This is a genomic window from Glutamicibacter protophormiae, from assembly GCF_016894325.1.
Lineage (GTDB): Bacteria > Actinomycetota > Actinomycetes > Actinomycetales > Micrococcaceae > Glutamicibacter > Glutamicibacter protophormiae.
Genome location: NZ_CP069806.1, coordinates 2,795,641 through 3,250,074 on the forward strand (window position 1 = coordinate 2,795,641; position 454,434 = coordinate 3,250,074).

The 454,434-nt window shown below is 65.1% G+C and carries 426 protein-coding genes, 2 tRNA genes, 2 pseudogenes and 4 riboswitches (2 of these 434 cut by a window edge); of the genes and pseudogenes, 190 read left to right on the forward strand and 240 right to left on the reverse strand.

Annotation, left to right across the window (positions count from 1 at the left end):
* Positions 1–823 carry the 3' portion of an MFS transporter gene (locus JQN66_RS13090; RefSeq protein WP_204675445.1) on the forward strand. The gene continues 515 nt to the left of window position 1, outside the view, so 823 of the gene's 1,338 nt are visible here — the last part of the coding sequence; its start codon lies beyond the left edge, outside the window; it ends in the stop codon at positions 821–823.
* Positions 824–883: 60 nt separating this feature from the next.
* Here the strand turns inward: JQN66_RS13090 and dcd are convergent, their stop codons facing one another.
* Positions 884–1,465, reverse strand: a complete 582-nt coding sequence (gene dcd, locus JQN66_RS13095; RefSeq protein ID WP_188948698.1) for a dCTP deaminase — start codon at positions 1,463–1,465, stop codon at positions 884–886.
* A gap of 178 nt (positions 1,466–1,643) precedes the next feature.
* Here dcd and JQN66_RS13100 point away from each other — a divergent pair, with 178 nt between their 5' ends.
* A complete protein-coding gene (locus JQN66_RS13100) occupies positions 1,644–2,525 on the forward strand; it encodes a M15 family metallopeptidase (RefSeq protein ID WP_204675446.1) in 882 nt (293 codons plus the stop codon).
* A gap of 3 nt (positions 2,526–2,528) precedes the next feature.
* Here the strand turns inward: JQN66_RS13100 and JQN66_RS13105 are convergent, their stop codons facing one another.
* A complete protein-coding gene (locus tag JQN66_RS13105; RefSeq protein ID WP_204675447.1) occupies positions 2,529–2,867 on the reverse strand; it encodes a hypothetical protein in 339 nt (112 codons plus the stop codon).
* Positions 2,868–3,104: 237 nt separating this feature from the next.
* Positions 3,105–4,811, reverse strand: coding sequence for a fumarate hydratase (locus JQN66_RS13110; RefSeq protein WP_204675448.1), 1,707 nt, complete (start codon positions 4,809–4,811; stop codon positions 3,105–3,107).
* Between the two features lie 110 nt (positions 4,812–4,921).
* On the opposite strand from JQN66_RS13110, the gene JQN66_RS13115 reads away from it, so the two are divergent.
* The 8 genes from JQN66_RS13115 (at position 4,922) to JQN66_RS13150 (ending at position 11,849) form a co-directional block, all read left to right on the forward strand.
* Positions 4,922–5,413, forward strand: a complete 492-nt coding sequence (locus JQN66_RS13115; protein WP_188948694.1) for an SseB family protein — start codon at positions 4,922–4,924, stop codon at positions 5,411–5,413.
* A 91-nt stretch (positions 5,414–5,504) separates the two neighbouring features.
* A tRNA-Gly gene (locus JQN66_RS13120) sits at positions 5,505–5,575 on the forward strand.
* A 66-nt stretch (positions 5,576–5,641) separates the two neighbouring features.
* Positions 5,642–6,571, forward strand: coding sequence for an AEC family transporter (locus JQN66_RS13125; RefSeq protein ID WP_204675449.1), 930 nt, complete (start codon positions 5,642–5,644; stop codon positions 6,569–6,571).
* 130 nt (positions 6,572–6,701) lie between these two features.
* Positions 6,702–7,502 (forward strand): amino acid ABC transporter substrate-binding protein, encoded by an 801-nt coding sequence (locus tag JQN66_RS13130; protein WP_188948692.1) that lies wholly within the window; start codon positions 6,702–6,704, stop codon positions 7,500–7,502.
* A 75-nt stretch (positions 7,503–7,577) separates the two neighbouring features.
* A complete protein-coding gene (locus JQN66_RS13135) occupies positions 7,578–8,243 on the forward strand; it encodes an amino acid ABC transporter permease (RefSeq protein WP_204675450.1) in 666 nt (221 codons plus the stop codon).
* Positions 8,230–9,003, forward strand: coding sequence for an amino acid ABC transporter ATP-binding protein (locus tag JQN66_RS13140; protein ID WP_275439034.1), 774 nt, complete (start codon positions 8,230–8,232; stop codon positions 9,001–9,003). The genes JQN66_RS13135 and JQN66_RS13140 overlap by 14 nt, the downstream gene beginning before the upstream one ends.
* A 46-nt stretch (positions 9,004–9,049) precedes the next feature.
* Entirely contained in the window at positions 9,050–10,765 is a 1,716-nt protein-coding gene (locus JQN66_RS13145) for a helicase HerA-like domain-containing protein (protein ID WP_204675451.1), read from the forward strand.
* A gap of 61 nt (positions 10,766–10,826) precedes the next feature.
* Positions 10,827–11,849 (forward strand): zinc ribbon domain-containing protein, encoded by a 1,023-nt coding sequence (locus JQN66_RS13150; RefSeq protein WP_188948689.1) that lies wholly within the window; start codon positions 10,827–10,829, stop codon positions 11,847–11,849.
* Between the two features lie 3 nt (positions 11,850–11,852).
* Here JQN66_RS13150 and JQN66_RS13155 read toward each other — a convergent pair whose 3' ends face one another.
* From JQN66_RS13155 to JQN66_RS13205, 11 genes are all read right to left on the reverse strand, one after another.
* On the reverse strand, positions 11,853–13,106 hold the full coding sequence (locus JQN66_RS13155; RefSeq protein WP_239464010.1) for an MFS transporter: 1,254 nt from the start codon (positions 13,104–13,106) through the stop codon (positions 11,853–11,855).
* Between the two features lie 218 nt (positions 13,107–13,324).
* Positions 13,325–15,232: an NHL domain-containing thioredoxin family protein gene (locus tag JQN66_RS13160; protein ID WP_204675452.1), complete on the reverse strand. Its 1,908-nt coding sequence runs from the start codon at positions 15,230–15,232 to the stop codon at positions 13,325–13,327.
* 181 nt (positions 15,233–15,413) lie between these two features.
* Positions 15,414–16,154, reverse strand: coding sequence for a hypothetical protein (locus JQN66_RS13165; RefSeq protein WP_204675453.1), 741 nt, complete (start codon positions 16,152–16,154; stop codon positions 15,414–15,416).
* Complete coding sequence (locus JQN66_RS13170) at positions 16,147–18,231, reverse strand: bifunctional copper resistance protein CopD/cytochrome c oxidase assembly protein (protein ID WP_229777366.1); 2,085 nt, start codon at positions 18,229–18,231, stop codon at positions 16,147–16,149. The genes JQN66_RS13165 and JQN66_RS13170 overlap by 8 nt, the downstream gene beginning before the upstream one ends.
* Before the next feature lie 98 nt (positions 18,232–18,329).
* Positions 18,330–19,496, reverse strand: a complete 1,167-nt coding sequence (locus tag JQN66_RS13175; protein ID WP_204675454.1) for a Dyp-type peroxidase — start codon at positions 19,494–19,496, stop codon at positions 18,330–18,332.
* Entirely contained in the window at positions 19,489–20,058 is a 570-nt protein-coding gene (locus JQN66_RS13180) for a copper chaperone PCu(A)C (RefSeq protein ID WP_204675455.1), read from the reverse strand. Before JQN66_RS13180 ends, JQN66_RS13175 begins: the two co-directional genes overlap by 8 nt.
* Before the next feature lie 94 nt (positions 20,059–20,152).
* Positions 20,153–20,737, reverse strand: a complete 585-nt coding sequence (locus JQN66_RS13185) for a copper resistance CopC family protein (RefSeq protein ID WP_204675456.1) — start codon at positions 20,735–20,737, stop codon at positions 20,153–20,155.
* Positions 20,738–20,786: 49 nt separating this feature from the next.
* Positions 20,787–21,395, reverse strand: coding sequence for a hypothetical protein (locus JQN66_RS13190; protein ID WP_204675457.1), 609 nt, complete (start codon positions 21,393–21,395; stop codon positions 20,787–20,789).
* Between the two features lie 140 nt (positions 21,396–21,535).
* On the reverse strand, positions 21,536–21,820 hold the full coding sequence (locus tag JQN66_RS13195) for an HU family DNA-binding protein (protein WP_047119907.1): 285 nt from the start codon (positions 21,818–21,820) through the stop codon (positions 21,536–21,538).
* Between the two features lie 272 nt (positions 21,821–22,092).
* Positions 22,093–22,377 carry an HU family DNA-binding protein gene (locus tag JQN66_RS13200; RefSeq protein ID WP_047119907.1) on the reverse strand — a complete coding sequence of 95 codons (285 nt, stop codon included), beginning with the start codon at positions 22,375–22,377 and terminating at the stop codon, positions 22,093–22,095.
* Between the two features lie 169 nt (positions 22,378–22,546).
* The gene (locus JQN66_RS13205; protein ID WP_204675458.1) at positions 22,547–23,539 is read right to left on the reverse strand and encodes an SDR family NAD(P)-dependent oxidoreductase; all 993 of its coding nucleotides are present in this window, start codon (positions 23,537–23,539) and stop codon (positions 22,547–22,549) included.
* A 132-nt stretch (positions 23,540–23,671) separates the two neighbouring features.
* Here JQN66_RS13205 and JQN66_RS13210 point away from each other — a divergent pair, with 132 nt between their 5' ends.
* Positions 23,672–24,283, forward strand: coding sequence for a DnaJ family domain-containing protein (locus JQN66_RS13210; protein ID WP_204675459.1), 612 nt, complete (start codon positions 23,672–23,674; stop codon positions 24,281–24,283).
* Between the two features lie 60 nt (positions 24,284–24,343).
* On the opposite strand, the gene rpsN is transcribed toward JQN66_RS13210, so the two are convergent.
* The 9 genes from rpsN to JQN66_RS13255 all read right to left on the reverse strand — a co-directional run bounded on the left by rpsN (position 24,344) and on the right by JQN66_RS13255 (position 31,499).
* Positions 24,344–24,649: a 30S ribosomal protein S14 gene (gene rpsN, locus JQN66_RS13215; protein WP_047119909.1), complete on the reverse strand. Its 306-nt coding sequence runs from the start codon at positions 24,647–24,649 to the stop codon at positions 24,344–24,346.
* Between the two features lie 3 nt (positions 24,650–24,652).
* Positions 24,653–24,823, reverse strand: coding sequence for a 50S ribosomal protein L33 (gene rpmG, locus JQN66_RS13220; protein ID WP_022874359.1), 171 nt, complete (start codon positions 24,821–24,823; stop codon positions 24,653–24,655).
* A gap of 2 nt (positions 24,824–24,825) precedes the next feature.
* The gene (gene rpmB, locus JQN66_RS13225; protein ID WP_047119910.1) at positions 24,826–25,062 is read right to left on the reverse strand and encodes a 50S ribosomal protein L28; all 237 of its coding nucleotides are present in this window, start codon (positions 25,060–25,062) and stop codon (positions 24,826–24,828) included.
* 330 nt (positions 25,063–25,392) lie between these two features.
* Positions 25,393–25,893, reverse strand: a complete 501-nt coding sequence (locus JQN66_RS13230; protein WP_188949467.1) for a MarR family winged helix-turn-helix transcriptional regulator — start codon at positions 25,891–25,893, stop codon at positions 25,393–25,395.
* A gap of 288 nt (positions 25,894–26,181) precedes the next feature.
* Positions 26,182–26,973, reverse strand: a complete 792-nt coding sequence (locus JQN66_RS13235) for an ABC transporter permease (RefSeq protein WP_188949449.1) — start codon at positions 26,971–26,973, stop codon at positions 26,182–26,184.
* The gene (locus JQN66_RS13240; RefSeq protein ID WP_204675460.1) at positions 26,974–27,900 is read right to left on the reverse strand and encodes an ABC transporter permease; all 927 of its coding nucleotides are present in this window, start codon (positions 27,898–27,900) and stop codon (positions 26,974–26,976) included.
* Complete coding sequence (locus tag JQN66_RS13245) at positions 27,897–29,036, reverse strand: ABC transporter ATP-binding protein (protein ID WP_204675461.1); 1,140 nt, start codon at positions 29,034–29,036, stop codon at positions 27,897–27,899. Before JQN66_RS13245 ends, JQN66_RS13240 begins: the two co-directional genes overlap by 4 nt.
* On the reverse strand, positions 29,033–30,256 hold the full coding sequence (locus JQN66_RS13250; RefSeq protein ID WP_204675462.1) for an ABC transporter substrate-binding protein: 1,224 nt from the start codon (positions 30,254–30,256) through the stop codon (positions 29,033–29,035). Before JQN66_RS13250 ends, JQN66_RS13245 begins: the two co-directional genes overlap by 4 nt.
* A gap of 16 nt (positions 30,257–30,272) precedes the next feature.
* Positions 30,273–31,499, reverse strand: a complete 1,227-nt coding sequence (locus JQN66_RS13255) for an ABC transporter substrate-binding protein (protein ID WP_204675463.1) — start codon at positions 31,497–31,499, stop codon at positions 30,273–30,275.
* A 216-nt stretch (positions 31,500–31,715) separates the two neighbouring features.
* Between JQN66_RS13255 and JQN66_RS13260 the strand changes: the two genes are divergently transcribed.
* The 4 genes from JQN66_RS13260 to JQN66_RS13275 all read left to right on the forward strand — a co-directional run bounded on the left by JQN66_RS13260 (position 31,716) and on the right by JQN66_RS13275 (position 36,743).
* The gene (locus JQN66_RS13260) at positions 31,716–32,183 is read left to right on the forward strand and encodes an Lrp/AsnC family transcriptional regulator (protein WP_188949439.1); all 468 of its coding nucleotides are present in this window, start codon (positions 31,716–31,718) and stop codon (positions 32,181–32,183) included.
* Entirely contained in the window at positions 32,180–33,559 is a 1,380-nt protein-coding gene (locus tag JQN66_RS13265) for an aspartate aminotransferase family protein (protein ID WP_188949437.1), read from the forward strand. The genes JQN66_RS13260 and JQN66_RS13265 overlap by 4 nt, the downstream gene beginning before the upstream one ends.
* A 103-nt stretch (positions 33,560–33,662) precedes the next feature.
* The gene (locus JQN66_RS13270; RefSeq protein ID WP_204675464.1) at positions 33,663–34,715 is read left to right on the forward strand and encodes an ImmA/IrrE family metallo-endopeptidase; all 1,053 of its coding nucleotides are present in this window, start codon (positions 33,663–33,665) and stop codon (positions 34,713–34,715) included.
* Between the two features lie 99 nt (positions 34,716–34,814).
* Entirely contained in the window at positions 34,815–36,743 is a 1,929-nt protein-coding gene (locus tag JQN66_RS13275) for an acyl-CoA dehydrogenase family protein (protein WP_204675465.1), read from the forward strand.
* 4 nt (positions 36,744–36,747) lie between these two features.
* On the opposite strand, the gene JQN66_RS13280 is transcribed toward JQN66_RS13275, so the two are convergent.
* Positions 36,748–37,488: a glucose 1-dehydrogenase gene (locus JQN66_RS13280; protein WP_204675466.1), complete on the reverse strand. Its 741-nt coding sequence runs from the start codon at positions 37,486–37,488 to the stop codon at positions 36,748–36,750.
* 152 nt (positions 37,489–37,640) lie between these two features.
* On the opposite strand from JQN66_RS13280, the gene JQN66_RS13285 reads away from it, so the two are divergent.
* A complete protein-coding gene (locus JQN66_RS13285; protein ID WP_204675467.1) occupies positions 37,641–38,303 on the forward strand; it encodes a TetR/AcrR family transcriptional regulator in 663 nt (220 codons plus the stop codon).
* Positions 38,304–38,610: 307 nt separating this feature from the next.
* On the opposite strand, the gene JQN66_RS13290 is transcribed toward JQN66_RS13285, so the two are convergent.
* Positions 38,611–40,368, reverse strand: coding sequence for an HNH endonuclease signature motif containing protein (locus tag JQN66_RS13290; protein ID WP_204675468.1), 1,758 nt, complete (start codon positions 40,366–40,368; stop codon positions 38,611–38,613).
* A gap of 114 nt (positions 40,369–40,482) precedes the next feature.
* Positions 40,483–42,024: a PucR family transcriptional regulator gene (locus tag JQN66_RS13295; protein WP_204675469.1), complete on the reverse strand. Its 1,542-nt coding sequence runs from the start codon at positions 42,022–42,024 to the stop codon at positions 40,483–40,485.
* 123 nt (positions 42,025–42,147) lie between these two features.
* Between JQN66_RS13295 and JQN66_RS13300 the strand changes: the two genes are divergently transcribed.
* The 3 genes from JQN66_RS13300 to JQN66_RS13310 all read left to right on the forward strand — a co-directional run bounded on the left by JQN66_RS13300 (position 42,148) and on the right by JQN66_RS13310 (position 45,627).
* The gene (locus JQN66_RS13300; RefSeq protein WP_188949423.1) at positions 42,148–43,650 is read left to right on the forward strand and encodes a CoA-acylating methylmalonate-semialdehyde dehydrogenase; all 1,503 of its coding nucleotides are present in this window, start codon (positions 42,148–42,150) and stop codon (positions 43,648–43,650) included.
* A gap of 5 nt (positions 43,651–43,655) precedes the next feature.
* A complete protein-coding gene (locus JQN66_RS13305; RefSeq protein WP_204675470.1) occupies positions 43,656–45,020 on the forward strand; it encodes an aspartate aminotransferase family protein in 1,365 nt (454 codons plus the stop codon).
* A gap of 148 nt (positions 45,021–45,168) precedes the next feature.
* Positions 45,169–45,627 carry an HtaA domain-containing protein gene (locus JQN66_RS13310; RefSeq protein WP_204675471.1) on the forward strand — a complete coding sequence of 153 codons (459 nt, stop codon included), beginning with the start codon at positions 45,169–45,171 and terminating at the stop codon, positions 45,625–45,627.
* Positions 45,628–45,702: 75 nt separating this feature from the next.
* Here JQN66_RS13310 and JQN66_RS13315 read toward each other — a convergent pair whose 3' ends face one another.
* Positions 45,703–46,599, reverse strand: a complete 897-nt coding sequence (locus JQN66_RS13315; RefSeq protein ID WP_204675472.1) for a hypothetical protein — start codon at positions 46,597–46,599, stop codon at positions 45,703–45,705.
* Between the two features lie 127 nt (positions 46,600–46,726).
* Entirely contained in the window at positions 46,727–47,539 is an 813-nt protein-coding gene (locus JQN66_RS13320) for a shikimate 5-dehydrogenase (protein ID WP_204675473.1), read from the reverse strand.
* A gap of 169 nt (positions 47,540–47,708) precedes the next feature.
* On the opposite strand from JQN66_RS13320, the pseudogene arr reads away from it, so the two are divergent.
* Together arr and JQN66_RS13330 are read left to right on the forward strand one after the other, a co-directional pair.
* Positions 47,709–48,117 (forward strand): annotated as a pseudogene (gene arr, locus JQN66_RS13325) (NAD(+)--rifampin ADP-ribosyltransferase).
* Between the two features lie 71 nt (positions 48,118–48,188).
* Entirely contained in the window at positions 48,189–48,647 is a 459-nt protein-coding gene (locus JQN66_RS13330) for a hypothetical protein (RefSeq protein ID WP_204675474.1), read from the forward strand.
* A gap of 56 nt (positions 48,648–48,703) precedes the next feature.
* Here the strand turns inward: JQN66_RS13330 and JQN66_RS13335 are convergent, their stop codons facing one another.
* The 4 genes from JQN66_RS13335 to JQN66_RS13350 all read right to left on the reverse strand — a co-directional run bounded on the left by JQN66_RS13335 (position 48,704) and on the right by JQN66_RS13350 (position 53,326).
* Entirely contained in the window at positions 48,704–50,116 is a 1,413-nt protein-coding gene (locus JQN66_RS13335; RefSeq protein ID WP_204675475.1) for an aldehyde dehydrogenase family protein, read from the reverse strand.
* Between the two features lie 38 nt (positions 50,117–50,154).
* Positions 50,155–51,588, reverse strand: a complete 1,434-nt coding sequence (locus JQN66_RS13340) for an APC family permease (protein WP_204675476.1) — start codon at positions 51,586–51,588, stop codon at positions 50,155–50,157.
* Between the two features lie 106 nt (positions 51,589–51,694).
* Positions 51,695–52,627 carry an AraC-like ligand-binding domain-containing protein gene (locus JQN66_RS13345; protein WP_204675477.1) on the reverse strand — a complete coding sequence of 311 codons (933 nt, stop codon included), beginning with the start codon at positions 52,625–52,627 and terminating at the stop codon, positions 51,695–51,697.
* 105 nt (positions 52,628–52,732) lie between these two features.
* On the reverse strand, positions 52,733–53,326 hold the full coding sequence (locus tag JQN66_RS13350) for a TetR/AcrR family transcriptional regulator (RefSeq protein ID WP_204675478.1): 594 nt from the start codon (positions 53,324–53,326) through the stop codon (positions 52,733–52,735).
* Between the two features lie 129 nt (positions 53,327–53,455).
* Between JQN66_RS13350 and JQN66_RS13355 the strand changes: the two genes are divergently transcribed.
* From JQN66_RS13355 to JQN66_RS13370, 4 genes are all read left to right on the forward strand, one after another.
* The gene (locus tag JQN66_RS13355; RefSeq protein WP_204675479.1) at positions 53,456–55,381 is read left to right on the forward strand and encodes a primary-amine oxidase; all 1,926 of its coding nucleotides are present in this window, start codon (positions 53,456–53,458) and stop codon (positions 55,379–55,381) included.
* On the forward strand, positions 55,356–55,790 hold the full coding sequence (locus JQN66_RS13360) for a hypothetical protein (protein WP_204675480.1): 435 nt from the start codon (positions 55,356–55,358) through the stop codon (positions 55,788–55,790). Before JQN66_RS13355 ends, JQN66_RS13360 begins: the two co-directional genes overlap by 26 nt.
* 365 nt (positions 55,791–56,155) lie before the next feature.
* On the forward strand, positions 56,156–57,601 hold the full coding sequence (locus JQN66_RS13365; RefSeq protein ID WP_204675481.1) for an NAD(P)/FAD-dependent oxidoreductase: 1,446 nt from the start codon (positions 56,156–56,158) through the stop codon (positions 57,599–57,601).
* A 36-nt stretch (positions 57,602–57,637) separates the two neighbouring features.
* Positions 57,638–59,128: an aminobutyraldehyde dehydrogenase gene (locus JQN66_RS13370; protein WP_188949397.1), complete on the forward strand. Its 1,491-nt coding sequence runs from the start codon at positions 57,638–57,640 to the stop codon at positions 59,126–59,128.
* A 24-nt stretch (positions 59,129–59,152) separates the two neighbouring features.
* Here the strand turns inward: JQN66_RS13370 and JQN66_RS13375 are convergent, their stop codons facing one another.
* From JQN66_RS13375 to JQN66_RS13385, 3 genes are read right to left on the reverse strand one after another with little or no spacing between them, the layout of a single operon-like run.
* Positions 59,153–60,271 (reverse strand): CDP-glycerol glycerophosphotransferase family protein, encoded by a 1,119-nt coding sequence (locus JQN66_RS13375; protein ID WP_204675482.1) that lies wholly within the window; start codon positions 60,269–60,271, stop codon positions 59,153–59,155.
* A 20-nt stretch (positions 60,272–60,291) separates the two neighbouring features.
* Positions 60,292–61,284, reverse strand: coding sequence for a metal ABC transporter solute-binding protein, Zn/Mn family (locus JQN66_RS13380; RefSeq protein WP_204675483.1), 993 nt, complete (start codon positions 61,282–61,284; stop codon positions 60,292–60,294).
* Between the two features lie 45 nt (positions 61,285–61,329).
* A complete protein-coding gene (locus JQN66_RS13385) occupies positions 61,330–62,607 on the reverse strand; it encodes a YibE/F family protein (RefSeq protein WP_204675484.1) in 1,278 nt (425 codons plus the stop codon).
* A gap of 151 nt (positions 62,608–62,758) precedes the next feature.
* Here JQN66_RS13385 and JQN66_RS13390 point away from each other — a divergent pair, with 151 nt between their 5' ends.
* Positions 62,759–63,946, forward strand: a complete 1,188-nt coding sequence (locus JQN66_RS13390) for a CPBP family intramembrane glutamic endopeptidase (RefSeq protein WP_204675485.1) — start codon at positions 62,759–62,761, stop codon at positions 63,944–63,946.
* An 86-nt stretch (positions 63,947–64,032) separates the two neighbouring features.
* Here JQN66_RS13390 and JQN66_RS13395 read toward each other — a convergent pair whose 3' ends face one another.
* From JQN66_RS13395 to JQN66_RS13440, 10 genes are all read right to left on the reverse strand, one after another.
* On the reverse strand, positions 64,033–65,019 hold the full coding sequence (locus JQN66_RS13395) for a baeRF2 domain-containing protein (protein ID WP_239464011.1): 987 nt from the start codon (positions 65,017–65,019) through the stop codon (positions 64,033–64,035).
* Positions 65,020–65,302: 283 nt separating this feature from the next.
* The gene (locus JQN66_RS13400) at positions 65,303–66,412 is read right to left on the reverse strand and encodes an NADH:flavin oxidoreductase/NADH oxidase (RefSeq protein ID WP_204675487.1); all 1,110 of its coding nucleotides are present in this window, start codon (positions 66,410–66,412) and stop codon (positions 65,303–65,305) included.
* Between the two features lie 83 nt (positions 66,413–66,495).
* Positions 66,496–67,851, reverse strand: a complete 1,356-nt coding sequence (gene mgtE / locus JQN66_RS13405; RefSeq protein ID WP_204675488.1) for a magnesium transporter — start codon at positions 67,849–67,851, stop codon at positions 66,496–66,498.
* 418 nt (positions 67,852–68,269) lie between these two features.
* Entirely contained in the window at positions 68,270–69,679 is a 1,410-nt protein-coding gene (locus tag JQN66_RS13410; protein ID WP_188949390.1) for an L-serine ammonia-lyase, read from the reverse strand.
* A gap of 177 nt (positions 69,680–69,856) precedes the next feature.
* Entirely contained in the window at positions 69,857–71,179 is a 1,323-nt protein-coding gene (gene glyA / locus JQN66_RS13415; protein ID WP_204675489.1) for a serine hydroxymethyltransferase, read from the reverse strand.
* On the reverse strand, positions 71,179–71,559 hold the full coding sequence (gene gcvH / locus JQN66_RS13420) for a glycine cleavage system protein GcvH (protein WP_188949389.1): 381 nt from the start codon (positions 71,557–71,559) through the stop codon (positions 71,179–71,181). Before gcvH ends, glyA begins: the two co-directional genes overlap by 1 nt.
* A gap of 60 nt (positions 71,560–71,619) precedes the next feature.
* Entirely contained in the window at positions 71,620–72,741 is a 1,122-nt protein-coding gene (gene gcvT, locus JQN66_RS13425; RefSeq protein WP_204675490.1) for a glycine cleavage system aminomethyltransferase GcvT, read from the reverse strand.
* A 10-nt stretch (positions 72,742–72,751) separates the two neighbouring features.
* A complete protein-coding gene (gene gcvP, locus JQN66_RS13430; protein WP_204675491.1) occupies positions 72,752–75,598 on the reverse strand; it encodes an aminomethyl-transferring glycine dehydrogenase in 2,847 nt (948 codons plus the stop codon).
* Between the two features lie 165 nt (positions 75,599–75,763).
* Positions 75,764–75,861: riboswitch (glycine riboswitch) on the reverse strand.
* A gap of 106 nt (positions 75,862–75,967) precedes the next feature.
* On the reverse strand, positions 75,968–76,738 hold the full coding sequence (locus JQN66_RS13435) for an SGNH/GDSL hydrolase family protein (protein WP_204677600.1): 771 nt from the start codon (positions 76,736–76,738) through the stop codon (positions 75,968–75,970).
* 28 nt (positions 76,739–76,766) lie between these two features.
* Complete coding sequence (locus JQN66_RS13440) at positions 76,767–77,924, reverse strand: serine hydrolase domain-containing protein (protein WP_204675492.1); 1,158 nt, start codon at positions 77,922–77,924, stop codon at positions 76,767–76,769.
* Between the two features lie 263 nt (positions 77,925–78,187).
* Between JQN66_RS13440 and JQN66_RS13445 the strand changes: the two genes are divergently transcribed.
* The gene (locus JQN66_RS13445; RefSeq protein WP_204675493.1) at positions 78,188–79,630 is read left to right on the forward strand and encodes an APC family permease; all 1,443 of its coding nucleotides are present in this window, start codon (positions 78,188–78,190) and stop codon (positions 79,628–79,630) included.
* A 93-nt stretch (positions 79,631–79,723) separates the two neighbouring features.
* On the opposite strand, the gene JQN66_RS13450 is transcribed toward JQN66_RS13445, so the two are convergent.
* Complete coding sequence (locus tag JQN66_RS13450; protein ID WP_204675494.1) at positions 79,724–80,614, reverse strand: RNase H family protein; 891 nt, start codon at positions 80,612–80,614, stop codon at positions 79,724–79,726.
* A gap of 144 nt (positions 80,615–80,758) precedes the next feature.
* Between JQN66_RS13450 and JQN66_RS13455 the strand changes: the two genes are divergently transcribed.
* On the forward strand, positions 80,759–81,070 hold the full coding sequence (locus JQN66_RS13455; RefSeq protein WP_204675495.1) for a putative periplasmic lipoprotein: 312 nt from the start codon (positions 80,759–80,761) through the stop codon (positions 81,068–81,070).
* Positions 81,071–81,085: 15 nt separating this feature from the next.
* On the opposite strand, the gene JQN66_RS13460 is transcribed toward JQN66_RS13455, so the two are convergent.
* Entirely contained in the window at positions 81,086–82,204 is a 1,119-nt protein-coding gene (locus JQN66_RS13460) for a glutathione S-transferase family protein (RefSeq protein WP_204675496.1), read from the reverse strand.
* A gap of 136 nt (positions 82,205–82,340) precedes the next feature.
* The gene (locus tag JQN66_RS13465) at positions 82,341–82,916 is read right to left on the reverse strand and encodes an NADPH-dependent FMN reductase (RefSeq protein ID WP_204675497.1); all 576 of its coding nucleotides are present in this window, start codon (positions 82,914–82,916) and stop codon (positions 82,341–82,343) included.
* Positions 82,917–83,076: 160 nt separating this feature from the next.
* Here JQN66_RS13465 and JQN66_RS13470 point away from each other — a divergent pair, with 160 nt between their 5' ends.
* Complete coding sequence (locus JQN66_RS13470; RefSeq protein WP_188949379.1) at positions 83,077–83,601, forward strand: MarR family winged helix-turn-helix transcriptional regulator; 525 nt, start codon at positions 83,077–83,079, stop codon at positions 83,599–83,601.
* Here JQN66_RS13470 and JQN66_RS13475 read toward each other — a convergent pair.
* Positions 83,598–85,433, reverse strand: a complete 1,836-nt coding sequence (locus JQN66_RS13475) for an ABC transporter ATP-binding protein (protein ID WP_204675498.1) — start codon at positions 85,431–85,433, stop codon at positions 83,598–83,600. The two genes, JQN66_RS13470 and JQN66_RS13475, sit on opposite strands and share 4 nt — an antisense overlap.
* 110 nt (positions 85,434–85,543) lie before the next feature.
* Between JQN66_RS13475 and JQN66_RS13480 the strand changes: the two genes are divergently transcribed.
* Complete coding sequence (locus JQN66_RS13480; RefSeq protein WP_204675499.1) at positions 85,544–86,032, forward strand: MarR family winged helix-turn-helix transcriptional regulator; 489 nt, start codon at positions 85,544–85,546, stop codon at positions 86,030–86,032.
* A gap of 86 nt (positions 86,033–86,118) precedes the next feature.
* Here JQN66_RS13480 and JQN66_RS13485 read toward each other — a convergent pair whose 3' ends face one another.
* From JQN66_RS13485 to JQN66_RS13495, 3 genes are read right to left on the reverse strand one after another with little or no spacing between them, the layout of a single operon-like run.
* The gene (locus JQN66_RS13485; RefSeq protein WP_204675500.1) at positions 86,119–88,056 is read right to left on the reverse strand and encodes an SIP domain-containing protein; all 1,938 of its coding nucleotides are present in this window, start codon (positions 88,054–88,056) and stop codon (positions 86,119–86,121) included.
* Positions 88,057–88,059: 3 nt separating this feature from the next.
* Complete coding sequence (locus JQN66_RS13490; RefSeq protein ID WP_204675501.1) at positions 88,060–89,115, reverse strand: FecCD family ABC transporter permease; 1,056 nt, start codon at positions 89,113–89,115, stop codon at positions 88,060–88,062.
* Positions 89,112–90,161, reverse strand: coding sequence for a FecCD family ABC transporter permease (locus JQN66_RS13495; protein ID WP_204675502.1), 1,050 nt, complete (start codon positions 90,159–90,161; stop codon positions 89,112–89,114). Before JQN66_RS13495 ends, JQN66_RS13490 begins: the two co-directional genes overlap by 4 nt.
* A gap of 20 nt (positions 90,162–90,181) precedes the next feature.
* Here JQN66_RS13495 and JQN66_RS13500 point away from each other — a divergent pair, with 20 nt between their 5' ends.
* On the forward strand, positions 90,182–90,979 hold the full coding sequence (locus tag JQN66_RS13500) for an MBL fold metallo-hydrolase (RefSeq protein ID WP_204675503.1): 798 nt from the start codon (positions 90,182–90,184) through the stop codon (positions 90,977–90,979).
* 3 nt (positions 90,980–90,982) lie between these two features.
* Here the strand turns inward: JQN66_RS13500 and JQN66_RS13505 are convergent, their stop codons facing one another.
* The 3 genes from JQN66_RS13505 to JQN66_RS13515 all read right to left on the reverse strand — a co-directional run bounded on the left by JQN66_RS13505 (position 90,983) and on the right by JQN66_RS13515 (position 94,276).
* Positions 90,983–92,038 (reverse strand): ABC transporter substrate-binding protein, encoded by a 1,056-nt coding sequence (locus JQN66_RS13505; RefSeq protein ID WP_188949372.1) that lies wholly within the window; start codon positions 92,036–92,038, stop codon positions 90,983–90,985.
* A gap of 151 nt (positions 92,039–92,189) precedes the next feature.
* The gene (locus JQN66_RS13510) at positions 92,190–93,551 is read right to left on the reverse strand and encodes an FtsX-like permease family protein (RefSeq protein ID WP_204675504.1); all 1,362 of its coding nucleotides are present in this window, start codon (positions 93,549–93,551) and stop codon (positions 92,190–92,192) included.
* On the reverse strand, positions 93,548–94,276 hold the full coding sequence (locus tag JQN66_RS13515) for an ABC transporter ATP-binding protein (RefSeq protein ID WP_204675505.1): 729 nt from the start codon (positions 94,274–94,276) through the stop codon (positions 93,548–93,550). The genes JQN66_RS13510 and JQN66_RS13515 overlap by 4 nt, the downstream gene beginning before the upstream one ends.
* A gap of 130 nt (positions 94,277–94,406) precedes the next feature.
* Between JQN66_RS13515 and JQN66_RS13520 the strand changes: the two genes are divergently transcribed.
* Positions 94,407–94,667, forward strand: coding sequence for a thioredoxin family protein (locus JQN66_RS13520; RefSeq protein ID WP_204675506.1), 261 nt, complete (start codon positions 94,407–94,409; stop codon positions 94,665–94,667).
* A 55-nt stretch (positions 94,668–94,722) separates the two neighbouring features.
* Positions 94,723–95,376, forward strand: coding sequence for a YqaJ viral recombinase family protein (locus JQN66_RS13525; RefSeq protein ID WP_407717426.1), 654 nt, complete (start codon positions 94,723–94,725; stop codon positions 95,374–95,376).
* A 96-nt stretch (positions 95,377–95,472) separates the two neighbouring features.
* Here JQN66_RS13525 and JQN66_RS13530 read toward each other — a convergent pair whose 3' ends face one another.
* Positions 95,473–96,480, reverse strand: coding sequence for a mechanosensitive ion channel family protein (locus tag JQN66_RS13530; protein ID WP_239464013.1), 1,008 nt, complete (start codon positions 96,478–96,480; stop codon positions 95,473–95,475).
* Between the two features lie 293 nt (positions 96,481–96,773).
* Here JQN66_RS13530 and JQN66_RS13535 point away from each other — a divergent pair, with 293 nt between their 5' ends.
* From JQN66_RS13535 to JQN66_RS13545, 3 genes are all read left to right on the forward strand, one after another.
* Complete coding sequence (locus JQN66_RS13535; RefSeq protein WP_229777435.1) at positions 96,774–97,313, forward strand: AMIN-like domain-containing (lipo)protein; 540 nt, start codon at positions 96,774–96,776, stop codon at positions 97,311–97,313.
* Positions 97,314–97,398: 85 nt separating this feature from the next.
* Positions 97,399–98,406, forward strand: coding sequence for a PhzF family phenazine biosynthesis protein (locus JQN66_RS13540; protein ID WP_204675508.1), 1,008 nt, complete (start codon positions 97,399–97,401; stop codon positions 98,404–98,406).
* Positions 98,407–98,467: 61 nt separating this feature from the next.
* Positions 98,468–99,934 carry an MFS transporter gene (locus JQN66_RS13545; protein ID WP_204675509.1) on the forward strand — a complete coding sequence of 489 codons (1,467 nt, stop codon included), beginning with the start codon at positions 98,468–98,470 and terminating at the stop codon, positions 99,932–99,934.
* A gap of 130 nt (positions 99,935–100,064) precedes the next feature.
* Here JQN66_RS13545 and JQN66_RS13550 read toward each other — a convergent pair whose 3' ends face one another.
* Together JQN66_RS13550 and JQN66_RS13555 are read right to left on the reverse strand one after the other, a co-directional pair.
* Positions 100,065–100,304: a YtxH domain-containing protein gene (locus JQN66_RS13550; protein ID WP_188949365.1), complete on the reverse strand. Its 240-nt coding sequence runs from the start codon at positions 100,302–100,304 to the stop codon at positions 100,065–100,067.
* Positions 100,305–100,405: 101 nt separating this feature from the next.
* Positions 100,406–100,840 carry a hypothetical protein gene (locus JQN66_RS13555; protein ID WP_204675510.1) on the reverse strand — a complete coding sequence of 145 codons (435 nt, stop codon included), beginning with the start codon at positions 100,838–100,840 and terminating at the stop codon, positions 100,406–100,408.
* A gap of 152 nt (positions 100,841–100,992) precedes the next feature.
* Between JQN66_RS13555 and JQN66_RS13560 the strand changes: the two genes are divergently transcribed.
* Entirely contained in the window at positions 100,993–101,682 is a 690-nt protein-coding gene (locus JQN66_RS13560; protein WP_204675511.1) for a TetR family transcriptional regulator, read from the forward strand.
* Positions 101,683–101,795: 113 nt separating this feature from the next.
* The gene (locus JQN66_RS13565; RefSeq protein WP_204675512.1) at positions 101,796–103,028 is read left to right on the forward strand and encodes an acyl-CoA dehydrogenase family protein; all 1,233 of its coding nucleotides are present in this window, start codon (positions 101,796–101,798) and stop codon (positions 103,026–103,028) included.
* 63 nt (positions 103,029–103,091) lie between these two features.
* Here the strand turns inward: JQN66_RS13565 and hrpB are convergent, their stop codons facing one another.
* Positions 103,092–105,665, reverse strand: a complete 2,574-nt coding sequence (gene hrpB / locus JQN66_RS13570) for an ATP-dependent helicase HrpB (protein WP_204675513.1) — start codon at positions 105,663–105,665, stop codon at positions 103,092–103,094.
* A complete protein-coding gene (locus JQN66_RS13575) occupies positions 105,662–106,447 on the reverse strand; it encodes an alpha/beta fold hydrolase (RefSeq protein WP_204675514.1) in 786 nt (261 codons plus the stop codon). The genes hrpB and JQN66_RS13575 overlap by 4 nt, the downstream gene beginning before the upstream one ends.
* A gap of 153 nt (positions 106,448–106,600) precedes the next feature.
* Here JQN66_RS13575 and JQN66_RS18615 point away from each other — a divergent pair, with 153 nt between their 5' ends.
* The 3 genes from JQN66_RS18615 (at position 106,601) to JQN66_RS13585 (ending at position 109,954) form a co-directional block, all read left to right on the forward strand.
* The gene (locus JQN66_RS18615; protein WP_268240081.1) at positions 106,601–106,723 is read left to right on the forward strand and encodes a hypothetical protein; all 123 of its coding nucleotides are present in this window, start codon (positions 106,601–106,603) and stop codon (positions 106,721–106,723) included.
* A gap of 515 nt (positions 106,724–107,238) precedes the next feature.
* Positions 107,239–108,300: an L-glyceraldehyde 3-phosphate reductase gene (gene mgrA, locus JQN66_RS13580; RefSeq protein ID WP_239464015.1), complete on the forward strand. Its 1,062-nt coding sequence runs from the start codon at positions 107,239–107,241 to the stop codon at positions 108,298–108,300.
* A 271-nt stretch (positions 108,301–108,571) separates the two neighbouring features.
* Positions 108,572–109,954 (forward strand): NAD-dependent succinate-semialdehyde dehydrogenase, encoded by a 1,383-nt coding sequence (locus tag JQN66_RS13585; protein WP_204675516.1) that lies wholly within the window; start codon positions 108,572–108,574, stop codon positions 109,952–109,954.
* A 67-nt stretch (positions 109,955–110,021) separates the two neighbouring features.
* On the opposite strand, the gene JQN66_RS13590 is transcribed toward JQN66_RS13585, so the two are convergent.
* From JQN66_RS13590 to JQN66_RS13615, 6 genes are all read right to left on the reverse strand, one after another.
* Positions 110,022–111,170 carry an HTTM domain-containing protein gene (locus JQN66_RS13590; protein WP_239464016.1) on the reverse strand — a complete coding sequence of 383 codons (1,149 nt, stop codon included), beginning with the start codon at positions 111,168–111,170 and terminating at the stop codon, positions 110,022–110,024.
* A 2-nt stretch (positions 111,171–111,172) separates the two neighbouring features.
* Positions 111,173–111,961, reverse strand: coding sequence for a DUF5819 family protein (locus JQN66_RS13595; RefSeq protein WP_204675517.1), 789 nt, complete (start codon positions 111,959–111,961; stop codon positions 111,173–111,175).
* A gap of 186 nt (positions 111,962–112,147) precedes the next feature.
* Entirely contained in the window at positions 112,148–112,723 is a 576-nt protein-coding gene (locus JQN66_RS13600; protein WP_204675518.1) for an LPXTG cell wall anchor domain-containing protein, read from the reverse strand.
* Positions 112,720–114,558 carry a hypothetical protein gene (locus JQN66_RS13605; RefSeq protein ID WP_204675519.1) on the reverse strand — a complete coding sequence of 613 codons (1,839 nt, stop codon included), beginning with the start codon at positions 114,556–114,558 and terminating at the stop codon, positions 112,720–112,722. The genes JQN66_RS13600 and JQN66_RS13605 overlap by 4 nt, the downstream gene beginning before the upstream one ends.
* Before the next feature lie 257 nt (positions 114,559–114,815).
* A complete protein-coding gene (locus JQN66_RS13610; protein ID WP_204675520.1) occupies positions 114,816–115,145 on the reverse strand; it encodes a hypothetical protein in 330 nt (109 codons plus the stop codon).
* Positions 115,099–116,742 (reverse strand): choice-of-anchor G family protein, encoded by a 1,644-nt coding sequence (locus JQN66_RS13615; RefSeq protein WP_204675521.1) that lies wholly within the window; start codon positions 116,740–116,742, stop codon positions 115,099–115,101. The genes JQN66_RS13610 and JQN66_RS13615 overlap by 47 nt, the downstream gene beginning before the upstream one ends.
* Positions 116,743–117,328: 586 nt before the next feature.
* Between JQN66_RS13615 and JQN66_RS13620 the strand changes: the two genes are divergently transcribed.
* Positions 117,329–117,994, forward strand: a complete 666-nt coding sequence (locus JQN66_RS13620; protein WP_204675522.1) for a response regulator transcription factor — start codon at positions 117,329–117,331, stop codon at positions 117,992–117,994.
* A 3-nt stretch (positions 117,995–117,997) separates the two neighbouring features.
* Here the strand turns inward: JQN66_RS13620 and JQN66_RS13625 are convergent, their stop codons facing one another.
* The 3 genes from JQN66_RS13625 to JQN66_RS13635 all read right to left on the reverse strand — a co-directional run bounded on the left by JQN66_RS13625 (position 117,998) and on the right by JQN66_RS13635 (position 121,883).
* Positions 117,998–118,756 (reverse strand): SH3 domain-containing protein, encoded by a 759-nt coding sequence (locus JQN66_RS13625; protein ID WP_204675523.1) that lies wholly within the window; start codon positions 118,754–118,756, stop codon positions 117,998–118,000.
* A 58-nt stretch (positions 118,757–118,814) separates the two neighbouring features.
* On the reverse strand, positions 118,815–119,306 hold the full coding sequence (locus tag JQN66_RS13630; protein ID WP_204675524.1) for a ferritin: 492 nt from the start codon (positions 119,304–119,306) through the stop codon (positions 118,815–118,817).
* 144 nt (positions 119,307–119,450) lie between these two features.
* Entirely contained in the window at positions 119,451–121,883 is a 2,433-nt protein-coding gene (locus JQN66_RS13635; protein ID WP_204675525.1) for a Tex family protein, read from the reverse strand.
* Positions 121,884–121,958: 75 nt separating this feature from the next.
* Between JQN66_RS13635 and JQN66_RS13640 the strand changes: the two genes are divergently transcribed.
* The 4 genes and pseudogenes from JQN66_RS13640 to JQN66_RS13655 all read left to right on the forward strand — a co-directional run bounded on the left by JQN66_RS13640 (position 121,959) and on the right by JQN66_RS13655 (position 124,421).
* Positions 121,959–122,315, forward strand: a complete 357-nt coding sequence (locus JQN66_RS13640; protein ID WP_204675526.1) for a hypothetical protein — start codon at positions 121,959–121,961, stop codon at positions 122,313–122,315.
* Positions 122,316–122,354: 39 nt separating this feature from the next.
* A complete protein-coding gene (locus JQN66_RS13645) occupies positions 122,355–122,750 on the forward strand; it encodes an RNA-binding S4 domain-containing protein (protein WP_204675527.1) in 396 nt (131 codons plus the stop codon).
* Between the two features lie 362 nt (positions 122,751–123,112).
* Positions 123,113–123,286: pseudogene (locus JQN66_RS18740) on the forward strand (transposase domain-containing protein); the annotation flags it as partial.
* An 85-nt stretch (positions 123,287–123,371) separates the two neighbouring features.
* Positions 123,372–124,421, forward strand: a complete 1,050-nt coding sequence (locus tag JQN66_RS13655; protein WP_204675528.1) for an IS4 family transposase — start codon at positions 123,372–123,374, stop codon at positions 124,419–124,421.
* A gap of 16 nt (positions 124,422–124,437) precedes the next feature.
* Here JQN66_RS13655 and JQN66_RS13660 read toward each other — a convergent pair whose 3' ends face one another.
* A complete protein-coding gene (locus JQN66_RS13660; protein WP_204675529.1) occupies positions 124,438–126,393 on the reverse strand; it encodes a S9 family peptidase in 1,956 nt (651 codons plus the stop codon).
* A gap of 74 nt (positions 126,394–126,467) precedes the next feature.
* On the opposite strand from JQN66_RS13660, the gene JQN66_RS13665 reads away from it, so the two are divergent.
* Together JQN66_RS13665 and JQN66_RS13670 are read left to right on the forward strand one after the other, a co-directional pair.
* Entirely contained in the window at positions 126,468–127,007 is a 540-nt protein-coding gene (locus JQN66_RS13665) for a DUF1697 domain-containing protein (protein WP_204675530.1), read from the forward strand.
* Positions 127,008–127,073: 66 nt separating this feature from the next.
* Entirely contained in the window at positions 127,074–127,730 is a 657-nt protein-coding gene (locus JQN66_RS13670; protein WP_188950248.1) for a trimeric intracellular cation channel family protein, read from the forward strand.
* A gap of 18 nt (positions 127,731–127,748) precedes the next feature.
* Here JQN66_RS13670 and JQN66_RS13675 read toward each other — a convergent pair whose 3' ends face one another.
* Together JQN66_RS13675 and JQN66_RS13680 are read right to left on the reverse strand one after the other, a co-directional pair.
* Positions 127,749–129,005 carry an MFS transporter gene (locus JQN66_RS13675; protein ID WP_204675531.1) on the reverse strand — a complete coding sequence of 419 codons (1,257 nt, stop codon included), beginning with the start codon at positions 129,003–129,005 and terminating at the stop codon, positions 127,749–127,751.
* Positions 129,006–129,023: 18 nt separating this feature from the next.
* The gene (locus JQN66_RS13680) at positions 129,024–129,578 is read right to left on the reverse strand and encodes a TetR/AcrR family transcriptional regulator (RefSeq protein ID WP_188950244.1); all 555 of its coding nucleotides are present in this window, start codon (positions 129,576–129,578) and stop codon (positions 129,024–129,026) included.
* Positions 129,579–129,709: 131 nt separating this feature from the next.
* Between JQN66_RS13680 and JQN66_RS13685 the strand changes: the two genes are divergently transcribed.
* From JQN66_RS13685 to JQN66_RS13695, 3 genes are all read left to right on the forward strand, one after another.
* Positions 129,710–131,227, forward strand: coding sequence for an MFS transporter (locus JQN66_RS13685; RefSeq protein WP_188950242.1), 1,518 nt, complete (start codon positions 129,710–129,712; stop codon positions 131,225–131,227).
* Positions 131,228–131,520: 293 nt separating this feature from the next.
* The gene (locus JQN66_RS13690) at positions 131,521–131,724 is read left to right on the forward strand and encodes a cold-shock protein (RefSeq protein ID WP_028268826.1); all 204 of its coding nucleotides are present in this window, start codon (positions 131,521–131,523) and stop codon (positions 131,722–131,724) included.
* A 115-nt stretch (positions 131,725–131,839) separates the two neighbouring features.
* The gene (locus tag JQN66_RS13695) at positions 131,840–132,841 is read left to right on the forward strand and encodes an LLM class flavin-dependent oxidoreductase (RefSeq protein WP_188950240.1); all 1,002 of its coding nucleotides are present in this window, start codon (positions 131,840–131,842) and stop codon (positions 132,839–132,841) included.
* Here the strand turns inward: JQN66_RS13695 and JQN66_RS13700 are convergent.
* Both JQN66_RS13700 and JQN66_RS13705 read right to left on the reverse strand, forming a co-directional pair.
* Positions 132,828–133,310, reverse strand: coding sequence for a hypothetical protein (locus JQN66_RS13700; RefSeq protein ID WP_188950238.1), 483 nt, complete (start codon positions 133,308–133,310; stop codon positions 132,828–132,830). The genes JQN66_RS13695 and JQN66_RS13700 overlap by 14 nt on opposite strands.
* Before the next feature lie 5 nt (positions 133,311–133,315).
* On the reverse strand, positions 133,316–134,572 hold the full coding sequence (locus JQN66_RS13705; RefSeq protein WP_204675532.1) for an MFS transporter: 1,257 nt from the start codon (positions 134,570–134,572) through the stop codon (positions 133,316–133,318).
* Between the two features lie 221 nt (positions 134,573–134,793).
* Between JQN66_RS13705 and JQN66_RS13710 the strand changes: the two genes are divergently transcribed.
* From JQN66_RS13710 to JQN66_RS13725, 4 genes are all read left to right on the forward strand, one after another.
* Positions 134,794–135,270, forward strand: coding sequence for an Lrp/AsnC family transcriptional regulator (locus JQN66_RS13710; RefSeq protein ID WP_204675533.1), 477 nt, complete (start codon positions 134,794–134,796; stop codon positions 135,268–135,270).
* Between the two features lie 131 nt (positions 135,271–135,401).
* Positions 135,402–135,668 (forward strand): hypothetical protein, encoded by a 267-nt coding sequence (locus JQN66_RS13715; RefSeq protein ID WP_204675534.1) that lies wholly within the window; start codon positions 135,402–135,404, stop codon positions 135,666–135,668.
* A gap of 46 nt (positions 135,669–135,714) precedes the next feature.
* Complete coding sequence (locus JQN66_RS13720) at positions 135,715–136,620, forward strand: LysR family transcriptional regulator (protein ID WP_204675535.1); 906 nt, start codon at positions 135,715–135,717, stop codon at positions 136,618–136,620.
* A gap of 48 nt (positions 136,621–136,668) precedes the next feature.
* The gene (locus tag JQN66_RS13725) at positions 136,669–137,730 is read left to right on the forward strand and encodes an enoyl-CoA hydratase/isomerase family protein (RefSeq protein WP_204675536.1); all 1,062 of its coding nucleotides are present in this window, start codon (positions 136,669–136,671) and stop codon (positions 137,728–137,730) included.
* 35 nt (positions 137,731–137,765) lie between these two features.
* Here JQN66_RS13725 and JQN66_RS13730 read toward each other — a convergent pair whose 3' ends face one another.
* From JQN66_RS13730 to JQN66_RS13740, 3 genes are all read right to left on the reverse strand, one after another.
* Positions 137,766–139,565 carry an FMN-binding glutamate synthase family protein gene (locus JQN66_RS13730; protein WP_204675537.1) on the reverse strand — a complete coding sequence of 600 codons (1,800 nt, stop codon included), beginning with the start codon at positions 139,563–139,565 and terminating at the stop codon, positions 137,766–137,768.
* 68 nt (positions 139,566–139,633) lie between these two features.
* A complete protein-coding gene (locus JQN66_RS13735; RefSeq protein ID WP_204675538.1) occupies positions 139,634–141,412 on the reverse strand; it encodes an amino acid ABC transporter ATP-binding/permease protein in 1,779 nt (592 codons plus the stop codon).
* Complete coding sequence (locus JQN66_RS13740) at positions 141,413–143,146, reverse strand: ABC transporter ATP-binding protein/permease (RefSeq protein ID WP_188950222.1); 1,734 nt, start codon at positions 143,144–143,146, stop codon at positions 141,413–141,415.
* Between the two features lie 85 nt (positions 143,147–143,231).
* On the opposite strand from JQN66_RS13740, the gene JQN66_RS13745 reads away from it, so the two are divergent.
* Both JQN66_RS13745 and JQN66_RS13750 read left to right on the forward strand, forming a co-directional pair.
* Positions 143,232–144,245, forward strand: a complete 1,014-nt coding sequence (locus tag JQN66_RS13745; RefSeq protein ID WP_420870932.1) for an acyl-CoA thioesterase — start codon at positions 143,232–143,234, stop codon at positions 144,243–144,245.
* Positions 144,242–144,853 carry a phosphoribosylanthranilate isomerase gene (locus JQN66_RS13750; RefSeq protein WP_204675539.1) on the forward strand — a complete coding sequence of 204 codons (612 nt, stop codon included), beginning with the start codon at positions 144,242–144,244 and terminating at the stop codon, positions 144,851–144,853. The genes JQN66_RS13745 and JQN66_RS13750 overlap by 4 nt, the downstream gene beginning before the upstream one ends.
* Here the strand turns inward: JQN66_RS13750 and JQN66_RS13755 are convergent.
* Complete coding sequence (locus JQN66_RS13755; protein WP_204675540.1) at positions 144,850–145,401, reverse strand: acyl-CoA thioesterase; 552 nt, start codon at positions 145,399–145,401, stop codon at positions 144,850–144,852. The two genes, JQN66_RS13750 and JQN66_RS13755, sit on opposite strands and share 4 nt — an antisense overlap.
* Before the next feature lie 151 nt (positions 145,402–145,552).
* Here JQN66_RS13755 and JQN66_RS13760 point away from each other — a divergent pair, with 151 nt between their 5' ends.
* The 6 genes from JQN66_RS13760 to JQN66_RS13785 all read left to right on the forward strand — a co-directional run bounded on the left by JQN66_RS13760 (position 145,553) and on the right by JQN66_RS13785 (position 152,040).
* Positions 145,553–146,923, forward strand: a complete 1,371-nt coding sequence (locus tag JQN66_RS13760) for a sensor histidine kinase (protein ID WP_204675541.1) — start codon at positions 145,553–145,555, stop codon at positions 146,921–146,923.
* On the forward strand, positions 146,920–147,576 hold the full coding sequence (locus JQN66_RS13765; protein ID WP_204675542.1) for a response regulator: 657 nt from the start codon (positions 146,920–146,922) through the stop codon (positions 147,574–147,576). Before JQN66_RS13760 ends, JQN66_RS13765 begins: the two co-directional genes overlap by 4 nt.
* A gap of 84 nt (positions 147,577–147,660) precedes the next feature.
* Entirely contained in the window at positions 147,661–148,542 is an 882-nt protein-coding gene (locus JQN66_RS13770) for an ABC transporter ATP-binding protein (RefSeq protein ID WP_204675543.1), read from the forward strand.
* A complete protein-coding gene (locus JQN66_RS13775) occupies positions 148,539–149,711 on the forward strand; it encodes an ABC transporter permease (protein ID WP_204675544.1) in 1,173 nt (390 codons plus the stop codon). The genes JQN66_RS13770 and JQN66_RS13775 overlap by 4 nt, the downstream gene beginning before the upstream one ends.
* Positions 149,712–149,801: 90 nt before the next feature.
* Positions 149,802–150,389, forward strand: a complete 588-nt coding sequence (locus tag JQN66_RS13780) for a hypothetical protein (protein ID WP_204675545.1) — start codon at positions 149,802–149,804, stop codon at positions 150,387–150,389.
* Positions 150,390–150,588: 199 nt separating this feature from the next.
* Positions 150,589–152,040 (forward strand): HNH endonuclease, encoded by a 1,452-nt coding sequence (locus JQN66_RS13785; RefSeq protein ID WP_204675546.1) that lies wholly within the window; start codon positions 150,589–150,591, stop codon positions 152,038–152,040.
* A 275-nt stretch (positions 152,041–152,315) separates the two neighbouring features.
* On the opposite strand, the gene JQN66_RS13790 is transcribed toward JQN66_RS13785, so the two are convergent.
* Entirely contained in the window at positions 152,316–155,807 is a 3,492-nt protein-coding gene (locus tag JQN66_RS13790; RefSeq protein ID WP_239464216.1) for a proline dehydrogenase family protein, read from the reverse strand.
* 264 nt (positions 155,808–156,071) lie between these two features.
* Here JQN66_RS13790 and JQN66_RS13795 point away from each other — a divergent pair, with 264 nt between their 5' ends.
* From JQN66_RS13795 to JQN66_RS13815, 5 genes are all read left to right on the forward strand, one after another.
* Positions 156,072–157,028: a LysR family transcriptional regulator gene (locus JQN66_RS13795; RefSeq protein ID WP_204675548.1), complete on the forward strand. Its 957-nt coding sequence runs from the start codon at positions 156,072–156,074 to the stop codon at positions 157,026–157,028.
* Between the two features lie 141 nt (positions 157,029–157,169).
* Positions 157,170–158,675, forward strand: a complete 1,506-nt coding sequence (gene putP / locus JQN66_RS13800; RefSeq protein WP_204675549.1) for a sodium/proline symporter PutP — start codon at positions 157,170–157,172, stop codon at positions 158,673–158,675.
* A 195-nt stretch (positions 158,676–158,870) separates the two neighbouring features.
* Positions 158,871–160,271, forward strand: a complete 1,401-nt coding sequence (locus JQN66_RS13805; RefSeq protein WP_204675550.1) for an NAD-dependent epimerase/dehydratase family protein — start codon at positions 158,871–158,873, stop codon at positions 160,269–160,271.
* Between the two features lie 262 nt (positions 160,272–160,533).
* The gene (locus JQN66_RS13810; protein ID WP_204675551.1) at positions 160,534–162,156 is read left to right on the forward strand and encodes a biotin carboxylase; all 1,623 of its coding nucleotides are present in this window, start codon (positions 160,534–160,536) and stop codon (positions 162,154–162,156) included.
* Entirely contained in the window at positions 162,146–163,408 is a 1,263-nt protein-coding gene (locus JQN66_RS13815; protein WP_204675552.1) for a serine hydrolase domain-containing protein, read from the forward strand. The genes JQN66_RS13810 and JQN66_RS13815 overlap by 11 nt, the downstream gene beginning before the upstream one ends.
* 70 nt (positions 163,409–163,478) lie before the next feature.
* Here the strand turns inward: JQN66_RS13815 and JQN66_RS13820 are convergent, their stop codons facing one another.
* Both JQN66_RS13820 and JQN66_RS13825 read right to left on the reverse strand, forming a co-directional pair.
* Complete coding sequence (locus tag JQN66_RS13820) at positions 163,479–166,220, reverse strand: aminotransferase class I/II-fold pyridoxal phosphate-dependent enzyme (protein ID WP_239464018.1); 2,742 nt, start codon at positions 166,218–166,220, stop codon at positions 163,479–163,481.
* Between the two features lie 301 nt (positions 166,221–166,521).
* Positions 166,522–167,487 carry an Lrp/AsnC family transcriptional regulator gene (locus tag JQN66_RS13825; protein WP_188949872.1) on the reverse strand — a complete coding sequence of 322 codons (966 nt, stop codon included), beginning with the start codon at positions 167,485–167,487 and terminating at the stop codon, positions 166,522–166,524.
* A 239-nt stretch (positions 167,488–167,726) separates the two neighbouring features.
* Here JQN66_RS13825 and JQN66_RS13830 point away from each other — a divergent pair, with 239 nt between their 5' ends.
* From JQN66_RS13830 to JQN66_RS13840, 3 genes are read left to right on the forward strand one after another with little or no spacing between them, the layout of a single operon-like run.
* Complete coding sequence (locus JQN66_RS13830) at positions 167,727–168,473, forward strand: DUF5058 family protein (RefSeq protein WP_188949874.1); 747 nt, start codon at positions 167,727–167,729, stop codon at positions 168,471–168,473.
* A 9-nt stretch (positions 168,474–168,482) separates the two neighbouring features.
* On the forward strand, positions 168,483–169,202 hold the full coding sequence (locus JQN66_RS13835) for a hypothetical protein (protein ID WP_204675554.1): 720 nt from the start codon (positions 168,483–168,485) through the stop codon (positions 169,200–169,202).
* Positions 169,203–169,212: 10 nt separating this feature from the next.
* Positions 169,213–170,421 carry an amidohydrolase gene (locus tag JQN66_RS13840; RefSeq protein ID WP_204675555.1) on the forward strand — a complete coding sequence of 403 codons (1,209 nt, stop codon included), beginning with the start codon at positions 169,213–169,215 and terminating at the stop codon, positions 170,419–170,421.
* On the opposite strand, the gene JQN66_RS13845 is transcribed toward JQN66_RS13840, so the two are convergent.
* The 4 genes from JQN66_RS13845 to JQN66_RS13860 are packed head-to-tail and all read right to left on the reverse strand — an operon-like array spanning position 170,422 to position 173,910.
* A complete protein-coding gene (locus JQN66_RS13845; RefSeq protein ID WP_204675556.1) occupies positions 170,422–171,237 on the reverse strand; it encodes a Cof-type HAD-IIB family hydrolase in 816 nt (271 codons plus the stop codon). It abuts the gene before it with no gap.
* 43 nt (positions 171,238–171,280) lie between these two features.
* Positions 171,281–172,075, reverse strand: coding sequence for a polyphosphate--glucose phosphotransferase (gene ppgK, locus JQN66_RS13850; RefSeq protein WP_204675557.1), 795 nt, complete (start codon positions 172,073–172,075; stop codon positions 171,281–171,283).
* 57 nt (positions 172,076–172,132) lie between these two features.
* Positions 172,133–173,224, reverse strand: a complete 1,092-nt coding sequence (locus tag JQN66_RS13855) for an ROK family transcriptional regulator (protein WP_188949884.1) — start codon at positions 173,222–173,224, stop codon at positions 172,133–172,135.
* A complete protein-coding gene (locus JQN66_RS13860; protein ID WP_204675558.1) occupies positions 173,221–173,910 on the reverse strand; it encodes a tyrosine-protein phosphatase in 690 nt (229 codons plus the stop codon). Before JQN66_RS13860 ends, JQN66_RS13855 begins: the two co-directional genes overlap by 4 nt.
* A 50-nt stretch (positions 173,911–173,960) precedes the next feature.
* Here JQN66_RS13860 and JQN66_RS13865 point away from each other — a divergent pair, with 50 nt between their 5' ends.
* Both JQN66_RS13865 and JQN66_RS13870 read left to right on the forward strand, forming a co-directional pair.
* Positions 173,961–174,992 carry an alcohol dehydrogenase catalytic domain-containing protein gene (locus JQN66_RS13865; RefSeq protein ID WP_204675559.1) on the forward strand — a complete coding sequence of 344 codons (1,032 nt, stop codon included), beginning with the start codon at positions 173,961–173,963 and terminating at the stop codon, positions 174,990–174,992.
* The gene (locus tag JQN66_RS13870) at positions 174,985–175,323 is read left to right on the forward strand and encodes a CHY zinc finger protein (protein WP_308425071.1); all 339 of its coding nucleotides are present in this window, start codon (positions 174,985–174,987) and stop codon (positions 175,321–175,323) included. The genes JQN66_RS13865 and JQN66_RS13870 overlap by 8 nt, the downstream gene beginning before the upstream one ends.
* Here JQN66_RS13870 and JQN66_RS13875 read toward each other — a convergent pair.
* The 4 genes from JQN66_RS13875 to JQN66_RS13890 are packed head-to-tail and all read right to left on the reverse strand — an operon-like array spanning position 175,320 to position 179,294.
* Positions 175,320–176,684: a mycothione reductase gene (locus JQN66_RS13875; RefSeq protein ID WP_204675560.1), complete on the reverse strand. Its 1,365-nt coding sequence runs from the start codon at positions 176,682–176,684 to the stop codon at positions 175,320–175,322. The two genes, JQN66_RS13870 and JQN66_RS13875, sit on opposite strands and share 4 nt — an antisense overlap.
* 4 nt (positions 176,685–176,688) lie before the next feature.
* A complete protein-coding gene (locus JQN66_RS13880) occupies positions 176,689–177,132 on the reverse strand; it encodes a universal stress protein (RefSeq protein ID WP_204675561.1) in 444 nt (147 codons plus the stop codon).
* A 45-nt stretch (positions 177,133–177,177) separates the two neighbouring features.
* Positions 177,178–178,083 (reverse strand): P1 family peptidase, encoded by a 906-nt coding sequence (locus JQN66_RS13885; RefSeq protein ID WP_204675562.1) that lies wholly within the window; start codon positions 178,081–178,083, stop codon positions 177,178–177,180.
* Between the two features lie 2 nt (positions 178,084–178,085).
* Complete coding sequence (locus JQN66_RS13890) at positions 178,086–179,294, reverse strand: NAD(P)/FAD-dependent oxidoreductase (protein WP_204675563.1); 1,209 nt, start codon at positions 179,292–179,294, stop codon at positions 178,086–178,088.
* A gap of 221 nt (positions 179,295–179,515) precedes the next feature.
* Here JQN66_RS13890 and JQN66_RS13895 point away from each other — a divergent pair, with 221 nt between their 5' ends.
* Complete coding sequence (locus JQN66_RS13895; protein WP_204675564.1) at positions 179,516–180,700, forward strand: S8 family serine peptidase; 1,185 nt, start codon at positions 179,516–179,518, stop codon at positions 180,698–180,700.
* A 4-nt stretch (positions 180,701–180,704) separates the two neighbouring features.
* Positions 180,705–180,926, forward strand: coding sequence for a hypothetical protein (locus JQN66_RS13900; protein WP_188949898.1), 222 nt, complete (start codon positions 180,705–180,707; stop codon positions 180,924–180,926).
* 79 nt (positions 180,927–181,005) lie between these two features.
* Here the strand turns inward: JQN66_RS13900 and JQN66_RS13905 are convergent, their stop codons facing one another.
* On the reverse strand, positions 181,006–181,689 hold the full coding sequence (locus JQN66_RS13905; protein WP_204675565.1) for a Crp/Fnr family transcriptional regulator: 684 nt from the start codon (positions 181,687–181,689) through the stop codon (positions 181,006–181,008).
* Positions 181,690–181,811: 122 nt separating this feature from the next.
* Between JQN66_RS13905 and JQN66_RS13910 the strand changes: the two genes are divergently transcribed.
* Both JQN66_RS13910 and JQN66_RS13915 read left to right on the forward strand, forming a co-directional pair.
* Complete coding sequence (locus JQN66_RS13910) at positions 181,812–182,042, forward strand: heavy-metal-associated domain-containing protein (protein WP_204675566.1); 231 nt, start codon at positions 181,812–181,814, stop codon at positions 182,040–182,042.
* 38 nt (positions 182,043–182,080) lie between these two features.
* Entirely contained in the window at positions 182,081–183,997 is a 1,917-nt protein-coding gene (locus JQN66_RS13915) for a heavy metal translocating P-type ATPase (protein WP_239464019.1), read from the forward strand.
* A 57-nt stretch (positions 183,998–184,054) separates the two neighbouring features.
* Here the strand turns inward: JQN66_RS13915 and JQN66_RS13920 are convergent, their stop codons facing one another.
* Both JQN66_RS13920 and JQN66_RS13925 read right to left on the reverse strand, forming a co-directional pair.
* The gene (locus JQN66_RS13920; protein WP_188949977.1) at positions 184,055–185,074 is read right to left on the reverse strand and encodes an L-idonate 5-dehydrogenase; all 1,020 of its coding nucleotides are present in this window, start codon (positions 185,072–185,074) and stop codon (positions 184,055–184,057) included.
* A 16-nt stretch (positions 185,075–185,090) separates the two neighbouring features.
* Positions 185,091–185,861 (reverse strand): SDR family oxidoreductase, encoded by a 771-nt coding sequence (locus tag JQN66_RS13925; RefSeq protein WP_204675567.1) that lies wholly within the window; start codon positions 185,859–185,861, stop codon positions 185,091–185,093.
* Between the two features lie 857 nt (positions 185,862–186,718).
* Here JQN66_RS13925 and JQN66_RS13930 point away from each other — a divergent pair.
* A complete protein-coding gene (locus tag JQN66_RS13930) occupies positions 186,719–188,083 on the forward strand; it encodes an NAD(P)-binding domain-containing protein (protein ID WP_239464020.1) in 1,365 nt (454 codons plus the stop codon).
* Positions 188,084–188,229: 146 nt separating this feature from the next.
* Here JQN66_RS13930 and JQN66_RS13935 read toward each other — a convergent pair.
* Positions 188,230–188,305 (reverse strand) — tRNA-Ala (locus JQN66_RS13935).
* A gap of 192 nt (positions 188,306–188,497) precedes the next feature.
* Here JQN66_RS13935 and JQN66_RS13940 point away from each other — a divergent pair.
* Entirely contained in the window at positions 188,498–188,923 is a 426-nt protein-coding gene (locus JQN66_RS13940) for a VOC family protein (protein ID WP_188949908.1), read from the forward strand.
* On the opposite strand, the gene JQN66_RS13945 is transcribed toward JQN66_RS13940, so the two are convergent.
* Complete coding sequence (locus tag JQN66_RS13945) at positions 188,924–190,204, reverse strand: MFS transporter (protein ID WP_188949910.1); 1,281 nt, start codon at positions 190,202–190,204, stop codon at positions 188,924–188,926. It abuts the gene before it with no gap.
* A gap of 174 nt (positions 190,205–190,378) precedes the next feature.
* On the opposite strand from JQN66_RS13945, the gene JQN66_RS13950 reads away from it, so the two are divergent.
* Positions 190,379–191,230, forward strand: a complete 852-nt coding sequence (locus JQN66_RS13950; protein WP_204675569.1) for an endonuclease/exonuclease/phosphatase family protein — start codon at positions 190,379–190,381, stop codon at positions 191,228–191,230.
* On the opposite strand, the gene JQN66_RS13955 is transcribed toward JQN66_RS13950, so the two are convergent.
* Positions 191,227–191,895 (reverse strand): alpha-ketoglutarate-dependent dioxygenase AlkB family protein, encoded by a 669-nt coding sequence (locus JQN66_RS13955; protein ID WP_239464021.1) that lies wholly within the window; start codon positions 191,893–191,895, stop codon positions 191,227–191,229. The genes JQN66_RS13950 and JQN66_RS13955 overlap by 4 nt on opposite strands.
* Positions 191,896–192,077: 182 nt before the next feature.
* On the opposite strand from JQN66_RS13955, the gene JQN66_RS13960 reads away from it, so the two are divergent.
* Entirely contained in the window at positions 192,078–192,986 is a 909-nt protein-coding gene (locus tag JQN66_RS13960) for a carbohydrate kinase family protein (RefSeq protein WP_204675571.1), read from the forward strand.
* A gap of 85 nt (positions 192,987–193,071) precedes the next feature.
* Positions 193,072–193,857, forward strand: a complete 786-nt coding sequence (locus JQN66_RS13965; RefSeq protein ID WP_188949918.1) for an IclR family transcriptional regulator — start codon at positions 193,072–193,074, stop codon at positions 193,855–193,857.
* Positions 193,858–193,966: 109 nt separating this feature from the next.
* Here JQN66_RS13965 and JQN66_RS13970 read toward each other — a convergent pair whose 3' ends face one another.
* Both JQN66_RS13970 and JQN66_RS13975 read right to left on the reverse strand, forming a co-directional pair.
* On the reverse strand, positions 193,967–194,476 hold the full coding sequence (locus JQN66_RS13970) for a Dps family protein (RefSeq protein WP_188949920.1): 510 nt from the start codon (positions 194,474–194,476) through the stop codon (positions 193,967–193,969).
* Between the two features lie 217 nt (positions 194,477–194,693).
* The gene (locus JQN66_RS13975) at positions 194,694–194,924 is read right to left on the reverse strand and encodes a hypothetical protein (RefSeq protein ID WP_188949922.1); all 231 of its coding nucleotides are present in this window, start codon (positions 194,922–194,924) and stop codon (positions 194,694–194,696) included.
* Positions 194,925–195,341: 417 nt separating this feature from the next.
* Between JQN66_RS13975 and JQN66_RS13980 the strand changes: the two genes are divergently transcribed.
* The 3 genes from JQN66_RS13980 to panD all read left to right on the forward strand — a co-directional run bounded on the left by JQN66_RS13980 (position 195,342) and on the right by panD (position 198,021).
* Positions 195,342–195,839, forward strand: a complete 498-nt coding sequence (locus tag JQN66_RS13980) for a DUF3060 domain-containing protein (RefSeq protein WP_204675572.1) — start codon at positions 195,342–195,344, stop codon at positions 195,837–195,839.
* A 108-nt stretch (positions 195,840–195,947) separates the two neighbouring features.
* Entirely contained in the window at positions 195,948–197,498 is a 1,551-nt protein-coding gene (gene hutH / locus JQN66_RS13985; RefSeq protein WP_204675573.1) for a histidine ammonia-lyase, read from the forward strand.
* A 100-nt stretch (positions 197,499–197,598) separates the two neighbouring features.
* On the forward strand, positions 197,599–198,021 hold the full coding sequence (gene panD, locus JQN66_RS13990) for an aspartate 1-decarboxylase (RefSeq protein ID WP_188949928.1): 423 nt from the start codon (positions 197,599–197,601) through the stop codon (positions 198,019–198,021).
* 71 nt (positions 198,022–198,092) lie between these two features.
* Here panD and JQN66_RS13995 read toward each other — a convergent pair whose 3' ends face one another.
* Positions 198,093–198,488, reverse strand: coding sequence for a hypothetical protein (locus JQN66_RS13995; protein ID WP_204675574.1), 396 nt, complete (start codon positions 198,486–198,488; stop codon positions 198,093–198,095).
* A 309-nt stretch (positions 198,489–198,797) separates the two neighbouring features.
* Between JQN66_RS13995 and JQN66_RS14000 the strand changes: the two genes are divergently transcribed.
* Entirely contained in the window at positions 198,798–199,289 is a 492-nt protein-coding gene (locus JQN66_RS14000) for a DUF6328 family protein (RefSeq protein WP_204675575.1), read from the forward strand.
* Here JQN66_RS14000 and JQN66_RS14005 read toward each other — a convergent pair.
* The 7 genes from JQN66_RS14005 to JQN66_RS14035 form a co-directional block, all read right to left on the reverse strand.
* Positions 199,274–200,119 carry an oxygenase MpaB family protein gene (locus JQN66_RS14005; RefSeq protein WP_204675576.1) on the reverse strand — a complete coding sequence of 282 codons (846 nt, stop codon included), beginning with the start codon at positions 200,117–200,119 and terminating at the stop codon, positions 199,274–199,276. The genes JQN66_RS14000 and JQN66_RS14005 overlap by 16 nt on opposite strands.
* 36 nt (positions 200,120–200,155) lie before the next feature.
* The gene (gene rbsD / locus JQN66_RS14010) at positions 200,156–200,539 is read right to left on the reverse strand and encodes a D-ribose pyranase (RefSeq protein ID WP_204675577.1); all 384 of its coding nucleotides are present in this window, start codon (positions 200,537–200,539) and stop codon (positions 200,156–200,158) included.
* Positions 200,540–200,555: 16 nt separating this feature from the next.
* The gene (locus JQN66_RS14015) at positions 200,556–201,458 is read right to left on the reverse strand and encodes a ribokinase (protein WP_204675578.1); all 903 of its coding nucleotides are present in this window, start codon (positions 201,456–201,458) and stop codon (positions 200,556–200,558) included.
* A gap of 62 nt (positions 201,459–201,520) precedes the next feature.
* Positions 201,521–202,459: a substrate-binding domain-containing protein gene (locus tag JQN66_RS14020; RefSeq protein WP_188949940.1), complete on the reverse strand. Its 939-nt coding sequence runs from the start codon at positions 202,457–202,459 to the stop codon at positions 201,521–201,523.
* 55 nt (positions 202,460–202,514) lie between these two features.
* Positions 202,515–203,483, reverse strand: a complete 969-nt coding sequence (locus JQN66_RS14025; protein WP_204675579.1) for an ABC transporter permease — start codon at positions 203,481–203,483, stop codon at positions 202,515–202,517.
* On the reverse strand, positions 203,483–204,997 hold the full coding sequence (locus JQN66_RS14030) for a sugar ABC transporter ATP-binding protein (RefSeq protein ID WP_204675580.1): 1,515 nt from the start codon (positions 204,995–204,997) through the stop codon (positions 203,483–203,485). The genes JQN66_RS14025 and JQN66_RS14030 overlap by 1 nt, the downstream gene beginning before the upstream one ends.
* Positions 204,990–206,051 carry a LacI family DNA-binding transcriptional regulator gene (locus JQN66_RS14035; RefSeq protein ID WP_204675581.1) on the reverse strand — a complete coding sequence of 354 codons (1,062 nt, stop codon included), beginning with the start codon at positions 206,049–206,051 and terminating at the stop codon, positions 204,990–204,992. Before JQN66_RS14035 ends, JQN66_RS14030 begins: the two co-directional genes overlap by 8 nt.
* A 290-nt stretch (positions 206,052–206,341) precedes the next feature.
* On the opposite strand from JQN66_RS14035, the gene JQN66_RS14040 reads away from it, so the two are divergent.
* Positions 206,342–207,019, forward strand: coding sequence for a metal-dependent transcriptional regulator (locus tag JQN66_RS14040; protein ID WP_275439037.1), 678 nt, complete (start codon positions 206,342–206,344; stop codon positions 207,017–207,019).
* A 68-nt stretch (positions 207,020–207,087) separates the two neighbouring features.
* On the opposite strand, the gene JQN66_RS14045 is transcribed toward JQN66_RS14040, so the two are convergent.
* Positions 207,088–207,777 carry a phosphonatase-like hydrolase gene (locus JQN66_RS14045; protein ID WP_204675583.1) on the reverse strand — a complete coding sequence of 230 codons (690 nt, stop codon included), beginning with the start codon at positions 207,775–207,777 and terminating at the stop codon, positions 207,088–207,090.
* Positions 207,778–207,798: 21 nt separating this feature from the next.
* A complete protein-coding gene (locus tag JQN66_RS14050) occupies positions 207,799–208,569 on the reverse strand; it encodes a GntR family transcriptional regulator (RefSeq protein ID WP_239464022.1) in 771 nt (256 codons plus the stop codon).
* A 168-nt stretch (positions 208,570–208,737) separates the two neighbouring features.
* Between JQN66_RS14050 and JQN66_RS14055 the strand changes: the two genes are divergently transcribed.
* The 4 genes from JQN66_RS14055 to phnE are packed head-to-tail and all read left to right on the forward strand — an operon-like array spanning position 208,738 to position 212,548.
* Positions 208,738–209,934: a TIGR03364 family FAD-dependent oxidoreductase gene (locus tag JQN66_RS14055; RefSeq protein ID WP_204675585.1), complete on the forward strand. Its 1,197-nt coding sequence runs from the start codon at positions 208,738–208,740 to the stop codon at positions 209,932–209,934.
* 49 nt (positions 209,935–209,983) lie between these two features.
* A complete protein-coding gene (locus JQN66_RS14060) occupies positions 209,984–210,913 on the forward strand; it encodes a phosphate/phosphite/phosphonate ABC transporter substrate-binding protein (protein WP_204675586.1) in 930 nt (309 codons plus the stop codon).
* A gap of 1 nt (position 210,914) precedes the next feature.
* A complete protein-coding gene (locus JQN66_RS14065) occupies positions 210,915–211,676 on the forward strand; it encodes a phosphonate ABC transporter ATP-binding protein (protein WP_204675587.1) in 762 nt (253 codons plus the stop codon).
* A complete protein-coding gene (gene phnE / locus JQN66_RS14070) occupies positions 211,673–212,548 on the forward strand; it encodes a phosphonate ABC transporter, permease protein PhnE (protein ID WP_239464023.1) in 876 nt (291 codons plus the stop codon). Before JQN66_RS14065 ends, phnE begins: the two co-directional genes overlap by 4 nt.
* Positions 212,549–212,652: 104 nt before the next feature.
* Here phnE and JQN66_RS14075 read toward each other — a convergent pair whose 3' ends face one another.
* The 7 genes from JQN66_RS14075 to JQN66_RS14105 all read right to left on the reverse strand — a co-directional run bounded on the left by JQN66_RS14075 (position 212,653) and on the right by JQN66_RS14105 (position 220,190).
* Positions 212,653–213,483, reverse strand: coding sequence for a metal ABC transporter permease (locus tag JQN66_RS14075; RefSeq protein WP_417372605.1), 831 nt, complete (start codon positions 213,481–213,483; stop codon positions 212,653–212,655).
* Positions 213,484–213,524: 41 nt separating this feature from the next.
* A complete protein-coding gene (locus tag JQN66_RS14080) occupies positions 213,525–214,280 on the reverse strand; it encodes a metal ABC transporter ATP-binding protein (protein WP_407717430.1) in 756 nt (251 codons plus the stop codon).
* Positions 214,277–215,230, reverse strand: a complete 954-nt coding sequence (locus JQN66_RS14085) for a metal ABC transporter substrate-binding protein (RefSeq protein ID WP_239464024.1) — start codon at positions 215,228–215,230, stop codon at positions 214,277–214,279. Before JQN66_RS14085 ends, JQN66_RS14080 begins: the two co-directional genes overlap by 4 nt.
* 256 nt (positions 215,231–215,486) lie before the next feature.
* A complete protein-coding gene (locus JQN66_RS14090) occupies positions 215,487–218,054 on the reverse strand; it encodes an SH3 domain-containing protein (protein ID WP_204675589.1) in 2,568 nt (855 codons plus the stop codon).
* A 144-nt stretch (positions 218,055–218,198) separates the two neighbouring features.
* On the reverse strand, positions 218,199–218,852 hold the full coding sequence (locus tag JQN66_RS14095; RefSeq protein ID WP_204675590.1) for an aminoacyl-tRNA hydrolase: 654 nt from the start codon (positions 218,850–218,852) through the stop codon (positions 218,199–218,201).
* A gap of 63 nt (positions 218,853–218,915) precedes the next feature.
* Entirely contained in the window at positions 218,916–219,266 is a 351-nt protein-coding gene (locus JQN66_RS14100; protein WP_204675591.1) for a cupin domain-containing protein, read from the reverse strand.
* Between the two features lie 57 nt (positions 219,267–219,323).
* Entirely contained in the window at positions 219,324–220,190 is an 867-nt protein-coding gene (locus tag JQN66_RS14105) for a hypothetical protein (protein ID WP_204675592.1), read from the reverse strand.
* 481 nt (positions 220,191–220,671) lie between these two features.
* Here JQN66_RS14105 and JQN66_RS14110 point away from each other — a divergent pair, with 481 nt between their 5' ends.
* Positions 220,672–221,406: a MerR family transcriptional regulator gene (locus JQN66_RS14110; protein WP_239464025.1), complete on the forward strand. Its 735-nt coding sequence runs from the start codon at positions 220,672–220,674 to the stop codon at positions 221,404–221,406.
* 48 nt (positions 221,407–221,454) lie between these two features.
* Here the strand turns inward: JQN66_RS14110 and JQN66_RS14115 are convergent, their stop codons facing one another.
* Complete coding sequence (locus JQN66_RS14115) at positions 221,455–221,655, reverse strand: helix-turn-helix domain-containing protein (RefSeq protein WP_053798763.1); 201 nt, start codon at positions 221,653–221,655, stop codon at positions 221,455–221,457.
* Positions 221,656–221,880: 225 nt separating this feature from the next.
* Here JQN66_RS14115 and JQN66_RS14120 point away from each other — a divergent pair, with 225 nt between their 5' ends.
* The gene (locus tag JQN66_RS14120; protein ID WP_047120065.1) at positions 221,881–222,369 is read left to right on the forward strand and encodes an Lrp/AsnC family transcriptional regulator; all 489 of its coding nucleotides are present in this window, start codon (positions 221,881–221,883) and stop codon (positions 222,367–222,369) included.
* A gap of 42 nt (positions 222,370–222,411) precedes the next feature.
* Here the strand turns inward: JQN66_RS14120 and JQN66_RS14125 are convergent, their stop codons facing one another.
* The 5 genes from JQN66_RS14125 to JQN66_RS14145 form a co-directional block, all read right to left on the reverse strand.
* Positions 222,412–223,632, reverse strand: a complete 1,221-nt coding sequence (locus JQN66_RS14125; RefSeq protein ID WP_204677615.1) for an MFS transporter — start codon at positions 223,630–223,632, stop codon at positions 222,412–222,414.
* A 2-nt stretch (positions 223,633–223,634) separates the two neighbouring features.
* Positions 223,635–224,042 (reverse strand): arsenate-mycothiol transferase ArsC, encoded by a 408-nt coding sequence (locus JQN66_RS14130; protein WP_204675594.1) that lies wholly within the window; start codon positions 224,040–224,042, stop codon positions 223,635–223,637.
* A gap of 74 nt (positions 224,043–224,116) precedes the next feature.
* Positions 224,117–225,643 (reverse strand): APC family permease, encoded by a 1,527-nt coding sequence (locus tag JQN66_RS14135; RefSeq protein ID WP_204675595.1) that lies wholly within the window; start codon positions 225,641–225,643, stop codon positions 224,117–224,119.
* 144 nt (positions 225,644–225,787) lie between these two features.
* Positions 225,788–226,660 (reverse strand): universal stress protein, encoded by an 873-nt coding sequence (locus JQN66_RS14140; protein WP_204675596.1) that lies wholly within the window; start codon positions 226,658–226,660, stop codon positions 225,788–225,790.
* 4 nt (positions 226,661–226,664) lie between these two features.
* Positions 226,665–228,098, reverse strand: coding sequence for a flavin monoamine oxidase family protein (locus JQN66_RS14145; RefSeq protein ID WP_204675597.1), 1,434 nt, complete (start codon positions 228,096–228,098; stop codon positions 226,665–226,667).
* Positions 228,099–228,206: 108 nt separating this feature from the next.
* Here JQN66_RS14145 and JQN66_RS14150 point away from each other — a divergent pair, with 108 nt between their 5' ends.
* Together JQN66_RS14150 and JQN66_RS14155 are read left to right on the forward strand one after the other, a co-directional pair.
* Complete coding sequence (locus tag JQN66_RS14150) at positions 228,207–228,857, forward strand: TetR/AcrR family transcriptional regulator (RefSeq protein WP_188947333.1); 651 nt, start codon at positions 228,207–228,209, stop codon at positions 228,855–228,857.
* Positions 228,857–229,096, forward strand: coding sequence for a LapA family protein (locus JQN66_RS14155; protein WP_204675598.1), 240 nt, complete (start codon positions 228,857–228,859; stop codon positions 229,094–229,096). Before JQN66_RS14150 ends, JQN66_RS14155 begins: the two co-directional genes overlap by 1 nt.
* Here the strand turns inward: JQN66_RS14155 and JQN66_RS14160 are convergent.
* The 11 genes from JQN66_RS14160 to JQN66_RS14210 all read right to left on the reverse strand — a co-directional run bounded on the left by JQN66_RS14160 (position 229,093) and on the right by JQN66_RS14210 (position 237,647).
* A complete protein-coding gene (locus tag JQN66_RS14160) occupies positions 229,093–229,281 on the reverse strand; it encodes a hypothetical protein (RefSeq protein ID WP_188947331.1) in 189 nt (62 codons plus the stop codon). The genes JQN66_RS14155 and JQN66_RS14160 overlap by 4 nt on opposite strands.
* A 169-nt stretch (positions 229,282–229,450) precedes the next feature.
* Positions 229,451–229,879, reverse strand: a complete 429-nt coding sequence (locus JQN66_RS14165; RefSeq protein ID WP_204675599.1) for a hypothetical protein — start codon at positions 229,877–229,879, stop codon at positions 229,451–229,453.
* Between the two features lie 202 nt (positions 229,880–230,081).
* A complete protein-coding gene (locus JQN66_RS14170; protein WP_239464026.1) occupies positions 230,082–230,780 on the reverse strand; it encodes a potassium channel family protein in 699 nt (232 codons plus the stop codon).
* The gene (locus JQN66_RS14175; protein ID WP_204675600.1) at positions 230,773–232,143 is read right to left on the reverse strand and encodes a TrkH family potassium uptake protein; all 1,371 of its coding nucleotides are present in this window, start codon (positions 232,141–232,143) and stop codon (positions 230,773–230,775) included. The genes JQN66_RS14170 and JQN66_RS14175 overlap by 8 nt, the downstream gene beginning before the upstream one ends.
* A gap of 282 nt (positions 232,144–232,425) precedes the next feature.
* A complete protein-coding gene (locus tag JQN66_RS14180) occupies positions 232,426–232,647 on the reverse strand; it encodes a hypothetical protein (protein ID WP_204675601.1) in 222 nt (73 codons plus the stop codon).
* A gap of 218 nt (positions 232,648–232,865) precedes the next feature.
* Complete coding sequence (locus tag JQN66_RS14185) at positions 232,866–233,354, reverse strand: Lrp/AsnC family transcriptional regulator (RefSeq protein WP_204675602.1); 489 nt, start codon at positions 233,352–233,354, stop codon at positions 232,866–232,868.
* 67 nt (positions 233,355–233,421) lie between these two features.
* On the reverse strand, positions 233,422–233,922 hold the full coding sequence (locus JQN66_RS14190; RefSeq protein ID WP_188947326.1) for a DedA family protein: 501 nt from the start codon (positions 233,920–233,922) through the stop codon (positions 233,422–233,424).
* Positions 233,923–233,924: 2 nt separating this feature from the next.
* On the reverse strand, positions 233,925–235,181 hold the full coding sequence (locus tag JQN66_RS14195; protein WP_204675603.1) for an MFS transporter: 1,257 nt from the start codon (positions 235,179–235,181) through the stop codon (positions 233,925–233,927).
* Positions 235,178–236,320 (reverse strand): NAD(P)/FAD-dependent oxidoreductase, encoded by a 1,143-nt coding sequence (locus JQN66_RS14200; RefSeq protein WP_204675604.1) that lies wholly within the window; start codon positions 236,318–236,320, stop codon positions 235,178–235,180. Before JQN66_RS14200 ends, JQN66_RS14195 begins: the two co-directional genes overlap by 4 nt.
* Positions 236,321–236,638, reverse strand: a complete 318-nt coding sequence (locus JQN66_RS14205) for a bifunctional 3-phenylpropionate/cinnamic acid dioxygenase ferredoxin subunit (protein WP_188947323.1) — start codon at positions 236,636–236,638, stop codon at positions 236,321–236,323. It abuts the gene before it with no gap.
* 97 nt (positions 236,639–236,735) lie between these two features.
* Positions 236,736–237,647, reverse strand: coding sequence for an N-acetylglucosamine kinase (locus JQN66_RS14210; RefSeq protein WP_204675605.1), 912 nt, complete (start codon positions 237,645–237,647; stop codon positions 236,736–236,738).
* A 258-nt stretch (positions 237,648–237,905) separates the two neighbouring features.
* On the opposite strand from JQN66_RS14210, the gene JQN66_RS14215 reads away from it, so the two are divergent.
* Positions 237,906–238,349 (forward strand): MarR family winged helix-turn-helix transcriptional regulator, encoded by a 444-nt coding sequence (locus tag JQN66_RS14215; protein WP_204675606.1) that lies wholly within the window; start codon positions 237,906–237,908, stop codon positions 238,347–238,349.
* 90 nt (positions 238,350–238,439) lie between these two features.
* Here JQN66_RS14215 and JQN66_RS14220 read toward each other — a convergent pair whose 3' ends face one another.
* A complete protein-coding gene (locus tag JQN66_RS14220) occupies positions 238,440–241,664 on the reverse strand; it encodes a DEAD/DEAH box helicase (RefSeq protein WP_204675607.1) in 3,225 nt (1,074 codons plus the stop codon).
* 149 nt (positions 241,665–241,813) lie between these two features.
* A riboswitch (SAM riboswitch) is annotated at positions 241,814–241,935 on the forward strand.
* A gap of 31 nt (positions 241,936–241,966) precedes the next feature.
* Here JQN66_RS14220 and JQN66_RS14225 point away from each other — a divergent pair.
* The 3 genes from JQN66_RS14225 (at position 241,967) to JQN66_RS14235 (ending at position 244,931) form a co-directional block, all read left to right on the forward strand.
* Complete coding sequence (locus tag JQN66_RS14225) at positions 241,967–242,518, forward strand: OsmC family protein (protein WP_204675608.1); 552 nt, start codon at positions 241,967–241,969, stop codon at positions 242,516–242,518.
* A gap of 117 nt (positions 242,519–242,635) precedes the next feature.
* Positions 242,636–243,790 (forward strand): cytochrome P450, encoded by a 1,155-nt coding sequence (locus JQN66_RS14230; protein WP_204675609.1) that lies wholly within the window; start codon positions 242,636–242,638, stop codon positions 243,788–243,790.
* A 76-nt stretch (positions 243,791–243,866) separates the two neighbouring features.
* A complete protein-coding gene (locus tag JQN66_RS14235; protein WP_204675610.1) occupies positions 243,867–244,931 on the forward strand; it encodes a hypothetical protein in 1,065 nt (354 codons plus the stop codon).
* A 274-nt stretch (positions 244,932–245,205) separates the two neighbouring features.
* Here JQN66_RS14235 and JQN66_RS14240 read toward each other — a convergent pair whose 3' ends face one another.
* Complete coding sequence (locus tag JQN66_RS14240) at positions 245,206–245,913, reverse strand: FadR/GntR family transcriptional regulator (RefSeq protein WP_204675611.1); 708 nt, start codon at positions 245,911–245,913, stop codon at positions 245,206–245,208.
* A 28-nt stretch (positions 245,914–245,941) separates the two neighbouring features.
* Positions 245,942–247,618, reverse strand: coding sequence for an L-lactate permease (locus JQN66_RS14245; RefSeq protein WP_204675612.1), 1,677 nt, complete (start codon positions 247,616–247,618; stop codon positions 245,942–245,944).
* A 146-nt stretch (positions 247,619–247,764) separates the two neighbouring features.
* Between JQN66_RS14245 and JQN66_RS14250 the strand changes: the two genes are divergently transcribed.
* From JQN66_RS14250 to JQN66_RS14260, 3 genes are read left to right on the forward strand one after another with little or no spacing between them, the layout of a single operon-like run.
* Complete coding sequence (locus JQN66_RS14250; RefSeq protein WP_204675613.1) at positions 247,765–248,529, forward strand: (Fe-S)-binding protein; 765 nt, start codon at positions 247,765–247,767, stop codon at positions 248,527–248,529.
* Positions 248,530–248,546: 17 nt separating this feature from the next.
* Positions 248,547–249,998 carry a LutB/LldF family L-lactate oxidation iron-sulfur protein gene (locus tag JQN66_RS14255; RefSeq protein ID WP_239464224.1) on the forward strand — a complete coding sequence of 484 codons (1,452 nt, stop codon included), beginning with the start codon at positions 248,547–248,549 and terminating at the stop codon, positions 249,996–249,998.
* Positions 249,995–250,627 carry a LutC/YkgG family protein gene (locus JQN66_RS14260; protein ID WP_204675615.1) on the forward strand — a complete coding sequence of 211 codons (633 nt, stop codon included), beginning with the start codon at positions 249,995–249,997 and terminating at the stop codon, positions 250,625–250,627. The genes JQN66_RS14255 and JQN66_RS14260 overlap by 4 nt, the downstream gene beginning before the upstream one ends.
* 132 nt (positions 250,628–250,759) lie before the next feature.
* Here JQN66_RS14260 and JQN66_RS14265 read toward each other — a convergent pair whose 3' ends face one another.
* From JQN66_RS14265 to JQN66_RS14290, 6 genes are all read right to left on the reverse strand, one after another.
* Positions 250,760–252,199 carry an aspartate ammonia-lyase gene (locus JQN66_RS14265; RefSeq protein ID WP_204675616.1) on the reverse strand — a complete coding sequence of 480 codons (1,440 nt, stop codon included), beginning with the start codon at positions 252,197–252,199 and terminating at the stop codon, positions 250,760–250,762.
* A 39-nt stretch (positions 252,200–252,238) separates the two neighbouring features.
* Positions 252,239–253,369: a M20 family metallopeptidase gene (locus JQN66_RS14270; protein WP_204677617.1), complete on the reverse strand. Its 1,131-nt coding sequence runs from the start codon at positions 253,367–253,369 to the stop codon at positions 252,239–252,241.
* 161 nt (positions 253,370–253,530) lie between these two features.
* Positions 253,531–254,208: a DUF1028 domain-containing protein gene (locus JQN66_RS14275; RefSeq protein ID WP_204675617.1), complete on the reverse strand. Its 678-nt coding sequence runs from the start codon at positions 254,206–254,208 to the stop codon at positions 253,531–253,533.
* Positions 254,205–255,713: a 4-hydroxyphenylacetate 3-hydroxylase family protein gene (locus JQN66_RS14280; RefSeq protein ID WP_204675618.1), complete on the reverse strand. Its 1,509-nt coding sequence runs from the start codon at positions 255,711–255,713 to the stop codon at positions 254,205–254,207. The genes JQN66_RS14275 and JQN66_RS14280 overlap by 4 nt, the downstream gene beginning before the upstream one ends.
* Before the next feature lie 35 nt (positions 255,714–255,748).
* Positions 255,749–256,351 (reverse strand): flavin reductase family protein, encoded by a 603-nt coding sequence (locus JQN66_RS14285; RefSeq protein ID WP_204675619.1) that lies wholly within the window; start codon positions 256,349–256,351, stop codon positions 255,749–255,751.
* Positions 256,352–256,477: 126 nt separating this feature from the next.
* Positions 256,478–257,416, reverse strand: coding sequence for a LysR family transcriptional regulator (locus JQN66_RS14290; RefSeq protein WP_204675620.1), 939 nt, complete (start codon positions 257,414–257,416; stop codon positions 256,478–256,480).
* Positions 257,417–257,536: 120 nt separating this feature from the next.
* Here JQN66_RS14290 and JQN66_RS14295 point away from each other — a divergent pair, with 120 nt between their 5' ends.
* The 3 genes from JQN66_RS14295 to JQN66_RS18620 are packed head-to-tail and all read left to right on the forward strand — an operon-like array spanning position 257,537 to position 261,182.
* Entirely contained in the window at positions 257,537–258,727 is a 1,191-nt protein-coding gene (locus JQN66_RS14295) for a M20 family metallopeptidase (protein ID WP_204675621.1), read from the forward strand.
* Between the two features lie 55 nt (positions 258,728–258,782).
* A complete protein-coding gene (locus JQN66_RS14300) occupies positions 258,783–259,649 on the forward strand; it encodes an ABC transporter substrate-binding protein (RefSeq protein WP_204675622.1) in 867 nt (288 codons plus the stop codon).
* 9 nt (positions 259,650–259,658) lie between these two features.
* Complete coding sequence (locus JQN66_RS18620; protein WP_204675623.1) at positions 259,659–261,182, forward strand: amino acid ABC transporter permease/ATP-binding protein; 1,524 nt, start codon at positions 259,659–259,661, stop codon at positions 261,180–261,182.
* A 268-nt stretch (positions 261,183–261,450) separates the two neighbouring features.
* On the opposite strand, the gene JQN66_RS14310 is transcribed toward JQN66_RS18620, so the two are convergent.
* A complete protein-coding gene (locus JQN66_RS14310) occupies positions 261,451–262,245 on the reverse strand; it encodes an IclR family transcriptional regulator (protein ID WP_204675624.1) in 795 nt (264 codons plus the stop codon).
* Between the two features lie 137 nt (positions 262,246–262,382).
* Here JQN66_RS14310 and JQN66_RS14315 point away from each other — a divergent pair, with 137 nt between their 5' ends.
* The 3 genes from JQN66_RS14315 (at position 262,383) to JQN66_RS14325 (ending at position 266,051) form a co-directional block, all read left to right on the forward strand.
* Entirely contained in the window at positions 262,383–264,284 is a 1,902-nt protein-coding gene (locus JQN66_RS14315; RefSeq protein WP_204675625.1) for an FAD-dependent monooxygenase, read from the forward strand.
* A 30-nt stretch (positions 264,285–264,314) separates the two neighbouring features.
* Positions 264,315–265,496 (forward strand): MFS transporter, encoded by a 1,182-nt coding sequence (locus JQN66_RS14320; protein ID WP_204675626.1) that lies wholly within the window; start codon positions 264,315–264,317, stop codon positions 265,494–265,496.
* A 117-nt stretch (positions 265,497–265,613) separates the two neighbouring features.
* The gene (locus JQN66_RS14325; protein ID WP_204675627.1) at positions 265,614–266,051 is read left to right on the forward strand and encodes a DUF4190 domain-containing protein; all 438 of its coding nucleotides are present in this window, start codon (positions 265,614–265,616) and stop codon (positions 266,049–266,051) included.
* 120 nt (positions 266,052–266,171) lie between these two features.
* Here the strand turns inward: JQN66_RS14325 and JQN66_RS14330 are convergent, their stop codons facing one another.
* The 6 genes from JQN66_RS14330 to JQN66_RS14355 all read right to left on the reverse strand — a co-directional run bounded on the left by JQN66_RS14330 (position 266,172) and on the right by JQN66_RS14355 (position 270,824).
* Complete coding sequence (locus tag JQN66_RS14330) at positions 266,172–266,729, reverse strand: YceI family protein (RefSeq protein WP_229777259.1); 558 nt, start codon at positions 266,727–266,729, stop codon at positions 266,172–266,174.
* A 42-nt stretch (positions 266,730–266,771) separates the two neighbouring features.
* The gene (locus JQN66_RS14335; RefSeq protein WP_204675628.1) at positions 266,772–267,143 is read right to left on the reverse strand and encodes a hypothetical protein; all 372 of its coding nucleotides are present in this window, start codon (positions 267,141–267,143) and stop codon (positions 266,772–266,774) included.
* A gap of 82 nt (positions 267,144–267,225) precedes the next feature.
* Positions 267,226–268,203 carry a glycine betaine ABC transporter substrate-binding protein gene (locus JQN66_RS14340; RefSeq protein ID WP_239464027.1) on the reverse strand — a complete coding sequence of 326 codons (978 nt, stop codon included), beginning with the start codon at positions 268,201–268,203 and terminating at the stop codon, positions 267,226–267,228.
* A complete protein-coding gene (locus JQN66_RS14345; protein ID WP_204675629.1) occupies positions 268,200–268,928 on the reverse strand; it encodes an ABC transporter permease in 729 nt (242 codons plus the stop codon). The genes JQN66_RS14340 and JQN66_RS14345 overlap by 4 nt, the downstream gene beginning before the upstream one ends.
* The gene (locus tag JQN66_RS14350) at positions 268,925–270,190 is read right to left on the reverse strand and encodes an ABC transporter ATP-binding protein (RefSeq protein ID WP_204675630.1); all 1,266 of its coding nucleotides are present in this window, start codon (positions 270,188–270,190) and stop codon (positions 268,925–268,927) included. The genes JQN66_RS14345 and JQN66_RS14350 overlap by 4 nt, the downstream gene beginning before the upstream one ends.
* Positions 270,183–270,824, reverse strand: a complete 642-nt coding sequence (locus JQN66_RS14355; protein WP_188947298.1) for an ABC transporter permease — start codon at positions 270,822–270,824, stop codon at positions 270,183–270,185. Before JQN66_RS14355 ends, JQN66_RS14350 begins: the two co-directional genes overlap by 8 nt.
* A gap of 214 nt (positions 270,825–271,038) precedes the next feature.
* On the opposite strand from JQN66_RS14355, the gene JQN66_RS14360 reads away from it, so the two are divergent.
* Together JQN66_RS14360 and JQN66_RS14365 are read left to right on the forward strand one after the other, a co-directional pair.
* Positions 271,039–271,899 carry a fumarylacetoacetate hydrolase family protein gene (locus JQN66_RS14360; RefSeq protein WP_204675631.1) on the forward strand — a complete coding sequence of 287 codons (861 nt, stop codon included), beginning with the start codon at positions 271,039–271,041 and terminating at the stop codon, positions 271,897–271,899.
* 423 nt (positions 271,900–272,322) lie between these two features.
* Entirely contained in the window at positions 272,323–273,831 is a 1,509-nt protein-coding gene (locus tag JQN66_RS14365; RefSeq protein ID WP_204675632.1) for an alanine/glycine:cation symporter family protein, read from the forward strand.
* Positions 273,832–273,997: 166 nt separating this feature from the next.
* Here the strand turns inward: JQN66_RS14365 and JQN66_RS14370 are convergent, their stop codons facing one another.
* A complete protein-coding gene (locus tag JQN66_RS14370) occupies positions 273,998–274,843 on the reverse strand; it encodes an HpcH/HpaI aldolase/citrate lyase family protein (RefSeq protein ID WP_204675633.1) in 846 nt (281 codons plus the stop codon).
* A 125-nt stretch (positions 274,844–274,968) separates the two neighbouring features.
* Between JQN66_RS14370 and JQN66_RS14375 the strand changes: the two genes are divergently transcribed.
* Positions 274,969–276,534, forward strand: coding sequence for an amino acid permease (locus JQN66_RS14375; RefSeq protein WP_204675634.1), 1,566 nt, complete (start codon positions 274,969–274,971; stop codon positions 276,532–276,534).
* A gap of 307 nt (positions 276,535–276,841) precedes the next feature.
* Positions 276,842–277,609, forward strand: coding sequence for a 2-keto-4-pentenoate hydratase (locus JQN66_RS14380; RefSeq protein ID WP_204675635.1), 768 nt, complete (start codon positions 276,842–276,844; stop codon positions 277,607–277,609).
* A 155-nt stretch (positions 277,610–277,764) separates the two neighbouring features.
* Here JQN66_RS14380 and JQN66_RS14385 read toward each other — a convergent pair whose 3' ends face one another.
* The 3 genes from JQN66_RS14385 to JQN66_RS14395 all read right to left on the reverse strand — a co-directional run bounded on the left by JQN66_RS14385 (position 277,765) and on the right by JQN66_RS14395 (position 280,067).
* Positions 277,765–278,193 (reverse strand): DUF4262 domain-containing protein, encoded by a 429-nt coding sequence (locus JQN66_RS14385; RefSeq protein WP_204675636.1) that lies wholly within the window; start codon positions 278,191–278,193, stop codon positions 277,765–277,767.
* The gene (locus JQN66_RS14390) at positions 278,169–278,654 is read right to left on the reverse strand and encodes a hypothetical protein (protein WP_204675637.1); all 486 of its coding nucleotides are present in this window, start codon (positions 278,652–278,654) and stop codon (positions 278,169–278,171) included. The genes JQN66_RS14385 and JQN66_RS14390 overlap by 25 nt, the downstream gene beginning before the upstream one ends.
* 231 nt (positions 278,655–278,885) lie before the next feature.
* Positions 278,886–280,067 carry an NAD(P)-dependent malic enzyme gene (locus tag JQN66_RS14395; protein ID WP_204675638.1) on the reverse strand — a complete coding sequence of 394 codons (1,182 nt, stop codon included), beginning with the start codon at positions 280,065–280,067 and terminating at the stop codon, positions 278,886–278,888.
* A gap of 381 nt (positions 280,068–280,448) precedes the next feature.
* On the opposite strand from JQN66_RS14395, the gene JQN66_RS14400 reads away from it, so the two are divergent.
* The 3 genes from JQN66_RS14400 (at position 280,449) to JQN66_RS14410 (ending at position 283,290) form a co-directional block, all read left to right on the forward strand.
* The gene (locus tag JQN66_RS14400; RefSeq protein WP_204675639.1) at positions 280,449–280,847 is read left to right on the forward strand and encodes a helix-turn-helix domain-containing protein; all 399 of its coding nucleotides are present in this window, start codon (positions 280,449–280,451) and stop codon (positions 280,845–280,847) included.
* A 155-nt stretch (positions 280,848–281,002) separates the two neighbouring features.
* Positions 281,003–282,244, forward strand: a complete 1,242-nt coding sequence (locus tag JQN66_RS14405) for an aminotransferase-like domain-containing protein (protein WP_204675640.1) — start codon at positions 281,003–281,005, stop codon at positions 282,242–282,244.
* A 113-nt stretch (positions 282,245–282,357) separates the two neighbouring features.
* On the forward strand, positions 282,358–283,290 hold the full coding sequence (locus JQN66_RS14410; RefSeq protein WP_204675641.1) for a dioxygenase family protein: 933 nt from the start codon (positions 282,358–282,360) through the stop codon (positions 283,288–283,290).
* Positions 283,291–283,422: 132 nt separating this feature from the next.
* Here JQN66_RS14410 and JQN66_RS14415 read toward each other — a convergent pair whose 3' ends face one another.
* The 4 genes from JQN66_RS14415 to JQN66_RS14430 are packed head-to-tail and all read right to left on the reverse strand — an operon-like array spanning position 283,423 to position 287,419.
* Positions 283,423–283,866, reverse strand: coding sequence for a hotdog fold thioesterase (locus JQN66_RS14415; RefSeq protein WP_229777257.1), 444 nt, complete (start codon positions 283,864–283,866; stop codon positions 283,423–283,425).
* Between the two features lie 41 nt (positions 283,867–283,907).
* Positions 283,908–284,678, reverse strand: coding sequence for an IclR family transcriptional regulator domain-containing protein (locus tag JQN66_RS14420; protein ID WP_204675642.1), 771 nt, complete (start codon positions 284,676–284,678; stop codon positions 283,908–283,910).
* An 18-nt stretch (positions 284,679–284,696) separates the two neighbouring features.
* Positions 284,697–286,547 carry a bifunctional sugar phosphate isomerase/epimerase/4-hydroxyphenylpyruvate dioxygenase family protein gene (locus JQN66_RS14425; protein ID WP_204675643.1) on the reverse strand — a complete coding sequence of 617 codons (1,851 nt, stop codon included), beginning with the start codon at positions 286,545–286,547 and terminating at the stop codon, positions 284,697–284,699.
* A complete protein-coding gene (locus JQN66_RS14430) occupies positions 286,547–287,419 on the reverse strand; it encodes a shikimate dehydrogenase (RefSeq protein WP_204675644.1) in 873 nt (290 codons plus the stop codon). Before JQN66_RS14430 ends, JQN66_RS14425 begins: the two co-directional genes overlap by 1 nt.
* A gap of 158 nt (positions 287,420–287,577) precedes the next feature.
* On the opposite strand from JQN66_RS14430, the gene JQN66_RS14435 reads away from it, so the two are divergent.
* Complete coding sequence (locus tag JQN66_RS14435; RefSeq protein WP_204675645.1) at positions 287,578–288,915, forward strand: MFS transporter; 1,338 nt, start codon at positions 287,578–287,580, stop codon at positions 288,913–288,915.
* A gap of 87 nt (positions 288,916–289,002) precedes the next feature.
* Here the strand turns inward: JQN66_RS14435 and JQN66_RS14440 are convergent, their stop codons facing one another.
* On the reverse strand, positions 289,003–289,905 hold the full coding sequence (locus JQN66_RS14440) for a LysR substrate-binding domain-containing protein (RefSeq protein ID WP_239464029.1): 903 nt from the start codon (positions 289,903–289,905) through the stop codon (positions 289,003–289,005).
* 92 nt (positions 289,906–289,997) lie between these two features.
* Between JQN66_RS14440 and JQN66_RS14445 the strand changes: the two genes are divergently transcribed.
* Complete coding sequence (locus JQN66_RS14445) at positions 289,998–291,029, forward strand: YeiH family protein (protein ID WP_204675647.1); 1,032 nt, start codon at positions 289,998–290,000, stop codon at positions 291,027–291,029.
* 8 nt (positions 291,030–291,037) lie between these two features.
* On the opposite strand, the gene JQN66_RS14450 is transcribed toward JQN66_RS14445, so the two are convergent.
* On the reverse strand, positions 291,038–291,442 hold the full coding sequence (locus JQN66_RS14450; RefSeq protein WP_204675648.1) for a VOC family protein: 405 nt from the start codon (positions 291,440–291,442) through the stop codon (positions 291,038–291,040).
* A 198-nt stretch (positions 291,443–291,640) separates the two neighbouring features.
* Between JQN66_RS14450 and JQN66_RS14455 the strand changes: the two genes are divergently transcribed.
* The gene (locus JQN66_RS14455; RefSeq protein WP_188947275.1) at positions 291,641–292,348 is read left to right on the forward strand and encodes an NUDIX hydrolase; all 708 of its coding nucleotides are present in this window, start codon (positions 291,641–291,643) and stop codon (positions 292,346–292,348) included.
* 18 nt (positions 292,349–292,366) lie between these two features.
* Here JQN66_RS14455 and JQN66_RS14460 read toward each other — a convergent pair whose 3' ends face one another.
* Complete coding sequence (locus JQN66_RS14460) at positions 292,367–293,503, reverse strand: acyl-CoA dehydrogenase family protein (RefSeq protein WP_188947274.1); 1,137 nt, start codon at positions 293,501–293,503, stop codon at positions 292,367–292,369.
* 316 nt (positions 293,504–293,819) lie between these two features.
* Between JQN66_RS14460 and JQN66_RS14465 the strand changes: the two genes are divergently transcribed.
* Positions 293,820–294,197 carry a YidH family protein gene (locus JQN66_RS14465; RefSeq protein ID WP_188947273.1) on the forward strand — a complete coding sequence of 126 codons (378 nt, stop codon included), beginning with the start codon at positions 293,820–293,822 and terminating at the stop codon, positions 294,195–294,197.
* A 4-nt stretch (positions 294,198–294,201) separates the two neighbouring features.
* The gene (locus JQN66_RS14470; protein ID WP_188947272.1) at positions 294,202–294,531 is read left to right on the forward strand and encodes a DUF202 domain-containing protein; all 330 of its coding nucleotides are present in this window, start codon (positions 294,202–294,204) and stop codon (positions 294,529–294,531) included.
* 150 nt (positions 294,532–294,681) lie between these two features.
* Here the strand turns inward: JQN66_RS14470 and JQN66_RS14475 are convergent, their stop codons facing one another.
* Positions 294,682–295,056, reverse strand: a complete 375-nt coding sequence (locus tag JQN66_RS14475; RefSeq protein WP_204675649.1) for a winged helix-turn-helix transcriptional regulator — start codon at positions 295,054–295,056, stop codon at positions 294,682–294,684.
* A gap of 85 nt (positions 295,057–295,141) precedes the next feature.
* Between JQN66_RS14475 and JQN66_RS14480 the strand changes: the two genes are divergently transcribed.
* From JQN66_RS14480 to JQN66_RS14510, 7 genes are all read left to right on the forward strand, one after another.
* Positions 295,142–295,750, forward strand: coding sequence for an NAD(P)-dependent oxidoreductase (locus tag JQN66_RS14480; RefSeq protein WP_204675650.1), 609 nt, complete (start codon positions 295,142–295,144; stop codon positions 295,748–295,750).
* 148 nt (positions 295,751–295,898) lie between these two features.
* Positions 295,899–297,560, forward strand: coding sequence for an ABC transporter substrate-binding protein (locus tag JQN66_RS14485; RefSeq protein WP_204675651.1), 1,662 nt, complete (start codon positions 295,899–295,901; stop codon positions 297,558–297,560).
* Between the two features lie 7 nt (positions 297,561–297,567).
* Positions 297,568–298,500: an ABC transporter permease gene (locus JQN66_RS14490; RefSeq protein ID WP_204675652.1), complete on the forward strand. Its 933-nt coding sequence runs from the start codon at positions 297,568–297,570 to the stop codon at positions 298,498–298,500.
* Positions 298,497–299,294, forward strand: coding sequence for an ABC transporter permease (locus JQN66_RS14495; RefSeq protein ID WP_204675653.1), 798 nt, complete (start codon positions 298,497–298,499; stop codon positions 299,292–299,294). The genes JQN66_RS14490 and JQN66_RS14495 overlap by 4 nt, the downstream gene beginning before the upstream one ends.
* A complete protein-coding gene (locus tag JQN66_RS14500) occupies positions 299,291–300,919 on the forward strand; it encodes a dipeptide ABC transporter ATP-binding protein (protein WP_204675654.1) in 1,629 nt (542 codons plus the stop codon). The genes JQN66_RS14495 and JQN66_RS14500 overlap by 4 nt, the downstream gene beginning before the upstream one ends.
* Positions 300,920–301,024: 105 nt before the next feature.
* Complete coding sequence (locus JQN66_RS14505; protein WP_204675655.1) at positions 301,025–301,387, forward strand: hypothetical protein; 363 nt, start codon at positions 301,025–301,027, stop codon at positions 301,385–301,387.
* Positions 301,365–301,754, forward strand: coding sequence for a hypothetical protein (locus tag JQN66_RS14510; protein WP_204675656.1), 390 nt, complete (start codon positions 301,365–301,367; stop codon positions 301,752–301,754). The genes JQN66_RS14505 and JQN66_RS14510 overlap by 23 nt, the downstream gene beginning before the upstream one ends.
* A gap of 88 nt (positions 301,755–301,842) precedes the next feature.
* Here the strand turns inward: JQN66_RS14510 and JQN66_RS14515 are convergent, their stop codons facing one another.
* On the reverse strand, positions 301,843–303,531 hold the full coding sequence (locus JQN66_RS14515; protein WP_204675657.1) for a long-chain-fatty-acid--CoA ligase: 1,689 nt from the start codon (positions 303,529–303,531) through the stop codon (positions 301,843–301,845).
* 154 nt (positions 303,532–303,685) lie between these two features.
* Here JQN66_RS14515 and JQN66_RS14520 point away from each other — a divergent pair, with 154 nt between their 5' ends.
* Positions 303,686–304,672: a DNA topoisomerase IB gene (locus JQN66_RS14520; RefSeq protein WP_204675658.1), complete on the forward strand. Its 987-nt coding sequence runs from the start codon at positions 303,686–303,688 to the stop codon at positions 304,670–304,672.
* 28 nt (positions 304,673–304,700) lie between these two features.
* Here the strand turns inward: JQN66_RS14520 and JQN66_RS14525 are convergent, their stop codons facing one another.
* Positions 304,701–305,693, reverse strand: coding sequence for an Lrp/AsnC family transcriptional regulator (locus JQN66_RS14525; RefSeq protein ID WP_204675659.1), 993 nt, complete (start codon positions 305,691–305,693; stop codon positions 304,701–304,703).
* A gap of 114 nt (positions 305,694–305,807) precedes the next feature.
* Between JQN66_RS14525 and JQN66_RS14530 the strand changes: the two genes are divergently transcribed.
* Together JQN66_RS14530 and JQN66_RS14535 are read left to right on the forward strand one after the other, a co-directional pair.
* Positions 305,808–307,277 carry an MFS transporter gene (locus JQN66_RS14530; RefSeq protein ID WP_204675660.1) on the forward strand — a complete coding sequence of 490 codons (1,470 nt, stop codon included), beginning with the start codon at positions 305,808–305,810 and terminating at the stop codon, positions 307,275–307,277.
* A 3-nt stretch (positions 307,278–307,280) separates the two neighbouring features.
* Positions 307,281–308,483, forward strand: coding sequence for an amidohydrolase (locus JQN66_RS14535; protein ID WP_204675661.1), 1,203 nt, complete (start codon positions 307,281–307,283; stop codon positions 308,481–308,483).
* A gap of 143 nt (positions 308,484–308,626) precedes the next feature.
* Here JQN66_RS14535 and JQN66_RS14540 read toward each other — a convergent pair whose 3' ends face one another.
* The 4 genes from JQN66_RS14540 to JQN66_RS14555 all read right to left on the reverse strand — a co-directional run bounded on the left by JQN66_RS14540 (position 308,627) and on the right by JQN66_RS14555 (position 310,254).
* Positions 308,627–308,839 (reverse strand): hypothetical protein, encoded by a 213-nt coding sequence (locus tag JQN66_RS14540; RefSeq protein ID WP_204675662.1) that lies wholly within the window; start codon positions 308,837–308,839, stop codon positions 308,627–308,629.
* A 153-nt stretch (positions 308,840–308,992) separates the two neighbouring features.
* Positions 308,993–309,463 carry a nuclear transport factor 2 family protein gene (locus tag JQN66_RS14545; RefSeq protein ID WP_204675663.1) on the reverse strand — a complete coding sequence of 157 codons (471 nt, stop codon included), beginning with the start codon at positions 309,461–309,463 and terminating at the stop codon, positions 308,993–308,995.
* 141 nt (positions 309,464–309,604) lie between these two features.
* Positions 309,605–309,985 carry a cupin domain-containing protein gene (locus JQN66_RS14550; protein ID WP_204675664.1) on the reverse strand — a complete coding sequence of 127 codons (381 nt, stop codon included), beginning with the start codon at positions 309,983–309,985 and terminating at the stop codon, positions 309,605–309,607.
* Positions 309,982–310,254 carry a hypothetical protein gene (locus JQN66_RS14555; protein ID WP_204675665.1) on the reverse strand — a complete coding sequence of 91 codons (273 nt, stop codon included), beginning with the start codon at positions 310,252–310,254 and terminating at the stop codon, positions 309,982–309,984. Before JQN66_RS14555 ends, JQN66_RS14550 begins: the two co-directional genes overlap by 4 nt.
* 73 nt (positions 310,255–310,327) lie before the next feature.
* On the opposite strand from JQN66_RS14555, the gene JQN66_RS14560 reads away from it, so the two are divergent.
* Positions 310,328–310,621 (forward strand): hypothetical protein, encoded by a 294-nt coding sequence (locus JQN66_RS14560; RefSeq protein ID WP_161447228.1) that lies wholly within the window; start codon positions 310,328–310,330, stop codon positions 310,619–310,621.
* Between the two features lie 153 nt (positions 310,622–310,774).
* Here JQN66_RS14560 and JQN66_RS14565 read toward each other — a convergent pair whose 3' ends face one another.
* Positions 310,775–311,299 carry a hypothetical protein gene (locus JQN66_RS14565; protein ID WP_204675666.1) on the reverse strand — a complete coding sequence of 175 codons (525 nt, stop codon included), beginning with the start codon at positions 311,297–311,299 and terminating at the stop codon, positions 310,775–310,777.
* On the opposite strand from JQN66_RS14565, the gene JQN66_RS14570 reads away from it, so the two are divergent.
* Together JQN66_RS14570 and JQN66_RS14575 are read left to right on the forward strand one after the other, a co-directional pair.
* Positions 311,299–311,607: a hypothetical protein gene (locus tag JQN66_RS14570; protein ID WP_204675667.1), complete on the forward strand. Its 309-nt coding sequence runs from the start codon at positions 311,299–311,301 to the stop codon at positions 311,605–311,607. The two genes, JQN66_RS14565 and JQN66_RS14570, sit on opposite strands and share 1 nt — an antisense overlap.
* A 76-nt stretch (positions 311,608–311,683) precedes the next feature.
* Entirely contained in the window at positions 311,684–313,408 is a 1,725-nt protein-coding gene (locus tag JQN66_RS14575; protein ID WP_204675668.1) for a nuclease-related domain-containing DEAD/DEAH box helicase, read from the forward strand.
* A 1-nt stretch (position 313,409) separates the two neighbouring features.
* Here the strand turns inward: JQN66_RS14575 and JQN66_RS14580 are convergent, their stop codons facing one another.
* A complete protein-coding gene (locus JQN66_RS14580; protein ID WP_204675669.1) occupies positions 313,410–314,510 on the reverse strand; it encodes an alanine racemase in 1,101 nt (366 codons plus the stop codon).
* A 363-nt stretch (positions 314,511–314,873) separates the two neighbouring features.
* On the opposite strand from JQN66_RS14580, the gene JQN66_RS14585 reads away from it, so the two are divergent.
* Positions 314,874–315,998, forward strand: coding sequence for a YkvI family membrane protein (locus tag JQN66_RS14585; protein ID WP_204675670.1), 1,125 nt, complete (start codon positions 314,874–314,876; stop codon positions 315,996–315,998).
* Positions 315,999–316,072: 74 nt separating this feature from the next.
* Here the strand turns inward: JQN66_RS14585 and JQN66_RS14590 are convergent, their stop codons facing one another.
* The gene (locus tag JQN66_RS14590; protein ID WP_204675671.1) at positions 316,073–316,861 is read right to left on the reverse strand and encodes an IclR family transcriptional regulator; all 789 of its coding nucleotides are present in this window, start codon (positions 316,859–316,861) and stop codon (positions 316,073–316,075) included.
* Between the two features lie 291 nt (positions 316,862–317,152).
* On the opposite strand from JQN66_RS14590, the gene JQN66_RS14595 reads away from it, so the two are divergent.
* The 5 genes from JQN66_RS14595 to JQN66_RS14615 all read left to right on the forward strand — a co-directional run bounded on the left by JQN66_RS14595 (position 317,153) and on the right by JQN66_RS14615 (position 322,178).
* Entirely contained in the window at positions 317,153–317,602 is a 450-nt protein-coding gene (locus JQN66_RS14595; protein WP_204675672.1) for a VOC family protein, read from the forward strand.
* A 166-nt stretch (positions 317,603–317,768) separates the two neighbouring features.
* Positions 317,769–318,473 carry a CoA transferase subunit A gene (locus tag JQN66_RS14600; protein WP_188947241.1) on the forward strand — a complete coding sequence of 235 codons (705 nt, stop codon included), beginning with the start codon at positions 317,769–317,771 and terminating at the stop codon, positions 318,471–318,473.
* A 2-nt stretch (positions 318,474–318,475) separates the two neighbouring features.
* On the forward strand, positions 318,476–319,120 hold the full coding sequence (locus JQN66_RS14605) for a CoA transferase subunit B (RefSeq protein WP_204675673.1): 645 nt from the start codon (positions 318,476–318,478) through the stop codon (positions 319,118–319,120).
* Positions 319,121–319,122: 2 nt separating this feature from the next.
* Positions 319,123–320,292 (forward strand): acetyl-CoA C-acyltransferase, encoded by a 1,170-nt coding sequence (locus JQN66_RS14610; protein ID WP_204675674.1) that lies wholly within the window; start codon positions 319,123–319,125, stop codon positions 320,290–320,292.
* Between the two features lie 164 nt (positions 320,293–320,456).
* Positions 320,457–322,178 carry an alpha/beta-hydrolase family protein gene (locus JQN66_RS14615; RefSeq protein ID WP_204675675.1) on the forward strand — a complete coding sequence of 574 codons (1,722 nt, stop codon included), beginning with the start codon at positions 320,457–320,459 and terminating at the stop codon, positions 322,176–322,178.
* Positions 322,179–322,260: 82 nt separating this feature from the next.
* Here JQN66_RS14615 and JQN66_RS14620 read toward each other — a convergent pair whose 3' ends face one another.
* Together JQN66_RS14620 and JQN66_RS14625 are read right to left on the reverse strand one after the other, a co-directional pair.
* Positions 322,261–322,821, reverse strand: a complete 561-nt coding sequence (locus tag JQN66_RS14620; protein ID WP_204675676.1) for a histidine phosphatase family protein — start codon at positions 322,819–322,821, stop codon at positions 322,261–322,263.
* A 48-nt stretch (positions 322,822–322,869) separates the two neighbouring features.
* The gene (locus JQN66_RS14625) at positions 322,870–323,688 is read right to left on the reverse strand and encodes a metallophosphoesterase family protein (RefSeq protein WP_204675677.1); all 819 of its coding nucleotides are present in this window, start codon (positions 323,686–323,688) and stop codon (positions 322,870–322,872) included.
* A 248-nt stretch (positions 323,689–323,936) separates the two neighbouring features.
* Between JQN66_RS14625 and JQN66_RS14630 the strand changes: the two genes are divergently transcribed.
* Positions 323,937–324,887, forward strand: coding sequence for a beta-ketoacyl-ACP synthase III (locus JQN66_RS14630; protein WP_047120146.1), 951 nt, complete (start codon positions 323,937–323,939; stop codon positions 324,885–324,887).
* Between the two features lie 269 nt (positions 324,888–325,156).
* Entirely contained in the window at positions 325,157–326,878 is a 1,722-nt protein-coding gene (locus JQN66_RS14635; RefSeq protein ID WP_204675678.1) for a thiamine pyrophosphate-dependent enzyme, read from the forward strand.
* 250 nt (positions 326,879–327,128) lie between these two features.
* Here the strand turns inward: JQN66_RS14635 and JQN66_RS14640 are convergent, their stop codons facing one another.
* Together JQN66_RS14640 and JQN66_RS14645 are read right to left on the reverse strand one after the other, a co-directional pair.
* Complete coding sequence (locus tag JQN66_RS14640) at positions 327,129–327,332, reverse strand: DUF6480 family protein (protein ID WP_047120148.1); 204 nt, start codon at positions 327,330–327,332, stop codon at positions 327,129–327,131.
* Between the two features lie 55 nt (positions 327,333–327,387).
* The gene (locus tag JQN66_RS14645; protein ID WP_204675679.1) at positions 327,388–327,942 is read right to left on the reverse strand and encodes a type 1 glutamine amidotransferase domain-containing protein; all 555 of its coding nucleotides are present in this window, start codon (positions 327,940–327,942) and stop codon (positions 327,388–327,390) included.
* Positions 327,943–328,469: 527 nt separating this feature from the next.
* On the opposite strand from JQN66_RS14645, the gene JQN66_RS14650 reads away from it, so the two are divergent.
* The 3 genes from JQN66_RS14650 to JQN66_RS14660 are packed head-to-tail and all read left to right on the forward strand — an operon-like array spanning position 328,470 to position 331,603.
* Positions 328,470–329,174, forward strand: coding sequence for a FadR/GntR family transcriptional regulator (locus JQN66_RS14650; protein WP_204675680.1), 705 nt, complete (start codon positions 328,470–328,472; stop codon positions 329,172–329,174).
* Positions 329,171–330,157, forward strand: a complete 987-nt coding sequence (locus JQN66_RS14655; RefSeq protein ID WP_239464030.1) for an asparaginase — start codon at positions 329,171–329,173, stop codon at positions 330,155–330,157. Before JQN66_RS14650 ends, JQN66_RS14655 begins: the two co-directional genes overlap by 4 nt.
* A 33-nt stretch (positions 330,158–330,190) precedes the next feature.
* On the forward strand, positions 330,191–331,603 hold the full coding sequence (locus tag JQN66_RS14660) for an aspartate ammonia-lyase (protein ID WP_204675681.1): 1,413 nt from the start codon (positions 330,191–330,193) through the stop codon (positions 331,601–331,603).
* Positions 331,604–331,649: 46 nt separating this feature from the next.
* On the opposite strand, the gene JQN66_RS14665 is transcribed toward JQN66_RS14660, so the two are convergent.
* Positions 331,650–331,979, reverse strand: coding sequence for a hypothetical protein (locus JQN66_RS14665; protein WP_204675682.1), 330 nt, complete (start codon positions 331,977–331,979; stop codon positions 331,650–331,652).
* A 34-nt stretch (positions 331,980–332,013) separates the two neighbouring features.
* Entirely contained in the window at positions 332,014–332,280 is a 267-nt protein-coding gene (locus JQN66_RS14670; protein ID WP_204675683.1) for a hypothetical protein, read from the reverse strand.
* Between the two features lie 215 nt (positions 332,281–332,495).
* Here JQN66_RS14670 and JQN66_RS14675 point away from each other — a divergent pair, with 215 nt between their 5' ends.
* On the forward strand, positions 332,496–334,553 hold the full coding sequence (locus tag JQN66_RS14675) for a S9 family peptidase (RefSeq protein WP_239464226.1): 2,058 nt from the start codon (positions 332,496–332,498) through the stop codon (positions 334,551–334,553).
* A 175-nt stretch (positions 334,554–334,728) separates the two neighbouring features.
* Here JQN66_RS14675 and JQN66_RS14680 read toward each other — a convergent pair whose 3' ends face one another.
* From JQN66_RS14680 to JQN66_RS14710, 7 genes are all read right to left on the reverse strand, one after another.
* On the reverse strand, positions 334,729–336,108 hold the full coding sequence (locus JQN66_RS14680; protein ID WP_204675685.1) for an FAD-binding oxidoreductase: 1,380 nt from the start codon (positions 336,106–336,108) through the stop codon (positions 334,729–334,731).
* 246 nt (positions 336,109–336,354) lie between these two features.
* Positions 336,355–338,889, reverse strand: a complete 2,535-nt coding sequence (locus JQN66_RS14685; protein WP_204675686.1) for a DUF5129 domain-containing protein — start codon at positions 338,887–338,889, stop codon at positions 336,355–336,357.
* Positions 338,886–340,433 carry a hypothetical protein gene (locus tag JQN66_RS14690; RefSeq protein ID WP_204675687.1) on the reverse strand — a complete coding sequence of 516 codons (1,548 nt, stop codon included), beginning with the start codon at positions 340,431–340,433 and terminating at the stop codon, positions 338,886–338,888. The genes JQN66_RS14685 and JQN66_RS14690 overlap by 4 nt, the downstream gene beginning before the upstream one ends.
* A gap of 93 nt (positions 340,434–340,526) precedes the next feature.
* On the reverse strand, positions 340,527–341,936 hold the full coding sequence (locus JQN66_RS14695; RefSeq protein ID WP_204675688.1) for a dihydrolipoamide acetyltransferase family protein: 1,410 nt from the start codon (positions 341,934–341,936) through the stop codon (positions 340,527–340,529).
* A 10-nt stretch (positions 341,937–341,946) separates the two neighbouring features.
* Positions 341,947–342,921, reverse strand: coding sequence for an alpha-ketoacid dehydrogenase subunit beta (locus tag JQN66_RS14700; RefSeq protein WP_204675689.1), 975 nt, complete (start codon positions 342,919–342,921; stop codon positions 341,947–341,949).
* A complete protein-coding gene (locus JQN66_RS14705) occupies positions 342,918–344,057 on the reverse strand; it encodes a thiamine pyrophosphate-dependent dehydrogenase E1 component subunit alpha (RefSeq protein ID WP_204675690.1) in 1,140 nt (379 codons plus the stop codon). Before JQN66_RS14705 ends, JQN66_RS14700 begins: the two co-directional genes overlap by 4 nt.
* Positions 344,058–344,179: 122 nt before the next feature.
* A complete protein-coding gene (locus JQN66_RS14710) occupies positions 344,180–345,295 on the reverse strand; it encodes a histidinol-phosphate transaminase (protein WP_204675691.1) in 1,116 nt (371 codons plus the stop codon).
* A gap of 82 nt (positions 345,296–345,377) precedes the next feature.
* On the opposite strand from JQN66_RS14710, the gene JQN66_RS14715 reads away from it, so the two are divergent.
* Positions 345,378–345,764 carry a phage holin family protein gene (locus tag JQN66_RS14715; RefSeq protein ID WP_188947221.1) on the forward strand — a complete coding sequence of 129 codons (387 nt, stop codon included), beginning with the start codon at positions 345,378–345,380 and terminating at the stop codon, positions 345,762–345,764.
* Between the two features lie 25 nt (positions 345,765–345,789).
* Here the strand turns inward: JQN66_RS14715 and JQN66_RS14720 are convergent, their stop codons facing one another.
* Together JQN66_RS14720 and JQN66_RS14725 are read right to left on the reverse strand one after the other, a co-directional pair.
* Entirely contained in the window at positions 345,790–347,067 is a 1,278-nt protein-coding gene (locus JQN66_RS14720; protein ID WP_204675692.1) for a hypothetical protein, read from the reverse strand.
* A 92-nt stretch (positions 347,068–347,159) separates the two neighbouring features.
* A complete protein-coding gene (locus JQN66_RS14725; RefSeq protein WP_188947219.1) occupies positions 347,160–347,432 on the reverse strand; it encodes a hypothetical protein in 273 nt (90 codons plus the stop codon).
* A gap of 159 nt (positions 347,433–347,591) precedes the next feature.
* On the opposite strand from JQN66_RS14725, the gene purB reads away from it, so the two are divergent.
* Complete coding sequence (purB, locus tag JQN66_RS14730) at positions 347,592–349,001, forward strand: adenylosuccinate lyase (protein WP_204675693.1); 1,410 nt, start codon at positions 347,592–347,594, stop codon at positions 348,999–349,001.
* Positions 349,002–349,087: 86 nt separating this feature from the next.
* Here the strand turns inward: purB and JQN66_RS14735 are convergent, their stop codons facing one another.
* The 4 genes from JQN66_RS14735 to JQN66_RS14750 all read right to left on the reverse strand — a co-directional run bounded on the left by JQN66_RS14735 (position 349,088) and on the right by JQN66_RS14750 (position 353,906).
* Entirely contained in the window at positions 349,088–349,675 is a 588-nt protein-coding gene (locus JQN66_RS14735; RefSeq protein WP_204675694.1) for a cysteine hydrolase family protein, read from the reverse strand.
* Positions 349,676–349,677: 2 nt separating this feature from the next.
* Positions 349,678–351,111 (reverse strand): purine-cytosine permease family protein, encoded by a 1,434-nt coding sequence (locus JQN66_RS14740; protein ID WP_204675695.1) that lies wholly within the window; start codon positions 351,109–351,111, stop codon positions 349,678–349,680.
* Positions 351,112–351,230: 119 nt separating this feature from the next.
* Positions 351,231–352,889, reverse strand: a complete 1,659-nt coding sequence (locus JQN66_RS14745) for a BCCT family transporter (protein ID WP_204675696.1) — start codon at positions 352,887–352,889, stop codon at positions 351,231–351,233.
* A gap of 42 nt (positions 352,890–352,931) precedes the next feature.
* Entirely contained in the window at positions 352,932–353,906 is a 975-nt protein-coding gene (locus tag JQN66_RS14750; protein ID WP_204675697.1) for a flavin reductase, read from the reverse strand.
* Positions 353,907–354,023: 117 nt separating this feature from the next.
* Here JQN66_RS14750 and JQN66_RS14755 point away from each other — a divergent pair, with 117 nt between their 5' ends.
* From JQN66_RS14755 to JQN66_RS14800, 10 genes are all read left to right on the forward strand, one after another.
* Positions 354,024–354,722, forward strand: a complete 699-nt coding sequence (locus JQN66_RS14755; RefSeq protein WP_204675698.1) for a GntR family transcriptional regulator — start codon at positions 354,024–354,026, stop codon at positions 354,720–354,722.
* A 41-nt stretch (positions 354,723–354,763) separates the two neighbouring features.
* Positions 354,764–355,432 (forward strand): amino acid synthesis family protein, encoded by a 669-nt coding sequence (locus JQN66_RS14760; RefSeq protein WP_204675699.1) that lies wholly within the window; start codon positions 354,764–354,766, stop codon positions 355,430–355,432.
* Positions 355,429–355,980 (forward strand): amino acid synthesis family protein, encoded by a 552-nt coding sequence (locus JQN66_RS14765; protein ID WP_204675700.1) that lies wholly within the window; start codon positions 355,429–355,431, stop codon positions 355,978–355,980. Before JQN66_RS14760 ends, JQN66_RS14765 begins: the two co-directional genes overlap by 4 nt.
* Positions 355,981–356,013: 33 nt before the next feature.
* Positions 356,014–356,766 (forward strand): alpha/beta fold hydrolase, encoded by a 753-nt coding sequence (locus JQN66_RS14770; RefSeq protein ID WP_204675701.1) that lies wholly within the window; start codon positions 356,014–356,016, stop codon positions 356,764–356,766.
* The gene (locus tag JQN66_RS14775; RefSeq protein WP_204675702.1) at positions 356,763–358,247 is read left to right on the forward strand and encodes an aldehyde dehydrogenase; all 1,485 of its coding nucleotides are present in this window, start codon (positions 356,763–356,765) and stop codon (positions 358,245–358,247) included. Before JQN66_RS14770 ends, JQN66_RS14775 begins: the two co-directional genes overlap by 4 nt.
* A gap of 12 nt (positions 358,248–358,259) precedes the next feature.
* Complete coding sequence (locus JQN66_RS14780) at positions 358,260–358,466, forward strand: tautomerase family protein (RefSeq protein WP_204675703.1); 207 nt, start codon at positions 358,260–358,262, stop codon at positions 358,464–358,466.
* 30 nt (positions 358,467–358,496) lie between these two features.
* On the forward strand, positions 358,497–359,567 hold the full coding sequence (locus JQN66_RS14785) for an LLM class flavin-dependent oxidoreductase (protein ID WP_204675704.1): 1,071 nt from the start codon (positions 358,497–358,499) through the stop codon (positions 359,565–359,567).
* A 343-nt stretch (positions 359,568–359,910) separates the two neighbouring features.
* A complete protein-coding gene (locus JQN66_RS14790) occupies positions 359,911–361,287 on the forward strand; it encodes an MFS transporter (RefSeq protein ID WP_204675705.1) in 1,377 nt (458 codons plus the stop codon).
* A 1-nt stretch (position 361,288) separates the two neighbouring features.
* On the forward strand, positions 361,289–363,412 hold the full coding sequence (locus JQN66_RS14795) for a molybdopterin oxidoreductase family protein (protein WP_204675706.1): 2,124 nt from the start codon (positions 361,289–361,291) through the stop codon (positions 363,410–363,412).
* Entirely contained in the window at positions 363,405–364,895 is a 1,491-nt protein-coding gene (locus tag JQN66_RS14800; protein WP_204675707.1) for an FAD-dependent oxidoreductase, read from the forward strand. Before JQN66_RS14795 ends, JQN66_RS14800 begins: the two co-directional genes overlap by 8 nt.
* 198 nt (positions 364,896–365,093) lie before the next feature.
* On the opposite strand, the gene nirD is transcribed toward JQN66_RS14800, so the two are convergent.
* Positions 365,094–365,459 carry a nitrite reductase small subunit NirD gene (nirD, locus tag JQN66_RS14805; protein ID WP_204675708.1) on the reverse strand — a complete coding sequence of 122 codons (366 nt, stop codon included), beginning with the start codon at positions 365,457–365,459 and terminating at the stop codon, positions 365,094–365,096.
* Positions 365,460–365,733: 274 nt separating this feature from the next.
* On the opposite strand from nirD, the gene nirB reads away from it, so the two are divergent.
* The 3 genes from nirB to JQN66_RS14820 all read left to right on the forward strand — a co-directional run bounded on the left by nirB (position 365,734) and on the right by JQN66_RS14820 (position 370,645).
* Positions 365,734–368,316 (forward strand): nitrite reductase large subunit NirB, encoded by a 2,583-nt coding sequence (gene nirB / locus JQN66_RS14810; RefSeq protein ID WP_204675709.1) that lies wholly within the window; start codon positions 365,734–365,736, stop codon positions 368,314–368,316.
* Between the two features lie 215 nt (positions 368,317–368,531).
* Entirely contained in the window at positions 368,532–369,548 is a 1,017-nt protein-coding gene (cobA, locus tag JQN66_RS14815; RefSeq protein ID WP_239464031.1) for a uroporphyrinogen-III C-methyltransferase, read from the forward strand.
* A complete protein-coding gene (locus tag JQN66_RS14820; RefSeq protein WP_204675710.1) occupies positions 369,545–370,645 on the forward strand; it encodes a uroporphyrinogen-III synthase in 1,101 nt (366 codons plus the stop codon). Before cobA ends, JQN66_RS14820 begins: the two co-directional genes overlap by 4 nt.
* A gap of 89 nt (positions 370,646–370,734) precedes the next feature.
* Here the strand turns inward: JQN66_RS14820 and JQN66_RS14825 are convergent, their stop codons facing one another.
* Together JQN66_RS14825 and JQN66_RS14830 are read right to left on the reverse strand one after the other, a co-directional pair.
* Positions 370,735–371,724 (reverse strand): aldo/keto reductase, encoded by a 990-nt coding sequence (locus tag JQN66_RS14825; protein WP_204675711.1) that lies wholly within the window; start codon positions 371,722–371,724, stop codon positions 370,735–370,737.
* A gap of 65 nt (positions 371,725–371,789) precedes the next feature.
* On the reverse strand, positions 371,790–372,464 hold the full coding sequence (locus tag JQN66_RS14830) for a GntR family transcriptional regulator (protein WP_204675712.1): 675 nt from the start codon (positions 372,462–372,464) through the stop codon (positions 371,790–371,792).
* Between the two features lie 173 nt (positions 372,465–372,637).
* On the opposite strand from JQN66_RS14830, the gene JQN66_RS14835 reads away from it, so the two are divergent.
* Positions 372,638–374,005: an FAD-binding oxidoreductase gene (locus tag JQN66_RS14835; protein ID WP_204675713.1), complete on the forward strand. Its 1,368-nt coding sequence runs from the start codon at positions 372,638–372,640 to the stop codon at positions 374,003–374,005.
* Here the strand turns inward: JQN66_RS14835 and xdhC are convergent.
* From xdhC to fdhD, 6 genes are all read right to left on the reverse strand, one after another.
* Positions 373,964–374,791 carry a xanthine dehydrogenase accessory protein XdhC gene (xdhC, locus tag JQN66_RS14840; protein WP_204675714.1) on the reverse strand — a complete coding sequence of 276 codons (828 nt, stop codon included), beginning with the start codon at positions 374,789–374,791 and terminating at the stop codon, positions 373,964–373,966. The genes JQN66_RS14835 and xdhC overlap by 42 nt on opposite strands.
* Positions 374,781–377,129, reverse strand: coding sequence for a xanthine dehydrogenase molybdopterin binding subunit (gene xdhB / locus JQN66_RS14845; RefSeq protein ID WP_204675715.1), 2,349 nt, complete (start codon positions 377,127–377,129; stop codon positions 374,781–374,783). The genes xdhC and xdhB overlap by 11 nt, the downstream gene beginning before the upstream one ends.
* Positions 377,126–378,601 carry a xanthine dehydrogenase small subunit gene (locus JQN66_RS14850; RefSeq protein WP_204675716.1) on the reverse strand — a complete coding sequence of 492 codons (1,476 nt, stop codon included), beginning with the start codon at positions 378,599–378,601 and terminating at the stop codon, positions 377,126–377,128. Before JQN66_RS14850 ends, xdhB begins: the two co-directional genes overlap by 4 nt.
* 437 nt (positions 378,602–379,038) lie before the next feature.
* Positions 379,039–380,517 carry a nucleobase:cation symporter-2 family protein gene (locus JQN66_RS14855; RefSeq protein WP_204675717.1) on the reverse strand — a complete coding sequence of 493 codons (1,479 nt, stop codon included), beginning with the start codon at positions 380,515–380,517 and terminating at the stop codon, positions 379,039–379,041.
* A gap of 222 nt (positions 380,518–380,739) precedes the next feature.
* Positions 380,740–383,061, reverse strand: coding sequence for an FdhF/YdeP family oxidoreductase (locus tag JQN66_RS14860; protein WP_204675718.1), 2,322 nt, complete (start codon positions 383,059–383,061; stop codon positions 380,740–380,742).
* A 60-nt stretch (positions 383,062–383,121) separates the two neighbouring features.
* Positions 383,122–383,952: a formate dehydrogenase accessory sulfurtransferase FdhD gene (gene fdhD / locus JQN66_RS14865; protein WP_204675719.1), complete on the reverse strand. Its 831-nt coding sequence runs from the start codon at positions 383,950–383,952 to the stop codon at positions 383,122–383,124.
* 105 nt (positions 383,953–384,057) lie between these two features.
* Between fdhD and JQN66_RS14870 the strand changes: the two genes are divergently transcribed.
* Positions 384,058–384,852 carry a GNAT family N-acetyltransferase gene (locus tag JQN66_RS14870; RefSeq protein WP_204675720.1) on the forward strand — a complete coding sequence of 265 codons (795 nt, stop codon included), beginning with the start codon at positions 384,058–384,060 and terminating at the stop codon, positions 384,850–384,852.
* Positions 384,853–384,855: 3 nt separating this feature from the next.
* On the opposite strand, the gene JQN66_RS14875 is transcribed toward JQN66_RS14870, so the two are convergent.
* On the reverse strand, positions 384,856–385,566 hold the full coding sequence (locus JQN66_RS14875; protein ID WP_204675721.1) for a VOC family protein: 711 nt from the start codon (positions 385,564–385,566) through the stop codon (positions 384,856–384,858).
* Positions 385,567–385,817: 251 nt separating this feature from the next.
* Here JQN66_RS14875 and JQN66_RS14880 point away from each other — a divergent pair, with 251 nt between their 5' ends.
* Complete coding sequence (locus JQN66_RS14880; RefSeq protein WP_204675722.1) at positions 385,818–387,386, forward strand: long-chain-fatty-acid--CoA ligase; 1,569 nt, start codon at positions 385,818–385,820, stop codon at positions 387,384–387,386.
* On the opposite strand, the gene JQN66_RS14885 is transcribed toward JQN66_RS14880, so the two are convergent.
* A complete protein-coding gene (locus JQN66_RS14885; protein WP_204675723.1) occupies positions 387,383–388,180 on the reverse strand; it encodes an enoyl-CoA hydratase/isomerase family protein in 798 nt (265 codons plus the stop codon). The two genes, JQN66_RS14880 and JQN66_RS14885, sit on opposite strands and share 4 nt — an antisense overlap.
* Positions 388,181–388,239: 59 nt before the next feature.
* On the opposite strand from JQN66_RS14885, the gene JQN66_RS14890 reads away from it, so the two are divergent.
* Complete coding sequence (locus tag JQN66_RS14890) at positions 388,240–388,740, forward strand: DUF456 domain-containing protein (protein ID WP_204675724.1); 501 nt, start codon at positions 388,240–388,242, stop codon at positions 388,738–388,740.
* Here JQN66_RS14890 and JQN66_RS14895 read toward each other — a convergent pair.
* Genes JQN66_RS14895 through JQN66_RS14910 form a run of 4 tightly spaced genes read right to left on the reverse strand, consistent with a single transcriptional unit; the run spans position 388,737 to position 392,159 of the window.
* On the reverse strand, positions 388,737–389,342 hold the full coding sequence (locus JQN66_RS14895; RefSeq protein WP_204675725.1) for a response regulator transcription factor: 606 nt from the start codon (positions 389,340–389,342) through the stop codon (positions 388,737–388,739). The two genes, JQN66_RS14890 and JQN66_RS14895, sit on opposite strands and share 4 nt — an antisense overlap.
* Positions 389,339–390,493, reverse strand: a complete 1,155-nt coding sequence (locus JQN66_RS14900; RefSeq protein WP_204675726.1) for a sensor histidine kinase — start codon at positions 390,491–390,493, stop codon at positions 389,339–389,341. Before JQN66_RS14900 ends, JQN66_RS14895 begins: the two co-directional genes overlap by 4 nt.
* On the reverse strand, positions 390,490–391,245 hold the full coding sequence (locus tag JQN66_RS14905; RefSeq protein WP_204675727.1) for an ABC transporter permease: 756 nt from the start codon (positions 391,243–391,245) through the stop codon (positions 390,490–390,492). The genes JQN66_RS14900 and JQN66_RS14905 overlap by 4 nt, the downstream gene beginning before the upstream one ends.
* Positions 391,242–392,159, reverse strand: a complete 918-nt coding sequence (locus JQN66_RS14910; protein ID WP_204675728.1) for an ABC transporter ATP-binding protein — start codon at positions 392,157–392,159, stop codon at positions 391,242–391,244. Before JQN66_RS14910 ends, JQN66_RS14905 begins: the two co-directional genes overlap by 4 nt.
* Before the next feature lie 343 nt (positions 392,160–392,502).
* Between JQN66_RS14910 and JQN66_RS14915 the strand changes: the two genes are divergently transcribed.
* Positions 392,503–393,198, forward strand: a complete 696-nt coding sequence (locus JQN66_RS14915) for a DedA family protein (RefSeq protein WP_239464032.1) — start codon at positions 392,503–392,505, stop codon at positions 393,196–393,198.
* A 5-nt stretch (positions 393,199–393,203) separates the two neighbouring features.
* Here JQN66_RS14915 and JQN66_RS14920 read toward each other — a convergent pair whose 3' ends face one another.
* On the reverse strand, positions 393,204–393,560 hold the full coding sequence (locus tag JQN66_RS14920) for a DUF2695 domain-containing protein (protein WP_204675730.1): 357 nt from the start codon (positions 393,558–393,560) through the stop codon (positions 393,204–393,206).
* A gap of 237 nt (positions 393,561–393,797) precedes the next feature.
* On the opposite strand from JQN66_RS14920, the gene JQN66_RS14925 reads away from it, so the two are divergent.
* From JQN66_RS14925 to JQN66_RS14940, 4 genes are all read left to right on the forward strand, one after another.
* Positions 393,798–394,565, forward strand: coding sequence for a helix-turn-helix transcriptional regulator (locus JQN66_RS14925; RefSeq protein WP_204675731.1), 768 nt, complete (start codon positions 393,798–393,800; stop codon positions 394,563–394,565).
* A 143-nt stretch (positions 394,566–394,708) separates the two neighbouring features.
* Positions 394,709–396,163, forward strand: a complete 1,455-nt coding sequence (locus JQN66_RS14930; protein WP_239464033.1) for an aminopeptidase P family protein — start codon at positions 394,709–394,711, stop codon at positions 396,161–396,163.
* Positions 396,160–397,377 (forward strand): metal-dependent hydrolase family protein, encoded by a 1,218-nt coding sequence (locus JQN66_RS14935; protein ID WP_204675732.1) that lies wholly within the window; start codon positions 396,160–396,162, stop codon positions 397,375–397,377. Before JQN66_RS14930 ends, JQN66_RS14935 begins: the two co-directional genes overlap by 4 nt.
* Complete coding sequence (locus JQN66_RS14940; RefSeq protein WP_204675733.1) at positions 397,374–398,708, forward strand: alpha/beta fold hydrolase; 1,335 nt, start codon at positions 397,374–397,376, stop codon at positions 398,706–398,708. The genes JQN66_RS14935 and JQN66_RS14940 overlap by 4 nt, the downstream gene beginning before the upstream one ends.
* A gap of 476 nt (positions 398,709–399,184) precedes the next feature.
* On the opposite strand, the gene JQN66_RS14945 is transcribed toward JQN66_RS14940, so the two are convergent.
* Together JQN66_RS14945 and JQN66_RS14950 are read right to left on the reverse strand one after the other, a co-directional pair.
* A complete protein-coding gene (locus JQN66_RS14945) occupies positions 399,185–400,381 on the reverse strand; it encodes a pyridoxal phosphate-dependent aminotransferase (RefSeq protein ID WP_239464034.1) in 1,197 nt (398 codons plus the stop codon).
* Positions 400,378–400,866, reverse strand: a complete 489-nt coding sequence (locus JQN66_RS14950) for a carboxymuconolactone decarboxylase family protein (RefSeq protein WP_188947183.1) — start codon at positions 400,864–400,866, stop codon at positions 400,378–400,380. Before JQN66_RS14950 ends, JQN66_RS14945 begins: the two co-directional genes overlap by 4 nt.
* A 164-nt stretch (positions 400,867–401,030) precedes the next feature.
* Here JQN66_RS14950 and JQN66_RS14955 point away from each other — a divergent pair, with 164 nt between their 5' ends.
* Together JQN66_RS14955 and JQN66_RS14960 are read left to right on the forward strand one after the other, a co-directional pair.
* Positions 401,031–401,345: an SdpI family protein gene (locus JQN66_RS14955; protein ID WP_204675735.1), complete on the forward strand. Its 315-nt coding sequence runs from the start codon at positions 401,031–401,033 to the stop codon at positions 401,343–401,345.
* A 101-nt stretch (positions 401,346–401,446) separates the two neighbouring features.
* Positions 401,447–401,965, forward strand: a complete 519-nt coding sequence (locus tag JQN66_RS14960; RefSeq protein ID WP_204675736.1) for a hypothetical protein — start codon at positions 401,447–401,449, stop codon at positions 401,963–401,965.
* On the opposite strand, the gene JQN66_RS14965 is transcribed toward JQN66_RS14960, so the two are convergent.
* The 5 genes from JQN66_RS14965 to JQN66_RS14985 all read right to left on the reverse strand — a co-directional run bounded on the left by JQN66_RS14965 (position 401,962) and on the right by JQN66_RS14985 (position 406,642).
* Positions 401,962–402,237, reverse strand: a complete 276-nt coding sequence (locus tag JQN66_RS14965) for a hypothetical protein (protein WP_204675737.1) — start codon at positions 402,235–402,237, stop codon at positions 401,962–401,964. The genes JQN66_RS14960 and JQN66_RS14965 overlap by 4 nt on opposite strands.
* A 64-nt stretch (positions 402,238–402,301) precedes the next feature.
* Complete coding sequence (rlmN, locus tag JQN66_RS14970; protein WP_239464035.1) at positions 402,302–403,600, reverse strand: dual-specificity RNA methyltransferase RlmN; 1,299 nt, start codon at positions 403,598–403,600, stop codon at positions 402,302–402,304.
* A 61-nt stretch (positions 403,601–403,661) separates the two neighbouring features.
* Complete coding sequence (locus JQN66_RS14975; RefSeq protein ID WP_204675738.1) at positions 403,662–404,786, reverse strand: FAD-dependent oxidoreductase; 1,125 nt, start codon at positions 404,784–404,786, stop codon at positions 403,662–403,664.
* A gap of 27 nt (positions 404,787–404,813) precedes the next feature.
* Positions 404,814–405,485, reverse strand: a complete 672-nt coding sequence (locus JQN66_RS14980; RefSeq protein ID WP_239464036.1) for a methyltransferase domain-containing protein — start codon at positions 405,483–405,485, stop codon at positions 404,814–404,816.
* Positions 405,486–405,514: 29 nt separating this feature from the next.
* Positions 405,515–406,642, reverse strand: coding sequence for a type III polyketide synthase (locus JQN66_RS14985; protein WP_204675740.1), 1,128 nt, complete (start codon positions 406,640–406,642; stop codon positions 405,515–405,517).
* Between the two features lie 252 nt (positions 406,643–406,894).
* On the opposite strand from JQN66_RS14985, the gene JQN66_RS14990 reads away from it, so the two are divergent.
* Positions 406,895–407,443 (forward strand): DUF3253 domain-containing protein, encoded by a 549-nt coding sequence (locus tag JQN66_RS14990; RefSeq protein WP_204675741.1) that lies wholly within the window; start codon positions 406,895–406,897, stop codon positions 407,441–407,443.
* Between the two features lie 61 nt (positions 407,444–407,504).
* Here the strand turns inward: JQN66_RS14990 and JQN66_RS14995 are convergent, their stop codons facing one another.
* The 3 genes from JQN66_RS14995 to JQN66_RS15005 all read right to left on the reverse strand — a co-directional run bounded on the left by JQN66_RS14995 (position 407,505) and on the right by JQN66_RS15005 (position 409,860).
* Positions 407,505–407,693 (reverse strand): CsbD family protein, encoded by a 189-nt coding sequence (locus tag JQN66_RS14995; protein ID WP_161448728.1) that lies wholly within the window; start codon positions 407,691–407,693, stop codon positions 407,505–407,507.
* Positions 407,694–407,885: 192 nt separating this feature from the next.
* Positions 407,886–409,031 (reverse strand): hypothetical protein, encoded by a 1,146-nt coding sequence (locus JQN66_RS15000; protein WP_204675742.1) that lies wholly within the window; start codon positions 409,029–409,031, stop codon positions 407,886–407,888.
* Positions 409,032–409,116: 85 nt separating this feature from the next.
* Complete coding sequence (locus JQN66_RS15005) at positions 409,117–409,860, reverse strand: sulfite exporter TauE/SafE family protein (RefSeq protein WP_204675743.1); 744 nt, start codon at positions 409,858–409,860, stop codon at positions 409,117–409,119.
* A 242-nt stretch (positions 409,861–410,102) separates the two neighbouring features.
* Here JQN66_RS15005 and JQN66_RS15010 point away from each other — a divergent pair, with 242 nt between their 5' ends.
* On the forward strand, positions 410,103–411,278 hold the full coding sequence (locus tag JQN66_RS15010; protein ID WP_204675744.1) for an FAD-dependent oxidoreductase: 1,176 nt from the start codon (positions 410,103–410,105) through the stop codon (positions 411,276–411,278).
* A 49-nt stretch (positions 411,279–411,327) separates the two neighbouring features.
* Here JQN66_RS15010 and JQN66_RS15015 read toward each other — a convergent pair whose 3' ends face one another.
* The 3 genes from JQN66_RS15015 to JQN66_RS15025 are packed head-to-tail and all read right to left on the reverse strand — an operon-like array spanning position 411,328 to position 414,871.
* Positions 411,328–412,848, reverse strand: coding sequence for an APC family permease (locus tag JQN66_RS15015; RefSeq protein WP_204675745.1), 1,521 nt, complete (start codon positions 412,846–412,848; stop codon positions 411,328–411,330).
* 30 nt (positions 412,849–412,878) lie between these two features.
* Positions 412,879–413,901 carry an agmatine deiminase family protein gene (locus JQN66_RS15020; protein ID WP_204675746.1) on the reverse strand — a complete coding sequence of 341 codons (1,023 nt, stop codon included), beginning with the start codon at positions 413,899–413,901 and terminating at the stop codon, positions 412,879–412,881.
* Positions 413,894–414,871: a nitrilase-related carbon-nitrogen hydrolase gene (locus JQN66_RS15025; RefSeq protein ID WP_204675747.1), complete on the reverse strand. Its 978-nt coding sequence runs from the start codon at positions 414,869–414,871 to the stop codon at positions 413,894–413,896. Before JQN66_RS15025 ends, JQN66_RS15020 begins: the two co-directional genes overlap by 8 nt.
* 143 nt (positions 414,872–415,014) lie before the next feature.
* On the opposite strand from JQN66_RS15025, the gene JQN66_RS15030 reads away from it, so the two are divergent.
* Positions 415,015–415,623 (forward strand): TetR/AcrR family transcriptional regulator C-terminal domain-containing protein, encoded by a 609-nt coding sequence (locus JQN66_RS15030; protein WP_204675748.1) that lies wholly within the window; start codon positions 415,015–415,017, stop codon positions 415,621–415,623.
* A 38-nt stretch (positions 415,624–415,661) separates the two neighbouring features.
* Here the strand turns inward: JQN66_RS15030 and JQN66_RS15035 are convergent, their stop codons facing one another.
* The 7 genes from JQN66_RS15035 to glsA all read right to left on the reverse strand — a co-directional run bounded on the left by JQN66_RS15035 (position 415,662) and on the right by glsA (position 421,108).
* Positions 415,662–416,789: a signal peptidase I gene (locus tag JQN66_RS15035; protein ID WP_204675749.1), complete on the reverse strand. Its 1,128-nt coding sequence runs from the start codon at positions 416,787–416,789 to the stop codon at positions 415,662–415,664.
* Between the two features lies 1 nt (position 416,790).
* Positions 416,791–417,366, reverse strand: a complete 576-nt coding sequence (locus tag JQN66_RS15040) for a SipW-dependent-type signal peptide-containing protein (RefSeq protein WP_204675750.1) — start codon at positions 417,364–417,366, stop codon at positions 416,791–416,793.
* Positions 417,363–418,028: a hypothetical protein gene (locus tag JQN66_RS15045; RefSeq protein ID WP_204675751.1), complete on the reverse strand. Its 666-nt coding sequence runs from the start codon at positions 418,026–418,028 to the stop codon at positions 417,363–417,365. Before JQN66_RS15045 ends, JQN66_RS15040 begins: the two co-directional genes overlap by 4 nt.
* The gene (locus tag JQN66_RS15050) at positions 418,025–418,594 is read right to left on the reverse strand and encodes a signal peptidase I (protein WP_204675752.1); all 570 of its coding nucleotides are present in this window, start codon (positions 418,592–418,594) and stop codon (positions 418,025–418,027) included. Before JQN66_RS15050 ends, JQN66_RS15045 begins: the two co-directional genes overlap by 4 nt.
* The gene (locus tag JQN66_RS15055) at positions 418,591–419,181 is read right to left on the reverse strand and encodes a hypothetical protein (RefSeq protein ID WP_204675753.1); all 591 of its coding nucleotides are present in this window, start codon (positions 419,179–419,181) and stop codon (positions 418,591–418,593) included. The genes JQN66_RS15050 and JQN66_RS15055 overlap by 4 nt, the downstream gene beginning before the upstream one ends.
* Positions 419,182–419,205: 24 nt before the next feature.
* Entirely contained in the window at positions 419,206–419,757 is a 552-nt protein-coding gene (locus JQN66_RS15060; RefSeq protein WP_204675754.1) for an alternate-type signal peptide domain-containing protein, read from the reverse strand.
* Positions 419,758–420,082: 325 nt separating this feature from the next.
* Positions 420,083–421,108, reverse strand: coding sequence for a glutaminase A (gene glsA / locus JQN66_RS15065; RefSeq protein ID WP_204675755.1), 1,026 nt, complete (start codon positions 421,106–421,108; stop codon positions 420,083–420,085).
* A 264-nt stretch (positions 421,109–421,372) separates the two neighbouring features.
* Between glsA and JQN66_RS15070 the strand changes: the two genes are divergently transcribed.
* Entirely contained in the window at positions 421,373–421,795 is a 423-nt protein-coding gene (locus JQN66_RS15070) for an acyl-CoA thioesterase (RefSeq protein WP_161448758.1), read from the forward strand.
* A 126-nt stretch (positions 421,796–421,921) separates the two neighbouring features.
* Here the strand turns inward: JQN66_RS15070 and JQN66_RS15075 are convergent, their stop codons facing one another.
* Positions 421,922–422,095, reverse strand: coding sequence for a hypothetical protein (locus JQN66_RS15075; protein WP_204675756.1), 174 nt, complete (start codon positions 422,093–422,095; stop codon positions 421,922–421,924).
* Between the two features lie 170 nt (positions 422,096–422,265).
* On the opposite strand from JQN66_RS15075, the gene JQN66_RS15080 reads away from it, so the two are divergent.
* Complete coding sequence (locus JQN66_RS15080; RefSeq protein ID WP_204675757.1) at positions 422,266–422,688, forward strand: VOC family protein; 423 nt, start codon at positions 422,266–422,268, stop codon at positions 422,686–422,688.
* Here JQN66_RS15080 and JQN66_RS15085 read toward each other — a convergent pair whose 3' ends face one another.
* Together JQN66_RS15085 and JQN66_RS15090 are read right to left on the reverse strand one after the other, a co-directional pair.
* Complete coding sequence (locus JQN66_RS15085) at positions 422,689–423,534, reverse strand: SGNH/GDSL hydrolase family protein (RefSeq protein ID WP_204675758.1); 846 nt, start codon at positions 423,532–423,534, stop codon at positions 422,689–422,691.
* Positions 423,535–423,761: 227 nt separating this feature from the next.
* Complete coding sequence (locus JQN66_RS15090; RefSeq protein ID WP_239464037.1) at positions 423,762–424,103, reverse strand: 2'-5' RNA ligase family protein; 342 nt, start codon at positions 424,101–424,103, stop codon at positions 423,762–423,764.
* 106 nt (positions 424,104–424,209) lie between these two features.
* On the opposite strand from JQN66_RS15090, the gene JQN66_RS15095 reads away from it, so the two are divergent.
* The 3 genes from JQN66_RS15095 to JQN66_RS15105 are packed head-to-tail and all read left to right on the forward strand — an operon-like array spanning position 424,210 to position 427,015.
* Entirely contained in the window at positions 424,210–425,487 is a 1,278-nt protein-coding gene (locus JQN66_RS15095; protein ID WP_204675759.1) for a sensor histidine kinase, read from the forward strand.
* Positions 425,475–426,164, forward strand: coding sequence for a response regulator transcription factor (locus JQN66_RS15100; RefSeq protein ID WP_204675760.1), 690 nt, complete (start codon positions 425,475–425,477; stop codon positions 426,162–426,164). Before JQN66_RS15095 ends, JQN66_RS15100 begins: the two co-directional genes overlap by 13 nt.
* Positions 426,161–427,015, forward strand: a complete 855-nt coding sequence (locus JQN66_RS15105; protein WP_204675761.1) for a DUF4097 family beta strand repeat-containing protein — start codon at positions 426,161–426,163, stop codon at positions 427,013–427,015. Before JQN66_RS15100 ends, JQN66_RS15105 begins: the two co-directional genes overlap by 4 nt.
* An 84-nt stretch (positions 427,016–427,099) precedes the next feature.
* On the opposite strand, the gene JQN66_RS15110 is transcribed toward JQN66_RS15105, so the two are convergent.
* The 4 genes from JQN66_RS15110 to JQN66_RS15125 all read right to left on the reverse strand — a co-directional run bounded on the left by JQN66_RS15110 (position 427,100) and on the right by JQN66_RS15125 (position 430,341).
* Positions 427,100–427,807 (reverse strand): alpha/beta fold hydrolase, encoded by a 708-nt coding sequence (locus JQN66_RS15110; RefSeq protein ID WP_239464038.1) that lies wholly within the window; start codon positions 427,805–427,807, stop codon positions 427,100–427,102.
* Positions 427,804–428,322, reverse strand: coding sequence for a maleylpyruvate isomerase family mycothiol-dependent enzyme (locus JQN66_RS15115; RefSeq protein ID WP_204675762.1), 519 nt, complete (start codon positions 428,320–428,322; stop codon positions 427,804–427,806). Before JQN66_RS15115 ends, JQN66_RS15110 begins: the two co-directional genes overlap by 4 nt.
* Positions 428,319–429,128: an ArsR/SmtB family transcription factor gene (locus JQN66_RS15120; protein ID WP_239464039.1), complete on the reverse strand. Its 810-nt coding sequence runs from the start codon at positions 429,126–429,128 to the stop codon at positions 428,319–428,321. The genes JQN66_RS15115 and JQN66_RS15120 overlap by 4 nt, the downstream gene beginning before the upstream one ends.
* Positions 429,129–429,489: 361 nt before the next feature.
* Positions 429,490–430,341: a PspA/IM30 family protein gene (locus JQN66_RS15125; RefSeq protein ID WP_204675763.1), complete on the reverse strand. Its 852-nt coding sequence runs from the start codon at positions 430,339–430,341 to the stop codon at positions 429,490–429,492.
* 197 nt (positions 430,342–430,538) lie between these two features.
* Between JQN66_RS15125 and JQN66_RS15130 the strand changes: the two genes are divergently transcribed.
* Positions 430,539–431,555, forward strand: a complete 1,017-nt coding sequence (locus JQN66_RS15130) for a proline racemase family protein (RefSeq protein ID WP_204675764.1) — start codon at positions 430,539–430,541, stop codon at positions 431,553–431,555.
* Positions 431,552–432,493: an ornithine cyclodeaminase family protein gene (locus JQN66_RS15135; RefSeq protein WP_204675765.1), complete on the forward strand. Its 942-nt coding sequence runs from the start codon at positions 431,552–431,554 to the stop codon at positions 432,491–432,493. Before JQN66_RS15130 ends, JQN66_RS15135 begins: the two co-directional genes overlap by 4 nt.
* Position 432,494: 1 nt before the next feature.
* Here JQN66_RS15135 and JQN66_RS15140 read toward each other — a convergent pair whose 3' ends face one another.
* Together JQN66_RS15140 and JQN66_RS15145 are read right to left on the reverse strand one after the other, a co-directional pair.
* Positions 432,495–433,214 (reverse strand): AAA family ATPase, encoded by a 720-nt coding sequence (locus JQN66_RS15140; RefSeq protein WP_204675766.1) that lies wholly within the window; start codon positions 433,212–433,214, stop codon positions 432,495–432,497.
* A gap of 118 nt (positions 433,215–433,332) precedes the next feature.
* Complete coding sequence (locus tag JQN66_RS15145) at positions 433,333–435,243, reverse strand: FAD-dependent monooxygenase (protein WP_204675767.1); 1,911 nt, start codon at positions 435,241–435,243, stop codon at positions 433,333–433,335.
* Between the two features lie 189 nt (positions 435,244–435,432).
* On the opposite strand from JQN66_RS15145, the gene JQN66_RS15150 reads away from it, so the two are divergent.
* A complete protein-coding gene (locus JQN66_RS15150; protein WP_188947125.1) occupies positions 435,433–436,110 on the forward strand; it encodes an IclR family transcriptional regulator in 678 nt (225 codons plus the stop codon).
* A gap of 492 nt (positions 436,111–436,602) precedes the next feature.
* Positions 436,603–437,373, forward strand: a complete 771-nt coding sequence (locus JQN66_RS15155) for a DUF2786 domain-containing protein (RefSeq protein ID WP_204675768.1) — start codon at positions 436,603–436,605, stop codon at positions 437,371–437,373.
* On the opposite strand, the gene JQN66_RS15160 is transcribed toward JQN66_RS15155, so the two are convergent.
* On the reverse strand, positions 437,374–438,621 hold the full coding sequence (locus tag JQN66_RS15160) for a CynX/NimT family MFS transporter (RefSeq protein ID WP_204675769.1): 1,248 nt from the start codon (positions 438,619–438,621) through the stop codon (positions 437,374–437,376).
* A gap of 86 nt (positions 438,622–438,707) precedes the next feature.
* Complete coding sequence (locus JQN66_RS15165; protein ID WP_188947118.1) at positions 438,708–439,166, reverse strand: GatB/YqeY domain-containing protein; 459 nt, start codon at positions 439,164–439,166, stop codon at positions 438,708–438,710.
* A gap of 101 nt (positions 439,167–439,267) precedes the next feature.
* Here JQN66_RS15165 and JQN66_RS15170 point away from each other — a divergent pair, with 101 nt between their 5' ends.
* A complete protein-coding gene (locus tag JQN66_RS15170) occupies positions 439,268–440,656 on the forward strand; it encodes a DUF4232 domain-containing protein (protein WP_204675770.1) in 1,389 nt (462 codons plus the stop codon).
* Here the strand turns inward: JQN66_RS15170 and JQN66_RS15175 are convergent.
* Entirely contained in the window at positions 440,653–441,927 is a 1,275-nt protein-coding gene (locus tag JQN66_RS15175; protein WP_204675771.1) for a carboxylate--amine ligase, read from the reverse strand. The two genes, JQN66_RS15170 and JQN66_RS15175, sit on opposite strands and share 4 nt — an antisense overlap.
* Positions 441,928–441,942: 15 nt before the next feature.
* Positions 441,943–443,085 (reverse strand): lipid II:glycine glycyltransferase FemX, encoded by a 1,143-nt coding sequence (locus tag JQN66_RS15180; protein ID WP_204675772.1) that lies wholly within the window; start codon positions 443,083–443,085, stop codon positions 441,943–441,945.
* 96 nt (positions 443,086–443,181) lie between these two features.
* Between JQN66_RS15180 and JQN66_RS15185 the strand changes: the two genes are divergently transcribed.
* The 3 genes from JQN66_RS15185 to JQN66_RS15195 are packed head-to-tail and all read left to right on the forward strand — an operon-like array spanning position 443,182 to position 446,210.
* Positions 443,182–443,511 carry a metal-sensitive transcriptional regulator gene (locus JQN66_RS15185; protein ID WP_188947106.1) on the forward strand — a complete coding sequence of 110 codons (330 nt, stop codon included), beginning with the start codon at positions 443,182–443,184 and terminating at the stop codon, positions 443,509–443,511.
* 60 nt (positions 443,512–443,571) lie between these two features.
* Positions 443,572–443,892, forward strand: a complete 321-nt coding sequence (locus tag JQN66_RS15190) for a heavy-metal-associated domain-containing protein (RefSeq protein WP_188947105.1) — start codon at positions 443,572–443,574, stop codon at positions 443,890–443,892.
* A 38-nt stretch (positions 443,893–443,930) separates the two neighbouring features.
* The gene (locus JQN66_RS15195) at positions 443,931–446,210 is read left to right on the forward strand and encodes a heavy metal translocating P-type ATPase (RefSeq protein ID WP_204675773.1); all 2,280 of its coding nucleotides are present in this window, start codon (positions 443,931–443,933) and stop codon (positions 446,208–446,210) included.
* 78 nt (positions 446,211–446,288) lie between these two features.
* Here JQN66_RS15195 and JQN66_RS15200 read toward each other — a convergent pair whose 3' ends face one another.
* Both JQN66_RS15200 and JQN66_RS15205 read right to left on the reverse strand, forming a co-directional pair.
* Positions 446,289–447,329, reverse strand: a complete 1,041-nt coding sequence (locus JQN66_RS15200) for an FUSC family protein (protein WP_204675774.1) — start codon at positions 447,327–447,329, stop codon at positions 446,289–446,291.
* Positions 447,326–447,778, reverse strand: coding sequence for a MarR family winged helix-turn-helix transcriptional regulator (locus JQN66_RS15205; protein ID WP_204675775.1), 453 nt, complete (start codon positions 447,776–447,778; stop codon positions 447,326–447,328). Before JQN66_RS15205 ends, JQN66_RS15200 begins: the two co-directional genes overlap by 4 nt.
* A gap of 265 nt (positions 447,779–448,043) precedes the next feature.
* A riboswitch (glycine riboswitch) is annotated at positions 448,044–448,142 on the forward strand.
* A riboswitch (glycine riboswitch) is annotated at positions 448,143–448,251 on the forward strand.
* Positions 448,252–448,464: 213 nt separating this feature from the next.
* On the opposite strand from JQN66_RS15205, the gene cycA reads away from it, so the two are divergent.
* Positions 448,465–449,958 carry a D-serine/D-alanine/glycine transporter gene (gene cycA, locus JQN66_RS15210; RefSeq protein WP_204675776.1) on the forward strand — a complete coding sequence of 498 codons (1,494 nt, stop codon included), beginning with the start codon at positions 448,465–448,467 and terminating at the stop codon, positions 449,956–449,958.
* Positions 449,959–450,050: 92 nt separating this feature from the next.
* Here cycA and JQN66_RS15215 read toward each other — a convergent pair whose 3' ends face one another.
* A complete protein-coding gene (locus JQN66_RS15215) occupies positions 450,051–451,580 on the reverse strand; it encodes a GMC family oxidoreductase (protein WP_204675777.1) in 1,530 nt (509 codons plus the stop codon).
* A 228-nt stretch (positions 451,581–451,808) separates the two neighbouring features.
* Between JQN66_RS15215 and JQN66_RS15220 the strand changes: the two genes are divergently transcribed.
* The gene (locus tag JQN66_RS15220; RefSeq protein WP_188947090.1) at positions 451,809–452,372 is read left to right on the forward strand and encodes a dihydrofolate reductase family protein; all 564 of its coding nucleotides are present in this window, start codon (positions 451,809–451,811) and stop codon (positions 452,370–452,372) included.
* 96 nt (positions 452,373–452,468) lie between these two features.
* Here JQN66_RS15220 and JQN66_RS15225 read toward each other — a convergent pair whose 3' ends face one another.
* Positions 452,469–453,917: an APC family permease gene (locus JQN66_RS15225; RefSeq protein WP_204675778.1), complete on the reverse strand. Its 1,449-nt coding sequence runs from the start codon at positions 453,915–453,917 to the stop codon at positions 452,469–452,471.
* A gap of 421 nt (positions 453,918–454,338) precedes the next feature.
* On the opposite strand from JQN66_RS15225, the gene JQN66_RS15230 reads away from it, so the two are divergent.
* Positions 454,339–454,434 carry the start of a 4a-hydroxytetrahydrobiopterin dehydratase gene (locus JQN66_RS15230; RefSeq protein ID WP_188947087.1) on the forward strand. It continues 231 nt past the right edge of the window, so 96 of the gene's 327 nt are visible here — the first part of the coding sequence; the start codon lies at positions 454,339–454,341; the stop codon falls past the right edge of the window.

Sequence of the window (454,434 nt, forward strand, 5' to 3'; positions counted from 1 at the left end):
ACTGGTGCTCTTCGGCTTCGTGGAACCGGTTTTCCCATGGCCCGGCGCCTCCACCGAGAACTCGCTGAACCTGAGGCTGGTCGCGGTGTTCTCCGCGCTCTGGTGCCTGGTGTTCGCGCTGCCGCTGTTCTTCGTCATCCCCGAATCCCCCGCCGCGTCGGGCACCAGGATCCCGCTGCGCAGCTCCTACGCGGTGCTGTTCCGGCATATCGCGAGCCTGTGGCGCGAGGACAAGAACCTGATTTTCTTCCTGCTCTCCTCGGCGGTGTTCCGCGACGGACTGGCGGCGATCTTCACCTTCGGCGGCGTGATCGCCGCCGGCACCTTCGGATTCGAGTTGAGCGAGGTCATCATCTTCGCCATCGTGGGCAACGTGGTGGCAGCGGTCGGCGCGATCATCGGCGGGCGCCTGGACGACGCCATCGGCCCCAAGGCAGTGATCACCGGATCCCTGGTGGGCCTGCTGCTGGCCGGGGCCGGGGTGTTCTTCTCCCCCGCCGCCGCCGGCTTCTGGATCTTCGGCCTGCTGCTGTGCCTGTTCGTCGGACCGGCCCAGGCCGCCGCCCGCTCCTACCTGGCCCGGTTGATCCCCGCCGGCCGCGAGGGCGAAATGTTCGGCCTGTACGCCACCACCGGCCGCGCGGTGTCCTTCCTGGCGCCGGCGCTGTTCGGCGCGGCCATCGCGATCGCCACGCCGCTGGTGGCCGCCGGTCAGGCCCAGCGCTACGGCATCCTTGGCATCTTGGTGGTCCTCGCGGCCGGGCTGGTCCTGCTGCTCCCGATCCGCGCGCCGAAGAAGACCGCCAGCGACGCCGCGGCTTAACCGCGTCGTCCCGGCGGCCGTTCGGGCTGCCGGGACGATGAGCAGTGCGCCGCGCCGGCGCTAGTTCTCGATGATGGTGCGGTGGAAGTTCAGGTGGCTGCGCGATGCGGTCGGGCCGCGCTGGCCCTGGTAGCGGTTGCCGTAGGGACCCGAACCGTAGGGGTTCTCGGTTTCGCTGGTCAGCTTGAAGAAGCACAGCTGGCCGATCTTAGAGCCGGGCCACAACTTGATCGGCAAGGTGGCCATGTTCGACAGCTCCAGGGTCACGTGGCCGGAGAAGCCCGGGTCGATGAAGCCTGCGGTCGAGTGGGTCAGCAGCCCCAGGCGTCCCAGCGAGCTCTTGCCCTCCAGGCGCGCGGCGATGGAGTTGCCGAGGGTGACCACTTCATAGGTGGAGCCGAGCACAAATTCCCCGGGGTGCAGGATGAAAGGCTCCTCGGGATCGACCTCGACCAGACGGGTCAGTTCGCTCTGGTCCTGGGCCGGGTCGATGTGCGCGTACTTGTGGTTGTCGAAGAGCCGGAAGAACCGGTCGATTCGAACGTCCACCGAGGCGGGCTGGATCATCTCGGCATTGAACGGCTCCAAGCCGATCTCTCCGGACTCAATTTCTCTGCGAATATCACCATCTGAATACAACACGCCTCTAAATTTATCGTGTCTGCGGCGCATCGGTGAATACCGCGCACCTATGTGTAGGCGCACTTCGCGCTTCCGGTGGGTTTGGAGTGGGCGGATTCCCATGTGCTGTCCAGAAAATCCGGCTATTCTTGGGAGCGGGACGCTGTGTCCCCACCGCACGACCGAGGGATTTTCATTCATGCGCTTGGCATCAGCCCTGACCAGCTCCTTCCTCGCCGGAATGCTCGTGCTCTCCGGAACGGCCGCCGTGGCCGCACCCGAGGACATTCCGGCCGTCGAGGCCGCGGAGCTGACATCTGCTTCGAGCCTGCTGGCGCTGATCAACCCGAGCACCAAGCTCTCCCCCGAGGACTACACCCCGAAGGACCTGGTCACCGTATCAGGCACCTCCTTCCAGCTGCGCAAGCAGGCCGCCGATGCGGTTCAGGACCTGGTCGCCGACGCCCGCGCCGCGGGCCACAGCATCAAGGTGCTCAGCGCCTTCCGCTCCTACCAGCGCCAGGCCACCTTGTTCAACCAGTACCAAGCGCAGTACGGCACCGACTACGCGGAGCGGATCTCGGCCCGCCCGGGGACCAGCGAGCACCAGCTGGGCCTGGCCGCCGATCTGGGCTATACCAACAGCCGCGCCGAGCTGAAGGAGGCCTTCGGACAGACGCCGGCCGGCCAATGGATCGCCGAGCACGCGGTCGACTACGGGCTGATCGTGCGCTACCCGGTGGGCAAGGAAGAAATCACCGGCTACAAGTACGAGCCGTGGCACGTACGCTACATCGGCAAGGAGCAGGCCAAGGCCATGCAGGACTCCGGCGCCGAGACCTATGAGGAATACTTCGGCATGCTGCAGGAGGCTTCGCGGGACGCCGAGGCAGCGCCGGCGGCCAAGCTGAGCGCCGAACCGAGCAGCGAGCCGAGTTCGGAGCCGTCCACGCCTGCCGAGCCAGCCGACGACAAGGACAACCAGAAGGTCGAAGGCTCCGGGGTGCTGCGCGAGGACGACCTGATGGTGCTGCGCTTCCTGCCGCCCTACCGGGACTGGAGCTTCGGCTTCACCAAGTAGCGGTTAGAAGATCGCGGCCGCCGCGAGCAGCAACGCCGGTGGAAGCATTGTCGCTCCGAAGGCGGCGACCCAGTGCGCGGTCTTCCCGGTGCCGTTCTGGCAGGCGCCGCTGCGCTGGCGCCGGTTGACCAGGTATACGTTGGCCAGGATCCACACAATCGCGCCGATGGCCAGCGGCGGGCCAAGCACCAGATTCGATGAGAAGAACCCCTCGACGTTGCGGGCGAAGGTCGATGCCCCAAATGAAATCATCGCCCCTTCGCTGATGTACATATACAGCAGCCAGAAATATATGACGCCGGGAATCCCCAGCAGGACATTGACGACAAAAAGTCGAGTCATGCGGTTGCCTCCAAGCGGTGCCCGGATGCGCGGTGCACCACGGGCGGCAGGCGATGCCTGCGTATCAGTTGCTCCGAGTCTACCCCTGCGCCCTGCGCATTCCGGGGCGATCTTCGCCGCCGGCCGGTGTGGATCTGCTGTGAAATGAGCGGTTAAACAGGCGGTCCGCCGACGCTCCCCCACGGGGAACGGCGGCGGACCGCAGGTGTCTGCACCGGTCAGCGGCGCAATCGGGGGCTACTTGGAGCGCACCGGGATGCCGGTGAAGGTCGGCTTCATGGTGGAGGCGAAGAAGTCGTTGCCCTTGTCGTCAACGACGATGAAGGCCGGGAAGTCCTCGACCTCGATCTTCCAGATGGCTTCCATGCCGAGCTCTTCGTACTCGATGACGTCGACCTTCTTGATGCAGTCCAGCGCCAGGCGGGCGGCCGGGCCGCCGATGGAGCCCAGGTAGAAGCCGCCGTGGGTGTCGCATGCGTCGGTGACCTGCTGCGAGCGGTTGCCCTTGGCCAGCATCACCATCGAGCCGCCGGCTGCCTGGAACTGGTCCACGTAGGAGTCCATGCGGCCTGCGGTGGTCGGACCGAAGGAGCCCGAAGCCATCCCCTCTGGGGTCTTGGCAGGGCCGGCATAGTAGACCGGGTGGTCCTTCAGGTACTGCGGCATTTCTTCGCCGGCGTCCAGGCGTTCCTTGATTTTGGCGTGCGCGATGTCGCGGGCCACGACCAGTGGGCCGGTCAGCGACAAACGGGTCTTGACCGGGAACTTGGTCAGCTCGGCCAGGATCTCGTCCATCGGCTTGTTCAGGTCGATCTTGACCACCGAAGAACCGCCGGTGCCGGAGACGCCCGAGGTCTCGTCGTCGTGGGCTGCGATGGCCGGGTGGGACTCGTCCGGCATGAAGCGTGCCGGATCGGTTTCCAGCTGCTCGACGAACAGGCCCTCTTCGGTGATCTTGGCCAGCATCTGGCGGTCGGCCGAGCAGGACACGGCGATGGCCACCGGCAGCGAGGCGCCGTGGCGCGGCAGGCGCACCACGCGCACGTCGTGGCAGAAGTACTTGCCGCCGAACTGCGCGCCGATGCCGAAGTGGCGGGTCAATTCAAGGACCTTCTCTTCCAGATCGGTGTCGCGGAAACCGCGGCCGGTCATGGCGCCCTCGGTCGGCAGGGAGTCGAGGTACTTGGCCGAACCGTACTTGGCGGTCTTCAACGCCATCTCGGCGCTGGTGCCGCCGATGACGATGGACAGGTGGTACGGAGGGCACGCGGCGGTGCCCAGCGAGCGCAGCTTCTCGTCCAGGAAGGTCAGCATGGCGTTCTCGTTGAGGATCGCCTTGGTCTCCTGGTACAGGAAGGACTTGTTGGCCGATCCGCCGCCCTTGGCCATGAACAGGAACTTGTAGCTGGTGTCCGCGCCCGGCTTGGTGTTGGCGTACAGGTCGATCTGGGCAGGCAGGTTGTTGCCCGTGGCCTTCTCTTCCCAGGTGGTGATCGGCGCCAGCTGCGAGTAGCGCAGGTTCAGGCGAGTGTAGGCGTCATAGATGCCGCGGGAGAGCGAGATTTCGTCCTGTTCCTCGGTGAGCACGCGCTGGCCGCGCTTGCCCATCACGATCGCGGTGCCGGTGTCCTGACACATCGGCAGGATGCCGCCGGCGGCGATGTTGGCGTTCTTCAGCAGGTCCAGCGCCACGAACTTGTCGTTCGGGCTGGCTTCCTCGTCGTCGAGGATGTTGCGCAGCTGCTGCAGGTGGGCCGGACGAAGATAGTGCGAAATGTCGTGCAGTGCGGTTTCCGCCAGAAGCTCCAGTGCTTCGGGTGCGACCTTCAAGAAGTTCTTGCCATCGGGACCGGCGACAACCTCGACGCCTTCGGTGGAAATCTTGCGATAAGGGGTGGTGTCTTCGCCGATGGGCAGAAGATCCTCATAACGAAATTCAGGCATGCTCAATCCTTGAATCTATGGTGGGTGCTCGCTATACAGTTTAGGCCTTGTCACCGGATTTGGCTTATTCGGCGTTTGCGCCACAGCGGTGATCGCGACATGCTTGGGGTATGAGCACCGAGAACACCTCCGCCCCGCTGGACGGACAAGATCCTAACGAGCGCCCGGATATGATCATCGAAACCCCGATGGACAAGGAACGAGCTCGGCCGAAAACCCACTTCGAAATGATGCTGCAGGCAGGGCTTAACAAACCGGAGCTTTCCGGTTCGGTGCTCGGCGCGTTCATGAGCGCGGAGGTCTTTTTCCTCTCCCGCGAAGAGGTCACCGGCGAGAACAAGAACGCCCAGCCGCTGCTGCTGACCAACCCGGCCGGCGCACCGATGGTCGCCGTATTCACCTCCATCGAGCGCATCCCCTCCAGCTACATCGACCAGGCCGGCTACGGCGTGAAGGTGCAGGGCGCGACGGTCGTCCGTGCGCTGCAGGGCACCGGCTTCGTGGTGAACCCCGGAGACGAGCTGAGCTTCGAGATTCCCGCCGAGGGAGTGGAGATCCTCAAGGAGCAGATGCTCAAGCAGGATCCCGACGCAGAAGCCTAAAACGCGCCGTATCGGGACCTTGATTTTTCCGGAGCCTGATCGTGCGATATGCTGTTTTTCGCCCGGGCCGTCATTAGGCCGCTCGGAGCATGCGGGCGTAGCTCAATGGTAGAGCGCTAGCTTCCCAAGCTCGATACGCGGGTTCGATTCCCGTCGCCCGCTCGCACGGATTGCCGGGGCACCCATGGGTGCCCCGGCAATTTTCTGTTCCACCGCGCGAGGAGTTTCATGACCGGGGTTCTTGAAGGCTTCTCCATCATCTGGGTGGTCATCGCCGTGGGCTACCTGGTGGGGCGCACCGGGGTGCTCGGCCCGCAGGCCCGCTACGTGCTCAACCGCGTGACCTTCTTCGTCGCCAGCCCCGCCCTGCTGTTCACGACCTTGGCCGAATCCGACCCCGTTGCCGTGCTCGGTCCGCTGCTGTGGGTGGCCGGGCTGTCCGCGGTGCTCACCGCGATCGCCTACCACCTGGCCACCACCCGCTGGCTGAAGCGCCCGGCCTCGGAGCGGATCGTCGCGGCGATGGCCGCCTCCACCGTGAACTCCGCCAATCTGGGGCTTCCCATCGCCCTGTACGTGCTCGGCGACATGTCCTATGCCGCGCCCATCATCCTGTTCCAGCTGGCTCTGTACCAGCCGGTCAACCTGGCGATGCTGGACGCCACAACCTCCAAGCACCGCACCACCTTGTTCGCCTTGGTCCTGGCCACCGCGAAGAACCCGATGATCATCGGCTCGCTGCTGGGCCTGGTGGTCGCGTTGACCGGGTTCGAGGTCCCGCAGATCGTGCTCGAGCCGGTCAACCTGATCGCCGGCGCCTCGATCCCGGCCATGCTGCTGGCCTTCGGCATCTCCCTGGTCGGTTCCAAGCCGCTGGAGAAGGCCTCCGGCCGCAGGGCCGACGTGCTCGTGGGGTCGGCGGCCAAGCTGGTGCTGCAGCCGCTGCTGGCCTGGGTGCTGGCATACTACCTGTTCGACCTTCGCGGCGAGCTGCTGGTCGCCTGCGTCATCATGGCAGGACTGCCCACCGCGCAGAACATCTTCGTCACCGCTTCGCGCTATGAACACGGGGTCGTGATCGCCAAGGACACCGTGCTGATGACCACCATCTGCGCCATTCCGCTGATGATGGTCCTCGCCCTGCTGCTGGGTATCTGATCGTTCGTATTTCCCCATATGACTCGGGCCCGGAAGCCCCACCGGCCGTAGGTCTATGATCAGGGAATACCCCGCGGCTCCCGGCCGTTGACCACGGGTATCCGTTCCCTAGCATCATTGTGAGGTCATCGTGAAACGCATCGCTCCCCTGCTGGCCACCGCCGCAGCCCTTGCCCTGTCCCTGAGCGCCTGCGGTTCTTCCGGCGACAACACGACGAGCACCGAGGGCAAGGACGCCCTCCAGCAGATCAAGGAATCCGGGGTGCTCACCGTGGGCACCGAAGGCACCTACCGCCCGTTCTCCTACAACGAGGGCTCGGAACTGACCGGCTACGACGTGGAGGTCATCAAGGCGGTTGGCGAGAAGATGGGTGTCGAGGTCAAGTTCCAGCAGACCCAGTGGGATGCGATCTTCGCCGGGCTGGATGCCGGACGCTTCGACGTGATCGCCAACCAGGTCGCCGTCAACCCCGAACGCGAAGCCAAGTACCTGTTCTCCGAGCCCTACACGGTGTCCACCGGCGTGATCGTCACCAAGAGCGATAACACGGACATCACTTCCTTCGAATCGCTCAAGGGCAAGAAGACCGCGCAGTCGCTGACCAGCAACTACTACGAAACCGCCAAGGCCGCCGGCGCCACCGTGGAACCGGTGGAGGGCTGGGCCCAGGCCGTCACCCTGCTCAAGCAGGGCCGGGTGGACGCCACCGTCAACGACAAGCTGACCTTCCTGGACGCCCAGAAGACCCACCCTGATGACAGCATCAAGATCGCCGCCGAAGCCACGGAGAAAACCGACTCGGCGGTCGCGATGCGCAAGGACGAGACAGCCCTGCAGGGCGCCATCAACGATGCGCTGGACCAGCTGCGCGCCGACGGCGAACTGGCGAAGATCTCCGAGAAGTACTTCGGCGAGGACGTCAGCAAGTAGCGATCGGCTTCCCAGTAGACTGGCTCCACACGTAGCACGCGTGGAGCCGGTTTCATTTTGCGCAAAAGGTGACCCATGGACTCGAATTGGCAGTTGTTCCTCGACTCGCTCTGGCCGCTGACCCAGGCCGCGATCACCGCCAGCATTCCGCTGGCCGTCATCAGCTTCGCGATCGGATTGGCAGTTGCGCTGCTCATGGCGCTGATGCGGATCAGCGGCAGCAGGGTGCTGTCCTCGATCGCCCGCGTCTACATCTCGATCATCCGCGGCACGCCCTTGCTGGTGCAGCTGTTCGTGATCTTCTACGGCATGCCCTCGCTCGGGCTGACCATCGACCCGTGGCCCAGCGCCATCATCGTGTTCAGCCTGAACACCGGCGGCTACTGCGCCGAGATCCTGCGGGCCGCGATCCTCTCGGTCCCCGCCGGGCAGTGGGAGGCCGGCTACACGGTCGGCATGTCGCGCACCCGCACGCTGTACCGCATCATCCTGCCGCAGGCCGCCCGCGTCGCGGTGCCGCCGCTGTCCAACTCGTTCATCTCCCTGGTGAAGGACACCTCGCTGGCCTCGATCATCCTGGTCGGCGAGATGTTCCGCAAGGCGCAGGAGATCACCGCGGTGACCTTCGAGTTCATGCTGCTGTACTGCACCGCGGCCGGCATCTACTGGGTCATCTGCCTGCTGCTCTCCGCCCTGCAGAATTCACTGGAAGGAAGGCTTGAAAAGTATGTCGCCAAGTAACCCGGCCGCCAGCCTGCTCGCCGTCACCGGCCTGCACAAGTCCTTCGGGGCGAACCAGGTGCTCAAGGGCATCGACTTCACGGTGCACGCCGGCGAGGTGGTGGCGTTGATCGGGCCTTCGGGTTCCGGCAAAACCACGGCGCTGCGCTGCCTGAACGGCCTGGAGATCCCGGACGCCGGCACCGTCGCCTTCGCCGGCGGGCCCGAGGTCTCCTTCAGCGCTGGTTTCAAGCCGAAGAAGGCGCAGATCCTGCGCCAGCGTTCCGCCATGGTCTTCCAGGGCCACCATCTCTTCCCGCACCTGAGCGTGCTGCAGAACGTGACCGTGGGACCGCTGGAGGTGCAGAAACGGCCGCGCGCCGAGGTCATGGAGCAGGCCACGGCCCTGCTGGCCCGCGTCGGGCTGGCGGACAAGGCCCAGGCCTACCCGAACTCGCTCTCCGGCGGGCAGCAGCAGCGCGTCGGCATCGTGCGCGCGCTGATGCTCAAGCCGGATTTGCTGCTCTTCGACGAGCCGACCAGCGCGCTGGACCCGGAGCTGGTCGGCGAGGTGCTGGTGGTGATCAAGGAGCTGGCCCAGGAGGGTTGGTCGATGGTGCTGGTGACCCATGAGCTGGCCTTCGCCCGGGACGTCGCGGACACCGTGGTGTTCATGGACGGCGGGGTGGTGGTGGAAACCGGGCCCGCCTCCCAGGTGCTCGCCGCGCCGCAGAACCCGCGCACCCAGGCCTTCGTCCAGCGCCTGCTGCACCCGTTCTAGGGCAGCGCCGGATCCCCTGCCGGTCGAGGAATTCCTGCACTAGGCTATGGCTATGGAATCCGCGCTGCTGACCGACCTGATCAACGGGTACGCCTTCACCACCGACTGCCTGGAACTGGGCGCCGCGATTGTCGACGGGGCCGTGCGCCCCGAAGCGCAGGTCCGCGTCCCGCTGTCGATGCTCAACCGCCATGGCCTGATCGCCGGCGCCACCGGCACCGGCAAGACGGTCACCCTGCAGGTGATGGCGGAGCAGCTGGCGGTTGCCGGGGTGCCGGTGTTCCTGGCCGACATCAAGGGCGACCTCAGCGGCCTGGCCCAGCCGGCCGAACCCAGCGCGAAGCTCGACGAGCGCCTGTCCGGCATCGGCCACGCCTTCACCGCCCGCTCCAACACCGTCGAATTCCTGGCCCTGGGACAGGGCAGCGACGGCATCCCGGTGCGCGCCACCGTGGACTGTTTCGGCCCCATCCTGCTGGCCCGCGTGCTGGAGCTGAACGAGACCCAGGAGCAGGTCCTGCAGCTGGTGTTCCACTATGCAAATACCCGCAAGCTGCCGCTGGACGACCTCAAGGACCTGAAGTCCGTGCTGGACCACCTGCTCAGCGCTGAGGGCAAGGAGGACCTGCGCACCCTGGGCGGGGTCTCCCCTGCCAGCGCCTCGGTGATCCTGCGCGGGCTGAGCATCCTGCAGGCGCAGGGCCTGGACCCGTTTTTCGGGCAGCCGGAATTCGACACCGCGGACCTGCTGCGCAGCGCGGGCACCGGCGTCATCAGCGTGCTGGAGCTGCCCGCGCTGAACCGCCAGCCGCTCTTGTTCTCCACCTTTCTCATGTGGCTGCTCGCGGACCTGTTCGACGAGCTGCCCGAAGCCGGGGACCTGGACAAACCCAAGCTGGTGTTCTTCCTGGACGAGGCGCACCTGCTGTTCAAGGGAGCATCCGCGGCGTTCACCGAGGCAATCATCTCCACCGTCCGCCTGATCCGTTCCAAGGGGGTGGGCCTGTTCTTCATCTCCCAGTCCCCCGCCGACCTGCCCGACGAGGTGCTGGCCCAGCTGGGCACCCGGGTGCAGCACGCGGTGCGCGTGTTCACCCCCAAGGACGCCGAGGCGCTCAAGAAGGTCATGGGCACGTTCCCGGCCGGCGCGCTGGATCTGAAGACCGCGCTCACCCAGGCCGGCGTGGGTGAAGCGGTCATCACGGTGCTGGGAGAGAAGGGCGTGCCGACTCCGGCCGCCTGGACCCGCCTGACCTCCCCGGGTTCGCGCATCGGACCGGCCGACGCACCGGTGGTGTCCGGCATCATCGCCGCCTCGTCCTTGGCGGCCAGGTACTCCACCGCGCTGGACCGCGATTCAGCCCATGAACTGCTCACCGGGCAACCTGCCGCAGGCCAACCCGTGGACGCGCCGCCTGCCGCCCCGCCCCGCACCCCGGAACCGGCGGCCCCCGGCTCTCCGGGCAGCGCGGAGATCGACGAGGAGGCCCGGCGCATCGCCGAATCCATCCTGGGCAAACCCACCACGGTGCCGGCCAGCGACTTCCCGATGCCGGACTACCGGCAGGCCCCGGAACCCGATCCGGCCCCGCGCGCCCGGCAGGGCAAGGAATCGAAGCCCCGGGGCGAGGCCTCCCCGCGGCGCCAGGCGGAGCGCGCGCAGACCGGCGAGCTGCTGGATTTCGCGCTGGATGCGGCGAACATGCTCGGGCGCGAGGTGCTGCGCGGAATGTTCGGCACCCGCAGGCGCAAACGGCGGTGAAACACCGCAATAAGTAGCCCGGTTTCAGGGTCGGCGGTGAAAACCGATAGCCTACTACGTGATGAACTCTCGTACCTCAGCGCCCGTCACCGCATCGCGCATCGCCGTGCGGTGGGCCATCGCCGCCGTTGTCGTCATCGCCCTGCTGGTCGGCGGTGCGCTGGCCGCCAACCGCCTGCTCTTCTCCCCGCAGCAGCAGGTCGCCTCGCTGCAGCAGTACCTGGCCGCGGGCGACGGCGCCCGCGCGCTGGGGCTCATGCAGGCCGCGGTGCCCAAGGGCGATGCGGTCGCCTTGGACGGCGAGGTGCTCAAGCGCACCCAGGACGGTATCACGGACTTCACCGTCGACGCCGCCGTGCCCAGCGACAAGGATCCGGACCTGCGCCTGGTGACCGCGCACTACAAGGCCGCGGGGGTGGACAAGGAATCCACCTACACGCTGCGCCACACCGGAAAGAACTGGTTGTTCTTCGACACCTGGGCCTTCGAGCCCTCCACGCTGCCGACGGTGAAGATCAAGGCGAACACCGTCAACGAGGTCAACGTCAACGAGCAGGCCATCCCGCTGAAGGCCGGAACCAGCACGCTGCCGGTGTTCTACCCGGCGGTGCTCGACGCCAGCTTCAGCACCAAGAACTTCCAGGCAGACACCCGCGGCGTGGTAGTCACCGGGGTCGGCAAGCAGCCGGTGCAGATCGCGCTGAAGACCCAGCCCACCAAGGAGTTCATCGCCTCCATCAGCACCAAGGTGAAGAAGTACCTCGATGGCTGCGCCACGCAGCAGGTGCTGATGCCCTCGGGCTGCCCGTTCGCCTACAACACCACCGCCCGGGTGGATTCCTCCTCGATCAAGTGGTCCATCGACAAGTACCCGACCATCGACGTCAGCTACTACAACGGCGCCTGGATCCTGGCCCCGCTGGAGGTCAAGGCCAGCGTGAACCTGGTGGAGCAGGATCTGCGCACCGGCGCCAAGGAAGCGAAGAAGGTCACCGAGAAGTTCTCCTTCACCGCCCACCTGACCACCAGCACCACCGAGGTGTCCGTGGTGCCCGTGGCCGGAGGCGAGCAGGCCGCCCGCTAGCGGCTAGCGCAGGTTCAGCATCTCGCGGATCTGCGCGCGCAGCGGCACCGCGTCGTGGCGGAATTTCTGCCAGGCGACCAGCGCCGCGATGCTCGCGGCCAGCGACAGCCCGGCGCCGATGGACACCGCCACCCGCACCCCCAGCTCCTCGGCCAGCCAGCCGATCAGCGGCGAGCCGATCGGCGTGCCGCCCATGACCACCATCAGGTACAGCGCCAGCACGCGCGCCCGGTACTGGGCCGGCACCGAGGTCTGCACCATGGTGTTGCAGCTGTTCAGGAAGGTCAGCGACGCCAGCCCCACCGGCACCAGCATGATGCCGAAGAGCACGTAGTTCGGCATCCACGCGCTGGCCAGCGCCGCGATGCCGAAGGCGATGCCGCCGCCGATCAGGTAGCGCCAGCGCGGGCTGGAGCGCCGCGCTGCCAGCAGCGCGCCGCCGAAGGTGCCCACCGCCATGATGCTGCCCAGGATGCCGAATTCGCCGGCGCCCACCCCGAAGGCCTCGGTGGCCATCATCGCGTTGGTCATCTGGAAGTTCAGCCCAAAGGTGCCGATCACGAAGGCGAGGCCGAAAATCAGCAGCAGGTCGCGCCGGCCCTTCACATAGCGGAAGCCCTCGCGCACCTGCCCGCGCTCGCGCTTGACCGGCTTGGCCGGGTGCAGCTGGTCCTTGCGCATGAACACCAGCGAGGAGATCACCGCCAGGAACGAAGCGCCGTTGACCAGGAAGGCCGGGCCGGTGCCGACGGCGGCGATCAGCGCGCCGGCCGCGCCGGGGCCGGCCAGCCGGGCCAGGTTGAAGTTCGCGCTGTTCAGCGCGACCGCGTTGGCCAGGTGGGTGCCGGGAACCACTTCGGAGACGAAGGCCTGGCGGGCCGGGGCGTCGAAGGCGGCGCCGATGCCCAGCAGCGTCGCCAGGATGTACACATGCCACAGCTGCGCGGTGCCGGTGACCACCAGCAGGCCCAGCACGATCGCGCAGACGCCCATGAACGCCTGCGTGGCAATCAGCAGCCGGCGCTTGTTGAAGCGGTCGGCCACCAGCCCCGCGTAGGGCCCCAGCAGCAGGATCGGCAGGAACTGCAGGCCGGTGGTGATGCCGGTGGCGGTGCCGTCGTTGTCGGTGAGGATGGTCAGCACCAGCCAGTCCTGCGCGACGCGCTGCATCCAGGTTCCGATGTTGGAAACCAGCGCGCCCACCACCCAGTTGCGGTAGTTGGGTATTTCCAGAGCCCGGAACATTTGCGATGCCATCAGTATCTGCCGGATCCCTCCGGCGCCTCCCGCATCCAGTCTAGCCATGCGCGCGCGGAATTTACTGAGGCTTCCTCAGATTTCCCCTGCGAGCGATCCGCCCGGGCCCGCGCGCCCGCGGGGAAACCGCCGGGACCGGTGGCGTCGCCTCGGGTGGCCGAGCCCACCGGCACGACGGCGGGTTAACGGCCGAGGCCGGTGCCATGCAGTGCGGCTGGTCAGTTCACGCCGCGCAGGTCCAGCAGCAGCGCGTTCTCGCCCTCGGCATCCAGCAGCACCGGGATGCCCCAGTCCTGCTGGTACAGGTGGCAGGCCGCGTGGTCGGGGATTTCCCCGCCGGGCTCGCCGTCGCAGGCGGCCGCGCGCGCGGTGATGTGCAGCACACCCTCGGCGATCTGGGGGTTCAGGCTCAGCGTGCGGGTCAGGCCGGTGGAGGTGCCCGCGCCGTGCAGGATCAGCTCCTCGGGGCTGGCGGAGATCTTCAGCTGGGTCGGATCCCCCCAGCGGTCATCGAGCTTCTGCCCCTTCGGCGCGGCGAAGCGCACCTGGATCTCGTGGTCCCCGGCCTGCACCCGCGTCTTGGGACGCTGGGTCTGGCTGGCCCCCTCGTCCACCACCAGCGCCTCGGCGGGGATCGGGATGCGCACCAGCTGGTGGGTGTTGGTCTCCACGACCAGCAGCACCGGATCCCCGTCCACGCCGGTGTCCACCAGCACGTCGGCCGGTTCCTTCAGGCCCTTGGCCAGGGTGGAGACGGTGTTGCTCGACGGGTCGAAGCGGCGCACCGCGCCGTTGTAGGAGTCGGCGATCGCGATCGAGTGATCCGGCAGCACCGCCACGCCCAGCGGGTGCTGCAGGCGCGCCTGCTCCGCCGCGCCGTCGCGGAAGCCGAAGTCGAACAGGCCCGCGCCGATCGCGGTGTGCACTGCCACGGCCTGCCCGTCGGCGATCTCGATGCGGCGCAGCGCGCTGGTCTCCGAGTCGGCCACCCACACGTCCTCGCCGGCCAGCGCCAGGCCCGAAGGCTGCGCGAACCAGGCCTCGGCCGGCGCGCCGTCGGCCAGCCCTTCCAGGCCGCTGCCGGCGAACACCGACACGGCACCGGTGCGCGGGTCGAAGGCGAAGATCTGGTGGGTGCCGGCCATCGCGATGATGATGCGCCCCGACGGGTGGTAGAGCACGTCCCACGGGGAGGACAGCGAAATGTTCAGCGCGTCGGTGCCCAGCTGCGTAGGCTGTTCGGCGCTGCGCGCGGTGTCCGCGTCCAGCAGCCGCTGCACGCCGTTGCCGGCCAGCGTGCCCACGGCGCCGGTGGCCAGGTTCACCGAGCGCAGGCGGTGGTTCACGGTGTCGGCGACGACCACGTCGTAGCCCACCTGCGCGGCCAGCTGCGCCGGCAGCACGGCAAGCCCCTGCAGCTCGTTGAACTGCGCGGTGTCCGCGCCGCCGTCCGCGTAGCCCTTCACCCCGGCGCCGATGGTGCGCACCAGCTGCAGGTCGGCGGAAAGCTCCACCAGGCGGTGGTGGCCGGAGTCGCCCACCAGGAAGTTGCCGTTCTCCAGCGCCACGGCCTTGCCGGGGAAGCGCAGGTCGCCTTCGCGGGCTTCCGGGGCCACGTAGGGGCCGTCGCCGCGGTGCAGGGTGCCCTTGGCCTCGTGCTCCTGGATCAATTCCTCGATCAGCGAGCCGAGCCCCTGGGCATGGCCCTCGCCTGACAGGTGCGCGACGATGTAGCCCTCGGGATCCAGCACCACCAGGGTCGGCCAGGCGCGCGCGCCGTAGGCCTGCCAGGTCACCAGCTCCGGGTCGTCCAGCACCGGGTGGTGGATCTCGTAGCGTTCGACGGCGGCGGCCAGCGCCTCGGGGTCGGCCTCGTGCTCGAACTTCGGGGAGTGCACGCCCACGGTGACCAGCACGTCGGAGTACTGCGCCTCCAGCGGGCGCAGCTCGTCGAGCACGTGCAGGCAGTTGATGCAGCAGAAGGTCCAGAAGTCCAGGATCACGATCTTGCCGCGCAGTGCTTCGAGATCCAGCTGCTTGCCGCCGGTATTCAGCCAGTTGCGGCCCAGCAGTTCGCTGGCGCGGACCTTGTAGTTGGCTCGGACCGAATCGGAAGTGGCGCTCATGGGCATCCTTTCGCAGTTGCCTGGGTGTGGCAGATTGTCTTCAATTATCCGCCACCCCGTGAAAAGGGACTAACGGTGTTAAGCAACGTTGAGTTCCGCCCCGGCAGGCGCCGGATTCGCCGCCTGTGCAGTGCAACCGGCCCGCGCCGCGCGGTATTCCCGCGCACCTGTTGCAGGGGCGCTACTGCACCTGGGTCATCGCGGTGTCCAGGATGCTGGTGGCCACCTGGTTGAAGGTCTTGTCGTCCAGCGGCTTGGAGGACACGAAGGAGACCATGCCGGCGTAGTCCCCGGCGGCGGTGATCAGCACCAGCGAGTCCTGCGGGTACTTGCCGTTGCGCGTGTAGTACAGCGCCGAATCCGCCGACTCCACCTTCGGGTCGGAGAACTTCAGGGTCTCGGAGTAGTCCAGCCCGTTGATCTTCACGCTCTGGCAGTCCGCCAGAATGGTCGATACGTTCGCGAAGTGCTCCTGCAGCGCCTGGCGGTCCTTATCGTTCTCCAGCTTGGCGACCTCGATGGAACCGGTGATGTTCTGCGACTCGTTGGTGAAGTCGGTGCGCGCGGCCTCGGTGCCCAGCTGCACCGGGGACCAGTTCAAATCGTCGACCGGGGCCGCGCAGTTCCCCGGCAGCACCACGATGTCCTTGAGCGTGTCGGTGGGCTTTTCGGCCAGTGCCGCCAGGTCCTCGCCCTGGATCTTCGCGGAGTTCGGGAAGCCCAGCTTGGCGGCGATCACCGCGCCGGCCGTTGCGGCGACCTCGGCGGTGCTCAGGTCCTGCACCTCCGGGGTCGGGGTGGGAGAGCCCTCGGAGGCGATCTTGTGCGTCTCGTCCTGCGGCATGTCGGCCGGTTCGGCAGCGCAGGCGCTGAGGGTGAGCAGCAGGCCCGCTGCCAGGACTGCGGTGAACTTCTTAGCCACGGGTATCCTTCTCGTCGATCTTCTTGTAGCGCTCGAACATCTGGTTGTACGCTTCCAGCTCGGCGTCGCCGTCGCGGTCGGCCTTGCGGTCGTAGCGCTTGGTGTCCTTGTTGTCCTGGCTCAGCCAGGAGACCGCCACCATGATGGCCAGCACCAGGGTCGGCACCTCGCCGATCGCCCACATGTAGCCGGCGCCCAGTTCCTGGTCGGCGATGGCGCTGCCGCCCCAGGTGCGGCCCATGTTGCCGAAGTAGTCCGGGGCCAGCAGCTGGGTGGTGCTCATCAGCGCGACGCCCACGAACGCGTGGAAGGCGACGGTGGCCAGCAGCGCCACCAGGCGGATCGGATACGGGTAGCGCTTCGGGACCGGGTCCGCGTCGATCAGCGACAGCGCGAACAGGTAGCCGGTGAGCAGGAAGTGCAGGTTCATCAACTCGTGGCCCGCGTGGTAGACCATGGCCGGTTCCAGCACCGGGGAGAAATAGAAGACCACGATCGACCCGGCGAAGTTCACCGCGGCGAAGATCGGGTGGGTGATCACCTTCGAGTAGCGCGAGTGGATGATGTAGTTGATCCATTCGCGCGGGCCGCGGGTGCCGTCGGTGCGCGGGGCAAGCGCCTGCAGCAGCAGCGTCACCGGCATGCCCAGCACCAGGAAGATCGGCACGATCATGGTCAGCGACATGTGGTCGATCATGTGGGTGGAGAACTGCACCTTGCCGTAGACCGCGACGGCGCCGCTGGTCACGTAGAACAGCGCGACCAGCCCGACGATCCAGCTGGCCAGGCGCAGGAAGCTCGGCTTGTCGCCGCGGCGGCGCAGCGTGATGAACGCCCACAGGTAGAACGCCAGGCCGAACAGGCACACGGCGACCCAGATCCAGTCCATGCGCCAGACGGTGAACCAGCTGGACATGCTCGGCGCCTCGGGCAGGTCGTACCCGGTCAGCGCGCGGGCCGGGGACATCACCGGGGGCGCTTCGTCGCTGGTCGGCGGCGCGGTGCGGCCCAGCACGGTGGCCAGGGACATGACCGCGGCCATGATGACGACCTCGCCGACCACCACGCTCCAGGCGGCTTTCAGGGTGCTGTAGTCGCCGGCCAGCAGCTTCGGAATCACCCGGCGGCGATGCATCAGGCCCAACGCGCCGAGCATCAGCGTCAGCAGCACCTTGCCCATCAGCAGGAAGCCGTAGGTGGAGAACAGCTGGCCGACCTCGGTCACGCGGATCACCGCGGAGGCCACCCCGGAGCCGATCATCAGGAAGACCGCGCCGGTGGCCACGGCGGAGAAGCGCTTGAGCACCACGCCGGCCAGCAGCTGGCCGCGCTGCCGGCCCGGGGCCTCGCCGCCCAGCGTCGGGGCGAGCAGGCCGAGCATCATGATGCCGCCGAACCACAGCACCACGGCCAGCAGGTGCAGGCCGATCGAATTGACGGCTGCGAAGTGGTCGTCGCCGCCGGCGGCATGGCCGATGAACGCCAGCGGGATGATGCCGAACATCGAGAAGGCCGCGCTGAGCCCCACCCCGGTCTTCGAGCGCACTGCCAGCGCCAGCGAGGTGGTGATCGCCGCAATCACGACCATCCACGCCCAGGCGCGGCCGGTGGTGATGCCCATGATGTAGTCCAGCATCGCCACGGAGTACTCCGGGCGCAGGTTGATCGGCGTGCCGGCCAGGTCCCAGAAGGTCAGCATCAGCACCCCGGCGGCGGCCAGCGTCCACACCACGCCGGCACCGGCGGCGATGTTCATGCTGCGGATGAATGCCGGGTGGTCGTGCGTCTGGTCCTCGGCTTCGCCGGCGCCCGCCCGTTTGGCCTTCCTGGCGCGCGGCACGATGGCCGCCGCGAAGATCAGCGCGGCCACGGCCAGCGCCATGGAGGTGTGGTGGATGGCCCGGGTTGCGGGCAGCGCCCAGCGCACGAACGGCCCGGGGTCTCCCAGCAGGCTCGGCACGGCGATACCGGCGAAAAGCACCGCCACCACGAAGGTGAGGGCCATCGCCAGGATCCCCGGCAGGATGAAGCGGGTGACTGGGGGCGCGCTCTCGCGCTGTGCAGTTTCTATGGCCATAACCTTTCAATCATCTCACTTGGCCGCGCCGGAGCAGAAGCGGCCAGGCGGTTTTCTGCCGGCCGGCGGTGCATCTCACACCGCCGGCCGGCAGCAACCTAGCCCAGCAGCTGCTGTCCCAGGTACATCCCCGGCTCGATCCCCGGCAGGATCGCATACAGCGCCGATCCGGTCGGGGTCAGCCAGGTGTTCAGCAGGTCGGCCTCCGCCAGCCGCTGCTGCAGCGGGATGAAGCTGGCGGCCGGATCGCGCTGGTAGCTGGCGAACAGCAGGCCGCTGACCTCGCCGTCGACGAAGTTGTAGCCCCGACGGTGGATCACCTCCTGCGCGCTGCGCGGCATCGCGAGCGCGACGTGGGAGTTCGCCCCGATCACCGGCAGCCCCACCTCGTTCACCGCGTCCAGGTCCACCGGGTCCGCAGGCCCGCTGCCGGTCAGCGGCGAGCCGTCCGACTGCCGCCGGCCGAGCGAGAAGTCCCGCCCCGCCGTCGCGACCTCGTCCCAGCCTTCCAGGTCCATCTCGAACCGGCGCAGCGCCAGGGTGGTGCCGTTGGCGATCCAGCTGGGCTCATCCGGGGTGCCGAACACTGCCAGCTCGCGGGCCTCCGCCTTGGGGTTGTTCACGCCGTCGAGCTGCCCGAACAGGTTGCGGAAGGTGCCCGAAGAACCGCGCTGGTGCATGAACCCGCGCTGGGTGAACAGCTTCTCCGCCAGCCCGCGCAAGTTCTTGGACACGGCGCGCACCGCGTGGGCCAGCACCGTGGGGTCCTGTCCGCAGAACTGGATCAGCAGATCGCTCTGCCCGTACCGCTGTTGCAGCTTGTCCCCCGCGAAGCCCGGCAGCGTGCCGACCTTTGCCCCGCCCATGACCTCCAGCAGGTTTTGGCCCACCCCGACGGTCACCGTCAGGTCGCTGGGGCCGGCGGCCATTTCGGCTTCCGTGTCCGCCAGCACCCCGCGTCCGGCGGTCAGCCGCTGCGCGTCGTCGGTGATCATTTTCAGCAGCGAGCGCAGCTGGTCCTTCTTGCCGCCCTCGCGCCAGTTGAGGTTCCAGCCGATGAAAACCGCGTGGGCCTGCGGCGCATCCAGGATTCCGGACTGGTACTTCCCGTGGAACGGGAGGTACTGCGGACCCTGCGGTGCCGGCGCCGCGGCCGGGGCCTGCCCGGCCACGGCCTGCGACGTGCCGAAGCCGGCGAGCACGCCGCCCAGCGCCGCGGCGGCCGAGGTTCCCAGCAGCATCCGGCGCGTTGGCGCATTAGCCATCGTGGTTCATCGATTCATGGTCCATGTCCTTGTGGTCCATGCCCTCGTGGTTTTCGTAGCTCTCCTTGGCCCCGGTGAAGTTGCGGACTTCGAACGGCACCTCGGTGCTCGACCCGTCGCTGAAGACCAGGGTCAGCTGGGCGGTTTCCGAGGCGACCAGCGGCGCCTTCAGATCCATGTACATCAGGTGGGTTCCGCCCGGTTCGAGGATCGCATCCTTGCCGGCTTCGATCTTCAGCCCGCCGTCCAGCTGCGACATCTTCGCGTCGGCGCCGGTTCCGGTGGTTTCGTGGATCTGGATGACGTTGCCGGCCTTGTCCTCGACCTTGGTCAGCTCCACGTCGGCGGTGCCGGAATTGTGCAGCACGCCGAAGGCGGCGGTCATCCCGTCCTGCGCAGCCTTGGCCCAGGTTTCGCTGGCCTGCAGCGCCGAGGCCTGGGTGGCGGGGCTTTCGGACGCGGCCGCGCCGTTGGCATTCGCGCCGTCCTGGGCGCAGCCAGTCAGCAGCAGTCCCAGTCCGAGCAGGGCGGCGGTGGTCTTCAGGGTGTTCTTGGTGTTCATGAGTTTCTCAAGCTTTCGGTGTGCAACCGGCGGCACGGTTTCTAGGCGTGCGCAATCACGGCACGTCGTACGCGCCGGTTAAGGATGGGGAAGATTATTTGGTGTTGCGCATGAACTTGACCAGCACGGCGATCACGCCGCCCAGGACCACGACGCCGGCGATGATCCAGACAACCGGATTCATCCCTGCGCCCAGGTCCTGCACCGGCTGGACCGGTTGCACCGTGGGCTCATCCGCGCTTGGCGAAGCGGCCGCGGTCTGCGAAACGGGTGCGCTTGCAGCCGCGGAGGCGGGGACCTCGACGGTGAAGCTGATGGAGTCCTCGACCGGGTGTCCATCGGAGGAGATCACCCGCACGGCCAGGGTGTACTCGCCGGAGGCAAGTTCGGCATCCGGCACAACGGTGACGGTGGTGCCCTTGGTGCTGGCGGTGGTCGGGATCTTCTTGCCAGCCTGGCTCAGGGCCGCAACCGTCGAGTCCGTGCCGGAGAGCTGCTGCAGTTCGGCGGAGAAGGTCATCGTGATGTCCTTCGGCGAGCTCTTCACGCTCGCACCGTTCTCCGGGCTGGAGCCGGTGAGGTAGTCGTGGGCGTTGGCCGCCCCGACGGTTCCAAAAGCCGCCAGCATCGCGACCGCCGCGCCGGCGATCATTCGGGAGAGGTTCTTGCGCAGTTTCACAGTAGTCCTTCCAGTTCCCCGGTGTCCGGGGAGTTCGTATTGATGGGGTTCACGCGCTCAATACGAAGGAAGGCGGTCCGCGCCGTTCGGGCAGTCTGCCAAGCTGCGCAAGCTTGAGTTGAAAACGCAGCGGGTAGTAGCCGGGAATCGGTCGCAGTTCCGGGACTGGAATGCGGATCAGGAACAGCAGCAGCCGGGCGGATCCCAAGGTGAGCACCCCGCGTAGCGGAACGAGCAGCCGCTCGGCGCCGTTCAGCACGAGGATGCTGGTTGCCGCCGCAAGGATGTGGGCGTAGAGCATCGATTCGCTCTGCACCTGGGCGTACTGCACGACAATTTGGCCCGAGAGGTCCACGGGGCCGTGGTGGGCCGCGTGCTCCATCGCGGTCAGGGGCCCTGTTTCGCCGTGGCTCATCACCGACAGCGACAAGTGGAACAGCCCCTGGCTGAGCACAACCACCAAGCTGGTGGCCCACAGCGAGAATTTGCGTCCCAGCATCGCCATGGCGACCACGGCCGAGACGCAGGTGATCAGCATCATGACCATCAGCGACATCTTGGTCGGTGACTGGTGCGCGTGTGCGGCGAAAGCGGTCCAGGTGCACACGGAAGCCGCGAGCCAACCGCGGACTACGCGGATCGCTGGGTTCTTGTGCACGTGGGTCTGCCGTTCGTCGATAATTAGGTGATCTCAGCTGATTCTACGCGAAGTAGAAGTATGCCTCAAAGTGCGTAACGGCAAAAGGCCCGGTTCCGCGATATTGCGCGGAACCGGGCCTTCAGACAAGCATGCGGTGCTTACTTCTTGGCGACAGCGGCCTTCAGCTTCGAACCAGCGGTCAGCTTCACCGAGTGGCCAGCAGGAATCTCGATGGCTTCGCCGGTCTGCGGGTTGCGGCCGGTGCGAGCGGCACGGTCGGTGCGCTCCACTGCCAGCCAACCTGGGATCGAAACCTTCTCGCCCTGCGAGATCTGCTCAACGAAAACGTCGAAAACAGCATCCAGAACACCGTTGACGGCAACCTGGGAGTTTTCGGTCTTCGCTGCAACAGCGGCAACAAGTTCGCTACGGTTCATAGCCAATGTATGTCCTCCTGGACTAGTGGTCCAAGGCCCGATTCAGACCTCGAACGCCGCGCGGTCGCACGGACTTATCAGTCAAGAACATACCAAACCTGAGGGAGAGAAACGCCCGAAAACAGCGTATTCTCCGGGAATTTTTCAGCTATTGCCCATTTTTTGGGTCCAACGGCGGCAATTCTTGACCCGATCGACGTTAAAACGTTTAACGAGGCCGCCCGCCGGATCGAAGCTAGGCGTCGATCCGGCGGGCGGCGTCGGGAAGGATCTGGGTCCTACTTCTTGGCGACAGCGGCCTTCAGCTTCGAACCAGCGGTCAGCTTCACCGAGTGGCCAGCAGGAATCTCGATGGCTTCGCCGGTCTGCGGGTTGCGGCCGGTGCGAGCGGCACGGTCGGTGCGCTCCACTGCCAGCCAACCTGGGATCGAAACCTTCTCGCCCTGCGAGATCTGCTCAACGAAAACGTCGAAAACAGCATCCAGAACACCGTTGACGGCAACCTGGGAGTTTTCGGTCTTCGCTGCAACAGCGGCAACAAGTTCGCTACGGTTCATAGCCAATGTATGTCCTCCTGGACTAGTGGTCCAAGGCCCGATTCAGACCTCGAACGCCGCGCGGTCGCACGGACTTATCAGAGATGAACTTACCAGCAACAACCGTCATTTCCTGCATCAATCCGCGGAATCCCCGGAGTTTCTCCCGCGATTCGAGGTGTGATACTTCACGTAATCAGCCGTGTGCGAACGGGTCGAATCCGTCGTTCGCCTCTTTGAACAGTTCCCAGGCACGCTGGTGCAGGTCCTTGCTCCGCGTGATTTTTGCCGGGCTGGCCAGTGCAATTGGGCCTTTCGAGACGTACTTCGGTCCCAGGTACACGCCGGTCGAGGCGGAGGCGAGGTGAGGGTTCAGCGCCGCTTCGACGATCGCGACGGCGCCCTGGTGTTTGCCCTGCGCGAAACCGGCCTGCAGCTGCCCCTGCAGTCGCTTGCCGAAGCCCGGCTCGTTGACGCCGGGGATCTGCGGGGTCAGCCCGGAGACCGAATAGCCCGGGTGCACGGTGATGGAGCGGCTCGGCCAGGACAGCTGTCGAAGGCGCCGGTCCAGGGCCAGCCCCATTCCCTGCAGCATCGCCTTGGACTGCGCATAGGCGCGGTAGGGGTGGTAGTCCCGTTCCAGCTTCAGGTTCTGCAAGTCCGCCTTGAGCATCAGGGTTGACATCGAACCCAACGCGATGAAGCGCAGGGGATGCGCCGCAAAAGTTGCAGCAAGCTCCCCCAGGAGCCGGGCGTGGCCGATCACGTTGGTCGTCATGACCTGCTCGTAGCCCAGCAGCCCGGGCTGGCGTGTGTGCGGGGTATGGATGATGCCCGCGTTGGCGACGAGCACGTCGATGCGGCGCCCGCGCAGCTCAGCGGCCAGGCCCACCGCGGAGGCCATGGAATCCGCGTCGAACTGCATGAACTCAAGTTGCGCCAACGGCACCCGCCGGCGGATCTGCGCAGCGGCGCGCTCGGCGCGCGACTGGTTCCTGCAGGCCATCAACACGGTGGCCCCGCTGTGGGCCAGGGCCAGCGCGCTGAAGAAGCCGAGCCCGGCGTTGGCCCCGGTCACCACGGCGGTCCTGCCCCGGCCCAGGCCGGCCCAGCGGGCGCGGTTTGCGTGGACGTCGCCCAGCGGCTGCACGTATCGGGGTGCTGAGTGTCTAGCTGTGGCTTGCTGCATGCATTCAACGCTACTATGCCTCCCGCGGCGGGCCCCGGAAGGCTCGATACGGTTCCGCTGTGAATACGCCGAGCCCGCCCGCACGCGGCCGGGATCCTTGATCGCCCGCTGGCACGGTGGGAAAATGGGGCCATGGGTGTCCCGAAGCCTGATGAAGACGCGGCCCTGAATGCCGCCCGCTACAAGATGAGCCAGTCGGCTGGCGAACCGCTGCCGGTTGATGAATACGCCGACGCCACCGGCATGGCGCCGGTGGACAAGGCTCCGCGCACTCCCCTGCAGTTCTACGCGCAGGACGAGGCCTGGGAGGTTGCGAACTCCGTGCTGGACGAGGCCTTCGCCCGCGGCGACTTCGACAACCTCGCCCTGGCCGGCAAGAACATCGACCATATCACCAGCACCACCGATCCGGATTGGTGGCTGAAGTCGATGATGCATCGCGAGAAGATCTCCGGCCTCGGCCCGCCCGCGCTGACCCTGCGCGTGGAGGATGAGCACATGGACCAGACGCTGGACCAGCTGCCCAGCGAGGCCGCGGTGCGCGAGCACATCGAAGACTTCAACCAGCGTGTCGTCGAGGCCCGGCGCCAGCTCCTTGGCGGGCCCCCGGTGATCACCGCTTTGCGCGACGCCACGGCCGAAGTCCTGGCCTGGCAGCAGCGCCGCCACCGCGCCACCCCGGCTCCCGAGAAAGACCCGGAGCAGGCCAAGCGCCGCTGGTGGCGGCGCAGGAAGCAGGGTTAAAGGCGAAAGCCGCCCTCCCGAAGGAGAGCGGCTTTCGCTAAGTCAGAAGACTTGCAGGTCTTACCAGGAAGACTTGGTGATGCCCGGAAGCTCACCACGGTGTGCCATGTCGCGGAAGCGAACACGGGAGATACCGAACTTCTGGAAGGTACCGCGCGGGCGGCCGTCAATGGCGTCGCGGTTGCGGACGCGCACTGGGGAAGCGTTGCGTGGCAGCTTCTGCAGGCCGACGCGGGCTGCTTCGCGAGCCTCGTCGGTGGCGTTTGGATCGATCAGGGTCTTCTTCAGTTCGAGACGCTTTTCAGCGTAGCGCTCGACGATGACCTTGCGCTGTTCGTTCTTTGCGATCTTGGACTTCTTGGCCATGTCTTAGCGCTCCTCTCGGAATTCTACGTGCTTGCGGACTACCGGGTCGTACTTCTTCAGAACCATGCGGTCTGGGTCGTTACGACGGTTCTTACGGGTGACGTAAGTGAAACCGGTGCCGGCGGTGGACTTCAGCTTGATGATCGGACGTACGTCCTTATCCTTCTTTGCCATTTTTAGAGCTTCACACCCTTCGCAATCAGGTCTGCAACAACAGCGTCGATACCACGGGCATCGATGACCTTGATGCCCTTGACCGACAGGGTCAGGGTCACCTTACGGCGCAGCGAAGGCACGTAGTAGGTCTTCTTCTGGATGTTCGGATCGAAACGACGCTTGTTGCGACGGTGCGAGTGGGAGATGCTATGTCCGAAGGCCGGAGTAGTACCGGTTACCTGGCAAACAGCTGCCATGATCACTCCTTAGTTAGTTAGTAGTAAAAATTCGGCGGTACTCGCGCGTGCTGCCCATAAGTGAATATCGGCACCACATCTGCGTTATGAGTCCCGCCAACCAGTGAAACACCGTTATTACTGCACACTAGGAAGAAACCAGGCTGGGTGAGAACCAACCGAAGAGCCTTAAAGTATGTAAGACGGTGAACTTCGCAGCCGATCGAGCATTTTCCCCGTACTCAGTGGGTTGCGACATTCGGTATTACGGGCTATTCGTGCATGCCAAGATCCCAAAAATTGGCATTACGGCATACGCGATTAACGCCAGATTAGCTTATCGAGAATTCCTCAGGGTTCCAAATCCGCGGAGGGGTCCTGCAGGATCCAATGATCCGGGTCCATCCCCGCAGTCAACTTGCGGGTAATTCGTCGAAGATCGTTAACGTCCTTGTCATCGAGCGATTCGAAGAGCAGTGAGCGAACTGTGGCCACATGGCGAGGGGCCATGCGCACCACGGCTTCCCACCCGGCGTCGGTTAATGAGGCGATTTTCACACGGGCATCTTCCGCGGACTGCTCGCGGGCCACCCAGCCGCGGACTTCCAGCTTCTTCACCACGTGCGACAGGCGCGAGAGCGAGGCACTGGTGTGCGAAGCCAGCTTGGTCATGGTCAGCTTGCGGTCTGCGGACTCTGAGAGCATCGCCAGCATGTGGTAGTCGAAAAGGGTGATACCTTCCAGCAGCTGCAGGTCCGAATCGAGGGCGGCGGGCAGCAGCGTCAGCACCGCATTCAGTCCCAGCCACGCTTCGCGCTCCTGCTCCGAAAGCCAAACTGGCGTCTTGCCCATGAAGTTGTCCCATCCTCGGTCGTGCATCACTCCCAGCATATAAGCGGAGCGGCGGTATTGCGCTGCAGGGCCGCAAACGCTCCCCCGCTGTTTCACCTGCCGGCCGGGGAATCGCCGCGCAGCGCGCCATGCGGGCAGCATTTTGCCACTCGCTTGGAAGGAAGCGGCGTGCGGGGTCCAGGGCAGGTGCTTTCCTCCCCGATCGGCAGCGCGAAGCCGCGGCACGGCGCCGCCGGGACGCGCAAGAGGGAACCTGGATGTTCCAGGTTCCCTCTGTAACAGGTGCGCTTAGATCTTTTCCAGCTGCTTCTTCTTGCGGTAGCTGATGATCTGGCCGATGATCACCACCAGCAGCGCGATGATGAACATCGCCGAGCCGATCACGTTGGCCTGCGCGGGGATGCCGCGGGTCGCCGAAACGTAGATGAACTTCGGGAAGGTCTGGAAGTTCCCGGAGTTGAAGTTCGTGATGATGAAGTCGTCGAAGCTCATCGCGAAGCTCAGCAGCGCGGCCGCGACGATGCCCGGCAGCAGCAGCGGGAAGGTCACCTTCCAGAATGCCAGCCGAGGGGAGGCGTAGAGGTCGGCGGCGGCTTCCTCCAGCCGCGGGTCCAGCGAGGAGACCCGGGCGCGGACCGTGACGATCACGAAGGACATGCAGAACACGGTATGCGCGATCACGATGGTCCAGTAGCCAAGCTCCCATCCCAGGTTCAGGAACTGCGCCAGCAGCGAGGCGCCGAGTACCACTTCCGGGGTGGCCAGCGGCAAGATGATCAGCACGTCGGTCAGCTTGCGGAAGCGGAACTTGTAGCGCACCAGGCCCAGCGCGATGCAGGTGCCCAGCGCGGTGGCGATCAGCGTGGCGACGATGCCGACCTGCAGCGAATTCGCCAGCGACTCGCACACCGCCGGAGCGCCGCAGGGATTCGCCCAGTTGTCCCAGGTGAAGCCCCGCCATTCAAGGTTGGTGCGGCCCGCATCGTTGAACGAGAACACGAAGATGTAGACGATCGGCACCAGCAGGTAGACGAAGGCCAAGCCGCCGACGACGGGAACAAACCAGCGTCCCAGTTTCATTTACATCAGCTCCTTGGTGCCGAAACGCCGAATATAGATCGTGACCAGGATCAGGATGGAGAGCATGAGGATGAAGCTCAACGCGGCCGCCCCCGGGTAGTCGATGACCTTGAAGAACCTGGAATCGATCACCTGGCCGATCATCGTGGTGTTGCGGTTGTTGCCCAGCAGCGCGGCGTTCACGTAGTCGCCGGCGGCGGGGATGAAGGTCAGCAGCGTGCCGGCGAAGATGCCCGGGGCGCTCATCGGCAGCGTGATCTTGGCAAAGGAGTTCACCGGGCTGGCATACAGGTCTCCGGCGGCCTCCAGCAGCCGGGTGTCCAGCCGACCCAGGTTGGCGTAGATCGGCAGCACCATGAAGGGCAGGAAGTTGTAGGTCAGGCCGGCGACGACGGCGAAGGGTGTCGCCGTCAGGTGGCCGTCGGCCGGCAAGATCGCCACGAACTTCAGCGTCTGGACGATGAAGCCCTCGTCGGCCAGGATCTGCTTCCAGGCCTGCGTACGCAGGATGAAGCTGGAGAAGAACGGCGCGATCAGCAGCACCAGCAGGATGCCCTGCAGCAGCGGCTTCTCGCGCAGCCGCACCGCCACCAGGTACGCCATCGGGAAGCCGATGAGCAGCGCCAGCACGGTGGCGACCAGCGCGAAGCCGAAGGAGCGCAGCAGCTCCGGCCAGTAGGCCGAGAGCACCGTGGCGTAGTTGCCGATCTCGAAGCCCGGCACGAATTCGCCGATCTCCGCACCCGGCGGCTTCACGTACAGGCTCATGGCCAGCAGCACCACCACTGGCAGCGCGAAGAACAGCGCCAGCACCAGCAGGCCCGGAGCCACCAGATACACACCCGTACGGCCCTTGCGGCGCTCTGCGCGGATCTCGTCCTTGCTGCGCAGGTCGCTCAGCCCGGACTTGGTTATGGTCTGCGTCATTGTTCCACCCCCGCATCCATGCGCTCGTCGCCGGCCAGGCCGAAGGAGTAGTCCGCCTCCCAGTAAAGGTAGACGGTGTCCCCCACGGCCGCCGGCTGCTGCCCGCGGTTTTGCGAGAAGGTGCCGATGCGCCCGATGCCCGGCACATCCACCAGGTATTCGGTGGTGGTGCCGGTGAAGGACACATCGATCACGGTGCCGGACAGCTCGTTGTGCGCGGCGCCGGAGGAGCTGCGGTCAATGGTGATCTTCTCCGGTCGCACTCCCACCACCACCTGGCCGCTGGTCTGCACCGCGCGGTCCTCGGGCAGCAGCACGCTGCGCCCGGCGACGTCGACCTCCAGCAGCCCGGCGCGCTTGCCGGTCACCTCGCCGCGCATCAGGTTGGACTTGCCAAGGAAGTTCGCGACGAAGGCGGTGCGCGGCAACTCGTAGAGCTCGCGCGGCGGGCCCATCTGCTCGATCTTCCCCTCGTTCATGACCGCGACGACGTCGGCCATGGTCATGGCCTCTTCCTGGTCGTGGGTCACGTGGATGAAGGTCAGGCCCACCTCGGTCTGGATGGTCTTCAGCTCCAGCTGCATCTGGCGGCGGAGCTTCATGTCCAGCGCGCCCAGCGGCTCGTCGAGCAGCAGCACCTGCGGGCGGTTGACCAGCGCGCGGGCCAGGGCCACGCGCTGCTGCTGGCCGCCGGAGAGCTGTGCCGGCTTGCGGTTGGCCAGGTGCGACAGCTCCACCATGTCCAGCCCGGCCTGGGCCTTGGCCATCGCCTCCGGATCCTTCTTGCGCTTGAGCCCGAAGGCGACGTTCTCCAGCACGCTCATGTGCGGGAACAGCGCGTAGGACTGGAACACCGTGTTCACCGGGCGCTTGTGGCTGGGCAGCGAGGTGACGTCCGTGCCGCCGATCGAGATGCTGCCCTCGCTGGGCGCCTCCAGGCCGGCGATCATGCGCAGCGTGGTTGACTTGCCGCAGCCCGAGGGGCCCAGCAGCGCGAAGAACGTGCCCGAGGGGACCAGCAGGTCCAGCTCCTTGACGGCGATGAACTCGGCAAAGCGCTTGGTGATGCCGCGCAGGTGCAGGTCCGCGCCCGAGGTGCGGGTGTCCGGCAGGGTGGGTGCAAGATTCGCGTTCATACCCCGATCACTTCCTGGAATTGGTTCTGGAAATCTGTTTCTTCCTCCACCGACAGCTCGCGCTCGGTGCTGGTGTTGGCGAGGAACTGTTCGGTAGGGAAGATCAACGGGTCTTCCACGAGCTCGGGGTCGAAGTTCTCCATCTCCTGCTGGGCTCCGAGCACCGGGCAGAGGTAGTTCACGTAGGCGGCGACCTCCGCGGCCACGTCGGGCTGATAGTAGAAGTCCATGAGCTTCTCCGCGTTCTTCTTGTGCGGCGAACCCAGGGGCACCTGGAAGTTGTCGCTCCACAGCAGCCCGCCGCGCTCGGGCAGCACGAACTCCCACTTGCCGCCCTCCTCGAAGTTCAGCTGCGTGATGTCCCCCGAGTAGCACAGGCCGGCGATCGCGTCCCCGCTGATCAGGTCCTGCTTGTAGGCGTTGCCCTTGACCTGGCGGATCTGGCCGTTGCGGATGTTGCGGTCCAGCACCTCCAGGCTCCGTCCGTACTCGTCCGGGCCCCAGGCCCCGGCGATGTCCACGCCGTCGTCGAGCATCAGCATCGGCATGGTGTCGCGCATTTCGTCGAGCACGAAGATGCGGCCCTTGAGCGCCGGATCCCACAGGTCCTCGACATTGCGCAGGCCCTTGGGGAACGCCTCCTTGTTCCAAACCAGGCCGGTGTAGCCGGACTGCCAGGTCAGCGACTTCTTGCGTCCCGGGTCGAAGCGCACGTCGCGCAGCGCAGGCAGCAGGTTCTTGATGTTCGGGATGTTGGCATGGTCCAGCTCCTGGGCGTAGCCCTGGCGGATGACGCGCTCGGCCATCCAGTCGCTGAAGACCATCAGGTCCTGGCCGATGTCCTGCCCGGCGGCCAGCTGGGCCTGCACCTTGCCGTAGTAGGAGTCGTTCGAGTCGATGTCCTCCACGTACTTGGCCTTCAGCCCGCTCTCCTGCATGAAGCGCTGCAGCGTCGGGTAGTGCTTGGCCTTGTCGTCGTAGTCAAGGTACAGGGTCCAGTTGGCCCAGTTCACCACGGCCTCGGATTCCGACAAATCGGTGGCCGGGTCTAGTGCGCCGGCTGGCCCGGCGCTGCTGCCCTTGGTTCCGCAGGCGGAGAGCAGCCCGGCCAGGGCCAGGCCCGCCGCCCCGGCCAGCACCGAGCGGCGTGAAGCCTGTGCCTGCTCGATGCCCTGCAACAGCCGTCGGCGCTGGGTGTTGATAGCGCGTTGGCGCGTCATGTCGTGCTCCTCGTGCTCAGGCGCCGATGGCGCTTTGGAAATCTGCGGCGAAACTCGATTCCTCGTCCGCGTCCAGCGACCGGAAGACGTGGGCCTTGGCCAGATCCTCCTCGGCCGGGAAGATCAGCGGATTCGCCATCAGCGACGGGTCGATCTTCTCCATCGCTTCCTTGGCGCCGGTCACCGGGCAGATGAAATTCACGTAGGCGGCGACCTGCGCCGCGACCTCCGGCTGGAAGTAGTAGTCCATCAGCTTCTCCGCATTGGCCTTGCGCGGGGAGCCGATCGGGACCATCAGGTTGTCGCTCCATAACGTGCCGCCGGCCTCGGGGATCACGAACTCCCACTGGTCGTCGTTCTCGAAGTTCATCTGCACCAGGTCCCCGGACCAGACGATGCCGGCGATCGCGTCGCCGGAGATGAAGTCTTCCTTGTAGGAGTTGCCCTTGACCTGCCGGATCTGGCCGCTGTCGATGTTCCCGCGCAGCACCTCCAGCGCCTTCTGGAATTCGTCCTGCCCCCACGTGCCGGAGATGTCCACGCCGTCCTGGAGCATCAGCAGACCCATGGTGTCGCGCATTTCGTCGAGCACCGTGATCCTGCCCTTCAGCGACGGGTCCCACAGATCCGCGACGCTCTTGAGCCCCTTGGGGTACTTCGCCTTGTTCCAGGCGATGCCGGCGTAGCCGGATTGCCAGGTCAGCGAGTGTTCGCGGCCCGGGTCGAAGTCCACGTTCTGCAGGCTCGGCAGCAGGTTCGAGCTGTTCGGGATGTTCACCGGATCCAGCGCCTGGGTGTAGTCCTGGCGGATCACGCGCCCGGCCATCCAGTCGGTCAGCGTGAAAATGTCCTGGCCGATGTCCTGCCCCGACTTCAGCTGGGCCTGCACCTTGCCGTAATAGGTGTCGTTGCCGTCGACGTCCTCCGAATAGTTCACCTTGATGCCGGTCTGCTTGGTGAATGCTTCGAGCGTCGGATAGGCCTTGGCAGCATCGTCGTAGTCCAGGTAGAGCGTCCAGTTGGCCCAGTTCAACGTCGGGTCCGAGGCAGAAATATCGGCCGCGGCAGGGCCTGCGGCGGCCCCGGTCTTGCTCCCCCCGGTGCCGCAGGCGGCGAGCAGTCCACCCAGCCCCAGGGCCCCGGCGGCGCCGAGTACCGAGCGGCGGCTGAGGCTGCGCTGGCTCATGGCGCTGACCAGCGCTCGAATGTTCGGATCCTGCGGCAGCTTTTGCGAGTGCGACATCGTCCATCCCCCATCTCTCATCGCAGATGTGCGATCGATCACACGGAACGTGTTGTGGAACATCCTGTCAGGTCGACGGGGCAGTGACAAGACCTCGACAAAAGATTCCATACGAAAATCCGCCCCATAGCGTCGAAAACTTTATCAATCAACCCCTTTCGCAACTGATTCAGTGGCTGTATGGTCGTGGCTAACGCTCTTGAGACGAGGATGACCATGACACTGCCGCCACCGGCGAGCGCCGGCATCGACGAGATTTCCAAGGAGATCATCGAGCAGCTGCAGGAAGACGGCCGACGCTCCTACGCCGCCATCGGCAAGGCCGTGGGCCTGAGCGAGGCGGCCGTCCGCCAGCGTGTGCAGAAGCTCGCCGACAGCCGGATCATGCAAATCGTGGCCGTCACCAACCCGCTGGAGCTGGGCTTCACCCGGCAGGCGATGATCAGCATCGTCGCCGCCTCGGACATCAGCGCCACCGCCGACAGGATCGCCGAGCTGCCCGAGGTCGACTACTGCGTGGTCACCGCCGGCAACGCGGACATCCTCGCCGAGGTGATCTGCTCCAGCGATGAGGACCTGCTGCGGGTCATCAGCACCATCCGCGGCATCGACGGCGTGCTCAGCACCAATACCTTCACCTACCTTTCACTCAAAAAACAGGAATACAACTGGGGAACACGATGAATACTCCACTTGGCACCGACCGCCAGCAAGCAGCCCGCGACCACCTCTGGATGCACATGGCCCGCCACTCCGGCCTGTACAACGGGGGCAAGGTGCCGATCATTTCGCGCGGCGAGGGGCACATGATCTACGACGACGCCGGCCGCGGCTACATCGACGGCCTGGCCGGGCTGTTCGTCGTCAACGCGGGCCACGGCCGCGCCGAGCTGGCCGAGGTCATGGCCAAGCAGGCCGAGAAACTGGCCTTCATGCCGTTGTGGTCCTACGCCCACGAACCGGCCATCGACCTGGCCGAGCGCCTGGCCGGCTACGCCCCCGGGGACCTGAACCGCGTCTTCTTCACCACCGGCGGCGGCGAGGCGGTGGAATCCGCGTTCAAGCTGGCCAAGCAGTACTTCAAGCTCAAGGGCAAGCCGGGCAAGACCAAGGTCATCTCCCGCGCGCTGGCCTACCACGGCACCCCCCAGGGTGCCCTGGCGATCACCTCGCTGCCGGGGATGAAGACGCCGTTCGAGCCGCTGGTGCCCGGCACCTTCCGGGTACCGAACACCAACTTCTACCGCGCCCCGGAGATGTTCTCCGAGAATGAGAAGGACTTCGGGCTGTGGGCCGCCGAGCGCATCCGCGAGGCCATCGAATTCGAGGGCGCCGACTCGGTGGCCGCGGTCTTCCTGGAGCCGGTGCAGAACTCCGGCGGCTGCTTCCCGCCTCCCCCGGGCTATTTCGACCGGGTGCGCGAGATCTGCGACGAATACGACGTGCTGCTGGTGTCCGATGAGACCATCTGCGCCTTCGGCCGCATCGGGGACATGTTCGCCTGCAACGACTTCGGCTACACCCCGGACATCATCACCTCCGCCAAGGCGCTGACCAGCGGCTATGTGCCGCTGGGCGTGATGATCGCCTCGGAGAAGCTGTTCGAGCCGTTCACCAAGGGGGATACCACCTTCTACCACGGCTATACCTTCGGCGGGCACCCGGTGGCCGCGGCGGTGGCGATGGCGAACCTGGACATCTTCGAGCGCGAGGATTTGAACGGCAATGTGCACCGCAACGCCGACGCCTTCAAGTCCACCCTCGAGAAGCTCAAGGACATCGACATCGTGGGCGATGTGCGCGGGGCCGGCTACTTCTACGGGATCGAGCTGGTGAAGGACAAGTCCACCAAGGAGACCTTCAACGACGAGGAGTCCGAGCGCCTGCTGCGCGAGTACCTCACCCCGGCGCTGTGGGAGGCCGGGCTGTACTGCCGCGCCGATGACCGCGGCGACCCCGTCATCCAGCTCGCGCCGCCGATCACCATCGGCCAGCCCGAGTTCGACCAGATCGAGTCGATCCTGCGCTCGGTGCTCTCGGAGGCATCCAGCAAGATCTAGCACGCCCCTCGGGCGCAGCCGTGTAACCTGGCTGCGCCCGATTGGTGCTTTGTGGCCTGTGACACTACTGTGTGGTTTAAGCAGTCATGGAAGCAGGAACGTCATGCTGGAACCGACCCGAATTACGCTGGCCCGCCACGCTGCGGGGTACAGCGCCATGGATCTCGCCCGACTGATCCAGGTCGCCGAATCCACCGTCCGCCGCTACGAAACCTGCGGCGCCCCCGAAGCCATGGCCGGCGAACTGGCCGGCGCGCTGGGCTGCGCCCCGGGCTACTTCCACCGCCCTCCGGCGGCAGGAATCGACGTCGAACGCATCTTCTTCCGCACCCCGCGGCGCATTTCCCGCGCGCGGAAAACCTCCTGCTCGGCCCTGGGCCGCACCGGGGTCGAACTCTACGACCTGATCACCGGCGACTACCTGCTGCCGGACACCGAAGTGCCCGACTACACCGGGCTCGACGCGGAGGCCGCCGCCGCGCAGCTGCGCCTGGACTGGAACCTGGGCTGCGGGCCGGTGCCCGACCTGCTCTACGTGCTCGAATCGCGCGGCGTGCGCGTGCTCAGCCTGGCTGACGGCCCCAGCTTCAGCTTCTGGGAAGACGGGCAGGCATTCATCTTCCTGGCCGCCGGGGACCGCACCGGCCAGCGCCACCAGCTGGCGCACGAACTGGGCCATCTGCTGCTGCACTCCGCGCTGGGCGCCGACGGGCACGCCGCCGCCGAAGCCGAGGCCGAGCAGTTCGCCTCGCGGCTGCTGCTGCCGGCGCTGTCGCTGCAGGCGCGCGTGGGCGACACCCTGCGGATGCCCCAGCTGCTGGATGCGCAGGAGCTGTTCGGCGTCCCGGCGCACATCATCCTGTCCCATGCCCGCGACTGCGGCATGCTCGGCGACTCCAGCTACAGCTGGCTGGTGCAGGAGCTGGCCCTTGAACCGGCGCCGCGCCGCGCACCGCTGGCCTCGCGGGTGTTCTCCCTGGTGTTCCCGTCGCTGCGCGGCGAGGACCGGATGGGCACCCTGCGGATCGCCGCCGCCCTGGGGGTGCCGGCCCGCACCCTGCACGACCTGACCTTCGGGCATGCCTTCATGGTGCTGCCCGGGCTGCAGGATGCAGCCCCGCTCGGGATGCCCGGGCACCTGCGTGCGCTGTCCTAACCCGGGCGCACCGGCTCCGCCCTAGCGCCGCACGCGCGGCCGGACTAGGCTGGGCATTCCAGGCGGTGGCCTGCCGCCCGGTCTCGAAAGGGTACTGCCATGGACATCAACGCCGCCAAGGCCCGTGCACTGGCCGAAGAATCCCGCGAACAGGGCTGGCAGCGGCCGAGCTTCGCCAAGGGCATCTACATGGGCGAGGTCGACTTCTCGCTGATCGAGCCGCTGCCCGCGCCGGATCCCCAGGCCGCGGCCCGCGGCGCGGCCTTCATCGCCGAACTGGAAACTGTGCTGGACGGATTCGACCCCGGGCGCATCGAGTCGGACTCCCGGGTGCCCGACGAGTACATCGCCGCGCTGCGCGAGGTGGGCGCGTTCGGCATGAAGATCCCGACCGACTACGGCGGGCGGGGGCTGAGCCTGCTGGACTACGGGCGCGCCCTGATGCGCGTGGGCTCGGTCAGCCCGGCGATCGGAGCCCTGCTTTCGGCCCACCAGTCCATCGGCGTGCCCGAGCCGGTCAAGTCCTTCGGCACCGAGGCGCAGAAGCGCGAGTACCTGCCGCGCTGCGCCGCCGGGGCTATCAGCGCCTTCCTGCTCACCGAGAACGACGTGGGATCGGACCCCGCGCGCCTGGGCACCCGCGCGACGCTGAGCGCGGACGGCGCCTATTACACGCTGGAGGGCGCCAAGCTGTGGACCACCAACGGGGTGGTCGCGGAGCTGCTGGTGGTCATGGCAGCCGTCGAACCCCACGAGGCCTGCGGCGAACAGCCGGCCGGCAAGGGCGGGATCACCGCGTTCATCGTGGAGGCCGACGCGCCGGGCATCACCGTGGAAAACCGCAACGCGTTCATGGGCCTGCGCGGGATCGAGAACGGCGTGACCCGCTTCTCCCAGGTGCGCGTGCCGGCCGCCAACCGGCTCTCGCGCGAGGGCTCGGGCCTGAAAATCGCGCTGAGCACGCTGAATACCGGGCGGCTGTCCATCCCGGCGATGTGCGCCGGGGCCGGCAAATGGGCGACGAAGATCGCCCGCGAATGGTCCGCCGCCCGCGTGCAGTGGGGCCGGCCGATCGGCGAGCATCAGGCCGTGTCCTCCAAGCTGGCCTACATCGCGGCCAGCACCTATGCACTGGAGGCGGTGTTCGAGGTCAGCGCGTTGCTGGCGGATGCCGGGATGAAGGACGTGCGCATCGAGGCCGCGCTGGCCAAGCTGTACTCCTCCGAGCTCTCCTGCCAGATCGCCGACGAGCTCGTGCAGATCCGCGGCGGGCGCGGCTACGAGACCGCCGCCTCCCAGGCGGGCCGCGGCGAGCGCGCGGTCCCGGTCGAGCAGCTGCTGCGCGACCTGCGCATCAACCGCATCTTCGAAGGATCCACCGAGATCATGCACCTGCTCATCGCCCGCGAGGCCGTCGACGCCCACCTGCAGGCCGCCGGGGCGCTGGCGGTGGCCGACTCCACGCTGGCCGAAAAGGCCGCCGCGGCGCGCGACGCCTCCGGGTTCTATGCGCGCTGGCTGCCCAAGCTCGTCGCCGGCGCGGGAAGCCTGCCCGGCACCTATTCGGAGCACGGCCCGCTGGCCAAGCACCTGCGCTACATCGAGCGCACCAGCCGCAAGCTGGCCCGCCAGACCTTCGCCGGGATGGCGCGCTGGCAGGCGGGGCTGGAGAAACAGCAGGTGTTCCTGGGGCACATCGTGGACATCGGCGCGGAGCTGTTCGCCATGGCCGCGGTGATCGCCAAGACCTCGGCGCTGCTGGATTCCACCGCCCCCGAGCGCTTCTCCGCCGAGACCCTGGCGCAGGCGTTCTGCGAGCAGGCGACCCGGCGCTGCGAGGACCACTTCGAGCACCTGTGGGACGCCACATCGCACGACGACAAGGTGGCCGCGGACCTGCTGGACGGGGCGTACCTGTGGCTCGAGGAGGGCGTGCGCGACGTGTCCGAGGGCACCGGCCCGTGGATCGCGCCATGGTCCGAGTCCGCCCGCGAGGACGTCCGCCGCCCCTACGGAACGGCGGACTGACCCGCTAGTATCTGGTGCCCGCGGAAATGCCGCCGTCCACCGCGTATTCGCCGCCGGTGCAGAAGCTCGATTCGTCGCTGGCCAGGAAGAGGATCAGGCCGCTGACCTCTTCCGGCCGGGCGAAGCGCTCCAGCGAGTTGCCGGCCAGATCCGCATCGGTCAGCGGCCGCAGCGCCTGGGTCAGTGCGGTGGCCACCGCGCCGGGGTGCACCGAGTTGACCCGGATGCCGAACTCCGCCAGCTCCAGCGCCGCGGACTTGGTCAACCCGCGCAACCCCCATTTCGAGGCGCAGTAGGCGTGCCGCTTCGGGTACCCTTCCAGCCCGGCGGTGGAGGACACATTCACGATCGAGGAGGCGCCTGACTTCTTCAGTTCGCGCACGGCCGCGCGCATGCCCAGGAAGGCTCCGGTCAGGTTAATGTCCATGACCCGGTTCCAGCTTTCCAAGGTCGTGTCTTCCAGCGGCGCATCGTCGTGGATCCCGGCGTTGTTCACCAGCACGTCCAGCCCGCCGAACTCCGCCACGGCCTTCCCCACCGCGGCGTCCCACTCCTCGGCATCCGCCACGTTCAGGTGCACATAGCTGGCGCGGTCGCCAAGCTCTTCAGCCAGCGCGCGGCCGGCTTCGTCATTGATGTCCGCGAGCAGCACGGTGGCCCCCTCCGCGATGAAGGCACGGGCGTGGGCGGCCCCCATCCCCATGGCGGCTCCGGTGATCAGTGCGCGTTTTCCTGCAAGTCTCATGCGTTGCTTCTTTCCGTATGCTGTCGCTTTCGCCGGCGCGGCTGGGCGGGCTGGTCGTGGGACCAGAAAACCATTGACCGGCTGGACGGTCAATCCACCTGCCCTGGTGTCGACTCAGTAGACGAAACCGAGATCTTGTCTAGCATGGGGTCATGCCACCGTATCGAAACGCCGTCGCGACGCCGTCCCTCAGAGCTCGCCAAAAGGCCGCCACCCGTGAGCTGATCGTCGACGCCGCAGTGCTCGTTTTCACCGATAGGGGATATGAGGACAGCCGGATCGACGAAATTGCGGCGCGGGCGGGAACCAGCCGCGCCACGTTCTACCTGCACTTCCGGCGCAAAAGCGATCTGCTCTTCGAACTGGCACGTCGCGCGGAACACTATTTCGAAAGTGACTACCGGGAACTAGCCGATCTACTGCGCGATCCCGAGGTCGAGGAAATCCGTTGTTGGATCGCTCGTGGATTTGGCTGCTGGGTTGCAGCCGCAGCGCTTATGCGACCGGTCTTCGAGGCCGCCGACAGAGACCGCCGCTTGGCCAATCAGTTGCTGCCCGATGTCCTGCCCGGAGCTCGCCCATTGGCCCGTGCTTTGGTGGATGCCGCAGTTTGCCCCGACGAGTCGACTTCCGAGGCCATAGCCATGGTCTTCATGGCGCCGTTGTTCGTCGCGTTCCGGCGTCGAGCGTTCGGCAGGCCGATCGACGAAGATCGGTTAGCGGTGCTTGTCGCGCAAAGCTGGAATGCACTTGCCGTCGAACATTTGAGAAAGCCGACACCGCTGGGCCCGGTCGAAGAGCCGCGAGGGCCGTGACTTCCAGCGATGGTCCGGAAAATCCCCTTGCCGACGAGTACGGATACCCAGTCGTCGGCAGGCGCGCAGCATGGACTTCTGCGCTGCTGGCCGCAAGCTGTCCCGCTCTAGGAGCGGACTTCGCCTGGCGAATGCCCTCGGCTCTGGGATCGGCCCGTACACACCAGCATGGCCGAAGCCGCCCGGAGGTTCTTGCAGTTCCGATTCGCGGAGTCCCGCTTGGCCCGTTGATCGATTAATGGCGCCGATTACGTCAGCAAAGTTCTGCTGTCGCGGCAGGAACCAGGCGAAGTCCGCCGTGAGAAACTCAGGGGTCGGCGATCGTGGCGTCCAGTTGGCCCGCCCGCCACAGCGCCGTGGCCCGCCGCGCCCACTCGGCCAGCCGCAGGGCCTCCGAGGGCGAGAAGAAGTAGGTGTTGAACTGCAGGCGCTGCTCGGGATCCAGTTCCCTGGGCAGCAGCACCATGGGGCGCGAGCCCTTGACCTTGACCGAATGGAACAGTCCGCAATGCCGGGCGATGTGGTGGATTTCGCAGAACAGGTCGCTGCTCTCGATGTCGGTGCGCCCGCCGCGCTCCCACTTGTCCAGGTGGTCCAGCTCGCAGCGGTGCGCCGGCATGCTGCACCCCGGATAGCCGCAGCCGCGGTAGGCGGCGCGGATCGCCCGGGCCTGGGGTTTGGAGAACAGCCGCTGCGTCCGGCCCAGGTCAAGGATGCGGCTTTTGCCGTTAAGCACCACCGGGTACAGCCCGGCATTGCACACCATGGCTCGCACCTGCCCCGCCGGGATCGGGATGCCCGAGGTGGTGACCGCGAAGTCCCGGCCGGATTCGAGCATCTTGTCGTAGTCCAGCAGCACGCCGATCTGCGGGGTGATCACCGCGTGGCCGTCGCTGGCCAGGGCGCCCGGCCCGTTGGCCTGCAGCACCGCCATCAGCCCCAGCAGGTGCCGCAGCTCCGGCCGCAGGTCCTCGAAGGGGCCGGGAAGTTCCGTTTTCCGCGCTTCAGCGGGCGGATTGTCCGGCGGGCCGGCCGCGCTGTCCGGCTCGCCGCCGGGCTCGGAGGCCTCGGGCGTTTCGTCTTCGGTGCCTTCGCCGACCCAGCCGGTGCCGTCGCCGGTGCCATCGCCGGTGCTGTTGCCATCGGCATCGTCCGCCGCCTTGGCCCAGTCCGGCATGGTGGACTCGTCGTCCCAGCCGGGGGCGGCGCCGTCGTCGACGAGCGCGGCGGCCTGCTCGGCGAGCGCGTCGCGGTTGCCGGCCATGGTTTTCGGGTTGTCGATGGCGCGGAAGATGGCGTGCATGGTTTCGCCCTGCGAGGGCAGGAGCTTGACCAGGAAGCGCTCGAGCCCGTTGCGGATGCCCAGCGGGTAGATGCCGATCTGGGAGAGCAGGGCCTCGGGCGGGCGTTGCTCCCCCACCGCCTGGGCGATCAGCGCCGAAATGTGCTTGCGTGCGGTGGCCGGCTGGCTGCGGATGAGTTCCAGCGCGAGCTCCTGGAGCTCGACCCGGGTCTGCTCCGCCTCGGGCCCGGTCCCCAGGTCTTTGTCCGCGGCCCTGAGCTTGCGCGCGGCGGAGATGACCAGTCGGGGGTCGGTCCCCGGATCGTCGAGGGCCGCGGCCAGCACCGGCAGCGCGGGAGCCGCCGGCTCGCCGGCATCGGTGACCTGGGCGATCAGGCAGTCCGCCGAGGAGAGCCGTTCACGGGCGGTGGAGACCGGGACGTTCAGCCAGCCGGCCAGCAGGTCCAGCGCCTTCTTGAAGTGCGTGCGCCCGCCGGTGGTGCGGCCGGCGGCGGCCTCGACCTGCTGGGGCGTGGGTTCCAGCCCGCCGTCGGCGATGGCCTGCAGGGAGTCGGCGTCGAGCTTGTGGGCGCCGGTGCGGCGCACTGCTTCGGCGGCGTGCAGCTGGGCTCGGCTCAGCTGCTGCGAGAGGTGCTCGATGAGCAGCGCCGCATAGGCGGCGTGCCCTGCGGGGACGTCGGGGTCGGACAGGGCGCTCACCGCCGATCCGAGCAGCCTGTCCGCGGCGGACAGGTCGAGAAGTGCTTCGCTGCTGGTGCTCATGGATCCAGCCTGCCCTTGCGGTGGCGGGTGCGGGGCTGATGCGCGGCAAGGTGGGGATAACCCAAGGTCCGCGCCGCCACGCAGCGTGCGCTCGGTCCTGTAACAGGTGCGCGCTCAGCCGTGCATCCGGTACCAGAGCAGCGCCACCTGCAAGCTGGCGCGGGATTCGGCCGAGTCCAGCGAGACCCCGAGCTTGTCCTCCAGCTTGGCCAGCCGGGCGTAGAGCGTGGGGCGGGAGTAGTAGCCGGCCTTGGCCAGGGCGGACTTGTTGCCGCCGTGGGCCAGGTAGAGCTCCAGCAGCTGCAGTCCGTCCGCATCGGGCGGGGAGAGCAGGCCGGCCAGTTCGGTGTGGGCGAAGGCGCGCAGCCGGGCATCGGCGCCCATGGCGGAGAGCACCCCGCGCAGGCGCAGGTCGGCGAAGCGGTAGTAGGGCCGGGCGCGCGTGGGCAGGTGCGGGACGATCTGCGCGACATGGGCGGCCTCGTCCAGCCGGGACAGGCAGGCGGCCAGCGGGCCCTCGGCGGCGACGCCGATCGCGGCCGGCCCTGCCAGCTGCTCGGCCAGCTGCTCGGCCAGCCGGCGGGTGAAGCCCTGCAACGCGGAGTCCACCAGCTCGCGGGCGCGCACCGGCAGGATGACCGCCAGGTAGCCCGGCTTCAGCGACCCGGCCAGCACCCCCAGGCGCAGGGTGTCGGCCAGCTGCTCGATGACCTCCAGCGCGGCGCGTTCGGCCAGCTGGGTTTCCGTGGGGGTGCGCTCGGCGGCGGCCAGCGACAGCACCAGCGGAACGTAGTAGGGCGCGGCGTCCAGGCCCAGTGACTGGGCGCGCACCGCGACCTCCTTGTCGCTGTAGCCGTGCGCGGCCTGCAGCTCGTGCAGCATCGAGGTGCGCGCCTGGTAGAGCAGTTCGCGCTGGTCGCGCCCGGAGAGCCGGGCGATGGTCAGCGCCTGGCCGGCGCGCTCGAGCACCAGGGCGGCGCCGGCGTCGTCATCCAGCACGGCCGGGACGATGAGCCGGCCCCAGCGGCCGCGGGCCGCGCCCACCGGGGTCTGCAGCCAGTTCTCGGCGCCCGCCGACCGCCCGGTGTGATCCAGGTAGCCGACGAACCGGGAGCGGGAGATCCAGTCGTCCAAATCCGCGTTCGCGTGGGCGAGGACCAGGTGGCGCACGTCTTCGAGCACCACGGGGGCGTGAAGCAGCTGCGCGGTGCGTTCCACGATGGCCTGCTCGTCGGCTTCGGAAAGCGAGAGCCCGGTGTAGATTTCGTGCACGCTGCGGGAGAACTGCAGGTCGGCCAGCTGCTGGGCGACCAGCTTCTGGTGGATGATTTCGGTGATGGCCACGAAGCGGACCTTGCGGCACAGCCGGATCACCGGGAAGCCGAGCCCGGCCACCGGCAGCTCGGCGGCGCCCGGGGCCTCGATGATCACGCCCGCGGCGCCGGCGTCGCGCAGCTGCTGGAGGAAACCGCGCACGTCGGACACGTTGCGCAGCGTGGTGAGCACCAGCTCGCGGCCGAAGAGCAGGTCCACGTTGGATTCGGACTCGGTCACGTGCACCCAGCGCAGCTCCGCGTCGAGCCCCTCGGCGCACAGCAGTTGCGGATCCGCCTCCTGCACCACCGGCAGGGCCAGCACGTCGTCGACCGTCAGCATCCTCGCACCTTTACACTTCGTCGCAGCTTCACGATAAATCATTACACACTGAGTGTGTTGCAGGCCATGTTCGTGCCCCATGATGAATGCAGGAAACCATACGAGGACATTCAAGGAGCAACAATGAGCACGACGCTGACGACCACCTTGCAGCACTGGATCAACAATGCCGCCTACAGCGGCGATGACCGCACCGGCAAGATCTACAACCCGGCCACCGGCGAGGTGACCCGCGAGGTCGCCCTGGCCTCCAAGGCCACCACCGAGGCCGCGATCGCCGCCGCGCACGCCGCCTTCCCGAAGTGGCGCGACACCTCGCTGGCCCGCCGCACCGCCATCATGTTCACCTTCCGCCAGCTGCTGGCCGAGCGCAAGGGCGAGCTGGCCGCGATCATCACCGAGGAGCACGGCAAGGTGCTGGATGACGCGCTGGGCGAGGTCGCCCGCGGCATGGAGGTCGTGGAGCTGGCCTGCAACGCGCCGTACCTGCTCAAGGGCGAGTACTCGGAGAACGCCTCCACCGGCGTAGACGTGCAGTCCATGCGTCAGCCGGTCGGCGTGTCCGCGATCATCTCCCCGTTCAACTTCCCGGCCATGGTGCCGCTGTGGTTCTTCCCGGTCGCCATCGCCTCGGGCAACACCGTGGTGCTCAAGCCCTCGGAGAAGGACCCGTCGGCCGCCAACTGGCTGGCCGAGCTGTTCGCGGAGGCAGGCCTGCCCGAGGGCGTGCTGAACGTGGTGCACGGCGACAAGGAGTCGGTGGACACCCTGCTGAACGACGAGCGCATCTCCACCGTGTCCTTCGTGGGCTCGACCCCGATCGCGCAGTACGTCTACTCCACCGGCACCGCCAACGGCAAGCGCGTGCAGGCCTTCGGCGGAGCGAAGAACCACATGCTGGTGCTGCCGGACGCCGATCTGGACCTGGCCGCGGACATGGCCGTGAACGCCGGCTTCGGCGCCGCGGGCGAGCGCTGCATGGCGATCTCCGTGGTCGTCGCGCTGGAGAACATCGCCGACGAGCTGGTCGGCAAGATCGCCGAACGCGCCAAGACCCTGCGCGTGGGCGACGGCACCCGCGGCTGCGACATGGGCCCGCTGATCACCGGAGAGCACCGCGACAAGGTCGCCGGCTACATCGACGCGGGCATCGCCGCCGGCGCCACCCTGGCCCTGGACGGCCGCACCGGCGCCATCGACGCGGACGGCGAAGGCTTCTTCCTGCACCCGACCATGTTCGACAACGTCACCACCGACATGAGCATCTACACCGATGAGATCTTCGGCCCGGTGCTTTCGGTGGTGCGCGTGAAGACCTTCAACGAGGGCATCGAGCTGATCAACTCCTCCAAGTACGGCAACGGCACCGCGGTGTTCACCAACGACGGCGGCGCGGCCCGCCGCTTCGAGAACGAGATCCAGGTGGGCATGGTCGGCGTGAACGTGCCGATCCCGGTGCCGGTGGGCTACCACTCCTTCGGCGGCTGGAAGGCCTCGCTGTTCGGCGACCAGCACGCCTACGGCCCGGAGGGCTTCAAGTTCTTCACCCGCAACAAGGTTGTCACCAAGCGCTGGCTGGACCCGAGCCACGGCGGCATCAACCTCGGCTTCCCACAGAACGACTAGGACCCATGACTACCGAAATCAGCGATATCACCAGCGACCAGATTGCGCAGGGCCGGCGCGCCCACGAGCTGGACCGCGAGCACGTGTTCCATTCCTGGCAGGCGCAGGGTCCGTTCAACCCGATGACGATCCTCAAGACCGAGGGCTCGTACGTGTGGGACGGCGAGGGCAACAAGCTCATCGACCTCTCCAGCCAGCTGGTCAACACCAACGTCGGCCACCAGCATCCGAAGGTCGTCGCGGCGATCCAGGAGCAGGCCGGCAAGATCGCCACGATCGCCCCGCAGCACGTGAACGACGCCCGCTCCGAAGCCGCGCGGCTGATCGCCTCGCACACCCCGGGCGACCTGGACAAGATCTTCTTCACCAACGGCGGCGCCGACGCGGTGGAGCACGCGGTGCGCATGGCGCGCCTGCACACCGGCAAGCACAAGGTGCTTTCCGCCTACCGCTCCTACCACGGCGGCACCCACCTGGCCGTGAACATCACCGGCGACCCGCGGCGCTTCGCCTCGGACGCCGGCGCTGACGGCATCGTGCACTTCTTCCCGGCCTACCCGTACCGCTCCTACTTCGGGGCCGCCACGGAGGCCGAGGAGACCGAGCGCGCGCTGAAGCACCTGGAGGACCTGATCATCCTGGAGGGCGCCGGCAACATCGCGGCGCTGATCCTGGAGTCCATCCCGGGCACCGCCGGCATCTACGTGCCGCCGGCGGGCTACATGGCCGGGGTGCGCGAGCTGACCCGCAAGTACGGCATCGTGTACATCGCCGACGAGGTCATGGCCGGCTTCGGCCGCTCGGGCGAATGGTTCGCGGTGAACCACTGGGACATCACCCCGGACCTGCTCACCTTCGCCAAGGGCGTGAACTCCGGCTACGTTCCGCTGGGCGGCGTGGCCATCTCGCAGGAGATCTTCGAGACCTTCCGCGAGCGCGTCTACCCGGGCGGCCTGACCTACTCGGGACACCCGCTGGCCTGCGCCGCGGCGGTGGCCACCATCAAGGCGATGGAGGACGAGGACCTGGTCGCCAACGCCAAGCGCCTGGGCGATGAGATCATCGGCCCGCGCCTGGCGCAGTTCAAGGCGGACCACCCCTCGGTGGGCGACGTGCGCGGAACCGGCGTGTTCTGGGCGATCGAGCTGGTCGTCAACCGCGAGACCCGCGAACCGCTGGCTGCCTACGGCGGCAGCTCGCCGGAGATGAACCAGGTCATCGCCGCCGCCCGCACGGCAGGCCTGCTGCCGTTCGCGAACTTCAACCGGCTGCACGTGGTTCCGGCCATGAACATCCCGGACGAGGTGCTGATCGAGGCGCTGGACAAGCTGGAGCAGGCGCTGGTCGTCGCCGACGGCTTCGTCAAGTAGCTGCACCCGCACAGCTGGCAGGATTCCCCTGCCAGCTGTGCTTTTTAACATTCGGCATTAACAATTCGCTGGCAGATGAATGGGCCGCCCGGCCCCTCGCCTGCTGTGAAATACTGGGGTCACCCGCACAATCTTTATGGAGGAACCCATGGCAGGCGACGCTTTCCAGCCGCATCTTCAGTGGGGCGTCAAGGCCTCGTTCGTTGGATACATTTCATCCCTGGCCGACGGCCGCATCGAAGCCTCGAACGGGGTGTGGCAGGTCGGCAACGCGCTGGCCTTCCCAGTGCACCCGGCCGTGGATGTTCCCGACAACGAAATCTGGTTCAACGGCCGGGTGTCCTTCTCCGGCCACGGCGGGATGATGAAGCTCGAGCTGAACGAACCGCACATCGAGAACCGGGGAGAGTCGATCTTCCTGACCATCGACACTCCCGAGGGCCGCACCGCCATCGCCGAACTGGCCGAAACCGGGGTCTCGCACGCCATGGGCATGACCCGGACCCGGTTCTCCGCCGTGGTTACCGAGGAGGGCTCGAAGATGTTCAACGGCCAGTACCCTGCCGGGCAGGCCATGGAAGAAGTCGAAGTCACCCTGCGCGGCTAGAAACACCTATTACAGGGCGGCCCGGCACCCTTGGCGGTGCCGGGCATTTCTCCATCGTTGTGCTTTGCCTAGTTGTTATGTGCTGAGCATACGCAGCAGCTGCAGACCGGGATAGCCGCGCAGCCCTTCGTAGCCATGCAACGCCCAGACAGCAACCACCGCTGCGAACAAGCCGCCCGGGCCACCCAGCATCAGCGGTTCGGCATCGGGAAAATGCAAAATCAAGGTACCCGTTCCTGCATCCGCGTCGATGTTCGTCACGCCGCTGAAGTAGAAACTCAGCCAAGCCCCATCCGCACGTTGGCAAAGAATCCTATGAGTCGTCACCAGTGTTTGGACGATCTGTTGCTCGCGCCATTGCGATTGGGCCATGGCTTCGGCCTGTCGCCGCCGGGTGGCATTGCCTATCGCAGTGGCTGCTAAGCCGACAGCAACGAAAGAGGGCCTTCCCATGAAGAATCCAGAACTTTGGCTATACGAAACGTTCATCCCGTAGAAGCGTGCATAATGTGCGACTCCTCGGGTGATTGCTTTTTCATCGGGCTGCAGAACAACATTCCAGTCCGGAGTCATTGGCCGCCAGGAATTTTCAAGCAGATGCCGCGCTAATTCCGCGGCCGCGAATTGGGTGTCCAGCAGATTCTGCCGTTCTTCGTTGATCTTCTTCTCCGAGCGCGTGAAATGTCCCCGAGATCGCCGGTATGCACGCCAAGCCAATCTCATCTTCCCGATGCTGGTGAGCAGGAAAAAGAGCGATACACCCAGCGCCAAGAAAGACATAGCTGCAAACAGGAGCAAGAGCCCTTGATGTTCAGGCTCATACGTGTACGAAGCGGAGATTCCAATGAGGATCACGGAGCCGACAACCAGTGCTAACCCAAGTGACAGCCTAAAGATCCACGGGGAATGCCTTTTCCACGCTGGATAGTTGTCGTACTCCATCTCCAATATGGTCGTATTTCGTGCTGGCATAGGCGCCAACTCCTATATCTCCGACAGCAGGTTCTTTCCCGTTCGAGCAAGTCTATGCAGTGGCTCCGCTCTGTGCGGGAAATATGACGCCAGGATCTGAAGGGGTGCCGTCTGGCGAAATTTCCCCCTACAGGCGAGAGAACTCCGAGGCCCGGGCTACCTGGTCCGCGCTGAGCGCATGGCCGGTATATTTCTCGAACTGCGCGGCGGCCTGCAATGCGATGACCTCGGCCCCGGTGATGACCTGCTTGCCCTGCTCCCGCGCCGCGATGGCCAGCGGGGTCTGGCTGGGGAAAGCGACCACGTCGAACACGGTCTGCGCGGCGGCGATGTGCGCGTCGCTGAATGACTGGACCTCGGCCTGCGCACCGTCCATGCCCAGCGGGGTGACGTTGACCAGGATCTGGTGCCCCGGTTCCGGATCCGCTGTAATGAAGCGGTAGCCGTACTTCTGTGCCAAAGACCCGCCGGTGGCCTCGTTGCGGGCCAGCACGGTCAGGTTCTCGAAGCCCGCAGCGCGGAATGCCGCGACCACTGCCTTGGCCATGCCCCCGGATCCGCGGACCAGCACGGTCGCGGCGGGATCCAGCTCGTGGTGCTGGATCAGCGTGGCGATCGCCTCGAAATCGGTGTTGGAGGCGCTGAGGTGGCCGTCGGTGTTCACGATGGTGTTCACCGAATCGATGGCCGCCGCCGATGGCTCGATGGTGTCCACCAATGCCATGACCTCCTCCTTGAAGGGCATGGAAACCGAGCAGCCGCGGATGCCCAGCGCACGGACGCCGGCGATCGCTCCGGCCAGGTCGTCGGTGGAGAAGGCCTTGTAGATGTAGTTCAGCCCCAGCTCCTCGTAGAGGTAGTTGTGGAAGCGGGTGCCGATGTTCGATGGCCGGCCTGACAGCGAGATGCACAGGGTCATGTCTTTATTAAGGATGGGCATGCAGGGATCTCTTCCTTCGTCGTCCAGGGGTTCTCTCCTCAATATACGGGCGAGCGAGGCTCACTCGGAAGATTAAAGATGATTTTTTCAGTCCCGGGTTGGGGGCATGTGTCCGCGGGCCGCCTGTTCCCAGCCGTTGGGCCCAACGGGGCAGGCGTAGTCTGGGCGCATGGATAACAAGCTTGATCCCGGGCCGTTCTTTCACGGAACCAAGGCGATGTTGCAGCCCGGAGAGCTGCTGACGGCGGGGCACCCCTCGAACTACCGCCCCGAGATCCTGATGAACCACATCTACTTCACCGCGTTGAAGGACGGGGCAGGGCTGGCGGCAGAGGTTGCAGCCCTGGACGGCACGCCGCACGTGTATCAGGTGGAACCAACCGGGGAATTCGAGAACGATCCGAATGTCACGGACAAGAAATTCCCCGGCACCGACACGCTCCTACCGAAGCGCCAAACCGCTGCGGGTGATCCGCGAGGTGGCCGACTGGAATCGGCTGACCCCGGAGGCGCTGGCCGGCTGGCGCGAGCGGCTCGCGCAGCTGCGCGATGATCCGCGCGCCGAAATCATCAACTAGCGCGAGTCGCCATAACGAAGATCATCCCAAATGCGGTCGAACTCGGAGCGCGCAAGCCATAGCTTGGTGGCATGGAGTCTCAATACCTGAACGTTGATTTCGGCACCCCGCTGATCGGCGTCGCCGTGGCCGGAGCATTGCTGATTGCCACGGTTCCCCTGCTGCTGCACGGATGGTACCGCCGGAAGAAGTTCGAGCAGCTGCCCGAGGGCTACCAAACCTACAAGCTGCGCTCCTCCATCCGCACCGAGGTGATCGCCGGCGGGCTGGGTGCGCTGCTGGTCGTGGTGCTGGGCATCGCCTCGGCGGCGGGGTTTGCGTCGTCGGCGCGAAATCTGGAGGCGAACATCGAGCGGCAGTACAATCCGGCGCAGCTGAGCCTCGGCACCTTCAACGGGTCATGGATGAGCGTGGGCATCACGCTGGATGACGGCACCAGGTTCAACGACGTGCCGGTGGAGATCCGCGACGGCAACGAGCCGTTCATCGAGGACGTCTGGTACCACTACCACCCCAAGCCTGCCGGATAACGCCGTCAAAGGCCTCGGGCGCCGGATCTTGCGATCCGGCGCCCGAGAACGGCAACCTAGCCCTTGATGACCTGCGGCTGGGCCAGGGACTTCAGGCCGTCTAGGCCGAACTCCAGGCCGTAGCCGGACTGCTTCGCGCCGCCGAACGGGATGCGCGGGTCGATGGTGCCGTGCGAGTTGATCCACACGGTGCCTGCCTGCAGCTGGGCGGCGACGTCCAGGGCCTTGGCGCGGTCCGTGCCCCAGACCGAGGCGCCCAGACCGACCTCCAGCGCGTTGGCGTGCTTGATCGCCTCGTCGCTGTCCTTCACCTTGATGATCGGCAGGGCCGGGCCGAACTGTTCCTCAGTGACCAGGCGGTTGGACGGGTCGATGTCGCTGATCAACGTGGTCGGGTAGAAGTAGCCGGCGGCCGACTCGTCCGGGTTGGCGCCGAGCAGGACGGTGGCGCCGGACGCGACGGCGTCGGAGACCAGGTCCGCGACGATGTCGTACTGCGCCTTGTTCTGCAGCGGGCCGAGCACATTGTTCTCGTCCAGGCCCACGCCCATCGGCATGGCCTTGGCGACCTCGGTCAGCTCGGTGCAGACCTCGTCGTAGATGGATTCCGGCACGTACAGGCGCTTGAGCGCGGCGCAGGTCTGGCCGGTGTTGATGAACGCGCCCCAGAACAGGTCCTGGGCGATGGCCTTCGGGTCGGCGTCTTCCATGACCACGCCGGCGTCGTTGCCGCCCAGTTCCAGGGTCAGCCGCTTCACGGTGTCGGCCGAGGAACGGATGATGGCCTTGCCGGTGCGGGTGGAGCCGGTGAACATGATCTTGTCGATGTCCGGGTGCGCGGAGAGCTTCTCGCCGACCTCGCGGCCGCCGGCCACCACATGCAGCACGTCGGCCGGCAGGACCTCGTTGAGGATGTGGCCCAGGGCGATGACCGACAGCGGGGTGTACTCGCTGGGCTTCATCACCACGGTGTTGCCCATGCGCAGCGACGGGGCCAGTTGCCAGATGGAGATCATCATCGGCCAGTTCCACGGGCCGATGGCGCCGACCACGCCCAGGGCTCGGTAGTGCTTGGCGGCGTAGGTTTCGCCGTCGTCCACCACGACCTCCGGGTCCACGTCGTAGGCGGTCGCGGCGCGCAGCCAGGCGGCGGCTCCCCCGACCTCGAAGCGGGCGTTCGGGCCGTTCAGCGGCTTGCCCTGCTCGCGGGAGAGCAGTTCGGCCAGGGCCTCGGCGTTCGCCTCGATGTTGTCCGCGGCGGCGTTCAGCAGGCGCTTGCGCTCCTCGTGTCCCAGGGCGTCCCAGGCCGGCTGGGCCGCGCGGGCCGCGGCGACCGCGGCGTCCAGGTCGGCGACGGACTTCTCCTCGACGCGGCCGACAATCTGGCCGGTGGCCGGATCGAGGACTTCGGTGCCTCCGGTTGCGGGCTGGATTGCCGCCAGCAGTTCCTGGGCATTTGCGTAGGCCATTGACTTGGCTCCTTATTGCGTGGGTGTTGCGGGTGTACTTAGTGGACGGAAAGGTGTTCGGGCTCGGCGTCGGTGTCGACGGTGCGGGTGCGGACCGCAGAGGTCACCAGGAATCCGATGATGCCCGGCACGATGACCACGGCCATCAAGATGTATCCCAGCATGCCCGGTTCCTCCATGCCGAGCAAGACGTCGAAGTTGACGATGATCTGGATGAAGATGAAGACCAGTGCCAGGCCGGACAGCAGCGGGGCGATGACCCGGGTGAGCAGCGAATCCTTGGTGCGGTGCTTGGCGAAGTAGCCCATGATCGCGAACGAGGTCAGCGCCATGAGCAGCACCAGGCCGAAGGCAGCGGAGTTGGTCAGCCAGGTGAACATGGTGAACACGATGAACATCGGGTCCTGCCCGGTGGAGATGACCGCGAAGACCGCGACCACGATGAGCGCCAGCAGCGACTGGGCCAGCGAGCCGGCGACCGGGGCCTGGGTGCGTCGGGAGGTTCCGGCCAGGATGGACGGCAGCGCGCCGCCACGTCCCATGGCGTAGAAGTAGCGGGCCACCACGTTGTGGAAGGCCAGCAGCGCGGCGAACAGGCTGGTGATGAACAGCAGGTTGGCCAGGTCGACGAACCAGGCCGGGGCGTGCGTGGCGAAGAAGACGAAGATCAGGTCGGGACCGAATTCTGCGGTGGCTCCCAGCACGTTGGAGGCGCCTTCGCCCACGGAGATCGCGAAGGCGGAGAAGGCGTAGAAGCAGGCGATCACGATCACGGCGATGATCGTGGCGACCCGGGCGGTGCGCTTGGGGTCCTTGACCTCTTCGTTGTAGATGGTGCCGGATTCGAAGCCCATGAAGGCAGCGATGGTGAAGGCCATGACCGCGCCCATGCCCGGGGCGATCGCATCGGAGATGTCGAAGGCGGCGCCCGGGGCGGGAGCCTCCGGGGAAACAACGAAGGCCATCACGTTGTAGATGATGACCACCAGGAATTCGGCGGCCACCACGATGCCCAGCACCTTGACGGAGAAGTCCACGCGGTTCACGCCCAGCAGCCCGACCAGGGCCCAGGCCACCAGCGCAGTGGCCCACCACGGGATCGCGGTGCCCATCATGGAATTGGCGAAGGACGAAGCGGCGAAACCGAACATGCCGTAGATGCCGATCTGCATCAGGTTGTAGCTGACCACCGCGATCATGGCCGAGCCGACGCCCCAGGCACGGCCCAGGCCCTGGGCGATGTAGGCGTAGAAGGCGCCGGCGTTGGGAATGTGGCGGCTCATGGCGGTGTAGCCGATGCTGAAGACCAGCAGGATGGCGCCGACCACCAGGAAGGACAGCGGCACGGACTGCATGCCGGTGACAGCGTAGTTGGTGGTGACGCCGCCGGCGACGGCGGTGAGCGGTGCGCTGGCCGCGATGATCATGACGACCAGGGCGGGGACGCCCAGTTTGCGTTGTTCAAGTCCCATTGGATCCCCCATTGCGAGTAAGTACCTCTAGGATCCCCCGGCGTGGCGTGGATCACCTTGGCATTGCGTGCAGGTGTCTTGCACTTGAGCGCAGGTTCCGGGCATCCTAGGCCGCGGCCTGCTGCTGGCGGTAGCGTCCCGGGGTGAGGGCGAATTCTCGGGAGAACATGCGGCTGAAGCCGGCCGCGTCCGGGATGCCCACACGGGCGCCGATCCGCTGCACCGAGATGTCACCCAGCAGCGGGTCGCGCAGCAGCGCGCTGGCCTGCTGCATGCGGCGGTGCCGGATCAGTGCCGCGACGGTGCGCGGCTCGTGCTCGAACAGGGCATGCAGCGAACGGACGGAGATGAAATGCGCGGCGGCGATGCGGGCCGGATCCAGTTCCGGCTCATCCAGGTGCGCGTCGATGTAGGCGGTGATGCGCTGGCGCTGCGCGGACTTCGAATCAGCCTGGTTCTCCCCGCCCAGTGCCCCGGCCAGCGCGGTGGCGATCAGGTCCACGGTGTTGCGGGCCAGCGAATAACCCCCGAATTGGTCCCAGGTGGAGAGGTTGTTGCCCAGATGGCGCAGCAGCGGCGTGACGGTCCCGGCCAGCGGGTGCTCGTCCTTGAGCGCCACCGCGGTGATCTGCGCGACCTGTTGCGGCGAGAGCCGGAACTGGTCGTGCGGCACCAGCGCCACGACCACGGAGGCGGGTTTCTCGAAGGCCAGGGTGTAGGGGCGCTGGGTATCGTAGATGGCCAGGTCGCCCGGGGAAAGCACGGTTTCTCGGCCGTCCTGGACAAGCAGTCCGTGCCCGTCGAGCTGGTAGGAAACCTTGTAGTAGTCCCCGTCGCCGCTGGTGCTCAGGTCTTCGGTGCGCAGCACGGCATGGGGCTTGGCGGTGATGCGCATCAGGCCGATGTCTCCGAGCATGTTGGCCCCGAGCGTGGCGGCGAAGTGGCCGCGGGAGACCTGCTCGCTGCGCAGCTGCACAAAGGCGTCGGAGATCAGCGCCGACCATGCGGAAAACGAGTCAACGTGCTGCACCTGATACATTTGCGCCCCCTGTGCTCTGCGCCCGCAACTGTGCCGGGCGACACGTTTGAGGGTAGCCCAGAAACGCCGAAAAGTCACGATTTTTCTGCAGGCGTAGACGAAAAATCAGCGGGGCTCGGCCAGCCGCTGCAACCCCGCCAGGTGGTGTTCCAGCTGCTCAAGCAGCGATTGCACGGTGTTGGCCCGCTCGTCGAGCACGCTGCCGGCCTGCGCGCCCATCAGGAAGTTGATCAGCGCATCGCGCGCCGCACCGGCCTCCGGATGCCCGGCGCCCAGCAGCTGTTCCAGCCAGCCGTCCAGCCCGTCGCGCCAGCCCTGCATGGTCTGCGCATTGGCCTCGGCGAGCGCCGGGTCCCCCAGTGCCAGATGCCAGTAGTGCACCGCGACCCGGGCCTCGTCCCGGCGCAGCTCATCCAGCGGCAGCACCTCGTGGGCGAAGGCCTCGACGGCGGCCAGGCCTTCGAGCTGGCCGGCGTTGCGCTCGATGCGCGCATTCGTGGCCTCGGCGACATAGGCGAAGGTGGCCGCGAGGATCGCGTCCTTGGTCGGGAAGTAGATCTTCAGCCCGCCGTTGGCGTAACCGGCCGCGGCGGCCAGATCGCGAAGATTGAGCTTCGCGATCCCCTCGCGCGCAATGAATCTCCACGTGACCTCCACGATCTCGCGGCGGCGCTGGTCATGGTCGACGATTTTCGGCATGGCTTAAGCCTAGGCGAAGAGACGTGCTTCACCGCGGCGCTTGCGTCCTGCGTCACAGAGCCGTATTCTCTACACCCAGAGAACAAAAAAGTTGTGGATCACATCCCGTCACCGAAGGGCTCCAGCATCATGACTGAAACCACCGCCGTCGATACCGACTTCACCCTGCTTTCCGAGCAGGAGATCGCCACCGCCAAGCAGCTGCTGGTGGAGAACCAGCTGTTCACCGGCAGCACCCGCATCGCCTACATGGGCCTCGAAGACCCGAGCGAGCAGAACGCCGACCGCCTGGTGCGCGTCATGCTCATGGACAAGGCGCGCAACGAGCCCAAGGACGTGGTGCTGGACCTGACCCGCGGCGAGGTCGCCTCGGTCATCGAGCTGGATCCGGCCGCCGTAGGCCAGCTTCCGGTGCTGGTCGAGGAATTCGAGATGGTTGAAGCCATCCTGGCCAAAGATGCCCAGTGGGCCGCCGCGCTGGAAAAGCGCGGCCTGGCAGTCGACCAGGTGCGCGTCGCTCCGCTGTCCGCCGGCGTGTTTGAATACCCGCAGGAGTCCGGCCGCCGCATCCTGCGCGGCCTGGCATTCCGCCAGGACTTCGCCGAGGACTCCGCCTGGGCCCACCCGATCGACGGCCTGGTGGTTTACATCGACACCATCGAGCAAAAGGTCGACCAGCTGCTGGACTTCGGCATCGTCGACGTGCCCGCTACCCACGGCAACTACACCGATCCGGAGCTGACCGGCCCGATCCGCACTACCCAGAAGCCGATCGAGATCACCCAGCCCGAGGGCGCCAGCTTCACCGTGACCGAGGGCAACCACGTCGAGTGGGAGAAGTGGTCGCTGGATATCGGCTTCGACATGCGCGAAGGCCTGGTGCTCTACAACATCGGCTTCGACGACAAGGGCGAGCGCCGCCGCATCCTGGACCGCGCCTCCATCGCGGAAATGGTGGTCCCCTACGGCGACCCCTCGCCGGTGCGCAGCTGGCAGAACTACTTCGACACCGGCGAGTACCTGGTCGGCCGCTTCGCCAACTCCCTGGAGCTGGGCTGCGACTGCCTGGGCGAGATCCACTACATCTCCCCGGTGATCACCGACGCGGACGGCAACGCGCAAACCATCACCAACGGCATCTGCATGCACGAGGAGGACTCCTCGATCCTGGCCAAGCACTCCGATGACTGGTCCGGCGTGAAGTACACCCGCCGCAACCGCCGCCTGGTGATCAGCTTCTTCACCACCGTGGGCAACTACGACTACGGCTTCTACTGGTACCTCTACCTGGACGGCACCATCGAGTTCGAGGCCAAGGCCACCGGCATCGTGTTCACCTCCGCGATGCGCGACGAGCGCTTCGCCTCCGAGATGGCTCCGGGCTTGGGCGCCCCATTCCACCAGCACCTGTTCGGCGCCCGCCTGGACTTCGCACTGGACGGCGGTCCGAGCCGGGTCATCGAGGAGGAAGCGGTGCGCCTGCCGATCAGCGAGGACAACCCGCGCGGCAACGCCTTCACCCGCAGCCACACCGTGCTGGCCACCGAAAAGCAGGCGGTGCGCGACGCGAACCAGGCCGCCGGGCGCACCTGGGTGGTCACCAACCCGGAGAAGAAGAACTACCTGGGCAAGCCGGTGGGCTTCAAGCTGCTGCCCCAGGGCCTGCCGACCCTGCTGGCCGCCGAAGGCTCCTCGGTGCACCGGCGCGCCGAGTTCGCCTCCAAGGCGCTGTGGGTCACCCAGCGCGACGCCGCCCACCGCTACCCGACCGGCGACTTCGTGAACCAGAACCCGGGCGTGGACGGCATCGGCTCCTGGATCGAGGACGACAAGAGCATCGACGGGGAGAAGATCAGCCTCTGGCACACCTTCGCGCTGACCCACTTCCCGCGCACCGAGGACTGGCCGATCATGCCGGTGGACACCGTGGGCTTCAAGATCCGCCCCGAGGGCTTCTTCGACCGCTCGCCGGTGCTGGACGTCCCGGAACCGGCCAAGCACGGCTGCTGCGCCACCACCACCGAAGCCGATGGCTGCTGCGGTTCTAACGGCTAGCGCGGCCGCGCCGGCGGCGCCCGCCAGGGTTCCGTCCGGGCACCGCGTGCTGGGCTGGGCGGTGCTCGGCTCGGCCGCGGTGCATCTGGCGGTGCTGGCGCTCATCCCGCACTCGGCACTCTGGACAGTTGTCCTGCTGGCCATGACCGCCTGGTGCCTGAAGTGCGCCTGGTGCGTACTGCGCGGCGGGAATGCGCTGGAGCTGCTGGGCATGTGCGCGGCCATGGGTGCGGCGCACATCGCCATGGTCGTCGGGATGCCCTGGTTCGCCGGCCATCACGGCGGGCACTCCGGGCACCCGAGCAGCCATGCGGTGCCGATGCTGCTGGTAGCGCTGATGGAGTTCGCGCTGATGTTCGCCTCGGCGCTGGTGGTCCGACGCCAGCACACGCAGCCCCGGCACGGCTGAGCCCCAAGCCCCCGCGGGTGTTCCAGTATTTCTGGATCATCGGCGGGGGCTTTTGCGCACCCGAAAACAATAAGCAGTAGATTTCCCTCAAAGTCTCAATAGTCACAAACCGACTAGTTGGTCGGATTTGGGTTGACACCGTCTCCGGAGAACGCTTGAATATGTAATGAATCACATTCTATTCGTGGTCTTGTCGCTGAGAAGAGGGATATTCTTGACTGCCCCATGGCAATCTCCCGAGATGACCCGCGCTCAATTCGATGCAAAACCCCATGGTCCCCTGGTCGTACCGCTGCCCCGCGCCACGCGCCGCACCTGAACCCGCGAACTTCACCGACCACCTACCTTCAGACCAAGGACCACCCATGGCTATCACCAACCCCATTTCCTTCGACCGCCACGAGGCCCAGGCCTCGCGAGCGCACATCGCCGCCTCGCTGGCCGGAGCCAAGCACACCAGCTATTGGCTGGATACCGACCGGCGGCCGGCGCCCAAGAGCGCCTTGCACGGCGGCATCGACACGGACCTGCTGGTGGTGGGCGGCGGCTACACCGGGCTGTGGACCGCACTGCAGGCCAAGGAACGCGACCCGCAGCGCGAGGTCGTGCTGCTCGAAGGCCAGCGCATCGGCTGGGCCGCCTCGGGACGCAACGGCGGCTTCTGCGAGGCCTCGCTGGTGCACGGCGAGACCAACGGAGAGAACCACCTGCCCAAGGAAAACGCGCTGCTGGCGCGGCTCGGCGCGCAGAACCTGGACGAGCTGCAGGAAACCGTTGAACGCTACAACATGGACGTGGATTTCACCCGCGACGGAGTACTGAACGTGGCCACCGAGGCCCACCAGATCGAATGGGTGCGCGGGGAAGCAGACGCCGAGGGCGTCGAGGTCCTGGATGCCGAGGGAACCCGCGCGGTCATCAACTCCCCCGGTTTCCTGGCCGGCGCCTGGGACAAGGAGAGCTCCGCGCTGGTCCATCCTGCCAAGCTCGCCTGGGAGCTGGCCCGCGTCTGCACCGAGCTGGGGGTGAAGATCTACGAGCACACCCAGGTCGCCGAGCTGGTGGAAGACGGCGCCACCATGCGCGCACTGACGGCTGACGGGCAGGTCACCGCCAAGCATGTCGCGCTGGCCACCAATGTCTTCCCCTCGCTGCTCAAGCGCCACCGGGCCCATGTCATCCCGGTGTACGACTACGCGCTGATGACGCAGCCGCTGACCGAGCAGCAGCGCGCGGCGATCGGCTGGGATCCGATGGTAGGCCTGGCGGACATGAACAACCGCTTCCACTACGCCCGGCCGACCATCGACGAACAGGGCGGCTTCCGGATCCTGTACGGCGGCTACGACGCGGTCTACCACTTCGGCGGCAAGGTGCGCTCCAGCTACGACACCAACCAGGAAACCTTCGACAAGCTCGCCGCGCACTTCTTCGGCAGCTTCCCGGAGTTGAGCGACGTGAAGTTCTCGCACGCCTGGGGCGGGGCGATCGACACCTGCTCGCGTTTCTTCTCCTTCTTCGACCTCACCCACGGCGGCAAGGTCGCCTACTGCGCAGGCTTCACCGGCCTGGGTGTGGGGGCCACCCGATTCGGCGGCAAGGTCATGCTGGATCTGCTCTCCGGTGCCACAACCCAGCTGACCGAGCTGGAACTGGTGCGCACCAAGCCGATCCCGTTCCCGCCGGAACCTGCAGCCTGGGTCGGCGTGAAGTTGATGACCAGCCACCTGGTGAAAGCCGACCGCAACGAAGGCAAGCGCTCCGCCTTCCTGAAACTCATGGACAAGATCGGCATGGGCTTCGACTCCTAGCCCGTCGCCAGCAACTACCACCAAGGAACTTCCCACATGCCTACCTTTGAATTCACCGACGGCCACCAGTTCATCAACGGCTCATTCGTGCGCGGCGAGGGGCCGGTGCTCACCCGCAGCAACCCCGCCACCGGGCAGAAGCTGATCGACGTGGACACCGCCACCGCCGACCAGGTCGACCAGGCCGTGCAGGCCGCCGCTGCCGCGTTCGCCACCTGGTCCAAGCTCACCCCCGGTGAGCGCTCCGACCACCTGCTGGCCCTGGCCCGCGAGCTGGAACGCAAGGCGCAGCTGCTGGCCGAGGTGGAAACCGCCCAGACCGGCAAGACCATCCGCATGTCCACCCAGTTCGACGTGCCCGGCTCGATCGACAATGTGAACTTCTTCGCCGGCGCCGCCCGCAATCTGCAGGGCCTGGCCGCCGGGGACTACGCCGGCAACACCACCTCGATGGTGCGCCGCGAGGCCATCGGCGTGATCGGCTCGATCAGCCCGTGGAACTACCCGCTGCAGATGGCCGCATGGAAGGTGCTGCCGGCGATCGCCGCGGGCAACACCATCGTGCTCAAGCCCAGCGAACTGACCCCGGGCACCACGCTGCTGTTCGCGCAGGCCGCCAAGGACGCCGGGCTGCCCGACGGCGTCATCAACGTCGTGGTCGGCGGGGGCCAGGAGGTCGGCGAGCCGCTGGTGCGCCATCGGCTGGTGAAGATGACGTCGTTCACCGGGTCCACCGCGGTGGGCCTGAAGATCATGGCCATGGCCGCCGAAAGCGGCAAGCGCGTGCACCTGGAACTGGGCGGCAAGGCCCCGTTCGTGGTCTTCGAGGACGCGGACATCGAAGCCGCGGCGCACGGAGCGGTGGCCGGCTCGACGATCAACGCCGGACAGGACTGCACCGCCGCCACCCGCGCCTACGTGCATTCCTCGGTATTCGAGAAGTTCACCACCCGCGTGGCGGAACTGATGAACGCCATGGTGGTCGGCGATCCGACCGACGAGGACACCGACATGGGCGCGCTGATCAGCGAGCAGCATGCCGACAAGGTCGCCGCCATGGTGCAGCGCGCGGTCGCCGCCGGGGCCACCGCCCTGGCCGGCGGTGTGCGCGTAGAGCGTCCGGGCAACTTCTACCGTCCGACCCTGCTGGTCGGCGCGGCCCAGGATTCCCAGATCGTGCAGGACGAAGTGTTCGGCCCGGTGCTGGTGGCGCTGCCGTTCGACACGGACGACCAGGCCATCGAGCTGGCCAACGACACCCCGTACGGTCTGGCCGCCAGCGCCTGGACCAAGGACGTGAACCGGGCCATGCGCGCCAGCGCCGAAATCCAGGCCGGCTGCGTGTGGATCAACGAGCACATCATCATCGTCTCGGACATGCCACATGGCGGCTACAAGGCCTCGGGCATGGGCAAGGACATGAGCCAGTACTCCTTCGACGAGTACACGAACGTCAAGCACGTGCTCATCGCCCATGACACCGCGGCCCACCGCGAATGGCAGGACACGGTGTTCAAGCAGCGCTAGGCTGCTGCCCGCGGCGCCGCGGTGTCAGACACTGCGCAACAGCTGGTCCAGTTTCTTTGTCGCGGCCCCCGGTTCGGTGGTCGCGAAGAAATACTGGGCCAGCTGTTTTTGCCGTCCGGAAACCCCGGAAGCGGCCAGCGCGGCGACGCGGTCGGCCAGCCCATTGGCGTGGCCGAGCAGTTGGTCCGCAGGCAAGCCCTGGCGCAACTTGCAGTCCCGCTCCCCCGCCAGCAGCAGCGGCACGTTCAGCGCCACCGCGTCATAGGACATGGCCGAGATGTCGCAGATCGCCACGTCGGCCCAGACCAGCGACTGGCCCGCGTCGGCGGTGGGGTCGATCAGTGCTGTGTAGTTCGACTTCAGCGCGGCAATGGATTTGCGGGCTTCGGCGGAGACGTCCCCGGTCTTGGGGTGCGGGCGGAAGCGGACTTCAAAGCGGTCGTCGGCCTGCAGCTGGGCGAGGATCCGCTCTCCCAGTGTGGCGATGGAGGAATAGGCCATGGCCTGGGAGTCGCCCTCCCAGGTCGGCGCGTAGAGCACCCGGATCTTGCTGCTCCGCTCGTTGGGCACCAGTGCATCGAGCTGCGGGCGGCCGATCTGCACCAGGTGGGCGAGGTCGAAGCGCGGGATGGCTTCCCGGATGCGCTCGACCGCGGCCGGGCCGGCCACGCAGGCGTAGTCGTAGGCCTTGAGCTGGTTGGAGACCATGGAGGCCTTTTCGCTCTCGCCGTGGTTCAGGTGGATGTGCGCGGGGCCGTTGAATCGCAGCATGGTGAAGTTGCGCTGCGAGTTGTTCACATAGCAGACCGCCTTGGTGCCCATGGCGGCCAGCTGCTTTTCGATCTGCTCCATGGAACGGCTGAACAGCAGCGGCAGGCTGGTCGATTCCAGCGCCTGCCGGGCGCTGAGCGCGTCCATCAGCACAACTCCGACGTCCAGCCCCTGGCCGGCCAACCGTTCGAAGGTCTCCAGCCAGGTGTCCAGCTGGTAGATCTGGCCCGGTCCTTCGGCGAAGAACAGGACCACCTCCGCCTTCTCCAGGCCACGGGAAGCGTCGGCAATCTGGGCCCGCACCGAGCGTTCGGCCAGAAGGGATTTTGCTTTGCCAGCGGCTTGGTTGAAGGGTGTTGGAATCAACGGCATGCATCAAGTCTACGTAAGCGCTAGCCCTTCAGCGCGGAGGCGAGGGAATTGATGTTCCCGCGCATCCATTCCAGGTAGCTCGAACCGTCGGTGATCGTCTCGGTCAGTTCCACCACGGGAACCCCGGCGTCCCGCGCATCCGAGGCCAGGGCCTTGGTCTCGGCGCCTTCGGTCTGCACGTTGTAGACCATCATGTCCACGCCCTTGCCGGACAGCAGGTCCTCGGCGCTCTTGAGGGTCAGCGGGGCGATCCCCTCGCCTTCCTCGATGGCTTCGCTCAGGCCGGCGGGGGTCTTGTTGACCATGCCGGCGTCCTCCAGGAGGTGGAAGGGCACCGGTTCGGTCATCAGGTAGCTCTTGCCTTCCAGCCCGGCGGCGGCCAGCTCGCCGCTCAACTGCTCGATGCCCGTGTCGAAGGCCCGGGCGTTCTCGGTATAGGCGGCGGCGTTGGCCGCGTCCTGCTTGCCCAGCTCGGCGGCCAGGGCATCGGCCAGCGCGCTCATCGATTCCAGGTCGTACCAGACATGCTCGTTGTACTCGGCGTGCTCGTGCCCATGGCCCTCCTCGCCGGCGTGGTCGTCGGCATGGTCGTGGCCCTCGGCTTCGCCCTCGTGGCCTGCGGCTTCCTCGGCTGCGACCGGGGAGGAATCGACCACGTGCATCAGCGAGACTTTCTCGCGCTGTTCCTGGGGCAGCGACTGGACCAGCGTGTCCATGAACGCGTCGTATCCCCCGCCATTGGCGAGTACGACGCTGGCTTGGGAGACGGCGAGCTTGTCGCGGGCCGTCGGCTCGTAGGAGTGCGGGTCCTGCGCCGTGGAGGTGATGATCTCGCTGACTTCTGCATGCTCGCCGGCTACCGCCTGGGCGATCTGGGCGTAGACATTCGTGGTGGCCACGATGCTCACACCCGAGTCTTCCGGCGTACCCTGCGCATCGGCAGAGCATCCGGAGAGCAGCAGGCCTGCGACGGGGACAAGGGCAAGTGAGGCGAGGATTGAGCGGTTTTTCACGAGGAAACTTTCTAGTTCAGGTGCGCTATTGAGAACTATTCTACATTACTCATGAGAATGATTCGCACTTAGCGCCGCTCGGCGGCCTCCTCCGCCCAGTGATTTTCCATGCGCGCCGCCGGTTCCGGTGGCCTTGACCACCAGCACCGCGATCCCGGTGGTCACCGGTATTGCCAGCACCAGCCCGATGGAACCGATCAGGATGCGGATGACTTCCTCGGCCATTTCCCCCGAACTGAGGGTGGTGCCGAAGCCCTGGTTGCTCAACGCCGCAATGGCCAGCACCGGCAGCGCAGCGCCGGCGTAGGCGAAGGCGATGGTGTAGACCGTGGAGGCGATGTGGTCGCGCCCGATGCGCATGCCGCGCAGGAAGAGCTCGGTGGCGGTGGCCTTCGGCGCGGACTCTGCCAGTTCCCAGACCGTGGCCGACTGGGTGATGGTCACGTCGTTGAGCACACCCATGCCGCCGATCAGCACGCCGCAGATCAGCAAGCCCGGCAGCGAGATCTGCGGAGCGACGGTGGACAGCGTCATGGCCGCCTCGTCGTGCGCACCGGTCAACGCCGCCGCATCGGTCAGCCACAGCGCGAGCCCCGCCGTCACGCCCAGGCCGAAGAGCGTGCCCAGCAGCGCGGTGGAGGTCTTGGCATTCAGCCCGTGCGCGAAATACAACGCGACGAACATGATCGCCGTGGCCCCGGTCAGGCCCACCAGGATCGGATTGCCGCCCTCCAGCAACGCAGGAATCATGAACACGATCATGAAGGCGATGCCTCCGATCAGCCCGATCATGGCCCGGGCCCCGCGCCAGCCGGCCACCAGCACAACGACCAGGCCGTAGGCGATGGCCAGCAGGGCCATCGGGAAGGTCCGCACGAAGTCCACGAACACGAAATCCGTTCCGGAATTCGACCCCACCTTGGACAGATCCAGGTAGCGCAGCGAATCCCCCGCCCTGGCCTCGCGCGACTGCAGGGTCTCCTGCGGGATTTCCAGCTGGATCTCGGCACCGCCGTCATCGGGCATCACGTAGGTGACGGTGCATTCAAGCACCTTGCCGCCGACGTCCTCCAGGCCCTGCGAGGACGGGCAGTCCTGGAACACCGAGCGGGTCACGGTGCCCGTGGCCATCACCGCTCCGCCGGTGGTGTCCGTGGAGCCCGAGAGCGCGAACTTGTCATAGTTCCCCTGCGGCCACAGCGCGATGACCATGACCAGCGCCAGGGCGCCGATCGGGGCGAGCAGCGCCCAGAGGATGATCGAGGCGCGGCGCCGCCGCTGCGGATCCTGCAAGATGGGTTCGTCGTGATGGTGGTGGCCCACGGGTGCGTTCTCCGCATCATTCGAGTCAAAGTTGTCGTCCCCAAGTCTAATCAGCTCGGGAAAACAGCAGGTGCCTGCCTCTCGGGGATGAGCGCAGAGATCCTCCGGAAGGCTCATGCTTTTCGGCGGGCTGCACCGGGAGAATGGATGCATGAGCATGACATCAAATGCGGGGCTCCCTGCCCCGGCCGAAGAAGTTGATGAACCACGCTACGAGTTCCACAGACTCCTGCGGCGCGAGGAAAATTACCGCTGGTGGCGCCCGCTGGCGCTGTTGGGCACGGCCGCCGGGTTCTTCGCGGTGCTGTCGATCGTCGTCGCCCTCATCTCCCTCGTGATGATGATGTTCAACCCAGTCTTCTGGAGCGATGACGCCGCGGCCTTGGAGCAGCTGACCGTCATGGACATGGCCGACCCGATGATGTTCTCCATCCTGATGGTCTCGCTGATCGTGATGATCCCCTCGGTGTGGTTCGCCTATCTCCTGCTCGGCGCCAAGCCGGTCTGCCTGCTGGTTTCGGTCGCCGGGAAGATCCGCTGGGGGTGGATGGGAACGGCCTTCGCCGTCAGCGGCATCGTCTATGCCGCCTACTTCGCGCTGACGTTCATCCTGGATGCCCTCGACGCGGGCGGGGGCGCGCAGGTGCCTGCCAGCAGCATCCCTGACAGCCCCCTGTTCTACGCCCTGCTGGTCATCCTGCTGACCCCGCTGCAGTGCGCGGCCGAGGAACTGGTCTTCCGCGGAGCGTTCATGCAGGTCATCGGCAGCTGGCTCAAGCACCCGCTCTTCGCGATCCTGCTGCCGGTGCCGCTGTTCACCGCTGGGCACCTGTACGACATCTACGGCCTGCTGGACGTAGCGATCTTCGCCATCGCCGCCGGCTACCTGACCTGGCGCACCGGCGGGCTGGAAGCCGCGATCGCCATCCACGTCGTGAACAACACTTCGCTGTTCCTGCTCGGCTCGGTCGGCCTGGTGGACCTGAACGCCGAGGGCTCGGACCCGGTTTCGCTGCTCATCTCCGGCGCGATGACCGCCATCCTGACGGTCCTGCTGGTCAAGGTCGCGCAGAAGAAGGACATTCAGCGCAGCATCGGGCCGGCACCGCGCCGCCGTACCGACCAGCACCTGCTGCAGCCATGGCCCATCGCCTACCCGGTGACCCCGCAGCATCAGGCCTACTGGGCGCCCGAGGCAGGCGGGAACTTCCCCGGCCAGCACCCTGCCTACCGGCCCGGGCCGGACGGGGTCCCGCAGCCGCCGCTGGAGCCCGGCCAGCCCGGAGCACCCGGGCCGGACGGACCCGGCGGGCAGGAGCGGCACGGGAACTCCCGATAATGCCGGTCCCGGCGGGGCTGCAGGCATAGGCAAGCGTGGGATCGCCGAGGCGTTCCCACGCTTGGTTGGTTAAGTGCGGCTGGTTCCTAGGACTTGGCCCATCGAAGCAGTGCTGCGATGCCTGCGCCGTCGGGCATGTCCATGTCCGGGACGTAGCGGATCGTTGCGTCGGTCAGGGCCGTGGCCCGCAGCAGGACCTCCGGTGCCGGCCATTCGCCGACCACCAGGTCTGCGTGATCATCTCCTTCTTGGTGTGCAACCCATGGTTCGGCGCTCAGCGCGCGCAGGGTGTGCTCGTCCTGGTACTGCCCGACCAGCACCACTTCGGCCTGGGCGGACTGCAGGGCGGTGACGACTTCGTCGAGCCCCACTGCCAGCAGGGATCGCCCGTTGCCGGCCTGCGCGGCGACCTGGGCCTCGAGGTCTGCGACGGCCGCTGCCTTCACCTCGTCCACGAGTTTCGTAATATGCTGCTGGACCTGCTTGGCATCCGCACCTCCGGTACGCGTATGCGCGTCGATGACCTCCACGTACTCCTGCAGGGTCACCGGCAGCGCACCGGCGACGGCCTCGCGGGCCTTGATATCCCCGGAGAGGACGATCAGCCGGATGTAGTTGTCGCGGCACATGTCATTAATAAGGTCGGCGACTTCCTCCGTGTTCCGCCGAATCATTTCATCCGCCGCGGCCTGGGCCTTGGGCTGGTCGTATTCGCCGGGCACCTTGCGTGCGTGGCGGATTTCTTCGGGTGCGCCGACGATGCCGCGGCTGGCAACGCGTTCGGGTGAAGTGGTGTTGTAGAGATGGACTTCGCCGCCGTCGCGTCCGACCTCTGCCACGAGGTAGGAGAACGAGCCGCCGCGGGATCGCGCCAGCGCGGTGAAGTTCGGGAACGGTCCGACATCGACCGACGGCGATTGAACCTTCAGCCCGGGAAGCAGCTCGTTCAGCAGGACTTCTCCGTCATGGACGGCGATGAAGCGGGCGACCGGTGCGCGCATGCCTTGCGCTGGTTCAAGTGCGCCAGTGACTGCGCCGATGTCTTCCGTGCTGGCCTGCTGGCTTTTGAGCAATTTCGCTACCTTGTCGGGAAGATTATCAGCTGCCTCTTGAGCGGATGTGTTCCCCAGCGAAGCATCGACCAGTACGGTGCTCCAAGGGCCGGTCTTTCGGTAGAGCGAAGCGTCGATTCCATTAGAATCCGCGCGTAGTGCCATGCTGACTCCCTTCCGCACGCGACTCCCGCCGCGATGCGACTTGATCCGTGGCACTAACCTAACATCACTATTCAGATGCAGGAAGAGGTAAGCGGAAAGTATGTCGAGGTTCTGCTGAAATCAGCATGGCACGCCGAATTTACCAGCGGCCCCGCCAGTACTGCGCCGGGGACGCCATGGCCGCTCCCAGCCGCTTGGCGGCCCGGTTCGGCCACTGCGGGTCGCCCAGCGCGGCGCGTCCCACGCTCACGCCGTCGGCCTGGCCGGTCACCAGGATCTGTTCGGCCTGCGCGGGGTCGGTGATCCCGCCGACGGCCGTGACGAATGCGTCCGCGGGCAGCGCCTGCTTGACCGCTTGGGCCAGCGGCACCTGGTATCCGGGGCCGCTGGGGCCGCGGAAGGGGCCGATCCCCGCGCTGGACAGGTCGAAGGCCCGCACGCCCTCGGCGTAGAGCTCCTTGGCCAGCCGAACCGTGTCAGCGATGCGCCAGCCGCCCTCGACCCAGTCGTCTCCGGAGAACCTGATGCCCAGGGCCTTCTCCTGCGGCCACACGGCCGCGACGGCCTGCACGATCTCACGCAGATAGCGGGTGCGGTTCTCCCAGCTTCCACCGTACTGGTCGGTGCGCTGGTTCGTCAGCGGGGAGAGGAACTGGTGGATCAGGTACCCGTGCGCGGCGTGGATCTGGATCACGTCGAATCCGGCCCGGTCGGCACGCTGCGCGGCCGCGGCCCAGTCCTGCACCGACTCCGCGATCTGCTCCGCGGTCATCTGGGCCGCCGGATCCAGTCCGTGCAGGTCGCTCGGGGTCGAGGTCAGGGTCTGCCAGCCGCCGTCTTCCGGGGCGAGGCTTCCGGTCTTGCCGGCGTCATCGTATTCCTTGAGCCAGCCGTAGGTCGAGGCCTTGGCCCCGGCATGGGCCAGCTGCACGCCCGCGGCGGCTCCCTGTGAATGGATGAACTCGGTGACCGGCTTCCAGGCGTCGGCCTGCCGCTCGTTCCACAGCCCGACGTCCAGGTCCGAGATCCGTCCTTCGGGTGCCACCGCGGTGGCCTCGGCGATGACCAGGCCGAAGCCGCCCTGGGCATGCGCACCCAGATGCACCAGCTGCCAGGTGGTCGGCACGCCGTCGCGCTGTTCGATGGAGTACTGGCACATCGGCGGCAGCACCGTGCGGTTGCGCAGCACCAAGCCCCGTCCGGCGCGGGTGGGAATGGTGACTGGAGCGAAGAGTTTACTTTGAGGCATGCTAAGTATGACGCTCGCGCCCGGACGCTTATTCCGCCCGCGGAACGCGGCGCAACTTTCCGCCCGGACGCGGGGCCGGCCTTTCAGCCCAGAATCAGCACAGCGATGCTCAGGTAGACGATCAACCCCGCGGCATCGACGAAGGTCGAGATGAACGGGTTGGAGAAGACCGCCGGGTCCGCCTTGATCGATTTGCCGATGATCGGCATGATGCCGCCGACCGACGCCGCCACGGTGCACAGCGCCATGAGCGTCAGGCCGATCACCCAGGCAACCGGCTCATCGAAGATCAGCAATGTCATCAGGAACCCGAGCACCCCGAGGCTGAGGCCCAGTACGAAACCCACCCGGACCTCGCGCAGCAGCACGCGGCCGATGTCGGAAATCCGCACCTCCCCCATGGCCAGCGCACGGGTGACCGTGGTCGCCGCCTGGTTCCCGGTGTTCCCGCCGATACCGACGATCAGCGGAATGAACAGGCTGAGCACCACCATGGATTCGAGGGTTTCCTCGAAGCTGGAGAGCACCTGGACGGTCAGGGTGGCGCCGACGGCCAGCACGAGCAGCCAGAGGATGCGCGAGCGCACCATCGAGCCGATCGGGGTGCTCAGGTACGGGCGGTTCAGCGGCTCGGACCCCGCGGTGCGGGCGGTCCGCGCCTCATCCGCGTCCTCCAGGATTTCCAGGGCCTGCGCCCAGTGCAGCACCCCGACCAGTTTTCCCTCCTGGTCCAGCACCGCACCGATTTCGCGCTGGCGGTTGACCAGTCGACGTGCGGTCTGCACCGCAGGATCCTCCACCGTCGCGCTGAACATCGGGCTGAGCAGGTCCCCGATCAGGGTCTGCGGATCAGCGGCAACCAGCTGGCTCAGCTCGACCCCGCCGAGCAGGCGGCGTTCGTGGTCCACGACAGGCACCAGATTCGCGGTGCTGCGCTCGGAGAGCCGCCGCCGGACCCGTTCAAGGGTCTGCTCCGCGGTCAGCTCGGGGTAGGTCTTGATGTAGTGCGTCGAGGCGAACCGGCCGGTGGAGGCCGCGGAGTAGCCCAGGAGCACACGGGTTTCTTCACGGGACGTCGAATCCAGTGCCTGCAGCAGGGTGGATGCCACGGTGGCCGGAAGCTCGTCGAGCAGCGCCGCCCGCTCCGTGGCCTCGATGCCGGCCAAGGTCTCCGCCACCGCGTCCTGTTGCAGCCCCTTGATGAGGTCCGCCTGCAGCGGGGCATCGAGCTTCTCGAAAACCCTCAACGCCCGCGGCTTGTCCAGCAGGCGGAAGGCGATGGCGGCTTCGGAAAGGGTGAGGGTGTCCAGGTACTCGATGATTGCCGCTGGTTCCAGCTGGCGCAGCTGCGCGGCCAATGCGCCGAGGTTCTCGTCCTTCAAGGCCGCGTGCAGGGCACGCAATGTAGTTGAGAAATCTACGTTCTGTGGGGTATGCATGATGAACCTTCCAAACGTGTCGTTTGGCGCGGAAACATAAGCATTCCGCCCACCAGCCGGGGAGCGGAAGCATCAGGAAAAGCGGAGATAAGTCTCCTGATTTAAGTCATGCTCTGCGCACATGAATGAGAGCCGGTCGCGAACTCGCAGACGTGCACGCAGGGAAGCCGAGAAAGGCTTGCCAGCTACGAATTGTCCCTGGGAGATCGCGTGGACATAGATCGGCTAGGCCCGTCGTCCATGTGATCACCTCCCTAGTGCAGGGTGGCGCGTGAAGCCACCCTCTGATTCAAGTTCTATCATCCATGCCCGTTGCTGTCTCGTTTTGGTGCCTGAGCTCATAGCGCCCGGACGCAGGAAGGGCGGGGCTCCAGTGGAGCTCCGCCCTTTCCGCGCCGCATGCAGGCCTATCGGCGTCTCAGCATTCCACGACGTTGACGGCCAGGCCGCCCATGGCGGTTTCCTTGTACTTGTCGCTCATGTCCTTGCCGGTTTCGCGCATGGTGATGATGACTTCGTCCAGGGTGACGTGGTGTTCGCCATCGCCCATCAGAGCCATCTTCGCGGCATTCACGGCCTTGGAAGCGGCGATCGCGTTGCGTTCGATGCATGGGATCTGCACCAGCCCGCCGATGGGGTCGCAGGTCAGCCCAAGGTTGTGTTCCATGGCGATCTCCGCCGCGTTCTCCACCTGCGCTGGTGTTCCGCCCAGGATTTCGGCCAGTCCGCCGGCGGCCATCGACGATGCCGAACCGACTTCGCCCTGGCAGCCGACTTCGGCGCCGGAGATGGAGGCCTGTTCCTTGTACAGCACACCGACCGCGCCGGCGGTGAGCAGGAAATTCACGACGGCGTCGTGCTTTTCTTCATCGTTCCAGTACTTGGCGCCCGGGGCATAGTGGGTTGCATAGAACAGCACGGCAGGGATGATGCCGGCGGCGCCGTTGGTCGGTGCGGTGACGACGCGGCCGCCCGAGGCATTCTCCTCGTTGACAGCCAAGGCGACGAGGTTGATCCATTCCTGCCAGAACACCGGGTCGCGGTCCTTGTCTTCCTTGCGCAGGCGCTTGTGCCATTCCGGGGCGCGGCGGCGGACCTTCAGTCCGCCGGGCAGCACGCCGGTGCGCTCGAGGGCGGAGTTCTTGCACTCCTCCATGACCTCGTAGATGTGGACCAGGCCGGAGCGGATTTCCTCGCGGGTGCGGTAGGTTTCCTCGTTGGCCATCATGATTTCGGCGATGGACTTGCCGCTCTCCCGGCAGTGCTCCAGCAGCTTGGCCGCGGTGGTAAACGGGTAGGGCTGTTGCTTGAGCTTCTTTTCCAGGCTCTTTTCGATGCGTTCCTCGGCGCCTTCGCGCACGATGAACCCGCCGCCGACGGAGAAGAAGGTCTCGTTGGACAGTTCGGCGCCCTGGGCGTCGAGGGCGATGAACTTCACGCCGTTGGTGTGGCGGGGCAGCACGGTCAGCGGGTGCTGGACCATGTCTTCGACCCGGTAGTCCAGGTCCTTGCGGTGTCCCAGCTGCTCGGCCAGGCGAAGCACTCCGGTGCCGTCCATGTCCGCCAGCCGGGAATCGACCTGGGCCGGCAGGATGCTTTCCGGCTCGAAGCCTTCCAGCCCGAGCATGATGGCGGTGAAGGTCCCGTGGCCGCGGCCGGTGGCGGCCAGCGAACCGTAGACGTCAATGCGGATGCTCTCCACTGCGGGGAGCTGTCCCTCGCGCACCAGGTGCGCAATGAAAGCGTGGGCCGCACGCATTGGTCCCACGGTGTGGCTGGACGAGGGTCCGATGCCTACCGAGAAGAGATCGAATACGCTTACCGCCATAGCGGATCACATCCTTAGATCTTGGGATCCGGGAGAAGCCCGGATCGGCTCGTCTGTCATGCAGGGTTCTTCCCCCTGCTGTCGTTCTACTGCCGCGTATTTTTGGCAGAAGAGAGACTGAGGGCCCGAAAAGCACCTTTTCGCCGCTTTCCGGGCCCTCATCTTCGGTTGAAGATGTTACTCGGAAACCTTGGCCAGCTCCGGGTACAGTGGGTGGGCTGCGGCCAGCTCCAGAACCCGGTCCTTCAGCTCCGGCAGTGCACCGGTATTGCCTTCGGCACCGGCAATCAAGGTCTGCGCGATAATCTCCGCGACCTCCGCAAACGCCGCCTCCGAGAAACCACGGGTCGCCAACGCCGGCGTACCGATCCGCAGACCGCTGGTAGTCATCGGCGGACGCGGGTCGAACGGCACCGCATTGCGGTTCACCGTGATCTCCACCTGCGCCAGCAGATCCTCGGCCTGCTGGCCATCCAGCTCGCTGTTGCGCAGGTCCACCAGCACCAGGTGCACATCGGTGCCACCGGTCAACACGCTGATCCCCTTGGCGGCCACGTCATCCTGGGTCAAACGCTCCGCCAGGATCCGCGAACCGGCCAGGGTGCGCTCCTGGCGCTCCTTGAACTCCGCGGTCGCGGCGATCTTGAACGCCACCGCCTTGCCCGCAATCACATGCTCCAACGGACCACCCTGCTGGCCAGGGAACACCGCCGAATTCAGCTTCTTCGCGATCTCCGCATCATTCGAGAGGATGATGCCGCCGCGCGGACCGGCCAGGGTCTTGTGCGTGGTCGAAGTGACCACATGCGCATGCGGCACCGGCGAAGGATGCAGCCCCGCAGCCACCAGGCCCGCGAAGTGCGCCATATCCACAAACAGGTACGCCCCGACCTTGTCCGCGATCTCGCGGAACCGGGCGAAGTCCAGCTGCCGCGGGTACGCCGACCAGCCGGCCACGATCATCTTCGGGGAGTGCTCGATCGCCAGGCGCTCCACCTCGTCCATGTCCACCAGGTTCGTCGCCTCGTCCACGCCGTACGGGACGATGTTGAACAACCGGCCGGAGAAGTTGATCTTCATGCCATGGGTCAGATGCCCGCCGTGGGCCAGGTTCAGGCCCAGCACGGTATCGCCCGGACGCACCAGCGCGTGGTACACCGACGCGTTGGCCTGCGCCCCGGAGTGCGGCTGGACGTTGGCGAACTTCGCGCCGAACAATTCCTTCACACGCTCGATGGCCAGGGTCTCGATGACGTCGACTTCTTCGCAGCCGCCGTAGTAGCGGCGGCCCGGGTAGCCCTCGGCGTACTTGTTGGTCAGCACCGAACCCTGCGCCTGCATCACGGCCTGCGCCGTGTGGTTCTCCGAGGCGATCATTTCCAGGCCGCGCTGCTGGCGGGCCAGCTCGGCGTCGATCCGCGCCGCGACCTCTGGATCCAGCTCAGCCAGGGACTGGGTCAGCGATGCCGGGGCCAGTGATTCATAAGTCTTGTTGCTCATTACTCGACGTTTCCACCATTCGCGCTTGCGTAGTCTGCTGCAGAAAGCAGCGGGCCTTCGGACTCTACCTCGACGGTGAACAGCCAGCCCGCGCCGTATGGGTCCTCGTTCAGGATTGCAGGGTTGTCCACTGCTTCCTGGTTGACCTCGACGATGGTGCCGGTGACCGGCGAGTACAGGTCGGAGACCGACTTGGTGGACTCGACTTCGCCGCAGGTCTCGCCGGCGGTGACGGTGTCGCCGACCTCTGGCAGGTCTACGTAGACAACGTCGCCCAGTGCGTCGGCAGCAATCTGGGTGATGCCGATCTTGGCTGGGGACGATGCGTCGATCCACTCGTGCTCGGCCGAGTAGCGCAACGTTGACAGAACTTTACTCACGATTTTTTCCTCTCCCAAAGGGAAATAGGGGGCGTTAGGCTATGCCCTCTTTGTTTAACGTTACTTGGCGCGGGTGTAGAACGGCAGTTCCACGACAACAAATGGCAAAGTCTTACCTCGCAGATCGACTTCCAGCTCGGTGCCAACCTCGCTGAAGGCCGCATCGACGTAGCCCAGTCCCACCGGGTAGCCCAGGGTTGGCGACGGCTGGCCGGAGGTGATCTCTCCGATGACGGCGCCGTCCTTCACGATGGCGTAGCCGCCGCGGCCTGCGCGCTTGCCCAGCCCCTTCAGGCCCACCAGCTTGCGGGCGGGCGTCTGCTCGCGCTGCGCCTCCAGTGCGGCGCGGCCGATGAAGTTCTCCTCCTTCTTGAAGGAGACCACCGGGCCGAGGCCCGCGTCGAACGGAGTGTGCTCCAGGGAGAGCTCGTTGCCGTACAGCGGCATTCCGGCTTCCAGGCGCAGCGAGTCGCGGGCGGCCAGGCCGCAGGGAACCAGTTCGTGGTCCTTGCCGATTTCCACGATGGTGTCCCACAGCGACGCGGCGTCGGCGTTCTTGATGATCAGCTCGAAGCCGTCCTCGCCGGTGTAGCCGGTGCGGGCCAGGATGGTGTCGATCCCGCCGAGCTTCACATAGGCGGCCGAGTAGTATTTCATCTCGGTGACGATTCCGGCGCTGGCCTCGTCGGCGGCGAGCTTGGCCACAATGGCTTCGGCGTTCGGGCCCTGCACGGCGATCAGCGATTCATCGCCGGAGGCGTCCTGCACCTGGGCGTCGAAGCCTTCGGCGCGCTGGGCCAGTTCGGCCGCGACTACCGGGGCGTTGCCTGCGTTCGGCACCACCAGGTACTTGGACTCTTCCATACGGTAGACGATCAGGTCGTCGATGATCTTGCCGTCTTCATTCAGGATCAGCGAGTACTTGGCCTTGCCGACCTTCATCAGGGCGAAGTTGCCGGCCAGCGCGGTGTTCAGCGCGGTGGCGGCCTGCGGGCCGGAGACCCAGACCTCGCCCATGTGGGACAGGTCGAACAGGCCTGCGGTGGAGCGCACGGCCTTGTGCTCCGCAAGCTCCGAACCGTACTTCAGCGGCATGTCCCAGCCGCCGAAGTCGGTGAAGTTCGCGCCGAGCGCTTCGTGCTTGTCGTGCAGCGCGGTGTGCTTGGTGATGGTTTCAGTCATTGCGATGTTCCTAGTCTTCGAAGGCTTCGGGAGCAGGGCAGGAGCAGATGAGGTTGCGGTCGCCGCCGGCGCCGTCGATGCGGCCCACGGCAGGGAAGTACTTGTCCACCTTGAGGCTGGCGACCGGGAAGGCCGCCTGCTCGACGGTGTACTTGCGGTCCCAGCCGCTGTTGACCACTGCAGCCACGGTGTGCGGGGCACGGCGCAGCGGGGATTCCTCCAGCTCGTAGACTCCGGCCAGCACTTCCTCCATTTCCTGGCGGATGGTGATCATGGCTTCGATGAAGCGCTCGATCTCTGCCAGGTCCTCGGATTCGGTCGGCTCCACCATCAGGGTGCCGGCCACCGGGAAGGCCAGGGTCGGTGCGTGGAAGCCGAAGTCGATCAGGCGCTTGGCCACGTCTTCGGCGGTGACGCCGGTCTTGGCGGTGACTTCGCGCAGATCCAGGATGCACTCGTGGGCAACCAGTTCCTTGTTTCCGGTGAACAGGATCGGGAAGTGCTCGTTCAGGCGCTTGGCGATGTAGTTCGCGTTCAGGATCGCGTGCTTGGTGGCGGAGGTCAGGCCTTCGCCGCCCATCATCGCGATGTAGGCCCAGGAGATCGGCAGCACGCCGGCCGAGCCGAAGGCGGTGGCGACCACAGGGACGCCGTCGCGCTCGGAGTAGGTGCCCGAGGCGTCGCCCGGCAGGAACGGCACCAGGTGCTCGCCCACGCCGATCGGGCCGACGCCCGGACCGCCGCCGCCGTGCGGGATGCAGAAGGTCTTGTGCAGGTTCAGGTGCGAGACGTCGCCGCCGAACTTGCCCGGCTGGGCGAGGCCCACCAGGGCGTTCATGTTCGCGCCGTCGATGTAGACCTGTCCCCCGGCGTCGTGGATCTTGCCGCAGACCTCGCGCACGTCGGCGTCGTACACGCCGTGGGTGGACGGGTAGGTGATCATGATCGCGGAGAGCACGTCCTTGTTCGCCTCGATCTTGGCGTCCAGGTCGCCCGCGTCGATGGTGCCGTCGGCTGCGGTCTTGACGACCACAACCTTCATGCCGGCCAGCACGGCCGAGGCGGCGTTGGTGCCGTGGGCGGAGGCAGGGATCAGGCAGACGTTGCGCTGCGACTGTCCGCGCGAGGCGTGGTAGTCGGAGATCGCCAGCAGGCCTGCGTATTCGCCTTGGGAGCCGGCATTCGGCTGGATGGAGACGCCGGCGTAGCCGGTGATCGCGGTGAGGCGGCCTTCCAGGTCGGTGATCAGCTCGCGCCAGCCCTCGGTCTGAGCGGCCGGGGCGTATGGGTGGATGGAAGCGAATTCAGGCCAGGTGATGGATTCCATCTCGGCGGCCGAGTTCAGCTTCATGGTGCACGAGCCCAGCGGGATCATGGTGCGGTCCAGGGCCAGGTCGCGGTCCGAGAGGCGGCGCAGGTAGCGCATCATCTGGGTCTCGGAGGAGATGGTGTTGAAGATCGGGTGGGTCAGGTAGGCGCTGGTGCGCTCCTGGCCCTCGGGGATCTCGAAGCCTTCCGGTGCGGACAGTTCCACGCCGAACACGCCGGCCAGGGCCTTGACGGTGGCCGAGGTGGTGGTCTCGTCGGTGGAGATGCCCACCTGGGTGTCGGAGACCTTGCGCAGGTTGATGCCGGCCTCGTTGGCCTTGGCGATGATGCCTTCGGCGTCCTGGACGGTGACGACCACGGTGTCGAAGAAGGCCTGCGAGGCCAGTTCGAAGCCGCCGGCCGCCAGCGAGCTGGCCAGCACTCGGGCGTGGTTGTGGGCGCGCGAGGCGATCTGCTTCAGGCCCGCCGGGCCGTGGTACACGGCGTACATCGAGGCGCAGATGGCCAGCAGCGCCTGGGCGGTGCAGATGTTGGAGGTGGCCTTCTCGCGGCGGATGTGCTGCTCGCGGGTCTGCAGGGCCAGACGGTAGGCGTTGGTGCCGGCGTCGTCGGTGGAGACGCCCACCAGGCGGCCCGGCATGGAGCGCTCAAGGCCCTTGCCCACGGCCATGTAGGCGGCGTGCGGGCCGCCGAAGAACAGCGGGACGCCGAAGCGCTGGGTGTTGCCCACGGCGATGTCTGCGCCCTGCTCGCCCGGGGCGGCGATCATGGTCAGCGACAGCAGGTCGGCGATCACGGTGACCATGGCGCCGGCGGCCTTGGCGGCGGCGATGATTTCGGCGTGGTCGGCGATCGAGCCGTCATTGCCCGGCTGCTGCAGCACGATGCCGGAGATCTCGCCCTCGGGCAGGCCTGCGGACAGGTCGACGACCTCGACCTCGAAGCCCAGCGCGTCGGCGCGGCCCTGCACGACCTTGATGGTCTGCGGGAAGATGTTGGAGTCCAGCACGGTCTTGCCGTTGGACTTCTTCTTGTTGGCGCGGCGCATCATCAGCACGGCTTCGGCGGCGGCGGAGGATTCGTCCAGCAGCGAGGCGTTGGCGATCGGCAGGCCGGTCAGGTCCATGACCATGGTCTGGAAGTTCAGCAGGGCTTCGAGGCGGCCCTGGGAGATCTCCGGCTGGTACGGGGTGTAGGCGGTGTACCAGGCCGGGTTCTCGACGATGTTGCGGCGGATGACCGCCGGGGTGATGGTGTCATAGAAACCCTGGCCGATCATCTGGGTCTTCATGACGTTCTTGGACGCCAGCTCACGCAGGTGGGCCAGTGCCTCGGTCTCGGTCAGGGCATCCGGGATGTCCAGTGCGGCATCCTGTCGGATGTCGGCGGGAACTGCCGTGTCGATCAGCTCGTCCAGGCTGTTGTAGCCCAGGGTCTGGAGCATGGTCTCGACGTCGGACTGACGCGGGCCGATGTGGCGGGACACGAATTCGCTGTTCGTGTTAGCAGAAGTCTGCGTGATGGTCATGGTGCAGGTGTCTCCATGGGGATCTGTCTTGGCGCATGCCAAAGGAAGGTCGCTGTCCCTCCCCATCCCTGTTGCACAACCTGAGAGTTTTACGCATCCGGCCTACCAAGCCGGTTGCTTGCACCTTCGGTGAACCGGAACGGGCCGGTTACTTTCCAGAGTTGCCTCTTGATGGCGGTACGGGTGCCTGAGAGTTTCCTGGGGAGGAATTGCTCCTACGGCGCCCGTCCATGGTGTGAACGGGTCTCTCCCGCCATCCTTCTATGGCGTCGGCTGCGGGCCAATGACCCACAACACATGTCCCATGGTACCTGCCCCGGGGCCAACTGCAAACAATCTTGCGGCCCCGGAGCCCCTGCATGAAGCGCCCTAGCCGTGTTCGGCGCCGAGCCGAATGTAGTCCGGGTACTTGGCGCTCAGGTTGTCTCCCGAGGAGGTCCCAGTCAGACGGCGTTTGACCCACGGACCCAGGTATTCCTTGGCCCACTCCAAGTCCTGCCGGAGCTTCTCGGCACGGGCGTTCACCGCGGCCGTCGGAAGCACCGGCAGCTCGATATCCGAGGACCAGTTGCCGTCCGTGACGCCATGGGCGCCCAGCACGTCCAGCACCTTGGCGGCCATGAGCGTGTGCCCCGCGGCGCCCATGTGCAGGCGGTCCACCGCCCAGTAGCGTACGTCCGAGAATTCGCGCCAGCGCCAATAGTCGGCGACCAGCGTGTTGTAGCGGTCGGCGATCTCGCGCACCTTTTCGTTGTAGATCGCGGTGCGCGGGCGGGTCTTGGAGAACAGCGGCGAGTCGACGGTGTCGAAGCCGGTGAACAGCAACACGGTGATGCCGGCATCGGCGAAGCGCTTGACCATGCTGTCGTAACCGCGCATCAGCGCCTCGAGGTCCGCCTTGGGGCGCAGGATGTCGTTGCCGCCGGCGTAGAGGGAGACGACGTCGGGCTTCATGGACAGCGCCTGGTCCATCTGCTGGTTGATCACCTGCCCGATCTTCTTGCCGCGGATCGCGAGGTTCGCGTATTCCCAGTCGCCGCGGGCGCACAGCACCTCGGCCACCCGGTCGGCCCAGCCGCGCACCTGGTTCGGGCGCAGCGGATCGTCGTCGCCGACTCCTTCGGTGAAGGAGTCTCCCATTGCCAAAAACTTTGCCACGTTCTTCCTCCTAGCCCTTGGCCTGCATCATCTTGCCGATAACCACCTGTCGCGCCAACTGGCTGAGCTGCACGCCCATGGAGGTGCTCTTCTCCCCCTCGTTGCGCGACGGGATGTAGGCGAAACCCAGCTGGTAGGCCGGATCGGCGAAGGCCAGCGAGGAGTTCGCCCCGTCATGCCCGTAGGCGAAGATCGAGCCGTAGTCGTTGCGGGCGGTGGCCTTCATGAATCCGAGGGCGAAGGCCTGGAGCAGCCCGCTGGTGCGGTCGTGTCCATAGACGAGTTCCGCGGACACCCGGGACCAGGTGTCCTCGGTCAGGAATCCCCGAGCGGCGCCGAGCGATGGCACCGGGCCGAAGGACGCGGCGTAGATGGCCGCCAGCGACTGGGCATCGGCCACGCCGCCCATGGAAGCAGGGCCGAGTCGGCGGACCTGCCGGGCATTGGCCAGCTCGTGCCAGTTGTAGACCGGGCCGCTGTCCAGCGCGAAGCCGGAGGCCGAGTTGACTGCCAACCCCGCCGGGGAGAAGGGGTCGAAGAACGCCTGCTCGGCGGAGGCACCGGGGAGCACGTCGCGGTAGCGCGGTTCCAGGGAGTCGTCCTGCCCGATGTACGCATCGACGCCCAGGGGCTTGCGGATGCGCTCTTCGAAGACGTCTTTCAACTCCTTGCCGGCGACGCGGCGGACCAGTTCCTCCATGAGCACACCCATGGTGATGGCGTGGTAGCCCACGGTGTTCTGGCCCAGCGGCCAGATGCTCGGCATGGTGGCGAGGATCTTGGCGTATTCGGAAGAGTTCATCAGCACCCGGCTGGGCACTCCGCCGGGGACTCCCAGGACGCCGGCCTGGTGGCTGAGCACTTCCCCAACGCTCAGCTTCCCCTTGCCGTGGGTGCCGAATTCCGGCCAGTAGTCGGTGATCGGGGCGGCCGGATCGATCAGCCCATCCTGGACCAGCAGCGCGATGACCAGTGCACTAAGCCCCTTGGTGCAGGAGAACACGCAGGTCAGCGCGTCTCCCGAGAGGTGCTCCCCCACGCTGTGGCTCAGCACCAGCGCGCCGCGGTGGTACACCGCCAGCTGGGCCGAATAGTCCTCCTCCGCCGCCGCGCGGTCCTGCATCGCCTGCGCGAGCGGAGCAAAGTCGTCAGTAATGACCGATTCCATCTAATTCCTTCGAAAGCATGTCTCTTTGCAACTAACACTAGTAGCCGCAGCGGAAATTCGTGTCTTCCGGCGAGATCACGCCCCACCTATAAGTTCCTCAAAGAGCCTTTCTCAATAAGTGGAGGAAACCCCTCCAAAAAAGGCCGGAACAGCAGGCATTTATTGCTGTTAGCATAGTGAACGATTTCGCCCATTGAATAGACGACAACAAAATATGTCGTATTCTTCCGCTCGAATCGAAGATTGGAAAGGCTCATCCGCCTATGACTGCAACCCGAGAAGACTCAACTCCGGGCGGGCAACCCGCCGAACTCAAGCGAGTCATCGGCCCCAAACTCCTGCTGTTCCTCATCATCGGCGACATCATCGGTGCAGGCATCTTCGCGATCACCGGCAAGGTCGCCGGACAGGTCGGCGGTGCCGCATGGCTGCCCTTTCTGCTGGCCTTCGCCATCGCGACGCTGACCGCCTTCAGCTACATGGAGCTGGTCACCAAATATCCGCATGCAGCCGGCGCCGCCCTGTATATCCACAAGGCCTTCGGCATCCATTTCGTCACTTTCCTGGTCGCCTTCACGGTGGCATGCTCCGGTATCACCAGTGCAGCGACCTCGGCCACCCTGGTCGGGCAGAACCTGCTGATCGGCTTCGGCCAATTCATCGAGGGCGTGCCGTCCACGCCGGAAGCCGGCATGTTCGCCGCCATCGCGATCATCATCATCCTGGCCCTGATCAATTTGCGCGGCGTCGGCGAAAGCGTCAAGTTCAACCTGGTGCTCACGGTGATCTCGCTGGGCATCATGGCCGTGATCATCTCCATCGGCATCGGCGCCATTGCCAGCGGCCATGGCGACATCAGCCGGCTGGTGGTCTTCGAGACCCCGGACGACCGCAGCCTGTTCGCCGCGGTCACCATGGGCACCGCGATCGCGTTCTTCGCCATGGTCGGCTTCGAGGATTCGGTGAATCTGGTCGAGGAAACCAAGAACCCGAACCGGACCTTCCCGCGCATCATGCTCATCGGCCTGGGCATCTGCGCGGTCATCTATATGCTGGTCGCGGTCACCATCATCATGGTGATCCCCACCGGCGACCTGCTGAACCCGAAGAATCCGGATGCCGGCATCCTGCTGGACGTCGTGCGCATCGGCGCCCCGGGCCTGCCGGTGGACGCGATTTTCCCGTTCCTGACAGTCTTCGCCGTGGTGAACACCGCCTTGATGAACATGCTGATGGCCAGCCGCCTGCTCTACGGCATGGCCCGCCAGGGTGTGCTGCCGCAGGTGCTGGGCAAGGTGAATTCCAAGCGCCGCACCCCGACGCTGTCCATCGTCTTCACCACGCTGCTGGCCATCGCCCTGGTGGTCTACGTGAACCTGGATACCGACAGCGGCATCGTCGGCTCGCTCGGCGGCACCACGGCCCTGTTGCTGCTGGTGGTCTTCACCATGGTGAACATCGCCCTGCTGGTGCTGCGCCGCGACAAGGCGCCAGAGGACTCCTTCCGCGCACCGACGATCATCCCGATTCTCGGCGCCGCGACCAGCGCCTTCCTGATCGGCCCGTGGGCCCGTTCGCGCGCGGACTGGGTGCAGTACGAGATCGCGGGGCTGCTGCTGGCACTGGGCATCGCGCTCTGGGCCGTCACCTGGCTGGCCAACCGCATCAACTACAAGAAGGGCAACATCTCTTCGGGGCACTTCTAGCACCCCGGCCCCGCCAACGGCAACGGCAAAGGCACGAACCCAGCCCGGGTTCGTGCCTTTGCCGTTGCGCGGAGCGCCAGTGGCCCACCGCGGCTACTGCTGGACGGTTTCCTGGCGGAAGCGCAGCTTCCAGCCGCCCTCGGTGCGCTGCCACCACGAGGAGACCACCAGGATCGGCGAGTCGTCGACCTTCATGCGGTAGGCCAGCAGGGCCAGGTCGCGGTCGACCTCGCGGGCGGTGAGTACCTGCACCTCGCCGGTGGCAGGCAACGGCGTCCCGGCTTCGAGCTGGGCGCGCACGGTGGCGACATCCAGCAGTCCCCCGGCGCGGGTGACTTCCTGGTATCCCGGATGCAGGAAATCGCTCAGCTCGGTGAAGCTGGTGCGGATCTGCGGATCGAGGAAGCCCAGTTCCAGCTCGTAGATCGTGGCCGCTGTATCCTGGCTGGCCGCGGAATCCGGGGCCTCGGCGACGGCGCCGGCCGGCTCAGGCTCGGATGCCGCGGCAGGGGTGGCCCCGGGTGTGTATCCGGGGCCCGGATCCGGTGCGGAGCCCTGCTGGTGCGCGGTGGCCGCGGCGCGGGCGCGGTCGTCGGCGGCTTCGTTCAGGTCATGCCCGGCGTGGCCCTTGACCCATTCGAAGGTGTACTTGCGGCCCTTGATCGCCGCATCCAGTTCCTTGAGGATCTCCTGGTTCAGCACCGGCTTGCCGTCGGCCTTTTTCCAGCCGCGCTTTTTCCATCCCGGCATCCACTTGCTGATGCAGTTGATGGCGTACTGGGAGTCGCACAGGATCTTCAGTTCCTGTTCCGGATTCTGCGCGGTGGCGCGGAAGAGTTCGAGGACCGCCTGCAGCTCGCCCATGTTGTTGGTCCCGTGGTCCCAACCGCCGGAGGCCCAGTTCTCCTCGTCGATGTACCAGGCCCAGCCTGCCGGGCCGGGGTTTCCTAGGGCTGATCCGTCTGCCGCTGCGGTGATCGTCATGGTTTTAATCCTGCCACCTGACCTCCCCCGCCGCCTAAAGAGACGTGCGTTGAGGCCGAAGTTCCTGCGGCGCCGCCGGCTGCGCTCCACGCCGGCGCCGCTTGCATGCCACTGCCCGCGCGAAGGTCCGTAGGATGGTGAACTGTGAAAAAGATTCTGCCGATGCTCGTCGTTGCGATTTTGGGCCTGGCCGGCTGTTCGGGCCCGTCGCCCGACGACCTGCGCCGGGCCGATCCCGAGGGCAGCACCGCGTGCATCCACTACGGGGGCAGCCTCACCGCCCCGGGCGATATCGGCCAGACGAATCGGCAAAAGGCCGCAGAGCATGGCTCGGCGGCCTCCACCGAGTCGATCCGCAACGCGGTGTCGACCGATGCAGCTGGCCAGCCTGTGATCACCGACGACCAGGCGTTCGCCGCGGCGTGCGAGCAGCAGGGCTTCGACTTCACGAAGTAGCCCGAAGGCTACCGGCTATTTCCCTTCCAGCGGGTACAGCGGGTTATGGCCTGCCGCGACGCGCTCCTCCGCGCGGACTTCGCCCGGAGCGGTGCCGTTCAGGAACGGGCCGCTGTCCGCCAATTCCTCGCGGTCATGGGCTTCGAGCCAGTTGGACAGGTCCGGGCCCTTCGGCACGATCCGGGTCGGATTGATGTCCTCGTGGACCTTGTAATAGTGGTCCTTGATCTGTTCGAAGTCCACGGTGTCTCCAAAGCCAGGGGTCTGGAACAGGTCGCGGGCGTAGCCCCAGAGGTTCGGCATGTCGATCAGCTTGTTGCGGTTGGCCTTGAAGTGGCCGTGGTAGACCGGGTCGAAGCGCACCAAGGTGGTGAACAGGCGGACGTCGGCCTCTGAAATATGGTCGCCCATGAGGAAGCGGCGGGTGGACAGGCGTTCCTCGAGGTAGTCGAGGGCGGTGAAGAGCCGGTCGTAGGCGTCTTCGTAGGCGGCCTGGGAGCCGGCGAAGCCCGCGCGGTAGACGCCGTTGTTGACCTCGGTAAAGATGCGCTTGATCAGCGGGAGCATCTCCTCGAGCCGGTCCTCCATGACCAGGTCAGGAGCCCCGGCGCGGTGGAATTGCTTCCACTGAGTGGAGAAGTCCCAGGTGATCTGCGGGTAGTCGTTGGTGACCACGGCGCCGCTGGGAATATCCACGATGGCAGGCACGGTGATGCCACGCGGGTAGCCGGCGAAGCGCTTGAAATAGTTTTCCTGCAGGCGTTCGGTGCCCAGCACCGGGTCCTTGCCGCCTTCGTCCAAATCGAACTGCCAGCTGCGCACGTCGTGGGTGGGGCCCGGCAGGCCGACGGAAATGGCGTCTTCCAGACCCAGCAGGCGGCGCACGATCAGGGTGCGGTTGGCCCAGGGGCAGGCACGGGCTGCCACCAGCCGGTAGCGCCCGGCTTCAACCTGCCAGAGCTGGGCGCCGTCGCCCAGGGCGGCGTTCGGGTGCCCGATCTTGCTTTCCGAGGTCCCGTCCGCGAAGGCCTCCGGCCGAGGATCGGCGACGATGCGGTCCTGGATGTAGTTGGTATCGCGCGTGAATTCACTGCCCGTGACATACGCGCCCTTGGTAGAAAAGTCCTGCGACATGCTCGATCCTCCACAATCTCTGGCTTGGCCGCCCGTGCTCGGGCCGGGTCTTGGGTGATGCGGCAAACGGCGGGAGGCCCGATACAAGCTTCCCGCCGTTTGCGCTGGAACGCTAGGGCGTCCAGCCAGCGTCCAATCAGGCGCTGACGGATGCTGCGGCGCGCACCGAATTCATGGCTTCGGTCCAGGCCAGCAGCTGCTCGAACATCGGCTGCACCGATGCGGAGCCCGGCTCGCTTGGCTTGAAATTGGAGAAGTTCTCGAAGTCGGTGAAGAGGGAGAACAAGCCGGTCTTCTGCACGTGGGCGACCTGCAGCTCGGAGAGGATGCCGCGCAGGTGCTCGATGGCGCGGGCGCCCAGTGCCGAGCCGTAGCCGACGATGCCGGCGGCCTTGTTGTTCAGCTCGACGTTGATGTAGCTCAGCGCGTTGGCCAGTGCCGGCGAAACCGAGTGGTTGTACTCCGGGGTGACGAAGATGTAGCCGTCGAACTCGTTCATCTTGGCGGCCCAGGCCTTGGCGTGCTCGCCCTGGTAGTTCTGGTAGGCGGCCGGGAAGGCTTCATCCAGCACCGGCAGGTTGAAGTCGGCGATGTCAACGAGCTCGAAGTCGGCGCCGCCGAAGGCCTGGGCCTGCTCGAGCACCCACTGGGCAACGCTGATGTTGTTGCGGCCTGGACGGGTGGATCCGGTGACGATGGCGATCTTCGACATAAGATTTTCTCCTTGGGAAGGTTCCTGCGCCGAACACTTTAGTTGATGCGTCAGCGACTCTTGCTAAATCCAACAATACCAGAGATAATTGATGCGTCAACAAATAATTGCATGATCCGCTGCACACCGGGTCTGCCACCTACAGAAGGAGCGCCTACGCATGGCTGCCGATGAGACCCGCTGGCTCGACGACAAGGAACAAGCCCTCTGGCGGACCATCCGCGAATTCCTGTGGCAGTTCCCCAGCGCGATGGACCGCCAGCTGAGTGTGGATTCGAGCATGCAGACCGGCGAGTATTCGGTACTGGCGGTGCTCTCCGAGGGGCCCGCCACCTCCCTGCGCCCGGCGGACATCGCCGACAACCTGCGCTGGGACCGTTCGCGCCTGTCCCACCTGCTGCGTCGCATGGAGGCCAAGGGCATGATCACCCGTTGCTCGGATGCCACCGACCGCCGCGGGCAGCAGATCGAACTGACCGAGGCCGGCTGGAAGACCATCCGCGAAGCCGCCCCGAGCCACGTCACCTTCATCCGCGAAAAGCTGTTCGATTCCCTGGACGAGCAGGAGCGCGCGGCGCTGGGGACAGCGCTGCCCAAGGTCCTCGATGCCCTGGAGGCCTGCGAGCCCGACCCGTCCTGCAAGGATTCCGCCCCCGGCGACGCGCAGCGCTGCGACGAGGACTAGCGAACCCTGTCGGCGAACTCGCTGTTCGCCACGAGCCGGGCGAAGCGCCCGTCCTGCTCCACCAGCTCGGCGAAGGTGCCGGACTCGACGATGCGCCCGCCGTCGAGCACCACGATGCGGTCGGCCCGCAGCACCGTGCTCAACCGGTGCGCGATCAGCAGCGTGGTGCGCCCGACCGCCAGCTCGTCCAGCGCCTGCTGCACCAGCGCCTCGGTCACGGTATCCAGCGCGCTGGTCGCCTCATCCAGCACCAGCACCTTCGGGCGGCGCAGCATGGTGCGGGCGATGGCCAGGCGCTGCTGCTCCCCGCCGGAGAAGCGGTGGCCGCGCTGGCCCACCGCGGTGTCCAGCCCGTCGGGCAGCGAGCGGATCAGGGCGGCGATCTGCGCCGCTTCCAGCGCCTGCCACAGCTCGGCCTCGCTGGCCCCGGGCGCGGCCCACAGCAGGTTCTCGCGCACCGAGGTGTGCAGCAGGTAGCTTTCCTGCGCCACCACCGACACCGCCCGGGCTACCTGCTCCGGGTCCAGCTCGCGCAGGTCCACCCCGTCGAACAGCACCCGCCCCGACGTCGGATCGAGCAGCCGCGGAAGCATCGAACCCAGGGTTGACTTGCCCGAGCCGGTCGCCCCGACCACCGCGGTCATGGTCCCCGGCTCCAGCACCAGGTCCAGCGCCTCCAGCGTCGGCGCGGCGGCCCCCGGGTAGCGGAAACCGACGTCCTGCAGAACCACGCGTCCGCGCATCGCCGCGGGATCCAGCCGGCGCGGATGCTCCGGCAGCGGCAGCGCCTGGTCGGTATCCAGGTACTCGAAGACCCGCCCGAACAGCGCCATCGCGGAGATCCACTGCACCGAAATCTGCATCAGCCCCATGACGGGCCGGAAGATGCCGGCCTGCAGGCCGGTGAAGGCCACCAGCGTGCCGATGCTCATGCCCCCGCCGGTGGCGGGCAGCCCCGCCACGAGATACAGCACCGCGGGAATCACCGCGAAGATGATGCTCATAGCCGCCATGCGCCAGCGGCCGGCCAGCGCGCTCTTCATTTCCAGGTCGATCAGCCGGTGGCTGGACTGCGCGAAGGCCGATGCGTCGGCGGCTCCGGTGCCCATGATCTTGGCCAGCCGCACCCCGGAAATACTCAGGCGCTCCTCGATCAGTGAGGTCAGGTTCGACATTTCGCGCTGGCGCCGGCCCGTGACGGCGCGGCGCAGCCGGGCGGTCTGCCGAGCCAGGATGATCGCCGGCGGCAGCACCACCAGGGAGATCAGGCTCAGTTTCCACGAGATCGCGACCATGGCGCAGGCCGTGGCGACCACCGTGGTGAGGTTGGAGGCGATGCTGGTCGCCGAGTTGGTGATCACCGACTGCATCTGCCCCACGTCGTTGATCAGCCGCGACTGCACGTCGCCGGACCTGGAGTTCGTGAAGAATCCCAGCGACTGCTTCTGCAGGTGGGTGAACAGCCCGGTGCGCAGCCCGTGCATGACCCGCTGCCCCATCAGGGTGGCCCGCCAGGTCTGGACCACTTCCAGCACCGAGGTGACCAGCGCGATCAGCACCAGCCCGCCGGCACCGAGCAGCAGCAGGTTGACATCGCGGTTCGGGATCGCGTCGTCGATCAATTCGCGGATGATGAAGGGCTGGGCCAGGCCGATGAGCGAGGAGGCCACGATCAGCAGCACCACCACGACGACCGTTCCCAGGTGCGGGCGGAAGAGCGCGGCGATGCGCTTGACGGAGACCGGATGCTCGGCCAGCCACTTCTTGTCGTCGGCGCTGCGCGACGCCGAAGCCGACGGCCGTCCACCGCCCATTGGTGCCATCGGATGCATGGGCGCCCCCTTTCATGATTGTCCCCACTGGGATTTCAGAATATCAGAGGTAACCTCACTATGTGGTTCCATCTTGAAACTGTTCGGGAAAACACACTATCCTTGACCCTATGCACACCGATGAGTCCAAGCCTGACTTGGCAGATCTGTTCCTCCAGGCATCCCGGACCATCCGCGGCCGCTGGCGCGAGAGCCTGAGCCCTGCGGGAGTCACCCCGCACCAGTCCCGGGTGCTGTCCATCCTGGGCCGCGCCGAGGAGCAGGGCCTGCGCAACTCCCAGCTGGCCGAGCGCCTGCACATCGCCGCGCGCTCGACCACCGAGGTGGTGGACCAGCTGGCGGCCAAGGAACTGGTCGTGCGCACCCCGGATCCGGGCGACCGCCGCGCCACGCTGATCGTGCTCAGCGACGCCGGCAGGGCGCTGCTCGACCAGCTCTCGGCCCTGCGCAAAACCAGCATGGACAGCTACTTCGACAAGCTCGGCGCGCAGGACCGCGAGGAGCTCGCCCGCCTGCTGGACATCCTGAACCGCGAGAACCCCCGCCCGCCGCGGGCCGGCACCTGCAGGCCCGGCGCCGCCGGCCATCCCGCCGGCTGACCCGATCCGCTGCGCGAAAAGCGGCAAGGCTCCCGGCCGCCGGAATGATTCCGGCGGTCGGGAGCCTTGCGCTGTGCGCCCGGAGCCTAGTTCTCCTGCTTGCCGCGGCGCCAGTAGCCCATGAAGGCCACCTGCTTGCGGTCGATGCCCGCGTCGCGCACCAGGTAGCGGCGCAGCTCCTTCACGGTGCCCGCCTCCCCGGCGATCCACGCGTAGAACGGGGCGGACTGGGCCTGACCGGTCTCCCAGAGGATGCTCTCATCCACGTCGATGTCTTCAGGATCCGCGTTGGTCTGCACCACGCCGGCGCCCGGGATCGCCACGACGCTGCGGACCGCGTCGCGCAGCAGGGAGCCGTGCTCGACGGATCCGCGGGTCAGCCACTGCACCGAGATGCCCGAACGGGTGGTGGTGCCCAGGATGTCGGTGGTTTCCGGCACCTCGATCAGCGCGTGCCCGGTGATATTCGCCGGCAGCGATTCAAGGATCGCGCAGATGGCCGGGGCGGCGGTCTCGTCGCCGGCCAACACGATGCGGGTCGCGGCGCCCGGACGGAATTCGATGCCGCCGTAGCTGTCGTCGGTCAGCGCCTTGTTCGGGCCCAGCAGCAGCAGCGGATCGCCGGGACGCGCGCGGTCGCCGAACTCGGTGGCCGGGCCGCCCTGCAGCTTCCCGTCCACCACCTTGCCGTGCAGCACGAAGTCGATATCCAGCTCCGGGGTGGCGCCCAGGTTGTCGCGGTGTCCGGCCTCGCGGAAGGCGCGCACGGTGTAGGTGCGCATGTAGCCGCGCTGCGCCGGGTCGATGGCCAGCCAGCGCTGGTACCAGCCCAGTTGCTCGGCGGGGCTGGTCAGCGCGTCGGGGCGCAGGCTGGCGATTTCACCGTTGGCTCCGAAACCGGCTTCCGGCGGCAGCAGCAGCTTGATGCGCATGTCCAGCGGGTGGCTGTTGGTGCCGAAGTCCTCCAGGTCGGCGCCGCCCACGGTGAGCCGGCGGAAGGACGGGGAGAGCTCCTGGCTGCGCAGCACCGTGGTCTGGAAGGCCAGGGTCTGCAGGTGCTCGCGGGCCGGGCGGGCCAGGTTCGGGTCCGCCTCGGCGACGGTCCGGGTGATGGCCTGCACCTCCTCCTCGATGACCGCGGAGTCCTGTTCCAGGCCCTCGGCCAGCGCCTGCGGCTCGTTGACCGGCGCGTCGCCGCGGAAAATGCCGTTGGCGGCGAGCACCGATTCGGTGCGCAGCACACGCTGGCGGCCGATGGGCAGCACCAGCGGGGTGCCGGCCACCGGGTCCGGGATGACGCGGCTCGGCATGCCGAACACCGCCTTGACGGTCTTCTCGGTGACGACCTCGGTGGGGTGGCCGGCGGCGTAGATCTTTCCGCCCTTCAGCGCCACCAGGTAGTCGGCGTAGCGGGCGGCCAGGTTCAAGTCGTGCAGCACGATGACCACGGTGATGCCGCGGGTGCGGTTCAGCTCGCTGACCACGTCCAGCACCTCCAGCTGGTGGGCCACGTCCAGGAAGGTGGTCGGCTCGTCGAGCAGCAGCAGGTCGGTTTCCTGGGCCAGGGCCATGGCGATCCATACGCGCTGGCGCTGGCCGCCGGAGAGCTCGTCCACCGGGCGGTCGGCCAGGTCGGTGGTGCCGGTCAGCTCCATGGCGCGGGCGACCGCGGCCTCGTCCTGCGCGGAGAAGCGCTTGAACAGGCCCTGGTGCGGGTAGCGCCCGCGGCTGATCAGCTCGCGGGAGGTGATCCCGTCCGGCGCGGTGGGCGACTGCGGCAGCAGCCCCAGGGTCTTGGCCACCTCCTTGGCCGGCTTGGAGTGGATGTCCGCCCCGTCCAGCAGCACCTGTCCGCCGGCTGGCTTCAGCAGCCGCGACAGGGCACGCAGCAGCGTGGACTTGCCGCAGCCGTTGGCCCCGACCACGATACTCACCTGCCCGGTGGGGATGTCCAGTGACAGTTCATCGACGATGGTGACCTTGTCGTAGGCCAAGGTCAGCCCGCTAGCCTGCAGTGTGGCCATGGGTTATCCCCCGTTTCCAGTAGAGTTGGCGCGCACCAGCACCCAGATCAGGAACGGTGCGCCGAATGCGCCGGTGATGACGCCCACCGGCAGGTTGATCTGCGCGAACAGGTTCGCGGCGAAGAAATTGGCGACTACTACCAGTGTCGCACCCGTCAGCCCGGCCAGCGGCACATGGATCGCTCCGCGGGACAGCGCCGCGGTGATCGGGCCGGCCAGGAACGCGACGAAGGCCAGCGGGCCGGTGACCGCGATGGGGATCGCCCCCAGGGCCACCGCGGCGAAGACCAGCAGCACCCGGGCCCGGCCCACGTGCAGGCCCAGCGCCGCCGCGGCGTCCTCGCCCAGCTCCAGCAGCTTCAGCTGCCTCAGCACCACCGGCAGCGCGAGGACCCCCACCGCGCCGAGGCCCACACCCAGCGCCGCGGCGCGTTCCCAGGTGCTGGCGGACAGCGAACCGGTCAGCCAGCGCATCGCGTCGCTGGCGGTGTTCACCTCGGCCTGGGTCAGCAGGAACTGGATCAGCGCCTGCAGCATGGCGCCGATCGCCAGGCCGGCCAGGATTAGCCGGGATCCGGTGCGCTGGCCGGAGGCCGAGAGCCAGTAGATCACCGCGGCCACGGCCAGGCCCCCGGCGAGCGCGAAGGCGTTCAGCTTCCAGTCGTTCACGCCGAAAACGATCATCGCGGCGATCGCCGCGGCCGAGGCGCCGAAGCCCACGCCGATCACGTCGGGGCTGGCCAGCGGGTTGCCCAGCCAGCGCTGGAACAGCGCGCCGGACAGGCCCAGCCCGGCCCCGGCCAGCGCCCCGACCACCAGGCGCGGCAGCCGGTCCTCCATGAGGATGAAGCCGGTGCCGGGCACGCTTTCCCCGCCCAGCACCTGCAGCACTTCAATGGCCGGCAGCCGGTCGCGGCCCCAGAAGATGTAGGCGGCGGCGGTGGCCAGCAGCACCAGGACCATCCACAGTGCCGCAGTGCGCACCCGCGAGGCGCGGCGGGCCGCGGCGCCCTTCCGCCGTATTGGTTCCTGCTGCGTGGACCGTTCGATGGCGCTCATAGCTTCACCGACTTCATGCCGCTGCGCATCATGATGATGAAGATCGGACCGCCGAGCATGGCGCACATGACACCCACCTGGATCTCGCTCGGCGGGAGGACCAGCCGTCCGGCGGTGTCCGCGAGCAGCAGCAGGACCGGCCCGGCGAGCAGGCTGGCGGGCATGATCCAGCGGTAGTCCCCGCCCACCAGCAGGCGGACCGCGTGCGGGATCATCAGGCCGACGAAGGCGATGGGCCCGGCCACGGCGGTGGCGGTGCCGGCCAGCAGCACCACGCCGATGGATCCGAGCAGGCGCGAACGGTTCAGGTTGAAGCCCAGGGCGAGCGCGGTGTCCTCGCCCATGGCCACGGCATTGCAGGCGCGGGCGGTGGACAGCACCAGCAGCGCCCCGGCGGCGATGACCGGCACGGCCAGCAGGTAGGTTTCCATGCTTCCGCCGGACAGCGAGCCGATCTGCCACCTGCGGAATTCATCGAAGGTGGACTTGGAGATCATCAAGATGGTGTTGGTGATCGAGCCGATGCCCACGGCCAAGGCCGCGCCGCCCAGGGCGAGCTTGATCGGGGTGGCGCCCTCGCGCCCCACGCTGGCCACCAGGTAGACCAGCGCCATGACCAGTGCCGCGCCAAGGAAGGCCGCCGCCATGAGCAAGGGCAGCGAGGCCGCGCCGAGGAGCGCGGCCACCACCACCACGGCCAGCGAGGATCCGGCGTTCAGCCCCAGGATCCCGGTGTCCGCCAGCGGGTTGCGGGTCAGCCCCTGCAAGCCGGCGCCTGCCAGCCCCAGGGCGGCGCCCACCACGACGGCTCCCGCGGTGCGAGCCAGCCGCGACTGCACCACCACTTGGCCACCGTCCATCGGGTCGAAGTCGGCCAGCGCCGCCAGCACGCTGTCCAGGCCGACGCTGCGGGCGCCGAGCAGCAGCGAGGCGAGGAGCGCAGCGGCCAGCAGCAGCACCAGCAGCGCGACGGCACCGAGTTTGCGCCGCAGTCCGAGGCCGGAACGTTCCGCCGCGGCGCGCAATGTACTTTCGGTTGCGGTCATTGCTTCCTACACTCGTTGTCATGGATCATGTTTCTGCGCCCACAGTTCTGGCGCCCGGCATTGCCGTGCTGCGAGCCGACAACCCCTCGGAGATGACACTCGACGGGACCAATACCTATCTGCTCTTCGCCCCGGAGGCGAGCCTGGCCCCCGGGACCCCGGTGATCGTGATCGACCCCGGCCCCGAGCTGGAGGAGCACCTGCGGGCGCTGGCCGTGTACGACGTGCAGCTGGTGCTGATCACGCACCGGCACCCGGACCACACCGGGGGAATCGACCGGCTGCGCGAGCTGACCGGTGCCCCGGTGCGCGCCGCCCTGGAACAGTTCTGCCGCGGGGCCCAGGTGTTCGCGGACCTGGAGGAGATCGAGGCGGCCGGCACCGGGGTGCGGGTCGAATTCACCCCCGGGCACACCTCGGACTCGGTCTGCTTCGTGCGCACCGGACGCGAAGAGCACCTGTTCACCGGGGATACCGTGCTGGGCCGGGGCACCACCATCCTGGAGCACCCCGACGGAACGCTGTTCGACTACCTGGCCTCGCTGGAGCGGCTGCTGGGCCTGCCGGACATGCCGCTGCACCCGGCGCACGGCGAGCAGCACCAGCGCTCGCACCCGCTGCTGGAAGGATATCTGGCGCACCGCGAAGACCGGCTGAACCAGGTGCGGGCCGCGCTGGAGAAGCTCGGCAAGGCCGGGGCGGACGCAAGGCCGGCAGAGCTGCTGGACCTGGTCTACCCCGACCTTGATTCGCGCCTGGCCGGCGCGGCGAGTCATTCCCTGGAAGCGCAATTGCACTATTTGTCGCGAACCGTCTAGGAGCTACCTGGCGGCCGCTGCGTTCTCTGCGGCCTTCACGATATTCGGCACCACGTTCTGAAGCGCCCACTCGATGGACAGCGGGGAGGCGGCGGAGATGGACAGCGTGGCCTGGTCGGTGCCCGGCAGGGCCACGGCGTCGTTCTTCACCGCGGGGATCTGGCCGTACAGCGGCTGGGCCTTGACGATGTCATCCACGGTGCTGCCGGCCGCGGCGGAGGCGAAGACGACGTCCGCGTCCCATTCATTGACCTTTTCCGGGGAGACGGTGAAGTAGAAGGCATCCTTGGCGGCGTTCGCATCCACGTACGGCGCCTGCTTCATGCCCAGCGCCGTCAGGAAGCGCGGGCGGGTGTCGCCGGTGGAGTACACATAGGAGGTTTCCGGCGAGGAGAGGTCCGCTGCGATGAAGGTCGAGTCCTTCAGCACCGGGTTCTGCTCGCCCACCGCCGCCATCTTGCCCTCGATGTCCGAGATCAACGCGCTGGCCTGCTCCTGCTTGCCCAGCATCTGGCCTGCCGCTTCGGTGGCGTCCTGCCAGCTGGTGGTGTAGTTGGCCTCGATCGGCCCGACAACCGGAGCGATCTTCTTCAGCTTGTCGTACTCTTCCTGGGTCATGCCCGAGTACGGGGCGAAGATGACGTCAGGCTTCAGCTCGGCGATGCCGGTGAAGTCGATGCCGTCGGCGATGTCGAACTGCTTCGGGGCCTTCTCGGAGCCGATGGACGCGCCCAGCTCGGCCAGCGCCGCGTCCTTCCAGTCCGTGGAATTGTTGGCGTTCTGCCCATAGGTGTCGGTGTCCATGCCTGCCGGCACGGTGTCCAGCGCCAGCAGGGTGTCGGCGTTGACCCAGGAGATGGTTGCGATGGTTTCCGGCACCTCGGTGATTTCCGTTGACCCGTAGATGTTCTTGATGGTTACCGGGCTGAAGCCTGCCGAAGCCGACGGCGTGGCCGAGGACTCGGCGCCGGATTCGGCGCTGGAACCGCAGGCCGTCAGGCTCAGGGCGAGGATGGCGGTGGAGGCGGCGAAGATGCCGGCGCGGCGCGAGATATTCATGGGCGGGGTTATCCAGACTGTGCGAGGTTCCGTGAACTGTGAATTCGGATAGGTAAGGCATGCCTACCCGAACCACAGGTCACATTACGCGTTTTCGCCAGCATTACGCAACACGGTTAATCCCTAATCGGAGAAAACTAGCGTTTTCCTGCTATCCCTCACCTATCTTGATGCCCCCGGAATGACCGGCTACGCGCTCGGCGAGCAGCCTGCGCGGGTTGGCCACGCTGATGGCCGCGCGGATCAGCACCAGGCCCAGCACCACGGCCAGGATGACCACCAGCACCGTCAGCGGCTTGAGCAGCACCGCAACTCCGGCCAGCGGCAGGACCAGCACTACCGAGGCGATGGCGAAGCCGATCGAAGCGGTCAGCGCGGGGATCATCAAGGACTTGGTCCGGGCCGCATTCATCACCTCGTAGCCCATGCCCAGTTTGTGCAGCCCGTCGTAGAGGTCCGCGCGGTCCAGGGTGCTGGCGCTTTGCGAAATCGAGGCCGACGCGGCCACGCAAACAAACGTAATAACCAGGGTCAGCAGCACGCCCGTGAGGATGTCCTGCGGCAGGTAGTCGAACCAGCTGCCGGTCGGCTCCTGGCCGTTGCCCATGCTCATCAGGGCCGCCCCGCTGCCGCCGACCACGGCGACGAAGGAGGCCATCGCGATGCCGGACACCTGGCGCCAGGATTCGGACGGGTTCTCCAGGATCATGCGGGCCGCCAGCAGCTGCTCCGGCTTGACGGCCTTCTTCAGCTTGCACCGTCCGACCACGGCCACCAGCCACGGCCCGGCCAGGTTCAGGATCAGCAGGCCGAATCCAAAGCCCAGGATGACCACCGCGATGATGGTGCCGATTTCCTGGCTGACCACGCCGATGTTGGTGAAGACGAAGAAGAACAGCGCCACCGAGCCCACCGTGACCAGTACGCGGATCCAGCTGGGCACCGGCACGCTTTGCCGGGTGGCGACGGCCAGCGGGGTGATGATGAGCTTGCGCAGCCCGGCCAGCGAGCTGATCACCGCCAGCAGCACGATGGCCGCCACCGCGGCGGCCACCGCCCACCAGGGCAGGTAGATGGCGTCGCCCAGCGGCGCCCCCTGGAAGCGGATCATCGCCACCAGCGGCGAGCAGGCCAGGTACAGCACCACTCCGGCAACGGCCCCGGCCAAGGCGGTGCCGGCAGCCTGCAGCAGCGAGACACCGCGGATCTGGCCGCCGGTCGTGCCCAGCAGGCGCAGCGAGGACAGCGCGCGGTCCTGGGTGCGCGCCGACAGCCGGGCGGCGGCCGAACCGAGCACCATCAGCGGCACGGCCAGCAGCACCACCGCGAAGCCCGCCAGCGGCAGGTAGGCGGCCTGCGCCTCGCGCTCGAAACTGGTGAACGAATAGGCGCCGCCCAGCACGACCAGCAGCATGGCGCCGACCATGGCGTAGGCGCTGACGGTCAGGATCTGCGAGGTGCCGCGCGTCGAGGAGGGACGGCCCAGCATCCAGGCCAGGTGCACGGTATTCACGACCAGACTCCCGCCTGGCGCTCCGTGCCCTCCAGCAACCGGCCGTCGCCCAGGTGCACGATCCGGTCGCACCGTTCGGCCACCGTGCGGTCGTGGGTGACCATGACCAGCGACTTGCCCACCCCAACGGTGCACGCCAGCAGGGTTTCCAGCACCTCGGCGCCGGTGGCCGAGTCCAGCGCGCCGGTCGGCTCGTCGGCGAAGACGACGCTGGCACCGGTCACCTGGGCGCGGGCAATTGCCACCCGCTGCTGCTGGCCGCCGGAGAGCTGCCCGATGCGGCGCTCCTCCATCCCTGCCAACCCCAGCTGTTGCAGCGCCAGGCCGGCGCGGTTCATGGCGTTGGGCCGAGGGACCGCGTTGATCATCAGGGCCATGGCCACGTTCTCGATGGCGGTCAATTCCGGGATCAGCAACCCGGATTGGAAAACGAAGCCGAAGGCCTCGCGGCGCAGCCTGGTGCGCGCCTTGTCCTTGAGCCTCTCGACCTGCACCGGGGCTTTCCCGGGCAGGGTCAGTGTGATCTGCCCGGAATCCGGCAGGTCGATGCCGGCCAGGGCGTGCAGCAGCGTGGACTTTCCGGAGCCCGACGGTCCCATGATGGCCAGTGACTGGCCCAGCTGGATATCGAGGTTCACGTTGTCCAATGCAGCGGTACTGCCGAAGTTGCGGTGCAGGCCGCGGGCCGAGATGGCGGCCGGGCGTGCCGGGGAATTTTCTACCATGCCTCCATGTTTTCAATCACGGCGGCCGGATGCATCGCCTCAGGGAGCGACACTGGCCGGCCTGGGCACCTACCCTGGTATGAGGCCCGCCCCGCCCAACGCATCCCTCGGCAGGAGAACCACCGGATTCATGAAGCTGGAACTGTACTCGCAGCCATTTTGCGCGCCCTGCGTCAGCACCAGGTCGCTGGTCCGCCGCGTCCAGCAGCTGCTGCCCGATCTGGAAGTCGAGGAAATCAACGAGGTCGAGCAGGTGCAGCGCGGCGAAGAGCTGGGCATCACCTCCACCCCGGTGATCCGGCTGCTGGTCGACGGGCAGGAGCGGTTCCGCGGCGAGCAGCCGCCCACCATGAACCAGCTGCTGGCCGCCATCGCCCGGGCCAGCGACTAGCCTCACGCAGGATTGGAGGCCCAGATGCACGATTGCGCCCCCTTTGTGGGGGACAATGGAGCACGTGATTACAGTGCCCGGTGTCAGCCATGAATGCTTCGAACGAGTTCTAGCCGATTCGTCAAACCGCATCGAATGGCTCCGGGCCCGCTCCCAGGGCATCACCGCCACCGATGTGGCCAAGCTTTCCACCGAGAAGTCGATCAAGAACGCCGCCTGGGACAAGCTCTACGGCAACGGCTTTTCCGGGAACCCCTACACCGACCACGGCCGCAAACGCGAGCCGGTGATCGCCGCCTGGGTCCAGGAGAACTTCAACATCTTCCCCTCCACCCAGCTGTTCCACTCCCAGCTGTCCAAGCTCCACCTGGCCACCCCCGACGGCCTCGGATTCGACGCCGCCGGCGTTCCGGTGCTGGCGGAAATCAAGACCACCAACAAGCCCTTCAAGAAGATCCCGAAAAACTACCTGCGCCAGGTGCTCTGGCAGCAGCACGTGATCGGAGCCGAACGCACCCTGTTCGTCTGGGAGGAGCACGAGAACTTCGTCCCGCTGCGCGATGTCCCGGAATACCTGTGGGTCGAACGCGACGACGACCTGATCCGGGACCTGATCGACAAAGCCGAGTCGCTGATCTCGGCCCTGCGCGACGCCACGGCCAGGCAGCAGCGCTACAACGACTACGGGCCTGCCGCGCTGCGCCTCTAGCCCGGCCGCCCCGGCCCCGCCGTCCGTGAAGCCAAAATGGTCCCGCGGAACGCACCGCTGTCGCGGCGTGTTCCACGGGACCATCGTCGATTTCCGCTAGGCGGTTGGGGCATTCGGCAGCGTCCGCGGGTCAGGCAGGCATTCGGGGTAGCTCTGCACCAGTTCACCCAGCAGCTTCTCGCGGATCATGTTGCGCAGCTCCCACAGGTCCGAGGGGTTGCGTGCGGATAAAAATATGGTCAACGTCTGCAGGCCGCCCTGGACGTCGGTCACGTTTAGGGCATTGGTGCGGCCGTCCCACCAGTCTGAAGATTCCAGCAGTTCGGTCGTGCGCTGGCGCAGGTACTCGATCGGGGCGTTCAGCTTCAGCTGCAGCACCACGTTGCCGGAGATCTCGCTGCTTCGGCGCGACCAGTTTTCGAACGGGGTGGTCGTGAAGTAGGTGGAAGGCAGGATCATGCGCCGCCCGTCCAGCAGCAGCACCACCACATAGGACAGGGTGATTTCCTCGACCGTTCCGCGCTCGGCTTCCACCACCACGGTGTCCTCCACGCGAATCGAGTCGGTGAACGCGATCTGGATGCCAGCGAAGACATTGGCCAACGTGGACTGCACGGCCAGGCCGACAACCACCGAAGCCAGACCGGCGGAGGCGATAATACCGGCGCCCAACGCCCTGACCTGCTCGATGGACAGGAGCACGGCGCCGATCGCCAGCACGCACAGCACCGCGGTCAGCACCCGGCGCAGCAGACCCACCTGGGTGCGGACCTTCGCCAGCTTGCGGCCCGGACCGAACCTGGCTTCCACCCTGGCCAGCACCGAGGTCTCGGTGACCTTGACGACGCTGATGATGAACCAGGTGAGGAAGAAGATCAGCACCGCGAGGATGACGAACTGCCACGCGTTGTACCAGGACTTGTCCCGGTAGAAGATCGAGAAAACCGATTTGACGACGATCGAGGTCACCGTGGCGAAGAACGGAACCCTGGTCGGCTTCACGGTGCCGGCGGGAACCCCCATGCGCCCCAGGATACGGCGTGAGACGCTGCTGAAGACGATCGTCAGGACCCCGGCAACAACTGCGCCAATAGCTATAACCACCCAGAACTGCAACGATTCGGGTAGGAAGCTTGAGGCCTGAATGACATCTTCAACAGTTTCATCGATAGGTGCGGTAGGTGTTGGAGTCATCCTTAAAGCATGTCATAGGGCTCTGGCCGAGGGCTGTGTAGCAGCTTGTGTCATTCCGAACTTTTCAACTTCCGTCACAGATCAATATCGGTATCGTTCCATTTTCTCCAAACTCTTGCCTTTCCCCCGCGGCGGCGCTTTAGTAGTGTGACCGGCCACGTGAATCGGCCGGCTGGCGCAACCACAGAAAGCCGGTGATCACCGTGCGCCGAACAAAATTCGGAATCGTCGCCGCCACGGCGACGGCAGCCATGCTGGCAATGACGCCCGCAGCAGTAGCAGTACCCACCTCCACCGCAGCCTCGACCTGCGCAACCGTTTACTGGGGTTCCTTGGCCAAGACCAAGACCTTGTCCACCACATCCGCACTGACCAATGTGCGCACCGGTCAGCACACCTGCTACGACCGGATGGTCATCGACCTGAAGTCGAAGCCTGCCGGCTACACCGTGAAGTACGTCGACAAATTCGTCGGCATCGCTTCCGGGATCGAAGTGAAGACCACCGGCGGAGCGAAGCTGCAGATCCAGCTTCATGCCCCGGCAAGCACCTCCTACAATCCAGGTGCCCAGGTCAAGACCCTGAACTACAAGACCTTCAAGCAGCAGGTCTGGCTGGGAAGCTTCGAAGGGGAAACCCTGCTCGGCGTCTCCACCCGGGCACGGCTGCCAATGCGCGCATTCCTGCTCAACGGCCCGGGGACTTCCTCCAGGCTCGTCATCGACGTCGCCCACCAGTGGTGACCGCAAAAAATATTCGGTGCGGTTCGGCACTTTTTGCGTGACGTACCGCGTAACACCCCGTCAACCTGCTGACGAATGTGCCACGATGCTATGTATGAGCAGCACATTTGCCTATCAGCAGGTTGACGTTTTTGCGGCTACCGAATTCAACGGCAACGGCCTGGCCGTGGTCTTCGACACCGGCCACCTCACCGACGACCAGATGCAGCGTTTCGCCAAGTGGATCAACATGGCAGAAACCGTGTACTTCGTCGAGCCGACCGAGGAGGAAGCGGACTACGCGATTCGCATTTTCACCCCGACCACGGAGCTGCCCTTCGCCGGCCACCCCACGCTCGGCGCCGCCCACGCCTGGCTTGAATCCGGCGGCGAACCCGGCCCCAGCGGCTATCTGGTCCAGGAATGCCGCAGCGGCCTGATCCGGCTGCGTGTCGAACGCGAAGGCACCGCCGAGCATTCCCAGCGGATCGCTTTCCTCGCTCCCCCGCTGACCCGTTCGGGTCCGCTGGAACCCGACGTCCTGCAGTGGGCGATTTCCGGTCTGGGTATCCAGCCCGAGGACGTCATCGACCATTCCTGGCTGGTCAACGGCCCCCAGCCGGCGGGTCTGGTGCTGCGCGATGCCGACGTGGTCCTGGCCATCGAACCGGATTTCGAGGCCTTGGAGGGCCTGGAAGTCGGAGTCATCGGCCCGTATACCGCATCCAGCGTCTCCAACGGCAGCTGGCAGCCGCGCGATTCCGTCCTGCCGCGGCTGGCGGGAACCCGAGAGGAACTGCTCCCGCTGGATTCCTCGGATCTGGAACGCTCCGAAGAACGCTTCGGCTCCGTGGTGATGCAGCCTCCGGCGGATTTCGAGGTCCGCAACTTCGTTCCCGGCGAGGCCGTCCCCGAGGACCCGGCCACCGGCAGCCTGAATGCCGCCTTCGGCGTCTGGCTGACCAAGTCCGGCTACGCGCCGCAACGCTACACGGTCCGCCAGGGCACCCGGGTGGGTCGCGACGCGATCCTGCACGTCGAGGCCGACGACCAGGGCGTCTGGGTCAGCGGCGATGTGGTGACCAGGGTCTGCGGAACTGTGAGCTTCGACTGATTCGCCATCAATAGTCTTCCTATTTATTTCGCATTCCCGCCGAACGCACTAGTCTTGACCAGTGCCACAAACAGCGAACACCCCCACAGAATTCGATAAGAAATCCGCATGGAACGCCCTCTGGGCGTTGGTCATCGGCTTCTTCATGATCCTTCTCGACACCACGATCGTCCATACGGCCATGCCGGCGATCATGGAAGACCTGGACGCCGACATCTCCGGCATCCTGTGGATCAACAGCGCCTACCTGCTCACCTTCGCAGTGCCGCTGCTGGTGACCGGGCGGCTGGGCGACCGCTTCGGCCCGCGCAACATCTATCTGGCAGGCATGGTCATCTTCACCATCGCCTCGCTGTGGAGCGGCCTGTCCACCTCGCTGGCCTCGCTGATCGTAGCCCGCGCCGTCCAGGGCCTTGGCGCCGCCTTGATTTCCCCGCAGTCCATGACCATGATCACCCGGCTGTTCCCCTATGCCCACCGCGGTGCGGCCATGGGCGTGTGGGGCGCGGTAGCGGGCATCGCCTCGCTGGTCGGCCCGATCGCCGGCGGCCTGCTGGTCGATTCGGCCGGCTGGGAATGGATCTTCTTCATCAACATCCCGATCGCCGTGGTCAGCATCGCCATGGTGTTCAAGTTCGTGCCCAAGCTCAAACCGCAGGCGCATTCCTTCGACTGGATTGGCGTGGCGCTGTCCGCCATCGGCATGTTCAGCCTCGTCTACGGCATCCAGGAAGGCGACGCGACCAACTGGGAACCGTTTATCGGACCAATCAGCGCCTGGCACCTGATCATCATCGGCGTCCTGATGATGGCGCTGTTCGTCTGGTGGCAGTCCAAGACCAAGGCCGAACCGCTGGTCCCGCTTCGACTGTTCACGGTGCGCAACTTCTCGCTGTCCAATATCGCCATCACCTTCATGGGCCTGGCGATCGCCACCATCAGCCTGCCCATGGTGTTCTTCCTGCAGGATGTCCGCGGTCTGACTCCGACCCAGTCCGCGCTGATGATCTCACCGATGGCCGTGGTCGGCATCATCATGGCGCCGATGATCGGCAAGCACATCAACAAGTTCAATCCGCGCACCTTCGCCCTGCCCGGGTTCTTCCTGATGGGCGGCGGCACCATCGCGTATGCGCTGATGATGCACGCCGATATTCCGCTGTGGCTGCTGCTGATCCCTTCCGCAGTGCAGGGTTTCGGCTCGGCCATGATCTGGCCATCGCTTTCGCTGGCCGCCACCCGCGACCTGACCGCTGCCGACGCGGGCGCCGGCTCCGGCATCTACAACACGACCCGGCAGATCGGTTCCGTGCTGGGCTCGGCGCTGATTGCGTTCATGATGGATTCGCGGATCACCGCGCAGATCAGCGAACTGCAGCAGCCAGCCGACCAGGCCGCGATCTTCGAGGCCACCTCGGTCGGGCTGGGCCAGGCGCTGATGCTCCCCGGGATCGTGGCGCTGGCCGCGATCCTCTCGGTGCTCTTCTTCAAGTCGCATCCGTCGGAGGCGAAGCTGCGCGGCAAGTAGCCGCCAGCCGGGCACATCAGCCCTCCACGCACACTGCCCTGGCCACGAGTTCGCGCTCGTGGCCAGGGGCAGTCTGCTCAGCTCGGTTCCTGATTAAAAAATTTGATCAGGAAAGCACCGATGCGCCGGCTCAGGCTTCGCCGTTCGGCTTGTTGCCGCCCTTGAACTCCTCGACCTTCTCACCGATCTTCTCCTGCGCGTCGGCAGCGAACTCCTTGACGTTTTCGGTAGCCTCGGCGGCGAACTCCTTGACGTTCTCCGTCGCGTCCTCGGCAAATTCCTTGACGTTCTCTGCCGCGTCCTCCGCGAAGTCCTTCACGTTCTCGACGGCCTCGCCCAGCTTTTTCTTCGCATCATCCAAGAAACTCATGTAACTCTCCTCATCGCTGAAACCGGTTTTGGCCACTGGAAACTAGTAGGTCCAGAATCAATTTATGCTGTCCCGCCGGGGCACTCAAGGCCTAGGTCGAATTACTTCTTCTTGGCCTTGGCCTTCTTGGCTGAACGGCGCCCGAAAATGAGCGCTACGGCCATGCCCGCAAGCCAGACGTCCTTCGCCAGGGCGATGCCGTCCTGGGTCGGGCGGATGCCATCGGATTCGGTGAGCCCCGGGGTACGCAGGTAGGAAGCCAGGATGACACCGGAGAAAGCGCCCAATCCCAGGCCGGCAAGCCGCGAGGGAATCAGCGGCAGCAGCAGCGCGCTGCCCAGCGAAATCTCCCCGATCGAAAGCATCTTGCCGAAGGCCGCCGGCTCCATTTCGCCCAGCTGCGGGATGCCGTTGGCCGCCATTTGCTGCAAGCCCGCGGCGCTGGCTTCGTCCAATCGCAGCTTGTTGATGCCGCTGTTGAGAATGAATGCGCCGCTGACCAAACGTAGCGCTGCGTTTGCAATCGAGATTCCCATGGGGCCTCATTCCTTAGATCGTCAGTGGCAACCCGACCGGGTTGCCTTGTTGATCAGCGTAGTCATCGACTTGGGTGTTCACAATCATTTGCGAGTCGCATTCAGCGAAGAGCAAGAAACCAGGTCCGTGAATCATGCTAGATTTTTGAATCATGATCCCCTCTTCCGCCGTGCCTTCCGCTGCCCTGAATTTGTTGATCTCCCAAGGCTTCGATGCCACGAGTGTCGACGAGCTGGCGACTGCGGCCGGAATCTCGCGTTCCACGTTCTTCCGCCGTTTCGGTTCCAAGGAGAACATGGTCTTCGCGGATCAGGAAATGATCATCACCCATGTCGAAACGACACTTGCCGCGTCCTCAGTGGATGCCACGCAGACGTTGATCGACGCCGCGCACGTGGTTTTCGACCAGTACACGGCCAACCCGGAAGCAGCCCAACTGCGCCACAAGCTGCTGTCGTCGGTGCCTTCGCTGCGCGAGCGCGAATTGGTGTCCACGCACCGCTACGAGCGGGCGTTCTACCAGTTCCTGGCCCGCCGCGATCTGGTCTCCACCCCGGGCGCCCATGCCCTGGGCCTAGGGATCAGCGCCGGATTGGTGGCGATCCACAACGACCACCTGCGCATGTGGCTGCGCGAGCCGCACAGCACCGATCGCACGAAGCTCGCCCACGACGTTTTGATCTTCCTCGAACGCTTCTCCGATGTACTCAACCCGAACGACGAATCACGGCAACCGGCCAGCGCCGCCCCGAGCGTGGTGGTCTCGGTGCTGCCGGCGGGAGCGGATGAGCAGTCCATCCTGGATGCGGTGGCCAAGGCGCTGCGCGAGCGCCAGCACTGACTGCTCAGCTCCCGCGGCACACGGCATTTGAAACCTAGTACCTTGACATGACACTGCGTTCCATTACGCTTGAGGTAGACCATTCTTCCCCAGGCACCCAAGGAGCGCCCCAAATGACCCAGCAGCAGACCGGTTACGCCTTCCCTTCCGGAGTCACCGAGCCGGAGTACGACCTATGGTCAGACCGGGTCGATATCGATCCCACCGGCGTGTTCTCCGAGCTGTCTGAGGCCGACGCGGCCTGGCGCGCCAAGGCCCGCAAGTTCGTGCTCAACGAGGTCAAGGACGACATCCACGAGTACTGGGACAAGGCTGACTACCCGCTGCACCTGGTCAAGAAGCTCGGCGACGCGGACCTGCTGCGTGACGGGCTGAAGATCGAGGGCCGCGAGGAGATGAGCCCGCTGGCCGCAGGCTTGATCAACATGGAAATGGCGCGCGGCGACGGCTCGGTGGCCACGATCATCGGCGTGCAGGGCGGCCTGGCCCTGCGCTCGGTCATCTACTGCGGCAGCCCCGAGCAGATCGCCAAGTACGGCATGCCGATGCTCGCCGGAGAGCTGCCCGGCGCCTTCGCGCTGACCGAGCCGACCCACGGTTCCGACTCGGTGTCGCTGGAGACCGTCGCCCGCAGGGTCGAGGGCGGCTATGCGATCAGCGGAGAGAAGAAGTGGATCGGCAACGGCTCCATCGGCGGAGTGAGCATCGTGTGGGCCCGCGACGAGGAAGGCAAAGTGCGCGGCTTCATCGTGCACCAGGAGGCCGAGGGCTACCGGGCGACCAACATCGAGAACAAGCTCTCGCTGCGCGCCATCTGGCAGGCGCACATCCGCATGGACGAGGTCTTCGTCCCGGACGAGGACGTGCTGCCCGAAGCCAACAGCTTCAAGGACACCTCGCGCGTGCTGTTCGCCACCCGCCTGGGCGTCGCCTGGGCCGCCGTCGGCCACGCCACCGCCTGCTACGAAAGCGCGGTGAACTATGCCAAGCAGCGCATCCAGTTCGGCCGCCCGCTGGCCGCCAGCCAGATCGTCCAGGAGCGCCTGGCGCGTATGCAGTCCGAGCTGGCCACCATCCAGCTGCTGGTCATGCAGGCCACCAAGCGCGATGCCTCCGGCCAGCTGACCGGCCCGCAGGCCTCCCTGGCCAAGTTCACCGCGACCCGCACCGCGCGCTCGGTCGCTTCCAACGCCCGCGACCTGCTGGGCGGCAACGGCATCCTGACCAGCAACCGCGTGGCGCGCCACTTCGCGGATGTCGAAGCCATCCACACCTATGAAGGCACCGAGACCGTCCAGGCCCTGATCATGGGCCGCAACATCACCGGCATCTCCGCTTTCGCCTAAAGCGCTGAAAGGCACTACCAAGGGTTTCCGGGCCCCGCGCACTGGCGCGGGGCCCGGCTCGCTTTAAGACCGGCCGCCGGACTCTCGCTTAAGCCGGTTCTTGGTCGACGCGGTCGCCACATGCTCCCAGGGATTCTCGGGCCACGGGTGGCGCGGATAGCGCCCGCGCATTTCGGAGCGGACCTGCGCGTAGGGGCCGTTGAAGAAGCTGACCAGGTCGTCGGTCACCGCCAGCGGCCGTCCCGCGGGCGAGAGCAGGTGGAATTGCACCGGCAGCTTATCGCGCACCAGCCTCGGCGAGTCCGCCAGCCCGAAGCATTCCTGCAGCTTCACCGAGACCACCGCCGGCCCGGCGTCGCCCACGGGAGGGTAGGCCACGGTGATCCGCGACCCGGAGGGCACCTGCAGGCGCTGCGGCACCAGCGCGTCGAAGTCGTGCGCGTGTTCCCAGGGCAGCAGCGTGCGCAGCGCGGAGTGCAGGTCGATCTTCGCCGCGCTCTTGCCGGCGGCCAGCTGGCGCAGGGCAGGGGTGAGCCAGTCGGCGGCGCGGCCGACCAGGGCGGCCTCGTCCATCGGCGAGAAGGGCTCGCCCAGCAGCCGGTGCGCCACGGCCATCCGCCGGCGCAGCGCTTCGAAGCCTTCCTGCGCCCCGAACAGGGCCAGCCCCTGCTCGGCCAGCGCGGCCTGCGCAGCCTGCAGCCCCAGCTGCTCGGTCGCCCTGATCGGCGTGGAGGCCAGTTCGATCTCGCCGAAGGATTCGACCCTGCGGGCGCTGATCTTCCCGTCCAGCAGCTGGGCGGTCTCGCGGATCCGGTGCATCTGCGGCAGCAGCTCGCAGGCCGTGTCGATGTCGATGCCCGCGGCTTTGCGGATCATTGCTCCCCCGCCGGTGCGGGAGACCTCGGCCACCGCGAGGTATTCGAAGTGGTCCAGGTGGCTGCCGCGCGGCAGCGAGGCCCTGGTGCCGGAGGCCAACAGGTATTCCGCCGGGCCCCTGCGGCGCGCGATCCACTGCGGGTAGGCCAGCGCGCAGATCCCCGCCACCGCATCGGCGGCGGCCTGCGCTCCGGCCGCGGCCGCGTCGCCGCCTGCCGGGGCGAGCGCCGCCAGCCGCTTGGCTTCCCGGGACCAGCTGCGGTGCCCCGGGTGGGAGCTGCGCCGCAGCGCCGCGAGCAGCTCGGAAACATCGGCGCTGCCCACCCGTTCGGATCCTGCAAGCATCGCGACGACCTCCGCGGCGGCCTTCCCGCCGAAGCGCCGGGTGCCTTCCAGCAGCGCCCTGGCGGTGCGGGGGTCGGTGGGAATCTTCGACATGCGTTCGCCCAGCGCGGTGATCCGGCCGGATTCGTCCACGGCGTCCAGCGCGTAGAGCACCTGTTCGTCGGCGCGCATGGCGGCGCCCGGCGGCCGCTCCCACATGGACAACCCTTCGCCGCGCGGCGCGCCCCAGGCGGCCAGGGCCAGCCCGGCGTCCACCAGGTCGGCGGTGCGAATCTGGGGAGTCGAATGCGCCGGGGCCGCGGCGAAGGACTTCGCATCCAAGGTGCGCACCACCGTGCCGGGCCCCAGGCGTCCGGCGCGGCCGGCCCGCTGGGTGGCGGCGGCGCGGCTGGCCACCACGGTGACCAGGCCGCTGAAGCCGCGCCCCGCGTCGCGCCTCGGTTCCCGGGCATACCCGGCATCGACCACCAGATGCACCCGGGGCACCGTCACCGAGGATTCAGCGATGGAGGTCGAGACGATGATGCGCGGCGGTTCCCCGGCGTCGGGAACGCCGAGGATCGAGTCCTGGTCGAGGGAGGAGACCTGCGAGTGCAGCGCGAAGCTGCGCGCGCCGGCGGCGTCGAGGTACGAGCAGACCCGTTGCACCTCCCCTGCTCCGGGGAGGAACACCAGGGTGTCCACCGGGTGCCCGGACTCGCGATTGGCCAGTGCGGAGTGCTTGAGCGCACTGTGGGCCACATGCCGCAGGTAGTCGTGGGACAGGCCCCGCTCGGTATTGCGCAGCCCGGAGAAGCTGTCGAATTGCTCCTGAACCGGAAACTGCGCGCTCCGGGCGCTGAGCACGGGGGCCGGAACGTCCCGGGCGAGCAGCTGCGAGAGTTCCTGCGCGTGCAGGGTGGCGCTCATGACCACCAGGCTCAGGTCCTCGCGCAGCTCGGACACCTGGTTGGCCATGGCCAGCAGCAGATCGGTGTCGATGGAGCGTTCGTGGACCTCATCGATGACCAGCGCGCTGACTCCGTCAAGGTCGGGATCGGCCAGCAGGCGGCGCAGCATCAGGCCGGCGGTGACGAACTCGACCTTGGTGCGGGCGCTGAGCATCCGCTCTCCCCGGACCGAGAAGCCCACGCGGTCCCCGAGCCTGGACCCGTCGAGCTGCGCCAGGCGCCGGGCCGCGGCACGGGCGGCCACGCGGCGCGGCTGGGTGACGATAACCCGTCCATCCAGCCCGCGTCCGGCCAGCGCGTTGGCCACAGCGGGCGGCACGATGGTCGTCTTGCCCGATCCCGGCGGCGCCTGGATCACCAGCGGCCGGGCGGGGTCGGCCTGGACGCTGGCGAACAGTTCGTGGCGGCTGGGGCCGAAGGCCAGGCCCCGGGAGACCGCATCGAGGTCGAACAACTCGGAGCTCATCGCCGGCGGCCCTTCCAGAAGGACTCGATGGCTTGGACCACCGGTTCGATGGGGAACAGCGTGTTGCCGTGGGTGCGCCCGGGCAGCGCGACCATGCGCGCGTTGGGCAGCGTGTGGGCCATGATCTTGTTCTGGTCGAAGCGCGGCTGGTCGCGGGTGCCGATCAGCAGCAGTGTCGGGACGCGGATCTGGGCCAGTTCGGCCAGTTCGACGTTTTGCACCGTTTCCGCGGCTTCGTAGTAGGCCGCCAAGGCCAGGGGGTCGTTGGACTTGAATGCCATCCGGGTGGCGGGATCCAGTCGTCCGCGGGTTTCCTGGCCGGTGACGAAGCCTTCGATGTCCCCGGCGCGCAGCGCCTGAAGGTAGCCGGGGAAAAAGAGCTTGCCGATTTCGCCCGGGGTGATCTCGAAGGTGCCGCCGAGCATGATCAGCGACAGCACCGATGCCGGCGACGTCATGGCCAGATGCAGCCCGGTGCGAGCGCCGAACGAGTAGCCGACCACGTGGACGGCTTCCAGGCCGAGGTGGTCCAGAAGCGCGTGGATGTCCCCCATGACCTTGTCCATGGTGTAATCGGCGACGTCGTGCGACTTGTACGAGCGGCCATGGCCGCGCAGGTCCATCCGGACGTTCCGGTACCCCGCGCCCAGCGTCTTGGTGTAGCCCAGCCCGCGCCAGATGGATCGCGAGAGGGCGGAACCGTGCAAATACAGGATCGGCTCGCCATCCGCCGAATCATCGTCGAAGAAGATTTCTGCACCGTCGGCGGGGTTCTTGATCATCGGCATACCTTTGATTAAATCGCTTCCATTCCCCCGATGGAAATCGACGGTGCGTCCCAGCCCTCGACAACCGGGGCAAGAAGGAGAACACTGAGGTTACAGCGGCTTGGCCATTCGCCGGCCGCGCGTTGAGGGCTATGAAAGGGGAAGGAAATGAGCGAGCAACCCAATGAAGAGGATCTCGAGAAGAAGCTGCACGACGAGCATGACGAGCAGCTGGTCGAGGAATGGGAAGACGAGTCATTCCCGGCCTCCGACCCACCCTCGAACTACTGAGCACCATGTCTTCAAGCTGTCGCACACTCGACTTTCAGGTAATTTCAAGGCATAGGTCCTACCGTTGTTAGTACCTTCTCAAGGTGCGAGTGATCTAGAAGAACCGATCTGCGCAGGCGTTACCTCCTTGGCCTGACAGATCGGTTCTTCCTTTAATCCGTGTGCCGTCCTCACGCCATAGCCAACTGGTCAGGACTATCTGCCCAACAGCCAACCTTAGTCGTAACAAGCCCTCCGCCAATACTCGCAAAGCTAGACTTGGAGAGCCGGCGAAGTCGGCCGTGGTTGCACGGTACCCCCATAAACTTTGCAGCCGCGGGATACGGAAGCACCCCCAAGCTCTCGTATCGAAGGACCCATCGCATGCCGAGCGCAAGTGGTGGGTCCGCCCCTTTTCCATGTTCCTTGCGCGCGAATCGGCTCCCGCCCAGAAATGTCTCAAAAATCTGACATATGGTGGAGCAGAGAGATTTCTCCCTCGCACTGATCGGCTTCTGCCGGCAGAAAGGTTTTTCGTGGAATACGAGATCGTCAATCCAGTCAACGACACCCATCGGCCCTACGTGGCCGCAGCGGACCGTTACGAGCATTTCGGATACCGCCGCGTCGGCGACTCGGGCCTCATGCTCCCGCCCCTTTCGCTGGGGTTGTGGTGGAACTTCGGCGACAACCGGACCTTCGATTCGCAGCGCGAAATCCTGCGGCACGCATTCGACCGCGGGATCACGCACTTTGACCTGGCCAACAACTACGGCCCTCCAGCCGGAGCGGCCGAGGAGAATTTCGGGCGCATGCTGCGCAACGACTTCAAGCCGTACCGCAACGAACTGGTCATTTCCTCCAAGGCAGGCTGGGACATGTGGGCCGGCCCCTTCGGAACCCTGGGATCGCGCAAGTACCTGATCGCCTCCTGCGATGCCTCGCTTCAGAAGCTGGGCCTGGACTACGTGGACATCTTCTATTCCCACCGCTTCGATCCGAAGACGCCGCTGGAGGAAACCATCGGCGCCCTGGACACGCTGGTCCGCTCCGGAAAGGCGCTGTACGTCGGCATTTCGTCCTACTCGGCCGAGCGCACCGCGCAGGCCAAGGCGATTGCGAAGGACCTGGGGACACCTTTGGTTATCCACCAGCCGTCCTACAACATCCTGAATCCATGGGTCGAGCATGGGTTGCTGCAGACGCTGGCCGCGGAGAACATGGGTGCCATCGCTTTCACCCCGCTGGCACAGGGACTACTGACCGACAAGTACCTGGCCACGACCGACGTCGAACGCCAGGGCGGCCGCCGGGCGCTGACGGAGCAGTTGACCGATGAGAACCTGGCGAAGATCCGCCGTCTGAACGAGGTGGCCCAGCGCCGCGGCCAGTCGCTAGCCCAGATGGCCATCGCCTGGCTGCTGCGCGACGGAGCCGCAACTTCGGTGCTGATCGGTGCTTCATCCACCGCACAGCTGGACGAGAACCTCGGCGCCTTGGAGAACATCGACTTCAGCCAGGCCGAACTGGACCAGATCGCGCAGATCGCGCAGGGCGATGCAGGCATCGACTGGTGGCGAAGCTCCGCCATTGGCTAAGCCGAGCTTGCTCGAACGCGCACCGTAGTCCGAAAATGCCGCACTGGCCTGGAGAATTTTCCAGGCAGTGCGGCATTTTCTGTTTCTCCAACACTCCCTAGTGAAAGTTCATTTAGCGCCGCGATTCCATGCTGGCAGATTCGGCAATGTATGGATAAGCTCAGAGTGGAAGCGATATGAAGTGAATTACATTCATTTATTGGTTATAGTTCAATAACAACCAGCGACGATCGCGTAGAACCGACCAACATGCACAAAGACAGGAGCATCGATGAGCGCCCCAACCTACAAGGTCTTGAACCCGGCGACCGGCGAGGTAGTCGAGGAATTCGACGTTGCCACCGATGAGCAGATCGAGCAGGCACTAGCCTCCGCACAGTCCGCATACGAGTCGTGGCAGGACGTTGACATCAACGAGCGCGCCAAGATCGTTTCCAAGGTCGGTGCGCTCTTTGCCGAGCGCGCGGAGGAACTGGGCAAGATCATGACCACCGAGATGGGCAAGCCGCTCTCCGAGGCCGTGGGTGAAGCCGAGTTCTGCCAGGAAATCTTCGAATACTTCGCATCAGAAGGCCCGACCCTCGCGGCCGACCAGGAAATCAACTCCTTCTCCGGTGGCAAGGCCATCGTCCAGAAGCGCCCTGTGGGCCCGCTGCTGGGCATCATGCCGTGGAACTTCCCGCTGTACCAGGTTGCACGCTTCGCGGCGCCGAACCTCATGCTGGGCAACACCATCCTGCTGAAGCATGCGGAGTCCTGCCCGCGCTCGGCTCTGGCCATCCAGGAAATCATGGATGAAGCCGGTGTTCCGACTGGCGTGTACAACAATGTATTCGCCACCCACGACCAGATCTCCACCATCATCGCCGACAGCCGCATCCAGGGTGTTTCCCTGACCGGTTCGGAGCGCGCAGGCGCCATCATCGGCGAGCAGGCCGGACGCAACCTGAAGAAGGCCGTTCTGGAGCTCGGCGGTTCTGATCCATTCGTGGTTCTGGATTCGGATGACGTGGCCGGCATTGCCGAAACAGCCTGGGGCTTCCGCATCGACAACACCGGTCAGGCCTGCAACTCGAACAAGCGCATGATCGTCATGGAAGACATCTACGACGAGTTCGTTTCCGAGCTGACCAAGCGCGCCGAGGGGCTGAAGGCCGGCGACCCGATGAAGGAAGAGGACGGATCGTTCGCACCGATGTCCTCGCGCAAGGCCGCCGAAGACCTGCACGCACAGGTACAGGACGCAGTCTCCAAGGGTGCAACCCTGCACGCCGGCGGCGTGCTGCACGATGGTCCGTCGGCGTACTACTCCCCTGCCGTACTCACCGGTGTCACCAAGGACATGCGAGCCTACTACGAGGAGCTGTTCGGCCCGGTTGCCGTGGTCTACAAGGTGACCAGCGACGAGGAAGCCGCAGAGTTGGCCAACGACACCATCTACGGCTTGGGCGGTTCGGTGCACTCCACCGACGAAGCTCGCGCCGCAAAGGTGGCCCAGAAGCTGCAGGTAGGCATGTCCAACGTCAATGCCGCCAGTGCAGAAGGCGCTGAAATGCCATTCGGCGGAGTCAAGCGCTCGGGCTTCGGCCGCGAGCTGGGCCCGCTGGGCATGGAAGAGTTCGTCAACAAGCGACTGTTCTATGTAGGCGAGTAACCGTCTAAGGAATAAAAGGGGACGCACCATCCGGTGCTTCCCCTTTTATTCTGCCAGCTTTGTATTCCTAGACGCCGACGCTGACCCGCTCGGTCTCCCGCTCCCCGGTATCGACCAGTTCATCAGGCACGGGCGCGGGCGCGGGAGGAGCCTCCTCATTGGCGCGCGCCGAACGCTTGAACCAGTTGGCCATGCGTTCCCAGATGATGTCGCGGATGAAGATCGCGTCTATACCGACCATGGCCAGCGAGAACCACGGCAGGCCCATCAGGAGTGCGATGCCTGCATGGAATGAGATCATCGCAAACAGGACCGGAATCCGGGTCCAACGGAACAGCAATGCACCGGGGAAACAGACTTGGAGCATCACTGAACCGATGCTTCCCAGCGCCACGACCCAGCCGAAAGTCGTAATCAGTTCGCTCAGCTCGGGCCATGGCCCGAATCGCATGGTGTGCAGGGGGCCATAAATGGCGGTTCCGTTCTGCCATGGTTCGCCACCGGCTTTGAACAAGGCACCGGAAACATAGATCATGAAGACTTGGCAGGCCAATGCCACCAGCGCCAGGTTGTGCCACAAGTTGGTCAGGCCAGCCGGCAGAATTCGCGTGCCCCGCCACAATTTGGCAGGAATCGTGCCAGTTGAGTTTGCGCTGCGTCCACGGCGGCGGGCATCGAATGACCATCGGGCCGAGTGGTCGGTAAACAGCATCAGGAATAAGGCGATGCGAAGTGCATTGTCTCCCTGGTCGCCGCCGAAGTACGGGGTCTCGATCAAGCCGATCCAGAGAACCAGGAATACCGGGAGAATGAGTCTGGCCCGATAACCTACGAGAAGGGCCGCAGCGAGCACAATCAGCAGCAGGAAGTAGACGGTAACTGCTGCGTCGTTGCGTGCAATACTGAAAAAGACTTCGAACAGCGGATTCCCGGCGAAACTACCGTTGGCTTCCTCCAGCTGCCCGCTCCAGGCGGCACCGCTGCCGTAGGTGTAGTGACGCGTGTTGAAGTTGGTCAGCAGGAGGCCAAGTGCAGCGGCCGCGAAGATCATCCGGGCAACGGCAATACCGTACATTGCGTGTTTGCTGTCCAAGAGCCAGCCGTCAATCGTGGCGACAACGCCCCGGCCGGCTTGCGCCAGATGAGCTGGCCCTTCCTTCCAGAATGCCGACCAGATCCGTGTCAAGGGAGCAACGAGGTTTGATTTTCCTGCCACGCTTATTTCACGCCTTCCAATGAGTTGAAGACTTCGGCAAAGTTCTCTTCGTTTTGGCCCTCAATAACTGTCAGTCCACGCCAGCCGGAATCAATAGTCACAGCATCAGGGCGCTGGGCCTCCGGGTCGTTGCGCCGCTCGAATGGGACAACTGCCTGCCGCCCGGCACGGAATTGCACTGAGCTGATGTCCTGCCCCCACAGGGCTTTGGCAACTTGCGTAGCATAGGCGCTGGCTGCACGTTCTGTTTCGATGAACGACTTGGTATTCTTTCGCGAGCTAGTGCTCTGAATCTCGCGTTCGTTCAAGTCATCATTGAGTCGGTTGGACCAGTCGTCACCCTTGAAATATCCAAGCGTGACAACGTTTTTCTGCTCGTCGTTGAGTTTCTGCCATTTGTTCCGGTAGTCGCTGGCAAGCTGGTTGCCAGCCAATGATGCCCGTGGCGGGAAGAGATTGTGATGGATCAAGTCCATTTCCAAATTGACTGCGTCTACCCATTGCGTAGCCTCGCGCCTTCCAGTGGTATATTCCAACGTGGCGCGGACTTCGAATGAATAGTCTCCGTCAATCGGTTTCGGAGCGAAAACGGACCAGCTCTGTCCGAACATTGGCTGCATGTAAGCCCGGAGCGCTTTGTCGGGCACAGCATCACGCAACTCGCTTGAAGGCGATACCCAAAGGAATGTCGCGAAAACATGCCATGCCGTCAGCCCAACGCAGGCAACCGCCACTAGGCGAAGCCATAAGGGTCGCTTTTTGATCTTGGGCGTGCTGTCAGTTTCGGTCATGTCCCAGTCCTGTCAGTTCGGGAATCCGGTTGAGTGGAAGCGAAAAGCTGCCGCAGCCAATCGGGGAAGTACAAAGTCGTGAAGCCGGACGCCAACAGTCTCTAGACTGCTGGCATCCGGCGGGTGAGAAGCCGGATTGACCAGAAGGGCAACCCGGCCTCTCATCAAGCTCGCGTCCTAGCGCGGCTATGATTTCTTGCGGCGTGCGAACAAGATGCCTGCACCGGCCAGGGCAAGCATGAGTGCAGCACTTGCTGCAAGCAGCACACCGTTGGCACCAGTGTCAGCCAGCTTGTCCTTCTTGCCGTCGGATTCAGGCTTGGACGCGGAGTCCTTGTCCTTTCCATCGGCGGACGCGTTGGCTTCGGTGGCCGATGAGTCGCTGGCACCTTCAGTAGCCGACGAATCACTGCCACCCTCAGTAGCCGACGAATCACTGCCACCCTCAGTAGCCGACGAATCACTGCCACCCTCAGTAGCCGACGAATCACTGCCACCCTCAGTAGCCGACGAATCACTGTCGCTTTCTGCAGACGGATCGTAGACAACGAAAGACGTTGTGTCTTCGGTACGTCCGTCAGCCGCGTGTGCCGTGTACTTACCAGCTTCGACACCAGCGACAGTCACGGACCAGTTCCCCTCGTCGTCCGCATCAATCTGCTGCTGCGGATCAGTCATTGCTGCTTTGGCTACCGCACCTTCAGATACACGGGCAACGGTCACGGTTACCTTGGCATTTGGATCCGACACTCCGGAAATCATGATGCTTGGGCCCTCAACTTCAGAGTTTTCCTTTGGCGAGGTGATGCCAACCGGCTCGTAATTGCCGTCAGTGTCGCCATCAGTTTCTGCATCTGTCTGGCTATCAGCGTTGGTATCAGCACCAGCGGTGTCCGCGCCAGCCTCAGCATCAGCGTTGGCGTCAGCGTTGGTATCAGCACCAGCGGTATCCGCGCCAGCCTCAGCATCAGCGTTGGCATCAGCACCAGCGGTATCCGCGCCAGCCTCAGCATCAGCGTTGGCGTCAGCGTTGGTATCAGCACCAGCGGTATCCGCGCCAGCCTCAGCATCAGTGTTGGCGTCAGCGTTGGCGTCAGCGTTGGCATCAGCACCAGCGGTATCCGCGCCAGCCTCAGCATCAGCGTTGGTGTCAGCGTTGGCATCAGCACCAGCCTCAGCATCAGTGTTGGCGTCAGCGTTGGCGTCAGCGTTGGCGTCAGCGTTGGCGTCAGCGTTGGCGTCAGCGTTGGCGTCAGCGTTGGCGTCAGCGTTGGCATCAGCACCAGCGGTATCCGCGCCAGCCTCAGCATCAGCGTTGGCGTCAGCGTTGGCATCAGCACCAGCGGTATCCGCGCCAGCCTCAGCATCAGCGTTGGCGTCAGCGTTGGCATCAGCACCAGCGGTATCCGCGCCAGCATCAGCATCAGTGTTGGCGTCAGCGTTGGTATCAGCACCAGCGGTATCCGCATCAGCGTTGGCATCAGCACCAGCCTCAGCATCAGCGTTGGCGTCAGCGTTGGCATCAGCACCAGCGGTGTCCGCGCCAGCGGTGTCCGCGCCAGCCTCAGCATCAGCGTTGGCGTCAGCGTTGGCGTCAGCGTTGGCATCAGCATCAGCGTTGGCGTCAGCATTGGTATCAGCACCAGCCGAAGCCGCATCAGCGTTGGCATCAGCATCAGCATCAGCCTCAGCATCAGTGTTGGCGTCAGCATTGGTATCAGCACCAGCCGAAGCCGCATCAGCGTTGGCGTCAGCGTTGGCATCAGCACCAGCGGTATCCGCGCCAGCCTCAGCATCAGCGTTGGCGTCAGCGTTGGTATCAGCACCAGCGGTATCCGCATCAGCGTTGGCATCAGCACCAGCCTCAGCATCAGCGTTGGCGTCAGCGTTGGCATCAGCACCAGCGGTGTCCGCGCCAGCGGTGTCCGCGCCAGCCTCAGCATCAGTGTTGGCGTCAGCATTGGTATCAGCACCAGCCGAAGCCGCATCAGCGTTGGCGTCAGCGTTGGCATCAGCACCAGCGGTATCCGCATCAGCGTTGGCATCAGCACCAGCCTCAGCATCAGCGTTGGCGTCAGCGTTGGCATCAGCACCAGCGGTGTCCGCGCCAGCGGTGTCCGCGCCAGCCTCAGCATCAGCGTTGGCGTCAGCGTTGGCGTCAGCACCAGCGGTGTCCGCGCCAGCCTCAGCATCAGCGTTGGCGTCAGCGTTGGCGTCAGCACCAGCGGTGTCCGCGCCAGCGGTGTCCGCGCCAGCCTCAGCATCAGTGTTGGCGTCAGCGTTGGCGTCAGCGTTGGCGTCAGCGTTGGCGTCAGCGTTGGCGTCAGCGTTGGCATCAGCGCCAGCCTCAGCATCAGCCTCAGCATCAGTGTTGGCGTCAGCATTGGTATCAGCACCAGCCGAAGCCGCATCAGCGTTGGCATCAGCGCCAGCCTCAGCATCAGCCTCAGCATCAGTGTTGGCGTCAGCATTGGTATCAGCACCAGCCGAAGCCGCATCAGCGTTGGCATCAGCGCCAGCCTCAGCATCAGCCTCAGCATCAGTGTTGGCGTCAGCATTGGTATCAGCACCAGCCGAAGCCGCATCAGCGTTGGCATCAACCTGGGCGTCAGCATTCGCGTCAGCGGTCGAACCAGCATCAGCCTGAGCGTCAGAGCTCGTGTCAGCGCCAGACGAGTCAGCCGTGCCGTCTACATTCGCCCCAGCAGCATCCTCAACGTCGAAGCTGACAGTCGCGGTGCTCTGCTCATCGTCATCGCCATCGGTAGCAACAACCGTGCGAGTCCCCGATGCGACCCCCTCGAAGGAGGTCGACCAGTTACCGTTCTCATCCACCACAACGCTCTTCGCGTTGTCAGCATCGCCATCCAGCGTCACGGTGATGGTCTTGCCAAGGCTCACCCTTACCGCTCACGGTAACAGGGTCCCCGCTGGTGAACTTCTGACCACCGGTCGGAGACGTAATCGTCACCGCCGCTTCAACAACAGCATCCTCAACGTCGAAGCTGACAGTCGCGGTGCTCTGCTCATCGTCATCGCCATCGGTAGCAACAACCGTGCGAGTCCCCGATGCGACCCCCTCGAAGGAGGTCGACCAGTTACCGTTCTCATCATCCACCACAACGCTCTTCGCGTTGTCAGCATCGCCATCCAGCGTCACGGTGATGGTCTTGCCAAGGCTCACCCTTACCGCTCACGGTAACAGGGTCCCCGCTGGTGAACTTCTGACCACCGGTCGGAGACGTAATCGTCACCGCCGCTTCAGAATCCGCAGCTTTTACCGAAGACGAGCCGAGATCGACTCCCACGTTCAGCGTATTCGGAAGCACATCAATAGCCAGGGCTCGGACAGTACTGCCGTCCGCACCCAGATCGCTTACTTGCGGCTGTTCATTAATTGTAATTTGAAGCAGGTTGGTCAAGACAGGATCCAGTGCTTCATCAAGTAGTCGTGCCACGATTGGAGAGAGTGCTGAAGTCAAGTTCGGCTGCAAATTGCCGATAACGCCCTCAACCACTGGTGTAAGAGTCTGCCCAATATTTGACACCAGTCCTGTGAGCAAAGTGGCAATCGGTTGGACTACTTCACCGAGCGGGATACCGGCAACTCGAATTCCACTCGTATCGACGACTGGCGCATCGTGTCCTTGCTGTCCGAGGAACCCACCTAGCGTGCCTCCAACTTTTAGTGGGGCATCTGCCAAGTCGATAACGGCCAGAACTTTAATACTCGCCGCAATCTCCACGTCGAGTTTTAAATCATAAATTCCATTAGTAACAATTTTGACGACCTTGGAAATCAAGGAATTGGGGCCATTGCCTGTCAGAGCATCGGTGACACCCGCCAAAATTCGATTCACAACAGCGCTCGAAAGCACCTTTGTATCTTTACCCAACTCGTTGAGGCTTTCGGCTTTTTCAACGTCGAGTACCAACTGAGCTAAGTCAACATCAATTGTTCCGGATTCCAAATCCAGCGAGACACTGCCATCCGTATTCGTCAGTGGTTCAGAAAGGAGCTGTGTGCGTACCGTTGTCAGTAGAGGCTCCGTGTCGAGAGACAACGAGGTCAGCTTCGCAGTCGTCTGTGCCAAGAGAGGGACATCGACGGCGTCGATTGCTTTTACGACTCCTGCAACAAGCTGCTCGACAGCTCCGCCAGAAGCGACCAGGCCTGATATTGGTTTGATCGCGGTCTCAAGAACACCGTTAACATCTGTGACCAGACCTCCAACTAAGGGACTGTCAATGTTCGCTTTTAGGTCAGCAACTGTGAATTCGGAAGTGACGGTGCCTTCCTTTTCTGTAATTGTTGATCCAAGAGCACCTGTAGTGATACTGGCATCACTGAGAACTTCGTTGATGAGCTCATCCGAAAGCACTTGAGACAGCAAATCAGACAGATTGATTTCGGCCGACCCGTTTTCACTTGGAGCCGGGTTCAGGTCTAAAGCGCCGTCACTGCCTAGTATTCCTGAGGAAGCAGTCGATTCAGTCCGAGAGGTGGAAGCAGCGTAACTTTCTAGCGCGCCAAGTTCTCCGAGATTCAAAAGACCAGTGCCTTGCCCTGGCTTTTGGATAAGTGGAATTTGAAGTTCACCAAGGTTCAACTTCAATGATTCGAGAAGCTCAACGCTAATCGGAGCTCGGGTTGGCCCAACGGAAGCTGGGTATTCTGAATTGGCCAGCGCACTTTCCGCAATATCAAGCCCAAGCCCCTCAACGAAAATGCCATGTCCATGGGCTGATGATTCGCTGTCAGTGGACTGGGTATCGGCCATTGCAGATGGCGCACACAAAAGTGAACCGAAAACTACTGCCGCGGCTGTACTAAGTGCGAGCGGCCTCTTTCCCCTACTTCGATTTCGAGTCGGCTTTAGTGAGTCATTCACAATATCGGTCCTCTTAACTTTTGACTGAACGTTTTTACGTTGCCTTTCTGAGCCAGCTGCCTCGCTGAGGACAACCTGCTGCAGAAAATACGTATTGCTTTCCCAAGGACTCCCCACCTAGACCCTATGTATGGGGTGCCTGGACGCTCAGGTTTCTTTCAGCTATTTCTGGGCATATTGAGGTCATATTTTCTATCCAGTTGGATAATCTTCGTCACCGTTAGGGTAAACTGCTCGGTAACTTGTCACTCTAGATGCCCGTACTTTCAGCGATATCACCTGTTCGCGAGTAGACGGGAGGAGGTATGGGTCACTCTGCTGCTGGCCATGTGAACAATTAACAATTGCCAGAGGGGTTATTCCATCTAACCGCTTGGCCATAGAATGAACCTAGTTGCAGCACAGGATCACGCGGGGACGTGAGGGGCAAGATGCTGCAGTCCTGATTGACGGAAGCCAAGCCAAGGATGCCCCAATGCCTGAAATTCGAGTTCACCTAGCGGATAGCGATCACTTTTCGCGAGCCGGAATCGTAGGTGCACTGACAGCAGAACGAGATATCGCCGTTGAGCATATTGCAGGATCGATGGCAGAAGCGTTAGAGAACGCATCACAAAATAAGCCGGACATCGTTCTTCTGGAAACTTCGTTGAGCGGAGACAGCCTTTTCAAGTCCGTACGACAGCTCGTAGCTGCGTCGCCAAACAGCAAAATCGTTGTACTGGCTACCCGGTACAGCCGCGACGAAGTGACTCAAGCCTACGATGCTGGAAGCTCCGGAATCATTTCCAAGAGTTCCATCAACACTGAATTACCCAGCGCACTTCGCATGGTCGCTGCCGGATACCAGTTGTTCGCTCCACCGACTGATGGCTGGGAATATCCAGTCAGGATGGAGAAGCGCACGGAAAATCAGACGATTATCCGCTCGCTGTCCGGGCGGGACCGCCAGTTAGTCAGCCTCGTCGCCGCGGGTCTGACCAACATCCAGATTTCCCGGGCGATTCACATCAGCGAAGGCTCGGTGAAACTCTATCTGGCGCGCATCATGGATGAGCTTTCGGTGACGAATCGTGTGCAGCTTGCAGTCATCGCGGCGGAAACGGGTCTGATCACCTCCGCTGACCTGCAGATTGCCTAAACTCTAATAGACAGTGCGCAGCTGGCTGGCCGGGATCCACATCTGTTCCCCGTCGCGGTCGATTTGCCGCCAGGCTCCCTGCCTGGCGACGATCACCACGGCGGTGTCCGCTTGGAGAATGCGCGCCAAACCATAGTGGTCGCCAGGTCCGCGGCGGGCGTTCAAGCCAATTGTTGTCAGGGCGCGCTGATTGGGAACTGCCATCAGTCCGCCCTTTGCGGGTCGGGCCGGCAGTTCGTGCAAGTACATGCTCGGTACCCAGCCGTGCAGCTTTCCGCACTGGATCTGGGACCACAGCCCCTGCTGGAGCAGCAGACGCACCTTCGTACCCTGGTCGATTACCATGAGCACCGGATATCCGGTACCGCTGCCCTTGCGCAGGTTAAGAGTAGCCGTTGTGGAGTGCGTCGTTTCGACCAGGGAGTACCGGGTGAGGGTTCGCTCGTCTTGCCTGTCATCGGACTGATTCACGACCGGTTCGTCGAAGACGGCTGGAATCGGCTCTAGATATATGTTCGGCACCCAACCATAGATCTTGTGAACATAGACGTGAGCCCACGAACCGTGAACGGTGACCAACGCGAGTTCGGTGCCCTGTTCCAAGTGGCTTTGCACAAGGTAGTGGCGCCCGGCTCCCTTGCGCAGTTTGAGCGGTGCCGTGGTTCGATGCGTACGCGATGCCGACGACGAACGAGCCGTTGACTGCGAATAACCCATCTGATTCACGAGCACCTCAAAAATAAAACTTAGGGGAAGCAACAAATGTCGCTTCCCCTAAGTTTATTCCATTTTTAGAAGTTGGTTCTTCTGTCTACGAGTTTCACTTGCGCGAACCCAATTCGGAATCCAGGCGAAGCAGCCCGCTGCCGTCGTTTCCGATCAGTTTAACGCGGTCCAGAATCTCGGTGACCGTGGCTTCTTCTTCGACCTGTTCGTCGATGAACCAATGCAGCAGCGGGATCGAGTCGATATCCCCCTCGGTCTGCGCCAAGCGGTACAGTTCGCGGATCGCTTCCGAAACCTTCTGCTCGTGTGCCAGGGAGGCGGCAAATGCATCCGCAACGGATTTCACGTTGACTACCGGAGCAGACTGCTCGCCGATCTTCGGGTGTGCCGATCGGTCGGTCATGTGGTCCATGAACTTTTCAGCGTGAACGATTTCTTCAGCTGCCTGGGCCCGGAACCAGCCGGCAATGCCAGAAAGGCTCATGATGTCCATTTCAACTGCCAGCTGACGGTAAACCGTTGCAGCAGTCAGTTCAAGGGTTACCTGCGTGTTGAAGGCTTCTGCCAGTTTTCCTGTAAGTTCCATATCTTTACACTAGGACGCTTTAAATCCTTTGTCATCGAAGTTTGGACTCACTTAGTGGAACCGGAATTAGGCTATAAACCCTAGTTGGACACCACTTAACAAAGCCCGCACTAACCTAACTTAGGGAAGGCGAACATGTCGGTACTATTTGCCCAATCCTGCCCGACGCAGCGCTTCGGCCATGGCGGTGTTTCCTGCAGGAGCTTGATTTTGGCTGCCGCCATTGGGCCGGCTTTTGCTGCCCGAGCGCTGCTGCCCGGATCGGGAGTTCTGCCCTCCGCCGCGCGGGCTGCGCTCGCGCTGACCACCCGGCTTGCCGGATGCGTCGGCCGTCGGAAGCTCATCGTCCAGTCGCAGGGTCAACGAGATGCGCTTGCGCGCGGTATCCACTTCCAGCACCTTGACCTTGACGATCTGCCCCGAGCTGACCACTTCGCGCGGATCCGAGATGAACTTGTTGCTCATCGCCGACACATGGATCAGGCCGTCCTGGTGCACACCCAGATCAACGAAGGCCCCGAACGCGGCCACGTTGGAGACGGTGCCTTCCATGATCATTCCCGGCTTGACGTCGCCGATTGATTCCACGCCTTCCTTGAGCGTGGCAGTCACGAATTCGCCGCGCGGGTCGCGGGCCGGACGCTGCAGCTCGGCGACCACATCGCGGATGGTCGGCTCGCCGAACTGATCCGTGACGAAGTCCTCTGGCTTCAATTCATCGAGGCGGCGTCCCTGCTCCGCGGCGGCCTTCTGCAGCGCGCGGGCCAGATCGTAGGCTTCGGGGTGCACCGAGGAGGCATCGAGCTGCTCCTTGCCGCCGGTGATGCGCAGGAATCCTGCGCACTGCTCGAAGGCTTTGGCGCCGAGGCGCGGCACCTTGAGCAGGTCCTTGCGCGTGCCGAATGGCCCGTTGGCGTTGCGGTGTTCCACGATATTGCGGCTGAGCAACGGGCCGACCCCGGCCACGCGCGCCAGCAGCGAAGGGGACGCAGTGTTCACGTCGACGCCCACGGCATTCACGCAGTCCTCGACCACCGCATCCAGCGCACGGTCGAGCTTCGAGGCGGTGACGTCGTGCTGGTACTGGCCCACGCCGATGGACTTGGGGTCGATCTTGACCAGTTCGGCCAGCGGGTCCTGCAGCCTGCGGGCGATCGAGACCGCGCCGCGCAGCGACACGTCCATGCCCGGCAGCTCCTGGCTGGCCAGCTCCGAGGCGGAGTACACCGAGGCGCCGGCTTCGGAGACGATGACCTTGCTGATGCCGGCGGTGCCCAGGGCCTTGATGACCTCGGCGGCCAGCCGGTCGGTTTCCCGCCCGGCGGTGCCGTTGCCCACCGCGATCAGGGTGGTGCCGTGCTTCTGCGCCAGCCGGGTCAGGATCGCGACCGATTCGTTCCACTTGTTCGCCGGGGCGTGCGGGTAGATGGTGGCGGTCTCGATGGACTTGCCCGTCAGGTCCACGACCGCGACCTTCACACCGGTGCGCAGGCCCGGGTCCAGCCCGAGCACCGCCTTGTTGCCCGCCGGCGCCGCCAGCAGCACGTCACGCAGGTTCGCGGCGAAGATCTTCACCGAGGCATCTTCGGCTTCCTCGAACAGCCGTGAACGCAGGTCGGATTCGAAACGGGTGAGCAGGCGTGCCTTCCACGCCAGACGCACGGTCTGGGCCAGCCACTTGCCGGCCGGGGCGTCAGCAGGGGCGTTGATGCCCAGCGAAGCGGCAATGGCGTTCTCGTAGCCCGCGCGGGCTTGGTCCACAGCTTGGGGGTCGCGCGGATCCGCTTCTGCCAGCTGCAGGTTCAGCACCCCGTCGCGTTCACCGCGCAGCAGCGCGAGCACGCGGTGGGATGGCAGGTTGTCCAAGTCCGCCACGTAGTCAAGGTAGTCGGAGTACTTCCCTTGGCCTTCGGCGGTGGCCCCGGCGGCGACGCTGGCACCGATCTTGCCGCTGGTCCACAGCCGCTCGCGCAGATCCGCCGCCAGCACGACGTCCTGCGAGACCCGCTCGGTGACGATGGAACGGGCGCCGGAGAGCACCTCCAGATCCGTTGCGAACCCGGCTTCGGCGTTCAGGTAGCCGGCAGCGGCGGCCACCGGGTCGGTTTGCGGGTTGGCGAGCAGCAGGTCCGCCAACGGTTCCAGGCCTGCCTCGCGCGCGATCTGGGCCTTGGTGCGGCGCTTGGACTTGAACGGGAGGTAGATGTCCTCCAGCTCGGATTTGGTGCTCGCCGCGGCGATCGCCGCTGCGAGCTGCTCGGTCAGCTTGCCGGCTTCGGCAATGGCTTCGCGGACCACGACACGGCGGTCCTCGAGTTCGCGCAGGTAGCGCAGGCGCTCTTCGAGCAGCCGCAGCTGGCTGTCGCTGAGCATTCCGGTGACTTCCTTGCGGTAGCGCGCAATGAAGGGCACCGTCGATCCGGAATCCAGCAGCTCAATGGCGGCTTTGACCTGCCAAGGCTGCACCTTCGATTCGACGGAAAGTTCCCGGGACAGCACCTCGATGATGCGCTGTTCGGTGGCATTGCTGGCTGCGTTGTTCTTCTGATCGCTACTCACCGAACCATTGTGCCCCATGAGCGTTTCCGTTCTAATGATCGACTCGGCTGGCTTTCAGGAGATCCCAAAACTTCGCGGCTAAACTTTATTGCCATGGGGAAAGTACAAGTTCGGAACGCAGCAATCCTGCTTCTGGTGTCATCGGCAACGCTGTTCAGCGCGGGCTGCTCGGTCATTGAGGACTCCGCGAGTTCGGCGGCCAGCCAGCTCACTGATGCGGCTTCCAAGGAAATCGTCCGACAGGCTTGCGCGCCGATCCAGGACGGCCGCATCGACGCCAGCGAACTGCGTGTGCTGTCATCGCTGGTCGGAGCGGTGGAAGGCGGAGGCTTGCCGCAGGATCTGGTTGACGTCCTGAACGACCTGGCCGACTCCGGCGACACGGTGTCCACTCGATTGCAGGAACGCCTGGTGCAGGCCTGCGACGACGCGACAGCCCAAGCCAGCTAGCGCACGGGAACGCTTCCGCACCTGATCTAGACTTTTTTCATGCTCGAAATTCCGACAACCGGCAAAATCCGTATTGATGCCTGGCTTTGGGCTGTGCGCGCCTACAAGACCCGCTCCGAGGCGACGGCCGCCTGCCGCGCCGGCCACGTGAGGCTGAACGGGGTTTCCGCCAAGGCGGCCCAGCCGGTGGTTCCGGGAGACCGGGTACGCGTACGCAAGAACGGCTTCGACCGCGAATTGGAAGTCGTCGGCCTGATCTCCAAGCGCATGAGCGCCGCGGTGGCCGTGAAATGCTACATCGACCACAGCGAGCCGCGTGAAAAGGTCATCGTTCCGCAGATCCCGGTCCGCGAACGCGGTGCAGGCCGTCCCACTAAGAAGGACCGCCGCGAAATGGATCGCCTGCGGTCCTCCTGGATCGACCCCGAAGCCTGAGCGGCCGGGCCCGCCGCCGCCCTAGGACCAATGCCGTTCAGTTAAGCAGCTAGAGCCCCAGTCAACTCACCCCAGCGTGCCATCGGCCAGACCACCACTGCCCGATGGCACGCTCTTTTTGCGTCTTAAATCGTGAGATGCCACCTGACAAGTCTTTAAATCAAACGGAACTCCTGTTAAACATGTGAATTGTTCACACCCAAATGCAAAACAGGAGTTCCTGCATGCCATCATTCCACCAACCCGCACCAGCACGCCAATCCCCGCACCCCGCCACGTCAAAAACCGTGCAGCACACCACCGCGGCGAAGGCCTTCGGCACACTGCACCTCGGCGCCCTGACCGAGCACATCCCCGTGGAGATGGTCCGTGAAGCCTTGACCGAGACCGGCACCCATGAGCAACGCACCCGCCGGCTCAGCTCGGCGCGCACCGTCTACTTCGTGCTGGCTCTGGCCCTGTTCCCGGCCCTGGGCTACCTGAACGTCTTCGCCAAGCTCACCGCCCACGCCCCACTGCCCGCGAAGATCAGTGCCGCAGCCCTGACCGGTGCACGGCGCCGTATCGGGGTCAAACCCCTGCAACTGCTCTTCGACCTGCTGCGCGGTCCCGGCCCCCACCGTGCAGCGGGAAGGCTCGTTCCATGGCAGGTATCGGCTCTGCGCGCTCGACGGGACCATCCTGACCGTGGCCGACACCGTGCAGAACCGGCTCACCTACTGCAAGCAGCCAGGTTTGCACGGCGGCACCGGATACCCGCAAGCCCGACTTTTGGCGTTGGTCGCGTGCGGCACCCGCAGCATCCTGGATGCCGTGTTCGGACCGACGAGTATCGGGGAAACCACCTACACGCCCCGGCTACTGCGCTCCATGGGCAAGGACATGCTGGTCATGGCCGACCGGAACTTCGCCTCCGCCGCCCTGTTGCACCAGATCCGTCAGACCGGCGCGCAGTTCCTGGTGCGGGTCAAGCTCGGCCGGAACCTGCCGGTGCACCGGGTGCTGCCCGATGGGTCCTACCTTTCGGTGCTGGCCGGGATGCCGGTGCGGGTACTCACGGCGAACATCACCCTGCACCCGGCAGGAGGCCAGGCCCGGACCGAGACCTACCGGCTGGTGACCAGCATGCTGGACCCGGCCGAAGGGACCGCGGCCACGCTGATGGGGGTATACCACCAGCGGTGGGAGGTCGAGACGGCGTTTCGAGAGTTGAAATCCACCCTGTTGGGCGGCCGGGTGCTGCGTTCGAAGACCGTGTTGCTGGTGGAGCAGGAAATCTATGCGTTGCTGATCGTTGAGCAGGTGCTGCGCACGGTGATGAGCGAAGCGACCAACGCGGTGCCCGGGGTGGATCCGGATCGGGCGAGTTTCACCGTCGCGTTGGAAACGGCCCGGGATACTGTGCTGGCCGGCCCACCATCAGCCACGCCAGTGCCACTTGGCACCGGCGACGACTCGGGATGGCGGGTGCTGGCCGGGATGATCGGGATGCAGGTCTTGCAGCGTTTGCTGCCGCCACGCAGGTTGCGGACCGGGTCCAGGACGGTGAAGCGGGCGATCTCGAAGTATCAGGCCAGGCGCAGCAAGCCGCATACCCCGACCGTCGTAGCAACGGTCAGCATCCGCATCGTGGATCCTGGTTCGTTGTTGACGGGCGAGGTAGCGGCTTAACTGAACGGCATTGGCCCTAGGACAGTTCGATGGCCGGGGCGTCGGTCTCGAAGCCGAAGATCTGCCCGTAGAAGGCCAGCGAACTTTCCAGCGCGCTGATGATGTTCTCCGACTGGCGGAAGCCGTGCTGTTCCCCGGCAAACAGGATGTAGGCGTGGGGAATTCCCCGGGCGGCGAGCGCATCGGCCACCACCTGCGACTGCGCCGGCGGGACGACCAGGTCCTCATCCCCCTGCAGCAGCAGAACCGGGCACGAAATCTTTGACACGTGGTTGATCGGCGCGCGCTTCTCATACAGGTCCGCCGCTTCCGGGTACGGCCCGACCAGCGAGAACATGTACTGGGATTCGAAGTCGTGGGTGTCCTGCACCAGGGCGACCAGGTCCGCGACCCCGTAGCGGCTGATCCCGGCGGAGAAGACCTCGGAGCTGGTCAGCGCGCTGAGCACGGTCCATCCTCCGGCGCTGCCGCCTTCAATGCCGATGCGCGCCGGATCCGCGATCCCGCGGGCCACCAGCGCCTTGATCACCGAGACGGTGTCCGCCACGTCCACGACGCCCCACTGCCCGCGCAGGCGGTTGCGGTAGTCGCGGCCGTATCCGGTAGAACCGCCGTAGTTCACGTCCACCACGCCGATGCCGCGCGAGGTGTAGTAGGCGATGGTGGCGTTCAGCGTGGCCGCGGCCTGCGCGGTGGGCCCACCGTGGACGAAGGTGACGAAGGGCGGCAGCTCGCCGTCCAACCCGGTGAGGCCTTCCTGGCGCGGGCGGTACAGCAGTGCGTGGACCGCCTGGCCAACCTCGTTCGCGCATTCGAATTCCTCGACCTGGGGCAGCATGGCTGGATCCGGAAGCCGCGCGATGGAACCGGCGACCGGGCGGTGTTCGAGGGTATCGAGGTTGACCAGCGTGATCTGCTCGCCGTCGGTCATCGAGGAGGTGCCGGCCAGCAGCCAGCCGTCGCGCACCTGCAGCGGGCGCACCCGGGTGAACGGCAGCGGCAGGTCTTCCAGTCCCCCGGTCAGCGCATGGACCCGGGCCAGCTTGGTGGTGCCGGTGCCGTAGGAGCACAGCAAGGTGCGCTGGTCCTCCAGCACGTACCAGGCGCTGCCGACCTGCCACAGCGGGCCGGCGAATTCCGCGGCGCGGTCCACCAGCCGGGTAGCGCGGGCGGAGCTGACCTGGTGGATGTAGGGATTCCACCAGCCGGACTCGTCGCTGAGGTAGGCGATGCGGTTCTCGTCCACCCATTCGGGCTGCATGATCGAGATGTCTTCGGCGCCGGCGATCACGGTGTCCTCCAGCTGCCCGTTGCCGCTGACCTCGGCCAGGTGGAGTTTGGTGCCGTCCCATGGCATGTTCGGGTGCTCCCAGCTGATCCAGGCCAGCATCGTGCCCGAGGGGCTCAGCCGGGGTGCCGCCACGAAACGGGCCGGCGCGGTGAGCACCCGGATGCGGGTGGCGTCCTGGCCCGCGGATCCATCCAGCGGGATCTGCACGATGTGGCGCACCGGTTCGGCGCGGAGGTCTTCCATGATGGCCAGTACGGTGCGGTTGGGCCCGTCGATGAATTCTGCGAAGCGCAGCTGGGGGTTCCCGTCGGACATCGAGTCGGGGGTCAGCGCGATCGGGGTGACCTGCCCCAGCTGCTGGAGGTACACACGCTGGTCGGCGAAGTTGCTGAAGACGATGGCGTCCTGCAGCCGTCCGGTGACCAGCTTCCAGCTGGCGCCGCCGTATTCGTGGACCCGGGAACGGACGTTGTAGGGCTTGCTGATCAGCTCGGTCGGCTCTTCCTGCGAATCCAGCGGGTAGGAGACCAGGGTGATGCGCCCGCCTTCTGCCGGGCGCCCTTCCTGCACGATGACGTTCTGTCCGTGGAAGCTTGCACCGCCCAGGGGTTTGGTTCCCGCGGCAACATCATGCGCGGAAATGGTCGAGGGCCAGGATCCGTAGGGCAGTTTCGAAGGCATGATTCGATCCTAACCAGATTTTTGGTGTCAAACGACCCTCGACAAGTACAAAGATGTTCGGCTTGGATTAACCCATGACGACTTTTGCGGTTTTTCTGCGCGGCGTGAACGTGGGCGGGGTCAAGGTCCTGATGAAGGATCTGGCGGGGCTGCTGGCCGAGGGCGGCTTCACCGAGGTGCGCACGCTGCTGGCCAGCGGCAACGTGGTCCTCGAATCCGAGCTGTCCGAGGCACAGTCGGTGCAGCGCCAGTGCAACCAGCTGCTGGAGGCGCACTACGGGCGGAGCATCCCCACCCTGGTCTACACCCGTGAGGAAATCCTCCAGCTGGCGCAGCCGTTTGTCCTGGAGCTGCCCGAGCCGGCGGCAGAGCACCACGGCTACCTCACGTTATGTGAATCCGCCCAAGATGCGGCGACGCTGTACGAGCTGGCCCGCGCACTGGAACCGAGGCCTGCGGTCGAGGTGCTGGGCAGGGCGCTGTGCTGGATCGCGCGCAAGGGGCAGAGCACTACCGATCCGCTGTCCAAGCTCACCGCCGCCCAGGCCCGCCAGCGGGTCATTACGACCCGAAACCACAACACCCTGGTGAAAATGGCGGCGATTATCCGATGAGCGCCCCGACAGGCAATAATTGAGCGTTGCGCTTTTCGCCGTCGAATCCCCAGTGAAAGTCCGTGAATGCTGACCCTTATCGAACTCGTTGGTATTTTCTTTTTCGCCGTCTCCGGATCCCTGATGGCGGCGCGGCGAGGTTTCGACATGCTCGGCTCGGCGTTCCTCGGCGGCGTCACCGGCCTGGGCGGCGGCGTGGTCCGCGACCTGATCCTGAACCAGTCGCCGGCGACCTTCGCGCACCCAGTGTATTTCCTGCCGCCGGTGCTGGCCGCCCTGTGCGTGTACGCCTTCACCCCTGCGGTGCAGAAGCTTCACCGTCTGGTGCAGATCTTCGATGCGGCGGGGCTGGGGCTGTTCTGCATGACCGGCACCATGAAGGCCCTGGAGCATGGCGTGAATCCGGTGACCGCGGTGCTGCTCGGCGTGATCACCGGCGTGGGCGGCGGCATGCTGCGCGACGTCATCTCGAACGTCACCCCGGATTTGTTCAACCCGCGGGACATCTACGCCATTCCGGCCATTCTCGGCGCCACCGCCACCGCGTTCGCCTGGCACTTCGACGTGCTGAACATTGCGGTCGGCACGGGCATCGCCGGGCTGACCTTCGCCCTGCGGCTGGCTTCGATCCGCTTCGGCTGGAGCATCCCGCTGGCGGCCGGGCACTGGCACCGCCAGCCGAACAGCCCGAACCACGGCGACGGTCCGCACCGGAACTTCTAGGCCGCTGGCCGCCGCAGCCTAGCTGATGCGTTCGAGCCGGCCGGCTTTCCCGGAACCTTCCACGCTGTCCTCGATGGTGCGTGAGGGGTTGATGATGATCGCGCCGATGAGCATCACGACCACGCAGATCCCCAGCATCGCGAAGGCCGGCCCCCACGATCCGGTGGACTTCTGCACCACGCCGAACAGCAGCGGAACAATGCCGGCGCCGGCGTATCCCAAGCCCTGGGCGAATCCCGAAAGCACGCCGGATCCATAGGTCGTGCGCGAGCGCAGGTTCATCATCAGCAAGGCGATGGCGAAGGTCCCCTGGCCCAGTCCGGCCAGGCAGACCCAGAGCATGGTGCCTTCGGTAGGCGACAGGTAGATGCCCAAGTGCCCCGAGACCCAGCAGGCCGTGAAGATCAGCACGGCGATGATCGGGTTCTTCAGGCGCGGAACCCACAGCGGCACCAACAGGGAGACCGGCAGCCCGAGGATCGCGAACAGGGCCAGCATGTTGCCGGCTGACAGTTCGCTCAGGCCGCGGTCTTGCAGGTACGGGGGCAGCCAGGTGAAGTACACGTAGGTCTGCGCCGAGTTGCCGGCCAGGAAGATGGCCAGGCCCCACGCGACTTTGGACTTCCACGGATTGATCTTGGCGATGGGCCGGGGTGCTCCCCCTGCATGCACCGGCTGGTCCGGGCGGTCCACGTTGCGGTCGGCCACCAGCTGGATGATCCACGGCACCAGGACGATCATGGACAACAGCGCCCAGGAGCCGATGGAGATCTTCCAGTCGCTGGCATTGGCCAGCGGCACCGAGAACTGCGGGGCCATCCAGGTGCCGACGGCCAGCATCGTGACGTAGCCGCTGGTCACCAGCCCGATGCGGTCGGGGAAGTACTTCTTGACCAGCGGCGGGAGCACCACGTTGCCCATGCCGTATCCGGCCAGCGCGATAACCGACAGCGCCAGGAAGGAATAAACATCCGGCATGAAGACGCGGGCCAGCTGACCGGCCACGGCCAACACGATCGCCGTGATCAGCGTCTTCTCCAGGCCGAAGGAGCGGATCAGGCGCGGTGTCAGCAGGCCGAAGCAGGCGAACACGATGGGTGCCAGGGTGGCAAGCAGGCCGATGGTGAATTCGGTGAACTCGATGTCTTTCTGGATCCGCGCCAGCAACGGCGGCACGGAGACAACTGCTGCGCGCAGGGACAGGGCCATCAGCAGAATGCCAAGAAGTGCCCCGATTCTTCCCTTGAATGAGGTTTTCGGGCTGGCATTCGACATCTATTGGTTCTCCGCAGACTACTGGTTGTTAGTTCCCAACTTTTTCAGTTGCGGAACCAACTCTAGTAAGTGAGACAGGTTACCTTCAAAATGGCGGGCGTACCAGGTGCCCGGAGTTCCGGAAAAGGCGTAAAGCCCCTCGCTGATCAGCATCACCAAATGGGCGATGTCCTTGTCGCCGATTTCCTCCATCAGCGCGGCAAGCCAGCGCTCGTTGATGCTCTCCATCTGCGCGGTGGCCGCTTCCACGCCCGAATGGGCGAGTCGGTGCAGGGCAATCAGCAACCGGTCCAGCTCGGTGTTCACCTCGGCGCTGGTCCGTATGAAGTAGGCTGCAGGCCCTTCTTCGGACTGGGCCATGTCCTTCAGGTCAATCAGTATCAGTTCTTCACTTAACTTAATAACCGCATCGGCCAAGGCCTCCTTCGAGGCGAAGTGATACAAGAGGCCGCCCTTGGACACCCCGGCCAGCGCCGCGGTGGCCTCCAGGGTTGCCGCGCGCTCGCCTTCTTCGCAGAGCAGTGAGATATATGCGTCCAGAACCTTGACTCGCGCTGCCGCTGGCCTTGCCATGGGACTCCGTTCGATCAGTTGCGGTGATGGATACAACCATACCCAAGGATTGTAACTATACCGTCCAGACGGTATAGTTACGATTTGTTCAGGCATTTCGAGCCCCGCAAACGATTCTCAGGATGATACCCATGAGCCCACTGCTCTCCGACCACACCTCAACGCTGTCCAAGCCGCGACGTTGGGCGGCGCTGGTAGCGCTCCTCTTCCCGGTGCTGCTGATCTCGGTTGACAACACCGTGCTCACCTTCGCCGTTCCTGCGATTTCCGAAGCGCTCTCCCCCAGCGGTGCGCAGCTGCTGTGGATCATCGACATCTACCCGCTGATCCTGGCCGGCCTGCTGGTGCCGTTCGGCTCGTTGGGCGACCGCATCGGGCGCCGCCGGCTGCTGCTGATCGGCGCCTCGGGTTTCGCCGTCGTCTCCGCGCTGGCCTCGTTCGCCACCGACGCGAGCCAGCTGATCGCCGCCCGCGCCCTGCTGGGCATCTTCGGCGCCATGCTGATGCCGGCCACCTTGTCGCTGATCCGCAACATCTTCACCGACGACACCGAGCGCCGTACGGCGATCGCCGTCTGGGCCTCCGCCTTCTCCGGAGGCTCGGTGCTCGGTCCGATTGTCGGCGGCGTGCTGCTGGAGCACTTCTGGTGGGGCTCGGTCTTCCTGATCGCCGTGCCAATGCTGCTGCCGCTGCTGATCGGCGGGCTGATCCTGGTGCCGGAATCCAAGGACCCGAACCCGGGACGCGTAGATCCGATCTCGATTCTTCTCATCGTGATGACCCTGCTGCCCTTCACCTACGCCATCAAGTCCTTCGCGAGCACCCCGTGGTACATCCCGCTGGGCGCGCTGGCCTTGGCAGTGGTGTGCGGCGTGACATTCGTGCGCCGCCAGCTGGGCACCGACAAGCCGATGATCGACGTCCGCCTGTTTAACAACGGCCGCTTCTCCGGCTCGCTGATCGTGAACCTCATCGGCGTGTTCTCGCTGGTCGGTTTCATCTACTTCGTCTCCCAGCATCTGCAGCTCATCGCCGGCTACAGCCCGATCGAGGCTGGACTGCTGATGACCCCCGGCCTGATCCTGACCATGGGCTTCGGCTTGCTCTCCGTCCCGCTTTCCAAGCGCTTCGGCTCTCCGAACATCATGATCCTGGGCCTGCTGTTCTCCGCCATCGCCTACACCATCGTGATCGTGGCGGGCAGCAATCCGAACGTCGTGCTGCTCATGGCAGCGTTCTGCGTGCTGGGCATCGGCATCGGCATGACCGAGACGCTGTCCAACGACATGGCGCTGGCCGCAGTGCCCGCTTCCAAGGCCGGTGCGGCCTCGGCCATTTCGGAGACCGCGTACGAGGTCGGCGCGGTTTTGGGCACCGCCGTGCTGGGCACCATCCTGAACACGGTCTACAGCTCGAACCTGCAGGTGCCGGGCAGTATTTCCTCCGATTCGGCAGCCCGGGCCGGCGAAACCCTCAGCGGCGCGCACCAAGTGGCTGCGACCTTGGATCCGGCGTCCGCGCAGGCCTTGATCGAGTCCGCCGCGCAGGCTTTCGACCACGGAGTGCTGTTCACCTCGGGCATCGCAGCGGTGCTCTCGCTCATCGCAGCGGTCATGGTCGTGAAAATCATCAAACCTGCCGTGAAGTGAAGCTTTTGAGACGATATCTCAAATTTTCGATAAATTGCTGCAAAGTTATTCAAAAGTCGACTTTGACCACGTAGGCTAGGCAGTGTAGTTCCAAAGTAATTCGCGAAGTACCCTTTAGAAGTTTGTGAATGTCGGACCATCCCTGGTTGGCGCGAACCCCTTCTAGACGTGAAGTGAATGACTTGGCTGCTTCGCAAGTTCACCTCGCGCAACCAGCGTGGAACTTGCGTGGATACAACCAAGCTCGCCGCATAAACCACGGCGAGAAACGTCTGAAAGGACCAAATAAGAATATGGCAACCGGAATCGTCAAGTGGTTCAACGCTGAAAAGGGCTTCGGCTTCATCGCTCCAGACAGCGGCGATCCAGACGTCTTCGCACACTTCACCGCAATCCAGACCCAGGGCTTCCGTACCCTGGACGAGGGCCAGAAGGTTGAGTTCGAAGTAGTTGAGGGTCCAAAGGGTCTGCAGGCTGCAGACATCCGCGCTCTCTAAAGAAGGTCTTTGGCACTAACGCCTGACTTCACCCGATGGGTGGCTATCCGCAATGGATAGCCACCCATCGGTTTTTCTGCGCCCGCCGAGGAATAGACGCCGATGGCTCATGGTTATGCAGGAGGTGAAGCTATCGATTTTGGACCTAGCCCCGGTATCCCCCGGCGGCTCAATTGCAGACTCATTCAAATCATCCGTGAGGCTCGCGCAAACCGCGGAACGCCACGGATACGAACGCATCTGGTACGCCGAACACCACAACATGCCGAACATCGCCTCCAGTGCGACCGCCGTGCTGATCGGACACATCGCCCACCATACCGAGCGCATCCGCCTGGGATCGGGCGGCGTGATGCTCCCGAACCACTCCCCGCTGGTGATCGCAGAACAGTTCGGCACCCTGGCCACGATTTTCGGCGACCGCATCGACCTGGGCCTGGGGCGTGCCCCGGGCACCGACATGACGACCCTGCGCGCGCTGCGCCGCGATCCGTCGGCTGCGGATTCCTTCCCGCATGACGTCCTGGAACTGCAGGCGTACCTCGCCGGCAAGTCCCGGATCCCCTCGGTGCAAGCCATTCCCGGCGCCGGAACGAACGTCCCGCTGTACATCCTGGGCTCGTCGTTGTTCGGAGCGAAGCTGGCCGCCCAACTGGGTCTGCCGTATTCCTTCGCATCGCACTTCGCCCCGGCTGCCCTGCACCAGGCGGTGAAGCTGTACCGCGAGGAATTCACCCCCTCACAGCAGCTTTCCGAGCCGTACGTCATCGCAGGGGTCGGCGTGCTGGCCGCGCAGACCAGCGAACGGGCGCATGAACTGTTCAATGTCGCACGCCGCCACCGCGTGGCGAGCTTCCTGGGCCGCGGAGCGAACAAGGAGTTCACCGAGGCGGAAATCGACATGCTCATGGATACCCCGCAGGCCCAGCAAATCCTGGACATGATGCGGTATTCGGCGGTCGGCACCGGCGAACAGGTCACCGAGTATCTGGCGCATTTCGCGCAGACCGCGCAGGCCGACGAACTGATCACCGTGCACTACCCGAGTGACGAGCAGGCCCGCCTGGAATCGGTCATGATCACCGCCGACGCCGCGGAGCTGGTCAGCGCGCGCTGATCGAGACCCAGCGCCTCACCGCCAGGACCAGCAGCACCACTAGCGTCACTGTCAGCGCCCCTTCCGCGCCGATGTAGGCGTAGTGCCACAGCGATCCGCCCTCGAAGTTCCCGGACAGCACCGCATCGGTGCGGCGGGACAAGCCGGGGCGGATCGCTGCCGTCTTCAGCATCAGCACGAACCCAGCAACCCCGACGCCCCATTTCCAGGCCTTGTCGGTGCCGCGCTTGATGGTGCCGAGCAACAGGGCGATGAACAACAGGATTTCAACGATGTTCATGGCGAAGAAGACCAGGCGGCCGATGCCCAGCCCCAGCGGAATGGTGATTCCCGGTGCGGTGAATTTCAGCGGGGCCTCGATGAAGGAAATGCCGACGACAAGGCCCAGCCACAGCGCGGGAGCAAGGATGCGGGCGGCGGCGGCCCACAGGGCGGCGCGGGTCGGGGCGTGAAGGGTGGAAGGGCTCATGCCTTCTAGACTACGGGCGAATTGCCGTTCATCTTCCGCAGGTACAGCACCGACCACGTGCCCAACAGCAGGGCCGCCGCCGCGCCGGCAACGCAGAAGACCATGATGCTCGGCAGCTGCCCGAAGCGGCCCACGGCCCAGCCGAGCACGATCACCGGCAGCGCGCTGCCCAAGTAGGTCACCAGGTAGATGCTGGAGACGGTCTGCGCATGGGCTGCGGGCGTCACCGCATCCACGCACCAGCCGAAGGCGGTGCGGAAGGCAATACCCTGTCCCAAGCCGAGGACCACCATCGCCACGACTCCGAGCCAGAGCCGGCCCTGGGTTGCGCCGGCAAACAGGGCCAGCGTTCCGGCGGCCATCAGGAGCAGTCCCAGCGGCAGCAGGATCCTTCCGCCGCGCACCACGACCTGGGACAGCGCGGCGATGCCCAGCGGCAGCCCCGCAATCAGCCCGACGGCCCACAGGGAATGCAGGTCGAAGGCGCCGGCAAGGTACCCCGGCGCCAGGGAAAGCACGAAACCGAAGATCGCGAAGCTGAGGAAGCCGACAAGCGAAGCCAGCCAGAACTCGGTGCGGGCAGTGGAGGGAATTCCCACGCGGCGCGGGGCCAAGGCGCGGCTCCGCTCGCCGCGGCTGGCCATGGCGATTGCCGGGCGGGCCTGCAGGGTGCCCAGCGGAACCAGCACCACCAGCAGCAGCACGGCTTGGACCAGGAACACCGTGGAGCGGCCGCCCGGAAGGCCGGCCAGCGTGCCGCCGATCAGCGGTCCGAAAGCCACGCCGCCGGAAGAAGCCAGGAGGGTGAAGCGCGAAGCCCATTCGGGTTTGCGCGGGAGCAGTTCGCGCAGGGCCGCGGCGCTGGCGCCGGTTGCCAGTGCTACTCCTGCGCCCTGCAGGCCGCGGCCGAGGCACAGCTGCCACAGGTTCTCGGCCGCGCCGAAGACCAGCGTGCCGATCAGCGAAACCCCGACCGCCAGCACCAGTGCCGCGCGGCGTCCCACATGATCCGACCAATGGCCGATCACCAGCAGGAAAAACATCAGGGAGCAGACATAGGAAGCGAAGGCGATGGTGGTGCCCATCGCTCCGAGGTGCAGTTCCGCCTGCAGCTGGGGATACAGCGGGGTTGCCAAATTGGCGCCGACCAGCAGCGTGAAGCTGACCAGGACCGTGATGGCCAGTCGGGTGGTCGTGCCCGGGTTCCATGACATCACGCGCGGCGTGCTGTGCTGCATGCGCAGCTCACTGATGACGGACATGGGCGCTCCCGCGGAATTAGCTGTCGGCAGGGGAAAAATTTTTACCGGTGGGGCCACTCGCTGCCCCACCGGTTGTTTGAGCGTTCTGCTTGAGTTTGTCTACTGCAACAGATCGTTCACTCATAAATATCCAGTATCTGATCTCACTTAGGATTGTTTCTTGGTAGAATTTGAGCATTATGGTCAAATTTATGGCCTAAAGCAGTATCGGGAGTGAGCAAATGGTGCGGTTGGACGAAGTTGACCTGAAGATTCTTCTGGCCCTGATCAGGGATCCGCGCATCCAGGTCTCCGAGCTCGCCGATGAAGCCGGGGTCGCCCGCAACACCGCCCAGTCCCGCCTGCGCCGACTGCAGCGCTCAGAGGTGCTGCGCGAGGGCGGCCGCGATATCGACCTGGGTGTGCTGGGCTACGACGTGCTGGCCTTCGTCACCCTGGAGGTGAACCACCGGGAGCTGGACGCGGTCATCACCGCGTTGCGCCAGATTCCGAACGTGCTTGAAATCCACGAGACTTCCGGACGCGGTGACGTCTGGGTCCGCCTGATCGCCACGGACACCCACCAGCTGCAGTCGGTGCTGCGCCAGATCCTGCGCATCAAGGGCGTGACCCGCTCGGAAACAACTTTCGCGCTGCACTCCCACCTGGCCTACCGCACCGCTCCGCTGCTGGAGCACTACGCCGAGCACGACCACTGAGCGAATCCACCCGCGACACGCAATTTCAAGTCTTTCGTTCAGGTCATAAGGGTTCTAGGCTGGAGCCAAGAGAAGTCACGAGGTATGTGCCCGACTTCCGGTAGATCCTCGTCCAATCGAAGGAGTACGCCATGAGCCGGGAATTTGAACCCACCGACTTTGCCCCCGAATACGGCAACGACATCTACGAGCCGGATGACGGCCGCGATTCGCAGGCCTACGAGGGATCCAGCGACATGCCCGAAACCATGCGCAACATCGATCCGCTGGCCCAGCGCCACTATCTCTACGACGACGACCTGGAAACCGAGGACGAGCTGGACAACGAGTTCACCCGGGACGGCCAGGGCGACGACGCCGATTCCCAGGACGACGAGCGCAACGATGATGAGGACTAGCTCACTGACTAAGCGAAGGTTGGGCTAAAGGTCTTAGACTTTAGAAGTGATTAATCCAGTTCACTTGCGCACCCTGCTCGAGGTGGTTGCGCACCGTTCGTTCGCGACCGCCGCGGCGCGCCTGGGCTATACCGCCAGCGCCGTCTCCCAGCAGATGACCGCCTTGGAACGCAGCACGGGCACCACCCTGTTCGTCCGCGGCGCCCGTTCCATCACCCCGACCGCCGGCGCGCTGCGCATGGTGCGCCATGCAAAACGTGTACTCACGGACCTCGACGCCCTCATGGCGGACGTCGCGACCATCTCCACCGACTCGGCGGAGAACGAGGAAATCAAGCTCGGCATCTTCCCCTCGCTGGCCACCTTCGCGCTGCCGCAGATCCTGACCGCCGAGGACTGGCACTCGCTGGGCATCAACCTGCGCCTGTGGATCGGCGAGCCCCAGCAGACCGTGGCCGGACTGGGCAGCGGCGGGGACCTGGATTTGGCGCTCATTTTCCAGGTCGGGCCCGGCGGCCTGTCCTGGCCGGCCTCGCTGGAACGCACCTGGCTCGGCGACGACCAGTTCCGCGTAGTCATCCCCTCTTCGTGGCCGATTGCCGAGGACTCCCAGCTGACCGTCGACCAGCTGGCCGAATGGCCCTGGATCTTCCACCATCCCGGCACCTCGGACGCGACGCTGATCTCGCGCCTGTTCGCCTCCTACAACATCCATCCGCAGGTCTCGGCCTACTGCGACGACTTCAACGCCTCATTGAGCCTGGTGGCCTCCGGGCTGGGCGCGGCGCTGGTGCCCGACCTGGCCATGGCCAACGCCCCGGAAGGCATCCGCATCGTCGATGCCCCGGAGATCCGGCTGGCCCGCTCGATCTTCGCGCTGAAGCCGGAGAATTCGAAGAAGCCGAAGGCGGACCTGGTTTTGGACCGCCTCGCCCAGGTGCTCGCCCACTAGGCTTAAGCCAACAACACTCGTTCAACGACACAGCAGGGCAGGTACTTCGTGGCGCACGACAGCAATTCTCCGGCAGAGCCATTGGTCATCTCGACGGTCTACGGCGCATTGGGCCATCTGGAGCTCAACCGCCCCGCGAAGCTGAACGCCCTGAACCTCGACATGCTGCTGGAGCTGCATCGTGTGCTCAAGGCCTGGGCCGAGGACCCGAAAATCTCGACGGTGCTGCTCACCGGGCGCGGGACGCGCGGATTCTGCGCCGGCGGGGACATCGCCGACTTCCACACCGCGGTGACCACGGGACGCCACCAGGACTTCATCAACCTGCTGTCCAACGAGTTCGACACCGACCAGCTCATCGCTTCCTACCCCAAACCGCTGGTCACCCTGGCGCACGGCATCACCATGGGCGGCGGCATCGGCCTGGCCAGCCACGCGCCGGTGCGCCTGGTGACCGCCGAGGCCCGCATGGGCATGCCGGAAGCCAAGATCGGCTACACCCCGGATGTCGGCGGCAGCCATCTGCTGGCCAACATGCCGGGCCACTTCGGCGAATACTTCGCCATGACCGCCGGCTCCTTCACCGGCGCGGACGCCGTCTACCTGGGCTTCGCCGACGTCGTGGTCTCCGCGGACTTCGCCGAAGACATCCTGGACCACCTGGACGAGTTCATCGGGCTGAACGCCGGCGACCTGGCGGCGGCGATCGAGGTGATGCACGGCGCGGCCGAGTCCCACCGGCTGGAGCTGGACCAGGGCTGGGTCGACCATGCGTTCAGCGCAGACAGCCCCGGAGAAGTCATGCAGCGCCTGGAGCAGATGGTGCACCCGCATGCCCAGCAGGCCGCCGCGCTGATCACGCAGAACTCCCCCACCTCCGTCGCGGCTGCATTCCATGCCGTGCGCGCGGCCCGCGCAGAGGACAACCTGCGCTCGGCGCTGGACCGCGAGCTGCGGCTGGCCGCGCACCTGATGCACCAGCCGGACCTGGCCGAAGGCATTCGCGCGCAGGTCATCGACAAGGACCGCAACCCCTCGTGGACCCCGTGCACCCTGGACGGGGTCAACCAGGACGCGCTGCTGGAGCTGATGGACCCCGCCGACGCCTAGTCTCGCGTCCCGGGGGCAGTTCCCGGGCGCCACCCCTAGGGTTGCTGCGCCTCGCGCTGCTGCTCGGGAATCTGGTTCCCGGGCTGCCCTTCGGGACGCGTGACGTCCTGGTGCACCGGGTGGATCTTCTTGGAGTTGCGCGGCTCCACGCGCGGGGCGCTGACGGCGTCCTCGGGTTCGGCCAGCTCCCGGGGCGGGTCGATGCCCACCCCGCGCGGCTGGCCGTAGGGAATGGGCGAGAACTCCCCGAAGTGGTCCGGGTTGGCCTGGTGCCAGTCCTCGACCCAGGATGCCGGAGGATTCTCCAGCAGTTCGCCGGGGCGAAGCCACTGGAACAGCTCGGCGTAGGAGCGTGTGGACTGCAGGTTCACGCGGCGGCGCAGCATCCGCGTCGTGAGCTGCTCCGGGCTGGTCAGCCCCATCGAGGCCATCAGCTGTCCGGCTTCCGTGACGGTCAACCGGTGGTAGTTGTAGACGCGGTGGCCCTTGTCCTTGACGTCCAGCGCGCGTTCCAGCCGCTTGTTCTGGGTGGTCACGCCCACCGGGCAGTGGTTGGTATGGCACTGCTGGGCCTGGATGCAGCCGGTGGCCATCATCATGGCCCGGGCGGAGAAGGTGAAGTCCGCGCCCTGGATCAGCCGCTTGACGATATCCGACCCGCTGGCCACCTTGCCGGCGGCCGCCAGCCGGATCTCGTCGCGCAGCCCGGCGCCCACCAGGATCGTGTGCACCAGCATCAGCGCTTCGGTCAGCGGGGTGCCCACATGGTCCTCGTACTCGATCGGCGCCGCTCCGGTGCCGCCCTCGGCCCCGTCGACGGTGATGTAATCGACCAGGATCCCGGTTTCCAGCATCGCCTTGCAGATCGCCATGACGTCGGTGCGCGAGCCAACGCAGAACTTGATGCCCACCGGCTTGCCGCCGCTGAGCTCGCGCAGCAGGGCCACGAAGTCCAGCATCTCGCGCGGGGTGGAGAACTCCGGGTGGCTCGCAGGGGAGATGCAGTCCTGCCCCAGGGGCACCTCGCGCGCCTCGGAGATCTCCTGGGTGATTTTCGCTGCCGGCAGCACGCCGCCCAGCCCGGGCTTGGCGCCTTGGGAGATCTTGATGGTGATGCCCTTGACCTCCTCCCGCGCGGCCTTGGCCCGGAAGGTCTCCGGGGCGAAGCGCCCCTCGGGCGTGCGGCACCCGAAGTATCCCGAGCCGATCTCCCAGAAGATGTCCGCCCCGTATTCCAGGTGGTACCTGGTCAGTCCGCCTTCACCGGTTTCCTGGACGAATCCGCCCATGGCAGCGCCCTTGTTCATGGCCATGACCGCATGGGAGGACAGGGCGCCGAAGCTCATCGAGGAGACGTTCAGCAGCGAGATGTCATAGGGCCGGGTGCACTGGCTGGAGCCGATGCGCACCTTGTGCTGTTCGGCGGGCGGCGCCACCGGCGCGGTGGAGTGCACCAGGTACTCGTGCCCCACCCGGTTGACGTCCAGCTCGGTGCCGAAGGCCTTGTGGCTGTCCACGCCCTTGGCCCGGGCGTAGATCACCGAGCGGGTATCGCGGTCGAAGGGCTTGCCGTCGGTGTTGCGCTCGATGAAGTACTGCTGGATCTCGGGCCGGATGAACTCGAACAGGTAGCGCGCGTGCCCGACGATCGGGAAATTGCGCAGGATCGCGTGGCGCTTCTGCGCCAGGTCGTGGATGCCCAGGGCAATCTGCGCGCCGGTCAGCGCGACCAGGATCCACCAGACCCATTCCCCGGAGGTTCCCGCAAGGATCGCCATGAGGACGAACCCCGCGGCCAGCACCGCCAAATACAGGAGGACAACTATGCGCATCATGAGGCGAGCCTAGCCCCTGGCGGGGCCGCTTGTCAGGGGTCCACAGCCAATCCGAGTCCGGCGCGGCCCTAGCTGGCGGGTTCGATCCGGTCCGCTTCGCGCACCGCCATGCGGCTGAACAGCGAGTCTCCCCGGGCCAGCAGCTGCTCCGGTGCGCCGGTTTCGGCCATCCGGCCCGCGCGCAGCACCACGATCCGATCCGCCCCGCGCAGGATGGAGATCCGGTGGCTGATCATCAGCACCGCCATTCCCGCGGCACGCCGGGATTCGACCGCCGCGAGCACCAGCTGTTCGCTGGCCGCGTCCAGCGCACTGGTCGACTCGTCCAGGATCAGCACCTTCGGGCGCCGGATCAGCGCCCGGGCCAGCGCCAGGCGCTGGCGCTGGCCGCCGGAGAGCCGGGAGGAGCGGTCGCCCAGCCGGGTATCCAGGCCCTGCTTCTGGCTTCCCAGCCAGGGTCCCAGGCCCAGTTCCTCCAGCACTGACACCAGCTCGGCGTCCTCGATGTGCTCCAGGCCCAGCAGCAGGTTCTCGCGCAGCGTGCCGCGCACCATGACCGCTTCCTGCGGCACCAGCAGCAGGTGCGAGCGCACCTCGCGCAGCGGGGCCTGCTCCAGCGGAACCTCGCCGAAGCGGCATTCGCCGGTGCTGGGCACCGCCCGGACCAGGGCCGAGGCCGCGGTGGATTTGCCCGATCCGCTGTCTCCCACCAGCGCCACCAGTTCCCCGGGCGCAAGGTGCATCTCCAGGCCGGAGAGCACGGTGTCATCCCCGTAGGCCACTTCCAGTCCGCGGACGCTCAGCGTGCCGGTTTCGGGCAGCAGCCGCGGCGCGGCCGGCTCGGCGACCTGTGGCTGCCCCAGCGCCATGGCATGCAGCCGCTTGGCGCTGGCCAGCGAATCCTGCAGCCCCAGCACGAAGCCGTCCACCGCGCGCACCGCCTCGTAGGAGGGAACCGCGACCACTGTGAGCACCAGCAGCGCCCCCAGCTCCTGCTCCCGGCCGGCCACCGCGAGCAGCGCCAGCACGCTGCCCCAGATCACCGTCTGGGACAGCGCCGCGCGCAGGCCGGTCAGCCGCCCGGCACGCCGGGCGTTCGCCGCGGCGGGCTTGGCCGCGCCGTTGAAGCGCGCGAGCATCCGCGGACCGGCCTCGTAGCCGTGGACCACGTCGATGCCGTTGAGCAGTTCCGCCAGCTGCTGGTTCTGGATGCCGCGCACCCGGGCCTGCCCGGCGGCGGCCCGGCGCAACGTCGGGATGCCCAGGGCCGGGACCACCAGGCCGAGCAGCACGTAGCCGGCCAGCAGGATCAGCGCCGGCGCGGCCCCGAAGCTTGCCCAGGTCCACCAGGCGACAAAGCCGCTGACCACGACGGCGGACACGGCCGGCGGCAGGGTGTGCGCGAAGAACACCTCAACCCGGTCCACGTCGCGGGTGGCGATGGCCAGCAGGCCGCCGGAGTTCCTGGTGCGCGCGGAAAAGGGCGCCTGGTGCTCGGCGGCCGCATACAGCCGGTTGCGCAGCCGCGACAGCGACAGGAACGCGACCCTGTGCCCGACGTACTGCTCGCCGTAGCGCAGCGCCCCCTTGGCCAGGCCCAGCGCGAGGAGGCCCAGCACCAGCGCGGTCCAGGAGGCCCCGGAGCCGGGCTGCTGGATCCCGGCGGCCTTGGCCAGGCCCAGGGCCGCGACGAGGTAGATGCCCAGCGAGGCGAAGCGGGTCAGGCAGGAGAGCAGGCTGGCCAGTGCCAGCGGCGGCAGCAGGTCGGAGGTGGTGTCGAGCAGCCAGCGCAGCGTTGCGGCGGTGCCGGGCTCCGGCTGGGCAGGGGCGGTTGGCTGGGGCCTCATCTACTGTTCCGTTCCGCTCTGGGCGGCGCGCAGCCCGCGGGCGCGCGCCTGAAAGTGTTCCATGGCCCGTTTCAGGTAGCCGTCCTCGCGCAGCAGGGCCTGCCGGTCGCCGGACTGGATGATCCGCCCGCCGTCCATGACGATGACCCGGTCGTAGTCGGCCAGCAGCCCCAGCCGGTGGGTGACGGTGATGGTGGTGATGGAGCGGTCCAGGCCGCGCAGGGTCGCCAGCACCTCGTCCTCGGTCTGCACGTCCAGCGCGCTGGTGGGCTCGTCGAGCAGCAGCAGCGGGCGGCGGGCCAGCAGCGCCCTGGCCAGCGCCAGGCGCTGCGCCTGGCCGCCGGAGAGCCGCGCCCCGGATTCGCCGAGTTTTTCATCCAGCCTGCGCGTGGCTTCGTCGCCCAGCCAGCCGCCCAGCCCTGCCTGCTCCAGCGCCTGGACCATCTGGGTGTTGGTGGCCAGCGGCGCGGCAAGCTGCAGGTTCTCGCGCAGCGTCAGGGCGAACAGCGTGGCCTGCTGCTCCACCACGGCGGCGTTGTGCTTCAGCGTGGCCGGCCCCATGCCGTGGCGGCCGTCGTGGATGATGCCCGTATCCGGTTCCAGCTGGCCCTGCAGCACCCGCAGCAGCGTGGTCTTGCCGCTGCCCGATGGGCCGATCACCGCGGTGCGGGATCCCGCCGGGAACACCGCGCTGATGCCGCGCAGCGCCCGGTGCTCGCCGTCGTAGCTGGCGCCGACGTTCTCCATCACCAGGTCACCGGCGCGCAGGTCGATGTCCAGCGGCCGGGCGACGGACTGGTGCACCGGGAGGTCCTCGATTTCGGCAATCTTCTTCTCCGCGCTGCGCCCGGTCATGCCGATGTAGAAGAAGCTGCCCACGTAGTTCACCGGCGCGAGCATCAGGAAGCTGAGGATGACCAGTGCTGCGGCTTCCCCGGTGGTGAACACCCCGCTGCTCGAACGCCACCAGGCCAGGATCGAGGCGGTGGACAGCAGCAGGATCGCGAAGCTGGAGTCGATGACCAGCAGCACAAGCTGGTTGCGGGCCAGCAGCTTCATGACCTGCCGGCGCACCCGCTCGGAGGCCCTGGCCACCCGCCGGCCCATCCAGTCGCCGGCGCCGTTGAGCTTGAGCATGCCCAGCGAGCGCAGCGCGTCGAGGAAGGTCGCGGTCAGGATCCCCTGCGCCCGGCGGTACTCGCCGGAGGAGGCGCTGAACAGCCGCTGGAATCCGAGCACGATCAGCGGGACCAGCGCGGTGGGCAGCAGCATCAGCCCCGCGGCCAGCGGGTCGATGAACAAGGCGATGAAGACCAGTACCAGCACCGGGGTGGACACCGCGGCGATCGCCGGGCCCATGAAGGCGGTGCGGTACTTGACCGAGCGGTCCACCGAGTCCATGGCGGCCTGCACCAGTTCCCCTTCGCCGGCGCGGCGCACTGCCAGCGGGCCGATGGCCAGGTAGTGCTGCAGCAGCCGGGTGCGGTGGTGCTCGGTCAGCTCCTGGCCCGCGTGCGCGGCGAGCACCGGGACCAGCCAGGCGCACAGGGCGACGGTGAGCAGCTCGCCGCCGGCCGCGAGGTACCAGCCGGGATCCGGCATGCCTCCGGCGGCGATGGCATCGATTGCGCGGCCGATGAGGACCGCCAGGCCCGCGGTGCCGGCCGCGCCGAGCAGGCTGAGCGCGACCACCAGTGCCGTGGACGCCGAAAAAAGACCAAAGACCCTATGCACAGCTCCAATCCTAGGTCAGCGCCCGCTGCGGGGCCGGGATGTCACAGATTGCCCGCAGGGTTTCGCATCAGTCAGACTTGAACGCATGATGAGTCCTGCACCTGCCTCCCGACCGAATTCGGTGACCCTTCGCTTCTTGGCGGCCCCGATGGATGTCGGCGTGGCCGGCACGGTCTCCGCCGGCACCGTGCTGGAATGGGTCGACAAGGCCGCCTACGCCGCGGCCGTCGGCTGGTCGACAAGCTATTGCGTCACCGCCTACGTGGGGAATATCCGTTTCGAGGATCCCATCGGCTCCGGCGACCTGGTGGAGGTGACCGCCTCGGTGGTCTACACCGGCAGCACCTCCATGCACATCCGCACCGAGGTGTCGTTCTCGGACCCGCGCGAGCTGCGCCCCACCATGTCGACCACCTGCCTGGTGATCTTCGTGGCGGTGGACGAGAACGGCAAGCCCACCGCGGTGCCGAACTACGTCCCGGAGTCCCTGCGCGAGATCGAGCTGCGCAACAACGCGCTGGCGCGCATCGATATCCGCAACCAGATCGTCACATCCATGAAGGACCAGGTCTATTCGAACGCCGGCACCGCCGAGCGGGTGGTGCTGCGCTTCATGGCGGCGCCGACCGACGTGAACTGGGGCGGCAAGGTCCACGGCGGCATCGTCATGAAGTGGATCGACGAGGCCGCGGCCCTGTGCGCCTCGCGCTATTGCGGGCAGGATACCGTCGCGGTGTTCTCCGGCGGCATCCGCTTCTACCGCCCGCTGTTCATCGGGGACCTGGTGGAGGTCGAGGCCCGCCTGGTCTACACCGGCACCAAGGGCATGCACATCGCGGTGCACGTGCGCTCCGGCAACCCGAAGACCCGCGAAATGAACCTGACCACCTACTGCCTGACCATCATGGTCACCCGCGACGAGACCGGCACCGCAGTGCCGGTCAAGCCCTGGGTTCCGGTCAGCGAGGAAGACCACCGGCTGCACGACCATGCGTTGGAGCTGCTGACCATCCGCGCCAACGCCCCCGGCGGCTACACCCCGACGCACCTGGTGCATGAACCGGATTCGACCGCCACTGCCGGGGAGTCCGCCAAATGAGCGCAGCACCCTTCGTCAAGGTCTGCGGCCTGTCCACCGCACAGGATGTCGACATCGCCGTGGTCCACGGCGCCGACGCCCTGGGCTTCGTGCTGACCTCCAGTCCGCGCGAGGTCTCGCCCGCGCGGGCGGCCGAACTGGTATCCGCCGTGCCCGGCTCGGTGGCCACCGTGGCGGTATTCCGCTCAGAGGACGCCGCCACCGCGATCCGGCTCTCCCGCGAGGCCTCGGTCGGCTGGATCCAGCTGCACGGCCGGCGCACCCCGGCGGAGATCGCCGCGGTCAAGGCTGCTGGGTTCCATGCGATCCGTGCCGTGCGCATGGACGCCGAACCCGCGGAATTCGAGGACTGGGGCGAGGACTTCCTGCTCATCGACGCGGCTGTTCCCGGCAGCGGCGAAAGCTGGGACTACGCGGCGGTGCGCGAGCTGGCGGCGGGGCGGCGCTGGCTGGTGGCCGGCGGGCTGGATGCGGGCAATGTCGCCGCGGCGCTGGCGAAATCGAAGGCGTCCGGCGCGGATGTCTCCTCCGGGGTGGAATCCTCGCGCGGCATCAAGGACCCGCAGCTGATCTCCGCGTTCCTCGACGCCGCGAAGGCCGCCGGCTAGCCCAGCCAGTTGTGCGGCGCGGGCTTGCGGGAGCCCGGCAGCGCGCCGTGTTCGCGCCAGTCGTGCAGCCACTGCGGGACCACCCGGTCCTCGGGTACGTCAAGCCCCACCGCCTGCATGATCTCCTCGTTGGAGACCGCACCCTTCTTCGAGGTCATGCGGGTGGCGATGTAGGCGCGGGCGTAGATTTCGCCGTCGACCACGATGCGCTGCTCGAAGTAGATGCACTTCTCATCCAGCCCCAGCAGCCGGGTTTCCTGGGAGAACTTCTTGCCCAGCTCGACCGATTTGCGGAAGGTGATGGTTTCGCACTGCACCACCGGCGTCCATTTATTCTTGCGCAGGATGTCCCAGACTCCCGAGCGGAACATCAAATCGAAACGGCCCAAATCGAAGATCGAGAAGTACATGCCGTTGTTGATGTGGCCGGCGAAGTCGATGTCGGTCAGCGTGGCCCGCATGCTCACCGAGCCGGTGTCGAACATCGACAGCTTCGGCGCCTTCTTGCTCTGCAGGAATACCATCAGGATGCGAAAAATCATGTGCATGCCATCACATTACCGTCCAGTAACTTATTTTCCTAGTCATATCCGACGACTGCAACCTTTGTCCTAGTCCTGCCGGCGCATGCGAATTCCCGCACCCTGACGGTACAGTCGAAACAGACTTTCGACTGCCGGCATTGTCCAAGGAGCTGCCATGCGCCGACTAACCGACTACGTCCACCGGCGACTTCCCTCGCTCCCGCCGGCGGATTGGGAACGGCCCGCCCCGAGCCCTGCGGGACTTCGGCGCGACATCGTCGCCGCCCTGGGCCTGCTGGCCTTTGCCATCCTCCTCCAGGAACTGAGCCTGTCGCTGAGCGAGCTCGACAAGGCGCCGACCCGGAGCGAATCCCTGGCCGTGCTCTCGGCGATGATCCTGCCGCTGATGTTCCGCCGGCGCTGGCCGATCTCCATGATGCTTCTCGGCTCGGCGGCATTCATGATCAGCGGAACTTCCGAGGCCTACATGGCCACCATGCAGATCTGCGCGCAGCTGGCCTACTTCCTGGGCCTGTACACCGCTGTCACCTGGTCGCGGAACCGCCGCGCGCTGTGGAGCATCCTGAGCATCGTGCTGCTGGCCATGGCCCTGTGGATCATCATCGACCTGTTCACCTCGGACCTGATGAAATCCATGGATCTGAAGATGGTGGACCACCCCGCGGGTGACATCCCGCAGGACATCGCCTTCCCGCTGTACACCTTCCTGATCAACCTGCTGTTCTTCGGCGGCTCCATCTTCCTCGGGTTGGTCAGCTGGTCCAACGCCTACGCCAACCAGCTGGTCAAGTCCCAGGCGCAGCGCATCGCCGACCAGGCACAGCAGCTGGCGGACCGCGCGGTGAACGAAGAACGCCTGCGCATCGCCCGCGAGCTGCATGACGTGATTGCCCACCACATCGCCTCGGTCGGGGTGCAGGCCGCCGCCGCGCGCATGGTCCAGCCGCGCGCGCCGGAGAAAGCCGCCGAACTCATGAAGGGCGTCGAGGAATCGGCCCGCAGCGCCGTGGGCGAAACGCGTGCCCTGCTTGGCGTGCTGCGCGAAGGCAACGGCGACCTCCTGCCGGATTCCGGAAACGGCGATTCGCGCCGGCCCGAACCCTCGATGAAGCAGCTGCCGGCGCTGCTGGCCGAAAACCGTGCGCAGGGGCTGTCCGTCGAGCTCTCCCGCGCCGAGCACACCCCGGACTACCTGGACTCGTTGCCCGCCGGCGTCTCCCTGGCCCTCTACCGGATCTGCGGCGAGGCCCTGGCCAATGTCCGCCGCCACTCCACCGCGCGCCGCGCCACCCTGAGTCTGCGCTCGGGCGTCGACGAACAGGGTCCCTGGATCGAAGCCGAGGTGACCGACGAGGGAACCGCGCGGCCGGACAGCTCGGGCAGCGGCTTCGGCCTGCGGGGAATCCGCGAACGCGCGAACCTGCACCACGGGCTGGTGGAAATCGGCCCGCGCATCCCCCGCGGATGGCGTACCAGGGCACGGCTGCGGGTGCTGGCCGGCGCGGAAACTAGACTGGTCCCATGAGCAAGATTTCCGTCGTGATCTGCGACGACCAGTCCCTGATCGTGTCCTCGCTGAAGCTGATCCTGGAAACCGACCCGCAGATCGAGGTGGTGGGCACCGCCGAGAACGGCGAGCTGGGCGTGCAGCTGGTCACCGAGCTGAACCCGACCGTGGTCCTGATGGACATCCAGATGCCGCAGCTGGACGGCATCGCCGCCACCTCCCGGATCATCCGGAACACCGGATCCAAGGTCGTCGTGCTGACCACTTTCAACCGCGACGACTACCTCTTCGACGCGCTGGACGCCGGGGCCAGCGGATTCCTGTTGAAGAACACCGATCCCGAGACGCTGATCACCGCGGTGCACCAGGTCGCCGCGGGCCACGGCCTGCTCTCCCCCGAGGTCACGCTCAAGCTCATCCGCCGACGCAGCCTTCCGGCCGACGCAGCGCCCGGCGGGGAGGCGAAGGACCTGCTCTCCGCCCTGACCGAGCGCGAGCTGCAGGTGCTCACCGAGCTGGCCAAAGGCAAGAACAACCAGGAGATCGCCGCGGCGCTCTCGCTGTCCGAGGCAACGGTGAAGACCCACCTGTCGAACCTGCTGGCCAAGCTCCACCTGCGGGACCGCGTCCAGGGTGTGCTCTTCGCCCACCGCCTCGGTCTCATCCAATAGTTTCAGCCTGCAGAGCGAGTCCTGCAGCCGCCTGGATTCCTAAGCTGGGAGGCAGGCAAGGCTGGATCGGCGTAAGGAAACCCCATGCTTGAGGTACACAACGTGTCGCGCTCCTTCGCGGAGCGGCTCGTGTTGGACGACGTCAACTTCACCGTGCCGCGCGGTGCGCTGACCGGGTTCGTTGGCGCCAACGGGGCCGGAAAGACCACCACGATGCGCATCATCATGGGGCTGCTGCAGGCCAGCTCGGGCACGGTGAGCCTGGACGGGAAGCCGCTGGAGTCCGGCACCCGCCCCCACTTCGGCTACATGCCCGAGGAGCGCGGCCTGTACCCGAAGCAGCCGATCATCGACCAGCTGGTGTACCTCGGCCAGCTGCATTCGCTCTCCCGGTCCGACGCACGCCGCCGCGCCATGGAGCTGCTGGCCCGCTTCGGGCTGGACGACCGCGCCAAGTCCAAGCTCGAATCCCTCTCGCTGGGCAACCAGCAACGCGTCCAGGTCGCCGCCGCGCTGCTGCACGAACCCGAGGTGCTGATCCTCGACGAGCCCTTCAGCGGCCTGGATCCCCTCGCGGTGGACGCCATGAGCTCCATGCTGCGCGACTACGCCTCCCGCGGTGTCCCGGTGCTGTTCTCATCCCACCAGCTGGACCTGCTCGACGTGCTGGTCGACCATCTGGTCATCATCCAGGACGGCCACATCCTGGCCAACGCCTCCGCCGAGACGCTGCGCTCCTCGCAGGCCACCCGCCACAAGCTCTCGCTCGGCGCGGACGCCGGATGGCTGCGCGAGGAACCCGGGGTCGAGGTCATCGACATCTCCGGCTCCCGGGCGCTGGTGAACTTCCAGACCGAGTCGGACTCCCAGCGCGTGCTGCGCGAGGCCCTGTCGCTGGGCACCGTCACCGAGTTCGCAATCCACCGCCCTGCCCTGGCCGACATCTACCGGGAGATCATCAAATGAACACCTCCACCGCCCCCTGGTTGATCGTCGCCCTGCGCGAAGTCGAGACGAAGCTCAAGGACAAGGCCTTCGTCCTTTCCACCCTCGGCACCCTGGCGCTGATCATCGGCGCCGTCGCGGTCAACGGCTTCCTGGGCGGCAAGTCCGCGGACTATTCCGTGGCCGCCGCCGACCCGCTGAGCTACCAGGTGCTCACCGAAGCCCAGGACCAGCGCCCGGAGAACATGAACCTGGCCATCTCCCAGCTCGACCCGGAGCAGGCCCGCGCCCAGCTGGCGTCGCAGGACATCGACGCGATGCTGTCGTCCTCCGCCGACCAGCGCACCGTGACGCTCACCGGCTTCGACGAGGTCGACGCCCCGCTTGAACGACTGGTCTCCGCCGCAATGCGCACGGTGCTCACCGACCAGCTGCTGTCCGCCCGGGGATTGGACGCCTCCGCGCTGCCGACCGCGGACGACCTGCACACCGCGCAGCTGCAGGGAGATTCCGAACGCGGCTCGATGATCCGCGCGATGGCCTTCATCTTCTCTTTCCTCTTCTACATGGCCGCGCTGATCTTCGGCATGCCGATCGCCAACTCGGTCATCGAGGAGAAGCAGAACCGCGTGGTCGAGATCCTGGCCAGCGCCGTCAGCCTGCGCCAGCTGCTGGCCGGCAAGATCATCGGCAACGTCCTCCTGGCCATGGCCCAGCTGCTCCTGTTCCTCGGCGTCGGCCTGCTGGCCGCCTACCTTGCGCCGGGAGAAATCCCGTTCCTCGGTGTGGTCTCCACCGTGGCCGGATGGTTCGTCGCCTTCTTCCTCGGCGGGTTCCTGCTGCTGGCTGGCATCTGGGCAGCGCTGGGCGCCTTAGCCACCCGCACCGAGGACCTGCAGCAGTCCAGCGGCCCCGTCATCGGCGCGCTGGTGGCGGTGATGTTCATCGGCATCTATGCCAAGGGCGGTTTCCTGGTTTTCGCTTCGTATATCCCGATCGTCTCCTCGGTGGCGATGCCCATCCGCATGCTGTCCGGGAACGTGGCGCTGTGGGAGCCGCTGCTGTCGCTGGCCGTGCTGTTGGCCGCCTGCTGGGCCGTGCTGCTCTTCTCCGAACGCATCTACCGCCGCGCGGTGATGCACACCGGCGGTGCGCTGACCCTGCGCAAGGCCTTGAAGCTCGAGCTCTAGCGCCAACTGCCGGAAAGCCGCATGTCACGGATCAGCCGGCGCACAGGCTGGGTCGCTAAAATCATTGGGGTGCGAGAAGAGAAACCCCTTGTGAATTTGTCCGCCCGGCTGATCGTCGTTTGGCTGGTGGCCCTGAGCGGCATCATCGGCTCGACCATCCTGGCCACCGCGCACTACGTCTTCGATACCAGCGTGCTGTCGGTCATCGCCCTGTGGGCCATCCGGGTTCTCGTGCTCGCCAGCTTCTGGCTGCTGTCGCTGCCGCGGGACACGAAGATCTTCGGGATCGGGCTGGTGCTGCTGTCCTTGGTTCTCGATGTGCTGCTCAAGCTGCCCGTGCTAGGTTCGGTGCAATACGCCGACTGGTTCCTGGTCTCGGCGCTCGACCTGACCGGCGCATACGCAGGCTACTTCACCGCTTGGGGCCTGCTGCTGCCGGTACTGAGCATGACCGGCTGGTTCATCCTGCGCCAGCGCCGACTGGCAGGCTGGCTGGTCGGGCTGGCCTCCACCGTGGGCATGGGCTTCGCAGTGCAGGCCGTCGCCCGGTCCACCGAGGGAACTTTCACGCTCTTCGTTGTGGTCACCGTCGCCCGCTACATCGTGCCCGCAGCGCTGGCTGCTTTGGCCGACTTCGTGGTTGCCCGGTTCTCCGACAGAAAATCCGCCATGGCCTAGTCGTACGTTGCCTGTCGTGGCCAGGAGCGGTTTTGCCGTTGCCCGGGTGGTTGTCCACACCCCGCAACCAACCACCCCCACACCCACCACCCCCCACCTACACTCTGCCCCAACTTTCGAACCACACCCCTAGCACGCGGGACGCTTTCCAGTCAAAATACTTCTTCACAACCCCGCAACAACAGCATATAACGAAAGTATGTTCGACTCATACGAAGTAGAGCAAGACTATTTCGAAGTCACCCCCTGGCAAGCAGGGACCTTCGAACAAAACCCCTGCCTGGACCCCTGGGACGCCACCTTCATCAACACCGCCCTGGCCTCCACCGACCCCGCCCTGCAACTACGGGTCCTGGAACAATGCGAACGGTTCAAGTCCTTCTACTCCTCCATCCAAGCCCGCGCCGCCGCCCGCCTGGACGCCCTGACCGGCACCACCCCCGAACACCACCCGCTCAGCATCGAACGCGGCACCGCCCACGCCATCGCCCTGGCCCGCCACCAAACACCCCAAGGCTCCCTGGTCTACCTGCGCCGCATCCGCAACCTCATCCCCGACATGCCCTACCTCTTCTCCCGCTTCGAACACGGCCACCTCGGCGAAGACATGATCCTGGCCATCATGACACCCCTGGACGACTCCACCACCGCCGAACGCACCGAATTCGACCGCTTCTACCAACAACACCCCGACCTCTTCGACGGCGCCAGCACCACCCAAGCCAAAGACACCGCCCAAAAAGCCGTCGACCTCATGCGCGAAACCCCACGCACCGAAGAACTCGAACACGCCACCGCCGAACGCTACCTACGCATCCGCAAAGGCAAGGACTGCATCCACATCAACGGCAAAGTCTCCCCCGAAATCGGCCTCGCCCTGGACGACTTCCTCACCCGCGAAGTCAACAAGGCCCTCGCCGCCGGAGACCCCCGCTCCCGCAGCCAACTACGCGCCGATCTATTCACCCGCGCCATCACCGGCCACCAGCTCGATGAACCCCTGCCGATCACCTTGCACGTCAACCTGGTCATGACCGACCGGGCCCTGTTCCTGCGCACCCCCGACACCGCCAGCCTGCCCGGCTACGGCAGCATCCCGGCCGAATACGCCCGCCAACTCATCGCCGACCTGCAAGCCACCGCCGGCACCACCCCACCCCAGCACATCCAGGAAAACTTCTCCGCCCGCGTGCACGCCTACCCGATGTTCCGCCGCCTGTTCATGGCCCCCAACTCCCAGGACCTGGTTACCATGGACTCCCGCGAACGCAGCTACCAAGGCCAACTACGCCACCTGATCCAACTGCGCGACCAGTTCTGCCGCACCCCCTACTGCACCAACAAACCAGAACACCTGGACCACGTACAACAAGCCGCCAAAGGCGGACGCACCAGCTTCAGCAACGGCGCCTTCAAATGCGCCAGCTGCAACCTCGCCAAGGAAGCCCCCGGCTGGGAAGAAGAGGTCGAATCCAGCGCCCCGCACCGCATCCGCATCCGCCCCACCTCCGGGGTCGAATACGTCTCCTCCAGCCCGCCGACCACCGGCATGGGCCGGCTGAACCGCATGCTCTACCACGGCGAACACCTCATCCCGCCAGTCCCGGTGAAATACCCGCCACCCGATCCCGACGGCATCACCATCTACTAACCCGCTGGCAGCATCACCAACCACGACCACACGGACCACACGGACCGCCTTGTTCTATGGGCAGGCCCAACCCCGCACCCAGGGGTGGAGCCTGCCCACCACCCACGCCCAAAGACATCGCGGTTGAACAGTCGCTCCCACGGGCGGCGACTCGAAGTGCAGGGTTCCCCGAAGAGAGGAACCGCCCAAAAGCGCCATTTAAACCCGCAGGCCGCGGTGCGCTCCCATTTCTGGGATGCGCACCGCGGCCTGCGCTGGTCAAGCCCCTTGGGGTCTTAGATCAGTGAGTCGCTCAGGTGGTTCGGGGTACCGAAGCGGTGGGCGGTGATGGACACTGCCTGCTCGTGCAGGAACGGCAGCAGCTCCACGCGTCCGGCGCCGGTGACGTTCGAGGCGTAGATCGCCACGTCCGGCTTGCCGTTGGTGGCCTCGGCAACCTCGGACAGCGATCCGCCGATCAGGCGGATGCGGGCCGAGGACTCCGGACCGGTCTTGGCAGCCAGCTTGGCGGCGCGGGCTGCGAAGCCCGCGGCATCTTCGCGCACCACGGTGACCGAGTGCTCGGCCAGCAGGTTGCGTACGCCGCGCGGCAGCTCGACGTCAGCGGAGAACACCACGCGCGAGCCCGCGGTCACGCCGGCGGCCAGCACGCGCAGTGCCTCGGCAATACCGTGGCCGCTGGTTTCGTTCTCATAGCGGACGGTCACGTCCACCGGGCGGTAGCGGAACACGTTGCGCTCGGCCTGCAGACCTGAACGGTCCTTGGCCTGGTTGAACTCGGTGTTCCACCACAGCTTGTCGCTGCCCAGGGCTGCGGACAGCCACTGGGTGTCTGCCTCGTCCAGACCTGCGGTGTTCAGCAGACGGTTGTCGAAGGTGGACAGGGCGGCGGTCTCGGTCACCGGCGCGTCGGTCCACGACCCCATGCCGACCAGGTAGTTCGGGCCGCCGGCCTTGGTGCCGGCGCCGATGGCCGACTTCTTCCAGCCGCCGAACGGCTGGCGCTGCACGATCGCACCGGTGATGCCGCGGTTCACGTAGATGTTGCCGGCCTGGATGTTCTCCAACCAGTAGGCCAGTTCGTCCTGGTCCAGCGAGTGCAGGCCCGAGGTCAGTCCGTAGTCGATCTCGTTGACCAGGGCCACCGCTTCTTCAAGGGTCTCGGCGGTCATGACGCCGAGGATCGGGCCGAAGTACTCGGTCAGGTGGTACTCGCTGCCGCGCTTCACGCCGTAGCGCACGCCCGGGGAGTACAGCTTGCCCGAGTCGTCGAGCTGCTGCGGCTTCAGTTCCCAGCGCTCTCCGGCGCCCAGGGTGGTCAGGCCGCGCGCCAGCTTCTCGCCCGGTTCGCCGATCAACGGGCCCATCTGCGACTCGGGGTTCCACGGGTAGCCGACCTTCAGCGACTTGACCGCGTCGATCAGCTGGCTGTTGAAGCGGCGGGACTCAGCCACCGAGCCGACCAGCACGACCAGCGAGGAGGCCGAGCACTTCTGCCCGGCATGGCCGAAGGCCGACTGCACAACATCCTTGGCCGCCAGGTCCAGGTCCGCATGCGGGGTGACGATGATGGCGTTCTTGCCCGAGGTCTCGGCCAGCAGCGGCAGGTCCTTGCGGAAGGAACGGAACAGCTGCGCGGTTTCGTAGCCGCCGGTCAGGATCAGGCGGTCGACGCGGGCGTCGGAGACCAGCTGGGTGCCCAGCTCGCGTTCGCCGACGAAGACCAGCTGCAGCACGTCCTTCGGCACGCCGGCGTCCCACAGGGCCTTGACCATGACGGCGCCGATGCGCGCGGCCTGGCTGGCCGGCTTGATGATGACGGCGGAACCCGCGGCCAGCGCCGACAGCGTGGAACCGGCCGGGATCGCCATCGGGAAGTTCCACGGCGGGGTGACCACGGTCAGCTTGGACGGCACGAAGGTTGCGCCGTCGACGGTGTCCAGATCGCGGCCGCGCTGGGCGTAGTAGTGGGCGAAGTCGATGGCCTCGGAGACTTCCACGTCGCCCTGGTCGATGGTCTTGCCGCATTCGGACCCCAGCACCTCGAGCATGGTGGCACGGCGCTCTTCGAACAGCTGGCCGGCGCGGTGCAGGATCTCGGCGCGCTGGGCCGAGCCCAGTGCCTGCCAGTCTGCGGCGGCGTCCACGCCCATGGCGATGGCCTCGTCCAGTTCGGAAGAGGAGTGGATGGTGTGCGAGGAGACCAGGTCGCGGCCCAGCACCGAGTCCTGCATCTTGGCCAGGATCTCGCGGCCCCAGGCGCGGTTCTTGCCCAGGTCCGGATCGGTGTCCGGGGTGTTGAAGAACTCGGTGGTGCCCTCGATCAGGCCCTGGACCTTGCCGGCCAGCGCCTCGTCCTGAACCTGGCGGTTCTGCACGCGGTGCGGCGGCGGAACCTGCTCGCTCATGGCTTCCAGGGAGGCCAGGAAGCGGTTCTTCTCGCGCTGGAACAATGCCTCGTTCTTCTCCAGCTCGAAGACCGCTGACATGAAGTTCTCCTGGCTGGCACCCTCTTCGAGGCGGCGGATCAGGTAGGCGATCGCCACGTCGAATTCCTCGGGGTGGACCACCGGGGTGTAGAGCAGCAGCTCGCCGACTTCGCGGCGCACGGCCTCGGCCTGGCCGGTGGCCATGCCCAGCAGCATCTCGAACTCGATGCCGCCGGTGACGCCGCGGGACTTGGCCAGCAGCCAGGCCAGGGCGACGTCGAACAGGTTGTGGCCGGCCACGCCGATCCGCACGTTCTGCACGTGCTCCGGGCGCAGCGCGTAGTCGATGACCATCTTGTAGCTGGTGTCGGAGTCCTGCTTGGTATGCCAGGTGGCCAGCGGCCAGCCGTGGATGTCGGCTTCCATGGTTTCCATGGGCAGGTTGGCGCCCTTGACCACACGCACCTTGATCGGCGCGCCGCCGTCGGCCACGCGGGCCGCGGCGAAGTCCTGCAGCTGGATCATGGCGCCCAGCGCGTCCGGCAGGTAGGCCTGCAGCACGATGCCGGCTTCCAGGTTCTTGAACTCGTCCATGGACAGGATCTTGGTGAAGACCGCGATGGTCAGCTCCAGGTCCTTGTACTCTTCCATGTCCAGGTTGATGAACTTCTTCTTGGCGCCGCGGTTGGCCAGCTCGTAGAGCGGCTTGAGCTTCTCGATGATGTGCTCGACGGCCTCGTCGAAGGCCCAGTGGTTGTGCGGGGCGACGGTGGCGGAGACCTTGATGGACACGTAGTCCACGTCGTCGCGGGCCAGCAGCTTGGTGGTGCCGTCCAGTCGGCGGGCCGCTTCGCCCTCGCCCAGGATGGCCTCGCCGAGCAGGTTGACGTTCAGGTTGACGCCCTCGCGCTTGATCTTGGAGATCGCGCCGCCCAGCTTGGCATCGGAGGCGTCGATGATCAGGTGCCCGACCATCTCGCGCAGCACCTTGCGGGCTGCAGGGACCACGATCTGCGGCACGATCGGCGCCATCACGCCGCCCAGGCCCACGGCCTTGCGCATGTACCACGGCAGGAAGCCCGGCACCTTGGGCGCCAGGGCCTTGAGGTTGGCGGCGGCGACGTTCAGGTCCTCGGGGCGGATCACGCCGTCGACGAATCCGACGGTGAAGTCCAGGCCATTGGGGTCCTTGAGCACTCCGGCCAGACGGGCGGCGGAGGCGTCGGCCGGGAACTGCGCGGCTTCGGTGAGCCAGCGGCGGACCAGCTTGATGACGTCGTCGGCCAGTTCGGCCGGGGTGGTCAGGGCGTTGCCGGCGGCGTCAACGGCCGGCGGCACGATGTGCTGGGTGTTGATGGAAGACACTTGTGGTCCCTTCGATGCGGTTCATACATGGGGGTTCGGCACCGAACGCTCAGGTCGTTTTGGGCTGTGCTGGCCGCCTGCTCCGGTCCGGAACCACGCGCCACGCGAAGCTGTGTGCAAGATCGAGTATGGACCTTTTGCGGGTTAAGCAAAAGTGAACAAAACCGAAGGATTTCATTCGGATTTGCTAATGTTTCCAAAGGGTCTGAAATTCACCGGAAAATGCGGGAGTAAACCATGCTTGAACTGCGACGATTGCGGCTGCTGCGGGAACTGAGCATCCGCGGCACCATCGCTGAAGTGGCCGACGTGCTCAGCTACTCCCCCTCCTCGGTCTCGCAGCAGCTCACGCAGCTGGAGGCGGAGGCCGGCGTGGAGCTGCTGCGCCGCACCGGGCGCACCCTGCAACTGACCCCGCAGGCCCAGGTGCTGGTGGCCCACACCGAGGAGCTGCTGGATTCCATGGAGCGGGCCGAAGCGGCGCTGGCTGCCACCCTCTCCACGGTCACCGGCACCGTACGCCTGGCCGTGTTCCAGACCGCCATGCTGGCCCTGATGCCGCCGGTGCTCCGGGAGCTGCGCACTACCTACCCGCAGCTTCGGGTGGAGATGAGCCAGCAGGAACCGGCCGAGGCGCTGCACGAAACCAACAGCCGCAATTTCGATCTGGTGGTCGCCGAGCAGTACCCGGGGCACGCCGCCCCGCACTATGAAAACCTCGACCGACGAGTGCTGACCCACGACGCCATCCGGCTGGCCCTGCCGGCCCGGGGCGCGGCGGGCAATACGGAATTCGACCGCGTCACCGCGCTGGAGCACGCCGCGCATCTGCCCTGGGTCATGGAGCCCGACGGAGCCGCCAGCCGCCACTGGGCCGAGCAGTCCTGCCGGTTGGCCGGCTTCGAGCCGGACGTTCGCTACGAAACCGCGGACCTGCAGGCCCATCTGCAGCTGGTGGCCTCCGGCAACGCCGTGGCGATGCTGCCCGCGCTGGTCCTGCGCACGGATTCCGGCTCGCTGCGCGCGGTCGAATTGCCCGGCGCGCCGATGCGCACCATCTTCACCGCAATGCGGCACTCCTCGGCCCAGTCCCCGGCCATGCAGGCGGTGCGCTCACTGCTGCACCGGCAACCCGGAATGAGCGACGAACAGGGGTCGGCCGCCCCGCTGCCGCCAAAACCGCGCCTTCGATGAGTTGGGTCACATTTAGGTAACAACGCTCCGGAGGGCGCGCGACAAACCCTCCAATTGGTGCCATAGTGGTGACTCGCACCACAAGACCCGCGTCCCGCCCCGGTACATCATCGCGGCGGGCAGAACAGGTTATGAGGAAACATGTCCGACCAGACTTTTCAGATGATCGCGATCGCGATCTACATGGCCGCCATGCTTGGCATCGGCTATATCGCGTATCGCCGCACCAACAACATCGATGACTACATGCTGGCCGACCGCGGCCTGAAGCCGTGGGTGGCCGCGCTGTCGGCTGGCGCCTCGGACATGTCCGGCTGGCTGCTCATGGGCCTGCCCGGTGCCATCTACCTGGGCGGCATGCACGAAGCCTGGATCGCCATCGGCCTGCTCATCGGCGCCTGGCTGAACTGGAAGTTCGTGGCCCCGCGCCTGCGCTCCTACACCGCCATCGCGCAGAACGCGATCACCATCCCGAGCTACTTCGAGAAGCGCCTGAAGGACGGCACGCACATGCTGCGCATTGCCTCCTCGATCATCATCCTGGGCTTCTTCACCTTCTATGTCTCCTCGGGCATGGTGGCCGCCGGCAAGTTCTTCGACTCCACCTTCAACTGGCCGTACATGACCGGCCTGCTGTTCGTCGCCGGCATCACCCTGCTGTACACGCTGTTCGGCGGCTTCCTGGGCGCCTCGCTGACCGACATGGTCCAGGGCCTGCTGATGTTCGCGGCCCTGGTCGCGGTGCCGATCGTGGCAGTCCTGCAGGTCGGAGACATCAATACCCTGGGCCAGCGCATCACCGACGCCAACCCGGTGGCCTTCAACCTGTTCTCCTCCTTCGACGACAAAGGCACCTTCCTGGCCATCGTCGCGATCTTCTCCACCGCAGCCTGGGGCTTCGGCTACTTCGGCCAGCCGCACATCCTGGTGCGCTTCATGGCGCTGCGCACCCCGGCCGAGGCCAAGAGCGCACGCCGCATCGGCATCGGCTGGATGTTCCTGACCACCCTGGGCGCGGTGTGCACCGCACTGATCGGCATCGCCTACTTCGCCGACGCCCCGCTGGACAAGTCCAGCAGCGAGACCGTATTCCTGCTGCTCAGCCAGGTCTTCTTCCACCCGCTGATCGCCGGCCTGGTGCTGGCGGCGGTGCTGGCGGCGATTATGTCCACCATGTCCTCGCAGCTGATCGTCTGCTCCTCCGCGCTGGTGGAGGACCTGTACAACATCGCCGGCCGCAAGGCATCCCCGAAGGCCCTGGTGAACCTGGGCCGCGCCGGCGTGCTGGTTATCGCGGTCATCGCCGTGCTGCTGGCGCTGGACCCGAATTCATCGATCCTCAAGCTCGTATCGTTTGCCTGGGCTGGCTTCGGCGGCGCCTTCGGCCCGATTGTGCTGCTGAGCCTGTACTGGCGCAAGCTGACCGCCATAGGCGCCTTCGCCGGCATGGTCTCCGGCGCCGTGGTCGTCTTCGTCTGGGGCAACATCCCAGATCTTTCGAATGCAATGTATGAAATCGTTCCTGGCTTCGCCATCAACCTGCTGGTTGCCTGGCTGGTGTCCCTGGGCACCTACCGCCACAACGAGCAGGTGCAGGAAGAATTCACCGAAATGGAGAACGAGCTCGGCGTCAAGGTCACTGCCTGAGCCTCGTTGGCATTGCCTGGCCTTCATCCGGCTCCCGCCGTCCCCGACTTCGGAGACGGCGGGAGCCGTTGCCTTCTCCCCGGGCCCTGCATCGCGTAACAGTCGAAGCACACTTCCACGCCTTCCCCTCCGAACCGTCTCGCACCAAGTAGCCTTGGGATAAGCCACACGCTCCACGACGCAGGGGGAAACTCGATGAGCAGCACCAAGAAGTTCACGCACTGGCAGCGCACCGAGTCCCAGTTCCTGGCAGCAGGGGCCGACGCCGTGTACTCGATCGTCGGCAATCTCTCGCAGACCGGGCACTGGATGAAGCAGCTGGGCTTCACGGTGCACGACGACCAGCGCGGGGTGGGCACCAAGGTGGACCTGCTGCCTCCGGGCAAGGTCTTCGGCCCGCTGCACCGGGCCACCGCACCGTCAGGCTCCATCACCCGCCGCAACCAGGCCGCGCGCATGGTCGAGTTCACCCAGCCGCAGCCGGGCGGCTCCATGGTGCTGCGCTGGCGGGTCGACGAGCACGAGGGCGGCTGCATGCTGCACTTCACCGTCGAGCTGCACGGCCCGGGAACCACGGCCTTCAAGTTCACCGTGGGCAAGGAATTATGCGAGGACTTCGCCGTGGCCGCCGCCCGGCTCTACCGGCTGATCGCCCACACCGCGCACATCAAGCTCGACGCCCACGTGGTCATCGCCGGCGGGCGCGGATTCCTGGGCCGCAACCTGGCAGCCGATCTGGTCTGCCGCGGCGCTTCGGTGGTGGTCCTTTCACGCACCCGAGAGGCGGATTTCCCCACCGAACAGTACATCTGGGATGGGCAGCACCAGGGCCCGTGGACCGGCGCCTTCGCCAGCGACCGCCCGGTGCACCTGGTCAACCTGGCCGGCGAACGAGTGGACAAGCGCAACACCGCGGAGAACATCGCCGCGCTGACCGACTCCCGGGTGCGCACCACACGCACCCTTGCCGAAGCCACCGCCCAGGGCGCGAAGCTGGCCACCTGGATCCAGTCGAGCACCACTGCGATCTTCTCCGACGCCGGCGAAACGGAACTCACCGAATCCAGCCCCATCCCGACCGGCGAGCGCGCCCTGCCCGAGATGACCGGGGTGGCTGTCGCCTGGGAGAAGGCGTTCACGCAGGCCCAGGTCAATGCGGAGCATCGCTACATCCTGCGCACCTCGCTGGTCATGCACCCGGATGCCCCGCTGCTCGGCCCGCTGAACCTGCTGGCGAACACCGGGCTGGGCGGAAAGCTCGGCCACGGCAAGCAGTGGTTCAGCTGGATCGGCATGGAGGACTGGCTGCGCGTCATCCGCTGCCTGCTGCGCCTGGAAGCGCCTGCGATCCCGGACGGGATCGTGCATGCCACGGCCCCGAATCCGCTGCGCAACGAAGAAGTGATGGCTGCCCTGCGCTCGCTGGCCGGCATGCCCGGCCTGCCGACCGGCAGCTTGATTCCCACGGTGGGTGCGGCGGCCATGGGAACCAACGCCCGGGTGGTCCTGACCGGGCGCAAAGCCACCAGCGAGGTCCTGCAGAAGGCTGGTTTCGTCTTCGAGGAAACCGACTTCGCCGCAACCGTCGGACGCTAGCCGGACCGCGATGGCCGGTGGATCCCTTGCGGATCCGCCGGCCTTCGCCATGTCATCTTCGGTCACACCGGCTCCCAGCCGGGCCGTCCCCGCAGCTTCGCGCCATGTCAGAGGGAGGCGGCGGCAGACGCCGGCCAATGTTCATCGGCCGTTCACCGCGCGGTGTTCCTGTGCTCACCGCAAGCGCTGAGCATGAAACTGTCACACCCCGTGCGCGCAGTGCCCTGCCTATTGACCGTTTGAGAAGGACCCGACTACCGACATGGCCAATATTCTCGAAGGTTCGTCCCACATAACACGTCCCCGAATCCCGAAGCCCAGCGAGCTGTCCAAGCTGCGTCATCAGCTCCAGGCCACCGAAGGCCTGAACGCGAATGCCGCCATGGATGCCGCCTACAACGACGAGCCCCATCCCGAAGCGGCCCCGCGGGTGCTGCCCTTCGGGCGGCAGCTGAAGAACATGAGCGAGGTGCGCCATTTCTTCCGCACCAATCAGACGCCGATCTATTTCATCGGGGCGACACCGGTCAACCTGTTGGGTCTGGACCGATGGGTGAGGAAGTTCAGCTACATCACCTATTACGACGGGTGGGACGGACAGCATCCGCGCGTCTTCACCCCCAGCGAGAAACCCTATGTGGAATTCGACAGCGCCGAGGAGATCAACAACTGGCTGCTGGAGAACTCGGAGGTCCGCGAATTCATCGACTCCCAGCGCACCGTCGGCGGACCAAGACCCAAGGTCGCCATGGTGTTCTTCGACGAAGAGACCGAATCCATCTGCGAGGAGCTGGGCTACGACCTGATCCTTCCCCCGGCTTCCCTGCGCACCGAGCTTGATTCAAAAATCGTCACCACCAAGCTGGGCAACGCCGCCGGGGCTCCTTCGGTGCCCAACGTGCTGGGCACCGCTTCCAGCTACCACGAGTTGATGGCCCTGGCCCGCAAGGGCAAGCTCGGAGACGACTTGGTGGTGCAAACCCCCTACGGGGATTCGGGCAAGACAACATTCTTCATCGCCAACGAAGAGAACTGGAACCAGTATTCGAAGTACATTCTCGGCGAAGACCTCAAGGTCATGAAGCGCATCAACAACCAACCGGTGGCGGTCGAGGCGGTCTTGACCCGCTGCGGCACCGTGGTGGGGCCGATCCTCACCGAACTGGCCGGTTACAAGGAGCTCACCCCCTACAAGGGAGGGTGGTGCGGCAATGAAATGCACCCCGACATCCTCACGGACTCGCAGCGGGCGCGGGCCATCGAGCTGGTACGGAATGTCGGCAGCGGCCTGCAGAAGACCGGGTACCGCGGATTCTTCGAGGTCGACGTGCTGGTGGACACCGACACCGACCAGGTGTATCTCGGCGAACTGAATCCGCGCATTTCCGGGGCCAGCGCGATCACCAACGTCACCGCCGGCGCCTATGCGGACGTTCCGCTGTTCCTCTTCCACCTGTTGGAGTACTTGGACGTGGACTTCACGCTGGATGTGGACGAGATCAACGAACGCTGGCAGGAGATGTCGGGGGCTGATGTGTGGAGCCACATGATCATCAAGGAAACCGACGACATCCTCCAATACCTGACCCATGCGCCCCGCACGGGCAACTACTACCTCGATTCCCGGGGCAAACTGCAATTCTCACGCTCCGCCCTGGACTGGCACCAGCTGCAGAACCACAAGGAAGCGTTCTTCCTGCGCATCTACGGGGAGCACGACTACCGCTGGAAGGGAGCCGATCTTGGGGTCCTGGTCACCAAGGCCAAGCTGCAGTACGAAGGCAAGAAGAAAACCAAGCTCACCATCGATGCCAAGCATTTCATTTCCTCCATCCGTTCCCAGTACAAGGGCATCGACGTACCTCCCAATGAGAATGGAAACTGATTCGGCAGGCCCGCCAGGCGACGGCGTCCTTCCCGCGCGGCCGGAGCCGCAAGGCGTCCTTCCCGCGCGGCCGGAGCCGCAAGGCGCCCTGTCCATCGCGGGCTGGCAGGCCCCGCAGAACGTCAAACGCTCGTTCCAGAACATCGCGCGCATCCACCCGACCGTACGGGTCTCACGCGGCGACGGGCCGATCGTCAAGCTGCCGCTGGCCGAGGAGAAGCTCGGCAAGCTGGAGGTCGCCAAATCCAGCTTCACCGATCCGGCCTTGACGGTGCGCGGGGTCATCCATGCGACGAACACCGACGCGGTGCTCGTCATCCACAACGGGCGGATCCTGTGGGAGAAGTACTACAACACGATGACGGCGCAGAGCGACCATCTGCTGATGTCGGTGAGCAAAACGCTGGTGGGCACCCTGGCCGGAGCACTCATCGACGCCGGGCTGCTGGATGCTTCCCGGCAGGTCTGCAGCTATGTTCCCTCGCTGGCGCGCAGCGGCTACGCCGGGGCGAGCGTGCGCGACCTCCTGGATATGCGTTCGGGCATCCAGTTCTCGGAGGAGTACCTGGATCCCAACGCCGAGGTGCGCCTGCTGGAAGAGGCCATTGGCTGGGCGCCGGAGCGCGGGTCGATCGGCCCGATCGGGATGTACGACTTCCTGCTGACGCTCAAGGCGAAGGGGCCCCATGGCGGAGCATTCGAGTACCGCTCCTGCGAAACGGACGTGCTGGGCTGGGTCTGCGAGGCCTCCGGTTCAGCGCCGCTGCAGCAGCTGCTGTCCGAATATGTATGGTCGAAGCTCGGCGCCCAGCAGGACCTGTTGATGGGTGTGGACCAATACGGAACCGGCATGTTCGACGGCGGCTTCAACACCACGCTGCGGGATCTGGCCCGCTTCGGTCACGTCTACGTCAACGGCGGCCGCGCGCTGACCGGCAGGCAGGTTGTCTCCCCGGCCTGGATCGAGGACAGCTTCCGGCAAAGCGATGAGCTTTTCCAGGCGTTCGCGCAGTCTCCGGGAGAGAACCTGATGCCCGGGGGCCGGTACCACAACCAGATCTGGTTCCCCAATCCCACCACGAACGCCGCGGTGGCGCTGGGCATCCACGGGCAGATGATCTACATGGACCCCGCGGTGAAGCTGGTGGCGGTCAAGCTCTCCAGCTGGCCGCTGCCCCAGGACGCGTCCAAGCTCTTCCCCACCCTGCGGGCCTTCGAAGCAGTGGCTCGGCATCTGGGAAGCTCGGCCTGAAGCGGGAACCACGGCGCAACGCCCCGGATACAGCCTGGCGGCATCCGGGGCGTCCTGGTGCGCTTCGCCGCTAGCTGTCGTCGGCGAATTCGCGCAGCGCGCGGTTCGTGAAGACCTGGTAACCCAGGTCCGGATGGTACCCGTGGATCTCCCTGGTATCGAGCACATCCATGTAGCGCATGATGTCCATGGTGACGACCTGCCCCGGCACCAGCACCGGGAAACCCGGCGGGTAGGGCGTGACGAATACCGCTGACACGACGCGTTGCCCGGCACCGATGCGCTCCTTGATCTGGGCCGAGGACAGGAACTCGGTGGCCGGGTCCTTGTAGGTCAGATAGTAGGCGGCGCGCATGTTGCCGCTGCCGCCACCGCCGTCGAACTCCGGGGCGAACGAGCTGAAATCGGGCAGCGGGATCTTTCCCGGTCCTTCCACGGTGCCCATCGCCAGCACCCGGCCGTCGATCCGGCTCTGGCGTTCCAGGCTCTCGGCGATCTTCACCAGCACCTCGATCAGGTGCGCCGCGGCCGACCGGGTGGTGCCGATGTTCGTCATCAGCAGCACCGAGCTGCGGCTGGTCTTGTTGACCTGGATCGAGTGACCATCCATCAGGTAGGTGTGCTTGAAGGTGTCCCCGTCCACCCCGGTCCGGCTGATGTCCAGCGTCAACCGCGACGGATCCACCACAAGCTCGTCCTGCTGCCAGGATTCGTCCCAGACCGCCAGCCCGTCCCGCACCGGATTCGCCGTGCGTGTGGCACGGTATTCCTCCGGGATCAGGTCCGCGGTGTTCAGGATGCGGAAGTACTTGTTCAGCAGCTTGTTCCGGCTCACCGCCCGGGCGATGGACTGGGCCAGGTCCACCTGGCGCTGGACCAGCGCGTAGCCTTCAAGCTCCGCCTGCCGGCGCCCGATGTCCAGCGAAGCGAGGATCTGGTAGTTCGGCGAGGTCGAGGTATGGGTCATATAGGCTTCGCGGAAGGTATTCAGGTTCCTGGCCGCGAAATCCTGGTCGTAGATGTGGATCATCGACCCCTGGCGCAGGGAGGTCAGGGTCTTGTGGGTCGATTGGGTGGAATACACCCGCAAGCGAACGGTTTCGGGATCCGGGATCAGCCGCGTGCGCAGCCAGAGCTCGTCATTGGACGGATCCGAGGACGTGCCGGGCTCGGGCAGCGCCGCAGCCTGGGCCGCGTAGCGTTCGCGGTACTCGTCGGTCTCCATGCGCTTTTCCATGCGCGCCGCGGCGGTCATGCCGGTGCGCTGGCGGTAGATCGGATGGAATCCGGCGAAGGCGAACCAGGCCTCGTCCCAGAGGAACACCAGGTCGGGCTTGATGGCCAGGCACTCCTCCATGACCCTGCGCGGGTCGTAGATGATCCCGTCGAAGGTGCAGTTGGTCAGGGTGAGCATCTTGACCTTGTGCAGCAGCCCCTCGCGGCGCAGCTGCAGCAGCCGGCCCTTGATCTCTTCCAGCGGCACCGCGCCGTACATGGAGTGTTCGTTGAGCGGGTAGGCCTCCAGGTAGCTCACGTTCGCCCCGGCCAGCACCAGGGAATAGTGGTGCGACTTGTGGCAGTTGCGGTCCACCAGCACGATGTCCCCCGGGGCGAGGATCGACTGGTGCACGATCTTGTTCGCGGTCGAGGTGCCGTTGGTGACGAAGTAGGTGCGGTGGCTCTGGAAGGCCCGGGCGGCCAGCTCGTGCGCCTTCTTGATGGAGCTCTGCGGGTCCAGCAGCGAGTCCAGCCCGCCGGAGGTCGCCGAGGTTTCGGCCAGCAGCAGGTTCTTGCCGTAGAAGTCCACCAGGTCCCGCGCCCACGGCGAGTTCTTCACCGAGGCCGCGCGGGAAATCGGCAGCGCGTGGAAGACGCCGCCGGGGCGCTTGGCGTACTTCTGCAGCGCGGCGAAGAATGGGGTGTCGTAGCGGTCGGTGATTTCGGCGAGGATCGACAGGTGCAGGTCCATGCGGTCGTTGCGCGAGAAGATGCGTCGGAAGCGCCCGGTGATCTCGTGGGCGATGGATTCCAGCGCCACCCCGGCGATCAGGTACACCGGCAGCTCGGGGCGCAGCTTTTCAAGGATCTGTTCCAGATCCAGCAGCCCCTGGATCTGGCGCCGGGAGGTGAAGTACCCGTTCATCCGCCCGGCGATGAAGTTCTGCAGCGTGGAGCTGAGCCGGCGGCTGGATTCCAGCGAATACCTGGCCGAGAGCACCACCGACTGGATGGAGGGGTTGATGACGATCGCCGCCAGCGCGTCCTCGACGCTGGGCACCACCACGAAGTTGTAGTGGAACGGATCGGTGCGCTGGCGCTGCTCGAGGATTTCCTCCGTGAAGCGCTCGATCTCCTCGGCCGGGCCGTTGTCCACCAGCAGGATCTCCACCTGGGGAACCGCGCGGGCGCTGTCCTGGCGGGAGGCTCCGTTGGCGGTGCCGTGTTCTGCGGACTCGGGCGCGGCGTTGTCGTGGCCCTCGGCGTCGAAGTACTGGGTCTGGGTCCGGAAGGTCTGGTTGGCCTGATAAACCAGGCGCATGGCGTCCTCGTAGTGCCCGTCGGACATCAGTGCGGCCACGTGGTTGAAGAACTCCAGTCCCGGATTGGCCCAGTAGGGTTCGATCGAGGACAGCAGCCCGAGCAGCCGCCCCGCTTCCTGCTCGTTCTCTCGCCGGCCGGCGACGTCCACCGGGGTGGAGGAGATCTCGCTGAGTACATAGCCCAGGTGTTCCCACGCGTCCTTGCGTTTTCTCCACGCGCTCTCCGGCGTCGCGATTGCCTGGTAGTTGCTCTTGGCTAACCTCGTTGTCACGGTTGCCGTTGTCCTCTCAGCTCTGCAGCACGAACCGATACTTGATCGGTGACGGAAGCGTCCTGCGCTGCCTTCTAATCGAGACAATAGGCGAAATTGGCCGCAGATTGATGAGCAGAAGCACATATGACGGATTTTGATCGGCTATCAGCCAAGAATTTTCCTGTTGTTTACCCGGGGCGCGGCTGCGGTCCCCGCGCGACGGCACGACGCGGCAAAACTCCCGGATTACCGCGCTGGATGCGGCACTGGATGCGCCTGTTCCCCGCTGGGGCCTCGGCGGCGCAGGCCCTTCGCGCTGCTATCGGGCGGTTGTCGGAGTGGTCAGCCGTCCTCCGCGCTTTCGGGCCCCGAGCACCAGCGAGGTGCGGATCTGCACCAGCTGGCCCCAGTCGGTCTGCGCGATGAACCGGTACAAGTCCTGCTGCGACGGCACAGTGACGTCCACCAGCAGCTGCGCGTCCCCGGCGATGGCAGCCAGGTAGCGGACCTGGGGCAGCGCGCGCAGGCGCTGGCCGAGGTCGTCGATGTGCTCCGGCGAGACCTGGACCCACAGCAGCGCTTCGACGGGAAGTCCCAGCAGGGCCGGTTCGACCAGGGTGCGGATGCTGATGTGCTCGCCGCGCAGCAGCGCTTCCACCCGGCGAGCTACCGAGGATTCGCCGAGTTTCACCTGTCGCGAGATCGCCTCGATGCTCGCCCGGCCGTCCCGGCGCAGCGCTTCGATGATCGTCAGGTCTGTTGCGTCCAGTTCCCCGGCCGGTTGCCAGGCAGTACGTTCGCCGCCGAATTCGGGCTCCAGCATCCGCAGCTGAGCCGGTGACAGGTTCCCGGCCTGCCAGCCCCTGATGGTCTTGAAGAACTTCAGGATCGGGTACACCTGGATCTGGCTCAGCCCGGGAGTGGCCGGAAGCTGGAGGGTGAGGATTTCGTCCAGTCCCCCGTCGTAGTGCAGTTCGCTGACCACGTCGCTCTGGCCGGTCACCATGTAGGTGAAGCTCGTGTCCGCCCGGGCGGACAGCGCCTCGCTGGCCACCGGGACCGTGCCCGGAACGCAGTTCAGGGCCGCGATCACCGCTCCGGCCCGGTGGCGGATGGCGGCGATGTTCACCATGCCCTCCTCCAGCAGCGCAGCCCCGTGGCGGGCCACCGTGCGTTCGGGCTCGTCCAGCACCTTGGCAATCTTGCGCCAGGTGGCCCGGCCGTCGACTTGGAGGGCCATGACAATGCGCTGCTCGAGTTCGCCCAACACCTGAAGATCAACCATGACTTCAACTGTCGGGCTATTTCGCCGGCAACGCAACATCTGTCGGCCGGGCCGCGGACAGATGGCGATTTCAGCTGCCAATTGCCCTCACAAACGGCTCCGGATTCCTTGAAACGGGGGAAATCGACAGAAAATTGGCGAGAATCCCCAATTCTTGCCAATAGGGGCCGGGAAGGGCGACCGTTAAAGCAACGAGATCCACCTCACACTCCGCATCGACCTCCCCGCAAGGAACCACCATGCAAACGCCTTTCGCCGTGGCAGCCGCCGACCCGAGCTCGACGAACATCTGGGCCATCGCCAATACGCCGATCCTCTGGATCTGCATCCTGGGCGTTTTCGCCGTCATTTTCGTCCAGACGGTGCTCTACGCCAAGGCCGCCAAGGCCGCCGCTCCGCACATCGAGATGCCGGCCCGGGAGTTGAAAGAGGCATTCCGCGCCGGCGCGGTGGCCTCGATCGGCCCCTCGCTGGCCGTGGTGCTGGTCGCCATCGCGTTGCTGGCGTTGTTCGGCACCCCGGCGGTGCTGGTGCGCATCGGCCTGATCGGCTCGGCCGCCGCCGAAACCGCCTCGGCCAGCATCGCCGCCGGCACCATGGGCGCGTCGCTGGGTGGGGACAGCTATACCCAGCAGGTCTTCGCCGTCGCGTTCATGGCCATGAGCCTGTCCGGGGCGATGTGGATGCTGTGCACGCTGATCATGACCCCGCTGCTGAAGAAGGGCGGCAAGTCGCTGGCCAAGCGCAACCCGGCGGTCATGGCGCTGATCCCCACCGCCGCGCTGCTGGGCGCCTTCTCCGCGCTGACCATCGCCGAACTGCCGAAGTCCAACGTGCACCTGATCCTCGTCGGGATTTCCGCCGCGTCCATGGGCCTGTGCCTGTACCTGGCCAAGGCCCTGAACCAGAAATGGCTCAAGGAATGGGCGCTGGGCATCTCCATCGTCATCGCCCTCGTCTCCGCCTACTTCCTGCACACCGCCTAAGGACCGATCATGAGCTCAACCTCGCTTTCCTCCAGCGCCGCTGCTTCCATGGAGCGCTTCGACCGGCAGACCAGCCGCTACGGGTCCATCACCATGACCCTGGGGCTGATCCTCTCGCTGGCCGGCCCGATCTACATCGCCTTCTTCAGCGGCATGGAAGTGACCGCCAGCATGGTCTGGGTCGCGCTGCTGGCCGTGGCCGCCACCTTCGGGGTGCTGTGGGTGGTCGAACCGCTGACCTACTTCCCGATCCTCGGCTCCGCCGCCATGTACCAGGCGTTCATGATCGGCAACATCTCCAACAAGCTGCTGCCGGCGGCCATCGTGGCCCAGTCGGCCATCAACGCCAAACCCGGCACCAAGCGCGGCGACCTGGCCGCGGTGATGGCCATCTGCGGGGCGGCCACCGTGCACCTGACCAGCCTGCTGCTGTTCGTGGGCGTGCTGGGCACCTGGCTGGTGCACAACATCCCGGTCGAGGTCATCGAGGTCGCCCGCCTGTACATCCTGCCGGCGCTGATGGGCGCGGTGCTGGTGCAGTGCATCGTCTCCATGAAGGCGCTGCGCCCGACCATCATCGCGGTGGCCGCGGCCCTGCTGGTGAACTTCGTGGTCATCCCGCTGGTCCCGGCCGTCGGCCCCTTCGCCACCGCCCTGGTCGTCGCCGCCTCCATCGTCTTCTCCTGGGTGCTGCGCCAGCGCACCGCCCAGGCCGCCACCGAGAACTAGGAAAACCGCCATGAGCCACACCCTCGAACTCACCTCCGACATCCAGGCAGCAGTCCACGCGGACTACCTGCACCTGCATGCGAATCCCGAGCTGTCCATGCAGGAGCATCAGACGGCCGCCTACATCGAATCCCGGCTGGCCGAGCTGGGCATCGAGCACTTCCGCTGCGGCGGCACCGGCGTGGTCGGCGTGCTGCGCAACGGCCCCGGCCCGGTCATCGCCTTCCGCGCCGACTCCGACGGGCTGCCGATCAAGGAAGCCACCGGCGCGGACTACGCCTCCACCGCGGTGGGACAGCTGGCGGACGGCACCGAGGTGCCGCTGATGCACGGCTGCGGGCACGACACCCACGTGGCCAGCGCGCTGGGCGCGGCCGCGGTGCTGGCGCGGGGCGCCGCAGGCTGGTCCGGCACCGTGGTCTTCATCTTCCAGCCCGGCGAGGAGACCGGCGCCGGGGCGGCGGCCATGCTGGCCGACGGGCTGTGGGACAAGGCCCCGCGGCCCGAGGCGGTACTGGGCCAGCACGTCTTCCCCTTCGCCGCCGGCAGCATCCGGCTGACACCGGAATCCGCCATGGCGCTGGCGGATTCGCTGGAGGTCACGCTGCACGGCACCCAGGCCCACGGCTCCCAGCCGCAGGACTCGATCGACCCGATCGTGCTCGGCGCCCACATCATCACCCGGCTGCAGACCATCACCTCGCGCGAGCTGGACCCTCGGGACGCCGCGGTGGTCACCTGCGGTTCCTTTCACGCGGGCCTGAAGGAGAACATCATCCCGGACCGGGCGGTGTTCACCCTGAACATCCGCACGCTCACCGAGCCGGTGCGCGAGAAGGTGCTGGCCGCGGTGCACCGCATCATTACCGCGGAGGCGGCCGCTTCCGCCGCCCCGCAGCCCCGGATCACCACCCTGTACCGGTTCCCGCGGCTGTACAACGACCCGGAGCAGACCGGCAACATCGCCGCCGCGCTGGCGGCGGAATTCGGCCCGGAGCAGGTGGACCTGGCGGCCCCGCTGATGGGGTCCGAGGACTTCGGCGCGCTGGGCGACGCCATCGGGGTGCCCAACGTGTTCTGGATGTTCGGCGGCGCGGATCCGGCGGACCCGTCCCCGGCAGGCAACCACTCCCCGTTCTTCCTGCCCGAGTACCGCGGCGCCCTGGACACCGGCGTGCGCGCGGCGCTGGCCGGCATCCGCCACTACGTGGGCCGCTAGCTACAGGCTGCTGCGCCCCTCCAGGTAGGCGCGCAGCACCTGCAGCACCCCGTGCTCGGTATTGGCCGGGGCCGTGAAGTTCGCGGCCTGCGCCACCAGCGGGTGCGCGTTGGCCATGGCGAAGGAATACCGCGCCTGGCCCATCATTTCCAGGTCGTTCGGGTAGTCGCCGAAGACCGCGGTCTGCTCCTCGGTGACCTGCAGCGACTCCCGCAGCCGGCCCAGGGCCAGGCCCTTGTGCACGCCGCGGTTCATCGCGTCGACCCAATGGCTCCCGGAGACCACCACCTGCAGCGGGACATCCAGCGCAGCGGCCATCTGCGCCACCTTGCCGGTGCCCACGTTCACGGCCATCTTGATGATCTCGTCGCCCACCTGGTGCAGGTCCTGGACCACTTCCACCGCGCGGTAGTACGGGGCGATGGACCGGGCGAAGGCCTCGTCGCGGCGCTCCACGTAGGCGGTGCGCCGCCCGCACAGCACCAACCCGGCATCCAGCGCCTGCTGGCCGCGCACCGCGTCGACGACGGCGGCCACGGGCTGCGGGTCGATGATGTTCGAGTACACCTCGGTATCCCCGCGCATCACCACGGTGCCGTTCTCCGCGATGATCGGGATGTCGCCGAGCCGGGAGAACTGCTGCTTGAGGGTCGCGTACTGGCGGCCCGAGGCCGGCACGAAATGCACCCCGCGCTCCTGCAGGTCGGCGATAACCTGCCAGGCCTCGTCCGGGATCAGCCCGGCCCCGTCCAGGAAGGTGCCGTCCATGTCGACGGCGACGAGCTTGAGGCAGGCGGCGGGGTCAATGGTATGCATCGGTTCCTTTGTTGGTGGCGGGTGCCGGTGGCGGGGCGGATCCCTAGTGGTTCATCGCCCGGTGCGCGGCGCCGAGCACGCCGGCGGCGTTGTTGTACTGCGCCGGCACGATGCGCGCGCGCAGCTGAAGCCGCGGCATGAATTTCTCGTGGTCCTCGGAGACCGCCCCGCCGATCACGATCAAATCGGGGCTGCACAGGAATTCCACGTGGGACAGGTAGCGCTGCAGGCGCTGGATGTACTGCTCCCAGCTCAGGTTCTCCTCGCGGATCACCCGGGCGGCGGCGCGGGATTCGGCGTCCACCCCGTCGATTTCCAGGTGGCCGAATTCGACGTTCGGGAACAGCAGGCCGTCGCGGAAGAACGCCGAGCCGATGCCAGTGCCCAGGGTCAGCACCAGCGTGCTGCCGGCGCGGGGTTTCCCGTCGAGGCTGCCGGCGCCGGCGAAGACCTCGGCCATGCCGGCGGCATCCGCGTCGTTCAGCACGCTCACCTTCCGGCCCAGCACGCCGCCGAGCAGGGCGACCGCGTCCAGCCCGATCCAGGCCTTGTCGATGTTCGCCGCGGAGTGCACCACCCCGTCGATCACGATGCCCGGCACCGTGACGCCCACCGGCAGGCCGGCCAGCTCGCTGCCGGTTGTCCGCCGCAGGTCGGCGACGATCTGCGCCATCGCCTGCGCGACGGCGTCCGGATGCGCGCCGGCGGGGGTGGGCGCATGGCTGAAGGTGCTCTCGACGAGCTTCCCTTCGGAGTCCACCATGCCGTACTTGATGGACGAACCGCCCATATCCAGGCCGATGGCTGTATAGGGCGAGGCCGTGGCGGCAGCTGACATGTGAACTCCATTCAAAATATTAAGGACTCTTTACAGTATCTAGCGCCCGGCGTGCGGTCAATGGCAGGGCCTGCCGGGCTGCCACTGGCGGTAGGCGTTCCACACCTCGGCCAGGGCGTAGCGGCGCGCCCCGGCCAGGGCCCCGTCCAGCGCCCCGGCGCCGCCCTGCGGCGAATATCCGATGTCCGGGCCCGCCAGCGGCACCAGGCCGACCAGCCGGTCCGCCAGCTTCTGCGTGAGCGCGGCGCTGGCCCCGGGGCCGGTGACCACCAGCGCGTCGGGATCAAGGTAGCCCAGCAGGTTGCCCAGCACCTGTCCCAGCGGCTCGATCAGCGCCGGCCACAGCTGCGGGTCGCTCAGCTTCTCGAACAGGACCCGGGTGTCCACCAGTCCCCCGGCATCCAGGTGCTCCAGCAGGGTGCGGCCCTGCAGCCGCTGGGTTTCCAGCTCGCCGACCAGCCCGTGGCGACCGCGGTAGAGCCGTCCCTCGATCACCAGCGCAGAGCCGATGCCCGCACCGAGGTACAGCAGCAGCATGGAGCCGGCCCGTCCGGCGTATTCCGCCACCGCCATCCAGTTCACGTCGTTGTCCAGCAGCGTGCTGCGCGCATCGAACAGCCCGGCCAGGTCCGCGCCGGAGGCCGCGAAGATCGGGGTGGGCACCACGCGGGCGGCCCCGTTTCCGGCGTGCAGCACCGGGGCCGCCTGGCTGATGCCAGTGGCCAGCCGCCGCGTGCCCAGCTCGGCCTGCAGCTCGTCGCGCAACGCCCGGGCGGTATCCAGCAGCTGCTCGGCGCCGGTGGAGGTCTCCACGGGGCTGGAGCGCTCGGCCAGCACGGTGCCGGCCAGGTCGCTGGCGCGCAGGGCCAGCCGCTCGGCGCTCAGGTCCACCCCCAGCACATGCCCGTAAGCGGTGCGCAGGGCGTAGCGTTCGGGGATGCGCCCGCGCTTTCCCTCCGCGCTGGAACGTCCCTCGGAGACCAGCCCGAACTCCTGCAGGCGCAGGATCGACTGGGAGGCTGTGGGCTTGGAGATCCCCAGCTGGGCGGAGATCTCGGTGCGGGTGGCCGGGTCCCGGGCCAGCAGGCCGAAAACCCGCTCGTCGGTCAGCGCCGCCAGGGCGCGCGGGCCCGCGCTCTCGGTGCTCAACTGACCACCAGCTTCTCGCCCAGGGCTTCGAGCTGCGCGCGGCCCAGCCCGTGGGAAAGCAGGTAGTCGGCAATCGACCCGGTGCGGCGGGCGGCGTCCAGCGCCTTGTCCAGCCCTTCCACCGAGGTCCCGACCAGCAGCGTGCGCATCTGCTCGGTCATCACCACCCCGTGCTCGCCCATGCGCCGGGTCATGGCCGCCAGCCAGTCGCCGGACAGCGCCGCGGTGGAGGCCGCGTAGTCCTCCATGACCGCGTCCCGGTCAGCGCCCACGGCCATCAGCACCATGGCCACGCCCACGCCGGTGCGGTCCTTGCCGGCGGTGCAGTGCACCAGGGTGGCGCGGGATTCGGCGATGCCCGCGGCCAGCGTGGCCCAGGTCGGGCCGTGCGCCTTGACCAGCGGCTCGTAGATGTCATCCAGCGTGGCCAGGTGCCCCACGGCGCCTTCCAGCAGCGGCAGGTGGGTGCGCGTGGTGCCGGCGAAGCTGTCCGGGAAGCCGGGCAGGTAGCCGGTCTCCTGGGTGCTGCGCAGGTCGAAGATGCGCTCGATGCGCTGCTGCGCCACCCAGTCGGCCAGCGGCTGGTCGACCAGGTGCGGGGCGGCGGAGCGGAAGAGCACCCCGGAGGCGATGCGCCCGCCCGCTGCAGGCATCCCACCTGCTTCACGGAGGTTGGAAAGGAACATGCTCACATCCTAGGCTTGAACCAGCAACCCATGCCAACGCAAGGAGCATCATGCGCGCCACCTATCTGCTCGGAGACTACACGGTTGAACTGCGCGAGGTACCGGACCCGGCGCTGGTGGAGCCGACCGACGCCCTGGTCGACATCGCCGCGAGCTGCATCTGCGGCTCGGACCTGCACCCCTACCACGGCCCGGCAGTCACGCCCCGCCCGATCGGCCACGAGTTCGTCGGCCGGGTCACCGAGGTCGGCTCCGCGGTGTCCACGGTGAAACCCGGCGACTTCGTGATCGCCCCCTTCACCATCAACTGCGGCAGCTGCGAATTCTGCCGGCAGGGGCTGACCACTTCCTGCCTGCACGCCGGGTCCTGGGGCCGCACCAATTCGCGCACCTCCGCCTGCCAGGCAGAGGCCATCCGCGTCCCGCTGGCCGACGGCACGCTGTTCAAGGTCGACGCCGCCGTCGACGAGGCGCTGCTGCCCGGCCTGCTGGCGCTGTCCGACGTCTACGGCACCGGCTACCACGCCGCGCGCAGCGCCGGGGTGTCCCCGGGCGACACCGTCGCGGTCATCGGCGACGGCGCGGTGGGGCTGCTGGCGGTGCTCTCGGCCAAGCAGCTGGGCGCCGAGCGCATCATCCTGATGGGCCGGCATGCGGACCGCACGGAGCTGGGCCGCGAGTTCGGCGCCACCGACGTGGTCTCCGAGCGCGGCGCGGAGGGCATCGCCGCGGTGCGCGAGATGACCGGCCACGGCGCGGGCAAGGTGCTGGAGGCCGTGGGGCTGCTGCCGGCCTTCGAGCAGGCCATCGGCATCGTCCGCCCCGGCGGGACCATCTCCCGGGTGGGCGTGCCGCAGTACGCCACCGGACCGGTGGGCCGCGAGTTCTTCGGCCCCAATGTGACCCTGACCGGCGGGGTGGCCCCGGTGCGCAGCTATATCGGCGAACTGCTGCCCGGGGTGCTCCAGGGAAGCGTCGAGCCAGGCAAGGTCTTCGACTCGGTGCTGCCGCTAGCGCAGGTGGCCGCGGGCTACGCGGCCATGGAGGCGCGCGAATCGCTCAAGGTCATGCTGCGTGGCTAGCGGACCGCTGCCGCTGCGCGGGGTGGGCATGGATTCGCAGACCCGCTGCGCGCACTACCGCCAGCTCATCGACGTGATCGCGCTGCGCCATGCCTGCTGCGAGACCTGGTATCCCTGCCACCTGTGCCACCGGGAACTGGCGGACCACCCGGCGGTGCCGTGGCCGGCGGCGCGGGGCGCCGAACCGGCGGTGCTGTGCGGGGTGTGCGCGCACCGGATGACCGCGTCCGAGTACCTGGGCGCCGGATCCTGCCCGGCCTGCCAGGCCCTGTTCAACCCCGGGTGCAAGGCGCACGCCCCGCTGTACTTCGAGCTGCCGCAGCGGCCCTAGAGCCGCCCGGATTCCGGGACGTCAAGCCCCAGCAGCGCGTTCTCCGCGACCTCCATGAGCGCCGGGTGGATCCAGTACTGCCCGCGCGCCAGGGTGTGCGCATCGATGCCCAGGTTCATCGCGGTGATCAGCGGCTGGATCAGGTTCGCCGCTTCGTAGCCGAGCACGTGGGCGCCCAGGATGCGCCCGTCGCGCTGATCCGCGACGACCTTGAACAGGCCCTGGTCGTCCTCCATGGCCCAGCCGTAGGCGGTGTCCGCGTACTTCTGGGTCTTGACCGTGATGTGCTCGCCGATCTCGGCGCGGGCCTGGGCCTCGGTCAGCCCGATATGCGCGATTTCAGGGTGGGTGAAGACCGCCGCGGGAATGGCCGCTTCGGAGACTTCGCGCAGGTCGTCCGGGTGTTCCAGGTTGTGGGCGACCACGCGCGCCTGGTGGTTGGCCGCGTGCTTCAGCTGCTGCTCGCCGCTGATGTCCCCCAGCGCGTAGAGGCCCGCCACCGGTTCCCCGCCGCGCAGCACCCGCTGGAACTGATCCACCTGCAGCCGTCCGTCCGGATGCAGGTCCAGTCCGGCCGGGGCGGTGAATTCGGTGTTCGGGCGGCGGCCGGTGGCCACCAGCACGGCGTCCGCGGTGAAGGTCCCCGCTCCGGTGCGCACGTTCAGGCCCTCGGGCCCGGCGGCAATTGACTGCGGCTCGGCGTGCAGCTGCACGTCCCAGTCCACCTGCGTGTTGAAGGCCTGGCAGATCTCGTCGTCGAGGTATTTGAGCAGCTTGTCCCCGCGCACCAGCTGGGTGACCTCGGTGCCCAGGCCGGCGAAGATCGACGCGAATTCGCAGGCGATGAATCCGGCGCCGATCACGAGCAGCCGCCGCGGCTGCTCGATGCGCATGATGGTGTCCGAGGTGTGCACCCCGGGAAGGTCGATGCCCTCGATGTCAGGCAGCGCCGGACGCGAGCCGGCCGCCAGCACGATCTGCTCGGCCCGGATTTCGGTGCCGTCCGCGGTGCGCAGCGTGCGCTCGTCGAGCAGCTGCACCTCGCCGAGCACCGTGACGTTCCCTGCCTGCTGGCGGTACTCCAGCCCGCCGGCGGAAATCGGGTCGATGCGCGCAAAGATGCGGTCGCGGATCGAGGCGAAGTCCGCGCGCCCGGGCGGCAGCTGCACACCCAGCTTTTCGGCTTCCTGCCAGGTCCGCGCCAGCTGGGCGGGCCTGACGAACATCTTGGTGGGGATGCATCCCACGTTCAGGCAGGTGCCGCCGAAAACGCCGGATTCGGCGATCGCGACCTGCTTGCCGTCCCAGAACGGCGTGAGCAACGAGTTGCCGGAGCCGGAGCCCACAATCGCCAAATCCATGGGCCTAGGCCTCCGGCAGGTCGATGATCTGCTGCGGCACGACCAGCACCGGGCGGGTCTGCTTCTGCGCCAGCGCCACCGCGATCGAGCCGTCGATGAACTGGGCCAGCTTGTTGCGGATGCCCGGGCGGCGGGTGCCGATCACGATCATGCGTGCATCGACCTCCTCGGCCACCGCCATCAGCACCTTGGCGGGATCGCCGGGCACGTTGTGCAACTCGTAGTCCACGCCGGACAGGTGCTCCGCGACCAGCTCGGCCAGCTCGGCCGGGAAGTCGGCCTCGGCGGTGCCCAGCACGTTGTGCTCCGGGAGGCGTTCGGTGACGTACCGGCCCGAATCCGCGTAGATCACCTGGACCGTGGCTTTCAGGTCCGCGGCGAGCGACGCCGCGGTGCTCAGGACGGATGGGGCTTGGCCGGGTTCGATGCCGACTACAACAGTGCTCATGGGCGCTCCTTCGTTCTGACTACCAAATTACCCTGTTCCAGGAGCTCAGGCATCTTTGCGCGCCGCGCAGGCGATGGCGCGGGCGGTGGCCGTCATCGCCAGCAGGCGCACCGTGTCCACGTCCGCCTCCACGCGGCCGGTGGCGGCGGCGATGAACGCGTCCCCATCCAGCCGGGTGTGCGGCGGCTGCAGCGCCCGGGCCAGTCCGTCGTGGGCGCCCTGGGCAATGATGCGGCATCCGGTCTTGTCCAGCCGCGCGTTGGTGAACACCACACCGATGGTGGTGTTGGTCCGCGGGGGCGCCGTGCCCGCGTCGCGTTCGGCCGCTGCCAGCGCAGCGAACGCCGCCGCGGAGTCCAGGCTCGGCGCTTCGCCGGGGGCCAGCACGTCGCCGAAGGCGTTGACCGCGCACAACGCGCCGACCACCAGCTCGCCGAGGCGCTGCTCGGCGTAGACCAGCCCGCCCGGGTAGGAGTCCTCCCGGCGCCAGCGTCCGGCGCGGGCCCCGGTTCCGGCGCCCAGCAGCCCGACTTCAACCCGGTGCGCCGCCTCGGGCTGCGCGGCCGCCGCCGCGGCCCGGTAGCCGGACTCGGCGTCCGGTCGGGCGGTGCCCTCGGCCAGGTCGAACAGGCCCAGGGCCGGCACGATCGGCACCCTCCCGGCGGGGGTCTGCACCCCGCGCCCCCGCTCGGCCAGGAAACGCATGACCCCGTCGGCGCTGGCCAGCCCGAAGGCCGAACCGCCGGTGAGCAGGGCCGCGTCGACCTGCTGCACGGTCATCAGCGGGTCCAGCACGTCCAGCTCGCGGGAGGCCGGGGCCCCGCCGCGCACCTCCGCCGAGGCGACGGCGCCCTCCTCGAAGAGCACCACGGTGCACCCGGTGCCCTCGGTGCTCCAGTGCCCGATGCCCACCCCGGGCACTGTCACCTCCAGCGCTCCGGAGGCCGCCATGCCTACAAGTCCCCCAGCTCGATCGAGGTGTCCGCCAGCCGCGCCGGGTCGATGGTCCGGCCCACCAGCTCGCGCAGCGTGTCGTTCACGTCCCAGATGTTCACGTTGGCGGCGGCGGTGATCCGGCCCTCGCGCAGCCAGAAGATGATGAACTCGTCTTGGGAGCCGCGCAGCACGCTCTCGTCCCCCGGCGCTGCGTCCCCGACGTATTCCAGGCCCAGGTCGTACTGGTCGGTGAAGAAATAGGGCAGCCAGTCGTAGGACTGCTCCGCCCCGGTGAGCGTGGCGGCCGCGAGCTTGCCCTGGCGGATCGCGTTGTCCCAGTGCTCCACCTGCAGCTGGCGGCGCAGCCTGGTGTTGAATGCCCGGGCGACGTCCCCGATGGCCAGGATCCTTGAGTCGCTGCTGCGCAGCGAGGCATCCACGACCACCCCGCGGTCCACCTCCAGTCCGGCGGTTTCGGCCAGTTCCACGTTGGGCACCGCGCCGATGGCCAGCAGCACCACGTCGGCGCGGCTGCTGCCGATGTCGGAGATGACCTGCAGATGCCCGTCCACCAGCTCGATGCCCTGCACCCGGGTGCCGGTGCGCACATCCACCCCGTGGCCCTGGTGCAGTTCCAGCAGATGGTGGCCGAAGCGTTCGCCGAAGACCTTGGACAGCGGCACCTCGTCCGGGGAGTAGACGGTCACCCGCGCCCCGAGCGCGCGGGCGCTGGCCGCCGCTTCCATCCCGATCCAGCCCGACCCGACCACCGCGACCTGCTTGCCCTGGGTGATCGCGGATTTCAGCGCGTCGGCGTCCGCCAGGCTGCGCAGCACGTGCACCCCGGGCAGGTCGTGCCCGGCCATCGGCTCGTCCCCGCCCAGCCGCGGGCGCGCTCCGGTGGCCAGCACCAGCGCGTCGTAGTCGACGGTGGTGCCGTCGGCCAGCACCACATGCTGGTGCTTGCGGTCGATGCTGATGGCGCGGGTATCCAAGCGCAGATCAACATGGTTTTCCGCGTACCAGGCGGCGGTGTTCACGGTGAAGTCCGCCACCGCGTCGTTGCCCTGCAGGTACCCCTTGGACAGCGGCGGGCGTTCATAGGGCAGCGAGGCTTCGTCCCCGATCAGCCGCAGCACCCCGTCGTACCCGCGGGAGCGCAGCTCGGAGACCAGGGTGGCCGCGGCCAGCCCTGCGCCAATGACAACAATCGTTTCCGGATTCATCGATCGCCTTTCACGCGTAGGTGTCCTTTGATCCTCACATGTCAACGCACCGCTGGCAATGACTGCGGCGGGTTCGCGCAGGACCTTTGCAGGTTCCGGGCCCTGCCGCCTCGGAAGCTGTACGCGTGTTTCAGCCGGCGGGAGCCGCTAATGGGCTGCCGCCCCTTTATCTGTCGGAACGCTGGGGCTACAGTGCTAAGTACCAGAGCGAGGAGTGCGTCATGATTACCCCAGAAAGCCAACCCACCGCGGAAGTTTCCGGCCGCTACGTACTGATTTTCGATTCGCCGACATCCGACCACCCATCGACCCTTGGCATGGCAGCCCTTGAGGACAAGGTGCCCAATGTGCTGACTGCCGCGGGCTACCAGACAACGGAGTACTTCCCGCGGCTGGGCATCGCCGTGGTGGATTCCCCACCGGATCAGCTTGACGAGTTCACGGCCCGCATGGCCGGCGAGCGCCTGCCGGCCCGCGTGGTTCCGGAAAGGACCTACCACATCCTCACCGAAGCCGAGGACGAACCCACCAGCTATGCGGACAACGACGAGTTCACCTGGGGCCTGCAGGCGGTCCAGGCCGCGAATTCGCAGTACACCGGCGCGGGCATCAAGGTTGCAGTACTGGATACCGGGTTCGACGCGCAGCACCCCGATTTCGTCGGGCGCAGCGTCACCACCAAGTCCTTCGCGGCCGGCGAGGACGCCGCGGACGGCCATGGCCACGGAACGCACTGCATCGGCACCTCCTGCGGGCCGCGCACGGTCGAGTCGGGCCGCGGCTACGGGGTCGCCTCCGGTGCGGAGATCTTCGCCGGCAAGGTGCTGGGCAACAACGGGTCAGGCACCGACTCCATGATCCTGGCCGGCATCGACTGGGCGCTGCAGAACGAATGCCACGTCATCTCCATGTCCTTGGGCGCCGACGTCCGCGAGGTCCACCCTCCCTATGTCACCGCCGGACGCCGGGCGCTGGAGCAGGGAACCCTGATCATCGCCGCGGCGGGCAACAACGCCAAGCGCGCTTCCAACGATCCGGGATTCGTGGGAGCACCGGCGAACAGCCCCTACATCATGGCGGTCGGCGCGCTGGACTCCGGCTTGCAGGTGGCGCCGTTCTCCGCACGGACCCTTCCGGGCCGCGGCGGGCAGGTGGACATCTCGGGTCCCGGCGTCAAGGTCTACTCGTCCTGGCCGGGCGCACAGCGCTACAACACGATCAGCGGCACCTCCATGGCCACCCCGCACGTGGCCGGCGTGGCTGCGCTGCTGGCCGAGGCCACCGGGTACCGTGCCCGCGAGCTGTGGGCCGAGCTGGTGCAGCAGGCCAGGCGCTTGGAGCAGTTCTCCGTCGACGTGGGAGCCGGCCTGACCAGGTCGCCGGAACCAGCGCAGGAGCAGGCGTAGGGCCATGGCTTCCCACCGCACGTTCATCGTGACGATTTCCGAGACCTACACCAGCAACATGCCCGCTGCGGTCACCCAGCTGGAGTCCCACGGGCTGGAAGTCCAGCAGGTGCTGGGCATGCTCGGGCAAGTCATCGGCCAAGCGCCCGATGAACGGGTCAAGGAGCTCAAGAACCTCGACTGCGTCAAATCCGTCGATTCCGAACGCCGGTACAAGGCGCTCTAGGAGCTGGCATGGCCGGGGGCGGCATCGCATGCCGCCGCCGGCCATGCGGTGCGAGCGCGGCTTGGTTCGCGATTGGCGGCTATTCTTCCAGCAGCGCCTCTTCCAAGGCCTCGACGTCCAGGATGTTGATTTCCCGACGTCCGGCCAGCTCGATGCTTCCGTCCTGTGCGAAGGCGGCCAGCCGGCGGCTGAGGGTTTCGGGGGTAGTGCCCAGATAGGCGGCGATGTCCTTCTTCGCCATGGGAAGAGTGATGCGTGCAATGCCGTTGGCGAATTTCGCCGGCTGGTCGAGCAGGTAGGCGGCAACCCGGGCGGAGACGTCGCTGGAGGTGATGGCGGCAAGCAGCCTCTCGGTGGACGCCAAACGGTCCGAAAGCGTGCGCAGCATACGCTGGCTGATGTCCGGGTATTCGCCGAGCAGCCGTGCCAGATCCCGGTGGTCGAAGACGCACATCTGGCTGTCCTCCAGCGCGGTGACCGAATCAGTGGACAACTGCCCGGTGATGAACGCGCGTTCCCCAACGACATCCCCGACCGTGGCCGTGCGCAGCACCTGCTCCTGCCCGCCGGCCGTACCGTGGCTGATTTTGAGTTTTCCGGTGTGCAGCACCAGCAAACGGGATTGCTGCTGCCCCGGGGAGGCCACGATGGTCCCCCGCTCCACATGCAGGGGTGTGGCGAATTCGGCCACGTGTTCCTGCTGGCTGCGATCCAAGCCCTGGAAAATCGGCACTCGCGCCACACACAAGTCATTGCTGGACATGCCCCCAGCTTAGCGGCGCGGACGACTTGACCTACGTCAAGGCATCCTCGATCCCGGATGGCTAACGTAGCTGGTACAAGGCACGGAACAATCCGTACCCGACCGAGAAAAGGATGAATGCCATGTCTGCCACCCAAACCCATACGGTCCTTCGCGCCGAAGGCTTTTCCTGCCCTTCGTGCGTCGCCAAGATCGAGAAGCAGGTGGGGCGCCTTGACGGCGTGGACCGGGTCAAGGTGCATTTTGCGTCCTCGCGCATTGAGGTAGACCACGACAGCGCGAAGGTCTCCGCACAGGACCTCGTCGACGCGGTAGGCAAGGCCGGGTACACCTCGGCCGTCTCCGCGTTCTAGCCGCAGGCCCCAACAACACGCAGCAAGGGAGCAGTACAGTGAATAGGCTCGCACGGTGGAAGGTGCCGATCATCTCCGGCGCACTGATTCTCGTGTCTTTCGCAATGAATGCCAATGGCGTCTTGCCGTTCGGCCAATGGTGGATGGGCGATGCAAGCTTCGCGCTGGGCGACCTGTTCATGATCGCGGCGGCCGCGGTGGCAGGATACAAGATCCTGGCCAATGCCATCCGGGCGCTGGGTGCCAAGGTCATCGGCATCGATCTTCTGGTTTCCATCGCCGCCCTGGGCGCGCTGGCTATCGGAAATTTCTGGGAGGCCGCGGCCGTCACCTTCCTGTTTTCCGTGGGCCACGCGCTGGAAACCGCGACCCTGAACAAAACCCGTTCGGCCCTGGCCGAGCTGGTGGCGGTTGCCCCGGACACCGCGCTGGTGCTGCGGGATGGAAGCCAGCAGGAGGTTCCGGCTGCATCGGTTCGCAGCGGGGAGACCGTGCTGGTGGCCCATGGGGCCAAGGTTCCGGTGGACGGACTGGTCATCTCGGGCACCGCGGCGCTGGATGAGGCATCCATCACCGGAGAATCGATTCCAGTGGACAAGTCAGCTGGAGATTCCGTGTTCGCCGGCACCATCTCCCGCGGCGGTTTCATCCAGGTGAAGGCAACCGGCATCGGCGCCGACACCACGCTGGCCCGCATCATCCACCGCGTGGAAGAGGCCCAGGACGCCAAGGCCCGCACCCAGGCGTTCTTTGACCGCTTCTCCCGCTGGTACACCCCGGGCATCATCCTGCTTGCGGCCGTCGCCGGCGTGCTGACGCAGGATCTGGTGCTGGCGCTGACGCTGCTGGTCATCGGCTGTCCCGGCGCCCTGGTGATCTCCATCCCCGTGGCCATCGTGGCGGGCATCGGCCGCGCCGCGCGCAACGGCATCCTGATCAAGGGCGGAGAGTTCCTGGAAACCTCGGCGAAGATCACCGCCGTGGCCGTGGACAAGACCGGCACCCTGACCGAGGGGCGCCCGCAGCTGACCGACGTGGTGGTGCTGGATCCTTCGCTGAAGCGGCAGGAAGTGCTCGACTGGGCCGCGGCGGCCGAGGCAGGGTCCCAGCACCCGCTGGCCAAGCCGATCATCGAGGCCGGCCGTGCCCCACTGGGCATCCCACAGATCACCACGGTTCCCGGCATGGGCCTGGAGGCGCAGCTCGACGGTCGACGGATCCTGGTGGGCAACCTGCCGCTGCTGGACGAATACGGCGTCCAGACCCGCCGCGGCGAAGCCCAGGCCGCCGCGGAAACGCTGGCGGCGGATGGAAAGACGCCGATGGTCATCGCCTTGGACGGCGCCGCGATCGGAGTCCTGGCGGTGGCCGACGCGTTGCGCGAGGATGCCGCGGCGATGGTCCAGCAGCTGCATTCCGCCGGAGTGAAGGTGCTCATGCTCACCGGCGATACGCCGCTCGTGGCCCAGGCCATCGGACGCAGGGTCGGGATCGACGAGGTGCATGCCTCGCTGCTGCCGGAGGACAAGCTGCAGGCGGTCGCAGCGATGCAGCGCGCGGGCCACACCGTGGCCATGGTGGGCGACGGCATCAACGACGCCCCCTCACTGGCGACGGCGGACATCGGCGTAGCCATGGGCGCCGCCGGTTCGGGCGTCGCGGTGGAGACCGCGGACATCGCGCTGATGGGCGACAACCTGTTGCGCCTGCCGCAGGCGATCACCCTCGCCAAACGGACCGTGTCCATCATGCGGCAGAACATCGTCATCGCCCTGGCCACCGTGGCGCTGCTGCTCGCCGGGGTGTTCGCCGGAGGAGTCACCATGGCTATCGGCATGCTGGTGCACGAGCTGTCGGTGCTGGTGGTCATCGCCAACGCGATGCGGCTGCTGCGCGACACCGGCTCGCGCCGCGCACCCGCCGCAGCGAAGCAGCCGGTGGCGCTGGCCGGCTGACCGGAACGCGCAACGGCCAGCGACATGATCATGTCGCGGGCCGTTGCCTTGCGGCGACTACTGGAAGTCCAGCAGCACCTTGCCGGAGACGGAGGCATCCTTGGCGGTTTCGAAGGCGGCCAAGGCCTCGGCAGCGGGGAATTCGTGGGTGACGGCGGCGCCGATCTGCAGCGATCCATCGGCCAGCGCCTGCAGCACCTCGTCGATTTCTCCGTTGAAACGGAAGGAACCGACTAGTTCCAGTTCCCGGGTAATGGCCAGTGAAATCAGCGCAGGCTGTTCACCGGAAGGCAGCAACCCGACCATGACCACGCGTCCTCCGCGGACCGCGCCGCGCACGGCCGAGGCCAGCCCGCGGTAGTTGCCGGTGGCTTCGATGACCACGTCCGCATGGATTCCAGCGACCTCCTCGACTTCCGGGGCACGCAGTGCGCGGGTTGCTCCCAGCTGGACGGCGATGTCCAGCGGCGCCTCGAACATGTCCACCGCAATGATTTCGGCGGCCCCGGCGCGTTTGAGCACCGCAACGGCCAAGGCGCCGATGGGGCCGGCCCCGATCACCAAGACGCGTTTGCCGGCCACCTCACCTGCCCGGGAGACCGCATGCCAGGCCACCGCGGCCGGTTCCGCCAGTGCCGCATCACGCAGGGAGAGTCCCGCAGGAAGTTCGCGCAGCATGCGGGCGGGCAGATTCACCTCGGTGGCGAAAGCGCCTTCGGTATGCGGGTAGCGCGCGGCCGACCCGAGGTAGGTGCATCCCGGCGAGAGGTTCGGCCGGTCAGCCGGATAGGGTTCCCCGGTCTCTGCTGGAGTCGCTGGATGCACGGCAACCCGAGCGCCGGCGGCCGGGCCGGTGCCGTCGGCCGCGGCCTGCACGATGGTGCCGACGATTTCGTGGCCCAGCACCATGGGTGACTTCAGAATCGATTCGCCGGCCGCACCGTGGCTCCAGTAGTGCAGGTCCGAGCCGCAAATGCCGCCATAGGCGATGGCCACGCGTGCCTGGTCTGCGGCGGGTGCAGGAAGGCTGACCTGCTCGACGCGGAGGTCTCCGGCGGCGTGGGCCACCACTGCCATGGTCTGTTCATTCAGGTTAGACGACAACGCTCATGCCTCCATCAATGAAAATAGTCTGGCCGTTGACGAAGCTCGATCCGTCGGAGGCCAGCCAAACGGCAGGGCCGGCCAGGTCGGCAACGGTTCCCCAGCGACCGGCAGGGGTACGTCCCAGGATCCAGGAATTGAATTGTTCGTCGTCCACCAGGTTCTGGGTCATTTCGGTGTGGATGTAGCCCGGAGCAATGCCGTTGATCTGCAGGCCGGAACCGGCCCACTCCGCGGTCATGGCGCGGGTGAGGTTGCGCAGGCCGCCCTTGGCCGCGGTGTAGGCGGCGATGGTCGGTCGCGCCAGGTCGGTCTGGACGGAGCAGATGTTGATGATCTTGCCTGCCCCGCGCTGCACCATGCCGCGGGCCACAGCCCGCCCGACCAGGAAGGCGCTAGTCAGGTTGGTGTCGAGAACACGCTGCCAGTCCTGGACCGCGAGGTCCAGCAGTGGCACGCGGTGCTGGATTCCGGCGTTGTTCACCAGGATGTCCAGGGCCCCGATGGCTTCCTCGATCTTCCCGATGTTGGTGCGGACCGCTTGGTCATCGGTGACGTCGAAGCAAGCGGAGTGGATGCGCTGCGGCCCGTAGACCTCGGAGAATTCCTTGGCTGTTGCAGCCAGCCGGTCGGCATCGCGCCCGTGCAGCACGATGCTGGCCCCGGCATCCGCCAGACCGCGGGCGAGCTCCTTGCCGATGCCCCGTGATGATCCGGTGACCAAGGCCAGTTTGCCCGTGAGGTCGAATAGATTGCTCATGCTTGCCAGCTTCCCCGTTCCGATGACAGCGTGCTGCCATCACATGTCAGTTGTCGGCGACGAATGTTCCCGCCGACCAGCAGGCAGCTGGAATCTAGTTGGGGCCTCATCGCCACGCCAAATATAACAGACTTAACTTAAGATTTTCGATAATAAATCTGGTTTTAACGGCCCGTCGAAGCGTTCACAAACCAACACCCCACCCAGCACCCTCGTTAATGACATCACCGACCGCACGGTCGCATTGCCACGCACCCGGCATCCTGCCCCGGCCTGCCCTGCAGCAGCGTCGACGGGCATGGGCAACCGGGCGCGATAGCGCTGGACGGCAGGCCCTGTTTGGAGGGCAACACGGGCGACAGCATCGCGGGAGGCCATCCCCGATTCAGACCCAATTTACTCGTCATTTTCGACGATAATTCAACACTAAATTCTCGCTGAATCAAGAGCCGAAATCTCGGGTTTTTCGGGAGCAAATGCCCCAGGACATGAAGATGGCGGATAGCCTGCCACCTAAGGGTCGGATATCGCGCTGAGCTTGTCATCTTAACTCACTACAATGAATATAATCGACCAAAAACATCTGTTGATTTGGGCTTTTATGGTCGTCCAATCTCAAGATCTGCTAGACTTGATCCATCACACTCGTTTCTGAACGAGATTTACGCCCGGCGCGTGGGAGCTATTTCAGCGTGACCCGTCGGGTTTCGACTGGTGCTTATTTGAGGTTCCGCGTGGCGCAGCCCAGTTGAATTTGAACATTTTTTCGCCGCGCAAGGAGTAACTTATTAGGCTGAAATGCCGGAGAGGTACGCTTGTCACAACGCGTTGCAATCATCGGAGCAGGACCCAGCGGAATGGCTCAGCTGCGAGCCTTCGAATCGGCTCGCAAGGCCGGTCGCTCGGTCCCGGAAATCGTCTGCTACGAAAAGCAGGATGACTGGGGTGGCCAGTGGAATTTCAGCTGGCGCACCGGCATCGACAAGTACGGCGAAGCAGTCCACTCGAGCATGTACCGCAACCTGTGGTCCAACGGCCCCAAGGAGGCCTTGGAATTCGCCGAATACACCTTTGACGAGCATTTCGGCCGCCCGATTTCCTCGTATCCGCCGCGTGCTGTGCTGTGGGACTACATCAACGGCCGCGCCGAGAAGTCGGACGTCAAGAAGTACGTCCGGTTCTCGACAGTGGTTCGCTGGGTTCAGTTCGACGAAAGCGCCCAGAAGTTCACCGTCACTGTTGAAGACCTGGCTAGCGGCATCACCGAAAGCAACGAATTCGACCAGGTCATCATCGGCTCCGGACACTTCAGCTTCCCCAACGTCCCGGACTTCGACGGTATTGAAACCTTCCCAGGCACGCTGATCCACGCACACGACTTCCGTGGCGCCGAACGCCTCGCCGGCCGCAACGTCCTGTTGATCGGAGCCAGCTACTCTGCCGAGGACATCGGAATCCAGGCCTTCAAGATGGGTGCAAGCTCGGTGACCATGAGCTACCGGACCGCCCCGATGGGATACGAGTGGCCTGAAGGCATCCAAGAGCGCCCTCTGGTCACGCGCTTCGAGGGGAACACCGCCCACTTCGCGGACGGCACCGAAGGCCAGTTCGACGCGGTCATTCTGTGCACCGGCTACCTGCACCACTATCCGTTCCTGCCCTCGGATCTGGCCCTGTCCTCCCCCAACAACCTGTATCCCAAGTCGTTGTACCGCGGCGTGGTCAGCGAGGCAAACAACCAGTTGTTCTACCTCGGTGCACAAGACCAATGGTTTACCTTCAACATGTTCGATGCGCAGGCTTGGTATGTTCGCGATGTCATTCTAGGCGACGCGCAGCTTCCCTCGCGGTCCGACCAAAAGCAAGACATGGATCAGTGGGCGCAGCGCCTTGAGAATCTCAGCAGCGCGGCCGACGAAGTCCATTTCCAGGCCGACTATATCCGCGACCTCATCGAACAGACGGATTATCCGATGTTCGACCTGGATGAGGTCGCCCGCATATTCCTGGCCTGGAAGAACGACAAGCAGCACAACATCTTGAACTACCGAGATCAGGTCTATCCTTCGGTCATGACCGGAACCATGGCCTGCGAACACCACACGCCGTGGCTTCGGGAACTGGATGACTCCTTGGAACGCTACCTGTCCTACCCGGAAGAGGACGAACTGGACCGCATCGTCCGCGGCAAAGACAGCTCTACAACCACTGCTTCGAAATAATTCGGCAGAGCACAACAACTGAATTGCTCCAGGCCGGGTCGGAACGCGCATCGCGCGTGCCGACCCGGCCATTGGGTATCCAGCAAGCACTGAACCGCTGGCAAAAAGAAATCCCGGAAGTCCTAAGACTTCCGGGATTTCCCTTTTGGTGGAGGTAAGGGGATTCGAACCCCTGACCTTCTGCATGCCATGCAGACGCGCTACCAACTGCGCCATACCCCCAAAAGAAGGTGGTTTTTCAGGTTTTCATCACCTTCGAACCGAGATAAAACTCTACCGGAGATGCTTCAGAAACACCAAATCCACCGTCAGAGACGCTGGTCACAGGACGCTATTCACTTTGTCGGTTGCGGGTGGCAGAATCTTCCCCGAGGGCCGATCGGTCCCCCTACCTAATTCGAAAGGCGCACTCCCATGAGCATTGGACTGACCCCTTACCTGCGCTTCGCTGGTGACGCACGCGCAGCGATGGAGTTCTACAACTCGGTATTCGGCGGAGAACTGTCGCTAATGACTTTCAAAGAAGGAATGAATGATGATCGCCCGGCAACAACCGACCAGATCATGCATTCGTCCCTCTTCGTGGACCGCGGTGTTCACCTCATGGCTTCGGATACCCCGCCGGAAATGAATCTCATGCCCAACGGCACCGTTTCCTTCAGCAGCGACGGCACGGACGAAGCAGACTCGGCCCCACTGCAGAAATGGTGGGACGGTTTGTCGGACGGGGCGCGGATCGACGTCCCACTGGCAACCGCTCCTTGGGGCGACTCTTTCGGCCAGCTGACCGACAAGTTCGGCGTCACCTGGATGTTCAATATTTCCGCGGTGCGCTCGTAATTACTTGGAATCGGCCTGTTCGCGGGCGGCGACGGCTTCGCTGCCCACGAGCAGGCCGATCTTCTTCGCCCTGATTTGGGTTGCCCAGGCAAGCAAAAAGCCAAGTACAGCCAGTCCCGCACCGACTATGGACGGCGCTCGATAGCCGAAGCCAGCGGAAATCACCGCAGCACCTAGTGCCGCACCCAAGGCGTTGGCGACGTTGAGCGCCGAATGGTTCAATGAAGCGGCCAACGACTGGGCATGGGGAGCCGAGTCCATCAGCAGGGTCTGCAGGCTGGGAATCAAAAGCGAGCCCACCGCGCCCAGAACGAAGACCATGATGAGCGTGGGGACAATCCAGCTGGTCACGGCCGCGAAGACCAGCATGGCTGCGACCATGATCAGGTTGGTCAGCTTGATGGACCCGAAAATCGACCAGTCGGCTAGGCGCCCTCCGGCCAGCGAGCCGACGACCATGCCCAACCCGTAGAGCGCAAGGGCCCATGGAACAAGATTGATATCCAGCCCTGCTTCTTCGGTCAGCGTCGGCGAGATGTAGGAGTACACGGCGAAGAAGCCGCCGAACCCCACGATGCCAGTTCCCATGGCCATCCATACTTGGACGTTCTTCAACGCCGAGAGTTCGCGGCGCATGCTTGCGCCAGCTTCCGCCTTGTGCCAAGGAACGAACGCAGCGATCATCAGCATGGTGATCAAACCGACCACGGCGACAACAACAAACATCGCCCGCCATCCGGTCAGCTGCCCCAACCGGGTGACCAGCGGGACTCCGGCAACATTGGCCACCGAGAGCCCAAGCATCACCCAGGCAATGGCACGCCCCCGCATGCTGCCGGGCACCAGCGAGCCGGCCAGGACTCCGGCCAAACCGAAGTAGGCGCCGTGCGGCAGGCCGGCCAGGAACCGGGTGACAAGCATAGTTCCGTAATCAGGGGCAAAGGCCGACGAAAGGTTCGCGATCGTGAAGAAGAGCATTAACAGCAGGACTGCGCGCTTGCGCGGAATCTTGGCGGCCAGCGCGGTCAGCACCGGGGCGCCGATAACAACGCCAATGGCGTAGGCACTGATCATCAGGCCCATCTGTGAATTGCTCACGGACAGGTCGGCGGCGCCTTCCTGGAGCAGGCCCATGAGCGAAAATTCGGTGACGCCGATACCGAACCCGCCCATGGACAAGGCAAGAATGGCCAGCAACAACCGGCCACCGAATAAGTATTTGCTGGGCGCAGAAGTAGTCACGTTTGAATCCTTGGGAGTTTTGGGATGGCACGGCTTCATCGACGCCTGACTTCCATCGTAGTTGCAGGCAACGCTGAGGAAAATTTCGATTCCCGCCGTTTTCTGTGGCACTGTGGAAGTCCAATGTCCAAAGCATCACGCCGCCGGTTGTCGGCATTACGAATTCTGGCACGACTCACGGTTATCCTCCTGTGCCTCGGCCTTGCTGCGCTCATGGCTTTCCACCAGCAGATACCCGACGTCGCGGGTCTGGGACTCATCCTTGACAACCTGGCCCCATGGCTCGGGCTTGGCATTCTTGTTCTGCTGCTCATGACCATCGCCGTGGGCGGGCGCGGAACCTACGTTGCTCTGCTTGTGCCAACCGTTGTCTGGGGCGTGCTTTTCGGCCCCGAGTCCCTGCCCTCCGCAGCTGTCGATGGCAAGGACACCCTGGTTGTCGCCTCGCAAAACGTCCATCAGGATGCGGTGACTTCTGCCCGCGCCTTGGCCGGCTCGGGAGCCGAGGTCATTACACTCCAAGAGCTGGGCGAGGGGCAAATCGATCTGGTCACGGACGAGCTGAAGCCAAGTCATCCGTACTACTACTCGGTGAGCACCGTCGGCCTGTGGAGCAGCTACCCGCTGTCCAACCCCGAACCGCTGGACTTGGGTCTGGGCTGGGACCGTGCACTGCGGGCCGACGTAGAAACGGGTTCCGGGCCGGTAAGGGTGTATGCGGTCCATGCAGCCTCGGCGCGTCCGACTGGCCATGACGAGCGGGACACCATGCTCGCATCCTTGACTGACTATGTGGAAAAGGATCCTTCGTCCAAAGTCATTGCAGCCGGCGACTTCAATGCCACCTCAACTGACCGCCACTTCGCGCCGGTCGCGGAACAGTTGGACGACGTGCACTACAGCGCGTGGGGACCGGCGATGACCTGGCCTCGTTCCCCCTTTGCCATGCTCGGCATCGACCACGTCATGGTCCGCGGCATCGCCGGCACCTCGCTTGAACGCATTCCTGCCGGAGACTCGGACCACTACGCCCTGCGCGCTTCCGTGGACCTGGCTGACGACTAGGAGAGGCCGGTCTGCCGCAAGGTGATATTGATGCGCCCGCTGCCCAGCCCGCATCCTTGCGGCGCAGTTCCAGGGTGGATCCGCGTCACCCCGTGATAGGCGAAGCGCGCCGGTCCGTCGAAGACGAACAGGTCTCCCGAGGCAAGACGCACCTCTTGCCAGGGCCTGTTGCGATGTTCGGTGTTTCCCATCCGAAAGGTCGACGAATCGCCCAGCGACAGTGAGACCACCGGGGCATTGATTCGCTCTTCAGCGTCCTGGTGCATGCCCATCGTGGCGTTCACGTCGTAGTAGTTGACGATGGCCGCGTCGGGCCGATAGGACTGCGCCTTAACCGGGTCCCCCGTCGCGTCGCGCACCGCCCGCCGGCCGAGCTCCACCAGCCACGGTTCCATCGGCGCTACCGGAGCCCCATTGATGTCGTCGGCAGTGCGCGAATAGCTGCTGGGGCTCCAGTGCCAGCCTAGGCACAGGCTCTGCACGCTCATCGGGTGGCCGTTGACCAGTGTCTGGTGCGGCGGGACCGGGCCATTGCCCCATTCGAAGAACCTGTTGATGATCCAGGACTGCATTTCCGGCGAAAGCCAGCCGGGCACATGCCATGCTCCGGGGCGCAGCTGCCGGGGCTCGCGTGGCAGCGCGCTGTCATCGAAGAGAAAGTCCACCGGGTGCCCGTCTCCTGTCTGCGGAAGGTCCGTTCCGCTGCGGGTTTCGCATCGCCACCGACTGTAGCACCAGGACCCCGCGGGCCGAGAGAAGCCGGTAAATATGTGCTCTGGACAACCTTCTCCCACGCCAAGGCAGGGAGAAGGGGACTTTCGAAGCATCCGTACGTAGGATCATTGGCATGGCATCAATACAGGTTGCAGGCGAAGCGTTGGTCGACATCGTCAATGGGCTCGCATATCCGGGCGGTTCTCCACTCAACGTGGCCGTCGGGCTGGGACGTTTGGGGCATGAAGTGACCCTCCAGACCGGAATCGGTGGCGACGAACACGGCCGCGCCATCATCGAACACCTCCACGCATCAGACGTCCGGCTTGCCGCGGATTCGGTCACCGAAGCGGCCACCAGCACCGCCACCGTGACACTTGATCCCAGCGGACAGGCGGCCTACGATTTCAAGCTCGATTGGAAGCTGGAGTCAGTTGTCCCCACCGATGCGCAAGTCCTCCACACCGGATCCATCGCCGCCTTTACGGAACCTGGCTTCTCGCAGATCCATGAGGTCTTTGCGAACTCCCCGGCGCATCAGCTGCGCAGCTACGACCCGAACCTCCGTCCCGCGCTGGTGGACAAGCGCCGCGCCGCGCTGACCCGCATAGAGACGTTGTGCGCCCTGAGCCATGTGGTCAAGCTCAGCGATGAAGACGCGCTGTGGCTCTACCCCGGCTGGGATACCGCAAGGGTGCTGGAACATATTCTGGCCCGCGGCGCCAAACTCGCTGTCATGACTTTCGGCGTGCGCGGCTGCGAAGCACGCACCGACCAGCTCGAAGTCTCCGTGCCATCGCTGCAGGTCAGCGTCGCCGACACCGTGGGAGCCGGAGACGCATTCATGTCCGGACTGCTGCATGCAATCAGCAACGGCCCGTTGCTGCAGGCCCTGGTGTCCAACGAAAAACTGGACGAAGACGACGTGGAGTCGGCGCTGCGCACCGCTTCCCTGTCCGCCGCGCTGACCGTCCAGAAAATCGGCGCCAATCCCCCGACCCTGCTCGAGCTTGAAAGCTGCTTGTCCTCGGTGGTGTTCTAATTGCAGGCACTGCGCCTTCGTCCGGTGGGGTGATCCCGGCTGGGGTTGCTAGAGTTCGGATGCAGGCGTTTCGCATCATTCGACCATGGAGGCAGTAGTGGGCAGCAAGGTCCCGGCAGCAGACAATACCCTGAGGATTTTGAGTTTGCTGGCGTCCCGCAAGGCCCCGACCCCAGCGGCGATGATCGCAAGGTTGTTGGATCTGCCGCGATCCAGCGTCTACCAGCTGCTGACGGTCATGCACGAGCACGGCTTCATAGCGCACTACCCTGAAGACAAGTCCTACGGCTTGGGAGTTGCGGCCTTCGAATTATCCAGCGCCTACACCCGCCAGGAACCGTTGGCCCGGCTGGGTGCGCCGCTGGTGGCCCAGCTGGTGGACAAGGTCGGTGAAAGCGCCCACTTGGCCGTGCTGCACGGCGCGGACGTGCTGTATATCGTGGAGGAACGCGCCAAGGGCCGCCCGTCGCTGGTCACCGATGTAGGAGTGCGTCTGCCTTCCCACCTGGTCGCCTCCGGCCGCGCCATTCTGTCGGCCCTGCCCAAGTCCCAGGTTCGGGCGCTGTATCCAACCCCTGCAAGTTTCGCAGGGCGCGAATCCCAGAGCACGATATCCAGTTACGCCCAGCTGCGGCGCGAATTGGATCAAAGCGCGCAACGCGGCTACGCGGTAGAGCGCGGGGACCTCACGGCCGACTTCAATTCGCTCGGGGTAGAGATCCGCGATGCTAGCGGCTGGCCGGTGGCGGCGGTCGCGGTGACGTTCTTGGCCGACCGGATACCTGAAGACCAGTGGGGGAATCTGCTGGAGCCCATCCGCGCCACCGCAGCGCAACTGACCGCCCGGCTGCACGGGCACCGCCAGCAGTAACAAGACAGTATTAGCGGCCCGGCTCAGAGCAACGGGCCAGCCGGATACCACACGATTCGGCTGGCCCGCTGGCCTGGTTGCCCGGCCTATCCCGCCGGGGTTCTACACCTTAGGGACGGCGCGTTTCAGCACTCAGGAACCATGCCTGCTGCTCCAGCTCCGCGATGTACTGATGCAGGATATCCGCAGTGGTCGGATCGTCCTCATCCACCGGATCATGGACCTCGCGCATGACATCCACGGTGGCTTGGACGGCCTTGACCATGATGTCCACGCCATCGGTGGTCAGCACCTCGGTGTTGACCGGCTGCTCGATGCGCGTGTACTTGGCAATGGTGGATGCCAGGCCGTCGGGAGTGGCATGCAATGCGCGCATGCGTTCGGCGATTTCGTCCGAACCTCGGCGGGCAATGGCGACCACTTCATCAATGTTTAGGTGCAAGTCGCGGAAATTCGGTCCCACGACGTTCCAGTGGATCTGCTTGCCGACCAGTTGCAGGTCCAGCATGTTCACCAGAACCAGCTGCAGCGAATCACGCAGCACCTCCGTGGCGACGAATCCATGTTCCGCATTTTCCAGCGAAGTCTTGCGTGCGGGCGTACTTTGCTTGCTCGACATACGTCATCTCCTTTGCAGACCTGAGGGTCATTCCTGCCGGGTTGCCCCGGCTTACCTTTAGCACGCTACCTTCATTGCCTGCGGCACTGAACCCCGGGCTCAAAGCACACGGGAGACGTTCAGGATTCATGAAGAAAGGGTGACGGAATGCTCCGCCACCCTTCATGTTGTTGTAGTGGGCGTCCCAGTTGGACGCGCCGTGCTTCGTGCTCCGAGTCTAGGAGCCGGCATCGGTTCCGCCGTGAAGATGGTCCAGCTTGCTGGGTCCGGCAACAAGCCGGAAAATTCCCCAGAGCATGGTTAACATCGCCCAGATCGCTCCGAGCCAAAGGGGTGCGGCATCCGCGGGGGATCCGTGGGGCACCACGTAGATAAACGAGAGGAATAGTGCGGCCACCAGCGCTCCGCCGACGACCAGCCCGATTCCCAGATGCTTCTTGTGCGGCATGGCTTCTCCTTAGTTGGTGCTGCCCGCCGTACGTGGGCAGATTCAGTGAGCGGTGAATGGGTACCTGTCCAAATGTCCTCCCATGCATTGCTGCGTTCGGCCACGGGTTTCACCATGGTGCAAATAGCATAGTCCCTTGTCTCCCGAATGTCCCGGGTGCGGATGAAACTCTGGGTCTGCGCCTAGGATTGGGAGCCGCACGGCCTGACGATTCCCCTTGGCAAGACTAATGTGCCTCCATTCAACCAGCGGCTGGAAGCTTGTGTGCGCAGTTGAACAGGAAATCGGCCGGCGGATCGGCCAAGATAGAAGCAGCTATCAACCGACCGCAAGAGGACTACCATGGCAGCGCCACAGAATAAACGCACACTTTCAACCCTCGCCGCGGTATTCCTGGCGATACCGCTGGCAGGTTGCGTGAGCATCCAGTCGCCGGAAGAGACAGCGAGGCCGAGCGCGTCGGCGATACCCACCGCGACAGCGTCCATCCAGGGCACAGTGACGCCGTTGCCCAAGGATCCCACCAGCACCGAAGGCAGCCTCGGCTCCGTGCCCAAAGAGACGAACGGCGACAGCTTCCAGCTTGGATTCGAGAAGATCCTGGAGCACGCGCAGAAGAAGAAGTGCTCGCAGGATACGGAGATTTCCGAGGACGGCCAGATCCTGCTGCTGGTCGGAAACTGCAAGGAGATCTCCATCAGCGGCACCGGCAACATGATCGTTGCGGATAATGCCCGCTCCGTCGAGATCAGCGGGGCGGGGAACATCGTGGCGGTCAAGAGCGTGCGCCAGGTGGACGTCAGCGGCATCGGCAACGTGGTGGCATGGCGCAGCAGCGACACGCGGAGCACGGACAGCGGCCAGAGCAACTCTCTGGGCCGCCACGCGCTGGACGGGGTGGAGTTGGCCTTCTAGCCGACCCTGTCCGGCATTTCAGACACTACGCGCGCATTCACGGCCTGCGCCGGTGGGAACTGTCGAACAATGGGATTACAGATCATTCCTCCCACTGATTGGAATCCCATGACCGTGAAGCTCTCGACGGATGTCACCCTGCAGCGCTTCGGCGTGACCGCCGCTGATGTCATCGCCGTGGCCCGCCACGATGCCCGTATCGAGATCTCCCCCGAGGTCCTCGAACAGCTGGTCTCGGTCCGCGCCCACATCGATGCGCTGGCCTCCTCGGACACCCCGGTCTACGGGATCTCCACCGGCTTCGGTGCCTTGGCCACCCGCCACATCGCGCCCGAGGACCGCGCCAAGCTGCAGCGGTCGCTGATCCGTTCGCACGCCGCAGGCATGGGAGCACCGGTGGAGCGCGAGGTCGTGCGCGCGCTGATGTTCCTGCGCGCCAAGACCTTGGCCTCGGGACGCACCGGCGTGCGCCCGGTCGTGCTGCAGACGATGGTCGACCTGCTTAATGCCGGCATCACCCCGGTCGTGCGGGAATACGGCTCGCTGGGTTGCTCTGGCGACCTGGCTCCGCTGTCCCACTGCGCCCTGGTCCTCATGGGCGAGGGCGAAGCCACCGATGCCCACGGCAACCTGCGCCCGGTCCCCGAGCTGCTCGCAGAATCCGGCATCGCCCCGGTCCAGCTGGCCGAGAAGGAAGGCCTTGCCTTGGTCAACGGCACCGACGGAATGCTCGGGCAGCTGCTCATGGCGCTCGCCGACTTGGACGAACTGGCGGACATTGCCGATGCCACCGCGGCCATGAGCGTCGAGGCCCAGATGGGCACCGACCAGGTCTTCCGCCCCGAGCTGCACGAGCCGTTGCGCCCGCATCCGGGCCAGGCCCGCAGCGCCGCCAACATGTTCGGTTTCCTGTCCGGCTCCCCCGTGGTCGCTTCGCACAAGGAAGGCGACGGTCGGGTGCAGGATGCCTACTCGCTGCGCTGCTCCCCGCAGGTCACCGGCGCGGTGCGCGACACGATTGCCCATGCCCGAATGGTCGCCACCCGCGAACTGGCCGCGGCCATCGACAACCCGGTGGTGCTGCCCAGCGGCGAGGTGACCTCCAACGGCAACTTCCACGGCGCCCCGGTGGCCTATGTGCTGGACTTCCTGGCCATTGCTGTGGCGGATCTGGGCTCGATTGCCGAGCGCCGCACCGACCGAATGCTGGATCCCGCCCGCTCGCGGGACCTGCCGGCGTTCCTGGCCGATGACCCCGGGGTTGATTCGGGCATGATGATCGCCCAGTACACCCAGGCCGGCCTAGTCGCCGAGAACAAGCGTCTGGCCGTACCGGCCAGCGTCGACTCGATTCCTTCCTCGGCCATGCAGGAGGACCACGTGTCCCTGGGCTGGCATGCGGCCCGCAAGCTGCGTACCGCGGTAGCGAACCTGCGACGCATCCTGGCCGTGGAGATGCTCATTGCTGGCCGCGCACTGGACCTGCGCGCTCCGCTGCTGCCGGGCCCGGCCACCGGCGCGGTACTGGATTTGCTGCGCACCAAGGTAGCTGGCCCCGGCGAGGACCGCTTCCTTTCGGCCGAGTTGGAAGCCGCCTGCGAGCTGCTGGAATCCGGAGCAGTGCACGAAGTGCTGCAGCCTTATCTTTCGCGGGGATAGTCGAAGCTGTTGATTTCCCGACATTTCTGACCGAATGGCCCTGAATGAGCGTAAGCTTGGTTGTCGGGAAACGGCATCCAAACCACGAAAGAAACATCGTATGCAACGGACCATGTTCAAATCCAAGATTCACCGGGCCACGGTCACTCAGGCGGACCTGCACTACGTCGGGTCGGTCACGGTAGATTCCGAGCTGCTTGCAGCCTCGGACATCCTCCCGGGCGAACTGGTCAGCATCGTGGACATCACCAACGGCGCGCGGCTGGAAACCTACACCATCGCCGGCGAGCCGGGCAGCGGCGTCATCGGCATCAACGGCGCGGCGGCACATCTGGTCCACCCGGGCGATCTGGTCATCTTGATCAGCTACGCGCAGATGGAGGACGCGGAAGCCCGCAGCTACGTACCCAGCGTGGTTCACGTGGACGCCGACAACAAGATCATCCATCTGGGCGACGACCCCGCGGTAGCCGTGGGCGAGAACGTCCAAACGCCACCGTTCGCGTTGGTCACCGGGAACTAACTTCCGGGCATCGCATTGGGCAGCAAGCAGGCCGCCGGCATCAGCCGGCGGCCTGCCGCGCATCCTCGATGCTACAAGGCCTCGCAGTCGAACTCGGGGCATCCCTGCCAGCGCTTGGAGAAGTAGCCGATGATATCCAGTGCGCTGACCATGGGATACCGCCTGGCATGCCGGCCGTAGACGCGGTCAATGGCGTCATCGACCGCCATCTTGAAGAAGCTGCACACCTCGTCGTAGCGCCAGACTTCCATGGCCAATTCAAAGAGCTCCGCGTAGCCCAGATCGCGTCGGCGCTCCAGCCCCAGCTCGCGCGAGATGCCCCAGATGATCTCGCGGTTGAGCTCATGCCCCTCGCCGCATTCGCACCAGCTCATGCCGGTAGACGGCATGGCCCACACCCACGAGGAATCGCCGGGCGGCCCGCCGCCTACATCATTGAATCCGGTCTCATTGCCTGCTGCGCTCATGAGGCTTTCAGCTCCCTTCGGCTCTGGTCAGACCCAAGCCCGGTGGTTTCCGCGGCCTGGCAGGCCTTCTCTTCAGGCCGTCCGCACCGAATTCCTTCCCACTGCGATCCGTGAAGTATTTCGATGATAAATAGACTCTACTCCATTTACTAGTACAAGTGTTCGAATCTTTTGCTTTTCCTTCCGCCGGCAACATTCTGGAAGGTGGGCTCATCCGCGGGGCTCCAAGCGCGGCAATCCCGAGCTGGGTAGAATCAAGCGCTAAGCGGCAGATCCCGTGGAACAGCGAGCCGACGCTGAGGAGTATCGATGCCCAGGAACTTCACGCCCGATGACTCCCCTGGCGCGCCCCACCGCCAGTGGAACGAGATTCTGCAGGAAATCAGGGTGATGCAGACGGGGATCCAGATTCTCGCCGCATTCCTGGTCATCCTGCCGTTCCAGGCGCGCTTCACCATGCTCACGGGTTTGGAGGAGATCTTCTACGTCATTCTGCTGGTGTTCTCCGCAGTGCTGATCATCCTGATGCTGATGCCGGTTCTCGTGCACCGCTACCTGTTCGGCCAGCGGCTCAAGGCGACCACCGTGTTGCTGGGCCATCGCGTCGTCAAGCTGGTGGGAATCTGCGCTGGACTGCTGGTGGCCTGCAGCGTGTGGTTCGTCGTCCAGGTGCTGATGGGCGGGCCCGTCTCGATCTTCATCGGCGGCGGTCTGGTCGCGGTAACGCTGTTCCTGCTGGTGCTCTTGCCACGTATCCTCACGCCGCGCGGCACGATGCCGGAATCCTACGACGAGGGCTGAGCCGGGCTCTTCGCGCCGGACGCCATGCCGTCCACGTGGCGCAGCATCAGTTTCATGGGCAGGTGCCGGATGGCCTTCGGGAGGATCCGAGAGGCTACCCAGGCCGCTCGCACCGTCACGCGGTTGCGTAGCTCGACCCTTCGGGTCAGCTCGTATCCGAACTGCTCGCGGATCCGGGGCGGCAGCTGTGCGATGGTCACATCGCGCATCAGCGGCAGCGCCACCCTGATCCACCACGGTGCGCGGGAGCCGGTGAACAGCTCGTCGGCCAGCTTGCGGATCTGGTCGGTGACGTGGAGGTTGGCCGTGATCCCGGCGAAGTAGTCGTTGAACCCGGCTTCGGTCTCCGGCCAGAAATGGGTAGGCATCTGCAGCGCATCACCCAGCCGCGCGTACTGCCGGTACAGCTCCTCGCTGGCGTGGTAGTCCCATGCGGGCAGAACCTGCGATCCGATCACCCGGGCCGAGTCGAACAGCGTAGCGGCGACCCACTGCTGCAGACGGGGATCCAGCGCCGAGTAGGCCGGCGCGCCGGTGGCCTTGTCCCGCGCACCGCGCACTGGACGGTGGGCGGCATCCACGTAGTCGATGATGGTGCGTTGCTGCTCGGCGGTGCCGTTGCTCAGGGCATAGATGTAGCCCAGGGTATGCAGCAGGCGGGAGAGCGGGTTGGCGGCGAAGTCCGAATGCTCCGCGATGGCCCGCCCAATCTGCGGATGCGCCAGCTGGAGCAGGATTGCCCGCCCGGCGCCCAGCAGCAGTGCGGACTCGGGGGCGGCCTTGGCCAGCTGGTCGCGGGGGAACGGCTGCGGCTCGGGCTGGGGATTCACCCCTCGAGTCTAAACCGCGCGGCTGTCAGCTCCCTGTTAGAAGGGCACCCCGCAGGAGAGCACGATGTTCGCATAGGCCGTGGCCTCTCCGGTGCGGATGACGAGTTTGGCGTGCGGCAGCGCGGCTTTCAGCTCCTCATGGGAGATGTACCCGGGAACAAGCCCCTGGGCGGTGCACCATTCTTCGACCACGGTGCCCCGCGCCTCGCTGGCCAGGGTGCTGGACTCGATGACCAGGTTGCGGGCCAGCACCTCCATTGCCTGCGCGAATCCCAGCTGTCCGGCCACGAAGGCCAGATCCACCACGGGGGTTTGCCTGGGGATCGGCAGCCCGAAGTCGGCGACCACGACGGTGTCGGTGTGCCCCAGCTTGGCCAGTTCGGCCAGCAACGGGGCGTTGAGGATCTCGGATTTCAGCACGAGTGGGGTCTTTCGCTTAGATATCTGCCAGGTGGCGCGGGTAGGAGGACTGCGCACCGTGGCCTTGGACGGTGAGCGCGGCGAAGCGTCCGGCAAAGCCAGCGGCCTGGGCCAGGGAATCGCCGTGGGCCAGCCGGGCGGCCAGCGCCCCGGTGAAGGCATCGCCGGCGCCGGTGGTGTCCACCGCCTTGACCTTGATGGCCGGCAGCTCCTGGATCGGCGCGCCCCGCTCGGCGACCAGGCAGCCATTGGCGCCGAGGGTAATCACGACGCTGGCCAGGCCGTGCTCCAGCAAACGCTGGGCGATCACCGGTTCCGCGTCGCTGGTCGGCGAGTCGCTGGCATCGAGCTGCTGCAGGATCAGCGCCGCCTCATGCTCGTTGACCACCAGCGGGTTGGCGGCCAGCAGGTGCGCTCGGTCCAGTTCGATGACCGGCGCGAGGTTCAGTACCACGCGTCCGGTGGCGGCGTCCATGGCAGCGGTGATGCCGGAGGCCGGGATTTCCCCCTGCAGCACCACGATGCCGTGCAGCTGCCCGGCTTCGGCGACCGCGTCCGAATCTACCGTGGCGTTGGCCCCGGAGACCACGGCGATGGAGTTTTCCGCGGCGGAATCCACCTGGATGATGGCAACACCCGTGGGTTTCGCCGACCGCGCGACGCGATCGAGCACCACCTGCGCATCCTTCAGCTGGCCCAGGGCGATGTCGGCGTGGGAGTCGTTGCCCACGGCCCCGATGAATTCGGTGGCGGCGCCGGCCAGCTGCGCGGCCAGCGCCTGGTTGGCCCCCTTGCCGCCGGGAGAAAGCTGGTAGGAATCGGCCAGCACGGTCTCGCCCGGGCCGGGCAGCCGGCGCATCAGCGCGGTGATGTCCACGTTGCTGGAGCCCACGATGGTGACCTGGATGTCCTGCTGCATAGTTTTTCCTCTGCTTCTCTCTCCCGGCGGCCGATGGGCCTGCGGGTACTGCTGGGTGAAGGCTACTTGCCCGCGTACTGCGCGACGTTGTCCGAATCGACGGTGTCCACGGCGACCTGCACGTTGGCCTCGACCTCTTCGCCCTTCATGGCCTTGGCCAGGATCTGCACCGACTGCTTGCCCAGCTCGGCCGGGTTCTGCGCGATGGTGGCGACCATGGTGCCCGCTTCCACGGCCTTGAAGCCGTCATCGGTGCCGTCGAAGCCGACGACCTTGACGTCCTTGCCGGCCTTGTCCCCCAGCGCCTGGATGGCGCCCAGGGCCATCTCGTCGTTCATCGCCAGCACGCCCACGGCATCCGGGTTTGACTGCACCAGGTTGGTGACCACGTCCAGCGCTTCGGCGCGGTCGAAGTTGGCGGTCTGCGAGGAAACGACGTCGATGTCCGCGTACCCGGCCAGGCCCTTGTCGAAGCCTTCGCCGCGCTCATTGGTGGCCGAGGCTCCCGGCACGCCTTCGAGCACGATGATCTTGCCCTTGCCGCCCAGCGATTCGGCCAGCGCCTTGGCCGCCTGCTCGCCGCCGGCGACGTTGTCGCTGGCCACGAAGGAAGCGATCTTGGTGTCGCCCACCGCGCGGTCCACTGCCACGATCGGCAGCTCGGCGGAGACGACCGGAGCCAGGCCGGCCTCGGCGGTTTCGGTGTCCACGGCGTTGATGATCACGCCGGCCGAGCCGTTGGTGCCGGCCGTCGCCAGCTGGTTGGCCTGGGTGGCGGAGTCGTTCTGCGCGTCGACCACGGACAGTTCCAGTCCCAGCGCCTCGGCTTCGGCCTGGGCGCCGTCGCGCAGGTCCACGAAGAACGGGTTGTTCAGGGTGGAGACCGCAAGGGTGGCCGAGCCGCCCTCGGCGGCGCTTTCGCCGCGGTTGCAGGCGGCGGTGCCCAGCACCAGGGCCAGGCCTACGGTGACGGCGGCGGAGGTGCGCAGGATCTTCTTCATGGGGGTTCTCCTTTGAACTTGGATTGGCGAATTCAGTGGTGGTAAGGCGGAAAAACTAGTGCTTGACGTTCTTGCGGCGCAGCACGTCGAAGCCGACGGCGATCGCGATCACCGCGCCGATTACGACCTGCTGCCAGAAGGCGGACACCGAGAGCAGGTTCAGGCCGTTGCGGATCACCGCGAGGACCAGGGCGCCGATCAGGGTGCCGGAGATGCGTCCGACGCCGCCGGACAGCGAGGCGCCGCCGATCACCACCGCGGCGATGGCATCCAGCTCGTAGCCCGAGGCCAGGGTCGGCTGCGCCGAGTCCAGGCGCCCGGCCAGGATCATGCCGGACAGCGCGGCGAAAACGCCGGAGATCACGAACACGGTGACCAGCACGCGCTTGACCGGGATGCCGGAGAGGCGCGCGGCTTCGGTGTTGCCGCCCACGGCGAAGGCATTCTTGCCGATCACGGTGCGGTTGAGCACGAACGCGGCGACCAGGCCGGAGAGCACCAGGATGATGATCGGCATCGGGATCGGGCCCAGGTCGTCGCCCAGCCAGGACACCGAGGCGCTGGTGGAGATCGGCCGGCCGTCGGAGATGACCAGGGTCAGGCCGCGCACCACGGTGAGCATCGCCAGCGAGGCGATGAACGTGGGCAGCTTGCCGTAGGCGCTCATCGCGCCGGTGACCCAGCCGCACAGCGCGCCCACGGCCAGGCCGATCGGGATGGACAGCCCGTCGGGCAGCCCCGCGGTGGTCACCGCGTAGGAGGAGCCCATGGCGGAGAGCGCCGCCACCGAGCCGACGGACAGGTCGATGCCGGCGGCGACGATCACGAAGGTCATGCCGAAGGCCATCACCGCGATGGTGGAAACCTGGATGCCGATGTTCAGCAGGTTCGGGCCGGTCAGGAAGCGCGGGGTGGCGATGAACAGGGCCAGGCAGAGGATGACCAGCCCGACCAGCGCACCGTTGTTGGCAAGGAATGCCTTGAAGTCGAAGCCCTTCTTCGGGGCAGTAGTTGTGCTGCTCATTACTTGGTTCCCATTTCTTCTTCGCGGTGCACATTGCTGACGGCCAGGGCCATGATGGAGTCCTGCGTGGCGTCCGCCGTGACCAGTTCCCCGGCGATGCGCCCCTGGCTCATCACCAGGACGCGGTCGGACATGCCCAGGACCTCCGGCAATTCGCTGGAAGCCATCAGGACGCAGCCCCCGGCGGCGGTGATCTCGTTGATCAGTTCGTAGATTTCCACCTTGGCGCCGACATCGACGCCGCGGGTCGGCTCGTCGAGCAGCAGCACCTTGGCCCCGGCGGTGAACCAGCGGCCGAACACGGCCTTTTGCTGGTTGCCGCCGGAGAGCGAGCGGATCGGCTGGTCGATGCTGCCCATGCGGATGCGCAGCCTGGCGGCCACCTCCTGGGCCCGGGCGCGCTGGCCCTTGCGGTCCACCAGCCCGCCCCTGGAGGTGGCGGCCATGGTGGCATAACCGATGTTCTCCGCCACGGAGGCATCCAGCACCAGCCCCTGGGTTTTGCGGTCTTCCGGGACGTGCCCGATGCCGGCGCGGGTCGCGGCGGCCACGTCGAAGCTGGGCAGCTTCTTTCCGGCCACGCTGACGCTGCCGCTGGAATACTTGTCAGCTCCCGCGATGGCGCGGATCAGCTCGGTGCGCCCGGCGCCCATCAGCCCGGCCAGCGCGACGACCTCGCCCGGGCGGACGGCCAGTGAAACGTCCTGAAGCATGCCCACCGACAGGTTCTGCACGCTGAGCAGCTCGTGCTCTCCGGGCTGCTGGGCCACGCGCGGGAACTGCGCCTCGATGTCGCGCCCGACCATGAGCCGGACCAATTCGTTCTCGTCGGTGTCGGCCGGGACGGTGGCGATGAACTTGCCGTCGCGCAGCACGTTGACGTAGTCGCCGATCTCCGCGATCTCATCGAGGTGGTGGCTGATGAAGACCATTCCGACGCCCTGGGCCTTCAGGCGGTTGACCACGCTGAACAGGTGGGCGATCTCCGAGGTGGTCAGCGCCGCGGTGGGTTCGTCGAGGATCAGCACGCGGGCGTCCAGGCTCAGCGCCTTGGCGATTTCCACCAGCTGCTGCTGGGCCAGGCCCAGTTCCCCGACCTCGGTGTCCACGTCCAGGTTCAACCCCAGCTGGTCCAGCGCGTCGCGGGCGATCCGGCGCATGGCGCGGCGGTTGATGATGCCGAACCGGCGCGGCACGCGGCCGAGCGTGATGTTCTCCGCGATGGTCATCGAAGGGACCAGGTTCAGTTCCTGGTGGATGGTGGCGATTCCCAGCGCCTCGGAGGCCTTGGTGTCGGGGATCCGCACCTCGGCGCCGTCCAGCAGGATGCGGCCGGCATCGGGTTCGTGTACACCGGCGATCATCTTGATCAGCGTCGATTTGCCGGCGCCGTTCTCGCCGAGCAGCACCGACACCTTGCCCGCGTGCACCTGGACGGTGACCTCGTCGATGACCCGGACCGGTCCGAACGACTTGCAGACCCGGTCCAGGACTAGTAGCGCTTCATTACTCATGGGTGGGCATTCCTTCCATCATCGCCCCGGGGCTGGCAGCCGCCGGACCGAGGGATTCGCGCTGGGTGAAGTGGCTGGAGAATTCCCGGCGTTCCGGGTTTTGCCCGGCCATCACGGCCTGCAGGGCCGCGACCGCGGCGCGTCCCATCAGGGTGAGGTCGTGGCTGATCGTGGCGATCGGAGGGTCGTGCATGAGCATCGCGTCGACCTCGTCGAAGGTGATCACCGACAGGTCCCTGGAGATCTTCAGCCCGGCTTCGCGCCACACCGTCAGCGCGCCGATGGCCATGGGCGCGTCCGCGATGACGACAGCGGTCGGCGCGGCCGGATGGGCCAGCAGCCACCGTGCGCCCTGCGCGCCGGAGCCGGCCTTGAAGTCGCCGGCGAAATGCAGCGCGGGATCGCTGGGCAGGCCATTGGCGGCCAGCGCCGCGTCGAAGGCGAGGTGGCGTTCACGGGCGGTGGAGGCGTGGTCGGGGCCGCCGATGAAGGCGATGCGCCGGTGGCCCAGCGACGTCAGCGCGGCGATGGCGGCTTCCAGCGCATGGGCGCTGGACGCGGTGAGGGAGGGAATTTCGATGCCCCGCAGGGTGCGGTCCACGAAGACCATCGGGGTGCCGGAAGCAACGATGCGGCTCATCATCTCGCTCGGGCGCTGCGCCGCCTGGTCCAGTCCCTGCGGGACCACGATCAGTCCGTCGACCCGGCGCGAGAGCATGGCTGCCAGGAACTGGTCCTGCTGCGCCGAGTCCTCGTTGGCGTTGCCGATGAAGGTCATCAGCCCGGCCTCGTGGGCGCTCTGCTCGATGGCATGGGCCAGGTCGGAAAAGTAGGGGTTGCGCACGTCGGAGATCAACAGCGCAATGGTGTCGGTCTTGGTGGAGCGCAGCGAGCGCGCCTGGGCGTTGGGGACGAAGCCCAGCTCGCGGGCGACGGCCTCGACCTTTTCGCGGGAAGCGGCCGAGGTGGAGGGATGCCCCGAGAGCACGCGGGAAGCGGTCGCGGAGGATACTCCTGCAGCCTGCGCCACGTCCTTGATGGTGACCGCATTCATTGCGATAAGCCCCTTTGCTTACTGTGTAATCGATTCCATGGAATCGATTACACAGTTTTCCGCAAACGCGCGGCAAAGTCAACGGGATCCGGAGCGGACACCGCCAACCTCTCCGGAGAATACTTCCGTTTGGGCATCCGCGCTGGGGATTTTATAGCTATCGAATTGACCCCTCGAAATATGTCTGCTTTATTCGCAGGGGCAGTTCCGGCACCGCGGAGTTCCCCGAAGGCCTTGCCGGAGCAGCGGGACCCGGCCCGATCCACCGGGAGTTGACTATCATGGGAAGCGTGTCGGTAAATCAGCTTTCGGACAGCGCGCAGAACTATCTCAAGATCATCTATGGACTCACCGAGTGGTCGGACGAGCCGGTGACCGCCAGCATCATTGCCGGCAAGGCCGGCATGAAGCTCTCGACCGTCTCCGGCGCCCTGTCCAAGCTCCGCCAGCAAGGGCTGTTGGACCATGCCCCCTACGGCGCGGTGAACCTCACAAGCCTGGGCCGCGACTACGCGGTGACCATGGTGCGCAGGCACCGTCTGATCGAGACCTTCCTGGTGCAGATGCTCGGTTACCGATGGGACCAGGTCCACGACGAGGCCGAACAGCTGGAGCATGCGGTCTCGGATTTCATGATCGCGCGGATCGACGAGCTGCTCGGGCACCCCTCCCGCGACCCCCACGGCGACCCCATCCCCACCGCGGAAGGCCAGATCAGCATCCCGCAGGCGGTATCGCTCACGGAAATCACCGACGGTTCGCAGGTCCGGGTCGAGCGGATCTCGGATGACGATTCGGAACTGCTGCAGTACTTCTCCGACCACGGGATCATCGTCGGCGCCCGGCTGGGCATCCGCCCCGGCGACGCCTTCTCAGACACCCTGGAGGTCGCCTCCCCGAAGACCGGTGCCGCGCTGCGCCTGGGCCAGCGGGCCGCCGGCGCAGTGTGGGTCTCCGTGATCGATTGAGGCTTAACGGCGCAGCGGCCGGGGAACCGTGAAAGGTTCCCCGGCCGCTGCGTTCCTGCCGGCGAAAACTAGGCCTTGGCTTCAAGGTGGGAAATGAACTCCGGAAGCTGCGCCACCCCGTCCAGGATCACGTCGTGCTCGTGGATCTCCAGGTCGCCGCGGCCCAGCTCGCCGGTCAGCACGCCCACCGCGATGACTCCGGCGTTCTTGGCGGCCTGCAGGTCGTTGACGGTGTCGCCGGCGGCGATCACCTTGCGCACGTCGCGGATTCCGGTCAGCTCCATCACGCGGTGGATCATGTACGGTGCGGGGCGGCCGGCGGCCACCTCGTCGGCGGTGACCACGGCGTCCAGCAGTTCACCTTCGCCCACGGCCCAGCCCAGCTGCGGCAGGATCACCGATGCGACGTCACGCGAGAAACCGGTGGTCAGCGCGATCTTGATGCCCTGAGCGGCGAGCTTTTGAAAGGCTTCGACAACACCTGGCAACGCTACCGGAGGATTCTGCTCGTAGTAGGAGAACAGCAGCTCGCGGAAACGCTCGAAGGTGGCGTCAACCAGCCGCGTTTCGGGAACGCCTCCGCCCAGCGCGATCAATGCGGTGATGGCCTCGCGCTTCTCGGCGCCCATCCAGGCCTGCAGGTTCTGCGCGGTGACCTCGGCACCGGTTTCGCGCACGCTGTTCTCCAGCGCGCGGTAGACGTCGGCATGCTCGTCGACGGTGGTTCCGGCCATGTCGCAAACGATCAGTTCAATCATGGTGTTTCTCCTTGGGTATGGTTAGAAGCTTTGCAGTGCCAAGCTCGGCGCGCGGGTGAATGCCGCGCGTTCCTCGATGGTGTTTTCAATGGTGAAATTGGCAAGGTGGGGCAGGTAGCGGTCATCGGAATATTCCTTGACCTCGCCGGTGCTGGATGAGGTGATGCGCCGTTCGCGCAGCAGCGGCGTGCCGGCGGGCACCTGGAGCAGCGTGCTGTCTTCGCCGTCCGCGGCCACCGCATCGATGATGTGCTTGCCGCGGCTCAGATCCACGCCCTGTTCGCGCAGGTAGTTGAAGATCGACCCGGAATCGGTGTCGAAGTCGAAGAGCAGGCGTCCTGCATCCGGCGCGAAACTGGTGCGTTCGATCATGGCCGGGGTGTCATCCAGCAGGCGAAGGCGCAGCACCTGGACGATCATTGTTCCGGGCTCCAGCTCCAGCTGCCCGGCGGCCTCCTCCGTGGCCGGGCGGCGCGCGAGTTCCAGCGTGCGCTGCCCCGGAGTCCGCCCGACGGAATGCGCCCACTCGGTGAAGGACATGAAGGTGCTGAAGGACTGCGAGCGCACCGCATGCGCAACAACCGGGGGCTTTCCCTGGCCGCCTGCGATCAAGCCTTCGGAACGCAGCGTAGCCAGGGCATGGCGCACGGTTCCCCGAGAAGCGTTCGCCTGGGCACACAGCTCCGTCTCGCTGGGAATCGGTTCCCCCTCCAGCCATTGGCCGGAGGCGATCCGCTCGCGCAGGTCCGCGGCCAGCAACTGGTGCTTGGGTTGGTTCTTATTCTGAATCACCACTTGATCATACAAGTGGAAATCCCTTGAAATCATTGGTTTTTCCGGCTTCCAAATGAAGCTTAGGTTAACGAAAATTAACCAAGTTGAACACTGGGCAAACTTGTTTGAACAAGTGCCGATCTGGCTTGAAATCGCTAGGTCAGGGCGCGGATGATCAATTCCGTGATGAACGAAAACACTTCCCTCCCCACCGCTTCCCAGCCGCTGCAGACCGATGTCCTGGTGGTTGGCGCAGGCATCATCGGCCTGGCCCATGCAGCCCGCGCACTGGATGCCGGCTACACCGTCACCGTCATCGACCGCGACCACCGCGCCGTGGGCGCCTCGGTACGCAATTTCGGCCATGCCTGCATCACCGCGCAGTCCGGAGAACTCTACGACATCGCCCAGGCAGGCAGGCCGTTATGGCTTGAGTACGCCCAGCGCGCAGGTTTCTGGGCCGCCGAGGCCGGGGCCATGGTGGTCGCCGCGACCGCAACCGAACTGCAGGTGCTCAGCGAGCTGGCTGCGGTCCGCGAGTCCGGACAGATCACCCTGCTCAGCGCCGATGAAGTGGCCGGCGTGCTGGGACGCAGCACCACCGAGGGGATCGCCGGTGGCGCCCGGCTGCGCGACGACCTGCGCGTCGACCCGCGCACCACCGTGGCAAAGCTGGCCGCCTGGCTGGATGCGCAGGAGCATGGATCGGTGCGCTGGAATACCGCGGCGCTGGGCTTCGGCGCCGGGGCCATCCGCCGCGCCCGCGTCGAGACCAGCCGCGGCCCCATCGAGGCGGACCAGGTGTTCGTCTGCGTCGGCCATGACGTCGACTACCTCTTCCCGCAGCTCGCCGAGGATCACAAGGTCCGCCGCTGCGCGCTGCAGATGGCCCGCACCGCCGAGAACCAGCCGCTTCAGCTGGGCCCGGCAGTGCTGACCGCCACCTCGATGCTGCGCTACGAGGCGTTCACGGAGGTGCCGTCCGCCGCCAAGCTGCGCGCCGAAGTCCGCGAGCACCAGCCCCAGCTGCTGGACATCGAAGCCAACGTCATGTTCACCCAGCGCCCGGACGGCTCGCTGCTGCTCGGCGATTCGCACACCTACGACCTGACCCAGCCCCCGTTCCTGAAGGAGAAAACCTCCGCTTCCCTGCTGCAGAGCATCGAGAAGATCCTCGGCACACCGCTGGAAATCGAAGAACGCTGGCAGGGCGTCTACGCCTCCAGCGAGGTCGGCCCGCTGCTGATCGCCGACATCTGCCCGGCAGTCACCGTGGTCTCGGTGACCGCAGGCGTGGGCATGACCCTGTCATTCGGCCTGGCAGACCGCAACGTCACCGATCTCCTCACCCTCCGCCGGCCGCTGGCCGCGCTGGCCCGCTAAGCACCTCCACCCACTCGCAACAGACTTTTTCTCACACAGGAGCATCCCCATGAAGCTTTCCCGCGCACTTCCCCTGGCCACCGTGGCCGTCGGCCTGCTGGCCACCACCGCCTGCGGAGCCACCGAGGCCAGCGGCAGCACCTCTGCCGAGGCCTCCGGCGCCCCGGCCTACTGCGCCGACGGGCCGATCAAGTTCGGCATCGAACCATTCGAGGATCCTGCCAAGCTGGAGCCCGCCTATGGCGTGCTGGCCGACGCCATGGAGCGCGAACTGGGCTGCGAGGTCGAGGTCCAGGTGGTGGAGGACTACTCCGCCGAGGTCCTGGCCATGCGCAACGGCAAGCTGGACCTGGGCCAGTTCGGCCCGGTCGGCTACGTCTTCGCCAGTGAGCAGGCCGGTGCCGAGCCGCTGGCCTCCTTCGGCACCGCCGACGGCAAGCTGAGCACCTACACCGCCGGCATCTGGGTGCCGAAGGACTCGGACATCAAGAGCGTCGACGACCTGCGCGGCAAGGACCTCGCCCTGGGCGGCGTCGGTTCGACCTCCGGCGACGTCCTGCCCCGCTACGCGCTGAAGACCGCTGGCATCCCGGAGGCCGAACTGAACATCAACTACGCCGGCGGCCACCCCGAAGCGATGCTGGCCCTGGTCAACGGCACCGTGGACGCGGCGCAGATCAACACCCAGACCCTGGCCACCGCCACGGCCGAGGGCACCTTCAACCCGGAGGACTTCCGCCAGGTCTGGACCTCCGAACCGATCCCGAACGACCCGATCACCGTGCGCCGGGATGCCGATCCGGAGCTGAAGAAGGCCGTCAAGGACGCGCTGCTGAACCTGCCGAAGGAAGACATCGAGCAGGTCGGAAAGTTCCTGGACGTGGACCCTGCCGGACCGCTGCTGGAAGTCACCAAGGAAACCTACAAGCCGTTGTTCGACCTGGCCTCCGAAATGGGCCTGACCGAGAAGGACATCTAAAGTGGAACAGGCAGCCCTCAAGGTACAGTCACTGGCCAAGTCCTTCAACGGCCGCCGCGTCCTGGACGACGTGGACTTCGAGGTCAAGCGCGGCGAACTGGTCGCCTTCCTCGGCGCCAATGGTTCGGGCAAGTCCACCACCCTGAAGTGCGTGGCAGGGCTGACCGAACCGGATGCCGGGCGCATCGAGCTGGACGGCGCGCAGCTCTCGCAGCTCGGCGGACGCCAGTTGCAGCTGGCCCGCGGCAAGGCCGCCATGGTCTTCCAGAAGATCCACCTGGTGCCGCGCCGCACCGCCCTGGACAACGTCTGCGCCGGGGCGCTGGCCCGGGTCGGCTCGCTGGCCTCGGTCTCCCCGCTGTTCTTCTCCCGCGAACTGCGCGAAGAAGCCATGGGATGCCTGGAACGCGTGGGAATGGCCGACCGCGCGCTGGACCGCGTGGGGCGCCTCTCCGGCGGGCAGCAGCAGCGTGTGGCCGTGGCCCGCGCCCTGTGCCAGCGTGCCAGCGTGCTGCTGGCCGACGAGCCGGTGTCCGCGCTGGACCCGAACGCCGCCGAACACGTCATGGAACTGCTCGCCGAGCTGGCCCACAACGAGAACCTGGCGGTCGCCGCGGTGCTGCACCAGCCCGATCTGGCGCTGCGCCACGCGGACCGCGCGATCGGGCTGATGCACGGCCGCATCACCTTCGACGGCCCGGTCGCCTCCCTGAACCAGGGTGTGCTCGACACCCTCTACTCCCCCGAAAGGAACGCGGCATGAGCATCCAGACCCCTCCCCGACCGATGGACACCGCCATGGAATCCGTCTCCGGCCGCACCCCGGCCCCGATCAAGCTTCCCGTTTCCGCCGATCCGCACCGCGGACGCAAGGCGATGCTGTGGGGAACGGCGGCCGCCATCATCGTGGTGCTGCACCTGCTCGCGGTCGCCGGCACCGACTTCGACCCGACGCTGCTGGTCGACGGCTGGCAGGGCATGGCCCGCTTCGTCTCCGACGCCTTCCCGCCGAACCTGGACTGGGAGGAAGTCATCAAGCCGGGTCTTGAAGCCACGCTGGTGACACTGTGGATCGGCCTGCTGGGCACCACGCTGTCCATCCCCAGCGCGCTGCTGCTGGCGGTGCTGGCCTCGCGCACCACCTCCCCGCGCCCGGTGGCCTACCAGGTCTCCCGCGCCATCCTGTCCTTCTTCCGCGCGGTGCCGGACATCGTGTTCGCGCTGATCTTCGTGACCGCCGTGGGCCTGGGCCCGTTCGCCGGCGTGCTGGCGCTGATCTGCCACAACACCGGCGTGATGGGCAAGCTCTGGGCCGAGTCCATGGAGGAAACCGACCAGGGCCCGCAGGAGGCGCTGTCCACCGCCGGGGCCTCCCGCCTGCAGCAGATCGCCCACGGCTCGCTGCCGCTGGTCATCCCGCAGTTCGTCGGATTGCTGCTGTACCGCTTCGACGTCAACGTCCGTTCCTCGCTGGTTCTGGGCCTCGTCGGCGCCGGCGGCATCGGCCTGTTGATCAACCAGGCCATCAAGTCCTTCCAGTTCGACACCATGCTGACCCACATCATCATCGTGCTGATCCTGATCATCGTGGTGGACCAGGCCTCCGGCTTCATCCGCCGCAAGCTGGCCGTCTAGCCGGCGGCACCGGGCGAAGCAACAAGACACCGCCCCCGAACTGGCTCCAGTTCGGGGCGGTGTCTTGTTGTTCGGGCAGGCAAACCCGCGGTGCGTTCCCGGTCCTAGTCGGCCGTCGACAGCGCCCTGCGCCGGCGCAGGATCGCCAGCCGCGAGGCGACCAGGCCCTGGCGCGGGCTGAAGAGGTAGACCAGAACGAAGATCAGGCCCTGGGCCAGCACCACCATGCCGCCGGTGGAGGCGTCCAGGTAGTAGCTCACATACACGCCGAGCACCCCGCCGGAGGCGGCCAGCACCGGCGCGATCACCAGCATGGCGCCGAAGCGGTCGGTGAGCAGATAGGCGGTGGCCCCCGGGATGATGAGCATGGCCACCACCAGGATCACGCCCACTGCCTGCAACGCCACGACCGAGGTCATGGCCAGCAGGCCCAGCAGCACCGCGCCCATGAGCTTCGGGTTCATGCCCAGCGCGTGCGCATGGGTGGGGTCGAACGCGTAGAGGGTGAAGTCCTTGCGCTTGAGAAGCAGGATCACGAAGGTGATGGCACCGATAATCAGCACCTGCCACAGGTCGGCGGCCGAAACGCCCAGCAGGTTGCCGAAGATGATGTGGTTCAAGTCCACCTGGCTCGGCGTCACGGAAATCAGCACCAGGCCGAAGGAGAACAGCGTGGTGAACACGATGCCGATGGCCGCATCCTCCTTGAGCCTGGAGGTATCGCGCACTCCCCCGATTAGGGCGACCGCGAGGAAACCGAACACCAGGGCGCCCAGGGCGAAGGGAGCCCCGACGATGTAGGCCAGGACGACGCCGGGAAGCACCGCGTGGGAGACGGCGTCGCCCATCAGCGACCAGCCGATCAGCACCAGCCAGCAGGACAGGATCGCGCACAGCACCGCGGCGATGATCGTCACGGCCAGCGCGCGGAGCATGAAGGTGTAGGTCAGCGGTTCGACCAGCAGTTCAAACAGGTTCACTGTCCGCCTCGTTTCATGGGGTCCAGGCCGAAGGCCATGGCCAGGTTCTCGGGTTGCAGCACGCGGGTGGGGTCCCCGTGCATGAGCACCCTGCGCATCAGCAGGATGGCTTCGTCGGCCAACGCGGGCAACGCGTGCAGGTCATGGGTGGAGACCAGCACCGTGCCGCCGTCGTCCGCGACTTCCCGCAGCAGCTTGGTGATGGTCGCCTCGCTGCGCTTGTCCACGCCGGCGAAGGGCTCGTCGAGCAGCATGATGCTGGCTTCCTGGGCGATGCCGCGGGCCACGAAAGCGCGTTTCTTCTGCCCGCCGGAGAGCTGTCCGATCTGCCGCCCTGCATAGGCGGTCAGCTCGACGCGTTCCAGCGCTTCGTCCACCGCCCGCTGGTCGGCCTTGCGCGGCCGGCGAGTAAAGCCCATGTGCCCGTAGCGGCCGGTCATCACCACTTCCCGCACGGAGATGGGGAAATCCCAATCCACTGCCTCGTTCTGCGGGACGTAGCCGATCATGCCCTTTTTCCGCGCCTGCTGCGGATCCTGTCCGTTGATCTGGACGCTGCCGGTATCCGGCTTGATCTGGCCCATGATCGTCTTGAAAAGGGTGGACTTGCCGGAGCCGTTCATGCCCACCAGCCCGCAGACCATGCCCCGTCCCAGCTGCACGGTGGCGTGGTCGAGCGCCTGGACCGGGCCGTAGTGGACGGTGGCGTTCTGGACGTCGATGGCCCATGGATATTGCACTTGACTGCTCATGGCTTCTCTCCCTTCAATGCGCGGGCGATGGTACGGGTGTCGTGGGTGATCAGGTCGAGGTAGCTCGGGACCGGCCCGTCGGCTGCCGACAGCGAGTCGACGTAGAGCGTCCCGCCGTAGACCGCGTCGGTGGACTCCACCACGCGCCGCATGGCGGCGTCCGACACAGTGGATTCGCAGAACACCGCGGGGATCTGCTGCTCGCGCACGGTGTCGATGGCGGCTGCCACCTTGCGCGGAGTGGCCTGCGATTCCGCGTTGACCGCCCACAGGTATTTCTCCGCCAGCCCGACGTCGCGCGCCAGGTAGCTGAAGGCGCCTTCGCAGGTCACCAGGGTCCGGTGGGATTCGGGGATCTGCGCGAGCGAGGCGGCCAGCTCGTCGTGCACCGCCTGGAGCTTGCGCTGGTAGTCCTCCGCATTGGCGCTGTAGTCCGCGGCATGTTCCGGGTCCAGGTCGCTGAACGCCTGGGCGATGCGCCCTGCATACTTCTGCACGTTCAGCGGACTCATCCAGGCGTGCGGGTTAGGTTTCCCGGAGCCTTCTTCATCCGCGATGTCGATGACTTCGACGTCGTCGCTGACCGTGACGTGCGGGGCGGGGTTGTCGGCGACGAATTGCGCGAACCATGCTTCGAGGTTCAGCCCGTTGTCCAGGATCAGGTCCGCCTGCGAGGCCCGCCGCAGGTCGTCCGGCGTCGGTTCATAGCCGTGGATTTCCGCGCCCAGCCGGGTCACCGATTCCACCCGCAGGTGCTCCCCCGCCACGTTCTGCGCGATATCGGCCAGCACCGTGAACGTCGTCAAGACCACCGGACGGTTATCGGGCACCACCGGCTGCGGTTCGGCCGCGGTGACGCCGGAGCACCCCGCCACAAACAGCAGCATCAGCGTCATGATGCCCAGGCGCAGCAAGCACGGGCCCCGCCGCCGGTACGAGTGAGTTTTCACCAACAACCCTCAAATCCTTGTCCTGCCCTCGCGCGGCTTCGTTGCCGCGCAAGCGGGGCTCACGTTCCACCCCCTCATAGGATAATGTTCGAGGGGTCAAACATTCAATTCGGCTCCGTTGAGGCCCACCCCTCGGTCAATGGAGCGAGGGCTGCCAGAGCAGAAAAACAGGCCCCGGAACGACGCCGTTGCGACGGCGTCGTTCCGGGGCCTGCTCAAGTGCCTTCCCCCGCGTGCGGGCCGCGAGGCCCGCGCGCTAGCGCAGGGCGCTGAGGTCCAGCGGCTTGTTGTTCGCGGCGTTGCCGTAGACCTCGACATGGACGTGGTCCATGTGGCGGGTCGTGTCGTTCCAGTTGCCGGTGAACTGGTTTCCGTACTTGCCGGAGGTGGAGTAGGCCGTCCATCCGGTGGTTGGAAGCCAGATTTCGTCCTGCCAGATCAGGTAGGAGACACCCAACTGGTCGCGGTTGTCGAGCAGGAATTGCGCGATCTTGTCGCCGTGGGCAATACCTGCTGCGGTCTTGTAGTTGCGGATCATCAAATCCGCGGCCTTGCCGCTGCTGTGCCCGGTCGATCCGCTGCGCAGGGTGTAGATGGCGCTGATGCCGTCTGCGAAGCGGCCCTTGACCGCGTCGATGACCTTTTGGGTGTCGGGCTGCACCGAGACGGTGGCCTTGGTGCTCAGGTAGTCGTCCTTGATCCATCCGCTGCCCAGGCTGGTGCCCACGTTGGCCCAGCCGTTCGCGGTCTTCAGGTAGGTGACCTTTTCACCCAGCGACACCACGCCCTTGGATGCGTACTGGGTTCCGGCGCCGGTGCGCAGGTTGACGCTCGCGGTGGTCCAGCGGTAGCTGGCGTCCGCTGCGGGCGGCGGCGGATCCGACGGCAGCGGCAAGCTCGGCTTGGACACCGAGAGATAGGCGCCCGACACCCAGCCGGTGCCGAGCCGGCTATTCACGCGGATCCAGCCGTTGGCGGAGCCCAGGGCGGTGACCTTTTCATTTGTGGACAGCACGCCCTGGGACGTGGTGTTCACCGAGCTTCCGGCGCGCTGGTTCACGTTGGTGGTGGCCCAGTAGGGCTTGCTGGCGATCACGGCGTAGGCCGAGTTCATCAGCGTGGAGGTCGGAACCCAGCCGGTTCCCTTGGAAGTCTTGACCTTCGACCACGAGCCGCTGGTTGCGTAGAGGCTGAGCTTCTGGCCGGCCGGAATGGTGCCCAGCGACTTCGCGGAGGACGACGCCGAGGTCCGCACCGCCGTCGAGTCCATGGTCCAGCGGGTGCCGATGACCTTGTCCACGACAGGGGCCTTGGTGCTCAGGTGCTTCGCCGGAATCCAGCCGGTTCCCTTGGCCGTCGTGACGCGGTTCCAGCCGTTGGCGGTGCCGATGGCGGTGACCTTCTGGCCCTTGGCGAGGGAGCCCAGCGATGCCGAGCTGCCGTTGTTGGACGCGCGCAGCGTGGTGCCGGCGGTGGTCCAGTAGGACGTGTTGGACACCGGCTTGTAGGCGGTGGTCACCAGCGAGGAGGTGGGAACCCAGCCGGCGCCCTGGGCGGTTTTGACCTTCGACCAGGAGCCGTTGGTCGAGTACAGGCTCAACTTCTGGCCGGCGTAGGCGGTCCCCAGGGACTTGGCCTTGGTCGAGGCGGTGGCGCGGACGACGGTCTTGTCGATGGTCCAGCGCGATCCGATGACCTTGTCGAGAACCGGGGCCTTGCCCAGCAGGTTCTTGGACGGCACCCAGCCGGTGCCCTTGGCTGACTTGATCCGGGTCCAGCCGTTGGCGGTGCCGATGGCGGTGACCTTCTGCCCCTTGGCGATGGTGCCCAGGCTCTTGCTGCCAGCGGAGTTCGCCGACTTCAAGGCGAGATTCGCCCCGGTCCAGTAGGACTTGCTGGCTACCGGCTTGTACGCCGTGGCCACCAGCGAGGCAGCCGGCACCCAGCCGATGCCCTTGGAGGTCTTGACCTTGGCCCACGAGCCGCTGGTCGAGTACAGGCTCAGCTGCTGGCCTGCCGGGATGCTTCCCATCGATTTCGCCTTGGACGACGGGGTCGCGCGGACCACCGTGGTGTCAATGCTCCAGCGCGAACCGATCACCTTCAGCGGTGCGGTGGCACCCAGGTGCTTGCTCTGGATCCATCCGGTCTTGCCCGAAACCGACACCGAGCTCCAGCTGCCGTAGTTGCGCAGCCACTGGACCTTCGCCCCGGAGGCGAGGGTCGCAACCTTGGCGGAGCTGGTCGAGGTGCTCTTGTAGATCGGCTGCTTGGTCTTGGCCCAGCGATACGCAATAGCCGGCGCAGTGTTCGACAGCTGGTTCGTGGGAACGAACCCGGTCTTGCCGCCCGACTTGATCTTGGTCCAAGAACCGGTTGCCCCCAGCCGCTCGACCTTGGTTCGGCGCTGCAGCTCCCCCAGCGATTTGGCCGTGGTCGACGGGTTCTGCCTCAGCACCTGGTAGGAGCCCAGGTAGCGGTAGGTCTTGGTTTTCGCGGTGGAGGTCGCTGGAACATTTACCAGGAACTTCGCCGAGACCCAGCCGGTCTTGTTGCCGTAGCTGGTCTGAGACCAGCCGTTGCTCGTGGCGCCGACCTTGACCGTGGCGTTCTTGGGAATCACGAGCAGCGATTTGGACGAAGCGCTGGCGCTCTGGCGCAGGTTCAGGTTCTGTATGGTTTTCTTGCTGACGGTTTTGACCGCGGCGGCAAGGGCGACTTCCTGGGCGGGATCGATGCTCGGCACGGCGGCGGCCGGGATCACGGGACTCAGGCATAGTGACAGCGCCAGGGCAAGGCCTAGCGCGCGAGTGCGACGGGGCATCTGGGTTCTTTCGGTCTGAGCCTCACTGCTCGGTGAGGTCGGAAACTGGATGACAGCTGCCCGTCGGTAGTCCTCCAGTTACGGCTGCCACTCTTAGAATGTCATACCCAGAGAAAATACAGTATCTTCACACTCTAAATTCACCTAGTTGTTTCGCATGTATACAAATGCGGTTTCCGAGCCCGGCTCGATTTCCGTACGCCCCGCGTCCTGGATCACCGGACCGGCAGCCTGCGCGGTGAGCCGCTTGAATTCCTCATCCGACAAATGCTGGATCCCGACCGGAGCATGGGCGGACAACCAGCGTTCGATGCGATCGCCCTTCTCCTCGGTTAGCCAGGCGAACAGCGCATGCGCGCTCTGCGCCGCCGCCTTGCCGGTCGACATTTGCAGCGACTTCCTGATGCCGATAGTGACCTCGGAGACCAATACCTCGGCGCTCTTGGGCAGCTGCGTGCCCGATACCTGCAGCTTGGCGATGAGTTTCGGCAGATCGTGCGCGGGCAGCGGCGGCAGGCCGACGGCTTGCGCCTTGCCGACCTCGCTCACCATCGCCTCGGGGAACATCTCCAGCACCTTGCCGAACATCTTGGGATTGGCACGGCGCACCGATTTGGCAAATGCCTGCCCGGCCCAGACTTGCCACTCGGGAGCCTGCGGCGCCCTGAGGTAGGCGATAACCGCTGCGCGGGCGACGGCCGACAGCCCCTCGTCCTCGGTGGACGGGTCTTCCTTGTCGATCCGCAGGATAATCGGCTGGACCAGTTCGTCCGGATCGCGTTCGCGCAGCTCACTCATGGAATCATTCTATTCAAAGGGCGCGTGGCCCACCGGCGGTCCCGGCGGCCCGCGTCCCGGACCCTAGCTGCTGAGGAATGTGACAGTGATGCGCGCCTGCTGCGCAGCGTAGACCGCATGCAGGACGTTGGCCTCAACAAAGATGGAGCCTCCGGTGCTCAGCGTGGTGGTTGCATCACCGACGGTGAACTGCACTTCGCCGCTGATCACCTGGACAATGATCGGCGTTCGCGCCATGTGGTCCGGAAGCTCCACCCCCGCATCGAAGGCGATTTCGGTGATCTGGGCCTTCTCCCCTGCGAAAATGCGCTTGGCGGCGTACTTGCCGGGCTTGATCGGATTTCGGTCGGCATAATCCTGGAGCGTCCGCGCGATCAGTACCGAATCACTCGCATCCGACGTTTTCTGGCTCATGGCTAGTTCCTTCCGTGTTTCATGGTGTGCAGGGAGCTCTCGGCCCGAAGGGATCAGCTAGTACCTTGACCCCCTGGCCTTATGGACAATCAGCAAGATGACGCTGGTCAGCATGGCGGTGGCGAGGCTGACCAGCACCGGGCCCTGCCATTCCAGCTCGGCCACGGCTTTCGAGGTGCCGCTCACGAGCGTGCTGAAAATGTTCCCGATGCCACGCTCCTCGCCTTGGCCGAGCGCTGCAGCACTTTCGAAAAGCGCGGGCGTGATCCACTGGATCACGAGCGACAGAATCCAGATCAGCAGATTGGCTGCCTTCAGGAATCCCAGGACGCCCAGCACAAGCCCGAGGACTGCCGGCCCGGCATACCAAAAATATTGAGTGTAGGACTGCGCACCGGAAACCAAGGAGGCCACGACCTGCAGCCAGTAGCTGATGCCTACTGCGATCAGCGCAACCAACGGGGTTGCGGCAATAAGCTGGAGCTTGACGATCAGGAAGTACAGTATCTGGAACACCACAAACAGTGTGCCCAGGAAATACAGGTGGCGCACCGAGTCAGCGGAGATATCACCGTCGAATAACCCCGGCTCGAGTACGTACGTTGCTTGGAATGCCAGTGCAATGAATCCGAGCACCACACCGACATCCGTTACCACGGCGAATTTAGTACCACCCCGCCCGACCCTGCGGGCGAAGAAGGCACTGAGCAGCGTCGCCATGGAAAAGACGAGCAGCAGTCCAAGCGCGTCGTTCGAAGTATAGGGAAGGATCGCCTGGTCCTCGTAGCCGATCCACAACCACGGCAGCACGGCGAACGCCACGATCAGCAGCCCGGCCACCAGCTGCATCCACCAGTTCTGCCAAATGCCTGCGGTTGATCTCAACATTGCTCCTTCGAGTCCCCAGTGTTCCTCTGGGCTCATTCTTCCAGAGCGCGTGGCCACCTGCCCGGCTTCGGGGCCGCGTTTCGCGATGCTCCAGATCCCCCGGACAGGACAGACGAGCGGCTCGTAGGCATTCCCTCAATGGTGAAATACCTACGAGCCGCTCGCGAATTCTCTTCACCATGACTCGATACGGGTGGTCGAAGCACAAACAAGATTGCAGATGACTTTGGTCTGGAACTTGCTGGTGAAAGCCGTTCTTGGCGGTAGCCCTTGACGACTTCAACTACATTTATTCAACTACAAACCAGTCAGTGTGTGCAACACAAGCAATTCTAATTGATCAATCTGATCAATGAGCACCACATTCCCCTTGCATCGACCCGTCACTTTGCCAACATCACCCGTGCGGCGCCATCGCAGCCGGTCTTGACCTTGACGCAACGTCAACCTATAGCGTGTTCACATGGACAGGATTAGCCAAGGGAAACACCCGGGCACTAGTTACAGCATCTCCGAAGTGGCCAAGTCGACCGGGGTGACCAGCAGGACCCTGAGGCACTACGACCACATCGGCCTGCTTCGTCCGGCATTCGTAGCTGGCAACGGCTACCGGCACTATGGCCAGCAAGAGCTGGTCCGCTTGCAACGGATCCTGCTGCTGCGCCAACTGGGCCTGCGGCTGGACACCATCGCCGAGGTGCTCGATTCGACAACGGATCAGATCCAGGCGCTGGAAATCCATGTCAAAGACCTGGGACGGCAGCGGGAAAACATCGACCGACAGATCAAAGCACTGCGCCACAGCATTAGCGCACTATCGAAAGGGGAAAAAATGAATCTCGATTCGGCATTCGAAGGATTCAACGAGCAATACAAGGAAGAAGTCGTCGCCCGGTGGGGCACGGAAGCCTACGAGCGTTCCGATCAATGGTGGCGCTCGAAGAGCGGCGCCGAGCGAGCCGACATGATGGAACAGGTCAAGGAACTGAACCACGCGTGGGTACAGGCCGGCGAAGACGGAATCTCCGCCGACAGCGACGCTGCGCGCGTGCTGGCTTCCCGGCACGTGCAGTGGCTGGAGTCCATCCCGGGCACCCCGGCCGCTTCCGGCGACCCGGCGCAGTTGCGCGCGTACGTTTTGGGGCTTGCCGACATGTACGTCGCTGATGAACGCTTTGCCAAGAACTATCAGGGGCACGCCCAGTTCGTCCGCGATGCTCTGTATTCGTTCATGAATGAAGCGGGGAACTAGCATTCAGGTGCTTCGGCATGCGCCCCGCAAGGCGCGCCGGAGCACCTGCTAGGATTCCCTGTCGATTTCCTCCCGTGCCTGGGCATAGCGAGTCTGGATGTATTCCTCCAGCTTTTCGCGTTCCACTCGCCACACTCCCCTGCCCCCGATTTGGATGGCCGGCAGCTCTCCGCTCTTGATCAACGCGCGGATCTGCGGAAGCTTGACGTTCAGCTCCTCGGCAACGTCTTCTAATCGCAAGAACCTCATGGCTTCAGGTTACTGTCATTTGCTGTCGTTGGATCTGATTCGGTGCAATCTGTGCACAACGTGTTCCCTACACCACAATTTGTGCCGTTGCTGTCCCTGCGAGCACCGTGCATGCAACAAACCGATCAGTCCGTGCAATACGCTTGGGAGATACTGGTCATTTTGACTAAAATCTATTTGTAGCACTCGCGATCTTCACGCACACGCCGTCATAGGAGACCACACATGAATTCGGATACGTATCAGCTCGACGAAACCGACCGACGTATCCTTCTGGCCCTCGATGCCGATCCTCGTGTTCCCATCATGATGCTCGCCCAACAGCTCGGACTAGCTCGCGGCACCGTGCAGTCCCGCTTGGAGCGGTTGGCGAACTCCGGCGCCCTGCGTCCGAATACGGCGCGTATCCTGCCGGCGGCCATGGGTCGCGGCGTCAGCGCCTTCGTCAGCGCCGAGCTGGACCAGGCCCGGCTGAACGAAGCCATCGCGGGACTGCGGCAAATTCCCGAAGTTCTGGAGTGCGTGGCCCCGGCAGGCGATACCGATCTGCTGATCCGGGTGGCGGCCACGGATCCCGACGACCTCTACCGCGTCAGCGAGGAGATCCGCCTCTGCCCGGGCATCACCCGTACCTCGACCTCGATGATCCTGCGCGACGTCATTCCGTTCCGTACCACCGAGCTGCTCAAGAAGCTGAGCGGCGAGAAGCACTAAGCCCGCAGCTTTCCCAACGGCCAGGCACCTTGTGCCTGGCCGTTAGTCGTTCACGGACTGGAGGGTTCGTCCGGGCAGGTACTTCCGGGCCCTGAATACCTGGACCATGGAGGCAACACAGCAGATGGCCAGCAGCCCGATGAACAGCGCGGGGTGGGCCATCGGCCGCCACAGGGCGAACAGCGTAGGGAATGTGAATCCGATGAAGCAGCACATGTAGAACCGCCCGGTCAGCTTGCCCAGATCTGCAGGGCCAGCCAGATCCAGCACCTGGCTCAAGCCCGCCACCAGCAGGATGCCGTTCGCCGCACCCGACACCACCGATGCCGCCGTGCCCACGGCTTCGGAGCCGGTCAGCGCGACCACGATCATCAGCAGCAGGCCGGCCAGGGCAACGCCCAGTCCCCCGAGCAGCAGACCGACCCGGCTGACATCGTTGAAACGGCGGATCAGCGGCTGAATAGCTGCGCCCATGCCCATCGTGACCACCACGGCGATCGTGGAATACAGCAGGCTGGATTGGCCCGGTTCAGCGGTCAGAGCCGGGACCACCGCGAATCCCGTGGCCGCCATCCCGAAGACCCATGGGGCTGCGGGCAGCACCAGCCGGGTGAACCGCTTCATGTTGGCCGCGCTGGTGCGCATCGGGTACGCGGCAGGGGCAGCATCCGCCGGAGCCACCTGGCGCAGGACGGCTGGCTGTTCCTCCTTGGCGATGAGCATGAGCAGCAGCCAGGCCAGCGTCGCGACCGCGTGGACCACGTAGGCCAGTTCCGGGCTCTGGCTGGCTCCGACAATTGCGCCGGAGACCGCCGGTCCGATGGCGAAGCCGGCCGAGGTGCATAACGCCGCCCGGGTGGCGCCCGCCGGCCCCGGGCTGATCAGCTTGACCCAGCTGGTGACCGCCACCATGGCAAGCCCCATGCCCAGCCCGGTGAAGACGCGTCCGAGATACAGGCCCGCTTCGGTGTACCAGCCGCCCATCAGCGCCAGGGATCCGAGGATCGAGAAAGCCAATGCCGTCACGGTGAAGAGCTTTCGCCCGAAACGGTCAGCCAGCGGACCGCCGAACATCAGCGCAGGGATCATGCCGAGCAGGTAGCTGCCCATGACCAGCATGGCTTCGAATTCGCTCAGCAGCCGCTGCTGCTGGTACCAGCTGATCAGGGAGACGTACTGGTTGGCGCACCAGCCGGTGAGGATCAGGCAGATGCCCGGAAGCCACCACGAGGTGGTGCGGTGTGCAGTCGTAGCGAGTGCGATGCCTACTTCTCCAGCTCGTGGAAAAGGCTGCGCACCCGGTCGGCGATTTCATCGCGGATCATGTTCATCCGCTCGGCGCCGGTGATGCCGTCCTCGCTCGGCTCGTAGGTAACCCAGCGTTCGACCTTCACCTGCGGATCGAAGCTCGGCTTGGCGTCGGTGCCGAGGATGACCACACGGTCCACCGAGGCGGCCAGCGACGGATCGATGGGCTTGGGTTCGCCTTGGGCCATGTCCGCGCCGCAGTCGGCCAGCGAGGCGACCGCTTCCTGGTTGATCGAGGCGCCGGGGTTGGTGCCGGCCGAATAGCTGGTGACCTTGCCGTCCGACACGTAATCCATCAGTGCCGCGGCCATCTGCGACTTGCCGGCATTACGTGAGCAAATGAAGAGAACCGAAGGTGTAGTCATGAAAACAATTGAACCACCCAAAGCGCGCTTTGGGCGGTTCAATGTTCAACCGTGACGCCGGGGCGCCGGGATTCTCAGAGGGTCAGGTTCTTGCCGGTCTTGATCGTCTCGCCCTTGAAGAACGCAGGGTGGCGGATACGGCTGTAGAGCATGACCAGCACGCCCAGCAGCAGCACGCCCACACCGAGGATGAAGACCATGCCGACGCCGCCGATCTCCGAGCCCGAACCGTACTCCGGGTCCATCGAGTCGACTGCGGTGACGAAGAACATCACCAGCAGGATGACACCGCCCACCAGCGGAGCCAGGAACTTGAAGAAGAAGTTCCGGGCGTTGGCGAACAGCTCGCCGCGGAAATACCAGACGCAGGCCAGCGCGGTCAGGCCGTAGTAGAAGCAGATCATCAGGCCGAGGGCCGTGATCGTGTCCCACAGGGCGTTTTCCGACAGCAGGCGGGTGGCCACGTAGAATGCGGCGGCGGGTGCCGCCGAGACCACAGTAGCCACCGACGGCGACATGTAACGCGGGGAGATCTTGGCGAAGCTGCTTGGCAGCGCCTTGTAGTAGCCCATGGCCAGGATGGTGCGCGCCGGGGACACCATGGTCGACTGCAGCGAAGCCGCGGAGGAGGACATGATGGCCAGCGACATCAAGATGGCCAGCGGCCCCATGACCGGTCCGGCCAGCACCGCGAAGATGGATTCCTGGTTGTCCTCGTTGCCGGCGCCCAGTCCGGTGGTTCCGACGCCGGCGAAGTACAGCACCGCGGTGGCGACGGCCAGGTACAGCGTGATGATGATCAGCACCGTCCAGGTGGCGCCGCGGCCCGGGACCTTGTTGGGGTCGGTGGTTTCCTCATTCATGGTCAGGGTGACGTCCCAGCCCCAGAACACGAAGATGGACAGCGAGATGCCAGCGGCAAAGGCGGTGAAGGATTCCACGCCCATCGGGTTGAACATGTCCAAGGTGATCGGGGTCGGATCATAGGGAGTGTCCGAAGTGAACGCCATGACGGCGAACAACAGCAGCACAACCACTTGGAAGCCCACCAGCACGTACTGGAAGACCTTGGTGGCGTTCATGCCGCGGTACGAGATGTAGGCGGCGATAGCGATGAACACCAGCGTGGTGGGGATGTTGATCCACAGGTTCTTGGTCAGCGCCGCAATCCATTCCTGGCCGGTGAGCTGGGCGATGAGGATGTAGAAGAAGTCCACCGCCACCGCGGCCAGATTGGAGAGCACAATCACCGTGGCGGCGATCAGGCCCCAGCCGCCCATCCAGCCGATCATGGGCCCGAACGCGCGGGTCGCCCAGGTGAAGGAGGTGCCCGAGTCGGGCATGGCGTTGTTCAATTCCCGGTAGCCCAGAGCCACGAGAAGCATGGGAATGAATCCGGCGATCAGGATGGCCGGAAGGCTGGTACCCACCGCGGCGACGGTCGCGCCGAGCCCGGCGGTCAGTGTGTACGCCGGGGCGATGCAGGAGATGCCGATGACGATCAGGCCCAGGACACCAACGGTGCCCTTGGACAGGCCTTTTTCATGAAGTCCCGAATCGTTTGTTTCGGGAAGGCTATCCCGCCTCATTTCTTGTGACATTGTCAAAAACCTTTGGGAGTGTGCTCACCATTGAGCTGCGGCAGTGCGCGCCACCATGAACGCTGTGTCAGGTGTGCGGCAGACCGGTCGTCGGTGAGTGCGTTTTGGAGAGGATCCAAGGGATACGAATTTTTGATCGGCTTTCTACCGTGTAGATGGCAAGTGGGGAACGACCCCCATGGGGACGTTGAGGTGGCCGAGGATGCGATGGGCCTTCGGGCCGATGAACAGGCGGCGATGGGCCGCAAGGCGAGCCGAGCCCAGCAGGGCCAGGTCTCCGGGCTGCCAGGAAAGCTTGTTGATGGCGGTATCGATGCTGCCGCTGGCGATGACCTCGATGATTGCCTCGATGCCCAGTTCCTTCACCAGGTCATCGAGGTATTCACGGATTCCGCGAACATGGTCGTCGATCCCGGCGGGGCCTGTGGACACGTCGGCATGGGCCACGAAATTCGCCACCCGCAGCTTCACGTCGCGGGCGTCGGCGAGACGGGCGGCCAAGGAGATGATCTCCCGGGCGCCGGGGCGGTCCCCGACGAAGGCGGTCAGCCGGGTGATCTGGCCACCCGCTTCGCGCAGGTTATCCAGCGACGCCGGTGAGGTCATGAAGACCGGCAGCGGCGAGGAGTGCAGCAGTGCATTGGCGATGGCTCCGGGCATGAAGAAGCCGCCCAGATGGCGTTTGCGCCCGCCGAGCACGATTCCGTGGGCTTGGAACTCTTCTCCGAGTTCGATCAGCCCTTCAGCAATGGACGGCACGGAGCGCGCCGCGACGCTGGCGCCGATTCCCTCGGGAACCAGCGCCAGCGCTTCGGCGGCCCACCGGTCCACCTGGGCGGAGAGGATGGTTTCATAACCATGGTCTCCGCCCGGGTAGACGGCGGTGAAGGGTGCGGCGGCCGGAAGAACGATGGCAATCTGCACGAATGCATCCTTCGTTCCGGCCACCAGTGCGCTGGCCAATTCAATGGCCTCCGCGCCGCGTTCGTCGGCGGTGTAACCTACGAGCAGTTTCATCGTCTTAGACGGTGATCTTCGAGTCGGCTGAAGCGGTCAGGGTAGCCACTCCGTCGTAGGACTCGTCGTAGGAGGTTCCGTCGAGTTCAGCGAGAATGCGGGCCGCGTTGCGGCGGCCCATGCGCACTGCGCCGTCCACGTGCTGGTAGCCTTCGCCGGCCAGGTCCGAGGAGGAGAAGTAGATCGGGCCGACGTTCTCGTTCTGGCTCGGGCCGAAACGGTACAGGCCGCCCAGGTCGTAGCTGGTGGCATAGGCGCCGCGGGTCCACTCCTCGGAACCGAAGTCCGAGAGGTAGAAGACCTTCGGGTCCAGGATCTTCTCGCCCAGGAACTCGGCCATGGCCTTCAGGATGGCTTCCTTGCGCTCGGCGTCGGTGTCCATGGCCCAGATCTTGTCCGCTTCCAGATCCGAAATGAAGCCGACCAGGGTTCCGGTCTCTTCACCGTCGAAGGTGTTGTCATAGATTTCCTGGACCAGGTGGTTCGGGCCGAAGCAGGTGCCGGACAGGCCCTCTTCACGCCAGAACGGGGTGTCGTAGACCGCATGCACCTTGATGACCAGACCCATGGACTGGTGCTGGTGGGTGACGTGCTGCCAGCGAGGCAGCGGCGGGAAGTAGCTGATGCGGTTGTACAGGTTCGGCGGCACCGCCAGGACGACCTTCTTGGCCTTCACGGTGACGTCGGCGCCGTGGGCGACCGCTCCGTCTTCTGACCATTCCAGCTTGAGCACCGGGTTGTTCAGGAACAGGGTCTCCTCCGGCAGGCGCTCGGCCACGGCAATGGACACGCCCTGCATCGAGGACTTCATGCGGCGGTCCAGGATGAAGTCTTCGTCGACCAGGTTGTCGAAGGAACCGGCGGAGGAGGCCATGAGCACGGCCTGCAGCGCGGAGAAGGTGTGGGCCGGCTTGGTCAGCATGCCGCCGGCGATGAACAGGCCGATGTTGTTGCAGGCCACCTCGTCCGAGGAGTTCTCGCGCAGGAAGTGGTGGAAGGAGATCTTGTCCAGCTCCTCGGCCTGCGGGTGCTCCCACGGCTTGTCCGGGTTCATGCCGGCGGCCAGCTCGTTCATGATCTCGATGAGCTTGTTCATCTCGGCTACGGTGGCTTCGCCGACCGGGAAGTCTTCGCCTTCGTACACGATGGCTTCGCCGGCGTCGGTGCGGTAGACGCTCTTGCCGTGCTTGTAGCGCTCGAAGGTCTCGATGCCCAGTTCCTCGATCAGGGAGTACAGGCCGGTCTGGTCCGGGCTGATCCACTGGCCGCCGATCTCGATGGTGGCGCCGTCCATGGTGTCGGTCCAGGTACGGCCGCCGACGCGGTCGCGGGCTTCGAGCACGGCGACGGACTTGCCTGCCTTGACCAGCTCGTAGGCGGCGGTCAAGCCGGAAGGACCGGCACCAATGACAACGACATCGCGTTCGAGATGTTTCATAACTGCTCTCCTTGAACAATAAAATGAATTTGGTTCATTTATCTTTCCTATAGCATAGGGTACGAACACGATCTTGTGAAGTAACCCACGTCAGCTAGGGGATCATTGATGAGCGAAGAGGCGCCTCGGCGCGCGGGCCGACCGCGCAGAGCCGTGCTCAACCGGGAACGCATCGCCAGCCACGCGCTGGAGCTGGCGTCCGCGGACGGCTACGAGGCACTGACGATGCAGCGCCTGGCCAAGTCATTGGGCGTCGCCGCCTCGGCCCTGTACAACCACGTGTCTTCCAAGCACGACCTGCTGCAGTGGGTCCAGGAGCTGGTGATGACCGACGTGGACACCACGGTGTTCGATACGCTGGAGATTTCCGAGGCGCTGATTGAATGGGCCACGAGCTACCGGAACGTCTTCGCCCAGCACATTCCCTTGGTCCCCGTCATCGCCGTGCTCCCGGTCTCGGATTCCCCGCGCACCTTGAAGATGTATGAACGGGTCGCCGAGGCGCTGCGCGACAACGGGCTGAAGGCCGAGGCGATCATCCCCACCATCGTGGCACTTGAATCGTTCATTTTCGGCTCTGCCATGGATACCGCGGCGCCGCACGACATCTTCGACGCGCGGGACCACAAGGACGCCACCCCGAACTTCACCCAGGCCGTCTCGGATCAACGCGCCACCGGGCTGAACACCAGCGACGATTCCTTCCAGCGCGGCCTGCACGCCATGGTTGCAGGCCTGCTGGCGGCAGGGAGCAAATAATGGATCAAACCCCTGACGCCAAGGGACCGCAGCAGAAGTCCTGGCTGGCTCGGATCACCGGCAGGCAGTGGGCTTCGGTGGCTCTGGTCATCGTGGCACTGGTGTTCATGTTGCAGAACCTGAATATCGTGCGCGTCGAGTTCTTCCTATTCCACACCTCGGCTCCGTTGTGGGCGGTTCTGCTCATCACCCTGGCGGCAGGTTATGTGATCGGAAGATTCTCAAAGCGCGGGGACTAGTCGTCCAGGATCGCCCACTCCCCGACTTCCTCGTTGTCGGAGTCGAAGACGTCTTCCTGCGCGCCGGGGACGAGCGGATACATGGTGATCTTGTTGGACCAATCACGCAGAATCTTCTGCAACTCCTCCAACGGCTTGAGCTGCATATTCTCAGTGTCGAAATTGACTTCCAAAACAAAGCGCATGGTGCACTCCCATCCCTCGCGTTGCGGCAATCCTATTCCTTGGGTCGCAGAAATACGAGACTTGACAAGGGCAGGTCGACTGCGGATCGGAAGTGCGGAAAGACTGTGCGATTAAATGCAGAAGCAGGGCCCCGGAAGGGCCCTGCTTCAAACGGTGAAAGATTTGTGCTTACTGCATCGTGGTCATCGTCGCGATGGAATCGAAGGCTTCGGGGCCGCCGACCTTGTACAGGGCCAGCAGCAGGCCGCCGAAGACGGTGCCCATGATCGCGCTGAAGCCCAGCGAGATCTTGGCCAGCGAACGGGCTTCGTCACGGCTGATGGCACTCTCATTGTTCAGGTAGCGGGCTGCGCCGGCGCTGATGCTTGCCGCTGGCGTTGCCGGCTGCTCTGCCGCAGGCTGGGCCTGCTCGAATGCGGCCTGCGAGACGACCGGTGCCACTTCCTGGGTTGCCATCAAGACATTCGAGGCGGTGTCGATCTCTCCGCCGCGCAGGTAGGCGACGGTCGAGCGGTGCTTGCGGTCTTGGCGGAGCTTGACAATGTTCGAGCCATGTCGTGCCAACAGAATATCTTCGCCAAGTGGGATCGTGCCCATGCGTAACCGCGCTCCTAAGTAGATTCAAACACCGTACTTCCAGTAAACCCCACGAATTTTCCCCACCTGTTAAATACCTGTCTATTTGTTCACAAACACACATGGCCCTGTGATGCAAACGGCACGATTTCAGCGTTAAACGCGCTGGCGCCACATCTGGCTGATCGTCTGGGCCGGTGCGACACGGCTGCAGGGAACCCGATCAGTCCGGCAGCTGGCCGAAGGTCTCGGTATCAGCGATCGGGCCGAGCACCAGGATTCGGTCTCCGGCCTTGAGCACCGTCTGGGCATCGGCGTGCTGCCACCGGCCCTCGTCGTTGGTCCGGGCCGCCACCGTCACGCCGTAGTGCTTACGCAAGTTGCTGTCACCGAGCTTCAGCCCCTGCAGCACCTTTGGAGTCGTCATTTTCACCATGGCGAATCCACGATCGATCTCCAGGTAGTCCATCATCGATCCGCGCACCAGGTGGGCCACCCTGCGGCCCATGTCCTTTTCCGGGTAGATGATGTGATGGACGCCGAGCTGCTCAAGGATCAAGCCGTGCTGGTCATCCAGCGCCTTCGCCCACACATGGGGAATCCCCATGCTCAACAACTTGGAACAGGTCAGGATCGATGCCTGGAGATGGTTTCCGATGGCTACCACCACGCGGTCGAATTCGTTGAGCAAAAGCTGTTCAAGCGCCTCGCGCTTGGTTGCGTCCGCCCTGACCACCTGGGTGAGTTCGCCGTTGAGGGACTGGACGATGTCTTCATCCAGGTCGATTCCCAGCACGCTGGTGCCCGAGCTCATCAGCTCAAGTGCCAGCGAGGCTCCGAAACGGCCCAGGCCGATCACCGCCACGGAGTTGGCATGGGCGATTTTCTTGGCCGCACCGCGGCCGCCGGAGAAGTTAACCAATTGCTGGCCTTTCCTTTGGAAGTTCGAATACTGCTTTCTTGTCGCGCAGTGCGAGCGCTGACCCCAGCGAGAGGACTCCGACGCGTCCCAGATACATCAGTGCAATCAGCACCGCTTCGCCTGTCGCGGGCAGCTTGGGTGTAATGCCGGTCGAAAGTCCCACCGTTGCGAAGGCCGATGTCGCTTCGAACAGGCATTCGTCGAGGCTGAATTCCGTGATCACCAGCAGTGCCATGGTCCCCGTGAATACCGCAGCCACAGCGACCAGCGCCACCGTAATCGCCTGGCGATGCACCGAACGAGACAGCCGCTTGCCGAAGATGTTCACGGCGGCTTCCCCGCGCAATTCGGTGAGGATGATGAAGAACAGGACGGCGAAGGTCGTGATCTTGATACCGCCGCCGGTGCCCGCCGGGCCTGCACCGATAAACATGAGCAAGTCCATGCCCAACCAGGTGGTCGAATGCATATCCCCGATATTGATGGAGTTGAACCCCGCGGTTCGCGTCTGCACGGATTGGAAGAAGCCGGCCAAGAGCTTATCCTGCATCGCCATGGGTCCCAAGGTGTCCGGGTTCCTCCACTCCATCGCGGTGATGAACACGGTGCCGAGCAACAGCAGCGCGACCGTGCCCGCCAGCACGATCTTCGTGTTCATGGACCATTTAAGCCGATTCCTCGCGTATCGGCGGATCTGCAGGATCACAGGGAATCCCAGCCCGCCAAGGATGATCGCTGCGGCAAGGGGAAGACAGATCCACGGATCGGCGGCAAACCCCATCAAGTTGTCGGAAAAGAGTGCGAAACCCGCATTATTCAAAGCCGAGATAGCATGGAATCCGCCGTAGGCCAGGCCTTGCCCGAGCGAATAGCCGTATCCGAAAATGAACCGCGCAGCCAGCAGCAGCGCAATGGCACCCTCGATCACGAAGGTCACCTTCACGATGGACAGGGCCGCATTCTTTACGTTCGGGCCCTCGACCGCCTTGGCTTCAGTTTGTGCGGTGATCTTGGCGCGAAGACTGAGTTTTCCCAGAATGCTCAGCGAGATCAGGGAGGCGATGAGCATGATGCCCAGACCCCCGGCCTGGATCAGCGCGATGATGACGATCTTCCCGAAAACGCTGAAGTGCGTCGCGGTATCCAGCACTGCGAGGCCGGTGACGCACACTGCGGAGGTTGCGGTGAATACCGCATCAATAAATGGAGTCCATTGGCCTGTGGCGGAGGAAAGCGGGGAAGCGAGAAGCAGTCCGCCAGCCAGGATGGTGATGGCGAATCCGGTAGCCACCATGCGGGCTGGCCGCGCCACCACGGTTGATCCGGAAACATGAAAACGATGTTTCCGCTGGATTTTGCTCATAGAATCCAAATTCGTAGCGCCTGCCGTCTACATGGTGTAGAACAGCCTTACGAATGGAAAACAGTACTCCTGCTTCACCTGCTTGCCAAGGGGGGGCAATTTTTCGCGCTGCTGTTCCCCGTTGCCGAGCGGTTGACCAGCAGAGATACGGCCGGGACGACCCCGGTGCACGCGCATTCCCCGTTCCCGGCGCCCCTCGGACACATTCGTTTCGCCAGGGCACGAGTAAAGCGGAGGCAGGTTTCTGCCTCCGCTTTTCAGTCGGTGTGTATTCCGCAGCTACTATGCGGTCTTGATGTTCCGCTGCTTGCGGGCACGCTTGGCTGCACGGATCTGCAACGTCAGTTCATTGTTGGTCATGTCATCCGGTGATGTGATGCCATAGTGATGAGCCTGCTTGAGCAGACCCTGGCGAATCTCCGTGTGATGGTTGCGATTGTATTTGCGCACCATGACGACTGTAACGACTGCCAGCACCACCAGGGTGACCAGGGCAGTGAGCATTGTGGCTTCCATGTTCATTGTCTTCTCGACCCCCTTATCTTCAAGCCGAGGATTCCTCACCCGGCTACGTCAGCATTGAGCTGTGTTCGCTTCGAACTTGCCGAACGTTTCTTCCTCTTGTAGAGAAGAACAACAACTTTAGCAGATTTATTCGAATAAATGAATTGGGGTATCGATTCGGCGCGTATTTAACGCCCTGTTCCGCCGCCGCGAAGCCGCTAGAACTCGCCGGTTCCGTGGCTGTGTTCGAAGACGAGTGATGTCTGCGTGGTTGCCACAGCAGGGTTGGCCGACAGGTTGTCCAGCACGAACTGGCGCACGTCCGAGGAATTGCGCACGGCTACATGCAGCACGAAGTCGTCGGCGCCGCCCAGGAAAAAGAGCTGGCGCACCCCGGGCTTGTCCCGCATCTGCGTAGCGAAATTCGCCATCAGGTGGCGGGCGCCGGGACGGATGCGCACGAAGATCAAGGCTTCCAGTTCCCTGCCGAGCACCTGCGGATCCACTTCGATGGTGAACCGCGAGATCACCCCGGAGTCGCGCAAGGCGTTAAGCCGGGCCAGGCAGGTCGATGCCGCGATGCCCAGTTCTTCGGCCAATGAGTTGTTGGTCCGGCGGGAGTTCTTGGATAGCAGCTCCAGCAGCTTGCGGTCCAGATCATCGAGCTGCGCCGTGGGGCTGCCCGAAGCGTTGGTTCCATTGAGCATCGATTGCACACCTGCTTTCAACGATTCGTGGTGCTTCTATTGGTCTTGCGGAGGACAAGTGCCGGGACTAGTGCGGCGGGATGTCCTGAGGGGAGTCGTGCGCGGTGCGGCGTTTGCGCATCCGGATGATCACTGCTGCCGCCATCGCGATCACCAGCGCCCCGCCGACGAGCCACGGCCAGTCCAGCGCCAGCCATGCGTAGAACACCGCCATGCCGATGGTGGTGTAGAGCAGCGCCCAGGCGATGGCTCCCACCGCGACGGCCGGCAGGTAGCGGCGCACCGGCATGCGGCTGACGCCGGCCGAGGCATTGACCGCTGACTGGATGCCCACCGTCAGGAAGCTCAGCGGAACCGCCAGCATGCCCCAGCGGGCGATGAATCGCTGCGCGCGCAGGTAGACCGGGCCATGAAGGTGGCGTTCAAACCTCGTATGTTCCACGCCCTTGGCGATACCTCGCCCCATCCAATACGTGGCGTTGCCGCGGGCGAACGCCAAGCAGAAGAAGAACACGAAGGTGATGGCATACGGTGCGCCGTCCATGAGCCACGCGATGGTTTCGGACATGGTTACGGAACGCTCTTGATCCGGCGGACCAGCGCGGCTCCGACCAGGCTGATCACGGCAGAAATGAGGAACAGCGTCGGGTAGCCGCCGAACCAGGTCACCGACAGCCAGGCCACCAGCGGCGCTACCACCTGCGGCAGCGAATTGGCGATGTTGATCATGCCTAGGTCCTTGCCCCGCGAATCGGCGTTGGGCAGCACCTGGGTCAGCAGGGCGAAGTCCACCGCCAGATACGCGCCGAACCCTATGCCCAGCAGCACCGCAGCGATAATCGCTGTGGTGAAGCTCGAAGCAATGGCGAGCACTCCGGCCGCCGCTGCCACGATGACCGAGGAGGTAATCACGAATTTCTTGCGCTTTCCGTCGCGGTCGGAAAGCTTTCCGGAGATCACCGAAGAGAAGATCACGCAGAATGCATAGATCGCCGTCAGCACCAGCACGCCTTGGGCGGGATCCGGATGCCCCAGTTCGTCCTGCAGGAAGAACAAGAGGTACACCAGGCACAGCTGGCAGCCCAGGTACAGCATGAAGCGGGTCAGCCAGGCCCATCCGAAGTCCTTGTGCTTGACCGGGTTGATCCAGAAGCTCTTGAGGAATTCACCGGCCTTCAGCGCCGGCAACGCTCCCTTGGGCAGCGGAACGTCCTGGCGCATCATGACGTACGGGATGGAGCACAGCGCCACGGCCACCGCGACGATGGCGTACCCGAAGACGAGGTCCTGGGCGGCATACATGCCAATGACCGCGCCGATCAGGGATCCGCAGGTCTGGCCCAGGGCCACCAGGCCGCCCACCATGCCGCGCTGCTCCACCGGAACCTTGTCCGGGATGGCGGCGAAGATCGCGGCCAGCGCTGCATTGCCCGCCGCCTGCATCAGCGCCCAGCCGAGCACCAGCAGGCTCACGGTCTGCGCGGTGGACATCAGCAGCAGCGCCAGCGCTCCGGCGATGGTGCCGAAGAAGACCCACGGGATGCGTCGGCCGAACCGCGAGGTGCTGCGGTCGCTCAGGGCGCCGAACAGCGGGTTGGCCACCAGGGAGACGGCCGCGCCCACGCCGGTGACCAGCGAGAGGATCGCGTTCTTCTGGCTGGCGTCCAATTGCTGGGCATGCAGGCCCAGCAGCACCTGGATGGGTGCGAAGAAGCCGGCGTTGATGCCGATGTGCACGATTACCAGGGCGGTGATCCACCCGGCGCCTACGCGCCGGGTGGGAACCTGCAGTGCTGCGGGGATGCTCCCGGGTGCTCCAGCGCTCATGGGGCGGGTCGTCCTAACTCGCGGGGACCGATCTGCGGGTCCTCTAGCTGTTCAATGCCGGGGGTGATACCGCGGGCCATCAGCTTCCGCACCGCCTTGGACATCAGTCCCCCGTCGATCATGGAAGCAGCAACCAGCGCGCCGGACTCGTCCAGCCCGAACACCGTCTGGATCTTGCCGCGGCGGTTGTGCCGCTTCACGACGCTGGCGACCTTGGAGAAATCGCCCACGGTTTCCACGTGGGTGTCGTGGCGGTCGGACCAGAACCACGGGATCGAACGCGCAGGCGCCGGGGTGCCGAGGATGGTGGAGGCGGCGATGGCCGCGTCGTCCATGGCGGCTTCCCAGTGCACCGCACGGGCCTGCCCTGCTTCGCGGGCGGCGTCGCCCACGGCCAGTACCTGGCGGTGGCTTGTCGACCGCTGGCCGGCGTCGACCAGGATTCCGTTCTCCACGTCCAGGCCGGAGCGTTCGGCGAGCGCGGTATTCGGCTCGACGCCGATGGCCGCGACGATGAGGTCCGCTTCGTGGCGTGTCCCGGAGACGATCGCGTAGCCGGGGCCCAGTTCGGTGACCGCGCCGGTGATCGTGGTGATGCCGTGGGTGCGGTGCTCCGCATGCAGCTGCTCGGCCAGGTCTTCTCCCAGTACGTGGGCCAATGGGGCGTTGGAACTGGACACCAGGGTGACCTGGGCGCCGAGCATCCGGGCGGTGGAGGCGAATTCGGCGCCGACCAGGCCGGCCCCGATGATCAGCACGCGCTGGCCGAACATCCCGTCGTCCAGGGTGCGAGCCAGGTGCCGGGCGTCGGCCGCGGTGTGCAGGCTGCGCGCGAATTCGGCGCCGGGGATATCCAGGGTGCGCGGGATGGTGCCGGTGGCAAGGACCACCCAGTCGTCGTCGGCGGTCGGCAGCGGCAGCTGGGTGATCTCCTCCTGGACCAGGTTGATGCGGTGCTCGCGGTACCAGGAGACCGGTGCGAAGGGTTCGACCTGCAGGGACTTGCTCAGCGGCGGGCGGTCGTAGGGCAGGCCCTGGGCGTCGCTGATGCTGATGCTCCCGGCGTAGTTCCGGCTGACCAGCTCGCGGGCCAGGGTGTAGCCGGCGACCCCTGCCCCGATGATGTGGACGGAGGACATCTAGATGTCGAGTTCCAGGTTGCCGTCCACCACGCTAACCTTGTAGGTGCGGGCGTCCTTGGTGGCTGGCATGCACAGCACCTTGCCGGTGCGCAGATCGAAGCTGGAGGAGTGCAGCGGGCACTCGACTTCGCAGCCGTCGATCCAGCCTTCGGACAACGATGCCACCTCGTGGGTGCATTCGTCCTGCAGCGCATAGAAGTTACCGTCTTCGGCGTGGAACACCGCGATGTCCTCGACGGCTCCACTGTCTTTTGCCTCTACCAGCAATGCTTCGCCTTCTGGCAACTGGTCTGCTGGACCGACACGGTAACTCACGGTGACTCCTTTGGTGCGCAAATAGTTCTAAACCTATCTTGTCACTCCATGAGGCGATGCACATATTAGTAGGGTCACCCCGTGCCGGCTGAGTGGCTCAGATGGAAGAGATCATGGCCCTCAGCGGGTGGTTTTCCGGCAGTTCGGCCATCATGGCGATGCCGTCCAGCCCCTCGCCGGCAGGTTCGGCCAGCTGCGCGCCGGGGACCTGCAACGCCAGCTCGGCGATGAAGGCCGCGCGGACCTGCGCGCCGGCAAACACACCGCCAAGACAGGCCACGGCGGGTTGCGAGGCCTCCTGTCCGGTTCGGCGCAATGCGGTGGCCGCCGAATGGGCCAGTTCCCTGCCCGCGAGCTCGCAGATCCTGGCTGCGACGGGATCGTCCACTGCGCGCAGGGAAACCTCCTTGCCGAAGGAGGCCACCACCGCAATCCGGTTCGGGTCGGCCTGGAGCTGGATGTAGGCTTCTTCGAGATCCGGCCAGCGGTCCCTGACGGCGATGCCCAGGGCCGTCTGCGGTCCGCGGCCGTCGCGGGCGCGCATCACCGCGGACAGCGCCTGCTGCCCCATCCAGTAGGCGCTGCCGGCATCCCCCATGATGTTGCCCCAGCCGTCCACGCGGGCTGTGGTGCGGGCTCCTACGGCGAGGGTGACTACGCCGGTACCCGCGGCAACCACTGCCCCTGGCCGGTCACCCAATGCCCCGAGGTAACTTGACACCGAGTCATGAGCCAGATTGAGACCCGATGCCATTCCTGGTTCCAGCATCGCCATGAGCTCCCCGGCGTCCAGCTCGGCCTTGGTCAGACCGGTGGTGCCGACGGAAACGACGTCGAACCCGGCCGCGCTGATATTTGCCGCGTGCCCGATGGCGGCCGCCAGCTGGGGCAGAACCGGCAGATGCGTCTGGACACCGGGCAAGCGCAATTCCGAGACGTCACTCTGGCGGATAATCCGTAGCTTTGTTTCGGTTTGTCCGCCGTCGATAACCAGTTGCGTGTGGAACATTTTTCTTCGAACTCCCTGTCGTCTTTCATAGGCTATGCCCACCTAGCAGGACGAGTCTTCGAAACATGCCGCCGCAATCCCGCATGGTTTTCCCGCACAACCAAGGTCACCGTACTCAATGGTTCTGAGCGAAAACCGGCAAAAGGTGAATGATCCAGATCCGCCAAATGCAATTCATGATTGATGCACAATTAATTCCTTTGACCAAATTGCGCCCAATCACGCCATGGCACCGTCAAAAATCTTAGAATAGAAAGCATGCAAGAAGAACAGTTGATGCAAAAGGTGGAAGACGAATTCACCGCCCTGTTGTTTCGTGCGCGCCAGATGCTGGTTCGCCGCGCCAAAATCATCCATCCTGAACTGCAGGATCAGGGATATCGACTTCTTGCAGTCGTAATCCGCGAAGACGCCCAGCAACAGGGTGTGCTCGCCGAAAAACTTCGCCTCGACAAGGCGACTGTGTCACGGTTGGTTCAGCATCTGCAATCCATCGGGCTGGTCTCCCGCGCGCCAGATCCGCAGGACGGTCGGGCCCAGCTGGTTTCCGCCACCGATGAGGCCCGCGAGAAATGGCGTTCCAGCGGCGACATGCTGCGCCAGCAATTGCGCAACCACCTCAGCGACTGGGACCACGACGACCTGGAAGCCTTCGGCCATCTCATGCACCGGCTCAACTCGACCTTCGACGACATCGTGTAGGTCTTTCATACCTTGAATATGCAGGAGGCGGATTTCTGATCAAATTTTTTGTTCAGAAATCCGCCTTTCGCTGTGCAGCAGGAAACCGGTCTACTGCATCAAGGCCAGGAAGTCATCCGCGCTCAGTACCGAGGACTGCGCCGCATCCGACTGCTCACCCAGCACGTCGTTGAACAGCTGGGTCTTCTTGGCTTGCAAAGCCAGCACCTTTGATTCGATGGTGTCCTTGGCAACCAGTCGGTAGACGTACACCGGCTTGGTCTGGCCGATGCGGTGCGCGCGGTCGATAGCCTGTGCTTCGGCCGCCGGATTCCACCAGGGATCAAGCAAGATGCAGTAGTCGGCGGTGGTCAAGTTGATGCCGAAGCCGCCGGACTTTAGCGAAATGAAGAAGACCGGGAATTGCCCGTCGGTGAACCCGTCAATCATGTCCTTGCGCTTGGGACCGCTGGTCGCGCCGTCCAGGTAGCCGTGGTCGATTCCGAGTTCCACCGCAATGTCCCTCGCCTTGCCCAGGAAGCTGGTGAACTGGCTGAAGACCAAGATCTTGTGCCCCTCGGCTACTGCGTCTGCCATCAGCTCGCGCAGCATCTCCAACTTGGCGCTGGGCGCAGTTCCCTCATCAACCAGCGAAGGATCCAGCGCCAGCTGCCGGAGCAGGGTCAATGACTGCAGGATCTTGAATCGGTTGGAATCCACGTCATCCACCAGTCCCAGGACTTCCTGGCGCACTCGCTGGAAGCGGCGGTCATAGGCCTTGCGGTGCGCGGGTTCCAGCTCGACTTCCAGGACCTGCTCGGTCTTGGCTGGAAGTTCCGGGACCACCTGCTCCTTGGTACGGCGCAAGACGAACGGACGAAGCCGCTTCTTCAGCCGTTGAAGGCGTTCCGAATCACCGTCGGCAATCTGTTTCTGGTAGTTGTCCTTGAATGCCTTCTGGCCACCGAGCAGACCGGGTGCAGCCAGCGAGACCAGTGCCCACAACTCCATCAGGTTGTTTTCCATCGGGGTACCGGTCACCACCAGCTTGCATGGAACCGAGAGCTGGCGCGCCTGCTTATATCCCTTGGAGGTATGGTTCTTCAGCTGCTGTGCCTCGTCGAGAATCAGCACCGAGAACCCGGCTTCCTCGAATTCTTCGAATGACAGCCGGAAGATGGCGTAGCTGGTAACGACCAGCTGGGCATCGCCGATCTGCTCCAAGATGCTCAGCCCCGTCTTCTTTGCGGTCGAGGTAATGGACTGCACCCGCATCTGCGGGGTGAACCGCGTGGCTTCGTTGACCCAGTTTCCGACGACCGAGGTCGGAGCGATCACCAGGAACTTCTGCTCGGGATCCTCCGTGCGAGCCTGTTCCAGTCCGGCCAGCAGCTGCACGGTTTTGCCCAGGCCCATGTCATCCGCCAAGACCCCACCCAACGAATGCGTACGCAGGAAGTTCAGCCAGGCGGCACCCTGTTCCTGGTAGGGACGCAGCTGAGCCGTGAATGAATCGGTGAGGTTGATCTTCTCAAGCTGGTCCCCGTTAGTCAGTTCCGACATGGTCTGGAGCCATCGGTTTTCCTGGGCTTCGATAATGCCCAGATCCACCAGTTCCTGCCACCAGTCGATGCTCAACCGGTGAATTCGAATGCTGTTGCCGGAGACGGTGCCCAGTTCACCGGCTTCTTGCACGAGCTGACGCAGTTGGTGGAATTCCTGTCCATCGATGGGAATCACCGTCATGTCTTCGAGGACCAGGTATTCGTCGCCCATGGTCAGCGCAGAAAGCAACTCAGCGAAAGGCACCTTCAGTCCGTTGATGGACACCTCAACCGACAGGTCGAACCAGTCCCCGGCACTTTCCCCCGCTTCGATGCTTACCGTGGCAGGTTCAGAATTCAGGGTGTAGTTCGGCAGGCTTTCGTTGCCGCGAATCTGGATGTCCGGATGTTCTTCCAGCAGCGGGAGAAGGTACATCACGAACTCGATAGCCTGGTCCTTGGTGAGCTCCTGTGCAGGGAACACGCCATTTTTGGTGGCCTTACCCAGCGGCTCGTCGCCTCCGAGCTTGTCCTGAACCGAGTTAATGATTTCCCGTTCAACCGATTTTTGACGCGGTGACTTGGGCGGATAGTTCCACGTGAAACGCAGAGCCAGACCGGATTCGGTTTGTTCCAGCTGAACCTGGAGGACCGGTCGCGCCGGTTGTGGCACCTCGTAACTGTCATCCTGGCTGCGCACCGGCGCTACCTGCCGGAGGGAATTCAGGAATCGGGCTTCGAAGTCTTGGATGTCTTCGGCCGGAACCACCATGGCACCGGAGCTGATGAGATCCTTAAGCTCTTGGCCGACGGCTTCATCCAGCGGGGCAATGGAAAGATCCTTGGTTTTGTCCAGGGGTTTATCGGCGTAGGCCACCAGCGTTGGAGGGTTTCCCAACGCCAGGACATGCTCGGTTTCGCCGTTCGGCCCACGGATGATGCCCTCAACTGTCAAGCCGCTCTCGCTGCGCCGCAGGTCCAGGAAAGCGGACCCGGCCAGATCGGTTAGGGCCACGTCGGCGCGGTTGCTGGCATTCCCGTTGACAAGGTGGATCCCGGATTCCCTGATCCGTTCGAAGGCTTCACGCAGATCCTTGCCGGGAAGGTTATTCAGGGTGATCCAGTCGGTGGCATCCCAAACATGTCCGTACAGGTCGTGTTGTGCGCGCTCGTTGAGCATGACCAGTTCGTTGGCCGCGCGGCGCTGTTCCTTGGCGAAGCGGTCGTCGAAAGGCAGTTTGCGCCATGACACCCCGGTCTGCACCCACGGGCTGCGCGCTCCCCTGCGTGCGGGACGTGCATTGAGATGCACGCTTGGCCTGCCAAAACGGGTGGCCGCAACGACCTTCAGGATGAGGCCCAAGGGCTCTTCTTCAAGCTCGTCTTCGAACTCACTGCTCTCAGGAACGTGTGGGAGCAGCCGTTTCAGGGTTCGTTCCCACTGCGCGACCTGCGGCATCTTCCAAGTATCTTGTGGCCTTACTGCATCCGTAACTCTGAAGCCCCCACCGTCGATCTGGGTTGCCTCGACGAGCAGAGCGGCGACATGCTCGCAGGAGTACTCCCCTTCGTGGGCATCGCAGCGACTGCTGAAGCTGATATTCGTACCCTGGATCGACAACTGGACCACTACGAACGCATTATTCACCCAGCCGAATACGGCGGACATTCCCGGGGTCTGTTTCCGGTCGTGGATGGATACCTGTCCCTCGTTGGCGATAGCCCAACCTGCGGCGTATTCTTCCTCGGTCACTAGTGTCTGAGCGGCAACGGGTGTTAGCTGGTAATCCATACACGCAACTTCTCGGGTGGGCGGCCGCGCTGAGCCTGCGCGGATTTCAGTCCCAATTCTATCGGTGCGACAGACAGTTTGCCCTGTGACGAAACATGAAGACTGCTATTTACCAACACCGGAGAAACCCGGTAGAAAAGTAACTACTGAATCACGAGTTCCAATCACACAAGCCCTGGCTGGTTGGACGGCAACCCTATTCGCGTCATTGTGCGGGGTGCTCCAGGTGATGATTCGACGGACCTGAAAGACAGGTTCGTAAGCGATGGCGCCCCTTGCGCCAGAAAGGGGATCAATTCCTCATGTCTACCGCAGCTTCCACCATTTCCGTTGCCGAAGACCGCTCCGCCCGCCTGCAGCAGGCTGGCACCGGCTGGGGCGAACGCATCTCCACCGCCCCGGACAGCGCCAAGCTGACCTTCATTGTCCAGGGCGAGGGCTTCGGTTCGGTAGCCAGCAACATCATCTCCGGAAAGCACACCTTCACCGTGGACGAGCCTGCGGCCCTGGGCGGCGACGACCTGGCAGCGAGCCCGGTCGAATATGCACTGGGCGCCCTGATCTCCTGCCAAGTGGTTATCTACCGCCTCTATGCCGAGCAGTTGAATATCCAGGTTGACGACGTGAAGATCGTGGCCAACGGAAATCTGGATGTACGCGGCCTGTTCGGCATCGACAAGTCGATCCGCCCGGGCTTCACCTCGGTAGACCTGGACGTGCAGATCTCCGGCCCGGAATCCGCTGAACGCTACGATGAACTGCGGCAGGCCGTCGATGCCCACTGCCCTGTACTGGACCTGTTCGCCAACCCGGTGCCGGTGAGCACCAAGATCTCTCTGGATTCGAACAACTAGCTGATCAGCATGGCGTTGCCCGCTTCATGGGCGACGCCATGCTGTACACAGAGTCTTGTTTCCGCAGTGTGGCACTCATAGGCTGACTGCGAAGGCTAAGGACCGGATAGAACTGCCATGCCTGCGCAGGAAATTGTCCAGTGGGACCCCAAGGATCCCGAAGCGCTCGCCAACCAGATCGCTGCCTACGACCGGCTTCGCTTGCAATGCCCCGTAGCCCATAGCGATTTCCTAGGCTATTCGATCCTCCGCCATGAGGACGTGCTCACTCTTCTGGGCGACCATGAAAGTTTCAGCGATGCGGTATCTGCCCGTCTGACGGTGCCCAACGGCATGAACCCTCCTCACCACACGATCTCCAGGCAGGTCAATGACCGGTACTTCACCCCAGGGGTCATGGAGAGATTCGAACCGGTGTGTCGCAGCATTGCCGCAGAATTGATTGATGCCTTGCCACGTGCGCAGAAGCTGAACTTCTCCGAGATTTTCGCGGAAATCTATGCGTTGCGGGGGCAAAGTCCTTTTCTCGGCTGGCCTGCTGACTTGGAGGAGCCGCTGCGCCGCTGGACCATCAGGAACCTTGTTGCGACCGGCGAGCAGAACCACACTGCCATGAAGCAGATCGCCATGGAGTTCGACGGCTACATCCGCCAACTGCTGAGCGACCGGCGCCGTGCTGGAGAAAACGCGCCTAGGGATCTAACCACCAGTCTGATGAACGAGCGGGTCCACGACCGCAAGATGACCGATGAGGAACTGGTCAGCCTGCTGCGCAATTGGACAGTAGGCGAACTGAGCACAATTTCGGCCAGTGTCGGCATCCTTGCTAATCTGCTGTCCCAGGCCAGGGAACTGTGGCCGCGGCTTCGCAGCAATCCACGCCTGGTCGATGCCTTTACCGACGAGGTACTACGCTCCCATGCACCGCTAGTTTCCAACCGGCGGGTCACCACCAAGGATGTAGAGATTTCCGGGGTCCGTATTCCTGCCGGCAAACGTGTGAGCATCATGTGGGCCTCGGCCAACCGCGACGAAAGCGTCTTCGGAGATCCCGACGACATCCTCCTCGACCGGGATCCCAGCCTGAACTTGCTCTACGGGGCAGGGATCCACAACTGTCCCGGTGCGCCCCTGGCACGGCTGGAACTGCGGGTATTGATCGAGGAACTGATCCTGCGCGTCGACCGGCTGGTGCCCATCGAGAACGATCCGCCGGTCCGCGCCCACTTCCCCGGCAGCGGATTCAGCAAGCTTCCGCTGATCATCTGGTAGTTGGTCGCCAATTTGTCGGAAGAACCGGATAGATTCTAGTCAACAATTAGCTCATCGCACCGGGGGTCCTGACCTAATGACCGACTACCGCTCCTTCGACCGCGCGCAACTGATTTCCCGCTACGGCCAACTGACGTCACCCGAGCAGGCTTGGGCCTGCATGGATATGACTCGACAGGAACTAATCGACATGATTCGCCAGCATGAGCCATTCGAAGAACAGCTTAGGCCCCATTTCCCGCCCAACGCGCTGCTGAACCGCCAGCGCAATGAAATCGATGCCGAGATGCCCTTCACGCTGGGATCCGAAAAGAAGTTGTACTTCTGCTGGGAGCCTGACGCGATCGGTGCCGCAGCCTACCTCGATGTGTCCAGGATGGATCAACGTGTCTGGAATATCGGGGAAGAAATTTCGGCAGGCACCATGGTACTTACCGTCCTTGCCACGACGCCTCCGTTGATTGTGGCACTGGAAACCGTGAACTCACTAGAAGGGCGAACCTACGATGTCCGCCGCGAGGCAACATTCGCCCAGCCGATTTCGTTGCTGGACCTCGAACAGCTGTGCGATTCCGGGCTGCTTCGATCCTCGCAGGCGCTCAATCCCCAGCTCGCGGAGCGCGTTCTCAAAGCGTTGACCGGGCTCGTTGAAAATCCGCGCCCGTTGTACCTCGATGCGGGAGCCTGCAGGGTCGATAGCGAGTCGGAAGCTACAGCCACGGTGCATGCCTTGGCCCTCGCGCAAAGACATGATTCAGAAACCGACTACTGCGACGGCTGCCAGACCAATGTCAAGGGCAGGAGTACGGTTCACTTCTTCCGCGATCATCATGTCGATCTGCATTGGGACATCCAGGACCATGTCGATGATGCAGCGTTGTTATGCGCCGATTGCCACCGGCTGATGCATGCACCAACGCTCAAGCATCTCCGGGGAATGCGCATTGCCTGCCCGAACTGCGGAGCCCGGAACCCAAAGGAATACTTGTGGGGCATGCCAGCTTTCCCGCCTGATGAAGAGGAATACGTCGTTGGCGGCTGCGTCATTCCGAACCCACCGGTGCCAAGGTATTCCTGCCGCAACTGCGAACTGAGCTTCGGAGAGCATCCCCATTGGGTGTCGGAGCCATTTGCCGACTGATTCCTAGGCTTGCCCAGTGGCGTGTAAGCACAAATTACCGATGGTGCTCGTTGTTGTCACCCGCCGCTGCACTTGATACGAGTAACATCCCAAAAGCAGTTGAAGCACTTCTGGCTCAGGCTGACTGCGTCTTGGAAGGTGGCAAGCTGCCATCGTCTAGCCCCTGCACGGACGGTGCCTGTCGACGTATCGCTTCCAGACTTCGCCAAAATTCAGCGCAAAAAGCCGAGGCCTTCGATCCATTCTTGGACCGAAGGCCTCGGCGTTGGTCTTGCTATCGGGTTTGCGAGTAGAACCAGTTGATGTGCTCCTCGAGCAGCTGGGCCGCGCGCTCGCGCTGGTCCGTGGCGAACGCGTGGTGGATCGCCTTGTGCTGGCGGCGCAGCGTGCGCACGATCGGCTGCCAGGACTCGTCATCCGGGATCGAAGCGGCCACGTAGTCGCTGATCGAGTTGCGCAGCGACTCCATCATGGACTCGACCACCGCATTGCCGGCCGTGGAGGCCAGCAGCACGTGGAACTCCGCGTCGATGCGGTGGAACTCGTCGCGCGAGAGCTGCGGGTCGTCCATGCGCATGATCAGCACCGCGGTGCGGTCCAGAACCTGCTGCGCGTACACGGTATCGCGCGGCTGCATCTGCGCTGCCCAGGTTTCCAGCAGGATTCGCGATTCCACGATCTCACGGACATTGATCCCCTTGGCCGCCACATGCAAGCGCAGTGCCTGGGAGATTCCGGCTGAGGGCTCGGAGATGATCACCGCACCGGAGTTCGGACCCGAACCGGTGGAGGTGCGCACGATCCCCATCACGTCGAGGATGCGGATCGCGTCGCGCACCGAAGCGCGGGAGATTCCGTGTTTTTCAGCCAGGGCCCTCTCGCCGGGGAGCTGGTCTCCCAGCGTGAGGACTCCTGACCGCAGGTCTTTCTCAATTGCGGTGAGAACGACTTGGTATGCACGTGGAGCTGGATTTACTGACATCAAGACCCAATTTTAGCCCGGATTCAGGCTACGGCAGCATCCAGGACAACACCGGGGTGGACTGCAGGTAAACCAGCACGCACAGTACCAGCAGCATGCCCACGGACCACCCGGCGACCTTCTTCAGGATGACCGATTCCTGGCCCTCCATCTTCACCGCGGTGGCGGCGATGGCCAGGTTCTGCGGGGAGATCAGCTTGCCGACCACGCCGCCGGAAGTATTGGCGGCCACCAGCAGGGTCGGATCGATGCCGGCGTTCATGCCGGCGGTCTGCTGCAGCTTGGCGAACAGCGCGTTGGCCGAGGTGTCCGAACCGGTCACCGCGGTGCCGATCCAGCCCAGGATCGGCGACAGGAAGGCGAAGAACGCGCCGGTGCCGGCAAGCCAGGTGCCCACGGTGATGGTCTGGCCGGACAGGTTCATCACGTAGGCCAAGCCCAGCACCGACAGGATGGTCAGTGCGGCGTAGCGCATGTTGAAGACGGTGTGCCAGACCTCGGCCATGCCGCGGCCGAAGGTCATCTTGTACTTGCCGCCGCCGTCGTTCATCGAGTAGACCAGCGCCACGATGGTGCCGGTGATCAGCAGCAGGGTGCCCGGGGAGGACAGCCAGGAGAAGTTGTAGATGGTGGAGGACACTGCCTCGCCGTTGGCGTCAACCACAGCGCCGTGCAGTCCCGGCCAGCCGAACTTGATGTCGGTGCCGGAAAGCCATGCGGGAATGTCCACACCCAGCTTCCAGAGCTTGGCCACGCCGAAGATCAGGATGACCAGCAGGTAGGGGAACAGCGCCATCCAGGTGTTGGAAGGGTTCAGCTTCTTGCCGTGCTCGATCGGCAGCGCGGCGGCCTCGGCGGTCAGGATGCGGCCGCGGGCCTCGTCGGCGCCCTTCGGGGTCCAGAAGCGAAGCAGGATCACAGCGGCGGCCAGGCCGACCAGCGAGGCGACGATGTCGGTCAGCTCGTAGGAGAAGTAGGTGGCGCACAGCCACTGGGCCACGGCGAAGGAGAAGCCGATGAACAAGGTGGCCGGCAGGGTCTGGCGCATGCCGCGCCAGCCGTCGATAACCAGGACCAGGATGGATGGCACAAAGAGCGCCAGGATTGGCGACTGGTGGCCCACCACGGCGCCGATCTCAGCCGACGGGATGCCGGTCAGCGCACCGGCGGTGGTGATCGGGATGGCCACGGCGCCGAAGGCGACCGGGGCGGTGTTGGCGATCAGCACGGCGCAGGCGGCGCGCAGCGGGGACAGGCCCAGGGCCAGCAGCATGGTCGCGGTGATGGCCACCGGCGCGCCGAAACCGGCCAGCGCTTCGAGCAGTCCGCCGAAGCAGAAGGCGATCAGCACGGCCTGGATGCGGACATCGCCGCCGCCGATCACGTCGAAGACGCGGCGCAGGTCCTCGAAGCGGCCGGAGACCACGGTGACCTGGTAGAGGAAGATCGCCATGACGACGATCCAGACAATTGGGAAGGCGCCGAACACCATGCCCATGACGCCTGAATTCAGCGCCATGCCCACCGGCATGTTCCAGCCGAAGATGGCGACGAGGATCGCAACTGCCAAGGAGCCGAGACCGGCCACGTGGGCCTTGGTCTTAATGACGGCAAGGAGGATGAAAAAGGTGAGCAGCGGAACGAGCGCGACCAGCGCAGAGATGGCAACACTGCCAGCTATGGGGTCCGTTGTTGGGGTAAACACGGTGTGGGCGTCCTTACTTGTGATGGTCTGACCATACGTGGTCCGACCACTAAGTGTACGAGGTGAGAGCCATCACAACAAGTCTTGACTATCGAGAAGGTTCGCGCATAGTATGGTCAGACCACACTTCGAAAGAGTTATTTAGTATGCGGATCGCTCTCTTTGCCACATGCATCGTCGATGCCATGTACCCCGAAACAGCCAAGTCCACAGTGAAAATTCTGGAACGCTTGGGCCATGAGGTCATTTTCCCCAAGGCCCAGGCCTGCTGTGGGCAAATGCACATGAACTCCGGATACATGCCCGAAGCCCTGCCTGTGGTTGAAAACCATATCAACGCCTTCGACACGGACGACTACGACGTTGCAGTCGCGCCGTCGGGCTCCTGCGTCGCTTCGGTCAAGCACCAGCACCCCTACCTCGCCGAGCGCTTGGGCAAGCCGGAGCTGAAGGAACGCGCGGTGGCAGTGGGCAAGCGCACCTACGAGTTGTCGCAGCTGCTGGTCGATGTCCTGGGCATCACCGATGCCGCGAAGCAACTGGGCAGCTACTTCCCCGAGACCATCACCTACCACCCGTCCTGCCACGGCATGCGCTCGCTGCAGCTTGGCGACCGCCAGCTCAACCTGCTCAAGACCGTCGGCGGCATCACCGTGAACGAGCTGCCGGAAGCCGACCAGTGCTGCGGCTTCGGCGGCACCTTCTCTATCAAGAACGCGGACGTTTCCTCAGCCATGCTGGAGGACAAGGTGAAGAACATTTGCTCCACCGGCGCTTCGGCCTGCTCGGGCGGCGACGCTTCCTGCCTGATGCATATCGGCGGCGGCCTGTCCCGCACCGGTGCCAAGCCCAAGACCCTGCACCTGGCCGACATCCTGGCCAGCACCATGGAAGAGACGGTGAAACTGTGAGCCAGGTATTCCTCGGCATGCCGGCCCCGGGACAGGGCAACCTGTTTGAGCAGGAGCCATTCCCCCAGGCCGCGCACCGCGAACTGGGCAACACCCAGCTGCGCAAGAACCTGCGCCACGCCACGCACACGATCCGCGACAAGCGCCTGCGTGTGGTCGGCGAGCTTCCCGACTGGGAGCAGCTGCGCGACGCCGGCAGCGCCATCAAGAACTCCTCGATGATCAATCTCGAAGAGCGCCTGCTGGAATTCGAGAAAAACTTCACCGCACGCGGCGGCGTGGTCCACTGGGCCCGCGACGCGCAGGAGGCGAACGAGATCGTCACCAGCCTGGTCAAGGAGACCGGCTCCACCGAGGTCGTCAAGGTCAAGTCCATGGCGACCCAGGAAATCGGCTTGAACGAGCATCTGGAAACCCAAGGCATCGAAGCCTTCGAAACCGACCTGGCCGAACTGATCGTCCAGCTGGGCCACGACAAGCCGAGCCACATTCTGGTCCCGGCCATCCACAAGAACCGCACCGAGGTGCGCGACATCTTCCTGAAGGAAATGCCGGTCGTGGATCCGGACCTGACCGACGAGCCCGCGAAGCTCGCCGAGGCGGCCCGCAAGCACCTGCGCAAGAAGTTCCTGGCGGCCAAGGTCGCCATCTCCGGCGCGAACTTCGCGCTGGCGGACACCGGCACCCTGGGTGTCGTGGAGTCCGAGGGCAACGGCCGCATGTGCCTGACCCTTCCGGAAACCCTGATCACCGTCATGGGCATCGAAAAGGTCCTGCCCAACTGGGAGGACATCGAGGTGTTCATGCAGCTGCTGCCGCGTTCCTCGACCGGTGAGCGCATGAACCCGTACACCTCGCTGTGGACCGGCGTGAGCGAAGACGACGGACCGCAGAACGTGCACATCGTGCTGCTGGACAACGGTCGTTCGCGCGTGCTGGCCGACAAATTCGGACGCTCCGCGCTGAACTGCATCCGCTGCTCGGCATGCATGAACGTCTGCCCGGTCTACGAGCGCACCGGCGGCCATGCCTACGGCTCGACCTACCCCGGCCCGATCGGAGCGATCCTTTCGCCGCTGATGACCGGCATCGAGGCCGAGGACAACGGCTCGCTGCCCTACGCCTCCTCGCTGTGCGGCGCCTGCTACGAGGCCTGCCCGGTCAAGATCAACATCCCCGAAATCCTGGTGCACCTGCGCGGGGATGACGTGGACGCCAACCGCGGCAAGCACAAGATCCCGACCCAGATGGACCTGCTCATGAAGGGCGGTTCCTGGGCGCTGGGCAAGGGCAAGAACATCGGCCTGCTGGAAAAGGCGCTGCCGCTGGGCCGCCTGGCCGCCGGCAAGAGCAAGAAGATCAAGAAGCTTCCGGGCATCGCCGCCGGCTGGACCCAGAGCCGCGACATCCCGGCCCCGCCAAACAAGTCCTTCCGCGACTGGTGGAGCGACGAGAAGGAATCCAAGTGAGCGCCAAAGAAGAAATCCTCGGACGCATCCGTTCGGCTCTGGCCGATGCCCCGGCCGCCGAGGAAGTCCCCCGCGAATACCGCACCAGCTCGGACATGAGCGAGGAGCAGCTCATCGAGATGCTCGTCGACCGGCTGGTCGACTACAAGGCCGGAGTGGACGTCATCGACGCCGCGCAGATTCCTGACTTCGTGGCTGCCAAGCTTGGCAAGGCCGCTTCCGTGGTCTATCCGCACGGGCTGGACACCGTTTGGCTGTCGGCACTGCCGCAGGGCATTGCCCGTCGCATCGACACCCCCGGTGCCCGGTTGAGCGTCGCCGAGCTGGATGAGACCAGCGCCGTGGTGACCTCCTCTGCGGTATCCATCGCCGAATCCGGGACCATCATCCTTGACGGTGAACCCGACCAGGGCCGCCGCGCGATTTCGCTGGTTCCCGACCACCACGTGTGCATTGTTCCGGTGTCCACGATCGTGCAGCTGCTGCCCGAGGCGATGCCGCGTCTGACCGTCACCCGGCCGTTGACCTGGATTTCCGGTCCGTCGGCCACCAGCGACATCGAGCTCGAACGTGTCGAAGGCGTACACGGTCCTCGCGTGCTGGACGTCCTGCTGGTGCGCGGCCTATAGGCCCGCAGTTCAACCACCTGCCGGCCCGTTTCCCTCGTTCCACAACTTCCACGTCAGGAAACGGGCCGTCGGTGTCCTCCTTTCCCTTGGCCAAAGACTGAAGGTATCCGTGCAGGCACCTAATCCCGAAATTCACCGCGCTCCGGATTGCTCCACTCGCGCCGCACCGGTCAGCTCCATCGGTGACAGAGCAGTGCGCAACTGTTCCTCGCTAAGCAGTCCTCGCTCCAACACCAGCTGCCGCAAGCTCTTCTCCCCTTCCAGCGCTTCCTTCGCCAAAGCAGCCGAATTTGCATAGCCCAGTAAGGGTGTCAGGCCCGTGATCACCGATAACGATGCCGCCATGGTTCGGGTCAGGAATGCCTCATTGGCGGCGATCCCCTCGACGCATTGCTCGCGCAAGATCCGGCAGGCAGAGCTCAACCACTGCGTTGATTCCACCAAGGCGTCCAACATGACTGGTTCAAATGCGTTCAGTTGCAGCTGACCGGCTTCGACGGCGGCCGTCACCGTGGTGTCCGCGCCCATGACCCGGAACGCCACCTGGTTTACGGCCTCGGGAATCACCGGGTTGATCTTGCCCGGCATGATCGACGAGCCGGCCTGACGGGCAGGCAACGTGATCTCCCCTAACCCGCTTTGCGGACCAGAAGACAGCAGTCGAAGATCATTGCAGATCTTGGAGAGTTTCACCGCCGCGCGCTTCAGTAACCCTGAATACAGCAAGAACACCCCCGTGTCGCTAGTCGCTTCCACCATGTTGGTCGCCGGTTTCAAGTCCAGACCGGTGATGCTGGCCAGCTCCTTGACCACGCGTTGCCGGTAGTGCGGTGGCGCGGTAATCCCGGTTCCGATAGCGGTGGCACCCAAGTTCACTTCGGTCAGGTGCGGTTGCAGTTCGCTCAGCCTTAACAGGTCTTCGCGCAGTGTTTCGGAAAAAGCATCGAATTCCTGCCCCAGGGTCATGGGCACCGCGTCCTGCAGCTGGGTGCGTCCCACCTTGAGGATGGCGCTGAATTCCCGTCCTTTCGCGGCGAATGCCTCGATGAGCTGCTGGTGTTCAACCATGAGCCTTTCCAAGTTGCGAAGCAAGGTTATCTTCATCGCGGTCGGATAAACGTCGTTGGTGCTCTGGCTGCGGTTGACATGATCGATCGGGTTCAACTCGTGATAGTCGCCTCGCCGCAGCCCCAAGATGCCCAAGGCACGATTGGCGATAACCTCGTTCGCGTTCATGTTGGTGCTCGTTCCGGCACCTCCTTGGATCCTGTCCACTACGAACTGGTCGTCGAATACTCCATTCATCACCTCCTCCGCTGCCTGTTGAATCGCATGTGAATGCTCGGCGCTGAGCAACCCGGCTGCTTCATTGGACCTCGCGGCAGCCATTTTCACTGCACCGAGGGCCCAGACAAGATCTCGAAGTGACCCAATCGGCCGACCGCTGATGGGAAAGTTGTTAACTGCACGCCACGTGCTGATTCCCCAATATGCATCACTGGGGATCTGGGCAGTTCCAAGGGAATCGGATTCCAATCGCGTTTCCAATGTCGAGTTAGTGTATTGAGTCATTGCTTTATCCTTATCAGCTTGGCAGTTTCCCGCTCAGTTCTAGTTCGCGAAATAATCGATAACGGTCAGCGCCAATGCGGCTGCTCCGTCGTGGATTACCTGGTTTGCTGCATCTCCCACGCAATACGCTGCGAACTCCGGCTGATGGTTGGAAATCGGATAGCAGCCCAACCCGATGTAGGGGTGAATGGCCGGAACAATTTGGGAAACGTTGCCCATATCGGTGGATGCCCGGTTCATCGTGGCGTGCTCCTTCGGAGCATCAAATGCACGTCCTAGGCCGTGCGCGTGCTTGACATACAGTTCCATAGCCCGTTCGTCGGTACGAAACTCGGAGTAGGGTTCAGATTCGGGTTCCCAGCTCAGTTCCGCCCCGGTGGCCAGCGCACCGGCCTGGAAACAGCGCTGGACCTTGTCTTCCAGGATTTTCAGTTCATCTAGGGTCTCGGCTCTCACGTACCAACGCCCCTCGGTCAGCTCGGGAATTGCGTTAGGCGCTTGGCCTCCCACTGTCTGGATCCCATGGACCCGGGATTCCGCTCCCATCTGCTGACGCAAGAGACCCAGTGCTACTTGGGCAACGACAAAGGCATCATTGGCGTTGACTCCCTGCTCGGGGTAGGCCGCTGCGTGGGCAGCCTTGCCGCGATATCCGACCTTGTGGTGCCCTACGGCAAAAGGTCTGGCCTCGGCTGAGTCCACGGGCCCGGGGTGGGCCATCAGCGCCAAGTCAAGACCGGCAAAAGCGCCGCGCTTGATCATCTCGATCTTGCCGCCTCCGCCTTCTTCAGCTGGCGTCCCGTAAACCTCGATGCTCAGATCCAGCTCATTGGCGAACTCCACCAACGCGATCGCAGTTCCGCAGGACATGGCGGTTATCAAGTTGTGCCCGCAAGCGTGGCCTAGCCCTGGAAGCGCGTCGTATTCAGCAAAAATGCCCACACGCCTGCTGCCCGTGCCGAATACTGCACGCAGTGCGGTAGGGAACTCCAGATAGTTCCGTGTCACGGAGAATCCGGCAGATTCGAGGTAATTCGCGGTCCATTCAGCGGCTTGATGCTCCTGCCATCCCAATTCGGGATTCCCATGGATCTTCTCCGAAAGGCCGATCAGATAGGGCAAAGCATCGAGCACCTTGCCCATGACGCGTTCATTCGTCGATTCTTGCATTGCCGCCTGCTTTTCCTTTACAGACGCGCGAGATTTCACCATGGCAATTATGTCCTTCTGCTAATTGTTTTCTGTTGTCCTGCCGTGCTAGGCCGCTATTCCACCGAAACGGGCCCAACCCGATGTCCTCGTGTTGGGCCCGTTCGCAATTCGGTGGTGTGCTATTCGTCCCCGGGCACCCCATAGCTCGGTGCCAAGCCTGGTGATACGGCTCTGGTGCGATAGGCTTCCTTCTCAGGTGCCCAGCGTTCCCAGAGCCTGGCCAAGGCAGCGATGGGATCGTCGTCATCCCAGTCGACTCTCAGGTCTGTCGGTGCCCAATCATGGCGGTCCAGGACCATCAGTCCGGCGGAATGCACAGGTCCTTCCTCGCCGCCGGCGGCCTGTCCAGCGGCCAGACCGTCAATCAGGCGGCCTTCGAAAGAGTCGGCCTTGGAGTTCTGATAGGCGTCCATCATGGCTTGCGGCACCCTCGCATCGCTGAGCAGATTTCCTGCCGCCACTGCCCCGTTGAATTCAACAGTTCGGTGCGTTCCCAACGTTCCAGTGCCGGAAAAGGTTGCGGTGCCGCCGTTGTTGTCAACGACCGACAGCTGCCGGAAATCTATGAAATCCGTGCCTTCGACGACCCGTGCAAGGGCCTCCACCGCATCGATTCCGTTCGCAAGCTCGTCGAGAATCCTTGCGCCCAGTCCCGGGTCAGTGACGTTCTGCGAGGCTACGCCTCCCGTGCCTGCTCGCAAGTGGATGCAGCGTGCTGCCACTGCAGGGCTGGAGGAGGTGACCACCATTCCAAATGCGCCAGTTTCCGGATCTCGTGCTACCAATGAGAAGGTCACTTGATAGCCACCTTTCCATCAAGCTGGCTGCGGTTTACGGAGCCGAGCACCTGTCCGCCCAGGACATTGTCGGAAAGATCCGCGGCCTTTCGGACCAGGTCCAAGGGCCCGTCAAAGTCGAAGTTGCGGTAGATCGCGCCAAGCTGTGCAAATGGCGGCGACTGGGCGAACAGCTGGAACGTCAACCGGTGTCCCGCATAGTCGCTATTGAGCAGATCGCGGGCGAACGCCAGCAGCTTGCGCCGGTCTTCGGCCACCCAGTCATCGTTAATCGAGTAATACTTGTCCAGCCAGCCCTTGGTGTCCGGGTGGGCGAAAGCACCGGAATTCGGCGTAATGCAGATCTGTCCACCGCATAGTTCACGGGCAATATGCATCATCGCCGGCAACTGGGACAGCGCGGTCACGCGACCGGTGTACAGCAGCGACTGGTTTGGCATCAACAACCCTCCCGGGCTTTCCTCGGCCATCGCGATCGAGGCGGTGAGGTGGGCATTGATGTTTTCGCGATAGCAGGCGAGCTGAGCAAGCTTTTCCTGCACGGCCTGCTGCTTTTCGAGACCGGTCTGCTTCACGTTCCACAACGCCGCCCCGATCATCAAGTCGGCCAAATGCTGGGTACGCTGCACGAATGGGAATGCCGAGTAGCGGTGCAGAGTCGAACGAATGAAACTAGCAGCCTTCGTATGCCGGTAGAAAAGCACGTTTTCCCAAGGGATCTCGACGTTGTCGAAGATCACCAGCGACTCAACCTCATCTACCGAGTTCGACAGCGGGTAATCCGCGGCGGAGGACCGCCCGGCGAATCCGGTACGTGAAATGAATTTCAGCCCCGGCGAACCGAGATCGGCAATAAAGCCAACGGCGTAGTCGGACAGCTCGCTATTGCCCCAGTTGGCAATGGTCGGCTTGGTAAACGCTTGATTGGCATACGCGGCTGCCGTCTCGTACTTGGCGCCGCGTACCACGATACCGTTGTCTGTCTCCTTCACTACATGCAACAGCATGTCTGGATCCTGGTCCTGTGGGGCCTTGGAGCGGTCGCCCTTGGGATCCGTATTGGCCGAAATGTGGAAAGTGTCTTCGGTGATCGTTCGCTGGATATGGCGGCGGATATTCTCCGAAAAGCCCGGATCAACTTCGTTCAGCACGTCCTGGCCATCAAAAAGCGACCACATCTCGCCGATGGTTTCGTCTCCCACCCGGGTAACCACGCCGCCGGCTTCGCGTTGCACTGCGTCCACGGCGCGACGCTTATCCCACCAGTCTTCCTTGGTCCGAGGCAGTCTGTTGCCAATGGCATTCATTTCGCCGGTGTTGGAGTCCGCATAGGTCATGACGCTTTGCGTCGACTCCTCGTGGGCCATGTCGTAGATCCTCGCGCGCTTGTCCACGATCGGCTTGAACATTGGGTGGGTCGTGACATCCTTCACTTCCTCCCCGTCAACATAGACTTTTCGACCGTCTCGAATCGATTCACGGTATTCATCACCAGTACGAAGCACAGCAGTTACCTTTCAATTGTTGGAGTAGTTGACCTTTAGCGGACCGGCCCGGAACCGGGATAGTCCTCGAAAACGGAAGGCGGAACCGGCAGCGGCTTGCCGTAGGTGCGCGCGTGGTAGGTCAGTGGCTCGCCTTCTCGTCCATCGGCATGGGTCACATTGCCGAAGTAGATAAAGTGCGTTCCGCATTCGACGACCTGGCGCAGGTTGCACTCGAAAATGGCGACCGCGTCTTCAACGGCCGGGCTCCCCTGCGGCAAGCTCGTCCAATTGCCGCAGGTGAAATCCCACCGGTCCTTGCCTGGCCAGGGGCGGCCGGCGAAAGTGTCTGCAACGTGATCATGCTGTACGCCGAGCACCGAAACCGAAAAAACCCCATTGCGCGCGATTTCCTCGTTGAGCGGGCTCTTGCGGTTGACGCAGACCAGCAGGGTTTCCGGATCGGCGGAGACTGAGCACATTGCGCTGACAGTCTGGGCCAGCCGTCCGCCCGGGCCGTCGGTCCCGACGACGGTAACCCCGGTTGCAGTGCGGCCCATGGCCTGCACAAACGCGGTGCGAAGGTCTGGTTTTTCGCCGGCTTCCTGACGGCCAACGGCTTTTCCGTTGGCAGTGGTGGTTTCAGTCGATGTTGCCATGTCCTGCCTCCTGGTTCGTCCGGCCTTCGCCGGTAGCTTTGTTGATACAAACCAGTCTGTGACACAGCGCACAATAGGACAATTAGTTTCTTTGAGATCACTCCATCGAAAAAAGTGAAACCATTGTCAGAGCCCTATTCCCCCGATTCCGTTCCACGCGGTGAGCTGCTGCGAGAGTTCTTCAGCAAAAGCCTGCATTCGGCGAGTGGGACGGGCCCGGGTCAAGCGCGCGGTCGAAACAGCCAGAGGGGCGATTTCATCGCCAAGCTCGCGAGTCGCAAAGACCTTGCCCTCGTAGCTCATCGAAATATCAGTGCGCTGGCTGAGTATCGAATACCCGAGGCCGCGGGCCACCATGGCACGCACCATTTCAAAACTTGTCGTGCGAAACCGAACTTTCGGCTCCAGGCCGAAATGCTGGAACAGGGAGAGAAAATACTCTCCCCCGGGCGCAAGATCGAACAGGATTAAATCCTCGCCAACCAGTTCATGCAGGTTCACCTTTTTGCGTTCAGCCAGCCGATGGTCCGGCGGAAGCAGCACATGCGGCGCCATCGCATCAACCCTGTGAAGCGTGAATTCATCAGGGTGCTTGAGCTCCCGAATGTCATAATCGTAAACAATTGCAAGGTCTATGGCACCACTCCGAAGCTGCTCAGCGAGCATCGAATGCGATCCCTCGACGAACGACAGATCCACCTGCGGGTTGCGTTTCAAGAACCCGTCAATAACCCGCGGCAACAGCACCGGGGCCATGGTCGAGTAGCATCCGACACTCAAACCGCCGACCAGGGAATCCGAATTCGCGCGCGCCGTTTCACGCATTTCTTGAACGCTTCCCAAGATTCGTCGGCCGTCAGCCAGTGCTTCACGGCCGGCATTTGTCAGTGTCATGCCGCGCGGATGGCGAATGAAAAGCTGCGCACCCAGACTCTGCTCCAATTCCGCCAGCGCAGTCGACACCGCCGATTGACTGAGAAACAGCTTGGCCGCGGCCGCAGTAACACTGCCTGTTTCAGCAGCGGCCAGCAGGTACTCGATTTGCTTGAGCGTTATATCAGCCATCGATTTTTCCGATACCTTCCTTCAAATTCATGTGATTTACAACACTCTACGTGGTGGCGCATAGTCGACTCAATGCCAGTAGCACTTCCGCTGGCCTCGCAAACCAGACAGAGGATTCCCATGACTGTGCCAACCAAGCAACCCACACCGGCTGAAATTTCCACCAGAAACCTCGGACTGCTCCATGAAGTTCTGAGTATCGATTCGACATGGGGTCGAGAAACCCAGCTCGCCGAATTCATGGCCGAATCGATGCGTCAGTGGGGAGTTGACGAGGTCGCACTCGTGGAATCCATGCCAGGCCGCTACTCGGTCGGCGGACGAATCAAGGGAACAGGCGGGGGCAAGTCCCTCCTGCTCAACGGCCACCTTGATACCTATGAGATCTCCCCGGACTGGACCAAGGATCCGTTCGCTGCCACCGTTGAAGACGGAAAAATCTACGGGGCCGGAATCGCCGACATGAAAGCGGCAACCACCGCTGGCCTGGCTGTCATGCGTGATATCGCGCTGTCAGGACAGCGCCCTAAGGGTGATGTCGTATTCCAGGGCGTTTCCTGCCACTTCGAGGGAGGTGTCGGCACCCGATCCCTGCTTGACGCGGGATTCACCGCCGATGCCGGGATTTGCGGCGAGCCTACCGACAACACGATTGGAACTGTTCACCGCGGAGCCGCCTATCTGAAGGTGACTACCCATGGAAAGCAGGCCCACACCTCTGCCAAGGAACTGGGACTGAATGCCATCGAGACCATGGAGCCGATCCTGGCCGGTATGCGCAAATTTGAATCCGAAATGCCCTATCGGCCTCATCCGGAGCTTCCCGGCGGACCGAATTTGAACATCGGCACCATTCGAGGTGGCACTAAGCACAACCAAGTGCCCGATCGTTGTGAGATGACTTGCGATATCCGGCTGCTTCCAAGCCAAGATCCCTACCAGGTACGCGAGCAGGCCGAGGAGATGATTGGCCGGTTGACGGCTGTGGACCCGCGAATCAAGGCTACCGTCGAATTCAGCGAACATTGGCTCTCGGGACCACGTCTACCCTATGAAATTGACCCGGAGAGCCCGATTGCCCAAGCCACCGCACACGCCGTGGCATCGATCGGTTCCACTCCAATCTTCAAGGGCATCCCGTTTTGGACCGATATGGTTCCCCTGGCTCAGGCCGGGATACCGGCCATCAATATCGGTCCCGGCACTCCGCCTTACAGCTGGGCAGATGAATGGGTCGAACAAGCGAAGTACGACGAAATCATCGCCATTTACGCCGCGCTGGCGAACCAGTGGTGCAATCAATCCCGCTAGCAACGAACGCCACGTTCATAGCAACTAACCACCCCATAAACTTTAGGAGATTTCCATGGCCATGCCACTTCGCTACGTCCTTGCTGCCGGCACCGCCGTCGCGGCTTTAGCGCTCAGCGCCTGCTCTGGAACCACAAATGCCGCCGCACCGACGGAGGATAAAGCAAGTCAAGTCAATTCAAAGGTCGCGTCAGCCCTCACCGTCGGCTCTGACCTGACCTACCCGCCCTACGACATGCTGGTGGACGGCAAGCCAGCCGGGTTCGATGTAGACATGATGAACGCCCTCGCCGGAAGCATGGGCACCAAGGCGAACTTCGTCGATACCCGTTTCGCGCAAATCATCGCGGGCATCAAGGCTGACAGGTATGACGTCATCGCTTCAACGCTATACATTTCAGAGACCCGGGCCAAGGAAGTCGACTTCGTGCCTTACTTCCAAACCGGAAACTCGATCATCTCTCGCGCGGATTCAACTGCCTTCGTCACGGCCCAAGATCTGTGCGGTAAGTCGGTAGGCGTGGTCACGGCTACCGTCATCGCCACGATCCTCCCCGGAGAGGAATCGGACAAGTGCGCGGCCGCGGGCAAGGGCCGGATCACGGTCAAGGAATTCCCCAGCGACCCGGAAGCTACCCAGGCGCTGTTGTCCAACCAGGTTGACGCGCAGATGACCGACGGAGCCGTTGCCAAGACCGTGGTCGACAAGACAGGCAATCGGTTGAAGCTCACGAGCACCGAATTGATTTACCCGATCGCGGTCGGTCTGGGCGTCAAGAAGGGGAACGCGGAAATGCAGCAAGCGCTGACCGGAGCCCTGGAACAGCTGCAGTCCGATGGCACCTATTCCAAGTTGCTTGAGAAGTACAACCTTGAGCCCGTCGACCCGGCCGTGCTCAAAGAATCCATGAATCGGAAGTAGGGCTGAGCAATGCAATTCGACTGGAGCTATACTTTTTCGCTGTTCCTCGATCCCGATCTGTGGAAGGGCGCCGGCATCGTGGTGTGCCTGGCGGTCTTGGCCTGGGTCATCTCCAACATCGCAGGCATCATGCTCGCGCTCATGCGCGAATCGCGCACTCGGGCCCTGAACACAATTGCAGGTGTCTACACGTGGCTCTTCCGTAGCCTTCCGCTGCTTGTCCTGCTTGTCTTCGCCTACAACATTCCACAGGTTTTTCCCGCCTCACAAGTCATTCTTGGCTCGTCATTCAATGCGGCGCTCATCGCCATGATCCTGCACGAAGCCGCGTACATGGCGGAGATCCACCGTGGAGGGCTGCTCTCGGTGGGGCTGGATCAGCGTGAAGCCGCCAAGGCGCTAGGACTGAAGTACGGCCAGTTCCAACGAAGGATCGTGCTGCCGCAGGCATTTCGCATCTCGCTTCCGGCACTGGGCAACGAGTTCGTTTCTATCCTCAAACTCACTTCCCTAGCCTCGGTGATTTCGCTTCCGGAAATCCTCTTGGTCGGCCAGCGTCTTTACACCCAGAACTTCATGGTTCTTGAAACCCTCACCGCTGTTGCCGCCTTCTACGTGCTGCTGGTCACCGTGTTCGACCAATTGCGCGGAATACTTGAACGGCGCCTTGATGTCACTCGACGACGCAGCACCCTGGAGGACGTGCAGGAGGATACGGTCCGCCGTGTCGAGCGGATGCGCGAGCGTCACTCGCACAGCGGTGAAAAGATCGTGGAGGCCCGCGAGGTGACCAAGACGTTCGGTAGCAACCAGGTCCTCAAGAGCGTTGATCTGGATGTGCACAAGGGAGAAGTTGTGGTGGTTATCGGTCCCTCGGGTTCCGGCAAGACCACCATGGTTCGCACATTGAATCATTTGGAACCTCATGACGGTGGCATTGTCACGGTCAATGGTGAAACCATTGGCTACCGCCGGTCCTCAGACGGACGCCAGGTTGCCCGGTCCGACGCCGACATGGCCAAACAGCGTACAAACATCGGCATGGTGTTCCAGCGTTTCAACCTTTTCCCGCACCTGAGTGTTTTGCAGAACATCACCCTGGCACCGCAGCAGACCGGATTGATGAATGCGCAGGAAGCCGAAGCCTGCGCACGCGAATTATTGGCTCGCGTCGGCTTGGCTCAGCATGCCTCAAAGTACCCGCATCAGCTCTCCGGTGGGCAGCAGCAACGTGTGGCGATCGCCCGGGCGCTCGCCATGAAGCCTTCGGTGATGCTTTTCGATGAGCCGACCAGCGCGCTGGACCCCGAACTGGTTGCAGAAGTACTTGAGGTCATCGCCGATCTCGCCAACGAAGGAATGACCATGGTGATCGTCACCCACGAAATGAAGTTGGCCCGTGATGTCGCCGATTGGGTGGTGTTCATGGAAGACGGCCACGTGGTCGACGCAGGTCCACCGGAGCACATCTTCGGCCCGAGCGGCAACGATCGAGTTCAAAGGTTCGTCCGCCACGTCTCGAGCACGGTCTAACTAAAAACCAACAGGTATCATGGGCACAGTTACTCAACGGTCCCACGATGCCTGTTGGTTTTTTGTATTCATGCATCCCGGTGCCCCCCGTCGACGTACACCGCCACTGTCCGGAGATCATCGTTCGGTGTCCAACTGCCGCGATACCCTAAGGGTGATTCTCTAAGTTCGATGGGAACCCACAGGAAAAGTTACCAACACTTTTGCGCCGGATTTATAAACAGGGTAAACAATTTTACACACCGACGCTTCGGAACGCGATTATCACTCACTCGCTGACAATGAAGTCTTTCAGCTCTTCTTCAATGCGGTCCCGCGCGGCGAATACCATTGCCGGAAGTCCCGCTTCGAAAGTCTGACGGAAACGCACTGGCGGGATGGACACGCTCAACCCAGCCACCACCTCCCCTGCTCCGTCGCGGATCCCCACGCCAAGCGCGTTGATCCCGGCCTCGGTTTCCTCCATGTTCACCGCGAAGCCCATGCGCTGGGCAACCACCAGGTCCTGCTCCAGCCCGGTAAACCACGACTCGGAGAATTCCGCCTTGTTGATCTGTGCATCGCGCACATACAGCTCCCGCACCACCAGGGTGCCGAGCTGGGCCAGTATGGCACGGCCGGCCGACGCCCGCTCCGCCGGCATCACCTCGCCCTGGCGGTCCCCCACGTGCAGCGGCTGGGACCCCTGGACCGTGGCCAGGAACCTCACCTGTGTTCCGGCACGCACCATGAGGTTCACGGTTTCATCCAGCTGCCCGCTCAACTGCTGCAGTTGCGGCAGCACCCTACGGCGCAGCTCCGCGGTCCAGCTCATCCCGGCCGGGGCCGCGCCCAGCGCGGGTCCGGGGATGTAGCGCCGCGAGGCGTCCTGCTCGGCAAAGCCGCGGTAGACCAGCATGGCCAGCAAGCGGTGGGCGGTGGAACGCGAAACCCGCAGCTCTACCGCGACATCGCTCAGGCGCAGGGTGCCGAAGTCGCGCAGCAGCTCCAGCAATGCCAGCGCCTTGTCCACCGACTCGATGGGATAGGCCGGCTGCTTGCGACGGTAGCGTCTGAACTGCATACCCAAAGCCTATCCCGAGTCAGTGTTCTGCCCAGCAGAACTGTTTGGCCGGTTCATGTGACGCAGCACTAGCCTGATGGTGATCCAGTTATCCTTCCAGCTTCCATCGGTGGCGGCTCCAAACGAAGAGAATTCTCATGCAGTATTATCTCAACGGCTTCCACACCGGCGACCCGGATCTCTTCGAGGCGGTCCGCGAACACAACCCCCAGGTCATTCCCGCCGAGGTCGACGTGCTGATCGCCGGCACCGGCCCCGCCGGCGCGGTGCTCACCGCGCAGCTGGCGCAGTTCCCGGAAATTACCACCCTGGTCGTGGAAAAGAACGACGGTCCGCTGCTGCGCGGGCACGCCGACGGGGTGGCTTGCCGCACCGTCGAGATGTTCGAGTCCTTCGGCCTGGCCGACCGCCTGCTGCGCGAGGGCTACGGCATCAACGAGATCACCTTCTGGGGCCCGGATGCGCAAGACCGCAACAACATCGTGCGCACCGGACGCAACAAGGATGTGGCCGAGGGCCTGAGCGAATACCCGCACCTGATCGTGAACCAGGCCCGCCTGCAGGACTTCCTGTTCCAGAAGGCTGCCAAGAGCCCAACCCGCACCGTCCCCTACTACGGCGTCGAGCTGCTGAACGTTGAGAACACCAACACCGGAGGCTACCCGGTGACCGCAACCCTGCGCAGCAATGGTGAGGATATCACCGTGCGAGCCAAGTACGTGGTGGGCACCGACGGCGCCCGCTCGAACGTGCGCCGCTCGATGGGCGTGAAGCTGGAAGGCGACGCCCGCAACCATGCCTGGGGCGTGCTGGACATTCTGGCCGTCACCAACTTCCCGGACATCCGCTTCAAGGCCGCGATCCAGAACGCGGACGGCGGCAACATCCTGTTGATCCCGCGCGAGGGCGGGCACATGTTCCGTCTCTACGTGGACATGGGCGCCCTTGATCCGGAAGATCGCGAGGCCCGCAACCGCTTCACCCCCGAGCAGCTGATCGCCACCGCCCAGCACACCCTGAGCCCCTTCACCTTGGACGTGAAGGAAATCGTCTGGTGGTCGGCGTATGAGGTGGGCCAGCGCCTGGCTTCCCGCTTCGACGACCTGGAGCCCGGGGCCCCGTCGGACCGCGACCCGCGCATCTTCATCGCCGGGGATGCCTGCCACACCCACTCAGCCAAGGCCGGGCAAGGCATGAACGTGTCCATGCAGGATACTTTCAACCTCGGTTGGAAGCTGACCGCTGTGCTGCAGGGCCGCAGCCCTGCCTCGCTGTTACGCACCTACTCCGCCGAGCGCCAGGCCATTGCGAAGGACCTGATCGACTTCGATGTCCGCTGGTCAAAGACCCTGTCCGCCAAGCCGAAGAACCCGCAGAACCCTGAGGCCGGCGGCCTGGATAAGGACGAGATGCAGCAGGCATACCTGCTAGCCAACCGCTACACCGCCGGTTTCGCCACCGTCTACACGCCATCACTGCTCACCGGCGGCACCGCGCACCAGCAGCTGGCCTCCGGCTTCCCGGTAGGCGAGCGCTTCTATTCCTCGGTCGTCACCCGCATCGCGGACGCGCAGCTCATCGAGCTGGGGCATACCGCCCTGGCCGACGGCCGCTGGCGGCTGTACGCGTTCGCCGACGCCGGAAATGAGAAGTTCGACGCGCTCATGAACTACTTGGCCATGGACGAGGCTTCCCCGGTACGCAGATTCACCCCGGCCGGCCGGGATGTGGACGCGGTCTTCGACATCAAGGGCGTCTACCAGAGATCCCACGCCGACACCACAGTAGACAAGCTCCCGGCGACCCTGCTTCCGGCCAAGGGAAAGTACGGCCTGCACGACTACCAGAAGGCCTACGCATCAGCGCTGATTGGCGGTGGGCAGGAAATCTTCGAAGCCCGCAGCATCGACCGTAGCACCGGTGCACTGATCGTAGTCCGCCCGGACCAGTACGTCGCCCAGGTTCTACCGCTGGACGCCACAGGGGAACTGGCCGAGTTCTTCGCCGCCTTCATGCAGCCGCAGCTGGTCTTAGCCTAACCGCCGTGGCTTTTCTGCTTTCATGGAAATATGAAGCTACCGGAGCAACAGCGCACGACCGAATCTAAGACCGTGGACAGACTTCCTGACTCCGCCCTCCGGTTCATCGGATTCCTGTCCTTCTTCGACCGCTACGGCACCGCACCGATGCTGCTCATGCTCTCGGCCGGAACCTCGCTCTCCTTCACCCAGGCCGTTGAGCTGATTGCCGCCTACGCCTTGCTGTACGCGGTGGGCCAGCCCTTCTGGGGGTTGGTCAGCGACAGGTTCGGCAGGCTCACGGTGCTGCGCTGCTCCCTGGTCGGCGCCATGCTCGGTTCCATTGCCAGCGTGCTGTTCACCGACTACCTGCCGTTGCTGCTGGCCCGATCCTTCACCGGGCTGATGTTCGGCGCCATGTACCCCACGCTGCTGACCCTGCTCGGCGATACACGCAAAGGGATCGATCGCGCCCGCGGCCTGTCCGACCTGCAGATCTACTCATCGCTGGGCACCACGCTGGCGACCTTGGCCGCAGGGCTGCTCGCGGCCTATCTCGATTGGCGGGTGGTCTTCATCCTTCCCGCCCTGGGCGCAGTAGCAGCCCTCGTCTCGCTGCGCGGGGTGCGAGAGCCGGCCCGCGGGCATGCCGCCATGAAGCTGCGCGCCGCGGTGCGGCCAGCCAACTTGATGCTGTATGCAATCGTTTTCGTTGAAGGCGCGCTGTTGATGGGGTTGCTGACCTACATCGTTCCGGCCCTGCAGCAGTCCGGGGTCGGCGTCGGGCTGTCCGGCGTACTCGGCTGCGGCTTCGCACTGGGAGTAATCCTCGGCGCCCGGCTGATGCGGCGCCTGGTTGCGCGCTTCTCACGCACCTGGCTGATCGGCCTTGGCGGGGCGGTGCTGTTCCTGAGCTTCGCCCCCTCGGCGTTCTCCCCCTCCCCCGCGTCCTTCACGTTCACCGCGTTCTTCCTCGGCGCGGCCAATGCCATCATGCATTCGTCAATGCAGGGCTGGGCCACCGACATCGCGCCCGAGGCCAGGGCGACAACCGTCTCGCTGTTTGTCTTCTCCCTGTTCTTCGGCGCCTCCACGCTGACCTATCTGACGGCCGGCCTTGCGGCCAACGCCGACTACGCACAGATTTTCGGCTACGGATTCTGGCTGGGCATTGCGCTGGCCGTCGTCGCCACGCTGGCGCATGCTCGGTGGAGGGCGGCGAATCCCGCTTAGCTATGCGTGATGAAGTTTTCCGGCTCGTTCCATCGTTCCCCGAGTCAGTACGGTGTGCCGGCAGAATTTCTTGGTTCAATAGACTTATCAAACGCTTTGAGGAAAGGCCGCGGCCAGATGACCACGCCAAATAACGAACCCAACAACCCTTATTCCACAGGTGGCAACCAGAATTCGTCGCAGCCGAATTCCGCCTACCAGCCGCCGCAGTACCAGGCTCCGCAATACCAGGGCCAGAACCAGCAGCAGTTCGGCGGCCAGCAGCAGTACGGCAACCAACCGGGCTATGGATATCCCATGGCACCCCCGGAAGGTGCGCAGCTGGCCCAGACCTCCATGATCCTGGGCATTCTTTCCCTGTTTGTCGTGGGGCTGGTCTTGGGTCCGATCGCCATCGTGAAGGGCAACAAGGCGGAGCGCGAGTTCAACACCTCGGCCACCGTCGGCAAGGTCACCGGATGGATCGGCACCATCTTGGGAGCACTGCTTTTCTTGTATTTCGTGTTCGTCATCATCGCCGTCATTGCGATTCCCGCCGCAACTCTTGGATATTGATCCAACCCAGCGAGCGCAGTGGCATTAACGACAAAACCTCCGACCCGTATTCAGTACGGTTCGGAGGTTTTGCCGGTATCGGCCCTCTGCCCGCCTTCCCCAAGGCGGTTGTCGGGAAATCTATTCTGCGGTTGGCAGGACGAACGAGGCGTCGATCTCGATCTTGACCTTGTCGCTGACCAGCACGCCGCCGGCTTCCAGCGCGGCATTCCAAGTGATGCCGAACTCCTTGCGGGAGATGGTGGTCGAGGCGAAGAAACCTACGCGGGTAGCGCCGAAGGCATCCACAGCCTGGCCGCCCAGCTCGGTTTCCAGCTCGACCTGCTTGGTGATCCCGCGGATGGTCAAGTCGCCGACGAGCACGAACTCGTCCGCATCGCCCTTGACGCCGGTCGACTTGAAGGTCATGGTCGGGAACTGCTCGGCGTCGAAGAAGTCGGCGCTCTTCAGGTGGCCGTCGCGGTTGGCGTCCTTGGTGGAGACCGAAGCGATCTGAATGGTTGCCTCAACCGAGGAATCCGCCAGGCTCTCGCCGGTGGTCAGGGTTGCATCGAATTCAGTGAAGCTGCCGCGGACCTTGGAGATGCCGGCGTGGCGAACCGAGAAGCCCACCTCGGAGTGCGAAGCGTCCAGGTTCCAGGTACCAGCGGTCAATGGCGAAGTTACTGCAGCAGTCATGGTCATGTCCTCTCTTCAGCATCGACCGTATTAGTTGATGCTTCAATTTGTTTCGTTGATATCAGTATTGCACCAATCAAGTTGAACCGTCAACCATTTGCGGATGAAAAATTGCCAAACTTCGACACCTAATCCTAAAAAAGGTTTTTGACTAGTATTTTTATCTTCAAATTTTTTCTTCACCATCCGGGTCGCCACATCGAGAATCACGGATAGACTGGCCTCATGAGTACCGAGAATCAGGAACCCGCTTTCGCGGAACAAGAAGCTGACCTCGCTGCCGACCTTGAAGAAATTTGGCAGGAGGAGTCCACTACCACCGCCGCGGCCACCGAAACCGCAGACGAGGTTGATGGAGAACTTGGAACCCGAGACCAAGTCTGATATCCACAATGCAGCCGCCTCGAACATCATCGAGGCATAATGCACAGGAGGTGTGTTACGGGAACGTATTGTTCCCGGAACACACCTCCTGTGCGTTGTTTGCGGTCCGACCCTACGGCGTGGTCACCAGCCCCTGGTCGACCATCCATTCAAAGGCGACGTCCGAGGGCTCTCGCCCGACGACGTCGACCTGGTAGTTCATGTCCATCAGGGCTTCGTCGGTCAGCAGCGGAGCAATCTGCTCCATGACGTCCATCGCCTGCGGGAATTCGCGGATGAATTCACCATTGAACGCCGGGGCGGCGTTGTAGCTTGGGAAGTAGTCCAAGTCGTCTTCCAGCACGGTCAGGTCCAGCGCCTTGATACGGCCGTCGGTGGTGAAGACCTCGCCGAAATTGCAGGCCCCGTCGGCCGTGGCCTGGTAAATCGCGCCGACGTCATACAGGCCGATGTTGTCTTCCGAAACGCCCTTGCCGCGGTCGATGCCGTAGTGCTTGAGCATCGGGGTCAAGCCATCGCGACGGGAGTTGAACTCCGGATCAACACAGAACGTCAGCTCCTCCTTGTCCAGCTTCTTGAGCTGCGACAGCTTGGTGACGCCCAGGCGGTCCGCGTTCTTCCGGTTCATGGCCAGCGCGTAGGTGTTGTTCAGCGGCGCCGGTTCGCCCCACACGATGTTGTTGGAGACGTCCTCGTCATGCACCGCCTGCCACTGTGCCTGTTCACCCGTAACCGGTTCTTCGTGGCCCAGGTAGGTCAGCCATGCGGTACCGGTGTATTCCCATAACGCGCTGGCGTCTCCGGACAGCAGCAGCTGGCGGGCCGGCTGCGATCCCGGCACGTTGGTCAGGTCCGTGACGTCGAACCCCGCGGTTTCCAGGGCGATGACGGTGATCTTGCCCAGCAGCAACTGCTCAGTGAAGGACTTCGAGGTGACGGTGGCCTTGGCAGTCTCCGGCAGGTCCGGGATGGGTTGGATGCTTCCCGGAGCCGATGCCGGCACTGTGCCGGTGGACGGGCTGAGCCCGCAACCGGTCAGCCCGATCAGCGCCGCAAAGGACAATGCAATGAGTTTCGATGTTCGTTTCACGAAAGTCCCTTCGGTCGTGCCAGCTGTTCAACCAGTCGGCCTATCCAGTCGACGGTCAGCGCCAGCAGCGCCACCATCAACGAGCCGGCAATCAGCACGACATTCAGGTTCAGGTTCACGCCGGTGGTGATCAGGATGCCCAAGCCGCCGCCGTTGATGAACGTCGCCAACGTTGCGGTGCCGACCAGCAGCACCAGGGCGGTGCGGATTCCGGACAGCATCACGGGCACGGCCAGCGGCAACTCGACCTTGAACAGCACTGCCATCTGGCTCATGCCGATGCCGCGTCCGGCTTCCACCAGACGCTCATCGACCTGCTGCAGGCCCACGATGGTGTTGGACAGCACCGGCAGGATCGCATAGATCACCAGCGAGACCACTGCCGTCTTCGCGCCGAATCCCAGCCAGAAGGCCAACAGCACAATCACGCCGATAGCCGGCGCGGCCTGGCCGAAGTTCGCAACCGCGCGGACGGCCGGAGCCGCCTTGCGCAGGGACGGACGGGTCAGCAAGATGCCCAGAGGAATGGCGATGAGCAGCACGATCACCGCGGAGACCAGCGTGATCTGCAGGTGCTCCTGCGTATACTTCCAGATGGTTCCCGGATCCAGGGTCTGGCGTTCGGTGTCGGTCAGATCCGCGGTCACCAGCCAGATAACCAGCGCCGCGAATGCCGCGGCAATCGCCACCAGCTGATAAATCAGCCCCTTGGTCTCTTTGCTCATGCCGGCTCACCACCAGACTCCGCGGGTTCGGACTCGATATCCACCACATTGATGGCCCCCGAGTTCAGCCCCACGGGGGCCTCGTGGTGATCGTCCATGGAGGAGTTCGCGGCGGCGATCGCCTCCATCACCGTCTGCACGGTGATAATGCCGGTGAAGACGTCGCGGCGTCCGGTAACCAGCGCGTATTCGGCGCTGGCCACCAGCATGGTGTCCAGGGCGTCATTCAGCGTGGCCTGCTCGCCGACCACCGGCAGACCGGGGTCGTAGGTGCCCTCGATGATCTCCGCACGGGAAAGCTGGCGGCGGTCCATGCGGCGCAGCGGACGGCCCCTGGAGTCGAGCACCACGGCGACCTTGCGGCCTGAGCCCTGCAGCTGCGAGAGCACCTCCGAGGCGCGCTTGCCCGGGGTGGTGGTGATGGCGTCGACCAGATCCACCTCGTTCACGCGGGTCAGCGTGAGCTGTTTCAGCCCGGCGCCGGAGCCGATGAAGTTCTCCACGAATTCGCTGGCAGGATTGGCCAGGATGCGTTCGGGCGAATCGTACTGCTCCAGCTGGGCGCCCTCGTTGAAGATGGCGATCCAGTCCCCCAGCTTCACCGCTTCGTCGAAGTCGTGGGTCACGCAGACAATGGTCTTCTGCACCTCGGATTGGATGTTCAGCAATTCATCCTGCAGGCGCTGGCGGGTAATCGGGTCGACCGCGCCGAACGGCTCGTCCATGAGCAACACGGGAGGATCGGCGGCCAGCGCACGGGCCACGCCCACACGCTGCTGCTGTCCGCCGGAGAGCTCCTTGGGGAAGCGGTCGCGGTACAGCTCGGGATCCAGCGAAACCAGTTCCAGCAGCTCATCCACGCGGGCGTTGATCTTGGCCTTGTCCCAGCCGAGCATCTTGGGAACCATGGCGATGTTGGTCGCAACGGTCATGTGCGGGAACAGGCCGCCGGCCTGGATGACGTAGCCGATGCGGCGGCGCAGCTCGTCGCCGTTCATCGTCGTGACGTCTTCGCCGTTAATCACGATCTGCCCGCTGGTCGGCTCGATCAGCCGATTGATCATCTTCAAGGTCGTGGTCTTGCCGCACCCCGAGGGGCCGACGAACATGACGATGGAGCCGGCAGGGATCTCAAGGGTCAGGCCTCCCACGGCCGACTTCTTCTGCCCAGGGTAGGTCTTGGTGACTTCTTGGAGCATGATTGAGGCCCCGGAGACGGTGTTCTCCGATGCAGCCGATGAGGAAATTTTTGAATCAGACACGGATACCTCGCGGGGTAGTCAGTCGGCCGATGCCGAGCAGGATCAGGTCAAGAATGAGTGCCAGGATGACAACGCCGACGACGCCGACGATCACCGACTCGAGCGCGTTGGCGCCGCCAAGCCGCGACAGTCCGGAGAAGATGAATCCGCCGAGCCCGGGGCCCAGCGCGTATGAAACGACTGCTGCAACGCCCATCACCATCTGGGCGGAGATACGCACGCCTGTGAGGATGACCGGCCAGGCGATGGGGATTTCAACGGATACGAGCGTCTTCAGCCGGCTCATGCCGATCCCGCGCGCGGATTCGACGATGGTCGGCTCGATATTGTTCAGGCCCACGATGGCGTTGCGCAGGATGGGCAGTGCGGCGAAGAATGTCACCACGATGACGGCCGGCGTCACACCGAAGCCGAAGGGCACGATCAACAGACCGATGAGCGCAAAGGACGGAACCGTCAGGCCAATGGCGCTGACTCCGTTGGCGATTCCAGCCAGTGCTTTGTTCCGATACACCAGGACGGCGATCAAGACAGCGATAATTGTCGCCAGGATCAGGCACTGCACCACAAGCGAGAAGTGCTGCCAGGAGGCGAACAGTATTTGACGAGAGCGCTCGCCAATAAAATCTCCCACATTAAAACCTACTTCACTTTAGTTTCGTATCAAGTCATGCAACCAAGAGCTGAGCTAGCCTCAGTTTCTATCCACTTTAGCCCCGCTTCAAGGACGAAACTAGTTGGGATTCTCCTATCCAGCATTTGACTAGGTTGTATTTAATGAGACCTATCTTGATTGGAATATCTGATTTTCGGGTGCGCTGTCGCGTGAAATGTAGTTCGATAGGTACATGAAACTAGCTACCCTGCGCCTGGCCAGCGACCCCGGCCATACGACCGCAGCAGTCATCGAGGACGACCGGGTGTACTACCTGGAAAATCTGGATACTGTGCAGCGCTTCCTGCGCTTGAACGATGCCACCCAGCAGGAAGTCCTGGCCCGAGCGCTGGTCGGTGATTCGATCGCCGAGGGCGAGGCCGTCTATGCCCCGGTCATCCCCAACCCCAGCAAGGTGTACTGCATCGGGCTCAATTACAAGGCGCACGCTGCGGAGGTAGGCAAGGAGCTCCCTGAGTACCCGTCCGTCTTCGCCAAGTTCGCTTCCACCCTGTGCGGCGCGAATGACGATATCGAGGTGCCGCCCGAAGACCACCGCCTGGACTACGAGGCGGAGCTGGCGATCATCATCGGCAAGTCCGGCCGCCGCATCTCCGTCGAGCAGGCCGCGGAGCACATTGCGGGATACGCGGTCAGCAGCGATGTCTCCTTGCGCGGCTACCAGGGCCGGACCTCGGAATGGCTCCAGGGGAAGGTCTGGGACAAAACCACGCCGCTGGGCCCGTGGCTGGTCACAGCGGACGAGCTCAAGCCCGACGCACGGATCACCAGCGTCGTCAACGGCGAAACCGTCCAGGACAGCACCATCGATGACCTGATCTTCTCCGCCGCAGACCTGGTTGCCTACCTGTCGACCATGAACGAGCTTCAGCCCGGCGACGTTATTCTCACCGGCACCCCTGCGGGCGTTGCCCTGGGCCGCCGCAATGAGCACAACCGCCACCCATGGCTCAAGGCCGGAGACGTTCTGGAGACCAGCATCGAGGGTCTGGGCACGTCCCGGGTAACTTTCAAGTCAGCCAACCCGGCATAGGGCGCTGCACGGACATATTCGCTCCCGCACTCATCACGCCGAGTGCGGGAGCGAAAACGTCCCCGGCGAAGAATTTTCGACATAAACCCGCCAATTCCTGCCGTTCATCGAAAATTCCCCCGCACACGGCGCAAACTACTGGATCGGAATTTTCTGCACTGGGATCCTATTCCCGCCGCAGAAGAATCGGAATCAGGGTAAATTCAGCCCTCCGGCACGTCAATAATTCGGTTGAATTCCCCGAATTTCCGCCGTTGCCACCGCCGGTCAGACCGCCACCTGACAAGGTCTGTCGCTGGCGAACACCGGCCTAAATTACCATTTGTGACATCCGTCTCAGCTTCCTATAAAGTGTGTCACAGCAACAAATCCGTCTACATCAACGGACTGCACACTCTTCACTCGCACGAAGGAACTTTTTCTATGGATGCCTTGGCCACCACACTCGGTGACATCTCCTCGGTAATTTGGGGCCCGTTTGTCCTCATCCCGCTTTTGCTGGGTACCGGCTTATACCTGACCATCCGCCTTGGCGGTCTGCAGTTCATCAAGTTAGCTGCGTCCCTGCGCCTCGGCCTGCTCAAGCGCAAGGACCCTGGCGCTGAAGGCGACATCTCGCAGTTCCAGGCGCTCACCACGGCGCTGGCTGCAACCGTCGGTACCGGCAACATCGTTGGCGTCGCCACGGCCATCGGCATCGGCGGTCCCGGCGCCCTGTTCTGGATGTGGGTTACCGGTCTGCTCGGCATGGCCTCGAAGTACTCGGAAGCATTCCTCGGCGTCCGCTACCGCGGTACCGATACTGCCGGCGAGAAGTCCGGCGGCCCCCAGTACTACCTGGAACGCGGTATCAAGGGCCCACTGGGCAAGTTCCTGGCACTGTTCTTCGCCATTGCCGCGACCTTGGCCTGCTTCGGCATCGGCAACATGACGCAGGGCAACTCGATTGCCGCCAACATGGAGAACTCCTTCAATGTGGCACCGTGGGTGACCGGTCTCGTATTGACCGTGCTGGCCATGGCCGTGCTGGTCGGCGGCATCAAGTCCATCGGTAAGGTCACCGCTGGATTCGTTCCGGTCATGATCATCTTCTACGTGGCCGCAGCGCTGTACATCCTGATCGCCAACGTGGCAGATATCCCTGCCGCCTTCGCACAGATCTTCACCGATGCCTTCACCGGAACCTCGGCAGTCGGCGGCTTCGCCGGATCGGCAATTATCATCGCCGTGCAGTTTGGTGTGGCCCGAGGTATCTTCTCGAACGAGTCGGGCATGGGCTCGGCCGCTATCGCGGCAGCCGCAGCACAGACCACCCACCCGGTTCGCCAGGGCCTGGTCTCCATGACCCAGACCTTCATCGACACCATCATCGTGGTGACCTGCACCGGCCTGGTGATCATCACCACCGGCGCCTGGAATCTGATCGATCCGAAAACCGGCGAGCAGCTCTCCGCTGCCCTGATGACCGGCCAGGCATTCACCTACGGCTTGCCGGGCCAATGGGGTCACTGGATCGTCACCCTCGGATTGGTCATGTTCGCCTTCTCCACCATCTTGGGCTGGTCGTACTACGGTGAGCGCAACATCGAGCGCCTCATCGGCCGCGGCGCGGTCATGCCGTTCCGCGTGGTCTTCTCGCTGATCGTGTTCGTTGGCTGCACCACCGAGCTGACCGCAGTCTGGAACTTCTCCGACATGATGAACGGCCTGATGGCCCTGCCGAACTTGATCGGCTTGCTGATCATGTCCGGCCTGATTGCCCGCGAAACCAAGTGGTACCTGAAGAACGACCCGAAGCTGGAAGCCGATAAGGCCCAGATCGAGGACTTCATGGCAGGCCGCAAGGGCTGGGCCGAATGGAAGGCCGGCGACGTCATCGGCTCCTCGCACAAGCGTGGTGGCGAAGTCCAGGAACCGGATCCGATTCGCTAGTCCAGTTCACCTAGGCAAAAGCAGTGCCCTCCAGATCCGCGGATCTGGAGGGCACTGCTTTTGCCTTTCGATGCCCACCACGGGCGAAGCCGGTGCGCCGCAGGGTAAAAAGCATCCCGCCCGGTATGCCACCGGACGGGATGCGAATCATGAATCGTGGTGAAACCTAGGCGTTCCACAAGCCGTAGGAATCGGCCAGATCTGCGATCTTCTGGGCGCGAGCCAGACGCGGCAGGTAGGACCCATCGCCCACCGAAGCTCCGGCGGCGTGGGCTTCGAGCAGCTCCATGGCCCATGACAACTCGTCTTCGCTCGGGGCCAGCCCTGCATTGATGCCGTCGACGTGGTCACGCGACAACGACAGCTTTCCGGTCATGCCCATCGATGCGGTCACCAGGGTTTCCTCGGTGACCTTCGCGCCGTCCGCGCCGGCAGGCGGCGGGCCGTCAATGGCACCGGGCAGCTTGCCCACGCGGGATGCCACAACGAGTTTGCCGCGGGCGTAGGCCAACGCCAGTGGGTCGTCGGAGACGCCGGTGTCCTTGCGGAAGTCGTTCACGCCGAAGGCCAGGCGGAAGGTGCCGGGGGCTGAAGCGATGGCAGTGGCATTTTCGATGCCTACGGCGGATTCGATCAGCGCCAGCACCGGGGTGCCAGCACGCAGTCGCATTGCCGTGTAGGTGACCTGCTCGGGCTTTTCCGTCATGGCGAGCATGACGCCGCGCAGCCCCGGGGTTGCCGACAGTGCCGCCAAGTCATCCGACCAGTAGTCGGTATCGATGCCGTTCACGCGAACCCAAGCGGTCATGCCGTTGGACAGCGCGTGGACCACCTTGTCGCGGGCTTCCGCCTTCTTGTCATCAGGCACCGCAGCTTCCATGTCGAAGATGACTGAGTCCGCTTCCGAGGCCAGGGCCGGGCCAAAATCTTCGTCCTTGGCCGCATTCACCAATAGCCAGGATCGGGACAACTTTGCCGGGAGAGCCGCTGCTCGACGATTTCGAAATGCCATGCTCCAAGACTACTCATTGACCCTTGATCGGTACTAATGAGCTCGAACACAATTAACTCTATTCCCACCTCTTCAATTGCATCCTGCGCGGAAATTCGACTATTGAACGAGATTCGAATGCTGTAATGTCACTCACTGGGCTCGTCCGAGCTCGCACCAGTACGATCGGCGCCCCTCGGGGCGATGCACGAAAGGGGCACAACGTGGCGCACGAATCCACGGATACTGCCAGCGAAAACGGACCGGAGCTCCAACGAGCCCTGTCCAATCGACATATCCAGTTGCTTGCCATCGGCGGCGCCATCGGCACCGGCCTGTTTATGGGCTCGGGCAAGACCATCTCGGTCGCCGGCCCGTCGGTCATCCTCGTCTACATGGTCATCGGCTTCATGCTGTACTTCGTCATGCGGGCCATGGGCGAGCTGCTGCTCAGCCGCAGCAGCTACCGCAACTTCTCCGACTTCGCCGGAGACATCCTCGGCCCCTGGGCCGCGTTCTTCACCGGCTGGACCTATTGGTTCTGCTGGATCGTTACCAGCGTGGCCGACGTGATCGTGATTGCCTCGGTCTACGTGACCTTCTGGCTGCCGCTGATCCCGACCTGGATTCCGGCGCTGGTTGTCATCGCGGCACTGATTGCGCTGAATCTGCCTTCGGTGCGCGGCTTCGGTGAAACCGAATTCTGGTTCGCCCTGATCAAGATCGCGGCCATCGTGCTGCTGATCGTGATCGGCCTGGTCATGGTGTTCACCGGCTTTGAGCACGACGGCGCCCGGGCTTCGTTCCTGAACCTGTTCAACGTCGGCGGGGGCTTCTTCGGCGGTGGGCTCATGGGCTTCATCATGGGCTTCCAGATCGCCGTCTTCGCCTTCGTGGGCATCGAACTGGTGGGCACCGCGGCAGCGGAAACCAAGAACCCCGAGCATAATTTGCCCCGGGCGGTCAATGCCATTCCCGTCCGCGTGCTGTTGTTCTATGTCGGCTCGCTCGCGGTGTTGATGTCCGTAGTTCCCTGGGACCGATTCGATGCGGATAATTCCCCGTTCGTGATGCTGTTCTCCCTAGCCGGTCTGGGCGCCGCCGCACATATCGTGAACATGGTTGTGCTGACCTCGGCCATGTCCTCGGCGAATTCAGGCATCTATTCAACCTCCCGCATGGTTTTCGGCCTGTCCACCGACGGCAATGCTCCCAAGGCGTTCTCCAAGCTGACCCGCCGCCAGGTGCCGCGCAATGCTTTGTTCCTCTCCGGTGTGGTGCTGCTCAGCGCCATCGTCCTTTTGGTTTTCGGACTGGGAGAGTCCAAGGGTTTCACTATTGTCACCACGATTTCCTCGTTGTGCTTCATCTTTGTCTGGAGCATCATCCTGATCAGTTACATCGTCTATCGCAGGCGCCGTCCGCAGGCCCACGACGAGTCGATCTTCAAGGTCCCCGGCGGTACGTTCATGCCGTGGGTGGTGCTGGCGTTCTTCGTCTTTCTCTTGTGGGCCTTCACCCAGGATCCTGACACCCTGTTGGGCATGTACGCCACCCCGATTTGGTTTGCGCTGGTTGGCCTGGGCTACCTGTTGCTGCGCAAGAATCCGAAGCACCAGCAGCTGCGCCGGGACCACGAGGAGCGCATCGCGCAGGAAAAGCGCGAAGCCGCCGCCTATCTGGCTGCCGCGGGCTCACGCAAGGTGCGCTAGGCACACGTTCATATACAGCCTGAAGGGCCGTCGGGAACCATGGTTCCCGACGGTCCTTCTCGCTTCTTCACCATCAGACGATTCCCGGCAAGGCCATTAGCCGCTCGACGAAATATGACAAGTTTTCGTGTAATGAAATTTATTTTCCACTATGCGATTCGCCATGATCTTATTAGAGCTCGGAAAATCCCGACGAAGACGCCTCGCCGGACCCGTAAACCCAACGGTCGCCATAGTGCCCCGACGAATGATTCGACAGCCCGCCAACGGACCTGGACGCGAATTTTTCGTACTACCGAAGGAAGATATGGAAGCGTCAAACGTTCATGCCGTCGCCCGCAGCCTGCGCCACGCAATGCGCCACGGTACGCCACGGGCAAGTGCCGGGATAGAACCCCTGGATCTCGGCCTCGCCTTCGAAATCGCCGCCCTGGGCCGCGAACTTGCACTAGCCGAGGGAGAACGGCTCGCGGGCTACAAGATCGGCTTGACCGCCGCACCCGTCCGCGCTTCGTACAATTACGACACCCCGGTCCACGGATATCTCTTGGAAAGCACGCTGGCACCCTCCGGTGGTTTCATCGATACACGACAGCTCAGCAACCCGATGGCGGAAGCGGAAATCGCGTTCATCATCGGGTCACCGCTTGATGACCCCGACGCCTCAATCCAGGACGTCATCACGGCCACCGAATCCGTGGCACCGGCGTTGGAAATCATCGACAGCCGCTGGAGCGGCGGTGCGGCAAGCCTGCCGATGCTCATTGCCGACAACACGAATGCGTCCGCAGCCGTGGTAGGTAAACCGGTCGGGCTGCCTGCCGATATCGCCGACGCGACAAGCCTGCTTACCGTCGGCGAGGCAAAGCACCCTGGCTCCACCGATTCCGTTCTGGGTAACCCGCTCGAATCCGTGGCATGGCTGGCCCGCCATCTTGCATCCCAAGGTTCGGGGCTGAAACCGGGTGATATCGTGCTCAGCGGTTCCATGAATGTGCCGGTTCCGCTGGGAGTCGCGGCCATGGCTGCCGCCCAGATCACCGGGCTGGGCACCGTGCACGCCGCATTCCGCTGATCCGATGCGACAGTCCGGCCAGCGCTGCGCCGGCAAGCGTGGCGCCCGGCCGGACACACGGTGCCGTATCGCATCGGCCCGTGGGTTTGCTCGGCGGCTTCGACTTCTCCCAAGAGCCTCACACGATCTGGGCCTTGACGGGGTCCGCGAGCAAGTCAGTTCTTCCGCGCGGCCAGCACGCTGTACGGAACAGTTTCCCCGACGAAGCTGATCTCCAGCAGCCGGGTCCGCTGCGCGTATCGCGAGTATGCGGCCGGAATCAGGAGGTGGAGAGGGCCGGAGACCGCGCTGAAGAACAGGATCCGTCTGTCTTTCCAGTTGGCGGTGTGCCCCTGCCCGAACTTCTCACCGCGTGTCAGCACGCTTTCGGAAAATCCGTTGAGCATCTGCAGCGTGTCTTCCGGCCCCATGCCCCGGACCAGAAACTCTGGATGACCGATCTTGGTCAGCCCGACCGTGTAGCCGTAGGCTTCGCTGACGGCAGCAGATTCGACGTAGACGATGGATCTGCCGTATTCCTGGATGTGGCGATTCGTTTTGGCATTAACCTGTTTCCGGGTCATTCCGTCGCACAGGTCGCACATGTCGTTTCCCCTTCTTGCTCAGCGGCCGAAACGCAGCTGGAAGGTGCGCCGGCGAAGTTCTTCTTTGGACGGACACCGAACACCTGCACGTCTTCCGCGTCGAGCAGTTCGTCGTAGACGCGCAGTCCGGCCAAAGGGTCCGTGAGGTCGATGACTTCCAGCGAAGGGTAGAACGCCGTGGATGTGACACCCTCCTTGAAGGCCTTGGCATGGCAGAGCACCTGCTCAATCAGGTGGAGCAGGAAACAGCGAGCCGAATCTTCGCAGGTTGCGAAGACGGCGAGTTCCGGATGCCCATAGCCCGTGAGTCCGAGTGAGAATGCGGCGAAGATCTGGCGATCATCCGGTATGAACACCAGCACGGCGAATCCCACATCGTCGAGTTCCCTTTCGATCCTGTGCATGAAATCTTCTTCGGGCGTGCTGCTCAGGAAGCTGAAGTTCCCGCCAAGCGTTTTCATGAAGTGTCCTCCCTGGGTAGTGAACCGAGATAATCCCAGTGTTCGCACCAGTCGGAAGGAAAGGCTCTGCTACCCGCGAAGTGTGGACAACTGCTGCGGCCGGCTCCGCTAGTTCCAGATAAGCTCGCTGGCAACAGAAATCGCCGCCCCGAATCAATTGATTCGGAACGGCGATTTCCTGTGGCGGCAGCTCTCCAACTGCCGCCTATGAGCTCCCTCGCAAGGGAATCTTTAGAGTGCGTTCGAGGCCTTGGCCGCGGCGCCAACCGCTGCGGCAACTGCCGGCATCACCCGGTCATCCAGTGCCGACGGAATGATGTAGTCGGCTGTCAGGTCATCGCCGGTCAGTTCGGCGATCGCGTGGGCTGCGGCGACCTTCATTTCCTCGGTGATCTTCTTCGCACCCGAATCCAGCGCACCGCGGAAGATGCCTGGGAAGGCGAGCACGTTGTTGATCTGGTTCGGGAAGTCGCTGCGTCCGGTGGCGACCACTGCCGCGTACTTGGCGGCGACATCCGGCATGACCTCCGGGGTCGGGTTGGACAGGGCGAAGATGATTGCGTCCTTGTTCATCTTGGCCAGCGCTTCCTCCGGGAAGGTCGAGGAGGACAGCCCGACAACGACGTCGGCCCCGTCCAGCGCCTCGGCCAGTCCGCCCATCACGTCGTCGCGGTTGGTGCGAGCGGCCAGATCGGCCTTGAACTGGTTCAGATCGTTGCGCTCGCGGTGGATGGTGCCGCGCGAGTCGAGCACGATGACGTCGGCAACGCCGGCCGACAGCAGCAGGTTGGTCACGGCCACACCAGCCGAACCGGCACCCGAAACGACGACCTTCAAGGAGCTGATGTCACGCTTGACCTGGCGCGCTGCGCCGATCAGTGCCGCCAGCACAACCACGGCGGTGCCGTGCTGGTCATCATGCATGACCGGAACGTCGAGTTCCTCGATCAGTCGGCGCTCGATCTCGAAGCAGCGCGGTGCGGAGATATCTTCCAGGTTCACCGCACCGAAGCTCGGCTGCAGGCGGACGATGGTGTCGACGATTTCGTCGACGTCCTTGGTGTTCAGCACCAGTGGGATCGAATCCAGGCCGCCGAATTCCTTGAACAGCGCGCATTTGCCTTCCATGACCGGAAGCGACGCTGCGGCGCCGATGTCGCCCAGGCCCAGCACAGCGGTGCCGTCGGAGACCACGGCGACCAGTCGGGAGGCCCAGGTGTGGGTGGCGTGCTTGGTTGGATCATCGGCAATGGCCTGGGATACCTTGGCGACACCCGGGGTGTAGGCGATGGACAGATCGCGCTTGGAAGCCAGCGGCATCTTGGACTGGACGGTCAGCTTGCCGCCGAGGTGGGAGTCGAAGATTTCGGCATCGGTGATGGTGGACAGGTCTTTAGTGGATTCAACAGACATTGAATAGCTCTACTTTCAAGAAAGTTCTGAATGACGAAAACGCAGTACCCACGAAACTTGTGGAATAGCGTAGGAACGCGCATGACCATTCATCCGACCGCAATAGATCTTGAGGCTGCTCAGTTAAGGCAGGTATCAAGCATCCATGTACACAGTTCCCCGAGCGGAGCAGCCTGGTAAGGCGAAGCATTCCCTCACGGTGTGCCGGATGATGGTTGGTCAGTACTTTCTTTAGACCTACAATTTCCACCATACGGTAACCGCTGGTCGTGGGACAACCCCCGTTCGTCGCATCACCGTCATAAAGTTTCATAATCGGTCACTGGACGGACTCGGTCGCCAACGGTGCGGAGGGCGCAATTCTCAGGCAAAATGAGACACATGGCAACTCCGACTTCCGCGCTGGGCAAGGTTCGCACCTTCGAGGCACTTGACGAAAAAACTACCGAACACCTCCGCCGCGCGCTGGCTGAATCCGGCGATACCACCATCTTCGTCAACGGCACCGCATTGCAGATCCCGAAGGATGCGCACGATGCGCTGATTGAGGTGCTCTCCCGCTTCGCCGCCGGCGACTCGGTCACCATCGGCACGGCAGAACTGCTGCTGAACACCTCCCAGGCGGCCCAGATGGCGGGGATCTCCAACAGCTATTTGCGCAAGCTCGCGGACTCCGGGATCATTCCGGTGGAGTACCGCGGCACGCATCGCCGCATCCGCCCCAGCGCCATTCAGGCGTGGCTGGACTCCCGGGAGAACCCGTCACCCAAAGGGGACTAGCAGGGAAATCACGGTTTTCGACGCCTGGGATCTTGCCAAGCACCTGTTTTCCTGTTGGAATACCAAAGTATTCTATTTGAAAACTTTTCTGCGCCACTGAAAGTCGCAGGTGCCGTAGTCCCGCTACCGCGGGGCGGGCGGATCCAGGAGGACCCATGTCAACCGATCAGCGTTCCATCCAGGAAGTGCAGGAAGCACTCTTTTCCCAGCGTGCCGCGGGCATCAAGCAGTCGGCAGTCCGCGACGTGTTCGAGCTGTCTCTGGATCCCTCGCTGGTTTCGCTAGCCGGTGGAAACCCCTATCTGCAGCTGCTGCCGCTTCAGAAGGTCGGCGAGCTGGCCCGGCGCATCATCGTCGAGCAGGGACCTGTGGCGTTGCAGTACGGCTCCGGGCTGGGAACCCCCGAGCTGCGCGCGCAGATCATCGAGGTGATGGCCGCGGAAGGCATCACGAACGTGGGCATCGAGGACGTAGTGGTCACCAACGGTTCCCAGTCCGCCCAAGACATGGCCTGCAAGGTCTTCTGCGACCCGGGCGACACCGTCCTGTGCGAGGATCCCACCTATGTCGGCGCGCTGAACACCTTCGAGGCCTATCAGGTCCTTGCCCGGCCGGTGGGCACTGACGAGAACGGGTTGATCCCCGACGCGCTGCGCGCCCGCATCCGCGAACTGCGGGCCGCCGGCGAGCGCATCAAGTTCCTCTACACCATTCCGAATTTCAATAACCCCTCGGGCATCACGCTGGCCGCCGAACGCCGCGGTGAAATCGTCGAGATCTGCCGCGAGGCCGGAATCCTGATCCTCGAGGACAACCCGTACGGCATGCTGCGCTACGAGGGCGACCCGGCTCCGACGCTGCGCAGCCTGGACCCGCAGAACGTCATCTACATGGGCTCCTTCTCCAAGATCTTCGCCCCGGGCCTGCGCATCGGCTGGGCGGCGGTGCCCACCAACCTGTTCCGCCGTTTCTACCTGGCCGGCGAGGCGGTGGCGCTGTGCCCGCCGACGCTGAACCAGATGATCATCAGCGCCTATCTGGAAGAGCACGACTGGAAGGGCCAGATCACCAAGTACAACAACCTGTACCGTTCACGCCGCGACGCGATGCTCGCGGCGCTGGCGCAACACCTGCCGGCAGGAATCACCCACACGCATCCGGAGGGCGGCTTCTTCATCTGGCTGACGCTGCCCGAGGGCATCGACACCTACGCGCTGCTGCAGCAGGGCGTGAAGGCCGGGGTCATCTTCATTCCCGGGGCGGCGTTCAGCCCCTCCGGCGAGGCCAGCAACAAGCTGCGCCTGGCGTTCTGCTCGGTGGACGAGGAAACCATCGCGGAGGGCGTGCGCCGGCTCTGCCTGCTGCTGGAGCAGGCCATCGCCTCCAACGGGAGCTAGCCGCAAGCCCTTCTCAGAAAACCCACAGTGCCTCCTGTGGTGGGCCATGATCCGCGTGTCTACGGTAGTGAACATAGCAATCACCCCATTTCACCTGGCTCAAGGAGCGCGCTATGAATCCCCCACCACGCTGGTTCGGACACCGACTACTGCCGCGGCCCGATGAAGATCTTGAGGACCAGGGGCTGCCCTTCGACGTCGGCACCTTGATCGAGCGACGCAAGGTCTTGGCGGGGATGGGAGTGGGCACGCTCGCGTTCGCCCTGGCCGCTTGTTCCCCCGCCGGCACCCAGGGCGCCCCCTCGTCGTCCACCGCTGCGGAGATCCCGGTCGAGACCGCCGGCCCGTACCCGGGTGACGGGTCCAACGGGCCGGATGTGCTGGAGCAAAGCGGCATCGTCCGCAGCGACATCCGCTCCAGCTTCGGCACCAGCACGACAACGGCCGAGGGCATCCCGATGACCCTGGAGCTGAAGATCGTGGACATTGCCAACAACGGGCGGCCTTTCGAGGGTGTGGCAGTGTACGTGTGGCACTGCGACCAGTCCGGGGAATACTCCATGTACTCCAGCGGCCTGGAAGATGAGAACTACCTGCGCGGGGTCCAGGTGGCCGGCGCCGACGGCCTGGTGCGCTACACCAGCATCTTCCCTGCATGCTATGCCGGGCGCTGGCCGCACATCCACTTCGAGGCGTATCCGGATACCGCTTCGATAACCGACCACACCACTGCGATCGCCACCTCGCAGGTCGCCTTGCCGCAGGAGGCCTGCGCCGCGGCGTACGCCGCCACCGGCTACGAGCAGTCGGTGAAGAATCTGCAGGGGGTGAGCCTGTCCTCGGACAATGTCTTCGGCGATGATTCGGGGGCCGCTCAGCTGGCGACCGTCACCGGGGACGCCAGCGCCGGCTACACTGTCAGCCTCACGGTCAATGTGGATACGAACACCGAGGCTACCGGTGGCGGGACCCCGGGCCGCGGAAACGCCCCGGGAGGCATGCCATCCGACCACGCGCCGGCTGCTTCGGCACCGGCCGGATCGTAGCGGCCGAGGGCCGCACTGACGCGGGGTGCAGCGGCACGGTGGGCCCACCCAAATCACCGGCGCTGTCCTGCGCGGCAGTTGGGCCGTGCAGGGCCCCGTCGAGCACCCGGGTGGGCAGCTAGTCGCGCGTGCCTAGCGGCGGTTGGGGATCGTGCGCGAACGCCCGCGCATGTGGATCAGGTGCGTGGTGCTGCCGTCCTCGTTGTCGCGGGTGACCTCGATGTCGAACAGCCCGCTGCGCCCGGCATGGCCCACCAGCGTGCCGGTGGCGGTGATGGCGTCGCCGGAGAATCCCGGATTCATGAAGTTCACGTCCACACCCGAGGCCACGGTGACGGTGCTCCCGTCGCCGTGGGGGTCGTTGCAGGCCAGGGCGAAGGCGACGTCCGCGAAGGCGACGATCATCCCGCCCTGCGCGATGCCGTAGCCGTTGAGCATGTCGTCGCGCAGCCGCATCCGAATCACCACGTCGCCGTAGTCGGCGCGCAGCACCTCGACTCCCAGCCACCTAGCCGACTTGTCGTTGACGAAGGCGGGGTGCTCATGCGGCGCCATGGCCTGTTTTTCCGTGTCCATGCAGGACAGCCTACGCCGTGGCGGCGCAACGCGGCGGCGTATTAAGCCAGCCGGCCGCCGAAGTCGTCGGCGATGTCCTGCGCGGCCCGGCGCAGGCGCGGCACCAGCTGCTCGGTGATGCTCTGCCGGTCGGCGCGGCCGCGCTGCACGGAGATGTTCAGCGCGCCCAGCAGCTGGTCTCCCCGGTACACCGGCACGGCCAGCCCGCGCAGGCCCTCGTCCAGCTCCTGGTTCACCAGCGACCAGCCCTGTTCCTTCACCCGGGCCAGCTCGGCCCGCAGGTCCTCCAGGCTCGCCACGGTGTGCTCGGTATAGCGCTGCAGGTCGATCTGCGCCAGGAAGGCCTCCTGTTCCGCGCCGCCCAGCTCCGCGATCAGCACGCGGCCCATGGAGGTCACCCAGGCCGGCAGCCGGTTGCCGATGGACACGTTCATCGAATACAGCCGCGGCGAGGAGACCCGCTCGATGTACAGGATGTCCTGGCCTTCCAGCACGCACAGCGCGGCGCTTTCCCCCAGCTCCCGGGCCAGGGATTCCAGGTGCAGGGTGGCGGCCTTGGGCAGCGTCATCCCGGAGAGATAGGAGGCGCCCAGGTCCAGCACGCGCGGGGTCAGGCGGAAGTTCGCGCCATTGGCTTCCAGGTAGCCGAGGTCGGTCAGGGTCAGCAGGAAGCGCCGCGCGGAGGCCCGGGTCTGTTCGGTGGCGGCGGCGACCTGGCTGACGGTCATCTCGGGATTTCCGCCGTTGAAGGCGAGCAGGACGGCCAGGGTCTTCTCCGTGGATTTAACAAAGTAGTCCGGCCGCTGCGTCACAGTCGATTCTCCCCGTGGCTAGTGTCTGTTCCAGCGGTTGCGTTCGAATTGCGCCGCCAGCCGGATCGGGGCATTGGGCGCCCCGTACCCATCGTAACCATCGCGGCGCTCAACTACTTCAAAGAACATGTTTCCAATGGTCTCGGTGTAGAAATGCAGGAACTGGCCGTGCTCGTCCCTGTCGTAGAGCAGGTTCAACTCCTGGAGCGTATCCAGCAGCTGGGCGTCCAGGTCGAAGCGCGCGGCGAGGTCCTCGTAGTAGTTGGCCGGGATGTGCAGGAATTCCATGCCGCTGGCCACCGCGTTGCGGGCCAGGGCGATGATGTCCGAAGTGCGCACCGCAATGTGCTCGGGGTATTCGTGGTTCCGGTCGATGGCCTCCTCCAGCCCGTGCGGCACGATGTTCAGCGCCAGCCGGACCGCGCAGTCCCCGGTGGCCAGCACCTGGGAGCGGACCAGCCCCATGGGGCTGGGCACCTCGGTGCCCGGCAGCGCCTGAAGGTTCAGCACGCTGGTGTAGAAGAGCACCGACTCGTCGAAGGAATGCCAGGGCTGGGCGAGGTTCAGGTGGTCGATGCATTCGATCAGCTCGGGGAAATGTTCCGGGGCGCCGGCCTCCTGCACCCCGAATTCCGCCTCCCAGCCGCTGCCGCGCCCTGCGGGGGCGAAGAAGACCTCCGTGTTGTCCGGGGCGTTGAACCCGGGCAGGTCCGCTTCGTTGCGCAGGTGCTGGCGCGGGACCGGGCAGGCCAGCAGCCGCAGCGCGCGCTCGCCGGCGACACCGGGGTCCGGGACCTGCACCCCGAAGCCGGACACCGCGGCGGTGACCCCGCGGCTGCGCTGAGCGTTGATGATGATCCTGGCCCCTCCGGCGCTGAACAGCTGCACCGGCTTGCGGCGATGCTGGCCGCGGAACTCGAAGCCCAGCTGGGCCAGCAGCCGCGCCACCGGCTCGGGATCCTCGGTGCGGATTTCGGTGAAGTCGAAGCCGCGGGGCGGCTGCCCGCCGGGCAGCGCCTGCAGGTCGAGCCCGGAGCCGATGCCCTGCGCATCGAGCAGCGCGGCGGTTTGGGACTGCAGCAGGTTCAGCGAGCGCAGCCCGTCCACCGCGGTGCGTTCGACATTCGACTGGCGGAAGACGTCGTTGAAGATCTCCAGGGAAATGATGCCGGCGTAGCCCGAGCGGGCAATGGCGCCGAGGAACCGATCCAGCTTGAAACCTCCCTGCCCCGGGAACACCCGGTAGTGCCGCGACCAGGACAGGATGTCCATGGACAGCACCGGGGCGTCGGCCAGCTGCACGAAGAAGATCTTCTCCCCCGGGATCTGCGCGATCGCCTCGGGGTCGTCCCCGCGCGAGAGGATGTGGAAGCTGTCCAGGCAGATGCCCACGTTCTCCCGATCCACCCGGCGGGCGATGTCCCAGGAATGCTGGTAGGTGTCAACGTATTTGCCCCAGGCCAGCGTCTCGTAGGCGATGCGGATCCCGTATCCGGCGGCCAGGTCCGCGAGCTGGCGGATCTGGGAGACGAACAGCTCGTCGTCGTTGATCGTGGCGGTGCCGACATTGGAGCACAGCAGCATGAGGTCCATGCCCAGGCGCGCCATGAGCTTGAACTTCGCCTCCGCGCGGTGCAGATTCGCCTGCAGCAGCTCGGGATCCACGCCTTCGAAATCCCGGAAGGGCTGGAACAGGTCCAAGGTGAGCCCCAGTCGCGCGGCCAGCGCCCGGACCTCCTCCGGGGACATCGGGCTGACCAGAAGGTCCTGCTCGAAGATCTCGATGCCGTCGAATCCGGCCTTGGCGCAGGCGAGCATCTTTTCCTCCAGGGTTCCCGAGAGGCACACGGTGGCGATGGAAGTGCGCATTACAGTCCCGCCTCCAGCATCTCCAGCAGGTGCGCGCGCATGCGCGCGGCATCGGGCTTGATGCCGGTGAAGATCTCGAAGGCGTCCACTGCCTGGCCCACCGCCATGTGCCCGCCGTCCAGCACCCGGCAGCCGCGGGCCCGGGCGGCGCGGATCAATTCGGTGTCGACCGGACGGTAGATGCAGTCAGCCACCCAGTGGCGGGATTCAAGCCCCTCCAGTTCCAGCGGCAGGCCGGGGTGGTGGTGCATGCCGATGGGGGTGGCGTTCAGCAGCCCGTCCACGGAGGGCAGCAGCCCGGGCACCTGTTCCGGGGAGGCTGCGGTGATCTCGGCGTGCGGGAAGAGCCGGTTCAGCTCCCCGGCCCGCTGCCCGGCGCGCTGCGCGTCCGGGTCCACCAGGAAGAGCTGCTCGGTCCCCGAAGCCAGCAGCGCGTAGGCCACCGCGGACCCGGCGCCGCCGGCTCCCAGCTGCAGGACCTGTTGCTGGTTGGCTCCGGACAGCCCTTCGGCGAAGCCGCGGCCGAATCCTGAGGCGTCGGTGTTGTAGCCGTGGAACTTTCCCTCGCGGATGACCACGGTGTTCACCGCGCCGATGTCCCGGGCATTCTCCGAGATCTCGTCCAGGTGCTCCAGGACCAGCTGCTTGCACGGGTGGGTGATGTTGAAGGCATTGAAACCAAGCTGCGCTCCGGCCTTTAATAGAGCTCCGACATCGCTGCCCGGGCGCCCCAGCACGGCGAGGTCGATCGGACGGTACAGGTAGCGCAGGCCTTGCGCATCGGCCTCCCGCTCATGCATCCCGGGAGTCAGCGACGGCATGACCCCGTCGCCGATCAAACCCACCAAATAGGATTCGGCAGTTGTACTCATCGCAGGTCCTCGCCTTCAGTCATCGACGCAACAGATATTGCTTCGTCTGTGATTTGCATCTACTCTAAACCAATGAACACATTCCGAACAAGTGGTCGCATAGCGAACATTTTATGGAATGGGGCCAGAACATCGCCACACACCAAGGGAGTAACCCGATGACCACGACACCCAAGCCGTCGGCATCTGAAGAACACGGAAGCGGACAGCGCACGCCGGTCAAGGCCGCGCTGGCCAGCTTCATGGGCAGCGCCGTCGAATACTACGACTTCTTCATCTTCGGCTCCGCCGCAGCCCTGATCTTCCCGCACATCTTCTTCCCCGACGCCGGCGCCAACGCCGCGGTCATGTCCCTGGCGACCTTCGGTTTCGCCTACATCGCCCGCCCCATCGGCGCGATCATCTTGGGCCACTTCGGCGACCGGATCGGACGCCAGAAGGTCTTGATGTTCACCCTGGTGCTCATGGGCGCCTCGACCTTCGCCATCGGCTGCCTGCCCACCTTCGACCAGGTCGGCTGGCTGGCCCCGATCCTGCTGGTGGTCGCCCGCCTGATGCAGGGCCTGTCCGCCGCGGGTGAGCAGGCCGGCGCCTCCTCGATGTCCCTGGAGCACGCCCCGGATCACCGGCGCAGCTTCTTCACTTCCTGGACCCTGACCGGCACCCAGGGCGGCCAGAGCCTGGCGGCCTTGATCTTCATTCCGGTAGTGGCACTGCCGGACGAGATCAAGTTCGGCATCGGCTGGCGCATCCCGTTCTGGCTGTCGGCCGTGGTTGTGGTGGTGACCTTCTTCATCCGCCGTTCGCTGCACGAGACCCCGGAATTCGAGAAAGCCAAGAAGAACAACGAGCTCGCCAAGCTGCCGCTGGCCGTGCTGCTGCGCTTCCACTGGAAGGACGTGCTGCGCGTGGTGCTGTGCGCATTCATCGCGGCGGTGTCCACCGTGTACGGAACCCTGGCCATTTCCTACGGCAAGACCATCGGCAACATGGACGAGTCCATCACCCTGTGGCTGGTGGTGGCGGGCAATATCGGCGCACTGTTCACCCAGCCGTTCTTCGGCATGCTGGCCGACCGGATCGGCCGCAAGCCGGTCTTCATCTACGGGGCTCTGGCTTCCGCGGCGGTCATGCCCTTCTACCTGCGCTCCATGGAAACCAGCAACACGCTGCTACAGTTCGGGCTCTCGCTGCTGGTCTTCTCCTGCGCCTACGCCGCGGCCAACGCCGTGTGGCCGAGCTTCTACGCCGAGATGTTCTCTTCCCAGGTACGCTTCTCCGGCCTGGCCATCGGCACCCAGCTGGGCTTCCTGATGGCGGGCTTCGCCCCGTCCATCGTGGCCGCCCTGGGCGGGCTGCAGCCCGGAGGCTGGGTCCAGATCAGCCTGTTCACCGCGGCCATCGCGCTGATCGCCTCGGTCTCGGCGCTGACCGCGCGGGAAACCTACCGCGTCCCGACCAGCCAGCTGGGACACCGCGTGGTGAAGGCTTCGTAACGAAATTCCCTGCGTGCCTGGCCGGGCCTGAAATCATTTGCCCCGATTTCAGGCCCGGCCATCACGTTTAAACCATGAACCTTTGATCTAGGAAGCGGAGTCCGCGGCGATCTCCAGCAGCGCCTGTTCGGCGGCTCCAGGCACGTGGTCCACCGACCAGATCGCCCGCAGCTCGCGGACCAGGGCCGGGCCGTCGAAGGGGATCTCCACCAGCGTCCCGAGCTTCAATTGGCTTTCCACGGCCAGCTGGCTGAGCACCGCCGGCCCCATGCCGGCAGCGGCGCACTGGCAGATGGTGGCGTTGCTATTGAACTCGGCCAGGGGCTTGGGCCGGTCGGCATGGGAAATGTAGTCGAGGAAGGCGCGGGTTCCGGAGCCCGCTTCGCGCTCGATCAGTGCTGTGCTCTGCAGTTCCTGGAGGGTCAGCGCCTGGCCGCGCTGCGCCCAGGGGTGGTCCGGCGCGGTGACAACCAGCATTTCATCGCTGTAGACCTGCTGGCTCCTGAGTCCCATGGGGATGTGCGGCGTCTCGACGAACCCGAATTCCAGCTCGCCGTCCCGGACGCTGCGGATCACGTCCTGCGAGTTCATGATCCGCATCCGCGGCTTCACCGACGGCATCTTGCGATGCAGCGCGCCGATCCAGCTGGGCGCCAGGTACTCCGCCACGGTCATGCTGGCCGCAAAGTCCAGTTCGCTTTGGCCCGGATCCGCCAGCGACCGCGCGTCGGCGGCGAAGGTCTGCAGGCATTCAAGCACTTCGCGGGCCCACTGGACCGTGAGCACACCCTCGGCGGTGAGCGTCGACCCGGTGGTCTTGCGGTCCACCAGCTGGTAGCCGAGCCGGCGTTCAAGGGTTTTCAGGGCGCGCGAGGCATTCGGCTGGGCGATGCCCGCAGCCCGGGCCCCGGCGCTGAGGCTGCCGTGGTCGGCGATGCCGACCAGCAGCGACAGCGAGGAGAACTGGATCCAGTGCGCAATGCTGTTCAATGATGACGGGTCCTGATCCATATCAAGAGCATATGCCTCTCATAGCCGAGGGACGAATACCGCCGAAACCGTGACGGGAGAAGACTGAAAACATGCAACCCACAGATCAGATCCAGACACCTTCCCCGTCATCGGCTCCCCCGTCGCTACGCACCGCACTGCCCGGCGTAGCGGTCTGCCTGCTGGCCGGGGCGCTGTGCATGCTCATCAGCCGATTCTTCGACGGAGTCAGCGCACTGCTGCTGGCCATCGTGCTCGGAGCCCTGTGGCGGAACATCGTTCCGGTCCCCGCGGCCCTGGAACCGGGCATCGCGGTGTCGGGCAAGAAGCTGCTGCGGCTGGGCATCGTCCTGCTCGGGCTGCAGCTGTCGCTGGGCACGATCCTGGGCCTGGGCCCCGGAGTGCTGCTGGTGGTTTTCCTATCGGTGGGAGTGACCTTTTTCGCCACCTTGTGGATCGGCTCGCGGATGGGCCTGGACCTGCCCCAGCGGATGCTGATCGCAGCCGGCTTCTCCATTTGCGGCGCCGCCGCGGTGGCCGGGGCGGAAAATGTTGTGCGGGCCAAGCAAAACCAGGTGGCCACCGCCGTCGGACTAGTAGTGCTCTTCGGAACCCTCATGATCCCCGCCATGCCCGCCCTCGGCGCCCTGATGGGAATGGATGAGCGCAGCATCGGCATGCTGGTGGGAGCCTCGACCCATGAGGTCGCCCAGGTGGTCGCTGCCGGCGGCTCGGTCGGTGCTGCGGCCCTCGAAGTAGCAGTGACCGTCAAGCTTGCCCGCGTCGTGCTGCTGGCGCCGGTCATCGCTGGCGTGGGCATGTTCATGCGCCGCCGCCACGCGGTGTCCGAAGGCAAGAACCCTCCCTTGGTGCCCCTGTTCGTCCTCGGGTTCATCGCGGCAATGCTCCTGCGCACCACCGGAACGGTTCCGGGGTGGGCCTTGGATGGCGTGCAACTGCTGCAGACCCTGATGCTGTCGGCCGCCATGTTCGCGTTGGGGCTCGGAGTCCACCTGCGCAGCATCGTGAAATCCGGAGGCAAGTCGCTGCTCCTGGGCCTGCTGGCCACGGTGGTCATCATCATCGTGACCGTGGTCGGAACCCTCGTCTTCCCGCCGCAGTAGTCCCCCGCTCAGTCCGCGGGGTGCTCGTATCCGATCAGCCAGGTCAGCCCGAAGCGGTCGAGGACCTGCCCGTCGGTAGCGCCCCACGGCTTGGCGGCCAGCGGGTCAACCACCTGTCCCCCGTCGGCCAGCGCCTCGAACCACCCGTGCAGCACGGGTGGTTCCGCCGCGCCCAGCAAGGAGAGCATGGCACCCTGGATCTGCACCGGGTTCTCGCCCGGCGCCGCATCGGCCGCACCCAGCGTCACTTCCCCGCTGAGCATTCCATGGGCAATCGCCGTCGGCGGCCCGTCGCTCCGGTTGAACTCCGCATAGGAATACAGGGCCAGCTCGCCGCCGAAGACCCCTGCATAGAAGTTCAAGGCATCCCGTGCCGTTCCGGGGAAAAGGACATAGAGCTGGGGACCCTTCATGGGCTTTCCCTCTTTCAATCGACGGCAGGCTGCGATGACGCCAGGCATTGCCGGCCCTGACGGCGCGATGGCGTGCGTCACACTCTATGCACGCCGCCCCTTGCTGGCAAGAGCCCCTGTTGCGATAGCAGGGCTTGATGACGCATGAAAGTCCGTGCCGTTGGCTCGTCACGGCCGATACAGGACATACTGGGGTTCATGACGACGAAGTCCTTTTTCGATCCTGCCGTAGAGGTTCCCATCCGCCGCGCCGCCAGCGTGCTGCTGCTGCGTGCAGCGGACATCGGGTTCGAGGTGTTCATCCAGCACCGGGTCAGCACCATGGACTTCGCCGCGGGCATGGTCGTGTACCCCGGCGGCCGGGTCGACGCGCAGGACACGGAGCTGGTGCGCACCGGTGCGATCGATGCACGGCTTCTGGCCGAGCAGGCTCAGCGCTGGAAGCACTCCACCGTTTGGGACGAGGGTGAACAGCAGGCGCCCTTCCGGGCCGGGGAAATGCTGGCCGCCGCCCGCCGCGAGGTGTTTGAGGAAACCGGGTTGCTGCTTGATCCGGAACAGTTGCGGCCCTGGGCGAACTGGGTCACCCCGGTAGGCTACCCCAAGCGCTTCGACACCTATTTCTACACCGCGGTGCTGCGCGAGGACCAGGAGCCGCGCCACCAGACCACCGAGGCAGTGATCTCCAACTGGATCCACCCCGAAGCCCTGTTCGCGGCCTTGGAACGCAAGGAAATCAAGATGATGCGCCCCACCCAGCGCACCCTGCTGGACGCCATGGAGCTGGGCTCCATCGCGGCGCTGGGGAGTTTCGACCGGGAGATCATCCCGGTGCATCCCACCGGGAAGGACACCAATACATCCACGCCGGTGCTTGATGCCGAGCTGCGCCCGCGGCAAGACTGAGCCGCGGGCGCCCGGAGGCTACTTGTCGACCAGGCCGCGGCCCACGATCAGCGACATGATCTCGTTGGTGCCTTCCAGGATCTGGTGCACCCGCAGGTCACGGACGATCTTCTCCAGCCCGTAGTCGCTGAGGTAGCCGTAGCCGCCATGCAGTTGGATGGCGCTGTTCGCCGCCTCGAAACCGGCATCCGTGGCGACCTTCTTGGCCATGGCGCACAGCCTGACCCGGTCAGGCGCCTTCGCATCCAGCGCGGCGGCGGCCCTGCGCAGCAGCGACCTGGCGGCTTCCAGCCCCATGTCCATCTCGGCCAGCTTGAAGACCAGCGCCTCCTGGCGGGTCAGCGGCCCGCCGAAAGCCTGGCGTTCCTTGAGGTATGCCGCGGACTGCTCCAACGCATGTTGCCCGCCGCCCAGCGAGCAGGCAGCGATATTAAGCCGTCCGCCGTTCAGCGCCTGCATCGCCATGGAGAATCCCTGGCCTTCGGCGCCGAGCAGGTTGCCCGCCGGGATGCGCACCCCGTCCATGATGACCTGCCGGGTGGGCTGCGCCTTCCAGCCCATCTTCTTCTCGTTCGGGCCGAAACTCAGCCCTTGGCTGTCCCCCGGAACCAGGAAGGCGCTGATGCCGCGTGCTCCGGTGTCCTCGGTGCGCGCCATGACGATGTAGAGCGCCGAGGTGCCGGCGCCCGAAATGAACTGCTTGACCCCGCTGAGCACGTACTCGTCACCGTCCCGGCGCGCGCGCGTGGTCAGCGCCGCGGCGTCCGAACCGATCCCGGGTTCGGTCAGGCAATAGGAACCCAGATTCTGCATCGCGGTCATCGCGGGCAGCCACTGGGCGCGTTGCTCCGGGGTGCCGAAGTGGTCGATCATCCACACCACCATGTTGTGGATGGAAATGTACGCTGAAATCGTCGGGCAGGCCTTGGCCAGTTCCTCGAACACCAGGATCGCGTCGCTGCGGGTCAGCGCCGAGCCGCCGAACTCCTCGCCGGCGTAGATTCCGCCCATGCCCAGTTGGCCTGCTTCGGCCAGCACATCGACGGGGAAATGCTGGCGCTCATCCCAGTCCAGTGCATTCGGGGCGATCCGGGTGGTGGCAAAATCGCGGACCATTTCCGCGAGCGCCTTCTGGTCTTCAGTAAGTTCGAGCATGTTTGGCTCCTGACTCAAGCAGGCGTCATTGGTGTGGACGCCTGACCGCTACATATGTGACTCACACTACACCGATTCAGGTCCTTGGCGCGGGCTGGCACCCACGGTTTCGCGCACCGCCGAACACACGGGAATTCCGCGGAATTCCACGGCCCGGCAGGCCGTCGCAAACAAGATTTCGAGGGGGTTTTGGACGTAGTCTTGGAAGAGCAGTAAACCCCGCGGCGGCCAGTGCCGGCACGGGGTCGGATCTGAAGATTTTCCGCGGCCAGCACCGGCGTTTTCCGGGCGGAGGCCGCCGCGCGCAAGGATGCCCATGACCCAGAATGACCGCAGCAAACTCGCCCGGACGCTGCTGCCCGAAGGCAGCGAGCCCGATCCGCGATTCACGCTGGCCAACGAACGCACCTTTCTGGCCTGGATCCGCACCTCACTGGCATTCCTGGCCGGAGGCATCGCCCTGGAGGCGTTCACCGCCGGGGCGTTCCCGGGGCCGGTGCGCACCGTTCTGGCTTTTTTCGTAATCGGGGTGGGCATGCTCATCGCACTGGGCGCCGGCGTGCGCTGGGTCCGGGTCGAACGCAGCATGCGCACCGGGAAGCCGCTGCCGCTGCCTGCGATCGTGCCGCTGCTCAGCCTGGGTGCGATCGCCGGAGCCGTGGCGGCGATCGCCATGGTCCTGCTGGGAAGGTAGCGGAATGAAGGAGCAGTTCCCGCTCACCGACCCGGGCTTGCAGCCCGAGCGCACCGTCATGGCCTGGGCCCGCACGCTCGTCTCCTTCCTGGTGGTCTGCGGGGTGTTCCTGCGCTGGGCCCCGCACTACGGCACCGGGGTGCTGGTCCTGGTGGGCATCGCCGTCTGCACCGCCGGAGGCATCTACCTTTCGCAGCGCCGCCGCTATTCGCGGATGGCGCACGGCGTGAAAAACGAACGCATCCATGCCGACGTGGCGGCGGTGCTGGTCATGACCGGCGCGATGCTCGCCCTGGGCGGCAGCGCCATCGTGCTGGTGGCGGTGGGTCTCTGAGATGATCAACTGCACGCTGTGGCCGCCGCAGTGCCTCATCGCCGTGACGCCGATACTGCCCCTTGGACAACGCCGGGACCGCAGGGCTGGAAGTTTTCTCCGCTAAAGCCGCCGGGCGGTACACCGGATCCGGCGTTCCAGTCGGGTCGCCTATTCATGACGGGCGCGGTCGAACTCGTCGCGGGCGCGCAGCACCCCGGGCACGTGCTCCTCGGACCAGAGCCGGATGGCCTCCAGGGGGCCCAGGAGGCTGCGGCCCACCTCGCTCAGTTCGTAGTCCACGCGCACCGGAACCTGGGCAGTGACGGTGCGCAGCAGCAGGCCGTCGCGCTCGAGGGTGCGCAGCGTGCTGGTGAGCACCTTGGGGGTCACCGCGCCGATGCGCTGGCGTAACGCGGAGAAACGTAGCGGCCCGCCGGCGAGCGCCAGCAGCACCAGCGGGGTCCACTTGTCGCCCAGTCGCTGCATGATTTCACGCGAGGGGCAGCCCTGCACAAACACGTTGAAATCCCGGTCGCTTTCCATGGGGAAACCTAGTTTCGTTGTAGTGTCCAGTATCCAAAAGATACCATTGAGCTGAATTCACCTTCAACGAAAGGCATGGACCTCCATGAAGATTGCAGTCTACGGAGCCACCGGCATGGTCGGCAGCCAGATCATCGCCGAGGCGGCCGCCCGCGGCCACGAACTCACCGCGGTCACCCGCTCGGGCAAGGAGGTGGACGGGGCCGCCGCCGTGGCCGCGGACCTCGGCGACACCGCCGCCTACCGCCAGCTGGGCAAGGCCAACGACGTGGTCGTCATTGCCGTGCCGCCATCGCGCACCGGCGGGGACCACCAGGACTACCTGGATGCTTTCGAGGAGATCACCGAGACCCTGACCGACGCCCGGCTGATCGTGGTCGGCGGCGCCGGCGCGACCGAGGTCGACGGCGTGCGCCTGTTCGACACCGAGGGCTTCCCGGAAGAGTACAAGGCGGAGGCGCGCACCTGCGGCGAGGTGTACGACATGTTCACCTCGGTCTCCGGCATCACCTGGACCGTCGCCGCCCCGGCCCCGGTCATCGCCCCGGGCATCCGCACCGGCAGCTACACGCTGGGCACCGATTCGCCAGCCGGCGGCTTCGTCTCCACCCAGGATTTCGCCGTGGCGATCCTGGACGAGATCGAGACCCCGGTGCATGCGAACCGCCGCATGACCGTGGCCAGCGAAAAGTAGGTCGCGGCTCCGCCCGCACGCCGCCCCGGGGTGTGAACTGGCTCGCAATGGCCGCTTCGCCCGGCACCAAGAGTGTCGCCGCAAGGCCCGGGTGGCTAGGCTGGTAGATGGTCATCTCCCATCCATCCAATGAGGTAAGTTTCAGCCCATGCAAAGAAACCAGCGCGCCCGCCGCCTGCTCTCCAGCGCCGCGGCCTTCGGCATCGCGTCCATCGTCTTGGCCGGATGCTCTTCGTCCTCTGGCACCGGGTCCGCGCAGGACGCCACCCCGGTATCCGGCGGCACCCTGGTCTACGCCTCCGGCGACGCGGAGCCAAGCTGCCTGGATCCGCATGTCGGCGGAAACTACCCGCAGGCCCTGGTCGCCAGCCAGTACCTGGAGTCCCTGTTCACCAAGGACTCCGAAGGCAAGATCATCCCGTGGCTGGCCGAATCCACCGAGGTTTCCGAGGACGGGCTGACCCGTACCATCACCCTGCGCGAGGGCATCACCTTCACCGACGGCAGCGAGCTGACCGCGCAGGCCATCAAGGCCAACATCGAGCACCTGCAGGATCCGAACACCGCCTCCTCCACCGGCTACCTGGCCGTGGGCAAGGTGGACCAGGTCAAGGTCCTCGACGAGCGCACCGCCGAGCTGAAGCTCTCCGCCCCGGACAACGCGCTGCTCGAATCGCTGTCCATGCCGTGGACCGCTATCCAGTCGCCCGCCGCGCTGGAGCGCGACCAGGCCACCAACTGCGCCGCCCCGGTAGGCACCGGGCCGTTCAAGGTGCAGTCCTGGGAACACCAGCAGGCGGTGAACCTGGTGCGCAACGAGAACTACGTGCCGCCGGTGGCCGATCCTTCCCGCACGCAGCCCACCGCCTACCTGGACGGCATCACCTGGCGCTTCATCCCCGAAGCCGCCACCCGCTACGCGGCGCTGGCCTCCGGCGAGGTCGACGTGATCGACAACGCCCAGCCGGACACCATCGCCTCCGCCGCGCAGGGCGGCACCCTGGGCCACCTGGACGCCCCGCGCCCGGGAGCCTCCAACCGCCTGGAACTGAACAGTTCCAAGGCCCCGTTCAACGACGCCAAGGTGCGCGAGGCGTTCATCCGCTCGGTGGACGTCAATGCCGGCATCACCTCGCTGTTCTTCGACACCGCCAAGCGCAGCTACTCGCTGCTCTCCAGCGTGGAACCGCTGGGGATCTCCGATGAAGCGCTGTTCACCGCCGATCCGGCCAAGGCCAACTCCCTGCTGGACCAGGCCGGCTGGACCGAGCGCGACGCGGAAGGCTACCGCGCCAAGGACGGCAAGCGCCTGTCCGTCACCTTCCCGGTGTCCACCAACCAGTCGGTCCCGGCCGAGCAGTCGCTGTTCGAGCAGTTCCAGGCCTCCGCGAAGGCTGTGGGCTTCGAAGTGAAGATCGAGCTGCTGGACTTGTCCAGCTGGTACGGAGCCCTGGCCGAGCACGACTATGACCTGGTCTCCGCCCCGTACACCAAGGTCGGCCCGTCCGTGCTGCGCATCCTCTACCACTCCGATTCCACGGTTCCCGCGCCATCGGGCTACTTCGCCAACAACGCCCAGGTCAAGAACCCGGCACTGGACAAACTGCTGACCGAGGCCGAGCAGACCGACGACGAGGCGCAGCGCGCCCAGCTCTACGCGCAGGCGCAGAAGATCGTGCTGGAAGGCTACTACGTGCTGCCGCTGTACGACCAGCAGAACCACTTCCTGTACGGTGCGCAGGTCAAGGGCATGGGCGCCACCACCTCGGTGTCCTCCCCGATCTACACCGACGTGTTCCTGGCCAAGTAACACGCCCATGGGAACACTCGGCTGGGCCGCCAGGAAGCTCGGCGGGGCGCTGGTGGTGCTGTGGCTGGTGGCCACCGCCATCTTCATCGGCATCCGGCTGATCCCCGGCGACCCCGCCAAGGCCATCATGGGCGGGCCCGGCTCCCAGGCCTCGGCGCAGGCGCTGGACGCCGCCCGCGCCGAATTCGGTCTGGACCAGCCGGTGGCCGTGCAGTACCTGATGTTCCTGGGCAAGCTGGCGCGGCTGGACTTCGGCACCTCCTACGCGCTCAAGCGCCCGGTGACCGACGTGATGGCCGAGGTGTTGCCCAAAACCATCATCCTGGCCCTGCTGGCGCTGGCCGCCGCCTGGGCACTGGCGCTGCTCTTCGCCGCGCTGGCCATGCGGGCCAACCGCTTCGGAGCCTGGCTGGGCGGCATGGTGGAGATCGTGGCCGCCGCCGTCCCGCACTTCTGGCTCGGCGCGGTGCTGATCATGGTCTTCTCCTCCGCCCTGGGCTGGCTGCCCGCGGTGGACAACGGCACCGCGGCCGGGCTGGTGCTGCCGGTGCTGACCCTGGCGCTGCCGCTGGCAGGCTTCCTCACCCAGCTCATGCGCGATTCGCTGGCCACTGCCATGTCCAGCCAGTTCGCGCTGGCGGCCCGCGCCCGCGGCGAAAGCCGGCTGGCGGTCTTCTGGCGCCACGGCCTGCGCCATGCCTCGCTGCCGGCGCTGAACCTGACCGGCTGGGCGTTCTCCTCCCTGCTCTCCGGCGCGGTGGTGGTCGAGGTGATCTTCGCCCGCCCCGGGCTGGGACGCTCCCTGCTCTCCGCGGTGCTGGCCCGCGACATCCCCATGGTCACCGGCCTGGCGTTGTTCTCCGCGCTGGTCTACATCCTGGTCATGGCGCTGACCGAAGCCGTTCAGCGCGCCATCGACCCGGCGGGAGCCGCCTCATGAGCCGGCTGTCAAAGATCCTCGCGTGGCTGTTCATCGCCTTCTGGGCGCTGACCGCCCTGGCCCCGGCGCTGATCGCCCCGGGCGACCCGCTGGCCATCAACCCCGCCCAGGCATTCCAGGCGCCGGGCGCCGGCCATGTGTTCGGCACCGATGAATCCGGGCGGGACATCTACACCCGCGTCATCCACGGCGCCGGCGATTCGCTGTTCATCGGCCTGGCCGCCACCGCCGTGGGCATGGGGCTGGCCATCGTGCTGGGCACCCTGGCCGCCATGGCGCCGCGCTGGCTGGACGGGATCATCCTGCGGGTGCTCGAAGCGCTCTACTCCATCCCCTCGTTGCTGCTGGCGCTGCTGATCATCGCGTTCACCGGACCCGGCGTGGGTCCTGCCATCATCGCGGTGGGGCTGTCCACTGCGCCGGGCTACGCGCGGCTGGTGCGCAGCCAGATCCGCACGCTGAAGAATTCCGAAATGCTGGAAGCGGCCACCGTGCTGGGCCGCGGCACCTGGCTGAAGATCCGCAACCACCTGGTGCCCAACGCGCTCAAGCCGCTGCTCGCCCTGGTCACCCTGGGTATCGGCCAGGCCGTCATCTGGGCCGCGGCGTTGTCCTTCCTGGGGCTGGGCACTCCCCCGCCGGCGCCCGAATGGGGCGCCATGCTTTCGGCCGGGCGCACCTACCTGCACCTGGCCTGGTGGATGAGCTTGTTCCCGGGACTGGCCATCGTGGTCGTGGCCGCCTGCGCCACCCTGATCGGCCGGGCTCTGGGCGGAAAGGCCAGAACCATATGAGCATCGAGTCCCACTCCGCCCGGCAGGAACCCGCACCGCTGATCACCGTCTCCAACCTCTCGGTCCGTTTCGGCACCGACGTTGCGGTGCAGGACATCTCCTTCACCCTGTCCGCGGGACGCGCCCTGGCGCTGGTCGGCGAGTCCGGGTCAGGCAAGTCAGTGACCGCGCGCAGCCTGCTGGGACTGTCGGGCGGCACCGTCACCGCCAAGACGCTGCGGATCTGCGGCCACAACGGCCTGGCGCTGCGCGACCGCCAGTGGCAGGGCATCCGCGGCAATGCGGTGTCCATGATCCTGCAGGATGCGCTGATGGCGCTGGACCCGCTGCGCCCGGTGGGCCGGGAAATCGGCGACGCGTTGAAGGTCCACGGCTCGAACTCCCGCGCCGAGCGCCACGCCAGGGTCATCGATACCTTGAAGCGGGTGCATATGCCGGATCCCGAACTGCGCGCGCGGCAGCGTTCCACCGAACTGTCCGGCGGCATGCGCCAACGCGCGCTGATCGCACAGGCGCTGATCGGCGACCCCCAGGTGGTCATCGCCGACGAAGCGACCACCGCACTGGATTCGAAACTGGCCGCCCTGGTGCTGCGGCAGCTGAGCGAGCTGAAGGAACAGGGCCGCGCGGTGCTGATGATCAGCCACGACCTGGCCCAGGTCGCTCACCTTGCCGATGAGATCGCGGTGATGCGCCGCGGGAAGATCGTGGAGCACGGGCCCGCCGCCCGGGTGCTGGAAGATCCGCAGCACGAGTACACGCGCACGCTGCTGCGGGCAGTTCCCTCCGGCGTCCCGCGTTTTGTCCCGCTTTCCGCTTCCCCGGCGCCTGCCGCGCCCACGGCCGTGGCGGCCGATGCCGCAGACTCGGCGCCGGCACTGCGCGCGCAGAATCTGTCCATGTCCTTCGGCGGCCGCCGGGCCGTGGACTCGGTGTCCTTCGAGCTGCCCCGCGGCACCACGCTGGGTATCGTCGGAGAATCCGGGTCCGGGAAAACCACCACCGCACGCATCGTGCTGGGACTGCAGAAACCCGACACCGGCCAGGTCCAGCTGCTGGGCCAGGAGTTCGCCCCGCGCAAGGAGTCGCAGCGCCGGGAACTACGCCGTGCCATGGGCGCGATCTACCAGAACCCGCTGGGCTCCTTCGACCCCCGCTACACGGCCGGCCAGCTGCTCGCCGACGCCCTGAGCGAGGGCAAGTCCAAGCGCGTGGCCGGCGGATACCGCGATGAGGTGGCGCAGCTGCTGGAGCAGGTGGAACTTGATCCCGCACTCGCCTGGCGCAACCCGCGCGAGCTGTCCGGCGGCCAGCGCCAGCGCCTGGCCATCGCCCGGGCGTTGGCTCCCCAGCCCGCGGTGCTGGTGCTCGACGAGCCGGTGTCCGCCTTGGACGTGTCGATCCAGGCGACGGTGCTTGACCTGCTGGACCGCATCCAGCAGGAAACGGGAACCAGCTACCTGTTCATTTCCCACGACCTGTCTGTCATCGAACACATGAGCGACCGAGTCGCGGTGATGACCCGGGGGCGGATCGTGGAGCAGGCAGATACCGCGCAGATCTTCGGGGACCCGCAGCATGAGTACACCAAGTCACTGCTCTCGGCGATGCCGCGGCTTCGCTAGCGGGTTTCCGGCCGCCCACCTGCGCGGCGGCATGTAGAGCGAGCCATAGGAGAGACATGAGTTCTAGCTGCTTGGCTTTGGCCAATCAGGAAAGGAGATCGAACGATGAACGATTCAATCGCAATCAAATTCTGCGTCACGGCCCTGCGCACAGATCAGGAACAGCTGGAGGTCGCAAGACGCCTGATCGATTTGGTGCAGCGTTCCGACCTGGATGACCATGTGGGAGTCTGGATGCAGGGCACCGCGCCACAGCTTAGCGTGCATGCCCATTCCGAGCCCGGATACACCCCCGAAATCCACCGAGATTGGATTGACGACATCGAAGAACAGCTCAGCGAGCTGACAAGGAGCCATATTCCACATGCTGAATTCGTTGCGCGCATTGCTCCGGAAAGCCTCATCTGCCGAATACCCTTCCCCCACAGCTCGGATCGAAACAACCATGCACACCTCCACCAGCGCTGATGGAACGACGATCTATCGAGGGTTGGACATCAGTTCTTCCTCGTACCGCTGGGACAGCATCACCGCCGAGCACTTGGGCTATTGGATCAATCGATTGCCCCACCTGCGAACCCCGTTCCTGACCATTGCCAAGCCCCGGCCGGGAGTGGAGCACCCGGAATTCGTGCAAACCTACTGGGAGTCCGGTCAGGAATTCACCTTCGAGTGGTGGAACTACTCCCGACCCGGCCTGCATCGCGTGTGCACCGTAAGATCGGCACAACGGCTGGTCCAGCTGATCCACAGCTGGCTGGATGGCGATGACAGCCAGCTGGAGAACGAGCAGTGGGCCGAAGAATACTTCAAGGTCAAGATCCGTAAGCGCTGAGCTGCCAAACCAGCTTGCGGTTGCTGGAGAGATAGCGCAGCAGGGCCGCAGGGTTGCTGCTCCTGGCTATCCCCTCGATGGGCCTGCATCAGATGGAATCGACCAGGCCCTCCTTGACCTGCTTGCGCAGGATCTTGCCCAGCATCGAGCGCGGCATCTCGTCGATGGCGAGGATGCGCTTGGGCACCTTGTAGGCGGCCAGCAGCTCGCGGCAGTGTTCGCGCAGCGCTTCCTCGTCCAGGGCCGCGCCCTCTTCCAGCTGGACGGCGGCAACCACCATCTCGCCACCGCGGGCCAGCGGCTTTCCGAAGGCGGCGGCGTCGGCGACGTCCGCATGCTGGCGCAGCGCGATTTCAACCTCGGTCGGCGACACGTTGAAACCGCCGGTGATGATCAGTTCCTTGGCGCGGTCCACCATTGTGGCGAAGCCCGCCTCGTCCACGGCGACCACGTCGCCGGTGTGCAGCCAGCCGTCCGCGGTCAGGGTTTTCGCGGTTTCCTCCGGATTGTTCCAGTAGCCCCGGAAGACCTGCGGCCCCTTGATCAGCAGCTCGCCGGGCTCGCCCTGAGCCACTTCACGGCTCGGGTCGTCCACGTCGACAACCTTCATCAAGGTGGAAGGGAACGGCACCCCGATGGTGCCGGTATGGCGGCTTGGGTGGAACGGATTGCCCATGGCGACCGGCGAGGACTCGGTCATCCCATAGCCCTCGACTAGCAGGCCGCCGGACATGGATTCCCACAGCTCCACCACGTGGTCCGGGAGGTTCATGGCGCCGGAGATGCAGTATTTGGCGCTGGCCAAGGACATGCCGCGCTCCTTGGCGGCCAGAGCGGTGCGCTCGTAGATCGGCGGCACCGCGCAGTACACGCTGGCCGGGGACTTCTTCCACGCGTCCAGGATCATGTCCGGGTCGAACTTCGGGAAAAGCACCAGCAGGCCCTGCTTCTTCACTCCGAAGGTCAGGTACAGGGTCATGCCGAAGGCATGGAACATCGGCAGGATCGCATAGAGGATTTCCTTGCGCTCCTGCGCCCCGTGCATCCAGGCTTCGCCCTGCAGGGCGTTGGAGTACAGGTTGAAGTGGGTAAGCATGGCGCCCTTGGGACGCCCGGTGGTGCCCGAGGTGTACTGAATGACCGCGAGATCCTGAACCTGCGGGTACGGATGCGCCGAATCCAGCGGCGAGGCCTTGAGCAGCTCCTTGAAGGCGAGGGTGCCGCGGGTGCGGGTGGTCAGCGAGTTCCTGGTGTCGCGCAGCTTCTTCACCGGGAGGCTCAGCGCCAGGCGCTTGACGGCGGGGAAGGCCTCCAGCAGGTTCACCGCGACGATCGCGTCGATCTGGATGTCCTTCGGGAATTCCTGGACGTGCTCGACCACCTTGTCCCAGGCGATGACCACGCGCGCCTGGTGGTCCTCGAACTGGTGGCGCAGTTCGCGGGAGGTGTACAGCGGGTTGTGCTCGACCACCACGGCGCCCAGGCGGAGCACCGCATAGAACGCGATGACGTGCTGCGGGCAGTTGGGCAGGATCAGCGCCACGCGGTCACCGGCGCGCACGCCGAGTTTGCGTAGCCCTTCGGCGGCACGCTGGACCTGCTCGCCGAGCTGCCTGTAGCTCATCCGGCGGCCGAAGAATTCGGTCGCCGGACTGGAACCGGCTTCGATGACCGAGCGCTCGAACATGTGGCTCAGCGATTCGGTGGGCAGGGTGATTTCGGCGGGGACGCCGGGCTGGTAGTTGGCGGTCCAGGCGGGTGCGGATGAATTCTCCATGCTTTAATCATGCCCTGTCCGGCATCCACCGAAAACTTCGGCGGCGGACGCGGTCCTCGATCCCGCCTTGGAATTCGCCGAGCCGGGTACCTCCGGCGTCCATGATTTTCTTAGGGTATTGCCACGCGCAGGAACAACATTGAGGACGGGGCGCATGGCACGCAAGGATCGGCTCCCGATCATCCGCAAGGGTGCAGGCCGCGGCTTCTACTACGAGCAGGACTCGCAGAGGATTACGGACGAGCAGGAACTGTCCCGCATCAAGGGACTGGCCATTCCTCCGGCGTGGAACCAGGTGCGGATTGCACGCAGTCCGCGAGCCAAAGTGCAGGCTGTCGGCGTGGATGCGGCAGGACGCACCCAGTCGATCTACAACCCGGTGTTCAGGGCTCGCCAAGACGAAGCGAAATTCGCCCGGATGCTGGAGTTCGGTACCGCCCTGCCGCAGCTGCGCGCCCAGGTGCGCAAAGACCTCCGTCGGCGTTCGGCCAACGAGCAAAAGGTCGCGGCGGCGGTCATCGCGCTCATTGACGAGCATCTGCTGCGGGTCGGTACGCCAGCCCGGTCCGGTGCGGGTGTCTCCTTCGGTGCCACGACCCTGCGCCGCAAGCACGTCAAACCTGCCCGTGCATCGTTGAAGTTGGAGTTCACCGGAAAATCGGGGCAGCCCCAGTCCATTCGTGTGAGCAATCCCAAGCTGATGCGCATCCTCGAGGAGCTGAAAGACATGCCAGGCCACGAACTCTTCCGATTTCTCGATGAGAACCACCATGCGCACCGCATGGATGCCGATCGGGTGAACAGCTACCTGCGCCAGGCCATGGGCGGGCCTTTTACGGCCAAGGACTTCAGGACATGGGGCGGCACGACCTGCGCATTGCAGGCGATGCTGGAAGTCCCGGGCACCGCCCCGCAGCGCCCGGAACAGCTGGCCAAGCACGCGGTGGAAACGGCCGCCGCGAAGCTCGGCAATACCCCGACGATCGCCCGGGAATCCTACATCGATCCAAGGGTCCTGCTCTTGTGCGAGGAACCCGAGCGGCTGGATCGGCTGCGTCGCTCGTACCGGCAGCTGAAGACCCGCCATCACTTGAATCCTGCAGAACGCTGCCTGTTGCGGGTGCTGCGCACGGCGCCCTAAGCCATCTGCAGCTGCTCGGCCTCCCGCGCTAAAGGCGAGTGCGTCCCATCGAGCGGCCCTGATCGTCGAGAATCTGGCCCATCTGCTTGACCGTACGCAGCACCACCGAACGGTCGCTGATGAGCAACCCGGCCAGCCGGATCTCCAGGGCCTGTTCAAGCCGCTGCACCTCGCTGAGGTCCCTAAGCCACACGTCCATGATCAGATCGTGCGGGCCCACGGTGTGGGAGACCAGCCGGACCTCCGGCAGGTTTTCCAGTCTGCCGGCAATTCCTTCCAGCTTGGTGGCCGGGACACGCAGGAAGTGCCAGGCGCTGACCGGCCATCCCGAGCGCGACCGGGCCAGATCCGTGCGCTGGATGAGCGCTCCGCTGCGCTGCATCAATGCCAGCAGCTCACGGATATGCCGCGGGTTCTGATCCAGTTCGGAAGCAATCCTGGTTGCGCTGGCTCGGCCGTCCCGATTCAGCAGGGCCAGCATTGCCCGTTCGAGCTCCGGGTTGCGGGTCGCGGAACGGCTGGTGGCAGGTAGCGGCAGGCCCGCGACGCGCGCGCTTTCGTGGGCGTCCAGCGCGCGCACCCGCCAGGAACGCCCGTCGATGAGGGTGCGGGCGATGGGATGGCTGCGCACCGAGGCCACGGATGGCACCTTGGGCAGCTCGTCGAGAAGGTACTTTCCCAGTGCGTGCGAGTCACTCGCCGCGACGGTTGCCACGATGTCGCGGCCTCCGGCGGTCAGGTCGACCGCGATGGCCTCCGGGGATTCGGCCAGCGCGAGCGCGACCTGCGTGTTGGCTCCGGAGTGGCAGTTGATCTCCACCAGCGCTGCCGCTTTCCAGGCATTCCAGTCGAAGGTCGTGATCCATGCGATGCCGTGCTCGGACAGCTGCTGCCAGCGCCGGTTCAGCGTCGCCGCGTCCGCGCCGAGAATCGGGGCCAGCTGGGTCCACGGGGCGCGCGGGCGGATTTGCAGGGCGTTAATAATCCGCAGATCGAGAGCATCAACCGAATATTCCTGCAAAATGACTCCTAAATCGTCTACTTTCAAGCATAGTGCGTAGAAACTTGGCAGGTATTTATAGCTTTATCTCGGCTCGAACAACTCGCTGCCTTCATTGAAGTATCGGATCATCAGATGTCATCAACAACTCGCACCACCAGGAAGGTGGCCGGCGGCGCCGTCGGATTCCTGGTCGTCATGGAATTCGGTTCCGGCCTGCTGCAAGGCTGGTTCCCTCCCCTGCTCTCCCGTATCGGCTCGGATTTCGGCGCGGAAGCCGCGGCCCTGAACTGGGTCATGGTCATCTACCTGCTGATGACCGTTGCGTTCGTGCCCATCATCGGCAAGCTCGGGGACCTGTACGGGCACAAGAAGATGCTGCTGATCACGGTCTGCCTGGTCGCGGCCGGTTCGCTGCTGGTGGCTTTTGCTCCGAGCTTCACCTGGCTGCTGGTTGGCCGCGCGCTGCAGGCCCCGCTGGGCGCCTTCCTCCCGCTGGAATTCGCGATCGTGCGCAGCCGGGACGAGGAGTCGGCCGGACGCAGCATCGGCAAGCTCGTGGGCGCTTTGACCCTGGGCGGCGCGCTGGGCGCCATGTTCTCCGGCGTGCTGCTGTCCGCTTTTGACGACTTAACCCTGGTGCTGCTGGCACCGGCGCTGTTCCTGGTGTTGTGCATTCCCGTGGTGGCCTGGCTGGTTCCCGAGTCCAGCACCCGCACGGCCGGAACGATCGACTGGGCCGGCGCCGTGCTGCTGACCGCGGGCCTGCTGTCCGCCCTGTTGGGCATCTCCAACGCCGCGATCCGGGGCTGGGATTCGGCCGCCACGTGGGGCACCATTATCGGCGGCCTGGTCTTGCTGGTGCTCTGGGTGCGCGTGGAAGGCCGCGTGGCCTACCCGCTGATCGACCTGAAGGTGCTCACCGGCACCGGCATCGGCCTGCCGATTGTCGCCGCGGCGTTCTTCGGCGCCCAGATGTTCGGTTCGCAGACCGCCGGGTCGCTGTTCATCATGACCGACCCGAACACCTACGGTTTCGGCCTGGGGCTGGGCAGCTCGGCCATCGGCCTGCTGTTCCTGGTGCTGGCGCTGATGACGTTCATCGGCACCACCCAGGCCGACCGCATCGGCTCGAAGATCGGTGCGCGTGCCGCGATCATCGCCGGCTCGGTGCTCTCCGCGGTGTCCTTCGGCGGCATGATCCTCATGGCGGACAACGCCACGGCCTTCATGGTGTCCATGGCCATCGGCGCCTTCGGCAACGGCCTGATCCTCGGCCTGCTGCCGGCCATCGTGGTGCGCAAGTCCCCGGCTGATTCGGTGGCCATCGCCTCCGCGCTGTACAACACCACCCGCACCGCCTCCGGCTCGGTCTCCGGCGCCGTGTTCGCTCTGGTGATGTCCTCGGCACTGGTGACCGTCACGGTGGACGGCACCTCGAGCACGGTGTCGGCCGACAGCACCTACGTGGCCGTCTGGATCATCTGCGCCGTGCTGTCCCTGGGAGTGGCCCTGCTGGTCCTGCGCTTCCGCGACACCCCCACGCCCTCTGGTGCCCCGGCGCATTCGACCCCCGTAGCGGCCGCACCGGCCGAAGGAGAGTAACTCATGGAACTGGCCACCACTTCACCCACCGCCCAGCGCCTGCAGCAGGCCGTGGCAGCACACAGCCAAACCCTGCTGGGCCTGGCCGCGGCCCTGCACGCCGACCCGGAAACCGCGTTCACCGAGCACCGCTCGGTGGCCCGCGTGGCTGCCCCGCTGGAACAAGCAGGATTCAGCATCCAGCTCGGTGGATACGATCTGGAGACCAGCCTGCGCGCGGAATTCGGCAGCGGTTCGCTGACGGTGGGCATCTGCGCTGAATACGATGCGCTGCCGGGGATCGGGCACGCCTGCGGGCACAACATCATCGCCTCCGGCGCCGTCGGAGCCGCGCTGGCGCTGGCGCAGGTGGCCGAGGAGCTGGACCTACGTGTGGTGCTGCTGGGCACCCCGGCCGAGGAAGACGGCGGCGGCAAGGAACTGATGCTGCGCGCCGGGGCCTTCGACGACGTGGACTTCGCCATCATGGTGCACCCGACCCCGGGCATGGACATCGACTGCACCGGCACCTCCTCGCAGGGCTGCGACCGCTTCAAGGTGCACTTCACCGGCGCCGCCTCCCATGCAGCGGCCGCCCCCTCGCACGGGGTTAACGCTTCCAATGCCGCGACCATCGCCCAGGTGGCCATCGGCCTGCTGCGCCAGCAGCTGCCCGACGGCATCCGCATCAACGCAGTGGTACTGTCCACCCGGGCGGTCACCAACGTGATCCAGGCGCAGGCCAGCCTAGAGATCGAGGTCCGCGCCCACGACGCCGCGCTGCAGCAGGAGGTCAAGGACAAGGTGCTGCGCGCCTGCCGCGGCGCGGCTCTGGCCAGCGGCTGCGAGATGGACTGGGAGCAGTCCTGCCCCGCCTACCTTCCGGTGCTGCAGGACGAGCGCATCCTTTCCCGCTGGAACAACTCACTGCGCGCCACGGGCAGGAACTTGCTGCAGCTTCCGGCAGGCAGCGCCGGCGGAGGCTCCACCGACATGGGCAACGTGTCCCAGTACCTGCCGGCGATCCACCCGGTGATTGCCGTGCTGGACGCAGTCGGCATGCCGCACACCGCCGCGTTCGCCGCGGAGACCTGCTCGGCCGGCGCCGACCAGGCGGTGCTTGACGCCGCGGTGGCGCTGGCCGGCACGGCAGCGGACGTCGCTGCCGATACCGAGCTGCGCCAGGCGCTGCTCCAGGAACGTCGGGAGCGCAAGCCCCGCGCCTGATCCTCCCCGCATGTGCCCCACCATCGCAGACCCCCAACTGCCGTGGTGGGGCACTTTTTGGTCGCCCCACTCCCGGCATGTTTCAGCAACAATTCAACAGGATTGAAAATATCGCTGTCCTGGAAGTCGATGGGAGCCTAGCCTCAGGCAAGAAGGACTTGATTCTCCGCTTTTCCCCGCGAATGCGACTGCACCATCTGACCGTAACCATGGCCGCCGAGCCGTTCCGCATCAAGGAACTGTCCCCAGTTGAACTGCTGGATGCCGTGGTGCAGCGCACCGTCGAGGTCGAGCCGACCATCAATCTGGGCGGATACCCGTGCGGCGGCAAACGCCCTGCGCAATTCCGGTGTCATGCCCGAAGAAGTGTCCACCGGCGTGCAGATCGGGGGACGCACCTACAATGAGTCATGGTCTTCACCCGGGGCCTCGCACTGGAAGCCGAGCTTGATTTGTGGACCCAGCCTTCATGGTGGCCGCAGGTGGTGGCGGCTAACGCCTAGAGCACCTCATGAGTATGACCGGGCTGTTGTCTCCTCCGACGGCCCGGGCATCTCATTGTCCGCAGTAGTCCGCAGCGAATGAAGTGCGCGTCCTACTCCTGCACAGCATTTCAAGAGCCATTTGTAGTCGTTCTCCTCAATGTTGATCACGAACGCACGGCGCTCGCAGATCAGCCCATCGCGCATGACGAAGACCTCTCCCATGGCCATGCGCAACTGTTCTCCGGTGGCTCGGTGGGTTTCACCGTGAATCTCCGCCATGGCTGTGTCGTCCTCCTCGACCATGCGCACGATGCGCAGCACCGGATATCCGGTGAAGTCCTCGTTCTCTATGGCGGCGTCATCGGCTTGTTTGCCGGTGCGGCGGAAATGCCCGAAGACGGTCCAGACGATGTCCTCGGTCAGACAGGCCAGGATCTGATTATGGTCGTTCTTGTTGAATCCGTCGATGTATTTTTCGACCGTTTCCTTGTTCACTGACATTTTCCCGCTCCTCAACGCCGGCAGGGATTTCAGGCTAGATCCGTCGGCCGCGTTTGGGAATGCCGAAAAAGCAGCAGGCGGTGAAATGAACAAAATTTTTGTTCATTTCACCGCCTGCTGCGGGTCTGGCGGAGGTTACTTCGCCAGGTACATCTTGCGCAGCGGTGCCTCAAGCACCCAAGTGGTGTTCATGCCCTCGCGCAGGTGGCAGATGCTGCCCGGAACCAGGTTCACGGTCTGCTCCTCGAAGCCATTGACCGGATGGATCGTGACGGTCGCGGTGCCCGACAGCACAATGAACAATTCCTCGGCCTCGACATCGCTCATCGTGCCGGCGCTCATCTCCCACAGGCCGAACTCGGCGCCGAAGATCTCGCCCAGCGATTCGGCGGCGGTGGTCGGGTCCCCGGCCAGTGACTGCTCCGCAGGCACCGGCTCGTGGGCCAGTTCAACGGACAGTGCGTCGACGCTGCGGGTGTTCGCCCCGATCTCGAAGACGGTGGTGTTTTCGCTCATGAATCAAATCCCATTCCAATAGCATCCATGGTTCGCAGGAACAGTCCCCGCTTGCCTTCGCGGCGATCAGCGCGCGCCATGGCCGAAGCCATCATCTTAACCCCTAGCCAAGCCGCCGGTTCCGGAGGGAACGGCAGCGGCTTCTTCTTGGCCATTTCCAGGACGGTCAACTCGGGTAGCTTGTGCAGCATATCCCAGCCGATGGCCTCGCGCTGCTTTTCGGTCAGGGCGTGGCCGGCGCAAGGGTTATCCTCGAGAGCGCCAAGCATCTTGCCTCAGCATCCCCCTGACCAGTAGCATTCTGTCACTCCTAATCACGGTCGGCCAGCGTAGGCTTTGGAGATGAGTAACCAAATACCCTGCGAGGACCAAAGGCTCCTCCGGATCTTTTGCGATTACGGTGCCGAATGGCCGCTGTGGGAATGCGGCATGCAGGTCCCGGAGGACTACGGCCTGTCCGACACCCTCTGCGCCCGGCTTTCGCAGTGGAATACCCAATTCCAGGAGCACATGCATTGGGATCACGGCTGGCGCATGGGATTCGACGTTCGGCGGTGGACACAGACCGGCCATCGACTGGCCAAAGACGTTCAACGCGAAGTCGGGCCCTCTATCACCGTCCGCTACTGGCAGTGACCCGCAATCCGACTCGCATCGAAAGCAGCAGCCTGCCGGATTCGTGCGGATCCGGAGGCTGTTGCTAATCCATTTCCTATCGGTGCCCGATGCTGCTTGGCGACGACTACCACGGCAGCCAGGGAATGTGCGCGTAGGTGGTTTTCTGCGCTTCTACTGCCCTAATGGAACGCTCCAGGAATCCATTGCGCCCAGCGGCTTGTTGACGATGCCATCTATTTCAGGGACCGGCCGGTTTCCGTAGTTCGAGAGGTTATCGGTGCGCAGGATCGAGAACGTCCCCATCGGGTTCCCACTCGACACGTACCAGCTGGTGTAGAACAGATTGCTTCCCTTGCGGGCACCCGGGTCGGAGATCAGCGCGGGTAAAGCGCCCCGGGGGTGGCGGTGTTGGTCTTGGTCTTCGGCCCTATCTATTCGGCCGCCGCTGCAGTTGCCTGAGATCACCGCGAATTCGGTTCCCATCGGCGCGGTGGTGACGGCGATTTCCTCGCGCTTCATGCTCTGCTCTTCGATAAGTTTGGTCATCGCTTCCAAGGCGTACGGGTAGGCCGGCAGGTTCGCGGAGGCGTCTTTGCAGGTGGTCTCGCCGTCCGGGGCCACGCCGACTCGATGGTGAATGAATCGTTTGGCTTGCCATAGCCCGGACAGCCGCCAGCACCACACCGTCGCGATCAATGGCCATCAGCAGCGCCTTGTCCGAGGAATGCAGCCCATCGCTTGCGTTGGCCGGAACCACCCAACCGTCATCGACCTCGCCTAGCTTCATAGCGTTGCTGCGGGCCACGGGGACAGGCATGGCGGCCGCTGTGGTCGCCGGCCTGGGCAAGCCGGTCGCGGCGTTCCTGATCATCATCCTCTTCGTCACCGGCGCGCCGATCCTGGCGGTGTTCGTCGGGGTCGGGATCGGCTGGGTGGCCATCACGCTGCTGCCGCTGCCGAAGCCCGCGGCGGACCCGGAACCCGCAGCGGCGACATCTGAATGACAAATCTCCACTGATCTGCCTAAACTTCCCGTAGGACGGCCGTCTTCGCGCCACAGAACATCACACGGGGGAATCAATGGCACGGTGTTATCCGCAGGATCCGCAGTTCACGGACAAGGGCGGAGCCGAGAAGGCGGTGTTCGAGGCGCTGCGCGACGCGCTGCCCGAGGATGCCCTGCTCTTCCACTCGGTGCAGCTGCGCGATGGCAGCGCCGAGCACGAGATCGACCTGCTGGTGCTCTGGCCCGAGGTGGGCATCGCCGCCATCGAGGTCAAGGGCGGCCTGGTCTCCAGCTCGGAGGGCTGCTGGTACCAGTCGGATGCCAAGGGAAAACACCGGCTCAAGCAGAGCCCCATGGCGCAGGTGCAAAGCTCCGCCCACGCCTTGAAGGACGTGCTCTACCCGCTGATGGGAACCCGCGTCACCAGCCGCATGGCGCACATCGTGGTCCTGCCCTACACCCCGTGGCCTGCTGACTACACCTCGGTGGGATTCCCCCGCGAGCTGATCATCGACCGCGGCCAGATGCCGCAGATCGCCCAGCACGTGCGCAGCGCCATCGAGAACCAGGGCGGAGGCCTGGCCGGGCTGACCCTGGACTTCGCCGAACGCATGGTCAAGCACCTGACCTCCTCCACCGGCCCGCTGGGCGGGGACCAGGCCGAGGTCGACTACGCCCAGGCGCTGGGCAACGAGCAGGTCCAGGAGACCCTGACCGCCCGCCAGCAGATCCTGCTCTCGGCCACCCGCTCGCTGCCGCGGGTGCGCTTCATCGGCGGCGCCGGCAGCGGCAAGACCTGGATGGCCCTGGCCAAGGCGCGCGAGCTGTCCAAGCAGGGGCTGCGGGTTGGCCTGTTCTGCTACAACAAGGGCCTGGGCCACTACCTGAAATCCGAGGTCGGCACTTGGCGGCAGAACAAGCCGGTGCACACCGGCGAATTCCACGAATACGCGCGCAGCCTGGGGGTGCCCGACGGCAGCGGACAGGAATACTTCGACGTGGCCATGCCCGCGATGCTGCGCGAGATCGGCCCGGGGCTGGACGCCGGGCTGAAGCTGGATGCGGTGATCGTGGACGAAGCCCAGGACTTCGCCCCGGACTGGTGGGAGGCACTGCTTTCCTGCACGGTGGATCCCACCGGCGGCCGGGTCTACGCCTTCATGGACAGCCGGCAGGATGTCTACCGCCGCTGGGACGGCGAGGCAGTGGGCGAGAGCTTCGGCCCGGCCGCCGCGCTGGTTCCCATCCATGTCGACGACAACCTGCGCAACACGCGCAGCATCGCGCAGACCTTCAAGGGATTCATCGACCAGGCCAGCAAGCTGCGCGGCGGCGACGGGATCCCGGTGCGCTTCGTGGCAAGCAGCACCGAGGACAGCATCGACACCGCCTCGGACTGCGTGGACGCGCTGCTTGACGAGGGCTGGGCGAACAACCAGATCGCGCTGCTGACCACGAACAAACGCCACCCCGTCCACCAGGGGCATTTCGAAGACGGCACCGTGGACAGCGAGTACTGGCCCGAGTTCCACCGCCGCGACGGCGAGTTCTACGGGCACGTGCTCGGCTTCAAGGGCCTGGAGCGCAGCGTGGTGATCCTGTGCGTGAACGGCTTCAAGGACATGGGCCGCGCCGCGGAGATGCTCTACGTCGGCTTCTCCCGCGCCCGCAGCCTGCTGGTGGTGGTCGGCGACCCGGACCTGCTCGACGAGGCCTGCGGCCACGAACTGCCGCAGGCGCTGTCCAAGGCGCAGCTGTGGGACCCGCACGCCGCCGACGAGCTGGAGCCGACGGGCTGAGCTAGTAGTTCAGTCCGCGGGCGTTGACGTCCCAGCGTTCGAGCGTGCCGTCCGGGTGGATCGCCAGCACGGAGTCCACCAGGTTCACCGCCACGCAGACGTGGTTCGGAATGACGCGCAGCTGCTCGCCGTACCCGGGCAGCGGGAGCTCCTCGGGCCACGCGATGGTTGCATGGTGCTCGGATAGCGCGGTGATCGCAGCCTCCGGGCATTCCACGACCCGGCCGAAGCCGCTGGCCCAGGCCGGACGGTCCGAGCCGAGCACCTTGCTGCCGGCATCCACCACGATGCGCCGCGGAATTTCGGCGGAACCCTCGTGGCGGCTGATGACGGTGGTTGCCACGCTCAGCGCGATATCGTCCCATCCGACGCGCCCCAGCTCGAATTGCTGTGCGTCGCCGAAGACATAGACCCCGGGACGGACCTCGGTGAGCACCGAGTTGTCGCTCAGTTCCGCGGTGGGTGTGGAGCCGCCGCTGATCCGCTTGACCTGGTGCCCGGCCTTGCGCAGCAGGCAGGCCGCCTCGGCGAGCGCCTTGTGCTCCTGGTTGACCGCTTCGTCCATGGCGTTCGGGGCGTAGCTGTGGCCCGGGAAGGTGAACACGCCGTGCACGCGCAGACCGGCGTCGCGGGCGGCATCCGCGATCTCCACGGCCTGAGCCGGGGCCACGCCGCTGCGGTGGTGTCCGCTGTCGATCTCGATCATGAGCTTGACCTTGCAGGCCTTCTCCCCGAGCATTTTCGCCATCTGCTGCACGGCTTGGACCGAGTCGGTGCCGATGCTCAGCTTGGCCCGCTTCATCAGCTCAAGGATGCGCTCAGCCTGGGACTCGTTGACCCACAGCGGGTAGGCGATGAAGATCTTCGGCACCCCGTGCAGGGCGAAGTTCAGGGCTTCGCCGACCGTGGCCACCGTCAGGCCCGCTGCCCCCGCGGTGAGCTGGCGGTCGGCGACTTCCAGCATCTTGTGGGTCTTGGCGTGGGGGCGCAGCTTCAGCCCTTGGCTGGCCACCCGCTGGGCGACCCGGGCAATATTTCGCTCCAGCTTTGCAACGTCAACCAGGATCTCAGGCGTGTTGATGCCTGCCGGAATATTGCCCACGAATACCTTCCAGAGCTCGAGTCGACGTCTTCGCTGCGAACACGTCCGGAGCACAGACTACCCCAGGAAAGCGCAAGACGGCTCCTCGTGCATTGGCCAAGGCGCTGAAGGGCGGCATTCTTGTTCGGGCTTCCCGGGCGCCCTGGTGCTGGAGCCACGCCCCCAGCCTAAAATTCAGTCCGTCAGACTACGCCCACCGCCCCGTACCGAAAGTACATTTTCCTGTGTGATCAGAAATCTACGGTCAACTTGTTGACTAGATCACACCGGCGCATCTAATGTGATCCGTACTACTGATATATCAATCGTGCATTAACCATTTGTCAGATAAATTAAACTGATATGTAAGGGAGCCGCGGCAAGATGACGGACAAGACCACCACCAGAGCCCACTTGGCTACCGGAGAAAAGACAAGTGTCCTGCGAGTCCTGACCTATTCGGGAGCCATCCTCGCTTTTCTGATCGGCTCGGGCTTCGCGACGGGTCAGGAAATCATCCAGTATTTCAGCTCTTACGGTTTTTGGGGCGTGTTCGGCACAGGTTCCCTGGTACTGGTACTGATGACGTATGTTGCTGTCGAGTTCTTCGTCGTCGGCAATGCCAAGAAATTCGACAAGCCATCGCACATCTTCCACTACTATTGCGGCCGCTATCTGGGCGCTTTCTTCGACTATTTCTCGATTCTCTTCGTCTTCCTGAGCTTTACCGTCATGGTGGCTGGTGCCGGCGCGGTCTTCGAGGAACACTTCGGGATTTCCAAGTACATTGGCGGCCTCACCCTAGCACTGGCGGTAGGAATCAGTGTCTGGTTCGGTCTCAAGAGCCTGGTTGATGTCATCGGCAAGATCGGTCCACTGATCGTGGTCATCGCCATCGCATTGGGCATCATCGGCATCATTAACAATCCCGGTGGCATCGCGGAGGGCAACGCCGTTGCAGATTCATTGGAGCTGACCCGCGCGTCAAGCAACTGGTTCATGGCTGGGTTGTCCTACGTCGGTTTCTGCATGCTCTGGCTCGCTGCCTTCCTTACCGCGCTGGGCAAGACCGCGCGCAGCAAGAAGGAAGCAGCCTCCGGTGGAGCATTGGGCGCCGCTGCATTCTCCGTCGCATGCGTCATCATTGCGCTGGGCCTGCTGGCCAACATCGAACGCTTAGTGGGAGCCGAGATCCCGATGCTCGTTTTGGCCAATGACATCGGCCCGTGGGTCGCCTCCGGCATTTCAGTGATCATTATTGCGGGCATCTACACCACAGCTGTGCCGCTGCTGTGGACGGTGTCTTCGCGATTCTTCCCCGACAAGACTCCTGGCTTCAAGTACCTGACCATCGGCCTCGCCGCGCTGGGCACAGTCATCGGCCTGCTGATTCCGTTTTCTCAGATGGTCAACGTCGTCTACGTGGTCAACGGCTATGTAGGCGTGATCCTGCTGGTCCTGATGCTGGCGAAGACCTTCACCCGCCTGGCTCGCCGCGAGGTGCTCTGATTCGCCATCACCCGTGAACCGATTCGCCGGACCCGACTGGAAGCCGGCCGAATCCGGCGAAGCTGATTGCCCTGTTACCTGGTGATCGCTCCGGGGCTGCGGCGCAGCTGCGTCGACAGTTCGTGGGCATGGTGCAGCAGCATCTGACCCAGCTCCTTGCGGCGGGCCTCCTCGAATCGGCTCTGGATCCCGGTCAGGCTCAACGCCCAGGCCGGCTGGCCGGTCGCATCGAAAACTGCAGCGCCCATCCCCCAGCTCCCCTCGACGATCAGCCCGGGATTCACCGAATATCCCAGCATCCTGGTTTCGGCGACTTTCTCGCGCAGGGCCGGCGCCGAATGGGCCTGGCCGTATTCTGGCACCAGGTCGTGGGTTTGCAAGTACTTCTCCACGCTGTCTTCGGGGAGGAACGCGAGGATTGCGATGCCGGCCGAGGCCACACCCAGGGGGAAGCGCCGCCCTTCGTAGAGGACGAACGAGCGGATGGGAAATGCCCCGTCCTGGCGCAGCAGGCAGACGGTCTCGTCTCCGCGCCGGGCAGAGAGGAACGCGCTCTCGCCGGTCGCCTCCGCCAGCGCCGCGACATGCACCCGGGCCAGCTCGCTGATGTCGTATCGTTCGGCGGCGACCGCTCCCATCAAATAGAGCTCCGGGCCCAGCAGCCAGTGGCCCGTAGCGTTGTCGTGGTCGCAGAAGCCTTCCGCCACCAATGCTGTCAGCAGCCGGTGCACGGTGGGCCGCGGCAATCCCGCCTGCCGCGCGGCCTCCGTGGTCGTGATGCCCTGCGGCATGGAGGTGCTCACGGTGCGCAATACAGCTGCCAGGCGTCCGACAACCTGCGCTCCGGCGGGAGAAGTACTCATGCCCACATTATGGACGATTGGCGTTCACCGCCGGAACTTGTGACAGCTGGGAACCGGCCAGGGCAGGGCACTGCACCGCTGCCTCGGTCGCGCTAAATGAGACGGGACAGCAACGCGCCCTCCTCGACCTGATGGGCGGAAAGCTCCTTCTTGTTGCTGAAGCGCTCAGGACCCCCTCCCCCACACGCGCAGTGCTCGCCCCGCCGGTGAACGCCTCATGGGTATTTGCCCGGGGCCGGCGGCCTCGCCTTGCGTCTCTGCCATACTGCTGGCATGGATATGACAACGAACATGACCATCCAGTTGACCATCGACTGCGCAAACCCGCAGCTCATGGTGGATTTCTGGGGCGAAGCGCTGGGTTACGTCCCCGAGCCCCCTCCGGCCGGCCACGCCAGCTGGCGCGCCTATTGGCAGGACATGGGAGTGCCCGAGGAAGAATTGCCTCCGGGCGCCGGCGACCTGCCCGAGTCGATCATCGACCCCGACGGCCGCGGACCGCGCATTTGGTTCCAGCAGGTTCCCGAGCCCAAGACCCTGAAGAACCGCTGGCATTTCGACCTGAAGGTCGGCGGCGGACAAGGCGTCCCCATGGCAACCCGCGTCGCGCGTGTGGGCGCCGCCGCCGAGCGTCTGACGGCGCGCGGAGCGCTCATCCTCGCTATCCACAACGAGCCGGCCATGGGACACTATGCGATCGCCATGCAGGATCCGGAGGGCAACGAATTCGACGTTGTTTAATCTCCCGCAACAATCGTCCATAATATGGACGCACTGTCCACGATTCCCCATCATCTGAGCAATAGTGATCCAATGGCTCGCTACCTATTGAATGCCTACCTGCGACTACGTAGGTTTGAAGGTAATCAGAACTGCACTCCACATCGTGGACGGCATGGAGGAAACGATGACAACGAAGTATCGCGACGACGCGGCGGCCGCGCTGGCCGAAGTCGTCAAGGACGGCATGACCATCGCCGTGGGAGGCTTTGGCCTGAGTGGGAACCCCACCCGACTCATCAAGGCGCTGCGGGACTCGGGCGCGACGAACCTGACCATCGTCTCCAACAACATGGGAGTCGACGGCAAGGGCCTTGGGCTGCTGCTGGAAAACAAGCAGGTCTCCAAGGTGCTGGCCTCCTATGTCGGTGAGAACAAGCTCTTCGCCCAGCAGTTCCTCAACGGGGATCTCGATGTCGAGTTCTGCCCCCAGGGCACGCTGGCAGAGCGCCTGCGCGCCGGAGGGGTTGGCATCCCGGCCTTCTTCACCCCCACCGGCGTCGGCACGCCGGTCGCCGAGGGCAAGGAAGTCATGGAGTTCAACGGCAAGCCGGCCATCCTGGAACGCGGCATCTTCGCCGACATCGCCCTGGTCAAGGCCTATGAGGCAGATGCCGAAGGCAACCTGCGCTACCGCATGACCTCGAAGAACTTCAATCCCCTGGCAGCCATGTCAGGCCGCCATACCTTCGCCGAAGCCGAGCACATCCGGGAAGACTTCCTCGACCCGTCGCTGGTGGAAACCCCGGGCATTTTCGTGCAGACGCTTGTCCAGGCGGATGAAACCAAGGACATCGAACAGCGCACCGTGCGCAGCAGGCAGGAGGGCTAGGCATGTGGACCCGCGATGAAATGGCGGCCATCGCCGCCAGCGAGCTGACCGACGGCCAGTACGTGAACCTGGGCATCGGCATCCCGACCCTGGTGGCCAACCACCTGCCCGAGGGCGTCTCGGTCAAGCTGCAAAGCGAGAACGGCCTGCTGGGCATGGGCCCCTTCCCCTACGAGGGAGACGAGGACGCCGACCTGATCAATGCCGGCAAGCAGACCGTGACGATCCTGCCCGGAGGCAGCTTCTTCGACTCGGCCACCAGCTTCGGCATGATCCGCGGCGGCCATGTGGCCACCGCGATCCTCGGCGCCCTGCAGGTCGCCGCCAACGGCGACCTGGCCAACTGGACCATCCCGGGCAAGCTCGTCAAGGGCATGGGCGGCGCCATGGACCTGGTCGCGGGCACCCCGCGCGTCCTGGTGCTCACCGACCACGTGGCCAAGGACGGCACCAGCAAGATCGTTCAAAAGTGCGACCTGCCGCTGACCGGCGTCGGCGTCGTCAACCGCATCATCACCGACCGCGCCGTCTTCGATATCGAAGACGGGGCACTTATCCTGAGGGCCTGCGCCCCGGGTGAGACCCCAGCAAGCATTCAAGAAATCACCGCGGCGCCCTTCGCCGTGGACATCCAGGAGGACCAGTAAGAATGACCGTCAAGATCGTAGGCTACGCCCGCACCCCGTTCATGAAATTCAACGGGGCCTTGGCTTCCGTGCCGGGAACCGCGTTGGGAGCCCACGCCGCCAAGGCAGCGATGGAGCGCGCTGGCATTGATCCCTCGGAAATCCAGCGCGTGGTCGCCGGCCAGGTGCTGCAGGGCGGCGCCGGCCAGAACCCGGCCCGCCAGTCGGCCGTCGGCGCAGGCGTCCCGCTGAACGTCCCGGCCATCGCCGTCAACGCGGTGTGCCTCTCCGGAGCCGAGGCCGTGGTGGCCGGCGAGCGCCTGATCGCCAGCGGCGAGGTCGACGTGGTGCTGGCCATCGGCCAGGAATCCATGTCCCTTGCACCGCACGTGCAGCGCGCCCGCGCCGGCGCCAAGTACGGTGCGATCGAGATGATCGACACCCTGGAGTACGACGGCCTGACCGATGCCGCCGAGCAGCGCTCCATGGGCGCCTCCACCGAGGAGCACAACGCCAAGCTGTCCATGACCCGTGAGTCCCAGGACGCCGTGGCCGCGGCATCGCACCAACGTGCCGCCGCCTCCCGTGAGTTCCTGGCCGGGGAGATCGCCCCGTTCACCATCTCCACCCGCAAGGGCGACACCGTGTATTCCGAGGACGACGGCGTGCGCGAGTCCACCACCATCGAGTCCCTGGGCGGGCTGCGCCCGGCCTTCGCCAAGGATGGCACCATCACCGCCGGGAACTCCTCGCAGATCACCGACGGCGCCGCGGCCGTGGTGCTGGCCAGCGACGCCGCAGTCGAGCGCCTGGGCCTGACCCCGATGGCGGAGATCGTCTCGCACGCGTTCGTCGCCGGACCTGACCGCACCCTGCACGAGCAGCCGTCCAATGCCATCCTCGCCGCGCTGCAGCGCGCCGGTGCCAAGGCCGAGGACCTGAAGGTGGTGGAAATCAATGAGGCCTTCGCTGCCGTGGCGGTGCAGTCCACCGCGGCGCTAGGCATCGATCCTCAGATCGTGAACCCGCACGGCGGCGCGATTGCCCTGGGCCACCCGATCGGCGCCTCCGGCGCCCGCATCGTGGGAACCCTGGCACGCCAGCTGCAGGAATTGCCGGCCGGTTCGCTGGGTGCCGTGGGCATCTGCGGCGGCGGCGGCCAGGGCACCGCGGTGCTGCTGCGCTCGCTGTAGCCCCTAAAAATCAACGAATGCCGGCGGCGGGAAATGAGACCCGTCCGCCGGCTTTCGTGCATCACAAGTCATACTCGCACGAAATACGCCGAAGCCCCCTAGACTTCAATTCCAGGAGCTGGACGGCAACACCGCAGGCCGGCCCGGACCTACGGAGGCACCACATGGCCGAGCGGCTGCCGGTTCTCAAACCCTGGCGCATGCACTGGATCCCTGCGTTGGGCGCGCTGGCACTGGCGCTGCTTTCGCTGACCCCGTCCATGCTGCCGCGCACCGCGGTATTCCAGGGAGTGCTCTGCGCCCTGGCCGCGCTGCTGGGATATGCGGCAGGAGCGCTGATCCGGTGGCTCTTGGTCTCTTCGAAGAGCGCGTCGCAGGAACCCCGGGCCGCTAGGCAGCAGGATGCCTCGTCGCCGGAGATTCATTCCGAAGCGCCGCAAGCGAATCCTGCCCCGCGTACCGCAGGGAAGGCCGCCGCAGTGCTCGGCGTGGTGCTGTCGGCCGCCGGGCTGGTGTTCTACCAACTCTGGCAGAACGACCAGCGAGAGCAGTTGGCAATGCCGCACCAATCTGCGTGGTCGCTGGTGTACGTCGTGCTGGTGGGTGTGGTTCTCCTGGCGCTGCTGCTGGTCATCTGCCGATTCATTCGCAAGATTTCCCTGGCACTCATTGAAATCGTGGACAAGGTATTGCCACGGCGCGTCGCGGCGGTCATCGTCGTGGCGGCCATGGTGCTGGGGTTGGCGATGGTCGGCAACCGGGCAGTGGTGCAGCGCGTCGCCGGATCGTTGGACAACCTGTTCCTGTCGATCAATGACGAATTCCTCACCGATTTGCAACCGCCCCATAATCCCGAACTGTCTGCGGGGCCCGGGTCTTCGGTCAGCTGGGCCGATTTGGGACGCCAAGGGCGCCTATTCATTTCCAACACCCCCAACAGCTCGTCGGTGGCGGCGTTCTCCGGCAAGGATGCCAAACAGCCCATCCGTGTCTATGCCGGGGCCGGAAAGGACGGCAACACGGAGCTCCCGGCCCAGGCCGCGCTGGCGGTTGAGGAGCTGCGGCGCACCGGCGCATTCAACCGCGCGGTGCTCAACGTGGCCACCGGCACGGGACGCGGCTGGGTGAACGAGAACCAGATCCAGGCGCTGGAGTACATGTGGGGCGGCGATACGGCGACGGTCAGCATGCAGTATTCCTACCTTCCCAGCTGGATGTCATTCCTCATGGACTCCTCACGGGCACAAGACGCCGGACGCCTGCTGTTCGACGCCGTGTATCGGCACTGGGTGCAGCTGCCGGCCAAGGAACGCCCAAAACTGGTGGTCAGCGGGGAATCGCTGGGTTCCTTCGGTGCGGAGGCTGCCTTCAGCGGCGCTCAGGATTTCGCGACGCGCACCGATGGTGCGCTCTTTGTCGGCCCAGCCGCCGGCAACCGGCTCTGGCAGCGCTTCACCGATGAACGCGATCCGGGCAGCCCCGCGGTCCTCCCTGTCTACGAAAACGGGGACATTGTCAGGTTCTCCGCCGACGGGGTCCACTGGCCGGGTTCTGGCACGTGGGGCGAGAGCCGGATCGGCTATCTCCAGCATTCCAACGACCCCATCAGCTGGGGAGATGTCGATGTCTTCATTTCCAAGCCGGACTGGCTGCGTGCCGGCCAGCGGCCGGGGAATATTCCATCGGCAATGGTTTGGATTCCCGTGGTGACCGGTCTCCAGCTATTGCTGGACCAGGTGGCCTCCGGGATACCCGATGGCCAGGGACACGAATTCGGGCAGGTGCCGGTCCGGGCATGGGCGCAGATCCTTCCCTCTGGCCAGTGGACCGACGGGGACACCGAACGCTTGGTGGAACTCTTGGAACAAAGCCAGCCAGCACGATAGCAAAGCCTGCAGAGCATTCATGCAGACCGGCAAAGAACGATCCGAACTGAGTTTGAGAACCCGAACCCGTTGAGTCCGGCAGCTAGTGCCACAACGGCTCTCGCGCGACAAAGTTGACCAACAGCGCAGGATCGAGCTCGATCATCTGCGCATTGGCCAGCGGCGCATGCGCTTCACCGCTCAGCGCTGTCAGCACCGAGCCGATCCAGGCCGCATGGCTGACCACCAGCACCCGCTGCTGCGGATGCTGCACTGCAATCTTGAACAGGGCGTTCACCCCGCGCTGCACCAGGTGGTCCTCGGTTTCACCCACCTCCATGAGCAGGCGGCGCTGTTCGTCATCCAGGCCCTTCACCAGACGCCCCTCGGACTCGCCGAAGTCGCGTTCCATCAGTTCCGGGTTCTCCTGGACCTTGGCGATCCCCAGCGCATCGGCTAGGATCTGCGCGCTTTGGCAGGCCCGGAACAACGGCGAGGAGTAGACGGCATCCCACGGACCATCGCAGGACAATTCGGCCGCCAGCGAGTGGGCCTGGGCGATGCCGGTGGCATTCAACGGCAGGTCGCTGCGGCCATGCAGCCGCTCGGAGCGGTTCCATTCGGTTTGGCCATGGCGAATCAAGACGATCGTTGTTGCAGTCATTGTTCTTCCTTCGTGGGCGCTTTCGGGGCAACGCGGTTTGTCGTAGGTTCAGCGGCCCCGCAGGGCGAGATAGGTTTCGGTTCGTTCCTGCGACGGGAGCATCTGCTCGGTGGACGCAGGCACCGACACCACGCATTGGGCGCTGATGCGCAGCACCGAGAACCAAGCGCAGTCCTCCTGGACGACCTCCGTCGGGGCGAAGGGGTTCATGTTGTACGAGGTGGCCGGCGCCATGAACACCGGGGTGTTCAGCAGCTGGCTGGCTCCACTCTGGTGGTAGTGCCCGCACAGGATCGCGCGCACATCGCTTCGAGCTACCAGCGCGGCCAATGCTTCGGGATTCTCCAGCCCGCGCCCGGCCAGGGCGGCGGAGAAGGATTCCAGCGGCGGATGGTGGAGCAGCAGGACCGTTCCCTTGGGTGCGGCGACGGACAGCAGCCGGTCGAGCCAAGCCTGCTGGGAGGCGTCGATCCGGCCCTGGGCCAGCTGGAAACCGCCGCTGTCCAGTCCGATGATGCGCAGCCCGTCGATGTCGTGCACGGTATTGGCTGGATGCGGTCCGGTGGACAACCTCATGGTGTTGAACAGCGGGCCGATCGATCCGGCGGGATCGTGGTTCCCGGGAATCGTGATGATCGGACAGCCCAGCAGGTACTGCGCCTCGGCGAGGATCCTGGCCGCATCCGAGTGGATCGCGGCCCCGCGGTCCGCCACGTCCCCGGTCAGCACCAGCGCGTCGGGTTTCAGCTGCTCCGCGGCGCCCAGTGCCCGGGCCAGCCGGCGCCACGGATCGATTGTCCCGTACAGCAGCCGGGCATTCCCGGTGAGATGGGTGTCGCTCAGGTGCACAATTGTCAGTTGATCCATTTTTCTCCCCTCCCTCCGTACTGCTTTCCCTCCATTGCAGCGGCCGCCACTGACATCCGGGTGAACTCCACGTCGACGACATATGAAGAGGCCCGGAATGCTTGGATTCTCGTATAACGAACGAGAAGCGCCGATTTCCCGCGAATTTTCCCAAAATATATGCCATCTTGAGCATGTGAACGGCAAGTAGCGTGCAAAACGACTAACCTTAATGGAGGCAGCATTTAATCCACCAAGGAGCAACATCCATGACCGGCAGCAAAGTCGTCGCTTTTGGCCACTTCCAGCCAGAGCGCATCGTGCCAAACACCGAGCTGGAAAAGCTCGTGGAGACCAGCGACGAATGGATTGTGCGCCGCGTAGGCATCGAGGAACGCCGTTGGGGCACCGGAGTCGAGACCGTCGATTCCATGGCCGTCAAGGCCGCCAAAATGGCGCTGGATAATGCCGAGGGCATCACCGCCCAGGACATCGACATGATCGTGCTGGCGACGTGCACCGCGACCGACCGTTCGCCGAACATGGCCGCCCGCGTCGCCAACGCCCTTGAGATGAACCAGGGTCCAGCCACGATGGACATCAATGCTGCCTGCTCGGGCTTCACGCACGCTGTGGGCCTGGCCCAGGGTGCCATCGCCGCAGGCACCGCGACCAACGTCCTGGTCATCGGCGCGGAAATGCTGACCGATTACACCGACTTCACCGACCGCACCACCTGCGTGCTGACCGCCGACGGCGCCGGCGCGTTTGTCGTGACAGCTTCCGAGGAGAATGCGATTTCCCCTGCGGTATGGGGTTCGGTGCCTTCGCTGTCGGATGCCGTGCGCATCGAAGCCGAGAACGACATGAAGTTCGCGCAGAACGGCCAGAGCGTCTACCGCTGGACCGTGACCCAGCTGCCGAAGATCGCCTCGCAGATCATCGAGCGCGCCGGACTGCAGCCCGAGGAAATCGACGGCATCATCCTGCACCAGGCCAACTTGCGGATCATCGAGCCGCTGGCCGAGAAGATCGGTGCGCCGAATGCCCGCGTAGCCACCGACATCGTCTACTCCGGCAACACCTCGGCCGCTTCGGTGCCGCTGGCGCTGTCCAAGCTGATGGCTTCGGACGAGCCGCTGCCTTCGGGGTCCAAGGCCCTGTTGTTCGCCTTCGGCGGCGGTCTGGCCTACGCCGGCCAGGTCATCACCATTCCATAATCGACGCCTAAATCAGAAAGCCTGTCGCCATCGGCGGCAGGCTTTTTTGTACCTTCCGCAGCTTTCGCCCGGCCAGTATGTGGAAAGGCTGAACGCACCTGCGACCCGCGGATCGTTGTGCCACGATGCAATTGGTGGATACAGCACAGCTTCCCTGGAAGAGAGGTCTTCGGTCCGTCGGGAAGCAGACAAGAATCGGAGTTTTCCGAATCTGTCCAAGACTGCGGCTATCCATTGTCCACGTTGTCCTTGTTGCGGAAAGGAAAGACATGAAGACAGTCAGTAAAGCTATTGTCGAGTCCCTCGCGGAATACGGCGTCACCCACGCCTGGGGTGTTGTCGGCGATGCTCTTAACCCGCTGACCGACGCAATCCGTGAAGAACCTTCCATGGAGTGGGTTGGCGTACGACACGAGGAAGCCGCTGCGTTTGCAGCCGGTGCGCAAGCCCAGCTGACAGGGCGTCTTGGGCTGTGCATGGGAACGGTGGGCCCGGGATCGATCCATCTGCTCAACGGTCTCTATGATGCCAAGAAGTCCCATGCCCCGGTCTTGGCCATTTGCGGCCAAGTGCCTACCTCGGAAATTGGCAGCAGTTTCTTCCAAGAGGTCAACAACGACCTTCTATTCAGCGACGTAGCGGTCTTCGCGCAGACAGTCACCTCGGCCGACCAAATGCCGCAGCTTCTGGAACAGGCTGTCAACGCCGCCATCTCGAACCGCGGTGTGGCCGTGCTGACCGTGCCGGGGAACGTGGGCGGCATGAAGCTCGAAAAGAACGTCCGCCCGGCCAAGTTCACCCCGCAGGCCGCGCAAGCCGCTGCGCCGCTGCGACAGATTGATGAGGCCGCCCAGGTATTGCAGGATGCCCAGAAAGTCACCTTGCTGGTCGGGATGGGTGCGCGCGAAGCACGCGCCGAGATCCTCGAACTTGCCGAACGCTTGCAAGCTCCCATGGTGCTGACGCTCAAGGCCAAGGAAAGCTTGGAATCGGAGAACAACTATCAGGTAGGGCAGACCGGCCTGATCGGCAACCCCGCAGCGGCCGCTGCATTGGACGAAGCAGATGTAGTATTCATGATCGGAACCGATTTTCCGTACAGGGACTGGTACCCCAGCGGGAAGACGGTCATCCAGCTGGATATGCGTGCCGAGCACATTGGCCGTCGCACCCAGGTTTCGCACGCGATGGTCGGGCATGTCGAGCCGTCCTTGAAACAACTGTTGCCGAAACTACCAGCCGGACGCGCGGACAAGCATCTGGCATCGATCCGCAAGCAATACGAGCGCTGGTTGGAACGCCAGGGCAGGATCACCGACCCGGATCGCGACCGCGGTCTGGTGGGAAAAGTCCGTAGCCTGGTGGAGAACCCGGAGGAGTTCATTCGTCCGGAAGCAGTCGCTGCCCAGCTGGACCAGCAAGCAGCCCGCGACGCGATATTCACCGTCGACACGGGAATGTCGACGGTTTGGTTGTCGCGGTTCATAGAGATGCGGGGCGAACGGCGCCTGCTTGGGTCCTTCAATTTGGGCTCCATGGCCAACGCCATGCCTCAAGCTCTAGGGGCGCAGACGTTGGATCGTTCGCGGCAGGTCATCGCCAACTGCGGCGACGGCGGACTGATGATGCTGCTCGGAGATCTGCGGACAGCCGTGACCTACAAGCTCCCGGTGAAGTTCATCGTCTACAACAACGGCCGTCTGGGAATGGTCAAGCTCGAGCAGGAACAGGGCGGTCTCGAGGAATTCGGCACGGAGCTGGACAATCCCGATCTCTCCCAAGTCGCACGTGCAATGGGCATTAATTCCCAGCTGGTCACGAAGCCCGAAGACATCGCGGCTTCCATTGATGCAGCGCTTGCCAGCGATGGACCGTATCTGCTCGACATCCGTACCAATCCACAGGAGATATCCTTGCCGCCGAAGACGACTGCGTCTGATGCCTGGGGGTTTGCGATCGCCAAGTCTAAGGAAGCAATCGAAAGCCCTTGAACCGGCACTGCCCAGAATCGCATCTGGTCTGGAGAGCTCGAACGCATCCCTTGGCAGACTGCGCCTCGGGGCAAGTCTTGACTTGCCCCGAGGCGCAGTCTGCAATCTCGAAGTCTGCATCGTCACTGCCACTCAGAGACACAACGGACTTCCGCAGGAGAAACACCCCTGCGTTCGGGGAAGCGTTTTCTCCCGGCAACCGGACCGTGAGGTGTCCGAAGCTGCTGGAAGGTCGCAGTCCCCGAAGTTTCTACTCTTCGTGCCCTTGGTCCCCGCTCATCGATCCTTCTGCCGGCGGTGTTTCTCCGGGCGGCACTCCGCCACCCGGTTCCAAGCCAGTGATTGTCTGTTCCAGAGGGTCGGGGTTAGAGGAAGCCGCCTTCTCCTGACTTGCTGCCTCACCCGCGGCGTCCTTCTCTGTTTCGCTTTGTTTGTCGAACTTGTTGTTCTTCATTGAAAAGCTCCTTCGGGATTTCTATACCTTGCTCGCGTTAGTTGTCCAGGGCCGATTAAGCACCGAGCTCCTCGATGATCGCGGCATTGAACGCTTCCAGATCTCCAGGGTTGCGCGAAGTGATGAGAACGAAATTTTGCGCCGAGCACCGGAAAACTTCCTCGTCCACCCAATGTCCGCCAGCGTTGACCACGTCTGTCTTAATTGACTTATACGAAGTCAACGTCTTGTCCCGGACAAGCCCGGTTTCCACAAGCAGCCACGGACCGTGGCAGATCGAAGCCACCGGCCGTCCGGTGGCGGCGAAGGACTGGACAATGCGCTGCGCCTCGTCGTCAAGACGCAGATTATCCGCATTGAGCGTTCCCCCGGGGATCAGCAGCAGGTCGAATTCCTGCTCGTCCACGGTCTCCAAAGCCATGTCAGCTTCGAGAATCTTGCCCTGGTCCCAATCTCCCACCAAGGTTTGGATCTTGTCCTTCCGGGGAGCAGCGACCTTGACGTTTGCTCCGGCAGACCGAAGCGATTCGACCGGACTGGTCAATTCGTCTTGCTCAGCGCCACGATTGGAGACCAGAACGAGAACCTTTTTACTGGACAAATCAGCCATCGGCTTTTCCTTTCCTCTAGGTGTTCACAGCCAACACTGCTCTGCCAGCACGGGTGGCACAAGAAGCGGTCAGGAATTCCTCAGGCGCGGCCCCCAGCGAGAGTGCTTCACTTGTTTCGCCCTTCGTTTGATTTGCCCAGCTCTCTCCGCGGCGCGAAGATCCTCACCGGCGTCTGTCCGGAACGCGGTACGGAGCACTTAGCTTATGGTCACGGCATTGCAACACCAGTCTTCGACGTGCGGTGTGATGTCCATCAATGCTCATCGGACAAAACGCAAGTCAGGGCGGTGGACCCGTTTACTCCGGATAGAACATCCGTACGGGTATCCCAAAAGTTGCTCGAAGATACTAAGCTGTAGATGCCCGAGCGCCTCGAACGTGAGGGGCGAGGACCGGTGTCCCCCAAGTACCGATCCACGTCGGCGATGCTGCAGTCCCCCAAGCGCAACATCGCCCCTCGGGTATTCAGCAGCCCGCCAAGAGCGGCTCCTTGACTCGCGAGCTCTACACTGCAAGACTCGTACTCGTGAACCTGTCAGACAGCTGGACACCCGGACAGCAACCCATTGAACGCCGCTCCGCTGCGGAAGCAGTTTTCCTCTCCCTGCGCGCGGCCATCGAAGCCCAGGAAATCCCGCTTGGCACCAAACTGGGATCCGAAGCGAGCCTCGCCTCCGACTACGGCGTGAGCCGCTCGGTCATCCGCGAAGCGCTGCGTTCCTGCGCCACGCTGGGACTGACCCGCACCGAAACCGGGCGCGGCACCTTCGTCATCTCCCACCGACCCACCCGCGAGCTGAAGCTGGGCACCTTTTCCTCGGACGACCTGCATGAGGCCCGCCCGCACATCGAGATCCCCGCCGCATCGCTGGCCGCCACACGACGCACCGCCGAAGACCTCGAACGGCTGCGCGGGTTGCTGGACCAGATGGAGCAGGAAGACGATCCGGCCGCCTGGGTCGAGTTGGACGCCGCCTTCCATGCCGCCATCGCCCTGGCCAGCGACAATTCGGTGTTCACAAAAATCGTCAGCGACATCCGCGAAGCCATGTCCCGCCAGTCCGAAACCGTCAACCTGGTCGCCGGGCGCACCGGCCCGTCCAACGACGAGCACCGGGCGATTGTCCAAGCCATCGCCGACCAAGATCCGGACGCCGCCGCGCAAGCCATGAACGGACACCTCAGCGCCGTGCACCGAGCCATCACCACCATCGTCAGGAGCAGCAAGTGACCCGCACCGAAACCCCCTGGCCGGACGTTCAGGCGCTGGCCGCCCACGGCCTGCCGCAGCATGTACCACTGGTCGCCGCCACCCGCGGGGACGCCGTCGAGTCGATCCACTACGGCTCCGCCGTAGTGCTGGGCCCCGACGGTTCGCTGGTCGAAAGCCGCGGCGACACCCAGGCCTTGTTCTACCCGCGCTCGGCGCTCAAGCCGCTGTTCGCCGTGGGCCTGCTGCGCGCAGGCCTGGAGCTGACTGATGAGCAGATCGCCCTGGCCGCCGCCAGCCATTCCGGCTCGCAGCGCCATCAGGACATCGCCCGCTCCACCCTGGCGGCAGCCGGCCTGGGCGTCGAGGACCTGGGCAACTCCACCGACCTGCCCTACGGTCCTGCCGAGCGAGCCGCCTGGCTGGCCGCCGGACACGGTCCCACCCAGCTGGCGCAGAACTGCTCCGGCAAGCACGCCGCACTGCTGGCGCTGTGCAAGCTCAAGGGCTGGGACCTGGCAGGCTACCTCGGCGAGGGCCACCCCGTGCTCCAGCTGCTGCGCGAAACCGTCGAAGAGCTGACCGGCGAGCGGATCGGCGGCGTGAGCACCGACGGCTGCGGCACCCCGGTCTACCTGCTGTCCCTGCCCGCGCTGGCCCGCGGCTTCGCCAAGCTGGCTTCCGCCCCGGAAGGCACCGCCGAGGCGCGCGTCGCCGCCGCCATGCGCGCCTACCCGGAGCTGGTGGCAGGCGAGGGCCGCGATGTCACGGCGCTGATGCGCTCGATTCCCGGCGCCATCGCCAAGGACGGCTTCGAGGGCATCCAGGCCGTCGCCCTGTCCGACGGCACCGCGCTGGCCGTGAAGATCGCCGATGGCGGGGACCGCGCCCGCATGCCGATCACCGCGGCCCTGCTCGCAACGCACGTTCGCGTGCCCGAAGATCTGCTTTCCAGCCCCGCCCTGGGCGGGGGAAAGCCCGTCGGCCGCCTGGCCGCACTCTAGAAACACCCCATCCATTACAGGAGAAATATCCCCATGATCCAGTCTCAGCTCGCCGCCACCCGCGTAGAGCATGATCTGATCGGCGACCTCGACATCCCAGCCGAGGCCTATTGGGGCGTGCACACCCTGCGCGCCAAGCACAACTTCGACATCACCGGGACCCAGCTCTCCGGCAACCCGTACCTGATCCGCGCACTGGCGCGCGTGAAGCAGGCCGCGGCCCGCGCCAACCACGAACTGGGGCTGCTCTCCGCCGAGCGCGCCGCGGCCATCGACGCCGCCTGCGAACGCATCGTGGCCGGGGAGCTGCACGAGCAGTTCATCATCGACCCGATCCAGGGCGGTGCCGGCACCAGCACCAACATGAACGCCAACGAGGTCATCGCCAACCTGGCGCTGGAAATCATGGGCCATGCCAAGGGCGAGTACCAGTACCTGCACCCGAACGACCACGTGAACCTGTCGCAGTCCACCAACGACGCGTACCCGACCGCGGTGAACATCGCCACCCACTTCGCCACCCAGCCGCTGCTGGATGCCATGAAGGTGCTGCAGGATTCCTGCCTGGCCAAGGCCGAGGAATTCCGCACCGTGGTCAAGATGGGCCGCACCCAGCTGCAGGACGCCGTGCCGATGACCGTGGGCCAGGAGTTCGGCGGCTGGGCCGTCACCCTGGGCGAGGACCGGGCACGCCTGGCCGAATCGCTGTCGCTGGTCACCGAGATCAACCTGGGCGCCACCGCGATCGGCACCGGGCTGAACGCCCCGGCCGGTTACGCCGCCTCCGCCTGCCGCCACCTGCGCGAGCTGACCGGCCTGCCGCTGACCACCAGCCCCGACCTGATCGAGGCCACCAGTGACGTGGGCGCGTTCGTGCACCTGTCCGGCGTGCTCAAGCGCGTGGCGCTGAAGATCTCCAAGATCTGCAACGACCTGCGCCTGCTCTCCTCCGGCCCGCGCGCGGGTCTGAACGACCTGCACCTGCCGGCCGTGCAGTCCGGCTCCTCGATCATGCCCGGCAAGGTCAACCCGGTGATCCCGGAGGTCGTGAACCAGATCGCCTACCAGGTGGTGGGCCACGACCTGACCGTGACGATGGCGGCCGAGGGCGGCCAGCTGCAGCTGAATGCCTTCGAACCGGTCATCGCGCATTCGATCGGCCTGTCGCTCAAGCACCTGACCAACGGCTGCCTGACCCTGGCCACCCGCTGCATCGACGGCATCATCGTGGACGAGGACGCGCTGCGCCGCGAGGTGGAGAACTCCATCGGCCTGGTCACCGCGCTGAACCCGCGCCTGGGCTACTCCGCATCCACCGCCATCGCCATGGAGGCGCTGCACACCGGCCGCGGCGTGGCCGAGCTGGTGCTGGAACGCGGCCTGCTGTCCGCCGAAGATTTGAACGAGCTGCTCTCCCCAGAGCGTCTGGCCAACCTCTCCGACTAGCAGGAAACCACAGGCGGCTCGGGAATGTCCCGGGCCGCCAGCGTTGCTAGGCCAATGTCTCGATGGCCAGCCACGAAAAGCTCAGGCCCGTGATGAGGCACATGGCCCAGCTCGTCACCGCCGCCAGCCACCAATTCTGTCGCAGCTCCATGCTCCGGCGTTCCGGGGACTCCTCGTCGAGGCGTCGCAGCTTCCTGTCGGTGAGCCACAGCACCAGCAGGAACATCATGATCATGATGATCCAGACACCGCCCTGGAACGCAGCCCACCACGACCGGGATCCAATGCTCACGAGGTCCAGGACGACGAGGATTCCTTTGCTGATGCGCCACGGGCCGCAGACCACGAACAGCCCGATGCCTCCCAGCAGCACCACTGTGCCCCGGACGCACCTCTCGGCAGTGGAAATCTCAACCTGAGGCTCCGCGGGAAGCATCTTGGAGCCCCAGTCGGGAACCTTCCCCGGCGCGTACCGCCGAGAGTCCCATAAAGTACCGGCGCATCCCGCGCAAGACGAGGGGCCACATCAGAACCGCGGTGATCAGGCTGACGATCCAGGCAAAGGCTTCATTCGCAGGAATACCGATTCCCACCCGATCGCCCAGCACCACCACACCGATCACGGCAGCCAGCGCCAGCGGAACCCCCACGATGAGGCAGGCCGCCAACAGCGCCATTCCCCGCCAGCCGGATTGTGGCCGCATTCGGGTCATGCGGCCCAGGGGGCATGGTCCACGGGCTTGGTTTTCGCCATACGCCCATCCTAGGTTAATTCGACCAAGTGGCGATATCCATGATGGCCGGTTACCGCGGTTGCCTTGGACGTTTCCACCCATTCGGCCTTCGACACGATTCGGCGCAGCTATAGTGCACGGCGACGAATGATGGCATGATGTGTGAAGTGGAACACTCTAAGCATTCATTTCAGGAATTGGACTCCTACGTCGCAATGCCGCGTGTCGGCAGCCTGGCGCTCTCCCCCGACGGGCGCCGATTGGTTACCACGCTGAGCACCTTGAGCGAGGACGCAACCAAATACACCAACGCCCTGTGGGAGGTCGACCCGACGGGCAAGAACCCGGCCCGCCGGCTGACCTACTCGGAGCACGGGGAGTCAAGCCCCGTCTTCACCGCCGACGGCGACCTGCTATTCAGCGCCAAGCGCTCCACCAAGGACGATGCGGTGACCGAAGGCTGGTTGCTGCCGGCCGCCGGCGGCGAGGCCCGTTCGGTCATCACCCATCCGGCAGGGGTCGAGTCCCTGGCCACCTGCGCCAAATCCCCGCACACCGTGCTGGTCCGTTCCTCGGCGCTCAGCAGGGCCACGGACCTTGAGCACGAGGCCAAGCTGCGCGCGGCCCGCAAGGAGAAGAAAGTCTCCGCCATCCTGCACACCGGCTACCCGGTGCGCTATTGGGACCACGATCTGGGCCCGGCCACCCCGCACCTGTATGCCACCAGCCTGCCTACCGGCCAGGAGCACAGCGAGCTGAGCGACCTGACCCCGGGGATCGGCGCAAACCTCGTGGAGGCTTCCTCCGACGTCGCACCCAATGGCGACTTCCTGATCACCGAGTGGATCGTTCCCGAGGGCCGCGGAGACCAAGCCGTCGGCCTGATGCGCATCGACATGCACACCGGCGCCCAGGAAATGCTGCTGCCCCCGGACGAGACCTACGAATATGCCATGGGCAAGATCAGCCCGAACTCGGCGAAGCTCGCCTACGCGCGCTGGCGCCGTTCCACCCCGGAATCCGCCCCGGTCTGCGAGCTGTTCGTCATGCACCTGGCCAGCGGCGAGTCCTACCAGATCGCGGTGGGCTGGGACCGCTGGGCCACCGAGATCGTCTGGGTGCCCAACAGCATGTCATTGCTGCTCGTCGCCGACGAAGACGGGCACGGCCCGGTCTTCCACCTGCGTCTGGAAAACGACCGCATCACCCGGCTTACCGACACCGGCGCCTTCACCAACGTCCTGGTCAGCCCGGATTCCCGCGCCGCCTACGCACTGCGTGCAAGCTACGAGCACCCCGCCGAGCCGGTGTCCCTGGACCTGACACACATCGGAGATCTTGAAGCCGGCGACTACGTCCAGGTCACCGAGCTGCTCTCCCCCGCACCTCGCCCGCAGCTGCCCGGCACCTTGGAAGAGGTCAGCACCGAGGTCGACGGGGCAACAGTCCGCGCCTGGCTGGCGTTGCCTGAGGGCGTCGGCGCGCAGAACCGGGCGCCGCTGCTGCTGTGGATCCACGGCGGACCGCTGAATTCCTGGAATGCGTGGAGCTGGCGCTGGAACCCGTGGCTGCTGGTGGCGCAGGGCTATGCGGTGCTGCTTCCGGATCCAGCCCTGTCCACCGGCTACGGGCAGGACTTCATCCAGCGCGGTTGGGGCAATTGGGGCCAGGCGCCCTACACTGACCTGATGGCGATCACCGACGCGGCCGAGGCCCGCGAGGACATCGACGAAACCCGCACCGCCGCGATGGGCGGGTCCTTCGGCGGCTACATGGCCAACTGGGTGGCAGGGCATACCGACCGCTTCAAGGCGATCGTCACCCACGCGAGCCTCTGGGCGCTGGACGGCTTCGGAAAGACCACCGACGCCTCGTTCTACTGGACCCGCGAGATGAGCCCGGAGATGATCGAGTCGAATTCGCCGCACCATTCGGTGGACAAGATCGTCACCCCGATGCTGGTCATCCACGGCGACAAGGACTACCGGGTGCCGATCGGCGAAGGCTTGCGCCTTTGGTATGAACTGCTGTCTTCCTCGGGTCTGCCGCAGCAGGCGGACGGCACCACCGCCCACCGCTTCTTGTACTTCCCGGACGAGAACCACTGGGTGCTCGCCCCGCAGCACGCGAAGATCTGGTACCAGGTAGTCACCGGATTCCTGGCCGAGAACGTCTTGGGACAGGAGCCCGGCGACCTGCCCGAGTTGCTGGGCTGATTGGCTGCCTGCAGCCCATGGCAGGCCGAGCGAACTAGGTACAGAACCCGGCGGCTGTTGCCTTGCCGCACTGCTTCGGCGGTGCGGCAAGGCACTAAAGCTTCACCGAAGTGGCGGCCGCCAGGTGGTGGTGCGTGGAGAACCGGTGACCGGTCCGCCGAACATCCTGCGCTGCTCAACTCGAGACGTTGATGTTGTGGTTCAGCCGAAGCTCATTGCGTGGATCGTAGCGTCGTTTCAGTGCGGCTAGCCGCGCGTATTTCCCCGGTCCATACACGGCCAGGGCATCGAATCCAGCAGCGGACGGGGCATCAATACTGGAGAAGTTGAAGTACTCGCCTCCGTGGGTCACAGTACGCATATCCCGATAGAAACCGCGGATGAACTCGACATGGTGTGCGTCCTGTGCACGGTCCTTCCAGAACCCATAAATATTGATCCAAAATTCCGACGAGCGGTCGGGAAATGCCGTGGCGTCTTGCGCAGTCCTGGCCATGGCGCCTCCCATGACATGGATATCGAATGCCGTCCCCGGCCACGTAAGTTCCTCGGCTTTGCGCACCAGCATGGAGATGGTGTCCTCATTCAGGGCATCGAATCCGGTGTTCTTCCAATACGCGCGCACCCCCTTCGGGAAGACGTCGTCCATGGATGATTGCCATTCCGGCCACGGGGTCGCGGCGACATCCTGGACATCCGGCGGTGCGAGTTCCGTGAAGCGCTCCATGCACGCCGTTCCGGCTTGGTGATCCGGATCTGCCCAAACGAAGCCCACCGCGAGAATCGTGTCGGTGCCTAGTTCCCACTCCTGGGGTGGAACCAGCACTGTCGCAATGACCGTCATCGCCTCCGGCAGGTTCTCGGCCCAGTCCCGCAGAGCATGCAATGCTCCGGGCCAATGCGGCGCCCGGTAGATCAGGTTTCCGGCGAGCACCGTCTCCGGAAGCGGATGCGCGTTGAAGGTAAAGTCGGTCACGATCCCGAAGTTGCCGCCTCCGCCGCGCAATCCCCACAGCAGTTCGGGATTTTCCTGGGCATCGGCACGGACTTTTTCACCACTCGGCGTATACATCTGCGCGGCAAGGAAGTTGTCGACGGTCAGGCCGTAGGCGCGTGTCAGCCAGCCGAAACCTCCGCCCAAACACAGGCCTGCAATTCCTGTCCGCGAGATCACCCCGACGGGAACGGCCAGTCCATGGGCGCTCGTGGCTTGGTCGAGTTCACCAAGCAGGGTTCCCGGTCCGGTATTCACCTGTCGCAGCGACGGCTCAACCAGGATCTTGTTGCAAGCACGCAGGTCCAGGACGATGCCACGGTCGACGGTGCCGTGCCCCGCCACGTTGTGCCCGCCTCCGCGAACTGCGAGCGGCAGGTGATGGCTGCGCGCGAAGTCGAGCGCGAGCGGAATATCCGTGAGTTCCCCGGCCCTGATAATCAACTCGGGTCGGCGGTCGATCATGGCGTTCCACAGCGAGCGGGCGTCGTCGTACTCATGGTCCGCCTCCGTGACCAGGTTTCCTGCAATGGAAGCACCCAGCGACCTGAGATCGGCCATTGAGATTATTTGATGGTTCATGATGCGCGCTCCTTTGGACAGATCGCATCGGAACTTGGCTGTGGGTCATTCTCCTCCCGGATTTCGGAAGGATCAATGGGCAGCATCGGGCTATTTTTTGTCCCGAGTCCAGGATTTTTCGCCTCGCAAGCCGTAGCAATCGTTGCCGCCGGAAAAGAGGGCTGCGGCATTCGAAAAACCTTCGGCCCTTCCGAACAGGCTGAGCCTCCAGGGGTAGGCTTTCATCTAGCGCCGGCCCGGCAACGGCACCTCGGCAGTCGGGTCTCCGCCCGCTCCGCGGGTTGCTGACACCAGCGCCTGGGCACGGCGAGCGACATCGGCGTCGCGCTCGGACAGCACATCGGCCAAATGCTCCAGGTGCGCGACGCGGGCGCTGAACTCGCGGCGCAGGCGCTCATTCAACGGCGTGGCATCCAGTTCCCGTTCTTCCCGCAGTGCCATGGCCAAGGCACGTTCAAAAAGCCTCTGGCCTGCGTCATCGGCGCGGCCGCTGGCACCAAGAACCGCGACGGCATTGATCTGGGAGTCATCCAGGCCCAGGAGCAGACGCTCCAATTTCTTCTTGGCCGCGCGCAGCGTGGCTGTCCCGCGCCCGAAACGTCCCAGGCTCCCGGTGGCGGTGAGCAGGAACCTGATGGTCAGCACGATGTTCACGACGGTGAAGAAGAACAACAAAGTCAGCAACCAGAACAGACCCCCGAAGCTGATCGAGGTATCTTCTTCGAAGCCGTTGCGTTGAATGCCCTCGGCATAGTCGTCCACCACTCCGGCGATGGTGATATCCGGATGCTTGCTTTCGTAGATGCTCCCGTGTTCCCAGTTCGACGTCCCGCCGAGGGTGTATCGGCCCGTGCTGACTTCGGGGCTGATCAGGCCGGGCGCGATGCTTGTCCCTTCGTCCGTGGAGAACACGGGAATGATGGCCTTGCCGTTCTTCAATTCCTTCGTCACCGGGTCAAGCAGTTCCGGAAATTCCTGCTTGATGCGGTGCAGGGACTTCAGCAAGCTCAGGGGCTCCGCCGAACGGTATGCAGCTCCCGGAGGGTCGGTCCTCAGGTCCAGGTAGGCTTCGGCGTCGCGGACGGCGATCACCATGCTGGTTGGCACCGGGAAGTCGGCGTCCATGTAGCGGATGATTTCGGTATCGGACAGCTCGCCGCTGGGATCGTCGATCTCCAGCTGCGCGCCGCGCCCCGTGCCTTCACGTTCGGAAAACGGGTCGTCAACCAGATTGGCGGCCGTGATGCCGGCCGGAATCATGCCGACCAGAAGCAGGGCCGTGAGCATCACGGCCAGCCGCGGTCCGCTGGGCCGGTAGCTGGACTCCGTGCGCCGCTTTGCCGTCGTCATCCTGTCCGACTCAAGCGTTCCACCCATGATGGATTTCACCAGCGCGTCCAGATAGGCCGCGTTCGCGTAGCCGTCCTTTCCGGTTGATGCGTCCAGCCCCAGCGAGGTTTTCAGTTCCCGGTATTGCTCGGGCGCTCCTGCAGGAGCGGCGACCTTGCCGTGAGGGTATCTGGAGATCTTCTTTTTCTGCTTGACCAGGAGCGCGACCAGCTGCCGCTCGGCCTGCTCCCACTGCTCCACGGCCTGCAGGTTCTTCGAGTCCCCGGCGGCCGCATCCAGCAGCTGGCCAAGGCCCGCACGCAGCTGCTCGATGTCACCGTTGGCGATCATCCGCCCCGGCGCCTGCTCCAATCGGATCAGCAGCCTCGTCATGGCTTCATTGATCGGGGCACTGAGCCGGTCGAGAGTCGTCCCGGTCCCGGTCAGGCGCGCGTGCACGGAGCCTGCGCCCATCAACGCATCGGACAAATTCGTCAGCTTGCGGGCGGAAGCTTCGAATTCGGTGAGCTGCTGCGCGGTTTGCGCCCCGAAGGCGGTTTTGCGCGAATAAACCCGCTCGGTCAGCGAGCTTTCGGTTCGGGCCAAGTCCAGGGACAGCTTCTGCAGCTGGAGCCAGGATTTCCGGAAGCCCTCGGGGCGTTCGGTCTCCGGTGCCGCGTGGTAGGTCGCTTCGAGCGCCTCGAGGTCCAGCACGACGCGGGCCAGCTTGCGCTGCGCAGCGATGAGGCGGCGGTGTTTTGCTTCCCACCGCAGGTTGTAGCGCAGGGCCATCAGCAGGAAAACCGTGGTCGCCGTGGCGGCCAGGGCGATCAGCGAGATCCAGAAAACCGGGTTGGTGTTGGGCGGGTCGTAGAGCACCACGGCCGCGCGCTGGGCGGCGGCGACAACGGATTTCGGGCCGTGGCCCAAACCCAGGTTGTCGCGGAACGCGTTGTCGATCTCGAAACGGATATCCGTTTCGTCATAGGCCTTGCGGTCCCGCCCGTCCACCAGGTCGGCGCGCACCGCGGTGCCGTGGAAGCGCTGCTGGATCTTGTAGTCATCGGATTCCAGATTCTCCAGCTGGGTGCTGAGCAGGATGTCATGGTCGGAAACGATGCCATCCAGCAGTTCATCGCCGGTCAGGTATCGATCAGTGACGGTCAAGGTGAGCGGACGGTGTGCGAGGATCGGGCCGTCGGCCGCGGCATCCACGGTTTCCTGGCTGATGTTCCAATCGTGTCTGCCCTCCACCACGATCTTCACCTCGTGCCGGGGAGCGTCCTGCTGCACGTACGCGATGTAGGTGGACAGCCCCATCCCGGCAATCACGGTTGTGGCCAGGGCCATGAGCACGGCCGGGATCAGCGCCAGCGAGTGCGGACGACGCAGCTTGCGCCCGCTCGAGTCGAAGGCCGCGAACCGGCTCATGCCCTGTCCCCCGGGTCGCCATCCATCCAGCGCTGTACCTCTCGCGAAGCCTGATCCAGGGTGGCCAGGTCGTCAAGCCTCCGCGTGCCGTCCTCTGGGCGGTCGGTGCGGTGGGCAGCAAGCTCGTGGGGCACCTTGATCCGCTTTCTCCCCGCCTGCTCCAGCAGTTGTTCCAGGTCGGAGGTCAGCGCGAGGCGCAGTTCCCAGAGCCGTTCCAGCATGTCGACCGGCGTTGCTCTCCTGGACATCGGCTTTTCCAGCCACTGCTGGGCTTCGTCCAGGGCATCGGTATCGGTCACCAAATGCCCACGCACGCGCGCGGCTGCGTCCAAGGACGCGGTGTCCGCGCGGTCGAGGAACTGCGCGCAATCATCCAGCAGCCGGCGGTGTGCGGAGATGATCGATCCCCACCGCTGGCGGCTGGGATTCGCGGTGCCAAGCAGCCCGTTGAACGCGGTGCATGCCGAAACCAGTTCTTCTTGGCACCGGTTGATCCCTTCCAGCCGTTCAAGTTCCGCGCTGCTGACCGGGGTTGCCGCCGAAACCCGGCGCACCGCTTCCTGCCCGGCCTTCGCGAGCGGTGAGATGGCCCGTTCCAGCAGTTCGGCACGCTGCTGGATGACGCCCCCGGCATCCACGCTGATGGCTGGCAGCTTGCAGGATTCAAGTTCGCGCAGTTGTTGCGGCAGCAGCCGGGCGAGCTGTGCCGCTCGTGCGCTGCGCTCCGTAGTTGCCTGGCGCTGGCGCTTGCGGGCGCCGCGGAGAACAACGTAGGTGGTGAGCAATGTGCCCAGAACACCCAGGACCACAAAAAGCAGAGTCCGCTTGCCGTCTGAACTGGCAGGCAGCAATACGCCCAGGATGTTCTTGGGCGCTTTCAATTCCTCGGTGGTGATGCGCACCGATTCGATAACCGCCTGGGTGTAGTCTTCCTTGTCCATCATCGGCCGCAGCGCGGCAACGCTGTTGGACAGGGCCGCCGAACGGTCCCCGGTCACGTTCCAAGCCTTGTCGATCGCGATCTCCGCGCCGTGGCCATCCTTGTCCGGAAGCATCAGGCCAATGACAATCCAGCCGTCTTGGATATAGCCCTTGGTATCGGTGCTGTCGGGCCAGTCGTCGTGCAGGAGCAGGTACGAGGTGGGACCGAACAAGGTCAGGGCGCGGATGAATTGGGCCGCCCCGCCTTCCATCGTATTGTCGGCCGTATCGACACCCACCACGATTTTGGCATTGGTCTGCCCCATGGTCTCGCGGACCGCGTCCAGGACTTCCTGGTTGTCGATCTGGGCCTGCACCGAGTCGATGACCGCCAGGTGGAAGTCCCCTTCTTCAGCGACCAAGTCGGGGACGCGGATCGTGCCTTTCTCCTTGTCTTCGTCTTGGCCATTCAACGGTGCGTCGCTGGGACCCACCGGGTAGATCGGCTCGTAAATCTGTTCGTCCGCCACCGCGGGCACCGCAAGAAATCCCCCGAGCACCAGTGGAAGAAGCACCAGCAGGGCCGTCGCGGTCCGCCGTGCGGTCGAAAGCAGATAATTCATAATCCAACGATTATATCAACAGCTGCTTTTCTTAACTGTCAAGGCCCCTTTGAATCAGGACGATTCAAAGGGGCCTTGACAGAGGGCCAGGAACTAGTCCAGCAACATGGCAGGTTCCTGCAGGATCGAGGCGACGTCGGCCATGAAGCGGGCCGACAAGTCTCCATCCACCACACGGTGGTCGAAGGAACCGCCCAGCGTGGTGATCCAGCGCGGGACGACCTCGCCGTCCACCACCCACGGCTTCTGGCGGATCGTGCCGAAGGCGACGATCGCGACTTCTCCCGGGTTGATGATCGGGGTGCCGGTATCGATGCCCAACACGCCGATGTTGGTGATCGACAGGGTGCCGCCGCGCATGTCCTCCGGGGAGGTCTTGCCGGCGCGGGCGGTGCTGGCCAGCTCGTTCAGCGCGATCGCCAGTTCCTTCATGTTCAGGTTCTGGGCGTCCTTGATGTTCGGCACCAGCAGGCCGCGCGGGGTGGCGGCCGCGATGCCCAGGTTCATGAAGCGCTTCTGGTGGATCTCGGCGCCGTCGGGGGTTTCCACCCAGCTGGCGTTCACGCTCGGGTTGCGGGCCGCGGCCCAGATGACGGCGCGGGCCAGCACCAGCAGCGGAGAGACCTTGATGCCCTCGAAGTCGCGGGACTTCTTCAGCCGGGCCACGTATTCCATGGTGCGGCTGGCGTCCACGTCAACGAAGATCGAGACGTGCGGGGCGCTAAAGGCCGAGTCCACCATGGCCTTGGCGGTGGCCTTGCGCACGCCGCGCACCGCGGTGCGGTCCACGCGGGCGTCGGCCAGCTGGCCGTGGGCCCAGTAGGTCGGGGCCGCCGCGTGCTCGGCCTCGCGCTGGGCCTGGTAGCTGTTGACGTCCTCGCGGGTGATTTCGCCCTGGGTACCGGTGCCCACCACGTCGTTGATGTCGATGCCCAGTTCCTTGGCCAAGCGGCGCACCGGCGGCTTGGCCAGCACGCGGTCCATGAAGCTGGCCATGGCCGGCTTGGCGCGGTCGACTTCGCGGGTCACCGCATTGCCCAGCGAGGCGGCGCGGCGGGAAATGGTGTCGGCAAGGGCCGAGGCGCGCACTGCCGGGCGGGCGGCCGGCGGAGCGGAGGGGGCCGGGCGGTTGGTGCGCGCACGGCGCACCGAGGAGTCGGCGGTGGGGCCCGAGCCCACCAGCGGGCCGGGTTCCTCGCTGGCCACCGGGGCCGCCGTGGCCAGGGCCTCGGCCGGTTCCGGGGTTCCGGTCGGGGCGGGCTTGTTGCCCTCCTGGTCGATGGTGATCAGCGGGTTGTCCACCAGCACGGTCTCGCCCTCGGCGGCGTGCAGGGCGGTGACCACCCCGGCGAACGGGCTGGGCAGCTCCACCAGGGACTTGGCGGTTTCGATCTCCACGAAGACCTGGTTGACCTCGACGGTGTCGCCCACGGCGACCTTCCACGAGGCGATGTCGGCTTCGGTCAGGCCTTCGCCCACGTCGGGCAGGTTAAAGACGGTCATGTTTCGGCTCCTAGTAGGCGAAGGAACGGTCGAGGGCTTCGAGCAGCTTGTCGATGTCCGGCAGGTACTGCGATTCAACCTTGGAGATCGGGTACGGCATGTGGAATCCTCCCACGCGCAGCACCGGGGCTTCCAATGACAGGAAGGCGCGCTCGGAGATGCGCGCGGCGATCTCCCCACCCAGCCCGCCGAAGGTCGGCGCCTCATGGGTGACGATCAGCCGACCGGTCTTCTGCACCGATTCGGTAATGGTGTCGAAATCGATCGGCGAGAGCGAGCGCAGGTCGATGACCTCGATGGAACGGCCTTCCTCGCGGGCGGCCTCCGCGGCGGCCAGCGCCACGGGAACCAGCGGGCCGTAGGCGACGATGGTGGCGTCCTCGCCGCCGCGCACCACCTGGGCCTTGAAGGCGTCCAGCGCCGGGGTCTCGGTATCCACCTCGCCCTTGAGCCAGTAGCGGCGCTTGGGTTCGAAGTAGATCACCGGGTCCTGGCACTGCGCGGCCTGCTGGATCATCCAGTAGGCGTCGTTCGCGTTGGACGGGGTGATGATGCGCAGGCCAGCGGTGTGCGCGAACAGGGCTTCGGGCGATTCGGAATGGTGCTCGATCGAGCCGATGCCGCCACCGTAGGGGATGCGGATGACCACCGGGACGGTCAAACGGCCCTCGGAACGGGCGTGCATCTTGGCCAGCTGGGTGGTGATCTGGCTGTAGGCGGGGAACACGAAGCCGTCGAACTGGATCTCCACCAGCGGGGAGAAGCCGCGCAGGGCCATGCCCACCGCGCTGCCCACGATGCCGGCCTCGCCCAGCGGCGAGTCGATCACGCGGTGCGCGCCGTACTTCTGCTGCAACCCGTCGGTCACGCGGTACACGCCGCCGAGCTTGCCGATGTCTTCGCCCATCAGCAGCGCCTTGTCGTTGGACTCCAGCACCTTGTCCAGTCCGGAGGTGATGGCCTTGGCCAGTGTCATGGTGCTCATGCGTTGTCTCCCGAATCTGCGAATCCCGCCTCGTACTGCAGGTGCCAGGCCAGTTCTTCCTGGATCAGCGGGTGCGCCTCGGCATACACCTGCTCGAAGGACTTGGCCAGCGGCGGCACCGGGAAGGCCATGGCGTCCTTCCGGACGGTGGCGGCCATCTGGTCTGCGTCCTTGGCCAGCTGCTCGAAGAAGTCGTCGTCCACGATGTTGTTCTCACGCAGGTAGGTTTCCAGGCGGATCAGCGGATCGCGCGGAGCCCAGGCGGCTTCTTCCTCGGTCATGCGGTACTTGGTGGGGTCGTCGGCGGTGGTGTGCGCGCCCAGGCGGTAGGTGTCAGCCTCGATGAACACCGGCCCCTTGCCGCTGCGTGCATGCTCCAGGGCCCAGCGCGTCACGGCCAGCACGGCCAGCACGTCGTTGCCGTCCACGCGGATCCCCGGCATGCCGTAGCCTGCGGCGCGCTCGACCAGCGGCACCTTGGACTGGACCTCGAAAGGCACCGAGATGGCCCACTGGTTGTTCTGGCAGAAGTAGACCACCGGGGCGTTGAAGGAGTTGGCGAAGACCATGGACTCATGGGTCTCGCCCTCGGTGGAGGAGCCGTCGCCGAAGTAGGCAACCACTGCGTTGCCCTCGGCGGCGAGCTTTTCCGCATCCCAGCCGCGCTGCTCCATGGCCAGCGCCATGCCGTAGCCGGCCGCATGCGGCAGCTGGGCCGCGAGCACCATGGTGTACATGTGGAAGTTGTTCTCCCTCGGGTCCCATCCGCCGCCGGAGATGCCGCGGAACAGGCGCAGCATTTCAGAGAAGGAGACGTCGCGGGTCAGCGCGACACCGTGCTCGCGGTAGGTCGGGAAGATGTAGTCGCTGGGGCGGGTGGCCCGGCCCGAACCGATCTGTGCCGCTTCCTGGCCGCGCAGCGGAACCCAGAGGCACAGCTGGCCCTGACGCTGCAGGGCGGTGGCTTCCTGGTCGAACCGGCGAGTCAGCGCCATGTCGCGGTAGAAGCCGCGCAGCATGTCCTCGTCCACATCACCCAGATAGGCGTCATAGATTTCGTGGGGCAGGCGCTGGCCATCGGGGGTCAGGATCTGCACCGGATCCTTCGGCCCGACCTCGGTCGCAGCAGGCGTCATAAATCTTCCTCCGGTCATAAATATGCCCCACACGGAATACATTCCGCATGGGACATATAGCGGCTTGTCTAATTTCCAAGCCTATAGCGTTTGCCTGTAAAAACGCGAGAAAACAGCGCCGCTCAGCTCTGCGCCAAATCGAGGGACTGCGCACAAAGTTCGATGAAGCGGTCGTTTGCTTCCGACTCCGCGATCGAAATGCGCACGCCTTCGCCGGCGAAGCCGCGCACCGACAGCGCCTTGGCTTCGGCCCGTTCCACGAATTGCCCGGTCTTCTCGCCCAATGGCAGCCAGACGAAATTCGCCTGGGTGGCCGGGAACTTCCATCCCTGCTCCACCAGCGCGGCCACCACGCGTTCGCGCTCCGAGACCAGCGAATCCACGCGCTCGTAGACCGCATCGATGTGCTTCAGCGAGGCGATCGCCGCATCCTGGGCCACCGAGGAAACGGCAAACGGGGTGGCGATGACCCGCAGGTTGTTGGTGATTTCCGGATGGGCGACCGAGTAGCCCACGCGCAAGTTCGCCAGGCCATGGGCCTTGGAGAAGGTGCGCAGCAGGACGACGTTCTGATTGGCCTTGTAGGTCTTCACTCCATCCACGGACTGCGGATCACGCACAAATTCGATGTAGGCCTCGTCGAGCACGATCAGCACGTTGCGCGGCACACGGGAAATGAAGTCGTCGACCTCGGCCTGGGTGAGGATCGGGCCGGTCGGGTTGTTCGGAGTGCACAGCAGGATCACCGAGGTGTTCTCGTTGACGGCTTCGATCATGGCCTCCAGGTCATGCCGTCCGTCGTCGAGTACCGGAACCGGCACGGGCAGCGCGCCAGCGGTCTGCACGAGGATCGGATATGCCTCGAAGGAACGCCAAGCGAAAATGACCTCGTCCTGGATTCCGTCCTCGTTCTGTCCGGCGAAGGTGTTCAGGATCTGCACCAGGGCGCCGAGCGAGCCCGCGCCGGTGACGATGTCGTCGGCCGGAACATCCAGGTAGTCCGCCAAGGCCTCGCGCAACGTGGTGCTCAGCGGATCCGGATAGCGGTTCAGCGCATCCTGGTCGAGGACCGCCTGGCGCACCTGCGGCAGCGGGCCGAAGGGAATCTCGTTGGAAGAGAGTTTGAAGGAGCTCAGCCCCTGAATCTGTACCGGCGGTTTTCCGGCGGCGTACTTGGGCAGGCGGGCAACGATCGATCGCGGCTGCACCTGGTCTTGGGGCACAGAATTCTCAGTCATGAATCCCAGCGTAGCCCCCGGATGTGCGGAAAGGTGATTTAGTTTTCATCTACGACCCAGCTTTGTGTGCGAAGGTTTTCTCATGAGTTTCCTGATTCGAGTCATCGTAAATGCGCTGGCACTTGCCGTTGCCGTCTGGATTGTGCCCGGAATCCATATCGACGCCGTTGGAGATGACACCCTGGGGCTGGTGGTCTCCTATCTGGTGGTCGGCCTGATCTTCGGTTTGGTCAATGCGCTGGTCCGCCCGATCGTCAGCCTGCTGTCATTGCCCATCACCTGCCTGACCCTGGGACTGTTCACCATCGTGGTGAATGCGCTGATGCTGGCCCTGACCGGCTGGCTGACCCGGTTCATCCCGGCGGAGCTGATCATCGACCACTTCTGGTGGGACGCGATCATCGGCACCATCATCATCTCCATCGTCTCCGCGGTGCTCGGCCTGTTCGTCAGCAGCGACCGCCGGTAGCGCTCCACTCCCCGCGTCCCGTCGCCTAGTGCGGCGGGGCGATCTGGTGGCCCAGCGGCTTGCGCTGCTTGCCACTGCCGCGCGGCTCTTCGCCGCGCGGTTTCTTTTTCGGCACAGCGTTCCGTTCCAGCGTGAAGCGGCGAAACAGCACCAGACCGGGCGGCAGCATGAATGCCTCCAACTGCTTGCGCACTTCGGGTGCCGGATTCCGTTGCAGTTCCCGCAGGTGGTCTTCGTAATTCTGCAGCGAGTGCGGAGGGCCGAAAACACCGCCGTGGGGAAGCCTGTCCTCGATTTCCCGGCGCGGCCCGTCGAAGGTCACCGTCATCTGCCAGGGCGATGTCCGATTGGGGCGGCCGTCGGTTCCGGGAACCATGTCCTTGGAGTCTTCCACCGACAGGGTTTTCGCATCGGCAGGCGCCTCGATGCCCCCGATCGGAGAGCCCAGGGTCAGTGCGCGGGTCATGTTGAATTTCTTGCGCATCAACTTGTTCTTCAACAGGTTGGCGACGTGGATACCGCCCTGCGAATAGCCGGTCAGGATGACTTCATCACCGGGCCCGGCCCCGGAGAACTCCAGAGCCTGCGCAATCGGCTCCGCAAAGTTGTCCGATTCCCGCCCGAAGCCGTCGACGATGCCCATCGAGTCAAAGGGGTTGGTTCCCCCGAAGCCGTCCTGCGTTCCGGGCATAACCAGAACGTAGGTCTTCGGATCCAGCTGCGCGATCACGAACTTGCCTTGTTCTTCGACCCCGCCGTCGTACAGCAGCCGGTGCAGTTTGGCGTAGTCGTCCAGTGTTCCGCTCACCCGCAGTTGCTCGGGCGGCTGGCTGCCGGCGAGTTCCAACCGGCTGCCCGGGCCCACCGCGTCGATCAAGTTGCCCAGCTGCGTGGTGGTATCGGTAACCAGCTGTTCGGCGCCGGCATCGGGCCGCACGAGGTTCCACGGGTTGGCGAGCATCAGCAGCCGCAGCATGCCTTCCATCTGCCGCGTCGGCGGCCTGTTGCCGTTTTCCGCAGTGTCCCGGAAAAAGTCGAGCGCCAGCTGGATCCAATTGGCGGAGAGCATCATCTTCTCGGTGACGGCTTCGGCCGATTCATAGTTCTCCATCGCCGCACTCACCCGTTCAGCCAGGCGCCTTCCGGCAATGACGGCCTCGGTTGCGTGCGCGTAGCCAAGGCGCAGGTATTCCGCGAGCAGGGCGAGCTGGTAGCCGCGGGCCGCCACGCCGGCAATGCCGCACTGCAGATCGAGGTCGTCCTGGCACTGCGCGGCCTGCTGTGCCGCACGCAGCAGCTCCAATTCCAGTTGCTGCAACCGGGCATAGACCTCGACGCAGATGGCGCGGGAATCCGCGTAATCCACGGCGTTGTAATTGACGTCATATCCCATGCTCAGGATGCCATCCGCTGCTCGTTGATCCGGGCTTCCAGTGCATGGATTTCGTTCGTGGCCACCGCCAGGTAGGCTTCGGCATCCACCAGTACTCCGGCCAACACCTGCAGCCTGCCGCTCAACTCGACGACCTGGGCGGCAAAAGCCCTGCCTGCTTCAGATCTCCAAGTCAACCCGCTGATCTGCGCCAATTGGCCGATGGCGAACCGGGTGGTGTCCTTGGCATCGGAAAGCTGGAAAGCCACCGAATCCAGCGTTGCCTGAAACATCATTGCGCTACTCCCGCGTCATGGGCCGCCCTCTGCACGGCAGGCCCGTGAGCCTTCAGGATGCCGGGGACCGCCGCCGCGGACCGGCGCTGGCCGGCGGATTGTGGATTGAGCCCGGGCGTAAAAGTATGACCCGGTGCCAAGGGATGAAAGAATAAGGGCATGGTTGAGATTGCGCGCACTTCCCTTGCTAATGAATCCCTGGCGTTGACCGCCCTCGACGGACGCTACCGCGCGGCCGTCGCCCCGCTGGTGGACTACCTGTCCGAGGCGGCCTTGAACCGCGATCGCATTCACGTTGAAGTTGAATGGCTGATCCACCTGACCGACAACTCCGTCCTTCCGGGCACCTCCCCGCTCACCGCCGAGCAGAAGGCCGCGCTGCGAAAGATCGTCACCGATTTCAATGCCGATTCCGTGCAGGAACTGGCCGAGATCGAGGCCGTGACCGTCCACGACGTGAAGGCCGTGGAGTACTACATCGCCAACCGCCTCGAAGGCATCGGCATTGCCCAGCTCAAGCCGCTGGTGCACTTCGGCTGCACCTCCGAGGACATCAACAACCTGTCCTACGCGCTGGGCGTCCAGGGCGGCGTGCAGCAGGTCTGGCTGCCGGCGGCCCGCGACCTGGTCGCGCAGCTGACCACGATGGCCGAGGACTCCCGCGAGGTGCCGATGCTGTCGCGCACCCACGGACAGCCAGCCACCCCGACCACCCTGGGCAAGGAACTTGCAGTGCTCGCATGGCGCTTGACCCGCCAGCTGGACCGCATCGAGAAGACCGAGTACCTGGGCAAGATCAACGGCGCCACCGGCACCTACGCCGCCCACTACGCTTCGGTGCCAAGCGCCGACTGGCAGCAGATCTCCCGCGGCTTCGTCGAGCATCTGGGCCTGACCTGGAACCCGCTGACCACCCAGATCGAGTCGCATGACTGGCAGGCCGAGGTCTACGCGGACATCGCCCGCTTCAACCGCATCCTGCACAACCTGTGCACCGACGTGTGGAGCTACATCTCCATCGGCTACTTCGCGCAGATCCCGGTGGCCGGCGCCACCGGCTCCTCGACCATGCCGCACAAGGTCAACCCGATCCGCTTCGAGAACGCCGAAGCGAACCTGGAGATCTCCAACGGCCTGCTGGACACCCTGGGCGCGACCCTGGTCACCAGCCGCTGGCAGCGCGACCTGACCGATTCCTCCTCGCAGCGCAACATCGGTTCGGCCATCGGCCACTCGGTGCTGGCCATCTCCAACGTCGCCAAGGGCCTTGACCGCCTGGACGTTGCCGAGGCAGTGCTGGCCGACGACCTGGACCACAACTGGGAGGTCCTCGCCGAGGCCATCCAGATGGTCATGCGCGCCGAGGCCATCGCCGGCGTCGAGGGCATGGACAACCCGTACGAGCGCCTGAAGGACCTGACCCGCGGCCACCGCGTGGACGCGGCCCGCCTGAAGGAATTCGTCGGCGAGCTGGGCCTGTCGGCCGAGGCCGAGCAGCGCCTGCAGTCGCTGACCCCGGGCACCTACAACGGCATCGCTTCGCAGCTGGTCGACCACCTGAAGAAGTAGCCTGCAAGGCAACCAACAGCGGTCCTGCTCCCAAGATCTTGGGAGCAAGACCGCTGTTCTTCAATCCTTGCCGCGATTGCTGATGGTTATTTCAGACTTGCAGCCTTCGTGTGTTCTGCCTCGCGGAGCACCTCGTCAATCGTCTTCAGCGATACCATCGGGCTGAGTAGCTCAAGAAGCGCCAAAGTTTGGCGATGGGCCTCAGCGGTGGCACCACCGCAGGCATCGGTCACGACTGTGACCCATTTTCCGGCATCGATGGCTCCAAGAACCGTTGACAGCACGCAACAGTCTGTGGCGACGCCAGCAACCACCAGATGGTCCTGGCCTTCGGTCAGGCTCTGCAGTTCAGGCCCCCATTTAGAAAACGTTGGCAATGACACTACGTGATCGTCAGGACTCTTCCGGAGCGTCAGATCCCAGTCTGCTGCGTCCGGTTCGGCGCGGCATTCGTCCCAGCGCTCGTAGTAGTCGGCCCAGACACCCTGCTCGGCAGGATCACGAACGAATCGTGTCCAGACCACGGGCTCGCCCAAACCCGAACGAAGTCGGTCGATGGCTGACTGCACCTGAGGATAGTTGGAAACGTACCATTGGCTCTTCGGCTCTGCGAATATCCGCTGCATGTCGATCACTACCAGCGACATGGCCCGAGGCATTTTTTCGATGCTCATCTCTATTTCACTTTCTCTTCCAAGGCAGCGCGCAGCTCATCGGTGCCAGGTCGATCGGCAATTCGCATTCCAGCTGGCACAGGGAGTCGGTACAGGGCCAAGTAGGCAATTGAGGCGGACAAGGCACCTGCCGCGAATCCCAAGTCGCCGAAGCTGTTTGCCAATTCTGCGAACGGACCAGTCAGCATTGAGGTATTCCAGAAGAGCATCGAGACGCCACAGCCGACGATCCATGCGAAGAAACCCCACTCAATTCTTCGGCCGGTATTGAATAGATCCGCCACGCTTGCCGCACTATCCTTGCGCATGCGTAGGTAGTAGTCCAGCAGCAGCACGGTGCTGAACGGCACCACCAAGTACGCCAGTACCGAAAGGAAGTCGTAGAAGCCGCCGTAGGGATTAGTCTGCATCATCAAGGTCATTCCCAGACTGAGCATTGCCACAATGATGACGCCAACAATGCGGTTGACCGGAACCTTGATGGTCAGCAGCGACAACGACCCTCCGTAGAGGTTCATGGCGCTTACCGGGAGCGTGGAGATCACCACGGTGATCATGGCTACCGGCGCCCAAGATCCAGTCAGTTCGGCCAATGCAGGAATGGCGTCCAGCTCTCCGGCGAAGCTGGAAACCAGCACGCCGATACTTCCCAGCCAGGTCATAGCTATGAAGCTTCCTGCTGCTGTATAGCCAACCACTTTGGCGTGCGAGGTATTACGCGGAAGGTATCGCGAGAAGTCCGACGCAAACGGGGTCCACGTCATCACATACGCGAAGAAGAACCCCGCAAAGGTCACCCAACCACCAACGCTGCCCATGTAGTAGGGAGCACTTGGATCAACTCCAAGACTGAAGTCCGCTTCCTTCAGCGAAAGGACTGAAATCACGATGAACAGTATCGTCAGCACCACCGTGGCGATCTTGTTAACCAGATGCACCAAGTTGTGGCCCCAGATTGCGAAAACAGCTTGCACCGCAAAGATCAGAGAAGCAGCCAGAACAAAGTTCACATCCACCAGCATCTGCAACGCGATTACAGCAAAAACCGTGTTTACGGCCGTCCAACCAATTGCAGACACAATCGTCAACAGAGTGATCGGAAGAAAGTTGCCGAAGAATCCCATCGGGCCACGCCCCTGGACCTGCTGAGGAACACCCAGCTTGGTGCCAATGCCTGCTAGAACACCCATGACCAGAACTCCGAGTAGCGTTCCCACGGCAACTGCGCTCAAGCCTTGGATCACGGACAATCCGAAAAGAGATGAGAAGAATCCCGAAACCATGACTGCGAGCACCATGTTCGCGGCAAACCACAAAGTGAATTGGCTACGTGGATGCCCGTGGCGTTCCGAATCCGGAATCTGCTCCGTGGCGTAGGGTTCGGCCTTTGTCAGCGACGTGCCGTAGGTTGGCGCCTCTTCATCGTGGTGTGACATTGTGCTTCCGTTCTCGAGTGTGCTGTTCGGTGTCAGGCCCCATGCCTCCACCTCGGCCAGAGGCGCTAAAAACCTTTGACCGGATAGTGCGTTCGCTCATTATTGGCGGGCTCGCAGAGCTATTCCACTTCCTGCAATTTGTCTTTTTCATCGCCGGCTGCGTAAACCGGCACGGGCAGCCTGGTGTCACATCGCAGTTCCTTGATCAAGGATATTCCCAGCAAAGTGACAATGACCGTGAACGGGACTGCCGACAGGATCGCAGCTTGCTGCAGCGCTTGCAATCCACCTACTAGGAGCAACACGATGGCGCACACTCCGGTAAGCAGTCCCCAAATCGCAAGTACTGGGCGTTTCGGGTACATGTTGCCGCCAGAGGTCAAAGTACCTAGGACGTAGGTATTGGAATCTGCACCCGTAATAAAAAACAGAACAACCATGATCACGGTAAATACCGAAGTCACCGCAGGTATTGGCAGTTCAGCGAGCATCGCAAAGAAAGTGCTGTTTGTATCAGCCAATGTCGCTTCACCGATGCGGGTGTTGCCGAACATTTCCTGATGAATCGAAGTACCACCAAAAATTGCGAACCAGATGCTGAATACCAGCGAGGGAACGCCCATGATTGCTACTACGAATTCCCGGATAGTCCGACCCTTAGATATGCGAGCAAGGAAGATACCGACGAATGCGCCCCAAGAAAGCCACCAGGCCATCATGAAGTAGGTCCACCACTGCATCCACTGCAGATCTTCGGCGCCCGAAGGAGTTAACAGTGCTACCGCCGGGAACTCAGAAATGAACTGCCCCATCGATCGGAAGTAGATGTTGGTGATGAAACCGGTGGGCCCTGATACCAAGACGAACACGCCAATCAGTGCAGCCCCGATCATGGTTCCCTGACTCAACCATTTGATGCCTTTGCCAATGCCGGACAGCGCGGACAGCGTAAAGATCACGGTGACTCCGCCGATGATGACTACCTTGACGAAAACATCGGTGGGGATGCCAAACAGGCTGTTGAATCCTTCAGCAATCTGCGAGGCGCCTAGACCCAGCGACGTAGTGGTTCCGAACAATGTGGCCAGCACAGTGAACACGTCAATTGTCTTGCCGAGCCAGCCATCCATGGACTTGCCCAGTACTGGCCGGAGCATGACCGAGATAAGTCCCGAGTTGCCTCGGCGGTGAGTTGAATAGGCAATCGCCAAGCCGAAGACCCCAAACAATGCCCAGGCATTCGGTCCCCAGTCGAAGTAGGAGAACTGCAGTGCATTGACTGCGGCGTCCATGGTGCCTTGCTCGGCTCGTCCATGTGGCGGAACCATGAAGTGGCTCATTGGCTCTGCGGCACCGTAGCTGATCAGCCCGATACCCATCACCGCGCCAAGGATCATTGAGAGCCAAGCCCAATTGCTGAACTCAGGCCGATCGCCATCCTTGCCCAGCCGAATACCTCCGTAACGGGAGAACGCAAGAAAAAGCAACAGTACAATGCACGCGAGTGTCACCAAAAGGTAACCCCAACCAATGTATTGCGCCGACCAGGTGGAAGCGCTGCCCATCAGCTTGTTTACCTGTTCAGGCGCAACCGCTGCCCAGACAACCAGTGCGATCACCAACAACAGGGAGGCAAAGAAAACGCTGCCCGGAGCATACAGCTTTCGGCGCACCTTCCTGGTTTCGGCGGCACTATTGGCGCGGTGCACCTCGCCGCCGGTCAACGTGGACCCGCCAATCGGGCCCCGCTCTAGTGTCTCGTTCGTTTCGGTGTTCATATCTCTCACACTTCGAATGGTTGGGGAGCAGATCTTTAGGTTCTAGAGTGCTGTCAGCTGTGCGCCATCGTAGAAGCGCCCTGCCTTGTAGACCATTGGCTCCAGCTGAGCGACTTCCGAGTGCTTGACCTTCGCAATAAAAACCGTGTGAGTCTTGGCTTGGAACCGTTCCTTGATCTCAGCTTCAATAGAGGCGGCCGAGCCATCGATCAGCGGGCTTCCGTTCGGGCCTTCATGCCAGTCAAGCTCTGCAAACTTGTCTTCGCCCTTGGACGCGAATACGCCGACAGTCCCTCGCTGTTCGTTGCTCATGATGTTGATGCCAAGATGAGTGGACTTGAACAACGAAGAATAAGTGCTCGTGGTTTTCTGCACGCACACCAGCACCAGTGGCGGTTCAAGAGAGACTGATACATAGGAGTTGGCGGCCAGTCCGCGTGGCTTTCCGTTTTCGTCCTTGGTGGTCACCACCGTGACTCCGGTAATGAACTGGCGGTTGAAGCCTTTCAGCGCTTCCAGATTTGGTACACCGCTGAGATCATCGACTACGACGCCCTCTTCAGAACCTTCAAATGCCGATTTCAGAGAGGGAACTCCCAGGTCCGCCAACAGCGCGCTTTGATCCCAGGTAACTTGTTCAGAAATGACCAAGCCCTCCTGAATTTTCAAGAGGTTGGAGCCGCGTGTTTCTACGGTGCTGCCGGTTGCCGGCACACCTTGCAGGTCATTACTGAAGGTTCCATTCGTATGCCAGAAAATTGCAATCGACTGCTCTCCTTCATCCACGAGGAGATGATCGATGGTGGTGACCAGGTCCGGGAAAGCAGCACGCACGTCCAGGATGTCCTGTTTCAGCGCTTCTGCATCAATCGCGTTGCCCGACTGGCTGCTCACTCGCTGGAACTCGGGATGGAAGATGGTATCCAAAGCATCGACATGGCCGTGATCCCACGCTGCTTCCCATGCGCTAATGAGGGATTCTTTGACTTGCTGGAAAGAAAATTCAATTTGTTGCATGCATGAAATGCTAGCAAAAGTTGTGATTCAGTCAACACCCTAGGCCAAAAGTCTTTTAAATTGCCGGTTTTCATGTGATCTCTTGCATGCAAGAGCAAATAGAGTTACAGTTCTTGTATGCAAGAGACTTCAATCATCGAGAGCGCCCAAGATAAGGGCTCCGAACCGCCGCTATTGATTCGACTTCGTCAGATGATCGTCACTGGAGTGGTGCAACCTGGAGACCTGCTTGCAGAAACCGCCCTTGCGCAGGACTTCGACGTAAGCCGTACTCCAATCCGAGAGGCCCTGAAACAGCTGGAGCGCGAAGGCCTGGTCGAAGTTCGCCCACGGGTCGGATCTTTCGTACGAAAACCGACTCAGCGAGAAATCCACGAAATGTTTGAACTCAAGGAATCTTTCGAAGGCTTGGCAGCAGGATTGCTAGCTCGCCGAGGCCCTGTTCCTGAATTAGAACAACTCAAGGAAAACGTCTCCCGCAGTCGGCAGGCAGTCGAACGCGGTGATATCGACGTGTATTCGCACCTAGTTCACGACTTCCATAGCACGCTCGTAGCAGGTGCAGACAACCGCAAGCTCACCGAGCACTACGACTTGCTCATGAACCAACTCGCCTATCACCGCATTGTTTCGCAAACTCTCAGTCTTCCTGGACGACTGCAGAACTCGGTCAACGAGCATCAGGCCATCATTGATGCCATCAGCTCGAAAGACCCGCTCGCGGCGGAATTAGTAATGCGACAGCATGTTTCCGCTTCCAGCCAGTCGGCGGCCCTAGCCGCATTGCAGGAAGATGACTCCGTTCTCCGGCAATAAAAGCGAACAAAGCACTACAACGCCCTACAAAGGACAAGCAGATGAACACCATCGTGGCAAAGCCGCCACAGCGGGTCGACCTGAGTACTCGCTCCACCCTGGCAGCATATTCGGATATCTCCGCCGCTGCCGGGTTGCGCAAAATCTCTACAAACATTGAGCAGGTGCCCCACGCACAGCTCGGCATGATTACCCGTGCCACGGTCACAGCAGTGATTGCCAATCCGTGGTTGAACACCGGCACAGATCATGACCTGTCCGACCGCACCGAAGCCATTGCTCCACTGCTTGCCAAACTTGTCTCTGATCGACTGTTGGAAGCTCTGGGAGGCGCGGAGCAGATCGAGGCATTCGGCAAAGCGGCGCTTGTTGGCACTAGCGGAGAGCTGGAACATGCAGGTGCACTGATCCACACGCCATATTTCGGCAATCTGCTGCGCGAAGCGCTGGGCGGAACGTCCATCATCTGTTTCGTGGACGGACGTGCAGTTCCCGGGGAAACACTGCGCGTGCCGATGTGGCACAAGACTGCCGCGGCAACCCGCACTCATTACCAAACTTTGGATATGGCTCTTCCCGATGCCCCACATCCCGAGGAAATTGCCGTTATCGCGGCGGCGTCCACCGGACCGCGCCCTCACGCCCGGATCGGCGACCGCACCACTGACCAACCCATCACCTCCGAAATCCTGAAGGGAATTCAACTGTGAACTACCGCAAGCTCGTAACCATCATTGAAGAGACCGCTGCCGAAGGTGGCCGCCCGGTTGAACCTGTGGCCAAGGTCGTCATCGTCGCCGCTGTCTTCGATAACCCATGGGCTGGCCAAGGATTCGTCGAGGACCTGACCGAAGGCATCGATTCGGTGGCCTCGGATTTGGGCGCGCTGTTGGCACCGCGCGTCATCGAAGCGCTGGGTGCACCGTTGGAAGCATATGGCAAGGCTGCCATTGTGGGACTGGACGGGGAAATCGAGCACGGTTCTGCACTGATCCACACTTTGAAATTCGGAAACCACTTCCGCGATGCAGCCAAGGCCACCACTTTGCTGCCGGCGGTGGAAAAGCGCGGCCCGGCCGGAGTACAGTTCGACATCCCGCTCAAGCATTTCACCGATGCCACCATCCGTTCGCACCATCAGAGCGTTGAAGTCAAGATCGCTGATGCACCGCATTCTGGCGAGATCCTGATTGCCTTGGCAGGCTCCACCACAGGACGTCCGCAACAGCGATTGGCCCCGCTGTCCACCGAACAGTAGTCAGAAATCCGCAGAAACGGAGTGGAGCGAAGCATGACGAGCACCAAGTCACCACAGGTTATCCTGCTGCATGGAGTGGGACTTGACCACACCATGTGGCATCCCCTGCAGGAGCAGCTCGGACGAGAAAGCTTGGCCCTCGACCTGCCAGGGCATGGCGCGCAGCCCGCATTGCACCAGGCGCAAGACTTGGCAAGTCTGGCAGCCGATGTACTTGACCGTATCCCGGTTCCTGAACCAGTGCATCTGGTCGGTTTCTCACTGGGTGCATTGATCGCCCAGCATATAGCTCGCTTCGCTCCGGATCGGGTGCTGTCGCTGGCTGCGGTGAACTCGGTCTGCCAACGTACACCGGAGGAATCCGCGGCAGTTGAAGCCAGGCTAGCCACTGCCGGTACCAACTTCGCAGAGGGTGTCCAACGTGCAATCGAGCGCTGGTACCCTGCCGACAACACCACAGTGCCAGAGCACCTGATTGAGGATACCCGGCGGGTGCTGGCCGGGAACAATCTAGAATCCTACCTCCATGCCTACACGGTATTCGCCCGTGGAGACCAACAAATTGCCGGTGAATTGGCAAGCATTACCCAACCAGTACTGGCCATCACCGGCGAGCTAGACCCAGGGTCTACCCCGGAAATGTCGTGCCGGCTGGCCACGGCAGTACCCCATGGACGGGTACATGTGGTGCCCGGAGCCCGGCACATGCTGCCAGTGGAAAACCCGGCGGCTCTGGCCGCCGAACTGAACAACTTTTTTGATCAAAGCGAAGGGAAGCAGCCATGAGCGAGCGCTATCTGCATTTCATCAACGGAGAGCACGTCGCACCTAGCGAGGACCGTTACTTCACCAGCACCAACCCAGCAACTCTGGAGGAACTCTACGAGGTCGCTCGTGGAAACGAGCACGATGTCGACCGCGCGGTGAAAGCCGCCCATGCAGCTTTCACTGCCCCCTCATGGAGCGGCCTAAGCGCCACAGCCCGCGGCCACCTCCTGCGCCGTTTGGGCGATCTTGTCGGAGAAAACGCGGAAAAGCTCGCTCGTTACGAGTCTTTGGACAACGGAAAACTGCTGCGCGAGATGCGCGGCCAGCTGGCAACCTTGCCCGAGTATCTCTACTACTATGCTGGGCTCGCTGACAAAGTCCAGGGGTCCCAAGTTCCCACGCTGAACCCGGCAATCCTCAACTACACTCAACGCGAGGCATTGGGTGTCGTCGGTGCAATCACCCCGTGGAACTCACCTCTCACTCTGACCACCTCCAAGATTGCCCCCGCACTGGCCGCAGGTAATACTGTAGTGATCAAGCCCAGCGAATACACCTCGCGCACCGTGCTACTGCTTGCCGAGCTAGCAGACCAGGCCGGTTTCCCGCCTGGCGTCATCAACGTAGTCACCGGCTACGGTATCGAGGCTGGAGCGGCGCTGGTTGCCCACCCACTACTGGCCAAGATTTCCTTCACCGGCTCGACGGCTACCGGCTCGCGAATCGCTTCCCAGGCTGCCAGCCGATTCATCGGTTGCACCCTTGAGCTCGGAGGCAAGAGCCCCAACATCGTATTCGACGATGCCAACGTAGCGAACGCCGCGATGGGCGTTGTTGCTGGTATCTACGCCGCAGCGGGCCAGACCTGCATTGCCGGCAGCCGCGTCTTTGCACACAAGTCGGTTTACGACGAGCTGCTGGAACGAGTGACCCAACGCGCCAAGTCAATCATCATTGGCGACCCACTGGCAGACACCACAGAATTAGGCCCACTGGCATTCGCCGACCAGTTGGAAAAGGTCTCTTCATACGTGAAGATCGGGGCCGACGAGGGCGCGAAGGTGCTCGCTGGCGGAGGCCGCCCTGAGGGACTGGATCTACCAGGTTACTTCTTCTCCCCCACCGTACTCACTGACGTGAACAATGACATGCGTGTGGTCCGGGAAGAGATCTTCGGCCCGGTCGCTGCGATCATGCCGTTCGAGCACGAAGACGAACTGTTGGCACTGGCCAACGACACCGATTACGGACTTGCCGCCGGAGTCTGGACGCAGAATCTCGCCCGGGCACATCGTATGGCACGCAAGCTGGAGGCGGGAACTGTGTGGGTAAACACCTACCGCGCGATGTCGCCAATGTCCCCTCGACAGGGTTTCAAGAGTTCCGGTGTCGGGATCGAGCACGGCTTGGAATCCATGAATGAGTACACCCGACTGAAGAGCGTTTGGATTAACACGGACGAATCTCCGGTGTCCGATCCGTTCGTGATGCGTGCCTAGGAGGTTAACCTAATGCCACTGATTGACATCTCCATAGCCGCCGGACGCACCCCGCAGCAGCTACGGGCGCTGATCGATGCCGTGCACCGCGCAGCCGAGGACACCGTAGACGCAGCACCGGAAAACATTACCGTGATTGTGCGCGAGGTTCAGCACGAACACTGGTCCCGCAGCAACCTCACCATCGCCGAACGCAACAATTCGCAGAATATCGCCTAACGGCAGCTGACAAAGGAAGGAAGACAAACCATGCGTTTTTCCCTGTTTATCCATATGGAACGCTACGACGACTCGATCAGCCATGAAGAGCACTTCGAGAATCTGGTTGAACTGACCCAGTTGGCCGAGGCCGGAGGATTCTCAACGGTTTGGATCGGCGAACACCACTCCATGGAATACACCATCTCTCCGAGTCCCATTCCACAGCTTGCATATCTGGCGGCCCGGACAAAGACCATTCGACTCGGATCCGGTACCATCATCGCTCCGTTCTGGGATCCCATCCGCGCAGCAGGCGAAATGGCCCTGCTGGACGTCATTTCCAATGGCCGAGCCGAACTTGGCGTCGCCCGCGGTGCCTACCAGTTCGAGTTCGATCGCATGGCCGGAGGAATGTCGGCAGCTGAAGGTGGGACCGCCATGCAGGAATTGATCCCAGCCGTCCAGAAGCTTTGGGCCGGAGACTACGCCCACGACGGTGAGGTTTGGAAATTCCCGACCTCGACCTCCGTGCCAAAACCGGTACAGAAGCAGATTCCGGTCTGGGTTGCTGCCCGAAGCCCAGAATCTCACGAGTACGCGGTCGCCAATGGCTGCCACGTCATGGTCACCCCGCTTATGAAGGGGGATGAAGAAGTTGAATCGCTAGTCGAAAAGTACGAAACCGCAATCGCCAATCATCCCGAGATCACCAAGCGTCCAGACATCATGGTGCTGCGTCATACATATGTGCATTCTGCGCAGGAACCAGAGGGGTGGCGGGCCGGAGCAGAAGGAATCCAGAAGTTCTACCGCACTTTCGACGCATGGTTCGGCAACAAGACCACGCCGACCAATGGCTTCCTGGAGCCGAGCCCGCTGGAGAAGTTCGAAGGCCGCGAAGAGTTCACTGTGGATTCATTGCACAAGACCGCGATGATCGGGACTCCAGACGAGGTTGTCGAACGCCTGCGAAACTACGAGTCCATGGGTGTGACCGAATACAGCTTCTGGAGCGACAATACCTTGAGCCACGAGGAAAAGAAGCGCTCTCTGCAGCTATTCATTGATGAGGTAGTCCCTCATTTCGTTGATTCCAACAAATTGGCTGTCTCCAAGTAACAGGCAAAGAACAACAGCGGTCTGCCGTAAATGCTTCGTGCATTTCTGGCAGGCCGCTGTTCCAGTCTTCAAAGAAGTACTTTCGTCGCGACGTATCCTTCATCGCCAGCGACACGAGTCGGGGAATCAAGCCAGTTCACCCAGTACGTTATGGATGTAGCTGCTCGCGCGCGGGGCTATTCTGATCAAGAAATTTGTTCATTTCCGGCAGGTTAACGGCTCCTCTCAGCGATCGCCGGCAGCAGTTACCTCGAATTGCCACCGAGGCAACAACTAACGCATGCCGATGAAACCTCGCTCTGGAATGCTCAACAGCATCCACGAGTGAAAGGCATCGATCCGCATGAGCACGCAATCCCGCCAGCTAAGCCCCGCCGTCGACCAGCTGCAGATGTCCAAGGGCCGCTGGGTCCACAACTGGGACGCGGAAAACCCGGACTTCTGGCAGGCAGTGGGCCGGCGCACCGCCTTGACCAACCTGCGCTGGTCGATCTTCGCCGAGTTCCTGGGCTTCGCGGTCTGGCAGTTGTTCGCGATCCTCGCGGTGTACCTGCCCGCCGCCGGATTCGATTACAGCACCACCCAGCTGTTCTGGCTGATCTCCATGCCCAGCCTGGTCGGCGCCACCCTGCGCATCCCGTACACCTTCATGGTAGCCCGCTTCGGCGGCCGGAACTGGACCATCATCTCCGCGCTGCTGCTGCTGATCCCGGTGACGGGTCTGGCGCTGGCCGCCGCGGACCCCGAGACCCCGTTCTGGATCATGCTGGCCTTGGCAGGGCTTTCCGGATTCGGCGGCGGCAACTTCGCTTCCTCGATGGCCAACATCACGTACTTCTATCCGGCCGCGCAGAAGGGCCGGGCGCTGGGGCTGAACGCTGCAGGAGGGAACCTGGGCGCAGCCATCGCCCAGCTGCTGGTGCCGATCGCCATCACCATTTTCGCCGCCGGCTCGCTGCAGCTGCCCCTGGCCGGCCTGATCTGGATCCCGCTGATCCTGCTGGCCGCGGCCGGCGCGGCGAAATACATGCACAATCTCTCCAACGCCCGCAGCGACGTGCGCGGGGCGCTGGCCTGCCTGCGCGAAAAGCACCTGTGGATCATTGCCGGGCTCTACATCGGCACCTTCGGCTCGTTCATCGGATTCTGCGCGGTATTCCCCAAGCTGCTGGCCGATACCTTCACCGGGTACTCCTCCCTGGAATTGGGCACTGCGGTGATCTCGCTGGCCTTCCTCGGACCGCTGGTCGGGTCGCTGGCCCGCCCCTACGGTGGGCAGCTGGCCGACCGCTTCGGCGGCGCCCGCATCACCCTGGCCGCCTTCGCCGTGATGGCCGCGCTGACCCTCGCGCTGATGCTGAGCCTGGGCCAAGCGGACTTCCCGCTCTTCCTGGGTTTGTTCCTTGCCCTGTTCACCGCCGCAGGCCTCGGCAACGGCTCCACCTACCGCATGATCCCGGCGGTCTTCGCCTTCCAGGGACGGCGCACCGGGCGCACCCCGGCAGACCACGCACGCAGCGCCGCCGCGGCCCTGGGCCTCATTTCCGCCATCGGCGCCTACGGAGGATTCCTGATCCCGCAGGTGCTGGGCCTGTCCCTGTCGAAGCTGGGATCCTATGTTCCCGCGTTCGGAGTCTTCGTGGGCCTTTATGTCCTGCTGCTGGCGGTGACCTGGTTCTGCTACGTGCGCCGCGGTTCGGGTTTCGAGGGAAGGGTCTGAGATGGAGGTCGCGACGCATTGCCCCTACTGCGCCCTGCAGTGCGGGATCACCCTTGAGCCGGGCACCACGCCGGTGGGCTTGAAAGGGCGAAACTTCGAAACCAACGGCGGGGCGCTGTGCCGCAAGGGCTACAGCGCCGCGCAGCTGCTGGACCACCCGGAACGGCTGCATTCCCCGCTGGAACGCGGTGCCGACGGGGTGCTGCGACCGGTGGGCTGGGAGCGGGCCCTGGAACTGGTGGTGCACCAGGTGCGCACGGTGCAGCAGACCCATGGGAAGGACGCGGTGGCGGTGTTCGGCTCCGGGTCGCTGACCAATGAAAAGGCCTACCAGCTGGGCAAGTTCGCCCGGCTGGCGCTGGGCACCTCGCGCATCGACTACAACGGGCGGTTCTGCATGTCCTCCGCCGCAGCGGCCGGCAACAAGGCCTTCGGGCTGGACCGCGGATTGCCCTTCCCGCTGGCTGACCTGGATCGGGCCGGCGCCATCATGCTGCTGGGGTCCAATGTCGCGGACACCATGCCGCCGTTCGTGCGGCACCTTGAATCCGCCAGGGAGAACGGCGGGCTCATCGTGGTCGATCCGCGCCGCTCGGCCACCGCGGAACTGGCGGACACCCACCTGCAGCCGGCGCCCGGAACGGACCTGCAGCTGCTGCTGGGCCTGGCCCACGTGCTGCTGGCCGAAGACCTGGCCGACACCGGCTACCTGGCCGCCCGCACTTGGGGCCTGGAATCGCTGCGCATCTCGCTGGCCACCTGGTGGCCCGAACGGGTGCAGTCGCTCACCGGCGTCCCGGCAGCGCTCATCAGGCAGACCGCACGCACCCTGGCCGGCGCAGCCCAGGCCGCCCGCGCCGGCGGCAAACCCGTGTACATCCTCACCGGACGCGGGGTGGAACAGCATGCCAACGGCACCGCCACGGTGACCGCCGCAATCAACCTGGCCCTGCTGCTGGGCCTGCCCGGAACCCTGGCCGGGGGCTTCGGCACCATCACCGGGCAGGGCAACGGGCAGGGCGGACGCGAACACGGGCAGAAGGCCGACCAGCTGCCGGGCTACCGCAAGATCACCGACCCGGCCGCCCGTGCCCACGTGGCAGCCGTCTGGGGCGTGGATCCGCAGATCATTCCCGGGCCGGGCATTCCGGCCGCGCAGCTGCTGGCAACCCTGGGCGAACCGGGCGGGGCGCGGATGCTGTTCATGCACGGCTCCAACCCGGTGATCTCCTCCCCCAACGCCAACCGCACCGCCGCCGCACTGCGCCGGCTGGACTACCTGGTCGTTGCCGACTTCTTCCTCTCGGAAACCGCCGCGCAGGCCGACCTGGTGCTGCCGGTGCTGCAGTGGGCGGAGGAGGAAGGCACCATGACGAATCTGGAGGGCCGGGTGCTGCGCCGCCGCGCCGCCCTGGCCGCCCCGGCCGGGGCGCGCAGCGAGCTGTGGCTGCTGGCCGAACTGGCCGACCGGCTGCAGGCCCCAGCCGCCTTCAGCGCCGACCCGCGGGAGGTCTTCGAGGAGCTGGGCCGGGCCTCGGCCGGAGGCATCGCCGACTACTCGGGGGTGGACTACAACAGCCTCGATGCGGGGGCGGCGGTCTATTGGCCCTGTCCCGCCGGCACACCGATCAGCCAGTTGCCCGGCGAGCGCTCGGGCACCCCGCGTCTGTTCCTTCAGCGCTTCGCCCACCCCGACGGCAAGGCCCGGCTGGAACCGGTCTACCCGCAGCCGGAGGCCAGCGGTCGTGCGGGCAGGAAGCCCGGGACCGTCTCGCTGGTCACCGGGCGGCTGCTGGAACACTACCAGTCCGGGGCGCAGACCCGCCGGGTGGCCGAGCTGCGCCAGGCCGCGCCGGCCGCGCTGGCAGTGATCCATCCGGACACCGCGCTGGCCCGCGGCATCAGCGACGGGCAGGACGTGCTGCTGGAAAACACGCACGGACGCCTCGAGGCGACGGCCCGCCTGGATGCGGGAATCCGGCTGGACACCGTGTTCCTGCCCTTCCACTTCCCCGAAACCCAGAACGCCAACCTGCTCACCGGCGACGCGGTGGACCCGGACAGTTCCATGCCCGAGTTCAAGCACGCGCCGGTGCTGCTGTCCCGAGCGGAGCGACATGAGTGAACGACTGGTTGTCATCGGCTTCGGGCCCGTGGCTTCAAGCCTCGTCGAGGGCCTGCTTCCCGCGGTCAGGTCGAAGGAACTTGAACTGACGGTGCTGGGCGCGGAAGAACGCGCCGCCTACAACAGGGTGCTGCTGGCCGAGGTCGCCATCGGGGCGGCCGAACCCGGGCACTTGGGCATGGCCGACGAACCCCGGCTGCGCGCCGCGGGTGTTGACCTGCGGCTGGGCACGGCCGCCACCGGGGTGGACCGGGCCCGGCGCGTGGTGCACACCAGCGGCGGCCCGGTCCCCTACGACCGGCTGGTCTTCGCCACCGGAGCCCGCCCGGTGATCCCCTCGCTGGCCGGGCTGAATTTCGACCCGCATGCGGACACCGAGCTGCCCGCCGGCGTGCTGGCTTTGCGCACCCTGAATGATGCGCTGGCGCTGCAAGCGGTGCTGCGAGGCGATGGAAGGGTGCTGGTGCTCGGCGGCGGCATCCTGGGCCTGGAGGCGGCGCTGGCCATGGCCTCCGCCGGGTACCGGCCGGTGCTGGTGCACCACGGCCCGGCGCCGCTGGGGCGCGTGGTGGACGCGGACGGCGGCACCCTGCTCATCCGCCAGCTGGAAGCCGCCGGAGTTCACGTGCTCTCCGGGGTGCGCGCCACCGGCGTGCAGAAGCAGGACGGCCGCTTCCATGCGCTGGCCACCGAAACCCACGGGCTGATCCACGCCGACGCGCTGCTGGTGTCCACCGGGGTGCGTCCCCGCACCGAACTGGCCGAAGGCTGCGGTTTGGCTGTAGGCCACGGAATCCAGGTGACCGCGCAGCTGGCCGCCGATTCCAGCGGGCGCCTCTTCGCCGTGGGCGACTGCGCGCAGGTGGCCGGGCAACGGCCGGCCGGGCTGCTGGCCCCGGGCTGGGCGCAGGCCGCTTGGCTGGCGGACTACCTGCTGGCGCACCCGGCCCCGCATCCGGCGGCTTCCGCCCCGGTTGCCAGCGCCCTGCCCGGGCCCCAGATCCAGGGCAGCGGCATCCTGATGCTCAAGGGCCAGGGCCTGGAGCTCACCGCGGCCGGCACGGTGCAGGCAGGGCTGTTCGAGGATCCGGCCCAGCAGGTCACCGTATATGCGGACCCCGCCGCAGGGCGCTACCTGAAGATTGTGGCGCGTGATCGCGTCCCCACCGGCTTCCTGGCCCTGGGCCTGCCGCGCACCGGGGCGGAGCTGGCTCTGGGTTTTGAACGCGGTACCCCGCTGCCGGTCGACCCCTCGCTGCTGCTGCGCCTGGACGCGCCCTTCGAGGATGCGCAGGCGCCTGCCGCGGGGGCCGACGACCAGCTGTGCCGCTGTTCGGGGGCGACCTACGGGCAGGTGGCCAGGGCGGTGGACGCCGGATGTTCCACCGTCGAAGAGGTTGGCGAGAACTGCCGCGCCGGCACCGGGTGCGGCGGCTGCAAGGAGCGCATCGAGGAACTGCTCAGGATCCCGGCCCGGGTCTAGTCCGGCGGCGGGAGCCTGGGCGCTCCCGCCGGTGTGCGTCGATCTGCGGGTATTTCCGATGTTGGATGTGTTGAAGCGTGATCGGTCATGCGCGGTGGCAGGCTGCTGGCTCCGCGGCCACCTCGTACCAGCCGAACCATGCGGTGTGCTCGTACCGCGACGTGCGGTCCAGCGCTGCGGCCTCGGAGGAGTGCTTGCTCATCGCGGCACCTCGATCCACAGCCGGCCGCCGAGCTCCTGCACCCCGAACACGTTCAGCGCGGCGCCCTGCGCGCCCAGGCAGTCCCCGGTGTCCAGGCGGTAGATCTCCTTGTGCAGCGGGCAGGCGATGGTGGCCACGCGGCGGCCCTCGATGGTCGCATCCCCGAGGATGCCGCGCGCCATGACCTTGGCCCCGGTGGACGGGCAATGGTGCGAGGAGGCGTAGAATCCGTCCGCCTCGGTGCGGTACACCGCGATCTGCCGCCCTTGCAGCCAGGCCGCTTCGCCCCAGCCCGCCTCCAGGTCCTCGGTGGAGCAGAGTTCGGCCAAGCCGGCCGGTGCGTCGATCAGTTGCGTGGTCATCGGTGGGTCCTTTCGCTGGTGTTCCGATGCTTCGAGCCTAGAAGCGCAATGTTTCAGCCGCCGCCCCGCGCGGTTGCCGGCCGGTAAAGCCCGATTCACAGCCCCCGGACGACCCCGTGCTACGAACATGTTTCCAAGCCCTCACCGCCTGTTCGCAGCGCTGCTGGAGAAAATTGCGCCCGGTGAAACACCGGGGTAACTGCGGGGCAAAAACAGGTTCCTAGGCTGGTGCCAGACGCTCCACATCCCGTGGGTCCGCCAGCGAAAGGGCATCATGAATACCTCCAGCGAACAGCGACACATCCTCGTGATCGGCGGCGGTCCTGCCGCGCACCGCTTTGCCGACGCCATGGCCAGCCGCGAGCCCGCCGGCACCACCCTCACCGTGCTCTGCGAGGAGGCCCACCGGCCCTACGACAGGGTGGCGCTGTCCAAGGCGCTGACCGAGCCGGGGGTGGATCTGACCCTGGGCGACGCGGAATTGTGGGAGCAGGAGCACCTCACCCTGGAAACCGGGGCCAAGGCCGTCTTCCTGGACAGCGCCGCCCGTCTGGTGCGCACCGCGGACGGGCGCGAGTTCGGCTACGACGAACTGGTGCTGGCCACCGGCTCCAACGCGGCCACCTTGCCGATCCCCGGCGCGGAGCTCACCCACGTCTACCGCACGCTGGAGGATGTGCGGGGCATCGCGCAGCAGGTGAAGTCCCTGGCCGGTTCCCTGGGCCGGGCCCCGGTGGTCGCGACCATCGGGGGCGGGCTGCTGGGCCTTGAGGCGGCCGCCGGGGTGCAGGCCCTGGGCGCGCAGGCGCTGATCATCGACGGCGGCGGATGGCTCATGGGAACCCAGCTGGACCAGGGCGCAGGCCAGGCACTGGGACGCTTGGTCGCCCAGAAGAACCTGCGGGTCCACGGCGGGGTATTCCCCCAGCAGATCCTCTCCGAGGACGGCCAGGTCACCGGCGTGCTCATGGCCGACGACCGGGTGATCGCCGCTGACATGGTCATCGTGTCCATCGGCGTGCGCCCGCGCGACGAGCTGGCCCGCGTCCACAACGAAGCCCAGCCCGAAGGCGGCGCCCTGTTCGGGCTGGGCCCGCGCGGCGGCATCGTCATCGACCAGTCCTGCGCCACCGAGGTGCCGCATGTCTGGGCCATCGGCGAAGTCGCCAACTACGGCGGACTGTGCGTGGGGCTGGTGGCCCCGGCCAACGCCATGGCGGAGGTCGCCGCTGCCCGGCTGAGCGGCGGCGAGGGCGAATTCACCGGCTTCGACACCGCCACCAAGCTCAAGCTCTCCGGGGTGGATGTGGCCTCCTTCGGCGACGCCTTCGCCCGCGCCGAGGGCGCCTTGGAGGTCATCTACGCGGATGCGGCCCGCGGCCTGTACCAGAAGCTCGTGGTCTCCGAGGATGCCACGAGGCTGCTCGGCGGCATCTTCGTGGGCGACGCCAGCCCGTACCAGGCGCTGCGTCCGCTGCTGGGCCGGGAGCTGCCTGCGGAGCCCGGCGCCTACCTCAGTGCCGCCGGCGGGCAGGCCCCTGACACCGAGCTGCCCGACGACGCGGTGGTGTGCTCCTGCAACAACGTGGATGCCGGGACGATCCGCGGCGCGGTGGGCGGGGCCTGCGCCGGTTGCGGCCCGGCGGCCACGGTGGCGGGCCTGAAGTCGTGCACCAGGGCCGGCACCCAGTGCGGTTCCTGCGTGCCGATGCTCAAGAAGCTCATGGAAGCCGAGCTGGCCAAGAACGGCGTGGAGGTTTCCACCGCATTGTGCGAGCACTTCAGCCTCTCCCGCCCGCAGCTCTTCGACGCCGTGCGCCTGGCCGGGCTGCGCACCTACCCGCAGATCATGGAACGCTTCGGCACCGGGTCTGGCTGCGATATCTGCAAGCCGACCATCGCCTCCATCCTGGCCAGCCAGACCAACGTGCACCCGATGGACGCCGGGCTGGCCGGGGCCCAGGACACCAACGACCGCGTCATGGCGAATATGCAGAAGGACGGCACCTATTCGGTGGTGCCGCGCATCCCCGGCGGGGAGATCACCCCGGAAAAGCTGGGGGTCATTGCCCGGGTGGCGCAGAAGTACGGGCTGTACACCAAGCTCACCGGCGGGCTGCGCATCGACATGTTCGGCGCCCGGCTGGAGCAGCTGCCCGAGATCTGGCGCGAACTGGTGGATGCCGGGTTCGAGTCCGGGCAGGCCTACGGCAAGTCGCTGCGCAATGTGAAGACCTGCGTCGGCTCCACCTGGTGCCGCTACGGCATGCTGGACTCGGTGGGCATGGGCATCGACCTCGAGCTGCGCTACCGCGGGCTGCGTGCCCCGCACAAGTTCAAGATGGGCGTCTCCGGCTGTGCCCGAGAATGCGCGGAGGCCCGCGCCAAGGACGTCGGGGTCATCGCCACCGCCGAAGGCTGGAACCTGTATGTGGGCGGCAACGGCGGCGCCAACCCCGCCCACGGCCAGCTGCTGGCCGGCGGGGTGGACGACTGGACGCTGGTGCAATACATCGACCGCTTCCTGATGTACTACATCCGCAGCGCCGAACGCCTGCAGCGCACCGCCCACTGGATCCAGGAGCTGCCCGGCGGCATGGACACCGTGCGCGAGGTGGTGGTCGAGGATTCGCTGGGGCTCGGTGCGGAGCTCGAAGAAGCCATGGAACACCATATTTCCAGCTACCGGGACGAATGGGCGGCGACGCTGGCCGATCCGCAGAAGCTCAAGCGATTCCGTTCCTTCGTGAACGCACCGCAGGCCCATGACACGGAGCTGGAATACGCCAGCGAACGCGGCCAGCGCCGCCCGGTGGACCTGGGGGCGAGCATCCCCGTGCGTTCGGCCGCGAGCTGAGATTGGCGGCGGAAAGACAACTTATTCCCTGCGAAACAATTGCGAAATTTCCAGGCAAAAAGCCTTGGATAGCATTTGAGACAACCCGAAACAGCGAGCACCCTGGAGCGAAATCCCATGCCACAGCATCATCCACGCAATCCTGCAGCAGATCAGCGCACCCCGTGGCATCGCAACGGCGGCCGCACCAGCTTCTCGGCGCGGGAGAGCGAAAAATGATCGGCGCGAAGGTGGACCTCGCCGGATGCACGGTGCTGCTGGCCGCGGCCCCCGGGTCCGCAACACGCGCCGCACGCTACCTGCAGGCGCAGTGCGTGGACACCCTGCTGCAGGCCAGCACACCGCTGGGCGCGCTGGCGCTGCTGGGGCAGTCCGACGTGCTGGCCCTGTGCACCGGCCAGTCCCTGAAGTTCTCGGCGCTGCGCCGGCAGGCGCTGGCCCAGGGCACGCCGGTCATCGAGCTGGATCCAGGCACGGCGGAAGGCCGCATCACCCTGGTCGGCGGCGGACCCGGCGCCCTGGAGCTGCTGACGCTGCGCGCGGCCGCCGTGCTGGCCAGTGCCGACGTGGTCTTCTGCGACCGCTTGGGTCCCGGAGAATTCCTGGACCAGCTCGCGCCGCAGGCCCGGATCATCGACGTGGGCAAGCAGCCCGGGCACCACAAGGTCACCCAGGAACGCATCGAGGAGCTGATGCTCCGGGAAGCCTCCCGCGGGAACCACGTGGTGCGGCTGAAGGGCGGGGATCCCTACGTGTTCGGCCGCGGTTTCGAAGAAGTGGAATCCGCCACGGCGGCCGGCATCCCGGTCAGCGTGGTTCCGGGGCTGTCCTCCTGCATCACCGTGCCAGCCGCGGCCGGCATCCCGGTCACCGCGCGCGGGGTGACCCGCGCCTTCACCGTGATCTCAGGCCATGATCCGCTCGAAGAACAGCAGCTGGCGCAGCTCGCTGTGCTGGGAGGCACGATCGTGGTGCTCATGGGCATGGGAACCCTGGAGCACACCGCGGCCGGTTTGCGCCGCCGCGGGCTGCCGGCGGACACGCCCTGCGCCGTCGTGGAGTCGGGAACCACCGGCACCCAGCGCACCACCCACGCCACCTTGTCCACGCTGGCGGCCGCCGCGCGGGCGGCGGGCTGCGCCAACCCCGCGGTCATCGTCATCGGGCAGGTCGCGGCGCTGCCGCTGGGCCTGGACGCCGCGCAGCAGATGAGTTTGGAGGCCACCGCATGATCAGCGGGCAGCAGCTGTCCGGATTCCGCATTGCGGTGACCAGCGACCGGCGTTCGAACGAACTGATCGAAGCCCTGCAACGCCGCGGGGCCGAAACCACCCACACCCCGTTGCTGCGGCTCGCGCCGCTGGAAGACGAGCAGTTCCTGCTCGGCCAGACGCGCCGGGTCATCGCCGAGCCCCCTGCGGTGCTGGTGGTGACCACCGCCTACGGGCTGCGCCGCTGGTTCGACACCGCGGAAGCCGCCGACCTGGGAGACCAGCTGGGCCGGGCGCTGGAGGGCTGCCGGATCTTCACCCGCGGCGCGAAGGCGCTCGGCGCGGTGCGCGCCCTGGGACTCACCGTGGCAGGCAGCGCGTCGGCCGGAACCAGCGAAGCGCTGCTGGAGCTGCTGCGCGGGGAGGTGGCAGGGGCCAGCGTGGCGGTGCAGATGCACGCGGACAACGACCGGCCGCTCGCCCGGGACATCCGCAGGCTCGGGGCGGCGCACGTGGTGAAGATCGAACCGTACCGCTGGCTGGAAAACAGCGGCGACCCGCAGATTTCATCCCTGGTGGAAGGCATCTGCGCGGGCCGCTTCGACGCGGTGACCTTCACCAGCGCCCCCAGCGTGCACACGCTGCTCACTGCCGCGGCGGCGCGCGGCCTGCTGCCCACGCTGGTCCGCTCCTTCAACGAACGGGTGCAGGCAGCAACGGTGGGCCCGGTGACCGCCGAACCGCTGCTCCAGGCCGGGGTGCACAGCCCGCTGGTCCCGCAGCGCCACCGCATGGGAGCCATGGTGCTGCAGCTGGTCATCGCCTTGTCAGACCAGGGCACGCTGAGCGTGGATACCGCCCGCGGCTTGTGCCAGCTGCGCGGGCGCACGCTGTCGCTGAACAACCAGGACTGCACCCTCACCCCGCTGCATGCCGAGATCCTGCGCTGCCTGCTGCAGGCCCGCGGCAATGTGGTGTCCCGCGACGAGCTGGCCACGTCGCTCAGTTCGCTGCCCTCGCGCCATGCGCTGGACATGACGCTCAGCCGGCTGCGCAAGAGCCTGCCCGATCCGGGGCTGATCACCACGGTCATCAAGCGCGGCTACCGCATCGCCTGAGTGGCCCCGGCGGTCCCTGCCGGTTCGGTAAGTTGTTCAGCTCATTGCCCGTCTGCGTACGGTACGGAAACGGGCAATTGGCTGAACATTCACCAACGCGGGTGGATCTGCGCGCGCAGCTTCTGGTCGTAGAGCCTGCGCACGGAAGCAGAGAACTCCGCGGAGATCCGCAGCGAGCCAGCGGCGGCGTTGGCCTGCGCCTGCCCCGTGGAGCGGGCGCCGGGGATGACGGTGCTGATCCCGTCCTGCGCGGCCAGCCATGCCAGGGCGACCTGGGCGCTGGAGGCCCCGGGGGCCTCGGCGGCGGCCAGATCCGCGAATTCCCGCGCAGCCTGCAACCCGGTGTCGTAGTCGACCCCGGAGAAGGTCTCCCCCACGTCGAAGGCGGACCCGTCGCGGTTGAAGTTGCGGTGGTCGTCGGCGGCGAACCGGGTGTCCGCGGTGTAGCGGTTGGCCAGCAGGCCGCTGGCCAGCGGGACGCGGGCGATGACGCCCACGCCGGCCTCGCGCGCGGCGGGCAGCACCTGCTCGATCGGCTTGTGGCGGAAGGCGTTGACGATGATCTGCACCGTGGCCACGTTCGGCCGGGCAATGGCGGTCAGCGCTTCGCCAACGGTTTCCACGGAGACGCCGTAATTGGCGATGCGCCCCTCGGCGACCAGGGTGTCCAGCGCATCGTAGACCGCGTCGCTGGAGTAGACGGCGGTGGGCGGGCAGTGCAGCTGCACCAGGTCCAGGGTGTCCATTCCGAGGTTCTCGCGCGAGCGGTCGTTCCAGGCGCGGAATGCTTCAAGCGTGTAGGCCTCGGGTACCTGCTCCACACGGCGGCCCATCTTGGTGGCGACGGTGACGCCCGCCTCCGGGTTGGCCTTGAGCCAGCGGCCGATCAGCTGCTCGCTGCGTCCGTCCCCGTAGACGTCGGCGGTGTCGAAGAAGTCCACGCCCCCTGCGTGGGCGGCGTCCAGCACGGCCAGCGCGTCGTTCTCGTCCACCGAGCCCCAGTCGGCGCCGAGCTGCCAGGTGCCCAGCCCGATCACGGAGACGCTGCGCTGTGTTCTTCCTAGTTCACGATGTTCCATAATCCGAGTCTAGTCCGCGACCGGGTGCCGGCCGGGGCACCCGCCGGCGCTCCCACCGTGCAGTGCTACAGCAGCCGGCTGCGGTGCCCGGTCCTGGCTTCGAGGGATTTCAGCACATGCCGGCGGGCGGCCTGCTCGATCTGCGCGCTGGGCGCCGAGCCCCGGATGAGATCCAGCAGTTCCCCGTGCTCTTCAACGGATTCGCGCGCGCGGTCCCGGTCCACGGCGGCGCCGGGCCCGCGGATGCTGGAGAACTTCTTCCATTCGGACCGGGCCAGTTCCAGAATCCTCTCGTTGGGGCAGGCCGAATACAGCACCTCGTGGAATTGCGTGTTGAGCTCCTCGAAGAGCGCGGGATCGAAGTTCTCGAGCATGGACAGGATGCTGCGGTTGATTGCTTCGGCCCGCTCGAGGTCGGCCGCGCCCAGTTGCCCGGCGGCCAGCGAGGTGGCCGTGCCGTCCATGACGGCGAGCGCTTCCATGCCGGCCCGGTAGGCGTGGTCGTCGATGACCGCGACGCGGGCCCCGACGTTGTGCACGATCTGCAGCAGCCCCTCGGCGGCCAGGCGCTGGATGGCTTCGCGTACCGGCACCCCGCTCACCCCGAGCTCGGCCGCGATGGGAGCTGCCAGCACCCGCTGGTAGGGCTCGAAAGCTCCCCGCTCGATCTGCTCCTTGATGTGGGCGTACGCGGTGTCCGCCTTGCTTTGCGCACCGCGCCGCTGCTCCGGTGTAGGCACCGTCCCCCGCTTTCTGCTTCTGGTCGCCGAAATTCCTCGACCGGGAAGCCGCTCGTTCCCGCTTCATGAGAATATCGCACCCGCAATCGCCGGATTCTCCCTTGCTCTTCAGATTTTATAATATAAAGTATGTTGCGTAGCTCACTCGCACCATTCCCAGATCGAAGGATCCCATGCACGCAACCACCCCGACCGCCCCGCCGACCAATGAATTGCAAGACATCTTCGGCGACCGCATGGTCACCGGCGGCGCCGAACTGGACCGGGTTTCCCGGGACGAGTCACGCGCCATGCCCGAGGGCGCGGCACTGGCCGCCGTGTTTCCCGAAAGTACCGAGGAAGTCTCGGCGGCGCTGGGCTGGGCCAATCGCCACGGGGTGAAGGTGTCCGTGCGCGGTACCGGAACCGGCGTGAGCGGCGGGGCGCTGGCCTACGCCGGCGGGCTGGTGGTGTCGCTGGAGCGGATGAACCGGATCAAGCTGATTGATCCGGTCAACCGGCTGGCCGAGGTCCAGGCCGGCGTCATCAACGCGGAGCTGGACCGGGCGGCGGAGGACCACGGGCTGTTCTTCGCCCCGGACCCGGCGAGCGCCGAGATTTCCACCATCGGCGGGAACATCGCCACGAATGCGGGCGGGCTTCGCTGCATCAGCCACGGGGTCACCCGCGACTCCGTGGCAGCCCTGGAGGTGGTGCTGGCCGACGGCAGCATCCTGCGCACCGGCGCGCGCACCCGCAAGAACGTCGTGGGCCTGGATCTGACCAGCCTGTTCGTCGGATCCGAGGGAACGCTCGGGGTCATCACCTCCGCAACGGTGCGGCTCAAGCCGATCGCCCCGGGCATCCCGCGCACCTTCCGCGCCAGCTTCCCCACCGTCGAGGACGCCGGGCGCGCGGTGACCGCGATCGTCAACGGCGCGCAGACCCCGGAGGTGCTGGAGCTGCTGGACGCGCGCAGCGTGCAGATCATCGAGGCCTACAAGCCCTCCGGCCTGCCGGAGGACGGCTGCGCCCTGCTGATCGGACAGTTCACCGGGCTGCAGGCCAAACAAGCGGCCGGCGACACCGCGCAGCTGTGCCGCGAGCACGGTGCCCGGGAGGTGGTGATCGCCGAGGGCGACAGCCTGCTGGAAGCACGCCGCCTGGCCAATCCCGCGTTGAACGCCCAGGGGCTGCGGGTCTCCTGCGACGTCGCTGTGCCCGTCGGGGAACTGGCGGCGGTGTTCCGCGGCATCGAGCAGATTGCCGAGCAGCACGGGCGCACCATCTCCGTGGTGGCCCACGCCGGCGACGGCAACTTGCACCCGACGGTCGAGGCCGAAGACACCCCGCAGGGCCATGCGGCGGCCGAGGTTGTCATCGGCGACATCACCAGGCTGGCCCTGGAACTGGGCGGAACCATCAGCGGCGAGCACGGCATCGGCCTGGTCAAGCAGGCCGAGCTGCCCTGGCAGCTGGACGACGCCACCCTGCACGCGCAGCAGATGATCAAGTACGCGCTAGACCGGAAGAACATCCTGACTCCGGGGCGCGGCATCTAGGGCGAGCCGGGCCAGCAGGTCCGCGGCCACGGACACCGCAATGGCCGCAGGCTGCTTGCCCGGAATCCCGGGCATCCCGATGGGGCAGGTGATCCGCGCGATGTCCTGCCGCTCGTGGCCGGATTCGGCCAGTTTCATGGTGAAACGCGCGTATTTGGCGGCCGAGCCGATCAGCCCCACGTAGCCCAGGCCCGGGCGGCGCAGCGCCGCGTCGCACAGGTGGAAGTCCTCCGCGTGGTCGTGGGTCATGATCAGCACCATGGCCCCGTCGGGCAGCTCGGCCATCACCTGCTCGCCGAGCACCGCGTGCTGCCGGCGGATCACGGCCGGCGGCTTGCCGGCTTCCAACGCGTCCAACTGCGCGAGCTGCTCGGGGCGGGAATCGCACAGCACCAGCTCCACGTCGTGGCGGGCAAGGATGTGCGCAAGTTCCAAGCCCACGTGGCCGATGCCGAAGACCGCGATCACCGGCCGCACCGGCACCGGTTCGAGCAGCACCACGGCTTCTCCCCCGCAACATTGCTTGCCGTAGGCCGCCGGCGCCTTGTCGTTCAGCCGCAGCACCAGCTGCTCCGGGGACCTGGTTCCGGTGGCGAGCATTTCCCTGGCGCGGGCGGCCACCAGCATCTCCATGTTCCCGCCGCCGATGGTGCCCAGCAGCTCGCGGTCGGTGACCACGAATTTGGCCCCGGCTTCCCGCGGGGCGTGGCCGCGCACCGACACCACGGTGGCCAGCACCGCCGCGGTGCGCTGCGCGCGCAGCCGGGCCAGCTCCTCAATCCACATGGCCGGTGCCTTCCCGGGCGTCCCGGGCTTCCTGCACCGCCCAGAACACCGCTTCCGGGGTGGCCGGGGACTCCAGCTTCACGCTGTGCCCAGCCGGGCCGAAGGCGGCAACCGCTTGGCGCAGCGCCTCGCGCACGCTGAAGGCCAGCATCAACGGCGGCTCGCCGACCGCCTTGGAGCCGTAGACCACGCCGTCCTCGTGCGCGTCCTGCAGGAACTCGACGTTGAACACCGGCGGCATCTCGGAGAAGCTGGGCAGCTTGTAGGTGCTGGCGCTGGCGGTGGCCAGCCGGCCGCGATGCGGGCCCTTGGTTTCCCAGCGCAGGTCCTCCAAGGTGAGCCAGCCGGCGCCCTGGATGAAACCGCCCTCGATCTGCCCGCGGTCCACCAGCGGCGAAAGCGAATCACCCACGTCGTGCACGATGTCCACGCGGCGCAGCTGGTAGGACCCGTCGAAACGGCTGACCTGCACCTCCGACACCGCCGCCCCGTAGGCGAAGTACTTGAACGGCTCCCCGCGCATGGCTGACAGGTCCCAGTGCAGTCCCGGCGTGCTGTAGTATCCCGCGGCCGAGAGCTGGATCCTGCTGAAGTAGGCCTTGGACACCAGTGTTTTCCAGTCCACGGACCGCCCGCGGGCATGGGCCGCCCCGTCGGCGAAGACCACCTCCGAAGCTTCGGCCTCCAGTTCCCCGGCGGCCAGCACGGACAGCCTGGCCAGGATCTGCTCGCAGGCGTCCTTCACGGCGGCGCCGTTCAGGTCGCTGCCGGTGCTCGCCGCAGTGGCGGAGGTGTTCGGCACCTTGTCCGTGCGGGTCGGGGCCAGACGCAGGTAGGACAGCGGAACGCCCAGCGCGGTGGCCGCCACCTGCAGCACCTTGGTGTGCACTCCCTGGCCCATTTCCGTGCCGCCGTGGGTGAGCAGCACCGACCCGTCCTTGTAGACCAGCACCAGCGCGCCGGCCTGGTTGAAGGCAGTGAAGTTGAAAGAGATGCCGAACTTCACCGGGGTGATGGCCAAGCCCCGCTTGGAGTGCGGGTGCGCGGTATTGAAGGCCTCGATCTGTTCCCGGCGGGTCGCGAACTGCGAGGAGTCCAGCACCTGCTCCCACACCCGGTGCAGCCGTTCGGCATGGCGCACCGGCTGGTAGTACGGGGTGTCCTGGCCGGGGACGTAGAAGTTGCGGCGGCGCAGCTCCTGCGCGCTGAGCCCCAGCTTCGGGGCCACCTCGCCGAGGATGTTCTCGATCACCAGCATGCCCTGCGGCCCGCCGAAGCCGCGGAAGGCGGTCTGCGAGGTCTTATGGCATTTGGCCACCCGGCCGCGCACCTGGATATTGGGGATCCAGTAGGCGTTGTCGATATGGCACATGGCGCGGGTCAGCACCGGCTCGGACAGGTCCAGGCTCCACCCGCCGTCGCTGGTCAGCTGCGCGGCCAAGGCCATGATCTTCCCGTGCTCGTCGAAGCCGATCTTCCAGGAGGCGTGGAAGCCGTGCCGCTTGCCCGTCATGCTCAGGTCCCGGGCGCGTTCAAGCCGCACGCGCACCGGCCGGCCGGTGAGCACCGCGCCGAGGGCGGCGACCGCGGCATACCCGTGCGGCTGCATTTCCTTGCCTCCGAAAGCCCCGCCCATGCGCAGCGCCTGCACCGTGACCCGGTGGGCGTCGACCCCCAGCACGTGGGCCACGATGTCCTGGGTTTCGCTGGGGTGCTGGGTGGATGCATGCACCATGATCTGCCCGTCGGATTCGACGTGCGCCAGCGAACTCTGGGTTTCCAGGTAGAAGTGCTCCTGTCCGGCGAATTCGAATTCCCCGGAGAACGCGTGGGGCGCGGCGGCCAGGGCCGCGGCCGGTTCGCCCTTGTCGATGACCGGCTGGATGCCGTGGAAGCTGTTCGCAGCGATGGCCTCGCCCAGCGTGACGAGCGCGTCCAGCGGCTCGTAGTCCACTGCCACCGCGGCCGCCCCGGCCTTGGCCGCTTCCAGATCCTCGCCCAGCACCCAGGCCACCGGCTGCCCGTGGAACATGACCTCGTCCACCGGGAGCATCGGCTCGTCGTGCTTGGCGCCCTGGTCGTTGACCCCGGGGATGTCCTTAGCGGTCAGCACCAGCCGCACCCCCGGAACCTGCAGCGCGGCGGAGGCGTCCAGCCCCAGCAGCCTGGCATGGGCGTGCGCCGACTGCACTGGATAGGCGTGCAGCACCCCGGACAGGGCTCCGGCCAAATCCTCGGTGTACTTCGCCGCACCGGTGACGTGGGCATAGGCCGATTCATGCGGGATGGACCGGCCCACTGCCGCGCCCTCCGGTCGCTGGTTGTGCGTGATGCTCATGCCCCTGCCCCCGTTCCGCTGTCCTGCTCCGCGAAGAACCGCTCCAGCGCGGAGCCCAGCATGGCCTGCCGGTAGGCGGCGCTGGCGCGATGGTCGTCCATGGGTGTTCCCTCGGTGGCCAGGATCCCGCCGGCTCCCCTCAGGGTTTCCCCGCTCCAGGCCTGTCCGATCAGCGCCTGTTCGGTGGCGGTGGCGCGCAGCGGGGTCGCGGCGACCCCGCCCAGCCCGATCCGCGCGCGGGTGATCAGCCCGGCCTCGACGTCGAAGGCCAGGGCGACGGCGGTGCTGGATATATCGTCGAAGCGGCGCTTGGCGACCTTCTGGAAGGACACCAGCGGGGCCAGCGGCAGCGGGATGCGGACCGCGGTGATCAGTTCATCGGGCCGGCGCACCGTCTGCCGGTATCCGGTGAAGTAGTCGTGAAGCGGCACCACACGTTCCCCGGCACTGCAGGCCAGCACCAGCTGCGCGTCCAGGGCCAGCAGCACCGGCGGCGAATCCCCGATGGGAGATCCGGTGCCGAGGTTCCCTCCGAGGGTCGCCGAGTTGCGGATCAGCCGCGAGGCGAAGTTCGGCCAGAGCAGGGAGAGCAGCGGAATCCGCCCGGCCAGCGCGCGTTCAAGCTCGCTCAGGGTGCAGGCGGCGCCCAATTCCACATGGTCATCGGTCTGCACCACCCGGCGCAGCTCCTCCAGCCGGTCGACGGCCAGCACCGACTGCGCGCGGGCAAACTTCATGTTCACCTCGACTCCCCAGTCGGTCGCCCCGGCCACCACCCGGGTTCCGGGTTCCTCCGCCAGGATCCGCAGCGCTTCGGACAGCGTGGCGGGCCGGCGGTAGCGGCCGGGCTGCCCGGCCGGGGTATCCGCCCTGCGGTAGTCGGTGGCCGCGGGGCCGGCCGTCGGCGGCTGGGCCAGCTGGTCCTCGGGCTCGGGCACCCCGAGCGCGAAGGCGGCGTCCCTGATCGGCCGGTAGCCGGTGCAGCGGCAGAGGTTGCCCGACAGCGCGTGCAGGTCGAAGCCGTTGGGCCCGTCGGCGTGGTGGACGGGCGCCTCGGCGACCTGTTCCTCGGCGCGTTCGGGACGGTAGTATTCCGCGGCCATGGCGCAGATGAATCCGGGGGTGCAGTAGCCGCATTGGGATCCGCCGCGCTCGGCCATTTCACGTTGCACCGGGTGCGGTTCGTCTGCGGTGCCCAGGCCTTCGGCGGTCAGCACGTGCTGCCCCTCCAGCGCGGCGGCCGGCAGCAGGCACGCGTTGACCGCGGTCCAGCGCGAGCGCTCGCCGTCGGGGCGCGCCACCAGAATGGCGCAGGCGCCGCATTCGCCTTCGGCGCAGCCTTCCTTGCACGAGGTCAGCCCGAGGCCGCGCAGGAAGTCCAGTGCGTTGGCATGCGGCGGCCCGGTGAATTCTCGGGCTTGATGATTGACGGTGACGGTGCACCCGGGCGTTCCCGCAGCCTCCGAAGCCACAGCGCCTCACCTCCTACGCCCTGTGCGGGCGCATAGTGAAAGAATTTGAACGATTCGTGCATGGTGGAGCGGGAGCTGGCGTGCCCAGCCTCGGGGCGGGAGCAATTCCCGCCCGGAGCAGAACTGGGCACAGCGCGACCGCGGCCCGCGGTTAATACCCGTGGGCGATCTGGCCCTTCCCCCAAGCCAAGGACCCGCCCATGACGCGCCTCCCGTGGATTTCGCACCGACTTCATTCAAATATTGAACCTACCACATTATGTGTGCTACAGGTCACATTCGCCGGAATCGCATGGTCCCTCACCGTAGTTCGCGGCGAGTTCTTCGGCGCCCGGACGGACCGGGCTCAGGCCGAGCGGGCTTCCGCCTAACTGCGCTGAAAAGAAAAATCGCGCGAACCGAATGCGGTTCGCGCGATCTGTGGAGTTCTTCCCGAGTCAGAGCGGCATGGGCCGGTCGCCCGCTTCGCCCTGCTCCTCGGCGATCACCTTGATTTCAAGGCCCTTGTTGTCGAAGAGCTTGCCGTCGATCAACCGGTCGCCGTCCTGCAGCCCCGCCAGCTGGTGCTTGTAGACGGTGCGGCCCGAATCTTCCTTCTTGCGCCAGGTCAGCTCGTTGAAGATGATGTTCAGCAGCACCGCCATGATGGTGGCCGAGGAGATGCTGGACTGGAAGATGGTACCAACCCAGGTCGGGAACTGCCCGTAGAAGTCCGGCTTGACCATCGGGATGCAGCCGAAGGCCAGGGAGGTGGCGATGATCAGCATGTTCATGTTGTCGTCCTTGGCCTTGGCCAGGGTGCGGATGCCCGCCGCGGCCACGGACCCGAACAGCACGATGCCGGCGCCGCCGAGCACCGGGGTCGGGATCGAGGCGACCACGCGCCCGAGGACGGGAAGCAGGCCCAGGACCACCAGGATGCCGCCGCCGGCGGCCACCACGAAGCGGCTCTTCACGCCGGTAATCGCCACCAGGCCCACGTTCTGCGCGAAGGCGGACTGGGTGAAGGTGTTGAACACCGGGGCGACGGTGGAGGAAAGCATGTCGGCGCGCAGGCCGTTGGCGATGCGCTTGGCATCGACCTTGGAACCGGTGACCTCGGCGACCGCAAGCATGTCCGCGGTGGTTTCGGTGTAGGTCACCAGGATCACGATCATCATGGAGATGATCGCGCCGAGCTCGAAGACCGGCAACCCGAAGGCGAACGGCGTCGGGAAGGCGAAGATGTCCCCGTCCAGCACGGTGGAGAAATCGGCCAGGCCCATGAACGCGGCCACGACGGTGCCCAGCACGATGGACAGCAGGATCGACAGGCGGGACAGTGCCGGAACTCCGGACTTCGACAGGGCCAGCAGGATCACCAAGGTGATGGCTGCCAGCGCGATGTTCTGCAGCGATCCGTAGTCCTCGCCCGCCGTGGCGCCGCCCATCGCCCAGTCGGCGGTGACCGGGAACAGCGACATGCCGATGATGGTGATGACCACGCCGGTGACCACCGGCGGGAAGAACCTGAGCAGCTTGGCGAAGAACGGGGCGATGACGATGCCGATGGCGCCGGCCGCCAGCACCGCGCCGAACACCGCCGGCATGCCCCCGCCGCCGTTGAGGATGGCGATCATGGTGGCCACGCCGGAGAAGGAGGTGCCCTGCACCAGCGGCAGCTGAGCGCCGAAGAACGGGACGCCCAGAGTCTGCAGGATCGTTGCCAGGCCGCCGATGAACAGGCAGCTGGCCACGAGGACGCCCATTTCCGCGGTGTCCATGCCGGCGGCTCCGCCCATCACCAGCGGCGGCGCGATAATTCCGCCGTACATGGTCAAAACGTGCTGGAAACCGTAGGCGATGGTGCGTCCTGCGGGCAGGCGTTCGTCTTCGGGCCTGGTGCTAGTAGATGCCTTGCTGCGCGCCGCGCTCATAGGTGAATCCTCATTGATGGACTGCTGAGGCTCCCTGCAGACCCGGGAGCCGGACCCTTACCATTCTCCTGCAACAATACCGCCCCTTCAGGTGGCAAGCGCTTGACGTGATGCACTTTGCACCAGCCAGGCCTTGTCCTCACGGTGGTTTTTCAGCAGGAACGAGCACAGCCCACCGGCGGATTCTGTTCGAATTCCACCTGTGGGCTGTTGTTTTAGAACCTAGCTGTCCAACGTCGGACCCGGATCCTCGGTGTGCTCTACGAAGCGCACCATCATGGCCTTGAACCCCGGGGTGTTGGACTCGCGGGCTACCAGCTCGCGGTGCACCAGCGCGTTGGCCTCCGGGAAGTAGGCCGCGACGCAGCCCTTGGCGGTCGGGTAGGACACCAGCCGGAAGCGGTTGGCCCGGCGTTCGGTGCCGCGGAAGGTGGAGATGACATCCACCAGGTCGCGGTCCTTGAAGCCGGCTGCTTCCAGGTCTTCCGGATGGATCAAGATCACGCGGCGCCCGTCCTTGATGCCGCGGTAGCGGTCATCCAGTCCGTAGAACGTGGTGTTGTACTGGTCGTGGGAACGCATGGTCTGCAGGATCAGGTGGCCCTCGGGGGCTTGAAGCGCCTCGAACTCGGAGACCGTGAAGCGGCCCTTGCCGATGTCGGTGGCGAAGGAACGGGTATCGCGCGGCGGGTTGGGCAGCACGAAGCCGTTCTTTTCCCGCACGCGGCGGTTGAAGTCCTCGAATCCGGGCAGCACCCGGGAGATGTGGTCGCGCACCACATCGTAGTCCTCGGCCATGGCGCGCCAGTCCACCGCGTGGTCGTCGCCCAGAATGGCCTGGGCCATGCGCGCCACGATCACCGGTTCAGCCAGCAGGTGGTTGGACACCGGAGTCAGCCGCCCCTGGGTGGAATGGATCACCGACATGGAGTCCTCCACGGACAGGAACTGGGCGCCGCCGGGGTGCTTGTCGTCCTTGTCGGTGCGTCCCAGGGTGGGCAGGATCAGCGAGGTCTGCCCGTGCACCACGTGCGAGCGGTTGGGCTTGGTGGAGATATGCACGGTCAGCTTGGCGCGCTGCATGCCCGCTTCCAGCGCTTCTGTCTCCGAATTGGCCAGGGCGAAGTTGCCTCCCATGGAGACGAACACGTCGATCTCGTCCTTCTCGAAGGCGTGCAGCGCCTCGGTGGAGTCGTAGCCGTGCTCGCGCGGGGAATCGATGCCGAACTCGGCGTCCAGCGCGGCCAGCAGCTTCTCGGTGGGCTTCTCCCAGATGCCCATGGTGCGGTCGCCCTGCACGTTGGAGTGGCCGCGCACCGGGCAGGCCCCGGCGCCGGGTTTGCCGAAGTTGCCCTGCAACAGCAGCAGGTTGATGATTTCCTTCAGCGTCGGCACCGAGTGCGGCTGCTGGGTCAGGCCCAGTGCCCAGCAGATGATGGTCGCCTTGGACTTGGCCAGCAGCCGGGCGACATCCGTGATTTCGGCGCGGGTCAGCCCGGTGGCCTGCTCGGTGGCGTCCCAGTCGATGGTGGAGCGGGCCTGCCGGTAGGCCTCGAAGCCGTCGGTCGCCGCGGCGATGAACTCGTGGTCCACCACGGAGCCCGGGGCCTCCTGTTCGAACTGCAGCAGCAGATGGCCGAAGGCCTGGAACAGGGCCAGGTCGCCGCCGACCTTGATCTGCAGGAAGTCGGTGCAGATCGGGTCCGCCTTGCCCAGCATGCCCTTGACCGACTGCGGGTCCTTGAACCCGAAGAAGCCTGCCTCCGGCAACGGGTTGACCGCCACGATGCGCGCCCCGCGCTTGCGCGCGTCGGCCAGCGCGGAGAGCATGCGCGGGTGGTTGGTGCCGGGGTTCTGTCCGACCACGAAGATCGCCTCGGCGTGCTCGAAGTCCTCCAGCGAGACGGTGCCCTTGCCGATGCCGATGGTCGGGTTCAGCGCGGTGCCCGAGGATTCGTGGCACATGTTGGAGCAGTCCGGCAGGTTGTTGGTGCCCAGCGAACGGGCCAGCAGCTGGTACATGAACGCGGTTTCGTTCGCGGTGCGCCCGGAGGTATAGAACACGCAGCGGTCCGGGGTGGTGGCGTTGACGTGCTCGGCGATCGTGGCGAACGCTTCGGGCCAGCTGATCGGGCGGTAGTGGGTCTCCCCCGCGTGGATGATCATCGGGTTGGTGATGCGGCCCTGGGAACCGAGCCAGTACTCGGTTTTGTCCTGCAGCACGGAGATCGGGTGCTGGGCGAACCACTCGGGGGTGACGGTGCGGGCGCTGGCCTCCTCGGCAATGGCCTTGGCACCGTTCTCGCAGAACTCGGCGGGTTTGCGCGCGCCGGTGATCGATTCCGGCCAGGCGCAGCCCGGGCAGTCGAAGCCGCCGCGCTGGTTGATGCGCAGCATGGAGCGCAGGGTCCGCGACGGACCGGCCTCGGAGAAGCCGCGTTCCATGGACACCATGACGGCCTTGAGTCCCGCGGCCGCGTGCTCGGGCTCGCTGACCTTCAGCTCATCCTCGTTGATGTCTTTCTTGGGGGCCGGGCGATGCATGTCATTCCTCCGTCTGAATTCCTGCCAAAACGCTGTGGCGCCAGCCACACACCTACTACGCTACGCGTTTACGACGCGATGCGCATGCGTATAGAGATTTACGCTGTGGCCCCGCGAAAAGGCCGCGAGCGTCAGCCCCGCATCCTGGGCCAGGTCCACGGCCAGGGAGGACGGCGCACTGACCGCCGTGAGCACCGGAATTCCGGCCATGGCGGCCTTTTGCACCAGTTCGAAGGAAGCACGCCCGGAGACCTGCAGCACGGTGTCGGACAGCGGCATGCGCCCCTCGCGCAGGGCCGCGCCGATCACCTTGTCCACCGCGTTGTGGCGGCCCACGTCCTCGCGCAGGATCAGCAGCTCCCCGCCGGTGGAGAACAGGCCGGCCGCGTGCACGCCGCCGGTGGAGGAAAACAGCTTCTGCGACTCGCGCAGCGTGTCGGGCATGGACAGCAGCACCCCCAGGTCCACCCGGCCGCAGTCCTCGCGCAGCTCGAACGTGGATTTCTTGCGCACCTCGTCGATCGAGTTGGTGCCGCAGATGCCGCAGGCCGAGCTGGTCACGACATTGCGCGCGGCGCTCAGGTCCGGAGGCGCAGCGCCGAACCCCAGCTGCACTTCAATGACGTTGTACGTCTGGTTTCCGTCCTCGTCGGTGCCCAGGCAGTAGCGCATCGCGGCCAGGTGCTCGGCCTTGGTGACGATCCCTTCGGCCAGCAGGAAACCGGCGACGAGGTCGAAATCGTCCCCGGGAGTGCGCATCGAGGTGGTGAAGGAGGTGTGCCCGAAACGGATTTCCAGCGGCTCTTCGCCGGCCAGCTTCTCTTCGCGCACCCGGGTGGTTCCATCCGACATGGCCCGGATGACGCGGCGCCGGATGATCTTGCGTCCCATGGTGCTCCCTGCTTTGTTCTTTGGCTGCCTCGTTTGAGTGTGCCACCGACCCGCGGCCCAGGGCAAAGCGCTGCGCGTCGGGCTGGCCGGCCCTAGAATTTTCCCATGACAGAATCCTCCGCCAGGCTCCTGGATGTCTACGATTCCCTGCTGCGCACCGATGCGGAAATGCAGGGCGCCCTGCAGGTGGACCGGCTCGGCCCGCTGTACCTGGCGGTTTTCCCCGGCGGCCAGGGCTTCATCACCTCGGCGCGGTGCTCCCGCGGCGAATCGACGCCGCTGGCCGAGCTGGTGGGCCCGGCGCTGGAGCACTTCACGGCGCTCACCGGCATCAGCGAGGTGGAATTTAAGACCCGCGGCCACGACTACGCCCCGGGGCTGCACGAGGCGTTGCTGTCCCATGGATTCGCCGCCGGGGCGCCGGAGTCCGTGATGCTCGGCCGGCTTGAGAACCTGGTCAGCAAGCAGCCAACCCCGCAGGGTGTGCAGGTCCGCCGGATCACCACGCGGTCCGAGGTGGAGCAGATGTGCGCCATGTCCGCCGAAGCGTTCGGCGAACCCTATGCCCCGGGCATGGCCCGGGAACTGGCCGCGCGCGCAGAAATCGACGGCGGGACCGAACTGTGGGCCTCTTGGGCCGGGAGCCGCATGGTCGGTGCGGGCAGGATGGAGCCCGTGACCGGCACCGAAATGGTCGGGCTGTGGGGCGGAGGAGTGCTCCCCGCCTACCGCGGCCGCGGAATCTACCGGGCGCTGACCGATGCCCGCGCCCGGTCTGCAATGGCTTCCGGGCACAGTTTTGCGCACAGCGATTCCACCGAGTATTCCCGCCCCATCCTGGAGCGCCAGGGCATGGTCAAGGTGACAACCACGACCCCTTACCGATGGAGTCGTTCCTGAGAATCAGGCCGGGACGGTTTGGATGATGGAGAACTCCGCCCCGGTGGGATCGGCGAGCACCGCCATCCTCCCGAAGGGCGAATCCTTCGCCTGCTGGAGAACCTTGGCCCCCAGCTTTTTCGCGAGCGCGAGCGCCTTGTCCGTGTCCGTCACCGCGAAATAGGTCCGCCACCCGGGTTTCGGATCCGGCTGTCCGGAAATATCGTAGATCCCGGCCTTGGCGTCCGGTCCCTGCCCGTAGCTCTGGTAGCGGAATTCATCGGTGTCCGAAAGGCTGAGCAGCTCCCATTCCAGCGCATCGCGGTAGAAGTGGGTGACCTTCTCGAACTTCGTGGTGTGCAGTTCGTTCCAGACACGGGTTCCATGGCGTCCCGAGGCCCTGGTCAGTTCCCCGACAGTGGCGGACTGCCAGAGTCCCACACCGATGCCGGTAGGGTCGCCGATCATGGCGATGGTGCCCTGCCCCTTGATTTCCAGCGGCTGCAGGAAAACGAAGCCACCGTACATCCCCGCCGAGTAGCTGGCCGCATGGGCGTCAGCCACATTCAGATAGGTAACCCATGCATCACTGCAGCCGGAGCCTGAATCATTGTCCAAGAATCCCGCTACGAGTTCGTCCCCCAAGTACATGTCGAGCGAGTCTTCTGCGCCGGAATCCCCGCCGCGCGTTGTCCATCCGAAAAGCTGGCCGTAGAAGTCGATGCTTCGTTTCATGTCACCAGTCAATAAATCCACCCGGCACGGTTCCGCGCCGGGCTGCCCAAGTTCCTGCATCATTTCCCCATTTCATACATGATCCAGTTGCTAGGGCTGAGTCTAAACTTCAGGCCGCCTCGCGGCAACGATATGACCTGCAGGTCCATCGAGCCCGACACAGGGTGCCCACCTCCGGCTTTCGCCCCGCTTATGCTAGGTTGTGACACAGCACACACCCGCTTTTCGCGTTGATCCCCGGGAGCCAATCCATGCTTTCTTCCTCGTCAAACGTCACCATGTCCGTGGCCGCAATCCCCGCCGAAGGCGCCGCCCGCCATGGAGATCTGAAGGCCATCACCGTCAACGGGCAGAGCACCAGCTACCGGCAGCTCTGGGACGAGACCCGCGCGTATGCCGGGGCCCTGCGGGCTCGCGGCGTCGGCGAAGGCGACCGGGTGGCTGTGCTGATCCCGAACGTCACGGACTTCGCCCGCGTCTACTACGCGGTGCTGTCCCTCGGCGCGGTCGCGGTGCCGATTCACGCGCTGCTCAAGCGCCGCGAGATCGCCTATATGCTGGAAGATTCCGGGGCGCACCTGCTGGTGTGCGCGGCACCGCTGCTAGGCGAGGGCGCCGCAGGCGCAGAGCTCTGCGGCATCGAGACGATCAGCGTGCTGGCCCCTGGGGACCTGGGCGGTACCAGGCTGGAGGACCTTGCCGCGGAGGCCACCCCCATCGACACCTACCTCCCGCGCCGTCCCGAGGACATCGCCACGATCCTCTACACCTCCGGCACCACGGGCAAGCCCAAGGGTGCGCTCGGCACCCATGTGGCGCTGCTGGAGCAAGCGAACACGCTGCTGCTGGACACCATCGACATGCGCCGCGGCGACAAGATCTTCGGCGGCCTGCCGCTGTTCCATACCTTCGGACAGACCACGGTGCTGAACACCGGGCTGCGCGTGGGCGCCCAGATCATGCTGCTGCCCAAGTTCACCGCCGCCGGCGCGCTGGACCTGGTGCTGGATGAAGACATCGACCTGTTCTTCGGGGTGCCCACGATGTATGTCGCCATGCTGGAGGCTGGCAAGCAGCGCGAGGGCAAGCCCTCCCGCCTGCGGTTCGGAGTCTCGGGTGGCGCCTCCCTGCCGGTGTCGGTGCTGACTGCTTTTGAAGAGCGCTTCGGCGCGCCCATCCATGAAGGTTACGGCTTGACCGAGACCTCGCCGGTGGCCTGCTTCAACCATGTGGGACGCACCCCGCGTCCGGGCACCATCGGCACCCCGGTGTGGGGCGTCGAGGTGGAGATCGCTGACCCGGCCTACCCGGACCAGATCAGGCTGCTGCCGCGCGGGGAAATCGGCGAGCTGGTGGTCCGCGGGCACAACTTGTTCGCCGGCTACCTGAACCGCCCCGAGGCCACGGCCGAGGCGATGGTCGACGGCTGGTTCCGCACCGGGGATCTGGGCACCAAGGACGAGGAGGACTATGTGCGCATCCTGGACCGGACCAAGGACATGATCCTGCGCAACGGCTACAACGTCTACCCGCGCGAGGTCGAGGAAGTGCTCATCAGCCATCCGGAGATTTCCAATGCGGCGGTGTACGGGGTGCCGCACGAAACCCATGGCCAGGAGATCGCCGCCGCCATCACCCTGGAGGCCGGATCGGCGCTGACTGCGGAGGCCATCGGAGTCTGGGCCAGCGAGCAGATGGCGGCCTACAAGTTCCCTCGTCTCATCGAGATCGTGAAGGAATTCCCGCTGGGCCCCAGCGGGAAGATCCTCAAGCGCGAGCTGGTGGCGCAGTACGCCGAACAGGCCGGACAGCCCTCCTAGGCTTCCCCGTAGCGCGGCGCCCGGCGTTCGAGGAACGCCCGGCGCCCCTCGACGAGCTCGGGATTCTCCCCGTTCTCCTCCCAGAGCCGCGACCACCAGGATTCGTAGTCGGCGGCCGCTGGCTCCTGCCCATAGGCGGCGATTGCCTCGCGGGTCCGCGCGATGGAGTACGGGGAGTTGCCCTGCAGCGCTTCCAGCAGCCGGTGCAGTTCCTCCTCCAGCTGCGCGGCCGGGTGCATCCGGGTGAACATGCCCCAGTCCAGCGCTTCGGCCGCCGAGATGCGCGATCCCGAATACAGCAGGTACTTGGCCCGGCTTTCGCCCACCGTGCGCACCAGCCGTTCGATGCCCGGACGCGGGAACACCAGCCCGATCTTCGCCGGGGTGATCGCGATTTTCACGTCATCGGCCGCCAGCTGGATCTCGCAGGCCGAGGCCAGCTGCCAGGCCCCGCCGAAGCAGTTGCCTTCCACCACCGCGATGGTGGTCTTGGGGCAGCCGGCGATGGCCCGGTCCACCAGATCGAAGTGGTTCAGCAGCTGCCCGTCGGCATCCTCATCGAAGAGCACCTGGTCCATTTGGTCGATGGCGATCCCGGCGCAGAAGTTGCCGCCGGCGCCGCGGATCACGATCGCGGACACCGCCGGATCGGCGGACAGCACGGCAAGGGCGCCCAGCAGCTGCAGGCACATGTCCTTGGTCAGGGCGTTGAACTGGCGTTGGTTCTCCAGCAGCACCACGGCCGTGGAACCCTGGATTTGCACGCTGACCCGTGCCTTGTTTTCCTCGGACATGAGGACCTCCCGTTATCCGGTGTGCGTTGCCTTCATGCTCACCGTGCCACACTGGGCATGTGGATCTACAAATTGTTTACACGATTCTTGCCGGCCTGCTGCTGGTGGTTTCCGCGCTGGGAACCATCTTCCCCATCCTTCCCGGATCGTTGCTGGCCATGGGCACGCTGCTGGCCTGGGGCTGGCTGCTGGGCAGCGGTGCTTCCTGGTGGGCCGCAGGGCTGGGCATCGCCATCGCCTTCCTCGGTTGGTCAGCGTCCGCGGTGCTCACCGGCCGCAAGCTCAAGCAGCATGCCATTCCGAAGGGGTCCATCCTCGCGGCCCTGATCGGCGCGATTGCCGGGGCCTTCCTGATCCCGGTGGCCGGGCTGTTCCTGGGCTTCGCGGTGGGTTTGTTCGTCGGCGAAGCGATACGCCGTGGCGAAACCTCGGGAGCCTTGGCCTCATCCTGGGCGGCATTGAAGGCCATGGGGCTGGGGATCGTCATCGAGTTGGGCTGCGTGCTGCTGGCCTCCTCGGTATGGATGATCGGGGTCATCACCCACTTCGCCACCCGCTAGATCCAGCCCATTTCCCGCGCGGTGCGGGCCGCCTCGATCCGGTTCGAGGTATTGGTTTTGCCGATGGCGTTGGACAGGTGGTTGCGCACCGTTCCGGCCGACAGGTGCAAGGAGGCGGCGATCTGCGACACCGGTCCCCCGCCGGCGGCCAGCGCGAGGATTTCCCGTTCCCTCTCGGTCAGCGGGTTGGCGCGGGTTTCCACGCTGAGCATGGCGCGCTGCGGGTCCACGACCTTGCCGCCCGAATGCACGCGGCGAATGGCGGCGACCAGCTCCGCCGGAGGGGAATCCTTGACCAGGAATCCGCTGGCTCCTGCTTCGAAGGCCTGGCGGAAGTATCCTGGGCGGTCGAAGGTGGTCACGATCAGGATCTTGACCCCGGGATGGCTGTCGCGCAGCAGCTGCGCGGCGCGCAACCCGTCCAACCGGGGCATCTGCACGTCCAGCAGCGCGACCTGCGCACCGCTGGCATCCAGCGCCTGCGCGACCTCGTCGCCGTCGGCGCATTCGGCGACCACCTGGATGTCGTCCTCCAGATTGAGCAGGGCGGCCAGTGCGCCGCGCACCAAGTGCTGGTCGTCGGCGATCAGCACCTTGATCATGTATCCCCGTTTCCCGCACCGAATGCGACCTGCACGCTGGTTCCGCCCAGCCTGGATGATCCCACTGTACAACTGGCGCCGAACAGCCGGGCGCGTTCCTGCATGCCCCGGATGCCGTGGCCGCTCTCGCCGCCCTGGATGCCGTCGCCGTCGTCGTCCACGCTGACTCCTGCGGCGCCCAGCCGCACCACGACGGATCCGGCGTGGGCGTGGCGCAGCACATTGGTGACCGCCTCGCGCAGGATCCACGCAATGTGCGACCGCCAGGCCACGGGGATGTCCTCCACCGTGCCCAGCACCGTGAATTCCAGGCCGTTGTCCGTGCAGGCCTGGTGGAGTTCCTGCAGTTCGGCTTCGAGGTTCTGCCGATTCAGCCCGTGCACCGTGGTGCGGACAGAATCCAGCGCCGCGACCGCCAGCTCGCTGAGCTGTTCCAGTTCGCCGCGCGCTTCTTGGTAGCTGCCGGCGTCCATGAGGCGCAAGGCCAGCTGGGCTTTGAGGTTCAATGCGGTCAGCGAATGGCCGATGCCGTCATGCACGTCGCGGGCCATGCGTTCCTGTTCGGCCACCACCAGGTAGTCGGCGCGGATCTGCTCAGATGCCACCGAGCGCGTGATCGCCGCGACGGTAATCGCATACACCACCATTAGCACCAGGTTCAGGCCGATCAGGAACAGCAGATCCACGAAGTCGCCGTGGATGATCGGCAGGGCGAAACACAACACGGCGACCGCGGTGTAGCTGGCAATCGTGTAGCGCTTGGTCAGCAAGAAAGCCGAATACGAGGTCAGGAACGGGAACATGCCCATGACGGTCAGCCCGATCACCGGAAGCCCCGCCAGCACGATCACCCACAGGATCGCGAAGTAGATATGGGCTCGCGGATGCCTGGTGCCGCCTTCGCCCACCACGCGGCTGAACTCTGCGTAGGCCCTGATATAGACCGCCGCGAAGACCACCACCAGGACCAACCCGATGATCCTGGTGGACAGTGAGTAGTCCTCGAACAGCAGGTCCATGATCGGGAAAATCAGGAAGATGATCCAGACCCCGGCAACCAGCCAGCCCCATTTGTCCCAGAAGGCGGTGCCATCGTCGACCTCGCACCGGGCCTGGTTCATTGCCGTGGGACCGGTTCCCTCAGTGTTCACTGGCGTGCCTTGGCCTTTCGGGTTGCGAAAACCGCGAAGAGCGCGAAGATGAGTGCCCATGCCACCACACTAGTCACTGGAATCCACAATGGATCCGGAGCCATGTCGGTTCCTGCCGGAATTTCATGGAGCATCGGATAGCGGGCCAGGGCGACGTAGCCGAACATCGGAGTGAACCGGGCTGCATCGAGCATGCCGCCTTCCAGAGGCATGAATACGTTGCCGAAGAAGGCGAAGAACACCATCAGGCCCGAGGCCAAACCCAGCGCGGATTCCGATTTGAACAGCATTCCCACGCCGATGCCGTAGCAGGCGAAGATCATGGCACCGCTCAAGATGATCAGGTAGCTAACCACCCACATCCAGCCGTCGGTGACCCGCGCTCCGGTGCCTGCGCCCAGCGCGAAGACCAGCGCCGCCGAGGCCGCAGCTACCGTGGCAGCGACAATCATCTTGCTGGCGACGAAGGACGCCGGTGTCATCTTGGTCAGTGCGATCTGCCGGCCCCAGCCTTGCATGGTTTCGGTGGCCACCGTGCCGGCAATGGCCACGGTGCTGACGGCCGCGCCGTAGGCGGCCATGGAGACCATCAGGTAGAACTTGACGTTGCCGCTGCCCACCTCGGCATCCGTGTAGCTGGGGATGTTGCCGAATAGGAAGTACATGGCCGCTGGCAGCAGTAGCGCGAAGACCAGGTTGTAGCCGTCGCGGAAGTGCCGGGCGAATTCAACGCGGATATAGGTGGCAATCATTGTGCGTCCTCGGTCAGTTGGATGAATGCGTCTTCCAGGCTTGGCGCAGAGATTTCAAGGTCCCAGGCGCCCAGGTCGGTCAACAGGGTTTGGGCGAAGCTGTCGGAGTCGGCGCATTTGAAGGAGATGCGCTGTCCGTTGCGTTCGGCGATGCTCACCGAGGCATCGAAGGCCTGTGCCTGTGCGATTGCCTGCTCGGTGGGCAGCGTGGCGCTGACCGTGCGTCCGGAAATCAGCTTGCGCAGTTCTTCTGTCGCCCCGTCCGCCACGATGCGTCCGTGGCTCATCAGCACGGTGCGCTCCGCGAAATTCTGCGCTTCTTCCAGATAGTGGGTGGCGAAAATAATGGTGCGCCCGTTAGAGGCCTCGGAGCGCATGTTCTCCCAGAAGTCGCGGCGGGCCATCACGTCCATGCCGGCGGTGGGTTCGTCGAGGATCAGCACGTCGGGGTCCGGGAGCAAGGCCAGCGCGAATTTGATGCGCTGCTGTTCGCCTCCCGAGCATTTGCCGACTTTGCGCTTGGCGATGGCTGTCAGCCCGGTGCGGTCCATGACTTGTGCGACGCGGCCGGCCTGCCCGTGCATGGTGGCAATCACCGTGACGGTTTCGCGAACGGTCATGTCGCGCAGCAGCCCTCCGGTCTGGAGCACTGCCGAGACCCTGCCTGAGGTGACAGCCCGATGCGGGCTCAGGCCCAGGACCTCCACCGTGCCGGCGCTTGGCTGGGTCAGCCCCAGGATCATGTCCACGGTAGTGGTCTTGCCCGCGCCGTTCGGACCGAGCAGGGCAACAATTTGGCCGGCATGGATGCTCAGGTCGACTCCGCACACGGCCTCGACCTTCGTGCGTGGAGTCGTGAAGGTCTTTCTCAGACCCGTCAGCGTGACTGCTTCGGTACGGTTCAGCGTTTCCATGCTCCAAGTCTTCGCGGTAAAGGGCCGCGCGCGAAGAGCGGAATGTCACGACTTGCGCATGACCGTTGTCATGGGTCGGCACACGCCATCTGGCTGCCCCTTCCCAACTGGCTCTTGCACTCAGGGCCAACGGGTGTGAGCTTGGCTACTCCGACCGGTTCGTCCATCACTGCGGGCTCGAAGTCCAGTGTGTTCCCGGCAGCGGAGAATTTACCGGTCAGCCCGGCCAAGACGCCCTTCCAGAGTCGTTTTACCGCAGTGATCTGCGTCTATGCACGGGCAAACTCACAGCGAAATCCCGTAGGCTTTTCTCGTGCTAGATCATTCTTCATTTCTTTCGATAGTGACCGAACTCGGATCGCCCACCTTGGGTGCGGCTTTCCTGCCAGACTGGCTGAATCCCGCGGTCTTCCTGAACGACCCCGCTTTGGCGCCGTGGGTCGTCCTGATCGTTTGCGGCATCGTTTTCGCGGAAACGGGTCTGCTGGTCGGGTTCTTCCTTCCCGGCGACTCGATGCTCTTCACCGTGGGCATGCTCATCGCTACCGGCACCATCCATGTGCCACTGTGGTTGTTCGCATTGTGCATTTTCGTCTGTGCCTTCGCCGGTGACCAGACAGGTTACATCATCGGGCAAAAGTCCGGACCCGCGATATTCAAGAAGCCGGATTCGCGCTTCTTCTCGCAGAAGAATGTCGAGCACGCCCACAACTTCTTCGAGCGTTTCGGCGGCCGCGCAGTCATCCTGGCCCGTTTCGTTCCGGTGGTCCGAACCTTCGTTCCCGTGGTTGCCGGCGTTGCCAAGATGAACCACAAGACCTTCATCTTCTTCAACCTCATTGGCGCGATGCTGTGGGGCGTCGGCGTCACAATGCTGGGCTACTGGCTCGGACAGTTCGCCTGGATCGAAGACAACATCGACCTCATCTTCATTCTGATCGTTTTCATCTCCGTGATCCCGATCGGCGTGGAACTGCTCAAGGCTTTCATGTCCGGAAAGAAGAACCGGACCAACTCCAACGGGAGCTTGGAAGACTAGAGAATCTAAGCACTTCGGGAGCGGAACTGGCCTCCGCCCCACTGCACGCCGCGGCGCATCATCCACTGTTCGCAGGGTTGAATGCTGCCGCGGCGTGTTCCTTTGCAGACCATGTCCGTCCCCTCGTCCATGGCGCGCGCCGCTTCATCGGTGATGGGACGGAAGACGTTCAACAGCACCTCGCAATCGCAGAAGCCCCCCAGCAGCTTGATCTTCCGTTCCAGGGCGGTGGCCCGCGGGGCGGAATAATCGCGGTAATGCATGAGTGCGCGCAGGTTCGCGGCGCAAGGTTCGGTGCCGGCGACTCGATAGAGATAGCACGGCAGACATTCGCGGTCGACAGGATCCGGCAGTGACGGCATGGTTTTCTCCTCAGTTCTGGGATGCAGTTCCGGCGGCCGGTAGCGGCGGCCTGCTCCCACTTTCACACCTTGCCCGCAGTGCTTCGCCGAATCCCGGCGAACTGTGGAGAATCTGCATCCTGCCCATCGCATCCGGGTTCCTGCCCGCTGAAATGTGCCATGATTCAACTGTCCCCCGTGCCGCTTGCCCGGTGCATGGGCCACCGCCCCGTCACACGTTTCTAAGGTCGTTCCCGCATGGATGCCGATACTCTCACGTCGATTTCTCAGCAGCTGGCCTCGCTGGCTGATGACATGCGCCGCACTGGGGTTCCGACGGACGGCACCCACGTGCATCAAGATGGCCTGTCGATGCGCTTGATCTACACGCGCCAGGATCTGGTCGACACCTTCAACGACTTCCAGGACCGGGCGGTGCATTCGATCGATGCGCTGGACCGCGGAGGCAGGCCCGCCCATGCGGAATCCCAGTCGAAGTCCCAGCCTGCGGCGCTGGCCCGCGGGGTGCGCTTCCGGGTGGTCTACGATCCATCAGTCTTTGAACGCGGGGACCTCACCTTGGCCATGCTCGACTCGGTGGGCCAGGGCGAGGAAGCCCGGGTATCCACCAATGTCTCGACCCGTCTGCTGATCCGCGACCGCGAGGAGTTCATCATCCATGCTTCGGGGCACTCCACCGCATCGCATCTGGCTATACAGCTCACCTCGCCGGTGCTGGCCGATTTCATCAACGATTCCTTTACCAAGGTCTGGGAAACCGCACTGCAGGTCAGCAACCGGAAGTTCGAGTCCGGGACGCTGCTGGAGGACGACGAGATACAGATCCTGCGGCTGTTGGCCGCCGGGCAGAAAGACGAATCGGTGGCCCGTGCACTCGGTGTCAGCGTGCGCACGGTACAGCGCAAGATCCATGCCCTGCAGCGCAGCTTCGGCGCGGCCAGCCGGTTCCAGCTCGGCGCCATCAGCGCCAGGCACCTGATCGTGGGCCGCGAAGCCGGAGACTGAATCAGCAGAGACTGATTAACGACGTGGCGGTTTTACGACACTGTTTCATGCCGCGGGCACGCTGGATCCGTGAAAAGCTTGAAGGACGGGGTTCCTAGGCCCTGCCATCCCACTAGTTCTCGTTTCACAGGAGCACCACGTCGATGAGTGAGAAACTCCCCAAGTCAATGCCGACACCACGGAACGGGGAGAACGCCATTCCCCGGCTGGCGAATAGCCAGCCCTTCATAGACTTCATGGCCAAGGGCTGGGAATCCCCGGAATTGCCGGCCCCTGTCGATGCCGCTGCCGCGCAGGCCGCCGCACTGCACCGCGAGAACCTCTCGGCGGCCTTCGCCGGGCAGGGAATCATGGTGTTCGCCGGCCACGCCCCGGTACGCGCCAACGACAACTTCCACGAGTTCCGCGCCCACTCCGATTTCATGTACCTGGTTAATGCCCAGGTCGAGGCCGCCGTGCTGCTGGGCCACCCGCGAAGCGGCGGCCACGACTTCGAGCTGTTCCTCCCGGTCCCCTACGCACCGGGCACCGCGGACTTCTTCTCCAATGCCATCCACGGCGAGCTCTGGGTCGGCCCCAGCCACAAGCCCGCCGATTGGCAGCGTGCGCTGGGCATCCCGGTGCGCTCGATCCAGGAACTCGACTCCGCCGTGCGCGCCGGCCGATTCCAGGCCGCCGGCGCAGTGGACTCCAACGAGCTAGCCCGGCTGAACGCCCAGGACTCCCCCGCCCTGAAGCGGGTCCTTTCCCGGCTGCGCATGGTCAAGGACGACTGGGAAATCGGGCAGCTGCGCGCCTCGGTGGACCACACCATCGACGGTTTCCGCCAGGTGCTGGCCGAGATCCCGCAGGCCATCGCCTCCGGCGGCGAACGCTGGCTGCAGGGCACCTTCGACCGCGCCGCCCGCACCTACGGCAACGGTCCGGGCTACGCCACCATCATCGGCGCCGGCATCCATGCGCCCACCCTGCACTGGACCCGCTGCGACGGGCCGGTGCGCGAAGACCAGCTGCTGCTGCTGGACATGGGTGTGGAGGAACGCTCCTGCTACACCGCTGACGTCACCCGCACCTTCCCGGTGGCCGGTTACTTCACCGACGCCCAGCGCCAGGTCCACGACCTGGTGGAGAAGTCCCACCGCGCAGGCCTGGCCGCGCTGGCCCCGGGCAAGCCGTTCAGCGACTTCCACTTCGCCTGCATGGAGGAAATCGCCAAGGGCCTGCACGACTGGGACCTGCTGCCGGTCTCCGTGGACGAGGCGCTGTCCCCCACCGGCCAGCAGCACCGCCGCTGGTTGGTCTGCGGCGTGGGCCACCACCTGGGCCTGGACGTGCACGACTGCTCGCACTCGCACTACGAGGACTACCAGGGCGCGCTGCTGGAGGAGAACATGGTGCTCACCGTGGAGCCCGGCCTCTACTTCCACGCCCACGACGTCATGGTCCCGCCGGAGCTGCGCGGCCTGGGCGTGCGCATCGAGGACGACCTGCTGATCACCGCCACCGGCTATGAGAACCTCTCCGGAGAGCTCCCGCTGGATGCCTCGGGGCTGGAGCAGTGGATGACCCGGGCGATGAACCTGGCGGTGCGCGCATGAGCACCCTGACCCTGTGCAATGCCACGGTCTTCGACGGCCAGCGCTTCCTGGACGAGCCGGCCAACATCACGCTGGCCGGCGGGACCATCACCGCCGTCGGTTCCCAATGCGAAGGCACCTGCATCGACGCCGCCGGACGCACCGTGCTGCCCGGGCTGATCGACGCGCACTTCCACGCCTACGCTGTGGCACTGCAGGGGCTGGAGAACGAGCTGGGCCCGCTGTCCTACTCCGCGCTGGCCGGCTCCCACCGCCTGTCCGCCGCGCTGCGCCGTGGCTTCACCACCGTGCGCGATGTGGCCGGCGGAGATCTGGGCCTGGCCCGCGCCATCGGGGAGAAGCTGTTTCCCTCCCCGCGCTACTACTTCACCGGCCCTGCCTTCAGCCAGACCGGCGGGCACGGCGACCCGCGCGAGGCGCATCTGGACACCTGCTTCAGCCACGGGCACATGTGCCGGATCGTGGACGGGCCGGAGAACCTGCGCGTGGCGGTGCGCGACGCGTTCCGCACCGGGGCCCACGCCATCAAGATCATGACCAGCGGCGGGGTCATCTCGCTGACCGATCCGCTGGAAATCCCGCAGTATTCCCCGGAGGAAATCCGCACCATCACCTCCGAGGCCGCCCGCCGCGGATCCTATGTCTGCGCGCATGCCTACTCGGTGCCGGCGATCCGGCACTCGGTGGACAACGGGGTGCGCAGCATCGAGCACGGCAACCTGCTGGATGCCGATACCGCCAAGCTCATGGCGGAGCACGACGCCTTCCTGGTCCCCACCCTGGCGGCCTATGCGGCCATGGATGCGCGCGGTGAGGAGCTCGGCCTGGCCAAGGTCTCCCAGGAGAAGAACCGGATCGTGCTCGAGCGCGGGCAGCAGGCGGTGCGCCATGCGCTGGATGCCGGGGTCAAGGTCGGCTTCGGCAGCGATTTGATGGGCGAGCTGGGCGACGAGCAGCTCAACGGCCTGGCGCTGCAGGCGGCGGCATCCTCCGTTCAGGACCTGCTGCGCTCGGCCACCAGCGTGAACGCTGAACTGATCGGCAACGAGTCGATCGGCTCGCTGGCCGCCGGCAAGGCCGCGGACCTGCTGGTGCTGGACGGGGATCCCCGCCGGGATCTGGACTTCCTCGTGTCCGAGGCCAAGGACCGCACCGTCATCCAGGCCGGAGCCCCGGTCTTCGATTCGCTGGGACTGCTGGAGGGCGCCAAATGACCGCGCTGGCACAGGCCGTGCAGAACTTGGAGGCAGCCCCGCGGCTGCTGGAAACCTACGTGGCCGCAGGCCGCCGCTACCGCGACTACGTGCTTCAGGTGCCGCTGGACTGGAACGATCCGGACGGCGCCACCATCGAGCTGTTCTACCGCGAAATGGTGCGCGCACATCTGGACGGGCAGCAGCTGCCGCTGATGGTCTACCTGCAGGGCGGCCCCGGAGGGCAGGGCCCGCGACCGGTGGGCGGTTCGGACCGGCTGGACGTGGCGCTGGAACGCTACCGCGTGATCCTCATGGACCAGCGCGGCACCGGCCGCTCCACCCCGGTCACCGCCCAGGTGATCTCCGGGTTCCCGGATGGCGGCAGCGGCGCGGCGTACCTGGAGAACTTCCGTGCGGACTCCATCGTGGCCGACGCGGAGGCGATCCGCCGCCGCGGCTACCAGGGCCGCAAGTGGGCCACGCTGGGCCAGAGCTACGGCGGGTTCCTGACGCTGAGCTACCTGAGCTGCTTCGATAACGCGCTGAGCGCCTGCTTCATCACCGGCGGGTTGCCGAGCCTGGAGCCCAGCGCCGCCGGGGTCTACGCCCGCACCATCCACCGGGTGCGCGCCAAGAACGAGCAGTTCTACCGGATGTACCCGCAGGACCGTGCCCGCGCCGCCAATCTGGCCCGCACTCTGTCCGAACGCGAGGTGCTGCTGCCCGACGGCGACCGCTTCACGGTCCGCCGGCTGCAGTCGCTGGGCATCGACTTCGGCATGGGCCCGGGCTTCGAGCGCCTGCACTGGCTGCTGGAGCTCTCCGGCGACGGCACCGGCATCAGCGATGCGCTGCTGCAGGAAGTTCAGGCACGCACCAGCTTCGCCGGCAACCCGCTGTTCGCGGTGCTGCAGGAGGACATCTACGGCAACGGAGCCAACGGCCCCAGCGCCTTCGCCGCCCAGGCGGAGCTGGAGCGGCACCCGGAGTTCGCCACGGATGCGCCCACCCTGCTGTTCGCCGGCGAAATGATGTTCCGCTGGACCTTCGAGGAAACCCGGCTGCTGCGTCCGTTCATCCCGGCCGTCGAGGTGCTGGCCGCGCGCGGCACCCACCGGAAGATCTACGACCTGGAGAAGATCGCGGCGAACCGGGTTCCGATGGCCGCCGCCGTCTACTACGACGACATGTACGTGGATGCCGGGCTGTCGCTGGACACCGCGAAGCAGGTCGGCGGATTGCAGGCATGGGTCACCAATGAGCACGAGCACGACGGGATCAACGACCCAGCGGTGCTGCGCAGGCTCTTCGCCATGGTGGACGAGGTCGGCGGTCCGCTGGCTGAATAAGGCTTCGAGGATCCGCAGGGATCGCTATGCCGGAACAGCGGGCACGGATCATTCCGTGCCCGCTTCTTCGCATACCGCGAGTTCCAGTCCTCAGCAGTTCGAACCTGCAAGAACGAATTTGGGATCATGCGCAATGATTCAGAAGCTTGAATCAGGGGTTCGGATTATTGGCCTTTCCGATTCACCGAAGCCGCCACGGCGCTCCATTCCTTTGCTGGCCGCCATTATGTGGAACAGCAGGCGTTCCCCGGCCCGAACTCCGACGTCGTGCACACGCATCGCCATAGTGGATGCCCAAAGGCAGGCGGATTAGGACGCGGCGGTCCTGAAAGCACCTAATATGTCATCGGCCGCTTGGCGTCACGACTGTCGCAGGATGGTGGGTTTCAAGAAGCTCAACATCAAAATTGACCACAAGGTTCGTGCGGAACTGGCGGTGCAGGTCACCCAGGTTTCTCACCACCGATCCACGAGTCCTATACCCCGGACAGCGTCTGGCGCAAAAACGCTTCCACCCGTTCCAGCGCCTCGGCCACCCGTTCGTAACCGGCGGCGAACGACAGCCTGATGAACAGGTGCCCCTCGAACGGGTCGAAGTCGCCGCCCGGGGTCAGCGCCACCTGGGCATGTTCCAGCACCTGCCGGCAGTACTCTCCGGCGGTGCCGAAGCGGTCGAGGACTCGCTCGCTGAGCCTCCCGTAGAGGTAGAACGCGCCGTCGGCCGGCGCGGCCTGCTCGATGCCCAGTTTTCCGTAGTTGGCCAGCACCAGCTCGCGGGTTTTCGCGAACTCCGCGACCCGCTGTTCAGCCTCCGCCAGGCTCGACGGATCGAAGGCGGCGATGACCGCACGCTGGGCCGGGGCCGGCGCGCACAAGGCGAGGTTCGAGGCCAGTGCATCCACCGCGGCCAGCATGTCGTCCGGGACGATCATCCAGCCCAGGCGCCAGCCGGTCATGCCCCAGTATTTGGAGAAGGACGAAACCACGATCGAGGAGCGGGAGAACTCCCAGGAGGTGCGCCCCTGGCGTTCGGGAACGAATTCGATGCCGTGGTAGATTTCGTCGCTGACAAGCCTCACACCGTGGTCTTCGCACCAGCTGCACAGCTCGTCGAGCTCGTCTGCGCTGAACATGGTGCCGGTCGGGTTGTTCGGCGAGGCGATGACCAGGCCGTCGAGCCGCCCGTGCTCGGCCAGGGCCTGTTCCAGCAGCTGCACGGTCGGCTGGAAGCGTTCGGCTTCACCGGTGGGAAGATCCAGCACCGTGAGGCCCAAGGCACCGAGGATGTTGGCGTAGGCCGGGTACCCGGGACGGGCCAACGCCACCACTTCCCCGGCGTCGAAGGCGGCGAGGAACGCCAGCTGGAAGGCGCCGGAGGATCCTGTGGTCATGATGAAGTTCCGCGCCGGGATCTGGACCCCGTAGCGGGCCAGATAGTGCGCGGCCAAGGCCTCGCGGGTCTCGGCCAAGCCGGCGGTCGGGGTGTAGCCGAAATCCGCGTTCCGCGCATGCAGCTGTGCGGCGAGCTCGTTGACCGCGGCGGGTGCTCCCCCGCCGGGTTCCCCGACGCACAAGGAAATCACGTCGCGGCCGGCGGCGCGCAGGTGCGCGACGTCCTCGACGATCTGCATGACCTCGAACGGCGGGACTTCTCCGCGCTTGGATACCTTCACTGCTGTGCGCTTTCGGTTAGGGTGCGGTCCTTGACCGGATGCCGGGAGAGCACCGAGATCCGGTTGAAGGCGTTCATCGCCACGGCGATCCATTGGATGGCGGCCACCTGCTCGTCGGTGAACACCAGCCGTGCCGAAGCTACCGCCGCGATGCGCTCCTCGGGGGTGGGCAGGGTGGTTGCGGCCTCGGCGATGGCCAGCGCCGCGCACTCTTCCTCGTCGAACAGTCCGCCGCATTCATTCCAGGTGGACAGCAAGTTGATGCGCTGCAGGCTCTCCCCGGCGTCGATGGCCTTGCGGGCATGCAGATCCAGGCAGTAGGCGCAGCCGTTGATCTGCGAGACGCGCAGGTTCACCAGTTCGGCCAGCCGGTCGCTGATGCCTGCCGCCTGGTAGGACTTGGCCAGCTGATTGGCGAACTTCCCAATCGAGTTCCACAACTCCGGATTGGATTTATCAAGGAAAAGAGGATCTGAGACAGCCATATCTGAACCATACCGTCCGCCGCAGGCAAGCTCCTAGTTCGCTTCGGGTGCTCAGCCAGCGCATGGCATATTCATGGCGCCAGGCGCTCGCGGCGGGTTTATCCTCGGAATCAGGAACCGGGAAACGGGTGGGTCACATGACGATGCATCAGGGATATCTGCCCATGACGTTCATCCTGCCGCTGCTCATGCTCGCCTCTGCGCTGACCTGCAGGGCCTGCGCTGCCGACAGGATCACCCGCAACCACTGGGCCGGCTACCGGCTGCCTGCGCTCTTCGCCTCCGATGAGGCCTGGCGCGCGGGCCACGCCGCCGCGCTGGCGCCTTCATGGACAGGGTTTGCCTGCACCGCCGCGGCCGCCGCCTGCACGCTGCTGCTCGGGCCGGTCTTCCTGCTGGTCGAGCTCCCCGCGTTCGCCCTTGCGCTGGCCTGGGCCATGATCCGCGCGGTGCGGGCCGCCAAGCATGCTCCTGCCTAACCGCGCCCGGGCCGGCGCTGGTTCCCGCTGGCCCTATTGGCCCGCCGGATTCGCGCATAGAATACCGGCATGGCCTGGATGGGCGGCGGCGAGGGGGCGTGATGCAGATTCAAACGTGCGGGCAGCTGGATTCGAAGGACCTGATCCAGCTGTGCGATTTCGTGCGGGAGGACATTTCATCGCTGAGCCTGACCCCGTGGACCACCGCGTTCCTCGGCCTGCTCACGGGCCTGGCCATCACCTGGGTGACGGTGCTGGGAAACCGCAGGGCGCAGCGCGCCGAACGCCGCAATACCGCGCAGCTGGCCGCGCTGATCGCGGTCCAGGATGTGGCATTGAAACTGCGCAGTCGGTGGACGGAGCATCTGGACTACCTGCAGTCGGGTTCCGCGGGGCCCGACCCCTTTCCGGCGCTGGCCCAGGCCGCGTTGCAGGGCCAGTTCCGCACCGCCGCCAGCCGCATCGAGAACAACGAGCTGCGCCAGGACTATGTCCGCTGGGAGAAGTACGCCGAGCTGTTCTTCAACAACTCGGGCAGGCAGCAGGGTTATGCGGAGCAGAAGCTGTGGGACGGCGTGCTGGAACGGTCCGGGAAGAACATCCGCTGGATCGACGCCTAGTCCAGCGACTGCACGTTGATCTGCACGTTGTAGGTGGCCCCGGCGGCCCGAATGGCGTCCTGCCATTCGGGGCTGCCGCCGAGCACCTCGAAGTGCACGATGTTCCGCTTGCGCAGCTCGGTGGCGAGCTGGCTGGCGAAGTCCTCGTTGTTCACGACCATCCAGCGGCCGTCGAGCACCACCGGCTCGTCGGCCTTCACCTCGTCGGCCCAGACCAGGTCCTTGGCCAGGTCCCGGGAGACGGCGATCCTCGGAAGTCGAATCGTGCTCATGAGCAGTCCCCCTCTACTTAGGTCTTAGCCAAAGTATAGGCTTCCCTGCCCGGGGCGGCGGAGGCTACTTGTCGCCGTCGGCGGCCAGCTGGCCGCAGGCGCCGTCGATTTCCTTGCCGCGGGTGTCGCGCAGCGTGGTCGGCACACCCAGCTCGTCCAGCCGGCGCACGAACTTGCTGGTGATGTCCGGTTCGCTGCGGGTCCAGATGGAGCCCGGCACCGGGTTCAGCGGGATCGGGTTCACGTGAACCCAGCCGCGGCCGCGGGCGTTGAGCTTCTTCGCCAGCATTTCGGCGCGCCACTCGTGGTCGTTCATGTCCTTGATCAGCGCGTACTCGATGGAGACGCGACGTCCGGTCTTCACGTAGTAGTCGTAGGCCGCATCCAGCGCCTCGTCGACCTTCCAGCGGGAGTTCACCGGGATCAGCTCGTCGCGCAGCTCGTCATCCGGGGCGTGCAGGCTCAGCGCGAAGGTGACCGGCACGTTTTCGTTGGCGAGCTTGCGGATGGCCGGCACCAGGCCGACGGTGGAGACGGTGATGCCGCGGGCACTCATGCCCAGGCCCTCCGGGGCCTCGGCGACCATGCGGTGCACGGCGTTCATGACGCGCTTGTAGTTGGCCAGCGGTTCGCCCATGCCCATGAACACGATATTGCCCACGCGCTCGTCCGGGTGCTTCTGGCCGCCCAGGCCGCCCTCGGCGATGACGCGGTTGGCCTGGACGATCTGGTCCAGGATCTCCGCGGTGGACATGTTGCGGGTCAGGCCCGCCTGTCCGGTGGCGCAGAACGGGCAGTTCATGCCGCAGCCGCACTGCGAGGAGATGCACAGGGTGATGCGGTTCGGGTAGCGCATCAGCACGGACTCGACCAGCGAGCCGTCGAACAGGCGCCACAGGAACTTGACGGTCCTGCCGTCATCGGTGGTCAGCCGCTTGACCTCGGTCAGCAGCTTCGGGAACATGGCGTCGACCAGTTCCCCGCGGCGCTCCTTAGGCAGGTCGCTCATCTTGGCCGGGTCGGTGGTGTAGTGCTGGAAGTAGTGCACCGAGAGCTGCTTGGCGCGGAATCCTGGCAGCCCCAGTTCCTTCAGCTTCTCCTGGCGCTCGGCCAGGGTGAGGTCCGCCAGGTGGGTCGGCGGCTGGGAGACGCGTCGCTTGGTGGCGAACTGCAGTTCGGGGCGGCCGTCGGCGCCCATCTCCTGCTTCCAGCCCTCGGCGGTCGGAATGACCTGCGCGCGGCCTTCGGCCTGGGCGCGGGAGGTGGAAATGCGCAGCTGCTGGGCACGCTGGGCGGCGGCCTGCTCCAGGCGCAGGGCCTTGCGCTCGTCAGCGGAAAGTGTGGTGGGGTTGCTCGAAGTCATCACCATCCATTGTTTCACGTATTGGCCGGGCGCAGGCGGTGAGTTTGGGCACGCGCGGCATTCAGGTCATGGTGAAGCTGCGGGCCACCGCATCGCGCACCGTGCGGTTCGCCGCCGCCGCGGAGAACAGCAGGTTGCGCGCGGGCAGCAGCCACGGCGCCACCGGCCTGCCCAGCGCCATGTTCAGGTGGGCTTTCAGGCCCGCTTGCCGGGCGGCCTTCAGCTGCCGCGCCTGGAATTGCAGCAGCTGCCCACCACCCGGCACGGCGCCGGAAACCAGCAGATCCGCGAGCCTCGCCGCCCCGATCAGGCCTAGGCACATGCCCTGTCCGCCGATGGGGCTGATCTGGTGGGCGGCATCTCCCAGCAGCACGGCCCGGCCCTGCATCATGCTGGCCGCCCTGCGGTTGGCGGTGGAGAAGCAGCTGCGCATGGTGCAGGCCTCCGCGTCCACCCGGTAGCCGGTGCGTTCCCGGATCAGCTCCGGCAAATCCGCGTCCTGGGACTGCCCGTGCCCGAGCCTGGCCACCCAGCGGCGCATCCCGCCGGGCAACGGGAAGGATTCGACGATGCCCTGCGCCTCGATGAACAAGGCGGCGCTGTGCGGCCAGGCGGTGGTCTCCGGGAAGTCGCCCATGAGGTAGCGGTCCGGCAGCTCTCGGCCGCGGAACGCAACCCCGAGCTCGGCGCGCACCGCGGACTGCACCCCGTCCGCGCCGATGAGCCAAGAGGCTTCCCTGGCTTGCAGGCCACCGGGCCCGGCGACGGTGAAACGGATGCATTCCCGCGACTGGCCTTCGATTCCCTGGAATTCATGGCCTTCGACGAGGGCCAGCGGATCCAGCGCGCGCAGCCTCTCCCGCAGCAGCGCCACGGTCTGGTGCTCCGGCAGCGCCAGCACGTAGGGGTAGGGGCCGGGCAGCGAGGCGAAGTCCAACGCGGCGATCCGCCGGCCGTTGCTGATGCCCAGCCCCCGGCGGATTGCGGTGCCCTGCTCGGCGAGCTGCGCCGCCAGCCCGGCTCGGGCCAGCACCTGCTGGGCCGGCGGGTGCAGGCCGATGGCCCTGGAATGCCCGGAAATCCCGTGGCGGCGCTCGAAAACCCGCACCGTCCATCCCTGCTGGGCCAGGAGCACCGCAAGGCCCAACCCCACCGGCCCGCCGCCGATGATCGCCGCGTCATCCATGGGCAGCGCCTCCCCGGCTCCGGGTGCTCATGCCCGGACCGGTCGGTAGACCAGCAAGTTCCTGAACGGCTTGGCGGTGTGCACCTGCCATCCGGCCGGCACGCGCCGGACGAGTTCCATCGGGATGTAGCTGCGGCGGATGGAGGCCAGCCCGTCGCGGCGGATCAACGAGGTCCCCGCCAGCGGCAGCGTCGCCGCCCCGAACAGCAGCGAAGCTCTTCGGGAGCGCCGGATGTCTGCATGCAGCCCCAGCCCGGTGGCCAGGGCTTCGGTGTCGGCCAGGATCCCGCGCAGCTGGGTCTCGCCCAGATGATGCAGCAGGTGGTTGGAGATGACCACGTCGAACGCTTCGCCGCGGCGTACCAAATCCGCGCTGGTGCAGCGGGCGAACTCGATCTTCCTGGCCGGCAGGGGACTTTTCATCGCGGCCCGCCGGGCGAAGGCGATGGCCCGCTCATCCGGGTCGATGCCCCGGACGTCCAGCTCGTAGCCGTCGCGCAGGGCCCAGCGCGCCAGCTGCAGGGCGATGTCTCCCCCGCCGCAGCCGATATCCAGCAGCCGGGCCGGTTCGCCGCGGGCCAGCACCGGGGCGATCTGCCGCGCGTAGATCTGCTTCCATCCGCCGACCGCCCTGTTCACCAGCGGGAACTGGGCGTAGGTCCGGTTCAGCAGCACCGGGTCGCAGTCCGGGAGGTCCATGGCCTCCACTTCCTCGGGGTGCCGCCGCATCAGCTGGTTCCGGAGCTCGGCTTCACCGTGAACAAGCCCGTTTCCACCGTGAGCCCGGGGCCGAACGCCATGGCGCAGACGCGTTCCCCGGCTCGGGTGTTCTCGGCTTCGAGGATTTCCTTGAGCACAAACAGCACCGTGGAGCTGGACATGTTCCCGAAATCGCGCAGGATCCGGCGTGCCGGCAGCAACTGCGTCTCGGAGAGCTGCAGCCGGTTCTGGATCCGGTCGAGGATGGCGCGGCCGCCCGGGTGGATTCCCCAGTGCGCGATCTGACCGATCTCCAGCGGCGCCTCCGCGTCGGCCTCCAGCAGCGGCGTAAGCGCGTCGGTGATGTGGTCGTCGATGATGTGCGGGACGTAGGTTCCCAGCACCATCTCGAATCCGTGGTCGCCGATGTTCCAGGCCATCGATTCCTCGCCCACCGGGGTCAACGTGGTTTTGAGATCGTCGATCTGCAGCCCCTCGCCGCCCCGGGCCACCACCGCGGCGGCGGCGCCGTCGGCGAAGATGGCCGAGCCCATGATGGTATCGGGGTCGTTGGAGCTGTGGACATGCAGCGTGCACAGCTCCACGCAGACCACCAGCACGGTGGCGTTCTCATCGGCGAGGCAGAAATCCCGGGCCGCGCGCAGCGCCGGGAAGGCGGCATAACAGCCCATGAACCCCAGATGGTGGCGCACGGTGGACGGGTCCAGCCCGAGGCTCCGCACGATCTGGTAGTCCGGGCCGGGGTTGTAGAAGCCGGTGCAGGACACCGTGATCACGTGGGTGACGTCCGCCGGTTCGAGCCCCGGGCAGGCATCCAGCGCGCGCCGGGCGGCCTCGACGAACAGGTCCCCTGCGTGCTCCACGTAGACCCTGTTGCGTGCGGCGGTGCTCGGCGACCGGAGCAGGCCGGAGGAACGGTCATAGAACATCGGTTCGGCCGGTTCGGGAAGTTCGGTGTTGAATTCCGAAACACAGCTATAGCGGGTATCGATGTCTGCCGAATTGAAGGAGGTCGCGACCAGCCGCTGCCCCAGCCGGCTCAGCTCGGGCTGGGTCGCAAAGACCTCTCGGACTTCCTCCTGCTTCAAGACTGTCGAAGGTACCGCGGTCTGGATCGTTCTGATCATCACTGGCATGCCCCGAGCCTAGGACCTTCGCATGACCGGTGTAAACCATCGCCCGCAACTGCCAGAAAACTGGGATCGGCCCCTGTAGCTTCGGGACCTTGAGTCCGCTTTCCACCCTTAGCTGCACTTCGCCGCGCCGGCTGGTAGCTGCCTGACACCCCTCACATCGACCGCAGAAGTTGTCCTACCCTAGAACCCCGTCGGGTACATGCGGCGGACAGCGCAGGAACGGAAGATGGTGGAGGGGGCCGAAACGCAACGATGGACAAGGACCAAGTAGCGGAGCGAACGGAAGACGGTCGATATCTGGTCATTTCCGGGAGGAAGTGGCGTGCGAGCGATCCAGGGATCCCGCCGAAGCTGCGACAGGAACTTGTTGATGAATTGATGAACGCCCGCCGCGAGGTAGGCCGGGGCAACGAGGAAGCCAGAATCAGGGTCCATCAAGCCAAACTGGCTCTGGGCGAACATGGACAGCCCTGGTGGGAGGAACCCCGCGAGGACAAGCTAAACGAGCGCATCCGCGCCACGATCTTCACCCTGTTAGGCAAAAGGCAGGGCTCCTCGATCTGCCCCAGCGACGTTGCACGCGTCGTCGGCGGAGAGGGCGAACGCTGGCGGCTCCGGATGGATGCCGTACGGCAGATTGCCGCTTCATTGGCCGCAGACGGCGCACTTCGGGTGACCCAGCATGGTCAGGACGTCGATCTGCACACCGTCCGTGGGCCAGTGCGCTTGCATTTAACCGGCATGGGCCCGGCGGAACAAGAGCGAAGCGAACCGGACGAGCGCCAGCGGGAAACCGAATAAGCGGCCTTTGAACAGGCCAATGGCCCCGTCGCAACGACAGGGCCACTGGGGTGATCGACTTCTACTTGTTGTCGGTCGCGTCCTTGAACGCGTCCTTGGCCTTTTCGCCAGCCTGCTTGGCATTTGCAGCAGCCTGCTCCTTGACGCCTTCGGCCTGCAACGACCTGTCGTTGGTCGCCTTGCCCGTGGCTTCCTTGGCCTTGCCGACAACTTCTTCTGACTTGTTCTGAATCTTGTCTCCGAGACCCATCTTGCCCTCCTCAGTTATTCGGTTGAAACGACACCCATCACGCTACAGAAATCGTTGTCTGAGGGTTTTACTGCGTGATAACTCCAAGGAAACGTCAAGGATCCAATTCACAGGACATCGGGAATACCACCCGGAACGGGGGACCTCGATCCGGCCGCAAACGCGGGTACCGGCCGATCGACACGGCGACTCTCAGTCGCTAGGCTTTTCAGTCCTTGGTGCTGGATCGCTGAGGATGCTGCGTGCCCCTGGGCCATGCGTACTGCGCGGCTCCTGTCCGTCGCGGATCATCGCGGCGGTGGTCCGGATGAAGACCGAGATCCAGGTGAACAGGATCGCCACCGCCGACAGTTCGAACCCGGTGAGGTTGTAGTAGGACCAGGCATCCCAGAGAAGGTATGCGACCCAGATCGCGCCGACTGCAGACAGGGACATCATGTGGAAGACCGCCGGGTAGCCGGGCAGCAGAACCAGCGTTCCCATGAGCAGGATGATCATGGCGACGGAGGCCAGCTGGACGAAGGCCGAATGCACGTCAAGGGACAGGTTCATCGGAACGCTTCCCACGCCGATGATGCCCGCTGACACGGCGATCAGGCACCACCGCACGACGCGCGGACGGGGCCTCAGCCGGCGGATCACCGGATAGCGTTCCAAGTTGGGCCGGCACCGGTAGGTCTTGGACAGCACCACCAGGTCGCGGGTGAGGAACTCGGTGAACGAGATCAGCACCAGGCCCGAAATGATCATGGTCGTATTGAAGGTCCAGAAGGAGCCCATGCCGGATTGCGCGGTTCCCAGCCGAGAGAACATTCCCTGCCACCAGCCCTGGTCCTCGGCCAGCAGCATGCTGATCAGCACCCCGGCGGCCATATAGATGCCCAGCACCACCGACAGGTTCTCGGCACTGGTGCGCGCCGTGGCCACCAGCGCCAGATAGGCGCTCAGCCCGGTGATGCCGCTGACGGCCAGCGAACCGGCCAGCACATCCAGGTGCAGGCCGATGAACGCCTGCTGGAACAGGTGCGTGGCCACCAGGATCATCATCACGGTGCTGGCCACGTGGACCAGCACCAGGCCGATGGCCGCCACGTACTGGCGCCAGGCGGGAATGCGGCGCAGCCATGGTTCACGCTGGCGCAGCAGGCTCCGGAATGCGTAGGCGCTGGACAGTCCCGCCGAGACGCCGCCGGTCACCGAGGCCACGGAACCCACGGAGAGTCCGCCGAACAACGCGGGGCGTTCTCCGGCGAAAATGATCAGGGCGGTGGCCAGCCCGAACAGCGCGCAGAACAGCCCCGACCACAGCGCGTTCCGCTCGATTTCGAGTTCGGTCACGCGCCTGGGGTTCGACGGCTCGGGGAAGTGGAGAGGCACGGGATCCATTGTTCCATGAACGTTTCACGCCATGGCCGGCGGGCTGCTAGGCCAGCGCCGTGATCCCGTTGACCAGCAGCACGACCGCGCCGGCGAGCGCGACCAGGACCACGAAGGCGCGGCTGATCTTCGCCGGGATCTTCGGTGCGAGGACATTGCCCAGCACGATGCCCAGCACCATGGCTGCCAGGCAGGTGATCCACTGGATCCAGTCCAGCTGTGGCATGCCGCCCTTGGCGAGCAGCGAGGACACTGCGAGCACCAGGAAGTACAGCTGCACGGAAATCGCGAACTTCGCCTGCGGCCAGCGGCTGGCCACCGCATACCCGGCGATGGCGGGGCCGGAGACGCCGGCGGTGACCGACATGAAGCCGGAAATGGCGCCGGCGCCGATGGCCAGCCCCTTGCTCTGTCCCGCCGGCAGGTTGCGGACCAGGAAACTGGCGCCCAAGGCGAGGATCACCATGATCGAAATGCCGATGGACAGCCAGGGTCCGCCGAGCAGTTTGGCCACCCAGGCCCCGGGAAAGGTCATGATCACCGCGGGAACCAGCAGTAACGCGATCTTCTTGTACTCGACCTGCCGGAAGACCTGCGCGAAGATCAGCAGGCTGCTGCATGCCCCGAGGAAGTTCACCAGCATGATGCCTTCGAACGGTCCGAGCACCATCACCAGGAAGGGGGAGGCCACCAGCGCGAAGCCCATGCCGGAGATGCGCTGGGTGGACGCCCCGACGAACACCGCCGCGGCCAGGCCGATCAACGCACCGAGTTGCACCGTTTGCTCCACGCGGACTCCGATTCCTGTTTGCTTGCCATGGGGCGCCGAGGCACAAGACGACCGGGCCTGCGAGGGCAGTCCAGCCGCCGTGCCAGTCATGCCCGGCCTCTGCAGTCGACCATACACGGCAACGCGGCACGCATTGAAACCCTTCTCCGGGCGGCCGCACCGATCCGGCGGCGGCGCCATTGGGCCCGCAATATTACGGCGCCGGAGCCAGCCCGCCGGGGCACCGAGCCTAGGCTGAAACCATGAGCACCGACGTTGACTTCCTGATCATCGGGGGCGGAGCCATGGGCTCGGCCGCCGCCTTCTCCCTCGCCAGCCGGGGACACCAGGTCCTGCTGCTGGAGCGCTTCGCCCCCGGACACCACGAGGGGGCCTCCCACGGCGCCACCCGCAATTTCAACCCCGCCTATGCGGATCCTGCGTACGTGGGGCTGCTGCGGCGCGCCGACCAGCTGTGGGAGGACATCTCCCAAGCCGGCGGCGTGCAGCTGCTGAACCGGACAGGCCTGGTCAACCACGGCGATGAAGCCGGCCAGCAGGCCATCCATGCAGCGCTCACGGCCGCCGGCATCGACAGCGAGCTGCTGGACGCCGACGAAGCCGGCGCGCGCTTCGCCGGCATGAGATTCGAGACGCAGGCATTGCATATCCCCAGCGGCGGGCAGCTGAACGCCGACCTCGCCGTAGCAACCCTGCAGCGGCTAGCCGCGGCCGCCGGAGCCGAGATCCGCCACGGGCACCGGGTGCTCCAGCTGGAGGTTGTCTCCGAGGACATGGCAAAAATCGTGGTGGACGACGGCGAACGCACGACCACGATATCCGCACGCCGGGTCATCCTCGCCGCCGGCGCGTGGACCCGCACGCTGCTCGGCGAGCGCTGGGCCCTGCCCCGCATCCACGTCACCGAGGAGCACCCGGTGCATTTCGCCCAGCGCGGGACCTCCGCGCAGTGGCCGGGCTTCAACCACACCCTGCCGCCGGGAGACCATGGCGGCCTGAAGATCTTCGCGCCGGTCTACGGCATGCGCACCCCCGGCGAAGGCATCAAGGTCGGCTGGCACGGCTCGGGCCGCGTGGTCGACCCTGAGCACCGCCCGCACCAGCTGGTCGCCGACCAGCTCTGCGCGCTGCAGGCCTATGCCCGCCGCTGGCTTCCGGGCACCGATCCGGACAGCTTCGAGCCGGTGTCCTGCACCTACGCCAATACCGAGGACGAGCATTTCATCCTCGACCGGCTGGGACCGGTGGCCATCGGCGCCGGCTTCAGCGGCCACGGCTTCAAATTCGTTCCCGCCATCGGCGAGCATCTGGCCCAGCTGGCCACCGGGGAGGCCGGGGTGATCCCACGGTTCGCGGCCGACCGCGCCATCAGCAATCCGGTATTCCTCGAACGCCGGATGCGGGCCGGCCTGTCCTAGCCGCAGGGCGAAGGCCGCCCGGTGCGCGGCCGGGCGGCCTTTCCCGCGGCTAGGAGTTTTCCTGCTTGATGTACCGGGTTTCCGGCCGGGATTCGTAGAACCCCGCACGGCGCTTGCGGGCGCCGACCAGGAACACGGCGCCGAGCACCAGGATGCCTATGCCGACCACGAAAACCAGGCCCATGCCCGCCACGTGTGTTCCCGAACCGTACTCGGGGTCCAGGGAGTCGACGGTGGTCTGCAGGAAGACCGCAACCAGCGCCAGTCCACCCAGCAGCGGGGCCACCGCGCGGATGAAGAAGTTGCGCGCCGAGGCGAGCAGCGTGTAGCGGAAGAACCAGACGCAGGCGAACGCGGTGATCCCGTAGTAGAAGCAGATCATCATGCCCAGCGCCAGGATGGTGTCGTTCAGGACGTTGGTGGAGACAAACCGCATCATCGCGTAGAAGGCGGTGGAGACCACCGCCGCCACGATGGTGGCAAAGGCCGGGGTGCCGAACTTCGGGTGGATCCGGGTGAAGACCGGAGGCAACGCCCCGTGGTGTCCCATGGCCAGCATGGAGCGTGCCGGGGAAATCATGGTTGACTGCAGCGAGGCCGCGCAGGAAGCTAGGGTGGCCAGCGAGAGCAGGATCGCGGCAGGACCCATCACCGGTCCGGCCAGTGCGGCGAACACGTTGCCGATGTTCTCCGGATTCGCCAGGCCCAGGCCGGAATCCCCCACCCCGGCGAACACCGTGGCTGACACGGAGGTCAGCAGGTACACGGCCAGCACGATCACCGCGGTGAACCCGGCGGCCAGACCCGAGGTGCGCTCGCCGTTCTTGGTTTCCTCGTTCATCGACAGGCAGACGTCCCAGCCCCAGAAGGCGAAAATCGACAGGCTCAGGCCCACCGCCATGGCGGAGAAGGAATCAATGCCCAGCGGGTTGAACCACTCGGGCGAGAACTGCACCGCCGGGGCCGCCTTGTCCAGGGCCGCGATGGTGAACCACAGCAGCACCAGCACCTGGAATCCGACCAGCAGGTACTGCACCAGCGAGGCGGCGTGCAGTCCGCGCACCGAGATCCAGGTGGCGCCCAGCATGAATACCAGGCAGGTGGCCACGTTGATCCACGGGTTGGAGGCTAGATCGGCCAACTGCTCCTGCCCGGTGGCCTGGGCCAGGAAGAGGTAGAAGAAGTCCACCGCGACGCCGGCCAGGTTGGAGAGGACGATGATATTCGCCGCGAGCATGCCCCAGCCGCCCATCCATCCGGCGCGCGGACCGAAGGCCTTCCACACCCAGGTGAAGGTGGTGCCGTTGTCCGGCATAGCCCGGTTCAATTCGCGGTAGCCCAGGGCCACCAGGAACATCGGGATGAACCCGATGATGAAGATCGCCGGCAGGTGCGTGCCCACCGCCTCGGCGGTGGGGCCGAGCGTGCTGGCCACGACGTAGCTGGGCGCAATGGTGGATACACCGATCACGATGGCCGTGAACAAGCCGATCTGGCCTGCGGCCAGGCCCTTGCCGGTTTCGGTGACCGGGCTGGTGCTCAGCCGGCTGGGTTTGGCATTGTCTTTCATCGCACTGGGTCCTTGTTCGGAGGGGAGGTTCTATCGCTTCGGAACCTGCTGGGTGATGCAGTGGATTCCTCCGCCGCGGGCATAGAGTTCGGTGGCATCCACCGGGACGACCTCACGCCCCGGGTAGGCCTGGGCGAGGATCCGGGCTGCCTGCGCATCGTTCGGGTCGTTGAAGGAGCAGGCGATGACTCCCCCGTTGGTGACCAGGTGGTTGATGTAGGAGTAGTCCACCCAGCCTTCCTCGTCCTCCAGCGTCGCAGGCGCCGGGACGGGGACCAGTCGCAGGCGGCGCCCCTTGGCATCGACCGCCTGCTCCAGGATGCCGCGCACCTCCGCGGAAACTGCATGATCCGGATGGGTCGGGTCCTGCTGGTCGTGGTAGAGCACCACGCCGGGCGCCGCGAAGCAGGCAACGATGTCCACGTGGCCGCGGGTGCCGAATTCCTTATTGTCGCGGGTCAGCCCGCGCTCCAGCCAAATGACCTTGGAGACTCCCAATTGCCGGGCGAATTCGGCTTCGATCTGCGATTCGGTGGCCCCGGGGTTGCGCCCCGGGTCCAGCTGGACGCTGCGGGTGGCCAGCATGGTGCCCTCGCCGTCCACGTGGATTCCGCCGCCCTCGTTGGTGATCGAGGACCGGACCCGGGTGGCGTTTTCCAGCTGCGCCACCTGGGCGGCGATCTTCGAGTCCTTGCCCCAGGAGGCCCAGGACTGGGCGCCCCAGCCGTTGAAGTTCCAGTCGATGGCGCACAGCCCGCCGGAGGCATCGCGCACGAAGGTCGGGCCGATGTCCCGCATCCAGGCGTCGTCCAGCTCGCGCAGCTCGTAGCTGACGTCCTGGCCCAGGTGGCGGCGGGCGTCGGATTCGGCCTGCGGGTCGACGAGCATGGTCACCGGGGTGAAGCGGGCGACGGCCTTGGCTACCGCTGCCCAGGTGCCGCGTGCGGCCTCGGCTTCCTCGGCGGTGTCGCCCAGGGTGTAGCCGCCGGAGGGGAAGGCAATGTAGATGCGTTCCTGCGGGTCGGTTTCGGCGGGCATGAGGAACTCAGACATGGGAGCGCCCCATTTCTCCCAGGCCGGACTCGGCGCGGGCTTCGGTCAGCGCGCCGTAGGTTTCCGGGCGGCGGGTGCGCAGGAACGGGAAGAGCGTCAGCCAGTCGCGGCGGGCGTCCAGGTCCAGGGTTGCCACCAGGACGGCGGATTCGTCGCGCGGCGCCCGAGCCAGGACACGGCCGTACGGGTCGGAAATGAAGGAGGATCCGTAGAAGGTCAGCGCGCCTTCGTCGCCCCAGCGGTTGGGGACCACCATGAACAGCCCGTTAGCGATGCCGTTGCCGATGATGGTCTGGCGCCACAGCGGCTCGGTGTCGAAGTCCGGGTGGTCCGGTTCGGAGCCGATGGCCGTCGGGTAGGCCACCAGGTCCGCACCGGCCAGCGAGTAGATGCGCGGTGGTTCGCTGAACCACTCGTCCCAGCAGGTGGGCAGGCCCATGGCCAGCCCGTTCAGCGCCTCGATGCGATGCACCGGGTAAGGATCGTCATTCGGTCCCTCACGGAAATACTTGTCCTCGTAGTAGCCGGCGGTGCGCGGAATGTGCAGCTTGTTGGTCAGCGCGACGATCTCACCCTCCGGTGCCACGACCACGGCGGTATTCAATCCCAGACCGTCCGCGGCCGGGGCCTTGCGGAACAGCGAAATGTGCACGTGGATGGAGTAACGGGCGGCCATGTCGCGGGCGAAGGCCACGGTAGGCCCATTCTCCAGGTCCTCGGCGGACTCATCCGCGGCATCCGGGGTCGGCACCGCGAAGGCCGGGTACTTGCTCAGCGTCAGCTCCGGCAGGTACACGATCTTGGCCCCCTGGGCGGCGGCACGGCGGATGCCGTCTTCCAGTTCGCCGCGCAGCGCCTGCGGGTTTTCATGCCAGCGGTGCTGAACCAGCGCGACCGTCAGTTCCCCGCGCTCGGCGGCATCCACGCGGGCCGGAGATGCCGGCGGTGTGAGGGCGAGTATTTCTTTCATGGCTATGCTCCATCGCTAAAACGAATGTGATTCGTTTATAGGATAGGCAGTGCCTTGTGTCACACGCAAGAGCTAAACGAATGATTTTCGTTTAATTCGGATAGGCTCAGGTGGAAGACCCCTAGCAGAAAGCAGCGGATCCCATGGCGCGACCCTCGAAGCCCAAACTCAGCCCGGATGCCATCGCCGCTGCGGCGTTGGCTTTGGTCGACAAGCACGGCGAGTTTACGCTCCCGCAATTGGCCAAGGCCCTGTCCGTGACGGCGTCCTCGATCTACAACCACGTCTCAGGCAAGGATGAAATCATCGAGCTGATGCGCGGCCGCGCCATGTCCGCGATCAGCCTCGAGGGCGGTGCTTCAGGCGACTGGCAGCAGACCGTACGGCAGATTGCCACATCCTATTGGGAGTCGTATTCGAAGCACCCGCGGCTGATCCCTCTGCTCACCAGCCATACCGTGCGGGACCGCACCACCTTGCGGGTCTACGATGCGTTGGCGGAAACTCTCGCGCAGGCGGGGTTCCCGCCGGCAGACCGATTGCAAGCGATCACCATCATCGATTCATTCGTGCTCGGCTCGGCGCTGGATGCGGCGGCACCCGAGATCGTATGGGAAGCAGATGACGCCTCAAGCCAAGAGTTCAAGGAAGCATTAGATGCCGGTCTCCAGCTACAGCAGAGAGCGCGACTGGCCTTCCACAGAGGCCTTGAACTCATCCTCCTCGGCTTGGAAGATATTCGTTCCAATTAACGAAGCGGGGAGAACCACCGCATGGGCTTCGCCGCCATTCACGAGCAATGTAGCGACCTGACAACTCCAAGCAAACCAATGGAGCCCTTCGCACCCGAATAGACGCTAGGGGCGGAAATCCATCCGTTGTCGTACATGGCATACACGCGGAAGTTCACGTCAAATTTCGATCCAAAGAGGTTGCCCAGAAGGTCTATCAGGAACGACAGCAACCCGCCCGAAGGGGAAATATCGACAGCGTACGTGGTGGTAGACGCAGGCAGGGGGTCGGAAAATTTCTCTTCACTGTCGTTGACTTGGACAGATACCTTGTATCCCGTTAATTTCGCACCCTGGGCTGCTGGAGCTTGCCATGCGAAGTTGATGACATTGTTACCGGATAGCGAGGATTTGTCTTTGCATGAAAGATTCTTGGCCGGTTGCATAACGGCGCCGTGCAACGTACCCCCGGCTTTCGCCGTGGAAGTGAAAGCAGCCTGCGTCGATTCGACCGCAGGGTGAAGTTGCAACGAAGCGACCGCCGTCGAAAGAACAAGCACCATGCACAAAAGTCGGGATATGCCAGCACGAGGCAAGTCCCCTCGCCCAGGGGATCCTGCACAAGCATCGGCATCAGTCTCCGAATTGCGTTTCTGGGTAGAACTTCTCGGGACGGATTCACCAACTGCTGGCTGCGGGCTACGCGAGAATGCGAGATAGAGCAGGTAGGCGCACAACAACCCGCCTAGGAAATACGCCCATGGCTGGGACAGCCACGTCACCAGGTACCCCAAGCCCGGAAAGCTGACCAGAAGCTTGTCGGCGCTGTCCACCGCATACGGTTGCAGGTCCGCGACGGGATTGGCATCCCCCTTGAGGATCAGGCCTGCTTCGGTCTTGTCGGCTACCCGGTGCGTCACCCGAACTTCGTTGCTGGTGACCACCGAAACCACGTCACCTATGGCAACTTCCTCAATCGGGGTGGGAACAGCCAGCCCCAACGATCCGGTGGGGATGCCGGGTCCCATCGAGCCGCTGGCAAAAACCAGCGGTTTCACCCCAAACAGCACAGCCGCAAGCGTCATGAGCAGGCACAAGGATCCGAGGATCGCCCCGGCATTCAGCGCAAGGCGCTGGAGCGGGTTGCCGTTGCGTGCATCGGATTTGATCCGTTCCTGGTTTCCCACCTTATGACCCCACCGTTCCGGTGAAGACCAGGTCCAGCTTCGTGGTGGCGCCTTGCAGGTTGTTGGCCGCGGTCACGGGCAGCGAGTACTGCACGCAGAGTGTTTCCGAAGCGCCTGCGGCCAGTGTCGATACTTCAACTGACCCGCCGAAAGCTGATCCAGCTTTCTTATCTACGATGGCCGCTGTGCCGGAACAAGTCGCGCTCGGTGCGGTGCCGCTGACCGTGGATCCGGTCTTCACCTGTACCTGCATGGCCTTGCCCAATTCGACGCCGCCGCTGTCGGTGATGCTGCCCCTGATGGAATACGGCAGCTCGACCGTGCTGGTGTTCTTCACGACAACTACCGCTGCGGCGCTGGCTCCCGGGTACCAGTTCACCGAGGAGACCGGCACGGTGTAGCTTTCGGAGGTCGCGCTGGAGGCCGTTGCGCCGACCCCGAGCGATACCTTTGCGGCGGTGATGCTGGTGGTCGCCGTGGCGGTTCCGGTCCAGGCCGCCAAGGTGGACACCCCGCCCAAGCCCACCAGAATTCCCATCGACAGGATCGCTTTGACCTGTACCGATCGGCTGCTCATTGAGATCCTCCTTGGGGTGTCGATGTTTGGGCGACGTGTCGCTTCGACCGCAGATACAGTGCCGCTCCGGACGCGGCCATGCCCAGCGCGAGCGGGGCCGCCCAGCCGCTAAAACCGGTGGAGCCCAGTTCATCGGGCGGATGTTCCCCGTCCGCGTCCGGCGGCTCGGGGCGGTCCGGAGACTGCGGGCTGTCCGGCAATTCAGGTTCCTGCGAAATTCCGCTGGTGACCTCGATCGCGCTGATAGCCAGGCTCAGCGCTCGCGCCCGGTCCTGCGAGGAATTTCCGGCAGAAGTAGGCAGGCGCGCCTCCAACGCAAAGTTGGCATGTTCCCGAGGTTCCAGCCGCACCGTGGGGTTCCCTGCCACACCGAACTTCAGCCCGGCAGCGGGGGCCGACACCACCGGCTTCACCGTGACTTCGATGGGGTGCGGACGGTCGTTGCGGATGGCGAGATCTCCGCTGAGCCGGTCGCCCGGAACAAGCTGGATTTCCCCGCCGAACAGCGCTTCCGGCGTCGCGCGGAACTCGCCGCCGTCCACGCTGTAGCTCAGGCCGCGGGGGTCTTTCCCGGTGCCGTGCGCACCGGGGATCCCGGCACCCAGCAGGCCGGCGGCGAGCAGCACTGACAGCACGGTTTTCGTTGACGCCGCGATCTTCATGACGTCTTCCTTCTACGGTGATCCCGCCACGCCCCGGCGAACATCACCAGCGAATAGGCCAGCAGTCCCCCGATGGCCAGCCAGGCCAGCCAGGTCCGCTGCGAGGCGCTGAGCGCTGAATTGAGATAGCCGAGCCAAGGCAGCGAATACCAGAGCTTGCCGCGAACCTGTTCTGCAACGATCGGCGCATCGTCGGTATTGTTGGCGTCCCCGCGCAGCACGAACTGCTGTTCGCCCGACAGCGATGAGTTCACCGAGGCCACGCGGTGGGTCACCACCCCGGGTTTCCCGGATTCCAGCTGGTAGGTGAGCACGTCGCCCACTTGGATGTCCTCTACCGGCACCGGCTTGACCACGATCAGTTGGCCCGGAGGGTAGTCCGGCCGCATGGATCCGGTGAGTACGGTGTAGGCCGTGCCCCCGCCGAGATTGGGAATGAGCACCATGACGGCGAGCAGGCAGAGCACGGTGAACAGCGCCAGCCAGGACACGATCTGACCAGCCCACCAGAACGGCCCGGTTTTCTGTTCTTCCCTGCGGCGTTGCGCCTGCGTCGTCACCGTCATTTCTGCTGCCCCGTGAAGCTGAGGGTGGGTGTCATCCGGCCACCTGCCGCACTCTGCGCGGCGCCGGACGGCAGGCTGAGCCTGACGCAGAGGACGTCTGAGGCCCCTGCGGTCCCCGCAGCTGAAAGCCCACGCGGGCTGGCGAAGGATGCCCCCGCAGCCAGGGAGCCCGAGTAGAGCAGCTGCCCGGTGACCTGCTGTGTTCCCGTGCAGCTTCCAGGCGGCACGTCCGCATAGATGCCAACCCTCGCAGCCGCCGCCAGAGCCTTGTCCTTGGCGCTGGCGGAGTCGGTTCCGGTGGTGATTCCCGTCAGCCCGTAGGCCAGCGGCGTCGTCCCGGCGTTGGAAATGGTCAACGGCGCCTGTACGAACGACCCCGGCAGTAAGTTCTGGGTTTGCAGCTCCCGGAATACGTAGTCTTTCCCCGACTCTGTCCCGTTGCCAGCCAACAGTCTCAGTGAGCCGGTCTTGATCGAACCGGTGTCAACCTGTCCTTCGGCACGCCAAGCGGCGACCGTGTTCTGGGCGCTGAGTCCCAGCATCAGGACCACGGCCGCTGCGAAGGCGAACTTCAAGGGTTTTGGCATGACGGTCGGAGAATCCGCCAAGGGCTAGCTGCGGACCTGGTCCAGGGTCAGCGTCAACGCGTTCAGATCGATCGGCTGGTCCATGGTGTCGTTGGGCGTGGAGGCGGCAGTTCCGGCTGGGAAGGTCACCGTGATTTTCACCGGCACCTGGTAGACACCCTCTTCGGCAAAGGAAATCACGTTGCCGGACTGGCTCAGGCCGTCGGCAGTTCCGTCGATTTCCAAGCCGAGCTCTACCTCGTCCTGGAGCGCTTCCGGCAGCGCCTTCAGGGATCCCACCGACAGGGCGCCCTGGATGTTCTTGCCTTCGGCATCGATTCGCACGGTCTGCGTGTAGGCCACGCTGTCGCCCGGGACGATTTGCTCGGTGGCAGGGTCGAAGGGCACGCCGTCGCCGCCGCCGCTGACATCGGTCCAAACGCCGTTGTCGTCCACGGTAAGTTTCAGGTGGCCGGTGTCCACGGTTCCCGCTTCAACGGTTTCCAGTTGCTGCCACAGCGCGACGGTTCCGGCGCCAGTCACCAGCAGGACACCGGCGGCGGCCGCAGCGATGGTTGCCTTGGTTATCTTCTTCATGATTCAAATCCTCAAAAGTTCCGAGCGCTCCCCGCGCACTTACTTTCGAGTGAATCCGGATTCCCACCCGGGCACAACATGCGATCAGACACCTTCAACGCACCACGATCCCGCCGGCGCAACCTCTCACCGATCGGTTATTTCCAAGCCCTCAGCCGGAGCGGGAAATCATACGGTGACTAGACCATATGAAAACCGCGGGGAAAATTCCGCAGGCTTGGCCGGATCCGCCGTCCAGCTGGCCAGCCGGCGACTCCGGGCAGGCAACAAAGACTGGCCGACCGGTCCAATGAAATAGCCGGTCAGCCACACGGAATTTTGCCGGCTATCTGCCGGAATCCGGAGCCGAGGCGAACAGGTTCAGGCCCAGCGCGCGCGAAAGGTGGCCGATGGCCAGCTGCCCGCGCACGGAGTTCCCCGCCATGTCCAGACGCGGAGAAAACGCGCCGATGGCGCCCTTGCCCGGGGCGACCGCAACGATGCCCCCGGAAACCCCGGACTTGGCTGGGATCCCGATCTCGAACAGCCAGTCCCCGGAACGTTCATATAGTCCGTTGGTGGCGACGGTGGCCAGGGTGTCGCGGCAGACGTCCGCGCTGACCACCTGTTGGCCCGTCACCGGGTTGATGCCACCATCGGCCAGGGTCGCTCCCATGACTGCCAGGTCGTGTGCGGTGACGTTCAGCGAACACTGCTTGGTGTAGGTGTCCACCGCATTGTTCGGATCCCCGTCCAGCCGCCCATAGCTCTTGAGCAGTCGGCCTAGTGCCTTGTTGCGTTCGTTCGCTTCGGATTCGGATTCGTAGACTTCGTCGTCCAGCGTCAGCGGACGGCCGGCAAAAGCCGATAGTCCTTCGCGGACGTTCTCCCACTTCTTGGCGGCGCTCTTGCCTGCGATCATTTCGGTCGTCGCAATGGCTCCGGCATTGACCATCGGATTCATCGGGTGCCCGTTGTTCAGCTCGACTGCCATCACGGAATTGAACGGCATGCCGGTGTTGTTGACGCCGATCTTTTCATGGACGGCTTCGTGTCCGTGCTCCTGGAGCACCAGGGCGTAGACGAACATCTTGGAGATGGACTGGATGGAGAACTGGTGGTGGCAGTCGCCCGCCCCGTGCACGGTGCCGCCGACGTGCGACATGGAAATTGCGAAGGTGTCCGGCTCGACCTGCCCCAGGATAGGTATGTAGTGGGCAAGCAGGCCCTCATCAACATCCGAGTAGCGTTCATGTGCTTCGAGCAGAAGCTCATCGATGCGTTGATGGGCGAGGGTACCGGTGGATACCTGCTGGACAACATCATCAAAATCGGTAGGAATGCTCTCATTCCCGTCCGAGGTAAAGGACATGATCACCTTGCTCTTCGTCGGAGAAATCTAAATCTGGCCAGGTTCCGAGACTATCAACAGCACAGGTCATTGGCACGCAGCGCCCTGCTGCCATCCAGCCACAGAATGCACGGCGCTGTCGCATGCCGGCCATGTCGCCGCGGTCTTCCCGCCAAAGCCAAGAGTCGACGCAAGATTGCCGTATGTCGCAAAGCCATGTGTTTTCACCTACATTGTGCAGCAACTTACAGCGGACTGCCCCTTACCTGGCCTAGCATTTTGAGTATGGCTAAGGGTATTACTTTTCATACGCGCAAGTGGGTTCGCCCAGAAGATTTGAACGCAAACGGCACGCTGTTTGGCGGCAGCTTGCTGCGCTGGATCGACGAGGAAGCCGCGATCTACTCGATCATCCAGCTCGGCAACAAGCACGTGGTCACCAAATTCATGTCCGAGATCAACTTCATCGCCTCCGCCAAGGAAGGCGACCTGATCGAGATGGGCTTGACCGCCATCGATTTCGGACGCACCTCGATCACCTTGCGTGCAGAAGTCCGCAATATCTTCACCCAGCAATCAATCCTGACCATCGAAAAGCTGGTGTTCGTCAACATGGGCCCGGATGGCAAGCCGGAGCCTCACGGCTACGACCAGATCACCTACACCCGCGATCGTATCCCGCTGGAAATCACCAAGGCCCTCATCTAGGTTTCAGCACGATACCCGCAGCCATACCCCCGGTTGTCGGTCAGTGACGTCGCCGCAGTTTCCGCGCTTGATCAGCGCGGGAACTGCGGCGTTTTACTTTGCGCCGCGCTATCGATCGACAAGCTGCTAGCGCTCGCCTTTTCGGGCTTGGCGCATAGCCACCGCTACCCAGATCGCGGCCAGTGTAAACATTGCACCGCCCTGCCAAGGCTCTGCCTCGCTGGCACGCCAGATTCCGATGCCGGCGAAGAGCACCGCAACAGTCAATGCCGCCACAGGAGAAATGCTGGTTTTCCACATATGGCCAGTTTCCGTTGCGGCCCCGCCGGCAGCCGGCACCGACATGCCTCATTCACGGTTTTCTCGCTTGTCCGCGAAATTCGACAAAACCATTGCGCACGGGCCTGCCATGCGGAAGAGTACTGAGACTGAATTGCCTTCATCCCATCCAATATCGAAGAGAGTCTCCCATGAGCCGGATGATATTCGTCAACCTTCCAACCTCGGACTTGGCGCGGGCCGACAAGTTCTATTCAGCCTTGGGCTTCACCAAGAACGACACCTTCTCGGATGAGAATGCGACCTCATGGATCATCGCAGAGAACATTCTGGTGATGGTTCTGCAGGAAGAGTTCTATTCGAGCTTCCTCGTGGGCGAGGACAAGCCGGCCGTGGGCCCGGGCCACCGCGAATGCCTCAATGCGTTGTCGGCGGATACCCGCGAAGAAGTCGACGAGTTTGTCGCCAGTGCCCAAGCCGGAGGCGGAGCGATCTACCGGCCGGCCGATGAGCCTTTTCCCGGAATGTACCAGGCCGCAGTGCAGGATCCCGACGGCCATGTCTGGGAAATCGCATGGATGAGCCAGGAAGCCATGGAGAATCCCGGCACGTAGCTAACGCAGATACCCTTCGACATCGCCGTTCTGCAGTTCCGCAGCCGCCCGCAGGCGTCTGCGGAACTGTTTTTTCATGCCTTTCGCCGGATAGATCGGCGTTTCCCAACGTGGTTTGAGGCTATCTCCCAAGGTGATTCCGCGCAGCCGTCTCCCGAACATCGGCAGCACCCATTGGCGCATCCATTCGATATCCCGCTGGACAAGCTGCAACGGACCCAAGCGCTGCGCGTCTCCCAGCGGTCGGAACTCCAGCTGGTGCTGGGCTCCGAGGAGCTCCAGGATCCTGATGGCCATGTAGCGATGGCCTGCGCGGTTCATGTGCAGCTTGTCGATGTCCCACAGGCGCTGGTCATGGTAGATGTCCCAGGCCCAGTAGTCGACCAAAGTCACGGTGTCCGGATGTTTGCGGGCCAGCTCCCGGACCCTGTCATTGAACTTCCAATTCCGGCGTTTGAACGGGACCAGGGCAGGGTGCACCGGGATGTCGAATCCGGTGAACAGCAGGATCTGCGCCCCGGAAGCGGCCAAGCGGTCCACCGCCGCTTCGTAGCGGTCGAGAAAGCGGTCCATGTCCTGCCGCACTTCCAGGATGTCGTTGCCGCCGGCATAGAAGCTGATGATGTCCGGGTTCAGCGCGATGGCGGCGTCGATCTGCTCGTCCATGATCCGGTCCAGCCGTCGGCTTCGGATCGCGAGATTGGCGTATCGCCAACTGGGATCTGCCTTGGAGAGCTGCTTGGCCACGCGGTCCGCCCAGCCGCGCACCCCATTGGGCAGCCTCCGATCCCAGTCTCCGACTCCTTCGGTGAAGGAGTCGCCCACCGCAACAAATAGCCTGCCCATAATGGCCAATCTAGGGCCGTCTGTTGTCCGGTCGGCGAAAGCAATGCCAACTCCAGATTAATTCCCTGGCCGCGGGGCGCTCAGCTGCTTCGTTGCCGCACCACATGAAGTACCCGGCGCCACGCGTGGTCTCCGCCCGGGGCCATGTCCACCAGCGCGACTTGGTCCAGGGCAACGGCGTCTCCCTGCGTGCGGCTGCGGCCGTGGTGGTGGGTGATGTGCGGACGTTAGCCGGGCCCGGTGAACCGGACGGAGGCGATGCGCCCCTGGTTCTCCAGCACGACCCCGCACAACCGCTCATGCAGCAGTTGCAACGCCGGATCGGGTTTCACCAGCGACACCAGCAGGTTTTCCTGCCGTCCGAACCAGGCGTGCTCGGCGATTTCCAACCGCGCCCCCAGCGCGGGACGGGCGGCTTCGGCCAATTGTTCGGCGCAGCGCTCCAGCATCCGGGGCGTCTCTGGCAGGTCGAAGCGCAGCAGGGTGATGTGCAGCGGCCAGTCTTCGCGCAGGAAGTACTGCTCGCGTGCCACCGGTTCGACGAATACCGCGGCTACCAGATTGTGCATGGCATCAGTCTGCCACCTCCCCACGATGCGGAATTCGGGTTTTCCCTACCTATGTTCTCCGGTTCCCTCGGTGTCGCCGAAAAACGCTCCAAAATAGTATTGAGTCATGACTTCAACACTGCAGACCCAACCGGGCGCGCTTCCTGCCCGTCCCCCGTTGCGGCTTGGCTTAACGCTGTTGCATCTGGCAGCTCTTGGAACCCTCGGGGTGGTCGTCCTCCCGCTGGTCATTGCCTGGTTTGCTGCAGGCGTCGGATTGACCTTCCTGCTGGGCTTCGGGCTTCTGATGCTGACCGGATTGCTCTACGCGATCTTCGGCCTGGCGCGTTTCGAGATTCGGCGGGTCTCGGATCTCTACGGCCTCCGTGTCGCCCCGTTGTCCTGGCGCCCCAGCCAGCAACCGGGGTTCGGAGCCTACGTCCGCTCGCTGGGACGCAATCTGGCCAACGGCCGCATGTGGGCGGCCTTCGGCAGCTTTGCCATTTCCTGCTTCGCCGGCGCCACCATGCTCAGCGGACTGGAATGGATGATCCGGCTGTGCATTACCGCTTTCGCCCCGCTCACCCAGGCGGAAACCGTCATCGGCCCCTTCGGCATGGATCTCCCCGCCAGCCAGGCTCCCTGGATGCTGGTGCTCGCGCTGCTCGGCGCGGCGCTGGCCGTGGCCATGATCTTCATGCATCGAGCGGTCACCGTGGGCATCATCGGTTCCACCGCCCGCGAGACCGAACTGACCGAACGCGTGCGCACCACCGCGGTGCAGCGCGAAGGCGCCATGCGCGCCGCGGAGCTTGAACGCACCCGCATCGAACGCGACCTGCACGACGGGGTCCAGCCCCGGTTGGTTTCCGTGGCCATGACCCTCGGCCTGGCGCACCAGCAGATCGACAGCGACCCTGAGCAGGCCAAGGCCCTGGTGGCCGAGGCGCATGCCTCCACCAAGTCGGCCATCACCGAACTGCGGCAGCTAACCCGGGGCATCTATGCCTCGGTACTGGATGACCGCGGGCTGGATGCGGCGCTGTCGGCCATCGCCGGACGCTCCCACATCCCGGTCCAGCTCGACGTGCAGCTCACGGGACGCTATGCCCGGCATGCTGAGGCGGCGGTGTATTTCGCGATCGCCGAGGCCCTCACCAACGCGGCCAAGCACTCGCGGGCCTCGAACTGCCGGGTCACGGTGCGCGAGCGCGCCAACGGCCAGGCGCAGCCGATGCTGTGGGCGCGCATCGAGGACAACGGCACCGGAGGCGCACGCATCGTCCCCGGCGGCGGGCTGGACGGCATTTCAAACCGTGTGCTCGCAGCCGGGGGAACCATCACCCTGGACAGCCCGCAGGGCGGCCCCACCGCACTGGAGGTGAACGTGCCATGCGCGTCTTGATCTGTGAAGATTCGGTCCTGCTGCGCGAAGGACTGGTCCGCCTGCTGGCCCACTCTGGCCACGAAGTCGTGGCCGACCTGCCGGACACCAGCGGAATCATGGGCTTCCTGGAGACTGCCCCGCCGGAGGACTTTCCGCAGATCTGCATCCTGGATGTCCGGCTGCCGCCGTCCTACACCGACGAGGGCATCCGCGCGGCGCTGGCTGTCCGCAGCCGCTATCCTAGCCTCCCGCTGCTGGTGCTCTCCCAATACGTGGAGGAGCGCTACGCCTCGGAGCTGATCGCCACGCAGTCCGGCGCCTTGGGCTACCTGCTCAAGGACCGGGTGGCGGATGTCGCGGACTTCATCGCCTCGCTGGAGCAGATCGCCTCCGGCGGCACCGTACTGGATCAAGAAGTGGTGGCACAGCTATTGACCCGGCGAAACCATGATTCAAAGATGCAGCAACTGACCGACCGCGAACGCACCGTGCTCGCAGCCCTGGCCGAGGGCAAGTCTAACCAGGCCATCGCCGCATTGCTGTTCCTCTCCGAGGCCAGCGTCGAAAAATACATCACCTCCATCTTCCAGAAGCTCGGACTGGAAGCCGATGGAATGGGCAACCGGCGCGTGCTGGCCACCCTGGCCCACATCGAAACGTTGGGCGCCAACCGCACAGACAGGACGAAGCCATGAGTACCCAGACACTGAATCCGCTGCCTCCGCAGGACCCCGCACCCCGGGGTTCGGCCAAGACCCTGAACATCATCCTGGCCGTGATCGGCGTACTGGCGTTGTTGACCATGGCGATCGGCGCGGCGCGGGACGCCGCTGCCTCGCTGAGCAGCAGCCACGTGGTGCAGACCGCCGATGCCCGGGGCCTCGCGTCGCTCGATGTCGAGGCGAGCTCCGGAACGTTCACCCTGGAATTCTCCGACACCACCGAAGCGGTCCTAGACGTGCAAACCTCCTCGGGCAGCGGCTGGACCCTGCGCCGCTCGGGCGACGAGCTGGTGGTGCGGCCACCGGCCGGCTGGAACAACTTCTGCTTCTTCAGCTGCACCAAATGGGACAATCAGGTCACGCTGACCCTGCCCCGGGAGCTGAACAACGGGCAGCTAGATGCAAAATTCGACCTCGGCGCCGGAGAATTCCGGGCCGACGGCAACTTCAAGGATCTCGGCCTGGATGTCGGCGCTGGAGACCTGACGGTCAACGGCGCGGCCAGCACCCTCGACGCGACGCTGGGCGCCGGGCGGGCGGACCTCACCTTGGATGCGGTGGAGTCGGCGAAACTGGATGTCTCCGCCGGACGCATGGACGCCAAGTTGACCGGCAGCGCACCAAGCACGGTCACGGCCCAGGTCAGCGCCGGCATGCTGAATCTGACCCTGCCTGACACCAGCTACAACGTGGCCTCGGATGTTTCGGCCGGGTCGGTGGAAAACAAGCTGGATACTTCCAGCAGCTCCCCGAACAAGGTCACCGTGGATGTCTCCGCCGGCTCGGCGGTGCTGCTCCCGGGAGCTGAAGCCAACAGCAAGTAACAGCAGTTCAACAGCCAGCACCAGACAGTGCGCCGGTCGGCCATCGACCGGCGCACTGCCTGTCTGTTTTCCCCGATGCGGCGCCTAGCGCCGTTCGGCCCGAGGCCAGGGGTAGTCGAGGTGCTCGCGAACGAGCCGCACAAACCCTTCCGGGTCGGTGGCATGCACTAGGTGGCCGGTCTGCAGATGGTGCACGCGGCAATCCGCCACGAGGCGGCCGAGCTGCTCAACGTGGTCGGCGCGAACAAAGCTTTGGGTCCCTCCCCCAATGACCATGGTGGGGATGGAAACCCCCGCAAAGATTTGCGGCCACTGCGGATCCGGCCGGTCAATCTGCGGACGAATCTGTTCAACCACGGTCCAATCGAAATCCAGCGGCCCGTCCGGCCGGGCGGGGATGGCCGGAACCCTGGGGTGCGGCAAACCCACGTCTTCGAGCACCAAGCGGGATACTTGCCGGCTCTCCCGGGCGACGCGAGCGGCTACCAGTCCTCCCAGCGAATGCCCCACGAGGTCAAGGGACCCGCCCAGTACCGGCAGCAGTCCCAGCACATCCCTGCCCATGGCCTCGATGCTGTAGTCACCGGGCCAGCTGCTGAGCCCATGCCCGCGCAGATTCACTGCATGCACCACGCGGTCGCGGGCCAGGTCCCCGGCGACGGAGTCCCAGTCGCGTGCGGTCGCCCCGGTGCCGGGGAGCAGGAGAACCGGCCTAAAACGGGCCGGCCCCGTCGCCCGGCTGTGGACGGCGAGGCTGATCCCGTTGGCAGGATACTGCCAAACTCGTCTCACGGGTTGGCGGCCGTCGTCTTCGGAAGACGCCCCAGGAAGGCGATGAGCTGCTCCGAGGCGTTGGCTCCGTGGCGCGCCTGCTGCCGGGGTGCGAAATGCGAACCGCGCGAATCGTCGGTGAGCATCTTTCGAGCCAGGACCAGAATCGACTCGGCCAGCTCGCCGGGGATCCGATGGTCCGGGTCCAGTCCGATCCCGATGTCCCAGGCATGTGCGGTGAACTCGATCGACGACATTGCACGCAGGGGTCCGCTATCGAGCAGCTCCAGCGCGCGCTGCACGGCGGCGGATGCTTCGGCGGGTGTACTGGCGATCGTCTCGGCGTGCTCGGAAACCGAGAAGCGCTGGCCGCCAGCGGTATCGCCGATGGCGGTGGCCACCTGGGCCACATGATTGACCAGCTGCTGTTCATCCCAGTGTTCGCAGCCGCTTTGCCGGCCGAGGTTTTCCGGGCCCAGGCGTGCCATCTGGTTTTGCAGGTAGCGGCCTGCTGCGTAGAAGTCGGTTTCGCTCACGAGTGTTCCCCCACCGGCATGTTCCACGGCTCGGTCGGCAGTACCGACCCGGTTTCCAACAGCGATTTCAGGTTGGCCAGCACCGCAGGCCACCCCTGCGCGATGCCGTTGCGCATGTCCAGATTCGGCAGATTCTCATGGCGGACGGTCAATCGCACAATGCCTTCGTGGGGTTCAATCCGGAAGTGCACCACCGACGAGCCGTGCTCGCGAGGTTCATCCGAATCTTCGAAGGTGATCACTAGTTCATTGGGCGGGTCTGCGGAAAGCACCTGCCCGTAGACGTCGCTGACGCCGGACCCGTCGACGCGTCGATGCTCCCAGGGAGAACCGGGCTGCCAGTCGGAAATGTTCGCATGGCCCCAGTACCGGGCCGAGATGTCCGCATCGGTGAGCGCGTTCCACACATCTTCCGCGCTGGCTTGGATATAGGTCACGTACACGTAGGAGGGGATGTTCGATGAGCTGTTTGTCATGGCTGAGTCCTCAGCTTGATGCTTGATCGCAGAAAGTGTTTCCAAACGCGGAACTTCATAGGCGGAGATCCAACGCTCGCCAATCGCGTGGATTGGCACGGGATTAAGGAAATGCAGACGTTCCCGTCCGCGACGAACAACGGTGACCAGATGGGCGGAGGCCAGCACATCCAGGTGCTGGGTGACGGACTGTCGAGCCATGCTGATATTGCCGCACAACTCGCCCAGCGTCTGGCCGTCGCGGCGGCGCAACTGGTCCAGCAATAGTCGCCGGGTGGGATCTGCCAAGGCTTTGAAGGCGAGTCCCAGATCGGCTTCCATGTCCTTCATGCAAACATCATGCAGGTGATTGCCTGCATATGTCAATGGAAAGTGAAAAGAAATCTTGCGCGAACGAGCCGGACCCAACTTGTCGGTGCCAGAACTTGCCGCATCCGCAACAGCGGCACGTCATTGACCTGCGCACTTGCCGGAATCCGCACCGGAGCATGCCGGCCGCTGCTTCCGCTGGCATGCGCCGTGGAATCACCCCCTGTTGCGCTCCCCTCGGAACCGCTGGCTGGCTTTGCGCGATGCTGCGGCCTCCGGGAGAACCGCTCGACGTTGAGGTTCCTCGACCGAAAACGGAAAACCGGGCGGCGTGGAACTACAAGTCCCACACCGCCCGGGCGTGCATGCCGCTGGTGGTGCCCTAGGCCTGGTTCTTCTTCATGGCAGCCAGGCGCGCCTCGATTTCCGACATTTCCGGGGCGGCGGCCTCCAGCTGCGCTGCTCCGTCGGACTCTTCCAGAATCTCTGCCGCCGGAGCGTTGGCCGCCTTCAGCGCCGCGAGGCGCGCGTCGACCTCGGTGGCGGCGCCCAGGTCTTCGAGCTGCGCGAACTGCGAGTCGAGGGAAGATGCCGCAAGTTCGGCCGCTCCCCGGACCTTCGCCTCGTCCTGGCGGATCTTCTGCTCGAAGCGGCTGATCTCGCTGCTCGGGTCGTTGATGTCCAGGGCCTTGATGGTGTCCATCATCTGGTTCTGGGTCTTGGCGTTGCGGGCGCGGGCCACCAGCTCGTCACGCTTGGACACCAGTTCCTGGCGTTTGGTCTGCATGGTGTTCAGGCCGGTCTTGAGCTTGTCCACGACCTCGCGCTGGGTTCCGACGGTGGATGCCAGCGCACCGGCCTTCTTCTCCGCGGCCATCTGGCGCTGGATCGCGACGGTCGCCAGCTGGTTGAACTTCTGCTGGTTGGCGGCATCGCCCGAAGCGGCGAATTCCTCGGCCTTGTTCGAGGCGGCCAGGGCCTTGGAGCCCCATTCATTCGCTTCGTTCTGCGCCTTGGCCAGGTCCTCCTCGGCCATACGCAGGTTGCCGATGGTCTGGGCCACCGCCTGCTCGGCTTCGGCAATGTTGTTCGTGTAGTCGCGGACGGTCTGGTCCAGCATCTTCTTGGGGTCTTCCAGCGCGTCGATTGCCGCATTGGCGTTCGCCTTGCCGATACCGAAAATTCGAGCCCAAATTGATTGTTTCTTGGCCACGTGCCATCCCTTCGTCTGCATCTTTAACCTTAGGGGAAGCATGGATGGTTCCCGAATCTGGCGAATAATTCTATGCCTAGAGCCTGCCGTGCACATAGCCCCGGAAGCTCTCTCGGCGCCAAGAAGCAAGTAATATATTACATAGCACTGAGGATTCTGTGTTCAAATCATTGACCACCCGCCTTCCCGCATCATCCAGACCCCGACGGAGAGCCTGAATGCCAGCCGAAAAGTACACCAGCATCGACTACCACACCGCGGGCGAGCCGTTCCGCATCGTGACGGACTTGCCCGTGGCCCTCGAAGGTCTTGACGTTCCTTCCAAGCGCGTCTTCGCCATGAATTCACCCCAGGTGGAGCGGATCCGCCAGATCCTGTGCTTCGAGCCGCGCGGGCATGCAGACATGTACGGCGGCTTCGTCACCGAGCCGAACGACGACGGCGCGCACTTCGGCGTGCTGTTCTGGCACAAGGACGGGTTCTCCACCGCCTGCGGCCACGGCACCATCGCCCTGGGCATCTGGGCCCTGGAACACGGCATCGTGCCGCCGGATCCATCCGGCGTGACCGATGTGGTCATCGACATGCCATCGGGCAGGGTCATCTCCCGCGTCCACGCCGATGCCCACGGTGCGGTCACCCACGCGGATTTCATCAACGTGGCCAGCTACGTCATCTCCAAGGACGTCGCAGTGCAGACCGCGCGCGGGGAAGTGACCGTGGACGTCAGCTTCGGCGGCGCCATCTACGCCCAGCTTGATGCTGCCTCGGTCGGGCTGAGCGTCACCCCCGAGAACTACGGGGAGATCATCGCGATCGGCCGCGAAATCAAGTGGGCCCTGAACGATTCATTCCATGCCCAGCACCCGGTCGATGCACGGCTCAGCGGCATCTACGGGACGATCGTGTTCGAGGATCTCTCAACCGGGGGCGAGGTGATCCAGCGCAACGCCACGGTCTTCGCTGACGGAGAAGTGGACCGCTCCCCCTGCGGCTCGGGTACCAGCGCCCGCGTCGCCACGCTCACCGACCGCGGCATCCTCGCCGCGGGCCAGCTGCTGCAGCATGGTTCAATTGTCGGATCGCAGTTCCAGGCCGTAGTCCTGGAGCACCGGCAGGTCGACGGGTATTCTGCGGTCATCCCGCAGGTCACCGGCGCCGCCTACCAGACCGGCGAGCACACCTTCATCGTGGATCCGCGCGATGAACTGACTCCGGGATTCGTGCTGCGATGAGCACCTCGATCCCCTACCTGACCGCCGGCGAATTCTACGACCGCGTCAGCCCGGTCCGCGCCGTGCGCGCGCTGCGCGACACCCTGCGCGCGGGCTTCGATCCCGCCGAGGACCACCAGCGGATCAGCAGCCGGTTGAGTTCCGGCGAGTTCCTGCTCATGCCCTCGGAGGCCGGAGAGATCGCCGGCATCAAGGTGCTTTCCGTCGCCCCGGGCAATCCCGCGCGCAACCTGCCGCGCATCCAGGGAACCTACATCCTCTTCGATTCCGAAACGCTGACCCCGCGCCAATTGATCGACGGGGTGGCGCTGACCAATGTACGCACCGCCGCGGTGTCGCTGGCCGCCGTCGAGGATGCGCTGCTGGCCGGCGATGGCCCGCTGCGCGTGGTGCTCTACGGCGCCGGGCAGCAGGGCATGTCCCACCTGTTGACCCTGCGGGCGGTGCTCCAGGGCCGCCGCGAGATCGAATCGGTGACCGCCGTGGTGCGTTCCGCCCAGAACTACGCGCACCTGGAGGACATCGAGGTGGTGGCCGCAGGCAGCAGCCGGGCCGATGAGGCGACGGCGGCCGCCGGCCTGGTGCTCTGCACCACCACATCCCGCGAGCCGTTGTTCGACGCGCAGCTGGTCGGTCCCGCCGCCGTGGTGGTGGCGGTGGGATCCCACGAGCCGGATGCCCGCGAGCTGCCCGCCGCGCTGTTGGGACGCTCCACCGTGGTGGTCGAGGACATCGCCACCGCGCTGCGCGAATGCGGCGATGTCGTCATGGCCATCGCCGAGGGCGAGCTGTCCGCGCAGGACCTGGTGCCGATGGCCCGCGCGGTCCGGGAGCCGCAGCTGCTGCGCGGGAACGGGCCGGTGGTCTTCAAGAGCTCGGGCATGGCCTGGGAGGATCTGGTCCTGGCCGGGGCGGCGGTTGAGGCAGAGTCGGAATAACTCAGTTCTCGAAGTGCCGCAGGTAGCGCCCCGGCGCATCGAGGAACAGCCGCCAGTTGCGCACCATCTCCAGGTCGTCGTAGGTGCTTTCGCGCAGTCCCCATTCGCCGACCTCGTAGAGCCTTGCCTGCGGCAGGGAGGCGAGGATCGGCGAGTGGGTGGACATGATGACCTGGGATCCGGCCCTGAGCAGGTCGCTGATGTGCGAGAGCAGCATCAGGCAGCCGTTGAAGGACAGGGCCGACTCCGCTTCATCGAAGATCCACAGCCCATTGATCCGCGAGCGGTCGGTGAAGAACTCGATGAAGGATTCGCCGTGGCTCTGGAAGTTGTGCATCCCGGCGGAGCCGATGGAATCCAGGTAGGCGAAGTGCCCGTGCATGGTTTCGGCGCGCAGGAACACCCCTGCCCGCGAAGCCCCGGCGCTGCGCACCAGCTGCAGGTGCCTTGAAAGCCGCGATTCGGTGGGCTGGGTCTGGTGGTGCGCGTTGATGGTGCCGCCCTCCGCGTTCAGCCCGTAGGCGGCGGCGATGGCTTCCACGATGGTGGATTTCCCCGAGCCGTTCTCCCCCACCAGCACCGTCAGCGCGGCCAGCTCCAGGCCGTCGTCGAGCAGCTGCGCCACGGCGGGGATGGTGGCCGGCCATTCACCGCGCGGCATCGGGGCCAGGGAATGCTCGGCCACGCGCCGCACCGGTTGGAAGTCAGGGAATCCGCTCATGCCCCGACGCTACCAAATCCGACCCCCGGACAAGCTTCCGCTCCCGTACGCAGAACGGCGGCGGCCGGCGGCCCCGGAGGACCGCCGGCCGCCGCCGTGCCGCGTTCACGCGGTCGGGCTAGGCCTTGATGCTGTTCTTGACCGGAACCATGTTCCCGGCGAAGAAGTCCGCGATTTCCTCGCGGGCGGACAGCGGGAAGATGCCTGCCACGTACTGGTCCGGACGGACCACCACGATGGCGCCCTCGGTGCTGATCCCGCGGTCGCGGAAGATGTCGCGGCCGTGGCCGGCCGCGAAAACCTGGTTGATGTCATGCAGGTCGAACGGAACCTTGAGCGGCTGGAAGGCCTTGGGCACGTCGTGCAGCTCCACCTCGGTGTAGTCCTGCTGGTAGATGGCCTTGAGGTCGAAGACCGCGTCCTCGTCGCCGCCGGCCGGGGTGTACAGGTTGCGCGGCGAGGCCTCGTCCTGGCTCCACCAGGCGGCGAAGTCCGCCATGGCGGTTCCTTCCAGCGCCGGGGCGGCCGCATCGGCGAAGGCGTAGACGCGCCAACGGCCGTCGGCCTCGTGCAGGTGGCCCAGGTGGCGCCAGCGGTTGTCCGAGCGGCGGATGACCTCAGCGGACTTGAAGCGCTTGCCCACCGGGAAACCCGGGGCCAGTTCCTGGTGCTCCAGGCCGGTAGTGATGGCGGACTGCGTGTACTGGGTCATGAAGCCGGCAGGGAACTCCATGGTCTTGGTGTAGTACTTCTCCAGCTCGTCCGGGTCTTCCCAGTCGTCCACGGACTTGGCCATCAGGGTGGACCATTCCTTGTCGAAGTCGATCAGGTTCTGCGCGATGACCTTGCGCTCTTCGGCGTAGGAGTCCAGCAGCGATTCCGGGGCACGGCCTTCGAGCACCGCTGCCAGCTTCCAACCGAGGTTGAAACCGTCCTGGATGGACACGTTCATGCCCTGGCCGGCCTTGGCCGAGTGGGTGTGGCAGGCGTCGCCCATGATGAAGGCATGCGGGCTGCGGAAGCCGCGTTCGGCCTCGGACACATCGTCGAAGCCGTCGGTGATGCGGTGCGCTACTTCATACACGGAGAACCAGGCGACGTTCTTCACGTCCATGGTGTACGGGTGGATGATGCGGTTCGCAGTCGCGACGATCTCTTCCACCGGGGTCTTGCGGATGGCGCCGGCGTCCTCTGCGGTCAGCTCGCCCAGATCCACGTAGAAGCGCACCAGGTAGCCGCCCTCGCGAGGAATGAGCAGGATGTTGCCGGCGTCGTGGGACTGGATGGAGCATTTGACCTGGATGTCCGGGAAGTCGGTGTTGACCATGACGTCCATGACGCCCCAGGCGTGCATGGAGGCATCGCCGTGCAGCTTGTGGCCCAGGGAGCGGCGCACCGAGCTGCGGGCGCCGTCGCCGCCGACCAGGTACTTGGCCTTGACGGTGCGCTCCTCGCCGGAACGCTCGCCGGCGCAGTACTTGATGCGGGCGGACACCGGGTATTCGGCGTCCGGGTCGATTTCGCAGTCGAGGAATTCGACGCCGTAATCCGGGACGATCTTGCCCGGGGCGCGCTCGGCGTCGCGCAGGAAGTAGTCCAGGATGCGCGACTGGTTCACGTAGATGTGCGGGAACTCGCTCATGCCGGTGGAGTCATCGGCGGCGCGGGAGTGGCGCTTGATGTTGGCGGGGTTCTCCGGATCCGGGGTCCAGAAGCACATCTCGACGTTGCGGTAGGCCTCTTCGACAACCTCGTTGGCGAAACCGAAGGCCTGGAAGGTCTCCACCGAACGGGCCTGGATGCCGTCGGCCTGGCCGACGTCAAGGCGGCCCGGACGCAACTCGATGGCGCGGGCGTTGATGCTCGGGAAACGGGAAAGCTGTGCGGTGACCACTGCGGCGGCCGGACCGGTGCCGACAATCAGCACATCCATCTCATCAGGGATTTCGGTGGAACGGTCAATGCCATAGCCTTCGGCAGGCTTGACGCGTGGATCTCCGGAGACGTAGCCCCTGTGGTGAATCTGCATTATTTGGCTCCCTTGAGGTGTCGCACAAACATCTTTGTCTCTATATTTGCGACACGGTTGTAACTATAGATACAAGAATAGCTTTCAAGTACGCTGTCTTCAAGACGTAGGTCACAAGCATTGTCGACCTGCGTCACTTCCGACACGTGAAAACGCGGTGTTCCACGCCCGCGATGAAAAGATTGTTCAATGACCAAAATCTCCAAGGGCAGCGTTGAAGGCGGATCCCAGACGCTGGGCCGCGGTTTGGAAGCACTGACCCTGATCGGCGAATCCACGCGGCCGCTCAGCGTTCCGGAACTCGCCTCGGCACTGGGCATCCACCGCTCGATGGCCTACCGGCTGGTGAAGACCTTCGAGCAGTACGGGTTCGTCGAACGCATGCCCTCCGGCGATCTGGAGCTTGGCGCACGGCTCGGCGCGTTGGCCCGCAACGTCGCCAAGTCCCTGCAGTCCGCGGCCGCCCCGCACCTGGCCACGGTGTCGGACCAGCTGCAGATGACCGCCCTGCTGGTAGTTTTCGACGGCGAAGCCGCGGTCACGCTGAGCACCGCCGAACCACGACTGGCCGATGCCACCGTCGCCCAGCGCCCGGGCACCCGCCATCCCATCGACAATGGAGCTCCGGGACGCGTCATCCGGTCCCAGCTGCATCCCGAGCAGTACCCGGCCAAGGACTACGAGTTCAGCCACGATGAAGTGATCCCGGGGCTGACCTCGATCGCGGTGCCGCTGCTGTTGCCGCAGGGCAAGCCGGCGGCCATCGCGGTCATTTATCCCCCGAGCGATCTGGACGAGCAGCATATCGCCTCGGTGCTCGCCGACGCGTCCAGCCGCATCTCTTCCACACTGGGTCTGCGGATCTAGGCCGTTTCCACGCCAATGGCAAGAGCCGGAAAAGCCATATAAGCACTTCTCCAAGCTCTTGCCATGGCAGTCATTCGTTATGCGGTGCAGGCTTCGTTCGAGCAACCGGCATCGCGCGGTTTGTAGCCGTCGGTACCTTCGACCTTTTCCCAGACCACATGGCGGTGCTGTCCACAACGTTCACAGGATGGAGCGAGGTAGGTGGCGCGTTCTTCCATGGTGTATGTCCGAAAATCTCCCATGACAACCTCTCGGAATTCAATTGGGGTCCCTGAACCAAAACCACAGGACCGGTTGGGTGCCTTCACTCTACGCGCGGTTCCGCAAACCGGCTAGGGCTGAATGCCGGGGCTGATTGATGTCCGTTTCAACTGGTACAAATTAGTTATCCACATCCCCGTCAGCCGACTTTCCTCGGTCGTGCCACACTGGGCCTGAACACGCCCCGCAGGCTTCGCCCGAAGCCGGCTCGCCACCGCCAAGGAAAGCATCATGAAGAATTCAGAACACAAGCTCCTGCGCCTGAAGGAGCGCATCACGCTCCTGTTGAACAAGGCGGAGAACACCAGCTATCCGCACGAGGCCCAAGCCTTCCAGGAGCATGCCGAGCGATTGATGGTGCGCTACGGCATCGGCAGGGCTGAACTTGATGCGCAATCCGCGCACCAAGGCAAGAAGCAGGAAGCCATCGTCGAGGAGCACTTCGAGATGCACGGCGTGTACCGGCTGGGCCAGCGCGACGGCCTGTCGCATGTTGGTCGAGCGTTCCGCACCGTCACGATCCTCCAGACCAACTTCTCTAATTCATGCAGGCTCTACATCATCGGGCACGAATCCGACGTGGCCACCGTCAAGACGCTTTTTTCTTCACTAGTCATCCAGGCGACTCTTGCCATGACCCATTGGTGGGATGCCGAGGGGAAGGTCCAGTCAGCGCTGTGGACCGATTCGGAAAAGCAGATCGAGCGGCGGGAATTCCAACGCAGCTTCTACGTGCAGGTCGCCATGAGGATCCAGGGGCTCTACGAGGAGGAAAGCTCCCAGGCCGGAACGGGAACGGATCTGGTTCTGGTGGACCGCAAACACCAGGTCGACGAGTTTGTCAGCGACAAGTACCCGTACCTGCGCGCTTCCAGAAACCGTGCGAGCAGGGGCAGCATGGGAGCCGTACTCGCCGGGCAAGCCGCCGGGCGACGGGCCGATCTGGGCCTGGGCAGACATGTCGACGGGGCTGAGCAGTCCCCGGAAGCGATTGCCGGGTAGCTAGCGCACCTGGGTACGTTGCTGGTCTTCGATGTAGCGCGGACGCCCGGCCATGATGCCGGTGTAGGTCTGGAACACGATCAACGCCGCGATGAGCCAGATGGGCGAGGTCCACGACCCGGTGACCTCATACAGCGCCCCCACGGCGAACGGGCCCGGGAATGCGATCAGGTAGCCGACCGACTGGCCGAAGGACGAAAGCTTGGCAACGCCGGCGGCGCTATGCGCTTTCAGCCCGATCATGGTCAGGGCCAGCGGAAAATTCGATCCGCAGATACCCAGCAGGAGCACCCAGAGGTAGGCGCCTTCCAGCGGAAAGGTGAGCATGCCGGCCACCGCAATCAGCCCGGCCACGCCGTTGATGACCACCAGCGGTCCCTGGTGGGTGAACCGCGCGGCCAGCGCCGGCATCACGAAGGACAACGGGACGCCCACACCCAGCAGGATCGCCAGCAGCGCGCCGGCTTCGGCTGGGTCCATCCCCAAGTCGGTGAAGATCTTGGGAGCCCAACCCATGAAGATGTAGGCCACGGCCGACTGCCCGGCGAAGAACAGGGCAATCCACCAGGCCATCGGGTTCTTGTACATGGGGCCCAGCGGTGCGGCCTGCGCGTGGTTCTGGCTGAACTCGATTTGATGCTGCGCGATCTGGGGGCGCAGCCCGAAATAGACCACAATCCAGACGGCCAGGGCCAGCAGCGCAGGCAGCGCCCAGACGGCCAATCCGATGCGCCAGGTGCCGCCGAGCATGTCATTGACCGGTACGGCGATCCCCGCGACGGCTGAGGCGCCCAAGGCGACCGCGGTGGTATAGGCCCCGGTGACGATGCCGATCTTGTGCGGGAACCACCGTTTGACCAGCACCGGCATCAGGATGTTGCCCACCGCGATGCCGGCCAGGGCCAGGGCCGTGCACAGCAGAAATGTCCAGGTTTCCGGCGCGGCCGAACGAAGCAGGATTCCGGCGAGGATGGCGCCCATGGCCGCAATGACTACCAGTTCCGGCCCGCGCTTGCCCGCCAAACGCGGAGCGAGCGGGCCCAGCAGCGCAAAGCACAATGGAGGGACGCCGGTGATCATCCCCGCGATGAACCCGTTCATCTGCAGGTCCTCGATGGCCGGATCCAGCAGCGCCCCGAGCGAGGTGACGGCGGGACGCAAATTGATCGACGCGAGGATGATCGCAAGGACCAGCAGGACGCCGAAGCCCTTGGGCAGTGCCGGGCGGAGCGGGGAAAAATCAGACATAGTACGCACAGACTATCTGGCCGGGCAGTTCCGGCCCCTCGGACCTTGACCCGTCCCGCGCGCCGCCCTTCCGGCAACCCCGGTGGCTAGCCGAGTTTCGCGCGCACCATCTGCGAAACGGCCTTGCCGTCAAAACGGCCGGCGATCTGCGCACCCACCAGCTTCATGGCGTTGCCCATGTCTTTCATGCTCAGCTCGTGGTCTGCCGCGAGCTCCTCCATGATCCGGTCCACGATGCCCTTGGCTTCGGCCTCGTCGAGCATCTTCGGCAGGTAGGTGGAGATGAACGCGGCTTCGGCCAGCTCCCGCTCGGCCAGATCGGTGCGCCCGTCCTTGGCGGCGAGTGCGGCGGTTTCCTCGCGGTTGGCGACCTCCTTGCGCAGCAGGTTCTCCACGTCCTGGTCGGTCAGTTCGGTGGGATTCTTCCCGGACTTCTCTCGGGTCCCGATGGTGCTGATGATATTGCGCAGCGTGGTCTTTTCCATCTCGTTGCCCGCCTTCAGGTGGGTGATGCTGTCCTCGTGCAGGCGCTCTTTCAAACTCATGGGACTCTCCTTTGTTGTGCGTCTTTTCATCCACCCCCGACTTTACTCGCTTGCGGCACGGCGGCCGCGAGCTGGGATCGGCTTTTGGTAGCTTGAGCCTTATGAAACGCAGATTGCTGATCGCCGTGCTTGCACTCCTCGGCATCGTGGCGGCAGTACTGCTGTGGAGTCCATGGGATCGCTGCGATGCCCCGGAACCGGTATGCACTGCGTTGGGCGAGATCGGGGAGCTGGAGAACGTCGTGGCCGCCGAGGCGGACTACGACACGGCTTCTGGGGTTTCCACCGGTTCGGCTCCGGTACTGGTCGTATGGGAAATCCGCCTGCTCGATACGCTCAGCCCGCAGCAAGCGGCAGATATCGCAGACGAGGTCTCTGCACGCACCAGGGCCGTGGTGGTGGACGGCGTCGAGCTGGAGCATGCGGTCGGCATTGTCGCCGGTGCACCGCAGGCATCACAGGTTCCCGGTCTGGACCTCTACCCGCTGCAGCTGTTGCTGGGAGACTATCCGAGGACCGAGGCGCTCCAGGCTTTCAGCCTCTGGCAGCACGGAGCGTCGCGTGTGGACAACGCCGGGGCCGCCGCCCCGAACACCGAAGCGCTGCTGGAATTGGCGCGGTTCGCCCATGACCGGGGCTATACGCCAACGCTGGAGCTCCCCGACGGGACGATTCGCTATACCCCCAACGGTGATTTCAAGCTGGAGCAGCTGAGCATTGCCGTCGCGGCCAAGGCGCAGCCGAACGTTGACACCGCCATTTTCGGCTCGGGGTCGCTGTCCGTGCATTCGGGCTCCCCGGACGGCTCGGAGCAGACCGCTGAAATCAAGCGATGGCTCGACGAGCACGAACCCCTGTCGGAGCCCACCGCATATTCCCTGTCCACCGCGGGTTTCGCAACGATCCTCGAAGGCTGGATCGGCGGCGAGCTGCCCGAGTACCTCATTGCCAAGCCGCCGGTGCTGCCCGACGGCGTCACCGCCTGGCCGTCGGATGAGAAGGCCCCGGCCTGCACCCGGGACGGCATCCAGCTCTCGTTGAGCGAACCGGACGCGGCGGTGGGTTCACGCTACCTGTCTCTCTACGCGCGCAATGTCTCCGGGCGGGCCTGCTCCCTGCAGGGCTACCCGCAGATCACTTTCCTGAATGCCGACGGCGAACCCCAGGACGACGCGGACACCCGACCCGCAACCCATATGAGCGCCGAAAGGGTCGTGGTTCCCGCCGGGGAATACGCCATCTCTACCCTGGACTGGAAGGCCATGTCCACCAGCCAGGACCCCGACGAGACCACCGCGCTGGAAGTGGCCGCGCTGCCCGGCCTGGAACCCGTCGTCTTGACACCGATGCACCAGCAAGTCCCGGCTTCCCTGGATATCCTCGACGGGGCACGGGTCGATCTCAGCCCGTGGATGCAGGCTGCCGAGGGCTGGGCGAAACCCGGGGATTCAACCGGCGCGGGCGACCGCCCCGGCAGCCCCGCGCCCTAGATGCTGCGCGGAGGGAACTTCTTGTACTTCACATAGTGGTTGACCGCGTTCAGCACCAGGTAGATCCGGCGGCGCGGGTGCTTTTCCGGAGCGAACTTCAGCGGGTTGGAGACCTTGCCGGCCTTCAGCAGCACGGCGGCCTTGCGCCCGGTGCCGCTGTCCAGGAAGCGGCGCAGCAGGTGGTGCGGCAGCACGGTGAAAAGCTGCTCGCGGCTCAGCTGCAGGACCCCGGCGGCGGTCTGGACCACTGCGGTCGTCTCCACGCTGTCCGTATCGAATTCGGCACCCAGGAACTCGGTGACGTAGAAGCGGGCGGGGTTAACACCCGCCGCGGTCAGGTAGAAGTGGTTGCGGCCCAGGCGCGGATTGATCTCGAAGAACTTGATCTGCCCGTCGCGGTGGTCGTACTTTGCGTCGATCATGGCGATGCCGCGCCAGCCCAGCTCTTCGAGCATGCGGGCCCCGTCCGCGGCCATTTGGTCGTTGCGGCCGGTGACGATGGCCGCCGAGTTGCCCAGCACCAGCGGCGCGTGCTCCTCGATGACCACCTCGCCGTAGCCGGCGAAGATGACCTTGGATTCGTTCGTGGCGAAGTAGGTGCACAGGCGCATCGCGTCATCGCCGCCGGGAACGTATTCCTGCAGGATGTAGCCCGAGTCGTAGCCGCTGGCATCGATCTTGGCGGTGAGCTCGCGCAGCTGGGCGAAGGTTTCCAGCGTGTGGATCTTCTGCTTTCCCTCGAATTTCGCGGCGATCCAGTCTGCGGAACTGGACGGCTTGCCGATCAGCGGGAAGGTCAGGCCGCCGGCCAACGCTTCGAGGTCCGCGCCTGGGCGGTAGACCGCGGTGCGCGGGTGGGCGATGCCCAGCCGGTCGGCGAGCGCGTAGAAGTTCTCCTTCAGCGCCGCGGCCTCGATGATGTCGAGCTCCGGGTAAGGGATCACGAAGTGCTCTTCGAGCCGCGCCCGGTGCTTGGCGATGAGCATGATGTGGAAATCGAGCGAGCCGAAGAGCATCAGCGGGCGGTCCCCGGCGGTCTTCAGCTCGTCGGCGAGCGCCAGCAGCGCCTCGACGACGCGCTCCTCGTCGGCCATGGAGCCGATGGGCCGCAGGTCGATGGCCACCGAATGCTCGATGACTCCGTTGCCGGCGGCCGGCAGCACCACGGAACGGACCTGGTAGGCCTCGTAGAATTCTCGCGCGAGCGTGTAGGTGCCGATGTCTCCGCCCAGGATGACCGGGACGAATCGCTGGGTTGCTTCGATTGCCATGGGTATTGCTGGTCCCTACTTCTTGCGCCAGTTCATGTATTTTTCAAAGGCCCACGCCAACGGCTTGTTCAACGCAAGGTCCCATTCGCCGTTGGTCTGCACGATGTCGCAGCCGGTGTTGGTCTTGAACTTGGTCAGGCCCGAAAGGTGGTGGTCCTTGTCCAGGGTCGCGCTCACGCCGCCCTGGTCCAGGTAACGGCATCCCGCCTCGGTGGAGTCGCTGATCATGCGGTGCATGATGGCCTTCGGCGCGAACAGCTTGCGCTGTTCGGAGGACGAGGCGCCGTAGAGGTACCAGGCCAGGTTGGAGGAGCGGATCACGATGGACGCGGCCAGATCGACTCCCTCGTTGCTGGCGATGTACAGGGTGCAGGATCCGGGCACGGCTTCGTTGAGCACGGTGTGCATCTTCTCGAAGTAGCTCAGCGGGCGGCCGGTGAACTCCTGGCGGTCTGCGGTGTGGTTGTACAGGGCATGGAAGCGCGCCATGTCCTTGCACTCGCCCACCTCGACCTCCAGCGTGCTTTTCAGCGCCTTGCGGGTTTCGTTGCGGGTCGTGGAGGAATAGGACGCCATGACCTGCTCGGTGTCCAGCTGGTTGCCTTCGGCATCCTGCAGTGCCACGCGGGCCACGTACTCCGGCTGGCCGGCGGCGAAGTCCAGGCCGACGTCTTCCTTGGTGAAGCCCAGGGAGGCCAGCGCGTCGTTCAGCGCCAGCGCGCTGTCGGACTGCGACTGCACCTCGAGGTCTGAGAGCTGCGCGAAGCCCTCCTTGCCCAGGTTCTTGCGCACCGCGGCGGCGCCCCAGGTGCGCACGGCCAGGCCGGGTCCCATTTTCAGCTGGAAGGAGCCGCGATCCTTCAGGTACGAGGCCAGCGGTTTCAGCACGGCGTCAGCCCGGTAGGCCGCGAAGTCGATCACCGGCCCGTCCGGAACATACGCCAGGGTCTTCTTGATCACCGGGGCGCTGCGGTGCAACACCAGGGCGGCGCCGACCAGCACGTCGTTGTCGAACCAGCCCAGCGATTCGCCGCGCCAGCCGCCCTTGACCCGGGCCCATTCGGGACGTTGCAGGAAGCTGACGTCGCGGGCGGTCGCAAGGAAAGAGGAATGCTCGGTGCTGGAAATAGGACGCACGTGAAGTTCGTTGTGGCTCACGGTTGAAATCCTATCGCGACCAAGCTGGGAATTACGTGACCAACCATACCCCCAGAGGGTATTTGACTTTATACCCCTCGGGGGTATTATCGACTTATGGACACGACACCAGCACCTGCTGCGGACGCACAGCATCACGGTTACCACGCGGACAAAGCCGCCCTGGCCCGGCGCATGAAGCGCATCGAGGGACAGGTGCGCGGCGTGGCAAAGATGATCGACGAGGACAAGTACTGCATCGACATCCTCACCCAGGTTTCCGCGATCAACGCGGCATTGCACAAGGTCAGTGTGCAATTGGTCGAAGACCATATCGGCCACTGCGTGGTGGACGCGGCCAAGACCTCCCTGCAGACCGGGGATGAAAGCCACGTCAACGGCAAGGTCGCAGAAGCCTCTGCGGCCATTGCCCGGCTGGTGCGCTAGTTCAACAGAATTTCCCACTCCCGGGGCGCGTTCCCCGGATACCCGAAAGAGAGCAAGATCATGAGCCACAACTGCAACTGCGGATGCTCCTCGAACAATGCCGAGAACGGCAACAACCTGCTGCAGATCGTGCCCCGCCCCGATGCCGCGCCGTCCGTCTCCCGCACCGAAATCCAGATTTCCGGCATGACCTGCGGCCACTGCGTGGCCTCGGTAACCGAGGAACTCAAGGAGATCGACGGCGTGAACGACGTCGAGGTCATCCTGAACGCCTCGGGCATCTCCACCGCTACGGTCAGCTCCTCCGCGGCGCTGAACGAAGAAACCATCAAGAACGCCATCGACGAAGCCGGATACACCGTCGAGGCGATCAACGCCTAACTGCCCGCCCCCGGGCAGGAAAGTGCAGGGCAATCCCCATGACTTCCGAAACCGATCCCACCGAGCCCCTCGACCTGCGCACCGTCGACCTTGAGATCCAGGGCATGACGTGCGCCTCCTGCGTGAACCGCGTAGAACGCAAGCTCGGCAAACTCCCCGGCGTGAGCGCCGCGGTCAACCTCCCCCTGGAAAGCGCCACGGTCCGCGTCCCGGCCGGCGTCACCGACGACCAGCTGATCGACACGGTCAAGGCCGCGGGCTACTCGGCAAACCTCAAGGCCCCGCTGCACCCCGCGCCCCGCTCCCCCGGGCACGGCGACGAGCATGCAGCCCACGAGGCCGCATCCGGCGGCGGGCATGAGCACCTGGTCCCCAACCATCTGCTGCGCCGGCTGGTCGTTTCCGCGATCTTCACGATCCCGCTGTTTGTCATCTCCATGATCCCCGGCGCGCAATTCCCGCACTGGGGCTGGGCAGCGTTCGCGCTGGCCACCCCCGTGGTGTTCTACGGGGCCTGGCCGTTCCACAAGGCCGCCGCCGTCAACGCGCGGCACCTGGCCTCCACCATGGACACCTTGGTGTCCCTGGGCGTGCTGGCCGCCTACCTGTTCTCCGCCGTCCAGCTGATCCTCGACCCGATGATGACGGCCCACGTGGGCATGTCGATGAGCGAGCACGCGCTGTACTTCGAGACCGCTGGCGTGGTCGCCACGCTGCTGCTGCTGGGGCGCTACCTGGAGCACCGGGCCAAGTCCTCGGCCAGCGATGCGCTCAAATCCCTGCTGAACCTGGGCGCCAAGGAAGCCGTGGTGCTGCGCGGCGGCGCCGAGGTGAAGATCCCCGCCGAGCAGGTCCAGGTGGGCGACCAGTTCGTGGTCCGCCCCGGCGAGAAGATCGCCACCGACGGCGTGGTCGTCGACGGCGCCAGCGCCGTCGACACCTCGCTGCTCACCGGGGAATCCGTGCCGCAGAAGGCGGCCGTCGGCGACGAGGTCACCGGCGCGACCCTGAACACCTCCGGACGGCTGGTCGTCCGCGCCACCCGCGTGGGAGCGGACACCACCCTGGCCCAGATGGGCCGGCTGGTCTCCGAGGCGCAGTCCGGCAAGGCTCCCATCGCCCGGCTGGCGGACCGCATCTCCTCGGTCTTCGTGCCGATCGTGCTGGGCATCGCGGTACTCACCTTCCTGGCCTGGTGGCTGGCCACCGGCGACACCTACGCGGCCTTCACCGCCTCGGTGGCCGTGCTGGTCATCGCCTGCCCGTGCGCGCTGGGCCTGGCCACCCCGATCGGCCTGCTGGTCGGCACCGGCCGCGGCGCCCAGCTGGGCATCCTGATCCGCGGGCCGCAGGTCCTGGAAGACACCCGCAAGCTGGACACCATCGTGCTGGACAAGACCGGCACCGTCACCACCGGCGTGATGACCCACCTCGGCACCAGGGCCATTGACGGCGTGCACCCGGATGAGGCGCTGGCCCTGGCCGGCGCGGTGGAGCGCCACTCCGAGCACCCGATCGCCCAGGCCATCGCCGCGGCGGCCACCGAGCTCGGCCCGCTGGCCCGGGTCTCGAACTTCGACTCCGATCCCGGCGGCGGCGTGAAGGGCGTCATCGACGGCCGGACCGTGGTCGTGGGCCGCTACAGCTGGCTGCAGGACCAGGGCACCGTGCTGGAGAAGGCCGCGCTGGACATGCTGGACGAGGCCGAGGCGGCCGGCGCCACCGCCATCCTGGTCTCCGTGGACCGTGAGTTCCAGGCAGTGATCTCCGTGGCCGACAAGGTCAAGGAAACCAGCGCCCGGGCCATTTCCGAGCTGCAGCAGCGCGGACTGCGCGTGGTGCTGCTGACCGGCGACAACCAGTCGGTCGCCGCGAAGGTCGCCGCGCAGGTGGGCATCAAGCCCGAGGACGTCTTCGCCGGGGTTTTCCCGGCGGACAAGGCCAAGGCGATCTCCGCGTTGCAGGCCGAAGGCAAGGTCGTGGCCATGGTGGGCGACGGCGTGAACGACGCCCCGGCGCTGGCGCAGGCGGATCTGGGCATCGCCATGGGCTCGGGCACCGACGTGGCCATCGAGGCCGCGGACATCACGCTGATGGGCAACGACCTGCACCAGGTCGCCCAGGCCATCGCGCTGTCGGAGAAGACCCTGTCCACGATCAAGATGAACCTGTTCTGGGCCTTCGCCTACAACACCGCGGGCATCCCGATTGCGGCGCTGGGCCTGCTGAACCCGATGATCGCCGGCGGCGCCATGGCCGCCAGCTCGGTGCTGGTGGTGCTGAACTCGCTGCGGCTTCGAAGCTTCGGCAAGAAGTAGCAAGCAATAACAAGGCAAACGGCCGCCGGGCGGGAATCCATGAACTGGATTCCCGCCCGGCGGCCGTATCTTCTTCGACTAGGCAGCGCGGCGGGAGCCCCGGCGCACGCCGACCACGAGGCCGATCACCACGCTCAGCACGGCTCCGACCGCCGCCCCGAGCACCGTCATGGTGACCCGGTCGACCAGCAGCACCATGGGGTCCTCGGGGCTGGCCAGGTGCACCATGAGCAGCGCAACCATGGTCATGAAGACCATGCCCACCGCGTAGTTGCGCAGGATGACCACCTCGATGCAGAACTGGCCGGCCAGTGCCACGGCCAGCAGCACCCAGAGATTGGGTTCGAGGACGAACACTGCCCAGGTCAGCAGCACGCCGATGCAGGTTCCCACGCAGCGCTGCAGGGCCCGGGCAACCCGGCTGTGCATGGTCGCCCCCATCACCCCGGCGATCGCGCCCAGGCTCGCCCAGTACCAGTGGTCTCCCCCAAGGAGATAGGCCATGATTCCGGCCAGCAGCACGGCGGCACCCATGCGCAGGGATTCATGGACCGACTTTGGGGTCGGCGCCCAGGTGAAGTCCGCCTTCAGCGCGGAGGCGAGCCGGCCCCGGCGGGCCGCCAGCCCGAGCATGACCAGCAGGCTGAACAGCACGGTCCCTGCGCCGACCAGCAGCACCCCGATGAAGCTTTCGGCGGTCGCCGGCACCGAGAGGCAGGCGCCGCCGGCGAACACCGCGAAGATCGGCCCGGGCGGAAGCCAATGCACCCCGCGGGACACCAGGTTGGAGCCGACGGCGATCACTGCCAGAACGAGCACATCAACGATGAATGGGGCCTGGAGGAAGGAAACCAGCGTGCCCAGCAGCATCGAGGCCACCTGCACCGCGCCGCAACTCAGCTGCTGCCAGAAACGCACCGCATAATTGTCGTATCGGCCGAAGACCGCGCAGAAAGCGCCGAACCCGGCGTACATCGCCCAGTCCATCCGCCCCATAACGGCGAGGACGAGCAGCGGCACCGCCAGGCAGAAGGTTGCCCGGGCCGCGGGCCGCAGCGCCGGCATGGGCGGAGCCACGGCAACACTGTGTTTCCAGACCTGTTTCGCATGGGCGATCATGCGCGGGTTTCCCCTTGGCCTGCAACGACCAGTTGCAGCAGTCCGCGCAGCTGCTCGCGCTGCGCCGGATCCAGCGCCCCGTAGATCTCCTCCTCGCCTTCGCGGGCCGCCTCGACAGCTCGGGCCGCAAAGCGCCGCCCGTCGGAGGTTAGTTCGATGAGTCTTCGGCGGCGGTCCACCGGGTCCACGGTGCGCTGCAGCGTGCCGTGCGCTTCGAGCTGGTCGAGGTAGGCAACCATGTGGCCTCGGTTGATGTTGGCCCGGTCGGCCAGGTCGTTCTGATACATCGCCCCGGACTCCTGCAGCGCGCTGATGATCGTGAAGTGGTGGCGCGTCAGCCCTTCGGCCTCCATCAGCGCACCCAGGGCCATGGTTCCCACACGCCCGACACGGGTTGCCAGATAGCTCAGGGAATTCCACTGGAAGCGGGGCAGTTTCTGATCAGTCACCAGACGAGAATATCATTTCACCTCGAAATGATTTCGCAGCGGAACTAATGACCGAGCGCGGCGGCGCCGGACTGGACGGTTCGCCGGCCCGGATCGGGCGTCGCGGCACTTCAAGCTTTAGCCCATGATCAGAACATGAAAAGGTCTTGTCGCAATGGGTTCACCCTCGACCCGACAAGTGCCGCTCGCCCGCTTTCCGACGGATTCGATTTGCGCCGCTTCACGTTTTCAGGGCATACTGTGATGGCAGTCACCAAACAGCCATTGATACGTGGCGGGAGAGTCCCGTCCTGAACCAAGGGCGGGCGCCGTAGGAGCAATTCCTCCCCGGGAAACTCTCAGGCCCCCGTACCGCCACGAACAGGCACCTCTGGAAAGCAGCGCGGCGAAGGCCGTGCTCACCGAAGGAGCAGGCTTCACCCAGTATTCGGCGTGAAGTGAAAACTCTCAGGTACGCAAACAGATTGGGGAGGAACATCAGAACAGTGCCGCACTCGCGAGCACGCCCATGATGCTCCCCCGTGGTCGCGGCAGGCACTTGCTTTGAGCGCTTGAGCCTGATGCGGCCGAAAACAGGAGAACACCACGTTGAGCGTGTTCGAAGAAAGCGTTGTCCGCGGGCAGGCCTACCGGCTTGTCCCGGATCGCTTCGGGTGCGGGATCCCCCACTCGCGGAAGGCGCAAGAATGAGCTCACCCAGCTCTGCCCCCAAGCTCGAACGCGGACTCTCCAATCGCCATATCCAGCTCATCGCCATCGGCGGCGCCATTGGCACCGGCCTGTTCATGGGATCCGGCAAAACCATCGCCGTCGCCGGCCCCTCGGTCATCTTCGTGTACATGATCATCGGCTTCATGCTCTTCTTCGTCATGCGCGCCATGGGCGAGCTGCTGCTGAGCAACCTCAACTACAAGACCTTCGCCGATTTCGCCGGCGACCTGCTGGGCCCCTGGGCCGCCTTCTTCACCGGCTGGACCTACTGGTTTTGCTGGGTGGTCACCGGCATCGCCGATGTCGTGGCCATCGCCCACTACGTCGCCTTCTGGTGGGGCGAGATGCCCTTGTGGATCCCGAGCCTGGCGTGCATCGCCCTGCTGCTGGTACTGAACCTGACCACGGTGAAGGCCTTCGGCGAAACCGAATTCTGGTTCGCCCTGATCAAGATCGTCGCCATCGGCGCGCTGATCGTGGTGGGCCTGGCCATGGTCATCACCGGTTTCCAGCACAACGGCATCAGCTCATCCTTCTCCAACCTCTGGGCGCATGGCGGCATGTTCCCCCACGGCGCCATGGGCTTCGTGGCGGGCTTCCAGATCGCCGTGTTCGCCTTCGTGGGCATCGAACTGGTCGGCACCACGGCGGCCGAAACCAAGGATCCGGAGAAGACCCTGCCCAAGGCGATCAACTCGATCCCGCTGCGCATCCTGTTCTTCTACGTCGGCGCCCTGCTCGTCCTGATGATGGTCGAGCCATGGACGCTGTTCTCCGCCGAGCAGTCCCCGTTCGTCGGCATGTTCACGCTGGCAGGCCTGGCCGGTGCCGCGGGCGTCATCAACTTCGTGGTGCTCACCTCCGCCACCTCCAGCGCCAACTCGGGCATCTATTCGACCTCGCGCATGCTGCGCGGCCTGGCGCTGGAAGGCGACGCCCCGAAGCGGTTCGAGCAGCTCTCCTCCCGCAAGGTGCCGCGCAACGCACTGATGTTCTCCTGCATGTTCCTGCTGGCCGGCGTCGCGCTGCTCTACAGCGGCGATTCGGTCATGTCAGTATTCACGCTGGTGACCACCATTTCCGCGCTGTGCTTCATGTTCGTGTGGTCCATCATCCTGCTCAGCTACCTGGCTTTCCGGGCCCGCCGCCCGCAGCTGCATGACGCCAGCGCCTTCAAGATGCCCGGCGGACGGTTCATGCCGTTCGTCGTGCTGGCGTTCTTCGTTTTTATCCTGTGGGCGCTGACCACCCAGGCCGACACCCTGGCCGCGCTGATCGCCACCCCGCTCTGGTTCATCGGGCTGGGCATCGGCTACCTGGTGGTCCGCCGCGATCCGAAGCACGAGGCGCTGCGGCTGGCCCACGCCGGCAAGGTCGCCCACGAGCGCCGCGCAGCCGCCGCGTACCGCAGCACTGTCAACGCCGCCGGCCTCCCGGCCCGGAAGGCCAAGGAGAGCATCGACAGCTGACCCCGCCGCTTCCGGACCTGCGCCAGGGGCCTCGCACCGTCACGGGATGACGGCGCGAGGCCCCTGGCGCATTCCAGCCCGGAAGCCCGCGGCTACCGGCCCGCGGCCAGGTCCTCCAGCAGGAACTTCGCTCCGAGCTCGCCGATCAGCACCGCCGGGGCGTTGGTGTTGCCGGTGGTGATGCGCGGCATGATGGACGCGTCGATGACCCGCAGGCCCTCCAGCCCGTTGAGCTTCAGCCGCGGATCCACCACGGCCTGCGCGTCGACGCCCATGCGGCAGGTGCCCACCTGGTGGTGGTAGGTCACCACGTTGTTGCGGATGTAGTCTTCCAGCGCCGCGTCGTCCTGCACCGCGGCGCCCGGGTAGACCTCGACGGCTCCCCAGTCGCGGGCCAACGCCGGCTGCGCCATGATGCCGCGGCACTGCTTGATGGAGAACAGGAATGCGTCCATGTCCCGGCGGTCGTCCAGCGCGTTGAGGTCGATGCGCACCGGGTCGTCCAGCGACGGCCCGGACAGCGTCAGCTCTCCGCGGCTGTGCGGGGCCACGATGCCCGAGTGCAGGGTGAATGCCGTGCCGTCCACCGGCTCCATGCCCGGGGAGTACATCGGCACGGAGAAGAAGATCGGCTGGGTGTCGGGCACCGCCAAGTCCTTCCGGGACTTGGCGAACAGGTGGGTCTGCGACACCGAGACGCCGGGGCGCGGCGCCGGGATGTCCTTGGCGGTGGTCTGCCCGATCACCGGGGCCAGCAGGTGGTCGTGCAGGTTCTTGCCGACCTGCGGGGCGTCCAGCAGCGGAGCGACGCCGGCGGCTTCCAGCTCGGTGGAGGGGCCGATGCCCGAACGCAGCAGGATCTGCGGGGATCCCAGCGCCCCGGCGCTGAGCACCACCTCGTCCGCGCGCAGCTCGTGCATCTGCCCGCCGCTGCGGTAGCGCACACCCGCCACCGCGCCATCCTCGATCAGCAGCGAGTGCACCTCGGCGCCGGTGACGATGTCCAGCGACTCGCGCACCGGCTTCAGGTAGGCCTTCCAGGTGTTGATACGTTCGCCGTCAACGATGTTCACCTGCTCCTGGGAGACGCCTTCCAGGGATTCGCCGTTGTAATCCGGGTTGTGCTCGACGCCGGACTGCACCGCGGCGTCGATGATCGAGCGGTGGATCTCATCCAGCGGGTACTGGTCGACCACTGGAAGCAGGCCCGCGCCGCCGCGCAGCGCGCTGGCCCCGCCGGAGAAGTTCTCGATGTCCTTGTAGACCGGCAGGACGTTCTCCCAAGCCCAGTCCGGGCTGCTGACGCTGGCCCAGTGGTCGAAGTCCTGCGGCGCGCAGCGCACCCAGATGGTGGCGTTCAGCGCATGGGAGCCGCCCATGACCTTGCCGCGGGGCAGGTGCATCGGCTTGTTCGCGGTGCCCTGCATGGGCGTCGTGTAGTAGTCCCAATCGTCCGGGCTGTGCCACAGCTCCCCCATGCGCGAGAGGTCGTGGATGGCCGGGTTGGTGTCCTCGTTGCCGGCCTCGAACAGGGTGACGCTGGCTCCGGCGTCGACCAGCCGGCGCGCGACCACCGATCCCGCCGATCCTGCACCGACGACAATAACGGTCTTGTTCTCCATGGGTTCCCTTTTCTCCGGTGCAGGCCAGGGTCGACGTCGACTCCAGGTGTAGGCCGTGTCACACATATCGAACCCAGTATGCTACGGATTCGCGATGTATGGATTGGCCTGCAGCGCACGCAGGTTGGCTTCCAGCGCAGAGGGAACCCGGCCGGCAGTGCGCCGCCAGCCCTTTCCAGCAGGCCGATTGATGCGTACCGTGGAAACAACTTCCGAGAGGCGGCGGCAATGCGCAAGGTCATCTATTCCATGTCCATGACGATGGACGGATTCATCACCGGCCCGGATGGGGGAATCGACTGGAGCGTGCCGGGCGACGACATCTACCAGGCGTCCATCGACGAGGCCAAAGACCTGAGCGTCCATCTCATGGGGCGCAAGCTCTACGACATCATGCTCTATTGGGAGACCGCCGCGGACAACCCGGAAAGCACTGCGCTGGACCTGGACTGGATTGCGCTGTGGAACCCGCTGCCCAAAATCGTCTTCTCCCGCACGCTCAGCGCAGTGCAGGGCAACGCCCGGCTGGCCACCCGACCGCTGGCCGAAGAGATCGAGGCCCTGCGGGCGCAGGACGGCGACGGGGAGATCGCCGTCGGCGGCGCAGACCTGGCCGCGCAGGCCGCGCGGCTGGGGCTGATCGACGAGTACCGGATCAACCTGTTCCCCGTGGTGGTGGGCGGCGGGACCCCCTACTTTGCCCCCGGCATCGCCCGCACGAATCTGGAGCTGCGCTCCGCGCACGAGTTCAGCGGCGGGGTCATGCGCCTGTGCTACGGGGTCAAGCGCTAGCACACCGGAAACCCCACGCTGGAGACCTGCCGCTTAAATGCGGTCAGGGTGCGTCCGCGAACGGACGCACCCTGCCTGCGTTGCTACCGCATGAGGCTACTTCTTGCGTCGTGCCCTGACGACTTCAAGCACCTTGTCCTCGGCGTCGACGCCGGCGGGGATGCCGCGGGGCACCTTGAAGAAGAACAGCGCGCCCATGGCCCACCAGATCGCGAAGATCAGCCACGGCTGCCAGGTCAGCTGCGCTGGCATGCCAGGCATGTAGAGGCTGAACAGGCCGAAGGTCAGCACGACCGAGGCCCAGCCGATGACTTCGCCGAAGCGTCCTTCGCCGCCGATGCGCAGCGGGCGGTCCATCTGCGGCTCGCGGCGGCGCAGCAGCAGGAAGGTCACGGAAACCAGGAAGTAGGCGATGATGATGCTCGGGGCGCCCGAGTCCACGAGCCAGCCCAGCATGCGTTCGCCGAAGAACGGAGCGATCAGCGAGATGCCGCCGATGAACAGCAGCGCGTTGTGCGGGGTCTTGTACTTCGGGTGCAGGCGGGCGAACCACTCCGGAAGCATGCCGGAACGGGCCAGCGAGAACACCAGGCGGGACGCGCCCAGCAGCAGGGAGTTCCAGGAGGTCAGGATGCCCGCGATGCCGCCGGCAATCAGGATCTTGGCCATCAGGTCGGAGTTGAACAGCGCGCCGAAGGCGTCGGCAGTGGCGATGTTGGCATTCGCCAGCTCCGAGGCCGGCATGGCCGAGGCGGTGGTCAGCACCACCATGACGTACCACAGGGTCGCCATGATGACGGCGATGACCACGAGCTTGCCGATCTGGCGCGAAGGGATCTTGACCTCTTCGGCGGACTGCGGGATCACGTCGAAGCCGATGAACAGGAACGGCACGGCCATCAGCACCGTGAAGAAGCCCTTCATGCCCGGGGTGAACCACGGCTCCATGTTCGAAGCCTCGCCGCCGGTGACCGAACCGAAGATCATGAGCAGGCCGATGGCCAGCAGGAAGATCACGGTGAAGGTCTGCACCACGCCGGCCTGCTTCACGCCGCGGATGTTGATCCAGGTGATCAGGATGCCGGCCAGGACGCCGACCAGCGCCCAGGTCAGGTGGACCTCGAAGCCGGCGATGGTCCACAGCGGGATCTTGCTCATGCCGGGGAAGATGTACTCAACGGTACGCGGGAAGGCCACGGCTTCGAAGGCCACGATCGTGACATAGCCGCCGGTGATCGCCCAGGATCCGATGAACGAAGGACGCGGGCCGAGTGCGCGCAGAATGAAGTTGTGCTCGCCGCCGGCCTTGGGCATGGAAGCGGTCAACTCGGCGTAGGTCAGGCCGACCACGGCCATGATGCCGCCGCCGACCAGAACCGCGACGATAGTTCCCATGGTTCCGGCACTCGACAGCCAGCCGCCGGTGAGGACGACCCAGCCGAACCCGATCATGGCGCCGAAGCCAAGGGCCAGGGCATCCCAGTTGCCCAGGGTCTTGGCCAGGGATACCTGCCCTGGATCCTTATTAGTACGTGTTGTGGACAACGTCGACCCTTTCACTTAAGCATGTTGTGGCGTTGGAACACCGCCAAGAATCATCCCGTGACTGATACAACCCAATCGGCCAAAGTCACGGATAATTGACGGCCATGCGCCGAGCGGTAGCCATGAATCGGTGAACGGGCGAAGTTATCGGCCACGGAACGACACCGGAATTTGCCCGTCGCCGATCTCATGAGAGAATATTCGTCACTCATTTGTACTCAACCTGCTTGGGATGCCGTGCGGGAGCCTGAACCATGGCAGGCCGAGTCCATTCCCCAGGACCGCCGCCCCGCGGGTTCGCGTCGTCCTGTGCAATCTCTGACACCCGTTGGCAGACGTCGCCGCCCCATGCAACGATGGCCACGAAAAGGGGGCGCCGCCGCTCGTGGTGAGCAGCGGCATTGTTTTCCGGAGGGGAACCATGACGGAAACCGGGCCGTTGCCGCGCGTGCAGGTGTGGCAGCTGATGGACGAGTTGCAGGATTGGGAATTGGGCGAGCGCTTGCTGAGCGCCAGT

Coding starts and splice junctions, on each gene's coding strand:
- fdhD (WP_204675719.1), bottom strand. CDS start 383,952: ATGGGACGCAAGATCATCCGGCGCCGCGTCATCCGGGCCATGTCGGAT.
- JQN66_RS15075 (WP_204675756.1), bottom strand. CDS start 422,095: ATGTGGAAAACCAGCATTTCTCCTGTGGCGGCATTGACTGTTGCGGTG.
- JQN66_RS14985 (WP_204675740.1), bottom strand. CDS start 406,642: ATGCCAGTGATGATCAGAACGATCCAGACCGCGGTACCTTCGACAGTC.
- JQN66_RS15070 (WP_161448758.1), top strand. CDS start 421,373: ATGGCTAAGGGTATTACTTTTCATACGCGCAAGTGGGTTCGCCCAGAA.
- JQN66_RS13785 (WP_204675546.1), top strand. CDS start 150,589: ATGTTCGACTCATACGAAGTAGAGCAAGACTATTTCGAAGTCACCCCC.
- JQN66_RS15145 (WP_204675767.1), bottom strand. CDS start 435,243: ATGCAGATTCACCACAGGGGCTACGTCTCCGGAGATCCACGCGTCAAG.
- JQN66_RS13135 (WP_204675450.1), top strand. CDS start 7,578: ATGGACTCGAATTGGCAGTTGTTCCTCGACTCGCTCTGGCCGCTGACC.
- phnE (WP_239464023.1), top strand. CDS start 211,673: ATGAGCATCCAGACCCCTCCCCGACCGATGGACACCGCCATGGAATCC.
- JQN66_RS14605 (WP_204675673.1), top strand. CDS start 318,476: ATGTGGACCCGCGATGAAATGGCGGCCATCGCCGCCAGCGAGCTGACC.
- JQN66_RS13485 (WP_204675500.1), bottom strand. CDS start 88,056: ATGGCCACACTGCAGGCTAGCGGGCTGACCTTGGCCTACGACAAGGTC.
- JQN66_RS14750 (WP_204675697.1), bottom strand. CDS start 353,906: ATGCAACAAATTGAATTTTCTTTCCAGCAAGTCAAAGAATCCCTCATT.
- JQN66_RS15185 (WP_188947106.1), top strand. CDS start 443,182: ATGGACACGACACCAGCACCTGCTGCGGACGCACAGCATCACGGTTAC.
- JQN66_RS14490 (WP_204675652.1), top strand. CDS start 297,568: ATGGGAACACTCGGCTGGGCCGCCAGGAAGCTCGGCGGGGCGCTGGTG.
- JQN66_RS14370 (WP_204675633.1), bottom strand. CDS start 274,843: ATGGCATTTCGAAATCGTCGAGCAGCGGCTCTCCCGGCAAAGTTGTCC.
- gcvP (WP_204675491.1), bottom strand. CDS start 75,598: ATGACCATCACGCAGACTTCTGCTAACACGAACAGCGAATTCGTGTCC.
- JQN66_RS14075 (WP_417372605.1), bottom strand. CDS start 213,483: ATGCTCCGCGCGCTGGCCGTGACGATCATCGCCGCGGTGCTGTGCGCG.
- JQN66_RS14510 (WP_204675656.1), top strand. CDS start 301,365: ATGCACACCTCCACCAGCGCTGATGGAACGACGATCTATCGAGGGTTG.
- JQN66_RS13680 (WP_188950244.1), bottom strand. CDS start 129,578: ATGGCAAGGCCAGCGGCAGCGCGAGTCAAGGTTCTGGACGCATATATC.
- putP (WP_204675549.1), top strand. CDS start 157,170: ATGTCCGACCAGACTTTTCAGATGATCGCGATCGCGATCTACATGGCC.
- JQN66_RS14200 (WP_204675604.1), bottom strand. CDS start 236,320: ATGTCCTCCGTCCACATCATCGGGGCAGGGGTCGCCGGCTACACCCTG.
- JQN66_RS14460 (WP_188947274.1), bottom strand. CDS start 293,503: ATGCTCGAACTTACTGAAGACCAGAAGGCGCTCGCGGAAATGGTCCGC.
- JQN66_RS13700 (WP_188950238.1), bottom strand. CDS start 133,310: ATGAGCCCTTCCACCCTTCACGCCCCGACCCGCGCCGCCCTGTGGGCC.
- JQN66_RS14250 (WP_204675613.1), top strand. CDS start 247,765: ATGCGGATCGCTCTCTTTGCCACATGCATCGTCGATGCCATGTACCCC.
- JQN66_RS13170 (WP_229777366.1), bottom strand. CDS start 18,231: ATGGCCATAGAAACTGCACAGCGCGAGAGCGCGCCCCCAGTCACCCGC.
- JQN66_RS14780 (WP_204675703.1), top strand. CDS start 358,260: ATGCCACTGATTGACATCTCCATAGCCGCCGGACGCACCCCGCAGCAG.
- JQN66_RS14135 (WP_204675595.1), bottom strand. CDS start 225,643: ATGTCACAAGAAATGAGGCGGGATAGCCTTCCCGAAACAAACGATTCG.
- JQN66_RS14210 (WP_204675605.1), bottom strand. CDS start 237,647: ATGTTCCACACGCAACTGGTTATCGACGGCGGACAAACCGAAACAAAG.
- JQN66_RS13745 (WP_420870932.1), top strand. CDS start 143,232: ATGATGAGTCCTGCACCTGCCTCCCGACCGAATTCGGTGACCCTTCGC.
- JQN66_RS13285 (WP_204675467.1), top strand. CDS start 37,641: ATGCCACCGTATCGAAACGCCGTCGCGACGCCGTCCCTCAGAGCTCGC.
- JQN66_RS13465 (WP_204675497.1), bottom strand. CDS start 82,916: ATGTCGAAGATCGCCATCGTCACCGGATCCACCCGTCCAGGCCGCAAC.
- JQN66_RS13265 (WP_188949437.1), top strand. CDS start 32,180: ATGAATACTCCACTTGGCACCGACCGCCAGCAAGCAGCCCGCGACCAC.
- JQN66_RS13205 (WP_204675458.1), bottom strand. CDS start 23,539: ATGCAGCAAGCCACAGCTAGACACTCAGCACCCCGATACGTGCAGCCG.
- JQN66_RS13755 (WP_204675540.1), bottom strand. CDS start 145,401: ATGCACATGATTTTTCGCATCCTGATGGTATTCCTGCAGAGCAAGAAG.
- JQN66_RS13670 (WP_188950248.1), top strand. CDS start 127,074: ATGCTGACCCTTATCGAACTCGTTGGTATTTTCTTTTTCGCCGTCTCC.
- JQN66_RS14990 (WP_204675741.1), top strand. CDS start 406,895: ATGGACAAGGACCAAGTAGCGGAGCGAACGGAAGACGGTCGATATCTG.
- JQN66_RS14265 (WP_204675616.1), bottom strand. CDS start 252,199: ATGACTCAATACACTAACTCGACATTGGAAACGCGATTGGAATCCGAT.
- JQN66_RS14430 (WP_204675644.1), bottom strand. CDS start 287,419: ATGAGTACAACTGCCGAATCCTATTTGGTGGGTTTGATCGGCGACGGG.
- JQN66_RS14895 (WP_204675725.1), bottom strand. CDS start 389,342: ATGATCAAGGTGCTGATCGCCGACGACCAGCACTTGGTGCGCGGCGCA.
- JQN66_RS13895 (WP_204675564.1), top strand. CDS start 179,516: ATGATTACCCCAGAAAGCCAACCCACCGCGGAAGTTTCCGGCCGCTAC.
- JQN66_RS13665 (WP_204675530.1), top strand. CDS start 126,468: ATGACGACTTTTGCGGTTTTTCTGCGCGGCGTGAACGTGGGCGGGGTC.
- JQN66_RS13970 (WP_188949920.1), bottom strand. CDS start 194,476: ATGTCGAGCAAGCAAAGTACGCCCGCACGCAAGACTTCGCTGGAAAAT.
- JQN66_RS13685 (WP_188950242.1), top strand. CDS start 129,710: ATGAGCCCACTGCTCTCCGACCACACCTCAACGCTGTCCAAGCCGCGA.
- JQN66_RS14285 (WP_204675619.1), bottom strand. CDS start 256,351: ATGGCAACATCGACTGAAACCACCACTGCCAACGGAAAAGCCGTTGGC.
- JQN66_RS13860 (WP_204675558.1), bottom strand. CDS start 173,910: ATGTTCCTTTCCAACCTCCGTGAAGCAGGTGGGATGCCTGCAGCGGGC.
- JQN66_RS14500 (WP_204675654.1), top strand. CDS start 299,291: ATGAGCATCGAGTCCCACTCCGCCCGGCAGGAACCCGCACCGCTGATC.
- JQN66_RS15215 (WP_204675777.1), bottom strand. CDS start 451,580: ATGGAGAACAAGACCGTTATTGTCGTCGGTGCAGGATCGGCGGGATCG.
- JQN66_RS14020 (WP_188949940.1), bottom strand. CDS start 202,459: ATGAAGAAGATCCTGCGCACCTCCGCCGCCGTCACCGTAGGCCTGGCC.
- JQN66_RS13950 (WP_204675569.1), top strand. CDS start 190,379: ATGGCTTTCCACCAGCAGATACCCGACGTCGCGGGTCTGGGACTCATC.
- JQN66_RS13560 (WP_204675511.1), top strand. CDS start 100,993: ATGATCCCCTCTTCCGCCGTGCCTTCCGCTGCCCTGAATTTGTTGATC.
- JQN66_RS13515 (WP_204675505.1), bottom strand. CDS start 94,276: ATGGTAGAAAATTCCCCGGCACGCCCGGCCGCCATCTCGGCCCGCGGC.
- JQN66_RS13890 (WP_204675563.1), bottom strand. CDS start 179,294: ATGAATCCGGAAACGATTGTTGTCATTGGCGCAGGGCTGGCCGCGGCC.
- JQN66_RS14240 (WP_204675611.1), bottom strand. CDS start 245,913: ATGTCAGTAAATCCAGCTCCACGTGCATACCAAGTCGTTCTCACCGCA.
- JQN66_RS13865 (WP_204675559.1), top strand. CDS start 173,961: ATGCGCGCCACCTATCTGCTCGGAGACTACACGGTTGAACTGCGCGAG.
- JQN66_RS14230 (WP_204675609.1), top strand. CDS start 242,636: ATGCCTGCGCAGGAAATTGTCCAGTGGGACCCCAAGGATCCCGAAGCG.
- JQN66_RS15170 (WP_204675770.1), top strand. CDS start 439,268: ATGAAACGCAGATTGCTGATCGCCGTGCTTGCACTCCTCGGCATCGTG.
- JQN66_RS13490 (WP_204675501.1), bottom strand. CDS start 89,115: ATGAGCGCCATCGAACGGTCCACGCAGCAGGAACCAATACGGCGGAAG.
- JQN66_RS14025 (WP_204675579.1), bottom strand. CDS start 203,483: ATGAGCAGCACAACTACTGCCCCGAAGAAGGGCTTCGACTTCAAGGCA.
- JQN66_RS13605 (WP_204675519.1), bottom strand. CDS start 114,558: ATGCCAACGCTGATGCGGCTTCGGCTGGTGCTGATACCAATGCTGACG.
- JQN66_RS13450 (WP_204675494.1), bottom strand. CDS start 80,614: ATGACGATCACCGCAGCGGCAGACGGATCAGCCCTAGGAAACCCCGGC.
- JQN66_RS14380 (WP_204675635.1), top strand. CDS start 276,842: ATGGAAGCGTCAAACGTTCATGCCGTCGCCCGCAGCCTGCGCCACGCA.
- JQN66_RS14540 (WP_204675662.1), bottom strand. CDS start 308,839: ATGACACCGGAATTGCGCAGGGCGTTTGCCGCCGCACGGGTATCCGCC.
- JQN66_RS14220 (WP_204675607.1), bottom strand. CDS start 241,664: ATGGATTACCAGCTAACACCCGTTGCCGCTCAGACACTAGTGACCGAG.
- JQN66_RS14330 (WP_229777259.1), bottom strand. CDS start 266,729: ATGACTGCTGCAGTAACTTCGCCATTGACCGCTGGTACCTGGAACCTG.
- JQN66_RS15080 (WP_204675757.1), top strand. CDS start 422,266: ATGAGCCGGATGATATTCGTCAACCTTCCAACCTCGGACTTGGCGCGG.
- JQN66_RS14145 (WP_204675597.1), bottom strand. CDS start 228,098: ATGAAACATCTCGAACGCGATGTCGTTGTCATTGGTGCCGGTCCTTCC.
- JQN66_RS13585 (WP_204675516.1), top strand. CDS start 108,572: ATGAGCGCCCCAACCTACAAGGTCTTGAACCCGGCGACCGGCGAGGTA.
- JQN66_RS14535 (WP_204675661.1), top strand. CDS start 307,281: ATGGAACTGGCCACCACTTCACCCACCGCCCAGCGCCTGCAGCAGGCC.
- rpmB (WP_047119910.1), bottom strand. CDS start 25,062: ATGGCAGCTGTTTGCCAGGTAACCGGTACTACTCCGGCCTTCGGACAT.
- JQN66_RS13305 (WP_204675470.1), top strand. CDS start 43,656: ATGACTACCGAAATCAGCGATATCACCAGCGACCAGATTGCGCAGGGC.
- JQN66_RS14625 (WP_204675677.1), bottom strand. CDS start 323,688: ATGGATCAACTGACAATTGTGCACCTGAGCGACACCCATCTCACCGGG.
- JQN66_RS15120 (WP_239464039.1), bottom strand. CDS start 429,128: ATGAAGGACATGGAAGCCGATCTGGGACTCGCCTTCAAAGCCTTGGCA.
- JQN66_RS13810 (WP_204675551.1), top strand. CDS start 160,534: ATGGCCAATATTCTCGAAGGTTCGTCCCACATAACACGTCCCCGAATC.
- JQN66_RS14470 (WP_188947272.1), top strand. CDS start 294,202: ATGAAGGAGCAGTTCCCGCTCACCGACCCGGGCTTGCAGCCCGAGCGC.
- JQN66_RS15175 (WP_204675771.1), bottom strand. CDS start 441,927: ATGGCAATCGAAGCAACCCAGCGATTCGTCCCGGTCATCCTGGGCGGA.
- JQN66_RS14375 (WP_204675634.1), top strand. CDS start 274,969: ATGTCACTCACTGGGCTCGTCCGAGCTCGCACCAGTACGATCGGCGCC.
- hutH (WP_204675573.1), top strand. CDS start 195,948: ATGACCGTGAAGCTCTCGACGGATGTCACCCTGCAGCGCTTCGGCGTG.
- JQN66_RS13945 (WP_188949910.1), bottom strand. CDS start 190,204: ATGAAGCCGTGCCATCCCAAAACTCCCAAGGATTCAAACGTGACTACT.
- JQN66_RS14485 (WP_204675651.1), top strand. CDS start 295,899: ATGCAAAGAAACCAGCGCGCCCGCCGCCTGCTCTCCAGCGCCGCGGCC.
- JQN66_RS13145 (WP_204675451.1), top strand. CDS start 9,050: ATGGCTATGGAATCCGCGCTGCTGACCGACCTGATCAACGGGTACGCC.
- xdhC (WP_204675714.1), bottom strand. CDS start 374,791: ATGTGGATTGAGGAGCTGGCCCGGCTGCGCGCGCAGCGCACCGCGGCG.
- JQN66_RS14555 (WP_204675665.1), bottom strand. CDS start 310,254: ATGCTTGGCGCTCTCGAGGATAACCCTTGCGCCGGCCACGCCCTGACC.
- JQN66_RS15100 (WP_204675760.1), top strand. CDS start 425,475: ATGCGCGTCTTGATCTGTGAAGATTCGGTCCTGCTGCGCGAAGGACTG.
- JQN66_RS14910 (WP_204675728.1), bottom strand. CDS start 392,159: ATGGAAACGCTGAACCGTACCGAAGCAGTCACGCTGACGGGTCTGAGA.
- JQN66_RS13540 (WP_204675508.1), top strand. CDS start 97,399: ATGCTATGTATGAGCAGCACATTTGCCTATCAGCAGGTTGACGTTTTT.
- JQN66_RS14590 (WP_204675671.1), bottom strand. CDS start 316,861: ATGAGTACTTCTCCCGCCGGAGCGCAGGTTGTCGGACGCCTGGCAGCT.
- JQN66_RS13300 (WP_188949423.1), top strand. CDS start 42,148: ATGAGCACGACGCTGACGACCACCTTGCAGCACTGGATCAACAATGCC.
- JQN66_RS15025 (WP_204675747.1), bottom strand. CDS start 414,871: ATGAAAGAAATACTCGCCCTCACACCGCCGGCATCTCCGGCCCGCGTG.
- JQN66_RS15190 (WP_188947105.1), top strand. CDS start 443,572: ATGAGCCACAACTGCAACTGCGGATGCTCCTCGAACAATGCCGAGAAC.
- JQN66_RS14920 (WP_204675730.1), bottom strand. CDS start 393,560: ATGCCGTCACTGCCGGATCCTGTCGACCGCGAATGTCTGCCGTGCTAT.
- JQN66_RS14755 (WP_204675698.1), top strand. CDS start 354,024: ATGCAAGAGACTTCAATCATCGAGAGCGCCCAAGATAAGGGCTCCGAA.
- JQN66_RS15015 (WP_204675745.1), bottom strand. CDS start 412,848: ATGAAAGACAATGCCAAACCCAGCCGGCTGAGCACCAGCCCGGTCACC.
- JQN66_RS14180 (WP_204675601.1), bottom strand. CDS start 232,647: ATGCTCACTGCCCTGGTCACCCTGGTGGTGCTGGCAGTCGTTACAGTC.
- JQN66_RS13550 (WP_188949365.1), bottom strand. CDS start 100,304: ATGAGTTTCTTGGATGATGCGAAGAAAAAGCTGGGCGAGGCCGTCGAG.
- JQN66_RS13795 (WP_204675548.1), top strand. CDS start 156,072: ATGCTTGAACTGCGACGATTGCGGCTGCTGCGGGAACTGAGCATCCGC.
- JQN66_RS14635 (WP_204675678.1), top strand. CDS start 325,157: ATGAAGACAGTCAGTAAAGCTATTGTCGAGTCCCTCGCGGAATACGGC.
- glsA (WP_204675755.1), bottom strand. CDS start 421,108: ATGTCCTTTACCTCGGACGGGAATGAGAGCATTCCTACCGATTTTGAT.
- JQN66_RS13155 (WP_239464010.1), bottom strand. CDS start 13,106: ATGGCATCGCAAATGTTCCGGGCTCTGGAAATACCCAACTACCGCAAC.
- JQN66_RS13675 (WP_204675531.1), bottom strand. CDS start 129,005: ATGTCGAATGCCAGCCCGAAAACCTCATTCAAGGGAAGAATCGGGGCA.
- JQN66_RS14325 (WP_204675627.1), top strand. CDS start 265,614: ATGACCACGCCAAATAACGAACCCAACAACCCTTATTCCACAGGTGGC.
- nirD (WP_204675708.1), bottom strand. CDS start 365,459: ATGACCACGCAACTGATCGACGCACCGGCCGGCTTGGCCGAACTCTGC.
- JQN66_RS14560 (WP_161447228.1), top strand. CDS start 310,328: ATGAGTAACCAAATACCCTGCGAGGACCAAAGGCTCCTCCGGATCTTT.
- JQN66_RS15050 (WP_204675752.1), bottom strand. CDS start 418,594: ATGACGGTGACGACGCAGGCGCAACGCCGCAGGGAAGAACAGAAAACC.
- JQN66_RS13835 (WP_204675554.1), top strand. CDS start 168,483: ATGAGCTCAACCTCGCTTTCCTCCAGCGCCGCTGCTTCCATGGAGCGC.
- JQN66_RS13690 (WP_028268826.1), top strand. CDS start 131,521: ATGGCAACCGGAATCGTCAAGTGGTTCAACGCTGAAAAGGGCTTCGGC.
- JQN66_RS13355 (WP_204675479.1), top strand. CDS start 53,456: ATGACTGAAACCACCGCCGTCGATACCGACTTCACCCTGCTTTCCGAG.
- JQN66_RS15010 (WP_204675744.1), top strand. CDS start 410,103: ATGAGCACCGACGTTGACTTCCTGATCATCGGGGGCGGAGCCATGGGC.
- JQN66_RS14950 (WP_188947183.1), bottom strand. CDS start 400,866: ATGGCTGTCTCAGATCCTCTTTTCCTTGATAAATCCAATCCGGAGTTG.
- JQN66_RS14390 (WP_204675637.1), bottom strand. CDS start 278,654: ATGAAAACGCTTGGCGGGAACTTCAGCTTCCTGAGCAGCACGCCCGAA.
- JQN66_RS14585 (WP_204675670.1), top strand. CDS start 314,874: ATGACGGACAAGACCACCACCAGAGCCCACTTGGCTACCGGAGAAAAG.
- JQN66_RS13280 (WP_204675466.1), bottom strand. CDS start 37,488: ATGAGACTTGCAGGAAAACGCGCACTGATCACCGGAGCCGCCATGGGG.
- JQN66_RS14300 (WP_204675622.1), top strand. CDS start 258,783: ATGGCCATGCCACTTCGCTACGTCCTTGCTGCCGGCACCGCCGTCGCG.
- JQN66_RS14410 (WP_204675641.1), top strand. CDS start 282,358: ATGAATCCCCCACCACGCTGGTTCGGACACCGACTACTGCCGCGGCCC.
- JQN66_RS13880 (WP_204675561.1), bottom strand. CDS start 177,132: ATGAGCACTGTTGTAGTCGGCATCGAACCCGGCCAAGCCCCATCCGTC.
- JQN66_RS14130 (WP_204675594.1), bottom strand. CDS start 224,042: ATGACTACACCTTCGGTTCTCTTCATTTGCTCACGTAATGCCGGCAAG.
- JQN66_RS14185 (WP_204675602.1), bottom strand. CDS start 233,354: ATGCTCAATGGAACCAACGCTTCGGGCAGCCCCACGGCGCAGCTCGAT.
- JQN66_RS13140 (WP_275439034.1), top strand. CDS start 8,230: ATGTCGCCAAGTAACCCGGCCGCCAGCCTGCTCGCCGTCACCGGCCTG.
- JQN66_RS14760 (WP_204675699.1), top strand. CDS start 354,764: ATGAACACCATCGTGGCAAAGCCGCCACAGCGGGTCGACCTGAGTACT.
- JQN66_RS14175 (WP_204675600.1), bottom strand. CDS start 232,143: ATGAGCAAAATCCAGCGGAAACATCGTTTTCATGTTTCCGGATCAACC.
- JQN66_RS14790 (WP_204675705.1), top strand. CDS start 359,911: ATGAGCACGCAATCCCGCCAGCTAAGCCCCGCCGTCGACCAGCTGCAG.
- JQN66_RS13565 (WP_204675512.1), top strand. CDS start 101,796: ATGACCCAGCAGCAGACCGGTTACGCCTTCCCTTCCGGAGTCACCGAG.
- JQN66_RS13995 (WP_204675574.1), bottom strand. CDS start 198,488: ATGAGCGCAGCAGGCAATGAGACCGGATTCAATGATGTAGGCGGCGGG.
- JQN66_RS14925 (WP_204675731.1), top strand. CDS start 393,798: ATGGATGCCGATACTCTCACGTCGATTTCTCAGCAGCTGGCCTCGCTG.
- JQN66_RS13750 (WP_204675539.1), top strand. CDS start 144,242: ATGAGCGCAGCACCCTTCGTCAAGGTCTGCGGCCTGTCCACCGCACAG.
- JQN66_RS14570 (WP_204675667.1), top strand. CDS start 311,299: ATGGCCATCAGCAGCGCCTTGTCCGAGGAATGCAGCCCATCGCTTGCG.
- xdhB (WP_204675715.1), bottom strand. CDS start 377,129: ATGAGCATCACGCACAACCAGCGACCGGAGGGCGCGGCAGTGGGCCGG.
- JQN66_RS13150 (WP_188948689.1), top strand. CDS start 10,827: ATGAACTCTCGTACCTCAGCGCCCGTCACCGCATCGCGCATCGCCGTG.
- JQN66_RS14400 (WP_204675639.1), top strand. CDS start 280,449: ATGGCAACTCCGACTTCCGCGCTGGGCAAGGTTCGCACCTTCGAGGCA.
- JQN66_RS14940 (WP_204675733.1), top strand. CDS start 397,374: ATGACCGCGCTGGCACAGGCCGTGCAGAACTTGGAGGCAGCCCCGCGG.
- JQN66_RS14120 (WP_047120065.1), top strand. CDS start 221,881: ATGAATTCGGATACGTATCAGCTCGACGAAACCGACCGACGTATCCTT.
- JQN66_RS14030 (WP_204675580.1), bottom strand. CDS start 204,997: ATGAGTAATGAAGCGCTACTAGTCCTGGACCGGGTCTGCAAGTCGTTC.
- JQN66_RS13910 (WP_204675566.1), top strand. CDS start 181,812: ATGTCTGCCACCCAAACCCATACGGTCCTTCGCGCCGAAGGCTTTTCC.
- JQN66_RS13435 (WP_204677600.1), bottom strand. CDS start 76,738: ATGGGAGACTCCTTCACCGAAGGAGTCGGCGACGACGATCCGCTGCGC.
- JQN66_RS15040 (WP_204675750.1), bottom strand. CDS start 417,366: ATGAGCAGCCGATCGGTACAGGTCAAAGCGATCCTGTCGATGGGAATT.
- JQN66_RS14715 (WP_188947221.1), top strand. CDS start 345,378: ATGAGTTTCCTGATTCGAGTCATCGTAAATGCGCTGGCACTTGCCGTT.
- JQN66_RS14465 (WP_188947273.1), top strand. CDS start 293,820: ATGACCCAGAATGACCGCAGCAAACTCGCCCGGACGCTGCTGCCCGAA.
- JQN66_RS14955 (WP_204675735.1), top strand. CDS start 401,031: ATGACGTTCATCCTGCCGCTGCTCATGCTCGCCTCTGCGCTGACCTGC.
- JQN66_RS14980 (WP_239464036.1), bottom strand. CDS start 405,485: ATGGACCTCCCGGACTGCGACCCGGTGCTGCTGAACCGGACCTACGCC.
- JQN66_RS14975 (WP_204675738.1), bottom strand. CDS start 404,786: ATGGATGACGCGGCGATCATCGGCGGCGGGCCGGTGGGGTTGGGCCTT.
- JQN66_RS13250 (WP_204675462.1), bottom strand. CDS start 30,256: ATGACGCGCCAACGCGCTATCAACACCCAGCGCCGACGGCTGTTGCAG.
- JQN66_RS13350 (WP_204675478.1), bottom strand. CDS start 53,326: ATGCCGAAAATCGTCGACCATGACCAGCGCCGCCGCGAGATCGTGGAG.
- JQN66_RS14115 (WP_053798763.1), bottom strand. CDS start 221,655: ATGAGGTTCTTGCGATTAGAAGACGTTGCCGAGGAGCTGAACGTCAAG.
- JQN66_RS13730 (WP_204675537.1), bottom strand. CDS start 139,565: ATGATGCGCATAGTTGTCCTCCTGTATTTGGCGGTGCTGGCCGCGGGG.
- JQN66_RS13180 (WP_204675455.1), bottom strand. CDS start 20,058: ATGAACACCAAGAACACCCTGAAGACCACCGCCGCCCTGCTCGGACTG.
- JQN66_RS13320 (WP_204675473.1), bottom strand. CDS start 47,539: ATGCCCATCCTTAATAAAGACATGACCCTGTGCATCTCGCTGTCAGGC.
- JQN66_RS13960 (WP_204675571.1), top strand. CDS start 192,078: ATGGCATCAATACAGGTTGCAGGCGAAGCGTTGGTCGACATCGTCAAT.
- JQN66_RS14740 (WP_204675695.1), bottom strand. CDS start 351,111: ATGTCACACCACGATGAAGAGGCGCCAACCTACGGCACGTCGCTGACA.
- JQN66_RS13735 (WP_204675538.1), bottom strand. CDS start 141,412: ATGAGGCCCCAGCCAACCGCCCCTGCCCAGCCGGAGCCCGGCACCGCC.
- JQN66_RS13210 (WP_204675459.1), top strand. CDS start 23,672: ATGGGTGTCCCGAAGCCTGATGAAGACGCGGCCCTGAATGCCGCCCGC.
- JQN66_RS14860 (WP_204675718.1), bottom strand. CDS start 383,061: ATGCATCGCCCGGCCCCCAAGAAAGACATCAACGAGGATGAGCTGAAG.
- JQN66_RS14695 (WP_204675688.1), bottom strand. CDS start 341,936: ATGACCGTCTTTAACCTGCCCGACGTGGGCGAAGGCCTGACCGAAGCC.
- JQN66_RS14345 (WP_204675629.1), bottom strand. CDS start 268,928: ATGAGCAAAGAGACCAAGGGGCTGATTTATCAGCTGGTGGCGATTGCC.
- JQN66_RS15060 (WP_204675754.1), bottom strand. CDS start 419,757: ATGAAGAAGATAACCAAGGCAACCATCGCTGCGGCCGCCGCCGGTGTC.
- JQN66_RS13770 (WP_204675543.1), top strand. CDS start 147,661: ATGCTTGAGGTACACAACGTGTCGCGCTCCTTCGCGGAGCGGCTCGTG.
- JQN66_RS14550 (WP_204675664.1), bottom strand. CDS start 309,985: ATGAGCGAAAACACCACCGTCTTCGAGATCGGGGCGAACACCCGCAGC.
- JQN66_RS14710 (WP_204675691.1), bottom strand. CDS start 345,295: ATGACTGAGAATTCTGTGCCCCAAGACCAGGTGCAGCCGCGATCGATC.
- JQN66_RS14295 (WP_204675621.1), top strand. CDS start 257,537: ATGACTGTGCCAACCAAGCAACCCACACCGGCTGAAATTTCCACCAGA.
- hrpB (WP_204675513.1), bottom strand. CDS start 105,665: ATGAGCTCCGAGTTGTTCGACCTCGATGCGGTCTCCCGGGGCCTGGCC.
- JQN66_RS14930 (WP_239464033.1), top strand. CDS start 394,709: ATGAGTGAGAAACTCCCCAAGTCAATGCCGACACCACGGAACGGGGAG.
- JQN66_RS13705 (WP_204675532.1), bottom strand. CDS start 134,572: ATGTCCGTCATCAGTGAGCTGCGCATGCAGCACAGCACGCCGCGCGTG.
- JQN66_RS15090 (WP_239464037.1), bottom strand. CDS start 424,103: ATGCACAATCTGGTAGCCGCGGTATTCGTCGAACCGGTGGCACGCGAG.
- JQN66_RS14015 (WP_204675578.1), bottom strand. CDS start 201,458: ATGCAGCAGGACATCCAGGTCACCATCGTGGGCTCCAGCAACGTGGAC.
- JQN66_RS13600 (WP_204675518.1), bottom strand. CDS start 112,723: ATGATTTCCGGAGTGTCGGATCCAAATGCCAAGGTAACCGTGACCGTT.
- JQN66_RS13340 (WP_204675476.1), bottom strand. CDS start 51,588: ATGGGACTTGAACAACGCAAACTGGGCGTCCCCGCCCTGGTCGTCATG.
- JQN66_RS14515 (WP_204675657.1), bottom strand. CDS start 303,531: ATGGAGAATTCATCCGCACCCGCCTGGACCGCCAACTACCAGCCCGGC.
- JQN66_RS15130 (WP_204675764.1), top strand. CDS start 430,539: ATGCCAGCCGAAAAGTACACCAGCATCGACTACCACACCGCGGGCGAG.
- JQN66_RS13555 (WP_204675510.1), bottom strand. CDS start 100,840: ATGGGAATCTCGATTGCAAACGCAGCGCTACGTTTGGTCAGCGGCGCA.
- rpmG (WP_022874359.1), bottom strand. CDS start 24,823: ATGGCAAAGAAGGATAAGGACGTACGTCCGATCATCAAGCTGAAGTCC.
- JQN66_RS14610 (WP_204675674.1), top strand. CDS start 319,123: ATGACCGTCAAGATCGTAGGCTACGCCCGCACCCCGTTCATGAAATTC.
- JQN66_RS14140 (WP_204675596.1), bottom strand. CDS start 226,660: ATGAAACTGCTCGTAGGTTACACCGCCGACGAACGCGGCGCGGAGGCC.
- JQN66_RS13920 (WP_188949977.1), bottom strand. CDS start 185,074: ATGGCAGTGGTGGCCCACGCCGCCGGAGACCTCCGCGTCGAGCAGGTC.
- JQN66_RS14480 (WP_204675650.1), top strand. CDS start 295,142: ATGAAGATTGCAGTCTACGGAGCCACCGGCATGGTCGGCAGCCAGATC.
- JQN66_RS14455 (WP_188947275.1), top strand. CDS start 291,641: ATGACGACGAAGTCCTTTTTCGATCCTGCCGTAGAGGTTCCCATCCGC.
- glyA (WP_204675489.1), bottom strand. CDS start 71,179: ATGAGCAACAAGACTTATGAATCACTGGCCCCGGCATCGCTGACCCAG.
- JQN66_RS14385 (WP_204675636.1), bottom strand. CDS start 278,193: ATGTGCGACCTGTGCGACGGAATGACCCGGAAACAGGTTAATGCCAAA.
- mgtE (WP_204675488.1), bottom strand. CDS start 67,851: ATGCATACCCCACAGAACGTAGATTTCTCAACTACATTGCGTGCCCTG.
- JQN66_RS13875 (WP_204675560.1), bottom strand. CDS start 176,684: ATGGATTTGGCGATTGTGGGCTCCGGCTCCGGCAACTCGTTGCTCACG.
- JQN66_RS15220 (WP_188947090.1), top strand. CDS start 451,809: ATGCGCAAGGTCATCTATTCCATGTCCATGACGATGGACGGATTCATC.
- JQN66_RS13930 (WP_239464020.1), top strand. CDS start 186,719: ATGGCTCAGCTGCGAGCCTTCGAATCGGCTCGCAAGGCCGGTCGCTCG.
- JQN66_RS14675 (WP_239464226.1), top strand. CDS start 332,496: ATGTGTGAAGTGGAACACTCTAAGCATTCATTTCAGGAATTGGACTCC.
- JQN66_RS14960 (WP_204675736.1), top strand. CDS start 401,447: ATGCAGATTCAAACGTGCGGGCAGCTGGATTCGAAGGACCTGATCCAG.
- JQN66_RS14225 (WP_204675608.1), top strand. CDS start 241,967: ATGTCTACCGCAGCTTCCACCATTTCCGTTGCCGAAGACCGCTCCGCC.
- JQN66_RS13360 (WP_204675480.1), top strand. CDS start 55,356: ATGGCTGCTGCGGTTCTAACGGCTAGCGCGGCCGCGCCGGCGGCGCCC.
- JQN66_RS13815 (WP_204675552.1), top strand. CDS start 162,146: ATGGAAACTGATTCGGCAGGCCCGCCAGGCGACGGCGTCCTTCCCGCG.
- JQN66_RS14880 (WP_204675722.1), top strand. CDS start 385,818: ATGCTTTCTTCCTCGTCAAACGTCACCATGTCCGTGGCCGCAATCCCC.
- JQN66_RS13475 (WP_204675498.1), bottom strand. CDS start 85,433: ATGCATCCGATGGCACCAATGGGCGGTGGACGGCCGTCGGCTTCGGCG.
- JQN66_RS18620 (WP_204675623.1), top strand. CDS start 259,659: ATGCAATTCGACTGGAGCTATACTTTTTCGCTGTTCCTCGATCCCGAT.
- JQN66_RS14795 (WP_204675706.1), top strand. CDS start 361,289: ATGGAGGTCGCGACGCATTGCCCCTACTGCGCCCTGCAGTGCGGGATC.
- JQN66_RS13595 (WP_204675517.1), bottom strand. CDS start 111,961: ATGACCGAAACTGACAGCACGCCCAAGATCAAAAAGCGACCCTTATGG.
- JQN66_RS13470 (WP_188949379.1), top strand. CDS start 83,077: ATGGCTGCCGATGAGACCCGCTGGCTCGACGACAAGGAACAAGCCCTC.
- JQN66_RS13520 (WP_204675506.1), top strand. CDS start 94,407: ATGAAGCTGGAACTGTACTCGCAGCCATTTTGCGCGCCCTGCGTCAGC.
- cobA (WP_239464031.1), top strand. CDS start 368,532: ATGATCGGCGCGAAGGTGGACCTCGCCGGATGCACGGTGCTGCTGGCC.
- JQN66_RS15045 (WP_204675751.1), bottom strand. CDS start 418,028: ATGAAGATCGCGGCGTCAACGAAAACCGTGCTGTCAGTGCTGCTCGCC.
- JQN66_RS13400 (WP_204675487.1), bottom strand. CDS start 66,412: ATGCCTCAAAGTAAACTCTTCGCTCCAGTCACCATTCCCACCCGCGCC.
- JQN66_RS15125 (WP_204675763.1), bottom strand. CDS start 430,341: ATGCAGACGAAGGGATGGCACGTGGCCAAGAAACAATCAATTTGGGCT.
- JQN66_RS14645 (WP_204675679.1), bottom strand. CDS start 327,942: ATGGCTGATTTGTCCAGTAAAAAGGTTCTCGTTCTGGTCTCCAATCGT.
- JQN66_RS14360 (WP_204675631.1), top strand. CDS start 271,039: ATGAAACTAGCTACCCTGCGCCTGGCCAGCGACCCCGGCCATACGACC.
- JQN66_RS14315 (WP_204675625.1), top strand. CDS start 262,383: ATGCAGTATTATCTCAACGGCTTCCACACCGGCGACCCGGATCTCTTC.
- JQN66_RS14450 (WP_204675648.1), bottom strand. CDS start 291,442: ATGAAGGGTCCCCAGCTCTATGTCCTTTTCCCCGGAACGGCACGGGAT.
- JQN66_RS15030 (WP_204675748.1), top strand. CDS start 415,015: ATGGCGCGACCCTCGAAGCCCAAACTCAGCCCGGATGCCATCGCCGCT.
- JQN66_RS13365 (WP_204675481.1), top strand. CDS start 56,156: ATGGCTATCACCAACCCCATTTCCTTCGACCGCCACGAGGCCCAGGCC.
- JQN66_RS13255 (WP_204675463.1), bottom strand. CDS start 31,499: ATGTCGCACTCGCAAAAGCTGCCGCAGGATCCGAACATTCGAGCGCTG.
- JQN66_RS13125 (WP_204675449.1), top strand. CDS start 5,642: ATGACCGGGGTTCTTGAAGGCTTCTCCATCATCTGGGTGGTCATCGCC.
- JQN66_RS15085 (WP_204675758.1), bottom strand. CDS start 423,534: ATGGGCAGGCTATTTGTTGCGGTGGGCGACTCCTTCACCGAAGGAGTC.
- JQN66_RS15140 (WP_204675766.1), bottom strand. CDS start 433,214: ATGAGCGGATTCCCTGACTTCCAACCGGTGCGGCGCGTGGCCGAGCAT.
- ppgK (WP_204675557.1), bottom strand. CDS start 172,075: ATGTCAGCTGCCGCCACGGCCTCGCCCTATACAGCCATCGGCCTGGAT.
- JQN66_RS14150 (WP_188947333.1), top strand. CDS start 228,207: ATGAGCGAAGAGGCGCCTCGGCGCGCGGGCCGACCGCGCAGAGCCGTG.
- JQN66_RS14045 (WP_204675583.1), bottom strand. CDS start 207,777: ATGATTGAACTGATCGTTTGCGACATGGCCGGAACCACCGTCGACGAG.
- JQN66_RS14775 (WP_204675702.1), top strand. CDS start 356,763: ATGAGCGAGCGCTATCTGCATTTCATCAACGGAGAGCACGTCGCACCT.
- JQN66_RS15020 (WP_204675746.1), bottom strand. CDS start 413,901: ATGTCTGAGTTCCTCATGCCCGCCGAAACCGACCCGCAGGAACGCATC.
- JQN66_RS14855 (WP_204675717.1), bottom strand. CDS start 380,517: ATGAGCGCGGCGCGCAGCAAGGCATCTACTAGCACCAGGCCCGAAGAC.
- JQN66_RS14495 (WP_204675653.1), top strand. CDS start 298,497: ATGAGCCGGCTGTCAAAGATCCTCGCGTGGCTGTTCATCGCCTTCTGG.
- JQN66_RS13375 (WP_204675482.1), bottom strand. CDS start 60,271: ATGCCGTTGATTCCAACACCCTTCAACCAAGCCGCTGGCAAAGCAAAA.
- JQN66_RS13100 (WP_204675446.1), top strand. CDS start 1,644: ATGCGCTTGGCATCAGCCCTGACCAGCTCCTTCCTCGCCGGAATGCTC.
- JQN66_RS13505 (WP_188949372.1), bottom strand. CDS start 92,038: ATGAATATCTCGCGCCGCGCCGGCATCTTCGCCGCCTCCACCGCCATC.
- JQN66_RS13175 (WP_204675454.1), bottom strand. CDS start 19,496: ATGGCTAATGCGCCAACGCGCCGGATGCTGCTGGGAACCTCGGCCGCC.
- JQN66_RS14875 (WP_204675721.1), bottom strand. CDS start 385,566: ATGAAACGAAGCATCGACTTCTACGGCCAGCTTTTCGGATGGACAACG.
- JQN66_RS15155 (WP_204675768.1), top strand. CDS start 436,603: ATGAAGAATTCAGAACACAAGCTCCTGCGCCTGAAGGAGCGCATCACG.
- JQN66_RS13710 (WP_204675533.1), top strand. CDS start 134,794: ATGGTGCGGTTGGACGAAGTTGACCTGAAGATTCTTCTGGCCCTGATC.
- JQN66_RS14335 (WP_204675628.1), bottom strand. CDS start 267,143: ATGATGTTCGAGGCGGCTGCATTGTGGATATCAGACTTGGTCTCGGGT.
- JQN66_RS13805 (WP_204675550.1), top strand. CDS start 158,871: ATGAGCAGCACCAAGAAGTTCACGCACTGGCAGCGCACCGAGTCCCAG.
- JQN66_RS14935 (WP_204675732.1), top strand. CDS start 396,160: ATGAGCACCCTGACCCTGTGCAATGCCACGGTCTTCGACGGCCAGCGC.
- purB (WP_204675693.1), top strand. CDS start 347,592: ATGGTTGAGATTGCGCGCACTTCCCTTGCTAATGAATCCCTGGCGTTG.
- JQN66_RS13905 (WP_204675565.1), bottom strand. CDS start 181,689: ATGTCCAGCAATGACTTGTGTGTGGCGCGAGTGCCGATTTTCCAGGGC.
- JQN66_RS14785 (WP_204675704.1), top strand. CDS start 358,497: ATGCGTTTTTCCCTGTTTATCCATATGGAACGCTACGACGACTCGATC.
- JQN66_RS15135 (WP_204675765.1), top strand. CDS start 431,552: ATGAGCACCTCGATCCCCTACCTGACCGCCGGCGAATTCTACGACCGC.
- JQN66_RS13290 (WP_204675468.1), bottom strand. CDS start 40,368: ATGAGCACCAGCAGCGAAGCACTTCTCGACCTGTCCGCCGCGGACAGG.
- JQN66_RS13110 (WP_204675448.1), bottom strand. CDS start 4,811: ATGCCTGAATTTCGTTATGAGGATCTTCTGCCCATCGGCGAAGACACC.
- JQN66_RS13775 (WP_204675544.1), top strand. CDS start 148,539: ATGAACACCTCCACCGCCCCCTGGTTGATCGTCGCCCTGCGCGAAGTC.
- JQN66_RS13940 (WP_188949908.1), top strand. CDS start 188,498: ATGAGCATTGGACTGACCCCTTACCTGCGCTTCGCTGGTGACGCACGC.
- JQN66_RS13525 (WP_407717426.1), top strand. CDS start 94,723: ATGGAGCACGTGATTACAGTGCCCGGTGTCAGCCATGAATGCTTCGAA.
- JQN66_RS13440 (WP_204675492.1), bottom strand. CDS start 77,924: ATGGAATCGGTCATTACTGACGACTTTGCTCCGCTCGCGCAGGCGATG.
- JQN66_RS14425 (WP_204675643.1), bottom strand. CDS start 286,547: ATGCGCACTTCCATCGCCACCGTGTGCCTCTCGGGAACCCTGGAGGAA.
- JQN66_RS14700 (WP_204675689.1), bottom strand. CDS start 342,921: ATGAGCACCATGACACTGGCCAAGGCCATCACCTCCGGACTGGACAAG.
- JQN66_RS13900 (WP_188949898.1), top strand. CDS start 180,705: ATGGCTTCCCACCGCACGTTCATCGTGACGATTTCCGAGACCTACACC.
- cycA (WP_204675776.1), top strand. CDS start 448,465: ATGAGCTCACCCAGCTCTGCCCCCAAGCTCGAACGCGGACTCTCCAAT.
- JQN66_RS14705 (WP_204675690.1), bottom strand. CDS start 344,057: ATGACGCCTGCTGCGACCGAGGTCGGGCCGAAGGATCCGGTGCAGATC.
- JQN66_RS13260 (WP_188949439.1), top strand. CDS start 31,716: ATGACACTGCCGCCACCGGCGAGCGCCGGCATCGACGAGATTTCCAAG.
- JQN66_RS15150 (WP_188947125.1), top strand. CDS start 435,433: ATGACCAAAATCTCCAAGGGCAGCGTTGAAGGCGGATCCCAGACGCTG.
- JQN66_RS13275 (WP_204675465.1), top strand. CDS start 34,815: ATGGACATCAACGCCGCCAAGGCCCGTGCACTGGCCGAAGAATCCCGC.
- JQN66_RS13645 (WP_204675527.1), top strand. CDS start 122,355: ATGCTCGAAATTCCGACAACCGGCAAAATCCGTATTGATGCCTGGCTT.
- JQN66_RS13765 (WP_204675542.1), top strand. CDS start 146,920: ATGAGCAAGATTTCCGTCGTGATCTGCGACGACCAGTCCCTGATCGTG.
- JQN66_RS13925 (WP_204675567.1), bottom strand. CDS start 185,861: ATGAGCAATCTATTCGACCTCACGGGCAAACTGGCCTTGGTCACCGGA.
- JQN66_RS13410 (WP_188949390.1), bottom strand. CDS start 69,679: ATGGCGGTAAGCGTATTCGATCTCTTCTCGGTAGGCATCGGACCCTCG.
- JQN66_RS13660 (WP_204675529.1), bottom strand. CDS start 126,393: ATGCCTTCGAAACTGCCCTACGGATCCTGGCCCTCGACCATTTCCGCG.
- JQN66_RS14965 (WP_204675737.1), bottom strand. CDS start 402,237: ATGAGCACGATTCGACTTCCGAGGATCGCCGTCTCCCGGGACCTGGCC.
- JQN66_RS14770 (WP_204675701.1), top strand. CDS start 356,014: ATGACGAGCACCAAGTCACCACAGGTTATCCTGCTGCATGGAGTGGGA.
- JQN66_RS13575 (WP_204675514.1), bottom strand. CDS start 106,447: ATGATCAAGAACCCCGCCGACGGTGCAGAAATCTTCTTCGACGATGAT.
- JQN66_RS13230 (WP_188949467.1), bottom strand. CDS start 25,893: ATGGGCAAGACGCCAGTTTGGCTTTCGGAGCAGGAGCGCGAAGCGTGG.
- JQN66_RS14505 (WP_204675655.1), top strand. CDS start 301,025: ATGAACGATTCAATCGCAATCAAATTCTGCGTCACGGCCCTGCGCACA.
- JQN66_RS14630 (WP_047120146.1), top strand. CDS start 323,937: ATGACCGGCAGCAAAGTCGTCGCTTTTGGCCACTTCCAGCCAGAGCGC.
- JQN66_RS14745 (WP_204675696.1), bottom strand. CDS start 352,889: ATGAACACCGAAACGAACGAGACACTAGAGCGGGGCCCGATTGGCGGG.
- JQN66_RS15105 (WP_204675761.1), top strand. CDS start 426,161: ATGAGTACCCAGACACTGAATCCGCTGCCTCCGCAGGACCCCGCACCC.
- JQN66_RS13695 (WP_188950240.1), top strand. CDS start 131,840: ATGCAGGAGGTGAAGCTATCGATTTTGGACCTAGCCCCGGTATCCCCC.
- gcvT (WP_204675490.1), bottom strand. CDS start 72,741: ATGACTGAAACCATCACCAAGCACACCGCGCTGCACGACAAGCACGAA.
- JQN66_RS13115 (WP_188948694.1), top strand. CDS start 4,922: ATGAGCACCGAGAACACCTCCGCCCCGCTGGACGGACAAGATCCTAAC.
- JQN66_RS13345 (WP_204675477.1), bottom strand. CDS start 52,627: ATGTATCAGGTGCAGCACGTTGACTCGTTTTCCGCATGGTCGGCGCTG.
- JQN66_RS15055 (WP_204675753.1), bottom strand. CDS start 419,181: ATGCCAAAACCCTTGAAGTTCGCCTTCGCAGCGGCCGTGGTCCTGATG.
- JQN66_RS13620 (WP_204675522.1), top strand. CDS start 117,329: ATGCCTGAAATTCGAGTTCACCTAGCGGATAGCGATCACTTTTCGCGA.
- JQN66_RS14800 (WP_204675707.1), top strand. CDS start 363,405: ATGAGTGAACGACTGGTTGTCATCGGCTTCGGGCCCGTGGCTTCAAGC.
- rpsN (WP_047119909.1), bottom strand. CDS start 24,649: ATGGCCAAGAAGTCCAAGATCGCAAAGAACGAACAGCGCAAGGTCATC.
- JQN66_RS14600 (WP_188947241.1), top strand. CDS start 317,769: ATGACAACGAAGTATCGCGACGACGCGGCGGCCGCGCTGGCCGAAGTC.
- JQN66_RS15165 (WP_188947118.1), bottom strand. CDS start 439,166: ATGAGTTTGAAAGAGCGCCTGCACGAGGACAGCATCACCCACCTGAAG.
- JQN66_RS14405 (WP_204675640.1), top strand. CDS start 281,003: ATGTCAACCGATCAGCGTTCCATCCAGGAAGTGCAGGAAGCACTCTTT.
- JQN66_RS14055 (WP_204675585.1), top strand. CDS start 208,738: ATGAACGAAAACACTTCCCTCCCCACCGCTTCCCAGCCGCTGCAGACC.
- JQN66_RS14735 (WP_204675694.1), bottom strand. CDS start 349,675: ATGAGCATCGAAAAAATGCCTCGGGCCATGTCGCTGGTAGTGATCGAC.
- JQN66_RS14035 (WP_204675581.1), bottom strand. CDS start 206,051: ATGAATGCGGTCACCATCAAGGACGTGGCGCAGGCTGCAGGAGTATCC.
- JQN66_RS13270 (WP_204675464.1), top strand. CDS start 33,663: ATGCTGGAACCGACCCGAATTACGCTGGCCCGCCACGCTGCGGGGTAC.
- JQN66_RS14595 (WP_204675672.1), top strand. CDS start 317,153: ATGACCATCCAGTTGACCATCGACTGCGCAAACCCGCAGCTCATGGTG.
- JQN66_RS14615 (WP_204675675.1), top strand. CDS start 320,457: ATGGCCGAGCGGCTGCCGGTTCTCAAACCCTGGCGCATGCACTGGATC.
- JQN66_RS14090 (WP_204675589.1), bottom strand. CDS start 218,054: ATGCCCCGTCGCACTCGCGCGCTAGGCCTTGCCCTGGCGCTGTCACTA.
- JQN66_RS14165 (WP_204675599.1), bottom strand. CDS start 229,879: ATGGGCACGATCCCACTTGGCGAAGATATTCTGTTGGCACGACATGGC.
- JQN66_RS14000 (WP_204675575.1), top strand. CDS start 198,798: ATGCCCAGGAACTTCACGCCCGATGACTCCCCTGGCGCGCCCCACCGC.
- JQN66_RS14190 (WP_188947326.1), bottom strand. CDS start 233,922: ATGTCCGAAACCATCGCGTGGCTCATGGACGGCGCACCGTATGCCATC.
- JQN66_RS14825 (WP_204675711.1), bottom strand. CDS start 371,724: ATGGAACATCGTGAACTAGGAAGAACACAGCGCAGCGTCTCCGTGATC.
- JQN66_RS14685 (WP_204675686.1), bottom strand. CDS start 338,889: ATGAGCCGGTTCGCGGCCTTCGACTCGAGCGGGCGCAAGCTGCGTCGT.
- JQN66_RS14080 (WP_407717430.1), bottom strand. CDS start 214,280: ATGAGCAGTCAAGTGCAATATCCATGGGCCATCGACGTCCAGAACGCC.
- JQN66_RS15200 (WP_204675774.1), bottom strand. CDS start 447,329: ATGATCGCCCATGCGAAACAGGTCTGGAAACACAGTGTTGCCGTGGCT.
- JQN66_RS13495 (WP_204675502.1), bottom strand. CDS start 90,161: ATGACCGCAACCGAAAGTACATTGCGCGCCGCGGCGGAACGTTCCGGC.
- JQN66_RS13715 (WP_204675534.1), top strand. CDS start 135,402: ATGAGCCGGGAATTTGAACCCACCGACTTTGCCCCCGAATACGGCAAC.
- JQN66_RS14160 (WP_188947331.1), bottom strand. CDS start 229,281: ATGCGCTTTGTTTTGGAAGTCAATTTCGACACTGAGAATATGCAGCTC.
- JQN66_RS14095 (WP_204675590.1), bottom strand. CDS start 218,852: ATGAGTGAGCTGCGCGAACGCGATCCGGACGAACTGGTCCAGCCGATT.
- JQN66_RS15160 (WP_204675769.1), bottom strand. CDS start 438,621: ATGTCTGATTTTTCCCCGCTCCGCCCGGCACTGCCCAAGGGCTTCGGC.
- JQN66_RS15095 (WP_204675759.1), top strand. CDS start 424,210: ATGACTTCAACACTGCAGACCCAACCGGGCGCGCTTCCTGCCCGTCCC.
- JQN66_RS13235 (WP_188949449.1), bottom strand. CDS start 26,973: ATGAAACTGGGACGCTGGTTTGTTCCCGTCGTCGGCGGCTTGGCCTTC.
- JQN66_RS14060 (WP_204675586.1), top strand. CDS start 209,984: ATGAAGCTTTCCCGCGCACTTCCCCTGGCCACCGTGGCCGTCGGCCTG.
- JQN66_RS13310 (WP_204675471.1), top strand. CDS start 45,169: ATGGCAGGCGACGCTTTCCAGCCGCATCTTCAGTGGGGCGTCAAGGCC.
- JQN66_RS14215 (WP_204675606.1), top strand. CDS start 237,906: ATGCAAGAAGAACAGTTGATGCAAAAGGTGGAAGACGAATTCACCGCC.
- JQN66_RS14835 (WP_204675713.1), top strand. CDS start 372,638: ATGCACGCAACCACCCCGACCGCCCCGCCGACCAATGAATTGCAAGAC.
- JQN66_RS13500 (WP_204675503.1), top strand. CDS start 90,182: ATGGATCATGTTTCTGCGCCCACAGTTCTGGCGCCCGGCATTGCCGTG.
- JQN66_RS15195 (WP_204675773.1), top strand. CDS start 443,931: ATGACTTCCGAAACCGATCCCACCGAGCCCCTCGACCTGCGCACCGTC.
- JQN66_RS14100 (WP_204675591.1), bottom strand. CDS start 219,266: ATGAGCCAGAAAACGTCGGATGCGAGTGATTCGGTACTGATCGCGCGG.
- JQN66_RS14105 (WP_204675592.1), bottom strand. CDS start 220,190: ATGAGCCCAGAGGAACACTGGGGACTCGAAGGAGCAATGTTGAGATCA.
- JQN66_RS14435 (WP_204675645.1), top strand. CDS start 287,578: ATGACCACGACACCCAAGCCGTCGGCATCTGAAGAACACGGAAGCGGA.
- JQN66_RS13965 (WP_188949918.1), top strand. CDS start 193,072: ATGGAGGCAGTAGTGGGCAGCAAGGTCCCGGCAGCAGACAATACCCTG.
- nirB (WP_204675709.1), top strand. CDS start 365,734: ATGAATACCTCCAGCGAACAGCGACACATCCTCGTGATCGGCGGCGGT.
- JQN66_RS14680 (WP_204675685.1), bottom strand. CDS start 336,108: ATGGCCGATCTCAGGTCGCTGGGTGCTTCCATTGCAGGAAACCTGGTC.
- JQN66_RS14725 (WP_188947219.1), bottom strand. CDS start 347,432: ATGATGTTTCAGGCAACGCTGGATTCGGTGGCTTTCCAGCTTTCCGAT.
- JQN66_RS14670 (WP_204675683.1), bottom strand. CDS start 332,280: ATGGCGCTGTTGGCGGCCTGCCTCATCGTGGGGGTTCCGCTGGCGCTG.
- JQN66_RS14155 (WP_204675598.1), top strand. CDS start 228,857: ATGGATCAAACCCCTGACGCCAAGGGACCGCAGCAGAAGTCCTGGCTG.
- JQN66_RS13840 (WP_204675555.1), top strand. CDS start 169,213: ATGAGCCACACCCTCGAACTCACCTCCGACATCCAGGCAGCAGTCCAC.
- JQN66_RS14885 (WP_204675723.1), bottom strand. CDS start 388,180: ATGTCCGAGGAAAACAAGGCACGGGTCAGCGTGCAAATCCAGGGTTCC.
- JQN66_RS14255 (WP_239464224.1), top strand. CDS start 248,547: ATGCCGGCCCCGGGACAGGGCAACCTGTTTGAGCAGGAGCCATTCCCC.
- JQN66_RS14365 (WP_204675632.1), top strand. CDS start 272,323: ATGGATGCCTTGGCCACCACACTCGGTGACATCTCCTCGGTAATTTGG.
- JQN66_RS14520 (WP_204675658.1), top strand. CDS start 303,686: ATGGCACGCAAGGATCGGCTCCCGATCATCCGCAAGGGTGCAGGCCGC.
- JQN66_RS18615 (WP_268240081.1), top strand. CDS start 106,601: ATGAGCGAGCAACCCAATGAAGAGGATCTCGAGAAGAAGCTGCACGAC.
- JQN66_RS14905 (WP_204675727.1), bottom strand. CDS start 391,245: ATGATTGCCACCTATATCCGCGTTGAATTCGCCCGGCACTTCCGCGAC.
- JQN66_RS14530 (WP_204675660.1), top strand. CDS start 305,808: ATGTCATCAACAACTCGCACCACCAGGAAGGTGGCCGGCGGCGCCGTC.
- JQN66_RS13245 (WP_204675461.1), bottom strand. CDS start 29,036: ATGAACGCGAATCTTGCACCCACCCTGCCGGACACCCGCACCTCGGGC.
- JQN66_RS13885 (WP_204675562.1), bottom strand. CDS start 178,083: ATGGCGGCCTCCGGAGCGCTGGAGGTGACAGTGCCCGGGGTGGGCATC.
- JQN66_RS13390 (WP_204675485.1), top strand. CDS start 62,759: ATGAGCATGACATCAAATGCGGGGCTCCCTGCCCCGGCCGAAGAAGTT.
- JQN66_RS14195 (WP_204675603.1), bottom strand. CDS start 235,181: ATGAGCGCTGGAGCACCCGGGAGCATCCCCGCAGCACTGCAGGTTCCC.
- JQN66_RS14995 (WP_161448728.1), bottom strand. CDS start 407,693: ATGGGTCTCGGAGACAAGATTCAGAACAAGTCAGAAGAAGTTGTCGGC.
- JQN66_RS14620 (WP_204675676.1), bottom strand. CDS start 322,821: ATGACTGCAACAACGATCGTCTTGATTCGCCATGGCCAAACCGAATGG.
- JQN66_RS13370 (WP_188949397.1), top strand. CDS start 57,638: ATGCCTACCTTTGAATTCACCGACGGCCACCAGTTCATCAACGGCTCA.
- JQN66_RS13760 (WP_204675541.1), top strand. CDS start 145,553: ATGCGCCGACTAACCGACTACGTCCACCGGCGACTTCCCTCGCTCCCG.
- JQN66_RS13640 (WP_204675526.1), top strand. CDS start 121,959: ATGGGGAAAGTACAAGTTCGGAACGCAGCAATCCTGCTTCTGGTGTCA.
- JQN66_RS13335 (WP_204675475.1), bottom strand. CDS start 50,116: ATGGCCTACGCAAATGCCCAGGAACTGCTGGCGGCAATCCAGCCCGCA.
- JQN66_RS14310 (WP_204675624.1), bottom strand. CDS start 262,245: ATGCAGTTCAGACGCTACCGTCGCAAGCAGCCGGCCTATCCCATCGAG.
- JQN66_RS14235 (WP_204675610.1), top strand. CDS start 243,867: ATGACCGACTACCGCTCCTTCGACCGCGCGCAACTGATTTCCCGCTAC.
- JQN66_RS13975 (WP_188949922.1), bottom strand. CDS start 194,924: ATGCCGCACAAGAAGCATCTGGGAATCGGGCTGGTCGTCGGCGGAGCG.
- rlmN (WP_239464035.1), bottom strand. CDS start 403,600: ATGACTTCGAGCAACCCCACCACACTTTCCGCTGACGAGCGCAAGGCC.
- JQN66_RS13615 (WP_204675521.1), bottom strand. CDS start 116,742: ATGGCCGATACCCAGTCCACTGACAGCGAATCATCAGCCCATGGACAT.
- JQN66_RS14395 (WP_204675638.1), bottom strand. CDS start 280,067: ATGTCTGTTGAATCCACTAAAGACCTGTCCACCATCACCGATGCCGAA.
- JQN66_RS14475 (WP_204675649.1), bottom strand. CDS start 295,056: ATGGAAAGCGACCGGGATTTCAACGTGTTTGTGCAGGGCTGCCCCTCG.
- JQN66_RS13830 (WP_188949874.1), top strand. CDS start 167,727: ATGCAAACGCCTTTCGCCGTGGCAGCCGCCGACCCGAGCTCGACGAAC.
- JQN66_RS14640 (WP_047120148.1), bottom strand. CDS start 327,332: ATGAAGAACAACAAGTTCGACAAACAAAGCGAAACAGAGAAGGACGCC.
- JQN66_RS14660 (WP_204675681.1), top strand. CDS start 330,191: ATGATCCAGTCTCAGCTCGCCGCCACCCGCGTAGAGCATGATCTGATC.
- JQN66_RS14445 (WP_204675647.1), top strand. CDS start 289,998: ATGCAACCCACAGATCAGATCCAGACACCTTCCCCGTCATCGGCTCCC.
- JQN66_RS13630 (WP_204675524.1), bottom strand. CDS start 119,306: ATGGAACTTACAGGAAAACTGGCAGAAGCCTTCAACACGCAGGTAACC.
- JQN66_RS14290 (WP_204675620.1), bottom strand. CDS start 257,416: ATGGCTGATATAACGCTCAAGCAAATCGAGTACCTGCTGGCCGCTGCT.
- JQN66_RS14320 (WP_204675626.1), top strand. CDS start 264,315: ATGAAGCTACCGGAGCAACAGCGCACGACCGAATCTAAGACCGTGGAC.
- JQN66_RS13845 (WP_204675556.1), bottom strand. CDS start 171,237: ATGCATACCATTGACCCCGCCGCCTGCCTCAAGCTCGTCGCCGTCGAC.
- JQN66_RS13480 (WP_204675499.1), top strand. CDS start 85,544: ATGCACACCGATGAGTCCAAGCCTGACTTGGCAGATCTGTTCCTCCAG.
- JQN66_RS14575 (WP_204675668.1), top strand. CDS start 311,684: ATGGCACGGTGTTATCCGCAGGATCCGCAGTTCACGGACAAGGGCGGA.
- JQN66_RS13105 (WP_204675447.1), bottom strand. CDS start 2,867: ATGACTCGACTTTTTGTCGTCAATGTCCTGCTGGGGATTCCCGGCGTC.
- JQN66_RS13460 (WP_204675496.1), bottom strand. CDS start 82,204: ATGTCGCAGGACTTTTCTACCAAGGGCGCGTATGTCACGGGCAGTGAA.
- JQN66_RS13825 (WP_188949872.1), bottom strand. CDS start 167,487: ATGGTTGATCTTCAGGTGTTGGGCGAACTCGAGCAGCGCATTGTCATG.
- panD (WP_188949928.1), top strand. CDS start 197,599: ATGCAACGGACCATGTTCAAATCCAAGATTCACCGGGCCACGGTCACT.
- JQN66_RS13445 (WP_204675493.1), top strand. CDS start 78,188: ATGACTGCAACCCGAGAAGACTCAACTCCGGGCGGGCAACCCGCCGAA.
- JQN66_RS14820 (WP_204675710.1), top strand. CDS start 369,545: ATGATCAGCGGGCAGCAGCTGTCCGGATTCCGCATTGCGGTGACCAGC.
- JQN66_RS13330 (WP_204675474.1), top strand. CDS start 48,189: ATGGAGTCTCAATACCTGAACGTTGATTTCGGCACCCCGCTGATCGGC.
- JQN66_RS14870 (WP_204675720.1), top strand. CDS start 384,058: ATGACAGAATCCTCCGCCAGGCTCCTGGATGTCTACGATTCCCTGCTG.
- JQN66_RS13160 (WP_204675452.1), bottom strand. CDS start 15,232: ATGAGCGCCACTTCCGATTCGGTCCGAGCCAACTACAAGGTCCGCGCC.
- JQN66_RS13295 (WP_204675469.1), bottom strand. CDS start 42,024: ATGCTGACGGTCGACGACGTGCTGGCCCTGCCGGTGGTGCAGGAGGCG.
- JQN66_RS13240 (WP_204675460.1), bottom strand. CDS start 27,900: ATGACGCAGACCATAACCAAGTCCGGGCTGAGCGACCTGCGCAGCAAG.
- JQN66_RS14415 (WP_229777257.1), bottom strand. CDS start 283,866: ATGGACACGGAAAAACAGGCCATGGCGCCGCATGAGCACCCCGCCTTC.
- JQN66_RS14690 (WP_204675687.1), bottom strand. CDS start 340,433: ATGAATTATCTGCTTTCGACCGCACGGCGGACCGCGACGGCCCTGCTG.
- JQN66_RS14270 (WP_204677617.1), bottom strand. CDS start 253,369: ATGCAAGAATCGACGAATGAACGCGTCATGGGCAAGGTGCTCGATGCT.
- JQN66_RS13635 (WP_204675525.1), bottom strand. CDS start 121,883: ATGGGGCACAATGGTTCGGTGAGTAGCGATCAGAAGAACAACGCAGCC.
- JQN66_RS13315 (WP_204675472.1), bottom strand. CDS start 46,599: ATGCCAGCACGAAATACGACCATATTGGAGATGGAGTACGACAACTAT.